Genomic DNA, 461,373 nt, shown 5'->3' on the forward strand with positions numbered 1-461,373 from the left:
ATCGATGGCACGAAGGCCCTGGCTACTGTTCCAGGGCCTGATTGAAAGGAACGTGGAATTCCTGGCACAGGGCGTCCACGGCGCTGCGGGCGTTGTGGGTGACGAAACCAAGCTCCAGCACCAGCACCTGATAGACGCCGCGCTTGAAGGCTTCTTCACCCAGATGCGCGGAATGTTCACGCGTAGTGCTGAGAAAGCGCACCCACGAGGTCAGAACGATCCAGGCATTGATGGTCAGTGACTCGATCTGCGCAGCTTCCATGGCCAGGATCCCGGCATCGACGAAGCCGCGGTAGATGGCCTGGCCCTGGCGCAGGCAGCGCTCGGAGAAGCGCCGATAGCGTGCCGCCAGTTCAGGGTCGCTTTCCAGCAGGTGTTCAAGGTCACGGTGCAGGAAACGGTAGTTCCACATCGCCGCAAGCAGCGCCTTGAGGTAGAAGCGCTTGTCCTCGACCGTGGCCATGCGGCCCTGCGGCGGGCGCAGGAAGCTGTCCACCAGCGCTTCGTACTGGCTGAACAGCACGGCGATGATCGCCTGCTTGTTGGGGAAGTGGTAGTACAGGTTGCCGGGCGATATTTCCATGTGCGCGGCAATGTGGTTGGTACTGACGCTGCGTTCGCCCTGCTGGTTGAACAGCTCCAGGCTGTTCTGCACGATGCGCTCTTGGGTCTTCATGCGCGGGGCCATGCTCAGCTCCCAGTCTGCGGGCTTTCGATAAGGGAGCCATCTTACGGTGAATCACCCCACGGGTGCACCGTTGCTCCCGGTGAAAAAAGTCGCACCATGGTACGAGTTAGAGTATAGGCTCTAGGAACTTCGAGCCCAGACGAGAGACCGCCGTGACCTCGCCCATCGCCTTGCCTCCTGTGCATTCCGACACCGACCTTGAAGCGACGTTCGCCGCTCAGCGCCAGGCCTTTGCCGGCAACCCCATGCCACCAGCGGCGCAGCGGCGGCAGTGGCTGAAAAGCCTGCGCGAAGCGTTGCTGGCGGACCAGCAAGCGCTGATCGAAGCAATCGATGCCGACTTCAGCGGCCGCAGTGCCGACGAAACGCTGTTGGCCGAGCTGCTGCCGTCGGTGCAAGGCATTCGCCATGCCGAGCGCCACCTGCAGCGCTGGATGCGCCCGGCCCGGCGTGCCGTGGGCCTGGCCTTCCAGCCGGCCAGCGCCCGAGTGCTGTACCAGCCGCTGGGCGTGGTGGGCATCATCGTGCCATGGAACTACCCGCTGTTTCTCGCCATTGGCCCGCTGACCGGAGCCCTGGCTGCTGGCAACCGGGTCATGCTCAAGCTCAGCGAGTCCACCCCGGCCAGCGCGCTGGCGCTTAAAGCCTTGCTGGAACGGGTGTTTCCCGAGGACCTGGTCAGCGTGGTGCTGGGCGAAGTCGAGGTTGGCCAGGCGTTCGCCAAGCTGCCCTTCGACCACTTGCTGTTCACCGGCGCCACCAGCATCGGCCGCCAGGTCATGCTGGCAGCCGCGCAGAATCTGACCCCGGTGACGCTTGAGCTGGGCGGCAAATCACCTGCCATCGTCTCGGCCAACGTACCGTTGGACACCGCCGCCGAGCGCATCGCTTTCGGCAAGACGCTCAACGCCGGGCAGACCTGCGTCGCCCCCGACTACGTGCTGGTGCCGCGTGACCGCCTGAACGACTTCGCCGACGCCTACCGCAACGCTGTGAAGCGCATGTACCCACGTATCGCCGAAAACCCCGACTACAGCGCCATTATCAACCCACGGCAGTTGCAACGCCTGCAGCACCTGCTGGACGACGCCCGCGGCAAGGGTGCCCAGGTGCTCGACCTGTACCCCGACGAGACGCGCCAGGGCCGGCGCCTGCCACCGCACCTGCTGACCGGGGTCAACGACGGCATGCAGGTCATGCAGGACGAAATCTTCGGCCCGCTGCTGCCGCTGGTGCCTTACGACCACCTCGACGATGCCCTGGCGTACATAAATCAACGCCCTCGCCCATTGGCGCTGTATTACTTCGGCTACGACCGTGGCGAGCAGCAGCACGTGCTGCAGCACAGCCATTCCGGCGGCGTGTGCCTGAACGATACCCTCTTGCATGTGGCCCAGGACGACTTGCCGTTCGGCGGGGTCGGCCCTTCCGGCATGGGCCATTACCATGGCCACGAGGGCTTCCAGACCTTCAGCAAGGCCAAGGCAGTGCTGGCCAAGCAGCGCCTGAATGCCGCACGGCTGATCTACCCGCCCTATGGCAAAGCCTTGCAGCGTCTGGTCTACAAGCTGTTCATCCGCTGATGCAGCGCCGCGACCTGCTGCGCTTCAGCCTGGGCGCCAGCCTTTTCCTGAGCACCGCCAGCCTGGTCGGCTGCAGCAAGCAAACGCCCGCAGCCAGTTTTCAGGTGCTGCGTGACGATGACTTGCCGGCCCTGCTTGCGCTGATTCCGGTGGTGCTCGCCGGCACTGCGGCGAGCGACCAGCTGGTGCTACACAGCCTTGATCACAAGCTGGCAGCACTGTCCCCGGAAATGCTCAAGCTCACTCGGCAATTGTTCGATGTGCTCAACCTGCCGCTGACCCGCGGCCCGCTGACTGGAGTCTGGGGCGGCTGGAAGCAAGCCAGCGGCGAGCAAGTAACGGCGTTTCTGCAGCGTTGGCAGGACAGCTCGCTCAACCTGCTGCGCATGGGCCATGCCTCGCTGCTGCAACTGCTGCAAATGGCCTGGTACGAGTGCCCACAAGCCTGGGCGGCCTGCGGCTACCCCGGCCCACCCAAGATCTGACAACAAGAGCATCTTCAATGCCTGTAACCGACCCGTTTCGCCAAGGCCTCGAACGTGGCTGGATCACCCATGACGGCTCACGCCTGGAGCAAGACCTGACGCTGGAGACCGATATCGCCGTGATCGGCAGTGGTGCCGGTGGCGCCACCAGCGCGCAGATGCTCAGCGCAGCAGGCTTCAAGGTATTGCTGATCGAGGAAGGCCCGCTGAAGACCAGCAGCGACTTCCATCTGCTGGAGAACGAGGCCTACGCCAGCCTGTACCAGGAAGGCCTGGGGCGGATGAGCAAGGACGGCGCCATCACCATTCTGCAGGGCCGTGCAGTCGGCGGGACCACGCTGATCAACTGGACCTCGAGCTTTCGCACGCCCACGCAAACACTGGCGCACTGGGCCACAGCGCATGGAGTAACGGGCCTGGGTGAGAAAGCAATGCAGCCCTGGTTCGAGCGCATCGAGCACGACCTGGGCATCACGCCCTGGGCACTGCCAGCAAATGCCAACAACGATGTACTGCGGCGAGGCTGTGAACAACTCGGCTATCGCTGGGCGGTGATCCCGCGCAATGTGCGTGGCTGCTGGAACCTCGGCTACTGCGGCATGGGCTGCCCGGTCAACGCCAAGCAATCGATGCTGGTCACACGCATTCCGGCGACCCTGGAAAATGGCGGAGAGCTGCTCTACCTCGCACGTGCCGAACGCTTTGAACACAATGGCGAACGTATCGCCCGGTTGCAGTGCCAGGCGCTGGATGCTCAGGGCGTACACCCCACTGGCCGGCAGATCAGCGTGCGCGCCCGCCACTACATCTTGGCCGGTGGCGGTATCAACAGCCCGGCCCTGCTGCTGCGCTCCAAAGCACCCGACCCGCACGGCCGCCTGGGTAAACGGACCTTCCTGCACCTGGTCAACTTCAGCGCAGCACGTTTCGACACGCGCATCGACCCGTACTACGGCGCCCCACAATCGATCTACAGCGACCACTTCCAGTGGCAAGACGGCGTCGACGGGCCAGTGGGCTACAAGCTGGAAGTGCCACCCTTGCATCCGGCCCTGGCCAGCACCCTGCTCGGCGGCTACGGCAGCGAAAATGCCAGGCGCATGGCCGAACTCCCCCACACCCACGTGATGCTGGCATTGCTGCGAGACGGTTTTCACCCCGAAAGCACGGGTGGCGCGGTGGAGCTGCGCGGGGACGGCTCGCCGGTGCTGGATTACCCGGTAACCGACTACCTGCGCGAAGGCCTGCGCCGCGCCTTCCACAGCATGGCGCAAATCCAGTTCGCTGCAGGCGCCGCGCAGGTTACCCCGGTGCACAGTGATGCCAGCGCCGCAGCCAGCCTTGATGAGGCCCGACGCATGATCGACGCCTTGCGCCTGGAGCCGTTTCGCACCCGCCTGGGCAGCGCCCATGTCATGGGGGGTTGTGCAATGGGGGAGGACCCGCGCCAGGCGGTATGCGACAGCCTGGGCCGCCACCATCAGCTGGAAAACCTGTCGATTCATGACGGTTCGCTGTTCCCCACCAGCATCGGCGCCAACCCGCAGTTGTCGGTCTATGCCATCAGCGCCATGCTCAGCGACGCCTTGGCCACCCGCCTGGCACAGAGTGCATGACAACAAATACACGCCCTGTCTATAGTGCCATCAGCCGGCCGCATGACTTGGCCGGGCGCAATCGCTGCGCTACCATCCGACTCCCCAACGCACTCCAGCCAGGATGACGCGATGAACCGAGTGTTGTACCCGGGTACTTTCGACCCCATTACCAAAGGCCATGGCGACCTGGTCGAGCGCGCTTCGCGCCTGTTCGACCACGTGATCATCGCGGTGGCGGCCAGCCCGAAGAAAAACCCCCTGTTCCCATTGGAGCAACGGGTCGAGCTAGCCCGTGAGGTCACCAAGCACCTGCCCAATGTCGAAGTCATCGGCTTCTCCTCGCTGCTGGCGCACTTCGCCAAGGAACAGGGTGCGAACGTGTTCCTGCGCGGCCTGCGCGCGGTGTCGGACTTCGAGTACGAGTTCCAGCTGGCGAACATGAACCGGCAGCTGGCGCCCGACGTCGAGAGCCTGTTCCTCACGCCTTCGGAACGTTATTCGTTCATTTCCTCGACGCTGGTGCGGGAAATAGCCGCATTGGGCGGAGATATCACCAAATTCGTCCACCCCGTGGTGGCCGAGGCGCTGACCGAACGCTTCAAGAAGTAACCTTGCGCACCTGATCATCGCGCCCGCGTGCACTGCGGGCGCGAATGCGGCACAATTGTGCCCAAAGCGTTGAACATGCCCGGGCGATGCGCCCCGGCCGGAGTCCCCATGTCCCTGATCATCACCGACGATTGCATCAACTGCGACGTCTGCGAACCCGAGTGCCCGAACGAGGCCATCTCCCAAGGCGAAGAGATCTACGTGATCGACCCTAACCTGTGCACCCAGTGCGTGGGTCACTACGACGAGCCGCAGTGCCAGCAGGTCTGCCCGGTCGACTGCATCCCGCTGGATGAAGCCCACCCGGAAACCGAAGACGAACTGATGGCCAAGTACCGCCGGATCACTGGCAAGGCCTGATCACTGCCTGGCAAGGGCTTCGCCTTTGTTCGCGGGTAAACCCGCTCCCACAGGTACGGCGCAGGCCTTGAGGGCAGCGCAATCCTGTGGGAGCGGGTTTACCCGCGAACAGGGCCGCACAGAGGCCCCCGGCGCTAACGCTGGCAGCGCGGGCAGAACACGCTCGCCCGCTGCCCTAGCTTCACCTCGCGCAGGGCCGTGCCACACAGCTTGCACGGCTGACCGCCTCGCCCGTAGACGAACAATTCCTGCTGGAAGTACCCCGGCTGCCCGTCGCCGCCGATGAAATCACGCAAGGTCGTCCCGCCCTGCTCGATGGCCGCCGCCAGTATCCGTTTGATCTCGATCGCCAGTTTCAGATAACGCGCCCGGGAAATCCCGCCCGCCTCGCGGCGTGGGTCGATTCCTGCAGCGAACAGCGCCTCGGTCGCGTAGATGTTGCCCACCCCCACCACCACCGCGTTGTCCATGATGAAGGGCTTGACCGCCATCGAGCGCCCGCGCGACAGCTGGAACAACCGTTCACCGTCGAACAGGTCGGTCAGCGGCTCCGGCCCCAGGCGCAACAGCAGTTCGTGGTTGAACGGGTCGAGGCTCCAGAGCATGGCGCCGAACCGCCGTGGGTCGGTGTAACGCAGCATCAGCCCCGATTCCAGCTCGATGTCGACATGTTCGTGCTTGGCCGCTGGCAAGCCCAACTCCACCAGGCGCAGGTTGCCCGACATGCCCAGATGACTGATCAAGGTACCGACCTCGGCGTTGATCAACAGGTACTTGGCCCGCCGCTCGACGCTAACGATGCGCTGCCCGGACAGGCGCACATCGAGGTCCTCGGGGATCGGCCAGCGCAGGCGCCGGTCACGCACCACCACGCGGCTGACGCGCTGGCCTTCCAGGTGCGGCGCTATTCCGCGTCGTGTGGTTTCGACTTCAGGTAATTCCGGCATTGATCAGTGCCCGCCCAGCTCGCGAATGTTCTGTTTCAGGTTCTCGAAGTCGTAATCCGACAAGCCGATATAGTCCAGCACCAGGGGGCCGACCACACGCCACTCGTGGTCGACGCTCTGGTTGCCCAGCACACGGTACGAGGCGCAGATGTGCTCTGCCATCTTCAGCACGGCCAGCAGGTTCTTCAACTGGCTCTGGGTATTGCGCGACGAGTCCTCGCGGAAGATCGCCAGGGCATTGTGGTGGTTGGCGATGGCCGCGCTGATGTGCTCCGGCAGGCGCCAGGACTTGGCCGTGAAGTAGCCAACCACAGAATGGTTGGTGTTGAAGGCGCGGTTCTCGGTATCGACCACGCGGGTTTCCTCACCGGTCTTGGCGTAAGCATCTTCCAGTACCTGCATGTACTCGGGGAAGCGCTTGAGCATCAGCGGCACGCCGCAGTCGTGGAACAGGCCGAGGGTGTAGGCTTCGTCAGCAGCCTGGATACCCGTGCGCTTGGCCAGGGTCAGGCAAGTCATGGCCACGTCCTGAGCGGTGTCCCAGAAGCGGTTGAGGGTGACGATGGTCTCGTCGGTCATCTCGCCCTTGATCGACTGCGCATTGATCAGATTGATGATCGAACGGCTGCCCAGCAGGTTCACCGCGCGCTGGATCGAGCCGATCTTGTTCGCCAGGCCGAAATGCGGCGAGTTGACCAGCTTGAGCAAGGCACCGGCCAGACCCGGGTCCTGGGAAATCAGCTTGGCGATGGTGTCCAGGTCCGGGTCGGGCATGTACTGCTCGAACTGCAGGTCGACCATGATCTGCGGTTGCGGCGGAATGGTGATGCCTTGCAAGGCTTGCTGGATCTGTTCGGCGCTGAGTTCTTGGGACATGCGTGCACACTCGTGAAGGACCGGGGGATTCTACCCCCCTTACGCGCCAGGCGACCAACCACTGAATCACTGTGGGAGCGGCCTTGCGTCGCGAAAGGGGCGCGTAGCGGCCCCAGGTGCTTCGCAGCAGAAACTGCCGGGGCCGCTATGCGGCCCTTTCGCGACGCAAGGCCGCTCCTGCAAGGGACGCGCAGGCAGCCAACAGGCTATAATCCCGCTCTTTTTTCCCGGAGCGACGTCATGTCCCTGCCCAGCCTTCGCCTCAAAGCCAATGCCGACCGCCGCCTGCGCGCCGGCCACCTGTGGGTCTACAGCAACGAAGTCGACGTCTCTGCGACCCCGCTGCAAGGCTTCCAGGCCGGCCAGCAGGCAGTGCTCGAAGCTGCCAACGGCAAGCCGCTGGGTATCGTCGCACTGAGCCCGAACAACCTGATCTGCGCCCGCCTGCTGTCGCGTGACATCAAGCTGCCGCTGGACAAGTCGTTGCTGGTGCACCGCCTGAACGTGGCCTTGTCCCTACGCGAGCGCCTGTTCGACAAGCCGTGCTACCGCCTGGTGTACGGCGATTCCGACCTGCTGCCGGGCCTGGTGGTAGACCGCTTCTTCGACATCCTCGTAGTGCAACTGGCCTCGGCCACCATGGAAGCGCACAAGGATGACGTGATTGCCGCCCTGATTCAGGTGCTCAAGCCCAGCGGCATTCTGTTCAAGAACGACTCCGCCGCCCGCGACGCCGAAGGCCTGCAGCGCTACGTCGAAACCGTCTACGGCGAAGTGCCGGACTGGGTCCCGCTGGAAGAAAACGGCGTCAAGTTCGAAGCCCCGGTACGCGAAGGCCAGAAGACCGGCTGGTTCTACGACCACCGCATGAACCGCGCGCGCCTGGCTCCCTACGTCAAAGGCAAGCGCGTGCTCGACCTGTTCAGCTACATCGGTGGCTGGGGCGTGCAGGCCGGCGCATTCGGCGCCAGCGAAGTGTTCTGCGTCGATGCGTCGGGCTTTGCCCTGGATGGTGTCGAGCGTAACGCTGCGCTGAACGGCATCAGCGAGAAGCTGACCTGCATTGAAGGCGACGTGTTCGAGGCCCTGCGCGAGCTCAAGGCCGCCGAAGAACGCTTCGACGTGATCATTGCCGACCCACCCGCCTTCATCAAGCGCAAGAAGGACCTGAAAAATGGCGAAGCGGCTTATCGCCGTCTCAACGAACAGGCCATGCGCATGCTAAACAAGGACGGCATCCTGGTCAGCGCCTCGTGCTCGATGCACCTGCCCGAGGACGACTTGAACAACATCCTGCTGACCAGCGCCCGCCACCTGGACCGCAACCTGCAGTTGCTCGAACGCGGCGGCCAGGGCCCGGACCACCCAGTGCACCCGGCAATCGCCGAAACCCGCTACATCAAGAGCATCACCTGCCGCTTGCTGCCAAACAGCTGATTCACTGCCTTGGGGTCGCTGCGCGACCCCAGGCGCACATCAGATATCCAGCACGTACGACGCGATCCCGAAATACACCAGCACCCCCGCCGCATCGGCGATCGAGGTCACCAGCGGCCCACTGGCCGTCGCCGGGTCGATCTTTAGCTTGGTGAACATGAACGGCAGGCTCATGCCGATCAGGCTGCCCAGCAAAACGATCACCAACATGCTGCTGGCAACGATCAGCGCAATATCCGCCCCACCCCGTAACGCACCCAGCGATGCCACCGCCAGCGCCATGGTGCCGCCCAGCGCCAGTGCCACACCACACTCACGTGCCAGCATGCGCATCCATTCGCCCATGACCACCTCGCCCGTTGCCAGGCCCCGTACCATCAGGGTTGCGGACTGCGCCCCGGCATTCCCCCCGCTGTCCACCAGCAACGGCAGGAAGAACACCAGCACGATATGCGCGGCGATGGTTTCTTCAAAGGCGGCGATGCCAGCGCCGGAAAACAGATTGCCGAACACCAGCAGCACCAGCCACAGAACCCGCTTGCGGTACAGCAGGCCGACAGTGGCATTGCGCAGGTTACCGACGTGATTGGTGATCGATGCACCTTTGTGGAAGTCTTCGGTCGCCTCCTGGCGCAGTTTATCCAGCGCTTCGCTGGTCTGGCCGTGCGAGAGCGGTTGTTTGCAGCGGATGCAGTTTGTGCAGACAGAGTACATACGAGTCTCCAGGCGCCGACGCAGGCACCCGCAAGCCTCGAACTCCGAGGTTCAAGCCTTCGCAAGCCCTGGCGGCGACGCGCTCAGTGCCAATTTACAAGTTCGCGGTGAACTGAAACTGGGAAGGTCCATTGAAGTGATTTCTCGTGAAGCCGCACATGCGGCGCGGCGGATGATAGCCAGCATGGCTGGCAAGGTCGGCCCCGAAGCCAGCATTTCGGAAGCGTCCTACAAGCAGCCGGGAATACCTCCCAAACCACCGTCCAGACACATCTTCATTCCCTCGCAGCGCCAGCGGTGTAGAATCGGCCTATTCATCGCCAGTCATCCCCGGCGGGTTTATGAGCTCTGGCCAAGCACGCGGCGATCCCGCGCGGTCTTCGGCCCCATCCGTGCCAGTGGCAACCGGCCTGCGGCGCAAAGGACAAGAGAAGCTCACTCCCCTATTTGTGACCTGATTAAGCCGCCAGGAGTGTTTCATGCCTGATTATCGTTCCAAGACTTCCACCCAAGGCCGCAACATGGCCGGCGCCCGTGCCCTGTGGCGCGCCACCGGGATGAAGGACGAAGACTTCAAGAAACCGATCATCGCCATCGCCAACTCGTTCACCCAGTTCGTCCCGGGCCACGTGCACCTGAAGGACCTGGGCCAGCTGGTCGCCCGCGAAATCGAACGCGCCGGTGGCGTGGCCAAGGAATTCAACACCATCGCAGTCGATGACGGCATCGCCATGGGCCACGACGGCATGCTGTACTCGCTGCCCAGCCGCGAAATCATCGCCGACGCCGTCGAGTACATGGTCAACGCCCACTGCGCCGACGCCATCGTCTGCATCTCCAACTGCGACAAGATCACCCCCGGCATGCTGATGGCCGCCCTGCGCCTGAACATCCCGGTGATCTTCGTTTCCGGCGGCCCGATGGAAGCCGGCAAGACCAAGCTGGCCAGCCACGGCCTGGACCTGGTCGACGCCATGGTCATCGCCGCCGACTCCACGGCCTCCGACGAGAAGGTCGCCGAGTACGAGCGCAGCGCTTGCCCGACTTGCGGTTCGTGCTCCGGCATGTTCACCGCCAACTCGATGAACTGCCTGACCGAAGCCTTGGGCCTCGCCCTGCCGGGTAACGGTTCGACCCTGGCCACCCACTCCGACCGCGAGCAGCTGTTCCTCACCGCCGGCCGCACCATCGTCGAGCTGTGCAAGCGCTACTACCAGGAGAACGACGAGTCGGTGCTGCCGCGCAGCATCGCCAACTTCAAGGCGTTCGAGAACGCCATGATGCTCGACATCGCCATGGGCGGCTCGACCAATACCATCCTGCACCTGCTGGCGGCAGCCCAGGAAGGTGAAGTCGAGTTCGACCTGCGCGACATCGACCGCCTGTCGCGCAAAGTGCCGCAGCTGTGCAAGGTGGCGCCGAACATCCAGAAGTACCACATGGAAGACGTGCACCGCGCCGGCGGCATCTTCAGCATCCTCGGTTCGCTGGCCCGCGGCGGCCTGCTGCATACCGACCTGCCGACCGTGCACAGCCGCAGCATGGAAGAAGCCATCGCCAAGTGGGACATCACCCAGACCGATGACGAAGCTGTGCACACCTTCTTCAAGGCAGGCCCGGCCGGCATCCCGACCCAGACCGCATTCAGCCAGTCTACCCGTTGGGAAACCCTCGACGACGACCGTGAAAACGGCTGTATCCGCAGCTTCGAGCACGCCTACTCGCAAGAAGGCGGCCTGGCTGTGCTGTACGGCAACATCGCCCTGGACGGCTGCGTGGTGAAAACCGCTGGCGTCGACGAGTCGATCCACGTGTTCGAGGGCACCGCGAAGATCTTCGAGAGCCAGGACAGCGCCGTGCGCGGCATCCTCGCCGACGAAGTGAAGGCCGGCGACATCGTGATCATCCGTTACGAAGGCCCGAAAGGCGGCCCGGGCATGCAAGAGATGCTCTACCCGACCTCGTACCTGAAGTCCAAGGGCCTAGGCAAGGCTTGTGCCCTGCTCACCGACGGCCGCTTCTCGGGCGGCACTTCGGGCCTGTCGATCGGCCACGCCTCGCCTGAAGCGGCCGCTGGCGGCGCCATCGGCCTGGTGCGCGACGGCGACAAAGTGCTGATCGACATCCCGAACCGTTCGATCAACCTGCTGGTCAGCGACGAAGAGCTGGCTCACCGCCGCATCGAGCAGGACAAGAAAGGCTGGAAGCCGGTTGAAGTACGTCCACGCAAGGTGACCACCGCGCTGAAGGCCTACGCCCTGCTGGCGACCAGTGCCGACAAGGGTGCTGTGCGTAACAAGGCAATGCTCGAAGGGCTGTGAGGCTCTGACAGTGTGAAAGAAAAACCGGCGCCCTGGCGCCGGTTTTTTTATGCCTGTACCGGCCCTTTCGCGGGCAAGCCCGCTCCCACAGTGAAACTTGGAAGCTGCAGAATCCCTATTGGGAGCGGGTTTACCCGCGAAGAGGCCCGCTCAAGTAACACAAGACTTACTGAATCTGCTCCGGCGTCACGATCACCCAGTTCTTGTCTGCGGTCACCGGCAACCCTTCCTTGGCCTGCGCCGCCGCATGCTTCGCGATCATCCCGTTCAACTGGTCCATGTACTTGGCCTTGCGGTTTATCCACAGGTGGATGCCGCCCTTGCTCACATCCACCCCATGAAACTGCATGTAGCCATCACTGGTCGGTGTATCACCGCCCACCAGCACCGGTTTCTTCCATTCATCGATGTAGGTGAGGATCGCCGCCTGCTTGCCGGCCATCCAAGTCGCCGGGGTCCACAGGTAAGGCGTCAGCTCCAGTCCGTCGTTGGCCTTGGCGTCATAGTGCCCGGCAGCGATCTGCTTGCGCGCCGTGGTCAGCTGGCCATTGGCGCGATCCTTGAGCAACAGGCTGACGCCAATCACGTTCTGAGGTTTGACGTTGTAGCCGTACTTGGGATCGGAAGCGACCATGCGCACCAACTCTTCCGAGGCCGCCGAGATCACGTAGACCTCGATACCGTTTTCCATCAGCTTGTTGTACAGCTCGGCCTGGCCAGTGAAGACCTTCGGTGGCTGCACCTCGATGGACTTGAGCTGGTCACCTTCGAAATAGGTGCTGGGGATTGGCTTGGCGGAGGCCATCAGCTCATCGACCTGAGCCTTCAGCTCCTTGAGCGTAAAACCGGCAAACACCTGTGCCACCCACGGGTAGCAGACCATGTCGTCGATCTCGCACAGCCGGTAGTAGTAACTGAACAGGCTTTCCTTGTGCCCAGCAGTGTCCTTGAACGGGATCAGCTTGAGCGACGGGTCGAGCTTGTCGCGGGTCAGCAGGCCCTTGTTTTCCATGAACGGTAGCAGCGCTTCTTCAAGGTCATAGCGATAGCTGGTGTTGTCCATGTCGAACACCGCGTAGTTACCTTTGTGGGCATTGGCGGCAATCATGGCGTCGAGCTGCCTGGCCGCATCGGCGGGCCAGTGCTTGAGCTCGACAGCGAAGCTTTCGACACTGAACAACAGCGACAAGCCAAGGGCGAGGGCTTTCGGAGTGAACTTCATGTGCGGATCTCCTGAAATGACCTGGAAACGCTAGTGCAACATTCCCAGTTTGCAGGCCCTCACAGCGACCCGTATGCAACTCTAAACGCCTTGTTCATTGCTATCCGCGACAACTTCTTATTCCATTAACGACTAAGCAAATTACTTTTGGGTATAAATTCGTTTGTTTTCAGGCTGTTAGCATTTCCGTTCGCAATCGCTCAACAGAGGCGATGCCTCTTCTGCTTTTTCCTGGAGCTTCAATGAACCTGCCGTTGTCTCTCAACCTGCTGGCGTTCCTGGCCTTGCTGCTGGGCCTGGCGCAAACCCGCCGCACCAACTGGAGCCTGGCCAAGAAAGTACTGCTGGGCCTGGCGCTCGGCGTGGCGTTCGGCCTGGTCCTGCATACCGTTTACGGTGCTGGCCACCCGGTACTCAAGGCCACCATCAGCTGGCTCGACCTGGTCGGCAACGGCTACGTCGGGCTGCTGCAGATGATCGTCATGCCGCTGATCTTCGCCTCGATCCTCAGCGCCGTGGCCCGCCTGCACAACGCCTCGTCACTGGGCCGCATCAGCGTGCTGAGCATTGGCACGCTGCTGCTGACCACCGCCATCGCCGCGCTGATCGGCATTGTCCTGACCAACCTCTTCGGCCTGAGCGCCGAAGGCCTGGTGGCCGGCGCCCAGGAAAGCGCGCGCATGCAGGTTATCCACAGTGACTACGCCGGCAAGGTCGCCGACCTGAATATTCCGCAGTTGCTGCTGTCGTTCATCCCGAGCAACCCGGTCGGTGACCTGGCCCGGGCCAAGCCGACCTCGATCATCAGCGTGGTGATCTTCGCCGTGTTCGTTGGCCTGGCTGCGCTGCAACTGATCAAGGACGATGCGCAGAAGGGCGAGCGCGCCCTGTCGGCCATCGATACCCTGCAGGCCTGGGTGATGCGCCTGGTGCGCGTGGTCATGAAGCTCACCCCTTATGGCGTACTGGCGCTGATGACCAAAGTGGTGGCCAGCTCGAACATGGAAGACATCCTCAAGCTCGGCAGTTTCGTGGTGGTGTCTTACCTGGGCCTGGCGCTGATGTTCGTGGTCCACGGCATCATCCTCGCCGCTACCGGCGTGAGCCCGCTGCGCTTCTTCCGCAAGGTCTGGCCGGTGCTGACCTTTGCCTTCACCAGCCGCTCGAGCGCCGCCAGCATCCCGCTGAACATCGAAGCGCAAACCCGCCGCCTGGGCGTGCCGCAGTCGATTGCCAGCTTCAGTGCATCGTTCGGCACCACGATTGGCCAGAACGGCTGCGCCGGGCTCTATCCCGCCATGCTGGCCGTGATGGTGGCGCCTGCGGTGGGCATCGATACCTTCGACCCGCTGTGGATAGCGACCCTGGTGGCGATCGTGACGCTGAGTTCGGCGGGGGTTGCCGGCGTGGGTGGCGGTGCGACCTTTGCCGCGCTGATCGTGCTGCCAGCCATGGGCCTGCCGGTCGAGCTGGTGGCGCTGCTGATTTCGGTTGAGCCGCTGATCGACATGGGCCGCACGGCGTTGAACGTGAATGGCTCGATGACTGCTGGCGTTGTGACCAGCCAGTTGCTGAAAGAGACCGACAAGGAAGTGCTGGGCGGCGATGAGCATGCCGAGCTGAGCCATAGCTGACAAATCGCCGGGGGCGCCTTTCGCGACACAAGGCCGCTCCTACAAGGAAAACGCGTATCCCTGTAGGAGCGGCCTTGCGTCGCGAAAGGGCTGCAAAGCAGCCCCAGCATTCTCAAACTTTGTCCCAAACCTCGAAGTAGTAAGCCGGCTTGCCTTCTTCAGCCCGCGCCTCGCTCGACACCAACTTCCACTGGCCCTCATCGAACTCCGGGAACCAGGCATCACCCTCCGGCGACAGCTCGACCCGCGTCAGGTACATCCGGCTCACCAGCCCCTTCTCCAGCGCCTGCCCATACAGCTGCGCCCCGCCAATCAGCATCAACTCATCCACACCCTGCTCCCGCGCCCATTGCTCGGCCCGCGTCACCGCTGCTTCAAGCGAGCTGAACACTTCAGCGCCAACCAGTTGCAACCCCGGCTGCCGGCTGACCACGATGTTCAACCGCCCCGGCAACGGCCGGCCCAGTGAGTCCCAGGTCTTGCGCCCCATGATGATCGGCTTGCCAAGGGTGGTGGCCTTGAAGTACTTGAAGTCCCCTGGCAGGTGCCAGGGCATGGAGTTGTCGATGCCGATCACGCGGTTCTCGGCGTGAGCCGCGATCAGGCTGAGGGGGAGTGATGTATTCATGCCAGCGAGGATAGCACCGGGCGTGTGGGTTATGCTTCTGCCCTGAACCACGCAATGGAAGACCCTGTGACTGCACCGACTCCACTGGACAAGCGCTGGCTCACCGAAGCGGTACGCCTGCGCGAAGAACATGCCGGCCTGCTGGACGACCAGGAGGCCAACCGCCACGCCCGCCAGCAGGCCGGCGACCTGGCGGCGCGCATCGAAACCCGTGCGCTGTGGCTGGCCGAACGCGATGGCATGACCACGGCCTTGCGCCACTGGAAGCAGGGCGCACGCCTGGCGCTGCTGGCCTTGATGCTGCTGGCCATTTTCAGCGGCGCAGGCCTGGCCTTCGCCGCGCTGGGCGACGGGCAACGCCCGGTCAACGTGTTCTGGGCCCTGGGCAGCCTGCTCGGGCTGAACTTGCTGATGCTGCTGGGCTGGGCCGTGGGTTTTGCCTTGAGCGGCGAGCACGGCGCCAGCCTCGGTCGCCTGTGGTTGTGGTTGAGTGAACGCTTCGCCCGCGATGCCAAGGCCGCGCACCTGGCGCCGGCGCTGCTGGTACTGCTGCAACGCCAGCGCCTGAACCGCTGGCTGCTGGGCGCCCTAGTACACGGTCTGTGGCTACTGGCGATGCTCGCCGCCCTGGTCATGCTCCTGACCTTGCTGGCTACCCGCCGGTACGGCTTCGTCTGGGAAACCACGCTGCTTGCCGCCGACCCGTTCATTCACCTGACCCAAGCCCTCGGCGCACTGCCCTCACTGCTTGGTTTCGCCGTACCGGACGAGGCCATGATCCGCGCCAGCGGCGACACCCTCCCCGCCCTGGATATCGCCCGCCAGGCTTGGGCCAGCTGGCTGCTCGGCGTGGTGTTGGTGTACGGCCTGCTGCCGCGCCTGCTGCTGGCCGGGCTGTGCCTGTGGCGCTGGCGCCAGGGCCGTGAGCGGCTGACGCTTGACCTCAGCCTGCCCGGCTACGCGCAGCTGCGCGACGCCCTGATGCCCCGCAGCGAGCGCATCGGCGTGCAGGATGCTGCCCCCGATGCGCTGCCACAGTTTCAGGCCGGCCAGCTGGAAAGCGGCAGCAGCGGCGCCCTGCTGGTGGGGCTGGAACTGGACGACCAGCACCCCTGGCCGCCCGCCCTGCCCAAGGCAGTGACCGACGCTGGCGTGCTCGACAACCGCGAATCACGCAACAAGCTGCTCGAACAGCTCAGCCGTTTCCCGCCAGCGCGCCTGGCCATCGCCTGCGACCCACGCCGCTCGCCCGACCGCGGCAGCCTGGCGCTGCTCGCAGAGCTGGCACGCCATGCTGGCGCCACACGCGTCTGGCTGCTTCAGTCAGCTCCCGGCCAAGCCCTGGACGCCCAGCGCCTGGGTGACTGGCACGACGCCCTTGATCGCCTCGGCCTGCCCCATGCCGACACCTCGCCCCTGACCTGGCTGGAGCATGGCCATGACTGAGCCGCTGAAACTGGCCGTGGTTGGCCACACCAACGTCGGCAAGACTTCGCTGCTGCGCACGCTCACCCGTGACGTCAGCTTCGGCGAGGTCTCACACCGCCCCAGCACCACCCGCCACGTCGAAGGCGCACGGCTGTCGGTGGATGGCGAACCTCTGCTCGAGCTCTACGACACGCCCGGCCTGGAAGATGCCATCGCCTTGCTCGACTACCTCGAGCGCCTGGAACGCCCCGGTGAACGCCTGGACGGCCCTGCCCGCCTTGAGCGCTTCTTGCAGGGCAGCGAGGCGCGCCAGCGCTACGAGCAGGAAGCCAAGGTGCTGCGCCAGTTGCTAGCGAGCAATGCTGGCCTGTATGTGATTGACGCCCGCGAGCCGGTGCTGGCCAAGTACCGCGACGAACTGGAAGTGCTGGCCAGCTGCGGCAAGCCGCTGTTGCCGGTGCTCAACTTCGTCGCCAGCAGCCAGCACCGTGAGCCGCAATGGCGTGAAGCCCTTGCCCGGCTTGGGCTTCACGCATTGGTGCGGTTCGATAGCGTCGCCCCGCCAGAAGATGGCGAACGCCGGCTGTACGAGAGCCTGGCACTGCTGCTGGAAGACGCCCGGCCAGCCCTGCAGCGGCTGATCGACGACCAGCAGGCCCAGCGCCTGGCGCGCCAGCAAAGCGGCAAGCGGCTGATCGCCGAACTGCTGCTCGACTGCGCGGCCTGCCGGCGCAGTGTCGAGGCTGAGCCGGCAGCCGAGGCGCGCGCCATCGAGGCACTGCGCCAGGATGTGCGCCAGCGTGAACAGCGTTGCGTGGAAGCGTTGCTCAAGCTGTATGCCTTCCGCCGGGAGGATGCCAATGCCGGTGATCTGCCGTTGCTGGATGGCCGTTGGGGGGATGATCTTTTCAACCCCGAGACTCTGAAACTGCTGGGTGTGCGCCTGGGCAGCGGCGTGGCGGCCGGGGCTGCTGCCGGTGCAGGGGTTGATCTGCTGGTTGGCGGCCTGACCCTCGGCGCGGCAGCGCTGGCAGGTGCAATTGCCGGTGGTGCACTGCAGACGGCGCGCAACTATGGGTCAAGGCTGATGGGCAAGCTGAAGGGGCAGCGTGAACTGACGGTGGATGACACGGTGCTGCGGCTGCTGGCGTTGCGTCAGCAGCAATTGATGGTAGCGCTGGATAGCCGTGGGCATGCGGCGCAAGACCGCATTCGGCTGGGTGAACTGGATGAAAAGGCCTGGCGTGAGGGCAAGCTGCCAGAGGCGTTGATCAAGGCGCGGGCGCATCCGCAGTGGTCGACCCTCAACCCTGGGGCGAAGCTCAATCAGGCTGAGCGGCAGGAACAGCTGGAGGCGCTCGTTTCACAGATCTGATTCAGCAGGTCTGGCCCTTTCGCGGGCAAGCCCGCTCCCACAAAGGGACTGCACAACTTTCGAAAAGTGTGCGGTACCTTTGTGGGAGCGGGTTTACCCGCGAAGAGGCCGGAGCAGGCAACTTCAAAGCAAAGCCAGAGCCTTCTGCTTGAGCAGCGCCAGATCCATCACCGGCACCCCGACCTCCTTGGCCATCTCGTCCCACTCCCGCATCCGCAAGCTCACCTCGAACAGCGGATCCTGCTCGAATGTATCCGCCTCGGCTGCGCTCATCACGCCCCCCTGATACTCCAGAGTCCGCCGGCTCGCCTCGCTCAGCCGCTGGTAATACCCAGGCTCACGCAAGGTCAGGTAACGCTTGGCCTCCACGTGGTATTGCACCAGCCGCGCCATGCGCTCGCCAAAACCACAACGGCGAAGAAATTGCGCACCGATGCGCTCATGGCTGACCACGCCATAGCCGCCCATGCTGGCGTCACCGCCGCACAGGTGGCCGATATCATGGAAGAACGCCGCCAGCACCACCTCATCGTCGAAGCCTTCAGCCATGGCCAGCTGCGCAGCCTGGGACATATGTTCGAGCTGGTTGATGGCTTCGCCGATGTAGTCGTCGCTGCCATGCTGCTCATACAGATTGAACAGCTTGTCGATGATCTGGGTTGGCGTGGGCATGGGCTTCACTCCTGGGCTTATTGTTGCGCCACTTTCTCCGACTTGCCGTCATAGCGCTTGCGCCATTCGCTGAGGATCTCGTCGCGGTTCTTCGAGGCCCAGGCAAAGTCGTTCTTGATCAGGCGCTGTTCATAGTCGGCCGGCAGCTCGGTCTGCGGCTTGGCGATACCTGGCGCGGCCAGTACGGCAAAGTTGTCCTTGTACAGCTCCATGGCCGCCGGGCTTGCCGAGAAATCAGCCAGGCGTTTGGCCGCGTCAGCCTTGGGCGAGCCTTTGATCACGGCAGTTGCTTCGATCTCCCAGCCCAGACCTTCCTTCGGCAGCACGATATCCAGCGGCGCGCCTTGGCGCTTGAGCTGCACGGCCGGGTACTCGAACGAAATACCGATCGGGAACTCGCCCGCCGCAGCCAGCTTGCACGGCTTGGAGCCGGAGTGAACATATTGGCCGATGTTCTGGTGCAAAGCATCCATGTAGGCCCAGCCCTGAGGCTCGCCGAAAGTCTGCAGCCAGGCGCTGACGTCAAGGAAGCCGGTGCCGGACGAGGCCGGGTTGGGCATGACGATCTTGCCTTTGTACTCAGGCTTGGTCAGGTCCTGCCAGCTCACTGGCTTGGTCAGGCCCTGCTTCTCGGCTTCGACAGTGTTGAAGCAGATGGTCGCGGCCCACACGTCCATGCCGACCCAGGCTGGCGGGTTGGCCGCATCGCGGTAGTTCGCCGAAATCTTGCCCAGGTCTTTCGGCGCGTAAGCTTCGAGCATGCCGTTCTGGTCGAGAATGGCCAGGCTGGAAGCAGCCAGGCCCCAGACCGCGTCGGCCTGTGGGCGGTCCTTCTCGGCCAGCAGCTTGGCGGTGATGATGCCAGTGGAATCACGCACCCACTTGATCTCGATATCCGGGTTGGCCTTTTCGAAGGCCTGCTTGTAACTCTTGAGCTGCTCGGCTTCCAGGGCGGTGTACACAGTCAGCTGGGTGGCCGCGGCCGAAGCCTGCAGGCTGAAGACGGCGGATACGGCAGCGGCAAGTGCAAAGGGCTTGAACATGATGCGTTTCCTATCAGTGTGGGCAGGCGGTCAATGGCCAGGCGCGCGCTGGCGCCAGGCCTGGGAGCGGCGCAGCAGGCCGCGCGAAGCAGTGGCCAGCAGCAGCGATGCAGCGGCGCTGGTCAGCAGGATCAGGGTCGACATGGCGGCAGCACCGCCGACGTTGCCAGCATCGTCCATGTTCAGAACGGCGACGGCGGCGAGGATGGTGTCGGGGCTGTAGAGGAAGATCGCCGCCGACACGGTGGTCATCGCCGAGACGAACAGGTAGCGGATGATGTCGAGCAGCGCCGGCAGGCAGATCGGCACGGTGACCCGCACGAAGTGCTTGTACAGCGGCGCCTTGAGCGACAACGCGGCGGCCTCGAACTCGCCGTCGAGCTGGCGCAGCGCGGTGGCGGCGGTCATCTGCGCGGTGGTCAGGTAGTGGGCAATGGTGCACAGCACCAGCAGCGCCATGCCGCCATAGAACACGTGCAGCGGGTTGCCGCTGAGGTTGAAGAAGAACACGTAGCCCAGGCCCAGCACCAAACCCGGTACCGCCATGGGGATGAAGCTGAGCAGACGCAAGGCCTGGTTGAGCAGGCGCTGCCCCTGGGTTTTCTCCATCAGGTAGGCGCCGGTGAAGATCACGATGCTGCCGATCAGTGCGGTGCACAGGGCCATGGTCACACTGTTGCGGTAGGCCAGCCAGCCGCCACCGGCGGTGTCCTCGAACTGGTAATGCTTGAACGACAGGGTCAGGTTGTACGGCCAGAACGTGACCAGCGATGAGTACACCGCCATGCCGATCACCACCAGCAAGGCTGCGCAGACCATCAGCACGATGGCCAGGAAGCAGGCATCACGGCAGCGCGACGGCTTGGGTTCGAACACCTGGGCTCGGCCACTCATCGCCTCGCCCTGGCGCCGACGCAGCCAGGCATCGACGCCAAAGCTGAACAGCGCCGGCAGCAGCAGTACCATGCCGATCAACGCGCCACGGCCGAATTGCTGCTGGCCGACCACCGCCTTGTAGGCCTCCAGCGCCAGCACCTGATAATCGCCGCCCACCACGACCGGCACACCGAAGTCGGTGATGGTCAAGGTGAATACCAGGCAGAACGCCGCGAACACCGCCTGACGCGTGGCTGGCCAAGTGATGCTGCGAAATGCACGCCACGGCCCGGCGCCCATGCTCGACGCCGCGTCGAACAGCCGCGCGTCGGCCAGCGACAAGGCCGAGAGCAGGATCATCAGCGCATGGGGGAAGGTGTAGATGGCCTCGCCCAGGACAATGCCCCAGAAGCCATAGATGTTGTCGCTGAGCAGGCTGCGCAGCAGGCCTTGGTTGCCGAACAGATAGACCAGGGCAATCGCTGGCAGCATCGACGGCGCCAGCAACGGCAGCAGCGAGATGCCGCGCCACAGGCCCTTGGCCGGGATCAGCGTGCGCTGCAGGGCGTAGGCGAACAGGTAGGCCAACGGCACCACGATCGCCGCCACGGTGAACGCCACCGACAGGCTGTTGCTGAGCAGCCAGTGAAAGTTCTCGCTGGCGAACAGTTCGCGGGCGGCCAGCAAGCCACCGCCCTGGCCGGCTTCACCGCTGAAGCCTTTCCAGAAAATGGCCAGCAGCGGCATCACCACGGCCAGTAGCAGAAGAATCAGCAGCAGGCTCTTGCCACCAACGACGAACAGGCGGTCTCCCAGGGCGACGTCGCTGCGTCGCGCATCCTTGGTCGGGGTCAGCGGTAAAGACATTGGCGCGGCCATCTCAGGCAAACACCTGCAGGCTCTGCGGTGGCAGCGCCACCCAGATATCCTGCGAGCCCAGATGCGGCATGGCTTCGGGCGCAAGTTCGGCGAGCAGGGCATGGCCCGGCAGCGCCTTGAGCTCGAAGCTCATGCGGCAGCGGTTGCCCAGGAAGGTGATTTCGCGGACCTTGGCCGGGAACAGGTTCTCCTCATGCACCACCGGGTTCACGGTGATTGCCTCTGGGCGGCAGAACAGCCGACCACTGCGGGCGCTACCCGCGTTGGTTGCCAGGCGCATGCTCATGGCGCCGACCTGGGCGTGGCTCTCGCTACTGCGCTGGAACGGCAGCCAGTTGCCTTGGCCGACGAACTCGGCGACGAACGGCGTGGCCGGCTGGTCGTAGATTTCCTGCGGGGTCGCGTATTGCTCGACCTGGCCGTTGTTCATCACCGCGATGCGGTCGGCCATGAGCATGGCTTCGTCCTGGTTGTGGGTGACCATCAACGTGGTGATACCCAGCTGGCGCTGCAGCTGGCGCAGCTCGGTACACAAGTGCTCACGCACGCGGGCATCCAGCGCCGACATCGGTTCGTCGAGCAGCAGCAGCGACGGCGACGGCGCCAGCGCACGGGCCAGGGCCACACGTTGCTGTTGGCCGCCGGAGAGCTGGCCGGGGTATTTCTTCTCGCTACCGGACAGGCCGACCAGCTCAAGCATTTGCGCCACGCGTTGGCGGCTCTCGTCACGGCTGCTGCCGGTCAGGCCGTAAGCAATGTTGGCTTCAACGGTAAGGTTGGGGAACAGCGCGTAGGACTGGAACAGGATGCCGTAGTCCCGGGCCTGGGGTGGCAGTTCGGAGATGTCGCGCTCACCGATGTACAGCGCGCCACGGTCCTGGCGCTCAAGGCCTGCGATGCAGCGCAGCAGGGTAGTCTTGCCGCAACCGGACGGGCCGAGCAGGCACACCAGCTCACCGGCGGCGATGTCCAGGGACACATTGTTCAGCGCCGTGAAGGCACCGAATCGTTTGTGGATACCGCGCACTTTCATCTGTGCGCCCGGGGTGGCGTGGTTCATGGCAAGGCCTCATCGAACAGGTGAGGGCCATGCTAGGAAGGCTGTGCGAAGGTTCTGTGGCTTTTGGGCAAAAGCCGCTGATAGTGGTATAGGCAGATTTGGTAGTGGCCGTGAGGGCCTATTCGCGGGTAAACCCGCGAAGAAACCAACACCGATTCAGAACTGCGAACCCACCACTTCCTGCGCCACGCCCAGGAATGCTGCCGGCAAGCGGGCCTGGCGCCGCTCCTTCAGGCAATACAGATACTCATGCATCACTGGCGCATTCTCCAACGCCAGCACCCGCAGCTCCGGGTTGTGCGGCACCTCGTGGCGGGCGATCACGCTGATGCCGATATTGCGCAGCACCGCCTCGCGGATCGACTCACGGCTGCCGATCTCCAGCAACGCCCCGGCCTTGACCCCGGCATCCAGCATCATCTGCTCGGTCAGCTTGCGCGTGGTCGAGCCCTTCTCGCGCATCAACAAGCAATGCCCCGCCACCACTTCGATAGACACCGCCTGCCGATGCGCCAGCGGATGATTGCGGTGCACCGCCACCACCAGCGGGTCGGAGCCAAGCACCCGGCGCACCAGGCGCGCATCCTCCACCAGCTGCGACGACGCGGCGATATCCACCCGGTAGTCTTCGAGCATCTCCAACACCTGCTGGGAGTTGCCGATCTCCACCATCACCTCGACCTGGGGCAGGCGCTCGCGGAAGATCTTCACCAGGTCGAGGATGTAATACGGCGCAGTAGCGGCAATGCGCAAGCTGCCCTGGGCCTGGCCGCAGTTGCGCAACTCGAACTCGATGTCAGCCTCCTGCTGCAGCAGCGCCTTGACCATCGGCAGCAGGCGCACGCCCTCCTCGCTCAGCACCAGGCGCCGGCCACCGCGGTAGAACAGCTCCACCGCATAGTGGCTTTCCAGGTTGCGGATCTGCGTGGTCACCGTGGGCTGGCTGAGCCCGAGCTTCTTCGCCGCCAGGGTGATGCTGCCCAGGCGGGCCACCATGTAGAAGGCTTTGAGCTCGGCACTCAGCATTGCAGGACCTCATTTGCGCAGCAGGCGCAGACCGTTGAACACCACCAGCAGGCTCACGCCCATGTCGGCGAAAACCGCCATCCACATGGTGGCCATGCCGGCAAAGGTGATTGCCAGGAATATCGCCTTGATACCCAGCGCCAGAACGATGTTCTGCGTCAGGATCGCCGCACTTTGGCGCGACAGCCTGACGAACGCCGGGATTTTGCGCAAGTCATCATCCATCAGCGCCACATCGGCGGTCTCGATCGCCGTGTCGGTACCGGCCGCCGCCATGGCGAAGCCGATTTCGGCACGGGCCAGGGCTGGCGCGTCGTTGATGCCATCGCCAACCATGCCGACCCGGTGCCCTTCGACGTACAGCTGCTCGATGCTGCGCAGCTTGTCAGCCGGCAGCAAGTTGCCCTCGGCGCGGTCGATACCCACCTGCGCGGCGATGGCCTGGGCGGTGTGCGGATTGTCGCCGGTCAACATGACGGTCTTGATGCCCAGCGCGTGCAGCTCGGCGATTGCCTGGCGGCTGCTGTCCTTGACCGTGTCGGCCACGGCGAACAGTGCCAACGGCCCGGAACGGTCGAGCAGCAGGACCACGGTCTTGCCCTGGCGCTCCAGTGCATCCAGCTGTGCTTCCAGCTCTGGTGAGCACAGGCCCAATTCTTCGACCAGCCGGTGATTGCCCAGATGGTAGGTTTCGCCGTCGATTTCACCACGCACGCCACGGCCGGCAAGGGCCGCGAATTCACTGACCTCGCTCAGCGGCACGTTCTGCGCCTTGGCGAACTGGGCAATGGCGCCAGACACTGGGTGATCTGAACGGTCAGCCAGGCTCGCCGCCAACGCCTGGGCGCGGCCCTCGAACAGGGGGTCGAGCACTTTGGTGTCGGTTTGCACCGGTTTGCCGTGGGTGATGGTGCCGGTCTTGTCCAGGGCCAGGAAGTCCAGCTTGCGCCCACCTTCCAGGTATACCCCGCCCTTGATCAGGATGCCCTTGCGTGCCGCAGCAGCCAAACCGCTGACGATGGTCACCGGGGTAGAAATGACCAGCGCACACGGGCAGGCCACCACCAGCAGCACCAGCGCGCGGTACACCCAGTCGAACCAGGCCCCGGCCATGAACAACGGCGGAATCACTGCCACCGCCAGGGCCACGGCGAACACCACAGGGGTGTAGATGCGAGAGAACTGGTCGACGAAGCGCTGGGTAGGCGCACGCGCCCCCTGTGCTTCTTCGACGGCCTTGATGATGCGCGCCAGGGTCGACTGCCCGGCGGCGGCCGTCACCCGGTACTCCAAGGCACCGGCCTGGTTGATGGTGCCGGCGAACAGCTTGTCGCCCGCTGCCTTTTCTACGGGCAAGCTTTCGCCGGTGATCGGTGCCTGATCGACGCTGGACTGCCCGCTGACCACTTCGCCATCCAGGCCGATGCGTTCACCCGGGCGCACCCGTACCAAGGCACCGATAGCCACCGCGCGCACTTCCACCTCACGCCACTGGCCATCGGCCTGCTGCACCGTAGCCATGTCCGGGGCCAGTTGCATCAGCCCGCCAATGGCATTGCGCGCACGGTCCAGCGAGCGCGCCTCGATCAGTTCGGCGACGGTGAACAGCACCATGACCATGGCCGCTTCCGGCCACTGGCCAATCAGCACGGCGCCGGTCACGGCAATGCTCATCAGCGCATTGATGTTGAGGTTGCGGTTCTTCAGGGCGATCCAGCCCTTCTTGTAGGTGCCCAGGCCGCAAACGAGGATTGCCACCAGTGCGAGCGCGGCAACCAGCCACTCCGGCCCAAGCTTGGCGAAGTGCACGATTTCGGCGGTGATCGCGGCAATACCCGACAATGCCAGAGGCAACCAGCGTGACTTGTGCGGCTTCGCTGCGGTGGCGCTGCCATCGTCTTCAACGGCCAGCGGCTCGGCTTTCATGCCCAGGCTGTCGATGGCGCGCTCGATCTCGCCCGTGCCGCTCAAGGTATGGCGCACGCCCAGCACGCGGGTGATCAGGTTGAATTCCAGCTGCTCGATGCCCGCCAGCTTGCCCAGCTTGTCCTGGATCAGGGTCTGCTCGGTGGGGCAATCCATGGCGTCGATGCGAAAACGGCTGAGCCGGGCGTGGCTGCTGGCTTTCTCGCTCAGTTGCACCAACGCGGGCGCGGCACTGGAACCACAGCAGCTGTGACCATGGGCGGCATGCCCATGGGCTTCATCGCCACGGGCATGGTCGTGTGGATGCTTGTGTTCGTGGCTGACAGGCTGGTTCATGAGGTCATCCTTAAATTGAGCCTGTTGCCAAGTGAACACCCTGTAGCCACTATAGGGTCAAGCCAATTGCTGGAGATTTCGTCATGAAGATCGGAGAGCTGGCCAAAGCCACCGATTGCGCCGTGGAAACCATCCGTTATTACGAGCGTGAACAACTGCTGCCGGAGCCTGCGCGCTCCGAGGGCAATTACCGGCAGTACACCCAGGCCCACGTCGAACGGCTGACCTTCATCCGCAACTGCCGGACGCTGGACATGACCCTGGACGAAATCCGCAGCCTGCTGCGCCTGCGCGACAGCCCCGACGACTCGTGCGGTAGCGTCAATGCGCTAATCGATGAGCATATCGAGCATGTGCAGGCGCGTATCGATGGCTTGGTAGCGTTGCAGGAGCAGCTGGTTGAGCTGCGTCGGCGCTGCAATGCGCAAGGGGCGGAGTGCGCGATCTTGCAGCAACTTGAGACGAATGGGGCGGTATCGGTGCCGGATACCGAACATTCGCATGTAGGCCGAAGCCACGGACATTGAGCCTACAGCTTCGCGGGTAAACCCGCTCCCACAGGTACTGCACAGGCCTGCCGCTTGTGCGATCCCTGTGGGAGCGGGTTTACCCGCGAATAGGCCTCTTCAGGCGATAGAGACCTGTCAGACCGCCATCGGCGCCGTCATCGGCGCATGGTGCTCGTACCCTTCCAGGCTGAAGTCGCTCGGCTCGATCTTTTCCAGCCACTCCGGCTCGTACTTGCCGGTCTTGGCAAACTCCGGCACACGATCACTGATCACCAGCTTCGGCGCTTCCAGTGGCTCGCGCTTGAGCTGCTCGTTGAGCATGTCCAGGTGGTTTTCATACACATGGGCATCGCCGATGAAGTAGGTGAACCAGCGCGGGGTGTAACCGGTCAGGCGGCCGAACAGCGATAGCAGCGCCGCGCCCTCGGTGAGGTTGAACGGTGTGCCCAGGCCCAGGTCGTTGGAACGGATATAGAGAGTCAGGGAAATTTCCTTGGTCTCGACATTCGGGTGGAACTGGTACAACAGGTGGCACGGCGGCAAGGCCATTTCGTCGAGCTGGGCGCAGTTCCAGCCGTGGAACAGGATGCGCCGGCTACCCGGGTCGTTGGCGATGGTGTCCAGGCACTGGCGCACCTGGTCGATGGCCTTGTACAGGATGACGAACGCTACGCCGTCCTCTTCGTCCTGGGCGATGCGGCGGAATCCCGCCTTCTCGGCCATTTCGATGGCCGCCGGGTTGCTCAGCGGGATGCGCTTGTAGCCCGGCCACTGGCGCCATTGCACGCCGTAGATCTCGCCAAGGTCGTCATGGCCCTGACGGAACGGGTTGGCCAGCCACTGGGCGTTCTCGTTGGCGTTCTGGTCCCAGACCTTGCAGCCCAGCTCGCGGAATTCACCGGCATTCTTCACGCCACGCAGGAAACCGACCATCTCGCCGATCGCCGACTTGAACGCCAGCTTGCGCGTGGTGATGGCCGGGAAGCCCTTCTGCAGGTCGAAACGCAGCATCGCGCCCGGCAGGCTGATGGTGCGGATGCCGGTGCGGTTGCCCTGCAGCGTGCCGTTCTCGATGACGTCGCGGACCAGGTCCAGATACTGTTTCATGGCTTACCTGTAACAAAAACGGCAGGGGGATCACCCCTGCCGTGGGAATAATCAGGCGGGTTTCGCCGTGGGTTTGCGATTATAAGCCCACCAGATCAGGCCAAGGCCAGCCAGGATCATCGGCACGCAGAGAATCTGACCCATGGTCAACCAGCCCCAGGCGATGTAACCGAGCTGCGCGTCCGGCACGCGGACGAATTCCACGATGAAGCGGAAGATGCCGTAGAACAGCGCAAACATGCCGGAAACCGCCATGGTTGGCCGCGGCTTGCGCGAGAACAGCCAGAGGATGACGAACAGCGCCACGCCTTCCAGGGCGAACTGGTACAGCTGCGACGGGTGGCGCGGCAGCTGCGCCGGGTCGCTGAACGGTGGGAAGATCATCGCCCATGGCACATCGGTAGGCTTGCCCCACAGCTCGGCATTGATGAAGTTGCCGATACGCCCGGCGCCCAGACCAATCGGCACCAGCGGCGCAACGAAGTCCATCAGCTCGAAGAACGACTTGTTGTTGCGCTTGCCGAACCACAGCGCGGCCAGCATCACACCGATGAAGCCACCGTGGAACGACATGCCGCCCTTCCACACCTCGAAGATCAGCGTCGGGTTGGCCAGGTAGGCGTGCAGGTCGTAGAACAGCACGTAACCCAGGCGCCCACCGACAATCACACCCATCGACAGCCAGAACACCAGGTCGGAGAGTTTCTCGCGGGTCCAGGTTGGGTCGAAGCGGTTGAGCCGGCGCGAGGCCAGCAGCCAGGCGCCGCCGATGCCAACCAGGTACATCAGCCCGTACCAGTGGATTTTCAGTGGCCCGAGGGCTACGGCCACGGGGTCTATCTGCGGGTAAGGCAGCATGGAACTTCCTCTCGATTCAAATCAGAAAGCTGAGGCCGACGCAGAACAGCAAGGCTGCGAACAGGCGTTTCAACAGGCGTGGCGACAGCTTGTGCGCCAGGCGCGCGCCGAAGCGCGCGAAAAACATGCTGGTCACGGCAATGCCGACCAGCGCCGGCAAGTAGACGAAACCCAGGCTGTGAGGCGGCAGGTGTTCCTCGTGCCAGCCCAGCAGCATGAAGCTCAGGGCACTGGCCAGGGCGATCGGCAAGCCGCAGGCCGATGAGGTGGCCACTGCCTTTTGCATCGGCAGGCCGCGCCAGGTCAGGAATGGCACGGTCAGCGAACCGCCGCCGATGCCGAAGATTGCCGACGCCCAGCCGATCACCCCGCCGGCACCGACCAATACCGGTTTGCCGGGGAGGCCATGGCTGGCCTTGGGCTTGAGGTCCAGGGCCATCTGCGCGGCGATGATCAGGGCAAACACGCCGATGATCTTCTGCAATTGCGGGCCCTGGATCAGTGAAGCAGTCTTGGCGCCGATACCTGCGCCCAGGAGGATGCCGAGGGTCATCCAGGCGAATATCGGCCACTGCACCGCGCCCTTGCGATGGTGCTCGAGCACGGCGTTGATCGAGGTGAAGACGATGGTCGCCAGCGAGGTACCGACTGCCAGGTGAGTCAGCACCGACGCGTCGAAGCCTTGCAGGGTGAAGCTGAACACCAGCACCGGCACGATGATGATGCCGCCGCCCACGCCGAACAGCCCGGCCAGCACACCGGCACAGGCGCCCAACAGCAGATAAAGCACGAATTCCATTCGTCTTCCCCGAGAAAACAATCCGGCATGGTAACGGAAGCCGGGCTCGTGGCTCTAGTGAACTCTGTGACAGGATGGATCGACACCCGTGCAGTGGGTACAGTGGGCAAAAACACAGAGGCCCAACCTATGTGCCTGATCGTATTCGCCTGGCGGCCAGGGCATGCCCTGCCGCTGATCGTCGCGGCCAACCGTGACGAGTTCTATGCCCGGCCGACCCAGGCCCTGGCAGCCTGGGAGGATGCGCCCGGGGTGCATGCCGGGCGCGACCTTGAGGCCGGCGGCACCTGGCTGGGCATCGGCCCGCAGGGGCGCTTTGCGGCGCTGACCAACATTCGCGATCCCGGGCAGGTGCTGGGGCCGCGCTCGCGGGGCGAGTTGGTGGCGGCGTATCTGCAGGGTGAGCTGGGGGTGGAGGCCTACCTCAATCAGGTAGCCAGCCGCAGCGGGCAGTATTCGGGGTTCAACTTGCTGGCAGGTGATAGCCATCAGCTGGGCTACCTGCATGCCCGGGACGTGGCGCCACGCTTGCTGGAGGCGGGTGTGTACGGGCTTTCCAATGCCGGGCTGGATACGCCATGGCCGAAGCTGGTGAAAGCACGCACAGGGTTGAAGGGGCTACTGGAAACGGCGGACCCACAACAATTGCTGGCGTTACTGGCGGATAACGAGCCGGCAGCAGACGGTGAGTTACCGGAGACCGGCGTAGGGGTGGCGACCGAGAAGTTGCTGTCGAGCGTGTTCATAGCCAGCCAGAACTATGGCACTCGGGCAAGTACCGTGCTGATCGTGGATGATCAGGGCAGAAGACGGTTGGTTGAGCGCAGTTTCGGGCCCTTTGGTGGACATCTGGGGGAGGTCGAGGTGTTGGTTTGAGGGCCATGGGGCTGCTTCGCAACCCTTTCGCGACACAAGGCCGCTCCTACAGAGATACACGATCCCCTGTAGGAGCGGCCTTGTGTCGCGAAAGGGCCGCAAAGCGGCCCCAAAATCTCAAAGCGTTTTGTTCGCCCCAGGCCCGATCATCCGCGCCAGGCCAAGGTTCTTCAGGGCCAGTTGCAGCGAGCTGTGGATAACCTGCGGGTTGTCGTGGCTCAGCGCCTCGACCAGCAGCTCCTTGGCCTTGCTCATGTTCACCTGGCGCAGCATCCACTTCACCTTCGGCAGGTTGGTGGCGTTCATCGACAGGCTGTCGAAGCCCATGGCCATCAACAGGATTGCCGCCGCCGGGTCACCGGCCATCTCGCCACAGATACTCACCGGCTTGCCTTCGCCATGGGCATCACGCACCACGGTATTGAGCGCCTGCAGTACTGCCGGATGCAGATAATCGTAAAGGTCGGCCACCCGCGGGTTGTTGCGGTCCACCGCCAGCAGATACTGGGTCAGGTCGTTGGAGCCGACCGAGAGGAAGTCCACTTGCCGCGCCAGCTCCTTGGTCTGGTACACCGCCGCAGGGATTTCCACCATCACGCCCACCGGCGGCATCGGCACGTCGGTGCCTTCGTCGCGCACCTCGCCCCAGGCACGGTGGATCAGGTGCAGTGCTTCTTCCAGCTCGTGGATGCCGGAAATCATCGGCAGCAGAATGCGCAGGTTGTTCAGGCCCTCACTGGCCTTGAGCATCGCACGGGTCTGCACCAGGAAGATCTCCGGGTGGTCGAGGGTGACGCGGATGCCGCGCCAGCCGAGGAACGGGTTTTCTTCCTTGATCGGGAAGTACGACAGCGCCTTGTCACCCCCGATGTCGAGGGTGCGCATGGTCACCGGCAGCGGGTGGAAGGCCGCCAGCTGCTCGCGGTAGATCGCCAGCTGCTCTTTCTCGCTGGGGAAGCGCTGATTGATCATGAACGGCACTTCAGTGCGGTACAGGCCAACGCCTTCGGCGCCACGCTGCTGGGCACGGGCCACATCGGCGAGCAGGCCGGTGTTGACCCACAGCGGCATGCGGTGGCCGTCGGGGGTGACGCACGGCAGTTCGCGCAGGGCGTCGAGGCCCTGGGCCAGCTGGCGTTCTTCCTCGACCACTTCGCTGTACTGCTTGCGCAGCACGTCACTGGGGTTGGTGAACACCTCGCCCTTGTAGCCGTCGACGATCATCTCGATGCCGTCGACCTTGGAATACGGCAGGTCGACCAGGCCCATCACCGTCGGAATGCCCATGGCACGGGCTAGGATGGCAACGTGGGAGTTGCCCGAACCCAGCACCGAGACCAGGCCGACCAGCTTGCCCTCCGGCACTTCACCGAGCATTGCCGGGGTCAGCTCTTCACTGACCAGGATGGTGTTGTCGGCATACACCAGCGACTGCGAGCGGGCTTCCTGCAGGTAGGCCAGCAGGCGCCGGCCAAGGTCCTTCACATCCGAGGCGCGCTCGCGCAGGTAGTCGTCGTCCATCAGCTCGAAGCGGTTGACGTGCTCGCCTACCACCTGGCGCAAGGCGCCCTGGGCCCATTGGCCGGTCTTGATGACTTCGAACACTTCACCACCGAGGGCGGCATCTTCGAGCATCATCAGGTACACGTCGAACAGCGCGCGTTCTTCCGGGCGCAGCTGGGTCGCCAGCTTGGCCGACAGCTTGCGCATGTCTTCACGCACGCCTTCGAGGGCGTTCTGGAACAGTTTGAGCTCGGCGTCGATGTCATCGACGGTCTTGTCCGGCACCACTTCAAGGTCGGCCGGCGGCAGCATGACCACGGCACGCCCGACAGCGGCGCCCGGCGAGCCCGGCACGCCGACAAAGCGCGCCTCCTGAATACCTTTGCCCTGGCGGCCCAGGCCGCGGATAGAGCCGGTGGCTTCGGCGTGGGCGATAACGCCGGCAAGCTGGGCGCTCATGGTGACGAGGAAGGCTTCTTCGCCCTCATCGAACTGGCGGCGCTCCTTCTGCTGGATGACCAGTACACCGACCACGCGTCGGTGGTGGATGATCGGCGCACCTAGGAAAGAGGCGAATTTCTCTTCGCCGGTTTCAGCGAAGTAGCGATAACGCGGGTGATCAGCGGCGTTTTCCAGGTTCAGCGGCTCTTCCCGGGTACCGACCAGGCCAACCAGGCCCTCATTGGGGGCCATGCTGACCTTGCCGATCGAGCGCTTGTTCAGACCCTCGGTGGCCATCAGCACGAAGCGGTTGGTTTCCGGGTCGAGCAGGTAAACTGAGCAGACCTGGCTGCCCATGGCCTCCTTGACGCGCAAGACAATGATCCCCAACGCCGTCTTGAGATCTTTGGCGGAGTTCACTTCCTGGACGATCTTGCGCAGCGTATTGAGCATGGCTCGGGGTCGAACTCCGTCGTCAGTCGCGCGTCAGCAGACGCGGTGCAAGCTCTTTCAGGGCGCGGCGGTAGACTTCACGCTTGAATGTCACCACCTGGCCCAGCGGGTACCAATAGCTGACCCAGCGCCAGCCGTCGAATTCCGGCTTGCCGGTCAGGTCCATCCGCACCCGTTGTTCATTGCTCACCAGGCGCAGTAAAAACCACTTTTGCTTCTGGCCGATGCACAGCGGTTGGCTGTGGGTGCGGACCAGCCGCTGGGGTAAACGATAACGCAACCAGCCGCGGGTGCAGGCAAGAATTTCCACATCGTCGCGTTCAAGGCCAACTTCTTCGTTCAGCTCGCGGTACAGGGCATCTTCCGGCGTCTCGTCAGGGTTGATGCCACCCTGCGGGAATTGCCAGGCATCCTGGTTGATCCGTCGAGCCCATAGCACCTGCCCGGCATCATTCGTGAGAATGATCCCAACATTGGGGCGAAAACCATCCGGGTCGATCACGGCAGCAACCTCGCAAACGCATGTCACCGCATTGTTCCACAAAGCTTGCGAGCGCAGCAACGCGCCCGCCAAGCTTATGTGCAGTGCGGTGAAAACTCCGTATTCTGCGGGCTACCCGATGGCTGACACGAGTAACCGCGATGCGCCTGGCTTTATTCGACCTGGACAATACCCTCCTCGGTGGCGACAGCGACCACGCCTGGGGTGACTACCTGTGCGAGCGGGGCATTCTCGACCCTATCGCATATAAGGAACGCAACGACGCTTTCTACCAGGACTACCTGAACGGCACCCTGGACCTGCAGGCCTACCTGGCCTTTTCCATGGAGATCCTGGCTGCCACCGAACCAGCCCAGCTCGACGAATGGCACCGCGACTTCATGCGCGACTGCATCGAGCCGATCATCCTGCCCAAGGCCCTGGCATTGCTGCAGCAGCACCGCGAGGCCGGCGACCAGTTGGTGATCATCACGGCCACCAACCGCTTCGTCACCGCGCCCATCGCCCGGCGCCTGGGTGTGCGCGTGTTGCTGGCAACCGAATGCGAGACGCACAACGGCCGCTATACCGGGCGTAGTACCGATATAGCGTGTTTCCGTGAAGGCAAGGTGACGCGGCTGGAGCGCTGGATGCTGGAGAACGGGTTCGACCTGGAAGACAGCTATTTCTATAGCGACTCGATGAATGACCTGCCGTTGCTGGAGCGAGTGACGCATGCGGTGGCGGTGGACCCGGACCCGAACTTGCGGGCCGAGGCCGAGAAGCGTGGCTGGCCGCTGATCTCTCTAAGGGATTGAGAATGTCGGGGCTGCTTTGCAGCCCTTTCGCGACACAAGGCCGCTCCTACAGGGGAATGCGATTCCTGTAGGAGCGGCCTTGTGTCGCGATGGAGGGCGGAGCCCTCCCCTGGCCTCAGACCGGCTTGGCGCCCATCAGCCCAGCAATGGACAGAAAGCACACCCCGCTGAACACCGCCAGCGCCAAGGTAAACCGCAGCCCCACCACTTCAGCCTTGCGCAGCCGGTTCAGCCGCACCAGCAGCCACCAGCCGGCAAACGCACCCAGCGTATAGATGACGCTGGACGCCAGCACCCAGGTCTGCCCCAGCGGCCATCCCACAAGGTGCACCAGCCACCAGCCGGTGAACGGCATGCTCACCAGGCACACCCCCATCACCAGCCAGACGAACACCAACGGCCGGCGCAGCAGCTTGGCATAGGCCTCGGCATCGCCCTGGTGTCGGGCGCGCACGGCCCAGATCGCCAGGCCCAGGGCGCCCAGCAGCAACAGCACGGTGGCGATGATGTGAAGGGTCTTGAGGGCGGTCAGGTGTTCCATTTCCCAGTTGTCCTTGCGCAGGCCATTTTTCCGTTAGCCTTTACGCGGGCAAGCCCGCGAAAAGGCCATCAGCCCTAGCTTAGCCGCTCAGCCCAGGAACAGCTTGTACGCGGGGTTGTCGGTCTCGTCCCAGTACGGGTAACCGATCTTGGCCAGCGCCGCCGGCACCAGGTGACGCTCGTCTTCCGGCACCTGCAGGCCGGCGACCACGCGCCCGTCAGCAGCGCCGTGGTTGCGGTAGTGGAACATCGAGATATTCCAGCGCCCGCCCAGCTTGGTGAGGAAGTTGAACAACGCCCCCGGCCGCTCGGGGAACTCGAAGCGCAGCACGATCTCGTCGCTGGCACCCGCCGAGTGGCCACCGACCATGTGGCGGATGTGCAGCTTGGCCAGTTCGTTGTCGGTCAGGTCGGTCACCGGGAAGCCCTGATCGATCAGGTTCTGCACCAGTGCCGCCCGTGGGTCGTTTTCCGGGTGGGTCTGCACGCCGACGAAAATATGCGCCTCATCGGAGGTGTGCTTGCGGTAGTTGAATTCGGTGATCTGGCGCTTGCCGATGGCCTCGCAGAAGGCCTTGAAGCTGCCGGGGCGCTCGGGGATGGTCACAGCGATGATGGCTTCACGCTTCTCGCCCAGCTCGGCACGCTCGGCGACATGGCGCAAACGGTCGAAGTTGACGTTGGCGCCCGAATCGATGGCGACCAGGGTCTGCCCGGTCACGCCCTTGAGTTCGACATACTTCTTGATGCCCGCAACGCCCAGCGCGCCAGCAGGTTCGGTGATCGAGCGGGTATCGTCGTAGATATCCTTGATTGCCGCGCAGATTTCGTCAGTGCTTACAGTCACCACCTCATCCACATGGAGGCGGCAGATGTCGAACGTGTGCTGGCCGATCTGCGCCACTGCCACACCATCGGCGAACAGCCCGACCTGCGGCAGCACCACGCGCTCGCCAGCCGCCATTGCGGCCTGCAGGCAGTTGGAGTCGTCCGGCTCGACACCGATCACCTTGATTTCCGGGCGCAGGTATTTCACGTAGGCCGCAATACCCGCAATCAGGCCACCGCCGCCCACCGGGACGAATATCGCATCCAGCTGCCCCGGATGCTGACGGAGGATTTCCATCGCCACGGTGCCTTGGCCAGCAATGGTGTGCGGGTCGTCATAGGGGTGGATGTAGACGAAGCCTTTTTCCTCGACCAGTTTCAGCGAGTAGGCCAGCGCTTCGGGGAACGAGTCGCCATGCAACACTACCTTGCCGCCGCGCGAACGCACGCCTTCGACCTTGATCTCGGGGGTAGTCTTGGGCATCACGATGGTGGCCTTGATGCCCAGCTCGCGGGCCGCCAGGGCGACGCCCTGGGCATGGTTGCCGGCTGAGGCGGTGACCACGCCGCGGGCCAGCTCTTCCTGGGTCAGCTGCGCCAACTTGTTGTACGCCCCACGGATCTTGAACGAGAACACCGGCTGCAGGTCTTCGCGCTTGAGCAGGATCTGGTTGCCCAGGCGCTTGCTCAGCTGCCCGGCGCTGTGCAGTGGGGTTTCGACAGCGACGTCGTAGACGCGCGAGGTGAGGATCTTCTTGACGTACTGTTCGAGCATCGGAAAGCATCACTGGCCGCGGGACAAGGGCTGCGAGTCTACCCCAGCGCTACGTCGGGCGACCACAGCAAAGCCGCCCGAGCCGTTATACTAGGCTCCTTTCATTACCGCCCTGCCCCATTCCGGAGCCCGCATGACCCAGGACCAACTCAAACAGGCCGTCGCCCAGGCCGCTGTCGACTTCATTCTGCCCAAGCTGGATGAAAAGAGCGTCGTCGGCGTCGGCACAGGTTCGACTGCCAACTTCTTCATTGACGCCCTGGCCCAGCACAAGACTGCCTTCGATGGCGCGGTCGCCAGCTCCGAGGCCACTGCCCAGCGTCTGAAGGGCCATGGCATCCCGGTCTACGAGCTGAACAGCGTCAGCGAGCTGGAGTTCTATGTCGACGGCGCCGACGAGAGCGACGCGCACCTGAACCTGATCAAGGGTGGTGGCGCGGCCCTGACCCGCGAGAAGATCGTCGCGGCCGTGGCCAAGACGTTCATCTGCATCGCCGACGGCAGCAAGCTGGTGCCGGTACTGGGCGCCTTCCCGCTGCCGGTCGAGGTGATTCCGATGGCCCGCAGCCACGTGGCGCGTCAGCTGGTCAAGCTGGGCGGCGACCCGGTGTACCGTGAAGGCGTGGTGACCGACAACGGTAACGTGATCCTCGATGTGCACAACCTGCAGATCACCAACCCGGTTGAGCTGGAAGCACAGATCAACGCCATCGTTGGCGTGGTGACCAACGGCCTGTTCGCCGCACGCCCGGCAGACCTGCTGCTGCTGGGTACCGCTGAAGGCGTCAAGGCCCTCAAGGCCGAGTAACAACGGCCGAACCCGCTCCTACAACTTTGCAGGAGCGGGCTTGAACACGTAGAACAGGTTCGGCTCGCTGACCGGGTACAGGGTCCCCGCCTCGTCCATCGCAATCCCTTCAGCCTGCGGCACTGTCGCCCTCAAGCCCTGAAACCCCTTGCGCAACGACAGGGTGCTCAGTGGCTGCCCCTGCACATCCAGCTCCAGCACCAGCCGCGACTCATCCGAGAGCGCCAGCAGGTGCCCGCTGCGCTCATCGAACTGCAAGCTCGACAGGTCACGCACGAACAACCTCGCATCGCGCTTGCGGTCCTGCACCACGTGCACCGCGTAAGGCCGGTCCGGGTTTTGATGCGGGAACCCATGCACTTCATAGATCAACATCGGGTCACGCTCCTTGGCCACGAACAGGCGCTGGCCCGCCGAATCGTAGGCCAAGCCCTCAAACCCTTTGTTGCCGTTGAGGCCGATGCCAAGGCTAACTTGCTCGGCGTCTGCGGCGTCGAGAAACAGCGTGTCATCGTCCAGGTGCACTCGGATCAGCCGCTGCTGCCGCTCATCGGTAATCACATAGCTGTTGGGCCCGACATATTCCACGGCCTCCGGGTCGCCGAAGCCGGTCAGTGGCACCCGGCGCAGGATGCGACCGTCCAGCGAAAGCTCGATCAGTTCCGAGCGGGCATTGGTAACCGTGAACAGGGTTTTGCGGTCGGGGTCGTAGGTCAGTGCCGAAAGGTCGTCGTCCAGCCCTTCAACCGGCTGTGCCTCCACCACTACCTGGTAGCGATCGAGGCCCATGCCTTGCTCAGCCGGCTGCCACCAGGTCTTGAGGTTGAACCAGCCGCGCTCGAACAGGCGAAACTCCTGGGCAGCCAAACCCAGGAACAACAGCCCTGCGAACAGAAGGATCAATAACAGCTGAAACAGGCGACGCATAACGACAGACTCGACATGAAGGAGGCGAATCTAACCATGGCCGACTGAAGTGAAACTTAATGTCCGAACGAGCTGATAGTGCTACTGGCTTTTCTTGAAGCGATAGAACAGGTTCGGCTCGCTGACCATGTACAGGTTACCCTGATCGTCCATGGCAACGCCTTCGGCACGCGGGATGGTGTGCTTCAGCCCGTTGAAGCCGCCCAGCAGGGTCATGAAGCTGACCTGCTGGCCTTGCTCGTCAAGCTCCAGCAGCATGTTGGAGTCAGCCGACAGCACCAGCAGATGCCCCGTGCGCGGGTCGACCCCCAGGGCCGACAGGTTGCGCAGGTCGAGCTCATCGCTGGCCAGCGCCTGCTTTTCACCCTTCAGCGGGCTGCGCCCGTCGCTGCTCCAGGTGTACAGCTTCGGCGGCCGCTCCTCGCCGATCACCAGACGCTGGCGCATCGGGTCCCAGGCCACACCTTCGAAGCCCTTGTTGCGCTTCACCGACTCGCCCAGGTCGTGGCTCTGGAAATCAGCGTGGTTCAGCGAGGTGGTTTGTGCGTCCACCTTGACCACGGTCAGGTCGTGCAGGCGTTCATCGGTGATCGCCACGTTGCCATCTTCCATCACCGCGACACCTTCCGGGTTGCTCCAGCCTACCAGCGGAATCTTGCGCAACACGTCGCCGTCGAGGTTGAGCTCGACCAGGAACGGGTTCTTGCCCATTACCGCGAACAGCGTGCGGGTACGCGGGCTGAAGGCGACGTCGGAGGCTTCGTCATCTTCCATGCCTGGCAAAACCTTGGCGTCGATGTCGACCTGGTAGTCCGGCAGCCACACGCTTTCGCTGCGCTCGGCGCTGGTCTCGAAGCCTTCCTTGACCCACAGCATACCGCGGTCATCCCAGTGCATGGCCACAGCCACGCCATAACCGATCACCGCTGCAACGGCCAGGCCGAAGGGCCAGCGCAGGTAGAAGCGGCGCTTGGGGGATGCGGGGGCGCTGGTGGATGCTGGCATGCAAGAGTCCTGGGGAGATGGGCAAAGATCCGCGCATTATCCGGATGGGGTGTGAAAAATCGGTAAACCGGGAATAAGCAGGCCTTTTGTGGGAGCGGCCTTGCGTCGCGAAAGGGCCGCAAAGCGGCCCCGGCAATATTCCCTGTGTCGCTTAAACCCTGGGGCCGCTACGCAGCCCTTTCGCGACGCAAGGCCGCTCCCACATTGGCCGCGACAGACTTTGTAATCAGAGCACCCGGCTCTCGAAGCGGCAGACGCCCGGCAGTTCCAGCACCAATTCGTCACCAACATTGAACGGCCCGACACCGGCCGGCGTGCCGGTCAGGATCACGTCACCCGCCTGCAGCGAGAAATGCGCCGCCATGTACTGGATGATCGGCACGATCGGGTTGAGCATCATCGCGCTGTTGCCATCCTGACGCACTTCACCATTGATGGTCAGGCGCACCGGAATATCGGTCACATCTTCAAAGGACGCTGCGGAAACGAATGGTGGCAGCACGCAAGCGCCGTCAAAGCTCTTGCACAGCTCCCACGGCAGGCCCTTTTCCTTGAGCTTGGCCTGCACATCACGCAGCGTCAGGTCCAGCGCCGGGGCATAGCCGGAGATGGCGTCCAGCACTTCTTCCTCGGACGCACTGGAAGAAAGCGACTTGCCCAGCAACACGGCAATTTCGGCCTCGTAGTGTACCGAGCCACGGTCGGTCGGGATCTTGAACCCACCTTCCAGCGGCACCACGCAACTACCCGGCTTGATGAACAGCAGCGGCTCGGAAGGAATGGGGTTGTCCAGTTCCTTTGCATGTTCGGCGTAGTTGCGGCCGATGCACACCACCTTGCCCAGCGGGAAATGAATGCGCGTGCCGTCTACGTACTGGTGCTGGTAACTCATGGCCGACTCCTTTGATTACTGCTTTTGTTCAGGAGCAAAGATCTTACCCGGATTCATGATGCCGTTAGGGTCGAAGACGGCCTTTATTGCCTTCATGCAGGCGATTTCTTCAGGTGAGCGGCTGTAGCCCAGGTAGTCGCGTTTGGTCATGCCTACGCCGTGCTCGGCCGAGATCGAGCCGTTGTAGCGTTCGACGATCTCGAATACCCACTTGTTGACCTTGGCGCATGAGGCAAAGAAATCATCCTTGCTCATGTGCTCGGGCTTGAGGATGTTCAGGTGCAGGTTGCCGTCGCCGATGTGGCCGTACCAGACCACTTCATAGTCCGGGTAATGCTCGCTGACGATGGCATCGATATCGCGCAAAAACGCCGGGACCTTGGAAACAGTGACGGAAATGTCGTTCTTGTAGGGTGTCCAGTGCGAAATGGTCTCGGACAGGTACTCGCGCAGCTTCCACAGGTTCTTCAGCTGGGTTTCGCTCTGGCTCATCACCCCATCCAGCACCCAGCCCCGCTCGACGCAATGCTCGAAGGTAGCCAGCGCGTCGTTGGCCACATCCTCGGTGCTGGCTTCGAACTCCAGCAAGGCATAGAACGGGCAATCAGTGGCGAACGGGGCCGGCACATCACCACGGGCCATGATCTTGGCCAGGCCCTTGTCGGAGAAGAACTCGAAGGCAGTCAGGTCGAGCTTGCCCTGGAAGGCATGCAGTACCGGCATGATCGAGTCGAAATCCGGCGTGCCCAGCACCATGGCCGTGAGGTTGCGCGGGGCGCGGTCCAGGCGCATGGTCGCTTCGACCACAAAGCCCAGGGTGCCTTCGCCACCAATGAACAGCTGGCGCAGGTCGTAGCCGGTGGCGTTCTTCATCAGGCCCTTGTTCAGCTCCAGCAGTTCGCCCTTGCCGGTGACCACTTTCAGGCCGGCCACCCAGTTGCGAGTCATGCCGTAACGGATGACCTTGATACCGCCGGCATTGGTGCCGATGTTGCCTCCAATCTGGCTGGAGCCGCTGGAGGCGAAGTCCACTGGGTAATAAAGGCCCTGCTCTTCGGCAAAGGCCTGCAGCTGACGGGTGATCACGCCCGGTTGGCACACCACAGTGCGGTCGAAGGCATTGAAATCAAGAATCTGGTTCATGTTGTCGAAGGCGACGACGACTTCCCCATTGGCCGCCACGGCCCCGGCGGAAAGCCCGGTACGCCCGCCGGACGGCACCAGCCCAACCTGATGCTGGTTGGCCCAGCGGACAATGGCCTGCACCTGCTGAACCGACTTGGGGAACACGATGGCCGTGGGCGCTGGCGGGTAATGCTTGGTCCAGTCCTTGCCGTAAGCTTCCAGGGAAGCGGGGTCGGTCAGGACCTTGCCAGGGTCGACAAGGGTCATCAGTTCATCAATTACAGCGGGGTGGGTCATCGCTGGAACTCTCGACTTATTCATAGTCACCCTGAGCACTCTTCACCTGTCGGGATAAGCTCAGATTGTGTCGCGTATGCTAGCATAGCCCTCCCGCTGTTCATGCTAAGGCTGCCCTCGCGCCTGGCATCAGTCCTCGCCATTTTTTCTCCGGGATACAGGTTTACGCAGATGAGCAAGACTTCTCTCGACAAGAGCAAGATCCGGTTCCTTCTTCTTGAAGGTGTGCACCAGAACGCGGTCGATACCCTCAAGGCCGCCGGCTACACCAACATCGAATACCTCACAGGTTCCTTGCCGGATGCCGAGCTGAAGGAAAAGATCGCCGACGCCCACTTCATCGGCATCCGCTCGCGCACCCAACTGACCGAAGAAATCTTCGACTGCGCCAAGAAACTGGTCGCCGTCGGCTGCTTCTGCATCGGCACCAACCAGGTCGACCTGGCTGCGGCCCGCGAGCGTGGTATCGCCGTCTTCAACGCTCCTTACTCCAACACCCGTTCGGTGGCCGAGCTGGTGCTGGCCGAAGCCATCCTGCTGCTGCGCGGCATCCCTGAGAAGAACGCTTCCTGCCACCGTGGCGGCTGGATCAAGAGCGCGGCCAACTCGTTCGAGATCCGCGGCAAGAAGCTGGGCATCGTCGGCTACGGCTCGATCGGCACCCAGCTGTCGGTCCTGGCGGAAAACCTGGGCATGCAGGTGTACTTCTACGACCCGCTGACCAAGCTGCCACTGGGCAACGCCGTGCAGGTCACCAGCCTCAACGAACTGCTAGGCCTGGCCGACATCGTTTCGCTGCACGTGCCTGAGCTGCCGTCCACCCAGTGGATGATCGGCGAGAAGGAAATCCGTGCGATGAAGAAGGGCTCGATCCTGATCAACGCCGCCCGTGGCACAGTGGTCGAGCTGGACCACCTGGCTGCCGCGATCAAGGACAAGCACCTGATCGGCGCCGCCATCGACGTGTTCCCGGTCGAGCCACGCTCCAACGACGAAGAGTTCGAAAGCCCGCTGCGTGGCCTGGACAACGTGATCCTGACCCCTCACATCGGTGGTTCCACTGCAGAAGCCCAGGCCAACATCGGCCTGGAAGTGGCCGAGAAACTGGTCAAGTACAGCGACAACGGTACTTCCGTTTCGTCGGTCAACTTCCCGGAAGTTGCCCTGCCGGCGCACCCAGGCAAACACCGTCTGCTGCACATCCACGAAAACATCCCGGGCGTGCTCAGCGAGATCAACAAGGTCTTCGCCGAGAACGGCATCAACATCTCCGGCCAGTTCCTGCAGACCAACGAGAAAGTGGGTTACGTAGTAATCGACGTCGACGCCGAGTACTCCGACCTGGCGCAAGAGAAGTTGCAACAGGTCAAAGGCACCATCCGTTCGCGCGTCCTGTTCTAAGTTCGCTGACGGCATGAAAAAGGGAGGCCCTGGTGGCCTCCCTTTTTTTGTCTGTGGGTGCGGGGTTGCCCGCGAAGGGCCCTGCGCCTATTTCACAGTGACCGTAATCTTCTTCGATTCAACGCTCGGCTTGAACGGCACGTGATACTGGTCACCCAGCACCAGCTGCAGGGTGTGCTTGCCTGGGGTCAGGGTGATGCTGGTTTCGGTCTGCGCCTTGCCGAAGTGCAGCACCTGCGGCCCGGCTGGCAACGCGGTACCGGCTGCCGGCATCAGGCTGGTCGGCAGTGGCATGTCGGCCACTGGCTCTTTATCCACATCCACCAGCAAGTGGTGATGGCCAGTATGTGGTGTCTGGTCACCCGCAGGCTTGAGTTCCATGCCCTCGATGCCGAACTTGACGGTGAAGGTCTTGTCCACCGTGGCGCCATCGGCCGGGGAAACGATGACGACCTTGGCATCCTTGGGCGGCTCCTGGCTCTTCAGGGCATCCGCGGCGCCGGCAAAAACCGAGGCCCCCATCAGCAGACCGGCAACGGCAGCACGCGAAAATAAGCTGTTCATTCACTCCTCCTGTGATTCACTTGAAAATGCAGCCATAAAACGAATGGCGACGATGATTCACCATAGTTGAAATATGCATTCGGGGTAATTGTGGCCCCCAGACGTAAATATTTCAGTTAGGGTTAAACCTCGCCAAGGCTTCAAGGTCATAGGCTGCGCTCGACCGCGACGAGGAAGAAAGCCGCGGCGAAAGTTATTCATCTGCTGAAGAAAAAGGGGCACTACATGCGTTCGACCATAGGCGTACTGCTGGCAGTACTGATCACTCCGTTGGCTCAGGCCGAGCTGATAGACGAAATCGCCGACCGGGGCGAATTGCGCATTGCCGTACAGCCTGATAACGCGCCGTATTCGTTCAAGAAGGACGAGCGCCTTACCGGCTTTGAAATCGAATTTGGCCAGGACCTGGCCCGCGAACTCGACCTACGTGCCGAGTTCGTCGAAACGACTGCGGCAGAAGTTCTGCCAGGCGTTGAAAGTGGCAAGTACGACATTGCCCTGACGCCGTCGAGCGAGTCGCCCAAGGCGGACGGCCCATTCGATGTAAGCCAGGCATTTGGTGAAAAGAAACTGGTGATTCCGTTCCAGAAAGACAACCCGGCGTTCGAAAGCGCGGTGAACAATGCGCTTCAGCGTCTCAAGGACAGCGGCCGCACCGCGGAACTTGAACAGAAATGGTTCAAGGCAATGCAGGCAGGTGAGCCAACGCCTGCCGCGCTTGCTCCAGCTCCAGCTCACTGAAGACCTGCACGCCCTCGCGCCGTAGCAAGGCTGCGGTCACGCCTTCGCCCGGCACCTTCACCCCACTGAAGGTGCCATCGTAGGTCAACCGGTTGCCACACGAAGGGCTGCCCGCCTTCAGCACCGCCACCCGAATGCCATGCTGGCGCACCAGCGCCAGCGCCTGCTGCGCCCCTGCCAGAAACTTGGCACTGACATCCTCACCGGTCACCGTCAGCACCTGCACCCCGCCATCGAGCACCTGCGCGCCCTGGCCACCGGGGATCTCCGCCGGCGGGCGCGGCGTTGGCAAGCCGCCAGCCACCTCGGGGCACAACGGCACCACACGGCCTTCGGCCTGCCATTGCTGCAACAGATCGGGATGCCCGCTGGCCCGGCCGTCATAGCGTACCGGCTGCCCCAGCAGGCAGGCGCTCACCAGTACCTTGGGCAGATCAGAACAGGTCATTGCCACGGCGCCGGAACCAACCGGTCAACGACAGGCGTTCGCGCCTGGCCGGCAGCACCTCGTGCGGCACCTCACCGGAAAGGAATATCGCCAGGCAACCTGCTACGGGCTGCACATCGTGCTCGACATCATCCGCCAGGAACATGCGCAGTTGCCCGCCATCCTCCGGCTGCCAGTCTTCGTTGAGATAAAGCACCGCCGAAATCATGCGTCGGTCATCGTCGCGGAAGCGGTCCAGGTGCCGGCGATAGAATGCCCCCGGTGGGTACAGGGCGAAATGGCATTCGAAGTCCTCCAGGCCCAGAAACAGGCCTTGGTTGATGGCCCGACGCAACTGGTCCATAGCCGCCAGGTACTGGTCGCAGGCTTCGGCCTGGCCGGGGTCGATCCACTGGATCTGGTCACCGCGAATGCTCTCGCGCACCTCCTGGGCATCACCACGCCCAACCCCCGCCGGGTTGAGTTCGCCTTCGGCATCACGGCGCCGGCACTCGGCCGCCAGCGCGCGCACCAGGTCGGCAGGCAGAAAGAGCGCCTGCTGCGACCAGCCATGGGTGGCCAGATCGTCGACGACGGCCGCAAACTTCGGGTTTTCAGGGGAGATGTGCATGGCGCGCATCATATCCATTCACCCTGTCGGCGCACAGCGCCACTTGGCTGAGAAGCGTTCGGATTGCTCGACAAAATGGCGCAAGGCCAAGGACAATAGCCACCTGCCGACAGGAGTCCTGAATGCGCCGTCTGTTTTCCCTGCTTCTGCTGATGAGCTGCACCTTGCCTGTCTGGGCAGACAGCCTCGATCAACTGTACAAGGCCGCCGGCTGGCCCGACCAGCGCGCCCATTTTTCCGATGCCGTGAGCGCCGCCCAGCAGCGCTACCGCAACAGCCTGCCGCCTGCGGTTTACCAGGCGCTGGTCAACAACAGCAACCAGCGCTTCCAGGCCCAGGCAATGGACAACCGTGCCTTGGCCAAACTGCGCAGCACGCTGGCCAACCCGGCGCCGGCACTGGCCTTCTTCCAGTCGCCGCTGGGGCGCAAGATCGTCGCCGCCGAGCTGCTGGCCACGCGCAAGGACCAGTTGGCCAAAAATGCCAAGGGCCTGCCGAAGATCCAGGCCAGCGATAACCGCATGCTGGTCATCGGCCACCTGGCCCAGGCACTGCCAGCCCGCGAAGCCGGCGCCGAAGTCAGCCTGGCGATTGCCGGGGTGGCTGCCGACAGCCTGAGTTCGATGATTCCCGGCCTGTTCGGCGCCAGCCAGGCCCAGGGCCTGCTCGACGGCCAGCGCCAGCGGCTGATGGGGCAGATCGGCGAAGACCTGAACAACACCTTGTTGTACGTCTACCGCGATCTGTCCGATGACGAACTGGAAGAGTTCGCCACCTTCGCCGAGTCGCCAGACGGCAAGGCCTATTACCAGGCCGCCGTGGCCGCCGTGCGTGCCGGGCTGGCAGTGGGCCAGAACAGCGCCGACCTCAAGTGATCAGCCCAGGCGCTGCTTGATGAAATCGAAATAGCGCCGGCGAATGTCCGGCCGCTCGTTGGCCAGGTGATGGCGGGCTTCGGGCAACATCAGGATCTGCGGCTCGCTGAACTTGGCCTTGAGCACTTCAAGGTTATGCGGCCAATCCACCGTACCATCCGCCTCCCCCTGCACGATCAGCGGCCGCCGCGCACAGTGCGGCGCCGCCTCGATACGCTTGACCCAGGCGATCAAGGCGCCGACCCAGGCCGTGGGCAGCCGCCGCGGTTGCAGCGGGTCGGCTTCGAGGAAAGGCAGGAACGTCGGGTCGTTGGTGTTCTCGCTGAAACGCCGCTCGATGCCATTGACGAAGTGGCGCAAGACCCGATAACTGAACTTCGACCAGCGCCAGGAGCGTGGCCTTACCAGCGGCGCCAGCAAGATCACCTCGCCATCGATCGGGCTGCGCTCGCCCTGGTGCAGCAGATGGTCCACGGCGATGGCGCCACCGGTGCTCTGCCCGCAGAGATGCCAAGGGCGGGGTAATTCAAGGCCTCGCGCCTGTTCGAACAAGGCGTCAAGCACCTGCTGGTACACCGCGAAATCACTGATGCTGGCGCGCTCGCCACTGGACAGGCCGTGGCCTGGCAGGTCGCAGCTGATCACCGCATAGCCGAGCTTCAGCGCCCATTCGATCACGTGCCGATAGAGGCCCATGTGGTCGTAATAGCCGTGCAGCAGGAACAGCGTCGCTACCGGCTTTTCAGGCAGCCAGACTTGCCCGACCAGCTCGAAGCCCGCCGCCTGGAAGCCACCCAGCCAGCTCTGCGCCGGCAGCTTCAAGCCATAGAAGCGTTGATAGTCCTGCGCCTGCTTGGACAACGGCTGACGCTTGGCCAACGGCGCAAGGCTGGCACGCAGGGTATCGGGGTGAAAGGCAGCAGGCATCAGGTACATCCACGGCGCAGCGAGTAATGATCTGCGATATTCAGCTCTGGCTGGCGTCGTGGCAAGCTTGCTCACCTCAAACAAGCAGCACAGATCAGATGTGGGAGCGGCCTTGTGTCGCGAAAGGGCCGCAAAGCGGCCCCAGCAATGTCTGCAGCGCTGTGAAATCTCGGGGCTGCTTTGCAGCCCTTTCGCGACACAAGGCCGCTCCCACAAGAAGGCCGCGGGAAATTCATGAAGACTCTAAACATCAAACAGATTTTGGTTGCCCTCGCACTCATGCTCTGCGCCTTTGTGCTCTGGCAGGCCTACGCCACCTTCCAGTCCCGCTACCTGCGCCCGTTCGACAACCAGACCACGCTGTTCGACGGCAGCCAGCTGAAACTGCCCGCCGAACTCGCCGGCCCCGGCCCGATCCGCGTGGTGCACTTCTGGGACCCGGCCTGCCCGTGCAACGTCGGCAACCAGCAGCACCTTGGCGACCTGATTTCCCAGTTCGCCGACCAGGGTGTGTCGTTCCACATCGTGCAAAAGCCCGGCAGCCACGGCCAGTTGCCCGCCAACCTCGCCAGCCTGCAAACCATTGCCAACTTGCCCGGCAGCGAACACCTGCCCGCCTCCCCTGCAGTAGCAATCTGGGACCGCCAGGGCAACCTTGCCTACTTCGGCCCCTACAGCGAAGGCGCGGTGTGCAATGCCAGCAACAGCTTCATCGAGCCGATCCTCAAAGCACTGTTGGCCGGGCGCAAGGTCACCGCATCGAATACGCTGGCCGTGGGCTGCTACTGCCCCTGGTCCGGCTGACGCACCCGCGCCGGGTTACCCACGACGGTCGCCCCCGCTGGCACATCACGGGTCACCACACTGCCGGCGCCCACGATGGCGTTGTCACCAATGGTCACCCCCGGCAGGACGATCGCCGCACCGCCGATCCACACATTGTTGCCGATGGTCACCGGGCGCCCGCTTTCCAGCCCGCTGCGGCGGACCTCGGGGTCAAGCGGATGGTCAGCCGCGTAGATCTGCACGTTGGGGCCGATCTGGCAGTCATCGCCGATGCGCACCGGCACCACATCGAGGATCACGCAGTTGAAGTTCATGAACGTATTGCGCCCGATGCTGATGTTGTAGCCGTAGTCGCAGTAGAACGGCGGACGGATCACCGCGCCCTCGCCAACATGGCCGAAGTGCTCGGCCAACAGGCCGTTGCGCGCTTCGTTGAGCAACTCGACGCTGTTGTTGTAACGGTGCATCCAGTGCTTGCTGGCGATCTGTTCGGCTTGCAGCTCGGGGCAGCCGGCGTGATAGAGCTGACCGGCCAGCATTTTCTGTTTTTCGCTGAGGGACATGGAAACTCCTTTCAGGGGGCTATGCTCTGTTCGCGAATCCGTCGATGATCGGACCACAGTTTCCGCTCGAGTGCACAAGGAGTCCCGATGAAGCGCAGCCTGACCTTGTTGGCCGTGGCCGTTGCCGTGGCCGCTGGCGCCGGTTACTGGTACGTGCACGGCAAGCTGCCACAGCGCGCGGGCGAGGTGGCCATTGCCGGGCTGCAGGCGCCGGTCAGCGTGCGCTACGACGCCCGTGGCGTGCCCCATCTGCAAGCCCAGAACGAAGCGGACCTGTACCGCGCCCTGGGCTACGTGCATGCCCAGGACCGATTGTTCCAGATGGAGATCATGCGCCGCCTTGCCCGTGGCGAACTGGCCGAAATACTGGGCGAAAAGCTGCTGCCCACCGATACCCTGTTCCGCAGCCTGCGCATCCGTGAACAGGCCGCGCTGATGGCCCAGCGCCAGGACCACCAATCGCCCGCCTGGCAAGCCTTGCAGGCCTACCTTGAGGGCGTCAATGCCTGGCAGGCCAGCCACCCCAAACCGATGGAGTTCGACCTGATCGGCATCACGCCACGGCCGTTCACTGCCGAAGACACTCTGAGCATCGCTGGCTACCTGGCTTACAGTTTCGCTGCGGCCTTTCGCACCGAACCTGCGCTGACCTACATCCGCGACCAGCTGGGCCCGCAATACCTGAAAATCTTCGACCTCGACTGGCAACCGCAGGGTGCCCTCGGCACGCCGCTGGCCGCTGCCGACTGGCAAAGCCTCGAAACCGTGGCCCGTGCCAGCCACGAAGCCCTGATCGACGCCGGCATCCCGCAGTTCGAAGGCAGCAATGCCTGGGCCGTTTCCGGCAGCCGCACTCGCAGCGGCAAACCCTTGCTGGCCGGTGACCCGCACATCAGTTTTGCCGTGCCTGCCGTCTGGTACGAGGCCGAGCTGTCGGCACCCGGCTTCAACCTGTATGGCTACTTCCAGGCGCTGAACCCGTTCGCGATGCTGGGGCACAACCGTGATTTCGGCTGGAGCCTGACCATGTTCCAGAACGATGACGTCGACCTGATCGCAGAACAGACCAACCCTGCCAACGCCGACCAGGTGATGATCGACGGCCAGTGGCAGACACTGGAAAAAACCGTGCAGCAGATTGCGGTCAAAGGCGAGCAACCGGTCACTATCAACCTGCGCCGCTCAACCCACGGGCCAATCGTCAACGAAGTTCTCGGCACCACAGCCGGGCCCCGGCCGATTGCCATGTGGTGGGCGTTTCTCGAAACCGAGAACCCGATCCTCGAAGGGTTCTATCAGCTCAACCGCGCCGACACCCTGGGCAAGATGCGCGAAGCCGCTGCCAAGGTGCAGGCGCCTGGGCTGAATTTCGTCTGGGCCAACGCACGTGGCGATATTGGCTGGTGGGCGGCGGCGAAACTGCCGATTCGCCCCGACGGGGTAAACCCGGCGTTCATCCTCGACGGCGCCAGCCGCCAGGCCGACAAACCCGGTTTCTACCCCTTCAGCGTGAACCCGCAGCAGGAGAACCCGGCCAGCGGCTACATCGTCTCGGCCAACTACCAGCCACCGGCCGTGGTGCCGATACCCGGCTACTACAACCTCGCCGACCGCGGCCGCCAGCTTGATCGCCAGCTGGCCAACCCGGAAGTGAAATGGGACATGCAGAACAGCCAGGCGCTGCAGCTCGATACAGCCAGCGATTACGGCCCGCGTACCTTGGCGCCATTGTTGGCCACTCTGCGCCAGGCCGCGCAGGGTGACGAGGAGAAGGAACTGGTCGAGCAGCTTGCAGCCTGGCGCGGCGACTACCCACTGGACTCCACCAGCGCCACGCTGTTCAACCAGTTCCTCTACGAGCTGGCGTTCGCGGCCCTGCATGACGAGTTGGGCGATACCTGGTTCCCGATACTGATCAGCACCCGCGCCATCGACGCCGCCCTGCCACGCCTGGCAGCGGATGCCGATTCGCCCTGGTGGAATACCCGCGGTGGCAACCAGCGTACCGACCGTACCGCCGTCGTGCGCACGGCTTGGCAGAAGAGCCTGAAACACCTGCGCGACACCATGGGCAGCGACCCGGCCAGCTGGCAGTGGGGCAAGGCTCATACCCTGACCCACAACCACCCGCTTGGGGTTAAAAAGCCGCTGAACCTGGTGTTCAACGTTGGGCCATTCGCCGCGCCCGGGACCCATGAAGTACCGAACAACCTCTCGGCAAAGATCGGCCCGGCGCCATGGCCGGTGACCTATGGGCCATCAACCCGGCGCCTGATCGACTTTGCCGATGCCGGGCAGGCACTGACCAGCAACCCGGTCGGGCAGAGCGGCGTGCCGTTCGACCAGCATTTTTCGGATCAGGCCGAGGGGTATGTCGACGGTAAGTACCAGCGGGCACAGATGGGAGTGATTCCGGCGCAGAGCACTTTGAGATTGGTGCCTGGCGGATGAGCACTGGGGCTGCTTTGCAGCCCATTCGCGACACGAAGCCGCTCCTACGGAGATGCGCGCTACCTTGTGTCGCGATGGGCCGCACAGCGTCCCCAACGATTATAAATACCCTACAAACTCCGAGACCCTTTCAATGCAAAAGCACTTCATCGAAATCGACGGCGCACGGATGAGCTATGTCGACCAGGGCCAGGGCTTCCCGGTGCTGCTCGGCCACAGCTACCTCTGGTCGGCCGAGATGTGGCGGCCACAGATCGAAGCCCTGTCACAGCACTTCCGTGTCATCGTCCCCGAACTCTGGGGCCATGGCGATTCCGATGCCCCGCCCGCCACCACCACCGACATGGGTGCCCTGGCCCGTCAGCATCTGGCGCTGCTGGACGCTCTGGATATCGCCAAATGCCATCTGGTCGGCCTGTCGGTCGGCGGCATGTGGGGTGCGCAGCTGGCCATCGAACACCCTGAGCGGGTAGACCGCCTGGTACTGATGGACACCTACCTCGGCGCCGAACCAGAGGCGACCCGGCTGAAATACTTCGGTTTGCTGGATGCGGCGAGTGCTGCGGGGCTGTTCCCGGAGCCACTGCTGGATGTCGTCGTGCCGATCTTCTTCCATGCCGGTGGACAGACGGTACCCGAGGTGCGCGACGGCTTCCGGGCGGCGTTGAAGGCAAGCAGTGCCGAGGTGATTCGCGACAGCCTCGACCCGATGGGGCGGGTGATCTTCGGGCGGCCCGACCTGTTGGGACGGCTGGGTGAGCTGGAGGGCGACAAGACCATTGTGGTATGTGGTGATCAGGACATTCCGCGGCCGCCTGAAGAGTCCAACGAAATGGCGCGGATCATTGGCTGCCTGGCCGCGCAGATTCCGTTTGCGGGGCATATCTCCAGCCTGGAGAACCCCAAGGTGGTCAATGAGTTCTTGTTGAACTGGCTACCTGGCAAGGCTTGAGTTTGCTGGGGCTGCTTTGCAGCCCTTTCGCGACACGAGGCCGCTCCTACAGGGATTCACGCTACCTGTACGTCGCAATGGCCCGCACAGGGAAGCGCGCTAACTGCATGTCGCGATGGGCAGACAGTGATGCGCGCTACCTGTAGGAGCGGCCTTGTGTCGCGATGGGCCGCGCAGCGGCCCCACTTACGCAGTCAACCCTGCCACTTGCCGCCTTCGACGATCACGCTCTCCGGTTTGGTGTCATCGCTCAGCTCCTTGCGCACATACTGGTCATACAGCTTCAGCAGAAACTTCTCCTCCCCCAGTTTGGCCAGCTCGGCATTCACCCAGTCCCGCAGTTCGGTATTGCCCTTCTTCACCGCCGGTGCGATCGGCGCTTCCTCACCCAGCAACTGCGGCAACACGCGGTACCCAGGGTTCTGCTTGGCCCAGCTGAACAGGATCAGGTTGTCCTGGGCATAGGCGTCGCCACGGCCATTGGCCAGCGCTTGCAACGACTCGCTGTTCTTCTCGAACTTGAGCAGTTTCCAGTCCGGGTGGTGCTTGGTCAGCCAGATGTCGGCCGTGGTACCGGTGGTAACGATGGTGGTCTTGTCTGCAAGGTCATCAAGCTTCTGCACCGGGCTGCCGTCGGCAACGATGGCCTGCACGGCCACGCGCAAATTGGGGTTGGTGAAGTCCACCGCTTCTTTGCGCTCCGGGGTCACGGTCATGTTAGCGAGGATCAGGTCGACCTTGTCGCTTTGCAGGAACGGAATACGGCTGGCCGGCTCGACGGCGACGAACTCCACCTTGTTCTCGTCGCCCAGCAGGTCCTTGGCCAAGCGCCGACCAATATCGGTGTCGAAGCCGACGTAGCGGCCGCTGGCGTCGACGAAACCGAACGGCGGCTTGTCGGTGAACACGCCAACGATGAGCTTGTCGCGAGCCTTGATGGTTTCCAGGTAGCTGGTGGCTGGCGAGGCAGCGGCCGGTTTGGGCGGTTCCTCGGCCTTGTTGCAGCCGGCAAGCAGGGCCAGGCCGAACAAGGGCGCCAGCAGTTTGGTAAGCGGGGCAGTTTTCATGACAGTTCCTTTTGTGTTGTCTTCGGCAGGCTTTCGACAAAGGAGAATTTGTCCAGGAACTGCTGCGCGCGTGCGGTCCGCGGTTGGCTGAAGAAGCTCTCGGGGTCGCTCTGTTCAAGGATCCTGCCGGCCTCCATGAACACGATACGGTCGGCCACCGCGCGGGCGAAGGCCATTTCGTGGGTAACGATGAGCAAGGTCATGCCGTCGCGGGCCAGGCCCTGGATCACTTGCAGCACCTCCTTGACCATTTCCGGGTCGAGTGCTGCGGTGACTTCGTCGAACAGCATCACCTGCGGGTTCATGCACAGCGAGCGGACGATGGCGATGCGCTGCTGCTGGCCACCGGACAACTGCCGCGGGTAGGCGTCGCGCTTGTCCAGCAGGCCGACCCGAGCCAGCAGCGCTTCGGCCTGTGCCTGGGCTTCGGCCCGTTCGCGCTTTTGCACCTTGAGCGGCCCGAGCAGCAGGTTGTCCATTACGCTCATGTGGCCAAACAGGTGATAGCTCTGGAACACCATGCCCACCCGCTGGCGCACCCGGCGCCAGTCGGTATCGGCCCTCAGCAGCTCTTCGCCCGCCAGGCGCAGGTGCCCGCTGTGCGCCTCTTCCAGGCCATTGAGGCAGCGCAGCAAGGTGCTCTTGCCGCAGCCACTTGGGCCAAGGATCACCACCACCTCGCCGGAGCGGACCTTGAGGTCGACGTTATCCAGCACCTGGTGTGCGCCGAAGTACTTGTTGAAACCTTGGAATTCGATCAGTGCGGTCATGTGTGAGCCCAGCGGCGCTCCAGCACGCGCGAGGCGGCGGACAGCGGATAGCAGACGATGAAGAAGAACAGGAACAGCACGGCGTAGATCAGCAGCGACTCGTAGGTGCGCTCGATGATCTGCTGGCCGGCCTTGATCACTTCGACCACGCCGATCAGCACCGCCAGTGAACTGGTCTTGATGATCCGCGTGTAGATGTTGATGGTCGGTGGCGTCATGCGCTTGAGCGCCTGGGGCAACAACACGTAGCCGTACAGCTGGCCGGCGGACAGGCCGATCGACAGCCCCGCCTCACGTTGCCCGCGTGGCAACGATTGCAATGCTCCACGCACCACTTCGCCCACTTCGCTGGCACCCCACAGGCCCAGCACCAGCACCGCGCACCAGAAGCTGGGAATGCTCAGGGCAAAGAAGATCGGCAAGCCGAAAAACACCAGGTACAGCCAGACCAGCACGGGGATCGCGCGAAACAACTCCAGGTACACCTGCAGGGCGATGTTCAGCAACCGGTTGCCAAGCGTCGCGAGCGTGCCATACAGCACGCCACCGAGCGTTGCGAAGACAATCCCCAGTGCCGAGATGGCCAGTGTCTGCACCGCGCCCTTGGCCAGCAGCGGCAATGACGTCAGCAGCAGTTCAGTGACCGAACTGGCCATGTTGCAGCCTCCTTTCCAAGTAACGCAGCAGCAGCGACAGCGGCAGGAACAGCAGCACACACAGCAACGTCAGCACCGCGAGCATCTCGTAGGTCTTGTAGTACAGGGCGATGTAGTTCTTGGTGGTGTAGAGGATTTCAGGCACCGCCACGGCCGAGACCACGGTGGTTTCCTTGAGCAGGAAGACGAAGTTGGCGAACAGTGCCGGCAGGCTGAGGATGCCGGCCTGGGGCAGGATCACATGGCGCAGCAGCTGGCCCTCCGACAGCCCGATGGAGCGCCCCGACTCCAGCTGCGCACGCGGTACGGCATCGACACCGGCGCGCAGCACCTCGGTGAGGTAGGCACCGCCCATGAAGGTCATGGTGATGATTGCCGCAGCAAAACCGGAAATCTTCAGGCCCACGCTGGGCAAGGCGAAATAGACGAAGAACAGCTGGATCAGCAGGGGGGTGTTGCGCGCCAGCTCCACATAACCTTTGACCAGGTGCCGCAGGTAAGGCGTGCGCAGCACCAGAATGGTGGCATTGAGCAGCGCCACCAACAGCGAGGTGGCGATGGCGATCAGGCCAACCTGCAAGGTCACGCCGACAGCCTTGAAGAATGCTGGCAATGTGCTGAGAATGAACGGGATGTCGAAGGTCATGGATGTTGCCTCGACACCCGATTTACAGAGTGCGACATGGGAAAGTCTGAACGATGCGCCAAGCGCGGTGAGTAGACTCTAATGGTATAAAAAACTTTTTATAAATACCTTTATTGCATATTGATATCACTGACCGGGCTATCGAAACTTTCCTCCCACAAACCTCTCAAACAGCTTCAGACCGTGACTTGCAAGGCCATCACCCACAAGGACGATAACGATGAATAGCCCCTGCTCACCTGATTCGAACGAACAACTGCTGTGGCTGCTGGCGCTGCGCCGGGCCTTGGGTGGGGCTGGGTCCGCGTGAGCCTGTACCGGCCCTTCCCCGCTAGCCACAAACAAGAACGCCGACGCAAAAGCGTCGGCGTTTTCACATCTCAACGAACGAATCAGAACGCAGGCAGTACCGCACCCTGGTACTTTTTGGCGATGAATTCCTTCACCTCAGGGCTGGTCAGCGCCTTGGCCAGTTTCTGGATGGCCTCGCTGTTCTTGTTGTCCGGGCGGGCTACCAGGAAGTTCACGTACGGCGAATCGCTGCCCTCGATCACCAGCGCATCCTTGGCCGGGTTGAGGCCGGCTTCCAGGGCGTAGTTGGTGTTGATCATGTCGAGGTCGACCTGGTCCAGCACGCGCGGCAGCATGGCCGACTCAAGCTCGCGGAACTTCAGCTTTTTCGGGTTCTCGGCGATGTCTTTCGGGGTCGCCAGGGCGTTCTTCGGATCTTTCAGTGTGATCAGGCCAGCCTTCTGCAGCAGCAGCAGGGCGCGACCGCTGTTGCTGCCTTCGTTGGGAATGGCAACGCTGGCGCCTTCTTTCAGCTCGCTCAGGCTCTTGACCTTCTTCGAGTAGCCACCGAACGGCTCGACATGAACGCCGACCACGGTTTCCAGGTGGGTACCCTTGCCTTCGTTGAAGTTCTGCAGGTACGGCAGGGTCTGGAAGTAGTTGGCGTCGAGGCGCTTCTGGTCAACCTGCACGTTCGGCTGCACGTAGTCGGTGAACACCTTGATCTGCAGGTCCACACCTTCCTTGGCCAAGGTCGGCTTGATCAGTTCAAGGATCTCGGCGTGCGGCACCGGGGTCGCGGCAACGACCAGTTTCTCGGCGGCGGATGCCAGGCCAGCGAACGACAGGGCGGCGGCCAGGGCAGTGGTCAGCAAGGTCTTCTTCATGGTGTTCCTTATTGTGGATCTGGGCCATCGCGGATGGCGAAGTCGGGTGCCCAACCGTTTCACCGGCGGGCGTGAGGCGGAAGATACCGAGATTTTTTATTCCGTAACAATATCTTTTAATTAGCTGCTTATTCCAAAAACAAACTGCCATCATCCAGTTTGCTTATTAGCTCGTCTAGCCCGCGGGGTTCGGCAGGTCGAGGTCTTCTGGCAGCAGCTCGTCTGCGTCGTTCACCAACAAGGCGAAGTGGATCACGTTCTCCAGTTCACGGGTGTTGCCCGGCCAGGCGTGCGCTTCCAGCACTTGCTGCGCGGCCTCGCTGATCAACGCCAGCGGGCGCTGCAGGCGCACGCTGTAGATGCCCACGAAATACTCGGCCAAAGGCAGAATATCGCCTGGCCGCTCGCGCAATGGCGGCAGTTCCAGCGCGCCCTCGCGCAGGTACTGGTACAGGCGTTCATTGAAGCGCCCGGCCTTCACCACCCGCGCCAGGTCTATGCTGGTCGCGGCCACCAGGCGTACATCCACCGGTTGCGGTTGCTGCGCACCGACACGGGTGACCTCGCGGTTTTCCAGAGCCGCCAGCAATTTGCCCTGGATCGCCAACGGCAAGTCGGCGATCTCGTCCAGGTACAAGGTGCCGCCATTGGCCGAACCGAACCAGCCCGCGCGGCTGCTGGCAGTGCCGCCCTGGCTGCCGGCGCTGTAACCGAACAGTTCGGCGTCGGCATAGGTCGGGCTGATGGCGGCACAGTTGACCGAGACGAACAGGCCAGGGCGGTCGCTGGCCCGGTGGATCTGCCGTGCCAGCAATTCCTTGCCGGTACCGGTCTCGCCGCGGATCAGCACCGGTACCGGTTGCGGCGCCAACTGCTCCAGGGCCTGGCGCAACTGCTGCGAGCGCGGGTCGATGAACACCAGCGCCTTGGCACGGATGCTCAGGGGGCTCTTGTCCAGTTCAGGGAAGGTCAGCAGCGGCTGGCCGAACGGGTTTTGAAAAGTCATGACAAACTCCCGCCCCAGGCCATGGGTGGCCGGGCGTCAGGCAAACGGTGAACGGTCGGGGTCGATCAGGCGCGGCGCAATGCGCGCTGCTCAACCCGGCTTTGCAGGCGATACAGGTAGGCGAAGCCTTGTTCCCAACGCTCATGGCCGGACTTGACGTTGATGTGCCCGGCATTGCTCAAAAGGCCCGCCTCGGCGCCCCAGGCCTGGGCCAGGTACAAGGCACGCGGCACGCTCACTGCCGGGTCGTTGTCGGAGCTGACCACCTGGCTGGGGAACGGCAGCGCCTGCAGCGGGATCGGCGCGAAGTTGCGCAGGGCCGGCGCGCAGGTGGGCCGCTCGACATCCGCCGGGGCCACCAGCAATGCGCCGCGCACCCGGCGCAGCAGGGCCGGGCTGGCCTGTGCGGCCCAGTGAGCAACGGTGACGCAGCCCAGGCTGTGAGCAATCAGAATCACCGGCGAGCGTTCGGCAGCAATCGCCTGCTCCAACGCCTGCACCCAGTCGCCGCGCTTTGGGGTAAGCCAGTCATGCTGCTCGACCCGGGCGCTGTTGGGCAGCGTGCGCTGCCAATGACTCTGCCAATGGTTGTCTGGCGATCCTTGCCAGCCCGGCACAATCAGGTAACGAATCGACTCATTGCGCATGGGGACGCCTCCAGTAAGTTTGCGTGCTTGGAGATCAGTATAAAGAGGGAGTTATATTCGTAAAGGAATAAGAAGCTATTTATTAATAACCAGAATAACAATTCAAAACTATTTGCTGCCTGTGAAATCGAGCGCCGCCCGCGCGGCGCATCGCGGATAAATCCGCTCCTACATTTGTTTTGGGCCAGTGAGTTCTGCGCCAGCGCACGCGCATCTATGGTGTACGGCTCGATATCGAAGGGGACACACTAGGAGCGCGTACCATGGCACTGGCGTGATTGGCATGAAACAGATGTAGGAGCGGATTTATCCGCGATGCGCCGCGCGGGCGGCGCTCGATCTAATAGGCGCTGAAGCCGTTACGGCGAAAAAAAGGGCCAACCCCTGCCAAGAGATATGGCCCCAACGCACTTGCGAGAGTCACTTGCCTGAAGAAGGTTGAAGATTACCGTGCAGTTATTACCGCAAGTTTGCTGATGCCCGCACGCTCGATCGCCGCCATGGCCCGTGCCACTTCGCCATAATTCACGCCATCGTCGGCCTGCAGTTGCACACGCACGTCGGCATCCTTGTCCTTGGCTGCCTTGAGGTTGGTTTCCAGCAGCTCCGGCTGGATTTCGTCCTTGTTGATGAACAGCTTGCCGCCACCGTCGATGCTCACCACCAGCGGGTCTTTCTGTTCCACCGGGGCCACGGCTTCGGTCTTGGGCAGGTTGATCGGGATGGCGTTGGTCAGCAGCGGCGCGGTGACGATGAACACCACCAGCAGCACCAGCATGACGTCCACCAGCGGTGTGACGTTGATTTCACTGAGGACTTCGTCGCTGTCCTGGGTCGAAAAAGCCATATCAGGACGCCTCCTTCACCGGCTGGGTGAAACCGGCCTGGGCCTTGTGCACGGCAGGGTGCACCAGCACGCGGAAGGCACTCTTCTGCGCCAGGCTGTAGAAGTCGTGGGCGAAGTCATCCAAGTCGGCCGCGGTCAGCTTGAGGCGGCGCAGGAAGTAGTTGTAGACCAGCACCGCAGGCACCGCGACGGCGATACCCACGCCGGTGGCGACCAGCGCTGCGCCAATCGGGCCGGCAACGGTTTCCAGGCTGGCGGAGCCGGCCGCACTGATGCCCTTGAGCGCCTCCATGATGCCCCACACGGTACCGAACAGGCCGATGAAGGGCGAAGTGCTGCCGATACTGGCGACCACCGCCAGCCCGGTTTCCAGCGAACGGCGTTCACGCACGATTTGCTGGCGCAGGGCACGTTCGAGGCGGTCCTGGTGGTTGATGGCGTGGCTCAGGTCGCTGGCCTGGGTATCCCCGACAGCGATGGCGGCGTAGCCAGACTGGGCAACGCGGGCAGCCGGGCCAGGCAGCTCGTGGCTGAGCTCGGCGGCCGAGTCCAGGCTTGAAGCCGCCCAGAACTGCTGATGGAAGCGCTTGTCCTGATTCTTCAGCCGCACGAACTGCGCAAACTTGACCAGGGCCAGGCCCCAAGTAACAACGGAAAAACCGACCAGCAGCCAGATGACTGCGCTTTCAACGGATTCGAGGGGGGATGCCAGCAGGCTCATGATGGTGTCTTCCTGTGTTCTGCGAAAAAGTTAGCGAAGCTTGAAATCGATCGGCACGCTGACCCAGCCGGCCTGGGCCACATCGCCCTGCTTGGCGGGGACGAAGCTCCAACGCTTGACGGCGGCCAGCGCAGCGGCGTCGAGGGCGTCGCGGCCGCTGCTCTTCTGGATCTGGATCTGCCCCGGCTTGCCGCTGGGCAGCACCTCGACGCGCAGCAGCACGGTGCCTTCCCAGCCACGGCGCTGAGCCATCTGCGGGTACTCCGGCGCCGGGTTCTTCAGGTACGCGGCGTTGGCCGATGGCGGCGTGACCGGCGCCGGCGCGGGTGGCGCGGGCGGTGCAGGGGCAGCGACCGGAGCAGGTGGTGGCGCTTCGACCGGCTTGGGCTGCGGCTTGGGCGGTTGCTTGGCGACCGGTTTGGGCACGGGCTTCGGCTTGGGCTTGGCGGCCAACTCGTCGATCACCGGGGGCGGGGGCTCGACCACCGGCGGGGCCGGGGCTGGCGGTGGCGGTTGCACCACCGGCGGCGCGGGCGCGGCAAACTCGATGGTCATGGGCGGAATCTGTGGCGGCACCACGGGCAGCTCAGGCGTGGGGGCCTGGCTTACCCAGTAGGCGGCGGCACCGTGCAGGGCCAGTACCAGCAGGCCCAGCGCCAGCTTGTCACGGCGCTTGAGGCCACTGACCGGAGTGCGTTGCAGGCGCAGCTGGCCCAGTGGCAGGCGAAGTGTCCGTCCAAGCTCGACCAGGTCACCCGGGGCCGGGCGCCATGGCTGGTCGTAGGCCCTGACGGCCGACTGGACATTACCCATTGATCAAACTCCTGGGGTTCTTGATTCAGGTGTGTGGCTGAATCATCGGGGGCAGGGGCTTAGCTCTGAAAGTAATGTTTAAAATTAAAGTTAGATCTTCTGGGAATATATATTTCGATTCGGTGGCTCTAACCCGCGGGTTTCGTGGGGTGTAGAAGATCAATGATCAGTCGATGCCTTGTGGGCATATGAAATATTCGCGCAAGGCATCAGATTGCCGCGAGGGCTGCGCCCTCGTTTCGCGACACAAGGCCGCTCCCACAGGTGGATTGCATACCCCTGTGGGAGCGGCCTTGCGTCGCGAAAGGGCTGCAAAGCAGCCCCGGCAATCTTGCAGGTAATAAAAAACCCGGGACGATGCCCGGGTTTTTTGCTTGAAGCGGCTCAGATATCCGCCACCTTCTGCCAGACCTTCGGCCGGAAGAACAGCGTCTCCCCACGCGCCAGCCCGGTCAGGCTGTCGTGGTCCTTGACCACCTCTGCCTCGATCAGCTCGCTCTGCCCTTCCACCTTCAAGGTCACCCGCGTGGTCGCGCCCAGTGGGCGGATATCGCGCACCTCGGCCGCATGGTGCCCCTCGGTCTCATGCCGCGACAGCGACACCTCGTGCGGACGGAACAGCACATGGTGCCCCTCGCTCAAGGCCAGGCGGTTGGAATCACCGAGGAAGTGGTAGACGAAGTCGTTGGCCGGCTGCTCGTACACCTCGCCCGGCGAGCCGATCTGCTCGATCACACCCTTGTTCATCACCACGATGCGGTCGGCCACTTCCATGGCTTCTTCCTGGTCGTGAGTAACGAACACCGAGGTCAGGTTGATGTCTTCGTGCAGCCGCGCCAGCCAGCGGCGCAGCTCCTTGCGCACTTTGGCGTCGAGCGCACCGAACGGTTCATCGAGCAGCAGCACCTTGGGCTCAACCGCCAGGGCACGGGCCAGGGCGATACGCTGACGCTGGCCACCGGACAGTTGCTCGGGGTAGCGGTCGGACAGCCAGTCCAGCTGCACCATGTTCAGCAGTTCGTGGACCTTTTCGGCGATCTTGCTCTCGCTCGGGCGCTCACCCTTGGGCTTCATGCGCAGGCCGAAGGCGACGTTGTCGAACACGCTCATGTGGCGGAACAACGCATAGTGCTGGAACACGAAGCCGACGTTGCGATCGCGCACGTCGTGGCCGGACACGTCCTCGCCATGGAACACGATGTTGCCCTGGTCCGGGGTTTCCAGGCCGGCAATGATACGCAGCAGGGTGGTCTTGCCGCAGCCGGACGGGCCAAGCAGGGCCACCAGCTCGCCGCTGTTGATGTCCAGGTTGATAGCGTTCAGGGCCTGGAAGCTGTTGAAGCGCTTGCTGACATTACGAACTTCGATCGACATGAATCATTCCTCCGCGGCGCTGTGGCGCAGGCGGTTAATACGGTTCTCGCTCCACTGCTTGAGCAGCAGGATGAAGAGCGCCAGGATCAGCAACAGGCTGGCCACGCTGAAGGCCGCGACGTGGTTGTACTCGTTGTAGAGGATCTCCACGTGCAGCGGCAAGGTGTTGGTCACGCCACGGATATGGCCCGACACCACCGACACTGCGCCAAACTCGCCCATGGCCCGCGCGGTGCACAGCACCACGCCATAGATCAGGCCCCACTTGATGTTCGGCAAGGTCACGTGCCAGAACATCTGCCAGCCATTGGCGCCGAGCAGGCGCGCGGCCTCTTCTTCCTGCGTGCCCTGCTCCTGCATCAGCGGGATCAGCTCACGGGCGACAAACGGCACGGTGACGAAGATCGTCGCCAGGACGATGCCCGGCAAGGCGAATACGATCTGGATGTCGTGGTCCTGCAGCCATGGACCGAACAGACCTTGCGCGCCGAACATCAGCACGTAAACCAGGCCGGCGATGACCGGCGACACCGAGAACGGCAAGTCGATCAGGGTCACCAGGATGCTCTTGCCGCGGAAGCTGTACTTGCTCACGCACCAGGCGGCGCTGACGCCGAACACCAGGTTCAGCGGCACCGAGATGACCACGGCGAGCAAGGTCAGCTTGAGCGCCGACAAGGCATCAGGCTCGAAGATCGCCTCGAAGAAGGTGCCAAAGCCGTTCTTCAGCGCCTGCGATACCACGATCACCAGCGGCAGCAGCAGGAACAGCGCGAACACCAGCCAGCCAAGGCCGATCAGGATGCGCCGCGAAGTGGCGCTGCCACGCCGGGCGGCGTTGGCAGCGGCGCTTGCACTCAGGGTTGAACTGGACATGCGGCCTCCTTCAAGGGGTTTCGATGCGGCGCTGCAGCAGGTTGATCAGCAGCAGCAGGATGAAGGAAACCACCAGCATCAACACGCCGATGGCGGTCGCGCCGGTGTAGTCGTACTGGTCGAGCTTGACCATGATCAGCAACGGCAGGATCTCGGTCTTCATAGGCATGTTGCCGGCGATGAAGATCACCGAACCGTACTCGCCAACGCCACGGGCGAAGGCCAGGGCGAAGCCGGTGAGCCAGGCGGGCAGCAGCGCTGGCGCGAGGATGTAGCGGAACACCTGCAAAGGCTTCGCACCCAGGCAGGCGGCCGCTTCTTCGACTTCACGCGGGATGTCCGCCAGCACCGGCTGAACCGTGCGCACCACGAACGGCAGGGTGACGAAGGTCAGCGCCAGGGTGATGCCCAGCGGTGTGTAGGCGATCTTGAAGCCCAGGTCGGTGGCGAACTGGCCAACCCAGCCCGCGGGCGCGTAAAGGGCGGTCAGGGCAATACCGGCAACGGCGGTGGGCAGAGCGAACGGCAGGTCGATCATCGCGTCGATGATCTTGCGCCCGGGGAAGGTGTAACGCACCAGCACCCAGGCCAGCAAGGTACCGATCACGCCATTGATGATGGCGGCGAACAGGGCAGTGCCGAAGCTCAACTTGAGCGCGGCGATCACCCGCGGCGCACTGATGACGTTCCAGAACTGCTCGAAGGTCAGCTGCGAGGCATGGATGAACATGGCCGCCAGCGGTATCAGCACGATCAGGCTGAGGTACACCAAGGTGTAACCCAGCGTCAGCCCGAAGCCGGGTATGACGGGGGAAATGCGACGTGACATAAATATCCCTGGTTTAACGCACGAAGCCCCGGTTATGCCGGGGCGGTGCAGGACTCTCAATCTTGGGGCTGCCTTGCAGCCCTTTCCGACCGGTCCGGCGCCCCGGCAAGGCCGCTCCTACAGAAGATCGCGTGTGCCTTGTAGGAGCGGCCTTGCCGGGGCGCCGGACCGGTCGGAAAGGGCCGCAGAGCGGCCCCGCTTTTCCTTGGCGTTTACTGTGCCTGATAGATCTGGTCGAACACACCGCCATCATTGAAGAATTTCGGTTGTGCAGTTTTCCAGCCACCGAAGTCCTTGTCGATGGTCACCAGGTCCAGTTTCGGGAATTGCTTGCCGAATTCGGCAGCGACCTTCTCGTCACGCGGGCGGTAGAAGTTCTCGGCGGCGATCTTCTGGCCAGCCGGGCTGTACAGGTGCTTGAGGTATTCCTCGGCAATGGCTTCGTTGCCCTTCTTCTCGGCGTTCTTGTCGACCACCGCCACTGGTGGCTCGGCAAGGATCGACAGCGATGGCACAACGATCTCGAACTTGTCGGCGCCACCGTCTTCCTTCAGTGCCAGGAAGGCTTCGTTCTCCCAGGCCAGCAGCACGTCGCCCTGGCCGTTGTTGACGAAGGTGATGGTCGAGCCACGGGCACCGGTATCCAGCACTGGCACGTGCTTGAACAGCTCCTGCACGTAGGCCTTGGCCTTGTCTTCGCTACCGCCGGTTTTCAGGCCGTAGGCCCAGGCTGCCAGGAAGTTCCAGCGGGCGCCGCCGGAGGTTTTCGGGTTGGGGGTGATGACCGACACGTCCTTCTTGATCAGGTCGCCCCAGTCCTTGATGCCTTTGGGGTTGCCCTTGCGCACCAGGAACACGATGGTCGAGGTATAAGGCGTGCTGGCATCCGGCAGACGGGTCTGCCAGTTGTCCGGCAGGGTCTTGCCGAGCTTGGCGATTTCGTCGATGTCACCGGCCAGGGCCAGGGTCACCACGTCGGCGCGCAGGCCATCGATCACTGCACGGCCCTGCTTGCCCGAGCCACCATGGGATTGCTGGATCTTCACCTTGTCGCCCGGGTGGGCCTGCTGCCAGTGCTTGATGAATTCAGCGTTGTACTGCTGATACAACTCACGGGTCGGGTCGTAGGACACGTTCAGCAGTTCGTAGTCCTTGGCGATGGCGGAACCGGCAAAAACAGCACTGGCCAGAGCGGCGAGCGCATAACGGCGGATGGACATGGTGAAGCTCCCGATTGGCATTTTTCTAGTTTTGAAGGGTGTGGCGCGAATCAGCCGGCCTTGTTACCAGGCTGTTGCAGGCGGAACTTCTCCTTGCGTTCGATCTGCACGACCTGCGCGTTGTGCACGGTGATTTCCACCGCACCGAAACGCAGGTCGCGCAGGGCGCTCTGGATCTCACGCAGAATGGTGGCTTCGTCCTGACCGTCGATGCTACGCAGCGATGCACTCATGCTCGTTCTCCTTGGAGTGAGGGTGCCGGGCTGAGGTATGAAGGGGTTTGCGCCTGGCTTGAGGGCAATAGTAGTGAGGCGGAGTTATTCTTAAAAATACTGTTTAAGAATGTTTATATAACCAAATTCAAATCGCGATTTTACAGGCGCTCAAATGCCTCTGTGGGAGCGGGCGTGCCCGCGAATACGACAGTGAATCCACCATCGCATTCGCGGGCACGCCCGCTCCCACAGGGTTCAGTGTTGGGTTTTAGTGCTGTTTTCAGGCTCGCGGATCTTGTACCAGGCCACATACAGCGCCGGCAGGAACAGCAGCGTCAGCAGGGTTGCGACGATGATCCCGCCGATCATGGCGTAGGCCATCGGCCCCCAGAACACCTCACGGGCAATCGGGATCATGCCCAGGCTGGCTGCCGCCGCGGTCAGCAGGATCGGCCGGCGCCGGTGGTTGGTGGCCTCCACCACCGCATCCCACGGCGACAGGCCCTGGGCCGTGAACTCGTCGATCTGGGTCACCAGGATCACCGAGTTACGAATGATGATGCCCGCCAGCGCAAGGATGCCGAGAATAGCCACAAAGCCCATCGGCGTACCCGTCGGCACCAGCGCCAGCACCACACCGATCAGCCCCAACGGCGCCACGCTGACCACCAGGAACAGCTTCTGCACGCTGTGCAGCTGGATCATCAGGAAGGTCGCCATCAGGAACAACATCAGCGGAATCACCTTGCGGATCGGCCCTTGGGCCTTGGCGCTCTCCTCCACGGTACCGCCAGTGGCCACTTCGAAGCCCACGGGCAGCTTGCTGGCGAACTCGTCGATCTTCGGCTTCAGCTGGGCCACCAGGTCGGTAGGCTGGATATCACCGTTGACCGAGGCCTTGATGGTGATGGTCGGCTTGCGGTCGCGGCGCCATACCAGTGGCTGTTCCAGCTCGTAACGCACAGTGGCGAACGACAGCAGCGGGATCGAGGTGCCGTTGGGCGTGAGAATCTGCAGGTTCTGCAGGGTATCGGGCGAACCGCGCTCGCTGTCCTCGGCGCGGGCGACCACGTCGACCAGGTAGATATTGTCGTTGACCTGGGTGATTTCCACGCCGCTGACAATGCTGTTCATCACGTTGGCCACGTCTTCCGACGACAACCCCAGCTGGCGTGCCTTGTCCTGGGCGATTTCCACGCGCAGCACCTTACCGGGCTCGTTCCAGTCGTAGATCATCTCGCCGATATGCTCGTTCTGGTCAAGCAAGGTGGCCAGGTCGATGGCGTGCTTGCGCACCTCGTCGATGTTGGCGCCGCTGACCCGGTACTGGATCGGCCGGCCCACCGGCGGGCCCATCTCCAGCGATTGCACGTTGGTGCCGATGCCGACGAACTCTTCGTGCAGGATCTTTTGCAGGCGCTGCATCATGCCCTTGCGCTCTTCGAAGCCCTTGCTGACGATCACCAGCTGCGCGTAGTACGGGTTCTGCAACTGCTGGTCGAGGGGCAGGTAGAAGCGAATGGCGCCCTGGCCAATGTAAGTGCTCCAGTGCACCAGGTCCGGGTCATCCTTGATCCGAGCCTCGAAGCGGTCGACCACCTTGCGGGTTTCCTCGATCGAGGCGTTCTGCGGCAGGTTAAGGTCGACGAGAATCTCCGGGCGGTCCGATGAAGGGAAGAACTGGTTCTGCACAAAGCGCTCGCAAAAAATTGCCAGGGCGAACAGCAGCACGGTGCCGATGATGGTCAGCCAGCGGTTGCGCATGCACCACAGCAAGCCATGCTCGAAGGCCCGGCCGACGCGCCCCGGCTCGGCCTCATGGGCCTTGAGCTTGGAGCTGCTGAGAATATGCACGCCCAGCACCGGGGCGAAGAACACCGCCACCACCCACGACACCATCAGCGCCACCGCAATCACTGCGAACAGCGTGTAGGTGTATTCACCAGCAGAGCTGGCGTTGAGGCCGATGGGCACAAAGCCGGCAACCGTGACCAATGTACCGGTGAGCATGGGGAACGCCGTCGAGGTATAGGCGAACGTGGCCGCCTGCTCCTTGCTCTCGCCCATCTCCAAGCGCGTGACCATCACCTCGACCGTGATCATCGCGTCATCCACCAGCAGGCCGAGGGCGATGATCAGCGCCCCCAGCGAAATCCGCTGCATGGTGATGCCGCTGTATTCCATGAACACGAATACCATCGCCAGCACCAGTGGTATCGAGCAGGCCACCACCAGGCCGGCGCGCACGCCAAGGCTGACGAAACTCACCGCCAGCACGATCACCACCGCTTCGAACAGCGCGCTGGTGAAGCCCCCGACCGCCTGCTTGACCACTACGGCCTGGTCCGAGACGGTGTGCACGCCGACGCCGATCGGCAGGTCTTCGATCACCCGGTCCATGCGCTTTTTCAGCGCCGCGCCAAAGACCTGCATGTTGCCACCGGCCTTCATGCCGATGGCCAGGCCAATGGCGGTCTGGCCGTTGTAGCGGAACATCGGTGACGGCGGGTCGACGTAGCCGCGCTGGATATCGGCGATGTCGGCCAGGCGGAAGAAGCGGTCGTTGATCTTCAGGTTGACGGTCTTCAGGTCCTTTTCCGAAGCGAACTGCCCGGTGGTGCGCACCGAAATGCGTTCAGGGCCGGCCTCGATCACCCCGGCCGGGGTCACCGCGTTCTGCGATTGCAGGGCCTGCATGACCTGGCGCTGGTCGATGCCCAGAGCGGCCAGTTTGCGGGTCGAGAAGTTCAGGTACAGCACCTCGTCCTGGGTGCCGATCAGTTCGATCTTGCCGATGTTGGGCACATCGCGCACTTCGGCCCGCGCCTGTTCCACGTAGTCACGCAACTGGCGCAGGGTGAGGCCGTCGGCGGTGAAGGCGTAGACCGAGCCGAACACGTCGCCGAATTCATCGTTGAAACCAGGGCCCTGGATGCCAGCGGGGAATTCGCCGCGGATGTCCTGGATCTTCTTGCGCACCTGGTACCAGATTTCCGGGATGTCCTTGGCCTTGGTGGTGTCGCGCAGGTACACATACACCGTGGACTCACCCGGGCGGGTGTAGCTCTTGGTGTAGTCGAGGGAATCGAGTTCCTCGAGCTTCTTCTCGATGCGGTCGGTGACCTGGTAAAGCGTTTCGTCCTGGGTCGCGCCAGGCCAGCGGGTCTGGATCACCATGGTCTTGATGGTGAACGAAGGGTCCTCCTCACGGCCAAGGTTGAAGTACGAAAAAATGCCCATCAGCAGGCCGACGAACATCAGGTACCAGACGAACGATTGATGCTTGAGCGCCCATTCGGACAGGTTGAAGCTTCCTTTCATTGCGCATCCTCGTCGAAGGTGACCTTCTGGCCAGGCTTGAGGCTGTTCACGCCCGCAGTCACCACGCGCTCGCCAGGCTGCACGCCCGAGGCCAGGACGATGCTGTCGGCAGTACGGTCGATCAGGGTGACGTCACGGGTGCCCACAGTCTTCTGCTGGGTGTCGATCACCCAGACCTGCGTCTTGCCGTCACGCTCGAACAGGGCACTCAAAGGCAGCTCGCTGCGCGGGGACACCTCCGAGCTCAGGGTCACACTGATCGCGGTGCCCAGGTGGAACGCCGCCGGTGTGCTTGCCAGGGTCAGGCGGGCGCGGCGGGTGCGGGTGGCAGAGTCGGCCTGGGGCTCCAGTTCGCGCAGGCTGGCGGTGGTGTTGATGGTTGGGTCGAGTTGCAAGGCGACGGTGAAGGTCAGGTCTTTGTTCAACTGCTCGGCCAGGCCGATGGGCAGGTCGATCACCGCTTCCTTCACGTCTGGCCTGGCCAGGGTGACCACGGCTTGGCCTGCAGTAACGGTTTGCCCGGCTTCGGCCTGCCAGGCTGTGATAACCGCAGCGTGGTCAGTGCGCAAGGTGCTGTAGTCGAGCTGGTCGCGGGCCTGGCTGAGCGCGGAGCGCGCCTGCTCCAGCGCAGCACTGGTCGTTTTCAGATTGGTCTGGGCGATATCCAGCTGGGCCTGGGCACCCACACCACGGTCATACAGCTGTTGCTGGCGACGGGCATCGGCCTGGGCGTTGATCCACTGTGCCTGCACCTTGGCCAGGTCGCCTTCGGCGGCGCGCAACTGGTTCTGCTGGTCGGTGGGGTCGAGCGTGGCCAGGGTATCGCCCGGCTTGACCTGGGCGCCCACATCCAGCCAACGCCGAGCTATGCGCCCGCCAACCCGGAAGCCCAAGGTACTTTCGAAGCGCGCCTCGATAAGCCCGGCAAAGCGCCCCAGCTGCGACTGCACCTGTGGCTCGACCTTGACCGACAACACTGGCCGGATCGGCTCGGGGGCTTCTTCCTCGCTACCGCAGGCGGCCAGCAGCATGCCGGCCGACAGCATCAGCAGCAGGCGCTTCATAGCTCACCCCCTTGGGCCTTGGCATCGATCTTCTGTACCTGCATGCCGGGGTGCAGCAGCTGCCCACCATTGACCACCACGGTCTCGCCAGCCTTCAGGCCGCTGGCGACCACGATCTTGCCGGTCAGGTAGCGGCTGACTTCGACCTTGCGCAATTCGACCTTGTCGCCCTCGCCCACCACCCACACAGCAGGTTCATGCAACGCCTTGGTCAATGCCGACCACGGCAACTCGATGCTCGGCCGCCCCACCGCATTGGTGCTTGCAGTGACCGGCGCGCCCAGCTGCATGCCTGGCGGCACGTCCTTCAGCGCTACCTTGACCTGCACCGTGCCGCTTTGCGCCGACACGGTGGGGGTAATTTCGCGGACAAAGCCGTGAGCCTGGACCTTGGGGTCGTCCAGCAGGCTGACGATGACGCCGACATCGCTCGGCGGCGCCACCAACAGCGATTCGTAGACGTTGAACACGGCATCGCGGTCGCCGTCACGGGCAAGGCTGAAGATCGGCATGGTCGCCTGAACCACTTGGCCGACTTCGGCCTGACGCTGGGTGATCACACCGTCGGCTTCGGACACCAGCGCGGTGTAGCTCAGTTGTTCGTTGGCATTGGCCAGTTGCGCCTGGGCGGCCTTGAGCGCGCTCTGGTTGCTGCGCAGGGCGGCTTCGGCGGAATCGTATTCGCTCTGGCTGGTGTAGCCCTTGGGCAGCAGCTTCTGCTGGCGCACGAAGGCGGCGCTGGTCTGGGTGACCCGCGCCTGTGCGGCGAACACCTCGGCCTTGGCCGAGTCGACGTTGTTTTGCAGGTCTTTCGGGTCAAGCCGTGCCAATACCTGGTTGGCTTTTACATGGTCGCCGACATCGACGCTGCGCGAAATGATCTTGCCGCCCACCCGGAACGACAGATCCGTCTGCACCCGCGCCTGCACATCGCCGGTCAGGGTGACCCTGGCAGCGAAATCGGTGGGTGATACCTGTTGCACACCTACGCGTGGCAGTGTTTCGGTGGTTTCTTCCTTACTACAGCCCGACAGCAGGGACACAACCCCCAGGCAGACGACCAACAGCGGACGTATCAACGTCATGCAGGCTCCTTGCTTGCGCGCAAATGATTCGTGGGATGCGACTGTCAGCGTAGTTCAGGGTTGGACAAACGGCACTGCCCACATGCGCAAGGGAAACATTCGAGGCCGGTACCACAGGGCAGGCTCGGCACAACTTATTCGTTGAAAACCTGGCATTTCTGTCAGTAGCCAATAGTCGCCAGGGCATTACATAGTCTACCCAACCGGTCGCCCCGCCAGTGGCATCACAAAAGAGGCCAGTCCCTGTTAACCCTTGACCCTTCGGAGGCCCCATGGGCGCTGCAAAAACTACACGCCGCTTCTACCAAAACAACCATGTTTGCACCGAACTAGGCGGCTCTGTGACACGCTCCATTTTCCGGCATCAGAACAGCCTCCTGGCGCTATGCACATCAGGTGCTGAGGAATCGCGTTCAATCATGGCAGTGGACAACTCCAACACCGTCATGAGCGAATTGAGAGACTCCGGTAAGGCGCAGTTCGCTTATACCCCCTATGGCCGACGCACAGTACAAGGAGAATCGAACAACCCCTTGGCATTCAACGGCGAGATACTGGATACGCCAACAGATTGTTACCTGCTGGGCAGTTATCGTCTGGCCAGTCCTGCAATCTACATATTCTATAGCGAGGATGACCAAAGCCCGTTCGGGAAGGGTGGACTGAACTCTAAGGCGTACTGTGCCGGGGACCCAGTGAACAACGTTGACCCCACTGGTCATTTTCCTGTATCCCGATTGCTCTATCCTGCGCTTGCAATTGGTGCGGCCGCATCAATAGCAACCCACATTGCAAAAGCTTTGGTAAACGACCCCAAAGCCCAAAAAATCCTAGGTATATCAAATATGGTTATTGATTTTGCCGCTGGGGCTCTACTGGGAGGCGTGCTCGCTCGCCGTCTGGTGAAAGCACCTCAGCTGCAAAACAACTTTCAACCCTCACAACGCACCATTAATAGCCAACAAACTCCTGCAGTCTCTAATAGCGTTCTCAATGCACCTGCCTTTTCAAGACAGCGTCAAATCCCGTCAAGTGTTAATGAAAATGTCTATTTTATGTCCCGTACAAATAAAGTTGTACTGCAATATTCCCCTCAGCCTGCCCTGCAAAACCCAGAACCTCCTGCATACAGCCAAGTGGCAGGGGTTACGTCTCTCAACAGTGCTCAACGGTGGCACTCCAGTCCCGCAAGCTCAGATACCTTTACCATGAGGGAAATCCGACAGAATACCTAAAACCTGTGGTCGATAAAAAACGTACGTAGAGATCCTCTTCGAGTTAATGCCCGCTCGCTCTCACAGGGTGGCACAGGTCTTGAAACCTATGCTGTACCTGTGTGCGGGTTTACCCGCGAAAGGGCCGGTACAGGTCAGAGCTGAACTGAAGCCTTGTTCAGTCCCAGCTCGATGTCATCGATCAGTGCTTTGGCAAAGCCACTGAGAATTCTCGCGGCACTACCAGCCAGCCGGTCATTTTCCATCTCGGCTTCGGTCGTCAAGTGATTGATGCACCCGAGCATTACGGAGAGTTCGGAGAAGGCATGGTTGAAGGGGATATTGGCCTGGACGCGGAAGAGGTCCATGCAGGTTTCGCGGCCGACGCTGCTGCTGTGTGATGGATGGGGAGCGTCTGGAGCAGAGTTGGTCATGGTGGATCTCCTATATCTGGACAAGGAATTGCCACCTTCATCTTTCTCACGGATCAGGGCGGCAACCGTACGCGAGGTGAGAAACCGCGGATATAGGAACGCAGCCAGACGTAAGTCTGCCCGCGCACGGTTGCCATGACGAAAGCACTATATCGTTGGGTTCTCACACCCAGTCCCAAGGACGTTATCCCTGGAGCATTTCCCCAGCAACAGAGCAGCTTCCACACGGCTCGTAGGATAATTCCCAAGCTGATCCGACTGAAGCCTTTGGTTTGAGTTGATGAAAAGTCGTACGCCTTCAGGGCCTCTTCGCGGGCATGCCCGCTCCCACAGGAATGTCGCCAGCCCCAAGCCAGTGCTGTACCTGTGGGAGCGGGCGCGCCCGCGAAGAGGCCGGCACAGCAATGCATGAGCTTCTGCCATATTCAGAAACCATCAGCCACCCGGTAACCCCCGCTTCAGCCACTACCTTTCAAAAGGAGGTTCAATTTCAAGGAAGATCAAAATGCCGCTAGCCGAATCTCACCGATTACGTCGTGGGCGCTACTCCGAGCCAGGCAGGCTCTACCTGCTGACCACCATCACGCACCAACGAAAACCACTGTTCCATGACTTCGACAATGCGCGCCTGGTGGTCAAACACCTGCGGGTTTCAAATGACATTCAGGATTGCCATTCCCTGGCCTGGGTAGTGATGCCGGACCACCTGCATTGGCTGGTCGAGCTGAAGGAGGTGGCATTGGGAACGTTGATGCGCAAGTTCAAATCACGCACAGCCATTGCGTTACGCAAGGCAGGTGTCAGGCACAAACCGATCTGGCAACCCGGTTACCATGACCATGCGCTGCGGCGAGAAGAGTGTGTGGTGCATGTAGCCCGGTACATTGTTGCCAATCCCTTGAGGGCAGGATTGGTCAGGAGTGTCAGGAACTATCCACACTGGGATGCGGTATGGTTTTGAATCACTGTTGAGGCATTCGCGGGCTTGCCCGCTCCCACAGGGATCACCAAAAGCCTGAAGGCTGTGATGTCCTTGTGGGAGCGGGCAAGCCCACGAAAGGGACGGGTCAGGCGGACGCAGCCACCTGCGCCGGGCGCTTGACCTGCGGCTGCGAGGCGTTGGCCGCCGCACCCTCTTCGATAGCCTGCTGAATCGCCTTGCGACGACGCTCTTCAGCGCGGCGGCTGAAGAACCAGACGAAGAAGGTTACCAGCGACACCGACAGCAGGATCAGGCTGGCCACGGCGTTGATCTCAGGCTTCACGCCCAGACGCACCGCCGAGAACACTTCCATCGGCAAGGCGGTCGAACCAGTGTCGGACACGAAGCTGGCGAGTACCAGGTCATCCAACGACAGAGCGAACGACATCATGCTGCCCGTCGCCCGCGGCGCGATCATTGGGAGGGTGATCAGGTGTAAAGGGAGGCATTCCAATACCTGCGGCACAGGCTAGCCCTGGTACAACAGAATCATTGAGAAACTAGTATTTCTGCTAGTGGCCAAGGGGCCCCGACCCTTACATGATTTAAACAATCTGATTACGTCGACAACATCAACAGTGTGTGGATGTTTTCTCAACCTGGCATTGAAACTAAGGAAAAACTCATGGCCACTGCGACGGGACTGCGCTTCTTCTACCAAAACGACCGTGTTGCGACCGAACTCAGCGGGTCTGCAACACGCTCTATTTTCCGGCATAAGGGTGGCCATCTGGCGCAACACACATCAGGCGCTGAGGCATCCCATTCAATCATGGCGGTGAATAGCACCAATACGGTAATCACCGAATTAGGGCTTGCCGGCAAGGTACAGTTCCCTTACACCTCTTACGGCCGACGCCCAGCCCAGCACGAATCGAATAACCCTCTGGCATTCAACGGTGAGCAACTGGATACGGTAACTGGCTGCTATTTGCTAGGTAATGGTTATCGTCTGTACAACCCCACGCTCATGAGGTTTTGCAGCCCAGATAACCTAAGTCCGTTTGAGCAAGGCGGGCCGAACGCTTACGCATACTGTTCAGGAAATCCGGTCAATAGAGTTGATCCCTCGGGACATTTTTCCAAGGCCCTCTTGGCCGGGGCGTTATTTTCAGCATTAGGAGCGGGCTCTGTTATAGGAGCAGTCAAAGTGAAATCCCGGGGAGCAAAAATAGCTCTAGGAATCATAGCTGCCATTTCCTATGCGATCAGCGGATTTCTACATTTAAAAGGTTTGACCAGTTTAGCATCCCGAGCGGCATCGCCCGAGGTTCCCTCGATCCAAACTAGTGCTCGAAATAGTTTGAGCAGTTTGAATGAGGCTGCTGGCTTAACACCAATGTTTAATGATTGGTTTGAACGCCGCACTCAGGCATTCATAGATAGAGATCCCCCCCCTGCTTACGATCCCCCCCCTTCTTATGAAAGCACGTTTGCTCAGGGCATTCAGAACCCGGGTATAGCCAGCCGCTCGAACTCTCTCCGTGCGAGCGTGGGCTCCATCCGCGCAAATTGATCAGGTTAGTAGTGAAAGGTGCCAAAGATCGCTGTGGCAAACTCCAGGCACCCCACCGGGCCCAAGACCTGTGGGGCGCCTGTCAGGTCAGGCCGACGCAGCAGCTGGCGCCGGGCGCTTGACCTGCGGCTGCGAGGCATTGGCCGCCGCACCCTCTTCGATCGCCTGCTGAATCGCCTTGCGGCGACGCTCTTCGGCACGGCGGCTGAAGAACCAGACGAAGAAGGTTACCAGCGACACCGACAGCAGGATCAGGCTGGCCACGGCGTTGATCTCAGGCTTCACGCCCAGACGCACCGCCGAGAACACTTCCATCGGCAAGGTGGTCGAGCCCGGGCCCGACACGAAGCTCGCCAGTACCAGGTCGTCCAGCGACAGTGCGAACGACATCATGCCACCCGCTGCCAGCGATGGCGCGATCATCGGAATGGTGATCAGGAAGAACACCTTCCACGGCTTGGCACCCAGGTCCATCGCCGCTTCCTCGATCGACAGGTCCAGCTCGCGCAGGCGGGCCGACACCACTACCGCCACATACGCCGCACAGAACGTGGTGTGAGCAATCCAGATGGTGACGATGCCACGCTCCTGCGGCCAGCCGATCATTTGCGCCATGGCCACGAACAGCAGCAACAGCGACAGACCGGTGATCACCTCAGGCATTACCAACGGCGCGGTGACCAGGCCACCGAACAGCGTGCGGCCCTTGAAGCGGGTGACCCGGGTCAGCACGAAGGCCGCCAGGGTACCCAGCGCCACTGCCGCTACCGCCGTGTAGCAGGCGATCTCCAGCGAGCGCATCACCGAACCCATCAGCTGGGTGTTGTCGAGCAGGCCGACGTACCACTTCACCGACCAGCCACCCCACACCGTCACCAGTTTGGAGGCGTTGAACGAGTAGATCACCAGGATCAGCATCGGCAGGTAGATGAACAGCAAGCCGAGCACCAGCATCAGCTTGGAGAAACTGAAGCGCTTCATGCCCTGCCCTCCATTTCTTTGGCCTGGCTGCGGTTGAACAGCAAGATCGGCACGATCAGGATCGCCAGCATTACTACCGCCAGGGCAGAGGCTACCGGCCAGTCACGGTTGTTGAAGAATTCCTGCCACAGCACTTTACCGATCATCAGGGTTTCCGGGCCGCCAAGCAGCTCAGGAATGACGAACTCGCCCACCACCGGAATGAACACCAGCATGCAGCCGGCGATGATGCCGTTCTTCGACAGCGGGACAGTGATCTTCCAGAAGCTGTTGAAGGTGCTCGACCCCAGGTCCGAAGCGGCTTCGAGCAGGCTCGGGTCATGCTTCACCAGGTTGGCGAACAGCGGCAGGATCATGAACGGCAGGTACGAATAGACCACGCCGATATACACCGCCAGGTTGGTGTTGAGGATCTGCAGCGGCTGGTCGATCAACCCGGTCCATAGCAGGAAGCCGTTGAGCAGCCCGTTGTTGCTGAGGATGCCCATCCAGGCATAGACGCGGATCAGGATCGCGGTCCAGGTCGGCATCATGATCAGCAACAGCAAGACCGTCTGGGTCTCCTTCTTGGCGTTGGCGATGGCGTAGGCCATCGGGTAGCCGATCAGCAGGCACAGCAGGGTGCTGAAGAAGGCCATCTTCAACGAGCCCAGGTAGGCCGAGATGTACAGCTCATCCTCGGTCAACAGGCCGTAGTTGGCCAGGTTGAGCACCAACTGGATCTTGTCTTCGACGTAGCTGTAGATCTCGGTATACGGCGGGATCGCCACGTCGGCTTCGGCGAAGCTGATCTTCAACACGATGAAGAACGGCAGCATGAAGAACAGGAACAGCCAGATGAACGGAACCCCGATCACCACGTGCCGCCCCTCCGGGATTAAGCGCTGGAAGGCTCGCTTGAGCTTGCGTGGTTTCATGACCGCAGTACCACGCCGCTGTCGTCTTCCCACCACACGTACACTTCATCGCCCCAGGTCGGGCGTGCGCCTTGGCGCTCGGTGTTGGCGACAAACGACTGAACGACCTTGCCGCTCGGCAGCTCGACGTAGAACACCGAGTGGCCACCCAGGTAGGCGATGTCGTGGACCTTGCCGCGCGACCAGTTGTGCTCGAAGTCCGGCTGGCTGGTGGTGACCAGCAGCTTTTCAGGGCGCAGGGCGTAGGTGATGTGCTTGTCTTCCACCGAAGTGGTGATGCCGTGGCCGACGTAGATCTTGCGCTCCAGTTCCGGGCTGGCAATGATCGCATGGCCTTCGGCGTCGTCGACCACTTCACCGTCGAACAGGTTGACGTTGCCGATGAATTCGCACACCAGGCGGCTGGTCGGGGTCTCGTAGATGTCCACTGGCGAGCCGATCTGGGCGATCCAACCCAGGTGCATGATGGCGATGCGTTGGGCCATGGTCATGGCCTCTTCCTGGTCGTGGGTCACCATCACGCAGGTCACGCCCACGCGCTCGATGATTTCCACCAGTTCCAGCTGCATCTGCGAACGCAGCTTCTTGTCCAGCGCGCCCATCGGCTCGTCGAGCAGCAGCAGCTTGGGGCGCTTGGCCAGGGAACGCGCCAGGGCCACCCGCTGGCGTTGGCCACCGGAGAGCTGGTGCGGCTTGCGCTTGGCGTACTGGCTCATGTGCACCAGCTTGAGCATCTCGGCCACGCGGGCGTCGATCTCGGCCTTGGGCATCTTGTCCTGCTGCAGGCCGAAGGCGATGTTCTGCGCCACGGTCATGTGCGGGAACAGTGCGTAGGACTGGAACATCATGTTGATCGGCCGCTCATATGGCGGCATGTCGGTGATGTCGACGCCATCGAGGAAGATCCGCCCTTCAGTCGGGCGCTCGAAGCCAGCCAGCATACGCAGCAAGGTCGACTTGCCGGAACCGGAGCCACCCAGCAGGGCGAAGATCTCGCCTTTGCGGATTTCCAGGGACACATCGTCCACGGCGACCGTTTCGTCGAATTTTTTTGTAACCCGGTCGATCTTGACCAGCACCTGCTTGGGTTGCTGGCCACCCTCGAGGGCTTTTTTATAGGCACCGGAGGCAACTGCCATGAGTGAAACTCCCAACAAGATTTTTGTGCCCGTGCGGCCTGTGTATCAGGTACCGCAACGGGTCTGGATGATTACTTGCCCGACTTGACCTTGGTCCAGCTACGGGTCATCAGGCGCTGCACCTTGGGCGGCAACTCTGAGTTCACGAACATCTTGTCCAGCACTTCCTGCGGTGGGTAAACCGCAGCGTCAGTCCTCACGGCCTGGTCCATCAGGTCGCCAGCCTTGGGGTTCGGGTTGGCGTAACCGACGTAATCACTGACCTGGGCGATAACCTCAGGTTTCAGCAAATAGTTGATGAAGGCGTGGGCCTCTTTCACGTTCTTGGCGTCCTTGGGGATCGCCAGCACGTCGAACCAGAGGTTGCCGCCTTCCTTGGGAATGGCGTAAGCCAGGTTCACGCCCTTCTTCGCTTCTTCAGCGCGGGCCTTGGCCTGGAACACATCACCCGAGAAGCCTGCCGCGACGCAGATGTCGCCGTTGGCCAGGTCGGTGATGTACTTGGACGAGTGGAAGTAGGTCACGTAGGGGCGCACTGCCAGCAGTTTCTGCTCGGCCTTGGCGTAATCCTTGGGGTCGGTGCTGTTGGGGCTGAGCCCCATGTAGTTGAGCACCGCCGGGAGCATTTCGTCCGCTGAGTCGAGGAAGGCCACACCGCACTTGGAGAGCTTCTTCATGTTCTCGGGTTCGAACAGCACAGCCCAGGAGTCGATGGTGTCCACGCCCAGCGCAGCCTTGACCTTGTCGACGTTGTAACCGATGCCGTTGGTGCCCCACAGGTAAGGCACGGCGTACTGGTTGCCCGGATCGTTCTTTTCCAGGCGCTTCATCAGCGCCGGGTCGAGATTGGAATAATTGGGCAGCAGATTCTTGTCGAGCTTCTGGAACGCGCCCGCCTTGATCTGCTTGCCAAGGAAATGGTTGGACGGCACCACCACGTCATAGCCGGTGTTGCCGGCCAGCAGTTTGCCTTCCAGGGTTTCGTTGGAATCGAAAACGTCCTGCACGGGTTTGATGCCCGTTTCCTTTTCGAAATCCGCGAGTGTGTTCGGGCCGATATAGTCCGACCAGTTGTAGAAGTGCACCGTAGGCGCCGCTTGGACGCTGCATGCCAGCGTCAGGCCCGCTCCAGCCATCAAGGCCTTGCGTAATACAGAAATAGACAAGTGGGTGGTCCTCACAATCAGTGCCTTGGTGGCGGCGTACTTATTGGGTACAAGCGCTGCCGCGCACACAAAACCGGCGCGCAACTTACCTGCGCAGCTTCGATGCCGCAATCATCAATTGCCATTCACTGGCTCTGGGCCGGAAAACCCCGGCCCAGAGGTCACGCATCGGGGTTATTTGCCCGATTTGATCTTGGTCCAGCTGCGAGTGATGTCACGCTGGACCTTGGCCTCAGGTGCAGCGATCGCGTACAGCTGTTTCTTGACTTCAGCCGGTGGATAGATGCTTGGGTCGCTGGTGATTGCCTTGTCCACGAACTGGGTGGCAGCGGCGTTGCCGTTCGGGAAGCGCACAGCGTTGGTGATTTCGGCCATGACTTCCGGCTGCAGCAGGAAGTTCATGAACTGGTAGGCGGCGTCTTTGTGTTCGGCATCTTTCGGGATGGCGACCATGTCGTAGAAGGTGCCGGCACCTTCTTTCGGAATCACGTAGTCCACTTTGACCTTGTCGCCGGCTTCGTGGGCGCGGGCCTTGGACTGCTCCAGGTCACCCGAATAGCCGACGGCCACGCAGATGTTGCCGTTGGCCATGTCGCCGATGTACTTGGACGAGTGGAAGTAGGTGATCGAAGGACGGATCTTGAGGAATAGATCTTCGGCGGCCTTCAGGTCTTCCTTGCTGGTGCTGTTGGTCGGCTTGCCCAGGTAGTGCAGCGCCGCCGGGATCATCTCGGTCGGGGCATCCAGGAAGCTCACGCCGCAGCTCTTGAGCTTGGCGATGTTCTCAGGCTTGAACACCACGTCCCACGAGTCGATCTTGTCCACGCCCAGCGCGGCCTTGACCTTCTCCGGGTTGTAGCCGATGCCGATCGAGCCCCACATGTATGGGAAGGCGTGCTTGTTGTCCTTGTCGCTGGCGTCGCCAACGGCCTTGAGCAGGTCTTCGTCCAGGTTTTTCCAGTTTGGCAGTTTGGAGCGGTCCAGTTCTTCGTATACGCCAGCCTTGATCTGCTTGGCCAGGAAGTTGTTGGACGGCACGACGATGTCGTAGCCCGACTTGCCCGCCAGCAGCTTGGCTTCGAGGGTTTCGTTGCTGTCGAAGACGTCGTACTTGACCTTGATGCCGGTCTGCTTCTCGAACTTGGCGATGGTGTCCGGAGCGATGTAGTCCGACCAGTTGTAGACGTTCAGTACCTTGTCTTCAGCCTGTGCAGCAGTGGCCATGGCACCCATCAGGGCGGCGGCCAGCAACGTCTTGCCCATTTTCTTCATGCGTCATGCTCCAGATTTTTTTGATTAGCCATCCGTTCAGCAGCCAGGCCCCGCGCTACACGCGTCGCAGCGACTGAAACAACCGCTAGTCTGGCAAGTTACAAGGCTCTGTTTCAAGGAAAGCAGGGCCTTGTAACGACTTAATGTCACATCGCTAGCCTAGCAAACGCTTATCGAATCGCCTCAAGGGTCAAATCGAGGCATTTGCGAGCCTTTTCCACCAGCTCATCCACCTCGGCGTGGGTGATCACCAGCGGCGGGGCGATGATCATGGTGTCGCCCACCGCACGCATGATCAGGCCGTTTTCGAAGCAGAAGTTACGGCATACCATGCCCACACCCTTGCCTTCGTAACGGCTGCGGGTGGCCTTGTCCTTGACCAGCTCGATTGCACCGAGCAGGCCCAGGCCGCGTACTTCGCCCACCAGCGGGTGGTCCTGCAGCTCACGCAGACGTTTCTGCAAGTAGGGTGCCACTTCCGTGCGCGCCTTCTCGACGATCTTCTCATCGCGCAGGATGCGCAGGTTTTCCAGGCCCACCGCGGCCGCCACGGGGTGGCCTGAATAGGTGAAGCCGTGGTTGAAGTCGCCACCTTCGCTGATCACCTTGGCCACCTTGTCACGCACGATCACACCGCCCATGGGGATGTAACCGGAGGTAAGGCCCTTGGCAATGGTCATCAGGTCGGGCTTGAGGTCGTAGTAGTCGGAGCCGAACCACTCGCCGGTGCGGCCGAAGCCACAGATCACTTCGTCAGCAACGAACAGGATGTCGTACTTCGCCAGGATCTCCTTGATCTTCGGCCAGTAGGTCTCTGGCGGAATGATCACGCCGCCGGCGCCCTGGATCGGCTCGGCAATGAAGGCGGCGACGTTGTCTTCGCCGACTTCCAGAATTTTCTTCTCAAGCTGCTCGGCTGCCCACACACCGAACTCGTCGGGGCTCATGTCGCCGCCCTCACCGAACCAGTACGGCTGCGGGATGTGCACGATGCCCGGGATCGGCAGGCCGCCCTGCTCGTGCATGCCGCTCATGCCGCCCAGGCATGCACCCGCGAAAGTGGAGCCGTGGTAGCCGTTGATGCGGCCGATGATGGTCTGCTTGTGCGGCTTGCCCTTCAACGCCCAGTAATGGCGAACCATGCGCAGCACGGTGTCATTGCCTTCGGAACCGGAGCCGGTGAAGAACACATGAGTCATGCCCTCGGGCGCCACGTCGGTGATGGCCTTGGCCAGCTCCAGTGCAGGCGGGTGGGCAGTCTGGAAGAACAGGTTGTAGTACGGCAGCTCGCGCATCTGCTTTTCGGCAGCCTGCACCAGCTCTTCACGGCCATAACCGACCGCCACGCACCACAGGCCGGCCATGCCGTCGAGGATCTTGTTCCCCTCGCTGTCCCACAAATGCACGCCCTGCGCCTTGGTAATGATGCGCGGCCCCTTCTCCTTCAGCTGCTTGTAGTCACTGAAAGGTGCAAGGTGGTGCTCGCCGCTCAGGGTTTGCCATTCACGGGTTTGCGGGTTTTTGACGCTCATGTGCTTCTCCATGTTCCGCAGGCCGCCGGCGGGCGGCCTCAGGGGGTTGATCACACAGCAAACAGCAGGAACTCACGCTCCCAGGAGCTGATGACACGCTTGAAGTTCTCGTGCTCGGCGCGTTTGGTGGCGACGTAGCCGGTGATGAATTTCTTGCCCAGGTACTGCACCAGCGCACGGCTGATTTCCATGCGTTCGAGGGCGTCCTCGATGGTCAGCGGCAGACGCAGGTTGCGGCGCTCGTAGCCACGGCCCTGAACCGGTGCGCTGGCTTCGATGCCCTCGACCATGCCGATATAGCCGCACAGCAGGCTGGCGGCGATGGCCAGGTAAGGGTTGGCATCGGCGCCCGGCAGGCGGTTCTCGACACGGCGGTTCTGCGGGCCGGCATCCGGTACGCGCAGGCCTACGGTGCGGTTCTCCTCACCCCACTCGACGTTCACCGGCGCCGAGGTGTCGGGCAGGAAGCGGCGGAACGAGTTGACGTTGGGGGCGAACAGCGGCAGCGCTTCGGGGATGAACTTCTGCAAGCCACCGATGTGGTGCAGGAACAGTTCGCTCATGCTGCCGTCTTCATTGCTGAAAATGTTCTTGCCAGTGGCCACGTCGACCACGCTCTGGTGCAGGTGCATGGCACTGCCCGGCTCGCCGGTCATCGGCTTGGCCATGAAGGTGGCAGCGACGTTGTGCTTGAGCGCAGCCTCGCGCATGGTGCGCTTGAACACCAGGATCTGGTCGGCCAGGTGGAGGGCGTCGCCGTGACGGAAGTTGATTTCCATCTGCGCCGTGCCGTCTTCGTGGATCAGCGTATCGAGGTCCAGGCGCTGCAATTCGCACCAGTCGTAGACGTCTTCGAACAGCGGGTCGAATTCGTTGGCGGCCTCGATCGAGAACGACTGGCGGCCGGTTTCCGGGCGGCCAGAGCGGCCAACCGGTGGCTGCAGCGGGAAGTCCGGGTCTTCGCTGCGCTTGGTCAGGTAGAACTCCATCTCCGGCGCGACGATCGGCTGCCAGCCCTTGTCGGCATACAGCTTGAGGACTTTCTTCAGCACGTTGCGCGGCGACAGTTCGACCGGGTTGCCCTTCTTGTCGTAGGTGTCGTGGATTACCTGGGCGGTCGGCTCGATGGCCCACGGCACCAGGAACACAGCATCCTGGTCGGGTCGGCAGATCATGTCGATGTCGGCCGGGTCGAGCAGGTCGTAATAGATGTCATCGTCGACATAGTCGCCGGTCACGGTCTGCAACAGCACGCTCTCGGGCAGGCGCATGCCTTTTTCGGCGATGAACTTGTTGGTCGGCGAGATCTTGCCGCGGGTGATGCCGGTCAGGTCGCTGATCAGGCATTCCACTTCGGTGATCTTGTGCTCTTTCAACCAATCAGTGAGCTGGTCGAGGTTGTTACTCATAAATACCTCAGGAGGTAAGGTGGTCCGCGCTCTGATTCTGGATGGAGTAGATTGCTAAAGCAAAAACCCACGCGCAGGCGCACTGTGGATACACTGAAACCAAGCGTGTCCGTAGTGGGATCAAAGGGCAGGAATACGAGAAGAGCAACGAAAAAGCGTTACGAGGTGTGGTCCAGGTGCGCAAAGCGTCAATTATTGCGGCCATGCAGGCCACAGCTCGACTGATGCGTGCGGGAACGGCAGGGATACCCGACTGCACTGCGCAGGCAGCGCGTTCAGGTCGCGACAAGCGGACCATGTGACCCTCGTATTATTGTGTTCTGGGTTGAGTCCGAGCTTAGCCTTGTTAATTTTTTTACACAACACCTCCGTAAAAAATAAAACACGGCATGTCGGAGATAGCCCTTTGCGAGGGAAATAGCGGATAATGGCACGCCCCGATATGCAGCAAATCTGCCGTCGATGTGCCATTTCAGGGCATCATGGGGTTGGCTTGACATCAGTTTGTCTTTTCGATTGACTGGTCCTGCAAGCCCCCCTTGATTGATATTTTTAACAACAAAGGTGTTGCATCATGTCGGTACCCCCGCGTGCCGTTCAGCTTAACGAAGCGAACGCGTTCCTTAAGGAACATCCTGAGGTTCTCTACGTTGACCTTTTGATTGCAGATATGAATGGTGTGGTGCGCGGCAAGCGCATTGAGCGCACCAGCCTCCACAAGGTTTACGAGAAAGGCATCAACCTGCCTGCCTCCCTCTTCGCCCTGGACATCAACGGTTCCACCGTCGAAAGCACCGGGCTGGGCCTGGACATCGGCGATGCTGACCGCATCTGCTATCCAATCCCCGACACGCTCTGCAATGAGCCGTGGCAAAAGCGTCCTACCGCCCAGCTGCTGATGACCATGCACGAACTGGAAGGCGAGCCGTTCTTCGCTGACCCGCGCGAAGTGCTGCGTCAGGTGGTGAGCAAGTTCACCGACATGGGCCTGACCATCTGCGCCGCGTTCGAGTTGGAGTTCTACCTCATCGACCAGGAGAACGTGAACGGCCGCCCGCAGCCGCCACGCTCGCCAATCTCGGGCAAGCGCCCGCAGTCGACCCAGGTGTACCTGATCGACGACCTCGACGAATATGCCGACTGCCTGCAGGACATCCTGGAAGGCGCGAAAGAGCAAGGCATCCCGGCCGACGCCATCGTCAAGGAAAGCGCCCCGGCGCAGTTCGAAGTCAACCTGCACCACGTTGCCGACCCGCTCAAGGCCTGCGACTACGCGGTACTGCTCAAGCGGTTGATCAAGAACATCGCCTACGACCATGAAATGGACACCACCTTCATGGCCAAGCCCTACCCGGGCCAGGCTGGCAACGGCCTGCATGTACACATCTCCGTGCTGGACAAAGATGGCAACAACATCTTCACCAGCGAGGATCCCGAGCAGAACGCCGCGCTACGTCACGCTGTCGGCGGTGTGCTCGAGACCCTGCCTGCGTCCATGGCGTTCCTCTGCCCGAACGTCAACTCCTACCGCCGCTTCGGCGCGCAGTTCTACGTGCCGAACGCGCCGAGCTGGGGCCTGGACAACCGTACCGTGGCCCTGCGTGTGCCGACTGGCTCTGCAGATGCCGTGCGTATCGAGCACCGCGTAGCTGGCGCCGACGCCAACCCGTACCTGATGATGGCTGCCGTGCTGGCAGGCGTGCACCACGGCCTGACCAACAAGATCGAGCCAGGCACGCCAATTGAAGGCAACTCGTACGAGCAGCTGGAGCAGAGCCTGCCGAACAACCTGCGCGATGCCCTGCGCGAGCTGGACGACAGCGAGATCCTGAACAAGTACATCGATCCGAAGTACATCGACATCTTCGTCGCGTGCAAGGAAAGCGAGCTGGAGGAGTTCGAGCACTCGATCTCCGACCTCGAGTACAACTGGTATCTGCACACCGTGTAAACAAAAACGCCGCCCCTGATGTGGGAGCGGCCTTGTGTCGCGAAAGGGGTGCGAAGCGCCCCCCAAAATTTGTGCATCCGCCTGATATTGCCGGGGCCGCTCTGCGGCCCTTTCGCGACACAAGGCCGCTCCCACATAAGGGCGCGCTATGGTTTAGAGGGATTTCTCGAAAATCTTCGAATTGCGCTGGTAGTTGTACAGCGAAGCACGCGCAGCCGGCAGCCGCTCAACACCGCTGGGCGCAAACCCGCGTTCACGGAACCAGTGCGCCGTGCGGGTGGTAAGCACGAACAAGGTGTTCAACCCCATCTGCCTCGCCCGCCCTTCGATCCGCTCAAGCAGCTCATCCCCACGCCCACCATGGCGGTATTCCGGGTTCACCGCCAGGCACGCCAGTTCACCCGCCTGCGAATCGGCAATCGGGTACAGCGCCGCGCAGGCAATGATCATCCCTTCACGCTCGACCACGCTGAACTGTTCGATCTCGCGTTCCAGCACCTCGCGTGAACGACGCACCAGGATGCCCTGCTCTTCCAGCGGGCTGATCAGCTCCAGCAGGCCACCGACATCATCGATGGTCGCCTCACGTACTACCTCGAACTGCTCCTGCGACACCAACGTACCGCCACCCTCACGGGTGAACAGCTCGGTCAGCAGCGCACCGTCCTCGGCATAACTGACGATATGGCTACGCGCCACACCGCCTTTGCAGGCCTCGGCGGCGGCATCCAGCAGCTCGCCCTGGTAATCGCTGCCCAGGCGCGCCAGGTGCGGGGCGATCTGTTGCGGGCGTAATTCACGTACCAGCTTGCCGTTTTCGTCCAGCAGGCCAGGTTCGGCGCCGAACAGCAGCAGCTTGTCTGCACCCAGCTCGATGGCAGCGCGCGTAGCGACATCTTCGCAAGCCAGGTTGAAGATTTCACCGGTGGGCGAGTAGCCCAGCGGCGACAGCAGCACGATGGAGCGTTCGTCGAGCAGGCGGCTGATGCCCTTGCGATCGACCCGGCGCACCTCGCCGGTGTGGTGGTAGTCCACCCCTTCGAGCACGCCGATCGGCCGTGCAGTGACCAGGTTGCCGGAGGCCACGCGCAAGCGCGAGCCCTGCATCGGCGAGGCGGCGATATCCATCGACAGGCGCGCCTCGATGGCCAGGCGCAGGGCACCGACGGCATCGATCACGCAGTCCAGGGTGGCGGTATCAGTAATGCGCATGCCCCGGTGGTAGTGCGGGGTCAGGCCGCGATCAGACAGACGGCTTTCGATCTGCGGGCGCGACCCATGTACCAGCACCAGGCGCACACCCAGGCTGTGCAGCAGCACCAGGTCGTGGACGATATTGCCGAAATTCGGGTGTTCAACCCCATCGCCGGGGAGCATGACCACGAAGGTGCAGTCGCGATGGGCATTGATGTACGGGGAGGCATGACGTAGCCAGTTGACGTATTCGGGCATGACAGGGCCTGTGGATAAAGTGGACGGAGAACGGTGAATCACACGGCGTTCAGGATCATCGTCGGAACAGGCTTGCGGTCACGCGCGGTCTCCTCTAGGCAAGAACGAATCAACAGGGTGGACGTTTAATTCAGGCAGTAGTGCCGGATCAAGTCACGCAATAGACGCACGGTAGGCTCGATTCGTGACATTTCAAGGTATTCGCCGGGCTGGTGAGCACAGGCGATATCGCCGGGGCCCAGCACGATGGTCTGGCAACCCAGCTGCTGAAGATAAGGCGCTTCGGTACCGAACGCCACCGCTTCGGCGCGATGGCCAGTGAGGCGTTCGGCCACTTGCACCAGTTCGGCGTCGGCGGCCTGCTCGAAGGGCGGCACCTCCGGGAACAGCGGCGCATAGTCGATACGCACCTCATGGCGCTCGGCCACCGGCTTCAGCTTGCCGCGAATGGCAGCGCGCAGCTGTTCGACATCCATGCCAGGCAGCGGGCGCAGGTCGAACTCCAGGGCGCACTGGCCACAGATGCGGTTGGGGTTGTCCCCCCCATGGATGCAGCCGAAGTTCATGGTTGGCGTAGGCACGGTAAATTGCGGATTGCGGAAGGTTTCCTGCCACTGCCGGCGCAGGCCCATCAGTTCACCCATCACCTCATGCATGGCCTCCATCGCGCTGTGGCCCAGGCTCGGGTCGGACGAATGGCCGCTGCGCCCGAGGATGTCGATGCGGTCCATGAGTATGCCCTTGTGCATACGGATCGGCCGCAGGCCCGTGGGCTCGCCGATCACCGCAGCGCGGCCGAGTGGCTGGCCGGCGGCTGCCAGGGCCCGGGCGCCGGACATCGAGCTTTCTTCATCGCAGGTGGCGAGGATCAGCAGTGGTTGCTTGAAATCGTGCTCAAGCAGCGGAATCACCGCTTCGATGACCAAGGCGAAAAAGCCTTTCATGTCACAGCTGCCCAGGCCGACCCAGCGGCCGTCGACCTCGGTCAGCTTGAGCGGGTCGCTGGACCACAGCTGTTCGTCATAGGGCACGGTGTCGCTATGGCCTGCCAACACCAGGCCGCCGGGGCCGGTGCCACGGCTGGCCAGCAAGTTGAACTTGCCCGGGCTGACCTGGCGGATGTCACAACTGAACCCCAGATCGCCCAACCAGCCGGCCAGCAGGTCGATGACCTGGCGGTTGGACTGGTCCAGCGCAGGCTGGGTGCAACTGACCGAGGGCGCGGCGATCAAGGCGGCAAACTGGTCTTTCAGCGTTGGCAACGGCATGCGCGTACTCCTCGGAAGCGTTGCCCATCATAGGGCCATCCGGCGCAAGGAATAAACCGTTGCCGGCCCAGTCCTGTAGACTGCACGGCAATCACGCCCTCCTTCGAGCCTGCGATGCACAAAGAAACCGAACTCAAGCTCCGCGCCAGTCGCGAGACCCTGGCTGCCCTGCGCGAGCACCCCCTGCTGAAAAAGCGCAACAAGTCCGGCTGGCAGACCCGCGAGCTGCTCAACCAGTACTTCGACACCCCTGCGCGCGACCTCTCCGCCGCCCGTGTCGCCCTGCGCCTGCGCCGCGACGGCGAGGAGATCATCCAGACCCTGAAGTGCCGTGGCCAGAGCGTCGCCGGGCTGTCCGAGCGCAACGAATACGAATGGCACCTGGACAAGGTCAAGCTCGACCTGAAAAAGCTCGACGCCACCTGCTGGCCAGAGCAACTGGCCGAGCTGGACAAGAAAACCATCAAGCCGCTGTTCACCACCGATTTCACCCGCGAGTTCGCCGAAATCGCCTGGGGCCGTGGCAAGAGCAAGGTAGTGATCGAGGCCGCGCTGGACCAGGGCTTCGTGATCGCCGGCAAGCAGAAGGAAGAGATCTGCGAGCTCGAACTGGAGCTGCGCGAAGGCGCCCCTGAAGCGCTGCTGGAGCTGGCTGCCGAGCTGGCCGCCAGCCTGCCGCTGATGCCGTGCGACATCAGCAAGGCCGAGCGCGGCTACCGCCTGCTGGAGCCGGACAGCTACGAGCTGGGCCTGCCAACCACCGAGCTGGACGCCGAAATGGCCGTGGACGACGCCTTCACCGCCCTCGCCTGGCAATTGCTGGGCAGCAGCCAGCGCCTGGCCGAGCAGTATCGCCACAATGGCCACTGGCGCCTGCTGCAGGACTGGGTGCAGTGCCTGGCCGAACTGCGCGCACTGGTTGCCAGCCTGGGCCAAGCCGCGCCACGCGCGACTACCCGCGAGCTGCGCGCCAGCCTCGACGCGCTGCTGGAAGACTGGCGCCCGCTGGTGCAGGCCGGCAATGACGACGAAGACATCCGCCGCGCCGCGCCCGAGCAGTTCATCGAAGAGCTCGAAGACGTACGCTGGGGCCAGTTCTCCCTGGAAACCTCACGCTGGCTGCTGGCCCGTGCCTGGGCCGTGGAGCGCAAGGGCCGTGGCGAGCGCCAGGGCAAGGCGCAGCTGGCCAGCTGGCTGGCGCACCTGCTGGGCGAGGAAGGCCGCTCGCTGAAGCTGCCGCTGTACACCCAGCGCCCGGAAGACCTGGCCGAACAGCTACCGCGTATCGAACAGCTGCTGGCCTGGCTGCACCATGCTCGCCAGGTGCTCGAAGCACCGCAGATGGACCGCCTGTACGGCGACCTGAAAAAGCTGCATGAACTGGCTGAGCTGCCGTTGGGCGAAGAGCCTGGCGAACTGCTGGAAGCGCGTATCGAGCAGGCTCGGGCGGTCGATCAGAGCCGTGGCTGGAAGCACTTGCTCAAGGCTTGAGACCGCCTCTGAAGGCTAACAAGGCTTTGTAGGAGCGGCCTTGTGTCGCGAAAGGGGTGCGAAGCGCCCCCAGGATCTGTGCAGTAGGCTGAATTTGCCGGGTCCGCTTTGCGGCCCTCTTGCGACACTAGGCCGCTCCTACAGGGGCCGCATCAGCGGATCTGAAGCGGCCTCACCTCGACAGTGGCAGGCTGGTGGTGGACTTGATCTCCGACAGCGCCACAATTGAGTTCACTTCCTGAATACCCGGCACGTTCGAGAGCTTTTCGAAGAAGAAGCGTTCATAAGCCTCGATATCCGAGGTAACGATGCGCAACAGAAAGTCCACTGCCCCCATCAGCACATAGCACTCCAGCACTTCCGGAAACCCGCGGATCGCCTCGGTGAATTCGGTGAAGTTGGAACGGCCGTGGGCGTTGAGTTTCACCTCGGCGAAAATCTGCGTATTCAGGCCGACTTTCTTGCGGTCCAGCAGGGTCACCTGCCCACGGATCACCCCTTCCTCTTTCAGCCGCTGAATCCTGCGCCAGCAGGGTGATTGCGACAGCCCGACACGCTCGGCGATCTGCGCACTGGACAGCGACGCGTCCTCTTGCAGGAGCTCGAGAATGCGCCGGTCATAGGCATCCAGTTCGCCTTGCATTAATAATTCTCCAAAAAGCACTTATTCGAATTGAACAATCTGCAGCACTAGCCATTCGATGGAATCATAGCGAAAAAATACCGCACTCGACGTGCAAGAATTTCTCCCACATTCGCGGAGACCCAGCATGAACGCACTCGAACGCCCTCTGCCCCGCAGCGATGCCTGGGCCGCCAACACCAGCCACAGCAGCGTACGATATCGCCTGCAGGCCGAAGCCGAGCCGGATACCCTTTGCCGGGTGCTCAACCTGTTTGCCCTGCAGTTCCTGACACCGCACAGCGTGCAGGTCAACCAGCAGGAAGACTGGCTCGACATCGAAGTTGGCATCGGCGGGCTGAGCTGGCATCGGGCGCAAGTGATTGCGCAAAAACTGCGCAACCTGGTGTGTGTCGGGGAAGTGAGCCTGGAAAACCTGGCGCGCCTGGAGCTGGCGGTGATCTGAAGCCCGGCGGCGCAAAATCCCGAAATCCTTTCCCAAGCCTCGTTCCGCCAGGCACGGCTAGCCTTGACCAAGGTCTCCCCCAAGGCACGGACGCCGCCGATGTTCACACCCAACGAGCAAGCCCTCGACCTCAAAAGCCTGCTGGACGCCTTGCAAGCCGACCAGCACCTGACTGCCAACGATTCATGCCAGGTTCGCGAACAAGCGTCCCGCTACAGTGCTCACCACCCGCTTGAAACCATCGCTGCCGTGGGCCTGGAAGATCGCAGCCAGCCCGGCCAACGGCTGAATCTGGACACCCTCTGCCAATGGCTGGCGCAAAAAGTCGGTCAGCCCTACCTGCGTATCGACCCCATGCAACTCGACCTGGCCCGGGTCAATGGCCTGATCTCCCCTGCCTTCGCGCAACGCCACGGCATCTTGATCGTGGCCAACGAAGCCGATGCCATCACTGTGGCCAGTGCCGAACCTTATCAACAGCTGTGGCAGGCCGACCTCGCGCGCAGCCTGGGCAAGCCGATCCGTCGGGTGCTGGCCAGCCCGCTGCAGATCCGCCAACTGGGCCAGTCGCTGTTCCGCCTGGCCCACTCGGTACAAGGTGCGCAGCACCAGCAAGCGACCAGCCTGGGTGAGCTCGAACACTTGCTTGAGCTCGGCAAGCGCCAGGTGGAGGCCACCGCCGATGATGCGCACATCGTGCATATCGTCGACTGGTTGCTGCAGTACGCCATCGAGCAACGCGCCAGTGACATCCATCTGGAGCCACGCCGCGACCAGGGCCACCTGCGCTACCGCATCGACGGGCTGCTACACACGGTCTACGCCTTCCCGGCCAGCGTCACGCTGGCCGTGGTCAGCCGCCTGAAACACCTGGGGCGCATGGACGTAGCGGAAAAGCGCCGCCCACAGGACGGCAGGGTGAAGAGCAGCCTGCCAGGCGGCAGCGAAGTGGAGCTGCGCCTCTCGACGCTGCCGACGCCCTTTGGTGAAAAACTGGTACTGCGCTTGTTCGACCCGCGCCAGTTGCAGGAAGATTTCGACCAGCTGGGCCTGGAGGGCGAGCAGTTGAGCCAGTGGCAAACGCTATTGCAGCGTCGCCAGGGCATCTTGCTGGTCACCGGGCCAACCGGCTCCGGCAAGACCAGCACGCTTTACGCCAGCCTCAAGTTGCTGGCCACACCGCAGGTCAACCTGTGCACCATCGAAGACCCGATCGAGCGCCTGGAACCGGCGTTCAACCAGTTACAGGTGCAGCCTGCCCTGGGCCTGGGTTTTGCCGATGGCGTGCGCGCCCTGCTGCGCCAGGACCCGGACATCATCATGATCGGCGAGATCCGCGATCGCGAAACCGCAATGGTGGCCGTTCAGGCTGCCCTCACCGGGCACCTGGTGCTCTCCACCCTGCACACCAATGACACCTGCAGCGCCATTACCCGCCTGCTGGAGCTGGGAGTTGCCGATTACCTGATCCGGGCGACCCTGGGTGGGGTCATGGCCCAACGTTTGGTGCGCGTGCTTTGCCACACATGCCACGGCCGCCCATCGAGCGATCCGTGCCAAGTCTGCCGGGGCACTGGCTATCGTGGCCGGACGGGTTTGTTCGAACTGCTGATCCCGAGTGAAAGCCTGCGTGCACGGATAAGTGCCAGCACCGATCTGGCCGAACTGCAACGGCAAGCTCTAGCTGAAGGGTTACAGGATCTGCGCAGCTGCGGGCAGGCGAAAGTGACCCGCGGGCTGACCCGTCTGGAGGAGGTGCTGCGGGTCTGTTCCTGAGCAAAAAACCCTTGTATTCAAGGAACTTGCGGCCATTTCGCTGGATCAAACCGGCCATCTCCAACCCTCACCCTTCGAGGTGTTTCATCATGCGTCTCAAAACCGCCATCGCAGCTGCTGCCCTGCTTTCGCTGCCTGTTGGCTCCGCCATGGCCGATACCTTCTGGCGTAACGTAATGACCTCTGGCGCCACCACGGCGTCGAGCTACATCACCTCGCACGACCACAAGCTGGTACTCGCGGCGCAGGATGACGCCGGCAGCTTCGTCGCCAGTGAGGGTGCGATCCGCGGGCCGTTCCTGGAGCAGGCGCTGCAACAGGTGCGTGCCGAGAACCCAGGGATGCAAGCCTCGGACATGGAACTGGCCAACGCCATCCTGGCCAAGAACGCGGTAGCCAACTAAGGCTTTGGGGGCGCTATGCGCCCCTTTCGCGACACAAGGCCGCTCCTACAGCAGATCACGAACCCTTGCAGGAGCGGCCTTGTGTCGCGATGGGCCGCAATGCGGCCCCAGATTTCAGCGGTAAGCCTCCACAGGCACGCAAGCACAGAACAGATTCCTGTCCCCATACACATTGTCGACCCGGTTCACCGCTGGCCAGTACTTGTGCAGCCGCACGTGGGCACTGGGCGCAACCGCCTGCTCCAGGCTATAAGGCCGGGCCCACGGCGCCAGCACATCGGCCAGGGTATGCGGCGCATGCTTGAGCGGGTTGTCCTCCGCCGGCCAGTTACCTTCCTGCACCTGGGCAATTTCCGCCCTAATTGCCAGCATCGCTTCGACGAAGCGGTCCAGCTCGGCCTTCGACTCGCTTTCAGTGGGCTCGATCATCAGCGTTCCCGGTACCGGGAACGACATGGTCGGGGCATGGAAGCCATAGTCCATCAGGCGCTTGGCGACGTCCTCCTCGGTGATGCCGGTCTGCGCCTTGAGCGGCCGCAGGTCGAGGATGCACTCATGCGCCACCCGCTGGTTGCGCCCGCGGTACAACACCGGGAACGCGCCGCCGAGCTGGCTGGCCAGGTAGTTGGCCGAAAGGATCGCCACTTCGCTCGCATCAGCAAGCTGAGGGCCCATCATGGCGATGTACATCCAGCTGATCGGCAGGATGCTCGCACTGCCCCAGGGCGCGGCGCTGACCGCGCTGTTGTTAGGGTCCAGGCCCGGCACGGGCACTACCGGGTGGCTGGCGACGAACGGCTTCAGATGAGCACGGATGCCGATCGGCCCCATGCCCGGGCCGCCACCGCCGTGAGGGATACAAAAGGTCTTGTGCAGGTTCATGTGTGAAACGTCGGCGCCAATGTCCGCTGGCCGCGCCAGGCCGACCTGGGCGTTGAGGTTGGCACCGTCCATGTACACCTGGCCACCGTGCTGGTGGACCACCTCGCAGATCTCGCGGATACCTTCTTCGTACACGCCATGGGTCGAGGGGTAGGTGACCATCAGGCACGACAGCTTGTCGCCGGCGGCATGGGCCTTGGCTTTGAGGTCTTCGAGGTCGACGTTGCCAGCATCGTCACAATCGACGATCACCACCTCCATGCCAGCCATCTGTGCCGAGGCCGGGTTGGTGCCGTGGGCCGACGACGGGATCAGGCACAGCGTGCGCTGGGGTTGATGACGGCTGCGGTGATAGCGGGTGATGGCCATGAGCCCGGCATATTCACCCTGGGCGCCGGAGTTGGGCTGCATGCAGATGGCGTCGAAGCCGGTAATAGCGCACAACCAGCTTTCCAGCTCGTCGATCATCGCCTTGTAGCCGGTGACCTGTGCTGCCGGTGCAAAGGGATGAAGCTGGGCGAAAGCAGGCCAGGTGATGGGGATCATCTCGCTGGTGGCATTGAGCTTCATGGTGCAGGAGCCCAGCGGGATCATCGACTGGTTCAGCGCCAGGTCCTTGTTCTCCAGCTGCTTGAGGTAGCGCAGCATCTCGGTTTCGCTGTGGTGCAGGTTGAATACCGGGTGGCTGAGGAACGGCGTGCGTCGCACCAGCGCAGCGGGGATGCCTTCCGGTAACGCGTGCTGGTCGAGGGTAGCGATATCCAGGCCGTGATCGACGCCCAGGAAAATATCCAGCAGCCGCAGCACGGTGGCTTCGCTGCAGGTCTCGTCCAGGCTCACGCCCAGATGGCCGCGGCCCAGGATACGCAGGTTGATGCGGGCGGCTTCGGCACTTTCGATGATCGCTGCCTGGGCGCCGCCGACATCCAGGGTCAAGGTGTCGAAAAAGTGCTGGTTGAGGCGCTTGATGCCTTTGGCCTCAAGGCCTGCTGCCAGCACAAAGGTCAGCCGGTGCACGCGCTGGGCAATGCGCTGCAGGCCCTCGGGGCCGTGATACACCGCATAGAACCCGGCGATGTTGGCCAGCAGTACCTGGGCTGTGCAGATGTTGGAGTTGGCTTTTTCGCGGCGGATATGTTGCTCGCGCGTCTGCAGGGCCATGCGTAGCGCAGTATTGCCACGGGCATCGCGGGACACGCCGATGATGCGCCCGGGCATCGCCCGCTTGTAATCGTCACGGCACGCAAAATAGGCCGCGTGTGGACCACCGTAGCCCATAGGTACGCCGAAGCGCTGAGTCGAACCCAGCACCACATCGGCACCCAGCTCGCCGGGCGGAGTCAGCACCACCAGGCTGAGCAGGTCGGCAGCTACACAGGCCAGGGCCTGCTGGCTGTGTAACTGGTCGATGAACGGGCGCAGGTCGCGCACCTCGCCGTGGGTATCCGGGTATTGCAGCAAGGCACCGAAGACCTGGTGCTGAGCGAGGTTATCCACAGCGTCGACGATCAACTGGAAACCGAACCCTTCCGCGCGGGTTTTCAGCACCGACAAGGTCTGTGGATGGCAATGCTCGTCGGCAAAGAACGCGTTGCTCTTGTTGCGCGCCACACGCTTGGCCAGGGCCATGGCTTCGGCAGCCGCCGTGGCTTCGTCGAGCAATGACGCGTTGGCCAGCGCCAGGCCGGTGAGGTCGATGACCATCTGCTGGAAGTTCAGCAGCGCCTCCAGTCGACCTTGGGCGATTTCGGGCTGATAGGGCGTGTAGGCGGTGTACCAGCCGGGGTTTTCCAGCACGTTGCGCAAGATGACGGTGGGCGTGACGGTGCCGTGGTAGCCCATGCCGATGAGGCTGGTCCACACCTGGTTCTGCTCGGCGAAGCCTGCGAGTTTGGCCAACGCAGCCTGTTCATCCAGAGCCGGCGGCAGGTCGAGGGCACGGTTGAAGCGGATGCCTGGCGGCACGGTCTGCTCGATCAGCTCACTGCGGCTGTTGAGGCCGAGGGTGCTGAGCATTGCCTGCTGCTCCGAGGCATCGGGCCCCAGGTGGCGGCGCAGGAAAGGGTTGAGCTCTTGCAGTTGATGCAGGGATGGCGACTGGGACATGTCGACGCTCTCTTCCTAGACCAGGTCTCATGGAGACTTATAAGTCTAGGAAGGGATCGCCGATACTGCGGGAAAACTTGTTTCTGCAGGTTCGGCCTCTTCGCGGCTAAGGTGAACTGGCCTAATGATTTTGGACACCTTCATCGGGCGCTATGATGGCGCCCAATTGGAGGCAAAATCAGTGCGCAAGTCTTATTCGAAAGAACACAAAATCCAAGCTGCCGAAATGGTCCTGGACGGTGGCCAGTCAGTTCCTGAGGTATGCGAAATCCTCGGGATTGGCCGTACAGCCCTTCGCCGTTGGGTTGAGCAGGTACGCCAGGAGAGAGAGGGTAAGGTTCCGACTGGAGCCAAAGCCATCACTCCGGAGCAGCAACGTATCGAAGAGCTGGAAGCATTGGTTCGTCAAAAGGATCGGGATATCGAAATCCTAAAAAAGGCCAGTGCTCTCCTGCTTCGGGACTCCAAAGATCGTTCTCGCTGATCAACGAGCTGAGTGAGCAATACGGTGTTGTCGACTGCTGTCGTGTGCTTGGGGTCAAACGCAGTAGTTTCTATGCATGGCGCAAACGCCAAGGGCGTGAGAATCCCGGCAGGGATGCTCTACGCTCGCGTGTAATCAATCACTTCATGGCGTCACGAAGCTCCGCGGGTTCACGCACGTTGATGCAAGAACTGCGGCGTGAAGGCCATGTGGTTGGGCGTTACAAAGTGCGTGCGCTTATGCGTGAAGCTGGCCTGAAATGCCGGCAGCGTAGGCCACACCGGTATCGGTCATCAGGCACGGAAGCACTGATTGCGGAAAACCAACTGAAGCGAAACTTCAAGGTTTCAACGATCAACGAGGTCTGGTGTGGCGATGTGACTTACATTCAGGTTGGCAGACGTTGGCTGTACTTGGCCGCAGTAATCGACTTGTACGCACGCCGAGTTGTGGGCTGGGCGTTTTCAATGACTGCTGATGCCAAGTTGGCCTGTGACGCGCTGCGCATGGCGTCTGAGTCCAGAGGCAAGCCTACGGGCGTGATGTTTCATTCAGATCAAGGTTGTCAGTACACCAGCCATAAATTCAGGGCTGTACTTGAAGAGTGCAGCTTGAAACAGAGCATGAGCCACCGTGGCCAATGCTGGGACAATGCGGCCATGGAGCGATTCTTCGGGGCATTGAAATCAGAATGGGTGCCAGCAGGAGGCTATGAATCCGAAGCTGAAGCTAAAGCCGACATCATGGCTTATTTGGTGCGCTACAACCTAAAGCGTCTCCACAGCTACAACGGCTACGAGACCCCGGTAGCTATGGAGGAAAAGCTCAGGGCAGCGGCATGAACCTTAACCGGTGTCCAAAATTACTTGACCAGATCAAAGCCGCTCCTACAAGGCATTGCACAGGCCTCGAGCGCGGCGCTGTGCCTGTAGGAGCGGCTTTAGCCGCGAAGCAGGCGACGCGGCGTTACTCGCCGATAGCGGCTGCGTAACCTGCAGCATCCAGCAGCTTGTCCAGCTCGGCCGGGTTGCTTGGCTTGAGCTTGAAGATCCACGACGCGTAGGGCTCTTCGTTAAGCAGCTCCGGGCTATCGGCCAGCTCTTCGTTGACCGCGATCACTTCACCGGAAACAGGAGCGTAGATGTCGGAAGCAGCCTTGACCGACTCGACCACGCCCGCAGCGTCGCCAGCGCCGAACACCTTGCCGACTTCGGCCAGTTCGACGAACACCACGTCACCCAGCGCTTGCTGGGCGTGGTCGCTGATGCCTACGGTGACGCTGCCATCAGCTTCCAGGCGTGCCCACTCGTGGCTTTCGGCGAAACGCAGATCGGCGGGGATATTGCTCATGTGTTGAATTCCTCGTTTGGGTCAGCGGTTCGGCCCGCCGTTAATTGTTCAGATCAGAATCTTGCCGTGGCGCACGAAGGTCGGTCTGACCACCCGCACCGGGTACCATTTGCCGCGGATCTCGACCTCGGCGCGGTCACCGGTAGCCATGGGCACGCGTGCCAGGGCAATGGATTTGCTCAGCGTAGGTGAGAAACTACCACTGGTGATCTCCCCTTCGCCAATCCCCGCTACACGAACCACTTGGTGGGCACGCAGCACACCGCGCTCTTCCAGCACCAAGCCAACCAGTTTTTCCTGCACACCGCGGTCGATTTCCGCCAACAGGCCAGCACGGCCGACGAAGTCGCGTTCAGCTGGCTCCCAGGCGACACACCAACCCAGGTTGGAGGTCAGCGGGGTGTGGCTTTCATCGATGTCCTGGCCGTACAGGTTCATGCCGGCTTCCAGGCGCAGGGTATCGCGCGCACCCAGGCCGCTCGGCGCAATGCCGGCGCCGACCAGGTCGTTGAAGAACGCTACCGCCTGATCACCCGGCAGGATGATTTCCAGGCCGTCCTCACCGGTGTAGCCGGTGCGCGCGATGAACCAGTCACCTTCGGCAACACCTTCGAACGGGCGCAGTTCGCGGATAAGCGCGGCGCGCGCAGGGCTCAGCAGCGCGGCGACTTTCTCCCGGGCATGGGGCCCCTGGATGGCGAGGATGGCGAGGTCGGGGCGAACGTCGAACGATACGTTGAAACCGGCGCTCTGGCGCTGCAGCCAATCGATAACCTTGGCCCGCGTGGCCGCGTTGGTGACCAGGCGGTAACCGCTTTGGGTGCGGTAGACGATCAGGTCGTCGATGACCCCGCCGTCTTCGCTGAGCAACGGGCTGTACAGCGCCTTGCCGGCGCCATCGAGACGGGCCACGTCGTTGGCCAGCAGACGTTGCAGCCAGGGCGTGGCGTCGTCGCCGGCGATGTCGATGACCGTCATGTGGGAAACATCGAAGACACCGCAGTCGCTGCGCACCTGGTGGTGCTCCTCGACCTGCGAGCCATAGTGCAGCGGCATGTCCCAGCCGCCGAAATCGACCGTCTTGGCGCCAAGCGCCAGGTGCAAGTCGTACAAAAGCGTGCGCTGTCCCATGGGTTTCTCCTTCCGGGCGTGGCGAAGCGGCGGCGGTCGATGACGTTTAATCGTCAGCTCTTCTTGTAGGACCCGCCGCGCGAATGCCGCGCATTGTAGCCGCAAGGGCGCAAGCTGGCATCCTCAGTGACTGTGACCCGGACGACGAGCCGAACGGCGGATCAGCCCGATGACCGGCAACAGCCCCACCAGCACGAGGGTCAGCGCCGGCAGCGAGGCGCGCGCCCATTCGCCTTCGCTGGTCATCTCGAACACCCTGACCGCCAGGGTGTCCCAGCCGAACGGGCGCATCAGCAAGGTGGCGGGCATTTCCTTGAGCACATCGACGAACACCAGCAACGCGGCACTCAGGGCTCCGGGAACCAGCAACGGCAGATACACCTTGAAAAACAAACCCACGCCACCGACGCCAAGGCTGCGCGAAGCCTCCGGCAATGAGGGGCGGATGCGCTCCAGGCTGCTCTCCAATGGGCCATAGGCGACAGCGATGAAGCGCACAAGGTAGGCCAGCAGCAAGGCGGCGAGGCTGCCCAGCAGCAGCGGCTTACCTGCGCCACCCAACCAGGCCGACAGCGGAATGACCAGCTGATTATCCAGATAGCTGAAAGCCAGCATGATCGATACCGCCAGCACCGAGCCGGGCAAGGCGTAGCCCAGGTTGGCCAGGCCGACGCCCGCTCGGATACCGGCCGTCGGCGCCTGACGGCGGGCGAAGGCCAGCATCAGGGCCACGCAAACAGTGATCAACGCGGCCATGCCGCCCAGGTACAACGTATGCAGCACCAGGCCGACATACCGCTCGTCAAGGTCATGCCGACCGCGCTGCCAGAACCACGCCAGCAACTGCAGCACTGGAATGACGAATGCGCAGGCGAACACCAGCAGGCACCAGCCGCTGGCCAGCAGCGCCTTGAACCCACGCAAGTGGTAAAGCGCCTGGCCGCGCGGGCGCTCATTGCCACTGCGGGTCGCACCACGGGCGCGGCGCTCGCCGTACAGCACCAGCATCACCGCCAGCAGCAGCAGGCTGGCTAGCTGGGCCGCGCTGGCTAGGCTGAAAAAGCCGTACCAGGTCTTGTAGATGGCCGTGGTGAAGGTATCGAAGTTGAACACGGCCACTGCGCCAAAATCGGCCAGGGTCTCCATCAGCGCCAGGGCAATACCCGCACCAATCGCTGGCCGCGCCATCGGCAAGGCTACCCGCCAGAAGGCTTGCAGGGGTGTCAGGCCAAGTACCCGGGCAGCCTCCATCAAGCCCTTGCCCTGGGCCAGGAACGCCGTGCGCGCCAGCAGGTAGACATAGGGGTAGAACACCAGCACCAGAACGATGATCACCCCACCGGTGGAGCGTACCCGTGGCAGGCGCATGGGCCCGAACACCTCGCGCAGGGCGCTTTGCACGGGGCCGGCAAAGTCGAGCAGGCCGACGAAGACGAAGGCCAGCACGTAGGCAGGGATGGCAAACGGCAGCATCAGTGCCCAGTCGAGCCAGCGCCGGCCGGGGAACTCACACAGACTGGTGAGCCAGGCCAGGCTGACGCCGAGCACGGTGACGCCGATACCGACGCCGACCACCAGGGTCGCGGTATTGCCCAGCAGGCGGCCCATCTGGGTGTCGAGCAGGTGCGACCAGATCTGCAGGTCGACCGACTGCCAGGACAGCAGCAGCACACTCAAGGGCAGGAGGACCAGGGTGGCGGTCAAAGTGACCGGGAGGTACCAGCGGCTTTGTGGGGTGTGCGGCAAGGTTGAATTCTCGGTTGCAATAGCGACCGCTGCGCGGTCGTTCGCGGGTAAACCCGCTCCTACAGGGTTTAGCGCCATCCTGAAGTGCGATGGTGTTCCTGTGGGAGCGGGATTACCCGCGAAAGGGCCCTGAAATACCCCGGAAGAGTAAAGCCTGGTGCTTAATTCCAGCCAGCCCGATCCATCAGGCGAATGGCCTCGGCCTGGCGCTTGCCAGCCACTTCCACCGGAAGGCTGTCGGCCTTGAAGCTGCCCCAGGCAGCCACTTCATCCGACGGCTTGACCTTCGGGTTGGCCGGGAACTCCTGGTTGATGTCGGCGAACAGCTTCTGCGCCTCCTCGCCGGTCATCCATTCGACCAGCTTTTTGGCGGCTTCCGGGTGCGGTGCATGCTTGGTCAGGCCGATGCCCGAAAGGTTGACGTGCACGCCACGGTCACCTTGATTGGGCCAGAAGATCTTCACCGGCAGTTTCGGGTTCTGAGCGTGCAGGCGGCCGTAGTAGTAGGTGTTGACCACGCCCACATCGCACTGGCCGGCTTCGATGGCCTTGATCACGGCGTTGTCGTCAGAGAACACGTCAGTGGACAGGTTGCTGACCCAGCCTTTGACGATCTGTTCAGTCTTGGCTTCGCCGTGGTTCTCGATCAGCGTGGCCGTCAGCGATTGGTTGTACACCTTCTTCGCCGTGCGCAGGCACAGGCGGCCTTCCCAGTGCTTGTCGGCAAGGGCTTCATAAGTGGTCAGCTCGGCGGGTTTGACCCGCTCGGTGGAGTAGACGATGGTCCGCGCGCGCAAGCTCAGGCCGGTCCAGTCATGGGACGAAGCGCGATACTGCGGCGGGATGTTCTGGTCGATGATGTCCGACTTGATCGGCTGCAGAATGCCCATCTGCTCGGCCTGCCAGAGGTTGCCGGCATCGACGGTGAGCAGCAGGTCGGCCACACCGTTCTCGCCCTCGGCCTTGATGCGCTGCATCAGCGGCGCTTCCTTGTCGGTGATGAACTTGACCTTGACCCCGGTCTTGGCGGTGTAGGCGTCGAACACCGGCTTGATCAGCTCGTCGATGCGCGAGGAGTACACCACCACTTCGTCCGCCGCTTGGGCGGTGCCGCCGAACAGGGTCAGGGCCAGGGCGGCCAATAGGGGCTTGCGTGGCAACATGGAAAGCACTCCTCGGATCGTATGAGAGGCGCAAATGGTAGTGAATCCCATTTTCCAGCTCATCTACCGAGCAGTTACCGGATGTTGCAAGGCCCGCTTTGCGACCCTCTCGCGACACAAGGCCGCTCCTACAGGAGACCGCAGCCCCGGCCTTGCCGGGGCGCCGGACCGGTCAGAAAGGGCTGCAAAGCAGCCCCAGCCATCTCAAGCCTTGGCCAGTTCCGGCAGATCCCCGGTCAACCCCAAAGCCTGGCGTACGAACATCGCCTTGGCTTCCGGCATCTGTTCCACCAGCTTCAAGCCGCTGTTTCGCAGCCAGCGCAATGGCAACGGATTGGCCTGGAACAATCGCTCGAAGCCTTCCATCGCCGCCATCAATGCCAGGTTGTGCGGCATGCGCCTGCGCTCATAACGGCTAAGCACTTTCACATCCGCCAACCGCTCACCGCGCTCGCAGGCCTTCTCCAGCACCTCGGCCAGCACCGCAGCATCAAGGAAGCCCAGGTTGACACCCTGCCCGGCCAACGGGTGAATGGTGTGCGCAGCATCGCCGATCAACACCAACCCTTCGTCCACGTAGCGCTTGGCATGGCGCTGGCGCAACGGCACGCAAACGCGCGGGTCGGCTTCCAGCACATCGCCCAAACGCCCCTCGAAAGCGCGCTCCAGGGCCTTGAGGAAGGCCTGTTCATCCAGTCCCATGATCTGCTCGGCCTGCTCCGGAGTCGTCGACCAGACGATCGAGCACCAGTCCTGCTTGCCGTCACGGGACAGCGGCAGAAACGCGAGCGGCCCCTCATCGGTGAAACGCTGCCAGGCGGTGGCCTGGTGCGCGGCACTGCAGCGCACGCTGGTGACGATCGCGTGGTGCAGGTAATCCCATTCGCGGGTCTCGCAGCCGGCCAGGCGGCGCACCGCCGAATTGGCGCCGTCTGCGGCCACTACCAGTGGCGTACGCAGTTGGCGACCATCGGCCAGGGTCAGCAGCCATTCGTCACCGGAACGGCGCAGCTGTTCCAGACGGGCATTGGGCAACAGGCCGATGTCGCTGTCGTGCAGGCGCTCCAGCAGACCATCCTGGACCACCCGGTTCTCGACGATATGGCCGAGCACCTGGGCATGCACGCTGGCTGCCGAGAAATGAATCTGACCGGTACCGCTGCCATCCCATACATGCATGTCGGAATACGGCGACACACGCCGGCTGGCGATGCCGTCCCAGGCACCGAGGCGTTCAAGGATACGCTGGCTGGCCGCCGACAACGCACTGACCCGCGGCTCGAACGGGGCGGCGCCATCGAACGGTTTGACCGACAGCGGGCCGCCATCGAGCAGGAGAATTTCCAGGCCGCTGTGGCGAAGCGCCAGGGCCAGGGCGCTGCCGACCATACCGGCACCGACAATCAACAGATCTGCGCGCATTTCCATGCCTTACGCCTGCCTCGCTTGCGGCTTGAGCCGCACGTATAGGGTTTTATCGACCCGTGCCACCAGCTCGCCGGCTTCGTCACGGATATCGACCTGCACACGCGGCAGGTACTTCTTGCCGCTGGCGGTCTGCCGGCGGATTTCGTCCAGCAGCGCGTCATCGACGTGGAATTCGGCGTACACCGTGCTCTTGCCCGGGGCGATGAAATCGATGCTGGCGGCTTTGTCCCAGACGATGTATTCGCGGCCCAGCTGCTCGATCAGCAACAGCATGTAGAACGGATCGACCATCGAGTACAGGCTGCCGCCAAACTGGGTGCCGACGTAGTTGCGGTTCCAACGGGTCAGCTTCATGCGTACCTTGACGCTGCGCATGTCCGGGCTGATGTGCTGGATACGGATGCCGGCACCGATGTATGGCGGGTAGAAGTTCAGCAGCCAGCGCAACATGCGCGCCCGGCGCGCCAGCCTGCGCGGGTTGCTCATGCCTGGCCCCGCGGATCGGGGCGGGTACCGAGGCCCATGGCCTGGCGGGCAAACCAGCTTTTTGCCGGGGGCAGCAGGTCGAGCCCGAGCAGGCCGATATTGCGCCCGGCCGCCAGCAGCGGCTGGTTGCTGCCGAACAGGCGGGTGACCTGGTCGGAGAAGCCGATGGTCAGGGCCTGGTCGAGACGCTGGCGCTGGCGATAGGCCTGCAGACTGGCCAGGTCACCTGGCTGCTGCGGGCCTGCCAGCAGCGCATCGGCCAGCGATTGCACATCACGCAGCGAGAGGTTGAAGCCTTGACCGGCGATCGGGTGCAGGCTGTGCGCCGCGTTGCCCAGTACCACCAGGTGTGGCCGCACCTGCTCTTCGGCCTCGATCAGCGCGAGCGGGTAAAGATGCCGGGCACCGACCTGACGCAGGGCGCCGAGGCGGTAGCCAAAGGCATCCTGCAACTCGCTCAGGAAGCTGCGTTCGTCGATTTCGGCCAGGCGCCGAGCGTCCATCCCCTGCCGCGTCCAGACCAGCGCGCAGCGGTTTTCCGGCAACGGCAGCAAGGCCATCGGGCCTTGTTCTGTGAAGCGCTCGAAGGCTTGGCCACAGTGGGCCTCGCCCGGGGTGATGTTGGCGATCAACGCGCTCTGTTCGTACGGAGTACGGCGCACATGAATGCCCAACTGCTCGCGCAGACCCGAGCGGCCACCGTCGGCCAGCACTGCAAGGTCGCACTCCAGGCTGGTGTCGTCGTCCAGCAGCAGGCGGTAGCCACCCTCGATGGCCTGCATCGCCTTCACTTCGGCCGGGCAACGCCAGCTCACCACCTCACGGTCCAGCCCCTGCCACAGGCATTGGCCGAGCCAGGCATTCTCCACCACGTAACCCAGGGCCGGCACGCCCTCTTCCATGGCATCCAGGCGGGTAGCGCCGAAACGGCCGCGGTCAGAGACCTGAATCTGCCGAATCGGCTCGGCGCGCGGGCTGATGGTTTGCCACAGGCCAAGGTGCTGGTAGATCTGCCGGGTGCCGAACGACAAAGCCGAGGAGCGTGCATCGTAGCTCGGCTGGAAGCTGTCGCCGGGAGCGAACGGCTCGATCAACAGGATTTTCCAGCCACGTGCCTTGGCACTGGCCTGCAGGGCCAGGGCCAGGCTCGCGCCAACCAGACCGCCGCCGATGATCGCCAGGTTGACCCGACTCATGCCGCGTCCTTGCGCGCAGCCTGCATCAGCGCCTCGATCTCGGCGACTGTGCGGGGCACACCTGAAGTCAGAATTTCACAACCTTGCTTGGTCACTACCACGTCATCCTCGATCCTGATGCCGATGCCGCGCCATTTCTTCGCGACCTCCTGATTGTCGGCGGCAATGTAGATGCCCGGCTCGACCGTCAGCGCCATGCCGGGTTCCAGCACCCGCCACTCGCCGCCGACCTTGTATTCGCCGACATCGTGCACATCCATGCCCAGCCAGTGCCCGGCGCGGTGCATGTAGAAGGCCCGGTAGGCCTCGCTGTCGATCAATGCCTGCACCTCACCCTTGAGCAAGCCAAGCTCCACCAGGCCTTCAGTGATGACCTGCACGGTCGCCTCGTGGGCGTGGTTCCAGTGCTTGCCCGGGGCGATCTCGGCAAAGGCGGCAGCCTGGGCCTTGAGCACCAGCTCGTAAATGGCCTTCTGCTCGGGCGAAAAACGCCCGCTGACCGGGAAGGTACGGGTAATGTCGCTGGCGTAGCAGTCGATCTCGCAACCGGCATCGATCAGCACCAGGTCGCCGTCCTTGAGTGAGGCGTCGTTCTGCTGATAGTGCAGGATGCAGCCATTGCGCCCGGCGGCGACGATCGAACCATAGGCCGGCATCTTTGCCCCGCCCTTGCGAAACTCGTAGTCCAGCTCGGCTTCCAGGCTGTATTCATGCAACCCGGCCCGGCAGGCCTGCATGGCCCGCACATGGGCGCGCGCGGAGATATCTGCGGCAGCACGCATCACCTTCACTTCCGCCGCCGATTTATACAGGCGCATGTCGTGCAGCAGATGATCCAGCGCAACGAACTCGTTCGGCGGCTGCGCGCCGAGGCGCGCCTTGGAGCGGATCACATTGATCCAGTCCATCAGCCGGCGGTCGAACTCGGGGTTGCTGCCCATGGCGCTGTAGACCCGCTCGCGGCCTTCGATCAGGCCGGGCAGGATCTCGTCGATATCGGTGATCGGGAAGGCATCGTCCGCGCCGAAGTCACGCACAGCACCTTCCTGGCCGGCACGCAGCCCGTCCCACTGCTCGCGCTCAGGGTTGCGCTCGCGACAGAACAACACGTACTCGCCATGCTCGCGCCCGGGGATCAGCGCGATCACCGCCTCAGGCTCCGGGAAGCCGCTGAGGTACTGGAAATCGCTGTCCTGGCGGTACACGTGCTCGACGTCGCGGTTGCGGATGGCAACCGCGGCAGCCGGCAGGATGGCAATGCTGTTGGGGACCATCTGCGCCATCAGCGCCTTGCGCCGACGGGCATACTCGGCCTTGGGTATGTGGCTCATGGGCAGAACTACCCCCGGTTGATCAGTGCAGCGAAGGTTTTGGCGCGGGTGCGGCAGGCGCGGCCAGCTCCGTGTACAGCAACAGCGGTGCGACGCGCAGGTACTCCATGACCTCCATGTAGTCGCTCTCGCCGTCTTCGGATTCTTCGAGGGCTTCCTGGACCTGGGAAATGGCCACCAGGTCCTGCAGCACTTCCTTGGCTTCGGTAGACAGGTCCTTGCCACCTGCGTTCAGGCCAAAGCCGGTGATGAAGCCCTGGCACCACTGGCCCAGCGCCTCGGCGCGATCGGCAAGTGCGGCATCGTCGCTTGGCAGCAGCAGGACGATGGCCATGTCTTCGCCGTTCAGTTCGCCCTTGACCATCTCTTGCAGGCCGATCAGGGCATTGCGCACGGTGTCACCAGGTTCGGTTTCCAGCAGTTGGGCGGCATCGGCCAGCCAGGCCTCGGCATCGAAGCCTGCACCGGCACAGCTGCGCCCGATCAGCAGGCCGTGCAGCTCGGCAGGGGTTACAGGATGGCCATTGCTCGAAAGGAGCATGGCGAAGGCAACATAAGGCGATTGAGTATTAGGCATGGTCGGCTAGGCGCCAGACGGCGCATTTGACTAGAATGAAGACCTTGTATCCTAGCACCGGCAGGCGCGCCAAGACCATCGGCACTGGCCGCCGCTGCGCAGGGAGAGGCATCATCGCAGGGTGATTCAACGACGGAGCGAATCGAGTGCAACCCACGCAAGAGAACGACCTGCAAGCGCTGATGAGCCGGTTCGAGTTGCTGATTGAACGCGTCGAGCAACTAAAACGGCAAAATGCACTCCTAGTAGCTCAGGAAAAATCCTGGCGCGAGGAGCGCGCCCACCTCATCGAAAAGAACGAGATCGCCAAGCGCAAGGTCGAGTCGATGATTTTACGCCTGAAGGCCCTGGAGCAAGACTCATGAGTTCAAGCAATAGCGTCACCGTGCAGATCCTCGACAAGGAATATTCGATCATCTGCCCGCCGGAAGAGCGCAACAACCTGGTCAGCGCGGCGCGCTACCTGGATGGCAAGATGCGCGAGATCCGCAGCAGCGGCAAGGTGATCGGTGCCGACCGCATTGCGGTCATGGCAGCGTTGAACATCACGCACGAAATGCTCCACCGCCAGGAAGATCGCAGCGACGCGCCGGTGAGTGGCACCAGCCGTGAACAGGTGCGTGACCTGCTGGAACGGGTCGATCAGGCTTTGTCCGACGATGCGGGTACCAAAAACGGCTGAGATTGGTATACTGGCGCCACTCCCTGGGGGATGCGCCAGTCGGTTATGTCCCTGAGCCGATACGCACAACCACGGGGGTTGCACGCTGGGGCAGGTGTGCATGTCCGCCCGACGGAAAGCCTTAACGCCCCCTGCAATCTCCACCTTGAACTTTCGGGTTCAAGGGCTACACCGATAGCGGTCTTATCGGGGAGCCTGATTCTTCCTGCCCAGCGCTCAGCTGGGCAATCCGACACCTGGGATAGCCAGTGCCATGACTGAAACTGCGCCGCTCACCCGCCCCCAGCTTCGTCGCCTGCTTCGCAATGCCCGCCGCGCCCTTACACCCGCCCAGCAACTCCAGGCCTCACGCGGCCTGTACCGCCAACTGGCACAGCACCCATTGTTCCGCCGCGCCCGGCATATCGCTTTGTACCTGCCCAATGACGGTGAAATCGACCCGCGTTTTCTGCTGCGCGAGGCTCAGCGCCGAGGCAAGCGCACCTACCTGCCGGTGCTGCATGCCTGGCCGCGCACGCGCATGGTGTTCCAGCGTTTCGAACAGGGCGAAAAACTCAAGCGCAACCGCTTCCGTATTCCCGAGCCGTTGACCGATCGCCGGCGTCAGCGCCCAGTCTGGTCGCTGGACCTGATCCTGTTGCCGCTGGTCGGCTTTGATGAAGTTGGCGGGCGCCTGGGCATGGGCGGGGGTTTCTACGACCGCAGCCTGGCCTACCAGGCACGTCGCAAGACCTGGAAGAAACCACTGCTGCTAGGGCTGGCACATGAATGCCAGAAGGTCGAGCGACTGGCGCAGGCCAGTTGGGATGTACCACTGCAGGGCACGGTCAGCGACCGCGGCTGGTACCTGGCGCCGAACTGAACAGCGTGCGCGGGGGAAGTCAGCGTTGCTGTGGGTTGGCGTCGACCGGAGCCTGATAGGCGGTATCGAGCTTGCGCTCCCAGATACCCTGGGCATAACCGGTGGTGACCACACCAAGGCCAAAGATGAAGACCAGGATCCACAGTAGATCCGGTTTACGTTGATTCATCGAAGAATGCCCCCCTAGGCATACGTTCAGGCTCGGCGACCTTCTAGGTGCCGCCGGAGCGTCTAGCTTTAAAATCGGCGCATTTTCCGACAACCTGAGTCCACACGCAAACGTTGACGCCAACCGGCTGTCGGTTTCGTGCAACAGGTTATTTCAAACCTTTTCAGGAGCAGTATCCATGGCCTATTGGCTGATGAAATCCGAGCCCGACGAGCTCTCGATCGAAGGCCTGGGCCGCCTGGGCGAGGCGCGCTGGGATGGCGTACGCAACTACCAGGCGCGCAACTTCATGCGGGCCATGAGCGTAGGCGACGAGTTCTTCTTTTACCACTCCAGCTGCCCACAGCCTGGCATTGCCGGCATCGCCCGTATCACCGCAGCGGCCTACCCGGACCCGACGGCACTGGACCCGGAAAGCCACTACTTCGACGCCAAGGCCAATGCCGAGAAGAACCCGTGGAGCGCAGTGGACGTGGCCCACGTGAAGACATTCCGGCAAGTGCTGGGGCTGGGTTTGCTGAAGCAGCAAAGTGCGCTGGCAGAGTTACCGCTGGTTCAGAAAGGCACGCGGTTGTCGGTGATGCCGGTCACTGAAGAGCAGTGGGCGGCGATCATTGCGCTGGCGCGCTGAATTGCTTGCCGACTGTGGGAGCGGCCTTGTGTCGCGATAGGGCCGCGACGCGGCCCCCAGGGTCTGTGACTCACCGGTAATTGCCGGGGCTGCTACGCAGCCCTTTCGCGACACAAGGCCGCTCCTACAGGACTCAACCTGGGTATGTTGAGCTACTGCACAATCAGGTTGTTGAACAGCAGATCCTCGACAATCGGCTTGCCCTCTTCCGATTCCATCACCTGCTGCACCTGTTTCAACGCTTCCTGACGCAGTTTTTCCTTGGCGTCGACATTGCTCATGCTATCTACAGTCTGCTGGGTGAACAGTGCCACCAGCTGGTTGCGGATCAGCGGCTCCTGGTGCTTGACCGCAGCAGCCGCGGCGTCGCCGGTCACACGCAGGGCCACATCGGCCTTGTACACGCGCAGCTTGGGGCTGCCATCGAGGGCATAGTTGCCAACGAAGGGCGGGCTCAGGGTGATGTAGGAAACCTTCGGCTCCCCTTCCTTGGCTTCCTCGGCCATGGCCGCCGCTGGCAGCATCAGCGCCAGTACCATCAAGATCCACGCTTTCACGAATTCGCTCCTAGAAACAGTTGGCGCCAGCTTACCCAGCATGTCGCTCAAACCCAAGCCCGGGCTTGTGCCGGCACTTATGCCCGCACATCAAGGTGGGCCATGCTCGTTGACCCGGCAATCGACACTCCTACACTTATCGGCCACTACACGCAAAGGAATAGCCCCGATGAAAGCTGTGTTGTGCAAAACCCTGGGCCCGGCTCGCGACCTGGTGCTGGAGGACGTGGCCAGCCCTGTGCCGAAGAAGAACGAGATCCTGCTTGATGTGCAGGCCGCCGGGGTCAATTTCCCCGACACGCTGATCATTGAAGGCAAGTACCAGTTCCAGCCACCCCTGCCGTTCTCGCCGGGCGGCGAGGCCGCAGGCGTGGTCGCGGCCGTGGGCGAACGGGCCGGCACCTTCAAGGTAGGCGACCGGGTAATGGCCCTGACTGGCTGGGGGGCGTTCGCCGAGCAGGTGGCGGTGCCGTTCTACAACGTGATGCCGATCCCCGAGCACATGGACTTTGCCACTGCCGCCGCGTTCGGCATGACCTATGGCACCTCGATGCATGCACTCAAGCAACGCGGCCAGCTGCAGGCCGGCGAAACCCTGCTGGTACTCGGTGCATCCGGTGGTGTTGGCCTGGCGTCGGTGGAAATCGGCAAAGCCATGGGAGCAAGAGTGATCGCTGCAGCCAGCAGCGCCGAGAAGCTCGCCGTTGCCAAGGCTGCAGGTGCTGACGAATTGATCAACTACAGCCAGGCCAGCCTCAAGGAAGAGATCAAGCGCCTGACCGGTGGCCAAGGCGTCGATGTGATCTACGACCCGGTGGGTGGCGACCTGTTCGACCAAGCCGTGCGCGGCCTGGCTTGGCAGGGCCGGCTGTTGGTGGTGGGGTTTGCCAGCGGAGCGATCCCGCAGATGGCAGCGAACCTGGTGCTACTCAAGGGAGCTGCAGTGCTTGGGGTGTTCTGGGGCGCGTTTGCCCAGCGCCAACCAGATGACAATGCAGCGAACTTCCGGCAGTTGTTTGCCTGGCACGCCGAGGGGAAGCTGAAACCGTTGGTGTCGAAGACTTATCCACTGGCTGAAGCCGGAGCTGCAATTGAAGAGCTTGGGCAGCGCCGGGCTGTGGGTAAGTTGGTAGTCCTGGCCAGGTAAGACTTCAGCCCCTTATCAACAAGACCAGCCTCTTAGCGGGTTCACCCGCGAAGAGGCCCGTGCAGGCTATGGCAACGCCTGAACCTGGCTTCGAGGTTGCGATCCGGCATCTGATGGCTGCGCAGCGCATTCAGGGTCTGCTCGACATAATCCCGCGTCGTGCCATAACGGCCCTTGGCACTGGCCAGAATCTGGCTGAGCAAGGTATCCGGCAGGTTGCCCGCATAGCACGGCAGGTGCCGCTCCAGCACGAACCCCAGCGCCTGCACCTTGCTGCCATCACCCAGCCGGCAGCTGAGCCAGTGCGGCCGATAGGCCGGATAAGGCATTTCCCGCTGCCACAGGGCCATCAGCGAATCGTCGAGGTTGCTTTCATCCAGACGATAGGCAAAACCGCTGCAGGAGCCGCCACGATCCAGGCCGAACACCAGGCCTGGTGTTTCAGGCGTCCCCCTGTGCTCGTGCGACCACAGGTACAAGCCGCGGTGATAACCATGCACTCGCGCCCGCTGGCGTTCCACAGAATTACATTCCGGGCGCCAGATCAACGAACCATAGGCAAATAACCAGACCGGGCCACCTTCATGGCGAGACATGGTCGTTTGCATGGAATTGAGCAATTGCTCACGGGTCAGTTGCTGACCGAAGTCGAGCGTCGGAGGATAAGCAACTTCCCAGGACAAACTTTCAAGTGCCGACATAACTGCCGCCATTAATCCCCGTGTACTACCAATGTAGCGAGAGTCGTGTGCCATGCGGCCTGCGCCGCCGCGCCATGGGCGCTTGCATTAACCATAGGATAGAAACCGGGCAATGCTCAAGCCCTGGCGCATAAGTTTCACGCACAGTTCCGACGACTGGGAATTATTGTTCCGAAGGCGGTGAAAGTTAGTGGCTCAGGCGGTAACAATTACCGCCTTATACCCGCTAGTTGAAACTTCGGTTATTAACCGCGTGGTGCGTAGGCAAACACATCGGCGCGCATGCGGTGCGCATCCATGCCGGCCTCGACCAGGGCGTCGAGCGTGGCATAGACCATGTTCGGCGAGCCGCTGGCATACACATGCACGGTGTTGAGGTCTTTCACGTCCTCGCACACGGCCTCGTGCAGCATGCCGCAGCGCCCCTCCCAGCCACACAGGTCACTGACCACCTTGTGCAGGAACAGGTTGGGCAACCGCTCCCATTCGGCCCAGTGCTCGATGGTGTAGAAATCCTCCGGGCGGCGGACACCCCAGTACAGGTGCACCGGGTGCTTGAAGCCCTGGGCGCGGCAATGTTCGACCAGGCTGTGCATCTGGCCCATGCCGGTACCGGCGGCAATCAATACCAGCGGCCCATCCGGCAACTCGGCCAGGTGGGTATCGCCGAACGGCATCTCGATACGCGCCACGCGGTCACGCTGCAGCTGCGCCAGCAACTGCAGCGCGCTGGCTTCGCGGGCCAGCACATGCAGCTCTAGATCCCGCCCGGAATGCGGCGCAGAGGCCAGCGAGAACGCCGCCGGCTTGCCGCCTTCGCGTTCGATCATCAGGTACTGCCCGGCATGGTAGCGCGCCGGTTTGCCGGCAGGCGCACGCAGGCGCACGCGCCAGACGTCACCACCGACCTCGACGCATTCGCTCACGCTGCACGCCAGCTTGCGCACTGGCAGCTCACCCAGGGCGAGCACACCATCCCAGAGCAACACACAGTCCTCCAGCGGTTCGGCAATGCAGGTGAACAACTCGCCATGGTCACGGACCTCGCCGTCCTGACGCACGCTTCCTTCGACCAACAATGCGGCGCAGACATGGCAATTGCCATTGCGGCAGCTGTTAGGGCAGTCATAGCCCAGCCGCCGCGCTCCATCCAGGATCCGTTCCCCGGGTTCGAGCGCCAGCACCGCCCCGGACGGCTGCAACGTTACCTGCATCAATCTATTCCCAACTGATCCCACAGCTCATCGATACGGCGGGTGACGGCCTCGTCCTTGACGATGACCCGGCCCCATTCGCGTGTAGTCTCGCCCGGCCACTTGTGCGTGGCGTCCAGGCCCATCTTCGACCCCAGCCCCGACACCGGCGACGCGAAGTCCAGGTAGTCGATCGGCGTGTTGTCGATCATCACCGTATCACGCTTGGGGTCCATGCGCGTGGTGATGGCCCAGATCACATCGTTCCAGTCGCGGGCGTTGATGTCGTCGTCAGTGACAATAACGAACTTGGTGTACATGAACTGTCGCAGGAACGACCACACACCCAGCATCACGCGCTTGGCGTGGCCCGGGTACTGCTTTTTCATGGTCACCACCGCCATGCGGTACGAGCAGCCTTCCGGCGGCAGGTAGAAGTCCACGATCTCCGGGAACTGCTTTTGCAGGATCGGCACGAACACTTCGTTCAGCGCTACACCGAGAATAGCCGGCTCATCCGGCGGCCGACCGGTGTAAGTGCTGTGGTAGATCGGTTTCTGCCGGTGAGTGATGCGCTCGACGGTGAATACCGGGAAGCTGTCCACTTCGTTGTAATAGCCGGTGTGGTCGCCATATGGACCTTCTGGGGCCATTTCACCCGGGTGGATCACACCTTCGAGGATGATCTCGGCGGTGGCCGGCACCTGCAGGTTGCTGCCACGGCACTTGACCAGTTCGGTGCGGTTACCGCGCAGCAGGCCGGCGAAGGCGTATTCGGATAGGGTGTCCGGCACTGGCGTCACGGCGCCAAGGATGGTGGCCGGGTCAGCGCCCAGGGCCACGGCAACCGGGAACGGCTGGCCCGGGTTCTTCTCGCACCACTCGCGATAATCCAGCGCGCCGCCACGGTGGCTCAGCCAGCGCATGATCACCTTGTTCCGGCCGATCACCTGCTGGCGGTAGATGCCCAGGTTCTGGCGGTCCTTGTTCGGGCCACGGGTCACGGTCAGGCCCCAGGTGATCAGCGGCGCCACGTCGCCCGGCCAGCAGTGCTGGATCGGCAGCTGGCCGAGGTCGACGTCATCGCCCTCGATGACCACTTCCTGGCACACCGCGTCCTTGACAACCTTCGGCGCCATCGACACGACCTTCTTGAAGATCGGCAGCTTGGACCAGGCATCTTTCAGGCCTTTCGGCGGCTCAGGCTCCTTGAGGAAGGCCAGCAGCTTGCCGATCTCGCGCAGTTCGTCGACCGACTCGGCACCCATGCCCATGGCCACGCGCTCTGGCGTGCCGAACAGGTTGCCCAGTACCGGGATGTCGAAGCCGGTGGGCTTTTCGAACAACAAGGCCGGACCCTTGGCGCGCAGGGTGCGGTCGCAGACCTCGGTCATTTCCAGGACTGGGGAAATCGGAACCTGGATGCGCTTGAGTTCACCGCGCTGCTCCAGGCCACGGATGAAGTCGCGCAAATCGCGATACTGCATGCATGAGCCTCGTGTTGGCCGTATCGGTCGGGGTTGCAGAGTGTAGCGCCGTTCAGGCTTTGATTGGGGGCAAAAATGCATTGGGGCCGCTTCGCGCCCCTTCGCGGGCAAGCCCGCTCCCACAAGGATCGCACTGAACCTGTGGGAGCGGGCTTGCCCGCGAAGGGGCGCGAAGCGGCCCCAATCAATTCCAGCTTGAAGTGCTTACTTGCGCTTCATCGACAGGAAGAACTCGTCGTTGGTCTTGGTCTGCTTGAGCTTGTCGACCAGGAACTCGATGGCGGCGATCTCGTCCATCGGGTGCAGCAGCTTGCGCAGGATCCACATGCGCTGCAGTTCGTCGTCGGCAGTCAGCAGCTCTTCGCGGCGGGTACCGGAACGGTTGATGTTGATGGCCGGGAATACGCGCTTCTCGGCGATACGACGGTCCAGGGGCAGCTCCATGTTGCCGGTACCCTTGAACTCTTCGTAGATCACTTCGTCCATCTTCGAGCCGGTTTCGACCAGCGCGGTGGCGATGATGGTCAGCGAACCGCCTTCCTCGATGTTACGTGCAGCGCCGAAGAAGCGCTTCGGCTTCTCCAGGGCGTGGGCGTCGACACCACCGGTCAGTACCTTGCCGGAGCTCGGGATCACGGTGTTGTAGGCACGCGCCAGACGGGTGATGGAGTCCAGCAGGATGACCACATCCTTCTTGTGCTCGACCAGGCGCTTGGCCTTCTCGATGACCATCTCGGCAACCTGCACGTGGCGGGTTGGCGGCTCGTCGAAGGTCGAGGCGACCACTTCGCCGCGCACGGTGCGCTGCATTTCGGTCACTTCTTCCGGGCGCTCGTCGATCAGCAGGACGATCAGGTGGCACTCAGGATTGTTACGGGTGATGTTCGCCGCGATGTTCTGCAGCATGATCGTCTTACCGGCTTTCGGCGGAGCGACGATCAGGCCACGCTGGCCTTTGCCAATCGGGGCGCACAGGTCGATGACACGACCGGTGAGGTCTTCGGTGGAGCCGTTACCGGCTTCCATCTTCAGGCGCTTGTTCGGGAACAGCGGCGTCAGGTTTTCGAAGAGGATCTTGTTCTTCGCGTTTTCCGGGCGGTCGAAGTTGATGGTGTCGACCTTCAGCAGGGCGAAGTAACGCTCCCCTTCCTTCGGCGGGCGGATCTTGCCGACAATGGTGTCGCCGGTACGCAGGTTGAAACGGCGGATCTGGCTTGGCGAGACGTAGATGTCGTCGGGGCCGGCCAGGTAGGACGCATCAGCCGAACGCAGGAAACCGAAACCATCCTGGAGAATCTCCAGCACGCCGTCACCCGAGATCTCTTCGCCGCTTTTCGCGTGCTTCTTCAGCAGGGCGAAAATCACGTCCTGTTTGCGCGAACGGGCCATGTTTTCGATGCCCATCTGTTCGGCCATTTCCAAAAGATCGGTAATCGGCTTTTGCTTGAGTTCAGTCAGGTTCATAAGGGGAGTGACGTAATCATGTAAGAAGGGAGAATTAAGCTTTGGCTTAATGAGGCCGCGCCGCTAGATGGCGACAGGATCGCGTACTGATTCGAATTAGGGATGCTTCGGCGACGGCGTGCAGAGGGCACTGGAGAAGCAGTGCGAGGCCGAATGTAACACTTGCTTTTTTCTGCGTCTAGTGCTCTGAAAAAGAAAAAACCCCGCATTTGCGGGGTTTTTTGCTTCACATCACAGGTGGGCGTCGAGGAACGCGGCCAGCTGGGATTTGGACAGGGCGCCGACCTTGGTAGCTTCGACGTTGCCGTTCTTGAACAGCATCAGGGTCGGGATGCCACGCACGCCGTGCTTGGCCGGGGTTTCCTGGTTGTCGTCGATGTTCAGCTTGGCGACGGTCAGTTTGCCGGCGTAGGTGGAAGCGATGTCGTCCAGAACCGGAGCGATCATCTTGCATGGACCGCACCATTCAGCCCAGTAGTCGACCAGTACCGCGCCTTCGGCCTTCAGGACTTCGGCTTCGAAGGTAGCGTCGGTGACGTGTTTGATCAGATCGCTGCTCATGGATATCTCCAGGGTCGTAAGCAAAAAAACGTGGCCCATGATAGCCGCACCCAGGCCCTACAGGAAGTCATGGACGATTGAGTGTAACTATAGTTATGCAAGACGCCGCGAATCGAAACTGTCACATAAGTGTCATAGCATGGAATGGCACATTGCCTTGCATCAAGGCCCGGTGTGGTGCGCGTTGGCGTCAGCCAAGGATCGTGGCACGATTGCCGGGTTACCGACCGAGAACACACAGAATGCCGCATACCTCCGCGAAGAACCTGTCCCTGATCGCCGCCATCGACCTGGGCTCCAACAGCTTCCACATGGTCGTGGCCAAGGCGCACCACACCGAGATCCGCATTCTCGAACGGCTCGGCGAAAAGGTTCAGCTGGCCGCCGGCATCGACGAAGAGCGCAAGCTCAGCGAAGAAGCCATGGAGCGAGGCCTGGAATGCCTCAAGCGTTTTGCCCAACTGATCAACGGCATGCCGGCAGGCTCCGTGCGCATCGTTGGCACCAACGCCCTGCGCGAAGCGCGCAACCGCAACGAATTCATCCAGCGTGCAGAAGCTATCCTCGGCCACCCGGTGGAGGTCATCTCCGGCCGTGAAGAGGCGCGCCTGATCTACCTCGGCGTGTCGCACACCCTGGCCGATACCCCCGGCAAGCGCCTGGTCGCCGACATCGGCGGCGGCAGTACCGAGTTCATCATCGGCCAGCGTTTCGAGCCGCTGCTGCGCGAGAGCCTGCAGATGGGCTGCGTGAGCTTCACCCAGCGCTACTTCCGCGACGGCAAGATCACCCCGGCGCGCTACGCCCAGGCCTACACCGCCGCGCGCCTGGAACTGATGAGCATCGAAAATGCCCTGCATCGCCTGACCTGGGACGAGGCCATCGGTTCGTCCGGCACCATCCGCGCCATCGGCGCCGCGATCAAGGCCGGCGGCCTGGGTAATGGTGAGGTCAATGCCGAAGGCCTGGCCTGGGTCAAGCGCAAGCTGTTCAAGCTGGGCGAGGTCGACAAGATCGACTTCGAAGGGATCAAACCTGACCGGCGCACCATCTTCCCGGCCGGCCTGGCGATTCTCGAGGCGATCTTCGACGCGTTGGAGCTGCAGCGCATGGATCACTGCGACGGGGCCCTGCGCGAAGGCGTGCTGTTCGACCTGCTCGGCCGTCATCACCACGAGGATGTGCGCGAGCGCACCCTCAACTCGCTGATGGAGCGCTATCACGTCGACCAGGGGCAGGCAGCGCGTGTTGAGCGCAAAGCCCTGAACGCCTTCGACCAAGTAGCCAAGGCGTGGAAGCTGGATGAAGGAAACTGGCGCGATTTGCTGGGTTGGGCGGCGAAAATCCATGAAATCGGCCTGGATATCGCCCACTACCACTACCACAAGCATGGCGCCTACCTGATCGAGCACTCCGACCTGGCCGGCTTCTCGCGCGACGAGCAGCAGATGATGGCGCTGTTGGTGCGCGGCCATCGCCGCAACATCCCCAAGGACAAGTTCACGGAATTCGGCGACGACGCCGTGCAACTGATTCGCCTGTGCGTGCTGCTGCGCTTCGCCATCCTGTTCCACCACATCCGTGGCAACCAGCAGATGCCCAAGGTAGAACTGCAGGCCGGCGAAGACAGCCTTGAAGTGGTGTTCCCGGACGGCTGGCTGGAGCAGAACCAGCTGACCCAGGCCGACTTCGCCAACGAGGCGGAGTGGCTGGCCCGGGTCGGCTTCGTCCTCAGCGTACGTTGAGCAGCGGGTTGCTCAGGCGCTCCAGCAAGGTCGCCTGAGCACTGCGCGGGTTCTGGTTGCCGGTCGGGGTGCTACGCACGTAGCGCCCGTCTGGCTGCAGGGTCCAGGCGTGGGTGTTGTCGGTCAGGTAGCCTTCCAGCTCCTTCTTCACCCGCAGCAACAGCTTCTTGCCCTCTACCGGGAAGCAAGTCTCGACACGCTTGTCGAGGTTGCGCTCCATCCAGTCGGCGCTGGACAGGTAGATCTGCTCTTCGCCGCCATTGAGGAAGTAGAACACCCGCGTGTGCTCCAGGAAGCGGCCGATGATCGAACGCACCTGGATGTTGTGCGAAACCCCCGGAATGCCTGGGCGCAGGCAGCACATGCCACGCACCACCAGGTCGATCTTCACGCCCGACTGGCTGGCCTTGTACAGCGCCTTGATGACCTTGGCGTCGGTCAGCGAGTTGAACTTGGCGATGATGTGCGCGGGCTTGCCTTCCAGGGCAAACTGGGTTTCCCGGGCGATCATGTCGAGCATGCCCTTCTTCAGGGTGAACGGCGCGTGCAGCAGCTTCTTCATGCGCAGGGTCTTGCCCATGCCGATGAGCTGGCTGAACAGCTTGCCCACGTCCTCGGTGAGGGCGTCGTCAGAGGTCAACAGGCTGTAGTCGGTGTACAGGCGGGCGTTACCGGCATGGTAGTTGCCGGTACCCAGGTGCGCGTAACGCACGATCTCGCCCTGTTCGCGGCGCAGGATCAGCATCATCTTAGCGTGGGTCTTGAAGCCGACCACGCCGTAGATCACCACCGCACCGGCTGCCTGCAGGCGGCTGGCCATCTGCAGGTTGGACTCTTCGTCGAAGCGTGCTCGCAGCTCGATCACCGCAGTGACCTCTTTGCCGTTACGCGCCGCATCCACCAGGGCGTCGACGATCTCCGAGTTAGCCCCGGAACGGTACAGGGTCTGGCGTACGGCGAGCACGTGCGGGTCCTTGGCGGCCTGGCGCAGCAGGTCGATCACCGGGGTAAAGGACTCGAACGGGTGCATCAGCAGGATGTCCTGCTTGCCGATCACACTGAAGATGTTGTCGGCGTTCTGCAGCAGCTTGGGGATGGCCGGGGTGAACGGCGTGTACTGCAGCTCCGGATGGCTGTCGAGGCCGGTGATGCTGAACAGGCGGGTCAGGTTGACCGGGCCGTTGACCTGGTAAAGCTCGCTCTCGCTCAGGCTGAACTGCTTGAGCAGGTAATCCGACAGGTGTTTCGGGCAGGTGTCGGCCACTTCCAGGCGCACGGCATCGCCGTAGCGGCGCGAGAACAGCTCACCGCGCAGGGCGCGAGCGAGGTCGTCGACTTCTTCGGAATCCAGCGCCAGGTCGGCGTTGCGGGTCAGACGGAACTGGTAGCAACCCTTGACCTTCATGCCCTGGAACAGGTCATCGGCGTGGGCGTGGATCATCGACGACAGGAAGACATAGTTGTCGCCTGGGCCACCGACGTCTTCCGGCACACGAATGACGCGTGGCAGCAGGCGTGGTGCCGGGATGATCGCCAGACCGGAGTCGCGGCCAAAGGCGTCGACACCTTCCAGCTCGACGATGAAGTTCAGGCTCTTGTTCACCAGCAGCGGGAACGGGTGGGTCGGGTCGAGGCCGATCGGGGTGATGATCGGCGCGATCTCGTCGCGGAAGAAGCGACGCACCCAGGTCTTGAGCTTGGGCGTCCAGTAGCGGCGACGGATGAAGCGGATGGCGTGCTTTTCCAGCTCTGGCAGCAGCACGTCGTTGAGGATCGCATATTGGCGCTCCACTTCGATGTGCACCAGCTCACTGATGCGCGCCAATGCCTGGTGTGGCTGCAGGCCGTCGGCGCCGGCAAGCTCGCGGGCGAAGTTGATCTGCTTCTTCAGGCCGGCGACGCGGATTTCGAAGAACTCGTCCAGGTTGCTGGAGAAAATCAGCAGGAATTTGAGGCGTTCGAGCAGCGGGTACGATTCGTCCAGCGCCTGCTCCAGCACGCGGATGTTGAATTGCAGCTGCGAGAGTTCGCGATGAATGTACAGGCTGCTGTCGTCCAGGCTCGGGACGGTAATGGCCGGCGTCGGCGCAGGGGCCGGGGCGGCGGCTTCGACCACCGGCTCGGCAACCTCGGGCAGGTCCGGCGGGGTCTGTACCATCTCTTCGGGGACTGCCTGGGCATCCTTGATCGCGACAGGGGTTAGCACTTCATTATTCATCTGACGTTCCTGAGGACGTTAACGCCCTATGATCAATTGAGCGGCAAGATAAGCGTCCATTATGACGACTGTGTTACAGCTTCGCGCAAGGCGCGACTTGAGGCTGCCGGTATTGTCCGTGTAGGAATTGTTCACGTCGAGACACATTTGGACACTTTCACGAATGCGCGCGAAGGGGTAGGCTGCGCGTTCATTTCGCCAGCACCTCAGAAAATGCTCCAACAATTCCTGCAGGATTTCGGCTACTTTGCCCTTTTTCTAGGCACCTTCTTCGAAGGCGAGACCATTCTGGTACTTGCGGGATTCCTTGCGTTCCGCGAATACATGGACATCAAGCTGGTGGTCCTGGTGGCCTTCTGCGGCAGCTACGCCGGTGACCAGCTGTGGTACTTCATGGGCCGGCGGCACGGGCGCAAGATCCTCGCGCGCAAGCCGCGGTGGCAGGCCATGGGTGACAGGGCGCTGGAGCATATCCGCCGTCACCCGGATATCTGGGTGCTGAGCTTCCGCTTCGTCTACGGCCTGCGCACGGTGATGCCGGTGGCCATCGGCCTGTCCGGTTACCCGCCGCGCCGCTATCTGCTGCTCAACGGCATTGGTGCCGCAGTTTGGGCCCTGGCGCTGGGCCTGGCGGCCTACCACTTCGGCGCCATCCTCGAAGGCATGCTGGGCAGCATCAAGAAGTACGAGCTATGGGTGCTCGGCGGCCTGCTGCTGCTGGGTGCCGTGCTTTGGCTGCGCCGGCGCTTCCGCACCATCCGCGCCGAGCGCCGCGCGGCGACAGAAGAGCAAGCCGCCAATGCTGAGCAGCAGGTAAAAACCGAGAAGCAGCCAGAACACGGGCACGACCACCGCTAAGCCCAGCGTGCCGGCCAGATACAGCGCCGGCACCAGCGTAAGCAGGCGCGCGAGCTCCAGGCGCACCGCCCACGGCCGGTTTTCCAAGGCCGCTCCCAGCACGAACAAGCCAAACGCCATCAGCGACCAGCCCAGCACCAGGGCGGCGCTCGGCACACGTTCGGCGACGTCCATCAGATAACTGCCCAACGCGATGTAGACGACGAACTGCGCCGCCACATACGCCTGCCAGGCCCGGCCCAGGGCAATCTCGAACTTGCAGAACAACGCCAGGTTCTGCTTCGCCTGTGGATAAGCCGCTGCGACGTTGGCCGGGCGCCAGCCGGTGGGCATGAACCAGATGCGCAGCTTGTCCTTCCAGCTGCGGGTGCGGCGGGCATCGCTGCACAGCTGGGCGTAGAACTGCAGGTTGGCCCACAGCGGGTTCCAGCTGGCCAAGGGCGTGGTCACGCCGAACACCACCGGCTCGACCGGGTCCTCTTCCTTGAACGTGCCGAACAGACGGTCCCAGATAATGAACACACCGCCGTAGTTGCGATCCAAGTAAGCAGGATTTTGCGCATGGTGGACGCGATGGTTGGATGGCGTGATCAGTACCCACTCGAGCCAGCCCAGCTTGGGAATGTGCCGGGTATGCACCCAGAACTGGTACAGCAGGTTCAACGACGCCACGGTGATGAATACCACGGGCGGCACACCGATCAGCGCCAGCGGCAAGTAGAAGATCCACGAGAAGATGAAGCCGCTGCTGGTCTGACGCAGCGCGGTGGTGAGGTTGTACTCTTCGCTCTGGTGGTGCACCGAATGCGCCGCCCACAGCACGTTGCGCTCGTGCCCCAGGCGGTGCAGCCAGTAGTAGCAGAGGTCGTACAGCACGAAGGCCAGCAACCAGACCCACACGGCGCCCTGTGGCAGGTGCAACAGCGCCAGGTGCTCCCAGGCCAGCGCGTAGGTCAGCAGCCCAACCCCTTTGGTCAGCAGGCCGGTGCTGGTGGACAGCGCGCCGGTGCTGAGGCTGTTGATCGAATCGGCCAGGGTGAAGTTACGCTGGCCACGCACGCGGTCGGCGACCAGTTCCACCGCAATCAGCACGAAGAAGAACGGCACGGCCAGCAGAATCAAGTCCATGGGCAACGCTCTCGAAGGTTATCCACAGAGATTAGGATGCGCCCGCAGTAATCCCTATGGCCACATCTGCCAAACTAGAGGACATTTAGCGCCTCGAAAATGGAGTAATGAGCATGACCAAGAAAGTAGCGGTGATTCTTTCCGGCTGTGGCGTGTACGACGGTGCCGAAATCCACGAAAGCGTGATCACCCTGCTGCGCCTCGACCAGCGCGGTGCACAGGTGCAGTGCTTTGCGCCGAACATCGCGCAGATGCACGTGATCGATCACCTGACCGGCCAGGAAATGCCCGAGTCGCGCAATGTACTGACCGAGTCGGCACGTATCGCCCGCGGCGAGGTGAAGGATATCCGCGAAGCCAAGGCCGAGGATTTCGACGCGCTGATCGTGCCAGGTGGCTTCGGCGCGGCGAAGAACCTGTCCAACTTTGCCGTGGAAGGCACCGAGTGCACGGTAAACCCGGATGTGCTGGCACTGGCCGAAGCCTTTGCCGAGGCCTGCAAGCCGGTCGGCCTGATCTGCATCTCGCCAGCGCTGGCGGCGAAGATCTATGGCCCCGGCGTGGTCTGCACCATCGGCAATGACGCCGGCACCGCGGCGGCAGTGGTGAAGATGGGCGGCAAGCATGAGGAATGCGATGTGCATGACATCGTCGAGGATACCCAGCGCAAGCTGGTGACGACCCCGGCCTACATGGTCGCCAAGTCGATCAGTGAAGCGGCCAGCGGTATCTACAAGCTGGTGGACCGGGTACTGGAACTGACCCACGAAGGCGAACAATAAGGGCCTGCTGCGCAGGCCATCACTTGGTCAAGCGGGTGAGGATACGGTCAAGAGCATTGGCGAACGCCTGCTTCTCGCGTTCGCCATAGGGCGCTTGCCCTCCCCCGACCTGGCCCTGTTCGCGCAGCTCGGTGAACAGGTTGCGCACCGCCAGGCGCTCGCCCATGTTGCGCTCGTCGAATTCGCGGCCACGTGGGTCCAGGGCCGCCACGCCCTTCTTGATCAGGCGGTCGGCCAGCGGCACATCGCTGCAGATCACCAGTTCGCCGGGCACGGCGTGCTCAACCAGGTAATCGTCGGCCGCATCCATGCCGCTCGGCACCACGATCAGGCGGACGATCGCAAAGGCCGGCTTGGCTACGGCCTGGCCGGCCACCATCACTACCTCGAGCTGGCGCTTGAGGGCGAATTTGACGATCAGGTCCTTGGCTGCCTTGGGGCAGGCGTCGGCGTCAATCCAGATGCGCATTGCGTTTTTCCTCAAAAAAGCTGGGAGGGCTTTGCCCTCCTTTCGCGACACAAGGCCGCTCCTACAGGGAACGCGATCATGTGTAGGAGCGGCCTTGCGTCGCGATGGGCCGCGCAGCGGCCCCCAATCAGTTAGCTGTTGCCCGACGCTTATCGGCCAGGCGACTACGGCCATACAACACCAGAATGGCCAGCAGCGCCACCGCCTGGGCACTCAGCGAGTACACATCAGGGTGAATCCCCAGCCAGTCGAACTCGAAGAACGCCACCGGCCGCGTACCCAGCACACCCGCCTCTTGCAGCGCCTTCACGCCATGCCCGGCGAACACCACCGAAAGAGCACACAGCAGCCCTGCGTTGATGCTGAAGAACAACGACAGCGGCAACTTCGCCGACCCGCGCAGGATCACCCAGGCCAGGCCAACCAGCAGCACCAGCGCCGTAGCGCCGCCAGCCAGCACGGCCTGATGGCCGGCTGGTCCAGCTTGCAGCCACAGGGTTTCGTAGAACAGGATCACTTCGAACAGCTCACGGTAAACCGAGAAGAACGCCAGCACGGCAAAGCCGAAGCGCCCGCCGCCGCTGACCAGGCTGCTCTTGATGTAGTCCTGCCAGGCGGCGGCGTGACGGCGGTCGTGCATCCACACACCCAGCCACAGCACCATGACACTGGCGAACAAGGCAGTGCTGCCCTCCAGAAGCTCACGCTGGGCACCGCCAACGTCGATCACATAAGCCGCCACGGCCCAGGTGGCAAAGCCCGCGACCAGCGCCAGGCCCCAGCCGATGTTGACGCTGCGAATGGCCGACTGCTGGCCGGTGTTGCGCAGGAAGGCAAGCACCGCAGCCAGTACCAGGATCGCTTCCAGGCCTTCGCGCAGCAGGATCAGCAGGCCGGAAATGAAGCTCAGCGACCAGCTCAGGCCATCGCTCCCCAGCAGCTTGGCAGCCTGGTCGAGCTTGGTTTTTGCTTCGCCAAGACGCTGTTCGGCCTGGGCGACCGGCAAGCCATCCTGCAGTGACTGACGGTAGGCCATCAGGGCCTTTTCGGTGCTCTTGCGCGCTACGGTATCGATGTTGTCCAGCGAGCTTTCCACCAGTTCGAAGCCTTCCAGGTAGGCTGCCACTGACAGGTCGTAGGCCTGATCGTGGTCGCCTGCGCGGTAGGCTGCGAGGCTCTTGTCCAGGGTGCTGGCGGTGTACTCGAGCAACTGTGAAGGACCGCGTTTGACCTGCGGCGGCTGGGCACGCTGGGCGCGGAACGCCTCGAGCGACGCGGCGCCTTCATTGGCGGCGACTTCCGCCGGGGTCTGGCGGGCCAGGTCGGCGATGTTCCAGGTTTTTTCACTCTTGGCGGCTTCAGGCTTGGCGGTGAAGCTGGCGATGTAGGCGGCCACGTCCCAACGCTGGCGCTCATCCAGCTGGTCGGCGAAGGACGGCATCTCGGTGCCATCGATACCCAGGGCCAAGGTGTTGTAGAGGTCGAACAGGCTCAGCTGATCAAGCCGTGCGGTGTTGCGCAGGTTGGCCGGTGCTGGCTCCAGACCCACACCCGCCGGGCCGTCACCGGCACCGGTATCGCCGTGGCAGATCGAGCAATTCTGCGCGTACAGCGAGGCGCCACGGGCCGGGTCCGGGGTGATCACCGGGGCCTGGCTGACTTCGTACGCCACGGCCAGACGTGCACCCAGCTGACGCGCCTGCTTGGCTACCGCTGCGCCGTCCTGGCGCTGGTCGATGGCCTGACGCAGCGCTTGCACACCTTGCTGCAGGCCGGCTTGCTCGGCATTGGCCGGCAGGCCTTTGACCAGGTCGGCGAGCACGGTGCTGAACTCCTGCTGCTCACGGTATTCGCCGTCGTCGATCACCTTGCCGTTTTCAACGGTCGGCGGGTAGTCGGCACCAATGTAGTCCAGCAAATGCAAGGCTTTGGCGGCCTCGGCGGGCGCTTCGGCCTGCGCCAGGGTGCTGCACAGCGCCAGCACCGGGCCGAGCAGTGCAACCGGCAACCAGGCGAGCAGACGGGAACGGGTTTTCATGGCCAGTCTCGGAGGGAATGCGAAAGAGAACATTGTTCACTTCCACTTTGCTTCCCTCAAGGGTTGTCGCTGGATTTCATGAAAAATCTTGAGACAAATCAGATGAAATGGATTGCCGTAGAGATGGGGCTGCATTGCAGCCCCATGTTCCTGAAGTTTATTGACGAGCCTTGTTCAGCCCCAGCTCCATATCGTCGATCAGCGCCTTGGCCCGGGAGCCTCACGCCCGATCGCCTTGCGAGGCGACCCAGGGACAGTAGTCCAGGAGCACTTCCCAGCCAAGACAGCACCTTCCGACAGGTGCCGTAGGATAATTCGACATGGCGTCGGAATTGAAGCATTCGGTTTCAGGTTCGGAAATGCCTCACAGCGGGGGGTTGCCGCGAGATGGGGTGACGGCTGACAGGCGCCTGCCAACAGATTTGCAGCGCCTGTGAGATCGAGCGCCGCCCGCGCGGCGCATCGCGGATAAATCCGCTCCTACATCTGTTTCGGGCCAGTTAATCCTGCGCCGTTGGCGCATGGCAGGAGATAAGCGAAGCGGCAGCAGCGACACCAATCGATTCGAATGGAACAAACAAGGCGGACAGCGGTGACCCCACAGGAGGGACTGGCCCGAAACAGATGTAGGAGCGGATTTATCCGCGATGCGCCGCGCGGGCGGCGCTCGATCTCACAGGCGCTGAAGATATCGCGTCCTACACCCCGCAACCTCAGTGCTTCCCAACCTCCTTCCATCCCCCACCCAACGCGAGGAACACACCAATCTGCCCCAACGTCACCTGGCTGTTAGCTGCCGCCAGCTGCGAACGCATGTCGGTATAAGTCCGCGTCGCCTGCAAATCCGCCAGGAACGACTCACGCCCCGCCTGGTAATACTGGTGTGTCTGATCCGCCGCTTCCTTCGCCGATTTCTCCGCCTCAGCCAGCGCATCTCGCCGGTCGAGCAAGGCGCTGTATTGGGCCAGACGGGTCTGGGTCTCGCGAATGGCGTTCAGCACCACCCCGTCAAAATGCGCCAAGGCCGCTTGGGTCGAGGCTTCGGCCATGCGAATGCGTGCACGGGTACCGTTGGTCGGGATGCTCCAGCTGATCTGCGGGCCAAAGCCCCAGCGGTTGGTCGACGGGTCACCGAGGTCTTTGAGGATACCGATGGTACCGACCTGGGCACCGATGCTGATGTCCGGATAAAGCGCACCGGTAGCCACACCGATCTCGGCGGTGGCTGCTGCCAGCTGGCGTTCGGCCTGGCGCACGTCGGGGCGGCGCTTGAGCAGGGCCGCGCCGTCACCTACCGGGACCAGCTGGTTCAGCTGGGGCAACTCGGCACAGTCAGCGGTGCCGGCGGGCAACTTATCCACAGGCTTGGCCAGCAGTGCCGCCAAGGTGTACATGCCCGTTTCGCGTTCAGCCTTGAAACGCGGCAGTTCGGCGCGCAACGACTTGAACTGGGTCTGCGAGCGGGTGACCTGGGTTTCGTCGCCGCGGCCCGCATCGCGCAGGCGCTGGTTGAGCTTCACGCTCTGCTCCTGCAGGTCAAGCGACTCGCGGGCGATGTGGTATTCCTCGTTGGCCGAGCACACCTGGGTGTAGGCCTTGACCACGTCGGCCACCAAGGTGATGCGCGCGGTGTCGGCTGCGGCCTGCACCGCGTCGGCGTTGGCCTTGGCGGCCTCGGTGCCACGCTTGAAGGTGCCCCACAGGTCGAACTGGTACGAGGCGCTGATGATCGCCTCGCCGATGTTGGCCACCGGCACCTTCTCGGGCAGCAGGAAGGCTTGGCCGGACTCCTGCAGGCGCTGGGCGCCGGCCTTGATGCCGCCGTTGAAGCCGCCCTGGGACTCGGCCACTTCGACCTGGGCACGGGCCTTGGCGATATTGGCCGCAGCCACGCGTAACTCGGTGTTGGCACTCAACGCCTGGCGCACCAGTTCGTTGAGGCGTTGATCCTGATACAGCTGCCACCAGTCATCTGGCACCGGTGCCGACACCACACTGTCGGCATCCTGGCGCAACGGGCCGCTGAGGTCGCTGCGCTGTACCGCCGCGTCCTTCGGCACTTCATAGTCGGGGCCGACCATCATGCAGGCCCCCAGGGACAGGCAGAACCCCGCCAGGATCAGCTGTTTCATGGGCGCTGGCCCTCAAGGATCGACACGGTGGCGGTACGCCCGGCGATCATGCGGAAGTCTTCCGGCACTTCGTCGAAGGCGATGCGCACCGGAATGCGCTGGGCCAGGCGCACCCAGCTGAACGCCGGGTTGACGTTGGGCAGCAGGTTGGCACCGCTGACGCGGTCACGGTCTTCGATGCCGGCGGCAAAGCTCTGCACATGGCCGCGCAGGCGGGTGTTATCGCCCATCACGCGGATGTCCACGGCGTCGCCGATGTGGATGCCGCCGAGCTTGGTCTCTTCGAAATAGCCATCGACGTGGTACGAGGCACTGTCGACCACCGACAGCACCGGGCGGCCGGCGCTGACGAATTCATGGTCGCGCGGCGCGCGGTCGTTGAGGTAGCCATCTACCGGGCTGCGCACCACCGAGCGATCGAGGTTGAGCTGGGCGGCGTCGACCGCCACCTGGGCCTCGATGACCGCCGAACGGGCGCGGGCTTCGCGGGACTGGCTCTCTTCCAGCTGCTCGGCCGCCACCAGGTTGCCCAGCTTGCGGTTACGCTGCGCTTCGCGGGACGCCTGGGCCAGGGTTTCCTGGCGCTCGCCAAGGGTCGCCTTGGCCTGGCGCAAGGCCAGGGTGAAGCGGTCCTGGTCGATGGTGAACAACACGTCGCCGCGCTTGACGGTCTGGTTGTCGCGCACTTCGACCTTCTGGATCAGGCCGGACACGTCCGGGGCGATCTGGATCACGTCGGCGCGGATATGGCCGTCGCGGGTCCAGGGGGCGAACATGTAGTACACCACCATCTGCCACACGAGCACGGCGGCGAAGGTCACTACCAGCAAGGTCAGGACCACACGGCCCAAGGTCAGCAAAGGTTTTTTCATGGCAGCATCAGGCTTCGGCAAAAATGGTCGACCGCGCCCAGCAGCACGGCATACAGGGCAACATTGAACAGCGCCCGGTGCCAGACCAGGCGGTAGAAATGCAGGCGCACCAGCACCGCGTGCACCCCAAGGAACAGCAGGTAGGTGCCAAACATCATCACCAGCAGCGTGGGCAGGAACACCCCGCTGATATCCAGTTCACCGATCACAGGGGCGCTCCGTCGAGGCCGGGGGGCATTTGCGGTTGTTCGGCAGGCTCGAGCATCACTTCGACACCCGGCAGCAGTGCCAGGCGCAGGCCGCTCAGGGCATGCAGCAGGTGGGTGCGAGCATCGCCGCGTTCGTACAGTTCATCCAGGTTCAGCGCCAGGCGCGCACGCTCCATGTTGCGCAGCAGCGCAGCCGGCGCGTGCAGGCGCTCACCGGCGCGCAGGCAGGCGGCGTAGTGCGCGCCAACTTCCTCGATCACCGTACCCAGGCGTTCGCGGGCCTGCTGACCGGCACGTGGCAGGTAGGCCAGCAGGTCGAGCAGGTTCAGCCCCACACGCAGGTCGCGCAGCGCCACGCCGCTGTCCTGCCCGGTTTGCGACAGACGCGGCAGGTGCTGCATCAGGCGGTCGAGCATCTGCACACCGACCTGGCGGTGCTCGGCCAGGGTTGCCGGCTCGGTCATTTCGACGATGTCGCGCCAGGCGAAGCGGGTCATGCGCTTGGCCGCAAGCTCGACGCCGAACGGGCGCATCACCAAGGTCCAGACGAAGGCGAACAGCAGGCCCACAGGGCCGGCCAGGTTGGAGTTGAGGAAGGTGAAGAAGTCGGCGTCGTAGGCACCCTGGATGCTGATGAAGGTCGAGGTGTTGACGATGGTCAGCAAAGTGCCGAGGTAGAAGCGCGGCTGTACGGTCAGGGTGCCGACACAGATGAACGGGATGGCGAAGGCCAGCACCAGCATCGGGAAGTCGTGCAGGTTGGGCAGCACCAGGAACAGGTACAGGCTGGAGAAGATCACCGACATCAAGGTCCAGAAGAAGAACCGGTAGATCTGCGGTGCAGGGTCATCCATGGCGGCGAAGAAACTGCACGACACGGCGGCAAGAATCACCGCACTGGCGCCGTCGTTCCAGCCCAGGCCGATCCACAGGCCGCAGGCGACGACGATCGCCAACACTGTGGAGACCACCGAGTAAAGCATCAGCCCGCGGTCGAAGAACGCGGTCAGGCGGCCCAGGCGCCAGTGCCGGTAGACCGCGCGCCAAGGCTTGGGGTCGTCGGTGCGCAAGGCGTGCTGCAGCGAGCAGCAGTCTTGCCACAGGTCGGCCCATTCGGTCAGCCGGTAGAGGGCGTTGGACAGCAGCAGCTCGGCGCGCTGGTCGAGGGCGGCGGCGCCAGGCTGCAGGCGGTCGATCTGCTCGTGCAGGGCGGTCCAGCGCGCGACGGAGGCGCTGTCGGCGGTGCCTTTGAGCCAGTCGCGCGCGGCCTCCAGCACTGGCTGAAGCTGGGCGAAATGGGCCGGGGCGCGGCCTTCGAGGGCGATCAGGGCGTCATCGAGGGCATCGATCACCGGCAACAGGTGGATCATCCGCCCGCGCAGCTCGCGGGCGTTCTTAAGCGTGTGCGGGCCGGCGCCCTCATGGCCGAGCTGGCCGATCATCAGCTCCAGCGAGTTGAACGTGGCGACCATCGCCCCGCGCATGCCGCCGACCTTGTCGGCGCTGGCATCGCGGGCCAGGTAGGTATCGCTGTAACGGATCGCTTCGGTGAACCAGCTACCGGTGGCACCCACCACCACCGGCGCCAGCCGCCGTGGCCAGAAGATCGCGCCCACCACCGCCGCGCAGACGATACCGAGGCAGATTTCCTGGGCCCGGGACGACGCCACGTCGAAAACCGCCAGCGGGTTGTCGACCACTGCCAGGGCAATCATCGGCAGGGTGTAGCCGGCCAGCATCAGCACGTAGTTGTTGGCCGTGCGCAGGTTCAGCGAGAGGAACAGCAAGGTGCCGGTCCACAGGGCGATGGCAATGCTCAGCAGCAACGGCGACTGCACCAGCGGTGGCACGAAGAAGATCGCCCCGGCAGCACCGAGCAGCGTACCCACGGCGCGATACAGCGCCTTGGAGCTGGTTGGGCCGACGAACGGGCTGGAGACGATGTACACGGTGGCCATCGCCCAGTACGGTCGCGGCAACTGCAGCAGCAGGGCGATGTACAGGGCAATCATCGACGCGGCGAAGGTGCGCACGCCGTAGAACCAGTCGCGGGCTGGCGGTACCGAGCTGAAAAAGCCGTTCATGCCACCCCGCCTGCAGTGCCCAAACCAGCGGCTTCAAAAGCACGCAATACGCGCAGCGCAGCCTGCAGGTCGGCCTCGTCGATGCCCTGCAGCACGTCATGACGCACACGCACCAGTTCGGCTTCGATGGCTTCGGCCAGGCGCCGGCCTTCAGCGGTCAGGCTCAAGGCTTTGGCGCGGCGATCCAGCGGGTCCTCGCTACGGCAGACCAGGCCAGCCTTGCACAGCTGGTCGAGCAGGCGTACCAGCGACGGGCTTTCCAGGCCGGCAGCCTGGGCCACGGCCACCTGGTGCACGCCATCGCCCAGGCGCACGATCATCAGCAACGGTGCTGCACAGGCCTCGGAGATACCGTAGCCGATCAGGGCGTTGTGGCAGATGCGCCGCCAGTGGCGAGCGGCAACCACCATGCCGCTGCTGACTTGCAGGCGCAGGGAGTCAATGGACATGTGGGGAACCAAGGATATTCATAGTTTGCTAACTATCAATATACGCCTGTGCCTCCCCCTGTCGTCAACCATGGGCGACGGGGGGCCAAGATGAAATTTTTGTTCACCTGCACGGCCTCTTCGCGGGCAGGCCCGCTTCTACAGGGGACCATACAAGTCTTGAATGCCGTGATATTGCTGTGGAAGCGGGCTTGCCCGAGAAGAAAGCAGCACAACACTCAGGGCTGAATCTGGTCTTCCAGCTTCATGGTCAGGGCCAAGGTGCTGCCCATCTGCACAGCCCGGTCACGCCAGCCCTGGTAACGCGCTTCATCCCGGCTGCTGAAATGCACCGCCAACTCCTCGGCCGCCTGCATCACCCCGGTTGCCGCCGCCAGCTCCAACCAATACAGCGCAGCCTTGGTATCAGCATCCACGTACAGGCCATGCAACAAACGGTAGCCCACTTCGAACCGGCAACGCGCCTCACCCCGCTCGGCACCGCGCAAAAACCATTGGTAAGCCAGGCCGGGGTCCACCTGCCACGCCGGCGCGGTATCGCAGACTTCTTCTTCGTACAGGTCACCCAGCGCCGCGGCGGCATGCAGCAGGCCCCGTTCGAAGGCCTGTTGATAACACTCCGCGGCCTGCGCATAGGAGGTTTCGATACCCTTGCCAAAGTAGTGCTGCTGCCCCAGGTTGAACCACGCCGCCGCATTGCCCTGCAGCGCCGCCATGCGCAGCAGGTGCCTGGCCAGCGCGGTGTCGGCCCGCCAGTACTTGCCATTGAGCCAAATCCAGCCCAGGTCGTTGAGTGCTGCCACATTGCCGGCCAGCGCCTGCTGGCGCAGGTCGGCGTACACCGCCTGCAGGTCGTGCGCTTCGTCCAGGCGGTTGACCAGCAGCGCGCGCTGGCTGGGCAGCCCTACCCCGGCGAACAGCCGCTGTCGCCTGCCGGCGTGTGTCGGTGGGCAAGTGACCTGCTCAGGCAGAAGGCGGGCGAGCAGCGAATGGATATTGCTGACAGCAGACATGTTCATCCTCATTGAACGACCCACAGGCCCGACCGCGGCTGTGATGAGGCGTGATTCTGCGCGACGTCACGTCAAAACCTGTCGCGAACGATTCGAGGCAAGGCAACCAATTACGCATTCCTTGATCTGAACGGGTTATGGCTAATTGCCATGACCTGTTCCAGCCGCCATGCTGTTGCGGCAAGCCTAGACAAGGACGTTACCTTTTGCCGTTCGCTACCACCCGCGCCACCCTCAGCCGTCAATGGGCGCTGTTGCGCCAGTTACCCAGCCGTTCCCCAGGCATTACCAGCGCCGAATTGGTATGGCGCCTGCGCGATGTAGGCTTCAATGTCAGCAAACGCACGGTGGAGCGGGACCTCAACGAGCTGTCGCTGATCTTTCCGCTGGATCGCAATGACAAGAGCATTCCGTTTGGTTGGCACTGGTCGGCGAACATTGCAGGCGAGTTGCGAGGGAATTTCGATCTGCAGGGATATTTGCGCGGTGATTCGCTTCAGCCGGCGCAGGGTGAAGGCTTCGAGATACAGGCCTGGGTCAGCGACCCATTGGCCAAGCAGTTGCGTGAAGCGCCGTTGAGCGTGGACATGCAATTGACGGCACTGGACCAGGGGCATCGATTGCGGGCCACCGTGGAAGATGGCGGGCCGTTGCGCTGGTGGGTGCTGAGCCAAGGGGAAGGCCTGGTGGTCGAAGAACCGCAGGCACTGCGCGAAGAGATCGCCAGGACCTTGAGTAATGCGGCAGCGCAGTACATGAATTAGTCGCCAGCACCGGCCTCTTCGCGGGTAAACCCGCTTGAGTCTTGGAGAGGGAATAGAATCTGAAGTGAGAGCGGGCTTGCCCGCGAAGTGGCCGGTTCAGGAAAAATACCGCTCCATTCAACTGGAAAAATTTAAAAGTCTCAGAATATTGTGAGAAACAAAAAATAAGATCGTAGAAGTCATTAGCCCTCCCCAAGAGATTAGTATCTTAATTCTAAAACCCCTTGGAAATCGCGATATTTCGGAAGCATCCGCAATTCCTCTGCGAACAAAGACCCCAGGCATCAAAAGCATGTTTGCGGCCAGACTGATACGCATCACTCTCCCTAGCAATCCCGCAGACGAGAAATTCAGCCGATTATCTCGCACATAACTGCACCCCGACAACTTCGATTCAACCACTTCAAGATACCGGCACGCCAGAAAAATCATAAAGCTCATACTGACCATCATCCAGAACAACAACATGGACATTCCTATTACTACGGCTGTCGACTTCATTCACCCCTCTTTTCACACACTGTCCTCCCAAGCGGGACAAATCAGCAACTCTGTTGCTCTCATCCTCCCGGCAAAGCTTCCTAGGACAGGGCACAATTGAACATCGCGCATAGTAATGCAGTCTACGCGCCCCTAAATGCATTCTTAAAAAGACCCGAGCGCGAGGAAAGCGGCTGAAGAAATACACATTGTGCACCAGAGTACTACCAGCAGCCTTTTCATAGATACCGGAAAGTTTCGCAATTGAGCCTCGTCAACCAACCCCTTTCGAACAAATAAATATGGAGTTGTCAGCAGTGTTGATATGGTGCAGATACGCATAATTTTACCTAAGAGACCTACGTGCAAATAAAGCCTCCTATTTCCCAATACAAAATCGCTCTTCGACAGCAGCCCTTCAATCTCATCAAGATGCCTTATGGCGACATATATTTGCACTAAAAATGCAACTATAGCCAAGAAGAAAAAACAAACCGCAACCACATTCATCTCAAATGTGTTCACGGCTGAATGTTCTCATAGAGAATTTCCCCAAGCCATTGACCACCCTCTTTACCTTTTTCGCCCCCCACCTTTCCACCTACTACTCCACCTGCCACCGCGCACGCTAATGCACCAGGCCCTCCAGTAGGTATTCCGAATGCTACAGCGCATGCAAGGGTGCCTGCGGCACCTCCGACAGCCCCCATTATGGTGCTTCCACTCAAGCCTCCAACTAAACCACTTCCCTCTACATACTTGGCCTTTCTACATTCCTCTTCTCGGCCAATGGTGCATGCCTTATGAATAGACAGCCCTGTCGCTGCCACATCTAATGCGACTCCAATGTAGGCCCCTTTCTTGATCAGACTCGCAGCCCTCGCCACTCCCGTTACCTTCTCGGCATACCCGGTAATTTCCCCGGTACTCAGATAGCGTTTAGTGGAAAGCTGCAGCATCCGCTTGATCGATCCCTGATTTCGTAGACCAGAGCCGTAAGCGGCAGTCTTCCCAATCTGCTCATCCAATACCCTGAACAGCGCCGCCCGCTTGGCATAGAACTCTTCCCTCGCCCTGAACGCACCACCACTCATATGCTCGCGGTGCAATTGCTCAATCTGCTCCAGCGTCTTCTTGATGGAAGCCAAATGCCTGGCCCAGCCATCGCTTGCGGCCCCGGCCCCCGTCGCAGCGTGTGCCAGCAGACTCTGCAGCATCTCAAAGTTATCCAGCATGAACCCATCGACACCCCCGCCGTTGAATACGATATCGCGGTGAATACCTGCCGCCTTGCCCATGAGAAAGGCTTCATGGCTGGTACAGGAGGGCGTGGAGGGATCACCGACGATCACCAGTTCGCCAGCAAAGACGACCGTGTTGACGATATGCGCATTGAGCACATCGAACTTGGCCTGCTGATTGGCGTTCATCGGCGTGCCGTTCTTCAGGGTCGCGTAGTTCTGCGCCTTGGGATTTATAAAGCTGCGTGCCTCGGACATGGTCGTTCCTCACGCAAACTTCTTGTTGGCAATCCGGTCCCAACCACCGGTGACACTGCCGCCAGCACCACCATCAGCGCGCTGCTGCCGGGTGTACGTGGTCTTGATGCGACCGTAGTTGAGCTGGATGATTTCAGTCGGCACGCCGGCATGCACGCTATGTAGATAGTCGGCAATGATCACTTCTTCGAGCACCACTTCGTAGTACTTCAGCTTGTCACCACCGGCGCGGCAAACGACCAGCCTGACTTCTTTCAGGTGCTGCCCGGCGCAACTGGCTTCAAGCAGTTTGCAGCTGGCATTGTCCAGGTATTTGGTGAAGGTCAGGTTGCTCAGGGTGGTGCGCCCGGAGGTGGCGCCCCCTGCGGAACTTGCGGTAGCAGAGGTGCTTTGGCTGGTGCCGAACGTGTAGCCGAGGATCTCGATCCAGTGCTTGTATTGCTCGTCTTGCGATTCGCCAGCGATTTCCGCGATTTGTATGAAAGCGTCGAAAGCCATGATTACTGTTCCTTGTAAACGAATGAGTGGAACAGGCTAGGTGCGAGGAAAGATAACCGCAACGGTTCTCTGGAGATCGATACTTAATTCAGAATTTTCCTACAACTTTTACGACAAGTTAGCTTGCGGATGTATGAGAGTTTTTCAAAGCAAGGGCCATGGCCCACAGCATATGTATTGGTCGCCTGTGCCGACCTCTTCGCGGGTAAACCCGCTCCCACAGAGATCGCGCAGGCCCTGAATGCTGCGCAGCACCTGTGGGAGCGGGTTTACCCGCGAAGAGGCCGGCACAGGAAAATCAACGTTGCATGCCCCACCGCCGAACGGTCAACCGCTCCAGGGTATTGAACACCAACCCCTCGACCAGCAGACCAATCAGGATCACCACCGCCAGCCCGGCAAACACCTTGTCGGTGTACAGCTCATTGCGGTTCTGGAAGATGTACCAGCCCAGCCCGCCCTTGCCGCTGCTGGCGCCGAACACCAACTCGGCGGCAATCAGCGTGCGCCAAGCGAACGCCCAGCCGATCTTCAGCCCCGAGAGGATCGACGGCAACGCCGCCGGCACCAGGATGTGCAGGACCAGGCGCAGCCCTTTCAGGCCGTAATTGCGCCCGGCCATGCGCAAGGTCTCCGAAACCCCAAGAAAGCCTGCATAGGTATTCAGCGCCAGCGCCCACAATACCGAATGCACCAGCACGAAGATCAGGCTGTTGTCGCCCAGCCCAAACCACAGCAACGCCAGCGGCAGCAGGGCGATTGCCGGCAGCGGGTTGAACATCGAGGTCAGGGTGCCCAGCAGATCACGACCGAGCTGGGTCGACACCGCCAGGCTGGTAAGGCCAAAGGCCAGAACGATCCCCAGCAGGTAGCCTTTGAGCAGAATAACCAGCGACACGCCGACCTTGGCCGGCAGTTCGCCGCTGAGCAGGCCGTCCCACAGCGCGGCGGCAGTCTGCAGGAAGGTCGGCAGCAGCAGGTCGTTGCCCTGGTAGCGGGCGATCGCTTCCCACAAGGCTGCGATCACCACCAGGATCACGGCCTTGCGCAGCCAGCCGTGCTGCCACAAGCGCTGGGCCAACGGTAAGTTGCGTTCCACGGGCACACTGAGCAAAGGCTGCAGCTGCACCTCGTATTCCTGGCGTACAGGTGTAGGGGTCATGGCTGAAGCTCCTGTCAGTAGGCGATGCGGATGTCGTTGAAGCCCAGGTCATCGGCCTGTGCAGGCACTTCGGCCTCGTCGAACAGCAAGCGATGGATGCGCCGTGCACTAGCCTGAAAGTCTGCAGCGCCGAGGCTACCGAGGTCGTACTGGTGGCTGTGCACCTCTGCGCGCACCCGGCCCGGGTGGGGCGACAGCAGCAGGATGCGGTTGCCGACCACCAGCGCCTCCTCGATGGAGTGGGTGACGAACAGCAAGGTGAAGCGCACTTCTTCCCACAGCAGCAGCAGTTCTTCCTGCATCTTGCGCCGGGTCAGCGCATCGAGTGCGGCGAACGGCTCGTCCATCAGCAGGATCTTCGGCTGGGTCGCCAGCGCCCGGGCAATCGCCACGCGCGCCTTCATCCCGCCCGACAGCATGTGCGGGTAGACATCGGCAAAGACGGCCAGGCCGACCTTGTCCAGATAATGCAGGGCCCGCTCCTCGGCCTCGGCGCGCTTTAGCTGGCCAGACACCAACAGCGGGAACATGACGTTCTCTTTCACCGTTTTCCAGGGCGGCAGCTGGTCGAACTCCTGGAACACTACGATGCGGTCAGGGCCGGGGCCTTTGACCGGCTGGCCCTGCAGCAGAATCTGCCCTTCCCGGGGGTTGATGAAACCGGCCACGGCCTTGAGCAAGGTGGATTTGCCGCAGCCCGATGGGCCAAGCAGGACGAAACGGTCGGCACGGTCGACTTCGAAGCTGACCTGATGGGTGGCCCGCACCACGCGCTGCGCGGTGCGGTATTCGAGGCTCAGGTTGTCCACCTGGAGCAACGGCGGTGTAGCGACACGGCTCAGGTTGCTGGCCGTGCGGCCTGGCAATGGGGCGGTCATGGTCGGTCAGCTCCCTTGCAACGGGCGTTCATCCTGGAAGAAGTAGTCCTTCCACGACTCCGGCTTGTGCTTGATGGCGCCTACCCGATACATGAACTCGGCCAGTTTGTAGGTGTTCTTTGGCGTGACGGTGAACTCGTACTGCGGGTTGTCGATCAGTTTGATCAGCGCTTCGCGGTCGATCTTGGCCTTGGTCACGCGGATGTAGGTATCTGCCGCAGCGGCCTTGTCCTTCTGGGCGAAATCCGCCGCTTCGGCCAGGGCGTCGACGAAGGCCTTGTAGGTCTTGGGGTTGTCCTTGCGGAATTTCTCGGTGGCGAACAGCAGGGTCGGCGAGTTGGGGCCGAGCAGGTCATAGCTGTTGAGCACCACGTGCACGTCCTTGTTGGCCAGTGCCTGGTCCTGGAACGGCGGGTTGGAGAAATGCCCGTTCAGTTCAGTACCGCCGGCCAGCAGCGCGGCAGTGGCATCCGGGTGCGGCACGGCCAAGGTGTACTTGTCGAGGCGGTTGTATTCCTTGTCGCCCCACTGCTGGGCGGCGGCGTACTGCAGGAAGCGCGACTGCACCGAAACACCCACCGCAGGCACGGCAATGCGGTCCTTTTCGGAAATATCGGCGATGGTCTTCACGTTAGGGTTGCTGCTGACCAGGTAGTACGGAAAGTTGCCCAACGAGGCCACGGCCTTGACGTTCTGCCGGTCCTTGGTGCGGTCCCAAACGGTCAGCAGCGGGCCGACACCCGCGCCGGCGATATCCACCGAGCCGGACAGCAGCGCGTCGTTGATCGCCGAGCCGCCGGACAGCTGGGCCCAGTCGACTTCGATGTCGATGCCCTGCTCCTTGCCATGCTTCTCGATCAAGTGCTGGTCACGCACCACGTTGAGCAGCAGGTAGACGATGCCGAACTGTTCGGCGATGCGGATCTTGCCTTCGGCTTGCGCCACGGCAGGGGCCGTCAGGCTTCCGACAACCAGGCTAGCGCCCAGGCCGATACTTGCCGCCAGGCGGCTGATGGATTTACGCATGATGAATTCCTCAGTCGTCAGAACGGGGCATCGCCCTGGATGGTGGTGCGGAACAGCTTGCGCCGCAGGTGCGCGGGGCAACCGGTGGCCAGGTGGATCAGCGAACGGTTGTCCCAGAACACCAGGTCGTGGGGCTGCCACTGATGGCGATAGATGTTTTGCTCAAGCACGCTCAGCGCGTATAGCTGCTGCAGCACGTCGCGGCTTTCATCGTCCGGCAGGCCAACGATGCGGGTGGTGAAGCCTTCACTGACGAACAGTGCCTTACGGCCGTTTTCCGGGTGGGTACGCACTACTGGGTGGATGACTTCCTTGACCTGCGCCAGTTGCTCGGCCGTCAGGGTCGGGCGCCAGTTGCCTTCGAACTTGGTTTCAGCGTAACGGGCGGTGTAGGAGTGAGCGGCACTGCGGCCCTCGACCACCTTGCGCAGGGCTTCGGGCACGGCGTCCCAGGCTTTGTGCATGTCGGCGAACAGGGTGTCGCCCCCTTCGCTTGGCAACTCCTGGGCGTGCAGCATGGAGCCGAGGCTTGGCAGTTCCTTGTACGACAGGTCCGAATGCCAGAACTTGCCGGCATCGCCCAGGCCGATGTTCTGGCCATGTTCGATGATGTTGGAGACGATCAGGATTTCCGGGTGGCCGGCGAGCAGGAACTGCTTGAGCACATGGATCTGCAACTCGCCAAAGCGGCGGCTGAAGGTGATCTGCTGTTCCGGGCTGATGCGCTGGTCACGGAACACCAGCACATGGTGGTCGAGGTGGGCGCGATGAATACGGGTGAAATCCTCGGTGGTGACCGGCTTGGCCAGGTCCAGGCCAATGATCTCGGCGCCGACGGCACCGGAGAACGGGCGGATTTCGAAGGTTTGCGGCTGGGCGCTGTCGATGGACGACAAGGCGTTCGAGGCGGCTGGCATGTTTCACTCCCACGCAGTGCGCGACTTCAATGGCGCGCAACGATCAGAAACGCACGGGGATTACCCGTGTGGGTTCAAGTCGTGCGGCGCATCGATTGATCGACGGGTACGCAGTGGCAGTGACTATAAATGCATAAGAAAAATAATTTAAATATCTTTAACGCATAACCATATGAGCGACAGCCGCTCAGATAAGGCCGTGATCCGTCTCGTCCTGAATAAGGTTGCTCAAGCCCCCCAGCGCCTTGCGCGCGCTCGAGCGATTGAGCAGCTTGGCCTGGGCGCCGGCCGGCAGGTCAGTGATGCTGAGAACGCCCTTGGTGGTAAGCACATCGATCAGGTCTTCCAGCACGCGAATCATGTCCAGGTCGCTCTGCTTGAGCTGGCGCAGGCTGTTTTCCACCACATCGTCAGCGAACCAGTGCTGGACCTCGGCATGGTCGGCGGTGAGGACTTCCGTGTGCCCGGGGAAGGGGCTGGGCTCGACACGCTGCAGGCGGCCTTCGGGGTCACGTTGTACGTAGATCAGGGCGTTGTCCAGCGTCACGAGGGTACCTTCCGGGTGATTGCGCGATGAAATGGCAGGCGAGTATGCGCCTGCCCACCAGTCGCAGGGAAGCGCCACCCCGTGGATCGAAGGGCTTCGACAGCGGCAGTCACCTGCCGCTGTCGGGGCCAGCATCAGTTGTTGTGGTTGTCGATCTTGATCAGCGGATCAGCACCACCGACCAGCGAGTTGATCGTGGCACTCGACCAGTTGACCCCCTGCAGGGTGATAGTGGTGTCGACATGGTTGGCACCATCGGTCGCGTTCAGCTCACCTTTGCTGCTCACCTGCAGAACAGTATCGCCATTGACGGTGGAGACCTTCAGGTAATCGGTGATGTTGCTGCCCTTCTCGCCCTGCAGCAGGTCGCTGAGGTCGAGGCGATCGCCTTCGGACGCCTTGAAGTCGGTGACGATATCGTTTCCGGTATGCCCTGCCTTCCAGACGAACAGGTCAGCGCCGCTGCCACCGGTAAGGGTGTCGTTGCCCTTGCCGCCGGTCAGGGTGTCGTCGCCGGCGCCGCCGAAGATGATGTCGTTGCCATCCGTGCCCAGCAGGTTGTCTTTGCCGCTGGTCCAGGCTGGGGTGGTCGACGCGCTGGCACCTGGGCCGGACGCGGTGAGCGTCACGTACAGGTGCGCAGTGTCGGTGTCACCGTCCGGCTGAGTCAGCTTGTACTCGAACGAGTCGACGTGGCCGGCGTTGTCCTTGCTGGCGATCGGCTGGTAGCTGTACGAACCATCCTTGTTGATGGTCAGGTCGCCATACAGGCCGGTGACCTTCATGCCCGCAGTGACATCCACCCAGCTGCCATTGACCTTGATCGACAGGGTCGAGGTTTCGCCGTTGGCGCCCCAAGTGTCGTTGGTGGCGACCGAACCGGTGACGGCACTGGCAGTCCACACGATCGAGGTCGTTTCAGGCACGTTGGCCTGGAAGTTGTCGACGGTGATCGAGGCGTTGCTGCCGTTCCAGTAGGTGTCATCGTGCACAGTCAGCAAAATGCGGTACATCGCCCCAGCCGTCAGCGACTGCGTTTCCGCAGAAGTCGTGCTGCTGGTGATGTCCCCGCTCTGCGCCAGCGTCCAGGTGACGCCATTGTCCAAGCTCTTGTAGAGGCTCCAGCCAGCGGAGTCCTGGCCCAGGTAGCTGCTCAATGTATTACTGGTAACCGTGAACGACAGAGTCTCGCCACCGACAGCAGTGTAGGTTGGCGTCACTGCCTGGGCATCACCGGTGCTGGAGCCATTGTTGTCAGTCAGCTTCAGGGCAACGTTGTTGCTGCCGCTGAGGCTGACACGCCCTGCGTCTAGTGTGGTCCCATTAAGCGAACTGGACGACCAGCTGCTCAGGTTCGAGCCCAGCTTCTCCGCCAGCCTCGAATCCTGGTCGTAGGCATTGTTGGTGAACTTCCAGGCATTGCTCTCGTTGTTGGTGAAGGTTGCCAAGGTGGTGGTGTAAGCCGCCGTGGTCACCTTCGACGAGGTCAGGTTGGCCGTGATGTCGTCGTTGGCCGCAATCGCATCACTGCGGTCCTTGACGGTCAGGGTCAAGGTCGACGAGGCGGTCGAGCCGTTGGCATCACGGATGGTGAACTTCAGCTCAGCCGACAGATCGTTGGCAACGTCCTGGTTGTCTTTACCGGAGAACGTGTAGCTGCCGTCACCTTTGATGATCACCTTGCCCACGGTGCCCAGGTCAATGGTCTTGCTGTCGGTGGCACTGGTGAATGTGTAAGTCACGCCACCGTATTGCACCGAAGACAGTTTCCAGCCGTTGGCCGCCCAGCCGGCGGTGCCACCAGTAGCATTGGCGGTAACATCGCCAGACACGGCACTGCCGCCGACGCTGCCGACCAGCGCCTGAGTCAACGCACTCAGCGAGGTATCCACGACCAGCACGTGATCGTCGGCCGCGCCGCTGGTGATCGAGCCAGGGGTTTCGCCCGGCTTCCAGCCGATAGGCTCCAGGTAGTTCTTGTCCTGGTTGCTCAGCCCGCCGAAGCCTACAGCGTAGGAATCGTCGAAGCCTTTGTTGTTCAGGAAGTTGATCCAGGTGGTTTCGTTGGCCGTGGCGTCGTTAGGCGCACCGTCGGACATGAAGATGCTGACCAGCTTGCTGCCACCTGCCGGCGGATTGGTGTAGTTGCTGGTAACCGCGTTCAGCGCCGACGCGTAGTTGGTAGTACCGCCAGCATTGAGGTTGTCGATGGCTTTAAGCGCATCGTCCAGGTTGGTGTACCAGCCACCGTCCTTGCCGGAACTGTGGAAGGTGGCGCTGCTGGCGAACGACACGATGAACACCGAGTGCACGGTGCCCGACTGGAACAGGTTCTTGACCGCGTCCTTGAGCATTTCCAGGCGGGTGTTGTACGGGCCTGCACCATCCGGGTCACCACCACCGGTGCTGCGTGGCCCCATGCTGCCCGAACGGTCGAGCACCAGGACCACGTCGGCGCCGCCAGCGGTACCACTTTCGACGATGGAAGCCGTGGAGTTGGCGATTACCTGCGGCCCTTTGTCGTTGTCGAAGATCGTCCCGGTGGCCGAGTTCTGGCTGCCCACAGCCAGGTTCTCGTAGAAGTTGTTGTTGTCGACCACCTGCTTGATGGTGGCCGTCAGGGTTTCATCGCTTTCGATCTTGGTGTCGTCGTAGGTCTTTACGTCGAACGAGTAGCTGCTGTTGCCACCGGTAATGGTCACGCTCTTCGGCAGCGTGCCAACAACGTCGGAGGCATCCGCGGTACCGCTCCACTCCAGGTTCACCGTCACCGATTTGCCAGTTGGAACGGTGATGGCCTTGCCCGAAGCATCTACCAGATCGACCTTGTAGGTGAAGGTGCCACCTTCGGTGACCGAACCGTTGACGATACTGATCTTGGCGTAAACGGTGTCGATCGTGTCGGCGATGTTCGCGGTTGCGGTAGCACCGGTGTAATCGACATTCTCGTAGTTTCCGCCAGTGACGTTGGTCACGGTCGCGGTGAGGGTGCTCGGGTCCTTGAACACGTCTTCAGAGTTCGGGTTGACGACAGACAGCGCGCCTTTGCCCGCAGCATCCACGGTGACCTGGTACAGCGTACCGGCAACGTTCACGGTGAGGATGGTCGCACCACTACCTTGCGGCGGATTGCTCAGCTGGAAGTGGAAGGTGACTGTGCTGTCGGCCTCGGTGGCAGGGTCTGCGGTCACTTTGATGGTGGTGTCGTCAATGGTATCGACGACGATGGCCGAGGCTTTCGCACCGGCTACGTCACCTTTCTCGAAGTTGCCGCCGTTGATGGACGTGACGGTGGCCGTCACGGTACTGACGTCCTTGTAGGCATCTTCGGTGTTGGTGTTCACCACGTTCAGCGAGCCGTAACCGCTGGCGTTCAGGTTGACCGTGTAAGCCTTGCCATCGACATCGACGGTCAGGCTGGCCGGGTAACCACTCTGCGGCTGGTGGCTGAGCTGGAACTCAAAGTTGACGTATGCGTCACCTTCTTTGGCGTTATGCGCAGTGACCGCGACTGTCACCGGCGTTTCGGTATCCGCGATGTTTGCCGTGCCGGTAGCACCGGTGGCGATCTTCTCGAAGTTGCCGCCAGTGCCGCCCGTGACGGTGGCCGTCAGTGAGCTGGCGTCTTTGTACACGTCTTCGCCATTAGGGTTTGGCACGGCCAGGGTGCCTTTGCCGTTGGCGTCGATGCTGACGGTGTACGAGGTGCTGCCAACTTGCACGGTCAGGCTGGTCGGGTAGCCAGTCTGTGGCTTCTCGCTCAGCTGGAAGTCGAAGTTGACGTTGGTGTCACCTTCTTTGGCGTCGTGCGCGGTGACGGTCACGGTTACCGGGGTTTCGGTATCCGCGATGTTTGCCGTGCCGGTAGCACCGGTGGCGATCTTCTCGAAGTTGCCGCCAGTGCCGCCCGTGACGGTGGCCGTCAGTGAGCTGGCGTCTTTGTACACGTCTTCGCCATTAGGGTTTGGCACGGCCAGGGTGCCCTTGCCGTTGGCGTCGATGCTGACGGTGTAGGAGGTGCTGCCAACTTGCACGGTCAGGCTGGTCGGGTAGCCAGTCTGTGGCTTCTCGCTCAGCTGGAAGTCGAAGTTGACGTTGGTGTCACCTTCTTTGGCGTCGTGCGCGGTGACGGTCACGGTTACCGGGGTTTCGGTATCCGCGATGTTTGCCGTGCCGGTAGCACCGGTGGCGATCTTCTCGAAGTTGCCGCCAGTGCCGCCCGTGACGGTGGCCGTCAGTGAGCTGGCGTCTTTGTACACGTCTTCGCCATTAGGGTTTGGCACGGCCAGGGTGCCTTTGCCGTTGGCGTCGATGCTGACGGTGTAGGAGGTGCTGCCAACTTGCACGGTCAGGCTGGTCGGGTAGCCAGTCTGTGGCTTCTCGCTCAGCTGGAAGTCGAAGTTGACGTTGGTGTCACCTTCTTTGGCGTCGTGCGCAGTGACGGTCACGGTTACCGGGGTTTCGGTATCCGCGATGTTTGCCGTGCCGGTAGCACCGGTGGCGATCTTCTCGAAGTTGCCGCCAGTGCCGCCCGTGACGGTGGCCGTCAGTGAGCTGGCGTCTTTGTACACGTCTTCGCCATTAGGGTTTGGCACGGCCAGGGTGCCTTTGCCGTTGGCGTCGATGCTGACGGTGTACGAGGTGCTGCCAACTTGCACGGTCAGGCTGGTCGGGTAGCCAGTCTGTGGCTTCTCGCTCAGCTGGAAGTCGAAGTTGACGTTGGTGTCACCTTCTTTGGCGTCGTGCGCGGTGACGGTCACGGTTACCGGGGTTTCGGTGTCCGCGATGTTTGCCGTGCCGGTAGCGCCGGTGGCGATCTTCTCGAAGTTGCCGCCAGTGCCGCCCGTGACGGTCGCAGTCAGCGAGCTGGCGTCTTTGTAAACGTCTTCGCCGTTAGGGTTTGGTACGGCCAGGGTGCCTTTGCCGTTGGCGTCGATGCTGACGGTGTACGAGGTACTGCCAACCTGCACGGTCAGGCTGGTCGGGTAGCCGGACTGCGGCTTCTCGCTCAGCTGGAAGTCGAAGTTGACGTTGGTGTCGCCTTCTTTGGCGTCGTGCGCGGTGACGGTCACGGTTACCGGGGTTTCGGTGTCCGCGATGTTTGCCGTGCCGGTAGCGCCGGTGGCGATCTTCTCGAAGTTGCCGCCAGTGCCGCCCGTGACGGTCGCAGTCAGCGAGCTGGCGTCTTTGTAAACGTCTTCGCCGTTAGGGTTTGGTACGGCCAGGGTGCCTTTGCCGTTGGCGTCGATGCTGACGGTGTACGAGGTACTGCCAACCTGCACGGTCAGGCTGGTCGGGTAGCCGGACTGCGGCTTCTCGCTCAGCTGGAAGTCGAAGTTGACGTTGGTGTCGCCTTCTTTGGCGTCGTGCGCGGTGACGGTCACGGTTACCGGGGTTTCGGTATCCGCGATGTTTGCCGTGCCGGTAGCACCGGTGGCGATCTTCTCGAAGTTGCCGCCAGTGCCGCCCGTGACGGTGGCCGTCAGTGAGCTGGCGTCTTTGTACACGTCTTCGCCATTAGGGTTTGGCACGGCCAGGGTGCCCTTGCCGTTGGCGTCGATGCTGACGGTGTACGAGGTGCTGCCAACTTGCACGGTCAGGCTGGTCGGGTAGCCAGTCTGTGGCTTCTCGCTCAGCTGGAAGTCGAAGTTGACGTTGGTGTCACCTTCTTTGGCGTCGTGCGCGGTGACGGTCACGGTTACCGGGGTTTCGGTGTCCGCGATGTTCGCCGTGCCGGTAGCACCGGTGGCGATCTTCTCGAAGTTGCCGCCAGTGCCGCCCGTGACGGTGGCCGTCAGTGAGCTGGCGTCTTTGTACACGTCTTCGCCATTAGGGTTTGGCACGGCCAGGGTGCCTTTGCCGTTGGCGTCGATGCTGACGGTGTAGGAGGTGCTGCCAACTTGCACGGTCAGGCTGGTCGGGTAGCCAGTCTGTGGCTTCTCGCTCAGCTGGAAGTCGAAGTTGACGTTGGTGTCACCTTCTTTGGCGTCGTGCGCGGTGACGGTCACGGTTACCGGGGTTTCGGTGTCCGCGATGTTCGCCGTGCCGGTAGCGCCGGTGGCGATCTTCTCGAAGTTGCCGCCAGTGCCGCCCGTGACGGTGGCCGTCAGTGAGCTGGCGTCTTTGTACACGTCTTCGCCATTAGGGTTTGGCACGGCCAGGGTGCCTTTGCCGTTGGCGTCGATGCTGACGGTGTAGGAGGTGCTGCCAACTTGCACGGTCAGGCTGGTCGGGTAGCCAGTCTGTGGCTTCTCGCTCAGCTGGAAGTCGAAGTTGACGTTGGTGTCACCTTCTTTGGCGTCGTGCGCGGTGACGGTCACGGTTACCGGGGTTTCGGTATCCGCGATGTTTGCCGTGCCGGTAGCACCGGTGGCGATCTTCTCGAAGTTGCCGCCAGTGCCGCCCGTGACGGTGGCCGTCAGTGAGCTGGCGTCTTTGTACACGTCTTCGCCATTAGGGTTTGGCACGGCCAGGGTGCCCTTGCCGTTGGCGTCGATGCTGACGGTGTAGGAGGTGCTGCCAACTTGCACGGTCAGGCTGGTCGGGTAGCCAGTCTGTGGCTTCTCGCTCAGCTGGAAGTCGAAGTTGACGTTGGTGTCACCTTCTTTGGCGTCGTGCGCGGTGACGGTCACGGTTACCGGGGTTTCGGTATCCGCGATGTTTGCCGTGCCGGTAGCACCGGTGGCGATCTTCTCGAAGTTGCCGCCAGTGCCGCCCGTGACGGTGGCCGTCAGTGAGCTGGCGTCTTTGTACACGTCTTCGCCATTAGGGTTTGGCACGGCCAGGGTGCCCTTGCCGTTGGCGTCGATGCTGACGGTGTACGAGGTGCTGCCAACTTGCACGGTCAGGCTGGTCGGGTAGCCAGTCTGTGGCTTCTCGCTCAGCTGGAAGTCGAAGTTGACGTTGGTGTCACCTTCTTTGGCGTCGTGCGCGGTGACGGTCACGGTTACCGGGGTTTCGGTGTCCGCGATGTTCGCCGTGCCGGTAGCACCGGTGGCGATCTTCTCGAAGTTGCCGCCAGTGCCGCCCGTGACGGTCGCAGTCAGCGAGCTGGCGTCTTTGTAAACGTCTTCGCCGTTAGGGTTTGGTACGGCCAGGGTGCCTTTGCCGTTGGCGTCGATGCTGACGGTGTACGAGGTACTGCCAACCTGCACGGTCAGGCTGGTCGGGTAGCCGGACTGCGGCTTCTCGCTCAGCTGGAAGTCGAAGTTGACGTTGGTGTCGCCTTCTTTGGCGTCGTGCGCGGTGACGGTCACGGTTACCGGGGTTTCGGTGTCCGCGATGTTCGCCGTGCCGGTAGCGCCGGTGGCGATCTTCTCGAAGTTGCCGCCAGTGCCGCCCGTGACGGTCGCAGTCAGCGAGCTGGCGTCTTTGTAAACGTCTTCGCCGTTAGGGTTTGGTACGGCCAGGGTGCCCTTGCCGTTGGCGTCGATGCTGACGGTGTAGGAGGTGCTGCCAACTTGCACGGTCAGACTGGTCGGGTAGCCAGTCTGTGGCTTCTCGCTCAGCTGGAAATCGAAGTTGACGTTGGTGTCGCCTTCTTTTGCGTCGTGCGCGGTGACGGTCACGGTCACTGGTGTTTCGGTGTCCGCAACAGACGCAGTAGTGGTCGCGCCAGCCAGGTCGACACCTTCGTAGTTGCCACCGTTTACGGCTGTGACGGTTGCGGTGACGCTCGATGCGTCTTTGTAGACGTCTTCACCGTTGGTATTCGGAACCTGGAGGGTACCTTTACCGGCCGCATCCACTTCCACGGTGTAGACCGTGCCGCCGACGTTCACCGTCAGAGTGGTCGCGGTTTGCGGTGGGTTGCTCAACAGGAAGTTGAAGGTGATGTTCGCATCGCCTTCTTTAGCCGGCTCGGCCGAAACAGCCACGGTAGTGTTATTGAGGGTGTCTTCGACGGTCGCGGTTGTAGTCGCGCCAGTCAGGTCGACACCTTCGTAGTTGCCGCCATTCACCGAGGTAACGGTGGCCGTCACGCTCGACGCGTCTTTGTAGACGTCTTCACCGTTGGTGTTCGGGACCTGCAGAGTACCTTTACCGGCTGCATCCACTTCCACGGTATAAACCGTGCCACCGACGTTCACAGTCAAGGTGGTCGCGGTTTGTGGCGGATTGCTCAGCTGGAAGTTGAAGGTGATGTTCGCATCGCCCTCTTTCGCCGGCTCGGCAGATACAGCCACAGTGGTGTTATTGAGGGTGTCTTCGACGGTCGCAGTCGTAGTCGCGCCAGCCAAGTCCACGCCTTCGTAGTTGCCACCGTTTACGGCGGTGACGGTTGCGGTGACGCTCGATGCGTCTTTGTAGACGTCTTCGCCGTTAGTGTTCGGGACCTGGAGAGTGCCTTTACCGGCTGCGTCCACTTCCACGGTGTAAACCGTGCCGCCGACATTGACGGTCAGAGTGGTCGCGGTTTGTGGCGGGTTGCTCAGCTGGAAGTTGAAGGTGATGTTGGCATCACCTTCTTTTGCCGGCTCGGCAGAAACAGCCACAGTGGTGTTGTTGAGGGTGTCTTCGACAGTGGCGGTTGTAGTCGCGCCAGTCAGATCAACACCTTCGTAGTTGCCGCCATTCACCGAGGTAACGGTGGCCGTCACGCTCGATGCGTCTTTGTAGACGTCTTCGCCGTTGGTGTTCGGAACCTGCAGAGTGCCTTTACCGGCCGCATCCACTTCCACGGTGTAAACCGTGCCGCCGACATTGACGGTCAGGGTGGTGGCGGTTTGCGGCGGGTTGCTCAGTTGGAAGTTGAAGGTGATGTTTTCGTCACCCTCTTTAGCCGGCAGCGAGCTCACCGCAACAGTAGTGTTATTGAGGGTGTCTTCGACGGTCGCGGTGGTAGTCGCACCGGTCAGATCGACACCTTCGTAGTTACCACCGTTTACAGCCGTGACGGTCGCGGTGACGCTCGATGCGTCTTTGTACACGTCTTCGCCGTTGGTGTTCGGGACCTGGAGGGTACCTTTACCGGCCGCATCCACTTCCACGGTGTAGACCGTGCCGCCGACATTGACGGTCAGGGTGGTGGCGGTTTGTGGCGGGTTGCTCAACTGGAAGTTGAAGGTGATGTTCGCATCGCCTTCTTTCGCCGGCTCGGCAGAAACAGCCACAGTGGTGTTATTGAGGGTGTCTTCGACAGTCGCGGTCGTAGTCGCGCCAGTCAGGTCGACACCTTCGTAGTTGCCGCCATTCACCGAGGTAACAGTGGCCGTCACGCTCGACGCATCTTTGTAGACGTCTTCACCGTTGGTGTTCGGGACCTGGAGGGTACCTTTACCGGCCGCATCCACTTCCACGGTGTAAACCGTGCCGCCGACGTTCACAGTCAAGGTGGTCGCGGTTTGTGGCGGATTGCTCAGCTGGAAGTTGAAGGTGATGTTTTCGTCACCCTCTTTAGCCGGCAGCGAGCTCACCGCAACAGTAGTGTTATTGAGGGTGTCTTCGACGGTCGCGGTGGTAGTCGCGCCAGTCAGATCGACACCTTCGTAGTTGCCACCGTTTACGGCTGTGACGGTTGCGGTGACGCTCGATGCGTCTTTGTAGACGTCTTCGCCGTTAGTGTTCGGGACCTGCAGAGTGCCTTTACCGGCTGCGTCCACTTCCACGGTGTAGACCGTGCCGCCGACGTTCACAGTCAGAGTGGTCGCGGTTTGCGGTGGGTTGCTCAACTGGAAGTTGAAGGTGATGTTCGCATCGCCTTCTTTCGCCGGCTCGGCAGAAACAGCCACAGTGGTGTTATTGAGGGTGTCTTCGACAGTCGCGGTCGTAGTCGCGCCAGTCAGGTCGACACCTTCGTAGTTACCGCCATTCACCGAAGTAACAGTGGCCGTCACGCTCGACGCATCTTTGTAGACGTCTTCACCGTTGGTGTTCGGGACCTGGAGAGTGCCTTTACCGGCTGCATCCACTTCCACGGTGTAGACCGTGCCGCCGACATTGACGGTCAGGGTGGTGGCGGTTTGTGGCGGGTTGCTCAGCTGGAAGTTGAAGGTGATGTTCGCATCGCCCTCTTTTGCCGGCTCGGCAGAAACAGCCACAGTGGTGTTGTTGAGGGTGTCTTCGACAGTGGCGGTTGTAGTCGCGCCAGTCAGATCAACACCTTCGTAGTTGCCGCCATTCACCGAGGTAACGGTGGCCGTCACGCTCGATGCGTCTTTGTAGACGTCTTCGCCGTTGGTGTTCGGAACCTGCAGAGTGCCTTTACCGGCCGCATCCACTTCCACGGTGTAAACCGTGCCGCCGACATTGACGGTCAGAGTGGTGGCGGTTTGCGGCGGGTTGCTCAGTTGGAAGTTGAAGGTGATGTTCGCATCGCCTTCTTTCGCCGGCTCGGCAGATACAGCCACGGTGGTGTTATTGAGGGTGTCTTCGACAGTCGCGGTGGTAGTCGCGCCAGTCAGATCGACACCTTCGTAGTTTCCGCCGTTTACGGCGGTGACGGTTGCGGTAACGCTCGATGCGTCTTTGTAGACGTCTTCGCCGTTGGTATTCGGGACCTGGAGAGTACCTTTACCGGCCGCATCCACTTCCACGGTGTAAACCGTGCCACCGACGTTCACAGTCAGAGTGGTCGCGGTTTGTGGCGGGTTGCTCAGCTGGAAGTTGAAGGTGATGTTTTCGTCACCCTCTTTAGCCGGCAGCGAGCTCACCGCAACAGTAGTGTTATTGAGGGTGTCTTCGACGGTCGCGGTCGTGGTCGCGCCAGTCAGATCAACACCTTCGTAGTTGCCGCCATTCACCGAAGTAACAGTGGCCGTCACGCTCGACGCGTCTTTGTAGACGTCTTCGCCGTTGGTGTTCGGGACCTGGAGGGTGCCTTTACCGGCCGCATCCACTTCCACGGTGTAAACCGTGCCGCCGACATTGACGGTCAGGGTGGTCGCGGTTTGTGGCGGATTGCTCAGCTGGAAGTTGAAGGTGATGTTCGCATCGCCCTCTTTTGCCGGCTCGGCAGAAACAGCCACAGTGGTGTTGTTGAGGGTGTCTTCGACGGTCGCGGTTGTAGTCGCGCCAGTCAGATCAACGCCTTCGTAGTTGCCACCGTTTACGGCTGTGACGGTCGCGGTGACGCTCGACGCGTCTTTGTACACGTCTTCGCCGTTGGTGTTCGGGACCTGGAGGGTGCCTTTACCGGCTGCATCCACTTCCACGGTGTAAACCGTGCCGCCGACATTGACGGTCAGGGTGGTCGCGGTTTGTGGCGGGTTGCTCAGCTGGAAGTTGAAGGTGATGTTTTCGTCACCCTCTTTAGCCGGCAGCGAGCTCACCGCAACAGTAGTGTTATTGAGGGTGTCTTCGACGGTCGCGGTGGTAGTCGCACCGGTCAGATCGACACCTTCGTAGTTACCACCGTTTACGGCGGTGACGGTTGCGGTGACGCTCGATGCGTCTTTGTAGACGTCTTCGCCGTTAGTGTTCGGGACCTGGAGAGTGCCTTTACCGGCTGCATCCACTTCCACGGTATAAACCGTGCCACCGACGTTCACAGTCAGAGTGGTCGCGGTTTGCGGTGGGTTGCTCAGTTGGAAGTTGAAGGTGATGTTGGCATCGCCTTCTTTCGCCGGCTCGGCAGAAACAGTCACGGTAGTGTTGTTGAGGGTGTCTTCGACGGTCGCGGTCGTGGTCGCACCGGTCAGATCGACACCTTCGTAGTTGCCACCGTTTACGGCTGTGACGGTCGCGGTGACGCTCGATGCGTCTTTGTACACGTCTTCGCCGTTGGTGTTCGGGACCTGCAGAGTACCTTTACCGGCTGCATCCACTTCCACGGTATAAACCGTGCCACCGACGTTCACAGTCAAGGTGGTCGCGGTTTGTGGCGGATTGCTCAGCTGGAAGTTGAAGGTGATGTTCGCATCGCCCTCTTTCGCCGGCTCGGCAGAAACAGCCACAGTGGTGTTGTTGAGGGTGTCTTCGACGGTCGCGGTGGTAGTCGCGCCAGTCAGATCGACGCCTTCGTAGTTGCCGCCATTCACCGAGGTGACGGTGGCCGTCACGCTCGATGCGTCTTTGTAGACGTCTTCGCCGTTGGTGTTCGGAACCTGGAGGGTGCCTTTACCGGCTGCATCCACTTCCACGGTGTAAACGGTGCCACCGACGTTCACAGTCAGAGTCGTCGCAGTTTGCGGCGGGTTGCTCAGCTGGAAGTTGAAGGTGATGTTTTCGTCACCCTCTTTAGCCGGCAGCGAGCTCACCGCAACAGTGGTGTTATTGAGGGTGTCTTCGACGGTCGCAGTCGTTGTCGCGCCAGCCAAGTCCACGCCTTCGTAGTTGCCACCGTTTACGGCTGTGACGGTTGCGGTGACGCTCGATGCGTCTTTGTAGACGTCTTCGCCGTTGGTGTTCGGGACCTGGAGGGTGCCTTTACCGGCTGCATCCACTTCCACGGTGTAAACCGTGCCACCGACGTTCACAGTCAGGGTGGTGGCGGTTTGCGGCGGGTTGCTCAGCTGGAAGTTGAAGGTAATGTTCGCATCGCCTTCTTTTGCCGGCTCGGCAGAAACAGCCACAGTGGTGTTGTTGAGGGTGTCTTCGACGGTCGCGGTTGTAGTCGCGCCAGTCAGATCAACACCTTCGTAGTTGCCGCCGTTTACAGCGGTGACGGTCGCGGTGACGCTCGATGCGTCTTTGTAGACGTCTTCGCCGTTGGTGTTCGGAACCTGGAGGGTACCTTTACCGGCCGCATCCACTTCCACGGTGTAAACCGTGCCACCGACGTTCACAGTCAGAGTCGTCGCAGTTTGCGGCGGGTTGCTCAGTTGGAAGTTGAAGGTGATATTCGCATCGCCTTCTTTCGCCGGCTCGGCAGAAACAGCCACAGTGGTGTTGTTGAGGGTGTCTTCGACGGTCGCGGTGGTAGTCGCGCCAGTCAGGTCGACACCTTCGTAGTTGCCACCATTCACCGAGGTAACGGTGGCCGTCACGCTCGATGCGTCTTTGTAGGCGTCTTCGCCGTTGGTGTTCGGGACCTGGAGGGTACCTTTACCGGCCGCATCCACTTCCACGGTGTAGACCGTGCCACCGACGTTCACAGTCAGAGTCGTCGCAGTTTGTGGCGGATTGCTCAGCTGGAAGTTGAAGGTGATGTTCGCATCGCCCTCTTTCGCCGGCTCGGCAGAAACAGCCACAGTGGTGTTGTTGAGGGTGTCTTCGACAGTGGCGGTTGTAGTCGCGCCAGTCAGATCAACGCCTTCGTAGTTGCCACCGTTTACGGCCGTGACGGTTGCGGTGACGCTCGATGCGTCTTTGTAAACGTCTTCGCCGTTGGTATTCGGGACCTGCAGGGTGCCTTTACCAGCCGCATCCACTTCCACGGTGTAAACCGTGCCGCCGACATTGACGGTCAGGGTGGTGGCGGTTTGTGGCGGGTTGCTCAGCTGGAAGTTGAAGGTGATGTTCGCATCGCCCTCTTTCGCCGGCTCGGCAGAAACAGCCACAGTGGTGTTGTTGAGGGTGTCTTCGACGGTCGCGGTGGTAGTCGCGCCAGTCAGATCGACGCCTTCGTAGTTGCCGCCATTCACCGAGGTGACGGTGGCCGTCACGCTCGATGCGTCTTTGTAGACGTCTTCGCCGTTGGTGTTCGGAACCTGGAGGGTGCCTTTACCGGCTGCATCCACTTCCACGGTGTAAACGGTGCCACCGACGTTCACAGTCAGAGTCGTCGCAGTTTGCGGCGGGTTGCTCAGTTGGAAGTTGAAGGTGATGTTGGCATCGCCTTCTTTCGCCGGCTCGGCAGAAACAGCCACAGTGGTGTTGTTGAGGGTGTCTTCGACAGTGGCGGTTGTAGTCGCGCCAGTCAGGTCCACGCCTTCATAGTTGCCACCGTTTACGGCTGTAACGGTTGCCGTCACGCTCGACGCGTCTTTGTAGACGTCTTCACCGTTAGTGTTCGGGACCTGGAGGGTACCTTTACCGGCTGCATCCACTTCCACGGTGTAAACGGTGCCACCGACGTTCACAGTCAGAGTCGTCGCGGTTTGTGGCGGGTTGCTCAGCTGGAAGTTGAAGGTAATGTTCGCATCGCCTTCTTTTGCCGGCTCGGCAGAAACAGCCACAGTGGTGTTATTGAGGGTGTCTTCGACAGTGGCGGTTGTAGTCGCGCCAGTCAGGTCCACACCTTCATAGTTGCCACCGTTTACGGCTGTAACGGTTGCCGTCACGCTCGACGCGTCTTTGTAGACGTCTTCACCGTTGGTGTTCGGAACCTGGAGGGTGCCTTTACCGGCTGCATCCACTTCCACGGTGTAAACGGTGCCACCGACGTTCACAGTCAGAGTCGTCGCGGTTTGTGGCGGGTTGCTCAGCTGGAAGTTGAAGGTAATGTTCGCATCGCCTTCTTTTGCCGGCTCGGCAGAAACAGCCACAGTGGTGTTGTTGAGGGTGTCTTCGACAGTGGCGGTTGTAGTCGCGCCAGTCAGGTCCACGCCTTCATAGTTGCCACCGTTTACGGCTGTAACGGTTGCCGTCACGCTCGATGCGTCTTTGTAGACGTCTTCGCCGTTGGTGTTCGGGACCTGGAGGGTACCTTTACCGGCTGCATCCACTTCCACGGTGTAAACCGTGCCGCCGACATTGACGGTCAGAGTGGTGGCGGTTTGCGGCGGGTTGCTCAGCTGGAAGTTGAAGGTGATGTTCGCATCGCCTTCTTTCGCCGGCTCGGCAGATACAGCCACAGTGGTGTTATTGAGGGTGTCGTCGACAGTGGCGGTCGTAGTCGCGCCAGTCAGGTCGACACCTTCGTAGTTGCCGCCATTCACCGAGGTAACGGTGGCCGTCACGCTCGACGCATCTTTGTAGACGTCTTCGCCGTTGGTGTTCGGAACCTGGAGGGTGCCTTTACCGGCTGCATCCACTTCCACGGTGTAAACGGTGCCACCGACGTTCACAGTCAGAGTCGTCGCAGTTTGCGGCGGGTTGCTCAGTTGGAAGTTGAAGGTGATATTCGCATCGCCTTCTTTCGCCGGCTCGGCAGAAACAGCCACAGTGGTGTTGTTGAGGGTGTCTTCGACGGTCGCGGTTGTAGTCGCGCCAGTCAGGTCGACACCTTCGTAGTTGCCGCCATTCACCGAGGTAACAGTGGCCGTCACGCTCGATGCGTCTTTGTAGACGTCTTCACCGTTGGTGTTCGGGACCTGCAGGGTGCCTTTACCAGTGGAATCCACGTTAACGGTGTAGTCGGTGCCACCCACGTTAACCGTCAGGGTCACGGTGGTACCGGCCTGAGGCGGATTGCTCAGCTGGAAGTTGAAGGTGACGTTGAGGTCGCCCTCCTTTGCCGGCTGGGCAGAAACAGCCACAGTGGTGGTGTCGATAGTGTCTTCAACAGTGGCGGTCGTCGTCGCACCAGTCAGGTCCACGGCTTCGAAGTTGCCACCATTTACCGCGGTCACGGTCGCGGTCAGCTGCGACGGATCAGTATAGACATCGTCACCATTGGTGTTCGGGACTACCAGGCTCCCCTTGCCGGAAGCGTCGACAGTGACGTTGTAGCTGGTACCGCCAACATTGACGGTCAGTGTGGTAGTGCTGCCGGCTTGCGGCGGGTTACTCAGCTGGAATTCGAAAGTGATGTTTGGATCACCTTCCTTGGCCGGCTGCGCCGTAACGGCAACGGTGGTGGTATCGATGGTATCGACGATCTGGGTGACTGCCGGGGCAGGGTTCGGAGTGACCGTGATGCCGCCGCCAGTGGTGCCGGTGATGGTCGTGGAGATCTCGCTGCCATCGATGTACGGCGTATCGTTCGGCGGGATGGTGACGCTGACTGTGCCCGTGGTCTGGCCGGCACTGATGACGATCACCTGGCCGTTGGAAAGGGTGATGGTCAGGTCGGTCAGCGGCGCCTGGCCCAAGGTTGCGGTGTAGACGATCACACCGCCCGCTTCGGTAATGCTCGGCGTGGCGCTGAGCGTAAGGCCAGTGGTGATCGGCGCCGCTACTGTGGCGTTGCCATTGGTGTCGAGCCCGCCAACTTCCTGCTCGGTGCGCTGGGTCTCGAAACCGATCGGGCCGGTCGGGAAGCCAATGGTCGGGTCAACCACTCCTGCAGTTTCGGCAAGCATCACGAACGAGTGGCCGCCCCCTACCGAGCCACCCCCTGCAGCAGCCGGACCCGCAGCAGTCGCTTCCAGGTCGGTGGTCGGGTCAGCACCCGCGGCGATGGCCTGCTGCAGCTCTTCGACCGACGGCGCGGCCTGGGCAGTTGCCTGGCTCAAGTCGGTTGTGCTGTCCGGCGCGTCCGCGCTCCATTGGGTATCGCGCCCCAGGTCCAGGGTGCGCCCGTCGGACAGTTCCAATGTTACCGCCCCGCCAGCCCCGGTGAGTACCTGCTCCCCTGCCATGAGCCGATCGCCCTCGATCAGAACGCGGCGAATGCCTTCTGGGGATACTGCGATGACTTGGCCAACAATGCTTTTGACGATGGCAACAACACTGCTCATGGGGGGGACTCTCCGGAATAGCCGCTCAAGTGGGCTTCTTGCCTAGCCGGCCATCAAACGCCGCTATGCGCTGTGAAAAATTGAAAATCAGGGGTACATAAGCGTATTTATTGACGCCAAATTTACGTCAATTATTTGTCTATAACGGAAGGGAATTAACTTTATGCCAAAGTATTGACCTTCATCCCGCCATCCTAAACAATTGGTCGGGTAATGTCACATTGATATGTTTCACCTTTGTAACCCTTCCTCGTACTTTTCGCGGTACCTCTTCGGAACGGTCCACTTACGGTCATTCAAGGTTGCCATTTTGCAGGCGGGATCGGCTTCGGCCGTGATTTGCGACAAGCATTCCTCGGGAACAATTCAAAACATGCGTGCATCTGTATTCGCTGCTCTTCCGTTCGCCCTTTCCATCAGCTTCGTCCAAGCCCAGACCCTGCCTGAAGCCATGCAGAAAGCGCTCGAAGTCCATCCCGAGATCCAGGCTGGCGTGAATGCCCGCACGGCCGCGGATTATCAGCTGCGCGCAGCCAAAGGTGGATACCTGCCGAAGGTTGATCTGACCGCCGGTTATGGCCGTGAAGGCACCGACAGCCCAAGCACCGGCAACCGCTGGGATACTCTCAATCGCGGTGAGTCGGCCATCAAGCTGCGGCAGATGGTCTTCGATGGCTTCGCCACCTCCAATGAAGTCGGCCGCCAACAAGCCACCGTCAATTCCCGCGCTTATTCGCTGCTCGGCACCTCCGAGCGCACCGCGCTGGAAGTGGCACAGGTCTACCTGGACGTGCTGACCCGCCGCGAGATGGTGCGCCTGGCCCAGGACAACCTGAGCAACCACGAACGCGTGCTCGACCAGATCAAGTTGCGCACCAGCCGCGGTGTGGGCCGCTACGCCGACCTCGATCAGGCTGAAGCGCGCCTGGCCCAGGCCCGTAACAACCTGATCACCGAGCAGACCAACCTGGCAGACGCCAATACCAACTACCTCAGCGTGGTGGGCCAGATGCCGGATGAACTGAGCGCACCCGCGCCATTTATCGACCTGCTACCTGCCAACCTCGATGAAGCTCGCCACCAACTGGTTGAGAGCAGCCCCATCCTGCGCTCGGCCGAGGCCGACATCGCTGCGGCGGAAAAGCAGTATGAAACCGCCAAGTCGACCTTCTACCCACGCTTCGATGCAGAGCTGGGTCGCACCGCCGATAACAACCTCGACGGCATGCAAGGCCACAACAATGAGTGGCAGGCGATGCTGCGGATGAACTTCAACCTGTACAATGGCGGCAGCAACAAGGCCGACCTCGAGTCGAAGTCGTACCTGGCCAACCAGGCCCTGGATATCCGCAACAACGCCCTGCGCCAACTCAATGAAGAACTGGGCCTGGCCTGGAACGCCCTGGAAAACGCCAACGCCCAGGTGCCGATCGCCCAGCAGTACGTCGATCACAGCATCCGTGTGCGCAGCGCCTACCAGCAGCAGTTCACGCTGGGTGAGCGTACCCTGCTCGACCTGCTGGACAGTGAGAACGAGACCTTCACCGCCCAGCGCCGACTGGTGGAAGTGAAGAACATTCAGGTGTATACGCAATACCGCATCAAGGCGACCATGGGCCAGTTGCTCAAGAGCCAGGGCGTGGTCGCCCCGATGGCAACCGTCGTGCAGAACGACATGAAACCCAACGTGAGCCTCCCAGGCATGAACTGAGTCGCTCGCCCCCTGATCACCCGCAAGGTTTGAAGAGAGCACCGCGTGGAATCCGAAGTCAGCCGAGTCCAGCTCAACCACGATCCACGCAGTCAGCATGACGATCCGTTACTGGATAGCCTGCTGACCCTGTGTGTCCTGCACCAGAAGCCCGCCAGCCGGGCCATGCTCACCACCGGGCTGCCGCTGGAGGCCCAGCGCCTGACCATGGAGCTGTTGCCCCGCGCGGCGGCCCGTGCGGGCCTGCAGGGCCGCCTGCTGCAGCGCAAGCTGGAGCAGATACCGAACATCGCCTTGCCGGCCATGCTATTGCTCAAGGAGGGCCGCGCTGCCGTCCTGCTGGGCTGGGAGAACGACAACACCGCCCGCCTGTTGCTCAGCGAGAGCGACGGTGGCGAGGTGCTGGTCAGCCGGGAGGCACTGGAGGGCGACTTCAGCGGCAAGGTGTTCTTCGCCCAGCCGCAGCACAAGTACGACGTCAACCACGGCAATCTCATTCCGCGGACTCGCTCCTGGTTCCGTGACACATTGCTGCGCAGCAAGTGGCTGTATATCGACGCCATCGCGGCCAGCCTGGTAATCAACCTGATTGCCCTGGCCGCACCGCTGTTCGTGATGAACGTTTACGACCGCGTGGTTCCGAACCAGGCGACCTCGACCCTGTGGGTGCTCGCGCTGGGCATCACTGGCGCGTACGTGTTCGACCTGATTCTCAAGGGCCTGCGCAGCCTGTGCCTGGACCTGGCGGGCAAGAAGACCGACCTGATCGTGTCGGCCACGCTGTTCGAACGCATCGTCGGCATGTCGATGAAGTTCCGCCCGGCGCGGGTTGGTAGCTATGCGCAAAACATCCACGAGTTCCAGGGCCTGCGCGACTTCCTCGCCTCACTGACCCTGACCAGCCTGATCGACCTGCCCTTTACGCTGCTGGTTCTGCTGGTGATCGCCGTCATTGGTGGGCACCTGGTATGGATCCCGATCCTGGCCTTCCCTTTGGCGCTGGGTATCGGCTATGCCTTGCAGAAACCTCTGATGGCGACCATGGAGCGGACCATGGCACTGGCCTCGGAGCGCCAGTCGAGCCTGATCGAGACCCTGGCAGGCCTGGACGCGGTGAAGGTCAACAACGCCGAAAGCGAACGCCAGTACATGTGGGAGCAGACCCTCGGCACCCTTAGCCGCCTGGAACTGCGGGTCAAGATGCTCTCGAGCCTGGCCATGAACATCACCATGCTGATCCAGCAGCTGGCTGGCGTGGCGATGATCTGCGTGGGCGTGTACCTGATCATCGACGGCAGCCTGACCATGGGCGGCCTGGTGGCCTGCTATATGCTCAGCGGCCGTGCCCTCGGCCCGCTGGGCCAGCTCAATGGCCTGCTGGCCCGCTACCAGCACGCCAAGGTGACCATGGCCTCCACCGACCAGATGATGGAGCTGCCACAGGAGCGCAACTTCGAGGAGCGCCCATTGAGCCGCCAGGTGCTGCAGGGTGCCATCGAATTCCGCGGGGTCGAGTTCACTTATCCCAACCAGCAGAACCAGGCCCTGAAAGGCATCAACCTGGCGGTCAAGCCGGGCGAGAAGATCGGCATCATTGGCCGCAGCGGCTCCGGTAAGAGCTCGCTGGCCAAGCTGATCGTGGGCCTCTACGAGGCAGACAAGGGTTCGTTGCTGGTCGACGGCGTGGACATTCGCCAGATCGACGTCAGCGAACTGCGCCACAACATCGGCTACGTACCGCAAGACATCCAGCTGCTGGCCGGCACCTTGCGTGACAACCTGGTCAGCGGTGCCCGCTACATCGAGGATGAGCTGATCCTGCAAGCCGCCGAGCTGTCTGGCGTGCACGAGTTCGCCCGGCTGCATCCGGATGGCTATGAGCTGCAGGTTGGCGAGCGCGGGCAGAACTTGTCTGGCGGCCAGCGGCAGAACGTGGCCCTGGGCCGTGCGCTGCTGCTGAACCCGCAGATCCTGCTGCTGGACGAACCCACCAGCGCCATGGACAACACTGGGGAAGAACGCCTCAAGCAACGCCTGCAGCCGGTAATGGAGGGCAAGACTGTATTGCTGGTCACCCACCGCGCCTCACTGCTGTCGCTGGTAGACCGCCTGATCGTTATCGATCGCGGACAGATCGTAGCGGATGGCCCGAAGGCCGCCGTCATGGATGCGTTGAAGAAGGGGCAGATCAGTGTCGCATAAGCTGGATTTCGCACAGGTCAAAGACAACCTGCGTCGGTACTTCAAAGGCTCCGAATCGCTTGCCGGCCAGCCCTTGCCCGAGGTTGGCAAGTCGCTGATCGAGGATGCCCCGCGGGTGGTGCGGCTGACCATCTGGGGTGTGATCGCGTTCTTCATGTTCCTGATCATCTGGGCCAGCTTCGCCAAGGTCGATGAGGTCACCCGCGGCGAGGGCAAGGCCATTCCGTCCTCCAAGCTGCAGAAGATTCAGAACCTCGAGGGCGGCATCATCGCCGAAATCTATGCCAAGGAGGGGGAGATCGTCGAGGTCGGCCAGCCGCTGCTGCGCCTGGACGAAACACGCTTCGCCTCCAACGTCGGCGAAACCGAGGCAGACCGCCAGGCCATGGCGCTGCGGGTCGAGCGCCTGAGCGCCGAGGTGGAAGACCGCCCGCTGAGCATCGACCCTGAGCTGCGCAAGGCTGCGCCGAACCAGACGGCCAGTGAGGAATCGCTCTACCAGAGCCGCAAACAACAATTACACGACGAAATCGCCGGCCTTGAACAGCAGCTGGTACAGCGTCAGCAGGAACTGCGCGAATTCAATTCCAAGCGCGCCCAGTACGCCAACAGCCTGCAGCTGCTACGCCAGGAAATTGCCATGTCCGAGCCGCTGGTAGCGCAAGGAGCGGTCTCCCAGGTAGAAATCCTGCGCCTGCGCCGCTCCGAGGTGGAGAACCGCGGCCAGATGGACGCCACAGCGCTGGCTATTCCTCGCGCCGAAGCGGCGATCCGTGAAGTGCAGAGCAAGATCGAAGAGACCCGTGGCAAGTTCCGCAGCGACGCCCTGACCCAGCTCAACGAAGCCCGCACCGAACTGAACAAGGCCACCGCCACCGGCAAAGCGCTGGATGACCGGGTCAGCCGTACCCTGGTGACGTCGCCAGTGCGCGGTATCATCAAGCAGCTGTTGGTCAATACCATCGGCGGCGTGATCCAGCCTGGTAGCGATATCGTAGAGATCGTGCCGCTGGACGACACACTGGTGATCGAGGCGAAGATCCTGCCCAAGGACATCGCCTTCCTGCATCCCGGCCAGGAAGCCACGGTCAAGTTCAGTGCTTACGACTACACCATCTATGGCGGGTTGAAGGCCAAACTGGAGCAGATCGGCGCTGACACCATCACCGATGAGGACAAGAAGACCACCTACTACCTCATCCGCCTGCGCACCGACCGCAGCCACCTGGGGAGCGATGAAAAGCCATTGCTGATCATCCCCGGGATGGTGGCCACGGTGGATATCATGACCGGCGAAAAAACCATCATGAGCTACCTGCTCAAGCCGATCATGAAAGCCCGCAGCGAAGCGCTGCGCGAGCGGTAATATTGAAGCGGGCGAAATCCCTGTGGGAGCGGGCTTGCCCGCGAACACCGGCACAGCCTGTGCCCTCCACTGCGGCGCCCGCTCCCACAGAACCTGAATATGCCCTGTGAAGTCAGCGTTCGCGAAGGGCTTCGGTGCGCGCCTTGATGATGGGTTTGAGCAGATAACTCATGATCGTCTTTTCACCGGTCATGATGTCTACCGTGGCCACCATCCCGGGAATTATCTGCAGGGGCTTGGCATCCGAACCCAGGTGGCTGCTCTCGGTCCTCAGCCGAATCGGGTAATACGTGGTTTTCTTGTCTTCATCGGTGATGGTATCCGCACCGATCTGTTCCAGCTTGGCTTTGAGCCCGCCATAGATGGTGTAGTCGTACGCCGTGAACTTCACCGTGGCCTCCTGGCCCGGATGCAAGAAGGCGATGTCCTTGGGCAGGATTTTCGCCTCGATCACCAGCGTGTCATCCAGCGGCACGATCTCGATGATGTCGCTACCGGGCTGGATCACGCCACCCACCGTATTGACCAGCAATTGCTTGACGATACCGCGCACCGGCGACGTAACGAGGGTGCGGTGCACGCGGTCATCCAGGGCCTTGCTGGTGGCGTTGGCCTTGTTCAGATCAGCGCGGGCTTCATTTAGCTGAGTCAAGGCGTCGCTGCGGAACTTGCCGCGGGTCTCTTCGATCTTGCTCTGCACTTCCCTTACTGCCGCCTCGGCCCGGGGGATCGCCAGCGAAGTGGCGTCGACCTCTCCTCGGGTTTCTACTTCCGAGCGGCGCAGGCGCAGGATCTCTACCTGAGAGATCGCGCCTTTAGCCACCAATGGCTCGGACATGCCGATCTCCTGGCGCAGCAACTGCAAGCTGTTGGTGTACTGGGCGCGTTTGGAGTTGAACTCGCGCAACTCCTGTTGGCGCTGCACCAGCTGCTCTTCGAGCCCGGCAACTTCATCATGCAACTGCTGTTTGCGGCTCTCGTACAAGGAGGCCTCGCTGACCGCCTGGCTCGGTGCGGCCTTGCGCAGCTCAGGGTCGATATTCAGCGGGCGGTCCTCCACTTCGGCGCTCAGGCGCTCGACCCGCAAGGCCATGGCCTGGCGGTCTGCCTCGGTTTCGCCCTTGTTGGAGGCAAAGCGCGTTTCGTCCAGGCGCAACAGCGGCTGACCGACCTCGACTACCTCCCCTTCCTTGGCATAGATCTGCGCGACAATGCCGCCCTCCAGGTTCTGCACTTTCTGCACTTTGGAAGACGGAATGGCCTTGCCCTCGCCCCGCGTGACTTCGTCGACCTCGGCGAGGCTGGCCCAGAGGATCAGGAACATGAAGAACGCGATCACACCCCAGATGGTCAGCCGCACCACCCGTGGGGCATCCTCGATCAGCGACTTGCCGACCTCGGGCAAGGGCTGGCCGGCAAGCGATTCGGAGCCTTTGAAGTACCGACGCAGGTTGTCTTTGACCTGTGCGAAATCCAGCTTACGCAACACTGATCTGCCCCTTTTTCAGCGCATCCATGACAGCGGCTTTCGGGCCGTCCGCAACCACTTGGCCACGATCGATGACGATCAGGCGGTCTACCAACGACAACAGCGAGGCACGGTGGGTGACCAGCAATACGGTCTTGCCCTCGATCACTGCCTGCAGGCGCTGCTTGAGGCGCTCTTCGCCAGTGTTGTCCATGGCGCTGGTGGGTTCGTCCAGCAGCAGGATCTGCGGGTTCAGCAGCAACGCGCGGGCAAGGGCTACGTTCTGCCGCTGGCCACCGGACAGGTTCTGCCCGCGCTCGCCAACCTGCAGTTCGTAGCCATCCGGGTGCAGCCGGGCGAACTCGTGCACGCCAGACAGCTCGGCTGCCTGGAGGATCAGTTCGTCTTCGATGTAACGTGCACCGCTGACCAGGTTGTCACGCAAGGTGCCGGCCAGCAGCTGGATGTCTTGCGGCACGTAGCCGATGTTGTGACGCAGTTCGCTGACGTCGATCTGGCGGATATCCACGCCGTCGACCAGCAACGAACCCTTGTCTGCCTCGTACAAGCCGACCAGCAGTTTGGCCAGCGAGCTCTTACCGGAGCCGCTGCGGCCGATGATGCCGATCTTCTCGCCCGGCTTGACCACCAGGTTGATGCCTTTGAGGGCCTGGTTCTGCTGGTTGGGGTAAGTGAAGTCGACACCACGGAATTCGATTGCGCCCTGCAGCACCTGGCGGCTCAATGGGCGCTCCTCGAAGTTGCGCTCCTGTGGCAGCTCCATCATCTGGTCGGTGGAGGCCATGGTCACCTTGGCCTGTTGATACCGCGCCAGCAAACCATTGAGCTGGCTCAGCGGGCCAAGGGCACGACCGCTGAGCATGTAACAGGCGACCAGGCCGCCCATGGTCAAGCTGCCGTCAATGATCAGGTACACACCCACGCAGATCATCGCCACGCCAGCCAGTTGCTGGATCAGCAGGGTGATATTCATGGCGAGCCCGGAAAGAATCTTGACCCGTAGCTCCAGGCGGCTGAGGGTGCCGAGGGTCTGCTCCCACATGTACTGGCGTTCGCTTTCAGCGTTGTTGACCTTCACTGCATCCAGGCCAGCCAAGGTCTCGATCAGGCTCGACTGGCGCTCTGCAGCCAGTGCCATGGTCCGTTCCATGGTTGCCATCAGTGGCTTCTGCAGGGCGTAACCGATACCCAGCGCCAGCGGGAAGGCTAGGACCGGTATCCACACCAGGTGCCCGCCAATAATGGCAATCACCATGAGAATGATGAGGGTGAATGGCAGGTCGATCAGGCTGGTCAAAGTCAGCGAAGCGAGAAAATCGCGCAACCCCTGAAATTCATGGATGTTCTGCGCGTAGCTGCCGACCCTCGCCGGCCGGTACTTCATCGACATGCCAACGATGCGCTCGAACAATGTGGCAGAGATGATCAGGTCGGTCTTCTTGCCCGCCAGGTCCAGGCACAGGCTGCGCAGGCCCTTGAGAATCAGGTCAAAGAAATAGGCGCCAGCGATCCCCACCGCCAGCACCCAAAGGGTCGAGGTGGCCTGATTGGGAACCACGCGATCATAGACGTTCATCACGAACAACGGTGCGGCCAGGGCAATCAGGTTTGTCACCAGGCTGGCCGCGATGGCGTCGATGTACAGCCACTTGCTGCGCAGCAGGGTGTCTCGGAACCAGGAGCGCGAGCGCGGGATGAGATTGCCGTGATTGACGTCGTACTTGTGCTGCGGCTGAGCAAAGAATACCCGGCCGCTGTAATCGCTGATCAAGGCTTCACGGCTGACCAGCACCTCGCCACCGTCACTTTCGCTGAGCAGCAGGCGTGCGGTTTCAGGGTTTTCCCAACCCAGCAGGACAGCGGCGCGGCCCTCCTTGAGCAGCAGCATGGCCGGCATGGCAATGCTTGGGATCTGCTCCAGCTTGCGCTGCAACAGGCGCCCCTGCAGCCCGGCACGGGCAGCGGCACGGGGTAGCAGCTCGGGACTCAGGCGCTGGGCCGGTAATGGCAGCCCGGTGGTCAGCATCACTCGGCTGGCGGGTTTCTGATGCAACACACACAGGGTCAGCAGACAGTCCAGCAGGGGGTCGTCGTGCTGACTGCGCGGATCGTGACTGAGTTGGACTCGACTGACTTCGGATTCCACGTGGCACTCTCTTCCTTGCGGTAGTTGGGGGCAACGCCCGTCAACAATGGCCCGTTGTTCTTTTAAGCAGACGACAGCAACGCGTGAAGGTTTCATACCTGCTGCCGGTAACGACCTTCGAAACTTGGACAGACCTCAACCTATAACAAAAGACTAACTACAGATACCGCAGGTGCAAGTCGAAGTTTCGTTGCAACTGCACCGCCTCTCACCACGGACCAGTGCAAGCCTAAGTACTGCAAGGCCTTCTGGGAAAGACCCCACGGCATATTGCGTACAACCACATTGCAACTAATACGAAAGTAAGTATTGGCAAGCTGCAATTTCACGTTATGACTTTAGATTGCCCGATATTTGCAACTCAGCGACGCGAGTCAATATATCGCCACTCTGAAACTGCAAATAAATGAACTGTACGAAAGTTTGACACACCTACGATAGCGGCACTTCAAATCATTCCACCGCCCCGCTTGCGGGGCATGGAAGGCACTGGTCGAGTTATCTGGAGAGTCCCATGAGCACTGTTGTAGCCATCGTCAAAAGCATTGTTGGCCAAGTCATCGCGGTATCCCCAGAAGGCATCCGCCGCGTGCTCATCGAAGGAGACCGCCTGTACGCCGGCGAACAGGTACTCACCGGTGTGGGCGGAGCCATCACCCTGCAGCTGACCGATGGCCGCTATGTGGACCTGGGCCGCGACAGCCAGTGGAGCGCCGGCACGCCTGACAGCAGCACCGACATGTGCCTGGCCACCACCCAGACGGCGCCGTCGGTGGAGCAGCTGCAACAGGCGATCCAGGCGGGCGTCGACCCGACTACGGCGCTGGAAGCCACAGCGGCGGGCCCGACATCTTCGGGCAGCAGCAGTGGCGCGCTCGGTGGCGGTCACGGTTTTGTCATGCTCGAGGAAACCGCAGAGCGGGTCGACCCGACCGTCGGCTACCAGACCGGTCCACTGAATTTCAGCGAGGGGCTGCGCTTTGAACAGTTCGCCGGCCGGGACGCTGCCGTTGCCGCAGATACGGGTACGGCCGTGACACTGAGCGCGACGCCGTCGATCAGCGAGAGCGGCGGCACCATCATCTATGTAGCTACGGTTGGCCAGGCTCCGCTGAGCGAACTGAGCGTGACCTTGTCCAATGGCGCAGTGATCGTGATCGCCGCCGGGCAGACCAATGGCTCGGTGAGTGTCGCAGTACCCGCCAACGACACGGCGTACATCGATGACCGGGTGCTGTCGGTGAACATCACCGGCACCAACGGGGGCGGACTCCCCGTCAGCATCGACGGCACCCCGGCCAGCACCCGTGTGGTCGATAGCGTCGACACCACCACCGCCCTGCTCAGCGCCACACCCTCGGTTGTCGAAGGCGGGGCAATCACCTACACCGTCACCCTGAGCAACCCGGCGCAGACCGCCGTCACGGTCAGCCTGTCCAATGGCCAGGTCATAAGCATTGCAGCGGGCCAGAGCAGCGGCAGTGTGTCGCTGCAAACGGCCAACGATGTGTACAAGGGCACCAGCTCACTCAGCGCCAGCATCACCTCCGTGACCGGGGGTAACTTTGAGCACCTGGAGGCCAACCCTGCCCCCGTTCTGACTGTGATCACCGACTCGGTTGATACCAGCACGGTCACTCTGACGGCCACCCCTTCAGTGAGCGAAAACGGCACCATCGTGTACACCGCAAGCCTCTCGGCGCCGGTCACCGGTACGCCGGTGGTGGTGAGTCTGGCCAACGGCCAGACCATCACCGTGGCGGTGGGCCAGAGCTCTGGCACGGTCAGCGTACCGGTGGGCAATGATGTGTATCAGGGGCCTGGGCAAGTCAGTAACAGCATCAGCGCCGTCAGCGGTGGCAACTTCGAAAACCTGGTCGCCAATCCGACGCCGGTCAGCACCTCGATCAGCGATGTACAGAACACCACCACGGTGACCCTGAGCGCGACCCCGAGCGTGGCCGAGGGCGGCCAGATCGTCTACACCGCGAGGCTCAGCAATCCCGGCCAGACCGCCGTCACCGTGACCCTGAGCAACGGCCAGAGCATTACCATCGCGGCCAACCAGACTTCCGGCAGCATCAGCGTGGCCGCACCCGGCGACGATCGCTATGTGGATGGCGGGCTGGTCAGCGCGCGCATCACCACTGCCAGCGGCGGCAACTTCGAGAGCCTGGCGATCAACAACACGCCAGCCTTGACCACGGTCACCGATACCCTCGATACCTCGACCGTGACGCTCAGCGCTACGCCTTCGGTAGCCGAGGGCGGCAGCATCGTCTATACCGTGACCGTGAATGCACCGGTAACTGGCGCCCCGCTGGTCGTCAGCCTTGCCAATGGCCAGACGGTCACCATCCCGGTAGGACAAAGTACGGGAGCAGTCACTGCAGCTGTGGATAACGATGCCTATCAGGGGCATGCGCCGATCAACAACAGCATCACCGGGTTCACCGGGGGTAACTACGAAAACCTGCTTGCCGATCAGACACCGGTCAGTACCACTGTCACCGATGTGCAAGACATCACTACCGTCACGCTCTCAGCCACGCCGTCCGTAGCCGAGGGCGGCACTATTGTCTACACCGCCAGCGTCGGGGCACCGGTCACCGGCAGCCCGGTCGTCGTCGGCCTGGCTAACGGGCAGACCATCACCATTGCGGTGGGCCAAAGCTCCGGCACCGCAACGGGTGCCGTGTCCAACGACGCTTACCAAGGCCATGCCGCAGTCAGCAACAGCATCACCAGCGTCTCCGGCGGCAATTACGAGAACCTGATCGCCAACCAGGCACCTGTCAGCACCACCGTCACCGACGTGCAAGACACCACTACGGTCACGCTCTCAGCCACGCCGTCCGTGGCCGAAGGCGGGACCATCACCTATACAGCCAGCGTGGGCGCTCCGGTCACTGGGAGTGCGGTCGTGGTCAGCCTGGCCAATGGCCAGATCATCACCATCCCGGTCGGCCAAAGTTCTGGCACCGCCACGGCCGCCGTCAGCAACGATGTCTATCAGGGCCATTCGGCCGTCACCAACAGCATCAGCGACGTCTCCGGCGGCAATTACGAAAACTTGGTAGCCAACCAGGCACCGGTCAGCACCAGCGTCACGGACGTGCAGGACACCACCACGGTCTCGCTATCGGCAACTCCGAGCGTCGCCGAGGGGGGACAGATCGTCTACACCGCGACCCTGACCGATGCCCCGCAGTCTCCGGTGACGGTCACCCTGAGCAACGGCCAGACCATCACCATCGGCGCCAACCAGATCTCTGGCAGCGTCAGTGTCGCCACGCACGGCGATAATCCTTACCTGGATGCCGGCCAGGTCAGCGCGAGCATCACCAATGCCTCTGGTGGCAACTTCGAGAACCTGGCGATCAACAGCTCTCCAGCGGTGACCAAGGTCACCGATACCGTCGACACATCGGTCGTGAGCCTGACCGCCACGCCATCGGTGGTTGAAGGCGGCACCATCGTCTACACCGCCGCGGTCACCGCACCGGTCACAGGTTCAGCCGTCGTGGTCACCTTGGCCAACGGCCAGACCATCACTATCCCGGTCGGGCAGAGTTCCGCCACCGCCACCGCTGCAGTCTCCAATGACGTCTACCAAGGCCACGCACCGGTCACCAACAGCATCAGCAACGTGTCCGGTGGCAACTACGAAAACCTGGTCGCCGATAAGACCCAAGTCAGCACCACCGTCAGCGATGTGACCGACACCACCACCGTCACCCTGTCCGCCACATCGTCCGTAGTCGAAGGCGGGACCATCCTCTATACGGCCAACGTGGGCGCACCGGTCACCGGCAGCCCGGTCGTGGTGACCCTGGCCAATGGGCAGACCATCACCATCCCGGTTGGCCAAAGCTCGGGGACCGCCACCGGTGCCGTCAGCAACGATGTTTACCAGGGCCATGCTGCCGTCACCAACAGCATCAGCAACGTATCCGGTGGGAATTACGAAAACCTGGTCGCGGACAAATCTCAGGTCAGCACCAACGTCTCCGACGTGCAGGACACCACGACCGTATCACTATCGGCGACGCCCAGCGTGGCTGAGGGCGGCCAGATCGTGTACACCGCCACCCTGACCAACGCTGCGCAGTCGCCGGTGACCGTCACCTTGAGCAACGGCCAGACCATCACCATCGCCGCCAACCAGACCTCCGGGAGCGTCAGTGTCGCCACCCATGGCGATAACCCCTACCTTGACGCTGGCCAAGTCAGCACGAACATCACCAGTGCCTCTGGCGGCAACTTCGAGAACCTGGCAGTCAACAGCACCCCAGCGGTGACCAACGTCACCGATACCGTCGATACCTCGACCGTCAGCCTGACCGCCACGCCATCGGTGGCTGAAGGCGGCACCATCCTCTACACCGCTACCGTCACAGCACCCGTCACAGGATCCGCCGTTGTGGTGACCCTGGCCAACGGCCAGACCATCACCATTCCGGTCGGGCAAAGTTCCGGCACCGCTACAGCTGCCGTGACCAACGACGTCTATCAGGGCCATCCGGCTGTCAGCAACAGCATCAGCAATGTGTCCGGCGGCAATAACGAGAACCTTGTCGCTGACAAGACGGACGTCAGCACTACCGTCACCGATGTTCAGGACACCACCACGGTTACCCTAACCGCCACGCCGTCCGTGACCGAAGGTGGGACCATTGTCTACACCGCTACCGTCGGTGCGCCGGTCACCGGCAGCCCGGTACTAGTAAGCCTGGCCAATGGGCAAACCATCACCATTGCGGTTGGGCAGAGTTCCGGCACCGCCACTGGCGCCGTGAGCAACGACGTCTACCAGGGCCATGCCCCAATCACCAACAACATCACGGCCGTCAGTGGTGGTAATTACGAGAACCTGGTCGCTGACAATTCAGCGGTCAGCACAAGCGTCACCGACACCGTCGATACCTCGACCGTAAGCCTGACCGCCACGCCATCGGTGGCCGAGGGCGGCACCATCGTCTACACCGCTACCGTCACCGCACCCGTCACCGGGTCCACCGTAGTGGTCACCTTGGCCAACGGCCAGACCATCACCATTCCGGTCGGGCAAAGTTCCGGGACCGCTACGGCTGCCGTGACCAACGATGTCTACCAGGGCCATCCGGCGGTCAGCAACAGCATCACGGCCGTCAGTGGCGGCAAATATGAAAACCTGGTTGCGGACAAAACCCAAGTCAGCACTAGCGTCACGGATGTGCAAGACACCACTACTGTTACCCTGACCGCCACACCGTCCGTGGCCGAGGGTGGCACGATCCTCTATACCGCCGCCGTAGGCGCGCCGGTCACCGGTAACCCGGTTGTGGTGACTCTGACCAATGGCCAGACCATCACCATTCCGGTCGGCCAGAGTTCCGGCACCGCCGCGGCTGCCGTATCCAACGACGTCTACCAGGGCCATGCCGCCGTCAGCAATAGCATCAGCAGTGTCTCGGGCGGCAACTACGAGAGCTTGGTCGCGGACAAGACGCAGGTCAGCACCAACGTCACCGACGTGCAAGACACCACCACCGTCTCGCTGTCGGCGACACCGAGCGTGGCCGAAGGCGGACAGATCGTTTACACCGCGACCCTGACCGATGCCCCGCAGTCTCCGGTGACCGTCACACTTAGCAACGGCCAGACCATCACCATCGGCGCCAACCAGACCTCCGGCAGCATCGCTGTCGCCGCGCCAGCCGATGATCTGTACCTCGATGCCGGCCAAGTCAGCACACACATCACCAATGCATCCGGCGGCAACTTCGAGAATCTGGCGGTCAATTCCACGCCGGCAGTGACCGATGTCACTGATACCGTCGACACTTCGACCGTAACCCTGACAGCCACACCATCGGTATCCGAAGGCGGCACGATCATCTACACGGCCACGGTGACGGTGCCAGTCACCGGCTCTGCCGTTGTGGTGAACCTGGCCAATGGGCAGACCATCACCATTCCGGTCGGTCAGAGCTCTGGCACCGCCACGGGCGCCGTGAACAATGATGTCTACCAAGGCCACGCCGCAGTCACCAACAAAATCACCAGTGTCAGCGGTGGCAATTATGAAAACCTGGTCGCGGACAAGTCTCAGGTCAGCACCAACGTCACTGACGTACAGGACACCACCACCGTCTCCTTGTCGGCTACGCCAAACGTGGCCGAAGGTGGACAGATCGTATACACGGCAACATTGACCAACGCCGCGCAGTCAGCGGTCACCGTCACGCTCAGCAATGGCCAGAGCATAACCATTGCCGCCAACCAGACCTCCGGCAGCATCACGGTTGCCGCGCCAGCCGATGATCCGTACCTCGACGCCGGGCAGGTCAGTGCACGCATTACCAATGCATCGGGTGGCAACTTCGAAAACCTGGCGATCAACGCCACGCCTGCAGTGACCAATGTCACCGACACCGTCGATACCTCGACCGTGAGCCTGACCGCTACGCCATCGGTCGCCGAAGGCGGCACCATCGTCTACACCGCAACCGTCACAGCCCCGGTCACAGGTTCTGCCGTAGTGGTGAACCTGGCCAACGGGCAGACCATCAGCATTCCAGTCGGGCAGAGTTCCGGTACCGCCACTGCTACCGTGAGCAACGACGTCTACCAGGGCCACCCAGCGATCAGCAACAGCATCACCGCCGTCAGCGGAGGAAATTACGAGAACCTCGTCGCTAATAGCGCCACGGTGAGCACGACCGTTACCGATGTCCAGGACATCACCACGGTCACCCTGACCGCCACGCCATCAGTAGCCGAAGGCGGCACCATCACTTACACCGCTTCCGTAGGTGCACCAGTCACTGGCAGCCCGGTCGTGGTGACCCTGACCAACGGCCAGACCATCACCATTCCAGTCGGTCAGAGCTCAGGCACCGCCACCGGTACCGTGAGCAATGATGTCTACCAAGACCATGCACCGGTCACCAACAGCATCAGCAACGTCAGTGGTGGCAGCTACGAAAATCTGGTGGCCGACAAGACGCAGGTCAGCACCAATGTCACCGACGTACAGGACACCACCACCCTGTCGCTCTCTGCCACGCCCAGCGTGGCAGAGGGCGGCCAGATCGTTTACACCGCCACCCTGAGCAATGCCGCACAGTCGGAAGTGACCGTCACCCTGAGCAATGGCCAGACCATCACCATCGCCGCCAATCAGACTTCAGGCAGCATCTCCGTGGCGGCGCCAGCCGATGATCCGTACCTCGATGCTGGCCAGGTCGGCGCCCGCATTACCAGCGCTTCGGGCGGCAATTTCGAGAACCTGGCGATCAATGCCACACCAGCGGTGACCAGTGTCATCGACACCGTCGATTCCTCAACCGTAAGCCTGACCGCAACGCCATCGGTCGCCGAAGGCGGCACCATCGTCTACACCGCAACTGTTTCCGCCCCCGTCACAGGCTCTGCCGTGGTGGTGAACCTGGCCAACGGGCAGACCATCACCATTCCAGTCGGGCTAAGCTCGGGGACCGCTACTGCTGCCGTATCCAATGACGTCTATCAAGGCCATCCGGCTGTCAGCAACAGCATCAGTAATGTAACAGGCGGCAACTTTGAAGATCTTGTTGCCGACAAGACGCCAGTCAGTACGACAGTCACGGACGTACAGGACACCACTACAGTGACGCTGACGGCCACGCCGTCCGTGAACGAAGGTGGGACCATCCTCTACACCGCCACCGTCGGGGCGCCGGTTACCGGTAGCCCTGTGGTGGTCAGCCTGGCCAACGGCCAGACCATCACCATTGCTGTCGGCCAAAGCTCGGGCACGGCCAGCGGCGCTGTGAGCAATGATGTCTACCAAGGCCACGCACCGGTCACCAACAGCATCAGCAACGTCAGTGGTGGCAGCTACGAAAATCTGGTGGCCGACAAGACGCAGGTCAGCACCAATGTCACCGACGTACAGGACACCACCACCGTCTCGCTGTCGGCGACGCCAAGCGTGGCAGAGGGCGGACAGATCGTTTACACCGCCACCCTGACCAACGCCGCACAGTCGGAAGTGACCGTCACCCTGAGCAATGGCCAGAGCATCACTATCGCTGCCAACCAGTCTTCCGGCAGCATCACAGTTGCTGCGCCAGCCGATGACCCGTACCTCGATGCCGGCCAAGTCAGCGCACGCATCACCAACGCATCTGGCGGAAATTTCGAGAACCTGGCGGTCAATGCCACACCAGCGGTGACCCATGTCACTGACACCGTAGATACCTCAACCGTGAGCCTGACGGCCACACCATCGGTGGCCGAAGGCGGCACCATTGTCTATACAGCCACGGTTACAGCGCCGGTCGCCGGTTCCGCAGTCGTAGTAAATCTGGCCAATGGGCAGACCATTACCATCCCGGTCGGTCAGAGTTCTGGTACCGCTACGGCTATGGTGTCCAACGACGTCTACCAGGGTCATGCGGCTGTCAGCAACAGCATCTCTAATGTTAGCGGCGGCAACTACGAGAACCTGGTCGCAGATAAAACCCAAGTCAGCACCAGCGTCACCGATGTTACGGATATCACCACGGTCACATTGACCGCCACGCCATCGGTCGCCGAAGGCGGCACCATCATTTATACCGCTACGGTGGGGGCACCGGTCACCGGCAGTCCGGTTGTGGTCAACCTGGCCAACGGGCAGACCATCACAATCGCCGTCGGGCAAAGCTCCGGCACTACCACGGGAGCCGTGACAAATGACGTCTACCAAGGACACGCGCCGGTAACTAACAGCATTACCTCCGTCAGTGGTGGTAACTACGAAAATCTGGTGGCCAACCAAGCGCCTGTCAGCACCACCGTCACCGATGTTCAGGACACCACCACGGTCACCTTGACCGCCACGTCATCGGTCGCCGAAGGCGGCACCATCGTCTACACCGCAACCGTCACAGCCCCGGTCACAGGTTCTGCCGTAGTGGTGAACCTGGCCAACGGGCAGACCATCAGCATTCCAGTCGGGCAGAGTTCCGGTACCGCCACTGCTACCGTGAGCAACGACGTCTACCAGGGCCACCCAGCGATCAGCAACAGCATCACCGCCGTCAGCGGAGGAAATTACGAGAACCTCGTCGCTAATAGCGCCACGGTGAGCACGACCGTTACCGATGTCCAGGACACCACCACGGTCACCCTGACCGCCACGCCATCAGTAGCCGAAGGCGGCACCATCACTTACACCGCTTCCGTAGGTGCACCAGTCACTGGCAGCCCGGTCGTGGTGACCCTGACCAACGGCCAGACCATCACCATTCCAGTCGGTCAGAGCTCAGGCACCGCCACCGGTACCGTGAGCAATGATGTCTACCAAGACCATGCACCGGTCACCAACAGCATCAGCAACGTCAGTGGTGGCAGCTACGAAAATCTGGTGGCCGACAAGTCGCAGGTCAGCACCAGCGTTACCGATGTGACGGACACCACTACCGTCACCCTGACCGCGACACCGTCCGTGGCCGAAGGTGGCAACATCCTCTACACCGCCACCGTCGGTGCGCCAGTCACCGGCAGTGCGGTGGTAGTCACCCTGACCAATGGCCAGACCATCACCATCCCGGTCGGCCAGAGCTCCGCAACGGCCACCGGCGCCATCAGCAACGACGTCTACCAGGGCCATGCGGCTGTCACCAACAGCATCAGCAACGTCACAGGTGGGAATTACGAAAACCTGGTCGCCGACAAGACGGCGGTCAGCACCAGCGTCACCGATGTACAGGACACCACCACAGTCTCCCTGTCGGCGACGCCGAGCGTGGCCGAGGGTGGCCAGATCATCTACACCGCCACACTAACCAACGCCGCGCAGTCGACAGTGACTGTGAACCTGAGCAATGGTCAGACCATCACCATCGCCGCCAACCAGACCTCCGGCAGCATCACCGTAGCGGCGCCAGCCGACAATCCGTACCTCGATGCCGGCCAGCTCAGTGCACGCATTACCAATGCATCCGGTGGCAACTTCGAGAATCTGGCGGTCAATTCCACGCCAGCCGTGACCAATGTCACCGACACCGTCGACACCTCCACCGTGACCTTGACAGCCACGCCGTCCGTGGCCGAAGGCGGGACCATCACCTACACGGCGAGTGTGGAGGCTCCAGTTACGGGCAGCCCGGTGGTGGTGAACCTGGCCAACGGCCAGACCATCACCATTCCAGTCGGGCAAAGCTCCGGCACCGCGACGGCCGCCGTATCCAATGACGTCTACCAAGGCCACCCGGCTGTCAGCAACAGTATTACCTTCGTCAGTGGCGGTAACTACGAAAATCTGGTGGCCAATCAAGCGCCTGTCAGCACCACCGTCACCGATGTCCAGGACACCACCACGGTCACCCTGACCGCCACGCCGTCCGCGACCGAAGGCGGCACCATCATTTACACCGCTTCCGTCGGAGCACCAGTCACTGGCAGCCCGGTAGTGGTGGCTTTGACCAATGGCCAGTCCATCACCATTCCGGTTGGCCAGAGTTCGGGCACCGCCACTGGCGTCGTCAGCAATGACGTTTTCCAAGGCCATGCCGCTGTCATCAACAGCATCAACGCCGTTTCAGGTGGCAACTACGAAAACCTGGTCGCGGACAAGTCTCAGGTCAGCACCAACATCACTGACGTGCAGGACACCACTACCGTGTCCCTGTCAGCGACGCCAAACGTGGCAGAAGGTGGGCAAATCGTTTACACCGCCACGCTGACCAACGCCGCGCAAACCGCCGTGACTGTCACGCTGAACAATGGCCAGAGCATCACCATCGCCGCCAATCAGACCTCCGGCAGCATCAGCGTTGCGGCGCCAGCCGATGATCCGTACCTCGATGCCGGCCAAGTCAGCGCACGCATCACCAACGCATCTGGCGGCAACTTCGAGAATCTGGCGGTCAATTCCACGCCTGCAGTGACCAATGTCTCTGATACCGTCGACACTTCAACCGTCACTCTGACCGCCACGCCTTCGGTGGCCGAAGGTGGCACGATCATCTACACCGCATCCGTCACCGCCCCCGTCACAGGCGCTGCCGTGGTCGTAAATCTGGCCAACGGCCAGACCATAACCATTCCAGTCGGGCAAAGTTCCGGCACCACTACGGCTGCCGTGTCCAACGACGTCTACCAAGGCCACCCAGCTGTCACCAACAGCATCAGCAACGTCACCGGCGGAAATTACGAGAACCTGATCGCAGACAAGACCCAGGTCAGCACCAGCGTCACTGATGTGCAGGACACCACTACCGTCTCCCTGTCAGCGACGCCAAGCGTGGCCGAAGGTGGGCAGATCGTTTACACCGCCACCCTGACCAACGCCGCACAGTCGGAAGTAACCGTCACGCTCAGCAATGGCCAGAGCATCACCATCGCCGCCAACCAGACGTCAGGCAGCATCAGCGTGGCAGCGCCTGGTGATGATCCGTACCTCGATGCCGGCCAGGTCAGTGCGCGGATCACCAATGTTTCTGGCGGAAACTTCGAGAGCCTGGTAGTCAACAGCACGCCGGCGGTGACTAATGTCACCGACACCATCAACACCTCGACCTTAAGCCTGACTGCCACGCCATCGGTGGCTGAAGGCGGGACCATCGTCTACACCGCAACTGTTTCCGCCCCCGTCACAGGCTCTGCCGTGGTGGTGAACCTGACCAACGGCCAGACCATCACCATCCCCGTTGGGCAGAGTTCCGGCACCGCAACGACAGCCGTCAGCAACGACGTCTACCAGGGCCACCCCGCCGTCAGCAACAGCATCAGCAATGTGTCAGGCGGCAATTATGAAAACCTGGTGGCGAACAAGGCGGTGGTCAGCACTACGGTGACAGACGTGCAGGACACCACCACGGTGACCTTGACCGCCACGCCTTCCGTGGCCGAGGGCGGGACCATTGTTTACACCGCCACCGTCGGTGCTCCGGTCACTGGCAGCCCAGTCGTGGTCAACCTGGCCAATGGGCAGACCATCACCATCCCGGTTGGCCAGAGCTCCGGCACCGGCAGCGCTTCCGCCAGCAATGATGTCTATCAGGACCATGCGCCGGTCACCAATAGCATCAGCAACGTCAGCGGCGGTAATTACGAGAATCTGGTGGCAAATACCGCCACGGTCAGCACTACGGTTACCGATGTGCAGGACACCACCACTGTTACGCTGACAGCCACGCCGTCCGTGTCCGAAGGTGGGACCATCCTCTACACCGCCACCGTCGGGGCGCCGGTTACCGGTAGCCCTGTGGTAGTCAGCCTGGCCAACGGCCAAACCATCACCATTGCTGTCGGCCAAAGCTCGGGCACCACTACAGGCGCCGTGAGCAACGATGTCTACCAAGGCCATGCCGTGGTTACCAACAGCATCAGCAACGTCAGCGGCGGCAATTATGAAAACCTGGTCACAAACCCAGCGCCTGTCAGCACCGCCGTCAGCGATGTGACAGACACCACCACCGTGTCGTTGTCGGCGACGCCAAGCGTGGCCGAAGGCGGACAGATCGTGTACACCGCCACCCTGACCAATGCTGCGCAAACTGCAGTAACTGTCACCCTGAGCAATGGCCAGACCATCATCATTGCCGCCAACCAGACTACCGGCAGCATATCGGTTGCTGCGCCAGCGGATGATCCCTACCTCGATGCCGGCCAGGTCAGTGCCCGCATTACCAATGCATCGGGTGGCAACTTCGAAAACCTGGCGATCAACGTCACACCTGCAGTGACCAATGTCACCGACACCGTCGACACCTCGACCGTAAGCCTCACTGCCACACCATCGGTCGCCGAAGGCGGGACCATCGTCTACACCGCAACCGTTACCGCCCCCGTCACAGGCGCTGCCCTGGTGGTGAACCTGGCCAACGGACAAACCATCACCATTCCCGTTGGGCAGAGTTCCGGCACCGCAACAGCGGCCGTCAGCAACGACGTCTACCAGGGCCACCCCGCCGTCAGCAACAGCATCAGCAATGTGTCAGGCGGCAATTATGAAAACCTGGTGGCGAACAAGGCGGTGGTCAGCACCACGGTGACGGACGTGCAGGACACCACTACGGTGACGTTGACCGCCACGCCTTCCGTGGCCGAAGGCGGCAGCATCCTCTACACCGCCACCGTAGACGCACCGGTCACCGGTAACCCGGTGGTGGTGGCCTTGACCAATGGCCAGACCATTACCATCCCGGTTGGCCAAAGCTCCGGCACCGTTACCGGTGCTGTCAGCAACGATGTCTACCAGGGCCATGCGCCGGTCACCAATAGCATCAGCAATGTTTCCGGCGGCGCTTACGAAAACCTGGTCGCGAACACCGCCACCGTCAGCACCATCGTCACCGATGTCCAGGACACCACAACAGTGACACTGACCGCCACGCCGTCAGTGGCCGAGGGCGGCACCATCCTTTACACCGCTACCGTAGGCGCACCTGTCACTAGCAGCCCGGTCGTAGTCAGCCTGGCCAACGGCCAGACCATCACTATCCCTGTCGGCCAGAGCACCGGCACGGCCACCGGCGCCGTCAGCAACGACGTCTATCAGGGCCATGCCGCCGTTACCAACAGCATCAGCAATGTATCCGGTGGCAACTACGAGAACCTGGTGGCCGACAAGACCCAGGTCAGCACCAATGTCACCGACGTGCAGGACACCACCACCGTGTCGCTGTCAGCGACGCCAAGCGTGGCCGAAGGCGGACAGATCGTGTACACGGCGACGTTGACCAACGCCGCGCAATCAGCGGTCACCGTCACGCTCAGCAATGGCCAGACCATCTCCATCGCCGCCAACCAGACCACCGGCAGTATCACTGTTGCCGCGCCAGCCGATGATCCGTACCTCGACGCCGGCCAGGTCAGCGCACGTATCACCAACGCATCTGGCGGCAACTTCGAGAACCTGGCGGTCAACAGCACGCCAGCAGTGACCAATGTCACCGACACCGTCGACACCTCGACCGTAAACCTGACCGCCACGCCATCGGTCGCCGAAGGCGGCACCATCGTCTACACCGCAACTGTTTCCGCCCCCGTCACAGGCTCTGCCGTGGTGGTGAACCTGGCCAACGGGCAGACCATCACCATTCCGGTCGGGCAAAGTTCCGGTACCACTACGGCTACCGTTTCCAACGACGTTTACCAGGGTCACCCTGCCGTATCCAACAGCATCTCCAACGTCAGCGGCGGCAACTATGAAAACCTGGTGGCGAACAAGACGGCAGTCAGCACCACGGTGACCGATGTTCAAGACACCACCACCGTCACCCTGACGGCCACGCCGTCCGTGACCGAAGGTGGGACCATCCTCTACACCGCCACCGTCGGGGCGCCGGTTACCGGTAGCCTTGTGGTGGTCAGCCTGGCAAACGGCCAGACCATCACCATCCCGGTCGGCCAAAGCTCGGGCACCACCACCGGCGCCGTGAGCAACGATGTCTACCAAGGCCACGCCGCAGTCACCAACAACATCACCAGTGTCAGCGGCGGCAATTATGAAAACCTGGTCGCAAACCAAGCGCCTGTCAGCACCGCCGTCAGCGATGTGACAGACACCACCACCGTGTCGCTTTCAGCGACGCCAAGCGTGGCCGAAGGTGGGCAGATCGTTTACACGGCGACGTTGACCAACGCCGCGCAGTCGCCCGTGACTGTGAGCCTGAGCAACGGCCAGACCATTACCATTGCCGCCAACCAGTCCTCCGGCAGCATCACCGTTGCCGCACCAGCTGATGATCCGTACCTCGACGCCGGGCAGGCCAGTGCGCGTATTACCAATGCATCCGGTGGCAACTTCGAGAGTCTGGTGGTCAATTCCACGCCGGCAGTAACCAATGTCACTGATACCGTCGACACCTCGACCGTAAGCCTGACTGCCACGCCATCGGTGGCTGAAGGCGGGACCATCGTCTATACCGCCACCGTGACCGCGCCGGTCACCGGCTCTGCCGTGGTCGTGACCCTGGCCAACGGGCAGACCATCACCATTCCCGTTGGGCAGAGTTCCGGCACCGCAACAGCGGCCGTCAGCAACGACGTCTACCAGGGCCATCCCGCCGTCAGCAACAGCATCAGCAATGTGTCAGGCGGCAACTATGAAAATCTGGTGGCGAACAAGGCGGTGGTCAGCACCACGGTGACGGACGTGCAGGACACCACCACCGTCACCCTGACGGCCACGCCATCCGTGGCCGAAGGCGGGACCATTGTTTACACCGCCACCGTCGATGCCCCCGTCACTGGTAGCCCAGTCCTGGTCGACCTGGCCAACGGCCAGACCATCACCATCCCCGTTGGGCAGAGTTCCGGCACCGCAACGGCGGCAGTCAGCAATGACGTCTACCAGGGCCACGCGCCGGTCACCAACAGCATCAACAATGTGTCTGGCGGCAACTACGAGAATCTGGTCGCCGACAAGACCCAGGTCAGCACCAGCGTCACGGATGTGACTGACACCACTACCATTACCCTGACGGCCACGCCGTCGGTGGCCGAGGGCGGCACCATCCTTTACACCGCCACCGTGGGTGCGCCGGTCACTGGTAGCCCGGTCGTAGTGACCCTGACCAACGGACAGACCATCACCATCCCGGTCGGTCAGAGCTCTGGCACCGCTGCGGGCGCCGTGAGCAATGACGTCTACCAAGGCCACGCGGCAGTCACCAACAGCATCAGCAACGTCAGTGGTGGCAGCTATGAAAATCTGGTTGCGGACAAGACGCAGGTCAGCACCAACGTCACTGATGTGCAGGACACCACCACCGTCTCCTTGTCGGCTACGCCAAGCGTGGCCGAAGGCGGCCAGATCGTATACACCGCCACACTGACCAACGCCGCCCAGACCGCAGTGACCGTCACCCTGAGCAATGGCCAGAGCATCACCATCGCTGCCAACCAGTCTTCCGGCAGCATCACCGTAGCGGCGCCAGCCGATGATCCATACCTCGATGCCGGCCAAGTCAGCGCACGCATCACCAATGCATCTGGCGGCAACTTCGAGAATCTGGCGATCAATGCCACACCGGCAGTGACCAGCGTCACCGATACCGTCGACACTTCGACCGTGACGCTCACAGCCACACCATCGGTGGCCGAAGGCGGCACCATCATCTACACCGCAACCGTCACCGCCCCCGTCACTGGCTCAGCCGTAGTCGTGACGCTGGCCAACGGGCAGACCATCACCATTCCAGTCGGGCTAAGCTCGGGGACCGCTACTGCTGCCGTATCCAATGACGTCTATCAAGGCCATCCGGCTGTCAGCAACAGCATCAGCAATGTGTCCGGTGGCAACTATGAAAATCTGGTGGCGAACAAGGCGTTGGTCAGCACTACGGTGACGGATGTCCAGGACACCACCACTGTTACCCTGTCCGCTACGCCGTCCGTAGTTGAAGGAGGGAACATTCTCTACACCGCGACGGTAGGCGCTCCGGTTACTGGGTCTGCCGTGGTGGTGACCCTGACCAACGGGCAAACCATCACCATTCCGGTCGGGCAAAGTTCGGGGACCGCCACGGCGACGGTCTCCAACGACGTATATCAGGGCCATCCCGCCGTCAGCAACAGCATCAGCAACGTCAGCGGCGGCAATTACGAAAACCTTGTCGCCGACAAGACCCAGGTCAGCACCAACGTCACCGATGTACAGGACACCACCACGGTCTCGCTGTCGGCGACGCCAAGCGTGGCCGAAGGTGGCCAGATCGTTTACACCGCCACCCTGACCAACGCCGCGCAGTCGGCGGTGACTGTGAGTCTGAGCAATGGCCAGACCATCACCATCGCCGCTAACCAGTCTTCCGGCAGCATCACAGTTGCTGCGCCAGCCGATGATCCGTACCTCGATGCCGGCCAGGTCAGTGCGCGGATCACCAGTGCTTCTGGCGGAAACTTCGAGAACCTGGCGGTCAACAGCACGCCGGCGGTGACCAATGTCACCGACGCTGTCGATACCTCGACTGTCGCTCTGACCGCCACACCATCGGTCGCCGAAGGCGGGACCATCGTCTACACCGCCACCGTGACCGCGCCGGTGACAGGCTCTGCCGTGGTCGTGACCCTGGCCAACGGCCAGACCATCACCATCCCCGTTGGGCAGACTTCCGGCACCGCAACGGCAGCCGTCAGCAACGACGTCTACCAGGGCCACCCCGCCGTCAGCAACAACATCAGCAATGTGTCAGGCGGCAATTATGAGAACCTGGTAGCGAACAAGGCGGTGGTCAGCACTACGGTGACGGACATGCAGGACACCACCACGGTGACCTTGACCGCCACGCCGTCCGTGGCCGAAGGCGGGACCATTGTTTACACCGCCACCGTCGGTGCTCCGGTCACTGGCAGCCCAGTCGTGGTCAGCCTGGCCAATGGCCAGACCATCATTATCCCTGTCGGCCAGAGTGCCGGCACGGCCACCGGTGCCGTCAGCAATGACGTCTACCAGGGCCATGCCGCCGTTACAAACAGCATCAGCAATGTATCCGGTGGCAACTACGAGAACCTGGTGGCTGACAAATCCCAGGTCAGCACCAGCGTCACCGACACCATCGATACGTCGACCGTGACCTTGATGGCCACGCCGTCGGTCGCCGAGGGCGGCACCATCGTCTACACCGCGACCGTCAGCGCACCGGTCACCGGCAACCCGATGGTGGTCACCCTGATTAACGGCCAGACCATCACCATCGCGGTCGGACAGAGCTCAGGCACGGCCACGGGTATCGTGAGCAACGACGTCTACCAAGGTCATGCGCCGGTCACCAACGCCATCAACAACGTATCTGGGGGCAACTACGAAAACCTGGTCGCCGACAAGACCCAGGTCAGCACCAGCGTTACGGATGTGACCGATACCACCACGGTAACCTTGACTGCTACGCCGTCCGTGGCAGAGGGCGGCACCATCATCTACACCGCCAGCGTGGGCGCGCCGGTCACCGGTAGCGCGGTGCTCGTCACCCTGACCAATGGCCAGACCATTACCATCCCGGTCGGCCAGAGCTCTGGCACGGCCACCGGTGCCGTCAGCAACGACGTCTACCAGGGCCACGCGCCGGTCACCAATAGCATCAACAATGTGTCTGGCGGTAACTACGAGAATCTGGTGGCCGACAAGACTCAGGTCAGCACCAGCGTCACGGATTTAACCGACACCACCACAGTCACGCTGACCGCAACGCCGTCAGTGGCCGAGGGTGGGACCATCATCTACACCGCCACGGTCGGTGCGCCGGTCACTGGCAGCGCGGTCGTGGTGACCCTGACCAACGGCCAGACCATCACCATACCGGTCGGCCAGAGCAGCGGCACGGCCACCGGTGCCGTCAGCAACGACGTCTACCAGGGCCACGCGCCGGTCACCAATAGCATCAACAATGTGTCTGGCGGCAACTACGAGAACCTGGTGGCCGACAAGACTCAGGTCAGCACCAGCGTCACGGATGTGACTGACACCACTAGCGTTACCCTGACGGCCACGCCGTCCGTGGCCGAGGGCGGGACCATTGTTTACACGGCCAGCGTGGGTGCGCCGGTCACCGGTAGCCCGGTGGTGGTCAGCCTGGCCAACGGCCAGACCATCACCATTGCGGTTGGCCAAAGTTCCGGCACGGCCACCGGCGCCGTCAGCAACGACGTCTATCAAGGCCATGCGCCAGTTACCAATAACATCACTGGCGTCAGTGGCGGCAACTATGAAAACCTGGTCGCCAATAGCGCCACCGTCAGCACCACGGTGACCGACGTCCAGGACACCACCACCGTCACCCTGACCGCCACGCCTTCCGTGGCCGAAGGCGGGTCCATCCTCTACACCGCCACCGTCGGCGCCCCGGTCACAGGCAGCCCGGTGGTAGTCACCCTGGCCAACGGCCAGACCATCACCATCCCGGTCGGCCAGAGCAGCGGCACGGCCACCGGCGCCGTCAGCAACGACGTGTATCAGGGCCACGCCGCCGTCACCAACAGCATCAGCAACGTGTCCGGCGGCGGCTACGAGAACCTGGTGGCCGACAAGACCCAGGTCAGTACCAGTGTCACCGACGTGCAGGACACCACCACGGTGTCGCTGTCGGCAACGCCGAGCGTGGCCGAAGGTGGCCAAATCGTCTACACCGCCACCCTGACCAACGCCGCGCAAACCCCCGTGACCGTGACCCTGAGCAATGGCCAGACCATCACCATCGGTGCTAATCAGAACTCAGGCAGCGTGACCATTGCAGCGCCTGGCGACGATCCCTACATCGATGCCGCCCAGGTCAGCGCCCGCATCACCAACGCCACTGGAGGCAACTTCGAGAACCTGGCGATCAACAGCACGGCTGCGGTAACCAATGTCACCGATACCATCGACACCTCGACCGTAAACCTGACCGCCACGCCTTCGGTGGCCGAGGGCGGCACCATTGTCTACACCGCCACCGTCACTGCGGCGGTCACCGGCAGCCCCGTGTTGGTGACGCTGGCCAACGGGCAGACCATCACCATTGCGGTCGGCCAGACCTCCGGCACTACCACGGCCGCCGTGTCCAACGATGTCTACGTGCGCCATGCCGCGGTCACCAACAGCATCAGCAATGTGTCCGGTGGCAATTACGAAAATCTGGTGGCCAACAAGACGGCGGTCAGCACCACCGTCACCGATGTGCAGGACACTACCACCGTCACCCTGACGGCCACGCCATCCGTGGCCGAGGGCGGCACCATCACTTACACCGCAACCGTTGGCGCGCCAGTCACTGGCAGTGCCGTGACGGTGACCCTGGCCAACGGCCAGACCATCACCATACCGGTCGGCCAAAGCTCCGGCACGGCGACAGGCAGCGTGACCAACGACGTCTATCTGGGCCACGCGCCAGTCACCAACAGCATCACCAACGTTTCCGGCGGCAGCTACGAGAACCTGGTCGCCAATACCGCCAGCGTCAGCACCTCGGTCACCGATGTGCAGGACACCACCACCGTGACCCTCAGCGCCACGCCATCCGTGGCCGAGGGCGGCACCATCATCTACACCGCCACCGTCAGTGCTGCAGTCACCGTGACTCCGGTGATCGTGAACCTAACCAATGGCCAGACCATCACCATTGCAGTCGGCCAAACTTCCGGTACCGCCACGGCCGCGGTGACCAATGATGTGTATCAGGGCCATGCCGCCGTAACCAACAGCATCAGCAGCGTTTCTGGTGGCAGCTACGAGAACCTGGTGGCCAACAAGGCCGTGCTCAGCACCAGCGTCACTGATGTGCAGGACACCACCACAGTCAGCCTGACCGCCACACCCACCGTGGCCGAGGGCGGCCAGATCGTCTACACCGCGACCCTGACCAACCCGGCACAGACAGCAGTGACCGTGACATTGAGCAACGGCCAGACCATCAGCATCGGTGCCAACCAGTCATCCGGAAGCGTCACCGTGGCCGCGCCAGCCGATGACGTCTACATTGACGCGACCACGGTCAGCACCACTATCACCAACGCCACCGGCGGCAACTTCGAAAGCCTGGTGGTGAACCCGGCGCCAGCGGTCACCGCCGTTACCGACACGTTGAACACCACCACACTCGGCATCACCGGCTCCGCCACCGTGGCCGAGGGCAACAATGCCACCTACACCCTGACCCTGAGCAATCCGCCGCAAACCGACGTGGTGGTCAAGTTGAGCTACAGCGGCACCGCCACCAACGGCGTCGACTATACCGGCGTGGCCACGGTAACCATCAAAGCCAACAGCAACCAGGCCACCTTCTCCATCCCGACCATCAAGGACAACATCACCGAAGGCACCGAGCAGTTCACCATCAAGATCGACTCGGCCACCGGTGGCAACTTCGAAGGGCTTGCGGTCAGCAGCACTGCGGGCAGCATCACCACCCAGCTCTACGAGCCGGCCCCGGTGCTGGACCTCGACGCCAACGACTCCAGCGGCAAGACGGGGGCGGACTTCCAGACCACCTTCACCGAAAACGGCAGCGGCAACTCGATCAGTGACCTGGATATTTCCATCACCGACTTCGATAGCACGCAGATGGCCGGTGCCACCGTCACCTTGACCAACGCCCAGGCAGGCGATGCGCTGAACCTGGGCAGCAGCGTCAACGGCATCACCATCACCTCCAGCGTGACCGCCGGCAAGGTGGTGCTGACCCTGACAGGTAACGCGTCGCTGGCCGACTACATGCAGGCAATCAAGAACATCACCTTCATAAACACCAGCGAGGACCCGAGCACTACGCCGCGGATCATTACGGTCACGGTCACCGACGGGGTCAATGTGTCCAATACCGCAACCACCACGGTCAACGTGGTGGCGGTCAACGATGCACCGGTGTCCATCGGAGGCTCCGTCACCGGTGTCGAGGACACTGCGCTGGTGCTGAACTGGAGCAACTTCAACGTTACCGACGTCGACAGCCCCACTTCGAGCCTGGGCATCACCATCACCCAGTTGCCGACCCTTGGCACCCTGCAGTACAACAACGGCACCGCCTGGGTGAACGTGACAGTCAACCAGACCGTGAGCCAGGCCGACATCGCCGCCGGCAAGCTCAAGTTCGTGCCGCTGGCCAACCAGTCCGGTGCCGATGGCTACGGCGGCACTGGTGTTGGCAACAACCAGGCTGACTACGCGCAGATCAAGTTCAAGCCCACTGACGGCATTACCCCGGGCACTGAAACCACGCTGAAGGTCGACATCACGCCGGTCGCCGACGCCCCGACCTTGAGCATCGGCAGCAACAACGTCAATTCGCTGGGCCTGACCAAGGAAACCTGGACTACCCTCACTGGCCTGGGCACCAACGGCAACGGCATTACCGGCGATGCGCTGAAGACGGTGTTCACCAACTCGGGCACTGCCACTACGTCAGCCACCACCACTAATGTGCAGTCCGACGCCACCGTAGCGGCCCAGAGCGGTTCGAAGACATCCGGCCTGGTGTACCTGGAAGCCGGCAAGACCTACACCTTCAGCGGCACCGCTGACGACAGCCTGCTGGTGAACATCGGCGGCAAGAGCGTGGTCACCGCCACCTGGGGTGCTGGCGGCACCGTCGCGGGCACCTATACGCCCACCACCAGCGGCTACTACACCCTGGAGATCTACCACGCCAACCAGTCGGGCCCAGGCAGCTACGACGTCAATATCAAGGTTGGCAGCGGTACAGTGGGCGACTTCAACAGCACCACCATCGCCATGTACCCAAGCGTCACCGCCCTGGCCAACGCCGGCGTCACGCTATCCGACCTGCACGGTAGCGGCGGCCAGGGTTACTACGATGGCTACAAGCTCAACGAAGGGCCAGAGAACGGCAGCGTCAAGCTGGTGGGCATCAGCAGCAGCCTGACCGACATCGACGGTTCCGAGGCGCTGAGCGTCAAGCTGGGCGGCATCCCGGCCGGCTCGGTGATCAGCGATAGCGCCGGGCATAGCGCTACTGTGGGTAGCACGGCGGTCGACGTCAGCGGCTGGACCCTGAACAGCCTGACGATCAAGACGCCGTCCTACTACAGCGGTCAGTTCGATGTGAAGGTCACCTCGACGTCCACCGAGTCGGTCGGCGGCAGCTTTGCCACCACCGAGGGCACGCTCAAGGTCACGGTGTACCCGGACACCTACACCACTTCCCAGCTGACCACCGCCAACGACAGCACGACCGGCACCTATGGTGACGACATCATCATCGCTGACACCGCCGGCCTGCATATGGCCGCCGGTACCAACTACAACCTCGCCTTCATCGTCGACACCTCGGGCAGCATGAGCACCACCGGCATCGAAGCGACCAAGGCGTCGCTGGCCACCACGTTCCAGGCGTTGCTGGCGGATGCCAAAGCCACCGGGGTCGGTACGGTTAACGTGCTGCTGGTGGACTTCGCCACCCAGGTCAAGAGCACCGTCGCAGTCACCCTCAACGATGCCGGCCTCAAGACCCTGCTCAATGCGCTGAGTGGCATGAGCGCGGACGGCGGCACCAACTACGAGGACGCGTTCAAGACCACGGCCAACTGGTTCCAGAACCTGAAGAATGCCGGCGTCACCGGCACCAACCAGACCTACTTCCTCACCGACGGCCAGCCAACCTATTACCAGACCGGCGAACAGACCAACCCGGCCCTGGCCAACAGCACGGTCAAACTCGACACGCTGCTTGGCAACATCAGCTACAAGATGGGCGACACCCTGACCAACTACCAGCTCGACACCAGCAACCGGGTGTCGATCGACGCCACCGGCAAGCTCACCGCCGAAACCCGCAGCTTCGACCTGCTGAGCCTGAGCTACAAGTGGAGTGCCGTCACCACCGGCCTGATCCACGCCGAAGGCAACGGCGGCTATGAGCTGTCGAAACTGGCCGGCACCGGCAGCACCACGACCAGCGACACCCTGAGTAACGCCACCTCCAGCTTCGCGCTGCTGTCGGCGCTTTCGTCGGTCGAGGCCGTCGGCGTCGGAACTGGCATCAGCAGCACCGACCTGAAGCCGTTCGACAGCGACGGCGTACCGCAGGTCAACATCGACCCCGCCAAGATCACCGATGCGATCCTCGGCCACACCGACCAGACCATCGCTGGCGCCGATACGATCAACGGCGGCGATGGCCACGACATCATCTTCGGCGACCTGGTGAGCTTCGACTCGATACCCGGCAGCGGTATCGAGGCCGTCCAGGCCTTCGTCGCGACCAAGCTGGGCGTGGACGCGAGCCTGGTGGATGCCAAGGTGATGCACCAGTACATCACCGAGCATTACACCGACTTCGATCTGTCGCGCGCCAACGACGGTGCCGACACCCTGATGGGAGGCGGCGGCAACGACATCATCTTTGGCCAGGGGGGCAACGATTACATCGATGGCGGCAAGGGCAATGACATCCTGCTCGGCGGGACTGGCAACGACACTTTGCTGGGTGGCGAAGGCAACGACCTGCTGTTTGGCGGGGCCGGCAATGACACGCTGATCGGCGGCAAGGGCAACGACATCCTCAGCGGTGGCGCCGGTGCAGATACTTTCGTCTGGAAAGCCGGCGACACCGGCCAGGACGTGATCAAGGACTTCAAGTTCAGCGAAGGCGATCGCCTCGACCTGACCGACCTGCTGCAAGGTGAGCGCGGCTCGACCATCGACAACTATCTGAAGATCACCACCGTGGGCGGCGATTCGACCCTGCAGATCAGCACCGAGGGCAAGCTCAACGCTGCCGGCGGCCTGGCCAACGCCGATGTCACCATCAAGCTGGAGGGGGTGGACTGGTCGCACACCACGATCAACTCGTTGATCAGCGGCGCCGACCCGACCATCAAGATCGACAACAGCAACAGCTGACGGGCAGGCGCAGTTGGGCAAAGTTGCCTATGCTGCGCCAGAACCGACCCTGAGGGTTCAACGTGACGAGGATGGACGCCATGTTCTATGTGCAACGCGACGGCGAGGGGCAGTTGGCGCGGGTGGAAGCCGCGCCCTATGCCGAGTACACGGAAATCCTGCCCGCCGACCATGCGGAAATCCAGGAGTGGTTCGCCGACGATGTCGTCGAAAACAGCCTCAAGCAACTCAAGCAAAGCGACCTGGACATGATCCGCGTGCTCGAAGACCTGATCGAGGTGCTGACAGCCAAGGGCGTGTTCAGCATCACTGACCTGCCGCCGGGGGCACAGGCCAAGCTGCTCAGCCGCTCCAGCGCGCGCAAGGCGCTGGGCAGCCTGAACAACCTGATCGAGGAAGAGGAGGAAGGCGGCCTGATCTGAGCTCAGCGCCAGGGCGCGGGCTCTCCAGACAGCCGGCCCTGGATCCCTTCGATACCCATTCCCTGCAGTACCTGCCGTTCGCCTTCGGTCTCGACCCGCTCGGCGATCAATGGCAGATCGATACTGTGCGCTGCACGCTGGATGGCTTCGATAAACAGCCGCTTGTGTTGCTCCTGGTCGATGTTGCGGATGTAACTGCCATCGATCTTCAGATACGCCAGGCCCAGATGCGCCAGGTTGCCAATCATGCTGAACCGGCCCCCAAAGCGCTGCAGCGCCAGAGCAAAACCGAGACCATGCAGACGCCGGGTCAATTGTTCCAGTGCAGCCTGCTCCGGCAGTTGTTCTTCGCCGATTTCGATGATCAACCGTTCGCCCAGCGCCGAGTTCTGGCCCAGCAGTTCATAGACCCGCTGCAGTGCCCTGGGGTCGGCCAGGGTCGCGGCGGAAAGGTTGACGGCCAGTACCTGGCCGTGGCTGCGCAGGTGCGCAAGCACTTTTTCCAGTACCAGCAAGTCCAGCCGCGACATCCAGCCAAAGCGCTCCAGCCAGGGCAGGAAGCGGCCAGCGGGCAAGGCCTCGCCCTGCTCGTCGAGCAGCCGCGAGATCACTTTGTAGTGGAGCACCCGTTGAGTGGCCTGAGCCTGCACCACCGGTTGGAAGAACAACTCAAAACGGCCTTGGACGAACGCCTCGTCCAGGCGCGTATGCCACTCGTGCTGGCTGTCGCCAGCAACGGCAGCCGCGCCCTGCTCGAGGCAGACCCAACCCGGTGTTGGCTGATTCTCTGCACGTGCCAGAGCCTCGTCGGCCAGTTTGAGCAGCGCCTGTGGTGCATCCCCCGGGCTGAAAGGTGCCAGGCCAATGCAGGCGACCGGAGAGATATCGCTGGCACCGGTTTCGTGCAGGCTCTGCAGTGCCGCCTCAAGGGCCTGGGCAAGCCGTACAGCGTCCTCGTGGACCATACCGGGTGCCAAGACGGCAAACTCACCGCCACGGCTACGCGAGATCAGGTCGTTGGTCTCTGGGAAGGTGGCGCAGGTACGCCGCAGCTGCTCACCCACTGCCTGCAGCAGTTGGTCGGTGCGCTGGCCGCCGAGACGCGCATTGAGCCCTGCCAGCCCCTGCACACGCAGCAGCAGCAGGTAACCGGCGCGGGCCTCTTCCAGGTTGCTGACTCGGGCTGTCAGCTGCATCTCAAAGTATCGCCGGTTGGATAACCCGGTGAGGCTGTCCTGATATGACTCCGCGCGCAACCGCTCACTGCGTTCGGCCTGCTCGGTGAACAAGGCCTTGAGCTTTTCGACCATCTGGTTCATCGCCTGCACCACGCGGCGCAGTTCCGGCGTACGCGGCAGCTCTGGCAGGCTGAGGAACTCACGACGGGCAATGGCGTGGGACTGTTCGACCATATAATCCAGCGGGCGCAGCTGGCGACGCAGCAGCAAGGCGCCGAGCACTGCACTTGCCGCGCCACACAGCAACAGCCAGCCAAGGCTGCCCAATGCGCTCTGCCAGAGCTTGGCGATAGCGAACATCGGGTGGCTGATCACTTCGACCCGCGCAGCCTGTTGCCAGCCACGGCTGACGATGGCATCGCCGCCGGCAGCTTCCAGGCCAATCAGGTGGATGAACCAGGCAGGCACGCTGCCTGGGTCTGGCTCGGCATGTCGCTCCACCAGCACGGCATTGGAACCAAGGTCCACGACCTTGATGCTGGCGTAATAGCCACTGTCGAAGATCGAACTGACCATCAGCTCGACCATCGCCGGGTCATCGATGTTCGGCGTCAGCGACAATGCCAGCGCAGTGGCCGCGTCCTGGGCGTGCGAGCGTAATTGGTTGACGTACTGGCTGCGCGAGCTTTCCAGGCTGACCATGAAGCTGCCGCTGAACGCGACCACCAGGAACAGGCAAATGGCCAACAGCAATTGTTTGAACAGTGACATCTGTGCTCCTTCAGTAAATCGGTTCGGCCGGGAACCCTTCGGCCTGCATTTTCTTCAGCAAGTCCTGCCAGCGGGACAGACGCTTGGTATCGCCAACCTTCTTGTTGCCTGCAGCACCGGTAAGCCACAGGCCTTCACCGTTGAAGGCATAAACTGGCAGCAGGTCGGGCCGCTGGCTGGCCGGCTTGATTGCATCCATCAGGCTGTCGAGCACCAGTGGCTGGGCCTGTGGGGTTGAATAATAGGTCAGGACCATATGCGCGCGGTTCTGGCGCAAGGCCTTGACGTAGGTGATGCGCAGCTTCTCGCTGGGGATCCCCATGCGGCGCAGGCTGAAGTATTTGGCGATGGCGTAATCCTCGCAGTCGCCCGCACCCTTTATCAGCGCCTGGATCGGTGTGGCCCAGTAGTCGACCTCGTGCCAAAGGTCGATGTCCTCGACATAGCGCAATTGCTTGTTGAAGAACTGGTTGACCACCTGCAGGCGCTGCAGCTCGCTACCCTGGCTCTGGGTGGCCATCAGGTTCTGCCAGGCATCGATACGGCCCTTACCTGCTCCGAGCGGCCCGTAGAGGGCCTGGGACTTGCGACTGATTTCGGCAAAGTCCCAATCCGCGTGCAACACGCCCAGCAGCAAGCTTCCCAGCAGCAGGGCAAGGCCAACACGTCGCACGGCGGTTTTGAGCAGCCGGGTAATCGCCACTGCGAAGCCCTGTTCAGATCGTCCGAAAGCAGCGATGGTGCGGCTTGGCCACTCAAAAGACAATGGCACCGCGCAATCATCTAGCCGATGGTCGGCTGGCTATAACTTTATTGTTAGCGCTTAGTGTGTGTCGCTTCCTTTGCCGGTAAAACTCATCCACCATATTTGTGAGCTTGGGCCACCCGCTTTGTCGCGGGCGCAGGTTTGACAAGCCCCCTCGCCTCTTACTAGTGTCATTGGATCCAACTTTTGTCGTCGAGGCACACTTCGTTTGGCCGAGAAAATCAAACTCAGTAACGTGCTGGCCAGCGAGCAGCTGCCGGCACACCTAGCCCGTGGCGTCATCGAAGAACGCCTGCGCAGCGCCATTCTCGATGGCCGTCTGCCACCCGGCACTGCCGTGCGCCAACAGGAGATCGCCGATTTGTACGGCGTCAGCCGCATGCCAGTGCGCGAAGCACTGCGTCAGCTGGAGGCGCAGTCGCTTTTAAAGGTAGAAATGCACAAAGGCGCAGTGGTCGCTCCGTTGATTGGCGAGGACGCGGTCGACACCTATGCGTTGCGTGTGCTCCTCGAGAGTGAAGCGCTGCGCCAGTCGATTCCGTTGCTTGATGCCAGCGACATTGCCAGCGCCCGTGGCTATATCCAGCAGTTGGAGAACGAAACCAGTCATGCGGAAATCGGCCGTCTCAATCGACTGTTCCATATGGCGCTCTATAGCAAGGCATCCAATCAGAAACTGCTGCGCCTGATCGAGAATGAGCTGAACGAGGAAGAGCGCTTCCTGCGTTTCCACTTGTCGTCCATGGGGCTGGGCAAGTTGACCCAGGACGACCATAACGCCCTGGTGGATGCTGCCGCTGACAAATTGGTCAACGAGGCAGTCAGAGTACTAGAGCAGCACCTGAACAATGGCGCGCGGGTAATCCGGAACTACCTGGACAAACAACTCGCCCGCTAACGGCCATCGAAGGCTACGGCAGTGCGTTGTAGCCGGAAAAGAAAAAGCCCCTGTCTGCAATGCAGACAGGGGCTTTTTGTTTGAATCTTGACGATGACCTACTCTCACATGGGGAAACCCCACACTACCATCGGCGATGCATCGTTTCACTGCTGAGTTCGGGATGGGATCAGGTGGTTCCAATGCTCTATGGTCGTCAAGAAATTCTGTGTGCCGGTCCGTCCCTAGGACGTACCCGCGAATCTCTATAGTTCCTACTTAAAGACAAAACCCCTACCTGCAAGCGCAGATAGGGGTTTTGCGAAATGAATCTTGACGATGACCTACTCTCACATGGGGAAACCCCACACTACCATCGGCGATGCATCGTTTCACTGCTGAGTTCGGGATGGGATCAGGTGGTTCCAATGCTCTATGGTCGTCAAGAAATTCTGTAGCCAGAATGTCCAGATGGACAGCCCAGCGAATTCGGATATGTGATGTTGTGGTGCTTTTGTGAACAGTGCGAACTTTCGGTTCGTATCATCTTCACCACCACAATTTGGCGCTTACGCTCAAATTGCTTGGGTGTTATATGGTCAAGCCTCACGGGCAATTAGTATTGGTTAGCTCAACGCCTCACAGCGCTTACACACCCAACCTATCAACGTCGTAGTCTTCGACGGCCCTTTAGGGAACTCAAGGTTCCAGTGAGATCTCATCTTGAGGCAAGTTTCCCGCTTAGATGCTTTCAGCGGTTATCTCTTCCGAACATAGCTACCCGGCAATGCCACTGGCGTGACAACCGGAACACCAGAGGTTCGTCCACTCCGGTCCTCTCGTACTAGGAGCAGCCCCTCTCAAATCTCAAACGTCCACGGCAGATAGGGACCGAACTGTCTCACGACGTTCTAAACCCAGCTCGCGTACCACTTTAAATGGCGAACAGCCATACCCTTGGGACCGGCTTCAGCCCCAGGATGTGATGAGCCGACATCGAGGTGCCAAACACCGCCGTCGATATGAACTCTTGGGCGGTATCAGCCTGTTATCCCCGGAGTACCTTTTATCCGTTGAGCGATGGCCCTTCCATACAGAACCACCGGATCACTAAGACCTACTTTCGTACCTGCTCGACGTGTTTGTCTCGCAGTCAAGCGCGCTTTTGCCTTTATACTCTACGACCGATTTCCGACCGGTCTGAGCGCACCTTCGTACTCCTCCGTTACTCTTTGGGAGGAGACCGCCCCAGTCAAACTACCCACCATACACTGTCCTCGATCCGGATAACGGACCTGAGTTAGAACCTCAAAGTTGCCAGGGTGGTATTTCAAGGATGGCTCCATGAGAACTGGCGTCCCCACTTCAAAGCCTCCCACCTATCCTACACAAGCAAATTCAAAGTCCAGTGCAAAGCTATAGTAAAGGTTCACGGGGTCTTTCCGTCTAGCCGCGGATACACTGCATCTTCACAGCGATTTCAATTTCACTGAGTCTCGGGTGGAGACAGCGCCGCCATCGTTACGCCATTCGTGCAGGTCGGAACTTACCCGACAAGGAATTTCGCTACCTTAGGACCGTTATAGTTACGGCCGCCGTTTACCGGGGCTTCGATCAAGAGCTTCGCTTGCGCTAACCCCATCAATTAACCTTCCGGCACCGGGCAGGCGTCACACCCTATACGTCCACTTTCGTGTTTGCAGAGTGCTGTGTTTTTAATAAACAGTCGCAGCGGCCTGGTATCTTCGACCGGCATGGGCTTACGGAGCAAGTCCTTAACCCTCGCCGGCGCACCTTCTCCCGAAGTTACGGTGCCATTTTGCCTAGTTCCTTCACCCGAGTTCTCTCAAGCGCCTTGGTATTCTCTACCTAACCACCTGTGTCGGTTTGGGGTACGGTTCCCAGTTATCTGAAGCTTAGGAGCTTTTCTTGGAAGCATGGCATCAACCACTTCGCGCTCTAATGAGCACTCGTCATCAGCTCTCGGCCTTAAGATCCCGGATTTGCCTAAGATCTCAGCCTACCACCTTAAACTTGGACAACCAACGCCAAGCTGGCCTAGCCTTCTCCGTCCCTCCATCGCAATAACTGGAAGTACAGGAATATTAACCTGTTTTCCATCGACTACGCTTTTCAGCCTCGCCTTAGGGACCGACTAACCCTGCGTCGATTAACGTTGCGCAGGAAACCTTGGTCTTTCGGCGTGCGAGTTTTTCACTCGCATTGTCGTTACTCATGTCAGCATTCGCACTTCTGATACCTCCAGCAAGCTTCTCAACTCACCTTCACAGGCTTACAGAACGCTCCTCTACCGCATCACCTAAAGGTGATACCCGTAGCTTCGGTGCATGGTTTGAGCCCCGTTACATCTTCCGCGCAGGCCGACTCGACTAGTGAGCTATTACGCTTTCTTTAAAGGGTGGCTGCTTCTAAGCCAACCTCCTAGCTGTCTAAGCCTTCCCACATCGTTTCCCACTTAACCATGACTTTGGGACCTTAGCTGACGGTCTGGGTTGTTTCCCTTTTCACGACGGACGTTAGCACCCGCCGTGTGTCTCCCATGCTCGGCACTTGTAGGTATTCGGAGTTTGCATCGGTTTGGTAAGTCGGGATGACCCCCTAGCCGAAACAGTGCTCTACCCCCTACAGTGATACATGAGGCGCTACCTAAATAGCTTTCGAGGAGAACCAGCTATCTCCGAGCTTGATTAGCCTTTCACTCCGATCCACAGGTCATCCGCTAACTTTTCAACGGTAGTCGGTTCGGTCCTCCAGTCAGTGTTACCTAACCTTCAACCTGCCCATGGATAGATCGCCCGGTTTCGGGTCTATACCCAGCGACTAAACGCCCTATTAAGACTCGCTTTCGCTACGCCTCCCCTATTCGGTTAAGCTCGCCACTGAATATAAGTCGCTGACCCATTATACAAAAGGTACGCAGTCACCTAACAAAGTAGGCTCCCACTGCTTGTACGCATACGGTTTCAGGTTCTATTTCACTCCCCTCTCCGGGGTTCTTTTCGCCTTTCCCTCACGGTACTGGTTCACTATCGGTCAGTCAGTAGTATTTAGCCTTGGAGGATGGTCCCCCCATGTTCAGACAAAGTTTCTCGTGCTCCGTCCTACTCGATTTCATTGATAAGAGATTTTCGTGTACGGGGCTATCACCCACTATGGCCGCACTTTCCAGAGCGTTCCACTAATCTCAAACCAACTTAAGGGCTGGTCCCCGTTCGCTCGCCACTACTAAGGGAATCTCGGTTGATTTCTTTTCCTCAGGGTACTTAGATGTTTCAGTTCCCCTGGTTCGCCTCTTGCACCTATGTATTCAGTACAAGATACTCAGCTTATGCTGAGTGGGTTCCCCCATTCAGAGATCTCTGGATCACAGTCTGTTTGCCGACTCCCCAAAGCTTATCGCAGGCTACCACGTCTTTCATCGCCTCTGACTGCCAAGGCATCCACCGTATGCGCTTCTTCACTTGACCATATAACCCCAAGCAATCTGGTTATACTGTGAAGACGACATTCGCCGAAAATTCGCACGTCGCTCTTTCGAGCAGAACTCACAAATTTTACCTTAGCCTGATCCACCAGCAGTGAAACTGGTGTTCAGTCTATATCTATCACATATCCGAATTTTTAAAGAACGATCTGACAAAAGTCAGAAATCAACATTCGAACTGAATGTTCATTTCTAAGTTCTGACAAGTGACTGCGTACGGCGGAAGTGGTGGAGCCAAGCGGGATCGAACCGCTGACCTCCTGCGTGCAAGGCAGGCGCTCTCCCAGCTGAGCTATGGCCCCGTATATCTGCTACTACAGCGCGGCTGAACCATGTAATGGTAGGTCTGGGCAGATTTGAACTGCCGACCTCACCCTTATCAGGGGTGCGCTCTAACCAACTGAGCTACAGACCTATAACAGGGTCGCTTTACAGCATCGTCTTTTACAATGAATCAAGCAATTCGTGTGGGAGCTCATCAGCAGGCTGATGTCGTCGATTAAGGAGGTGATCCAGCCGCAGGTTCCCCTACGGCTACCTTGTTACGACTTCACCCCAGTCATGAATCACACCGTGGTAACCGTCCTCCCGAAGGTTAGACTAGCTACTTCTGGTGCAACCCACTCCCATGGTGTGACGGGCGGTGTGTACAAGGCCCGGGAACGTATTCACCGCGACATTCTGATTCGCGATTACTAGCGATTCCGACTTCACGCAGTCGAGTTGCAGACTGCGATCCGGACTACGATCGGTTTTGTGAGATTAGCTCCACCTCGCGGCTTGGCAACCCTCTGTACCGACCATTGTAGCACGTGTGTAGCCCAGGCCGTAAGGGCCATGATGACTTGACGTCATCCCCACCTTCCTCCGGTTTGTCACCGGCAGTCTCCTTAGAGTGCCCACCATTACGTGCTGGTAACTAAGGACAAGGGTTGCGCTCGTTACGGGACTTAACCCAACATCTCACGACACGAGCTGACGACAGCCATGCAGCACCTGTGTCAGAGCTCCCGAAGGCACCAATCCATCTCTGGAAAGTTCTCTGCATGTCAAGGCCTGGTAAGGTTCTTCGCGTTGCTTCGAATTAAACCACATGCTCCACCGCTTGTGCGGGCCCCCGTCAATTCATTTGAGTTTTAACCTTGCGGCCGTACTCCCCAGGCGGTCAACTTAATGCGTTAGCTGCGCCACTAAAATCTCAAGGATTCCAACGGCTAGTTGACATCGTTTACGGCGTGGACTACCAGGGTATCTAATCCTGTTTGCTCCCCACGCTTTCGCACCTCAGTGTCAGTATCAGTCCAGGTGGTCGCCTTCGCCACTGGTGTTCCTTCCTATATCTACGCATTTCACCGCTACACAGGAAATTCCACCACCCTCTACCGTACTCTAGCTTGCCAGTTTTGGATGCAGTTCCCAGGTTGAGCCCGGGGCTTTCACATCCAACTTAACAAACCACCTACGCGCGCTTTACGCCCAGTAATTCCGATTAACGCTTGCACCCTCTGTATTACCGCGGCTGCTGGCACAGAGTTAGCCGGTGCTTATTCTGTCGGTAACGTCAAAACAGCAAGGTATTAACTTACTGCCCTTCCTCCCAACTTAAAGTGCTTTACAATCCGAAGACCTTCTTCACACACGCGGCATGGCTGGATCAGGCTTTCGCCCATTGTCCAATATTCCCCACTGCTGCCTCCCGTAGGAGTCTGGACCGTGTCTCAGTTCCAGTGTGACTGATCATCCTCTCAGACCAGTTACGGATCGTCGCCTTGGTGAGCCATTACCTCACCAACTAGCTAATCCGACCTAGGCTCATCTGATAGCGCAAGGCCCGAAGGTCCCCTGCTTTCTCCCGTAGGACGTATGCGGTATTAGCGTTCCTTTCGAAACGTTGTCCCCCACTACCAGGCAGATTCCTAGGCATTACTCACCCGTCCGCCGCTGAATCAAGGAGCAAGCTCCCGTCATCCGCTCGACTTGCATGTGTTAGGCCTGCCGCCAGCGTTCAATCTGAGCCATGATCAAACTCTTCAGTTCAATACTGCTTGGGTTTTTAAGAAACCCTAAACTTGGCTCAGCAATCTCAAATGACTATGTGATTTCTCGCATGGTCACTTGTGATGCTGATAATCTTTGTGACTATCAGTCCGTACTCACAAGCACCCACACGAATTGCTTGATTCGATTTGTTAAAGAGCGTTTGGTTAAGAGCTTTTCGTCTCAACCGAGGCGCGCATTCTACGCTTTCCTCAGAGCCTGTCAAGCGTTTATTTTGAAGTTTTTTTGCGAGAAACTCGTTTAACTTCAGACACTTAACTCGCTTCGATCTCTCGTCGCGGGAGGTGAATAATACAGCATTCAAAAACGCTGTCAACCACCTTTTTACCACCACCGGTTGGCTTTCAGCCTACCAGGAGAAGCGACAGCTTCTACTTAAAGACAAAACCCCTACCTGCCTGCGCAGATAGGGGTTTTGCGAAATGAATCTTGACGATGACCTACTCTCACATGGGGAAACCCCACACTACCATCGGCGATGCATCGTTTCACTGCTGAGTTCGGGATGGGATCAGGTGGTTCCAATGCTCTATGGTCGTCAAGAAATTCTGTAGCCAGAATGTCCAGATGGACAGCCCAGCGAATCCGGATATGTGATGTTGTGGTTCGTTGCGAACTTTCGGTTCGTATCATCTTCACCACCACAATTTGGCGCTTACGCTCAAATTGCTTGGGTGTTATATGGTCAAGCCTCACGGGCAATTAGTATTGGTTAGCTCAACGCCTCACAGCGCTTACACACCCAACCTATCAACGTCGTAGTCTTCGACGGCCCTTCAGGGAACTCAAGGTTCCAGTGAGATCTCATCTTGAGGCAAGTTTCCCGCTTAGATGCTTTCAGCGGTTATCTCTTCCGAACATAGCTACCCGGCAATGCCACTGGCGTGACAACCGGAACACCAGAGGTTCGTCCACTCCGGTCCTCTCGTACTAGGAGCAGCCCCTCTCAAATCTCAAACGTCCACGGCAGATAGGGACCGAACTGTCTCACGACGTTCTAAACCCAGCTCGCGTACCACTTTAAATGGCGAACAGCCATACCCTTGGGACCGGCTTCAGCCCCAGGATGTGATGAGCCGACATCGAGGTGCCAAACACCGCCGTCGATATGAACTCTTGGGCGGTATCAGCCTGTTATCCCCGGAGTACCTTTTATCCGTTGAGCGATGGCCCTTCCATACAGAACCACCGGATCACTAAGACCTACTTTCGTACCTGCTCGACGTGTTTGTCTCGCAGTCAAGCGCGCTTTTGCCTTTATACTCTACGACCGATTTCCGACCGGTCTGAGCGCACCTTCGTACTCCTCCGTTACTCTTTGGGAGGAGACCGCCCCAGTCAAACTACCCACCATACACTGTCCTCGATCCGGATAACGGACCTGAGTTAGAACCTCAAAGTTGCCAGGGTGGTATTTCAAGGATGGCTCCATGAGAACTGGCGTCCCCACTTCAAAGCCTCCCACCTATCCTACACAAGCAAATTCAAAGTCCAGTGCAAAGCTATAGTAAAGGTTCACGGGGTCTTTCCGTCTAGCCGCGGATACACTGCATCTTCACAGCGATTTCAATTTCACTGAGTCTCGGGTGGAGACAGCGCCGCCATCGTTACGCCATTCGTGCAGGTCGGAACTTACCCGACAAGGAATTTCGCTACCTTAGGACCGTTATAGTTACGGCCGCCGTTTACCGGGGCTTCGATCAAGAGCTTCGCTTGCGCTAACCCCATCAATTAACCTTCCGGCACCGGGCAGGCGTCACACCCTATACGTCCACTTTCGTGTTTGCAGAGTGCTGTGTTTTTAATAAACAGTCGCAGCGGCCTGGTATCTTCGACCGGCATGGGCTTACGGAGCAAGTCCTTAACCCTCGCCGGCGCACCTTCTCCCGAAGTTACGGTGCCATTTTGCCTAGTTCCTTCACCCGAGTTCTCTCAAGCGCCTTGGTATTCTCTACCTAACCACCTGTGTCGGTTTGGGGTACGGTTCCCAGTTATCTGAAGCTTAGGAGCTTTTCTTGGAAGCATGGCATCAACCACTTCGCGCTCTAATGAGCACTCGTCATCAGCTCTCGGCCTTGAGATCCCGGATTTGCCTAAGATCTCAGCCTACCACCTTAAACTTGGACAACCAACGCCAAGCTGGCCTAGCCTTCTCCGTCCCTCCATCGCAATAACTGGAAGTACAGGAATATTAACCTGTTTTCCATCGACTACGCTTTTCAGCCTCGCCTTAGGGACCGACTAACCCTGCGTCGATTAACGTTGCGCAGGAAACCTTGGTCTTTCGGCGTGCGAGTTTTTCACTCGCATTGTCGTTACTCATGTCAGCATTCGCACTTCTGATACCTCCAGCAAGCTTCTCAACTCACCTTCACAGGCTTACAGAACGCTCCTCTACCGCATCACCTAAAGGTGATACCCGTAGCTTCGGTGCATGGTTTGAGCCCCGTTACATCTTCCGCGCAGGCCGACTCGACTAGTGAGCTATTACGCTTTCTTTAAAGGGTGGCTGCTTCTAAGCCAACCTCCTAGCTGTCTAAGCCTTCCCACATCGTTTCCCACTTAACCATGACTTTGGGACCTTAGCTGACGGTCTGGGTTGTTTCCCTTTTCACGACGGACGTTAGCACCCGCCGTGTGTCTCCCATGCTCGGCACTTGTAGGTATTCGGAGTTTGCATCGGTTTGGTAAGTCGGGATGACCCCCTAGCCGAAACAGTGCTCTACCCCCTACAGTGATACATGAGGCGCTACCTAAATAGCTTTCGAGGAGAACCAGCTATCTCCGAGCTTGATTAGCCTTTCACTCCGATCCACAGGTCATCCGCTAACTTTTCAACGGTAGTCGGTTCGGTCCTCCAGTCAGTGTTACCTAACCTTCAACCTGCCCATGGATAGATCGCCCGGTTTCGGGTCTATACCCAGCGACTAAACGCCCTATTAAGACTCGCTTTCGCTACGCCTCCCCTATTCGGTTAAGCTCGCCACTGAATATAAGTCGCTGACCCATTATACAAAAGGTACGCAGTCACCTAACAAAGTAGGCTCCCACTGCTTGTACGCATACGGTTTCAGGTTCTATTTCACTCCCCTCTCCGGGGTTCTTTTCGCCTTTCCCTCACGGTACTGGTTCACTATCGGTCAGTCAGTAGTATTTAGCCTTGGAGGATGGTCCCCCCATGTTCAGACAAAGTTTCTCGTGCTCCGTCCTACTCGATTTCATTGATAAGAGATTTTCGTGTACGGGGCTATCACCCACTATGGCCGCACTTTCCAGAGCGTTCCACTAATCTCAAACCAACTTAAGGGCTGGTCCCCGTTCGCTCGCCACTACTAAGGGAATCTCGGTTGATTTCTTTTCCTCAGGGTACTTAGATGTTTCAGTTCCCCTGGTTCGCCTCTTGCACCTATGTATTCAGTACAAGATACTCAGCTTATGCTGAGTGGGTTCCCCCATTCAGAGATCTCTGGATCACAGTCTGTTTGCCGACTCCCCAAAGCTTATCGCAGGCTACCACGTCTTTCATCGCCTCTGACTGCCAAGGCATCCACCGTATGCGCTTCTTCACTTGACCATATAACCCCAAGCAATCTGGTTATACTGTGAAGACGACATTCGCCGAAAATTCGCACGTCGCTCTTTCGAGCAGAACTCACAAATTTTACCTTAGCCTGATCCACCAGCAGTGAAACTGGTGTTCAGTCTATATCTATCACATATCCGAATTTTTAAAGAACGGTCTGACAAAAGTCAGAAATCAACATTCGACCTGAATGCTCATTTCTGAGTTCTGATCAAGTGCTTCTTCAACCATGAATCAAGCAATTCGTGTGGGAGCTCATCAGCAGGCTGATGTCGTCGATTAAGGAGGTGATCCAGCCGCAGGTTCCCCTACGGCTACCTTGTTACGACTTCACCCCAGTCATGAATCACACCGTGGTAACCGTCCTCCCGAAGGTTAGACTAGCTACTTCTGGTGCAACCCACTCCCATGGTGTGACGGGCGGTGTGTACAAGGCCCGGGAACGTATTCACCGCGACATTCTGATTCGCGATTACTAGCGATTCCGACTTCACGCAGTCGAGTTGCAGACTGCGATCCGGACTACGATCGGTTTTGTGAGATTAGCTCCACCTCGCGGCTTGGCAACCCTCTGTACCGACCATTGTAGCACGTGTGTAGCCCAGGCCGTAAGGGCCATGATGACTTGACGTCATCCCCACCTTCCTCCGGTTTGTCACCGGCAGTCTCCTTAGAGTGCCCACCATTACGTGCTGGTAACTAAGGACAAGGGTTGCGCTCGTTACGGGACTTAACCCAACATCTCACGACACGAGCTGACGACAGCCATGCAGCACCTGTGTCAGAGTTCCCGAAGGCACCAATCCATCTCTGGAAAGTTCTCTGCATGTCAAGGCCTGGTAAGGTTCTTCGCGTTGCTTCGAATTAAACCACATGCTCCACCGCTTGTGCGGGCCCCCGTCAATTCATTTGAGTTTTAACCTTGCGGCCGTACTCCCCAGGCGGTCAACTTAATGCGTTAGCTGCGCCACTAAAATCTCAAGGATTCCAACGGCTAGTTGACATCGTTTACGGCGTGGACTACCAGGGTATCTAATCCTGTTTGCTCCCCACGCTTTCGCACCTCAGTGTCAGTATCAGTCCAGGTGGTCGCCTTCGCCACTGGTGTTCCTTCCTATATCTACGCATTTCACCGCTACACAGGAAATTCCACCACCCTCTACCGTACTCTAGCTTGCCAGTTTTGGATGCAGTTCCCAGGTTGAGCCCGGGGCTTTCACATCCAACTTAACAAACCACCTACGCGCGCTTTACGCCCAGTAATTCCGATTAACGCTTGCACCCTCTGTATTACCGCGGCTGCTGGCACAGAGTTAGCCGGTGCTTATTCTGTCGGTAACGTCAAAACAGCAAGGTATTAACTTACTGCCCTTCCTCCCAACTTAAAGTGCTTTACAATCCGAAGACCTTCTTCACACACGCGGCATGGCTGGATCAGGCTTTCGCCCATTGTCCAATATTCCCCACTGCTGCCTCCCGTAGGAGTCTGGACCGTGTCTCAGTTCCAGTGTGACTGATCATCCTCTCAGACCAGTTACGGATCGTCGCCTTGGTGAGCCATTACCTCACCAACTAGCTAATCCGACCTAGGCTCATCTGATAGCGCAAGGCCCGAAGGTCCCCTGCTTTCTCCCGTAGGACGTATGCGGTATTAGCGTTCCTTTCGAAACGTTGTCCCCCACTACCAGGCAGATTCCTAGGCATTACTCACCCGTCCGCCGCTGAATCAAGGAGCAAGCTCCCGTCATCCGCTCGACTTGCATGTGTTAGGCCTGCCGCCAGCGTTCAATCTGAGCCATGATCAAACTCTTCAGTTCAATACTGCTTGGGTTTTTAAGAAACCCTAAACTTGGCTCAGCAATCTCAAATGACTATGTGATTTCTCGCATGGCCACTTGTGATGCTGATAATCTTTGTGACTATCAGTCCGTACTCACAAGCACCCACACGAATTGCTTGATTCGATTTGTTAAAGAGCGTTTGGTTAAGAGCTTTTCGTCTCAACCGAGGCGCGCATTCTACGCTTTCCTCAGAGTCTGTCAAGCGTTTATTTTGAAGTTTTTTGCGAGAAACTCGTTTAGCTTCAAACACTTGACTCGCTGCGATCTCTCGTAGCGGGAGGCGAATAATACAGCGTTTAAAACCGCTGTCAACCTTCGTCTCAACCGTTATCGATCATTCGATCGAAGCGCCTCCAACCTCACCTTAACTACCTAACTCGTTGAATTTCAAGGAGTTTGTCGTTCCGATGTCGCTGGAAGTGGGGCGCATTATAAGGGGATTCGAAAGCGCGTCAACCGTTAATTTCAAGAAACTTCAATATCGCTGAAAAGCAAAGCGGGGAGGCCTGACGGCCTCCCCGCTCTTCACCGTCTCTATATAGAGTCAAAGCACGCCAGCGATACGTAACTGCTCTACAGCATCAGCATCCATTCCCAGCACATCACCCAACACCGCTTCCGTATGCTCGCCCAACAACGGCGGAGCACGCCGGTACTCCACAGGCGTTTCGGACAGCCGGATCGGGCTGGCCACCTGCGGCACACTCCCAGCCAACCCATGGGGCATGGTTACCGCCAGCCCCCGAGCCAACACCTGCGGATCCTGGAACATCTGCGCCAGGTCGTTGATCGGCCCGCACGGCACCCCGGCAGCCTCCAGCTGACTCACCCATTCGGCAGTCGTCTTGAATACCGTCGCCTGACGAATCAGCGGAATCAGCTCGGCCCGGTTCGCCACTCGCTGCTTATTAGTAGCGAAACGCGGGTCATCTGCCCACTGCGGTTGCCCGGCCACCTCGGCAAACTTGCGGAACTGGCCATCGTTACCCACGGTAAGGATGAAATCACCATCCGCTGTCGGGAAGTCCTGGTAAGGCACGATATTAGGGTGGGCGTTGCCCAGCCGCCGTGGCGAGTTGCCGGTGGTCAGGTAGTTCATCGCCTGGTTGGCCAGGCAAGCCACCTGCACGTCGAGCAGTGCCATATCGATGTGCTGACCTACGCCATGCTGATCGCGGTAGGCGAGGGCGGCCAGAATTGCCACTGTCGAATACAGCCCGGTCAGAATATCGGTCAGCGCAACACCCACCTTCACCGGCCCGGCACCTTCTTCTCCATCCGGGCGACCGGTCAGGCTCATCAGCCCACCCAGGCCCTGGATCATGAAGTCATACCCCGCGCGCTTGGCATACGGCCCGGTCTGGCCGAAACCAGTAATCGAGCAATAGATAAGCTTGGGGTTGATCGCCTTCAGGCTCGGGTAATCCAGCCCATAAGCTGCCAGCCCACCGACCTTGAAGTTTTCAATGACAATATCCGACTTGGCCGCCAGCTCGCGCACCAGGCGCTGGCCTTCCGGCTGAGTGAAGTCGATGGTCACCGAGCGCTTGTTTCGGTTTGCCGACAGGTAATAGGCAGCCTCGCTGGTATTCTCGCCCTCGGCATCCCTGAGGAAGGGCGGCCCCCAGGAACGGGTATCGTCGCCACTACCAGGGCGCTCGACCTTGATCACGTCGGCACCGAGGTCCGCCAGGATCTGGCCAGACCAAGGCCCCGCCAGCACACGGGAGAGGTCGAGCACCCGCAGATGAGATAGCGCGCCCATGGACTGGCTCCTTATCAGTAGAAGGCCTGGATGCCGGTTTGCGCGCGCCCGAGGATCAGCGCATGCACATCATGGGTACCCTCATAGGTGTTGACCACCTCAAGGTTGACCAGATGGCGCGCCACACCGAACTCGTCTGAGATGCCGTTGCCACCGAGCATGTCGCGGGCCATGCGGGCAATATCCAGGGCCTTGCCGCAGGAGTTGCGCTTCATGATCGAAGTGATTTCCACCGCTGCGGTGCCCTCGTCCTTCATGCGCCCCAGGCGCAGGCAACCTTGCAGGGCCAGGGTAATTTCGGTCTGCATGTCGGCCAGCTTCTTCTGGATGAGCTGGTTGGCAGCCAGTGGGCGACCAAACTGCTGACGGTCCAAGGTGTACTGGCGAGCGGTGTGCCAGCAGGCCTCGGCAGCACCCAGCGCTCCCCAGGAAATGCCATAACGCGCCGAGTTCAGGCAGGTGAACGGACCTTTAAGGCCACGCACATCCGGGAAGATGTTCTCTTCAGGAACAAACACGTTGTCCATGACGATTTCACCGGTGATGGACGCACGCAGGCCGACCTTGCCGTGGATCGCCGGAGCGCTGAGGCCTTCCCAGCCTTTTTCCAGGACGAAGCCGCGGATATCGCCAGCATCATCCTTGGCCCAGACCACGAAAACATCGGCGATCGGGCTGTTGGTAATCCACATCTTGCTGCCACTCAGGCGATAGCCGCCATCGACCTTCCTGGCACGAGTGATCATCGAGCCTGGGTCGGAGCCGTGGTTAGGCTCGGTCAGGCCAAAGCAGCCAATCCACTCGCCAGAGGCCAGCTTGGGCAGGTATTTCTGTTTTTGCGCCTCGGTACCGAATTCGTTGATCGGCACCATCACCAGCGAAGACTGCACGCTCATCATCGAACGGTAGCCGGAGTCGATACGCTCCACTTCGCGGGCAATCAGGCCGTAGCACACGTAGTTCAGGCCGCTGCCACCGTATTGCTCGGGAATGGTCGCACCGAGCAGGCCGACTTCACCCATCTCGCGGAAGATCGCCGGGTCGGTCTGTTCGTGACGGAAGGCTTCCAGCACGCGCGGGGCCAGCTTGTCCTGGGCGAACTGATAAGCGCTGTCACGCACCATGCGCTCTTCTTCAGTGAGCTGCTGATCCAGCAGCAGCGGGTCGATCCAGTTGAAGCTTGCTTTACCGGCCATGAGCGAAATCCTCGAAATAGGGGAGCGGTTTCTTGTGCCTTTGATCCTAGGCCTGATCTGGGATCACGACAAACGAGGATTGCGCACGTATCAGTGATATTTTGTCACTCCGAGATACTCGAAAACGCCATATTCATGGCCATATGAGTGAGGTTGACGTACATGCGCCGCAAGATCCCCAGCACTACCGCCCTGGTCTGCTTCGAAGCGGCCGCACGCCACGAAAGCTTTACCAAAGCTGCCCAGGAACTGGCCCTGACCCAGGGTGCCGTCTGTCGTCAGATCGGCGGACTGGAAGCGTTCCTCAACGTCGAATTGTTCAGGCGCTCACGCCGTGGCGTGAAACTGACCGAAGCCGGGCTCTCCTACAGCCGGCAGGTTGCCGCGCAACTGGATGCAGTGGAGCGCGACACGCTGTCGGTGATGCGCCAGCAGGGCGCCAACGTGATCGAACTGGCCGTGGTGCCCACCTTCGGAACCCAATGGCTCTTGCCACGACTCAAGGACTTCCAGCAACGCCACCCCGAAGTCACCGTCAACCTGACCAACCGCACCCGCCCGTTCCTGTTCGCCGACACCCCGTTCGATGCCGCCATCTATTTTGGCGATGCCGACTGGTCCGGCACCCAGTCCCATCGCCTGATGGGCGAGAACCCCATGCCAGTATGCAGCCCGGCCTTGCTGGACGGGCAGGGCATGCTCGACGCCCAGCGTATCGCCAGCCTGCCACTGCTGCAGCAGACCACCCGGCCCTACGCCTGGCGCCAGTGGTTCAATGGCCTGGGCCTGAATATCGCAGGCGACATGACAGGCCCGCGCTATGAACTATTCTCCATGCTGGCCCAGGCGGCCATGCACGAGATGGGCATCGCGCTGATCCCGCCGTTCCTGATCCAGCGCGAACTGGAGGAGGGCAGGCTGGTGGTCGCTAACAGGTACGCGCTGTCCAGCAACAAGGCCTACTATCTGATGATTCCCGAGCGCAAGGTCGAGTCCGCGTCGCTCCGTGCCTTCCGTGACTGGCTAGTGAGCCAGGCACGGCTCTATACCGCCTCGCACAAAGGCGAAAGCGCTGACCTACCTTTGTAGTCAATTATTTTAAACACCTACAGATATACGTTTTTGTCGCATTAAAGACAACTGTTCAGGTGAATCGAAAAACCTCTTTGAGGCCGCTAAACACGCGGCTTTCAGAGGGTTTTACGACACTCGCGAGCCAATCCGCGAAATCATCCCAAAAAATTTCAAATTTTCCCCTAATCTGCCAATGGCCCATGGTTGACGGGCTACAGCCTATCGCTTGCGACATACGGTCACAGGGTGACTTGTAGTTTTAACTTAGTTTCGCTCCAGAACCGGTTGAAGGCCCCTGGGTTCGTCTGCAAAATGCTTCGCCCGCCCTGGATTCGGCGGGTTCGGCGCTCAACAGCCGACCCAGCGCACCATCCGCAGTGTGCTGGCTTTTACAAAGACAAAAGGTCACCGCAGGAGAAATAGTCGTGCACATTGGTGTTCCTCTCGAGACGCAGACCGGTGAGACGAGGGTCGCTGCGACCCCGGAAACCATCAAGAAACTGATTGGCCAGGGCCATCAGGTCACCGTCCAACGGGGGGCAGGGCTCAACGCCAGCATTCCGGACAGTGCCTATGAGGCCGTGGGCGCTTCCCTGGGGAACGCAGCCGATGCCTACGGCGCCCAATTGGTACTCAAGGTGGTCGCTCCCAACGACCAGGAGCTGGCCCTGATCAACAGTGGCAGCCTCCTGGTGGGCATGCTCAACCCTTTCAACAGCGAACTGATCGGCAAGATGGCCGAACGCGGAATTACCGCTTTCGCCCTGGAAGCCGCGCCCCGCACCTCACGGGCACAAAGCCTGGACGTGCTGTCGTCGCAGGCCAACATCGCCGGTTACAAGGCTGTGTTGCTGGCCGCCCACCACTACCCACGCTTCATGCCCATGCTGATGACCGCTGCCGGTACCGTTAAGGCCGCGCGCGTGCTGATTCTCGGGGCGGGCGTTGCCGGCCTGCAGGCTATTGCCACGGCCAAGCGCCTGGGTGCGGTGATCGAGGCGTCCGACGTGCGCCCCGCGGTGAAGGAGCAGATCGAATCGCTCGGCGCCAAGTTCATCGACGTGCCCTACGAGACCGATGAGGAGCGCGAATGCGCCGAAGGCGTCGGCGGCTATGCGCGGCCAATGCCGGCAAGCTGGATGCAACGCCAGGCTCAGGCGGTACACGAGCGCGCCAAGCTGGCGGATATCGTCATCACCACCGCGTTGATCCCAGGCCGCAAGGCACCGACCCTGCTCAGCGCCGAGACCGTGGCGCAGATGAAGCCCGGTTCGGTGGTCATCGACCTGGCGGCAGCCCAGGGCGGCAACTGCCCGCTGACCGTTGCCGACCAGGTGGTGCAGGAGAACGGCGTGATCATCGTCGGCCCGACCAACCTGCCAGCTCAGGTGGGCGCTGATGCCTCGGCGCTTTATGCACGCAACCTGCTGGACTTCATGAAGCTGCTGTTCGACAAAGACGGCGCGCTGGTCATCAACCTCGAAGACGACATCGTCGCGGCCTGCCTGATGTGCCGCGACGGCCAGGTCGTCCGCAAGAACGGCTAAGGAGCACGACAATGGAAGACATGCTGATTTCCCACGGCATCTACAACCTGATCATCTTCGTGCTGGCCATCTATGTGGGCTACCACGTGGTGTGGAACGTCACCCCGGCGCTGCACACCCCGCTGATGGCGGTTACCAACGCCATTTCGGCGATCGTCATCGTCGGAGCCATGCTGGCGGCGGCCTTGACCGTGACCCCGGCCGGCAAGCTGATGGGCACCCTGGCGGTGGCCCTGGCTGCGGTCAACGTGTTCGGTGGCTTCCTGGTCACCCGCCGCATGCTTGAGATGTTCAAGAAGAAAACCAAGAACGAGGCGCAGAAGTAAGCATGAGCATGAATCTGGTAACGCTCCTCTACCTCGTCGCCTCGGTGTGCTTCATCCAGGCGCTCAAGGGTCTGTCGCACCCGACCACCTCGCGGCGTGGCAACCTGTTCGGCATGATCGGCATGGGGCTCGCGATCCTCACCACGGTTGGCCTCATTTATAAGCTCGGCGCGCTCTCCGTTGGTAACGGCGGTGCCACCGCCGGTATCGGCTATGTCATTGTCGGCCTGCTGATCGGCGGCACCGCCGGTTCGATCATGGCCAAGCGTGTCGAGATGACCAAGATGCCGGAACTGGTCGCCTTCATGCACAGCATGATCGGCCTGGCTGCGGTCTTCATCGCCATCGCTGCTGTGCTGGAGCCGCAGTCGATGGGCATCGTCGCCGCCATCAGCGACCCGATCCCCACCGGCAACCGCCTGGAACTGTTCCTTGGCGCAGCCATTGGTGCCATCACCTTCTCCGGTTCGGTGATCGCCTTCGGCAAGCTGTCGGGCAAGTACAAGTTCCGCCTGTTCCAAGGCGCACCGGTACAGTTCGCAGGTCAGCACAAGCTGAACCTGATCCTGGGCCTGACCACCATCGCCCTGGGCCTGCTATTCACCTTCACCGGCCATTACAGTGCCTTCACCCTGATGCTGGTCCTGGCCTTCATCATGGGCGTGCTGATCATTATTCCGATCGGTGGTGCCGACATGCCGGTGGTGGTGTCGATGCTCAACAGCTACTCGGGTTGGGCGGCGGCCGGTATCGGCTTCTCCCTGAACAATTCGATGCTGATCATCGCCGGCTCCCTGGTCGGTTCGTCTGGTGCGATCCTCTCGTACATCATGTGCAAGGCGATGAACCGTTCGTTCTTCAACGTCATCCTTGGCGGCTTTGGCGGCGATGTCGATGCCGGCGCGGCGCAAGGCTCGAAAGAACAGCGCCCGGTGAAGTCCGGCTCGGCCGACGACGCCACCTTCCTGCTGAGCAACGCTGACAGCGTGATCATCGTCCCGGGCTACGGCCTGGCGGTGGCCCGTGCCCAGCACGCACTGAAGGAACTGACCGAGAAACTGACCCACAACGGTGTGACCGTGAAATACGCGATCCACCCAGTGGCAGGGCGCATGCCTGGTCACATGAACGTACTGCTGGCCGAAGCCGAAGTGCCGTACGACCAGGTGTTCGAGATGGAAGACATCAACGCCGAGTTCGGCCAGGCCGACGTGGTGCTGGTGCTGGGCGCCAACGACGTGGTCAACCCAGCGGCGAAAAACGATCCGAAGTCGCCGATCGCCGGCATGCCGATCCTCGAAGCGTTCAAGGCCAAGACCATCATCGTCAACAAGCGCTCCATGGCCAGCGGCTATGCCGGCCTGGACAACGAACTGTTCTACCTGGACAAGACCATGATGGTATTCGGTGACGCGAAGAAGGTCATCGAAGACATGGTGAAAGCGGTGGAGTGACAGCGGCCGCTGCAAACCAGCTGATATAAAGGAAGCCCCGGTCAGAATCTGCCGGGGCTTTTCTTTTGTTGATCCGGATCAACGGCTCTAATTCAAGGCTTCTCATACGACCATGGTCGTGGGACGGCAATGGGCGAAATCTCTAGACTGCGCTTCAGTAGTTTCAGTAGCCCGAGATAACAATCCATGTACCGTGATCGTATCCGCTTGTCCTCCCTGCACAGCAAGGTAATGAGTGCGGCTGATGCCGCTGGCCTGATCGAGGACGGCATGACCGTCGGCATGAGCGGTTTCACCCGCGCCGGCGAAGCCAAGGCTGTGCCGCATGCCCTGGCCGAACGCGCCAAGCAGTCGCCACTGAAAATCAGCCTGATGACCGGCGCCAGCCTGGGCAACGACCTCGACAAGCAGCTGACCGAAGCCGGTGTGCTGGCCCGCCGCATGCCGTTCCAGGTTGACAGCACCCTGCGCAAGGCCATCAACGACGGCCAGGTGATGTTCATCGATCAACACTTGTCGGAAACCGTCGAGCAGCTGCGCAACCAGCAGCTCAAGCTGCCGGATATCGCGGTCATCGAAGCCGTGGCCATCACCGAACAGGGCCACATCGTGCCGACCACCTCGGTGGGCAACTCGGCCAGCTTCGCGATCTTCGCCAAGCAAGTGATCGTCGAGATCAACCTGTCGCACAACGCCAACCTCGAAGGCTTGCACGACATCTATATCCCGACCTATCGCCCGACCCGCACGCCAATCCCGCTGGTCAAGGTCGACGACCGCATTGGTAGCACCGCGATCCCGATCGACCCGGCCAAGATCGTCGGCATCGTCATCAGTGACCAACCGGATTCGCCATCCACCGTCCTGCCACCGGATGACGAAACCCAGGGCATCGCCGACCACCTGATCAACTTCCTGAAGAATGAAGTGGAAGCAGGCCGCATGACCAACAAGCTCGGCCCGCTGCAGGCTGGTATCGGCAGCATCGCCAACGCGGTGATGTGTGGCCTGATCGAGTCGCCGTTCGAAGACCTGACCATGTACTCCGAAGTACTGCAGGACTCGACCTTCGACCTGATCGACGCAGGCAAGCTGAGCTTCGCCTCGGGCAGTTCGATCACCCTGTCGACCCGTCGCAATGCCGATGTGTTCGGCAACCTGGAGCGCTACAAGGACAAGCTGGTCCTGCGCCCGCAGGAGATCTCCAACCACCCCGAAGTGGTCCGCCGCCTGGGCATCATCGGCATCAACACGGCGCTGGAGTTCGACATCTACGGTAACGTCAACTCGACCCACGTCTGTGGCACCAAGATGATGAACGGCATCGGCGGTTCGGGTGACTTCGCCCGCAACGCCCACCTGGCGGTGTTCGTCACCAAGTCGATCGCCAAGGGCGGTGCCATTTCCAGCGTGGTGCCGATGGTCAGCCACGTTGACCATACCGAACACGACGTCGACATTCTGGTCACCGAGCAAGGCCTGGCCGACCTGCGTGGCCTGGCACCGCGTGAGCGTGCCCGGGCAATCATCGACAACTGTGTGCATCCGGACTACCGCGCTGCGCTGAACGATTACTTCGATCGCGCCTGCCAGCGTGGCGGCCACACCCCGCACATCCTGCGTGAGGCACTGAGCTGGCACGAGAACCTGGAAGAAACGGGGCGCATGCTCGCCAGCTGATCCAGCTGCACCAACTGTTCGGGCCTTGTCGTCGCCACGCCGGCGACAAGGCCAGTACAGTCAATCCCACCTACCTGAACACTTCCACCTATTACCTGATAAAAACTGTACTACTGTACTGGTGATTTCAGGCCTTCGCGTCTTTCAAAACCTCTGATTGAAGCAAAAACGCACCACGCCAGTGCGGACCGGTACAGTTGCGCCTATTTCGAGTGCAACAGTAGGGTTAAACAGTTAACTGGCCCATCGCAATACTAATGAACTGTATCTACTGTTATGGACAGCAGAGGAGGATCATTGGCATCAGTTAAATCACTACCTAATCCCGCCATAAGCGGAAGGATGAAGCATCATGGAACGTACCCTCAGTTCCGGTCTGGTTTTTGAAAGCAACGCCCAGCAGTCCAAGGCCTCGATGCCACTGCGCGCTATCTCCACCCTGCTGCTGTGGCAGCGTCGCATGGCCAGCCGCCGTCAACTGGCTCGCCTTGACTCCCGCCTGCTGGCCGACGCCGGTATCAGCGAGTCGCAGCGTTATGAAGAGCTGAGCAAGCCGTTCTGGCGCTAAGCTCCGGTTCGCCGGCTGAGGCCGGCACCGCGAATTTCCGAACCCGTTGCAGGCGACTGCAACGGGTTTTTTATTGCCCATGAAGTGCGGGCCAGAGCGGTTTCAAGCAAAACAGGTACAGTTTTGCAAGAATTAGATAATGACCGTAACAGTTGTCCACTGTGGCGCTCATTAACATCCAGAAACAGCACCGCGTGATACGCTTCGCTCAGCAGTCTGGTAGAAGCAGTTGTCAAAAACGTACCTCGACTCGCTGTGCAAGCGTCCGATAAAGCAGAACCCTATCCAGGAGTCCAAGAACATGTCCCGTAAATACCTGATTAGCGCCGCCCTGCTGCTCGGCCTGGCCAGCACCGCCAATGCCAGCAGTTTCGTTGTCACCACAGATGCCGTGGTCCGCGCTTTCGCCGCCTCCACCGACGCCACCTCCGACCTGACTTCATCGTTCCGCGATGACAAGATCGTGCAGGCCGCACGTGATGACGCCGCCAGCTTCGTCGGCACCGAAGGTGCCATTCGTGGTGCGCGGCTGGAAAGTGCCTTCCTGCACATCCGCTCGACCATGCCGCAGCTGCAAGCCAGTGATGCGCAGCTGGCCCAGGCCATCCTCGCGATCTGATCAAGGCTATGCAAACAGGTGCGTTGGCCAGGGCCCTCGCACCTGGAGTAGCCTTCGCCGTTAATTTCCCCAGCCCTCAAGAATGCTTATGCGTTATCTGTTGCCGTTGCTGTTCACCGCCACTGGCATGGCCAGCGCCCACGCCATGGACACCACAACCCAAGGCCTGGTCATCACCGGCTACGTCACCAGCCAGGTCACCGTAGCTCCCTTCGACCGTAAACTGGTAAGGCAGGCCCGTGACGATGCTGCGGCATTCATTGCCAGCGATGGCCTGATCCGCGGTGCACGCCTGGAAGCCGCACTCGACTCCCTGCGCCACAACTGCGCTCGGCACTCCGTCGGCGACCTTGAACTGGCAGAAGCAATTCTCGTCCAATAACTACCCCTGACTCCCTGTATTTTTCGGAGATGCTCCATGCGTAAACCGCTGATTGCCGCTACCCTCGGCATGTTGCTGCTGGCCGACCTGGCCCATGCACAGACCCTGGTGGCCACCAGCAACATCATCGTGCGTGCCTTTGGCCGCTCGATCGATTTCACCTCTGACACCACCACTTCGATCCGCGATTCCAAAGTCGTGCGTGAAGCCCATGACGATGCCGCCAGCTTCGTCGCCAGCAATGGCGATATCCGTGGCGCGCAGCTCGAAGCCGCTTTCAACACCCTGCGCGAGCGCGTACCTGAAGCGCGCGACGCCAGCGACCAAGTACTGGCCGAAGCCATTCTCGCGCTGTGAACCACGTGCGTGCCTGGCTGCTCGGCTGCGTCCTGACGCTGCTGGGCACACCCGCCCTGGCCGATCTGCAGCTCGAACTGCAGGCGGCTGGCCTCGACCCGCAACAGGTCCAAGCCAGCCAGGCCCTGCTTGACGAGGCCATGGGCAAGCTGCCCCCACGATTCAAGCAACAGCTGGACCGGCGCGTTCAGGTCAGCTGGAGCGACAACATGCCAGCCGATGCCTATGGCCAGGCTTCTCTGGTTTCCACCCTGGCGCTCAACCGCCGCCTGCTGCCAGGCCTGGCTGATGGGAGTGCCGCCACCGAGCGCACCAACCGCCCCCATGGCACCGTGCGCGAAGAGTTGCTTGCCACCGTTCTGCATGAGCTCACCCATATCTATGATCGCGCCCGCCTGTGGCCCAGCGCCGAGCGGTCGCTGATCGCCCGCTGCGCGCGCCAGCAAGGCACGTTGGGCAAGATCGGCCAGCCGGAAGAGTGCCGCGGGCAAGCCGAACGCCGCTTTACCCTCAGTGACGACCCGCGCCTGCTCGACCTGGCCGGCTGGCCGCAATACGTCGGTCGCCGGGGTGAGCGTGAGCAGCACAACGCCCAGTTCATGCGCAGCCCCGACAGTTACGAGCTGAGCAGCCCCAAGGAATACATCGCGGTCAACATGGAGTATTTCCTCCTCGACCCGAGTTATGGCTGCCGTCGGCCAGCGCTGAACCAGTACCTGCGTGACCACTTCGGCTGGGCGCCACAGCAGAACACCTGCGCCAAGGGCTTGCCGTTCATCAATGCCGGCAGTGACTTCGCCCGCCAGCCGCTGGGCGAGATCGACCCTGAGCGGGTCTACCAGGTTGACTTCCTTTTGGCTGAAGCCAATCAGAACCTGGTCAGCCGCTGGGGCCACAGCATGCTGCGCCTGGTGATCTGCAAACCCGGTCGCCCACGTGGGCCGGACTGCCGTCTGGACCTCGACCAGAGCCTGGTGCTGTCCTACCGTGCATTCGTCAACGATGTGCAGCTGTCCAGTTGGGACGGCCTGGTCGGTGTCTACCCTTCACGACTGTTCGTGCTGCCGCTGGGCCAGGTGATCGACGAATACACCAAGACCGAGCTGCGCAGCCTGGCTTCGGTGCCGCTCAAGCTGAACCGCGACGAGATCGAAAACCTGGTACGCCAGGCCGCCGAGATGCACTGGAGCTACGACGGCAACTATTGGTTCCTGTCCAACAACTGCGCCGTGGAGTCGTTGAAGCTGCTGCGCAGCGGCACTGCCAACCCACGCCTCAATGACCTCGACAGCATCATGCCCAATGGTTTGCTGGCGGTGCTCAAGGGCAGGGGGCTAGCCGATACCAGCGTGCTCGATGACCCACGCGAAGCGCTGCGCCTGGGTTACCGCTTCGACTCCTATCGCGACCGCTACCAGGCCATGTTCGATGTGCTTAGGAAGCAGCTGCCGATCCAGCAAACCCAGGTCGAGGACTGGCTGGCCCTGGATGCAGAGCAAAGACGCCCATGGTTCGACAAGGCTAACCTGCGCACCAGCGCAGCCTTGCTGCTGCTGGAGCAGGCCAGCCTGCGCCGGCAGTTGCTGCTGGCTCAGGACGAAGTGAAACAGCGTTACCTGAACGCTGCTGCGCTGAAGGACGGCAGCATCAACAAGGCCGACGCAACCCTGAAGCAGATGCTCGCCAACAGCGGCTTCCTCAGCCGCCCGGCCGAGTTGCTGGATGCCAAGGGCTATGGGTTGCCGCAGCCAGATGAGCGTACGCACCTGGAACAGGTCAGTACCGAACGGCAGGCCAAGCTGCTGCGCCTGAGTACTGATCTGGACAAGGAGGTGAGGGCACTGCTGGAACCCTCGCGGGCGAAGGAAATTGCTGCGGTCGAGGCTAATGTGAAGCAGATTGGCGAGCATCTGCGGGCACTGCACAAGGCAGCTGGCGGCCTGCAGCTACCCTAGCGCCTGCCTGCTGATCATCTGTGGGAGCGGCCATGCCGGGGCGCCGGACCGGTCGGAAAGGGCCGCAAAGCGGCCCCGGCAATATTTGCAGTTAAGCTGAAATCCAGGGGCTGCTTTGCAGCCCCTTCCGACCAGTCCGGCGCCCCGGCAAGGCCGCTCCTACAATTTCTCCTCAGCCTCACCTGGCAACTGTTCATCCAGATGCAGCCAGGGTAACCGGCTGCCAATCCAGATGTGCCGCCTGGCCGGCACCTTCTCCGGGTGATCCAGCGTCGCCACAGTCACATCGATGCTTCCCGGGCTATGCTCGGTCACCAGTGCCAGATGCGCCCCGCATTCCCCACAGAAATACCGCTTGCAACTGGCCGGTGCCACATAGCACTGAGGCCGCCCCGCCAACCAGCGGAAACCCGAGCGGGGAAGGGTGACCCACGTCACCACCAGCCCGCCGCTCACCCGCCGGCAAATAGAACAATGGCAATGGGCGACGTCCGTCAGCTCACCCTGCAGCCGATAGCGCAAGGCGCCGCAATGGCAGCCACCCTCGGTTACATCCTGCATCACCTACCTCCCGTCGCCGTTTTCTCGGCGAAAGCTGGCTGAAAGCTTGCCCCCCTAGGATAGCCCCCACTACCGGCACAAGACCGGTCAGCCAGGGTGCTTGGAAATTTCCGCGCCCGGCCCATCAACAACAACAATGGTGATTCTGATGTATTCCTGCGCCCGCCTTTCTGTAATCCCTCTCCGCATGCTCCCCGCGCAGCGCCAAACGCGCTGACCCGCCCGAATCGACAATCCTTTCGCCGCGCCACGCCTGGAGTATTGCCATGCTGACCTTCCTCGGCTTTGCCATGGTCATCACCTTCATGTACCTGATCATGACCAAGCGCCTGTCGGCCTTGATCGCGCTGATCCTGGTACCGATCCTGTTCGCCCTGTTCGGCGGTTTTTCCGCCAAGATCGGCCCAATGATGCTCGAAGGCATCAGCAAGCTCGCGCCCACCGGTGTGATGCTGATGTTCGCCATCCTCTATTTTGCCCTGATGATCGACTCCGGCCTGTTCGACCCGGCCGTGCGCAAGATCCTCAAGCTGGTAAAGGGTGACCCGCTGAAAGTCTCGGTCGGCACTGCGGTGCTGGCCCTTGTCGTCTCGCTCGACGGTGACGGCGCCACCACCTACATGATCTGCTGCGCCGCCATGCTGCCGCTGTACAGCCGCCTGGGCATGAGCCCACGGATCATGGCCGGGCTGATCATCCTCGCCGGCGGGGTGATGAACATGACCCCGTGGGGTGGCCCCACCGCCCGCGCCGCCAGCGCCCTGCATGTAGACCCGTCGGACATCTTCGTGCCGATGATCCCGGCCATGCTTTTCGGTGTACTGGCGATCCTCGCCATCGCCTATATGTACGGCAAGCGAGAACGTGCCCGCCTGGGTGAACTGCACCTGCCGACCGATGACATCGACCACAGCGAAATCAGCGTGTCGCAGTTCCCTGAAGCGCGCCGCCCCAAGCTGATCTACTTCAACGGTGCCCTGACCGCAGCGCTGATGGTCGCGTTGATCGCCGGCGTGCTGCCGCTGCCGGTGCTGTTCATGATCGCCTTCAGTATTGCCATGATCGTCAACTACCCTTGCCTGCAGCAGCAAAAGGACCGTATCGCCGCCCATGCCGGCAGCGTGCTGGCCGTGACCGGTTTGATCTTCGCCGCCGGCATCTTCACCGGCATCCTGTCCGGTACCGGCATGGTCGAGGCCATGTCCAAGAGCCTGCTGGCGGTCATCCCAGAGGCATTGGGCCCGTACCTGGCAGTGATCACCGCGATCGTGAGCATGCCGTTCACCTTCTTCATGTCCAACGACGCTTTCTACTACGGTGTGCTGCCGGTGCTGTCGGAAGCGGCCAGCCATTACGGCATCAGCCCGGTGGAAATGGCACGTGCCTCGATCGTCGGGCAGCCGGTACACCTGCTCAGCCCGTTGGTGCCCTCGACCTACCTGCTGGTGGCCCTGGCCGGTATCGAGTTCGGCGATCACCAGCGCTTCACGCTCAAGTGGGCAGTGCTGGTATGCCTATGCATAATGTTCGCCGCGCTGCTGATGGGCATTTTCCCGCTGTTCAGTAGTCTTTAATTAACACGCATCAACCAATGCGATGCGCCCGTGAAAGGGTGCATCGCCTTTATCGTTTGAAGGAATACACATGGAATGGCTGACCAGCCCGGAAATCTGGGTTGCCTTTTTTACCCTGACGGCACTTGAGATCGTCCTCGGGATCGACAACATCATCATGATCTCGATCCTGGTCAGCCGCATGCCCAAGCACATGCAGCCGCGCACCCGGATCTTCGGCCTGGCCCTGGCCATGGTTACCCGCATCATGCTGCTGCTGTCGATCACCTGGGTCATGCGCCTCACCGCCGACCTGTTCGTGGTATTCGGCCAGGGCATTTCCGGGCGTGACCTGATCCTGTTCTGCGGCGGCCTGTTCCTGCTGTGGAAAAGCTCGCAAGAGATCTACCACGGCCTGGAAGGCGAGGAAGAGAGCGCCGACGAGCCCAAGGGTGCGGGTGGCAAGTTCCTCTACACCATCATCCAGATCGCAATCATCGATATCGTGTTCTCGCTGGACTCGGTGATCACCGCCGTCGGCATGGTCTCGCACGTGCCGGTGATGATTGCCGCAATCGTCGTCGCGGTGCTGGTGATGATGGCCTGCGCCGGGGCCATCAGCGATTTCATCGACAAACACCCTTCGCTGAAGATGCTTGCACTTTCGTTCCTGATCGTCGTCGGTACCGTGCTGATCGCCGAATCTTTCGACGTTCATGTTCCGAAGGGCTATGTCTACTTCGCCATGGCCTTCTCGCTGGCCGTTGAGGCAATCAACATCCGCATGCGCACTGCCCTGGCGCGCAAGCAAGGCAAGGAACACGACCCAGTGAAACTGCGCAAGGACATCCCGGGTCAGTAAGATCGGGACGCGCTGACAGAAGGGCCCTGCGGGGCCCTTTTTCATGTACAGGCTTTCATGACAGAAACATTTCAAATACTTGCAGAGCGTGCCAAGCTGGCGCGAGGTCCGCAAAACAACTAAAGCTTGAGTAAGCACTGGATCAAAACACCCACCCCCGGGCCAGGCTTACAGCTTCATCCATTTTGGCTCCGCCACTGGAGCCCGATAACAAAGGGGGGCTCGACCATGCTGACCCTGCTCAACCTGCTCTCCGCCGTGGCCTTGCTGGTGTGGGGCACGCATATCGTCCGTACCGGCATCCTCAGGGTGTTCGGCTCCAACCTGCGCCGCGTGCTCAGCCAGAACATGAACCGCCGGCCGCTGGCGTTCATTGCCGGCATCGTTGTCACTGCCGTGGTGCAGAGCAGCAACGCCACCGCCATGCTGGTCACGTCCTTTGTCGGCCAGGGCCTGATGGCCATGACCCCGGCGCTGGCGATCATGCTCGGTGCCGATGTCGGTACTGCGCTGATGGCCCGGGTACTGACCTTCGACCTGTCGTGGCTGTCGCCACTGCTGGTGTTCCTCGGGGTGATCTTCTTCCTCTCGCGCAAACAGACCCGTGCGGGCCAGCTGGGCCGCGTGGGTATCGGCCTGGGCCTGATCATTCTGGCCCTGCAGCTGATCGTGCAGGCCGCGGCGCCGATCACCCATGCACAAGGGGTGAAGGTGCTGTTCGCTTCGCTGACCGGCGATATCCTGCTCGACGCCCTGGTCGGCGCACTGTTCGCCATGGTCTCGTATTCCAGCCTGGCTGCCGTGCTGCTCACCGCCACCCTGGCCGGCGCTGAAGTGATCAGCCTGCCGGTGGCCATCGGCCTGGTCGTCGGCGCCAACATTGGCAGCGGCCTGCTGGCTTTCATCAGCACCAGCATGCAAAACGCCGCAGGTCGCCGCGTGGCCCTGGGTAGCCTGCTGTACAAGCTGATCGGCCTGGTGCTGATCATCCCTGTGCTGCACCCACTGGTGGAGTGGATGGACAGCCTGAGCTTCAGCCCGCAGGAGCTGGTGATCGGTTTCCACCTGCTCTACAACACCTTGCGCTGCCTGATCATGCTGCCAACGGTCAAACCGATGGGCCGCCTGTGCAACGCGCTGTTGCCCGAACGCGAGACCGCCAATGGCCAGATACGCCCACGCCATCTGGATGCCTCGGCGCTGACCACTCCCAGCCTGGCCCTGGCCAATGCCGCCCGGGAAACCCTGCGCCTGGGCGACATCGTCGACAGCCTGCTGGAAGCCATGCTCGGCGCCCTACGCGGCACCCACACCGCCATGCCCCAGCAGGTAAGGGCCTTGGGCGAAGATGCCGAAGCGCTCTACAGCGCGATCAAACTGTACCTGGCGCAAATGCCACGGGAAGACCTCAGCGATCAGGACAACCGGCGCTGGGCAGAAGTCATCGAGCTGGCGATCAACCTGAAGCTGGCCTGCGACCTGATCGAGCGCATGCTGCGCAAGGTGCAGCAACAGAAAACCAGCCAGCGCCGGGAGTTTTCCCAGGTCGGCCTTGAAGAGCTCACTGGGCTGCAGGAACAGCTGCAGGCCAACCTGCGCCTGGGCCTGTCGGTATTCCTCAGTGCCGACCCGGAAAGCGCGCGCCTGCTACTGCGCGAAAAGCGCCGTTTCCGCGCCCAGGAACGCCGCCTGGCACATGCCCATGTCAGCCGCTTGCAGCGTAAGGTGGTGCAAAGTATCGAGACGAGTTCGCTACACTTGGAGCTGATCGCCGACATGAAGCGGTTGAACTCTTTGTTCTGCAGCAGTGCCTATGTGGTACTGGGTGGCTCGGACACTGGCGGGTTGTTGCTCGACAGCGTACCGGAAGATGCCCACCTGTCCTGACCTTGCACACCTGGAGACCGTCGCTCGCCCATGCGTTGCCTGATGTTCGTTTGCCTACTGATCTGCAGCCTGCCCTCATTTGCCCTCGATCGCTCGCGGGTCGAGGGTTACCTGTTGCCCAATGGCCTGCAGGTGATCCTGAAATCCGGTTACGAGCGCGACCATGTGGCGATACGCCTAGTTGTGGGGGTTGGCCTTGATGACTTCGGCTGCGAGCAGAAGGAGTTGCCGCACCTTCTCGAGCACCTGCTGTTCACCGGCATCGACGAGACCGGTGAGGGCGGCCTGGAGGAGCGCCTGCAGAGCCTGGGCGGCGAGTGGAACGCCTATACCAGCAGCGCCGACACCACCTTCGTCATCGAAGCACCGGCACGCAACCAGCGCAAGGTGCTCGACCTGTTGCTGGCAATCATCCGCGACACCCGCATCGACGCCAAGGCGCTGGCCACGGCCAAGCACATCATCGAGCGCGAGGATGGCGGCCACTATGGCCACCTACAGCGCTGGCTCGACCGCCAGGACATCGGCCACCCGGCCAGCGACCAGCTGGCCACCGAGCTGGGCCTGAAATGCGCCGAGCGCTCCAATGTCGACGACATGACCCTGGAGCAGGTGCAGGCCCTGCGCGAGCGCTGGTACGCCGCCAACAACATGACCCTGATCGTGGTCGGTGGCCTGGACCGCCTGCTGCCTGCATACCTGGAGCGGACCTTTGGCGAACTGCCTGCCACCGAGCCGGAAGAACGGCGCAACCTCGAAAGCATCACCCAGCAAGCCGAACATCGCCGTGACCTGACCCGCGGCGTGCTGGGCGACAGCGTCAAGCTGCACTGGCTGTTCATCGAGCCGGTGCTGGACAGTGACCATCAACAGACCCTGGACCTGCTGTCGCGCTACCTCGACTGGGCCATCTATGACCAGTTGCGCCTGCGCAACGGCCTGTCCTACGGGCCGTCGGTGCAACGCGAGAGCTTTGGCGACAGCGGCATGCTCAGCCTCAATGCCGACCTTGAGCGCGACGATGTCGACCAGGCCGTGAAGCTGATGCAGCAGTTGTTCGACCATCTGCGCAAGGAAGGCCTCGACCCAGATACCTTCGCCCGCATCAAGGACGCCGCCGTGGCCAAGGAAAGCTGGAGCACCCAGGGCAACAGTGCGCTGGCCGATTACTACTGGGGGGCGCTGAACGATTACAACAATGGCCGCTTTGCCGACCCGGCGCGCCAGTTGCGCCAGGTGACGCTGGAACAGGCCAACGCAGCCCTGAAGGAGCTGCTCAAGGACCAGGGTTACCTGCGGATCGAGAAGCCGTTCCTGGGGTATGACGAGCTTTACGGGCTGGTGGCCTTGCTGCTGGGACTGATATTGGCACTTGGGCTGTTGCGTTGGCGCCGGCACAAGCCAGAACGGCCGAGTGGTGCTACACGCCAGCAGTGAATCGGCGGTATCCTTTTGCCAGTACCGGCCCTTTCGCGGGCAAGCCCGCTCCCACAGGTAGAGCACTGGCATTGATTCCTGTGCGGTTCTTGTGGGAGCGGGCTTGCCCGCGAAGAGGCCGGCGCAGCCACCTCATATTTCTGTTGCAGACCCATGCCCCCAATACCCCACTTCGTCCAGCGCGTCATCGAGCTGCTCAAACGCTACCCCGGCGTCATCGCACTCGGTGGTTTTCTCTCCGGGATTGGCAGTTTCATCCTGGTCGACCGCCAAGCCAGCCTGGCCAGCTGGATCGCCATACTCATGCTGGTCAGCTGGGTCTGGCTGATGCTGGAAAACACCCTGACCGGCTTGTTCGCGCGCACCTTCAAACGCGAAATCCCGCAGCCACTGCTGCGCTACGCGACGCAGATGATCCACCAGGAAAGCCTGTTCTTCGTCCTGCCGTTCTTCTTCATCACCACCACCTGGAACAGCGGTCAGCTGGTGTTCACCGGCCTGCTTGGCGCTGCCGGGCTCATCTCGATCATCGATCCGCTGTACTACAAGTGGCTGGCACCACGGCGCTGGCTGTTTCTCGCACTGCACACCCTGACGCTGTTTGCCGCGCTTCTCACCGCACTGCCGATCATCCTGCACCTGACCACCGCACAAAGCTTCAAGCTGGCGTTGATTGCCGCCATGGCGCTGTCGTTCCCAAGCCTGCTGAGCAGCTTCCCGGTCAATACCTGGCGCCGTGGCGTGGCATTGGTACTGGTTACTCTGGCTGTAGGCGGCAGTGGTTGGTTGCTGCGTTCCTGGGTGCCACCGGCAACGCTGTGGATGACGGACGTGGCGGTCAGCACCGAAGTGCTCAATCGCCAGCCCGGCGAATCGCTCGAAGAAGTGGCTGCCAGCCGCATCCGCAGTGGTGGCCTGTACGCCTACACCGCGATCAACGCGCCGCGAGGTCTGGACGAGCGCATCTACCATGTGTGGCAAAAGGACGGCCAGGAAGTCGACCGCATTGCCCTGGATATCCATGGTGGGCGCAAGGAAGGCTACCGCGCCTGGACCCACAAGCAGAACTTCCCGCCCAACCCGGTAGGCAAGTGGCAGGTGCGGGTGCTGACCGAAGATGGCCAGGTGATCGGCGTGCTGCGCTTCAAGGTGGTGGACGACGCGCCTGCGCCGTGACACGGGCGCAGGACAGCACATATTCAACAAACCGCTGCAGGCCCGCTGCGCTATGATCAGCCTCTAGCCCAGTCGGATGCATGGAGCCTATGACCACACCCAGCGCCACCCTGGACACCAGCTGCCAGCCGGCCTGCCTGCGGATCGCCGGTGACTGGACCCTGGCCCATTACGCCAGCCTCAAGCGCGACAGCGAGCGCCTGCGCACGCAGTATGGCACCGATGCCATAGCCGACCTCAGCCAGCTGGGCCGCCTGGACACCGCAGGTGCCTCGCTGCTGGCCGAGCTGCTCGGGTCCGAGCGCCTCTCGCACTGCACCAACGACCTGCCCGAAGCCAGCCGCGCCCTGCTCAAGAATGTCTACTGCTCGGTGCAGGACTACTGCATCCCGATCAAGGAGCCCGAGCGCAACGTACTGTTGGTGCTGTTGGAGCGTATCGGTTGTGCGGTCGGCACATTGTGGCAGGACACCATGCAGCTGCTCGGTTTCCTCGGCCTGATCATCGAAACCCTGCTGCGTCGCGTGCTTCAGCCTCACCGCTGGCGCGTCACCCCGGTGATCGCGCACATCGAGCAGACCGGGCTGGATGCTGCCCCCATCGTCGCCTTGCTGACTTTTCTGGTGGGCGCGGTGGTGGCCTTCCTCGGGGCCACGGTGCTGGCCGACTTTGGTGCAACCGTCTTCACCGTCGACCTGGTGGCCTTCTCGTTCCTGCGCGAGTTCGCTGTGCTGCTGACCGCCATCCTCATGGCCGGGCGCACCGCCAGCGCTTTCACTGCGCAGATCGGCTCGATGAAGGCCAATGAAGAGATCGACGCCATCCGCACCCTGGGCCTCAACCCGATCGAACTGCTGGTGGTGCCGCGGGTGTTGGCGCTGCTGATTTCACTGCCGTTGCTGACCTTCGTCGCGATGCTCTGCGGCATCATCGGTGGTGCGGTGGTCTGCGCGCTGGCACTGGGCATCTCGCCAGCCATGTTCCTGTCGCTGCTGCAAACCGACATCGGCGTGCAGCACTTCCTGGTCGGCCTGGCCAAGGCACCGATCTTTGCCTTCCTGATCGCCGCCATTGGTTGCCTCGAAGGCTTCAAGGTCAGCGGCAGCGCCGAATCGGTCGGCGCCCACACCACCTCCAGCGTGGTGCAATCGATTTTCGTGGTCATCGTGCTGGATGCGGTGGCGGCACTGTTCTGCATGGAGATGGGCTGGTGAACGGCCGGGAAGCGGTGATCGAAGCGCGGGGTATCTGTAACCGTTTTGGCAGCCAGGTAGTGCACCAGGACCTCGACCTGGACCTGTACCGCGGCGAAATCCTCGCGGTAGTCGGCGGATCGGGGAGCGGCAAGTCGGTGCTGTTGCGCAGCATCATCGGCCTGCGGCGCCCCAACGAGGGGCAGGTCAAGGTATTCGGCGAAGACCTGGCCGGTTTACGCGAAGAACAGCGTTCGCTGGTCGAACGCCGCTTCGGTGTGCTGTTTCAGAAAGGCGCGCTGTTTTCGTCACTGACCGTCACCGAGAACGTGGCCCTGCCATTGATCGAACATGCTGGCCTGTCACGCGCCGACGCCGAGCACCTGGCCGGGGTCAAGCTGGCCCTTGCCGGCCTGCCGATATCCGCCGCCGACAAATACCCCTCGTCGCTCTCCGGCGGCATGATCAAGCGCGCAGCCCTGGCACGCGCCCTGGCACTGGACCCTGACATCCTGTTCCTCGACGAACCCACCGCAGGCCTGGACCCAATCGGTGCCGCAGCCTTCGACCAGTTGATCCTGACCCTGCGCGATGCCCTGGGCCTGAGCGTGTTCCTGATCACCCACGATCTCGACACCCTCTACACCATCACCGATCGCATCGCCGTGTTGTCACAGAAGAAAGTCCTGGTCGCAGGCCCCCTGGCCGAAGTCGAGCAGACCAACGACCCCTGGATCCACGAATACTTTCACGGCCCACGCGGGCGCGCAGCCGAACACGCCGCCGCCAGCGCCGGGCAGGAGCGCTGAACAATGGAAACCCGAGCTCATCACGTCCTGATTGGCCTGGTCACCGTCCTGGTGGTGGCTGGCGCCATGCTGTTCGGCCTGTGGCTGACCAAATCCAGCGTCGACGACGCCTTCAAGGACTACGAAGTCATCTTCAACGAAGCCGTTTCGGGCCTGTCCCGTGGCAGCCCCGTGCAGTACAACGGCATCAAGGTCGGCGATGTCACCAGCCTGCGCCTGGACCCGAAAGACCCGCGCCGGGTGCTGGCCCGCGTGCGCCTGAGCGGCGACACCCCGGTCAAGGAAGACACCCAGGCCAAGCTGACCCTGGCCGGGGTCACCGGCAACTCGTTCATCCAGCTCAGCGGTGGCACGCCGCAAAGCCCGGAACTCAGGGGCAAGGACGGCAAGCTGCCGGTGATCGTCGCCTCACCTTCGCCCATCTCGCGCCTGCTCAACGACAGCAGCGACCTGGTAACCAACATCAACCTGCTGCTGCACAACGCCAACCAGATGTTCTCGGAAAGCAACATCGACCGCCTGAGCAACACCTTGGCCAACCTGGAGCAGACCACCGGCGCCTTCGCCAACAAGAAGGGCGGTATCAGCGACGCCATCGAGCAACTGGCCCAGGTCGGCAAGCAGGCCAACGCCACCTTGGCCGAGACCCAGGCGCTGATGCGCAACGCCAACGGCCTGCTTGGCACCCAGGGCAAGCAGGCCATCGGCAGCGCCGAGCAGGCCATGCAGTCGCTGGCCGAAAGCGCCGCGACCATCAACAGCCTGCTGCAGGACAACCGCCAGTCTATCGATGACGGCGCCCAAGGGCTCAACCAGCTGACCCCGGCCATCCGCGAACTGCGCGAAACCCTCAATTCGCTCAAGGGTATTTCCCGGCGCCTGGAGGCCGACCCGAGCGGCTACCTGCTTGGCCGCGACAACAACAAGGAGTTCCAGCCATGACCCCATCGCTGCGCCTGCTGGCACTGGCGACTACCCTTGGGCTGGCCAGCGCCTGCTCGATCCTGCCGCAGAGCGAGCCGGTTGATCTTTACCGCCTGCCGGTCAACCAGGCCAGCCACAGCACTAACCCGGTGGATTGGTCCCTGCGCCTGAACAAGCCACTGGCCAGCGAAGCGCTGGCCGGGCCACGCATCGCCGTGATACCTCAAGGTGATGTGATCAGCAGCTACAAAAGCGCCCGCTGGAGCGACCCGGTGCCATTGCTGGTGCGCAACCGCCTGCTCGATGGCTTCCAACGCGATGGCCGGGTGCAACGGCTGAGCGCTGACGACAGCAACCTGCAGGCCGATTACGAACTGAGCGGCGAGCTGCAGGCGTTCCAGAGCGAGTATCAGCCGGGGGGCAAGGTCGAAGTGGTGATCCGCTATGACGCACGCCTGGTGCAAGGCCGCAGCCAGCGCATTCTCAGCAGCAAGCGCTTCGAGGTGCGCCAGCCACTGGCAGATACCCAGGTTTCAGCCGTGGTCGCCGGCTTTGGCGCGGCCAGCGATCAGCTGGCCGGGCAGGTGGTGAACTGGACCGTGACGCAGAGCACCCAGGCTCAGGCGAAGAACCAGTAGCAAACGCAGATGGCCGCGATCACACCGGACAGCTCGGCCAGCAAGGCGCAGCCGACAGCGTGGCGCACGCGCTGGATACCGACTGCGCCGAAGTACACCGCCACCACGTAGAAGGTGGTTTCGGTGCTGCCCTGGATGGTTGCGGCCACCAGGGCCGGGAAGCTGTCGACTCCGTGAGTCTGCATGGTCTCGATCAGCATGGCCCGCGCCGCACTACCGGAGAACGGCTTGACCAGTGCAGTGGGAAGTCCCTCGACGAAGCGAGTATCCAGGCCCATCCAGTTGACCGCATGGCGAATGCCGTCCAGAGCCAGCTCCAGTGCGCCCGACGCCCGCAAAACGCCCACCGCGACCAGCATCGCCACCAGGTATGGCAGCAGACTCTTGGCCACATCGAAACCTTCCTTGGCGCCTTCGACGAAGGTTTCGTACACCTGCACCCGCTTTAATGCGCCGATCACCAGGAACAGGATGATCACCCCGAACAACGTCAGGTTGCCGAGGATCGACGACAAGCTGGCCAGTGCGGCAGCCGACAAGGTACCGAGGAAGGCCATGAAGCCACCCAGCAGCAGCGCGCCGGGGATCAGGTAGGCGAGCACTACTGGGTCCCACAGGCGCAGGCGCTGCATTACCGCCACCGACAGCAGGCCGACCAGGGTCGAGGCACTGGTCGCCAGCAGGATTGGCAGGAACACCAGCGTGGGGTCAGTGGCGCCCTGCTGGGCGCGGTACATGAAGATGGTCACCGGCAGCAGGGTCAGCGACGAGGCGTTGAGCACCAGGAACAGGATCTGCGCGTTGCTGGCCGTGGTGCTGCTGGGGTTGAGCTCCTGCAGTGCACGCATGGCCTTCAGGCCGATTGGCGTGGCGGCATTGTCCAGGCCCAGGCCATTGGCGGCGAAGTTCATGGTGATCAGGCCCAGTGCCGGGTGGCCTGGCGGCACTTCCGGCATCAGGCGGGCGAACAGAGGCCCCAGCACCTTGGCCAGCCATTCGACGATACCGGCCTTCTCGGCGATCTTGAGAAAGCCCAGCCACAGGGTCAGGGTGCCGAACAGCAGGATCATGACCTCCACTGACAGCTTGGCCATGGCGAAGATGCTCTCGACCATCGCCGCGAAGATGCCGGCATTGCCACCGACCAGCCATTGGGCCAGGGCGGAGACGGCCGCCACCAGGAAAAAGCCGAGCCAAAGGCCGTTGAGCATCCGTGTGTTCCCCCTGAAAAATGCCCGAATGATAGCGTATCGCGGCGCGTGACTGGCGACCGCGACCCCTGTAGGAGCGGCCTTGTGTCGCGAAAGGGCCGCAGAGCGGCCCCATGGTTTCGGCGTTAAAGCACAAATGAGGGGCCGCTGCGCAGCCCTTTCGCGACACAAGGCCGCTCCTACAGGCGATGAGGCCCCCACAGACAGCAAAAAGCCCCGACAAGTCGGGGCTTTCTGGTTCAGCAGGTTTGGCTTATCGCTTGGCTGGCTCGCCAACCACCGCAGCCTGCTGCTTGTCCGCCATCAGCGAGGCGTAGTACTGCTCGCCCTTGGCGGCGTCGTACATGCCTTCCCAACGCGCAATCACCAGGGCTGCCAGCGCGTTGCCGATCACGTTCAGGGCAGTACGGGCCATGTCCATGATGCGGTCGACACCGGCGATGAAGGCCAGGCCTTCCAGCGGGATGCCCACACTGCCCAGGGTCGCCAGCAGCACCACGAAGGATACGCCCGGTACGCCGGCGATGCCTTTGGAGGTGACCATCAGGGTCAGCACCAGCAGCAGCTGCTGGCTCCAGGACAGGTCGATGCCGTACAGCTGGGCGATGAAGATGGCCGCGATGCTCTGGTACAGGGTCGAACCGTCGAGGTTGAACGAGTAGCCGGTCGGTACCACGAACGAGCAGATCGACTTCGGCGCACCGTACTTCTCCATCTTCTCGATCACACGCGGCAGCACGGTTTCGGAGCTGGAAGTGGAGTAGGCGAGGATCAGCTCATCTTTCATGATGCGCATGATCTTGATGACCGAGAAGCCGAACAGGCGCGCTACCAGGCCCAGCACCATGAAGGCGAAGAAGGCGATGGCGAAGTACACCAGCAGTACCAGCTTGGCCAGCGGCAGCAGCGAGCTGAAACCGAAGTTGGCGACGGTCACGGCGATCAGGGCGAACACACCGATCGGGGCGTAGTTCATGATCATGTGGGTGACCTTGAACATGGTCTCCGACACGGCCTGGAAGGTACGCACCAGCGGCTCGCGCAGGTCGGCCTGCAGGCTCGACAGGCCGAGGCCGAACATTACCGAGAAGAAGATGATCGGCAGCATTTCGCCACGCATCAGCGCTGCAAAGATGTTCGACGGGATCAGGTTGAGCAGGGTCTCGATGAACGCGTGTTCATGCTGCACCTCGGCCGCAGTGGCCTGGTACTTGGAGATGTCGACGGTACCCAGGGTGCTCATGTCGATGCCGGCACCCGGGTGGAACAGGTTGGCCAATACCAGGCCGACCACGATGGCGATGGTGGTCACGACCTCGAAGTAGAGGATGGTCTTCAGGCCGATGCTGCCCAGTTTCTTCGCATCGCCAACCCCGGCGATACCCACGATCAGCGACGAAATCACGATCGGGACGACGATCATCTTGATCAGGCGAATGAAGATGTCACCGGCGGGCTGGAGGACGTTGCTGATCCACCAGGCCTTTTCCGCGCTGAAGTGGTTCAGCAGCGCGCCGACTGCAACGCCCAGGACCAGACCGATGACGATCTGCCAGGCGAGGCTCAGTTTTGCCTTCTTCATGTCTTTACCCTTTGTTCTAGTGGTCACGGGCACCGACCGGAAAAGCGCGTAACAGAGCCGTTGGCAACGTCACGGGGAGCTTTTGGCTTCCGTCCGGGGACCTCGTGTAAGGACACCGCGAGCGAGCGACAGGGCGCTCGGGCCAGCGAAAAAGGCGGCAACTATTGCGATGGGGAAGGCTGAAATCTAATGCCGGAAACGCATACCCCATACCGATACGGCATAGGCATTCAGATCAAAATACGCCGCACGTAAGTCATTGATTTATAACGTTCGGAAATCCGAACAAGACCAAACCGCCATATTTAGGCAGTTTTGGCGGTGTATAGGCGGGGATAAAAACGGCTTGTTCGACAATCCGAATGGCCGAAATGACACTTGTGCGGCCCCCGTATCGAGCGAAAAAAAATTGATGTACGGTCAAGACAAAATGTGTCTTGAAGGTCAGAACCTGAAAGGAATCAGCAAAAACCGAAAAGGAACTGCTAAATGAGGATGTGGCGCCTCGGAAGCCAGGCCTGGGTCCGGTGTTTGTCAGACACCCCCGACCTGATGCTTCCGATTCTGCCTTTTCCTGACCCGGCCCAATCCTGGAGGTACTCCCTGTACCCCTAGGCCACTCCGATCCTGCAACAATCAGAACAGCCCGGCCCCCTGGTCATGCGCTGCCCCTCCTCGGGGCGGCGCATCATAGAAGCGAGAAAGATAGAAAGGTTCCGCTTCTATTGCGTGACAGTGTGCGACCGCTGGTCAGTACCACTTCGGATCGCGCTTGAGTTGCTCCTGCAACATCACCTTCATGCCGTCGTCCGGTTTGCCCAGCCAGCGGTACTGCGCATGGCGGGTTGGCGACTTGTCACTCGGCAAGCCTTCGGGCACTTCCACGAGCATCCCGTAGGCGTCGTCCTTGTCCCAGCTGAACGCCACGATCAGGCGCTTGTAGGTGCAGTTCTGCGGCGATTCGCACAGCGGGCCGACCAGATACTTGTCGCCGTCTTCAGTAACCGCAGACATCTGCTCCTGGCCGCTGCCACTCAGGTTGATTACCCAATCGGGCAAGCGTTCCTCGCCCTTGATCGTGTCTTGCCAGGTTTCCCGGTATTCGGGGTCCGAGCCGAGCAACTGCTCGACCCGGACCTGGCCATCATTGGCCGCCAGCGCCGCTGCACTGCCGCCCAACATCAAGGCGGCGGCAGCTACGGCTGTACAAAGCTTCCTGCTCATCTTCAACCTCGACCACGTCCAAAGAAGAAGGAGGCTACGAACAGGACCAGGAAGACAATAAACAGGATCTTCGCAATACCTGTAGCGGCGCCAGCGATACCACCGAAGCCAAGCACTGCGGCGACAATGGCGATGATGAGGAAAGTGATAGCCCAGCTAAGCATGATGCTTCTCCTTTCTTTTTTTGAAATCGGTCCGGCGTCTCAGAACACCCAGCGCTGCTGGGGCACGACGTTATCCACAGTTGCCGGCGAGGTATTGGCGGCAGGCCGCTGCCCGGCAGGTTCGGCGGTATTTACCAAAGTGTTGGCGCGGGTCGCCTGAATCTGCGTCAGCAGCGCGGTTTGCGCTGCGACCTGATCGGCAAGGCGCGCGGTCTGCCAGCTGTAGTAAAAGAGGCCAGCGGCCAAGGTCAGCAGCAACGCCATCCCGAGCAACAGAAACTGGTGCACGGGCAGTGCGGCATTCAGCGAGCGGTTGACGGATGGGCGGTTCATGCCGGCTTCTCCTGCTGTAATTTTTCTATTCAAACCTGAACAGGTAATTGCAGCCTGCATGCCAGCCTTTAAATTTAAATAAAATCCTTATAAATCAATAAGTTAAATTAACAATGGTTGGCGATTGAGCGCGTATCCTGCACGATGCCCTCGCTGGCGTCGTGCGAATTGCACGATTCAGCCCTCAACCTTGGTCGCCACTTTCAGCAGATCGGCGTCTACACCCCGCACTCCAATGATCTCCCGGGCGATATCCACGGCGATGGTCTTCTGTTCGCTGCTGACAACCTCACCAGTAAGCCGAACCATGCCTTGTTCGCTCGCCACCTTGATATTCAGGCCGTCCAGATTGCGGCTGAAGCGGTAGCTGGTCTGAATCTTGTCGACCACCCAGCTGTCGCTCGGCTGCGGTCCACTGGTGACGCCTGACGGGTTTTCCCTCGCTTTGGCCATGGCGGCAGAATCCAGGCTGACCAGATTGTTGACCAGGTGCACGCCGTCGCTGGTGCGCGCCACCACGCCGGCCAATTCCTTGGCCTCGGCACTGTCGACCTTGCCGCGCAACGTCACCACGCCTTCACTGCTTTGCACCTCTATCGGCGCTTTTTCCGTGGTCTTGCTCCACAGCAACCGGGCGCGGATCACGGCAGCCAAGGTCGCATCTTCCAGCCGCTGGGCATAAGCACGCAGCTCCAGCGGGCGATCGACCAGCTCGGCGTTGACCCGCAACTGGTTATCGACCTGCTCGATACCTCGTGTGGCCAGTGCTACATGCTCGGCCAGCTTGCGTTCGACGTCGTTCTCGACTTCACCGGAAAGGCGAGCCTGCGGGCCATCGACCTCAACCTTGATGCGAAACGGGTTGAGCATCCGGTTGAGGGCCAGCGCCGTTTGCAGCGAGCCCTCCAGGCGAGCGTCCTGAACAGGGTCGGCAGACGCAGGTGTGCAAATGGACAGCAGGGCGGCCGCCAACACGGCCATACGGATGGTAGGGGACACGGGTGTACCTCCTTTTAGTTGGCAAAAGCTGAAAATCCTCGCAACCAATGTGCCAGCGTGTTGCTCTAAGCAAAGCAGCGAGATATCCAGCGTCACAGCACGAATTGGCCATTGGCTAGCATGCAAAGGACCGAATCCTTCACAATTGACCGTGCAACTTGCCCGATTTTCCCCACACTAATTAAAGAACTATCCGAAGGAGCGCAGGAAATGGAATCAGCCCAGGACAACCAAGGCCGCATTCTGCTGGTGGATGACGAGTCCGCGATCCTGCGCACCTTCCGCTACTGCCTGGAAGACGAAGGCTATAGCGTGGCCACGGCCAACAGCGCCGCGCAGGCTGACGCCTTGCTGCAGCGCCAGGTGTTCGACCTGTGCTTCCTCGACCTGCGCCTGGGCGAGGACAACGGCCTCGACGTACTGGCGCAAATGCGCATTCAGGCACCGTGGATGCGGGTGGTGATCGTCACCGCGCATTCGGCGATCGACACCGCAGTCGATGCCATCCAGGCCGGCGCCGCCGATTATCTGGTCAAACCCTGCAGCCCTGACCAGTTGCGCCTGGCTACTGCCAAGCAACTTGAGGTGCGCCAGCTCTCGGCGCGCCTTGAAGCCCTCGAAGGCGAAGTGCGCAAGCCCAAGGACGGCCTCGACTCGCACAGCCCGGCGATGATGGCCGTGCTGGAAACTGCCCGCCAGGTGGCCACTACCGATGCCAACATCCTCATCCTCGGCGAGTCGGGTACCGGCAAGGGCGAACTGGCCCGCGCCATCCATGGCTGGAGCAAACGGGCGCGCAAGGCCTGTGTGACCATCAACTGCCCGTCGCTGAATGCCGAGCTGATGGAGAGTGAACTGTTCGGCCATACCCGCGGGGCTTTTACCGGTGCCAGTGAAAGCACGCTGGGGCGCGTCAACCAGGCGGACGGCGGCACACTGTTTCTCGATGAAATCGGCGATTTTCCCCTGACGTTGCAGCCCAAGCTGCTGCGTTTCATTCAAGACAAGGAATACGAGCGGGTCGGCGACCCGGTCACCCGCCGCGCCGACGTGCGCATTCTCGCGGCGACCAACCTCAACCTGGACGACATGGTGCGCGAGAACCGCTTCCGCGAAGACCTGTTGTACCGCCTCAATGTCATTACCCTGCATCTGCCGCCGCTGCGCGAGCGCAGCGAGGACATCCTGACGTTGGCCGACCGCTTCCTGGCCCGCTTCGTCAAGGAATACTCCCGCCCGGCCCGTGGTTTCAGCGACGAGGCGCGCAGCGCGCTGCTCAACTATCGCTGGCCGGGCAACATCCGCGAATTGCGTAACGTGATCGAGCGCGCCAGCATCATCTGCCCGCAGGAACGCGTCGAGATCACCCACCTGGGCATGGGCGAGCAACCCACCAGCAATGCACCCCGGGTTGGCGCGGCCATGAGCCTGGATGAACTGGAACGCGCGCACATCGGCGCGGTGCTTGCCGCCAGCGATACTCTCGACCAGGCCGCCAAGACCCTCGGTATCGACGCGTCCACGCTCTACCGCAAGCGCAAGCAGTACAACCTGTGAGGCTGCCGATGAAGCTGCGCACGCGGCTCTTCCTCAGCATCTCGGCCTTGGTGACCGTGGCCCTGCTGGGCCTGTTACTGGGGTTGGTAAGCGTGCTGCAGATGGCCACGGTGCAGCAGCAGTCGGTGCGCGAAACCACCCATGCGCTGGAAGTGGGCTTGAAGCTGCGGCAAAACCTTGGCGAGCAACTGACACTGCTGCTGGACGCAGACACTGCCCCGGATAACCTGCGCGCGCTGCAGGACAACTTCCAGGCGCTGCTCAATCAGGGCCTGGCACAAGGCGGCGAGCGCACAGGTTTCAGCAAGGCCAGCAGCAACTACCAGGCTTTCCTGCAGGCTTACCGCGACAGCCCGGCGCCGGCCCGCAGCATGGGTGTGGAACAACCACTGGGCGCGGCTTTCAACCAGGTGCGCACCGACCTGATCGACTCGCACAAGCAGGCCCTCGATCAAATTACCCGCAGCGAAGAGCACACCCGTGACCGTGCCTTGCTGGTCAGCGGCGTGCTGGGCCTGATGGGGCTGGTGGTGCTGGTGCTCGGTTTCGTTACCGCCCACAATATCGCCCGCCGCTTCGGCCAGCCGATCGAAGCCCTGGCCAAGGCAGCCGACCAACTCGGCCAAGGGGACTTTGAAATCACCTTGCCGGTCACCCAGGCCATCGAACTCAACCAGCTGACCCGCCGCTTCGGGTTGATGGCTGATGCCCTGCGCAAGCACCAGGCAACCAATGTCGATGAACTCTTGGCCGGTCAGCAGCGCCTGCAGGCCGTACTCGACAGCATCGACGATGGCTTGCTGATCATCGATCGCCAAGGGCACCTCGAGCACCTCAATCCGGTCGCCCAACGGCAGCTCGGCTGGAACAACAGCCGCGTCGGCAGTGGCCTGGCCGAAGCCCTGCAGCGCCCGGAACTGGAGCAGCAACTGCGCCAGGTACTGCGTGGCGGCAGCCTGGATCGGCCACCGGATGACCTGAGCATCGAGGTCGATGAGGAATCCCGCCTGCTGACTTATAGCCTGACCCCGGTCAGCCATCCGCAAGGGCCGATTCTGGGCGCGGTGATGGTGCTGCACGATGTCACCGAGCAACGCGCCTTCGAGCGCGTTCGCAGCGAGTTCGTGCTTCGTGCCTCGCATGAGTTGCGCACCCCGGTGACCGGTATGCACATGGCATTCGGCCTGTTGCGCGAGCGGCTGAAATTCCCGCCCGAGGCTCGCGAAAGCGATCTGCTGGAAACCATCGGCGAGGAAATGCAGCGCCTGACCCAGCTGATCAACGACCTACTCAATTTCTCGCGCTACCAGAGCGGCTTGCAGAAGCTCGAACTTGCCCCGTGCGCCATCGACGAATTGCTGGACAGGGCTCAGCTGCGCTTTGGCGAACAGGCCGCAAACAAGCAGATCGAACTGATCAAGGCACTGGAACCGCCGCTGCCACGCATCCAGGCCGACATAGCTCAACTCGACCGGGTACTGGACAACCTGCTGCACAACGCCATTCGCCATACCGCCAATGGCGGTCGCATCCGTCTGCATGCACGGCGGCACGCGGAGCGGGTGATCATCAGTGTCGAGGACAATGGTGAGGGCATCGCCTATGGCCAGCAGGGGCGGATCTTCGAACCGTTCGTGCAGGTTGGGCGCAAGAAAGGCGGCGCTGGGTTGGGGCTGGCTCTGTGCAAGGAGATCGTGCAGTTGCATGGCGGGCGCATGGGCGTGTTTTCTCGCCCGGGGCAGGGCACACAGTTCTATATGGCCTTGCCGGTCTGACGCCGTCTGCGCTCAGGGCTCATCATCGATCCGCGCCCGCCGTGGCTGCCGGCCGCGGGTCACCAGTTCGGCGAACTGCCGGGCATTGAGCGGATGGGCGAATAACCAGCCCTGCCCATAGTTCACCCCCTCGCTGTTGAGCAGCACTGCCTGCGCCTCGCACTCGATGCCTTCGGCAATCACCCGCAGATGCAGGTCATGGGCCATGCGAATGATGTGCGGTGCCACACCGCTGCTGGCAGCGTCGTGCCCCAGGGCATCGATGAACGCCTTGTCGATCTTCAGGCAGTCCACTGGCAAGGTCTGCAGGTAGGCCAGGCTGCAATAGCCCGTACCAAAATCGTCGATCAGCACCTGGTGCCCGACCGCACGCAGGGCTTGCAGGTTATCCCGCGCCACCACCACATCGATCAAACCGCGTTCGGTGACTTCGAAGGCAATCTGGCTGGCCGCGACGCGGTGCAGCGCCAGTAGCCGCGCCGCCACCCGGCCAATGCGCGGAACCATCACATCACAAGCGGCCAGGTTCACCGATATATAAAGGTTGCGATGCGAGCGCAGCAGCTGGCCCAACTGCTCCAGCACGCGTTGCAGGACAAAATCGGTGATCTGCCGGATCTGACCGGTGTTTTCTGCCAAGGGGATGAACAAGTCCGGGCTGGTCAGCGAACCATCCGGGCGCCGCCAACGCACCAGGGCCTCGGCACCGACACAGCGGCGGCTGTCGAGCTCGATGATCGGCTGGTACAGCACCTGCAGCTCGCCCCGGCGCAACGCATTCTGCAGCTCGGAACTCATCGAACGCCGCTGCAGAATCAGCTGCAACACCAGCCAGCCGATGCAGCAAGCCGCCAGCACACTGCCCGGGAACAGCAACCAGAGCATGCCGTTCATGCGCAACGGCAGGCTCGCCCGCGGGGCGATCAGCACCAGTTGGTAGTCCGGCGACTTGGTCGGCATGCGATAGACCAGCCTGTCGCGCAGCTCGAACAATGACTTCTGGCTGGGAGGCGGCCAGCCGCTGGTCGGCGGCCAGGCCTGGGGCGGGCCAAGCACCGGAATAGCGCGGGTGCCGTTATCCAGCACCACCAGCAAGCTGCCGCCCGGTGGGAGGTCGACCACATCGGTCAGGTGCCCGCGTGAGGTGGAAACCAGGAAATTACCCCGGGCGAGCATCAAGGCGGCGAGGTTTTCGTTGGGTTCAGTGGTGGTATTGAGCCAGTAGCTGTAGGTCGGGCCCTGGATATCCGGCGCTCGGGTTGGCACGAAGGCCCTTGCTCCACCCCGGTTTGAGCAGGCGACATTGGCATCTACATAAGCCGCTTCATAGATGAAGCGCGACCCCAGGCCAACCTGCTGCAACACTGAAATCATCGCCGGGCTGCAGCCGCGCAGCGATTGCGCCTGCAGTTCGTCCACGCCCTCGCGCAGCTGGCCGAACACCTGCTCCAGGCGGTCGAGAAAGCGCTCGCCCTGGGCGTTCATCTGCGCGCTCTCGCTTTCCTTCATCTGCTGCAGCGCGATACCGATGCTGGCGGTCAGCAATACTGCGGCGCTGGCCAATGCTGCCAAGGAGGCCAGCATCCAGGGGCGGTAAAAAAATTGGCGCAACGCAGAAATCAGGGCAGACATGGGCAGCATCCAGTTGATTAACAAGGTATAGCAACTGGAATGAGAATCGGCTTTGCCGTTTGGCGCCCGAATGCAATTCGCCCTAGCGCATGCGGTTGAGCACCGACAGCATCGCCGCAGTCTGCGCGTCCGGTATGCCGTCAAAACGCTGCGGACGGAAGTGCATCTGGAAGGCTGCGATGACGTGCCGCGTGGCTACATCGAGCTGCCCGGTCTGCTGGATGGCATAGCCAAAGCGCGCGAGCTCCTGCTGATACCAGCCGATGGTCGGTGGATTGACGTTGAAGTAAGCCTGCTGGCGGGCGACGGCAGTGGGCTCGGGCCAGACACCCAGGCCTGCATCCGCCAGACGTTTCCAGGGGAACAGCGGGCCTGGGTCGAGCTTGCGCGAGGGGGCAATGTCGCTGTGACCGATGATGTGCCGCGGCTCGATGTTGTTGCGCTTGACGATGTCCTTGAGCAACGCGATCAACGACTGGATCTGTGCCTCACTATAGGGGTACCAGACACGGCCATTGGCGGTTTCGTCGAACCCCGGGTTGACGATTTCGATGCCGATGGAGCTGGAATTAAGCCAGGTGCGCCCCTGCCACTGACTGTCACCGGCATGCCAGGCGCGACGGTTCTCATCGACCAGCTGGTAGACCGTGCCCGGGCCGTCACCGATCAGGTAATGGGCGCTGACCTCGCCATGGGTCAGCAATGCCAGCGAACGCTCCAGCGAGGCGTTGGTGTAATGCAGGACGACGAACTGGATACGGTTGTCCTGGTTGGCGGAAGGGTGGCTGCGGTCGATGCGCAGGCCGGTAGAGCAACCGGCCAGCAGCATCAGCAGCAATGCAGAAAATAGCGCTTTCATGTAGGAAGCCAAGGTAATCAGGCAGTAACGCAATAGCATAACGTATGCGCGCGCAAGCCACTCGCTCAGCTTTGTTCCACACGGTTACGGCCTTGCTCCTTGGCCCGGTACAAGGCGGCATCGGCGCGCTTTAGCACCTGATCGCCACGCTCGCCGGAACGGAAGGTACTCAAACCGATGGATGTGGTGATGACCACACGTTCGCCCTTGAAATGGAAGGGGCAGGCCTCGATCGCCGCGCGCAGCACTTCGGCAACTTGAGCAGCGGCTGCCGGCGACGTCTGCGGCAGCAGCAGCACGAACTCTTCACCGCCAAACCGGGCAATGAAATCACGTGCGCGCAGGCGTTTGCGCAGCTGGTCGGCAACGATTTTCAGTACCTTGTCGCCGGCCAGGTGGCCGTAACTGTCGTTGATGCGCTTGAAGTGATCCAGGTCGAGAATTGCCATGGCCAGATGGCCACCGTGCTCCTGCCAGTCGATCATTTCCTGCTCGACCCGCTCGGTCCAGGCCGCACGGTTGGGCAACCCGGTCAATGGATCGATCAGCGCCTTCTGCCGCTGTTCTTCCAGGTGCTCGCGATAGCCCAGCGCTTCCTGTTCCATGCTGGCCACCCGCTCGGCCAGGCCCTGCAGGCGGCCGGCAAGCTCCTGCTCGCGGCGATCACGCTCGTGCTGGTGCTCGTCCATGGTGCCAAGCAGCCCTTCCAGGCGGTTCTCCAGAATGTGCTTGAGGCTGTCCACATCGGCTGCACCCTGCACACTGCTTTGCAGGCCATCCACCTGTTCGCGCAGCTGGCTGTCCAGCTCGCGCGCAGCGGAGCTGTTGTCGGCATGGCCGGCGCTGGCTTCGTGCAGGTGGCTCTGGAAGCTTTCGAGGCGTTCGTTGAGCTGCTGCAAGTAAGTCTCGAATTCGTGCTGCCCGCTGTCGGTGATCGCCAGCATGAGCACGGCCAGGTCATCGAGGACCGGGATCAGTTCATACCAGTTCAGCCCGCGTGCCACCCGCTCGCGCATCTCCAGGGCCTGAGCCTTGTGGCGTTCAGGCAGGCTGAGGTCGTCCAGCAGGCCGATCAGGGTCTGCTCGATGTGTGCAGCGACCTGGCTGTAGGGCGGTTCTACCGCATCGGGAAGGGAATAGGGGCCGTCCTCACCGAACACTTCTTCAAGTGTCGCCGGGGCCTCGGCCGCCGGCTGCTCAGGCGGCTCCTGCACTTCGGCAGGCTCGTCTGGCTCGGACTCAGGCTCAGGCTCAGGCTGTAGCACGGCATTCGGTTTATCTTCTTGTTCAACCGTATGGTGCTCTGCCAGCACCTCTGGCTCGGCTGCATCAGCGGCCACTTCTGGCACCGGGGCAGCCACCGCCGCCGGTAGAGGTTGCAGCTCGTCCGCATCACGCGGCGGCAAGTCCACCAGCACAGGCCCATCTGGCTGCGGTTGGGCTGCGGCAGGGGCGATTTCCGGCTGAGCTTGTGCAGCTACAGCGTCTTCTACCTGCGGTTGGTTATCGCGGTTACCGAACAGGCGCTGCAGCAACCCCGGCCGGGCCTCGTCCTCCGCCTTGCTGAGGGAAGAAAGGGCGCGGCCTTGCAGGCCACTGAGTTCACCCAGCAAGGGTGGCAGTTCACGTGACTGAGCAACACCACCATCGAGCTTCTTCGCCAGTTTTTTCAGAGGCCGGGCAACGTCACCAGGCAACGGCAACGCTTGCAGCTGGGTAACCAGCGCATTCAGGGCATCACTGACCTGATTCATGCGGGTTTCCCGGCGCTGCTCGGAGTCCAGCACCGCCTTTTCCAGGCGCGGAATCAGGCCGGCAAGGCCGGCGTCCATGTTGTCGCTGCGGATGACCTCGCGCATTTCCTTCATGCACTGGTCGACGACCTTGTCGCTGCCTTCAGCCGCCAGGGTGCTGCGCACCAGGCCACGGCGCAGCAAGTCGAGCCGAGCGTCCCAGCGACGCTCGAGCTTTTCCTGCTGTTCGATGCTTTTAAGGTATTTTTCTTTCCAGCGCTCGGCTTCTTCGGTCATGCCTGGATCCGCGACGGGTAATGCATCTGTGGGCTGTGTAATTACACGCTGTCGGCGCGCCCCGCGAACACTTGAGGGCTTGCCGCGCTTTAGCTGATCTAGCTCAAGACCGGCAGCGTATCCACAGTCAGTGCATCAGGCAATCGGATCTCTACCGCAACGGGAAGATGGTCGGAAATCGGCTGTGCCAGCACCTCGACCCGTTCCAGGGTCAGGCTCGGGCTGAGCAGGATGTGATCCAGGCAACGCTGCGGGCGCCAGCTGGGGAAGGTGGCTTCAACCTGGGGGGCGATCAGGCCCAGGTCGCGCAGGGGCGAGTGTTCAAGCAGGTCGGTGGCGTGGGTATTCATGTCCCCCATGAGCACCTGATGGCGGTAGCCGCCAATCAGCTCACGGATGTAGCCCAGTTGCAGGGCACGCGTCTTGGCCCCCAGGGCCAGGTGCATCATGACCACGATCAGCGCATCCTCACCCTCACCGAAACGCACCAGGATCGCGCCACGGCCGGCTGGGCCAGGCAGCGGGTGGTCTTCGAGGAGTTGTGGCTTCAGGCGGCTGAGCACGCCATTGCTGTGCTGGGCGAAACGCCCGAGGTTGCGATTGAGCTGCTGGTACCAGTAGGGGAAAGAGCCCAGCTGGGCGAGGTGCTCTACCTGATTGACGTAGCCTGAGCGCAAGCTGCCGCCATCGGCCTCCTGCAGGGCCACCAGGTCGAAATCATTGAGCAGCTGGCCGATTTTCTGCAGGTTGCCGGCCCGCCCGGTGTGCGGCAACAGGTGCTGCCAGCTACGGGTCAGGTAATGCCGGTAGCGCTCGGTACTGATGCCCACCTGGATGTTGAAGCTGAGCAGCCGCAGACGACCATCCTCAGGCAGGCCAGGGGCCTGCAGGTGATGCTCGTTGACCTGCGGCTGGTGCAGGCCAATGCCGCGCGTGCTTCTGAAGCGGGGCATGGGATACGCCGCTTACTTAGCGGCGCGCTCCTTGGCGATCAGTTGGTCGGCGACGTCGAGCACGCCATCCGGGCCGCCGGCGGTGCCCAGGTCGAAGCGGTACTTGCCGTTGACCACCATGCTCGGTACGCCGGTAATTTCGTACTTCTTCGCCAGTTCCTTGGCCTGGTTGACCTGGCCCTTGATGGCGAACGAGTTGAAGGTGGCGAGGAACTTGTCCTTGTCGACGCCTTGGGTGGCGAGGAATTCGGCCATTTCTTCAGGCTTGGTCAGGCGCTTGTGCTGGTTCTGGATGGCATCGAAGACCGCGGCATGAACCTTGTGCTCGACGCCCATGGCTTCGAGGGTCAGGAACATCTGGCCGTGAGCGTCCCATGGGCCGCCGAACATGGCCGGTACGCGCTTGAAGTTGACGTCCTTGGGCAGCTTGTCGACCCACGGGTTGATGGTCGGCTCGAAGTGGTAGCAGTGGGGGCAGCCGTACCAGAACAGCTCGACCACTTCGATCTTGCCTGGCTGGGACACCGGAACAGGGTTGCTCAGCTCGATGTATTCCTTGCCGGCGGTGGCAGGCTCCGCAGCCTGGACGGCAGTCATACCGAAGACGCTGGCAGCGACCAGCGCGGCGCTGAGAATCAGTTTACGCATGCTTTACTCCTGAGCATTCATTGGTCGCCTCGACGCGACCTGTGCTGAGACCGGTGGCGAAGGGCCCGAGTTCTGTAGTGTAACGGCTGCGGACAGAAAAAAGGGCGGTCCGCGCCGCCCTTTCATCTTTAGCGTTACAGCATTAACCGAATGTTAATGCAGGCCCTGGATGTAGCTGGCCAGGGCTTCGATCTCGTGGTTGCTCAGCTTGCCGGCGATGGTGCGCATGGTCATCGCATCGCCGTCGTTGGTGCGGTTGCCCTCACGGAAGTCGGTGAGTTGTTTGGTCACGTACTGCGAATGCTGGCCGCCCAGGTGCGGGAAGCCGGCGAGGGCGATACCTGCACCGTTGGGCGAGTGGCAGCCGGTACAGGCGGGCATGCCTTTTTCCAGGTTGCCGCCATTGAACAGCGCACGGCCGCGCTCGACCAGCTTGGGATCGGCGGCTCCGACGCTGCCCTTCTGGCTGGAGAACCAGGCAGCGATGTCGGCCAGGTCCTGGTCGCTGAAGTTGGCCAGCATGCCGGTCATTTCCAGCACGGTACGCTTGCCCGACTTGATGTCGTGCAGTTGTTTTTCCAGATAGCGCTGGCCCTGGCCGGCCAGTTTCGGGAAGTTCGGCGCCAGGCTGTTGCCGTCCGGGTTGTGGCAGGCACCACAGACGGCTGTCTTGGCCTGGCCAGCGGCGGCATCGCCTTTGATGGGTTCTGCAGCAGTGGCCGCACCTGCGACACCCAGGGTCAACAGCAGACTCACGACTAGTTTGTTCATCAGCTAATCCAACACGGCTAAGGGTGAAATGTTATGTATCGGGACTGCCGCTCATCCAAAGGATGACCAAACGGTAGTCCTCGGCACTGCAGTCCATGCACAATCCACGCGGCGGCATAGCCTTGAAACCCTGGGTAACATGCACCACCAGTTGCTCCATGCCTTGCGCCAGCCTTGGCTCCCAAGCTGCCGGGTCACCCTTCTTGGGTGCCTGTGGCAACTGCCCGGCGTGACAGGCCGCACACGTGCGGTTGTACAACGCCTCGGGATCCTGTGTAGCCTGTGCGCTGAAAAACGGCAGGAACATACCGACAGCTAGCAGCCATTTCGCCATGCGAAACGACCTGACAGGGTTGGGGGACGCGCTGCGTTCTGATGCGCGAGCTATTGTTCGACACCCCATGCACATTCCCCTTCGCTGGGAGAATGAGCACACAAAAACTGGGGCATTATATACTTCCGCCATCCAAACGGAAACGACACCGCTTGCCGGCCTAGGCTTTGGCAACACCCACATCGGATATCCCATGCAAGTCAAGAACCCCATCCTCGGCCTCTGCCAGAAAGCCAAATTCGCCCTCAGCGCTGCCAAGGTCGAACAATGCCCGGACGACCAGGGTTACGAGGTGGCTTTCGCCGGCCGTTCCAACGCCGGCAAATCCAGCGCCCTCAATACCCTGACTCATGCCAGCCTGGCGCGTACCTCGAAAACTCCAGGGCGCACCCAGCTGTTGAATTTCTTCAGTCTGGACGATGAACGGCGTTTGGTCGACCTGCCGGGCTACGGATATGCAAAAGTCCCGATTCCGCTCAAGCAGCATTGGCAGAAGCACCTGGAGGCGTACCTCGGCAGCCGCGAGTGCCTGCGCGGGGTGATCCTGATGATGGATACCCGCCACCCGATGACCGATTTCGACAAGATGATGCTCGACTGGGCCAAGGCCAGCGGCATGCCGATGCACATCCTGCTGACCAAGGCTGACAAGCTGACCCACGGCGCCGGCAAGAACACCCTGCTCAAGGTGCAGTCGGAAATCCGCAAGGGCTGGGGCGATGGCGTGACCATCCAGCTGTTCTCGGCGCCCAAACGCCTGGGCCTGGAAGAAGCCTACCGGGTGCTGGCGGACTGGATGGAGCTGGAAGACAAGCCAGCTGTCTGATGGCCTCAACAGCGCCGTTCTTGTGGGAGCGGCCTTATGTCGCGAAAGGGCTGCGCAGCAGCCCCGGCAATTCTTGCTATGAAGCTGGCACTCTGGGGCCGCTGCGCCCCTTTCGCGACACAAGGCCGCTCCTACAGAAGGGGCCATAGAGCCTGCAAGGCAAATTCCGGGCAAAAAAAACCCCGGACTTCGTATGGGGAGGGGGAAGTTCGGGGTTCAAGTCTGGACCGCTAGGGCGGGGTCCAGGTATCTGCCAACACTTAACACAACATAGGAGCATCGAAAGGCTTCACCAGCCATTCAGTTACTCTGAGTTCCGCTTCACCGGTTTAGTTCCGGAGCCCTCAAAACTATTTGCGATAGTTTCATGAAACTCCCGACCTAATGGCATCGAGCCATGCCAGGATCCGCGTCACTACGCCGCAGATCCTACACACCTTTCCCGGCTCAATCAGTGAGCTTCGTCCCAATTCGAACCAACACCTGCTTCGACCACCAGCGGAACATCCAGCTGCGCGGCGTTGCTCATGTGCGTGCGAATTTCATCTTTCACCTGGTCCACCAGGTCCTCACGCACTTCCAGCACCAGTTCGTCGTGTACTTGCAGGATCACGCGCGCGTCCAGGCCGCTTTCGTTCAGCCAGTTGTCGACGTTGACCATGGCGCGCTTGATGATATCTGCGGCAGTGCCTTGCATCGGCGCATTGATCGCGGTGCGCTCGGCGCCCTTACGCAGGGCCGGGTTCTTGGCGTTGATGTCCGGCAGGTACAGCCGGCGGCCGAACAAGGTTTCGACGAAGCCTTGCTCCGCGGCCTGGGCGCGGGTGCGCTCCATGTAGGCCAGTACGCCCGGGTAGCGGGCGAAGTAGCGGTCGATGTAGTCCTGCGACTGTTTGCGGTCGACGCCAATCTGCTTGGCCAGGCCGAACGCACTCATGCCGTAGATCAGGCCGAAGTTGATCGCCTTGGCGCTGCGACGCTGGTCGGTGGTGACCTCTTCCAGCGCCACGCCGAACACTTCCGCAGCAGTGGCTCGGTGCACGTCCAGATCATTGCGGAAGGCGTGCAGCAGCCCTTCGTCCTTGGCCAGGTGGGCCATGATGCGCAGTTCGATCTGCGAATAGTCCGCCGCCAGCAGCTTGTAGCCGGGGCTGGCAACGAAGGCCTGGCGAATGCGCCGGCCCTCGGCGGTGCGGATCGGAATGTTCTGCAGGTTCGGGTCGCTCGACGACAGGCGACCGGTGGCAGCCACGGCTTGTTGGTAGGAAGTGTGGATACGCCCGGTACGCGGGTTGATCTGCCCGGGCAGCTTGTCGGTGTAGGTACTCTTGAGCTTGCTGAGGCTGCGGTACTGCATCAGCACCTCGGGCAGCGGGTAACCTTGCTCGGCGAGTTCGTCGAGCACTGCCTCGGCGGTGGATGGCTGGCCCTTGGCAGTCTTGCTCAGTACCGGCATGCCCAGTTTGTCATACAGAATCGCCCCCAACTGCTTGGGTGAGCCGAGGTTGAACTCCTCGCCGGCCAGCGCGTAGGCGCGCTGCTCCAGCTCGGCCATCTTCACGCCCAGCTCGCCGCTTTGCACTTGCAGCAACGCTGCATCGACCAACGCGCCCTGGCGCTCGATCTTGGCCAGCACCGGCACCAGCGGCATTTCGATGTCCATCAGCACCGTCTGCACACTCGGCGTCTGCGCCAGGCGCGCCTGCAGTGCGTGGTGCAGGCGCAGGGTGATGTCGGCGTCCTCGGCGGCGTAAGGGCCGGCCTTGTCCAGGTTGATCTGGTTGAACGTCAGCTGCTTGGCGCCCTTGCCAGCGATGTCCTCGAAGGCGATGGTGGCGTGGTCGAGGTATTTCAGCGCCAGGCTGTCCATGTCGTGACGGGTGGCGGTGGAATTGAGCACGTACGACTCGAGCATGGTGTCGTAAGCGACGCCACGCATCTCGATGGCCGGCGAGTTGTTGGCGAGGATGTTGATGTCGTACTTGGCGTTCTGCCCAACCTTGGCCTTGGCCGGGTCTTCCAGCAGTGGTTTCAGCGCCAGCAGCACAGCCTCACGGTCCAGCTGGGTGGGGGCGCCTTCGTAGTCGTGGGCCAGCGGCACATAGGCAGCTTCATTGGGCTCGACTGCGAATGACAGGCCAACCAGCTGCGCCTGCTGGGCGTCCAGGCTGGTGGTCTCGGTGTCGAAAGCAAACAGTGGCGCCTGGCGCAGCTTCTGCAGCCAGGCGTCGAAGCGCGCCTGGTCGAGGATGGTCTCGTACTTGGGCTCGACCTTGGCGGCCGGTTCTTCGACCGCCGTAACGGCATCGCCGGCCTTGGCCGCATCGCGCTGCACATCGGCAATCCAGCTCTTGAACTCCATCTCGGTGTACAGCGCCAGCAGCGCCTCGCGGTCAGGCTCGCCGCAGACCAACGCTTCTACTTCCACATCCAGCGGCACATCGCACTTGATGGTGGCCAGCTCATAGGACAGGAACGCAGCGTCGCGGTGCTCTTCGAGCTTGGCGGGCAGGGTCTTGGCGCCACGGATGGCCAGGCCCGGTACCTTGTCGAGGTTGGCGTACAGGTCGCTCAGGCCACCGCCGATGCCGGTCAGCAGGCCGACAGCGGTCTTTTCACCCACGCCAGGCACGCCCGGGATGTTGTCGACCTTGTCGCCCATCAGGGCGAGGAAGTCGATGATGTGCTCAGGGCCGACGCCGAATTTCTCATGCACGCCAGCGATGTCCAGCACACTGCCGGTCATGGTGTTGACCAGGGTCACGTGGCCGTCCACCAACTGCGCCATGTCCTTGTCGCCGGTCGAGATGATCACCGCGCGCCCCTGCGCCGCGCTGCTGCGCGCCAGGGTACCGATCACGTCATCGGCCTCGACGCCTTCGACACACAGCAGCGGGTAACCCAGCGCCCGCACGCTGGCGTGCAATGGCTCGACCTGCACCCGCAAGTCATCGGGCATGCTCGGGCGGTTGGCCTTGTACTCGGCGAACATGGCATCCCGGAAGGTCCCGCCCTTGGCGTCGAAGACCACGGCGAACAGGCTGTCGGGGTATTGCTTGCGCAGGCTCTTGAGCATGTTCAGCACACCCTTGACCGCGCCGGTCGGCATGCCCTTGGAAGTGGTCAGCGGCGGCAGCGCATGGAAGGCGCGGTAGAGGTAGGAGGAACCGTCCACCAGGACGAGGGGCGCTTGGCTCATGAGCAGAATCAACCTTTTCGGCGGGTCCGGAGCTAGAATAGCCGGATCAATGACGACAAAGGGACTAGGTTATCATGCGTACACTCAATCGCCTGTTACTGCTCGGCCTGTTGGCAACCATGCCGGTCGTCACCCTGGCGGCGGAAGACGCCCCCTCGGCCGATCCCGAGGTGACCATTCGCACGGAAGGCGACAAAACCATCCAGGAATACCGGCAGAACGGCTTCCTGTATGCGATCAAGATCACGCCGAAAAACGGCAAGCCGTATTTCCTGGTCCGCGCCGATGGCACTGATGCCAATTTCATTCGTTCCGACCAACCGGACATGCTGATCCCGTCCTGGAAGATCTTCGAGTGGTAATCTGAGGCGCGCACCGTTCACATCAACCCGGCACTTCCCGGCGGAAGTGCCCGTATGGGCTTTTTTTCATCATGTCAGTCTTCACCCCCGTGACCCGGCCTGAGCTGGAAACCTTTCTGGCGCCGTACGAGCTGGGCCGTCTGCTCGACTTCCAGGGCATTGCCGCCGGTACCGAAAACAGCAACTTCTTCGTCAGCCTCGAACGGGGGGAGTTCGTCCTGACGCTGGTCGAGCGCGGCCCGGTCGAGGACATGCCGTTCTTCATCGAACTGCTCGACGTGCTGCACGGTGCCGACATGCCGGTGCCCTATGCACTGCGCGACCGTGACGGCAACGCCCTGCGCGAGCTGTGCGGCAAGCCGGCACTGCTGCAGCCACGGTTGTCGGGCAAGCACATCAAGGCGCCGAACGCTCAGCACTGCGCCCAGGTTGGCGAGCTGCTGGCGCACATTCACCTGGCCACCCGCGAGCGCATCATCGAGCGCCGCACCGACCGTGGCCTGGACTGGATGCTGGCATCGGGTGCCGAACTGCTGCCACGCCTGAGCACCGAGCAGGCGGCACTGCTGCAGCCTGCGCTGGACGAGATCACCGCGCACAAGGCGCAGATCCTGGCCTTGCCACGGGCCAACCTGCATGCCGACCTGTTCCGCGACAACGTGATGTTCGAAGGTACCCACCTGACCGGTGTCATCGACTTCTACAACGCCTGTTCCGGGCCGATGCTGTATGACATCGCCATCACCGTGAACGACTGGTGCCTGGATGAACACGGTGCGATCGATGTGCCACGGGCCCAGGCGCTGCTGGCGGCTTACGCGGCGCTGCGGCCGTTTACCGCTGCCGAAGCCGAGCGGTGGCCGGAGATGTTGCGCGTAGGCTGCGTGCGCTTCTGGCTTTCGCGCCTGATTGCCGCAGAATCGTTTGCCGGGATGGACGTGATGATCCATGACCCGAGCGAGTTCGAGGTGCGCCTGGCGCAGCGCCAGCAAGTAGCCCTGCACCTGCCGTTCGCCCTCTGAATCCAGCTTCGGCCGCTACTGTGGGAGCGGCCTTGTGTCGCGAAAGGGTCGCGCAGCGGCCCCAGGGTTTCAGCGCCTAAGCCGAAATTGCTGGGGCTGCTTTGCAGCCCTTTCGCGACACAAGGCCGCTCCCACAAGGGCCGTATCCCGCCTTAGAGCTGTTCCAGGCAACCTGCAAGGTCACCACCGAGCTTCTCGAGCAGTCGCTCGTAGCCCTTGGCATCCACCGGGTCGGTGCCACCCAGGGCATCCAGTTCGGCCAGACGCACCGGCAGCCCGGCCGTCAACGTCTCGGCCAGGCGCGGCCGCAGCGGCGGCTCGCTGAACACACAGGTCTTGCCCACTTCCTGCAGGCGCTTGCGCATCGCGGCCACATGCTGCGCGCCCGGCTGCACCTCGGAGGCCACACTGAACACGCCCGTGTGCTGCAGGCCATAGGCCGACTCGAAGTAATCGAACGCTTCATGGAATACGAAGTAGGGCTTGCCAGCGATACCGGCCACCCGCGCCTTGAGCCGCGCATCCAGAGCATCCAGGCGCTCGGTAAAGGCCTTCAGGTTGCTCTGGTAGCGCGCAGCATTGGCCGGGTCGGCCGCCGCCAGGTCAGCCGCCATCTTCGCCGCGATCACACGGGCGTTGACCGACGACAGCCACAGGTGCGCATCCAGGCTGCCCGGGCGGTGATCATGGTCGTGGTCGTCCTGGTCCGCCTCCTCATGGGAATGGCTGTCTTCGCCAAAGTGACGCAGCTTCATGCCCGCCAGCGACTGCACGGCCACCGTCGGTTTGCTGCGGCTGCCCAGCACCCGAGGCAGGAAGTTCTCCATGTCCGGGCCGATCCAGTACAGCAGGTCGGCATCGCCCACCTTGCGTACATCGGAGGGGCGCAGGGCGTAGTGATGCGGCGAAGCACCCGGCGGCAACAGCACGTCCGGGTTGCCCACCCCATCCTGCACGGCGGCTGCTATCTGCTGCAGGGGTTTGATACTGGTCAGCACACGCACGTCGGCCTGTGCCGAGCAGGCGATGAAAGCGACAAAAAGCACAAGGAATCGGGACACGATGAATACTCGACTCGTCAGAAACAGGTAACATAATAACGTCTCCATCCAGAACCGTCGCTGCCCATGTCCATCACGCCGCTGGCTCACCGTCCCCACGATCATTCCCATTGCGTGCACAGCGCCTTGTCCGAAGCCGATGCCCTGTGCACGCGCCAGGGCCTGCGCCTGACCGCACTGCGCCGGCGTGTGCTGGAGCTGGTGTGGCAGAGCCACAAGCCGCTGGGCGCCTACGACATCCTTGCCGTGCTCAGCGAGCAAGATGGCCGCCGCGCCGCGCCGCCGACCGTGTACCGCGCCCTGGACTTCCTCCTGGAAAACGGCCTGGTACACCGCATCGCCTCGCTCAACGCCTTCATCGGCTGCAGCCACCCGGAGCACGCGCACCAAGGCCAGTTCCTGATCTGCCGCGTCTGCCATGTGGCCATCGAGCTGGAGCAGGACAGCATCAGCGACGCCATCATCAACAGCGCCAATGGCGTGGGCTTCAGCGTCGAAACCCAGACGGTGGAAATCGTCGGCCTCTGCGCCAACTGCCGGAGCGCGGCATGAGCGACGCCCTGATCCGCCTCGAGCAGGTCGGCGTCAGCTTTGGCGGCGAGGCCGTGCTCGACAACATCGACCTGTCGGTAGCACCCGGCCAGATCGTTACCCTGATCGGCCCCAACGGCGCCGGCAAGACCACCCTGGTGCGCGCCGTGCTCGGGCTGCTCAAGCCGCACCGCGGCAAGGTCTGGCGCAAGCCGAAGCTGCGTATCGGCTACATGCCGCAAAAGATCCAGGTGGACGCCACGCTGCCACTTTCGGTATTGCGCTTCTTGCGTCTGGTACCCGGGGTAGACCGTGCGGCAGCCTTGTCGGCACTGCAGGAAGTTGGTGCTGAACAGGTCATCGACAGCCCGATCCAGACCATTTCCGGCGGCGAGATGCAGCGCGTGCTGCTGGCCCGGGCGCTGCTGCGCGAGCCACAGCTGCTGGTACTCGACGAGCCGGTGCAGGGCGTCGACGTAGTCGGCCAGACCGAGCTGTACAACCTGATCACACGCCTGCGCGACCGCCACGGCTGCGGCGTGCTGATGGTCTCCCACGACCTGCACCTGGTGATGAGCGCCACCGACCAGGTGGTCTGCCTGAACCGCCACGTGTGCTGCTCGGGTCACCCCGAGCAAGTCAGTAACGACCCCGCCTTTGTCGAACTGTTCGGCCAGAACGCCCCAAGCCTGGCCGTCTATCACCACCATCACGACCACAGCCACGACCTGCACGGCTCGGTCGTCGCCCCTGGCGCCCATGTTCACGGAGAGCACTGCAAGCATGGCTGATTTTCTTCTTTACGCCTTGCTTGCGGGTTTGTCCCTGGCAGTGGTCGCGGGCCCGCTCGGCTCGTTCGTGGTGTGGCGGCGCATGGCCTACTTCGGCGATACCCTGTCCCATGCCGCGCTGCTGGGCGTGGCCATGGGCTTCGTGCTGGATGTGAGCCCGGCCCTGGCGGTGACCGTGGGCTGTCTGCTGCTGGCAATCCTGCTGGTGACCTTGCAGCAACGCCAGCCATTGGCCTCCGACACCCTGCTCGGCATCCTCGCCCCCAGCACCCTGTCGCTGGGCCTGGTGGTGCTGAGCTTCATGCATGACGTGCGTATCGACCTGATGGCCTACCTGTTCGGCGACCTGCTGGCCATTAGCACTACCGACCTGGCCTGGATCCTCGGCGGTAGCGCGCTGGTCCTGCTGCTGCTCGCCGCGCTGTGGCGGCCGTTGCTGGCCATCACCGTGCACGAAGAACTGGCCATGGTCGAGGGGCTGCCCGTGGCCGGCCTGCGCATGGCGCTGATGTTGCTGATCGCCGTGGTGATCGCCGTGGCCATGAAGATCGTCGGTGTATTGCTGATCACCTCGCTGCTGATCATTCCCGCCGCCGCCGCGCAGCGTCACGCCCGCTCGCCAGAGCAGATGGCGCTGGCCGCAACGCTGATCGGCATTACCTCGGTGTGCGGTGGCCTGGCCATGTCCTGGTTCAAGGACACCCCGGCCGGGCCATCGATCGTGGTCTGCGCGGCGGTGCTATTCTTGCTGAGCCTGGCCCTGCCAAAACGTTGAAAATCAGGGTGCACACAGGTGCACCCTGCAACCTTTTCACGGGTAAAGGGTCTGTAAGACTTATTTTCGAGCGTGCGCACCTGGGTGTAGACTTGCTCGCTTTTTGCGCAAATAGAGAGTCGCAGGAATGAAGCCGTTCGCATCTCGTTATCTGCTTGTTGCCGCGTTTTCCCTGTTCCTGGCCGCGTGTTCCAGCGCGCCAGTCGAGCAGGCCGATGCACCTGCCCAAGCCGATGCCTGGCAGCAGCTGCAACAGAGTATCGCCAGCAACGAGCTGGCCACCGCCGAAGACCAGCTGGCGGCGCTGCAGGCGCAGTCGCCTGATGATGCTCGCCTGGAGCAAAACCAGCGCCAGCTGGCCGAGGCCTATCTGAAACGTAGCCAGATCGTGCTGCAGAAGGGCGACGTCAATGCTGCCGCCACCGCTCTGGCACGGGCCCGGGCGTTGATGCCACAGGCACCGGCAGTGACCGGCGGCGATGCCGTGACCCAGGCGCGCAAGGCCGAGCTGGAGAAGGCAGAAGCGGCCTTGAAGGCTGCCGAGGCCAAGCCACAGGCGCGCGTGATCGACCCGACGGCGCCGAGCACCGTGATTGCACTGAAGACCACCGACATTCGGGCGATGCGCCGCCAGCTCGACGAAATTGCCAAGGACGTGGTCAATTACCAGTGTGAGGTGGTGTTCCAGGTGCCGCGCACTCAGGATGCGCCTTGGCTCAAGAACCTGCTGGAGAAGCGCGTGCACAAGCTCGACAGCGGCTTCGAGCTGAAACAGAAGCATGAGATCCAGCGGTCGATGCCGGCGCAGGTGGTGCTGGTCCCGCATCAGCGTTGAGAATCTGGGGGCGCTACGCGCCCCTTTCCGACCGGTCCGGCGCCCCGGCAAAGCCGCTCCTACAAGGGCTTGCGATTTCCTGTAGGAGCGGCCTTGCGTCGCGAGAGGGCTGCAAAGCAGCCCCCTAGGCCGGCACAGCCTCAGCAGCAGCTTCCCGCTCCCACACCCGATGCCCTTCAACTGCTTTGACAAAGGCATCCACCACCTTCTGCTCATCCCCAAGCAGCAACCCCTTGTCCTCCTTGAGCCCAAGCTCCTTCGCCAGCTCCTTGGTCAACACCATTGCCTTCAGATGCTTGTAGCCCTCCAGCAGAAAGTGCTTCGCCAGCCCACTGGAACCCAAGGCCTTGTCCACCCCCTTGGGCACGACAATCCCGTCGAACATGATCGACGGCATCCCCTCCATCGACGCATCTACCGGCAACGCCTTGCCATCCGCCGTCTTCACCGGCGCCGAAGTCGGCCCCAGAAGCATTGGCCGTGCGCTTTCGGCTTCCAGCGCCTTGACCAGCTTGTCGACACTTGCGCCATCCACACCATCGGCGACCAACACTGCAATCTTGCGCCCCTTGATACCCACATCACCGGGGTGGTTCATCTGGCTCAACGCCTTTGACTGCGCGGGTTTGCTACCTTTCACCTGCACCGTTCCCTGCTTCGGCGCCGGCAGCCCGAGGTTAGCCGCCACCGCCGCCGCCAGTTTCAGGTCGATATTGGCGAGGATCTCGTTCACCTCACGCTGGCGGATGCTCTCACGCTCCACCTTGCCCAATTCGAAACTGTAAGCCTTGATGATGTGCTGCTGCTCGGTCGCGCTCATGCTCTGGAAGAAAAGCCGTGCCTGGGAGAAGTGGTCGCCGAACGAGTCGCTGCGCTGGCGGATCTTGTGCGCATCAATGCGCTCCTGATAACTCTCGAAGCCACCGTCCTGCGCGGCAGGCGGCGTCTCTTTGGGCCAGCCGCCATCGATGGAATTGGGCTCATACGAAGCGCGGCCCTTGTCGATGGTCATGCGGTGCATCGCATCGCGCTGGCTGCTGTGGTTCGGCGCCACTGGGCGGTTGATCGGGATCTCATGGAAGTTTGGGCCACCGAGGCGGCTGATCTGGGTATCGGTGTAGGAGAACAGCCGGCCCTGCAGCAACGGGTCGTTGCTGAAATCGATGCCAGGCACGATATGCCCCGGGCAGAACGCCACTTGCTCGGTCTCGGCAAAAAAGTTGTCGGGGTTGCGGTTGAGCACCATCTTGCCCAACAGGGTGACGGGTACCAGCTCCTCCGGGATAAGCTTGGTCGGGTCGAGCAGGTCGAAGTCGAACTTGTGTTCATCGGCCTCAGGCACGATCTGCACGCCCAGCTCCCACTCGGGGTAATCACCGGTCTCGATCGCATCCCAGAGGTCGCGGCGGTGATAGTCAGTGTCCTTGCCTGCAAGCTTTTGCGCCTCGTCCCACAGCACCGAGTGCACGCCCTGGCGCGGCTTCCAGTGGAACTTGACGAAGCTGGCCACGCCTTCGGCATTGATCATGCGGAAGGTGTGCACGCCAAAGCCCTCCATCATCCGCAGGCTGCGTGGAATGGCGCGGTCGGACATGGCCCAGATCACCATGTGCGCGGACTCCGGCACCAGCGATACGAAGTCCCAGAAGGTGTCGTGAGCGGAGCCGCCGGTAGGCATCTCGTTGTGCGGTTCGGGTTTGACCGCATGCACGAAGTCGGGGAACTTGATCGCATCCTGGATGAAAAATACCGGCATGTTGTTGCCAACCAGGTCGAAATTACCTTCATCGGTATAGAACTTGACGGCAAAGCCACGCACGTCGCGCACTGTGTCCCCTGAGCCACGCGGGCCCTGCACCGTTGAAAAGCGCACGAAGACTGGGGTGATCTTCTCCGGGTCCTGCAGGAAACCGGCTTTGGTCAGCTCGGCATGGCAGCCATAGCTCTGGAAGTAGCCATGGGCGCCGGTGCCGCGGGCGTGGACGATGCGTTCTGGAATGCGCTCGTGATCGAAGTGGGTGATCTTCTCGCGCATGATGAAGTCTTCGAGCAGCGATGGCCCGCGTGCGCCGGCCTTGAGGCTGTTCTGGTTGTCGGCGATCTTCACACCCTGGTTGGTGCGCAATGCCTGCCCGGTTGCGTCGCTGCGAAATGCCTCCAGGCGCTGCAGCTTGGCGTTGGTGTTGGCCCGGTCAGGGGTCTGGGTGCCGGCGGCCTCGCTGTGCTTGGGCGCGTCCGTCTTCTTGCTGGGCATGGTCGGCTCTCCTCATCAGTCTTCAGGCGTGCCCGTGTCGGGCTTGTTTAAGTAGTGACTGGAGGGCTTTGTCGAGCGTTCAATCAGAATTACCGGTTGTCGCGATATGCCCGAAGGATTGGTGCATTACGAAATAAATGCTAAGAACAGCTATGGGAAAAGGCTAAAATGCGCGACCCCAGCTAACCGCTGACCCAAATTTCATGCGCCCCACAAGGTTCGCTACGTGATCGAGTTCCAACAGGTACATAAGACCTACCGCGTTGCCGGTAGGGAAATCCCCGCACTGAATCCGACCAGCCTGACCATCGAAAATGGCCAGGTGTTCGGCCTGATCGGCCATTCCGGCGCCGGCAAGAGCACCATGCTGCGCCTGATCAACCGCCTCGAAGAACCTTCCGGCGGCACGATCATCGTCGACGGCGAAGATGTCACCGCGTTCAACGCCAGCCAGTTGCGCGGCTTCCGTCAGCAGGTCGGGATGATCTTCCAGCACTTCAACCTGCTGGCTTCCAAGACGGTCGCCGACAACGTCGCCCTGCCGTTGACCCTGGCAGGCGAGCTGTCGCGCAGCGAGATCGACAAGCGCGTCACCGAGCTGCTGGCCCGCGTCGGCCTGCAGGACCACGCGAAGAAATACCCGGCCCAGCTTTCCGGCGGGCAGAAGCAGCGCGTCGGCATCGCCCGGGCGCTGTCCACCAACCCGAAGATCCTGCTGTGCGACGAAGCCACCAGTGCCCTCGACCCGCAGACCACCGCTTCGGTGCTGCAGCTGCTGGCCGAGATCAACCGTGAGCTGAAGCTGACCATCGTGCTGATCACCCACGAAATGGACGTGATCCGCCGGGTCTGCGACCGCGTGGCGGTGATGGATGCCGGCCAGATCGTCGAGCAAGGCTCGGTGGCCGACGTGTTCCTGCACCCGCAGCATCCGACCACCAAGCGCTTCGTCCAGGAAGACGAGCAGGTCGACGAAGGCGAGCAGCGCGACGACTTTGCCCACGTGCCAGGCCGTATCGTGCGCCTGACCTTCCAGGGTGACGCCACCTACGCCCCATTGCTGGGCACCGTGGCCCGCGAAACCGGAGTGGACTACAGCATCCTCGCCGGGCGGATCGACCGCATCAAGGATGTCCCCTATGGCCAGCTCACCCTCGCCCTGATCGGCGGTGACATGGAAGCGGCGTTCGCCCGCTTCAAGGCAGCTGACGTACATATGGAGGTACTGCGTTGATGGACGCCCTGAATTTCTTCGCCAACGTCGACTGGACCGAAATCTGGCTGGCCACCGTCGATACCATGATCATGCTGTTCGGCTCGCTGTTCTTCACCGTGCTGCTCGGCCTGCCGCTGGGCGTGTTGCTGTTCCTCTGCGGGCCGAAGCAGATGTTCGAGCAAAAGGGCGTGTATGCGCTGCTGTCGCTGGTGGTCAACATCCTGCGCTCGCTGCCGTTCATCATCCTGCTGATCGTGATGATCCCGTTCACCGTGCTGATCACCGGCACTTCGCTGGGTGTCGCCGGCGCCATCCCGCCGCTGGTGGTGGGGGCCACGCCGTTCTTCGCGCGTCTGGTGGAAACCGCCCTGCGTGAGGTGGACCGCGGCATCATCGAAGCCACCCAGTCAATGGGCGCCACCACCCGCCAGATCATCACCAGTGCGCTGCTGCCTGAGGCCCGCCCGGGCATCTTCGCGGCGATTACCGTCACCGCCATCACCTTGGTGTCGTACACCGCCATGGCCGGTGTGGTCGGCGCTGGCGGCCTGGGCGACCTGGCCATCCGCTTCGGTTACCAGCGCTTCCAGACCGACGTGATGGTGGTCACCGTGGTGCTGCTGCTGGTTCTGGTTCAAGTCCTGCAGAGCGTGGGCGACAAACTGGTCGTGCATTTTTCCCGTAAGTAACCCCAATGGGGTCGGCCCGGCCGACCCGTTCGGGGGCCGTCGCGGCCCTCACAAGGAGTGATTCATGAAGAAGCTGCTTGCTGTCGCTGCCGCCGTTGCGGCCTTCTCGGCCCACGCCGGTGATCTTTCCGTCGCGGCCACCCCGGTGCCGCACGCCGAGATCCTCAACTTCGTTAAACCGCAACTGGCGAAAGAGGGCGTCAACCTCAAGGTGAAGGAGTTCACCGACTACATCCAGCCGAACGTGCAAGTCGCCGAAAAGCGCCTGGACGCCAACTTCTTCCAGCACCAGCCGTACCTGGATGAGTTCAACAAGGCCAAGGGCACCAACCTGGTCAGCGTTGCCGGCGTGCACATCGAGCCGCTGGGCGTGTATTCGACCAAGATCAAGAAGCTCGACGAGCTGTCCTCCGGCGCCACCGTGGTCATCCCCAACGACGCCACCAACGGCGGCCGCGCTCTGCTGCTGCTGGACAAGGCCGGCGTGATCAAGCTCAAGGACAACACCAACATCCTGTCGACCGTGAAGGACGTTGCCGAGAACCCGAAAAGCGTGAAATTCCGTGAACTGGAAGCGGCCACCATCCCGCGCGTGCTGACCCAGGTCGATATCGCCCTGATCAACACCAACTACGCGCTGGAAGCCAAGCTGAACCCTGAGAAGGACGCGCTGGCCATCGAAGGGAAAGACTCGCCGTACGTGAACATCCTGGTTGCCCGCCCGGACAACAAGGACTCGGATGACATGAAGAAGCTGGCAGCAGCGCTGCACTCGCCTGAGGTGAAGCAGTTCATCAATGAGAAGTACAAAGGCGCTGTGGTTCCGGCATTCTGATCCGAAATCCCCGGGGCCGCTGTGCGGCCCTATCGCGACGCAAGGCCGCTCCCACAATGTATGGCGCACGCCGATCCATGTGGGAGCGGCCTTGTGTCGCGAAAGGCCTGCGCAGCAGGCCCAGCAATCTCAATCCCGCTTGACCAGCCCGGGCAACTGCGCCACCAGTTTCTGGTTGTTGAACGGCGCACGAATGAACCCGCGCTGGCGCCCATCCGGCCCGACGACCGCCAGGTTGCCGCTGTGGTCAACGGTATACCCCGGTTTGCTGGTATCCGCCGGGATGAACGGAATGCTCAAGGCATTGGCCAATTTCTGAGTATCCTCGATCGACCCCGCCACCCCGACAAAATCCTTGTCGAAATAGCCCAGGTACTGCTTCAGCTGGTTCGGCGTATCGCGGTTCGGGTCCACACTCACCAGCACCACCTGCAGCCGGTCCACGGCCTCCTTGGGCAGCTCGCTCTTCACCTGGCGCAACTGGGCCAGGGTGGTCGGGCAGATGTCCGGGCAGTAGGTGTAGCCAAAGAACAGCAGCGACCACTTACCCTTGAGGTCGTCCAGCTGCACCGGCTGGCCATCCTGGTTAGTCATGGTCACGTCGGCCACCGCGCGGCTCTGCGGCAAGAGAATGATGCCGGCATCGATCAGCTCGGTCGGGTTGAGCTGGCCACGGCCATTGAGCACCTTGTTGACGGTAAGGCCCAGGATCAGCGCGACCAGGGCGACGAGGATGAAGACGGTTTTCTGGGTTCGAGTCATAGATTCAGCAACAGGTAGTGGTCAACGAGCAACGCGATGAACAGCGCGAACAGGTAACCGATGGAGTACTTGAAGGTTCCGATCGCCGCGTGCGGCCGGCTGCCACGGTACAACACCCAGGCCCATTGCAGGAAGCGCAGGCCCAGCGCCAGGGCACAGGCCAGGTACAACGGGCCGCTCATGTGGATGGCAAATGGCAGCAGGCTCACCGCCAGCAATATCAGGGTGTACAGCAGGATATGCAGCTTGGTGTAACGCTCGCCGTGGGTCACCGGCAGCATCGGGATATCGGCCTTGGCGTATTCCTCCTTGCGGTGGATGGCCAAGGCCCAGAAGTGCGGAGGCGTCCAGGCGAAGATGATCAGCACCAGCAGCAGGGGTTCGGCGCTGATATGGCCGCTTACTGCAACCCAGCCCAGCAACGGCGGTGCGGCGCCGGCCAGGCCGCCAATGACGATGTTCTGTGGCGTGGCGCGCTTGAGAAAGCCGGTATAAAGCACCGCGTAACCGAGCAAGGAAGCCAGGGTCAGCCAAGCGGTGAGCGCGTTGGTGAACACCAGCAACAGCGCCATGCCAAGCAGCGCCAGGGCCAGGGCGAACAGCAATGCTGGCAACGGCTCGACTCGGCCCTGGGCCAACGGGCGTTTGTGGGTGCGCGCCATCAGCGCGTCAATGCGCCGGTCCACCACATGGTTGACCACTGCTGCGCCGCCTGCGCACAGGGCAATCCCCAGGTTGCCGAACAGCAGCACGCTCCAGCTGACCCCGGCGCGGGTCGCCAGGAACATGCCCGCCAGCGAGGTGATCAGCATCAGCACCACCACTTTGGGCTTGGTCAGCTCCAGGTAATCGCGCCAACCAGCACGCTGTGCGCTCAGAAGCGTCGCCACGAATCGTTCCTCATGTGGTGGGTGATGCTTACCCCGGCCACGGGCCGCAGGCGCCAGCCATGGCCAACCCCGACGCGCACCTTGTCGACCACGCGAATGCGGTAGTTCACCAGCACCATGCTCAGCAACAGCAGGGCGCCGCCAGCGTTATGCGCCACAGCCACGGCCAGCGGCAGGTGGAACAGCACATTGCTGACTCCCAGGCCGATTTGCACTGCCAGCGCCAGCAACACCAGCCGCGACAGGCCGGTGAGGCCACAGCGGTGCAGCTTCCAGCTGAGCATCAGCAGTACACAGGTCACCAGTAGCGCGCCCAGGCGATGGCTGATGTGGATGGCCGTGCGCGCATCGCTGTCCAGCTGCCCACCCAGGTAATTGGGGCCGACATGCTGCGTGAGGTGGAAGCCGTTGCTGAAGTTTGCCGCTGGCCACCACTGGCCATGGCAGGTGGGCAGGTCGATACAGGCGACCGCCGCGTAGTTGGAGCTGACCCAGCCGCCCAGAGCAATCTGGCCAATCACCACCAGCAGGGCCAACGCGGCTATCCGTCGAAGACTGAGTGGCAGTTTCGGCAAGGGCGCAAAGGCCCGGGATAGACGCAGGGACAGCAGGAACAGCAAGCTCAGTGTGGTGAAGCCGCCCAGCAGGTGCGCGGTGACCACTTGCGGCCACAACTTGAGGGTGACGGTCCACATGCCAAACGCCGCCTGCGCCAGCACCACGCCCAGCAGCAGCAGGGGCAGGCGATAGGGCTGGCCATCGCGGGCATGCCGGCGAACCGCCTGCAAGGCGAGCAGGGCGATCACCACGGCGAGGGTGCCGGCGAAGTAGCGGTGGACCATCTCGGCCCAGCCCTTGGCTTCTTCCACCGGGTGGTCAGGGAAGTGCAGTCCGGCATGGGCCAGCTGCGCTTCGCTCTTGGGCACGCTGATGAAGCCGTAGCAGCCAGGCCAGTCGGGGCAGCCTAGCCCGGCGTGGGTCAGCCGGGTGTAGGCACCGAGCAGGACAACCAGCAGCGCCAGCAGGGTAGCGAACACAGCTATACGGAATCCGGGTCTGGCCATGGCAGGCTCCTAGCCGATGTTGGACAGCTTGAGCAGGTGGCGCAGGTCGTCGAGCACGTGCTTGCCGTTGACCTTGGCGTCGTAGCGCAGCACCAGGTTGCCGTGCGGGTCGACAATCCACAGCTGTGGGCCGGGCTCGCCAACCTTCTGCAAGTAGCGCTGGGCATCCAGAGGGTAGCGTTGCAACTGCGGATACTCGCGCTCCAGCAGCGCCTGGTAATCGCTGGCCAACGGTTGGGCAGCAGCCAACGCATGGCTGGCACGGCTGGCGTCACGGCCCAGACCGACCTGGATCTGCCGCACCAGGTACACCAGGCGCTGACAGTCCTCGGCGCAAACTGCGGGAGCGCTGACCAGCAGTTGCCAACGTTGGTCCTCACCTGCAATGCCGATGTCGGCGCGGGTCTCGCCATTGCCGATCATCGCACCGTGGTAGCTGCGGCCATCCGGCACCCAGAACTGGAGCTTGTACATGCAGGTGGCCAGGATCATCGGGCCGAGCACCACCAGCAGAATCAGAATCAGCTGCAAACGCCCGCGGGCTCTGGGCTTGCTACGTTCAGGCAGGCCCAGTGGAGTGGCGGTGGCCATGCTGTTTCTCCTTGTTTTTGTGCCAGCCGAAATAGAGGTAGAGCAGCACCAGCGCGATGGCCAGCGCAAACCATTGCACGGCGTAACCGAGGTGTTTTTCCGGGCCCATGCCGACTATCGGCCAGTCCAGCCGATAAGCAGCCGGGCCAGGCTCCAGGCGTACTTCATGGGCGAAGCCTTCGCGATCAAGCTGCTGCCACAGCTGCGCAGCGTCGACTGCGGTGAGCAGGTGCGGCCATTGCCCACCGACCGGGTCGGGGTGCAGCTGGAAGGTGTTGCCCGGCGCCACATACACCGACGCGTTCAGTGCCAGGGCTTGGTCGGGCGTGTCGAAATGCACCGGTACGCGGCGGTCCGGCCACGCCAGCCAGCCGCGGTTGACCAGCAGCCACAGGCCGCTGGGCTGATCATGGAAGGGTTGCAACACCTCGACACCTGCCTGGCCGTCACGCATGCGGTTATCCAGCAGCAGGCTGTGCTCGGCGTCAAAGCGGCCGTAGAGGTGCACCCGGCGGTAGGCAGAGTCCTTCGTCTGCAGCAGCTGGGTGGTGGCCAGCGGGGCATCGACCTCGCGCTCGGCATAGGTGGCCAGCAGTAAGCGCTTCTGCTCGGCCCGGCCGAGCTGCCAGCAGCCGAGCGCGATCAGCCCCGGCAGTAGCGCGAGCACCACCAAGGTCGGTATCCAGCCCGGGCGAAACGGCCTCACGGGCGCCTCGCTATACTTATCCACATCACCGCATCCCCCCGGAGAAGCGCCATGCTCAAGGCCGCGATAGTCCTGATGCTGTTGGCCACGGTTGCCAGCCTGTTCAGTGGCCTGGTGTTCCTGGTCAAGGACGATGAAAACTCGACCCGCTTGCTCAAAGCCCTTACCGTGCGGGTGACCCTGGCGGCCCTGACCATCGGCCTGGTCGCCTGGGGCTTCATCAGTGGCCAGCTGGTCTCCCACGCCCCGTTCTAGCTACTTCACCGTCCCTTTGTAGGAGCGGCCTTGTGTCGCGAAAGGGCTGCGGAGCAGCCCCGGCATTCTGTGCAGTCAAGCTGAAATCCTGGAGCTACTACGCGCCCCTTTCCGACCGGTCCGGCGCCGCGGCAAGGCCGCTCCTACAAAGGGCCCTCAATGGCCTGTCAGAGCACATACACAAAGATGAACAGCCCCACCCACACCACATCGACGAAGTGCCAGTACCAGCTCGCCGCCTCGAAACCGAAGTGCTTGTCGGGGTTGAAGTGCCCGCGCAGGATGCGCACGAACATCACGATCAGGATGATCGTGCCCAGGGTCACGTGGGCGCCGTGAAAGCCGGTAAGCATGAAGAACGTCGCGCCATAGATGCCCGAGCCCAAGGTCAACCCGAGCTTGGTGTAGGCCTCGTGGTATTCGTAGGCCTGCAGCGAGATGAAGCTGAGACCCAGCAGGATGGTCAGCGCCATCCAGAATTTCAGCGGGCCGCGGTGGTCACGGCGCAGGGCATGGTGCGCGATGGTAATGGTCACGCTGGAGCTGACCAGCAAGATGGTGTTGATCAGCGGCAGGTGCCACGGGTCGATCACTTCCTTGGGCGGCGGGAACAGTTTCGGGTCCGGCGTGTGCAGCAGCGGCCAGGTGAACTCGAAGGTCGGCCACAGCATGTGCGCCACCCCTTTGGCCCCTTCACCGCCCAGCCAGGGCCCGGCCAGCACGCGCACATAGAACAGCGCGCCGAAGAAGGCCATGAAGAACATTACTTCCGAGAAGATGAACCAGCTCATGCCCCAACGGAACGAGCGGTCCAGCTGCGGGCTGTACAGCCCGGCGCGGCTCTCGCGAACCACCGAGCCGAACCAGCCGAACAACATGTAGGCCAGGAACAGCGCGCCGACGAAGAAGATCAACGGCCCGTGTGACGACGGGTGGCCGGCCTTGATGTCGTTGAACCAGGTGCCCAGGCCGAACACCGTGATGAACATGCCGATGGTGGCGATGATCGGCCACTTGCTCTGCGCCGGAACGTAGTAATGCTCATGACTTGCCATTGCTGTTCTCCTTCCCTCAACGGGCGCCCTGGACGTCCTGTACCGCGGCATGGGCGACCGGCGGATGACGCGCAGTGATGTCGAACAAGGTGTAGGCCAGTGTCAGGTGCTTCACGCTGGCCGGCAGGTCGCGGTCGACGATGAAGCGCACCGGCATCTCGATGCGTTCGCCGGGCTGCAGCACCTGCTGGGTAAAGCAGAAGCACTCGGTCTTGTGGAAATACGCCGCGGCCTCGGCCGGGGTGATGCTGGGTATCGCTTGCGCACTCATCGGCCGGTTGGTCGGGTTGTGCGCAACGAAGATCATCTGGTTCACCGCCCCCGGGTTGACCTCAAGCTCGTCGCCTTTGGAGTAGAAGTCCCAGACCATGTCGCTGGCGTTGGTCGACATGAACTGCACCCGTACCGAACGCGTCGGGTCGCTGACCTGGCTGCCCTCGTATTGCCCGCCGGTCTTGCCGTTGATGCCGAATGCCTTGCACATCACGTCATACATGGGCACCAGGGCGAAACCGAAGCCGAACATCACCACCGTCAGCAGCAGCAGGCGGGTGACCAGGCGCTTGAGCGATGAGCCCTTCATGGTGGCGCTCCTACTTCACTTCCGGTGGGGTCTGGAAGGTGTGGTAAGGCGCAGGCGAGGGGATCGACCATTCCAGGCCCTCGGCGCCATCCCAGGGCTTGGCCGGGGCAGGTGCGCCGCCACGGATGCACTTGATGACGATGAACAGGAAGAACAGCTGCGTAGTGCCGAACAGGAAGGCCCCGATCGACGACACCATGTTGAAGTCGGCGAACTGCAGGTTGTAGTCGGGAATACGCCGTGGCATCCCGGCCAACCCCACGAAATGCATGGGGAAGAAGGCCATGTTCATGCCAACGAACGACAGCCAGAAATGCAGCTTGCCGAGGGTCTCGTCATACATGTGGCCGGTCCATTTCGGTAGCCAGTAGTAGGCCGAGGCAAAGATGCCGAAAATCGCCCCGGGCACCAGCACATAGTGGAAGTGCGCCACCACGAAGTAAGTGTCGTGGTACTGGAAGTCCGCCGGGGCGATGGCCAGCATCAGCCCGGAGAAACCTCCGATGGTGAACAGGATGACGAAGGCGATGGCGAACAGCATCGGCGTCTCGAAGCTCAGCGAGCCTTCCCACATGGTGCTGACCCAGTTGAACACCTTCACCCCGGTGGGCACGGCGATCAGCATGGTGGCGTACATGAAGAACAGCTCGCCGACCACCGGGATGCCGACCACGAACATGTGGTGGGCCCAGACGATGAACGACAGGAAGGCAATGGCGCCGGTGGCGTACACCATGGAGGTGTAGCCAAACAGCGGCTTGCGCGAGAACGCCGGGATGATCGAACTGACCGCGCCGAAAGCCGGCAGGATCATGATGTACACCTCGGGGTGGCCGAAGAACCAGAACACATGCTGGAACAGCACCGGGTCACCGCCACCGGCGGCGCTGAAGAAGCTGGTGCCGAAGTGGATATCCATCAGCATCATGGTCACCACGCCAGCCAGCACCGGCATCACCGCGATCAGCAGGAACGCGGTAATCAGCCAGGTCCAGACGAACAGCGGCATCTTCATCAGGGTCATGCCTGGGGCGCGCAGGTTGAGGATGGTGGCGATCACGTTGATCGCGCCCATGATCGAGCTGATGCCCATCAGGTGGATGGCGAAGATGAAGAAGGTGACGCTGGCCGGGGCGTAGGTAGTCGACAGCGGGGCGTAGAAGGTCCAGCCGAAGTTCGGCCCGCCGCCCGGGCTGAACAGGGTCGAAACCAGCAGCAGGAAGGCCGCCGGCAGCAGCCAGAAGCTGAAGTTGTTCATCCGCGGCAGGGCCATGTCGGGCGCGCCGATCATCAGCGGGATCATCCAGTTGGCCAGGCCGACAAAGGCCGGCATCACTGCGCCGAACACCATTATCAGGCCATGCATGGTGGTCATCTGGTTGAAGAACGCAGGCTCCACGATCTGCAGCCCTGGCTGGAACAGCTCGGCGCGAATGACCATGGCGAACGAGCCGCCGAGCAGAAACATCATGAAGGCGAACCACAGGTACATCGTGCCGATGTCCTTGTGGTTGGTGGTCAGCACCCAGCGCATCAGGCCCTTGGCCGGGCCGTGGGCGTGGTCATGGCCGTGGGCGTGGTCGTCGATCACTGCACTCATGTCCTGTCTCCTGCAATCCGCTGATTGCCGCGCAAAACCCGGTTCACTTGGCTTCTGCCTGCTTGAGCGCCAGCACGTCCTTCGGCGTGACCATGTCGCCCTTGTTGTTGCCCCAGGCGTTGCGCTCGTATGTGACCACGGCGGCGATGTCGACTTCCGAAAGCTGCTTGCCGAACGCGGCCATCGCCGTGCCCGGGCGGCCGTGGTACACCGTGCTCAAGTGTTCTTCCTTCGGCCCGGTGGCCACTTTCGAGCCTTTGAGCGCCGGGAACATGGGTGGCAGGCCCTGGCCCTCGGCCTGGTGACAGGCCACACAGGTGGTGTGGTAGACCTTGTCGCCACGCTCGACCAGCTCTTCGAGTGTCCAGTCCTTGCTGGTCAGCTCCTTGAGCTTGGCGGCCTCGGCCTTGCGCTCGCCGAGCCAGGTGTCGTAATCAGCCTTGGACTTGACCTCGACCACCACCGGCATGAAGCCGTGGTCCTTGCCGCACAGCTCGGTGCACTGGCCGCGGTAGATGCCGGGCTTCTCGATACGGGCCCAGGCTTCGTTGACAAAGCCTGGGATGGCGTCGCGCTTGACCGCGAAAGCCGGCACCCACCAGGAGTGGATGACGTCGGCGGCGGTCACCAGGAAGCGCACCTTGGCACCCACCGGCAACACCAGCGGCTGGTCCACTTCGAGCAGGTAATGCTCGTCCTTGGGCGCCTTGTTATGAATCTGCTCGGCGGGGGTGGCCAGGTTGCTGAAGAATTCCACATCCTGGCCCAGGTATTTGTAGTGCCACTTCCACTGGTAGCCGGTGACCTGGATGTCGATGTCCGATTCGCTGGCGTCGTAGATGTCGATCAGGGTCTTGGTGGCCGGAATGGCCATGGCCACCAGTATCAGGAAGGGGACAATGGTCCAGAGGATTTCCACCCAGGTATGCTCGTGGAAATGCGCAGGCTGCTGGCCAGTGGAACGGCGGTGGATGACCATGGACCAGAACATCGCACCAAACACAACGATGCCGATGATCACGCAGATCCAGAAGATCGTCATGTGCAGGTCGAACACGGCGTTGGAGACTTCCGTCGCCCCCGGGTGCATGTTCACGGTCCAGGCGGCGTTGGCCTGACCAAAAACCGACCACAACAGGAGGCCCATCCAGACATGTGGATGTCGCATCATTGCGGGTTCCCCTTCTCGTTCTTGTAGTCCCGGAGGCGTGGCCTGCGGCAAGAGGGAACGGCGGTCAAGACTACCTGGCTTCGACGACCGAGCCCCTGCAAAAGCAGTCGGGCCTCATCAACGAATCACGTTCAACCGGAGTATAGACAGCGACCAACGGCACGCAACGGCACCGGTGAAATGAACTTCACGAATTAGGGAAAAGCCTGCAAAGGCCCGGGCTTGATGGGTTATGGCAAAATAATGGCATTGCGATATGCCGAACTGCGCACACGTTTGCGCGATTTATAACAAATGCGTCTTAGGTATTCTGTATACCGAGCTAATTTAGTGTCTTCCGTCTGAAACGTCTTGTCCCTGGAGTTGTCATGAACATCGCTGCTGTACGCGAGCAGATTAGCCAAGCCCACGATCACGAAGGCCGCACCGGCCAACTGAAAGAGCGTCTCGAGCTGCAACTGCCACACCTGCACCCCTCGATCCAACTGCCTGAGCAGGACGCCCAGGGTACTTTGGCGCGCTTCGTCAGCGCTTACATCGATCAAGTTCCGGAGCTGCTGGAAGCTGCCCACAACGTGTCCCGTGAAGCGGGGATCGAATCCCAGATCAAACCTGTGCTGAAAATTGCCGAAGCCTATTTCCTGCAGCCGCCGAGCGTGATGCAGGGGCATGTGGGCCTCGATTGCCTGCTGGATGAGGCGTACCTTGCGCACCGCCTGGTGGAGGAGGTCAACGACCTGTACATCCGCCACTTCCAGCAGCCGCTGATTCCGGTCGACACCACCGTGGCCAACCTTATCGCCCACCAGTTGATCGGCGAAACCTTCGCCAACCAGCTGGATGAGGTAGTGCACCATTCGGTGGATGAAATGCTGGACGACGAAAGCTTCGCCGCAGAGTCGGTGGAAGCGTATCGCGAAACCCTCCGCAGCCCGCAGACGGGCGAAGCCTGGAAGCGCTGGCCGTGCCTGTCGCGCCAGTTGAACGTAGAGTTTGGCCAGGCCAACGCCTGACCTGCCGAGCCGGTGGGGGAAAGCGCTCCCGCTGCTGCCCCCCACCTTCGATCATTAATGTCATCCGGCCGCCCTAGGGCGGCCTTTTCCATTTCAAGGTGATGACAATGACGATCAGAAGAAACCGGATCTACACGGACCTGCTGCGCAGTACCTATCGCACGATATGGGGCAACTGGGGCCTCAACCCCTCCATCAAGCCGGGCGCGGTCGGCATCATCGACGCCGACTCCGGCGACTTCAAACTTGTCGCCGACTGCCTGCCCGGCGTCGAGATCAGCAAGAACCAGCAAAGCCGCAAGTGGGATTTCAAGTCCACGGGCGTGACGTGCAGGAGCATCAACGCCAATGTCGGGGGGGTGATCTTTGACCCGAACACCGGTGCCGAGGTCAAACCTGATGCCGCGCTGGAATGGACCTTCGACAAAGAGAATTCCATTACCTCGGAGTTTGCGATCGCCGGGGAGCATGCGATCAGCAACCTTACCGTCCTCGATGACCAGTACGATTGGCTGCTTGCCCAGGCGCGCAAGTTGAACATGGCCACCAGCAGCGGCATCTCTGAAGGGTTTGGCGTGGTGACCTCAGTCATCTACGCCAGCAGCGGCCTGAATGCAGCGGCGAAGAAGAGCAAGGCCAGCTTCACCGTCTCGGGCAGCGCAAGCGGTCTGAACCGCCTGCTCGGTGAAGACGGCATCAACGGCAAAGGCAAGTCGAGCTACGTGTTCACCAGCAACTCCAGCGAAGTCGAAACACATACCCTGCCGGCCAGAAGCGGTGAAGTGGCAACCGAACCTCTGCCCGTCGCCTATACCTTTGCCTCGTTCGCAGGCAGCCGGGTGCTGATCCCGAGCTGGGTCGGCAAGATCGGCGTACTGAACCTGCTGGTGGACAGCAAGGCATCGTCCTTCACCACTTACACCACAAAGATCACACTGTCCTACCAGACCCCGGCCGGCCCGGTCGAAGACTCCAGGACCGTGATCGGTGGAAGCTCGGCCAGCTTCGGCGAAATCCCCCTGACCGCCACCGAGATGGTGCTGACTGTGGAGTTCATCAACATCGGCTCGAATACCCGCAAGTCGATGAGGTGGAACACGCCTGCCAGTGAGTGGCTGGGCGGCACCCGTACCGTGAACCTGACAGGTACCTGGCCGGGTGCACCGGAGATGACCGAGATCAAGAGCTGACCTCAAGTACCAGCAACGCTGCGTAAGCGCCCTTCCACCCTGCGCTTGAGCCCCCGCTGCTCGATGCGCAGGGTGGAGCCACTGGTCTTGCTCCAGTCCTCCAGCAGTTCCAGGCATGAATGGTCGATGTAGGTAAGGTTGGCCAGCGGAACATGCAAGGTGCTGCCGGCAGGCACGCTATCGAGCACCTGGGTCAGTGCCGGTACCTTGAGGAAGGTTGCCGCCCCGCTCAGGCGCAGCTCCATATGGCCACGGGGCTCCAGCTGGACAAGGCAGATCTTCAGGCGCGCGGCCTTGAATGCCAGCTTCAGCAGTGTCAGCGCAAAGCCCAGCAACACACCGGTCAACAGGTCGGTGAGGATGATCGCCATGGCCGTCGCCACGTAGGTGAACATCGGCATCCGCCCATAGCGGCGTAACCCCCGCAGCGCCTTGAAATCGACAAGCTTGATGCCGGTGTAGACAAGCACGCCTGCCAGGCTCGCCACCGGAATCTGCTGCAGCACGCTGCTCAGTACCACCACGAACGCCAGCAACCACAAGCCATGCAGGATGGCCGAGGCACGAGTTTGCGCGCCGGCCTGGACGTTGGCCGAACTGCGCACGATCACACCGGTCATTGGCAAGGCTCCGAGGAGCCCGCAGAGCATGTTGCCGATGCCTTGTGCCGAAAGCTCGCGATCGAAGTCCGAACGCTGGCCGTTGTGCATTCGATCCACCGCTGCTGCCGACAGCAAGGTTTCAGCACTGGCGATGAACGCCAGCGCGAAGGCCGCCACCAACAGGGTCGGGTCGGCGAGCTGCATAAGGTCATCCGGGCGAATCCAGTCGATCGCTTCGGACAGGTCAGCCGGCACTTGCACGCGGTTCACCGGCAGCGCCAGCCACATGGCGACGGCGGTCATTGCCGCCACGCCCAGCAACGCACCGGGTACGAAACGCAGCTTCTGTGGCCGCAGGCGCTCCCAGGCCCACATGATGGCAATGGTACCTAGCCCGAGCGCACCGGCCATCCAGCCTGAACCTGCATTTTCCAGCGGCAGGGCAGCGCTCACGGTCGCGGGAAACTCAAGCAGGTTCTGCATGCCCGACGGCTGCGGCGCCGTGTCGAACATGACATGCACCTGCGACAGGACGATCAGCACACCAATGCCAGCGAGCATGCCGTACACCACAGCCGGCGCCGTGACGCGGAACCAGCACCCCAGGCGCAGGCGCCCGGCCAGCAATTGCAGAATCCCCGCCAGCAGCAGGATAGGCCCGAGCATCGCCATGCCATGTTGGCGTACCAGCTCGAACACCAACACCGCCAGGCCAGCCGCCGGCCCACTGACCTGCAACGGCGAACCCGCCAGGAAGCCGACCACGATACCGCCGATGATGCCGGTGATCAGGCCCTTGGCCGGTGGCATGCCCGAGGCGATCGCGATGCCCATGCACAACGGCAGGGCAACCAGGAACACCACTACCGACGCCAGCAACTCACGCGGCAGGGCCGCTTTCAACTGTGTCATGTTCACCATCTTTCTCCTTTCTCTGTCGCACGGCCATTCCGCTGGCCGTGGGCACGTTTGACCCCTGACGAGCGCGCAGGCGCGGGCCGCCAGCGAGATCGCCGGCAGGGCAGTCAGGGCATTTTCAAGGCAGCCGAAGGCCGCGCCACACCCGCGATAGGTGCAGCCGGCTATTCAAGGTTCAGCTGTGGACGGGTCGCTTAGTAGCGGCCTCTCGGAGTGGCGCTTGGCACCGGCTGGCCAGCGGCCAGGGGTAGGAAACTGTCGCTGACAGCGTCGTAGGCTTCGATCTTGCTGGTCTCGATGTCGTACACCCAGCCATGGATGTACAGCTCACCTGCGGCGAGGCGCGACGCAACCGACGGGTGCGTACGCAGGTGATGCAACTGGGCGATCACGTTTTCCTTGGTCAGCACTTGCATGGTTTCGTGCTCGCTGCCGCAGGAACAGTTGTTCTCGACCACGGTGCGGGCCACTTCCGCATGACGCAGCCAGGCGGAAACCGTTGGCATCTTGGCCAATGACTGCGGGTTGAGCACCGCACGCATGGCGCCACAGTCCGAGTGACCGCAGATGATGATGTGATGCACCTTCAATGCCGATACGGCGTACTCGATGGCGCTGGACACGCCGCCGTTCATCTGGCCGTAAGGGGGTACCACGTTACCGACGTTACGGGTCACGAAAAGGTCGCCCGGCGAGCTCTGGGTGATCAGCTCGGGGACGATGCGCGAGTCGGCACAGGTGATGAACATGGCGCGCGGGGTTTGCGCGGTGGCGAGCTTCTTGAACAGCTCTTGCTGCTCGGGGAAGACGTCATGGTGAAAGCGCAGGAAGCCGTCGACGATGTGCTTCAGGGCGGCATCGGCGCTCTCCGCGGGGGCTTGCGGAACGACCTTGGATGGGTCCTTGACGGGCATGATTCATCCTCTTGACGGTGTGTAGGTAAATCCATTTTACCGGTGAAAGATTCTGGCTATGCGCAGATTTAGATGACGCGCGGGAGCGATAGATCACAGTCTTCGTTGACAGGATTGCTACGCTAGCGGGGAAAACTTAACTGAAACTTAATTCGGAGGCTCTAGAACGGGTGTTCCAGATCGAAAAGGCGGGAGCTGAATAATAGCAAAAAAGCATCAACTGCCAAGAGCCATTAGCACAATTATCACCTCGAATTAGCTGAGCTGGGGATGGCCACTGCCATCAGAACAACGCCATCTGCCCACCCGGCGGGCAGAACGCCGAGCAGTCCAGGGGCTGCGCCTCACGGCCGGCAAAGTCCAGCCGCTTCATGGCCTTGGCAAAACGCTGCGCCAACAACTCGGCAAAGATCCCTTCGCCACGCATCCGCGCACCAAAGCGGCTGTCATACAACTCGCCGCCCCGGCTCTGGCGAATCAGGCTGAGCACATGGGCCGCGCGCTGCGGGTAATGGTCCTGCAGCCACTGCTCGAACAACGGCGCCACTTCCAACGGCAAACGCAGCATCATGTAGGCAGCACTCTGTGCGCCCGCTTCCTTGGCAGCCTCCAGCAAGTGCTCCAGCTCGCTGTCGTTGATCATCGGAATCATCGGCGAGCACAAGACGCCTACCGGCACACCGGCCTCGCGCAGTACACGAATGGCCCGCAACCTGGCCTTGGGTGATGCCGCGCGGGGTTCGAGCACCCGCTTGAGGTCGTCGTCCAGGGTCGTGAGGCTGATCATCACCCGTGCCAGACGTTGGCTGGCCATTTCGGCCAGCAGGTCGAGGTCGCGCAACACCAGCGCGCCCTTGGTGACGATGGTCACGGGGTGGCGAAAACGCAAAAGTACCTCCAGCAACCGTCGGGTCAGCTGTTGTTCACGCTCGATAGGCTGATAGGGGTCGGTGTTCGAGCCCAGGTTGATCGGTGCACAGACATAGCCCGGCTTGCTCAACTGCTGCGCAAGCACTTCGGCGGCATTGGTCTTGGCGATCAGCTTGGTCTCGAAATCCAGGCCAGGGGAAAGATCCCAATAGGCATGGGAAGGGCGGGCATAGCAGTAGATGCAGCCATGCTCGCAACCCCGGTAGGGATTGATCGAGCGGTCGAAGGGCAGGTCGGGGGAGGTATTGCGGCTGATGACCGATTTCGCCGTTTCGATCCGTACCTCGGTACCCTGAGTCTGCGGTACCTCTTGGTACCAACCGTCATCCTCCGCCACCGAATAGCTTGGCGCGAAGCGGTTGTGCGGATTTTGTGCCGTGCCACGGCCCTTTTGCGGTGCTGGAAAAATCATGGCTCGCCCCTATACTGTATTCATATACAGTACATTGTGCTTGATGTTCTTTACAGCACCTCCGGTCAGCGCTTCAGGTCAGCCCATGCCAGCGCAGATAAGCCTGTGAACGCGCTGGCCGCCCCAGAAACGCTTCAATTCCCTCGCTCAGCGGGCGCGTGGCCCCCGGTGCGAACAACGTCTGTTCAAACGCTTTGCCTGTTGCCCGATCCAGCAGGCCACTGGCCTCGAACCGGGTGAACAGATCCAATGCACGCACATCTGACCACAAATAGGCGTAATAGCCAGCATCGTAGCCAGTCACCAGGTGCTCGAACGCGTGGGCTGGGTGCTCGAACTCGGCCAGCGGCCAGTATCCGCATCGCTCCCGGGCATCGCTCAAACGCTGCTCCAGGCTCCTGCCATCATTCGGTGTGGCATGCAGGTCGATGTCGAACAGGGCCAGGCTCAGGTGGCGGGCAATTTCCTCCACCCCCTGCTGGCGCAACCTGCGCAGGCAATCATCGGCCTGAGGCCGGGTGAGTCGGCGACCATCCTGCTGGTGCGCCGAGATCGACACCAGGTAATCCGCATCCCATACCCAGCGCTCGAAAAGCTTGCCGAACAGTTCGACGCCATCGGTGCCAAGCTCGGTGACATTGGACATGACATGATTGTTGGTGCGCACCAGCAGATGGTGCAGGGCATGGCCAAACTCATGGAACAGTTTGCGTAGCGACAGGTGGTCAAGCAGCGGCTGGCTACCATCCAGCGGCTGCGGTATATCGCAAAACACCACCACCGAGGCGGCCTGGTAGATACCTTCGGCATCGATACGGCGGTTACGGATATAGGTGGTGAACACCGCATCAGCCTGCTTGGCGGCGTGTTGCACGGCATCGAGGTACAGAAAACCGATGAGGGCATTATCCTGCCAGACTTCGAACGTCTGCACGCTTTCAGCCCATGTAGCGAACTGCCTGGGCTGCAGCACCACATTGAACAATTGCAGCAGCAACTGCTGCAGCGCGGCGACCACCGTGTCCAGCGGGAAGTAAGCTCGCAGGGCCTCGGTGGAAAGCTCGGTTTGCGCCGACGCCTGCAGGAAAGCAACGTCCCAGGGCTGCACATTCGCCAATCCCTGAATTGCGCCTTGGCGTTCCATAGCCGACCGCCATTGCCGCATTGCAGGCCGGACATGATCGGCCAGGTCATGCAACAAGTCGCGCACCTGGGCAACCGAACCCGCACTCTTGGCCTGCAGGCTTTGCTCCAGATGGCTGGCAAAACCGAGCAGATGGGCCTTTTCCTCTCGCAAGCGTGCCAGTTGCTGCAATAGCAGGCGGTTGTCCCGCAGCGGGTCGGTGCTGACACCGCGGCCGTGGTAAGCCCGATACACTCGCTCACGTAGCCCCCGGTTACCTGCGTGTATGAGCACAGCGTCGGTTGCCACGCTTTCGCAAGGGATCAACCAGCCCGCCTCACCCGTTTCACGTGCCCGTGCGGCCAGCTCATCGCGGATCCGCTGTGGAATGCCGCTCATCTCAGACTCATCGGCAACCAGCAACCCTGGCCGATCGATGTTGCTGAGGAACGCTGCGCTTGCAGAGGCCGTCTGTCTCTGAATTTCCGCCAGACGCGCCTTACCGGCGCTGTCGAGTAGCACCCCGCTGGAGGCGAACTTGTTCAGGTGCCAGCGCAAGGTAGCGCGCTTCTGGGCATCCAGCTGCTTGCCGATCTCGCTATTGGCCAGGCTCTCATACAGGGCCTGCAGCCTTATATTGACGAATTTCTGATCGAACCGCGCCGAAGCCCTGGCATGGAAATCGATAATGGCTTCGGCCCAGCCCTGATCCGTGCCAACCAACGGCAGGACGCCATACAGCACCGCCAGAAGCTGGGCATCCAGCCCATCCACGGCCAGCACCAGGTCATCCCAGGTTGGCAATGCCTGCTGATCGGCGATGATGCGCTCGATACCTTGCTCGTGCTCAAGCAACACATGATCGAAGGCCTCGCCCATGTTCTGCAGCGTGATCGAGGTGTAATCGACGGGAATTGCGCTTTTTTGCAACAGAGGGTTGTCCATGAAGCATCGCCTTGCTCGAATTGAAGAGCAGGCGAGCTTGCATGGCCAACAGCAGAGGGGTGGCCTGACTATCTACCACCCGGGCATGCCCGCCCGAGCACGAGGCCCGGGCGGCACGACGGCTTCACTCAGCCGGTTTCTTCAGCTTGGGGTTAGGGAAGAACTGCACGGTCTGGACCTTGGCCGGCGCCGCCTTCGGCGCCAGCTGGTTGACCCGCGTGCCGAGCTCCTTGGGCACAGACAGGCCCTGCTCGTTGAGAGTGTCGGTGAAACCGCAAGCCACACACTCACGGTGCGGCACGTCGTCTTCGCTCCACATCATCAGCTTGTCGGGCTCACTGCACGCCGGGCACACCGCCCCGGCGATGAAGCGCTTCTTGGTCTTGTTCACGGCTACCTCGCTCATGCCGCAGCGCTCTCGGTGAGGCCACTGTGGCGCAGCAATGCATCGATGGAAGGCTCACGCCCACGGAAGTCCACGAACAGCTCCATCGGCTCGCGCGAACCGCCGCGGGCCAGGATCGCTTCACGGAACGCGCGGCCGGTCTCGGCATTCAGCACGCCTTCTTCTTCGAAGCGCGAGAAGGCGTCGGCCGAAAGCACTTCAGCCCACTTGTAGCTGTAGTAGCCTGCCGCATAACCGCCAGCGAAGATGTGCGCGAAGCTGTTGGGGAAGCGGTTGTACGCCGGCGGACGCATCACCGAAACTTCGTCACGCACGCCTTCGAGCACCTGCAGCACGCTGCGGCCGTCGCCGTGGCTGGCGTGCAGCTCGAAGTCAAACAGCGAGAACTCCAGCTGACGCACCATCATCATGCCGGACTGGAAGTTCTTCGCCGCCAGCATCTTGTCCAGCAGGTCCTGGGGCAGGGCGGTACCGGTTTCGTAATGGCCGGAGATCAGCGCCAGGCCTTCCGGCTCCCAGCACCAGTTTTCCATGAACTGGCTCGGCAGTTCGACCGCGTCCCAGGCCACACCGTTGATACCGGAAACACCGGCATGCTCGATACGGGTCAGCATGTGGTGCAGACCGTGGCCGAATTCGTGGAACAGGGTGGTGACTTCATCGTGGGTCAACAGCGCAGGCTTGCCAGGCGCAGCCGGGGTGAAGTTGCACACCAGGTTGGCGACCGGGCTCTGCAGCTCGCCGCCAGCCGTACGGCGGCGGTCACGGGCGCCGTCCATCCAGGCTCCGCCACGCTTGTTGGCGCGGGCGTAGAGGTCGAAGAAGAAGCGGCCGACGTGCTGGCCGTTTTCCTTGATCTCGAACAGGCGCACGTCCGGGTGCCAGCTGTCGAAGCCTTTGAGTTCGGCGATCTCGATGCCGTACAGGCGCTGCACGATGCTGAACAGGCCGCCGAGCACCTTGTCGATCGGGAAGTAGGCGCGCAGGGTTTCCTGCGACACGCTGTAGCGCTGCTCGCGCAGCTTCTCGCCGAAGTAGCCGGCGTCCCAGCTGGCCAGCTCGGGGGTACCCTGCTCGGCGGCGTAAGCCTTGAGCTGCTCCAGGTCCTGGGCGGCGAATGGCTTGGAACGCTTGGCCAGGTCACGCAGGAAGCTCAGCACCTGGTCGCTGGACTCGGCCATCTTGGTGGCCAGGCTCAGTTCGGCGTAGTTCGGATAACCCAGCAATTGCGCCAGCTCCTGGCGCAGGTCGAGGATCTGCTGCATGACCGGGCCGTTGTCGAACTGGCCGGCATTCGGGCCCTGGTCCGAGGCACGGGTGCAGTAGGCGGCGTACAGCTCTTCGCGCAGGGCGCGGTCGCTGGCGTAAGTCATCACCGCATAGTAGCTGGGGAACTCCAGGGTGATCAGCCAACCATCGAGGCCCTTGGCCTGCGCGGCGGCGGCCATCTGCGCCTTGGCCGAATCGGTCAGGCCAGCCAGCGCGGCCTCGTCAGTGACGTGCTTGGTCCACGCCTGGGTGGCGTCGAGCAGCTGATTGGAGAAGCGGCTGCCCAGCTCGCTGAGCTTGCTCTGCACTTCGGCATAACGCTGCTGCTGGTCGGCCGGCAGGTCGATGCCCGACAGGCGGAAGTCCCGCAGGGCGTGGTCGAGAATAGTCTTCTGCGCCACATCGAAACCCGCGGCTTCCGGGCTGCTTACCAGTGCCTGATAGGCTTCGAACAGCGCACGGTTCTGGCCCAGTTCGGTAGAGTAGGCACTCAGCGCTGGCAGGCAAGACTCATAAGCCTCGCGCAGCTCCTGGCTGTTGCACACTGCATTGAGGTGGCTGACCGGGCTCCAGGCGGCACCCAGGCGGTCGTTCAGTTCGTCCATGGCCAGCACCAGGCCGGCCCAGGTAGGGTTGCTGCCCTGCTGTTCGAGGATCTCGGCAATGGCTTTACGGTTGTCGGCCAGGATCGCTTCGATCGCCGGCAACACGTGTTCGGCACGGATTTGCGAGAAGGGCGGCAGATCGTAGGACTGCAGAAGCGGGTTGTTCGCACTCACGGTTCGGATACCTTGGCAGGAGAAACACTGCCCCATCTTAATTACAATCGACGCCGACCGCAGCAGGCAGCCTGCCTATCGGCACAGATGAGAGACGCTATCATGGCCATCCGCAGCTTCCAGCAACACACTCCGAAAGTGGGACTCAGGGCTTTTGTCGACCGTTCGGCGGTGGTCCTGGGTGATGTGGAAATCGGTGAAGACAGCTCTATCTGGCCGCTGACGGTGGTCCGCGGCGACATGCACCGCATCCGCATTGGCGCACGCACCAGTGTGCAGGACGGCAGCGTGCTGCACATCACCCACGCAGGCCCCTTCAACCCCGACGGTTTTCCGCTGATCATCGGTGACGAGGTGACCATCGGCCACAAGGTCATGCTGCATGGCTGCACCCTGGGCAACCGCATCCTGGTCGGCATGGGCAGCACCATCATGGATGGCGCCATTGTCGAAGACGAAGTCATCATCGGCGCCGGCAGCCTGGTGCCGCCCGGCAAACGCCTGGTCAGTGGCTACCTGTACATGGGCAGCCCGGTTAAACAAGTCCGGCTGCTCAACGACCAGGAGCACGCCTTCTTCCCTTACAGCGCCGGCAACTACGTCAAGCTCAAGGACCAGCACCTGGCCGAAGGCTACGACCAACCGGAATGAACCCGACTACCGAGACGCACATGCACCAGCAGAATATTCTCTTCGACCTCGACGGCACCTTGACCGACCCACGTCTGGGCATCACCCGTTCGATCCAGTACGCCCTGGCCAAGCTGGGCATCGATGAGCCCGACCTGACCCGCCTCGAACACTTCATCGGCCCGCCTCTGCTGCAGGCTTTCATGCAGTTCTACAGCTTCGATGAAGCCAAGGCGTGGGAAGCGGTGAACTTCTACCGGGAACGTTTCCGAGTCACCGGGCTTTATGAAAACCTGGTGTTCGAGGGTGTGCCCGAGCTGCTCGAAGCACTGAATGGCCAAGGCCGGACGCTGTACATCGCCACCTCCAAACCCTGGGAATTCGCCCGTGAAATTGCCCGGCACTTTGCTTTCGACCACCACTTCAAGGTGATCTACGGTAGCGAACTGGACGGCACACGGACCAACAAGGTCGAGCTGATCCGCCACTTACTGGACGAAGAAGGGCTTGATCCGGCGCAGACGCTGATGATCGGCGACCGCAAGCATGACCTGATCGGCGCCCGCAGCAATGGCTTGCAGGCGGTGGCGGTGGGGTACGGGTTTGGCAGCCAGGAAGAGCTGATGGCCGAGGCGCCGGCCTTCCACTTCGCGACCGTGGCCGATATGCATCAGGCTTTCATCCAGGGCTGAAGGCCATGGAGCTGCTGCGCAGCCCTTTCGCGACAAAAGGCCGCTCCTACAAGGGATTGCGTGCTTCTGTAGGAGCGGCCTTGCCGGGGCGCCGGACCGGTCGGAAAGGGCCGCAGAGCGGCCCCAAAATCTCAAAGACTCACATCAACCGCCGCAACGCGGCTTTCCTTTCCTCGATCGGCAACCGCCCCAAAGCCTCGACCCGCTCGTAAAACACCCCCCAATCTCCGTTTACCTCCCGGAACAAGGCCGCAAACGCCGGTACCCACTGGTCATAAAGCCCGAACGGCAACAGCTTGGCATTGCTCAACGGCGCATAGATCCAGGCGTCATAGCGCTTGTCACCGTTCCACTGGCTGTCCCGCACCTGCTTGTACTCCGCCCGCAAACGCTCGAACTCCGCCTGCTTGGCCACCCGCTTGTGGGCATCGTCCTGCGGCCCGGCATAGATCGCCTGCAACCGCTCGCGGCTGGCCAGCACCAAGCGGGTGAACTGGTCGCTCTGCTGCAACTGATTTGCACTGATCGGCGCAAGCCCACGCGCTGCACGCCATTGCCGGGTGCCCTCCTGCTCGACGAAGGTGGCAAACGACTCGTTGAACTCGGTGTCGTCCTGCACATAAAAGCGCTGATGAGCCAGCTCATGGAAGATCAGCGTGGCCAGCCGCTCATCCCCCCAGCCGACCATCGACGACAGGATCGGGTCATCGAACCAGCCCAGCGTCGAGTAGGCCTCGACACCGCTCACGTACACGTCCAGGCCTTGCTGGCGCATCAACGCCGCCGCCCCCCGCGCAGCGCCCTGGCGGTAATAGCCCCGGTAGGCGACGCAGCCTGCGACAGGGAAGCAGTGAGTTACCGGCTGCAGCGACAACTCAGGTGTGGCGAACACGTTCCACACCACATAGGGGCGTTGCAGGTCGGCGTAGAGCCGGTAGCTGCGATTATCAGGCAGCTTCAGCTGTTCGCTGGCAAACACCCGTGCTTTTTCTGCATGCACGAGGCGATCACGCAAGCGCGGGCTGCTGGCCGGGTCGGCGATCACCCGGTCCACAGGCTGGCGCGCCCGCAGCAACTGCCATTGCCCCTCGGCCAACTGGCCGTAATACCCGATGGTGCTGCAACCGTTCAGCAGAAAGGCACCCAGCAGCGGAACCAAACGCCTGAAAAGGCGGTCGAGTGGCCCAGGGCCTGAGCGCTTGAAAAGAACAAAGAGATCCATCTGGGGCTATCCAACTCGCTCAAGGCCTATGCGCTCCAAGACTATCTCGCCAAGGGGGAGTTTCGCCATGCGTGCACTGTTGGTCACCAGCTCACTGCTGCTGATGTCTGCCTGTTCGACCCTGCCTGACCCGGACCCGAACCTGGCCTGGGTAGACCTCACCCCTTACGGCGATACTTCGCTGGACGCCACCCAGGTGGACGAGCGCGAATGGGCCGACAGCCGCTACTTCGAAGTGCAACCCGGCAGCCACGAGCTGACCGTGCGCTACCAGTTCCCGGTCACACCGAGCAATATCGGCCCGGTCGACGAGCCACTGTGGCGTGATTGCCAGGTCAAGCTGACCTTCAAGGACTTCAGCGCCGGCCAACGCTACCAGCTGCATGCCGGCAGCATCGGCTTCCGCCCCTGGATCAAACTCTACGACCACCAGCAGAAACTGGTCGGTCAGGGCCTGCCAGCAGGTTGCCAACGCACCTGAACGACACAAACGGCGCTATGCTTGTAACTCGTGTATCGCGAGTGGGAGTTTTGCCATGCGCCAGCCCATGATGCTGATCGCCCTCAGTGCACTGGGGGCTTGCGCCAGCCCCTTGCCCCCCGTTGACCCCAGCAAGGCCTGGGTCGATCTCTACACCGTCACCCCTGGTCGCCTGCTGATGGCCGACCGCCTGGATGGCCAACGCCTGGACGATGGCCGCTACTTCCAGATAACCCCCGGCAAACATGAACTGGTGGTGCGGTTCGATTACGAGATCTATGCCGGCGGCATGCTGACCAGCCCGAAGGATCGTACCTGTTACCTGACTGTGCGCTTCGATGACTTCAAGGCAGGCGAACGCTATCGGCTAGAGGCGCGGGCGCCGGTGATGGACCCGCAGGTGCTGCTGTACGACGCCAGCCGCAAGGTGGTGGTGAACGAGCCAAGCGACGTGTTCTGCATCCCGTAACAAACACTGGGGCCGCAATGCGGCCCCAGTCATTCAACGATCATTCTTCTGGTAAATGATCTTCTTCGTCCCGCCATCGCAGGTACCGACGATCATGTTCTGATCCTTGACCTCACTGTTGGGCACGATTTCCAAGGTGTAGGACGTGACACCCTGGGCCTGGATCTTGGCTTCGATCTCAGCCTTGAGTTCTTCGCACGGTTTCACCGCCGCCAATGCAGAAGTGGCCACAAGCGAAGCCAGCACGGCGATTGCTACGCGAATCATGGAACGGCTCCTGGCAAGGCAGCTGCGCTGCCGACGCTGTTTAGACTACAGCAAACCGCCGCCGTTGCGCGGTCTAGCCCACCAATGTGGCATCCAGGCTGATCTTTGCGTTCAGCACCTTCGACACCGGGCAACCGGCCTTGGCCTTGTTGGCGATTTCGAGGAACTGCGCCTCGCTGGCCCCTGGCACCTTGGCCTTGAGAATCAGGTGCACGGCAGTGATGGCAAAGCCGTCAGGTTGTTTGTCCAGCGTGACTTCAGCAATGGTATCGATGCGATCCGCGGTGAGCCCGGCCTCCCCGAGCATCATCGACAGCGCCATCGAGAAGCAGCCAGCATGGGCCGCGCCAATCAGCTCTTCCGGGTTGGTCCCGGGCGAGCCCTCGAAACGGGTGTTGAAACCGTATGGGTTCTGCTTGAGTGCACCACTTTCAGTAGAAAGCAGGCCTTTGCCATCCTTCAGGCCACCTTGCCAGATCGCCGATGCTGTCTTTTTCATGATGCCTCCTGGTCGTAGGGTTACTTACCTACACTTTCGAGGTCAGCGTCCTACAGCAAGTTCAGAGCAATCGCCCAGTGAGCATTGAATCCTCCGAATCTGCCCATACAGAGTCAAAAGGGCCTGCGGGCCAACCACTCTTGCGGAGGCTCCGATGACGCAGTTGCGTGACCTGAAGATTTCTACCCTCGACCTGGTGCCAGTGCGCGCCGACAAAGGCCCGGCGCAATCACTGCACAACTCGCTGGACCTGGCCCGGCATGTCGAACGGTTTGGCTACAACCGTTTCTGGGTGGCCGAGCACCACAACATGGACGGCATCGCCAGTTCGGCCACATCGGTGCTGATCGGCTACCTGGCGGGCGGCACTTCGACCATCCGCGTCGGTTCCGGCGGCATCATGCTGCCCAACCATGCTCCGCTGGTGATTGCCGAGCAGTTCGGCACATTGGCCAGCCTGTATCCAGGGCGTATCGACCTGGGCCTGGGCCGCGCACCTGGCTCCGACCAGATGACGGCTTACGCCCTGCGCCGCGACCGCGCTGGCAGCGCCGACGATTTCCCGGATGACGTCGAGGAGCTGTCGCGCTACCTCGGCCCGCGCACCGATGATCAAAAAGTGATCGCCGTACCCGGCCACGACACCGACGTGCCCCTGTGGCTGCTCGGTTCCAGCCTGTTCAGCGCCCAACTGGCTGGCATGCGCGGCATGCCGTACGCCTTTGCCTCGCACTTCGCCCCGCGCTACATGCATGAGGCGATCCGCATCTATCGCGACCACTTCAAGCCATCGACCACGCTGGACAAGCCCTATGTGATGCTGGGCATTCCGATGGTCGTGGCAGACACCGACGAGCAGGCCGAGTACCTGGCCACCTCGGTGTACCAGCGCATCCTGGCGTTGATTCGCGGGCAAAGCCTGATGCAAAAACCACCTGTGCCGAGCATGGATGGGCTATGGCTGCCCCATGAACGCGATGCAGTGGGGAGTTTCCTGGGCCTGGCGATGATCGGCAGCCCGCAGAAAGTCCGGGCCAAGGTGGAGGTGCTGCTGGAGCAGACCGGGGCGGATGAACTGATCTTTACCTGTGACTTGTATGAGCATGCGGACCGGATCCGGTCCTATGAGCTGATGGCGCAGGCCTTGAAGAGCGAGTGACCTTCTTCGCGGGTAACCCCGCGAAGAATGCAACGCATCAGCCACGGCGGTAGACAATCTCCTTGCTACCGCCCTCACAGCTGCCAATCACCTTGCCAGCCGGCTCGCCCTTCTTGACGACCTCCAGCTTGTAGCCCTTCACACCCTTGGCATCCAGCTTCGCTGCGATCTCCGCCTTGAGCTCTTCGCACGGTTTCCCGGCCGCCATCGCACCGCCCGCCAAGACCATCAAACCCACAGCCAGCATCAGTTTCTTCATCGATCGCATTCCTTGTACAGATGAGAAAAGACAAAAGGGCGCCGCCAAGGCGCCCTCCGGAGTTATAACGCCATCACGCCAGGCTATTCCAGCCCGGCAATGTTTCAGCTATTGGCAATGCGGAAACCAACCTTCAGCGTGACCTGAAAATGCGCCGCCTTGTTGTCGCGGATATGGCCACGGGTATCGACCACTTCAAACCACTCCAGGTGCTTGATGCTCTTGCCGGCTTCGGCCAAGGCATTGTTGATCGCCTCTTCGATACTGGTGGGGGACGAACCCACCAGCTCGATCTTCTTGTAGGTGTGATGATCGGTCATGAGCGCTCTCCTTGGGTGACGGTGAAATTGAGCCTAGCAGCGTAGGCCTGGTTTACCTGCGAGCCGCGGCCTTTCGCTAAAGTTCGATCGCACTTTCCGGAAGCCCGGGGGTCGCAATCCTTACAGTCCATACTGCAAAGGAGAGTCAACATGCACCGCAACTCGCTGCGTAAAACGTCCCTGGAAAGCATGGAAGCGGAGATCGAAAGCCTCCTGAAAAGCCTGGAGAACCTGAAGCACGATGCGTCCGAGGAAACCCAGAAGTCAGTGAAGGCCATGCGCAGCAACGCCGAAAGCGCGCTGCGCCACTCGCGCAGCCTAATCAGCGATGCCTATGAGGAAGTCAAAGAGCGCACCCGCCAGACCGGCATCGCCACCCGCGACTACGCCCAGGAGCACCCGTACACCACAGCGGGCGTTGCCATAGGCGCGCTGGGCCTGCTGGCGGCGTACCTGCTGTGCAAGCGCAACTAAGCGCTCTGCCTGGCCAGCTCGGCGCGTAGCCACTGCGCCAGCTGCTCGGCGCGCCCGTCTGCGGCGCGCCGGGGCACCCACAGCGCCAGCGCGGCAGGGGTCGGCGAAAAGCCCCAAGGCGCGCTCAAGCGGCCCGCTCGCAGGTCATCGGCCACCAGCGGTTGTGGCGCAATCGCTACCCCCAGGCCGGCAACCGCCGCCTCCAGCAAGTAATACAAATGCTCGAACGCCTGGCCGTACTTCAACGAGCCAGCCTCCAGCCCTTGTTCTGCCACCCAGGTTGGCCAAGCCTGCGGCCGTGAGGTGGTATGCAGCAGGGCTTCGTCCAGCAGGGCCTTGGCGGGTGCGGCCTGCAAGCGGTCGAAGCCGGCGAAGTGTGGGCTCAGCACAGGGCCGATGCGCTCCTGCGCCAGCACATGGACCTGCATGTCCGACGGCCACGGCGGTTCGGCATACACCAGCAACGCATCCAGCCCGGGCCGGCGAGGATCGAGATCGCCTTCGCCTGCCGAAAGGTGCAGGCGCAGTTCGGGCAGGTCAGCCTTCAACCGCCCCAATCGGGGGATGAACCAACGCGCCAGCAAGCTGCCGGAACAACCCAGCACGAACGGCGCCTCGCTCACATCCCGGCTCAACTCGGCGCACACACTGCGCAGGCGGTCGAACGCCTCACCGCTGGCGTCACGCAGGCGCACCCCGGCATCTGTGAGTTTGATGCCGCGCCCGTCCTTGACGAACAGGGCCACGCCTAGGTGTTCTTCAAGTACCTTGATCTGCCTGCTGACGGCGCCATGAGTGACGTGCAGCGCCTCGGCCGCCTGGCTGACGCTATTTAGCCGGGCAGTGGCTTCGAAGGCCCGCAGGGCATTGAGGGGTGGTAGGTCGTGAGCCATGTTACCTGTGAGTTTTTCTGACAAGTTTGCGCAATCTTATCGGTTTTCAGCCGGGCTTGCCGTGGTTAGAGTAAAGCCCATCACTCATTCATTACGCCCTGGAGCGCCCCATGACCCAGTCCCAATACCGTCCCGGCCCCGACGCCAACGGCCTGTTCGGCTCATTCGGCGGCCGCTACGTGGCCGAAACCCTGATGCCGCTGGTGCTGGACCTGGCCCGCGAATACGAAGCGGCCAAGGCCGACCCGAAGTTCCTCGAAGAGCTCGCCTACTTCCAACGCGACTACATCGGCCGCCCGAACCCGCTGTACTTCGCCGAGCGCCTGACCGAGCACTGCGGCGGCGCAAAGATTTTCTTCAAGCGTGAAGAGCTCAACCACACCGGCGCACACAAGGTGAACAACTGCATCGGCCAGGTGCTGCTGGCCAAGCGCATGGGCAAGAAGCGCCTGATCGCCGAAACCGGCGCCGGCATGCACGGCGTGGCCACTGCCACCGTCGCTGCACGCTTTGGCCTGCCTTGCGTGATCTACATGGGCGCCACCGACATCGAGCGCCAGCAGGCCAACGTGTTCCGCATGAAGCTGCTGGGCGCCGAGATCGTCCCGGTCACCGCTGGTACCGGCACCCTGAAAGACGCCATGAACGAGGCCCTGCGCGACTGGGTCACCAACGTCGACGATACCTTCTACCTGATCGGCACTGTGGCCGGCCCACATCCATACCCGGCGATGGTCCGCGATTTCCAGTCGATTATCGGCAAAGAAACCCGCGCCCAGCTGCAAGAGAAGGAAGGCCGCCTGCCGGACAGCCTGATCGCCTGCGTTGGCGGTGGCTCCAATGCCATGGGCCTGTTCCATGAGTTCCTCGAAGAACCGAGCGTGCAGATCATCGGCGTCGAAGCCGGTGGCCACGGCGTTCACACCGACAAGCACGCCGCCAGCCTGAACGGCGGCGTACCGGGCGTGCTGCACGGCAACCGCACCTACCTGCTGCAGGACGACGACGGCCAGATCACCGACGCCCACTCGATTTCCGCCGGCCTCGACTACCCGGGCATCGGCCCGGAGCACGCCTACCTGCACGAAGTGAAGCGCGTCGAGTACGTCAGCATCACCGACGACGAAGCGCTGGATGCGTTCCACGCCACCTGCCGCCTGGAAGGCATCATTCCGGCCCTGGAAAGCTCCCATGCCCTGGCCGAAGCGATCAAGCGCGCACCGAACCTGCCCAAGGATCACCTGATGGTGATCTGCCTGTCCGGCCGCGGCGACAAAGACATGCAAACCGTGATGAACCACATGGCAGCCCAGGAGAAACAGGCATGAGCCGTCTTGAACAACGCTTCGCCGAGCTGAAGGCCGAAGGCCGCTCCGCGCTGGTCACCTTCGTCACTGCTGGCGACCCGGGCTACGACGCTTCGCTGCAGATCCTCAAGGGCCTGCCGGCTGCTGGCGCCGATGTGATCGAACTGGGCATGCCATTCACCGACCCGATGGCCGACGGCGTAGCCATCCAGCTCGCCACCCTGCGCGCCCTGGAAGCCGGCCAGACCCTGGCCAAGACCCTGCAGATGGTTCGCGAATTCCGCGTGGATAACCACACCACGCCGATCGTGCTGATGGGCTACTACAACCCGATCCACCGCTTCGGTGTGGATAAGTTCGTCGCCGAAGCCAAGGCAGCTGGCGTCGATGGCCTGATCATCGTCGACCTGCCGCCCGAGCACGACGCCGAACTGGCCACCCCGGCCCAGGCCGCGGGCATCGACTTCATCCGCCTGACTACCCCGACCACAGACGATGCGCGCCTGCCGCGTGTGCTGGAGCGCAGCTCCGGGTTCGTCTATTACGTATCGGTGGCTGGTGTGACCGGTGCCGGTTCCGCAACTACCGAGCACGTGACCGAGGCAATTGCCCGCCTGCGTCGGCATACCGATCTGCCGATCAGCGTTGGTTTCGGTATTCGTACGCCGGAGCAGGCTGCCGCAATCGCACGCTTGGCCGATGGTGTGGTAGTGGGTTCGGCGCTGGTCGACAAGATTGCCCAGGCCAAGGAGCCCGGTCAGGCCGTCAATGACGTGCTGAGCCTGTGCTCGGCACTGGCCGAAGGCGTGCGCGGCGCCCGCCGCTAAACCGCTTCGCCTGCTTCGCGGGCAAGCACGCTCCACAGGGACCGCGCCGCTCTAACGGCTTGCGCTGTACCTGTGGGAGCGGGCTTGCCCGCGAAGGGCCAGCACGGACTACCCCCCAAAGATCGCCAGATTCAAAGGCCGCACAGCCCCCATCCAGATCGCATGATCGCGGTGATCCGCCAACTCATCGCCAGTGAGCGGATGCAGAAACACCACAAGCCCCTTCCGATACAGCGCCAACCAAGGCAACACCACCCCCACGAATTCCGGCTCGAAGGCCAGCTGGCAGCTCCAGTCCGGGTGTGGCCCGACCGGTTTCTGGTGCATGCGCCCCATGGTCACGGGAAACAGCCGCGCCGCCTCCTCGCACAGCTCGCGAGCCTGCTCGAGTGTGGATGCGTCGTAGTACACGTGGGCGTGGTAACCCTTGATCCTCTGCACGATAACTCCTGATTGCGGTCCAACCATCACCCCACTTGCAAAGAGAGTGATGCGGTGAAAAATGCCGAAACCCCAGTGTTCAAACTGGTGTTGTTCGGGGCTGAAAGCAGCCTGAGCAACGCCCTTACGACCGAGCTGCTGGCACGCCAGCACGAGGTCATTGCGGTGGTTGGCGACCTCAACCGCCATACGCCCCGCCCTGGCCTGCATTTGAAGATAGGCGCGCTGGACGATGCCGACCAGGCGGAACAGGGCGCGGCAGGGGGCTCGGCGGTGATTGCCCTGCTGGCGCCAGGCGATCTGGCGGCGCAGGCGCAGATGAGCGAAGCGCTGGTGGCCGGGCTGGCCCGCACGACTATACGCCGGCTGTTGCTGGTGGGCGATTTCGAAGTGCTGGATGTGCCGGGTAAATACAGCGAAGAGGAGCGCGAAGCGGTTGATGAAGTAGTTGATAAGCTGCAGCGCAGTTCGTTGCGCTGGACGTTGATCAACATGCCACCTGCACTGTCGGAAGCTGGCTCGGCCCGCGTGGCAGCGGGGATGGTCGATATGCTGGAGCTGGACTTGCACCGGGGCGAGCATCTGAACTTCGTGGTCTAGATTGCCGGGGCTGCTGCGCAGCCCTATCCGACCGGTCCGGCGCCCCGGCAAGGCCGCTCCTACAGTAGAGCGCATCCCCTTGTAGGAGCGGCCTTGTGTCGCGATAGGGCCGCAAAGCGGCCCCAAAATCTCAATGGCTGCGCTCTTGCTCCAGCCAATCCACAAACCGCTCGATCAGCGCCCCACGCCGCTTGCGCGGCGGCAGCACCGCGTAATAGCCCCGAGCCGAGCGCAAACTCCCCTCCAAAGGCCGGCACAGCAGCCCTTGCTCTACCAGCCTATCCACCAGGTGCCCCCAGCCAATGGCTACCCCCTGGCCAGCAATCGCCGCCTGAATCAGCAGTGTGTAGTTATCGAACCGCAACTGCCCAGGCGGCGGCGGGCTGGCGACGCCGAACCCGCGAAACACCCCCGCCCAATCAAACCAGCGGCTGGCCTGCTCACCACGTAAATGGAGCAACGGCAACCGCTGCAAAGCCACGGCTGACAAGGGTTTGCCATGAGTCAGTCGCGGGCTGCAGACCGGGAAAACCTCCTCGTCGAACAACCATCGGCTCTCGCCCTGGTGAAAGCGCCCATCGCCAAACAGCACCGCCACATCGATATCCGGGCGCAGCATCCCCTGGCTGCGCTCACCGGTCACCAGGCTCACGTCTACCTGTGGATAAGCCTCGTGAAAGCGCTGCAGCCTAGGCATCAGCCAGAATGCCGCGAAAGCAAAGTCCGTGGCTACTTGAAGCACTTCACGCTGGCCCCGCCCACTGGCCAGGGCAATGCCGTCATCCATGGCCTGCAAACCTTGATGAACCTGCTCGAACAGCAGCTGGCCCGCCTCGGTCAGTTCAATGCCGCGGTAGATCCGATCGAACAGACGGGTGCCCAGCTGCGCCTCCAGGCGCTTCACCTGCTGGCTCACCGCCGGCTGGGTGGTTCCCAGCTCCAACGCGGCCGCTGTGAAACCACGCAGCCGGGCAGCAGCCTCGAATACACGCAGGCTATCCAGCGACAACTCGGCAAGGTGATCAAACATAAGCTCAGCTAATCCCAGACATTGCCCGCCATGGGCTTTACCCATGTTATCGCCAGTTGCATCTTGGTAGGCAAGCGGTTCGCATAATCCTCAACGATGGAAGCCACCATGACGCGCCCGAATATCCTATTCATCATGGCCGACCAGATGGCCGCACCCCTGCTGCCGATCTATGGCCCTTCGCCGATCCAGATGCCACACCTCAGCCGCCTGGCCGAACAGGCAGTAGTGTTCGACTCGGCCTACTGCAACAGCCCACTGTGCGCTCCGTCGCGCTTCACCCTGGTCAGCGGGCAGCTGCCGAGCCGTATCGGCGCCTACGACAACGCGGCCGACTTCCCCGCAGACGTACCCACTTATGCACACTACCTGCGCCGCCTGGGTTACCGCACCGCGCTCTCGGGCAAGATGCACTTCTGTGGCCCGGACCAGTTGCACGGCTACGAGGAGCGCCTGACCAGCGACATCTACCCGGCCGACTACGGCTGGGCAGTGAACTGGGATGAACCCGACGTGCGCCCGAGCTGGTATCACAACATGTCCTCGGTGCTGCAGGCCGGGCCCTGCGTGCGTACCAACCAGCTGGATTTCGACGAGGAAGTGGTGTTCAAGGCGCGCCAGTACCTTTACGACCACGTGCGCGAAAACGATGGCCGACCGTTCTGCCTTACTGTGTCCATGACTCACCCGCACGACCCGTACACCATCCCCAAACGCTACTGGGATCGCTACGAGTCTGTGGATATCCCCATGCCCCGCGCCGAGTTCAGCCAGGCAGAGCTGGACCCGCACTCGCAGCGCCTGCTCAAGGTCTACGACCTGTGGAACAAGCCGCTGCCTGTGGACAAGATTCGCGATGCCCGCCGTGCCTACTTCGGCGCCTGCAGCTACATCGACGACAACATCGGGCAGCTGCTGCAGACCCTGGAAGAATGCAACCTGGCCGACGACACCATGATCGTGTTCTCCGGCGACCACGGCGACATGCTCGGCGAGCGCGGGCTCTGGTACAAGATGCACTGGTTCGAGATGTCGGCGCGGGTGCCGCTGCTGATCCACGCACCCAAACGCTTCGCCGCAAGCCGCATCAGCGCCTCGGTATCGACCTGCGACTTGCTGCCGACCCTGGTCGAACTGGCCGGCGGGGCTGTGGATAACCATCTGCACCTGGACGGCCGCTCGCTACTCGGCCACCTGCAAGGGCAGGGCGGCCACGACGAGGTGATCGGCGAATACATGGCCGAAGGCACCGTCGGCCCGCTGATGATGATCCGCCGTGGGCCATACAAATTCGTGTACAGCAAAGACGACCCTTGCTTACTCTACGACCTGAGCCGCGACCCGCACGAGCGGGAGAACCTCACCGGCAGCCCGGACCACCAGGTGCTGCTGCAGGCATTTGTCGATGAGGCACACCAGCGCTGGGACATCCCCAGCCTGCGCCAGCAAGTTCTGGCCAGCCAACGCCGCCGCCGCCTGGTGGCCGAGGCGCTGGCCATCGGCAAGCTGACAAGCTGGGACCACCAACCGTGGGTGGACGCCAGCCAACAGTACATGCGCAACCATATCGATCTCGACGACCTCGAGCGCAAGGCACGTTATCCACAGCCCGCACCCATGGATTGAGAAGAGAGGCCGCCATGCAGAAGTTCTCCACCGTCGTATTCGCCCTGGCTCTAGCCACTGCCACGGCCCACGCCGCAGACAGCGACGCACAATGCAGCACCGTGAAAATGGCCGACCCCGGCTGGAGCGATATCGCCTCGACCAACGCCGTGGCCAGGCTGTTGCTGGAAAGCCTGGGCTACCAGGTGAAGATCGACAGCCTGGCGGTGCCGATCATCTACGGCGGCCTCAAGGACGGCCGGGTCGATGCCTTCCTTGGCAACTGGATGCCGGCGCAGCAGGGCTTCCATGACAAGTTCATCGCCAATGGTGATGTGCAGCAGTTGTCGCGCAACCTGGAAGGCACCGAGTTCACCCTGGCGGTACCGGATTACGTGTGGAATGCCGGGGTTAAAGACTTCGCCGACCTGCACAAGCACGCCGACCAGTTCGACAACAAGCTGTACGGCATCGGCTCCGGCGCGCCAGCGAACCTGTCGCTGAAGGAAATCATCGACAAGAACGAATTCAACCTGGGCCAGTGGAAACTGGTGGAGTCCAGCGAGCAAGCGATGCTGGCGCAGGTGGATAGGGCGGTGAAGAAACAGCAGTTCATCACCTTCCTCGGCTGGACGCCGCACCCGATGAACGTGAAGTTGAAGATGCACTACCTGACTGGCGGCGAAAAGTGGTTCGGCAGCAAGGGCGAGGTGTTCACCCTGACCCGCAAGGGTTATCCAAAAGCCTGCCCGAATGCGGCGAAGCTGCTGGGCAACCTGAGTTTCACCCTGGACATGGAAAACACCATCATGGCCGAGGTTGTGGATAAGAAGATCAGCTTCGATGAAGCGGCCAAGGCTTGGCTGAAGCAGCACCCCGAGCGGCTGGAAGAATGGTTGGCTGGGGTGACCACCAAAGCCGATGGCAATGCCCTGGAGGCCGTCAAAGCCAGGCTTTGACCCCCGCCCCTTGTGGGAGCGGGTTTACCCGCGAAGAATCCAGCGCGGTACATGGCACCGGCTTCGCCGGTGTTCGCGGATTAACCCGCTCCCACAGGGAGTGGGCAATCCCGCAAGAGATCAGCCCCGAGCCAGTTGCCGGCGCAGTTCAGCCAACACTGGTGCCGTATCCGGGCGTACTCCGCGCCAGATGAAGAAAGCCTCAGCCGCTTGCTCGGCCAGCATTCCCAAGCCATCCAGCACCTTGGCTGCCCCCAGCTTCTCAGCCCACTGGCAGAACGGCGTGGGCTCTTTGCCATACATCATGTCGTAGCACACTGTGCGCCCCGCCTCGACCAGGCTGTCGGCAATCGGCGGCAACTCACCGGCCAGGCTCGCCGACGTGGCATTGATGATCACGTCCACCGGCTCCTGCAGCCAGGCAAAACCGCTGGCCACCACCGGCCCCAGTTCATCGAACTCCCGTGCCAGTTGCTCGGCCTTCTCCACGGTACGATTGGCAATCACCAGCGACTGCGGCTGGTGCGCCAGGATCGGCTCCAGCACGCCGCGCACGGCACCGCCAGCGCCCAGGATGAGAATGCGCTTGCCGGCCAGGTCGACCCCCGCGTTCACCGTCAGGTCGCGTACCAGGCCAGCGCCATCGGTGTTGTCGCCCTGCAGCGTGCCGTCGGCCAGCTTGCTCAGCGTGTTCACCGCACCCGCACGTTGGGCACGCGGGGTGAGGCTGTCGCACAGGCGGTAGGCCTCTTCCTTGAACGGTACCGTGACGTTGCCGCCGCTGCCTTGCTTGAAGAAGCCGCGCGCGCAATCGCTGAACTCGTCCAGCGGTGCCAGCAGCGTGGCGTATTCCAGGTCCTGGCCGGTCTGTTCAGCGAACAGGCGGTGGATCAGCGGCGATTTGCTGTGGCCGATGGGGTTGCCGAAAACAACATACTGGTCCATGACGACTCCTTGTTTATCCACAGGCTTACTGGCCAAGCCAGTCGCGGTCCTGCAGGAAGTATTCGGTCAGGCGTGCTTCCTCGCTGCCGGGTGCGGCCTTCCAGTCGTAGCCCCAGCGCACTTGCGGCGGCAGCGACATGAGGATCGACTCGGTACGGCCACCGGACTGCAGGCCGAACAGGGTGCCACGGTCGTAGACCAGGTTGAACTCCACGTAACGGCCGCGGCGGTACTCCTGGAACTCGCGTTGCTGTGGCGTGAAGGGGGTGTTCTTGCGGCGCTGGACGATCGGCAAGTAGGCCTCGACGTAGGCATCACCGATGGCACGCAGGAAGGCGAAGCAAGTGTCGAAATCCCACTCGTTCAGGTCGTCGAAGAACAGGCCACCGATGCCACGCGGCTCGCCGCGGTGCTTGAGGTGGAAGTAGCGGTCGCACCAGGCCTTGTAGCGCGGGTACACGTCAGCGCCAAATGGCGCGCAGGCCCGCTCGGCCACGCGGTGCCAATGGATGCAGTCTTCCTCAACGCCGTAGTAGGGGGTCAGGTCGAAGCCACCACCGAACCACCACACCGCCTCTTCACCTTCCTTCTCGGCAATGAAGAAACGCACATTGGCATGGGACGTCGGCACATGCGGGTTGTGCGGGTGGATCACCAGCGACACACCCAGGGCCTCGAAGCCACGGCCCGCCAGCTCCGGGCGATGGGCGCTGGCCGACGGCGGCAGGCCGGCGCCGAATACGTGGGAGAAGTTGACCCCGCCTTTCTCGATCAGCTTGCCGTCACCGATCACCCGCGTGCGGCCCCCGCCACCGGCTTCGCGCACCCAGGCGTCCTCGACGAAGCGGGCGCCACCGTCTTCGGCTTCGAGGGCAGAGCAGATGCGGTCTTGCAGGTCGAGCAGGTAGGCTTTCACGGCCTCGGTGCGGCTAGTCATCGGGTCACCAGGAACGGGCAGGGAAGAATTCGCCGCGTAGCATACCACCGCCGGCGCGCGCGCCGCAGTTGACGGCGATCAAGCAAAGGCGTCCGATAGAAGGCCTTTTCCCGATCCCGACAACAGGAGTGCGAGATGGCCAAGCGTATCCAGTTCAGCCAGCATGGCGGCCCGGAAGTGCTGCAGCTTGTGGAATTCGACCCCGCCCCACCCGGGCCGCAGCAGGTGCGCGTGCGCAACCATGCGATCGGCCTGAACTTCATCGACACTTACTTCCGCAGCGGGCTGTACGCACCGCCGTCCCTGCCTTCTGGCCTGGGCACCGAGGCTGCCGGGGTAGTCGAGGCCGTGGGCGAAGGCGTAACCCGGCTGAAGGTCGGTGACCGCGTGGCCCATGCCGGCGGCCCTCTGGGCGCCTACAGCGAGGTGCATACGCTGCCGGAGGCCAACCTGGTCAAACTGCCCGACAACATCAGTTTCGAGCAGGCGGCGGCGGTGATGCTCAAGGGGCTGACCGTACAGTACCTGCTCAAGCAGACCTATGAAGTCAAACCGGGTGACGTGATCCTGTTCCACGCCGCAGCTGGTGGCGTGGGTTCGCTGGCGTGCCAGTGGGCCAAGGCCCTGGGCGCCAAGCTGATCGGTACCGTGAGCTCCGCCGAAAAGGCCGAGCGGGCCAAGGCGCTGGGGGCGTGGGCGACCATCGACTACAGCCGCGAGGACGTGGCCAAGCGGGTACTGGAGCTGACCGACGGCAAGAAGTGCCCGGTGGTGTATGACGGCGTCGGTGCCGACACCTGGCTGACCTCGCTGGATTGCCTGCAGCCGCGCGGGTTGATGGTGAGTTTCGGCAATGCCTCGGGGGCAGTGAGCGGGGTGAACCTGGGGATCCTGTCGCAGAAGGGTTCGTTGTATGTCACGCGGCCGACGCTGGCGAGCTATGCCAACAATGCCGAGAACACCCAGGCCATGGCCGATGACCTGTTTGCGATGATTGCGAGCGGGAAGCTGGTTGTGGATATCCAGCAGCGATATCCGTTGAGCGAGGCGGCGAAGGCGCAGGCAGAGTTGTCGGCGCGCAGGACTGTGGGCTCTACCGTACTAATCCCCTGAGCCAGTGCTCGCCCGCTGTAGGAGCGGCCTTGCGTCGCGAAAGGGCTGCGCAGCAGCCCCAGCAGTTTCTGCATCACCGCTGAAATCCTGGGGCCGCTTCGCAGCCCTTTCGCGACGCAAGGCCGCTCCTACAAAAACCTGTGCTCAGCCAGGGCGAACGACTTCGCCAGTGGCAAGATTCCTGATCACACTCGGATTCTTCCGCCCGCCCAGCGCCCCACCGAGCACTAGGTCCAGCTGGCCATGGAAGTACTGCTCCACCCGCAACCGGCTCTTCGCCGCTGGGCGCCCGCCCGGGTTGCACGAAGTGGAAATCAGCGGCCCGACCAGCGCGCACAGCTCACGCACCTGCGGGTGATCGCTGACGCGCAGTGCCACAGTGTCATGCTGCCCGGTCACCCACTCGGGCAACAGGTCCTGGTGCGGCACCAGCCAGGTGTTGGGACCAGGCCAGGTGCTACCCATGCGGTCGATCCAGTCCTCGGGAAAATCCTCGAACAGAAAGTCGAACTGGCGGATGTTGTCGGCGATAAGAATCAGCCCTTTATCCACAGGCCGCGATTTCAGCGCCAGCAGGCGATACACCGCGTCCTCGTTCCAGGGGTCGCAGCCCAGGCCCCAGACCGCTTCCGTCGGGTAGGCGATCACTGCGCCTGCCCGGATCTCACGTGCGGCTTGTTGCACACGAAAACTGCTCACCATTTGTGTCTCTCCGCCTATAAACCTTGCTTGAGCGCAGTGTACTTAGCCAGCGCGGGCAAACCAACGCCCGGCAACATTGCTGACCTGGCCTTCGAGCTCCAGTTCGGTCAGCTGCGCCAGCACTTCGGCCAGCGGCCGGTCGCTGAAATGGGCCAGGTTCTCGCTAGTCTGTGGCGCGGCATGCAGCAGGGCAAGCAGCGGATGCAGCGGTTTTTCCGCAACCGCAGGCGGCAGGTTCTGCCAACCGCGCAGGCTTTCCAGGATCTGCTCCACACTTTCCACCAGCAGTGCGCCATCGCGGATCAGCTGATGGCAGCCCTTGGCCGCCGGGTGATGGATCGAACCTGGAATCGCGTACACCTCGCGGCCTTGTTCAGCTGCCAGGCGGGCGGTGATCAACGAGCCGCTGGCAAGGCTGGCCTCCACCACCAGCACACCTAGTGACAAACCACTGATGATGCGATTGCGCCGCGGAAAGTTGCCCGGCAAGGGCCCGGCATCGAGCGGATACTCGGACACCAATGCGCCGCCCCGGTCGATCATCATCCGCGCAAGGTCGCGGTGGCGCTGTGGATAAAGTTTTTGCAAGCCTGTTCCGAGCACACCAATGGTGCCCCCTCCGACCTCCAGAGCCGCCCGATGAGCGGCACCATCGATGCCCAGCGCGAGCCCGCTGGTAATGGTGAAACCCGCCTGGGCCAGGTAGCGGGAAAATGCCCTGGCCGTGTCGAGTGCCGGGGGTGTGGCACGCCTGCTGCCCACAATGGCCAACTGAGGTCGGTCGAGCAGCGCCGGATCACCAGCAACGAAAAGTAGCGGTGGGGCATCGTCGATTTCCCTCAGCAGTGCCGGGTAGTCAGGGCCGTCCCACATCAGTAAATGCTGGCCGGGGCGCTCTAGCCAGGCCATGGCGGCCTGCGCGCCGTCGCGCACTTCGGCGCTGCGCCGGGCATCAATACTGGCCTGGCCGATGCCTAACGCACGCCAGGCCGAACCCGGCGCACTGAGCGCGGAAGAAGCACTGCCAAAGGCCTCCAGCAAGGTACGAAAGCGTCGCAGCCCCGTCTCGGGCAGGCGGTGCAGGCGTAATCGCGCCTCCAGTTCGGCAGGCGGGCAAGGCGACGAATGGTAAGTCGGCATGGGGATCATCCTTGATCGAAACAGGGCCACCTACGTGGCACAATCTGTGGATAACTCTGTGAGTAACACTTTGAAAAGCTGTCCATTGGCTGGGGGCTATCAAGCCTATAGACACCCTAGACGAGCTTGCCAGGTGCCGAAATCGCCGTTTCCCTTTATTATGTGTGCTCAGTTTTCAACCGACCGCACAGTGACTGCCTGACCTTATGGCCATCTTGAACATTCTCGAATTCCCGGACCCGCGCCTGCGCACCATTGCCAAACCGGTAACGGTGTTCGACGACGCCCTGCGTCAGCTGATCGACGACATGTTTGAAACCATGTACGAAGCCCCTGGCATCGGCTTGGCCGCCACCCAGGTCAACGTGCATCAGCAGGTCGTGGTCATGGACCTCAGCGAAGACCGCAGCGAGCCGCGCGTCTTCATCAACCCGACGGTCGAAGAACTGACCCACGACATGGGCCAGTACCAGGAAGGCTGCCTGTCGGTACCGGGCTTCTACGAGAACGTCGACCGTCCGCTGCGTGTACGAGTCAAGGCCCAGGATCGCGACGGCAAGCCGTATGAGCTGGAATGCGAAGGCCTGCTGGCGGTGTGCGTGCAGCACGAGTTCGACCACCTCAACGGCAAGCTGTTCGTCGACTACCTGTCGCAGCTCAAGCGCGACCGGATCAAGAAGAAGCTGGAAAAGCAGCACCGCCAGCAAGCCTGATCCCCACCTCCCAGAAGGCTTGCTCCGGCAAGCCTTTTTCTTTTTGGAAGCGAGAACTCCATGCGCATCGTCTTTGCAGGCACTCCAGAGTTTGCCGCCGAACACCTCAAGGCCCTGCTCGACAGCCCGTACGAGATCGTGGCTGTCTACACCCAGCCCGACCGCCCTGCCGGCCGTGGCCAGAAGCTCATGCCGAGTGCGGTCAAGGCGCTGGCCGTGGCCCATGACATCCCGGTGTTCCAGCCACAGACCCTGCGCAATGCCGATGCCCAGGCAGAACTCGCCGCGCTCAAGCCAGACCTGATGGTAGTAGTCGCCTACGGCCTGATCCTGCCGCAAGCCGTGCTCGACATCCCGCGTCTGGGTTGCATCAACAGCCACGCCTCCTTGCTGCCACGCTGGCGCGGTGCTGCGCCGATCCAGCGCGCCGTGGAAGCGGGCGACGCCGAGAGCGGCGTGACCGTGATGCGCATGGAGGCTGGCCTGGATACCGGGCCGATGCTGCTCAAAGTGGTCACCTCGATCAGCGCCGATGATACCGGTGGCAGCCTGCACGACCGCCTAGCCGAAATGGGGCCGCCAGCTGTAGTCCAGGCCATCGCCGGCCTGGCAGACGGTTCGCTGAAAGGTGAAGTCCAGGACGATACCCTGGCCACGTATGCACACAAGCTGAACAAGGACGAAGCACGCATCGACTGGAGCCGCCCGGCCGTCGAGCTGGAACGCCTGATCCGCGCCTTCAACCCTTGGCCGGTGTGCCACAGCACCCTCGATGGCGAAAGCGTGAAAGTGCTGGCTGCCAACTTGTCCACAGGCAAGGGCGCCCCGGGCGAGATCCTTTCCGCCAGCAAGGACGGCCTGGTCGTCGCGTGCGGTGACCAGGCCCTGAGCCTGACCCGCCTGCAATTGCCTGGCGGCAAGGCGCTGAACTTCAGCGACCTGTTCAATAGCCGACGCGAGAAGTTCGCCGCCGGCAAGGTGCTGGGCCAATGAACCCGCGCCTCGCCGCCGCCCGTGCCCTTGCCGCTGTGCTCAGCGGCAAGGCCTCGCTGAACAGCTCGCTGCCGGCGCAGCTGGACAAGGTCGAAGAACGCGACCGTGGCCTGACCCAGGACCTGGCGTTCGGCACCGCCCGCTGGCAGCCACGCCTGGACCTGCTGGCCGCGCAGCTGCTGCAGAAGCCATTCAAAGCCACCGATGCCGATGTGCAGGCATTGCTGCTAGTCGGCCTGTATCAGCTGTTCTACACCCGCATTCCGGCCCACGCAGCCATCGGCGAAACCGTTGGCTGTGCCGACAAGCTGAAAAAGCCTTGGGCCAAGGGCCTGCTCAATGCCGTATTGCGCCGCGCCCAGCGCGAAGGCGAAGCACTGCTCGCCGGCATGGAGCGCGACCCGGTAGTGCGCACAGCTCACCCACGCTGGTTGCAGAAGTCGCTCAAAGCCTTCTGGCCAGAGCAATGGGAAGCCATCTGCGCCGCCAACAACGCCCACCCGCCGATGATCTTGCGGGTCAATCGCCGCCACCATGGCCGCGACGCCTACCTGGCGCTGCTGGCCGAGGCAGGCGTTGGCGCCAGTGCCTGCCAGTACAGCCGTGACGGCATCGTGCTGGCCGAAGCCTGCGACGTGCGTGGCCTGCCTGGCTTCGCCGACGGCTGGGTCAGCGTCCAGGACGAAGCTGCGCAGCTGTCCGCCGACCTGCTCGAACTGGCCCCCGGCCAGCGCGTGCTCGACGCTTGCTGCGCGCCGGGCGGCAAGACCTGCCACCTGCTCGAAGCCGAGGCTGGCCTGGGCCATGTGGTGGCCATCGACCTCGAAGCCAAGCGCCTGACCCGCGTGCGCGAAAACCTCGAGCGCCTGCAGCTGGATGCCGAACTGATCGCCTGTGATGCCCGCGACACCGCCAGCTGGTGGGACGGCAAGCCGTTCCAGCGCATCCTGCTCGATGCACCGTGCTCGGCCACCGGCGTGATCCGCCGCCACCCGGACATCAAGCTGACCCGCCAGGCCGACGACATTCCGGCCCTGGCCGCACTGCAAGGTGAGCTGCTCGATGCGCTGTGGCCGACCCTGGAAGTGGGCGGCATGCTGCTGTACGCCACCTGCTCCAGCCTGCCGACCGAGAACACCGAAGTGATCGACGCCTTCCTCGCCCGCACCCCGGGCGCCCGTGAGCTGGACCTGGCTACCGAAGCCGGCTTGCGCCAGCCCCACGGCCGCCAGCTGCTGGCCCAGGAGGGCGGCCATGACGGGTTCTACTATGCCAAGCTGATCAAGATCGCCGCCTCGCGCGGGTAAGCACAACGGGTAGGGAGTAGCGGATGAAGATCATCATCCTCGGCGCAGGCCAGGTAGGCGGTACGCTGGCAGAACACCTGGCCAGCGAAGCCAACGACATCACCGTGGTCGATACCGATGGCGACCGCCTGCGCGACCTCGGCGACCGTCTGGACATCCGTACCGTGCAGGGCCGAGGCTCGCTGCCGACGGTGCTGCGCCAGGCCGGTGCCGACGACGCTGACATGCTGGTGGCGGTGACCAACAGCGACGAAACCAACATGGTCGCCTGCCAGGTGGCCTACACGCTGTTCCACACCCCGACCAAGATCGCCCGGGTGCGCGAGTCGGCCTACCTGACCCGTGAAGAGCTGTTCGACAACGATCACATCCCGGTCGACGTGCTGATCAGCCCTGAGCAGGTGGTGACCAACTACATCAAGCGTCTGATCGAACACCCAGGTTCGCTGCAGGTGATCGACTTCGCCGAGGGCAAGGCCCAGCTGGTGGCAGTGAAGGCCTATTACGGCGGCCCGCTGGTGGGCCAGCAGCTACGCCAGATCCGTGCGCACATGCCCAACGTCGACACCCGCGTGGCGGCAATCTTCCGCCGCGACCGGCCGATCACCCCGCGTGGCGACACGGTGATTGAAGCCGACGACGAAGTGTTCTTCATCGCCGCGAAGAAGGACATCCGCGCCGTGATGGGCGAGTTGCGCCGCATCGACGAGACCAACAAGCGGGTGGTCATTGCTGGCGGCGGGCAGATTGGCGAGCGCCTGGCCGAGGCCATCGAAAGCCGTTACCAGGTGAAGATCATCGAGATGAGCCCGGCCCGCTGCCGGCACCTTTCCGATACCCTGGAAAGCACCGTGGTGCTGCAGGGCAGCGCTTCGGACAAGGACCTGATGCTCGAAGAGAACATTGCCGATGCCGACATCTTCCTGGCCCTGACCAACGACGACGAGGCCAACATCATGTCGTCGCTGCTGGCCAAGCGCCTGGGCGCACGCAAGGTGATGACCATCATCAATAACCCGGCTTATGTCGACCTGGTGCAGGGCGGCGAGATCGACATCGCCATCAGCCCCCAGCTGGCCACCATCGGCACCTTGCTGGCGCATGTGCGGCGCGGCGATATCGTCAGCGTGCACTCGTTGCGCCGCGGCGCGGCCGAGGCCATCGAGGCGGTGGCGCACGGTGATTCGAAGTCGAGCAAGGTGGTCGGCAAGGCTGTGGAAAACATTGCGCTGCCACCAGGCACCACCATCGGCGCGATCATCCGTGACGAGGAAGTGTTGATCGCCCACGACGACACGGTGATCGAATCGGGCGACCATGTGATCCTGTTCGTTGTGGATAAAAAGCACATACGGGATGTGGAGAAGCTGTTCCACGTCGGCTTGAGTTTCTTCTAGGGGAAGAGGGCATGCGCGAATCGCTGGAGAAGATGCTGGCCAAGGGTGTGGATAACTCGCTGCTGAGGTTTGGCCTGGGCAAGGCCTGGCTCGACGAGGGCAATGGCGCGGAGGCGGCGGTGCACCTGGCGCGATGTGTGGAGCAGGACCCGAAGTACTCGGCGGCGTGGAAACTGCTGGGGAAGGCGTATCAGTTGGTCGGTGATGTGGCGGCGGCGCGCAAGGCTTGGGAGGACGGGATTGTTGCGGCCCAGGCCCATGGGGACAAGCAGGCCGAGAAAGAGATGACCGTTTTTCTGAAGAAGTTGAACAAGGTCTGAGATTGCCGGGGCTGCTTTGCAGCCCTTTCGCGACACAAGGCCGCTCCTACAGGCGACCGCGATCCCTTGTAGGAGCGGCCTTGTGTCGCGACAGGGGCGCAAAGCGCCCCCAGGTTCTCAATACCAACGCGGCTCGCCGGCCGGGCGCTTCTTGAAGCGCTTCATGCTCCACATGTACTGGCTCGGGTACTCGCGCACATAACGCTCGACCACCTTGCTCATGGCCGCCGCCGAGACGTTGACATCGGTGCTGTACATCTCTTCCGGCGCAGCTTCCAGAAACACCTTGAAGCCCGACCCATCCGGCAGCCGCAGCGCGTGCAGGAACACCCCCACTGCCTTGCCACCGGCCAGCATGTTCGGCACGAACTTGCTGGTCAGCGCCTGTGTGCCCAGAAACGGCACGAACACACCCGCCGATTCCGCCGGCTCCGGGTCGGCAGGAATACCCACCTGCCCGCCGCGACGCACTTCCTTGATCACACTCAGGATGCCTTCCTTGGTCGAAGGCGCCACACGGTTGCCCATCTGCACCCGTTGCTCGCGCAGCAGGTCATCCACCGCCTTGAGCTTCGGCGGGCGGTAGAAGATGATCGGTTTGCACTGGTTGCAGTAAAAGTGGTTGAGCACTTCCCAGTTACCCAGGTGGCTGGTGATGCCGACCACGCCCTTGCCCGAGGCCAGGGCCTGCTCCAGCACTTCCAGGCCGTGCACTTCCTTCACCAGGTCGAGCGAACGCTGCGGCGGCCAGATCCAGGCACAGGCACTTTCGACGAAGGATTTACCGATATCCTTCAATGCACGGCCGACCAACTGCTCACGTTCCACCGGGTCCATCTCCGGGAAGCACTTGGCCAGGTTGATGCGCACGACATTGCGCGAGCCGTTGGGCACCTTCCACATCAGCCAGCCGATACCGGCGCCGACGCGCTGCACAGCGCCCCAGGGCAGCTTGGCAAACAGACGCAGCACCCCGACCATCAGGGCGCCCTTGAACTTTTCCACAGGCAATTCCTTATTTCAGCAAGGCGCGCATTGTAACCCCTCAGCGCAACAAGGCGGCGTAGCGATCGCAATCGGTGGTGTGGTCCATGACCATGCCGGTGGCCTGCATGAAGGCGTAGCAGATGGTCGGACCAACGAAGGTGAAGCCGGCCTTCTGCAGGGCTTTGCTCATGGCCTTGGCTTCGTCGGTGACGGCCGGCACATCACTGCGGGCCTGGAAGTGGTTGATCTTCGGCTCACCGCCGACGAATGACCAGAGCCACTCGGCAGGGTTGTCCACAGCCAGCCAGGCCTGCGCGTTGCGCCGTGCAGCCTTGAGTTTGAGGCGGTTGCGAATGATACCGGCGTCCTGCATCAACTCTTCGATGCGTTCGTCGCTCATGGCGGCCAGTTTCACCGGATCGAATCCATACATCACCTCGCGATAACGCTCGCGTTTGCGCAAGACGGTGATCCACGAAAGCCCCGCCTGGAACCCTTCGAGCAAAAGCATCTCGAACAGCAACGCCGGGTCACGCTGTGGCGTTCCCCATTCCTGGTCGTGGTAGGCCTGGTACAACGGATCGTCGGTACACCAAAAGCAGCGTGGCATAAGGCTCCAATGAGTAGAGGGCGAGGCGAATCAGGTTATACTCCCGCTCTTTACATCCGCATCCCCAGATACAGGTGAATTTCGTGAGCCAGCCTACGCCAGCCGTGCGTACCTTCCAAGACCTGATCCTCGCCCTGCAAAACTACTGGGCAGCTCAAGGTTGTGTGGTGCTTCAGCCCTACGATATGGAAGTAGGCGCCGGCACTTTCCACACCGCTACATTCCTGCGCGCCGTGGGTCCAGAAACCTGGAACGCCGCCTATGTGCAGCCTAGCCGTCGCCCTGCCGACGGGCGGTATGGCGAAAACCCCAACCGCCTGCAGCACTACTACCAGTTCCAGGTAGTCCTGAAGCCGAACCCGGCCAACTTCCAGGAGCTGTACCTCGGCTCGCTGAAAGCCATCGGCCTGGACCCGCTGGTCCACGACATCCGTTTCGTCGAAGACAACTGGGAGTCGCCGACCCTGGGCGCCTGGGGCCTGGGCTGGGAAATCTGGCTGAACGGCATGGAAGTCACCCAGTTCACCTACTTCCAGCAGGTAGGTGGCATCGAGTGCTACCCGGTCACCGGTGAAATCACCTACGGCCTCGAGCGCCTGGCCATGTACATCCAGGGCGTCGACTCGGTCTACGACCTGGTGTGGGCCGACGGCCCGTTCGGCAAGGTCACCTACGGCGACGTGTTCCACCAGAACGAGGTGGAGCAGTCGACCTACAACTTCGAACACGCCAACGTCGAGAAGCTGTTCGAACTGTTCGACTTCTATGAAAGCGAAGCAAACCGCCTGATCAAGCTGGAGCTGCCGCTGCCGACCTATGAAATGGTCCTGAAGGCCTCGCACACCTTCAACCTGCTGGATGCCCGCCGTGCCATCTCGGTAACCGAGCGCCAGCGTTACATCCTGCGCGTACGTACCCTGGCCCGGGATGTGGCGCAAAGCTATCTGCAAGCCCGTGCACGCCTGGGCTTCCCGATGGCCACCCCTGAACTGCGTGACGAAGTGTTGGCGAAGCTGGAGGCTGCACAATGAGTGCTCAAGATTTCCTGGTAGAACTGGGCACCGAAGAGCTGCCACCCAAAGCCCTGGCAAGCCTCGGCGACGCCTTCCTGGCCGGTATCGAGAAAGGCCTGCAGGCCGCCGGCCTGAACTACACCGCCAAGCAGGTATACGCCGCGCCGCGTCGCCTGGCCGTGCTGATCCGCCAGCTCGATGTTCAGCAGCCTGACCGCAGCATCAACATCGACGGCCCGCCCATGCAGGCGGCGTTCAAAAACGGCGAGCCGACCCAGGCTGCCTTGGGTTTTGCCAAGAAGTGCGGCGTAGAGCTGTCCGAAATCGACCAGAGCGGCGCCAAGCTGCGCTTCTCCCAGCACATCCCGGGCAAGGCCACCGCCAGCCTGCTGCCGACCATCGTCGAAGACTCGCTCAACGACCTGCCGATCCCCAAGCGCATGCGCTGGGCTGCAAGCCGTGAAGAGTTCGTACGCCCGACCCAGTGGCTGGTAATGCTGCTCGGCGAGCAGGTGGTCGACTGCACCATCCTGTCGCAGAAGGCCGGCCGTGAATCCCGTGGCCACCGCTTCCACCACCCGGAAAACGTGGTCATCACCACCCCGGCCAACTACGTCGAAGACCTGCGCAAGGCCTACGTGCTGGCCGACTTCGCCGAGCGTCGCGAGCTGATCAGCAAGCGCACCGCAGAGCTGGCCATGCAGCAGGAAGGCAGCGCAATCGTGCCGCCGGCACTGCTGGACGAAGTGACTGCCCTGGTCGAGTGGCCGGTGCCGCTGGTGTGCTCGTTCGAGGAGCGTTTCCTCGAGGTGCCGCAAGAAGCCCTGATCACTACCATGCAGGACAACCAGAAGTACTTCTGCCTGTTGGACAGCGAAGGCAAGCTGCTGCCGCGCTTCATCACCGTGGCCAACGTCGAGAGCCGTGACCCCAAGCAGATCGTGCAGGGTAACGAGAAGGTCGTGCGCCCGCGCCTGACCGACGCCGAGTTCTTCTTCAAGCAGGACAAGAAGCAGCCGCTGGAAACCTTCAACGAACGCCTGAAGAACGTGGTGTTCCAGGCTCAGCTGGGCACTGTCTACGACAAGGCCGAGCGCGTTTCCCGCCTGGCTGCGTTCATCGCCCCGCTGATCGGCGGCGACGCCCAGCGCGCCGGCCGTGCCGGCCTGCTGTCGAAGTGCGACCTGGCCACCGAAATGGTTGGCGAATTCCCTGAAATGCAGGGTGTTGCCGGCTACTACTACGCGCTCAACGACGGTGAGCCAGAAGACGTCGCCCTGGCCCTGAACGAGCAGTACATGCCGCGCGGTGCTGGCGCCGAACTGCCGCAGACCCTCACCGGTGCTGCCGTGGCCATCGCTGACAAGCTCGATACCCTGGTCGGCATCTTCGGCATCGGCATGCTGCCCACCGGCAGCAAGGACCCGTACGCCCTGCGCCGTGCTGCCCTGGGCGTGCTGCGCATCCTGATCGAGAAGCAACTGGACCTGGATTTGAGCGCTGCCGTCGAGTTCGCGGTCAAGCAGTTCGGTGCCAAGGTCAAGGCCGCTGGCCTGGCCGAGCAGGTGCTGGAGTTTATCTTCGACCGCCTGCGCGCACGCTACGAAGACGAAGGCATCGACGTTGCCACCTACCTGTCGGTACGTGCCCTGAAGCCAGCTTCCGCCCTGGACTTCGACCAGCGCGTACAGGCCGTGCAGGCCTTCCGCAAGCTGCCGGAAGCCGAAGCCCTGGCCGCGGTGAACAAGCGCGTGTCGAACCTGCTGAGCAAGGCCGAAGGCGCCATCGCCGACCAGGTCGAGCCGAAGTACTTCGACAACGCCAACGAGTTCTCCCTGTACTCGGCCATCCAGCAGGCCGACCAGGCCGTGCAACCGATGGCAGCCGCGCGTCAGTACAGCGAATCGCTGGCCCGCCTGGCGGCCCTGCGTGACCCAGTCGACGCCTTCTTCGAGGCGGTGATGGTCAACGCCGAAGACGCCAAGGTACGTGCCAACCGTTATGCCCTGCTCAGCCGCCTGCGCGGCCTGTTCCTGGGCGTGGCCGACATTTCGCTGCTGGGGTAAGCCTTGAAACTGCTGATTCTCGATCGTGACGGGGTGATCAACCAAGACTCCGACGCCTACATCAAGACGCTGGAAGAATGGATCCCGATCCCTGGCTCGGTCGAGGCCATCGCGCAGTTGAGCAAGGCGGGCTGGACGGTGGCCGTGGCCACCAACCAGTCCGGCATCGCCCGTGGCTACTACTCGCTGGCAACCCTCGAGGCCATGCACGCGCGCTTGCGCGAGCTGGTCGCCGAACAGGGCGGCGAGGTGGGCCATATCGTGTATTGCCCGCATGGGCCAGATGAAGGCTGCGATTGCCGCAAGCCCAAGCCTGGCATGCTGCGGGCGATCGCCGAGCATTACCAGGTGGGCCTTGAAGGCGTCTGGTTCGTTGGCGACAGCAAAGGTGACCTGGAGGCCGCCCTGGCCGTCGGTGCACAACCCGTGTTGGTGAAAACCGGCAAGGGCGAGCGGACTCTGGAAAAAGGCGTCCCGGAAACTACACTGATTTTCGACGATCTGGCAGCTATCGCCAGAGAACTTATTTAAACAACAATGCGCCCTCGGGCGCATTTTTCCCAGGCGGGCACGCCCCGCAACGGTACTTGCCACTATGTCGATCCTGCAGGCGATCAGAATCTTTCTTTTTTACCTGCTGCTGGGCACCAGTTCGCTGCTGTGGTGCTCGCTGAGCTTCTTCGTCGCGCCGTTCTTGTCGTTCCCCAAGCGCTACAAGTTCATCAATGTGTACTGGTGCCGTTGCGCGCTGTTTTTGGTGCGCACCATCCTCGGTATCAACTACAAGGTCACCGGTGCCGAGAACGTGCCGGCTGAGCCCTGCGTGATCCTGTCCAACCACCAGAGCACCTGGGAAACCTTCTTTCTTTCCCAGTACTTCTCGCCGCTGAGCCAGGTGCTCAAGCGCGAGCTGCTGTATGTACCGTTCTTTGGTTGGGCCATGGCCATGCTGCGGCCGATCGCGATCAATCGCGACAACCCCAAGGAAGCCTTGCGCCAGGTTGCCAGCAAGGGTGACGAGTTGCTCAAGCAGAAAACCTGGGTACTGATCTTCCCGGAAGGTACCCGGGTGCCATTCGGTACTGTGGGCAAATTCTCCCGGGGCGGTACCGCGCTGGCCGTGAATGCCGGCCTGCCAGTACTGCCGATTGCCCACAACGCCGGCAAGTTCTGGCCCAAGACGGGTTGGGGCAAGCGCTCGGGCACAATCGAAGTGGTAATCGGCAAGCCGATGTACGCCGAAGGTACCGGGCCACGGGCCATTGCCGAGCTCAACGACCGTGCTGCAGCCTGGAACGAGGCGACCCAGCGGGCCATGGGTTCGCTGCCGCCAGTCGATGAAAAACCGCAGGAGCAGATGGCCTGACCATCTGTGGATAACTTGTGAACAGTTTTTTGATGAAGTGCCACGAGATGTAGCTAAGTGTATGAATTAGCTGTTTATTTCCTTGTGTGACATTTTTCTGAAAAACGTGCATAAGTTTTTTTGGGGCATAAGAAAACCGGCTTTTACAGCCGGTTTTTTTATGCGTTCAATTCAGAGCCTACACGCTCTGTAGGAGCGGCCTTGCGTCGCGAAAGGGCCGCTATGCGGCCCCAGCAATTGAAGCACTACAGCTGAAATCCTGGGGCCGCTGTGCGGCCCATACGCGACGCAAGGCCGCTCCCACAAAAAGGTCATGACGCCAAATTGCAGAGCACTGCATCAGACCTTGTCGATATCCACTTCCTTGGTCTCTTTCAGGCAGAAGATACCCACCACCAGGCTGATGCCGGTCACCATCACCGGGTACCACAATCCGTAGAAGATATCCCCGGTATACACCACCAGCGCAAACGACACGGTTGGTAGGAAGCCGCCGAACCAGCCGTTACCGATGTGGTAAGGCAGCGACATCGAGGTATAACGGATGCGAGTCGGGAACAGCTCGACCATCACTGCCGCCAGCGGCCCGTAGGTCATGGTCGCGATCAGGATCATCGCCACGATCAGCACCACCACCATCACCTGATTGACCTGACCCGGGTCGGCCTTGGCCGGGTAGCCCGCCTGCTCGATTGCAGTGCGCATGGCCGTTTCGTCGAACCCGTTGATGGTCTTGTCACCGATGTTGACCACCACGTCGCTGCCGGCCACGCTCACCGAGCTATACGGCAGGCCCTGCTTGACCAGGAAGGTCTTGACCTTGTCGCACGGGCTATCGAAACGTGCCTTGCCGACCGGGTCGAACTGGAAGGTGCAGCCCTGCGGGTCAGCGGTGACCACGATAGGCGCCTGCCGGCTGGCTGCGTCGATCTGCGGGTTGGCGTAATGGCTCAGGGCCTTGAACAGAGGGAAGTACAGTACGGTAGCCAGCAGCAGGCCGAGCATCAGGATCGGCTTGCGCCCGATACGGTCTGACAGCCAACCGAAGAACACGAAGAACGGCGCGCCGATGACCACACTGATGATAAGCAAGGTATTGGCCTGGGCTGGGTCCATCTTGAGCATCTGGGTCATGAAGAACAGCACATAGAACTGTGCTGTGTAGAAGGTCACGGCTTGCCCGGCATTGATGCTGAACAGCGCGGTGAGCACGACTTTCAGGTTGGGCCAGGAGGTGAACGACTCACGGATCGGTGATTTGCTGACCTTGCCCTGGGCCTTCATTTTCACGAAGGCCGGCGACTCGTGCATGCTCATGCGGATCCAGGTGGAGATCGCCAGCAGGAAGATCGACAACAGGAACGGCAGGCGCCAGCCCCAGGTTTCGAACTGATCACCACTGATGTAGCGGCTGCCCAGTACCACCAGCAATGACAGCAGCAGGCCCAGGGTGGCGGTGGACTGGATGAAGCCGGTGTGGAAACCACGCTTGCCGGGTGGCGCGTGTTCGGCCACATAGGTGGCGGCACCGCCGTATTCACCGCCCAGGGCCAGCCCCTGGAGCATGCGCAAGATCACCAGGATGATCGGAGCAGCAATGCCGATGCTGGCGTACGTGGGCAACAGGCCGACGGCGAAGGTCGACAGGCCCATCAGCACGATGGTCACCAGGAAGGTGTACTTGCGCCCGATCATGTCGCCCAGGCGGCCGAACACCAGTGCGCCGAATGGCCGCACCAGGAAGCCGGCGGCAAAGGCCATGAGGGCGAAGATGAAGGCGGTGGTATCGTTCACCCCAGCAAAGAACTGCTTGCTGATGACGGCGGCCAGCGCCCCATAGAGAAAAAAGTCATACCACTCGAACACCGTCCCGAGGGATGACGCGAAAATGATCTTGCGTTCTTCACGACGGCTGGAGGCGCTCGCCGTTGCACCCTGCTCTTGGATGTAATCCGACATCGTTGCTGTCCTCGGCCCGCAGGCCACAGTGATTATTCTTGTTGTTCCACTGTCGGCAGCTTGTGACCGCGAGCTGCCGGTGTTGCACGCACCCGGGTCAGGGGGTCGGTACTGCGTCTTCGTTCAGGTAGGTCTGGGTTGCCGCTCCTTTGAGGATCAATTGCGCCGCCTTCTCGGCGATCATGAGGGTGGGGGAACAGGTATTGCCGGAGGTGATCTGCGGCATGATCGAGGCGTCGGCCACGCGCAGGCCAGGGATGCCGTGCACACGCAACTGGTTATCCACAACGTCCATGTCACCGCTGCCCATGCGGCAGGTACCGACCGGATGGAAGATGGTGGTGCCGATCTTGCCGGCCGCGTCGAACAGCTCTTCCTCGGTTTGCAGGGACGGCCCTGGCAAATATTCCTTGGGATCGAAAGCGGCGAGGGCAGGGGCCTGGACAATGCGCCGGGTGAGGCGGATGGCGTCGGCGGCAACGCGCAAGTCCTGGGGGGCGCTCAAGTAGTTGGGGTCGATCTGCGGCGTGCTGTTCATGTCCGCGCTGCGGATATCGATGCGCCCACGGCTGGCCGGGCGCAGGTTGCACACCGAGGCAGTAAAGGCCGGGAACCGATGCAGCGGCTCGCCGAAGCGCTCCAGTGACAGCGGCTGCACGTGATACTGCAGGTTGGGCGTGGCCTGCTCCGGGCTCGAGCGCACAAAGGCACCTAGCTGGCTCGGCGCCATGGCCAGCGGGCCACTGCGGTCGTAGAGATACCGCAGGCCCATGCCCAGCTTGCCCCACAGGCTGTTGGCCATCTGATTGAGGGTGCGGGTGTTGCGGATCTGGTAGATCAGCCGCAGTTGCAGGTGATCCTGCAGGTTGCCGCCGACGCCGGGCATGTCGTGGCGTACACCGATGCCCAGGCTTTCGAGCAGTTTGCGCGGCCCGATGCCGGAACGCTGGAGAATGCCGGGCGAACCGACTGCCCCCGCACAGAGGATGATCTCGCGGCGCGCAGCAAATTCATGCCAGGCGCCTTGCCACAGCGCTTTAACCGCTCGGGCTCGGGTGTTGTTCAACAGCACCTGGTCAACTTGCACGCCGGTCAGCACGGTGAGATTGGAGCGGCCCTTGATCGGCCGCAGAAAGGCCTTTGAGGCGTTCCAGCGCACGCCGCTGCGCTGATTGACCTGAAAGTATCCACAACCCTGGTTGTCGCCGGTGTTGAAGTCGTCGACCTTGCCGATGCCACTCTGCTCGGCTGCGTCGCGGAAGGCATCGAGAATCGGCCAACTGTAGCGCTGGCGCTCGACTCGCCATTCACCGTCACTGCCGTGGTGTTCGCTGGCACCGGCAAAGTGGTGCTCGCTGGCCTTGAACAACGGCAGCACGTCTTTCCAGGCCCAGCCTTCGTTGCCTTGCGCGGCCCAATGGTCGTAATCGGCGGCCTGGCCGCGCATGTAGATCATGCCATTGATCGAGGAACATCCGCCGAGCACCTTGCCCCGTGGATACCCCAGCGCGCGGCCGCCCAGTCCAGGCTGCGCTTCGGTCTTGAAGCACCAGTCGGTACGGGGGTTGCCGATGCAGTAAAGGTAACCGACCGGGATGTGAATCCAGGGATAGTTGTCGCGGCCACCGGCTTCGAGCAGCAGGACGCGGCAGGAAGGGTCGGCGGACAAACGATTGGCCAGCAGGCAGCCGGCGGGACCGGCGCCTACGACCACGTAGTCGAAGACAGAATCGGCTGATGGCATGTGCAACCTCGCGCCTGATTATTATTCTTGTCCCGATCCATCTTAGTGAGTAATTTCGTCAAGGAAACACGAGATTTCGCGCAGCCGTTGTGCGTTTTAGCACAGCGGTAAGTCTGTACTGGCCTCTTCGCGGCGGTTCGACGCCTCGATAAACCCGCTCCTACAGGTTCGACGCTGCTCCTGAAGCCTGCGCGATCCCTGTGGGAGCGGGTTTACCCGCGAAAAGGCCAGAACGAACAGCCACAAGGATCAGCATGTTCGACTGGAACGATCTGCGGTTTTTCCTCGAGTTGCAGCGCAGTGGCCGCCTGCTGAGCGCGGCCAAACGCCTCAATACCACCCACAGCACGGTCGCCCGGCATATCGAAAGCATCGAGAAGAGCCTGGGCACGCCACTGTTCGTGCAGCACGCCCAAGGCTATGAGCTGACCCCGTCGGGCCAGGCTCTGCTCAAGCATGCCGAAGCCATGGAGAACGTTGCCCTGCTGGCGCAGGAAGAAATCACCCAGGCCATCACCCCGCTGGGCAAGATTCGCCTGGGGGTGACCGAAGGCATCGGCATCATGTTCTTCACCCCGCGCATGAGCGAGCTGTTTGCCCGTTATCCGGGGCTGGAGGTGGAACTGGTGGCCGTACCGCGCTTCGTCAGCATCCTCAACCGTGAGGCTGAGATCAGCATTCACCTGGAGCGGCCCAACGCCGACCTGCTGATCACCCGCAAACTCACCGACTACCGCCTTGCACTGTACGCCAGCCAGGGCTATCTGGACCGGGCGCCGCCCCTGCGCAACCGCGAGGACCTGGCCCGGCACAGCTGGATCGGCTACGTCGATGACCTGCTGTTCAGCCAGGAACTGCTGTTTCTCAACAGCTTTTGCCGCGCACCGAACGTGGCCTTCCGCAGCACCAGTGTGATCGCCCAGCAAACCGCTGCCCGCGCAGGGCTGGGCATTGCCGTGCTGCCCAACTACATGGCCCGTCATGATCCGACACTGGTGCGTGTACTGCCCAGCGAGACCATCCAGCGCAGCTACTGGATCTGTACCCGCCGCGAATTGCACAAATCGGTGCGCCTGCGGGTGGTGTGGGACTACCTGCTGGCGCTGTGCGCGGCGGAACAGGATGAGCTGCTAGCCGAATAGCGCCTTGCCCGCCAGCAGCAGGGCCGCCAGCCAACCGGCCACGGCAAACAGCTGCTGCAGGCGAGGGCCGGCAATCCGGGTGGCCAATGGCCTGGCCAGCAACAGGCCGATCACTGCACCAATGGCGAACGGTGCACCAATACGCCAATGCATCACACCGGCCAGGCTGGCGCTGACCACGCTCCCCGTGGAAACCAGCGCGATCACTGCAAGGGATGTCGAGACGATGCTCTTCATGCGCAGGTTGGTGTAGCGGTTCAACGCAGGGATGATCACAAAGCCGCCGCCCACTCCCAGCAAGCCAGAGAGCAAGCCGGACATCGCCCCGGTGAATGCCAAGGCGCGTGCGCAGGGTAACGTCCAGCGCAAACGCCCCTGCAACGGGTTCAGGACGCAGGGCTCGATGTAACGATGGGCATCGTTGCCTTCGCCGCGCAGCTCTTTGCTCGCCTTGCGCCAGATGCGCAAGCAGGCATAGATCAGCACGGCAGCGAACACCAGCGCCAAGGGTGTATTGGGCAAGCGATGAGCCAGCATCAGGCCCAATGGTGCCGCGGCAATGCCGATCAGGGCGATGAACAGTGCCGCACGATACCGCACCAGCCCTTCACGTAACCCGAGTACCGCACCTACCGCCGCAGCAAGCCCCACGGCGAGCAGGCCGATGGGCGCCGCTTCGACCATCGACAGGCCAAGCCCGAACACCAGCAACGGCACAGCCAGAATGCCACCACCGGCACCGGTCAGCGCCAGCACTGCACCGATGATCGCGCCAAGGCCTGCGCCCAGCAGCTGATGTTCGATCACTGTGCGGCCTCGGCATCCAGCGGTTGCGGGCGCGCCATCCACTCACGGCCTTTGAGCATGCCCTGCCAATACAGCGGCGGCAGCACCCGTGCCTTGAGTAGCCAGGCCAGGCGAGTCGGCTGGCGCCCATCGAGCAACCAGCGCGGGAAACTCGGCGCGACCTTGCCGCCATAGGTGAACTCGGCCAGGACGATCTTGCCGCGTTCAACAGTCAACGGGCAGGAGCCATAACCGTCGTACTGGGCCAGGGTGGGAAGGCGGCCAAGCGCCACCAGCACGTTGTTGGCTACCACCGGCGCCTGCTTGCGTGCTGCGGCGGCAGTCTTGGCATTGCTGGTATTGGCCACGTCACCCAGTGCATGGACATTGCCGAACTGGCGATGGCGCAGGGTATGCGGATCGACATCGACCCAACCGGCGGCATCGGCCAAGGGGCTTTGGCGGATGAAGTCCGGGGCAACTTGCGGTGGTACCACATGCAACATGTCGAAGGCTTCGATACGGGTTTCACTGCTGCCGTCGGGTAGCGTGCGAACGAAGGTAGCACGCTGGTTGGGCCCATCCACGGCCACCAGGCGATGGCTGTAGTTAAGGTCCACGCCGTACTTGTCGATGTAGGCCATCAACGCTGGCACATAGTCGGGGACGCCGAACAGCACGGCACCGGCATTGAAGAAACTGGCTTTCACATCGCCCAGCCGCCCGCTGCGCAGCCAGTGGTCACAGGACAGGTACAGCGCCTTTTGCGGCGCGCCTGCGCACTTGATCGGCATCGGTGGCTGGGTGAACAGAGCGCGCCCTTGCTTGAGCTTTTGCACCAGCTCCCAGGTGTAGGGCGCCAGGTCGTAGCGGTAGTTGGAGGTAACACCGTTGCGACCGAGGGTTTCGCTGAGCCCGCCAATGGCGTCCCAGTCAAGCTTGAGGCCAGGGCAGACCACCAGCTGTTCATAACTGATGGCGCGGCCACCTTCGAGGGTGACCAGCTGGCCCAAGGGGTCGAATCCCTGCACCCGCGCCTTTATCCAGTGCACGCCCCGCGGCATGGCCGAGGCCATGGTGCGGGCAGTACTCGGTGCCTTGAACACGCCCGCGCCGACCATGGTCCAGCCTGGCTGGTAGTAGTGCACATCGGCAGGGTCGATCAGGGCGATATCCAGTGACGGGTCACGGGCGATCAGGCTTGAGGCAGTGGCGATACCGGCGGCACCGGCACCGACGATGACCACCTTGTGGTGGTCGGCATTGGCAGGCATGGCAGTCAATCCTGGAATTTCTGGTAATGGAGCAGGGCAGTCAAAGTTTGTTCAGCGGGATCTTCAGGTAGCTCACGCCGTTCTCTTCAGGCTCCGGGAACTGGCCGCTGCGCATGTTCACCTGCACCGATGGCAGGATCAGCACGGGCATGTCGAGGGTCTTGTCGCGGGCTTCGCGCATGGCCACGAAGCTGTCCTCGGCGATGCCTTGATGGATGTGGATATTGCTGGCGCGCTGCTCGCCCACCGTGGTGACGTACTGCATCTCGCGCCCGCCTGGCAGGTAGTCGTGACACATGAACAACCGGGTCTGGTCGGGGAAGGCCAGCAATCGGCGGATCGAGCGGTACAGCGTGCGTGCATCGGCACCGGGGAAATCGCAGCGGGCGGTGCCGTAGTCAGGCATGAACAGCGTATCGCCAACGAACACCGCCGTCTCGCCAGCGTCCACAACCATATAGCTGATACACGCTGGCGTGTGTCCGGGAGTATGCAGCGCGCGGGCGTGCAGGTTGCCGATGCTGAAGCCTTCCTCATCTTCGAAAAGCACATCGAACTGGCTGCCATCGCGGGCGAAGCCGGGCTCGGCATTGAACAATGTGCCGAAGACTTTCTGCACCTGGGTGATGTGAGCGCCGATGGCCGTGTGGCCGCCGAGCTTGGCCTTCAGGTAGGCAGCTGCCGAAAGGTGGTCGGCATGCACGTGGGTTTCCAACACCCACTGTACCGTGGCCTTGAGTTCGGCCACGCGTTCGATCAGGCGATCCGCCGATGCGCTGCTGGTGCGTCCGGATTTGGGATCGTAGTCCAGCACGCTGTCGATCAGCGCGCACTTGAGCGTTTCACGGTCCATGACCAGGTAGCTGATGGTCGAGGTCGCCTCGTCGTAGAAAGCGTCCACGTGAAGGTTGTTGCCGATGATCATCACGTTCTCCAATTGATCCACCTCGCCTTGTAAGGCGTAGGCAGTGACAGGAGGTTTATCAAGATGCATGCCAGGCATTTTTGGTGGCCACGACCAATGAAACCGGAAGGTCACCGACAGCTGTCAGGCTTTCTGGCAGCACGTTTGGCAGTCGACTGTCAGCCAATGGCAGTGTTTGGCAGTCCTTGTTACCCTGCGTCGGGTCATCCCATGGTGCTGTCATGTCTGAATCCCATCCCCTCATCCTAGCTCTGGTTTCCTACCTTGAGCACGATCCCCTGCCCACTATCGTGCTGGACACCGACTACAACATCCTCGCGGCCAACGCGGCTTACCGCCGACAGTTCGGTCGAGACGAACAGGCGCCGCTGGGGGAGAAGTGCCACCGGGTTTCCCATCACTATGCTGTGCCTTGCGACCAGGCGGGTGAGCACTGCCCGATGCGCAAGGCGTGGAACAGCAAGGTGCCTGAGCGCGTGCTGCATATTCATCACACGCCGCGTGGGCCCGAGCATGTGGATGTCGAGTTGCGGCCGATCCTCGACGAGCAGGGCAGGGTGGTGGCCTTCGTCGAGCGGCTGACCCGTATCACCTTGGCCTCGGCACAACCTCAGCAACAGGGCCTGGTCGGGCGAGCGCCAGCGTTCAAGTCGGCATTGGCGAGCCTGCAACGCGCCGCACCCGCCCAGATCCCAGTGCTGCTCCAGGGCGAGTCGGGTACCGGCAAGGAGCTGTTTGCCCGAGCCATCCATATGGGCAGCCCACGAGCGAATGGCCCGCTGGTAGTGGTGGACTGCACCGGCCTGACTGAGTCGCTGTTCGAGAGCGAACTGTTCGGTTACGAGAAAGGTGCGTTCACTGGCGCCAACCAGCGCAAGATCGGCCTGGCCGAAGCAGCCCATGGCGGTACGCTTTTCCTTGATGAGATTGGCGAGGTGCCGCTGGCGATGCAGGTCAAACTGCTGCGCCTGATCGAGTCCGGCAGCTTCCGCCCGGTGGGCAGCCTGCGAACCGTGCATTCGGATTTCCGCCTGGTGTCGGCGACCCATAAGCCGCTGAAGCAAATGGTGGCTGACGGGACTTTCCGAGAAGATCTGTATTACCGCATCAGTGGCTTCCCGATCCGCTTGCCGGCATTGCGTGAGCGGGTGGAAGATCTGCCTTTGCTGGCCGAGAGCCTTTTGCAACGCATGACCGGTACACCAACAACGAGGCTGACCGAGGAGGCGCTGACGCAACTGGGGCTGCATCCATTCCCAGGCAACATTCGCGAGTTGCGCAACATTCTGGAGAGGGCGCGGCTGTTTGCCGATGAAGGGTTGATCAAGGCGGAACATCTACCGGAAGACGTCGGGCCACAATTCGCAGTTGCCGCAAGCAAGGGGCGAGGGCGAAACGATCTAGGTAACCTGGCTCAGGCGCTGGAGCAGTTCCAGGGATCACGCAGCGAGCTGGCACGTCATCTCGGCCTGAGTGAGCGCACCCTGTATCGCCGCCTGAAAGCCCTTGGTCTCAATTAGTACCGTGGCTGTCTTTACCTGACCTTTACCTCTGCCCTTACAAGATTCGGCAAAACCTGTGGTCTGATCAGTTAACCGCACCAGGCACTCAGCGACACCCGCCGGGCGTTAAACAAGCAGAGGATCACCCCATGAAGAAAACCCTGACCGTACTCTGCGCCGCGCTTGTGCTCAGCACACCCTTGGCCAGCTTCGCTCAACCAGGCCCTGACCGTTACGACGATGGCCACGGTCCATCCCATCAGGGCTATGAACCCCATGGCCAGCCCGAACGTCATGACCGCCATGACAACGGTCACTACCCGGCGTACCACAACCCGAACTTCCGCCCCGAAGCGGGTATGCCGATGCCGCATCAGCAATGGCACCGTGGGTATGTGGTCGAACCGCGCTACCGTGCCGACCGCTACTGGGTGACCGACTGGCGCGCACGGCATCTGTACGCACCGCCACGTGATCATCGCTGGTTGTACGTGAACGGTGACTATGTGCTGGTAGCGATTGCCAGTGGTGTGGTCGTCAGCGTGCTTTCCGGCTACTGATATTCGCAGATAAAAAAACGCCCGCATCAGCGGGCGTTTTTTATCCTGCGATCTACACCTGATCAGAAGTCCAGGTTCGATACCGACAGCGCATTGCTTTCGATGAAGTCACGGCGTGGCTCTACCGCGTCACCCATCAGGGTGTTGAAGATCTGGTCGGCGGCAATCGCGTCTTCGATGGTGACCTTGAGCATGCGGCGGACGGTTGGGTCCATGGTGGTTTCCCACAGCTGCTCCGGGTTCATCTCGCCCAGACCTTTGTATCGCTGGATGGTGTGGCGCTTGGTGCTTTCGTTCATCAGCCAGTCCAGGCCTTCCTTGAACTCGACAATCGCCTTACGACGCTCACCACGCTGAACATAGGCGCCTTCACCCAGCAGGGTAGAAAGCTTGGCACCGACGTTGACCACCGTACGGTAATCGTTGCTGCCGAAGAAGTCGCGGTTGAAGGTGACGTAGCTGGCCAGGCCGTGGGAGGTGATTTCCACTTCCGGCAGCCAGACATTGCGCTCCTTGTCTTCGCGCAGGCTGGCCTGATAGGCCAGGCCCGACTTCTGGCTGTTGCTCAGACGCTCCTGGAACTTCACCAGCCAGGCTTGCATCACCGCGTGGTCGCCCAGTTGCTCCAGGGTGACTTCCGGCAGGTAGATGAAGTGCTCGGTGATGTCTTCCGGGTACAGGCGCGACAAGCGCTTGAGGGTCTTCATCACGGCGCGGAATTCGTTCACCAGGGTCTCCAGCTGTACGCCGGAAACGGCTGGTGCCGATTCGTCCAGGTGCAGGCTGGCATCTTCGAGGGCCGATTGGGTCATGTATTCTTCCATGGCCTCGTCGTCCTTGATGTACTGCTCCTGCTTGCCTTTCTTGACCTTGTACAGTGGTGGCTGGGCGATGTAGATGTAACCGCGCTCGACCAACTCCGGCAGCTGACGGAAGAAGAAGGTCAGCAGCAGGGTACGGATGTGCGAACCGTCGACGTCAGCATCGGTCATGATGATGATGTTGTGATAACGCAGCTTGTCGATGTTGTACTCTTCGCGGCCAATGCCACAGCCCAACGCGGTAATCAGCGTGCCCACTTCCTGGGACGAGATCATCTTGTCGAAGCGAGCTTTCTCGACGTTGAGGATCTTGCCCTTCAGCGGCAAGATCGCCTGAGTGCGACGGTTACGGCCTTGCTTGGCCGAGCCACCCGCGGAGTCACCCTCCACCAGGTACAGTTCGGAGAGGGCAGGGTCCTTCTCCTGGCAGTCCGCCAGTTTGCCCGGCAGGCCGGCGATATCCAGCGCACCTTTGCGGCGGGTCATTTCACGGGCTTTACGTGCCGCTTCACGGGCACGGGCAGCGTCGATCATCTTGCCTACCACGGCCTTGGCTTCGTTCGGGTTTTCCAGCAGGAAGTCGGCGAAGTACTTGTTCATCTCTTGTTCCACGGCGGTTTTCACCTCCGAGGAGACCAGCTTGTCTTTGGTCTGCGAGCTGAACTTCGGATCCGGCACCTTCACCGAAATGATCGCAGTCAGGCCTTCACGGGCATCGTCACCGGTGGTAGCGACCTTGTTCTTCTTGGCCAGGCCTTCCTGCTCGATGTAGCTGTTCAGGCTACGGGTCAGCGAGGAGCGGAAACCGACCAAGTGAGTACCGCCGTCACGCTGCGGAATGTTGTTGGTGAAGCACAGCAGGTTCTCGTTGAAGCTGTCGTTCCACTGCAGGGCAATCTCGACACCCACGCCATCGTCACGCTGGACGTTGAAGTGGAAGACCTGCGAGTTGATCGGGGTCTTGTTGGTGTTGAGGTATTCAACGAATGCGCTCAAGCCACCTTCGTATTTGAAGAACTCTTCCTTGCCCGAACGCTCGTCCTTCAGCAGGATGCCGACACCCGAGTTGAGGAAAGACAGTTCGCGAATCCGCTTGGCCAGGATGTCCCAGCTGAAGTGGATGTTCTTGAAGGTTTCAGCCGAAGGCTTGAAGTGAATGTGGGTACCGGTGGTTTCGCTGTCACCGACTACGGCCATCGGCGCCTGTGGAACACCGTGAACGTAGGTCTGCTCCCAGATCTTGCCGCTGCGGCGAACAGTCAACACCAGCTTCTCGGACAGCGCGTTTACTACCGAAACGCCCACACCGTGCAGACCGCCGGATACCTTATAGGAGTTGTCGTCGAACTTACCGCCGGCGTGCAGCACGGTCATGATGACTTCGGCTGCGGATACGCCTTCTTCTTTATGCACGTCGACCGGAATGCCACGGCCGTTGTCGCGCACACTGATGGATTCGTCCGTGTGGATGATGACGGTGATGTCATCGCAGTGACCGGCGAGGGCTTCGTCGATCGAGTTGTCGACCACCTCGAAGACCATGTGGTGCAGGCCGCTACCATCATCGGTGTCGCCAATGTACATGCCGGGACGCTTGCGTACGGCATCCAAACCTTTCAGCACCTTGATGCTGGAGGAGTCGTACGTTTGATTTTCGCTCATGCCTTCACTCCCGATGGTCGTGGGTCTGGGTGATACGGCCTTGTTCCACGTGGAACAAGGCAACTGGCGTTTCCGTCTGCCAGCCTTCCCTCAGTAATTCGTGATCTACACAGGTGATGAACACCTGGCAGCGTAATTCTTCAAGCAAGCGGCACAGCGCGCGGCGATGCTGGTCATCCAGCTCGGACGGCAGGTCGTCAACGAGATAAATACAGTGGCCGCGGCGAGCCTGACTGACGAGGTGGCCCTGGGCAATGCGCAATGCGCACACCACCAACTTTTGCTGACCTCGCGACAGAATGTCGGCTGCGTTGTTGGCAGCCAGACGAAGACGCAGATCAGCACGTTGCGGGCCGGCTTGGGTATGACCCATCTGCTGATCGCGAAGGAGAGAGGAGGCGAGTACTTCTTGCAGTTCCCGGTCCTTGTCCCAGCCTCGATAGTAGCTAAGGGTCAACCCGTCCAGCTCGACCAGCTCGCTCAGGGTTTGCTCGAAGACGGGCTTCAAGGCCTTGATGTAGTTGCGACGGTATTCATCTATTTCCGCGCTGGCCAGGCATAACTCCCGGTCCCAGGCGGCTTGCGAAGCTGGGTCAAGTGTACCATGCCGCAACCACGAGTTCCGCTGCCGCAGCGCCTTCTGCAGACGTTGCCAAGCTGGCAGGAATCGAGGTTCCACGTGGAACACACCCCAATCTAGAAACTGACGGCGGATTTTCGGTGCGCCTTCCAGCAATCGAAAACTGTCCGGGTTGATCAGTTGCAGCGGCAGCATTTCAGCCAGTTGAGCAGCGCTCTTCGCATTCTGGCCGTCGATGCGGATCGTGAATTCGCCCGCCCGCTCCCTTGATACGCCCAGGTTGCTGGTGCCACCCTCAGCCAACTGCACTTCGCCAAACACGGTACAAGCGGGCTGCTCATACTGGATAACCGGGTTCAGCCGAGTGCTGCGAAATGACCGGGCAAGGCCTAGCAGGTGCACGGCTTCGAGCACACTGGTCTTGCCGCTGCCGTTGGCGCCGTAAAGGATATTGATGCGGGGGGAAGGTGAGAGAGTCACCGGGTGCAAATTGCGCACCGCGGTGACCATGATACGTCGAAGGGACATTTCGCCTGCTACGAATTACAGACGCATCGGCATGACAACGTAGGAAGAATCGTCATTGCCAGCTTCCTGCAGCAGGGCACTGCTGTTGGAATCGGACAAAATCAGACGAACTTGCTCGGTAGTCATAACGCCCAACACGTCCAGCAGATAGCTGACGTTGAAGCCGATTTCCAGCGAGCTACCTTCGTAGTCCACGCCGATCTCTTCTTCCGCTTCTTCCTGCTCAGGGTTGTTGGCCTGGATTTTCAGTTGCCCGGCTGCCAGCTGCAGGCGAATGCCACGGTACTTCTCGTTGGAGAGAATTGCGGTACGGCTGAACGCTTCACGCAACGCCTGACGGTCACCAACAACCAGCTTGTCACCGCCCTTCGGCAGCACTCGCTCATAGTCCGGGAACTTGCCATCGACCAGCTTGGACGTGAAGGTGAACTCACCGGTGGTCGCACGGATGTGGTGCTGGCCAAGTACGATGCTGACCATGCCTTCCGGATCGGTCAGCAGGCGCGCCAGCTCGAGAATACCTTTACGTGGAACGATGACCTGATGACGATCGTCCTGCTCGATCGGCGCGCTCATCGAGCACAGCGCCAGCCGGTGGCCGTCGGTGGAAACCGCACGCAGAGTATTGCGCGACACTTCCAGCAGCATACCGTTGAGGTAGTATCGCACGTCCTGCTGGGCCATGGCGAAGCTGGTGCGCTCGATCAGGCGGCGCAGCTTGCTCTGTTCCAGGTTGCAGGTCAGCGAACCCGGGCCTTCTTCAACGGTCGGGAAATCGTTGGCAGGCAGGGTCGACAAGGTAAAGCGACTGCGGCCGGCTTTGACCAGCAGCTTCTGCTCGTCCACCTTGATGTCGATCAGAACATCGTTCGGCAGGCTCTTGCAGATGTCCATCAGCTTGCGCGCCGGGACAGTGATCTCGCCTGGCTCGGCCGGCTCTTCCAGTTGTACGCGGCCAACCAGTTCGACTTCCAGGTCGGTACCGGTCAACGACAGCTGCTGGCCTTGCACGACCAGCAGGACGTTGGACAGAACCGGCAAGGTCTGGCGGCGCTCGACGACACCGGCGACCAGTTGCAGGGGTTTCAACAGGGCTTCGCGTTGAATGGTGAAATGCATGGTCTAGTCCCTTGCCTTCAATTAGCTGCGCTGGCGAACGTCAAGTCGTCAGCGTCCGCAGCAGGTTCTTGTAGTCCTCGCGGATGTCCGCGTCGGATTCCTTCAATTCGTTGATCTTGCGGCAGGCGTGCAGCACGGTGGTGTGGTCGCGACCGCCAAACATGTCGCCGATCTCTGGCAGACTGTGGTTGGTCAGTTCCTTCGACAAGGCCATGGCTACCTGACGCGGGCGCGCAACGGAGCGCGAACGGCGTTTGGACAACAGATCGGCGATCTTGATCTTGTAGTACTCAGCCACGGTACGCTGGATGTTATCCACACTCACCAGCTTGTCTTGAAGCGCCAGCAGGTCCTTCAACGACTCACGAATCAGCTCGATGGTGATGTCACGGCCCATGAAGTGCGAGTGAGCGATCACCCGCTTCAAGGCGCCTTCGAGTTCACGTACGTTGGAGCGGATACGCTGGGCGATGAAGAACGCAGCATCGTGCGGCAGCTCTACCTTGGCCTGATCGGCCTTTTTCATCAGGATCGCGACGCGGGTTTCCAATTCCGGCGGCTCTACGGCCACCGTCAGGCCCCAGCCGAAGCGCGACTTCAGGCGCTCTTCCAGGCCTTCGATTTCCTTCGGGTAGCGGTCGCTGGTGAGAATCACCTGCTGACCACCCTCGAGCAGGGCGTTGAAGGTATGGAAGAACTCTTCCTGTGAACGCTCTTTACGGGCGAAGAACTGGATATCGTCGATCAGCAGCGCATCGACCGACCGGTAGAAGCGCTTGAATTCATTGATCGCGTTGAGCTGCAGCGCCTTGACCATATCCGCGACGAAGCGCTCGGAATGCAGGTACACAACCTTGGCATTCGGGTTCTTCTTCAGCAGATGGTTACCCACAGCATGCATCAGGTGGGTTTTACCCAGGCCCACGCCACCATAAAGGAAGAGCGGGTTGTAGCCGTGCTTGGGGTTGTCAGCGACCTGCCAGGCCGCAGCGCGGGCCAGCTGGTTCGACTTACCTTCGACAAAGGTCTCGAAGGTAAACGTGCGGTTCAGGTAGCTGGTGTGCTTGAGCGCGCCTTCCACCTGGACCGTGCGCTGTTCGGTACGGTTACCAGCAGCAGGTGCTGAGGTGTTGTCGCCCATGCCGTCGAAGCTGTCACGCGAAGCCGCCTCACCAACCTCATTCACCTGCACCGGTTCAGCCAACGGCGCCTGAACCGGTTCGGCCACGGCGGCCACAGTGGGCGCTGCTGCCTGCTGAGTCTGGTTTTGTGCAAGCGACGCAGCGACTGCAGCACTCACAGGCGCATTAGGTGCAGCACGTGGAGCGGAGCTGCGACGGCTGCCTATTAACAAGGAAAGGGCTGGCGCCATGCCGCTGCCGTTTTCACCCAACAGTTCGAGCAGACGGCCCAGGTACTTTTCATTCACCCAGTCGAGCACAAAACGGTTAGGCGCATAGACGCGCAACTCGTTGCCTTCGGCTTCGACCTGTAGCGGACGGATCCAGGTGTTGAATTGCTGGGCAGGCAGTTCATCGCGCAGAAGCTCCACGCACTGCTGCCAAAGTTCCACTGACACGGATATCCCCTGAGTTGAAAGCCGGATGAGGCAAAAACAAACCGCCATTGTACCGGTCGAGCGATCAGTTATCCACATGTGGAAACATTCTGAGCCATGACAAAACAGTCATTTAGCGGCCAAAACGCCTTCCAACCACTGTGAATAAGGTCTGTGGATAACCAACCTTGAGGGCTATGCACAACCCTGAGGTCATCCCTGTTGATAACTCTGCTGTGGATAATTACGCATTCTATCCACAGGCTGTTCGCACGTCCAACACAAGCGCAGCACTTGTTACCGACAAGGTTTCAAAACTCTGTACAGCCCGTGGATTCTGGGCTTGGCGCAGTTATCCACAGAAGGTTGTCCACCTAAGATTTATAAGTTCTTCAGAAAAGCTTTTTATATGTCTCTTCTTTTTTCTAATTCTGTCTTCCATTTGCCTGCCTGATCAACCCATGCCGGTACCAATCGGCTAAAGCGCCTTCTATAAGGAAAGACTGGTTGGAAATTGACCTATGGGCTTGCTTTCTCTAGAATCGCCGATCTCTTAAAAAGGGGGCCATTCCGGCCCGTAGTCGACAAACCCAGGTAACAACGCCATGAAACGTACTTTCCAACCAAGCACCATCAAGCGCGCTCGCACCCACGGCTTCCGTGCCCGTATGGCTACCAAGAACGGCCGCGCTGTTCTGTCGCGTCGTCGTGCCAAAGGCCGTAAGCGTCTGGCCATTTGATTTTTCGGCACAGGTGGTGAGTCAGGACTTCAGTCGGGAAAAGCGACTGCTTACACCCCGGCACTTCAAAGCGGTCTTCGACTCCCCAACCGGCAAGGTTCCAGGGAAAAACCTGCTGATCCTTGCTCGCGAGAACGGCCTTGATCACCCGCGCCTCGGCCTGGTGATCGGCAAGAAGAGCGTCAAGCTCGCCGTTCAGCGCAACCGCCTCAAGCGCTTGATGCGTGATTCCTTCCGGCTCAACCAGCAAATGCTGGGTGGCCTGGATATAGTGATCGTCGCGCGCAAGGGATTGGGTGAGATAGAAAACCCGGAATTGCACCAACACTTTGGCAAGCTCTGGAAACGCCTGGCGCGCAGCCGGCCAACTCCAGCGGCAAACGCCGATTCCGCAGGGGTAGACAGTCAAAATGCGTAAACTGGCCCTCGTTCCGATCCAGTTTTACCGTTACGCCATCAGTCCCCTGATGGCCAATCACTGTCGTTTCTACCCCAGTTGCTCCTGTTACGCTCTTGAAGCCATTGAAAACCATGGCCTCTTGCGTGGCGGGTGGCTAGCCGTTCGTCGCCTGGGGCGTTGTCATCCGTGGAACGACGGCGGTTTCGATCCCGTTCCCCCCGCTCCTTCCTCCCGAACTTCTTCGATAGCCGAGTAATCATGGATATTAAACGCACGATCCTGATCGTCGCCCTGGCAATCGTGTCCTACGTCATGGTCCTCAAGTGGAACGAGGACTACGGCCAGGCTGCCCTGCCGACTCAGAATACTGCTGCCAGCACCACTGCCCCGGCCTTGCCGGATGGCGTGCCGGCCGGTAACGCCAGCGCCGATGTGCCGAGCGCCAATGCCGAATCCAGCCCTGCCGAACTGGCGCCGGTTGCAGTCAGCAAGGACCTGATCCGGGTCAAGACCGATGTCCTGGACCTGGCTATCGATCCGGTCGGTGGTGACATCGTCCAACTGAACCTGCCGCAATACCCACGTCGCCAGGACCACCCGGACATTCCGTTCCAGCTGTTCGACAACGGCGGCGAGCGTGTCTACCTGGCCCAAAGCGGCCTGACCGGCGCCAACGGCCCGGATGCCCGTTCGTCCGGTCGCCCGCTGTACGCTGCCGAGCAGAAGAGCTACCAGCTGGCCGATGGCCAGGAACAACTGGTGGTCGACCTTAAGTTCAGCGACAACGGCGTCAACTACATCAAGCGCTTCAGCTTCAAGCGCGGTGAGTACGACCTGACCGTCAGCTACCTGATCGACAACCAAAGCGGCCAGGCCTGGAGCGGCAACATGTTTGCCCAGCTCAAGCGTGACGCCAGTTCCGACCCGTCGTCGAGCACCGCTACCGGTACCGCGACCTACCTTGGCGCTGCCATGTGGACTGCTTCCGAGCCTTACAAAAAGGTCTCGATGAAGGACATCGACAAAGGTAGTTTGAAAGAAAATGTGTCCGGTGGCTGGGTTGCCTGGCTGCAGCACTACTTCGTGACCGCCTGGATTCCGGCCAAATCGGACAACAACGTTGTCCAGACCCGCAAGGACAGCCAGGGCAATTACATCATCGGCTACACCGGCCCGGCCCTCAGCGTTCCAGCTGGCGGCAAGGTCGAAACCAGCGCCATGCTGTATGCCGGTCCGAAGATCCAGTCCAAGCTGAAGGAGTTGTCCCCAGGCCTGGAACTGACCGTCGACTACGGCTTCCTGTGGTTCATCGCCCAGCCTATCTTCTGGCTGCTGCAACATATCCACAGCCTGCTGGGTAACTGGGGCTGGTCGATCATCGTTCTGACCATGCTCATCAAGGGCCTGTTCTTCCCGCTGTCGGCTGCCAGCTACCGCTCGATGGCGCGCATGCGCGCCGTGGCGCCGAAGCTCGCTGCACTGAAGGAACGCTTCGGTGACGATCGCCAGAAGATGTCCCAGGCAATGATGGAGCTGTACAAGAAAGAGAAGATCAATCCGCTGGGCGGCTGCTTGCCGATCCTGGTGCAGATGCCGGTCTTCCTGTCCCTGTACTGGGTACTGCTGGAAAGCGTCGAGATGCGCCAGGCGCCATGGATGCTGTGGATCACCGACCTGTCGATCAAGGATCCGTTCTTCATCCTGCCGATCATCATGGGCGCCACCATGTTCATTCAGCAGCGTCTGAACCCGACTCCGCCGGATCCGATGCAGGCCAAGGTGATGAAAATGATGCCGATCATCTTCACCTTCTTCTTCCTGTGGTTCCCGGCTGGTCTGGTGCTGTACTGGGTTGTGAACAACTGCCTGTCGATCACTCAGCAGTGGTACATCACCCGCCGCATCGAAGCAGCCAGCAAAAAAGCTGCTGCTTGACGGGCTGCTGCGCTAGCCTGTGAATAAAAACGCCCCCTCGGGGGCGTTTTTGCTATCTGTCGTTTTTGTCGTAGAGGCTTTCGAGCATGAACACTGTGCGTGAAACCATCGCCGCCATCGCTACCGCCCAAGGCCGCGGAGGCGTCGGTATCGTCAGGCTGTCAGGGCCATTGGCAAGCAAGGCTGGCCAGTTGATCACCGGCCGAACGCTGACGCCACGGCATGCCCACTACGGGCCATTCCGCGATGAAGATGGCCTGGTGCTGGATGAAGGCATTGCGCTGTTCTTCCCTGGGCCCAACTCTTTCACTGGCGAGGACGTACTCGAGCTGCAGGGCCATGGCGGCCCGGTGGTGCTGGATATGCTGCTGCAGCGCTGTGTACAAGTCGGCTGCCGTCTGGCGCGCCCAGGCGAGTTCAGCGAGCGTGCGTTCCTCAACGACAAGCTCGACCTGGCCCAGGCCGAAGCCATCGCCGACCTGATTGAAGCGAGCTCCAGCCAGGCCGCGCGCAACGCCTTGCGCTCGTTGCAGGGTGAATTCTCCAAGCGCGTGCACAGTCTGACAGAGGCGCTGATTGCCCTGCGCATCTACGTCGAGGCGGCAATCGACTTCCCTGAAGAGGAAATCGACTTCCTTGCCGATGGCCATGTGTTGTCGATGCTCGATACAGTACGTGCCGAGTTATCCACCGTGCAGCGCGAGGCCGGGCAAGGCGCCTTGCTGCGAGACGGGATGACGGTGGTCATCGCTGGTCGCCCGAATGCCGGCAAGTCGAGCTTGCTGAACCAACTGGCAGGGCGCGAGGCTGCGATCGTGACCGACATTGCCGGCACCACCCGGGACATTCTTCGGGAACATATCCACATCGACGGCATGCCGCTGCATGTGGTCGACACCGCCGGCCTTCGGGATACCGATGACCATGTGGAAAAAATCGGTGTGGAACGTGCGCTGAAGGCCATTGGCGAAGCCGATCGGGTGCTGCTGGTGGTCGACTCCACCGCACCTGAGGCCAGTGACCCGTTTGCCTTGTGGCCCGAGTTCCTCGATCAGCGACCAGACCCGGCCAAGGTCACGCTGATTCGCAACAAGGCCGACCTCAGTGGAGAGCGGGTAGGGTTGGAACAGTGCGACGACGGCCATGTGACCATTACCTTGAGTGCCAAGGGCGATGACCAGGGGCTGCAATTGCTGCGTGATCATCTCAAGGCCTGCATGGGTTATGAACAGACTGCCGAGAGCGGTTTCAGCGCCCGCCGGCGCCATCTGGATGCCTTGCGCCAGGCCAGTTCACATCTGGAACATGGCCGCGCACAGCTGACACTGGCTGGCGCGGGTGAATTGCTGGCGGAGGACTTGCGTCAGGCGCAGCATGCGCTGGGTGAGATCACCGGTGCATTCAGTTCCGATGACCTGCTGGGGCGGATCTTCTCCAGTTTCTGCATCGGCAAGTAGTCCACAGGTCGTTAAAAACCAAGGCCGCTCCTTCGGGAGCGGCTTTTTTTTGCCTGCGATTTATCCACTCGTCGGATTTTGACCCGCTGCCCGTAGCTTAAACCTTCCTCGGTGGATGGTGAAAAGGTCGCCGAAATTCATCCACAGACTCAAATCCATGTGCAGGAGCCCTGTGGAAAACCCGCCTTCAGCTCCGTTGATAAGCAGGCTTTTTTTCTGAGGACAAATCCGCCTGTGGGTAAACTACCATTTAATCCACAGGCTAAAAGACGTTATCCATACCCCTCATGGTAGGTAAGCCACAGGGTTCAATTTTGCTGTACATCAGGCAGCCAAAGGGATACAGAAGCTTATCCACAGATAAGGCTGTGCATAAGAATAAACATAAAAACAAAGCTTTTATAAATTTCTTCTCTTTGATTTCTGTTGTCTGCCACTCATCCACAGACTGGTCAAAATTTGCTCAGACGGTTCCTTTAGAGGGGGTGAAGTCCCTATACTTGTCCGCTTACCTTCTCTATTCGCAAAAACAGGCACGAGGTGCGTGGTGGATTTCCCTTCCCGTTTTGAAGTGATCGTCATCGGCGGCGGCCATGCCGGTACCGAGGCTGCGCTTGCGTCAGCACGCATGGGTGTGAAAACCCTGCTGTTGACCCATAACGTGGAAACCCTCGGTCACATGAGCTGCAACCCGGCGATTGGTGGCATCGGCAAAAGTCATCTGGTCAAAGAGATCGATGCGCTCGGCGGCGCGATGGCGCTGGCCACCGACAAGAGCGGCATCCAGTTCCGCATCCTGAACAACCGCAAAGGCCCAGCCGTACGCGCCACCCGAGCGCAAGCCGACCGCGCCATCTACAAGGCTGTGGTACGCGAGATCCTGGAAAACCAGCCGAACCTGTGGATATTCCAGCAGTCCTGCGATGACCTGATCGTCGAACAGGACCAGGTCAAAGGCGTGGTGACCCAGATGGGGCTGCGTTTCTTCGCGGAATCCGTGGTACTGACCACCGGCACCTTCCTCGGCGGCCTTATCCACATCGGCCTGCAGAACCATTCCGGTGGTCGCGCCGGTGATCCGCCATCGATTGCCCTGGCTCACCGCATGCGTCAACTGCCGCTGCGAGTCGGCCGCCTGAAAACCGGTACCCCTCCGCGTATCGACGGGCGCTCCGTGGATTTCTCGGTGATGACCGAACAGCCAGGCGACACGCCGATCCCGGTGATGTCGTTCATGGGCAATGCACAAATGCATCCGCGCCAGGTGAGCTGCTGGATCACCCACACCAATGCCCGCACCCACGAGATCATTGCCTCGAACCTTGACCGTTCGCCGATGTACTCCGGGGTGATCGAAGGTGTCGGCCCGCGCTATTGCCCATCGATCGAAGACAAGATCCATCGCTTTGCCGACAAGGAAAGCCACCAGGTGTTCATCGAGCCGGAAGGCCTGACCACCCATGAGCTGTACCCCAACGGTATTTCCACTTCGTTGCCATTCGATGTGCAGCTGGAGCTGGTGCGCTCGATCCGCGGTATGGAAAACGCCCACATCGTTCGCCCGGGTTACGCCATCGAGTACGACTATTTCGACCCGCGTGACCTCAAGTACAGCCTCGAGACCAAAGTCATCGGTGGCCTGTTCTTCGCTGGCCAGATCAACGGCACCACTGGCTACGAAGAAGCTGGCGCCCAGGGCCTGCTGGCCGGGACCAACGCCGCACTGCGTGCCCAAGGCCGTGAAAGCTGGTGCCCGCGCCGCGACGAGGCGTACATCGGCGTATTGGTCGACGATCTGATTACCCTGGGTACCCAGGAGCCGTACCGCATGTTCACTTCGCGTGCCGAGTACCGGCTGATCCTGCGTGAAGACAACGCTGACTTGCGCCTGACCGAGAAAGGTCGCGAACTCGGCTTGATCGACGACGAACGCTGGGCTGCTTTCTGCGCCAAGCGCGACGGTATCGAGCGTGAAGAGCAGCGCCTGAAGTCGACCTGGGTGCGCCCGAACACCGAGCAAGGCCAAGCCATTGTGGATAAGTTCGGCACTCCGCTGGCCCACGAATACAGCCTGCTCAACCTGCTGGCTCGGCCAGAGATCGACTATGCCGGGCTGATCGAAGCGACCGGCGGTGAAGAGATCGATCCACAGGTCGCAGAGCAGGTCGAGATCAAGACCAAATACGCAGGTTACATCGACCGCCAACAGGACGAGATCGCTCGCCTGCGCGCCAGTGAAGATACCCGCCTGCCTGTGGATATCGACTACACCACCATTTCCGGGCTGTCGAAGGAAATCCAGGGCAAGCTCGGCCAGACTCGCCCAGAAACCCTGGGCCAGGCTTCGCGTATCCCCGGTGTGACTCCTGCGGCGATTTCCCTGTTGCTGATTCATCTGAAAAAACGCGGCGCTGGCCGCGAATTGGAGCAAAGCGCTTGAGTTCCCTGGTCACCCCGCAACACGCCGAAGAGTTGTCCACAGGTGCGCGCCAGCTCGGTGTCGAGTTGAGCGCCGAGCAGCACGAAAAGCTGCTGGGCTACCTGGCCCTGCTGATCAAATGGAACAAAGCCTACAACCTCACTGCCGTGCGCGATCCGGACGAGATGGTTTCCCGCCACCTGCTCGACAGCCTCAGCGTCATGTCGTTTATCCACAACGACCGTGACAACTGGCTGGATGTCGGCAGCGGCGGTGGCATGCCCGGCATCCCTTTGGCTATCCTGCATCCGCACAAGCAGGTGACGGTGCTGGACGCCAATGGCAAGAAGACCCGCTTCCTGACTCAGGTGAAAATGGAACTGAAACTGGACAACCTTACGGTTATCCACAGCAGGGTCGAAGCTTTCCAGCCATCACTACCGTTCAGCGGAATCATCTCCCGCGCCTTCAGCAGCATGGAGAACTTCACCAACTGGACCCGCCATCTGGGCGACACCGGGACGCAATGGCTTGCAATGAAGGGGCTGCATCCTGCCGATGAACTGGTAGCATTGCCCGCAGACTTCACAGTGGAAAGCGAGCAGGCCCTGACCGTTCCAGGTTGCCAGGGCCAGCGCCATCTGCTGATACTGCGCCGCAAGGCTTGATTGGGAACACACGCAACAATGGCTAAGGTATTCGCAATCGCGAACCAGAAAGGTGGGGTCGGCAAGACCACCACCTGTATCAACCTCGCAGCATCGCTGGCCGCGACCAAGCGTCGTGTGCTGCTGATCGACCTCGATCCGCAGGGCAACGCGACCATGGGCAGCGGTGTGGACAAACACGAACTCGAGCATTCGGTCTATGACCTGCTGATCGGGGAATGCGACCTTGCCCAGGCCATGCACTACTCCGAGCACGGTGGCTTCCAGTTGCTGCCGGCCAACCGCGACCTGACCGCCGCGGAAGTGGTGCTGCTGGAAATGCAGGTCAAGGAAAGCCGCCTGCGCAACGCGCTGGCGCCGATCCGCGAAAATTATGATTTCATCCTCATCGACTGCCCGCCGTCGCTGTCGATGCTGACGCTCAATGCGCTGGTCGCTTCCGATGGCGTGATCATCCCGATGCAGTGCGAGTACTACGCGCTGGAAGGTCTCAGCGACCTTGTGGATAACATCAAGCGCATCGCTGCCCGGTTGAACCCGGAGCTGAAGATCGAAGGCCTGCTGCGGACCATGTACGACCCGCGCCTGAGCCTGAACAACGATGTTTCGGCGCAGCTCAAGGAACACTTCGGCGAGCAGCTGTACGACACCGTCATCCCGCGCAACATCCGCCTGGCCGAGGCCCCGAGCTTCGGCATGCCGGCGCTGGCCTACGACAAGCAATCGCGTGGCGCACTGGCCTATCTGGCCCTGGCCGGGGAACTGGTACGCCGTCAACGCCGTCAATCACGCACTGCACAAACAACTTAAGGAATCCGCATGGCCGTTAAGAAACGGGGTCTCGGACGTGGGTTGGATGCACTGCTCAGTGGTCCTTCCGTCAGCGCGCTCGAAGAGCAGGCTGTGAAGATCGACCAGAAAGAACTGCAACACCTGCCAGTCGAACTGATCCAGCGCGGCAAGTACCAGCCGCGCCGCGACATGGACCCCGAGGCACTGGAAGAGCTCGCGCACTCGATTCGCAGCCATGGGGTGATGCAGCCCATCGTGGTTCGCCCGATCGACGGTAGCCGCTATGAGATCATTGCCGGTGAGCGCCGTTGGCGCGCCACTCAGCAGGCCGGTCTCGACACCATCCCGGCGATGGTGCGCGAAGTGCCGGACGAAGCCGCCATTGCCATGGCGCTGATCGAGAACATCCAGCGCGAGGACCTCAATCCGCTGGAAGAAGCCCTGGCCCTGCAGCGCCTGCAGCAGGAGTTCGAGCTGACCCAGCAACAAGTGGCCGATGCCGTGGGCAAGTCGCGGGTGACCGTGGCCAACCTGCTGCGCCTGATCTCGCTGCCCGAGGCGATCAAGACCATGCTCGCCCACGGCGACCTGGAGATGGGCCACGCCCGTGCCTTGCTCGGTCTCGAAGAAGATCGCCAGGAAGAGGGGGCGCGTCATGTTGTCGCACGTGGTCTCACTGTGCGCCAAACCGAGGCACTGGTCCGTCAATGGCTCAATGGCAAACCTGAGCCGGTCGAACCGAGCAAACCTGATCCGGACATCGCGCGCCTTGAACAGCGGCTCGCAGAGCGCCTGGGCTCTGCCGTGCAGATACGTCACGGCAACAAGGGCAAAGGCCAATTGGTTATTCGCTATAACTCGCTTGACGAGTTGCAAGGCGTGCTTGCTCACATCCGCTGAAACAATTCCCGTTGTAGCGCGCAGTCGGAAATCACTACCGAATAGTTGAATAGGGGTTAATCCACCCCTATACTCTGCGCGCATTTTGTCGGCACAAATTATGCCAAGTCATAACTGACTTGTTGGTCGACTTCCGAGGAGCAGTTGTGATGGAAATCCGCACGCCAAACCGCCTGCCTTTCCATCGCTGGGCGGTTTTTCCGGTACTGCTGGCTCAATTCGTCGTACTACTGCTGGCAACCTTGGTGTTGTGGCAGTGGAAAGGGGCGGTCAGTGGATATTCAGGCCTTTGCGGAGGTTTGATTGCCTGGCTGCCCAATGTGTATTTCGCCTGGAAGGCTTTTCGCTTCAGCGGAGCTCGGGCGGCACAAGCTATCGTCAAGTCGTTTTACGCTGGCGAGGCAGGCAAGATGATTTTGACGGCAGTGCTTTTTGCACTGACCTTCGCAGGAGTGAAGCCACTGGCGCCGTTAGCAGTATTCGGCGTCTTCGTGTTGACCCTTTTGGTCAGCTGGTTCGCGCCCCTGCTGATGAATAAAAGACTTTCGAGACCTTAGGGCGTTTGAGGCAACCATGGCAGCAGAAACCGCTTCGGGCTATATCCAGCACCACTTGCAGAACCTGACCTACGGTCAACTACCAGACGGCAGCTGGGGCTTTGCCCATTCGGCTGCAGAAGCCAAGGCAATGGGCTTCTGGGCGTTCCACCTGGACACCCTGGGTTGGTCCGTCGCGCTGGGTCTGATCTTCCTGTTCATCTTCCGCATGGCGGCCAAGAAGGCGACTTCCGGTCAACCAAGCGGCCTGCAGAACTTCGTAGAAGTGCTGGTGGACTTCGTCAACGGCAGCGTGAAGGACTCCTTCCACGGCCGTAGCCCGGTGATCGCTCCGCTGGCGCTGACCATCTTCGTCTGGGTGTTCCTGATGAACGCCATCGACCTGGTACCGGTCGACTGGATTCCTCAGCTGGCCATCCTGATCTCCGGTGACCCGCACATTCCGTTCCGCGCCGTGTCGACCACCGACCCGAACGCGACCCTGGCCATGGCCTTCAGCGTGTTCGCCCTGATCATCTTCTACAGCATCAAGGTCAAGGGCCTGGGCGGCTTCATCGGTGAGCTCACCCTGCACCCGTTCGGCAGCAAGAACATCTTCGTGCAGATCCTGCTGATCCCGGTGAACTTCCTGCTGGAGTTCGTCACCCTGATCGCCAAGCCGATCTCGCTGGCACTGCGTCTGTTCGGCAACATGTACGCCGGCGAGCTGGTGTTCATCCTGATCGCCGTGATGTTCGGCGCCGGCATCCTCTGGCTGAGCGGCCTGGGTATCGTGCTGCAGTGGGCGTGGGCTGTGTTCCACATCCTGATCATCACGCTGCAAGCTTTCATCTTCATGATGCTGACCATCGTCTACCTGTCGATGGCTCATGAAGATAACCATTAAGACCGCCTGGCGTGTCTTGTAGCCTTCCCCGCTCGTTTGGGGGGAAGGCTTTAAAAGTCCGCAAGGGCAGCTGTACCAAACGATTTGTTTTACCGCTTCAACTTAAAAACCTAACCAATACGACGTAAAAGTCGGGAGGAAAGATGGAAACTGTAGTTGGTCTGACCGCTATCGCTGTTGCTCTGCTGATCGGCCTGGGTGCTCTGGGTACCGCCATTGGTTTCGGCCTGCTGGGCGGCAAGTTCCTGGAAGGCGCTGCTCGTCAGCCTGAGATGGTTCCAATGCTGCAGGTCAAAATGTTCATCGTTGCCGGTCTGCTCGACGCCGTAACCATGATCGGTGTTGGTATCGCTCTGTTCTTCACCTTCGCGAATCCGTTCGTTGGTCAGATCGCCGGCTAATCACTCGTTTCCACGAGTTGATGGCTGTGATGAATTAAGACCGAGCGAGGTGTTGGCGTGAACATTAATGCAACCCTGATTGGCCAATCCGTTGCCTTCCTGATTTTTGTACTCTTCTGCATGAAGTACGTATGGCCTCCGGTCATCACTGCTCTGCAAGAGCGTCAAAAGAAGATTGCCGACGGCTTGGACGCTGCCAACCGCGCAGCTCGCGACCTGGAGCTGGCCCAAGAGAAAGTGGGTCAGCAACTGCGTGAAGCTAAAGCACAGGCAGCCGAAATCATTGAGCAAAGCAAGAAACGCGCTGCTCAGCTTGTCGAGGAAGCCCGTGATCAGGCCCGCGTCGAAGCTGACCGTGTGAAGGCTCAGGCTCTGGCCGAGATCGAACAGGAACTGAACAGCGCTAAAGACGCCCTGCGTGCCCAAGTGGGTGCTCTGGCCGTTGGCGGTGCTGAAAAGATCCTTGGCGCCACAATCGATCAAAACGCGCATGCGGAGCTGGTTAACAAACTGGCCGCTGAAATTTAAGCGAGGGCGATCATGGCAGAACTGACCACGTTGGCCCGACCTTACGCTAAGGCTGCCTTTGAGCATGCCCAGGCCCATCAGCAACTGGCCAATTGGTCAGCCATGCTCGGCCTGGCTGCTGCGGTGTCGCAAGACGACACCATGCAGCGCCTGCTCAAGGCCCCGCGACTGACGAGCGCAGAAAAGGCCGCCACGTTCATTGACGTGTGCGGTGACAAGTTCAATGCACAGGCACAGAATTTCATTCATGTTGCCGCGGAAAACGACCGTCTCCTGCTTCTGCCGGAGATTGCCGCCCTGTTCGACCTGTACAAGGCCGAGCAAGAGAAATCCGTGGACGTGGAAGTCACCAGTGCTTTTGCGTTGAACCAAGAACAGCAAGACAAACTCGCCAAGGTTCTCAGTGCACGGTTAGGCCAGGAAGTGCGCCTGCACGCGTCGGAGGATGCCAGCCTGATTGGCGGCGTCGTCATCCGCGCAGGTGACCTGGTAATCGATGGCTCTGTTCGCGGCAAAATCGCGAAACTGGCCGAAGCATTGAAATCTTGAGTTTGAAGGGGCAGCAGAGCAATGCAGCAACTCAATCCTTCCGAAATTAGTGAAATCATCAAGGGCCGCATCGACAACCTCGATGTGAGCTCCCAAGCCCGTAACGAAGGTACCGTTGTTTCGGTATCCGACGGTATCGTGCGGATCCACGGTCTGGCCGACGTCATGTACGGCGAAATGATCGAGTTCCCTGGCGGCGTCTACGGTATGGCACTGAACCTGGAGCAAGACTCCGTAGGTGCAGTGATCCTGGGTGCCTATGACACCCTCGCCGAAGGCATGAGCGCCAAGTGCACCGGCCGCATCCTGGAAGTTCCGGTTGGTAAGGAACTGCTGGGTCGCGTCGTTGACGCACTGGGCAACCCGATCGACGGCAAAGGTCCTCTGGGCAACACTCAGACCGACGCGGTCGAGAAAGTAGCTCCAGGCGTGATCTGGCGTAAGTCGGTAGACCAGCCTGTACAGACTGGCTACAAGTCCGTCGACGCCATGATCCCTGTCGGCCGTGGCCAGCGTGAGCTGATCATCGGTGACCGTCAGATCGGCAAGACCGCCATGGCCATCGACGCCATCATCAACCAGAAAGACTCCGGTATTTTCTGTGTTTATGTTGCTGTCGGCCAGAAGCGTTCCACCGTTGCCAACATCGTTCGCAAGCTGGAAGAAAACGGCGCCCTGGCCAACACCATCGTGGTTGTTGCCAGTGCTTCGGAATCCGCCGCACTGCAGTTCCTGGCTCCTTACGCCGGCTGCACCATGGGCGAGTTCTTCCGTGACCGCGGTGAAGACGCCCTGATCGTTTACGATGACCTGTCCAAGCAGGCCGTTGCCTACCGTCAGATCTCCCTGCTGCTGCGCCGTCCACCAGGACGTGAAGCGTACCCAGGTGACGTGTTCTATCTCCACTCCCGTCTGCTGGAGCGTGCATCGCGCGTTTCGGAAGAGTACGTCGAGAAGTTCACCAACGGCGCAGTCACTGGCAAGACCGGTTCCCTGACCGCCCTGCCGATCATCGAAACCCAGGCTGGCGACGTTTCCGCGTTCGTTCCGACCAACGTGATTTCCATCACCGACGGTCAGATCTTCCTGGAATCGGCCATGTTCAACTCGGGCATCCGCCCTGCAGTGAACGCCGGTGTTTCGGTATCCCGCGTAGGTGGTGCCGCTCAGACCAAGATCATCAAGAAGCTGTCCGGTGGTATTCGTACCGCTCTGGCTCAGTACCGTGAACTGGCTGCATTCGCCCAGTTCGCTTCCGATCTGGATGAAGCGACCCGCAAGCAGCTGGAGCATGGTCAGCGCGTTACCGAGCTGATGAAGCAGAAGCAGTACGCGCCAATGTCCATCGCGGACATGGCCCTGTCGCTGTACGCCGCTGAGCGTGGTTTCCTGACTGACGTAGAAGTCTCCAAGATCGGCAGCTTCGAGCAAGCACTGATCGCCTTCTTCAACCGTGATCACGCTGAACTGATGGCGAAGATCAACGTGAAGGGTGACTTCAACGACGAAATCGACGCAGGCCTGAAAGCCGGTATCGAGAAGTTCAAGGCCACCCAGACCTGGTAAGCCGCAGCGGGGGCTCAGGCCCCCGCTTGCTAACCTGATAGGTGATACATGGCAGGCGCAAAAGAGATTCGCAGTAAGATTGCGAGCATCAAAAGCACGCAAAAAATTACCAGCGCCATGGAGAAAGTGGCGGTCAGCAAGATGCGCAGGGCACAACTGCGCATGGCTGCTAGCCGTCCTTACGCGGAGCGTATCCGCCAGGTGATCGGTCATCTGGCCAACGCCAACCCGGAATACCGCCACCCGTTCATGATCGAGCGCCCTGTAAAGCGCGCCGGTTATATCGTGGTGAGCAGTGACCGTGGTCTGTGCGGTGGCTTGAACACCAACCTGTTCAAGGCCCTGGTCAAGGACATGAACGAAAACCGCGAACAGGGCGTGGAAATCGACCTGTGCGTGATCGGCAGCAAGGGTGCGACTTTCTTCCGCATCTTTGGCGGCAACGTCGTAGCCGCGATCAGCCACCTGGGCGAAGAGCCATCGATCAACGATCTGATCGGCTCCGTCAAAGTGATGCTGGACGCCTACCTGGACGGCCGTATCGATCGCCTTTCGGTGGTTTCGAACAAGTTCATCAACACCATGACCCAAAAACCGACGGTCGAGCAATTGGTACCGTTGGTGGCAACCCCGGATCAGGATCTCAAGCATCACTGGGATTACCTGTACGAACCCGACGCAAAAGAGCTGCTGGACGGCTTGATGGTGCGTTACGTGGAGTCGCAGGTATACCAGGCGGTGGTCGAGAACAACGCTGCTGAACAAGCGGCCCGGATGATCGCCATGAAGAACGCCACAGACAACGCCGGTGATTTGATCAAAGAGCTTCAGTTGATCTACAACAAGGCGCGTCAGGCTGCGATCACCCAGGAGATCTCGGAAATCGTCGGCGGCGCTGCCGCGGTTTAACGGTTCAAAAATTCAGAGGATCCAGCTATGAGTAGCGGACGTATCGTTCAAATCATCGGCGCCGTCATCGACGTGGAATTCCCACGTGACGTCGTGCCGAGTGTATACAACGCGCTGAAAGTACAAGGCGCGGAAACCACCCTCGAAGTTCAGCAGCAGCTGGGCGACGGCGTGGTTCGTACCATTGCGATGGGCTCCACCGAAGGCCTGAAGCGCGGTCTGGATGTCGTCGACACCGGTGCTGCCATTTCCGTACCAGTTGGTAAGGCCACTCTGGGCCGTATCATGGACGTTCTGGGCAACCCAATCGACGAAGCCGGCCCGATCGGTGAAGAAGAGCGTCGCGGTATCCACCAGCCAGCGCCTTCGTTCGCTGACCAGGCAGGCGGCAACGACCTGCTGGAAACCGGCATCAAGGTTATCGACCTGGTTTGCCCGTTCGCCAAGGGTGGTAAGGTTGGTCTGTTCGGTGGTGCCGGTGTCGGCAAGACCGTTAACATGATGGAACTGATCCGTAACATCGCCATGGAACACAGCGGTTATTCCGTGTTCGCTGGTGTGGGTGAGCGTACTCGTGAGGGTAACGACTTCTACCACGAGATGAAGGACTCCAACGTTCTCGACAAGGTAGCGCTGGTCTACGGTCAGATGAACGAGCCACCAGGAAACCGTCTGCGCGTAGCGCTGACCGGCCTGACCATGGCTGAGAAGTTCCGTGACGAAGGTAACGACGTTCTGCTGTTCGTCGACAACATCTATCGTTACACCCTGGCCGGTACCGAAGTATCCGCACTGCTGGGCCGTATGCCTTCGGCAGTAGGTTACCAGCCGACCCTGGCTGAAGAGATGGGCGTTCTGCAAGAGCGCATCACCTCCACCAAGGAAGGTTCGATCACCTCCGTTCAGGCCGTATACGTACCTGCGGACGACTTGACCGACCCGTCGCCAGCGACCACCTTCGCCCACTTGGACGCCACCGTCGTTCTGTCCCGTGACATCGCCTCCCTGGGTATCTACCCAGCGGTCGACCCACTGGACTCGACTTCGCGCCAGCTGGACCCGAACGTGATCGGCAACGAGCACTACGACACCGCTCGTGGCGTTCAGTATGTTCTGCAGCGCTACAAAGAGCTGAAGGACATCATCGCGATCCTGGGTATGGACGAACTGTCCGAAGACGACAAGCAACTGGTAGCCCGCGCTCGTAAGATCCAGCGCTTCCTGTCGCAGCCGTTCTTCGTGGCCGAAGTCTTCACCGGTTCGCCAGGCAAGTACGTTTCCCTGAAAGACACCATCGCTGGCTTCAGCGGCATCCTCAAAGGTGACTACGACCACCTGCCAGAACAAGCGTTCTACATGGTCGGCAGCATCGACGAAGCGATCGAGAAAGCCAAGAAACTGTAATCCCGGCGCCCCGCAAGGGGCGCTAATCAGGTTGAGGCAAGCAGATGGCTATGACAGTCCATTGCGATATCGTCAGCGCGGAAGGGGAAATCTTCTCCGGCCTGGTCGAGATGGTAGTAGCGCACGGCAACCTGGGCGATCTTGGTATCGCTCCAGGCCACGCCCCGCTGATCACCAATCTCAAGCCTGGTCCGATCACGCTGACCAAGCAAGGTGGCGATCGTGAGGTGTTCTACATCTCCGGTGGCTTCCTCGAAGTGCAGCCGAACATGGTCAAGGTTCTTGCCGACACCGTGCAGCGCGCTGCCGACCTGGACGAAGCTCAGGCTCAGGAAGCCCTCAAGGCTGCTGAGAACGCCCTGAACGCGAAAAGCTCGGACTTCGACTACGGTGCTGCTGCCGCACGTCTGGCCGAGGCTGCAGCTCAGCTGCGTACCGTCCAGCAATTGCGCAAAGGCAAGTAATCCGGTTCAGGCCGCATGCTTCCGTTGCGATTGAGTTAAAGGGTAGCCTCGGCTACCCTTTTTCTTTTTCCGAATTCTTCTCAGGTCACGTCTCTGACCGCCCAGGATTGGTAGCCAGTCAATGTCCCTCGATATCGTTATTCTCGCCGCCGGCCAAGGCACCCGCATGCGTTCGGCGCTGCCCAAGGTGCTGCACCCGGTAGCCGGCAATTCCATGCTCGGCCACGTTATCCACAGTGCGCGCCAGCTTCAGCCACAAGGCATTCATGTGGTCATCGGCCACGGTGCCGAGCAGGTACGTGAGCGCTTGGCGGCCGACGACCTTAATTTCGTCATGCAGGACAAGCAGCTGGGCACGGGCCATGCCGTTGCGCAAGCATTGCCGGCGATCACTGCCGACACGGTGCTGGTGCTTTATGGCGATGTGCCGCTGATCGAAGTGGAAACCCTGCAGCGCCTGCTGGCCAAGGTCAGCGACAAGCAACTGGGCCTGCTTACCGTGACCCTGCAGGACCCGACCGGGTATGGCCGCATCGTGCGCAATGGCGAAGGCCAGGTGACGGCTATCGTCGAGCACAAGGACGCCAGCGAAGCGCAGAAGGCAATCAACGAAGGCAACACCGGCATCCTGGCCCTGCCAGCCACGCGCCTGGCCGACTGGATGGGCCGCCTGTCGAACAACAATGCCCAGGGTGAGTACTACCTCACTGACGTCATCGCCATGGCCGTGGCCGATGGGCTGGTGGTCGCCACTGAACAGCCGCATGACGCGATGGAAGTGCAGGGCGCCAACGACCGTCGCCAGCTGTCGGAACTCGAGCGCCACTACCAGCTTCGCGCAGGCCGCCGGCTGATGGCCCAGGGCGTTACCCTGCGCGACCCGGCGCGCTTCGATGTACGTGGCGAAGTGACCGTTGGTCGCGACGTGCTGATCGATATCAACGTGATTCTCGAAGGCAAGGTGGTCATCGAGGACGACGTGCAAATCGGCCCGAACTGTGTAATCAAGGACAGCACCCTGCGCAAGGGCGCAATCATCAAGGCCAATACCCACCTCGACGGCGCGGTAATGGGTGAGGGCAGCGATGCTGGCCCGTTCGCCCGCTTGCGCCCAGGCAGCGTGCTTGAAGCCAAGGCCCATGTGGGTAACTTCGTCGAACTGAAAAACGCCCACCTGGGTGAAGGCGCCAAGGCCGGCCATCTGACCTACCTGGGCGACGCCGAGATCGGTGCACGTACCAACATCGGCGCCGGTACCATCACCTGCAACTACGATGGCGCCAACAAGTTCAAGACCGTGATGGGTGAGGACGTATTCATTGGCTCCAACAATTCCCTGGTAGCGCCTGTGGAAATCAAGGCCGGCGCGACTACGGCGGCCGGTTCGACCATCAATCAGACCGTCGAAGCAGGTAATCTGGCCGTGGCGCGTGCGCGCCAGCGCAATATTTCGGGCTGGAAGCGGCCGGAGAAGATCAAGAAGAGCTGAGTTATACACAGCTGCTTCGATCGAAAGCCGACTTATGTGAATAAGTCGGCTTTTTTATTGGCCACATGCAGGAAGCGCGTGGTCAGGAAAATTTATCCACATCTTGACGTGACGCTCTTGATAGGTTTTGATTGCAACCATTATCTTTCGAATCGAAACTTATCTGCCCATGTCGAAACGAAACACCCCCCAGCGCCGTCACAACATCCTGGCCATGCTCAGCGAGCAGGGCGAGGTGAGTGTGGACGCCTTGGCCAAGCGTTTCGAAACCTCGGAAGTGACCATCCGCAAGGATCTTGCTGCGCTTGAGGCCAACGGCCTGCTGCTGCGCCGCTACGGTGGTGCGGTGCCGGTACCGCAGGAGATGCTGGGTGAAGCCGCGCAACCGATCTCTGCCTACAAGAAGGCTATCGCCCGGGCAGCGGTTGGGCGTATTCGCGAGCATGCGCGGATCATTATCGACAGCGGCAGCACTACCGCCGCCATGATCCCGGAACTGGGCCGCCAGCCCGGTCTGGTAGTGATGACCAATTCGTTGAATGTGGCCCGCGCCATCAGTGAAGTCGAGCACGAACCGGTGCTGCTGATGACTGGTGGCACCTGGGACCCTCATTCGGAATCATTCCAGGGCCAGGTCGCCGAGCAGGTACTGCGCTCTTATGATTTCGACCAGCTGTTCATCGGTGCCGACGGCATCGACCTGCAGCGCGGCACCACGACTTTCAATGAACTGCTTGGCCTGAGCCGAGTGATGGCCGAAGTGGCCCGAGAAGTGATCGTGATGGTCGAGTCCGACAAGGTCGGGCGCAAGATCCCCAATCTCGAGCTGCCCTGGGGCAGCGTGCACACCCTTATTACAGATGAACGCTTGCCCGCAGCGGCACGCGAACAGATTCAAGCCCGCGGCATCAACCTGATCTGCGCCGCGATCAGCCAGGAGCAATAACCATGTGTGGAATCGTTGGTGCCGTAGCCGAGCGCAACATCACTGCCATTCTCATCGAAGGCCTCAAGCGTCTTGAGTACCGCGGGTACGACAGTGCCGGCCTGGCCGTCTATACCCAGCAGGGCGAGCTGCAGCGCCGCCGCCGCATCGGCAAGGTCGCCGAGCTGGAAGCCGCTGTGGCCGCTGACCCGCTGAGCGGCCAGCTGGGCATCGCCCACACCCGTTGGGCTACCCACGGTGCGCCGACCGAAGGCAATGCCCACCCGCATTTTTCCAGCAACGAAGTGGCAGTGGTGCACAATGGCATCATTGAAAACCACGACGAACTGCGTGAAGAGTTGAAAGGTCTGGGGTACGTGTTTACCTCGCAGACTGACACCGAAGTCATCGTGCACCTGATCCATCACACGCTGAAAACCATCCCGGACCTCTCTGATGCGCTGAAGTCCGCAGTCAAGCGCCTGCACGGTGCCTATGGCCTGGCGCTGATCAGCGTGAAGCAGCCTGACCGCCTGGTAGCTGCGCGCAGCGGCAGCCCGCTGGTGATCGGCCTGGGCCATGGGGAAAACTTCCTCGCCTCGGACCAACTGGCACTGCGCCAGGTCACCGACCGCTTCATGTACCTGGAGGAGGGTGATATCGCCGAGATCCGCCGCGACCAGGTGAAGATCTGGGATCAGGCCGGCCAGCCGGTACAGCGTGAAACCGTGCAGTACCACGAAGGTGCGGAAGCCGCCGACAAGGGTGCATATCGCCACTTCATGCTCAAGGAGATCCATGAGCAGCCGACCGTGGTCCAGCGCACGCTGGAAGGCCGACTGGGCAAGGACCACGTGATGGTTCAGGCTTTCGGCCCGCAGGCTGCCGAGCTGTTCGCCAAAGTACGCAACGTGCAGATCGTCGCCTGCGGCACCAGCTACCACGCCGGCATGGTTGCCCGTTACTGGCTGGAAAGCCTGGCCGGCATTCCTTGCCAGGTTGAAGTGGCCAGCGAGTTCCGTTATCGCAAGGTTGTGGTGCAACCAGACACCCTGTTCGTCTCGATCTCCCAGTCCGGCGAAACCGCCGACACCCTGGCTGCCCTGCGCAACGCCAAGGAACTGGGCTTCCTCGGTAGCCTGGCCATCTGCAACGTCGGCATCAGCTCGCTGGTACGCGAGTCCGACCTGACCCTGCTGACCCTGGCCGGCCCGGAAATCGGCGTGGCATCGACCAAAGCCTTCACCACTCAGCTGGTCTCGCTGATGCTGTTGACCCTGGCTCTGGGCCAAGTGCGCGGCACCCTCGAAGCTGGCGTCGAAGCCGGGTTGGTGGAAGAACTGCGCCGCCTGCCTGCACGCCTGGGTGAGGCCCTGGCCATGGACAGCACCGTGGAGAAAACCGCCGAGCTGTTCGCCGACAAGCACCACACCCTGTTCCTTGGCCGTGGTGCACAGTACCCGGTGGCCATGGAAGGTGCGCTGAAGCTCAAGGAAATCTCTTACATCCACGCCGAAGCCTACCCGGCCGGTGAGCTCAAGCACGGCCCGTTGGCGCTGGTGGATAACGACATGCCCGTGGTCACCGTAGCGCCGAACAACGAACTGCTGGAGAAGCTCAAGTCCAACCTGCAGGAAGTGCGCGCCCGCGGCGGCGAGCTGGTGGTGTTCGCCGACGAGAATGCCGGTATGAGCAACGGCGAAGGCACCCACGTGATCAAGGTGCCGCACATCGTGGACGAACTGGCGCCGATCCTCTACACCATTCCGCTGCAGCTGCTGTCGTACTACGTGGCAGTGCTCAAGGGCACTGACGTCGACCAGCCACGTAACCTGGCGAAGTCGGTGACTGTAGAGTAAGTTTTTCCATCCGGTAAAACACAAGCCCTGGCCCAAAGCCGGGGCTTTTTCATTTGTGCGACCGGAACAAGCGCCCAATTGATCGCATCGGCGCATCAATTAATGAAAAATGAACGATTATCTCCAGCGCCGCTTTCGACGATCATTCCAGAAATAAGCACTTACAATTATTAAGAAACGCTGGAGATCCACCATGAGTCTGCCGTCACGCTCGGTGCCCGAGGGCAAGTCCAAGGCCGGTATGGTCTTCCGGGTAACGTCCGGAAACTTCCTCGAACAGTTCGACTTCTTCCTGTTCGGTTTCTACGCCACGCACATCGCGGCGGCCTTCTTCCCCGCGTCCAATGAATTCGCCTCGTTGATGATGACTTTCGCCGTGTTCGGCGCAGGCTTCCTCATGCGCCCGCTGGGTGCGGTGATTTTGGGTGCGTACATTGATGACGTGGGCCGGCGCAAAGGCTTGATCGTCACCCTGGCGATCATGGCCAGCGGTACCCTGCTGATCGTGCTGGTGCCCGGATACGCCAGCATCGGCTTGCTGGCCCCGGCCCTGGTGCTCATCGGGCGCCTGTTGCAAGGGTTCTCGGCGGGCGCCGAACTGGGCGGTGTGTCGGTATACCTGGCCGAAATGGCAACGCCTGGGCACAAGGGCTTCTACGCCAGCTGGCAGTCCGCCAGCCAGCAGGTGGCCATCGTCGTTGCCGCGGCGCTGGGTTTTGCGCTCAACGAATGGCTGTCTGCCGCCGAGATCGCCCAGTGGGGCTGGCGCGTGCCGTTCGCTGTGGGCTGCATGATCATCCCGGTGATTTTTCTGCTGCGTCGTAACTTGCAGGAAACCGAGGAGTTCGCCGCCCGCGAGCATCGCCCTACCATGAAGCAGGTGTTGGCTACGTTGGCCGCCAATTCCGGCGTGGTGCTGTTCGGCATGCTGATGGTGGCCATGACCACCACCGCCTTCTACATGATCACGGTGTATGCGCCGACCTTTGGCAAGACCGTGCTGCAACTGAGTACCGGTGATGCACTGCTGGTGACCTTGCTGACGGCGGTGTCGAACTTCATCTGGCTGCCCATTGGCGGCACCCTCAGCGACCGTTTCGGGCGCAAGCCGCTGCTGCTGGCCATGTCGCTGATGACTGTGATCACTGCTTACCCGGCACTGACCTACCTGGCTCACTCGCCAACCTTTGGCCACATGCTTGAAGTGCTGCTGTGGTTCTCGTTCCTGTATGGCATGTACAACGGCGCGATGATTCCGGCGCTTACCGAAATCATGCCAGTGGAAGTCCGTGTGGCAGGTTTCTCGCTGGCCTACAGCCTGGCGACTGCTTTGTTCGGCGGTTTCACCCCGGCGATCTCGACCTGGATGATCCACGTTACCAACGACAAGGCCGCACCGGCTTACTGGATGATGTTCGCCGCGCTCTGTGCATTCGTCGCCACCTGGATGCTCTACCGTCGCCTGGCCCACCGCGCAGCGGTGGCCGCATGAGGGCTTCGTTGAAAGGATTGTTGGCCGCTTCTTTGCTTGCTGGTTGCAGCCTTGCCCAGGCTGCGCAACTGACGGTAATGACTTCCGGCGGCTTCACTGCCGCCTACAAACAGCTGGGGCCGCAGTATGCGGCGCAGAGCGGCGATACGCTGGTCACCGTGCTGGGGCCATCCATGGGCAAGGCCCCTGAGGCGATCCCCAATCGCCTCGCACGCGGAGAGCATGCCGATGTGGTGATCATGGTCGGCTATGCGTTGGACGAGCTGATTCGTCAGGGCAAAGTCGACCCGGGATCGCGGGTCGAACTGGCAGACTCGCGTATCGGGCTGGTGGTCAAGGAAGGGCAGGCCAAGCCCGCAATCGGCACTGCTGACGAATTGAAGCAGACGTTGCTGGCGGCCCGGTCGGTGGCCTACTCGGACAGCGCCAGCGGTGTATACATTGAGAAGGAGCTTTACAAGAAGCTGGGTATCCAGGACCAGCTCGTCGGCAAGAGCACCATGGTTGAGCGCATTCCGGTGGCCTCACAGGTAGCCAAGGGCACTTATCAGCTTGGCTTCCAGCAGGTGGCCGAGCTGCTGCCAGTGCCGGGTGTCACATACGTTGGCAAGATCCCGGAGAGCCTGCAGTCGGTGACCCGTTTTGCCGCCGGCATCCCGAAAACCGCCGAGCACCCGGCCGAGGCGAATCAGTTGCTGAAGTACCTCGCTTCGCCCGACGTGCAACCTGCCGTGCGTGCCACCGGGCTGGATTCAGTCGCCCGGTAATACGCCGGGCAGTTCGCGAATCAACCTGACCATCTCAAGCGCCGCAGGCGTCAGCGTACGGCCGCGGCGCTTGAGCAGGCCCATCTTGCGGCTGACTTCAGGTTCCACCAGTGCAACACTGGCGAGGATCGGATGCGGCGTCATCGGCAGCGCGATCGATGGCACCGCTGCAATACCCAGGCCCGCTTCGATCAGGCCAAGCAGGGTTGTCACATGCCTGGCTTCGCAAACGCTCTCCTTGCTGACCGGCATCCCGGCCAACGCCCGATCCAATACCAGACGGTTGCCTGACGATTTGCCCAGAGTGATGTAGTCATGTTCGTAGGCTTGTGCCCAGGTCACCTGGCTCTGCTTGGCCAATGGGTGATCCTGGCGGCAGGCGATGACATAGCGCTCTTCGAGCAAGACGCTGAACTCGATTTCAGGGGCGAGGTTGCCAGTGAAGCTCAGACCGAAGTCCGCTTCGCCGGATGCCACGGCGGCGCTGACCTCGTTGGCGGAGGCGTCGTACAGGCTGATCCGAACTTTCGGGTACTGCGCATGGAAGGCGCGGATCGCATGTGGCATGAAGTAGTAGGCCGCCGACGGCACGCAGGCGATGGTCAGGGTGCCGGTACGCAGCGAGCCGCCGTCACCAACGCTGAGCAAGGCCAGGTCGAGGTCGTCGAGCAGCCGCTCTACCTGTGGCAGGAAGGCACGCCCGACATTGGTCAGCGACACCTTGCGCGTGGTGCGTTCGAGCAGCTTCACGCCCAGTGCCGATTCGAGTTTTTCGATACGCCGGCTCAGCGCCGACTGGGTGATGCGAATGGTGTCGGCGGCGCGGCGGAAACTGCCTTGCTCGACGACTGCGCGGAAGGCTTGCAGGTCATTCAGATCGAAGTTGATGCTCAACCGGTGGCTCCGCTGGTTTGATCGAAAGCGTGCATCAATGGTATTTCGAAAAAACCGGCGGAGCCAGATGGATCAGATCTGCATGGCCATGCCGTGCACGTTCATCGCTGCCTGGCGCAAGGCTTCGGAACGGGTTGGGTGCGGGTGGCAGATCAAGGCGATGTCTTCAGCCGAGGCGGCAAATTCCATGGCCACGCAGAACTCGCCGATCATTTCGCTGACACTCGGGCCAACCAGGTGCACGCCGAGCACCTCATCGGTATTGGCATCGGCGATGACTTTGGCGAAGCCTTCGGTTTCGTGGTTGATCTTGGCGCGGCTGTTGGCGGTGAAGGGGAACTTGCCGACCTTGTAGGCGCGGCCTTCGGCCTTCAGTTGCTCTTCGGTCTTGCCGACGGTAGCCAGTTCCGGGCGGGTGTAGATCACGCCGGGGATCAGGTTGTAGTTCACTTCATGCGGCTTGCCGGCGATGCGCTCGATGCAGGCAACCGCTTCGTCTTCAGCCTTGTGCGCCAGCATCGGGCCGGAGGTGACGTCGCCGATCACCCACACACCGGGGACAGAAGTGCGGTGGTGTTCATTGCTCAGCATGCCGCGCTTGTCGGTTTCCAGTCCTACGCTTTCCAGGTTCAGGCCCTTGGTATATGGGCGGCGACCGATGGCGACCAGCACGTAGTCTGCCTGCAGGGTTTCTGCGGCGCCGCCGGCGGCCGGCTCGAGCGTCAGGCTGACACCGTCGGCTTCAGTCTTAGCCTGGGTCACCTTGCTGCCGAGCTTGAATGCCATGCCTTGCTTGGCCAGGGCCTTTTGCAGGGTCTTGGCGGTTTCTTCATCGGTGCCTGGGCAGATGCGGTCGAGGTACTCGATGACGGTGACCTGTGCACCCAGCCGACGCCATACCGAACCCAGCTCCAGGCCGATGACACCCGCACCGATCACCACCAGGTGCTTGGGCACCTGTGGTAGTGCCAGGGCGCCGGTGGAGTCGATGATGCGCTGGTTGTCGATGGTCACGCCGGGCAGGGGAGTGGGCTCGGAACCGGTGGCGATGACGATGTCCTTGGCCTGCAGCGCGGTCTCGCTGCCATCTTCGGCCTTGACGATGACCTTGCCGACGCCATCCAGGCGGCCCCAACCTTTCACCCAGTCGACCTTGTTCTTGCGGAACAGGTACTCGATGCCTTTGGTCAGGCCAGTCACGCTCTCGTCCTTCTGTTTCATCATCTGGGCGAGGTTGAGCGTCGGCTTCACTTCGATGCCGAGGTGGGCGAACTCCTCGCCGCTGGCGGCTTCATAAAGCTCGGAGGCGTGAAGCAACGCTTTGGACGGCATGCAACCAACGTTCAGGCAGGTGCCACCGAGGGTCGAGCGGCCTTCCACGCAGGCCACGCTCAGGCCCAGTTGGCCGGCGCGGATTGCTGCGTTGTAGCCGCCAGGGCCGCCGCCGATGATCACCACGTCATAGGATTTCATGGGTTTTGTACTCCAGATGAGGAAGCGCGAGAGGGGCATAAGGTTAAGCTGAGAAGGGCGGATTGTATACAATCTGATGCTTTCATCAGATCGGTTGGTTCTAGACCTTGGTCTCGTTTAGAGGAAACATCCCACCAATGAACTACTCTGTTCCGGCGACGTTCGAAATATCAGGCGTCGTGGCCTTTTAGGGATAGGAGGAGTGTTCATGCTTGCTCAACTTCCACCGGCACTGCAAAGCCTGCATCTGCCGCTGCGGCTTAAACTGTGGGACGGTAACCAGTTCGATCTGGGCCCAAGCCCGCAGGTCACCATCCTGGTCAAGGAGCCACAGCTGATCAGCCAGCTGACTCACCCAAGCATGGACCAGCTTGGTACTGCATTCGTGGAGGGCAAGCTGGAACTGGAAGGTGATATCGGTGAAGCCATCCGTGTATGCGACGAGCTCAGCGAAGCGTTGCTGACCGACGAGGATGATGCCCCGCCTCAGCGTCTGTCCCATGACAAGAGCACAGACGCCAAAGCCATTTCCTACCACTACGATGTCTCCAATGAGTTCTATCAACTCTGGCTCGACCAGGACATGGCCTATTCCTGTGCCTATTTCCGTGAGCCGGACAACACCCTGGACCAAGCTCAACAGGACAAGTTTGATCACCTGTGCCGCAAGCTGCGCCTGGATGCCGGTGATTACCTGCTCGATGTGGGGTGTGGCTGGGGTGGGTTGTCGCGGTTCGCTGCGCGCGAATATGGCGCCAAGGTCTTCGGCATCACCCTGAGCAAGGAGCAGCTCAAGCTCGGGCGCGCGCGGGTCAAGGCAGAGGGCCTGGCTGACAAGGTCGACCTGCAGATCCTCGACTACCGCGACCTGCCTCAGGATGGCCGCTTCGACAAGGTCGTCAGCGTCGGCATGTTCGAACACGTCGGGCACGCCAACCTTGCGCTGTATTGCCAGAAGCTGTTTGGTGCAGTGCGCGAAGGTGGCGTGGTCATGAACCATGGGATTACCGCCAAGCATGTCGATGGCCGACCGGTCGGGCGTGGGGCAGGTGAGTTCATCGACCGTTATGTGTTCCCGCATGGTGAATTGCCGCACCTGTCGATGATCAGCGCGAGCATCTGTGAGGCGGGGCTGGAGGTGGTAGACGTCGAGAGTCTGCGCCTGCACTACGCCAAGACGCTGCATCACTGGAGCGAGAACCTGGAGAACCAGTTGCACAAGGCGGCGGCGCTGGTGCCGGAGAAAACGCTGCGAATCTGGCGCTTGTACCTGGCCGGTTGTGCCTATGCGTTCCAGAAGGGCTGGATCAACCTGCATCAGATCCTGGCGGTGAAGCCATATGCCGATGGGCACCATGATCTGCCCTGGACGCGGGAAGACCTTTATCGTTGAGCGTTCTGCGAATGAAGAAGGGGCCGCAAAAGTGGCCCCTTTTTTCATTCACAGAATGGGTGAAATCAGCCGTGCTATGCGCATCCCCAGTTGCTGAACACGGTGGGTATCGCGGCTATCTTCGGCGGTGATCTCGCGGGCCTGCTCGAAGTCGTCCAGCAACATAGCCTCCACCTGGTCGGCGAACAGGCGATCCACCGTAAGCAAGGTGATTTCGAAATTGAGCCGGAACGAGCGGTTGTCCAGGTTGGCGCTGCCGATCGCACTGACCTCGTCATCCACCAGCACCACCTTCTGGTGCAGGAAGCCGGGCTGGTAGCGGAACATGCGCACCCCCGCCCGAACCGCCTCGAAAGCGAACAGGCTTGAGGCTGCATAGACAATTCTGTGATCGGGACGAGATGGGATCAGCACACGTACATCCACCCCGCGCAGCACAGCCAGGCGCAAGGCGGCGAACACCGCTTCATCCGGAATGAAGTAAGGGCTGGTAATCCATACCCGCTTGGTCGCCGACTGGATGGCTTCGATGAAGAACAGCGAACAGGTTTCCTGCGGGTCTGCCGGGCCACTGGCAAGGGCTTGGCAAAGTACGCCATTGTCGGGGTAGGTATCCGGCAGGATCAACGGTGGCAGCTGGCGCGTGGCCCAGTACCAGTCTTCGGCGAATGACTCTTGCAGGCAGGCCAGTACCGGCCCGCCGATTTGCACGTGGGTATCGCGCCAGGGGGACAGGATTGGGTTCTTGCCTAGGTACTCGTCACCCACGTTGTGCCCGCCGATGAAGCCGAGCAGGCCATCGACCACGACGATCTTGCGGTGGTTGCGGAAGTTGACCTGGAAGCGATTGAACCACCCGCGGCGGGTGGCAAAGGCGTGGATCTGCACTCCACCATCACGCAGCACCTGGCTGTAGCTGGCGGGCAAGGCGTGGCTGCCAACCCGGTCATACAGCACGAATACTTTCACCCCCTCGGCGGCCTTGCGCAGCAGCAGTTGCTGCAGGGCCTTGCCAAGGTGGTCGTCATGGATGATGAAGAACTGCACCAATACCGTCTCGCGTGCCTGCTCGATAGCGGCGAAGATCGCGTCGAAGGTGGCTTTGCCATTGATCAGCAGCTTCACTTGGTTATTGGCCAGGCAAGGCATTCGCCCGAGTTTCGGCATGGCACGCAAGGCGGCGTAGCTTTCCGACTCTTTGGCGGTAAGGGCTTCCTCTACCCAGGGCCGCCAGTTGAGGTTGGCCATGGCCACGTGCATTTCCTGGTTGGCCTGGCGTCGGGCCTGGATGTAGGCGTAGAAGGATCGCGCACCAAAAACCAGGTAAGGAATCAGCGTGAAGTAAGGGATGAAGAACAGCGACATGGCCCAGGCGATTGCGCCTTGGGCGGTACGCACGGTGAACACTGCATGCAACGCGGCGATCATGCCAAGCAAGTGAATCAGGCCGAGCACGTAGCCGAAGAAGTAGGGGCTGTGGTAATCCATACGCATCCTGCTTGCCGAATACACAGCGGATAACAGAACACGTTCCAGGTCCGCCTTGCAACCTGAAAGCGGATTTGGCGTCTAAGGCTGAGCCCGGCCAGTTGGTCGGTTTTTCGAGGAGCGTTCGTTCATGAAGATTCGTCTGCCACTGTTGGCTCTGGCCTTGGGCCTGAGCAGCCCACTGGTGCACGCGCAGATGTTGCAACCTGGCCTGTGGGAGCTGACTACCAGCAACATGCAGGTCGATGGCAAGCCGTTACCCGACATGCAGTTCATGCTCGGGCAGTTGAAGAACCTGCCGCCGGAACAGCGAGCCATGATGGAAGGCGTGTTGGCCAAGCAGGGCGTTACCATCGGCGGCAACGGCGTGCGGTCGTGCCTGACGCCTGAACAGGTGCAGACCAATGATATTCCGTTGCAGGACCCTAAGTCCGGCTGCACACAGAAGATCACCGACCGCTCTGGCAATGTCTGGAAGTTTCAATTCAGCTGCCCGAAAGCCCAGGGTACTGGCCAGGCGACTTTCCTCAGCGACAAGGAATTCACCACTCAGGTCAACGGCACCTTCAATGCTTCGGGTGTTCAGCAACAAGGCAGCATGAACACCCGGGCCGTATGGCTTGGTAACGACTGTGGAACAGTCAAACCCCGGACCTGAGCTTCACCACTGCCACTGGCTGCTGGCTACCGCATCGTGGGCGTGCAGGCTTTCTGCATGTTCCACGCGCAGCTTGAAGGCAGTTGCCCACTCCAATTGCCGTAGCGACTGATGCAGTCGCCGAGCGGCGTCTTCACAGAACATCAGGTTCTGCCCGTTGGCCAAGGCGAATGCCTGTTCGTCTGCACGTTTTACGGCGGTCTGCACTGCGGTACCCAGGCTGACTTCAATCCGGTCGATCAGCTCGGTTATCGGTAACGATGCAAGGTTGTTTTGAAGGCGCACGTTAATCAGCGCCTGGCTGCGCTGACTATGGGGTGTTGCGACGATGCCATGGCCGCTGCCCAACCATTCCAGTACCGAACTGCGCTCCAGCTGCTTTTCTGCAAAATCAGCTTCGAACTGCTGCTGAATCAGTTGCCTGGCCAGCGCTGCCGAACAGGGGCAAGTTGAGGAATAGGGCACACTAACTGATAGTTCCACGTGGAACATTTCATTTTCTATCTTCGCTTCGAGGGTTATCGGATAGCGCTTCCAACCGGCGAGTGGACTGACCAGTGCGGGGCGCTTTAGCAGGTAGTCGAAAGCCAAGTTGATATAAGCCGCATTGGAAAGCCCGTCGTGGCTTGCGAGGAAGTCCGCCAAAAGACGGCGGATGGCCAAGGGCGTCAATGGCTGCTGTTCGAGCGCTTCCAGCGCGAGGTAGAGGCGAGACATGTGAATACCCCGCGCAGTGCCATCCACCAAGCTGACACCGGCATCAGCCATGGCCGATACGTGACGGCCGTCGAAATAGATGGGCAAGGCGATACCGCACATGCCGACCCAATCAAGTGGGGCGGCGTGCTCTTGGGGCTGTGCGGCAATGTCTGGAAGCGTCAGGCTAGTCATGCGGGATACCAGGCGAAGGGTCAGCGACATCCGCCGACCAGGCTGCAATGCAAATTGAAACGTTGGCCGCTGGAGCTGGAAACTCGATTCAAGGTGGTCCAGCCAACACGCCGGCTGTAGCCGAACCAGGCTTCCCCATCGCTGGCCAACCCGGTGAAAAACGTTAGCGTGCCATAGCGGCTGTTGGTCTGCGCCCAAAGCCGTCGCGTTGCTGTGTCAAATCCGCGCAAGTAGAAATGGCTACCTTCCGTGCGCACGCTGTAGTAACTGCCGTTGCCGTCCTGGCAGGCCAGCAACGTTGCGCTTCGGGTACATAGCGCCAGCGAACTGCTCTGTGCCAGTGCCATGGCAGGCACTGGCGTGAGAAGCAGCAGCAACAGGGCAGCAGGTGACAGGCTCATTTCCATCTCCGAAGTGCGCTTGCGACGAATGCGACTTGGCGAAATTGTAGTGTTACTTTATAACATTATGCAATGCATCGTTTCGAGTGCGTCCGCCTGAAGAGGTTTCACCATGTCCCATCGCCTTCCTGTCACCGTGCTTTCCGGCTTCCTGGGCGCCGGCAAAAGTACCTTGCTCAACCATGTGCTGCGTAATCGCGACAACCTACGGGTCGCGGTGATCGTCAACGACATGAGTGAAATCAACATCGATGCCAGCGAAGTGCAGCGCAATGTCAGTCTCAATCGCGCTGAAGAAAAACTGGTCGAGATGAGCAACGGCTGCATCTGTTGCACCCTGCGTGAAGACCTGCTGGAGGAAGTCGCGCGGCTCGCCGAGGAGGGCCGCTTCGACTATTTGTTGATCGAGTCCACCGGCATCTCGGAGCCGCTGCCGGTCGCCGAGACCTTCACCTTCCGCGATGAGCAAGGCCGTAGCCTGTCCGACATGGCGCGCCTGGACACCATGGTCACCGTGGTCGATGGCTTGAACTTCCTGCGCGATTATCAGGAAGCCGACAGCCTGGCTAGCCGCGCAGAGACGCTGGGCGAAGAAGATGAGCGATCCATCAGCGACCTGTTGATCGAACAGGTCGAGTTCGCCGATGTACTGTTGTTGAGCAAGATCGACTTGATCAGCCAGCACGAGCGTGAAGAACTTACCGCCATTCTGCGCAGCCTCAACGCCCGCGCGCAGATTGTGCCGATGGTCATGGGCCAGGTGCCGCTGGCGCGGATTCTCGACACCGGGCTGTTCGACTTCGACCAGGCTGCGCAGGCGCCGGGTTGGCTGCAGGAGTTGCGCGGCGCGCACATCCCGGAAACCGAGGAGTACGGCATTGCGGCGACCACCTGGGAAGCCCGCCGGCCCCTGCACCCACAACGCTTCTTCGACTTTATCCACAACACCTGGAGCAATGGTCGGTTGCTACGCTCCAAGGGCTTTTTCTGGCTTGCCAGCAAATTTCAGGAAGCCGGGAGTTGGTCGCAGGCCGGCGGCATGATGCGCCATGGCCTGGCCGGGCGCTGGTGGCGTTTTGTGCCACGAGAGCATTGGCCGCAAGATGAGCAGAGCACCGCGGACATCCTCAAGCATTGGCATGCCGAAACGGGTGACTGCCGCCAGGAGCTGGTGTTCATCGGGCAGAACATCGACTTCGCGCAGTTATCCACAGACCTGGATGCCTGCCTGCTGAATGATGAGGAAATGGCGCTCGGCCCGATGGCCTGGCTTCGCTTGCCGGATCCGTTCGGCCCCTGGCATACCGAGGAAGCAGCATGAACCCGGCGCTGCGGCCTGGGGATATCCGCCAGGCCTTTGGTGAGGCACCAAAGGTGCTCACCGAGATCTTCCAGGATGGCGTGAACCTCGCCGTCTGGCAGCGCCGTTTGCCAGCACAGGTTGAAGACTTTGCTACCTTGGTGGTCAGCCTCGGCCAGTCTCTGGCTGACCAGCGTGTACTCGATGTGAGCGAGCACGAGCCACCGCAATTGCCTGGCTTGCTGCAGGAGGCTGCCGACCTGCATGGTTACGAGGGCTTTGTCGCCGATGTGAAGTGGCTGGTCTCGGCTTACACCTGTTTGCTCGGCGCACGGCGGGTGGGGTTGCGGCTAAGGGTGCTGCAAGGCGCCATGTGCCCGCGCTTTCATGTGGATAACGTGCCCTTGCGTTTGCTGACCACCTACGTCGGACCTGGTAGCGAATGGCTGGAAGAAGGCGTAGTTGAGCGGGCCGGTCTGCATCTGGCGGCGACTCCTGTGGATAACATTCGCAGCCTGAAACCAGGTGAGGTGGCTGTTCTGAAAGGGGAAAAATGGTTGGGCAATGAAGGGGCGGGACTTATCCACCGCTCACCTGCCAGTGAACAGCGGCGTCTGTTGCTCAGCCTTGACTGGCTGGCATGACGGGGCATAGTGGGGGGAACTCCGCATAGAAATCCTGGCATGCTGCAGAATATCCCTACCCACGTCATCGCCGGCCCTTTGGGGGCCGGCAAGACCAGCCTGATCCGCCAACTGATGGCCCAGCGCCCGGTTAGCGAACGCTGGGCTGTGCTGGTCAACGAGTTTGGCCAGGTCGGCCTCGATGCGGCACTAATGAGCCGAGACGAGGACGGTATTGCCATCGGCGAGGTAGCCGGAGGCTGCCTGTGCTGCGTGAATGGCACACCGTTCCAGGTTGGTCTTGGCCGCCTGCTGCGCAAGGCCCGGCCAGACCGGCTGTTCATCGAGCCTTCCGGGCTGGGTCATCCTTTGCAGTTGTTGAACCAGCTGGGGCAGGCACCCTGGGTCGGGGTACTGGCGGTGCAGCCGTTGGTGATGGTGCTGGATGCTCAGGCGCTGGCGCGAGGTGAGCCTCTGCCAGAGGCTCAACAGCAGGCCTTGCAGGTGGCGGCGCTGGTTCTGCTGAACAAAGCCGACGCTGTGGATGAAGATATCAAGTTGTTGATAAATAAAGAGTTTTTAAATATCCACAAGGTTTGGACCTTGCAGGGGTTGGTCGATCTCGAAATGCTGCCTGTTTCATCCACAAGTCAAAATGATGACAGTTCTGTGAATAATTTGCCTGGGGCAAGTCTATCCACAGCGCCTTCAGCCCTGTGGATAGATCCGTCTCTGCCAATTTGTTCGGCACAGGAGGGCGAGGGTGGTTGGAGCATCGGCTGGCGCTGGCATCCCAGTCAGCGATTCGACCCACAACGCTTGCAGGCTTTTCTCGCGGCCTGGCCATGGCGGCGCGCCAAGGGAGTTATCCACATCACTGATGGATGGCAGTCATTCAATGGACTGGAAGGTGTCTTGCCGCCGTGGCAGCCGAGTGACTGGCGCAAGGACTCGCGCATCGAGCTGATCTTCGAGCAGGCGCAGCCAGAGCCGCTGTTGCAGACGGCTCTGGCGAAATGCCTGATCGTGTAGGAGCGGCCTTGTGTCGCGAAAGGGCTGCACAGCAGCCCCAGCAATTTATGCGTTTGTGCTGAACTTTGGGGGCTGCTGCGCAGCCCTTTCGCGACACAAGGCCGCTCCTACAAGCGATCAGCCAGGGTTCAGTTGCGCCAGCGATTGTGTTCCTGGCGCCACTGCTGCATCTCGATCACATTGTCAGCCCGTGGCGGCGTCTTGATCTCGAACGGGTAGGGCGCCAGTTCGATCTGTACGCTGTGGGCACCGAACTGGGTCACGGTGCCGGGGTGGCGCTGTTCGCCGGTCACGGTGAACTCGAAGGCATAGACTCGGGCCAGCCGCTTCCTGCCGTTGGCATCGCGGATGAATGCGATGCGTTTGAGCGCAACGGCGTCATCCAGCAGCTCCAGATCGAGTTTGGCGCAGTGCTGTTTGACCCGCTCCAGGGCCTTCTCGCGCAGCCCATGGTTGTGCCATAACCAAGCGCCTGCCGTGGCCAGCAACATCAGGACGAAGAGATTCTCCAGGGTCAACATTTACGTATGCTCCAAACAAGTCGAACCAGCTTAACTGCGTCCCTGGCCTGTCGTACAGGTGGCAATCGAGTTCATACTGCGCGCTGCACAATCCTTGAAACTGCTTTGGAAACCGCCCGCATGAAACGTACTCCGCACCTGCTCGCCATTCAGTCCCACGTGGTGTTTGGCCACGCCGGCAACAGCGCTGCGGTGTTCCCCATGCAGCGTATCGGGGTCAATGTCTGGCCCCTTAATACAGTACAGTTTTCCAATCACACTCAGTATGGCCAGTGGGCGGGTGAAGTGCTCGCTCCAGCGCAAATTCCTGCGTTGGTGGAAGGCATTTCCAACATCGGCGAGTTGGGTCACTGTGATGCGGTGCTTTCCGGCTACCTGGGCAGTGCCGAACAGGGCCGGGCGATCCTCGTTGGCGTCGAGCGGATCAAGGCGGTAAACCCGAAGGCACTGTACCTGTGCGACCCGGTCATGGGCCATGCGGAGAAGGGCTGTATCGTTCCGCAGGAGGTCAGTGAATTTCTGCTCGATGAAGCAGTGGCCAAGGCGGATATCCTCTGCCCCAACCAGCTGGAACTCGACAGCTTCTGCGGCCGTCGTGCGCAATCCCTCGAAGACTGCGTGAACATGGCGCGCAGCTTGCTCGAGCGCGGCCCGCACGTGGTGCTGGTCAAGCACCTGGCATATCCGGGGCGTGCTGAAGACATGTTTGAAATGTTGCTGGTGACCCGCGAAGAAAGCTGGCACCTGCGTCGCCCCTTGCTGGCCTTCCCGCGGCAGCCGGTTGGCGTGGGCGACCTGACTTCGGGGTTGTTCCTGGCCCGGGTGCTGCTGGGAGACAACTGGCAGCAGGCCTTTGAGTTCACTGCGGCGGCCGTGCATGAGGTGCTGCTGGAAACTCAGGCCTGCACCAGCTACGAACTGCAGCTGGTGCGGGCCCAGGATCGCATCGCCCACCCGCGCGTGCGCTTCGAGGCGCAGCGTCTGGCGTTCTAGATCGCGTCGGTTTTCAGGTCCTGATAGCGCTTTTCCAGTTCCTGGCGGATCTGGCGACGCTGCTGGCCCTGCAGGAAGCGACGTTTCTCTTCGCTGGAGTGCGGCTGAAGTGGCGGCACCGGCACCGGGCGGCGGTTGTCATCGACCGCGACCATGGTGAAGAAGCAGCTGTTGGAGTGGCGTACCGAGCGCTCGCGGATGTTCTCGGTGACCACCTTGATACCCACTTCCATCGAAGTGTTGCCGGTGTAGTTGACCGAGGCGAGGAAGGTCACCAGCTCGCCGACGTGCACCGGCTCGCGGAAGATCACCTGGTCGACCGACAGGGTCACCACATAGCTGCCGGCGTAGCGGCTGGCGCAGGCATAGGCCACTTCGTCGAGGTACTTGAGCAAGGTGCCGCCGTGTACGTTGCCAGAAAAGTTGGCCATGTCCGGGGTCATCAGGACGGTCATGCTCAGCTGGGCGTTTCCAGGTTCCATAGTGTGCTCACGGTGAGGTTGCGCTGAATCGGGGCGGGTATCTTCTGACACTTCTGGTTCCCCTCTTGAAGGTTTGCCTTCCTGTTACGGGACGTTGCCGGACGCTCCGTCGTCACGCCTATCGCGTCATCAGAGGCGGCTGATCGGCCGATCTGTTTCTACATATTGCACCGGCTTTTTGCGGCGGGGTGCGATGTTACCCTGAGTACGCCCATGCAACATGGGCTTTCCTGCATTCAATACAGTATGTACTTGCTGCTCGCTCGGCTCGGCTTTGGCAGAGGAGCGGTCTGCCCGGGCATCCAGCAAAGTCGAAAAGGAGTATCGCGCCATGCATGCCATCAGCTTCATCCAGGACCTGGCAGTGATCATGCTGGTCGCTGGTGTGGTGACGATTCTCTTTCATCGCCTGAAGCAGCCTGTGGTGCTGGGCTACATCGTTGCGGGTTTCATCATCGGCCCGCATACCCCGCCGTTCGGCCTGATCCACGATGAAGACACGATCAAGACCCTGGCCGAGCTGGGGGTGATTTTCCTGATGTTCTGCCTGGGCCTGGAGTTCAGCCTGCGCAAGCTGTTCAAGGTGGGTGCCACGGCATTCATCGCGGCGTTCCTGGAAATCGTCCTGATGATCTGGATCGGGTTCGAGATTGGCCGATGGTTCGGCTGGAATACCATGGACTCGCTGTTCCTTGGCGCGATCCTGGCTATTTCGTCGACCACCATCATCGTCAAGGCACTGAACGACCTGAAGATGAAGAACGAGCGCTTCGCGCAGCTCATCTTCGGCGTGCTGATCGTCGAGGACATCCTCGGCATCGGCATCATCGCCTTGCTATCCGGCATCGCCGTCAGTGGCTCGGTCAGCTCCGGCGAAGTGTTTTCGACAGTCGGCAAGCTGTCGTTGTTCATGATCGTCGCGCTGGTCATCGGCATTCTGCTGGTGCCACGACTACTGGCCTACGTCGCGAAATTCGAAAGTAACGAGATGTTGCTGATTACCGTACTGGGCCTGTGCTTCGGCTTCTGCCTGTTGGTAGTCAAGCTGGAATACAGCATGGTGCTGGGGGCCTTCCTGATCGGTGCAATCATGGCCGAGTCGCGCCAGCTGCTGAAGATCGAACGCCTGATCGAGCCCGTGCGCGACCTGTTCAGCGCGATTTTCTTCGTCGCCATCGGCCTGATGATTGATCCGCAGGTGCTGGTCGACTATGCCTGGCCGATCGTGGTCATCACCTTGGCGGTGGTGCTGGGCAAAATGCTGTCGTGCGGCATGGGCGCATTCATTGCCGGTAACGATGGCCGTACCTCGCTGCGGGTGGGTATGGGCCTTTCGCAGATAGGCGAATTCTCCTTCATCATCGCGGCCCTGGGGATGACCTTACAGGTCACCAGCGACTTCCTTTACCCGGTGGCTGTGGCTGTTTCGGCCATCACCACGCTGCTGACACCTTACCTTATTCGCGCCGCCGATCCGCTTTCGCAGAAGCTTGGCAACGTCGTGCCACGGCGCCTGGCGCGGGTGCTGTCACTTTATGGGGAATGGTTGCGCAACATTCAGCCACAAGGTGAAAGCGCCATGCTGGCAGCGATGATCAGGCGCATCCTGCTGCAGGTCGGCGTCAATCTGGCGCTGGTGATCGCGATCTTCTTCAGTGGCGGTTATTTCGCCGGGCGCATCGGCGATTGGCTAAACGAGTGGGTGACTGATGTCAGCCAGCAGAAGGCGCTGATCTGGGGCGCGGCGTTGCTGCTGTCGCTGCCGTTCCTGATTGCCGCCTATCGCAAGCTGAAGGCACTGTCGATGCTGTTGGCAGAGATGGGAGTGAAGCCAGAAATGGCCGGGCGGCACACCCAGCGCGTGCGTCGCGTGGTTGCCGAGGTGATTCCGTTGCTGTCGCTGCTGGTGATCTTTCTGCTGCTGTCGGCATTGTCGGCAAGCATTCTGCCGACCAGCGAACTGTTGCTGGTGATCGCAGTGGTCGCGGCGGTGGTGGTGTCGTTGCTGTGGCGCTGGTTTATCCGCGTGCATTCACGGATGCAGATCGCCTTGCTGGAGACGCTGGAGAACAGTCGCGATCATTCGCACTGAGGGCATGCCCTCTGCGCAAGATTTCGCCGTCGTACGAGGGGATGGAGCGGTAACGATGTCGCCAGGCGCAGAAAGCCTGGCGATTTTAACTGCATTGATGGCACTAAGCCATGTTTTTGCCTGTGTTTCAGCTCTCCAGCCACACGTCCCGAGCCCAGTGCCACACTGACTCCCAGCTTTCCTCGGCAACGGCTTCTTCGTCGCCTTCCCACAGCACCACGGTGCCGTCTTCTTCGACGCAGTAGTAGTTGTTGCCGTCTTCGCACAGTGGAATCAGGTCACGTGGAACACCGGCATCCCAGGCGTTGGCAGCGACGTCGGGCAGGTAGGTATGGGATTGCGGGTCGGTGCAGGTCACCGGTTCCAGCGAGCCGTACACTACATCGCTGACGGTCAGCAGAAACTCTTTGAACACGAACGGAATGTTGATGAACAGCTGTTCTTCGATCTCGACCAGTTGGTCTTCGTCCGGAAGCTCCAGCGGCACCGGCACGGGTTCATTGGCTTCACGGAGTTGTTCAATCACTTCTTCCACGGTTTACATCCTCTGACCTTGATGACAACGCTGCGCGTTATACCCTAGTAGCCCGCTCTGGCAAAAGCAAAAACCCCGGGACAGGCCCGGGGTTTTTTGTGCAACGCGCGGCGGTTAACCGTTTTGACGGATACCGGCGACCAGCCAAGGCTGGTTCTCGCCCTGGGCGCGAACCATGTGCCAGCTTTCGCTGAAGGCTTCGCCCTGGTCGAAGCGCGAGGTCTTCGACACGCCACGGAAGGTCAGGGTGGCGTCGGTACGGTCGGCGCGATCGTCGACACCGTCCAGTTGCACATCAAGGTCATCGATGTAGGTGGACTGGAAGCCATCACCCAGGTCAGCGCGCTCGCGTTTGAGGAACTCGAGCATCTGCGGGGTAACGAACTCGGCGATCTTGTCCATCTCGTTGGCATCCCAGTGCTGCTGCAGCGACTGGAAGTGGCTGCGGGCCGCGGCAAGGAAGCTCTGCTCGTTGAACCAGGCCGGTGCGTTGATCACCGGAGCGGGTGCGGCGGCAGGGGTGGCCGAACCACCGAAGATCGACGGCTGGGCAGGCTGGCCATGCGCTTCACGCTGGAACGGCGCGTGGCCTGGAGCTGCCACTTGTGGCTGCTGCTGACGACGGCGTGCGGCAATGAAGCGGAACACCAGGAAGGCGATCAGGCCCATGATCAGGAAGTCCATGATCTGCATGCCCTGGAAGCCGTCACCCATGAACATGGATGCCAGCAGGCCACCGGCGGCGAGGCCTGCCAGTGGGCCCAGCCAGCGCGAAGCACCGCTGGCGGCGGCCGGGGCGCGGCCAGGAGCGGTCGGCGCGGCAGCAGGCGTGGTTGGCGTTGCCTGGCGGGTCTGGTGGATAGGCGCGGCGCCCGAGCTCTTGCCGCCGCCGAAGCGCTTGGCGTTGGCGTCCAGGCTCAGCGTCAGGCCGACGCAGAGCGCCAGTGCGATGCTAAGAAAACGTTGCATAAATGGGATTTCCCCTGTTGTGGATTGCACGCGCGCCATGGTGCACAGGTTCCTGTGCACATGACCAGCGACAAGATGTTTCCAGCTTTTGCCTGAGTGTTACAGGCCTGCCATCTGTTCGATGGGTTGATGCTGCCCGTGTAGGAGCGGCCTCAAATGGCCTCGAGCTTGGCGTACCCCAGCATGAGCCATTTGCTGCCTTCGGCAAAGTTTACCTGCACCCGTGCCTGGGCGCCGGAGCCCTCGAAGTTGAGGATCACCCCTTCGCCAAACACCGCGTGCTGCACGCGTTGGCCAAGGTTGAAGGCGGTCTGCGGAATATTGGCATTGGCGAACAGGTTGCTGGCGGTGCTTGTCGAACCGCCGAACGGTCGGCTGACACTGTTGGAAAGGCGTACTTCCTGAACCAGCCCACTCGGGATCTCGCGTACGAAACGAGACACTTTGTTGTAGGTCTCGCTGCCGTAAAGGCGGCGGGTCTCGGCATAGGTCATGATTAGCTGGCGCATGGCGCGGGTGATGCCCACGTAAGCCAGGCGGCGTTCCTCTTCCAGGCGGCCGGGCTCTTCCAGGCTCATCTTGTGCGGGAACAGGCCCTCTTCCATGCCCACCAGGAACACATAGGGGAATTCCAGGCCTTTTGCGCTGTGGAGGGTCATCAGCTGAATGCTGTCTTCGTGCTCGTCCGCCTGGGCATCGCCAGCCTCCAGCGAGGCATGGCCAAGGAAGGCCGACAACGGCGACAGGTCGGCATCGTCTTCGCTGGTTTCGAAGTTGCGCGCGGCACTGACCAGTTCCTCAAGGTTTTCTACCCGTGCCTGGCCCTTTTCACCCTTTTCTTCCTGGTGATAGATGATCAGGCCGGACTGCTCGATGGCCGTCTGGGTCATGGTGTGCAGCGGCATGTCGGCGACCTTGCTGGCCAGGCCTTCGATCAATTCGATGAAGGCACCCAGGGCGGAGGCGGCGCGACCTTTCAGCGCCTTGGCGGCCAGCAGCTGGCACATGGCTTCCCACATCGACAGCTGGCTGTGGCGGGCGTGCTCGCGAATGGCTTCGACGGTTTTTTCGCCGATACCGCGTGGCGGCACATTGATTACCCGCTCCAGCGCCGCATCGTTGCCGCGGCCTTCGATCAGACGCAGGTAGGCCATGGCGTTCTTGATTTCGGCGCGTTCGAAGAAGCGCTGGCCGCCGTAGATGCGGTAGGGGATGCGCTCGCGCAACAGCGCCTCTTCCAGCACCCGTGACTGGGCGTTGGAGCGGTACAGGATGGCGATGTCGTTGCGGGCGCTACCTTGCTTGATCAGGCTCTCGATGGTCTCGACCACATAGCGCGCTTCATCGTGTTCGTTGTAAGCGGCATACAGCGTCAGTGGCTCGCCTTCGCCCATGTCGGTCCACAGTTCCTTGCCCAGGCGCCCGCTGTTGTTGGCGATCAGCGCGTTGGCGGCCTTGAGGATGCCGCCGGTGGAGCGGTAGTTCTGCTCCAGGCGGATCATTTCGGCGTCTGGGAAGTCGGCAGTGTACTGGTGAATGTTCTCGATCTTGGCGCCGCGCCAGCCATAGATGGACTGGTCATCGTCACCCACGGCCATGAGGCTGCCACCGTTCTTGCCCGCCAGCAGGCGCAGCCAGGCGTATTGCACGGCGTTGGTATCCTGGAACTCGTCCACCAGCAGGTGGCGGAAGCGCCGCTGGTAGTGTTCCAGCAGGCCAGGGTGGTCGCGCCACAGGTCGAGGGCGCGCAGCAGCAATTCCGAGAAGTCGATGACCCCGGCGCGTTCACAAGCCTGTTCATAGGCGCTATAGACATCGCGCATGGTCTGCAGGAACAGGTCGCCGCTGGCCTGGATATGTTGCGGGCGCAGGCCCTCGTCCTTTTGCCCGTTGATGAACCACTGAGCCTGGCGCGCCGGCCATTTCTGCTCGTCCAGGCCGAGTTCGCGCATGACGCGCTTGATCAGCCGTTGCTGATCATCGCTGTCGAGGATCTGGAAGTTCTGCACCAGGCGTGCTTCCTGCCAATGCGCTCGCAGCAGGCGGTGCGCCAGGCCGTGGAAGGTGCCTACCCACATGCCCGCTGGGTTGATGCCCAGCAACTGCTCGATACGCTGGCGCATTTCGGCGGCAGCCTTGTTGGTGAAGGTCACCGACAGGATCGAGTGCGGCGAGGCCTGCTCGACCTGGATCAGCCAGGCGATGCGGTGCACCAGCACGCGGGTTTTACCGGAACCGGCGCCAGCAAGCACCAGCTGACGCCCAAGCGTGGCCGCGACGGCCTGGCGTTGGGCATCGTTAAGGGAATTCAGCAGGAGGGAGAGGTCATCTGTGTGCATCCGGCCATTCTAGGGGGAGGCCGGACAAGGGGCAAACATCTACTGTATGAATATTCACCTTGAGCGCTGTCGCTCATCGGCTTCTGCCGCCAGCAGTTGCCTGATCGCCCGCATTGCGGCAATCAGGCTGACTCGCACCGGGTTTACTCGTTTGCCTGGCGATAGCCAATTTGAACCCTTTGGGAGCCCGCAGGCTCAATGACCTCCAGAGACTTCCACGAAGTACCACCTTCGCGCCGGAAGTACACATTCTTCTGGGTAACGACCTGCGTGAAAAAACCTTCCTTCTCCATAAGTTGCAGTTCAAGTACTTCCCAGCCTCCGCGGTGGCGTACCTTGGGTTCTACCAAAACCGGCTCGATGCCTGGGTGGGCAACCGTCACGGTACCTTGAACTTCGAAGTAAGTCGGCTCGCCTGGTACATCGTTGTTGTAGGCAATCAGGTTGTTGATCGTATTCATGATGAGTTCCTTGGAAAATGAGCGTAGCGCCAACGGACGCAGCACTACCTTCGCTTTCCATGGCCGCCGATGGGATCTGGCAGCGTTTCAGCTATACCAGTGACTGCACCTGTGTGTATGAAAGATGACCCTGAGCAGTTTGGCCAAGCTTGCTGTTTGTGTAAGATCGCAGCTCGTTCAGTGCCAACCATAACAAGAACTCTACAAGAACCAGCGCTATGACCCAGGACTGCACGGCGATCGGAGTATCGCTGGAGATGACAAGGAACGTGCGCAGGCAGTTCGCCACTCAGCTTTCCGTCGAGCGAACCCGTCTGCTGTATCAAGGCTCTCTGCTACCCACATTGTTCATGCTGCTCAACGGCCTGCTGTGCGCTTGGCTGCTGTGGAGCCCTGGGCGATATCTGCTGGTGGGCGTGTGGCTGGTATGGCTGCTGGCGCTGGTGGCCCTTCGAGTGATCCAGGTTGCGGCGTTCGAAGCCGCCTCGGCACAACGCCAGGCTAACCCCGGCTGGCGTCGCATGTTCCTGTTCGGCTCGGCATTCAGTGGCTTGACCTTGGCTTGTGCCGCAATCGCCCTGGTGCCGGAAGACAACTTCGTGCAGCAGGCCTGGGTGTTCGGCCTGCTGGGAATGGCCAGCCTGAGTGCGAGCATTGCCTATGCAGTCAGCCTGCCGGCCTTTCTCAGCTTTGCCTTGCCCTGCCTGTTGCCGCCCACCCTGTTCCTGTTCTACTTCGAGGCGGGGCTGCAACGTGGCTGGGGCTGGCTAGGCCTGATATTGCTGGCGGCGCTGGTGGTAGTGGCCTGGCAGGTCAACCGGCTGCTCGACCGCAGCCTGCTGCGGCGTTTCCAGAACCAAGCGTTGAACCAGGACCTGCAACGGATTTCTGCGCAGAAGGTGCTCGAAGAACAGCAGCGCCTCGCTGCAACGGTGTTCGAAGCCTGCAATGACGGTGTGGTGATTCTCAGTGCCGATCTCGTGCTGCTTGCAGTGAACCAGGCCTATTGCCAGATGACCGGCTACAACCGCTCCGAGCTGCTGGCGCGCGAGCTGTTCGAATTACCGTGCCACTGCGATGTGCGCCGGCACAGCCAGGCGATCGAGCTGGCGCTGGCGCAGCAAGGTGGCTGGCAGGGTGAGCTGGTAGAGGCACGCAAGCTTGGCGAACTGCATCCACAGCGGCTGCAATTGACTGCTGTACGCGATACCCAAGGCAACCTGAGCCAGGTAGTCGGCTTCTTCACCGACCTCTCGGCGCGTCGGGCGTCTGAGGAGCGCCTGCGGTACCTGGCGCACTACGACGAATTGAGCGGGTTGGCCAATCGGTCACTGTTCCGGCTGCGCCTGCAAGAAGCCGCGCAACGCGTGCGCAGCAATGGCCGCAGCCTTGCTCTGCTGCATGTCGATCTGGACCGCTTCAAGCTGCTCAATGAAAGCCTGGGCCATGAGCTGGCCGATCAGCTGATTCACAAGATAGCGCGGCGCATTGTCAGTACCGTTCCCGAGGCGGATACCGTGGCGCGGCTTTCCGGCGATGAGTTTGCTGTCCTGTTCGATGGCTACAGCAACCTGTCGAGCCTGGTGCGGGTCACCACCCGGTTGTTGAACAAGTTGCGCAAGCCGCAGCGGCTCGATGGGCACGAGGTCGTGGTCAGTGCTTCGGTAGGCATCAGTGTGCTGTCCGATGTCACCCTCGATGCCGATGCCCTGATCAGCCAGGCAGACATGGCCAAGCAGCATGCCAAGCATTTGGGCGGCGACAACTTCCAGTTCTATACCGAGAGCCTGCGCGCCAGCACCCTCGAGCGCCTGCAACTGGAGAACCAGCTACGCAAGGCCATCGAAGAAGAGCAACTGATGGTCTATTACCAGCCCAAGCTGTGCCTGCTCAGCGGGCACCTGCATGCCGCCGAGGCATTGGTGCGTTGGCAGCATCCAGAGTGGGGCATGGTGCCGCCAGGGGAGTTCATCGGCCTGGCGGAAGAAACCGGGCTGATTGCCCCCATCGGTGAATTCGTGCTCCGCCATGCCTGCAGGCAAGCGCGCGAATGGCAATGCCAAGGGCTGGAGGTGCGGGTTTCGGTCAACCTGTCGGTTTACCAACTGCGTCAGGGCAAGCTGGTCAGCCTGGTGCGCCAGGTGCTTGAGGAAACCGGGTTGGCACCGCACCTGCTGGAGCTGGAACTTACCGAAAGCCAGCTGCTGGACAGCGTCGAGCACATCATCTCGACCTTCCAGCAATTGCATGCGTTGGGAGTGAAACTGGCCATCGACGATTTTGGCACCGGCTATTCGTCATTGAGCTACCTCAAGCGCCTGCCGGTGGACTATGTGAAGATCGATCAGGCATTCATCCGGGGTTTGCACGAAGGCAGCCAGGATGCGGCCATTACCCGGGCGATCATCACCATGTCCAGAGGCCTGGGCCTGAAGGTGGTGGCGGAGGGAGTGGAAACGGAAGAACAACTGGCGTTCCTGCGTGAGCAGGCCTGTGATGAGGCACAAGGGTACCTGATCAGCAGGCCCATTCCGGAGCCTGAGTTCAGGCAGATGCTTGCCCGTCCGTGGGCGCCTTGAGCGCACCCACACTCAGCTATGCCAGTGCCTGCCATGCCTGGCCAGCAGGCTGTTGGCCTGTTCCGGGCCGTTGCTGCCGGCGGCGTAGTGGCGGGGCGCCTGGAAGTGCTCTTCCCAACCCTTGATGATCGGGTCGATCCAGGCCCAGGCGGCTTCTACTTCGTCGCGGCGCATGAACAGCGTCGAATCGCCCTCCAGAATGTCCAGCAGCAAACGTTCGTAGGCGTCCCAGCGGCGTGTCTGGCCGAATACCTGGGCAAGGTTCAGGTCCAGGTCGACAGGTTCCAGGCGCATGCCCTTGCCGGGACTCTTGGTCATCATGCGCAGGCTGATGCGTTCCTCAGGTTGCAGCTGGATCAGCAGCTGGTTGACCTGGCCGCCGTTGAACAGCTCGTGGGGCACCGGCTTGAACTGGATGACGATCTGCGACGAGCGCCGAGCCATGCGCTTGCCGGTGCGCAGGTAGAATGGCACGCCGGCCCAGCGCCAGTTGTCGATGTGGGCGTGCACGGCGACGAAGGTTTCGGTGTCGGTGTCGTTGTCGACGTCTTTCTCGAAGTAGTAGGCCGGTACTTCCTGGCCGCCAATGTGCCCGGCACCGTACTGGCCGCGCACGGTCTTGTCTTGCACGTCCTGGCCAGTGATGGGTTTTAGGGCCCGCAGGATCTTCACTTTCTCGTCGCGCACGGCTTCGGCCTCGAACTGCGCCGGTGGCTCCATGGCCACCAGACACAGCAGCTGCAGCAGGTGATTCTGCAGCATGTCGCGGGTCGCCCCGGCGCGGTCGTAGTAACCACCACGGTTTTCCACGCCGAGGGTTTCGCAGACGCTGATCTGCACATGGTCGACCTGATTGTTGCGCCACACGGGCTCCAGCAGAGCATTTGCAAAGCGCAGGGCCATCAGGTTCTGCACGGTTTCCTTGCCCAGGTAGTGGTCGATGCGAAACACCTGCGATTCATCGAACACTGCGCCGATCGCCTCGTTGATCGCGGTGGCGGATGCCAGTGAGTGGCCGATCGGCTTTTCCAGCACGATGCGCGCTTCGTGGTCGGCCAGCCCGGCAATACGCAGATGGTTGGCGATTGGTACGAAGAGGTTGGGTGCAGTGGCCAGGTAGTAGATGCGGGTCAGCCCTCCAGGCTCGCCGAGGTAGCGGGCCAGGCGACCGAAGTCGGCGCTTTGCGCAGCGTCCATGGGGAAGTAGTCCAGGCGTGCGGAAAAGCGCTGCCACACTTCTTCCTCGAAATCGTTACGGGCGATCTGTGCCCGGCAATGGCGCTCGGCAAGCTTGAGGTATTCGTTACGGCTTATGTGGCGGCGGGCGAGGGCAATGATGCGTACCGCGTTGTTAAGGCGTGCCTCGCGATACAGGTGATAGAGCGCTGGCAGCAGTTTGTGCAGGGCCAGGTCACCGGTGCCACCGAACACCAGAATGTCGCAAGGAATAGTCAAACCACCACTCTCCACGTTCGTTTAACTGGGCGGGTTGGCGTCCATGTAGTATAACTACAAGAAAGCTACATCCCGGCCAGCCGATCATAACCGAGTCCAGCCCGTGAATCTGTTGCAACATATCGCCCAATCGCGCCACCTGCTGCGCAAATCGGAACTCAAAGTGGCCGACCACGTGCTGCTCGACCCGGCTGCCGTGATGCACAGCTCCATGGCCGACCTGGCGCACAGTGTGGGCATCAGCGAGCCGACCATCGTGCGTTTCTGCCGGGCGATCGGTTGTTCGGGCTTCCAGGATCTCAAGCTCAAGCTGGCGCAAAGCCTGGCGGCCGGTGCCAGCTTTGGCCAGTTCGCCATTCATGAAGATGACTCGGTTGCCGACTACAGCCTGAAGATTTTCGACACCACCCTGCACACGCTGATGGAAGTGCGTGAGCACCTCGACCCACAGGCCCTGCAACAGGCCGTGAGTGCCATGGCTCAGGCGCAACGCGTGGAATTCTATGGCTTTGGCGCATCCGGTGCGGTTGCCGCCGACGCCCAGCACAAGTTCTTCCGCCTGCTGCTCAGCGCCGCGGCCTACTCTGACCCGCACATGCAGGCAATGTCAGCAGTGACGTTGAAGCCAGGCGACGTGGCAGTGTGCATTTCCCAGTCGGGGCGCTCCAAGGACCTGCTGATCACCGCCAACCTGGTGCGTGAAAGTGGTGCCAACCTGATCACCCTGTGCCCGAGCGCGACACCATTGGCCGAGCTGTCGACGGTCAACCTGGCGATCGACGTGCATGAAGACACCGAGATCTACACCCCGCTGACCTCGCGCATCGCTCACCTGGTGGTGATCGACGTGCTGGCCATGGGTGTGGCCATGGCCCGTGGGCCGAGCCTGGTCAATCACCTGAAAAGCGTCAAGCGCAGCTTGCGCAGCCTGCGGTTGTCGCCCAAGTCGATCAAGGCTACCGACGACTGAGTTCCGCCTGATCCGGCCCTATGGGGCAAGCCCGCTGCTACAGGTACTGAAGGCGGTGCTATTCCTGCGGGAGCGGGCTTGCCCGCGAGAGGCCCGCAAAGGCAAAGCAAATTTCACGGTTCTGTCACCATTCCACAGCCAAACCGTAAACCCTCAAGGCCAGTCTGAAACTCCCGCATCCTAACTGGGAGACAGGCAATGGCTCGTGACTTCGAAGGTACGTACCACCCCAGCGCCAAGGCTCGCAAGCAGCAGGAAAAGGATCAGCGCCGCATGGAATACCGCCGCGCGATCGAAAGCTATTGCGACCAACGTCAACTGCTTCGTGAACTTGTGGATTATCCCGAGTTGCGAGAGCTCACGGTTTGGCAAGCGTCGGCGGCAGCTTCCCCGAGAAGCGCTCAACAAGCGCGCTGATCAGAGCACGTTCGCTGCGGATGAACGCAAGAAAGGCCAGGGCCACCGGCGATTGCCGCTTGGCCTTGGCTTGCACCACGCACCAGCTGCGGTACAACGGCAACTCCTCAACAGGCAGCTCCCTGAGCACCCCCGTGGCCAGCTCCATGTTCACCGCGTGGCGGGTCAGCAGGGCGATACCCAGGCCGGCGATCACGCATTCACGCTGGGCGTCGGCCGAAGCCACTTCGAGTGTCTGGGTGAAGTGCACGCGCTTGTCCTTGAAGTACTCCTCGCAAGCCTTGCGCGTTCCCGAACCTTGCTCACGGACGAGCAAGGTATGAGGCTCCAGGTCTTGCAGGCGAAGCTGCTCCAGCTTGCACAGCGGGTGCTCCGGTGGGGCGACGGCGACGATCGGGTTGTTGAGGAACGGCAGAAACTCCAGCCCCATGTCCTGTGGCACCATCGACATGATGATCAGGTCGTCGCGGTTGTCGGAAAGCCGGCGGATCGCCTGGGCGCGGTTGACCACGGTGAGGGTCAGGTTGACCTCCGGGTGTCGCTGCTTGAAGGCGGCGAACAGGTGTGGCACGAAGTACTTGGCACTGGACTCGATCGCCAGTTTCAGCTGCCCCTGCAGTGAGCCCTGCATGTCCGACAGCTGCATGTCGAGGCTTTCCAGGCGCCCGAAGATGTCGCGGCTGGCCCGTTGCAGTGCTTCGGCGGCTTCGGTCAGGTACAGCTTCTTGCCGACGTACTCGAACAACGGCTGGCCGATCAGCTCTTCAAGCTGGCGGATCTGTAGACTAACGGCGGGTTGCGTCAGTGCCATCTCCTCCGCCGCACGGCTGTACGAGCGCAAATCGCACACCTCGTTGAAGATCTGCAATTGACGCAATGTCATACGCATCAAGGACTTACGCATTATTATCGGCTCTTCGGCAATACCTTGTTACCGAACTATAAGCTTTTGCTAATACAGCCCCTAACAAATATTGATTTTTGTTTATCGACCTTCAGCGCTAGGGTGAATGTGCGACTGGCCAGCAACCTCTGGTCACGCGCCGACCGGTAAAACCGGATCGTCTGTTCCTACGGCTTTGGGAAGACTCCAGTGATAAAAAAAATCCTGATCGCCAACCGGGGTGAAATCGCAGTTCGGATCGTGCGTGCCTGCGCCGAGATGGGCATTCGCTCTGTCGCGATCTATTCCGACGCCGACCGTCACGCCTTGCACGTCAAACGCGCCGACGAGGCCTACAGCATTGGTGCCGAGCCGCTGGCTGGCTACCTGAACCCGCGCAAGCTGGTCAACCTTGCTGTGGAAACCGGCTGTGACGCCCTGCACCCGGGTTACGGTTTCCTGTCGGAAAACGCCGAACTTGCGGAAATCTGCGCCGAGCGCGGGATCAAGTTCATCGGCCCGGCCGCCGACGTCATCCGCCGCATGGGCGACAAGACCGAAGCGCGCCGCACCATGATCCAGGCCGGTGTACCGGTGACCCCAGGTACCGAAGGCAACGTTGCCGACATTCACGAAGCCCTGAGCGAAGGTGACCGCATCGGTTACCCGGTGATGCTCAAGGCTACTTCCGGTGGTGGCGGCCGCGGTATTCGCCGTTGCAACAGCCGTGAAGAGCTGGAACAGAACTTCCCGCGGGTGATTTCCGAAGCTACCAAGGCCTTCGGTTCGGCAGAAGTGTTCCTGGAAAAGTGCATCGTCAACCCCAAGCACATCGAAGCGCAGATCCTCGGTGACAGCTTCGGCAACGTCGTGCACCTGTTCGAGCGTGACTGCTCGATCCAGCGCCGTAACCAGAAGCTGATCGAAATCGCCCCAAGCCCACAACTCACCCCCGAGCAGCGCGCCTACATCGGCGACCTGGCAGTGCGTGCGGCCAAGGCGGTGAACTACGAGAACGCCGGTACCGTGGAGTTCCTGCTCGCCGATGGTGAGGTGTACTTCATGGAGATGAATACCCGGGTACAGGTGGAACACACCATCACCGAGGAAATCACCGGTATCGACATCGTTCGCGAGCAGATTCGCATCGCCTCGGGCTTGCCGCTCTCGGTCAAGCAGGAAGACATCCAGCACCGCGGTTACGCGCTGCAGTTCCGCATCAACGCCGAAGACCCGAAGAACAACTTCCTGCCCAGCTTCGGCAAGATCACCCGTTACTACGCCCCCGGCGGCCCGGGCGTGCGTACCGACACGGCGATCTACACCGGTTACACCATTCCGCCGTTCTACGACTCCATGTGCCTGAAACTGGTGGTCTGGGCGTTGACCTGGGAAGAAGCCATGGACCGCGGCCTGCGGGCCCTGGACGACATGCGCGTGCAGGGGGTCAAGACCACCGCTGCGTACTACCAGGAAATCCTGCGCAATCCAGAATTCCGTAGCGGTCAGTTCAACACCAGCTTCGTCGAAAGCCACCCGGAACTGACCAACTACTCGATCAAGCGCAAACCCGAAGAGCTGGCCCTGGCCATCGCCGCCGCCATCGCCGCCCACGCAGGCCTGTGAGGAACCCCATAATGTCCAAGAAAATTCACGTAACCGACACGATCCTGCGCGACGCCCACCAGTCTCTGCTGGCCACCCGCATGCGTACCGAAGACATGCTGCCGATCTGCGACAAGCTCGACAAGGTCGGCTACTGGTCGCTGGAAGTCTGGGGCGGCGCCACCTTTGACGCCTGCGTGCGCTTCCTGAAAGAAGACCCGTGGGAGCGTCTGCGCAAACTGCGCGCAGCCCTGCCCAACACCCGCCTGCAGATGCTGCTGCGCGGCCAGAACCTGCTGGGCTACCGCCACTACAGCGACGACGTAGTGAAGGCCTTCGTCGCCAAGGCTGCAGTCAACGGCATCGACGTGTTCCGCATCTTCGACGCAATGAACGACGTACGTAACCTGCGTGTCGCCATTGAAGCAGTGAAGGCTGCCGGCAAGCACGCCCAGGGCACCATCGCCTATACCGTCAGCCCTGTGCATACCATCGACGCGTTCGTCGCCCAGGCCAAGCAGATGGAAGCCATGGGTTGCGACTCGGTGGCGATCAAGGACATGGCCGGCCTGCTGACCCCGTTCGCCACCGGCGAACTGGTCAGGGCGCTGAAGGCCGAGCAATCGCTGCCAGTGTTCATCCACTCCCACGACACCGCCGGCTTGGCCGCCATGTGCCAGCTCAAGGCCGTGGAAAACGGTGCCGACCACATCGACACCGCGATCTCCAGCTTCGCCTGGGGCACCAGCCACCCGGGTACCGAGTCGATGGTCGCCGCGCTCAAGGGTAGCGAGTTCGATACTGGCCTGGACCTGGAGTTGCTGCAGGAAATCGGCCTGTACTTCTACGCCGTGCGCAAGAAATACCACCAGTTCGAGAGCGAGTTCACCGCCGTGGACACCCGCGTGCAGGTCAATCAGGTGCCTGGCGGGATGATTTCCAACCTGGCCAACCAGCTCAAGGAGCAGGGCGCGCTCAGCCGCATGAACGAAGTGCTGGCAGAGATTCCGCGCGTGCGTGAAGACCTCGGCTACCCGCCGCTGGTGACCCCGACCTCGCAGATCGTCGGTACCCAGGCGTTCTTCAACGTGCTGGCCGGTGAGCGCTACAAGACCATCACCAACGAGGTGAAGCTGTACCTGCAAGGTGGTTACGGCAAGGCCCCTGGCGTGGTCAACGAGCAGCTGCGCCGCCAGGCGATCGGCAGCGAAGAAGTGATCGATGTGCGTCCGGCCGACCTGCTCAAGCCAGAGATGGCCAAGCTGCGTGGTGACATCGGCGCGCTGGCCCGCTGCGAGGAAGACGTGCTGACCTTTGCCATGTTCCCGGACATTGGCCGCAAGTTCCTTGAAGAGCGTGAGGCCGGCACCCTGACCCCGGAAGCCCTGCTGCCGATTCCTGAAGCGGGCGCAGTGGCCTCCCACAGTGGTGAAGGCGTACCGACCGAGTTCGTCATCGACGTACACGGTGAAACCTACCGCGTCGACATCACCGGTGTGGGCGTCAAGGCCGAAGGCAAGCGCCACTTTTACCTGTCGATCGACGGCATGCCGGAAGAAGTGGTGTTCGAGCCGCTCAACGAGTTTGTCGGTGGCGGTGGCAGCAAGCGCAAGCAGGCCAGCGCACCGGGCCACGTCAGCACTACCATGCCAGGCAACATCGTCGATGTGCTGGTCAAGGAAGGCGATGTGGTCAAGGCCGGCCAGGCCGTGCTGATCACCGAGGCGATGAAGATGGAGACCGAAGTGCAGGCGGCTATTGCCGGCAAGGTCGTGGCCATCCATGTGGCCAAGGGCGATCGCGTGACGCCCGGTGAAATCCTGATCGAGATCGAGGGCTGAGATAAGCCTTCATCTACAAGCAGTTAACCTCTGGGGAGCGGATGCTCCCCTTTTTTTGTGTTGAATTTGCCGGCCTCTTCGCGGGTAAACCCGCTTGTGTCTTGGCGAGGGAATAGAATCTGAAGTGAGAGCGGTGAATGGCAAGCTGATAGCCCGAGGTGCCTTGAGCACGTGTGGGAGCAAAAGCTGCCATTCACCGTTCCACTTTGGCGAGAGCCCGAACAGTTGGATGAGGGCCGTAATCTCGAATCACAAGCGTGGGCCAAGCCAAAGCGCTCTCACTCCTTGAGTTTAAGAGGGTTTGGCCATGTCTTCCTCTGTCGGCATCGATGTTTCCAGTGCCACACTTGCCGTTCACATCCGCCCTGAGGGTGTGAACTTCAGTGTTTCCAATGACTTGAAAGGATTTCAACTGCTCGTCGAAAAGCTTGGCGGGTATGCAGTTTCAATGGTTTTGCTCGAAGCTACCGGTGGTTACGAGTGCAATGTCCTCAAAGCGCTGCAGGATGCCGACTTTCCGGTTTGCCGGATCAATCCCAGTCGTGCCCGGGACTTTGCCAAGTCGATGGGTAAACGCGCCAAGACCGATCCCATTGACGCCGCTGTTTTGGCTCACCTGGCTGAAGTGATGCCCCCACGGCCTTGCCAGGTGATGACACCTGAGCGAGCTTTGCTGCGCGAACTGCTTATGCAGCGGGATCGCTTCGTCCAACAGCGCGACGATGACAAGCGGCGTCTGAAGCAGGCGCGGGCTATCAGTGTTTGTTTGCGGTTGGAACAACACATTGCCTATCTGAAGGGTGAAATTCGAGCGCTGGAACAGGAGATCGCACAGCAGGCAGCAGCTTTGCCTGATGATCGTGTCAAACAGCTCACGCAAGTCAAAGGAATTGGTCTGATTACTGCCGGAAAGCTGATGGCCTTGCTGCCAGAGCTGGGCCAGGTGGATAAGAAGGAAATTGCCGCCTTGGTCGGTGTTGCGCCATTCAATCAGGACAGCGGCAAGCAGTCGGGCAAGCGTTCAATCTGGGGTGGGCGCTCACAAGTCAGGCGGGCGCTCTATATGGCCTGTTGGGTGGTGATCCGGCATAACAAAGACTTCAGCGAGCGTTACAACGCGCTGCGAGCGCAGGGGAAATGCGCGAAGGTAGCAGTGGTGGCGTGCATGCGGGTATTGATAGTGCGGCTGAACGCGATGCTCAAGACTGGAACGCCCTGGCAGGAACAGGTAGTTCACTCATAGGATCCAGCCTTGCTGGCGATGCCTGACAGAGTCGGGCTCGGGGCGCTACGCGCCCCATCGCTGGCAAGGCCAGCTTCCACAAGAAGACAGTTGCTCCCACAGATACAGTGCCGCATCGGAGGCGGTGCAGTACCTGTGAGAGCGGGCTTGCCCGCGTGAAGGCTACTGCAGGCCAACGAGCTTGGCCACATCGATCCCCTTTTGGCCGTTTGCGTCGTTCTCCGCCACCTGGCGGCCCGTGAAAATGGGCCCACGCCAGTACCACCGGAGAACAACAAATGCTGACGATCTATTCCGATGATCACCGCCTGCACCATGGCCGCTGCGAGCTGATCGATGGCAAGCTGATGCCTTGCTTTGAAATGCCCTCACGCGCCGACCACGTCCTCGAGCAAGTGAAAAAGCGCAACCTCGGCGATGTCCAGGGCCCGACCGACTTCGGCCGCGCACCGCTGCAACGCATCCACAGCGCCGACTACCTCGACTTCTTCCAGGGTGCCTGGGCTCGCTGGGCCGCGCTTGGCCACGACGGCGACCTGCTGCCCTTCACCTGGCCGGCGCGCACCCTGCGCCAGGTCAAGCCAACCGGCCTGCATGGCGAACTGGGCTACTACAGCTTCGACGCCGGCGCGCCGATCACTGCGGGTACCTGGCAGGCTGCCTACAGCGCCGCGCAGGTAGCCCTGACCGCCCAGGCTGCCATCCAGCAAGGCGCTCACTCGGCCTTCGCCCTGTGCCGGCCACCAGGGCACCACGCCGCCGCTGAAGTCATGGGCGGCTATTGCTACCTGAACAATGCCGCGATTGCAGCCCAGGCCTTCCTCGATCAGGGCCGCGCCAAGGTGGCCATCCTCGATGTCGACTACCACCACGGCAACGGCACTCAGGACATCTTCTACCAGCGTGGCGATGTGTTCTTCGCGTCGATCCACGGCGATCCACAAGATGAATTCCCGTTCTTCCTCGGCTATGCCGACGAAACCGGTGAAGGCGCAGGCGCTGGCTGCAACATCAACTACCCACTGCCTGCCGGCAGTGACTGGGCAGCCTGGAGCGCTGCGCTGGAAGACGCCTGCCAGCGTATTGCCGCCTATGACGCCGACGTGCTGGTGATCTCCCTGGGCGTGGACACCTTCAAGGACGACCCGATCTCCCAGTTCAAGCTGGACAGCCCGGACTACCTGGAAATGGGCCAGCGCATCGCCCAGCTCGGCAAGCCCACCCTGTTCGTGATGGAAGGCGGCTACGCTGTGGAAGAAATCGGTATCAACGCGGTCAATGTGCTGGAAGGCTTCCAGCGCGCCCAGCCAGGAGCCCGGTAATGGTCCGACTCAAGCGTCTGCTCGCCCCGTTCATCGCTGCCACCCTGTTCACCGGTGCCCTGCACGCTCAAGCCGAGCAGCGCACCCTGCGAGTGTATAACTGGTTCGATTACATCACGCCGCAGACCTTGAGCGACTTCCAGAAGGACAGTGGCGTCAAGCTGATCTACGACATCTTCGACACCAACGAAGCACTCGAAGCCAAGCTGCTCACCGGCAACTCCGGCTACGACGTGGTAGTGCCGTCCAACGTGTTCCTCGCCAAGCAGATCGAAGCCGGTGTGTTCCAGCCACTGGACCGCAGCAAGCTACCAAACTGGCAACACCTGGACCCGGCGCTGATGAAGCTGATCGAAGCCAACGACCCGGGCAACAAGTTCGCCGTGCCGTACATGTACGGCACCATCCTGATCGGTTTCAACCCAGACAAGGTCAAGGCCGTGCTCGGCGACCAGGCCCCGGTCGACAGCTGGGACCTGATCTTCAAGGAAGAGAACATCGCCAAGCTCAAGCAGTGCGGCGTCGCGCTGCTCGACTCGCCGTCGGAGATCCTGCCACTGGCCCTGCAGTACCTGGGCTTGCCACCCAACAGCGACAACCCGGAGGACTACAAGAAGGCCGAGGCGCTGTTGCTGAAAATCCGCCCGTACATCACCTACTTCCACTCTTCCAAATACATGGCTGATATCGCCAATGGCGACATCTGCGTGGCCGTGGGCTACAGCGGCAGCTTCTCGCAGGCCGCCAACCGGGCGAAGGATGCGAAGAACGGCGTGGTGGTGGACATGCGCCTGCCCAAAGAAGGTGCACCGATCTGGTTCGACATGCTGGCGATCCCGAAGAACGCAGCGAACCCGGGGGATGCCCATGCGTTCATCAACTACCTGCTGCAGCCTCAGGTGATTGCACCGATCAGCGACTTCGTGGGCTATCCAAACCCGAACAAGGACGCCACCGACAAAGTCAGCCCGGCGATTCGCAACAACCCGAACCTGTACCCGACGGCGGATGCGATGGCCAAGCTGTATACCCTCAAACCCTTGACGCGTGAAGCCGAACGGGCGCGGACTCGGGCCTGGACCCGGATCAAGTCCGGTACCTGAGTCGCCTTCTCGCGGGTAAACCCGCTCCTACAGGGTCCGCGCCGTACCTGTGAGAGCGGGTTTACCCGCGAAGAGGCCTCCAAGCCATACGCAATTTCAGCAGAGCCTCGGCGATTTGCCCTTCCGCCACCGCCGCAAACCCCAACACCAGCCCTGCCCGCTTATCCACAGGCACCTCGCTATCCTCCAGCCAGTAACTGCTCAGCGGATTCACCTCAACGCCCACCGCTTCCGCCCTGGCCACCAGCTCCTGCTCCCGCGCAAAGTTATCCACATCCACCTTCACATGCAGCCCAGCGGCCACCTCCGGCATCGCGCCAAGCCCTGGAACATCCACAGGCCATCCCGCCTTGAGCACATTGCGACGGCTCAACGCTGCCTTGCGCATGCGCCGGATATGCCGCTGGAAATGCCCTTGAGCCATGAATTCAGCCATTACGCACTGAGTGCCCACCTCCGAATGCCGCACCGCCAGCGCGCGGCCCTGGCTAAAGGCCCGCACCAGGCCTGGCGGCAACACCAGGTAACCGAGGCGCAATGCCGGGAAGGCAATCTTGCCGAAGGTACCCACGTACAACACCCGCCCCTGGCGGTCGAGCGCTGCCAACGGGGCCAAGGGGGCACCGCTGTAGCGGTACTCGCCATCGTAGTCATCCTCGATGATCCAGCCATCGTTGCGCTCGGCCCAGGCCAGCAACGCCAAGCGCCGCGGCAAGCTCATGGTCACGCCGGTCGGGTACTGGTGCGCCGGGGTGACATAGGCCAGCCGACAGTCCGGCAACTGCTCCAGTCGCTGGCAATCCATGCCCTCCTCGTCCACAGGCACACCGGTCACCCTGCCACCGGCTACAGCGAAGGTATGCCCGGCGGCTCGGTAGCCCGGATTTTCCACAGCCACGCCATCGCCCGGCTGCAATAGCAACTGTGCACAAAGGCTGATGGCCTGCTGCGCGCCACTGGTGATCACAATTTGTTCAGCCGTGCAGGAAAGGCCGCGTGATCGGCGCAAGTAGGCGGCAATCAGCTCCCGTAGCACTGGCTCACCCGCCGGGTCGCCATAACCCAGCTGCGACGGGGAAGGATTGCGCCAGAAACCCGCCTGCAGCTTGGCCCAGACGTCGAACGGGAATAGATCGAACGCCGGAATGCCGACACGGAATGCCCTCGGCGCACCGCTTTTCGGTGGCGGCAGATGGTTACTTTTCAGACGCTGCAACGGCTCGCTGGAACGCCCGTTGCTGGATAAATCCTCAGTATTTTCGACAGAAAATGTGGATAAGTCTGTTGATAACCCCCGGGATAACCCTGTGGACAGTTGTGTGGATAGTTTTTCCAGTCGGCTCACATAGGTGCCGTCACCAACCCGGCTTTCGATGAAGCCCTCGGCATACAACTGGTCATAGGCACGCACCACGCTGTTGCGCGACAGCGCCAGCACATTCGCCAGGTCACGCGTGGCCGGCAACCGGGTGCCGCTGCTCAGGCGGCCATCCAATACCCGCGCACGCAAGGCCTGGTACAGCTGTTGACTAAGCCCGCGACGCCGGTCGAGCACGATACCGGCAGGGTCGAAAGGCAATACGAGGGGGCGCTCGCTCATGGCATTGGACCTATCAAAACAGTCAGTAATGGCTCTTACACAGAGCCAATAGCCTGCCTAGGATGGAGCCATTCGACAAGGACCCAGCGCATGTACAACAGCAAACCCCATCAGGAACATGACCTTGAGCGCTTGCATCAGCACATGCGCGACACCCGTCTGGCTGTGCTGATCAGCCACGGGCAACAGGGCTTGCTGGCCACCCACCTGCCGGTATTGCTCGACACCAGCGAGGGCGAGTTCGGTACCGTCTACGCTCACCTGGCACGGGCTAACCGCCAATGGCAGGAGCTGGAGCAAGGCGCCGAAGCACTGCTGGTGTTCCCGGGTGCCGACGCCTATGTCAGCCCCAGCTATTACCCGAGCAAAGCCGAAAACCCCAAGGTGGTGCCGACCTGGAACTACCTTGCCGTGCACGCTTACGGCACAGCCGAAGTGATCCATGATGCTGCGCCGTTGCTGCAGATCGTCAGCCGCCTGACCGACCGCCACGAACAGGGCCGCAGCAAGCCCTGGAGCGTAGCCGACGCCCCCGCCGACTACCTCGACGGCATGCTCCGCGCCATCGTCGGCATCCGCCTGCCCATCGCTCGCTTGCAAGGCGCGCGCAAGCTCAGCCAGAACCGCTCGGCGCAGGATATTGCCGGTGTGCGCGATGGCCTGGGCGCCAGCCCGGACTACCTGGACAACCAACTTGCAGCGCACATGCGCCAACTCTGAAGGAAAAGCCCCATGCCCAGCGTCACCCTGCGCCCTGTCAGCGCCCAAGACCACGCCGCCTGGCTCGCCCTGTGGCAAGCCTACCTGCGCTTCTACCAGACCGAACTGGCCGACGAGGTAAGCCTCAGCACCTGGCAACGCCTACTTGACCCCAACGAGCCGACCCATTCGACCCTGGCCTGGGTCGATGGCAAGGCGGTGGGCATGGTCAACTTCATCTACCATCGTTCCAACTGGAGCATCGAGAACTCCTGCTACCTGCAGGACCTCTATGTCGACAGCAACCAGCGCGGCCTGGGCATTGGCCGCCAGCTGATCGAACACGTGTATGCCACAGCCAAGGCCGCCGGCTGCATCAAGGTGCACTGGCTGACCCACGAAACCAACGCCACCGCCATCAGCCTGTACGAGCAGGTTGCCGAGCGCCCGGGCTTCATCCAATTCCGCAAAGGGTTGTAGGCCGCACATGACTGACGCATTGAACTGGAAACCCGCCGCTACGCCCAAAGCCGAGCCCATCGACGGCCGCTTCATCCGCCTGGAAAAACTCGACCTGGCGCGCCACGGCGACGACCTCTGGGAAGTGTTGCAAGGTCCGGCAGCCGATCCGGTGCTGTGGGACTACCTGCCCTACGGCCCGTTCACCGAGCGCGCTGCCTTCGACCGCTGGCTGCAAGCCAACGCCGCCGGCCACGATCCGCTGTACTACACGGTCATCGACCGCGCCAGCGGTCAGGCCCAGGGTGTGCTCACGCTGATGTCGATCGTGCCCGACCACGGCCGCATCGAGATCGGCCACATCGCCTTCGGCGCCCCCATGCAGCGCACGCCCAAGAGCACCGAGGCTGTCTACTTGCTGGGCAAGCTCGGTTTCGAACTGGGCAACCGTCGGCTGGAATGGAAGTGCAACAATGCCAACGCCCGCTCCAAACGCGCGGCGGAGCGGTTCGGCTTCACCTTCGAAGGGGTGTTCCGCAAGCACCTGGTGGTGAAGGACCATAACCGCGATACGGCGTGGTACTCGATTACCGATGATGAGTGGCCGCAGGTCGCGGCGGGATTCGAGCGGTGGTTGAGTGAGGCGAACCAACAACCGGGCGGCCAGGTAGAGACCCTCGAGGTTTGCCGCAAAGGCTGAACGCTGTATCAGGGCTGCTGGCCTCTTCGCGGGTAAACCCGCTCCCACAGGTAGAGCGCAGTACCTGTGGGAGCAACTGTCTTCTTGTGGAAGCTGGCCTTGCCAGCGATGGGGCGCGTAGCGCCCCGAGCCCGACTCTGTCAGGCATCGCCAGCAAGGCTGGATCCTATGAGTGAACTACCTGTTCCTGCCAGGGCGTTCCAGTCTTGAGCATCGCGTTCAGCCGCACTATCAATACCCGCATGCACGCCACCACTGCTACCTTCGCGCATTTCCCCTGCGCTCGCAGCGCGTTGTAACGCTCGCTGAAGTCTTTGTTATGCCGGATCACCACCCAACAGGCCATATAGAGCGCCCGCCTGACTTGTGAGCGCCCACCCCAGATTGAACGCTTGCCCGACTGCTTGCCGCTGTCCTGATTGAATGGCGCAACACCGACCAAGGCGGCAATTTCCTTCTTATCCACCTGGCCCAGCTCTGGCAGCAAGGCCATCAGCTTTCCGGCAGTAATCAGACCAATTCCTTTGACTTGCGTGAGCTGTTTGACACGATCATCAGGCAAAGCTGCTGCCTGCTGTGCGATCTCCTGTTCCAGCGCTCGAATTTCACCCTTCAGATAGGCAATGTGTTGTTCCAACCGCAAACAAACACTGATAGCCCGCGCCTGCTTCAGACGCCGCTTGTCATCGTCGCGCTGTTGGACGAAGCGATCCCGCTGCATAAGCAGTTCGCGCAGCAAAGCTCGCTCAGGTGTCATCACCTGGCAAGGCCGTGGGGGCATCACTTCAGCCAGGTGAGCCAAAACAGCGGCGTCAATGGGATCGGTCTTGGCGCGTTTACCCATCGACTTGGCAAAGTCCCGGGCACGACTGGGATTGATCCGGCAAACCGGAAAGTCGGCATCCTGCAGCGCTTTGAGGACATTGCACTCGTAACCACCGGTAGCTTCGAGCAAAACCATTGAAACTGCATACCCGCCAAGCTTTTCGACGAGCAGTTGAAATCCTTTCAAGTCATTGGAAACACTGAAGTTCACACCCTCAGGGCGGATGTGAACGGCAAGTGTGGCACTGGAAACATCGATGCCGACAGAGGAAGACATGGCCAAACCCTCTTAAACTCAAGGAGTGAGAGCGCTTTGGCTTGGCCCACGCTTGTGATTCGAGATTACGGCCCTCATCCAACTGTTCGGGCTCTCGCCAAAGTGGAACGGTGAATGGCAGCTTTTGCTCCCACACGTGCTCAAGGCACCTCGGGCTATCAGCTTGCCATTCACCGCTCTCACTTCAGATTCTATTCCCTCGCCAAGACACAAGCGGGCTTGCCCGCGAGGGCTCCGGTACAGGTCAACCGCGGAAATGGCTGGGTGCCACTCCGCTCCAGCGCTGGAACGCGTGGCGGAAACTCGCGGTCTCGCTGAACCCCAGGGTCTCGGCAATCAGGTAGATCGGCATCTGCTCATCGGCCAGCAACTGCTTGGCCCGATCAAAGCGCAGTTCATCAAGCAGTTGTTGATAACTGCAGCCCAGCGCCTGCAGGTGCCGACGCAAGGTCCGCGACGAGCAGTTCATCTGCCGCGCTAGCCCCTCCAGCCCTGGCGCTGCATCCAGTTGTTGCAGCAGGAGCTCGCGTATACGCCCCAGCCAGGCCTGGCGCCCGGTGAACTCCAGGTTCAGGCGCCGGCAGCGCTCGCTCATGGCCTTGTGGGTAATCGGGTCGGCCAGCGGCAATGGCATATCCAGCCAGCGCCGTTCGAAGGCAAAGGCGTTGTCCTCGGCGTCAAAGGCCAGCGGACACTGGAATGCCCCGGTGTACAGGCCGTGGTAGCCGGGCCGCGTGTGCTCGAAGCGGGCGCCGAGCAGCGGCAGCGTGCGACCGAGCAGGTCATCGCAAATCACTTTCAGTGACACCAGGCAGAATTCGGCATTGAAGGCAGCGAGGGCAGGGCTGTCGTGGTATTCGCTGGCGCTGAACCAGACGCGTTGGCCGTCGTCGACCAGGCGCAGCTTGAAGACTGTTCCCAGCAGTGCCGGATATTGCAGCGCCAGGCGCAGGGCGTCACCCAAAGTGGCACTGGAGAGCAGGGCGTAACCGAGCATGCCGTAGCACGACACATGCATGCGCCTGCCCAGTTCCAGGCCAATCTCCTCGCGCCGGGCCACGGCATTGGCGCACACCTGAAGCTCTTGCTGGGTGGTGATACGTGCGTCGCTATGGCCAAGGTCGGCCGGGCCTATGCCGCTGCCGGCGAGCAGCGTCGTTGCCTCGCAGCCCTCTTCCCGGAACAGATTGAGGATCAGCGAAACCGCGTTGAGGGTGGTCAGGTGGCTGTGCAGCATGCTCGGTCATCCCGTGGGCCTGGGAAGCATTATGGAGCAAGTTGTGTGCCGATACCGGTACGGCATGACCGGCGCAGGATCCATCAGGCAAAAAAAAGGCCCGGAGCGTGCGCTCGGGCCTTTGAAAGGTTGAGAGGTGTCTAGTCCCTCGACCTGGTGAGACTGTTTGCAGCGGCCTGAGTTACGCCTTCAGCGGAACCAGACGTGGGGCGATCATGTTTTCCGGACGCAGGATGTCGTCGAGCATCTCGTCGTCCAGCAGCTTCTCTTCACGCACCAGTTCCAGTACGCCGCGGCCGGTTTCCAGGGCAACGCGGGCGATACGGGTGGCGTTTTCGTAGCCGATGTACGGGTTCAGGGCGGTGACCAGGCCGATCGAGTGCTCGACCAGTTCACGGCAGCGCTGTTCGTTGGCAGTGATGCCGACGATGCAGTGCTCGCGCAGCATGTCCATGGCGCGCTGGAGCAGGCGGATCGAGTCGAAGATCTTGTAGGCGATCAGCGGTTCCATCACGTTCAGCTGCAGCTGGCCACCTTCGGCGGCGACGGTCAGGGCCAGGTCGTTGCCCATGATGGCGAATGCCACCTGGTTGACGGCCTCAGGAATTACCGGGTTGACCTTGCCTGGCATGATCGAGCTGCCTGGCTGGCGCGCTGGCAGGTTGATCTCGTTGATGCCGGTGCGCGGGCCGCTGGACAGCAGGCGCAGGTCGTTGCAGATCTTCGACAGCTTGACCGCGGTACGCTTGAGCATGCCGGAGAACAGCACGAAGGCGCCCATGTCGGAGGTGGCTTCGATCAGGTCGGCAGCCGGTACCAGCGGCTGGCCGCTGATGGTGGCCAGGCGTTGTACGGCCAGGGCCTGGTAGCCCGGGTCGGCGTTGATGCCGGTACCGATGGCGGTACCACCCAGGTTGATTTCGGTCAGCAGTTCCGGAGCCAGCGAGCGCAGGCGCTGCAGGTCTTCGGTCATGGTGGTGGCGAAGGCGCGGAATTCCTGGCCCAGGGTCATCGGCACGGCATCCTGCAGCTGGGTGCGGCCCATCTTCAGTACGTGGTCGAATTCCTTGCCTTTGGCAGCGAAGGCCTGAATCAGGCTGTCGAGGCTGGCCAGCAGCGCGTCATGGCCCAGCAGCAGGCCCAGGCGGATGGCGGTCGGGTAGGCGTCGTTGGTCGACTGCGCCATGTTCACGTCGTTGTTCGGGTGCAGGTACTGGTACTCACCCTTCTGGTGGCCCATGGCCTCCAGCGCGACGTTGGCGATGACTTCGTTCGCGTTCATGTTGGTGGAAGTACCGGCACCACCCTGGATCATGTCCACCACGAACTGGTCGTGGTAATCGCCTTTGATCAGGCGGGCGCAGGCTGCACTGATGGCAGCGTGCTTGGCATCGCTCAGGTGACCCAGCTCACGGTTGGCGTCGGCAGCAGCCTGCTTGACCATGGCCAGGGCCACGACCAGCTTCGGGTAGTGCGACAGCGGAACACCGGAGAGATGGAAGTTGTTGGCAGCGCGCAGGGTCTGGATGCCGTAGTAGGCATCGGCAGGGACTTCAAGGGTACCAAGCAGATCTTTTTCGACGCGGAACGATGCAGCGGAGGACATGATGGATATCATCTCGATTTTGACCCGGCACATGCCGGAATGGCGCCAATCCTAGGCCTGAAGGGGATTTTGCGGCCAATGCTGTTGCACGCTAACCTATGCACAAACGGCATAGTGTTTCATGTGACGCCAATTGACATTCGAGCGTGTTCCATTTTGGTGCACGCCGGGAGATCTGCTTCATGAACCTCGAAAGCAAGTGGCTGGAGGACTTCAGTGCCTTGGCCTCCACCCGCAGTTTTTCCCAGGCGGCAGAGCGGCGTTTCGTAACGCAACCCGCCTTCAGCCGGCGCATACGCAGCCTTGAAGCAGCGCTGGGCCTGACTTTGGTGAATCGTTCCCGCACGCCTATAGAGCTGACCGAGGCAGGACAGCTGTTTCTCGTCACCGCGCGTACCGTTGTCGACCAGTTGAGCGAAGTTCTTCGTCACTTGCACCACCTTGAAGGTGGCCAGGGCGAGGTGATCCAGGTGGCTGCCGCGCACTCCCTGGCATCGGGCTTTTTCCCACGCTGGGTGGCCCAGTTACGCAACGATGGTTTGAACATTGCCACCCGCCTGGTTGCGACTAACGTAGGGGATGCGGTGCACGCCCTGCGTGAAGGTGGCTGCGACCTGATGCTGGCTTTCTACGACCCCGATGCGGCGCTGCAGATGGACGCCGAAATCTTCCCGTCGCTGCACATGGGCACCACCGAGATGCTGCCGGTGTGTACGGTGGGTGCCGACGGCAAGCCCATGTTCGACCTGGAAGGCGATGCCAGCGTGCCTCTGCTGGCCTACAGTGCTGGGGCGTTTCTTGGGCGTTCGGTGAACCTGCTGCTACGCCAGCGCAACCTGCGCTACACCACTGTTTATGAAACGGCGATGGCTGACAGCCTCAAGAGCATGGCGCTGGAGGGTATGGGGATAGCCTGGGTGCCGCGCCTGTCGATGCGGGGTGAACTGGAGCGCGGTGAACTGGTGGTCTGCGGGGGCAGCCAATGGCATGTGCCGCTGGAAATCCGCCTTTACCGCTGCGCGCTGGTACGCAAGGCCAATGTGCGTCTGCTGTGGCGCAAGCTGGAGTCGGCAGGCGGCCCGGGCGAGGCGTCAGTTTGAGTTGTTCCTGAGGTAGTCGGCAATGGCCGCTCGGTTCTGCTCGCTGTAGCGGTAGCAGTTTGAGCGCAGCACGATGCGCGCGGGAACCATGTAGGTTTCGCAGAACCAGCCGTTGAAGTCGGTCCTGGCATTTTCGTGGGTGGCGGAAAGCATATGGCCGAGTTGGTGGCCGGGTATCGCATAGGTGGTCATCGAAGCGATTGCGGTATTGCCATTGACGTGAGCGAGCCCTGCGACGCAGTTCAGCCCACTTCGGTCATAGCTGTCCTTGGTCAGCAGCAAATCCTTGTTCATGAAGGAGAAAGGCCTGGCCGAACGTTGGACACTTATTTCATCGGTGAAGGCATCGAGTATCTGGTTCGATGACATCGCGCGATAGTCGATGTCGGTGAGGCCCGCAATGGCGCGTTGAAAGATCACTTCGATCGGGTGCTGCGTGAATGAGCGCATTTCGTCCAGCCAATGTTGGAAGAGGTCATCATGCAGCTGCTGATCGCTGATGCCTGCCAGCTCATCATGAGGATAGACCGTGATCACCAGCGTTCTGGCAGCCCAGGCTGACGGTAGGAACAGGCTGTAAACGAGGCTGATAGCGAGCGCGATGTAGCGGGTATTGAGCATCTTTGGGTCCTTCGATGACGACCGGGGTCGAAAGGGCGAATTTTCCGGAGCAAGCACACCGTCGGTCAGAAGGAAAAGTTGTCCCGCGAGACAGCTTGCCCTTTGATCCGACATGTGCTTGTGGGGGTGGGCGGCCCGCCCAGAAATACGCTACAATCCCGCGCCTTCGGCCGACCCGGTCGATTCAGAATCCGTATGACGAGCCACGCCGGTCCACCTGCGTGGCTTGTTGCTTTTAGCGCGCCAGAAGGCGCTTGCAGGAGAGGCTCGACGATGAGTGCACTGGTTGGCGTGATCATGGGCTCCAAGTCCGATTGGTCCACCCTTAGCCACACCGCCGATATGCTGGAAAAACTCGGCATTCCCTACGAAGTGAAGGTGGTTTCCGCCCACCGCACCCCGGACTTGCTGTTCCAGTACGCCGAAGAGGCTGAAGGGCGTGGTATCGAGGTGATCATTGCGGGTGCCGGTGGCGCTGCCCACCTGCCAGGCATGTGTGCCGCCAAGACCCACCTGCCGGTGCTGGGCGTACCGGTCCAGTCGTCGATGCTGTCGGGCGTCGATTCGCTGCTGTCGATCGTGCAGATGCCTGCCGGCGTGCCGGTTGCCACCCTGGCTATCGGCCGTGCTGGCGCCGTCAACGCCGCACTGCTGTCGGCGAGCATCCTGGGCGCCAAGTACCCGCAGTACCACGCGGCACTCAAGCAGTTCCGCACCGAGCAGACCGACACCGTGCTGGACAATCCAGACCCGCGCCAGGCTTGAGGCTGAACCCATGAAGATCGGTGTAATCGGTGGCGGCCAACTGGGCCGCATGCTGGCCCTGGCGGGCACCCCGCTGGGCATGAACTTCGCCTTCCTCGACCCGGCGCCGGACGCCTGTGCCGCCCCGCTGGGCGAGCACCTGCGTGCCGACTACGGCGACCAGGACCACTTGCGCCAGCTGGCCGACGAAGTCGACCTGGTGACCTTCGAATTCGAAAGCGTCCCGGCCGAGACCGTGGCTTTCCTGTCGCAATTCGTCCCGGTCTACCCGAGCGCCGAAGCCCTGCGCATTGCCCGCGACCGCCTGTTCGAGAAGAGCATGTTCCGCGACCTGGGTATCCCGACCCCAGCGTTCGCCGACATCCTTTCGCAGGCAGACCTGGATGCGGCGGTCGCCAGCATCGGCCTGCCGGCTGTGCTCAAGACCCGCACCCTGGGCTACGACGGCAAGGGCCAGAAGGTTCTGCGTACGCCTGAAGATGTGGTCGGCACCTTCGCCGAACTGGGCAGCGTACCCTGCCTGCTGGAAGGCTTCGTACCATTCACCGGCGAAGTATCGCTGGTGGCTGTGCGTGCCCGCGATGGCGAAACCCGCTTCTACCCGCTGGTGCACAACACCCACGAGAGCGGCATCCTGCGTCTGTCGGTGGCCAGCGAGGCGCACCCGCTGCAGGGCCTGGCCGAAGACTATGTCGGCCGTGTGCTCAAGCAGTTGGACTATGTCGGCGTGATGGCTTTCGAGTTCTTCGAAGTCGACGGTGGCCTGAAGGCCAACGAAATCGCCCCGCGTGTGCACAACTCCGGGCACTGGACCATCGAAGGCGCCGAGTGCAGCCAGTTCGAGAACCACCTGCGTGCCATTGCCGGCCTGCCGCTGGGTTCGACCGCCAAGGTCGGTGAAAGCGCCATGCTCAACTTTATTGGCGAAGTACCGGCGGTGGACAAGGTTGTGGCCATCGACGATTGCCATCTGCACCATTACGGCAAGGCCTTCAAGGTCGGGCGCAAGGTCGGCCACGCCACCCTGCGCTGCCAGGACATGGGCACCCTCAAGGCCAGGATCGCTGAAGTAGAGGCGTTGATCAGCAACTGATCGAAGCGCTCGATCGAACTTCTGCCAGCGGCTTGCCCTCTGAAATGGCAACAAGCCAAAGCGCTGTCTAGGCTTTGGCTTGTTCCATCTTCATTTCAGAGGGACTGCCATGGGCATCATTGGAACCATCTTCATCGGCCTCATCGTCGGCTTGCTGGCCCGCTTCCTCAAGCCGGGCGACGACAGCATGGGCTGGATCATGACCATTCTGCTGGGTATAGCCGGTTCCCTGCTCGCCACCTATGGCGGCCAGGCGCTGGGGATCTACCAGGCGGGTCAGGCTGCAGGATTCGTCGGTGCGCTGGTGGGTGCGATCATCCTTCTGGTGATCTACGGATTCATCAAGAAACGCTGAATACTGGTTAGAATGCCCGGCAATTCATCGCGAGTTGCCGAGCGTTTCCATGCGTGCCTTTTTCCTCATTCCCTTGTTCCTGGCCAGTACCCTGGCCCATGCCGAACTGCCTGAAACCGACTGGCTGGAGCTTATGCCCAAGTCGGACCAGAAGGCGCTCGAAGAAATGCCCGAAATCGACCACAACTCGCCGGAGGCCAATGGCACCTTCACGGCCAAAGGTGGCCTCAAGCAGAGCAAGGGCCTGCCCGCGGTGATGTATTCGACCAAGACCGTGGCAGCCATGAACGGCAAGGACATCCGCCTCGGCGGCTACCCGGTGCCGCTGGAGAGCGATGCCAAGGGCAACAGCACCTTGTTCTTCCTTGTGCCTTACCCTGGCGCCTGCATCCACGTGCCGCCGCCACCGCCCAACCAGCTGGTGTTGGTGCGTTATCCGAAGGGGTTGAAGATCGATGACATCTACACACCGCTATGGGTCAGCGGCAAGCTGAAGGTAGAGAAGGTCAGCAATGACCTGGCCGATGCGGCCTATGCGCTGGATGCGGGGAAGGTGAGGGTGGTGGAAGACGCCGATCTCTGATCTCCCGTGCTGGCCTCTTCGCGGGTAAACCCGCTCCCACAAGGTTCTCCACAGTTTCGAAACCTGTGGATACACCTGTGGGAGCGGGTTTACCCGCGAAAGGGCCAGACTTGCTAAAGCAGGATTCAGATCACTACGCTACCGATCCTCACCTGCAGAGATCGGCTGCCCCCGGGCTTGAGCTCCACCACATCATCCCAGACATTCGCCGTCTCGATGCACAGCATCCGCTGCCAGCCGTCATCGGCCATGTCCGCCAGCTCCTTGGCCCGCTCGGTCCATGGGTTCCAGATCACCGCCGAGCGCGACCCGCTGCAGGTCAAGGTAATCCGCCGGTCCCAGTGTGAATCGACGATGCTCAGCTGCTGCGGCGTATCCAGGTAGATCCGGTCGGTTTCCCCGGTAAACGCCAACGCGCCTTGCTGCTGGCGCTGTTCCCAGTCGGCCAGGGTCTCGATGTACTGCAGCCCCTCGACCCCTTCGACGCGCGCCTGGCGCACGTCACTGACGGCGAAATAGCTGTGCAGGGCCTGGCTGATGGTCACGGGGCTGTTGCCCAGGTTGCGGCTGGTCAGGCTCAGTTCGAGCTCATCGCCCAGCACCACCAACAACTTGAGTTCAACCTCATGCGGCCAATCCGGCAGGTCACCCTGGGCCTCGGGCAGGCCGAATTCGATGCGCAGCGTATTGCCCGTTTCTTCGATGCCCAGCAACTGCCAGTCACGCGTGCGCGCCAGGCCATGGGCGGGCGCCTGCTCGCCATGGAACATCGCTTGTACCGATGCGGGATTGCGCTGCAGGTTGCCAAACCACGGCCAGCACACCGGCACACCGGCACGCACCGATTTGCCCTGGCGGAAGATGGCCTGGTCGCTCAGCCACAGCAGCGGTGGCTCGCCAACACGCTGGTAGCTGAGGATCTGCGCGCCCTGCTGGGCGATCAGTAGTTCGGCGCGGTCGCTGCTGATGCGCCAGCAGTTGAGTTCGCCGTGTTGCTCGGATTCGACCTTGAAGGTAGCCATTGCGCTCGTCTCATTGATTGCCTGTGGGCCCTTGGACCCGATGACGTGCAATGAGTTTACCGCTCGCCAGGCTCAGCGACGAGGCACAGAGCGGGTTCGGCCACTGCCGTCGATGGCAACGAACACGAATGTCGCTTCGGTGACCTTGCGCCATTCGCTGGACAGCGGGTCATCGCTCCACACCTCGACCATCATGCGGATCGAGCTGCGGCCGATTTCCAGGGTCTGGGTATAGAACGACAGTTGCGCGCCCACGGCCACCGGCACGAGGAACGCCATGCGGTCGATGGACACCGTGGCCACCCGGCCACCGGCGACGCGGCTGGCCATGGCGGTGCCGGCAAGGTCCATCTGTGCGACCAGCCAGCCGCCAAAGATGTCGCCAAAGCCGTTGGTTTCGCGCGGCAGCGCGGTGATTTGCAAGGCCAGATCGCCTTGCGGGATAGGATCTTCTTGTTCGAGCTCAATCATGCGATGGGGCCTCTGACCCGTGACGCTTTCGTTGGTGTGGCGCAAGGCCGGGAAAACGATTCAGCCGACAACATACTACGCCGATTCCGTTTCGCTGGGCGGCCATAGGGAAACTCTGCGAAACCGTCTGACATCAAGACCGGCGTTTTCGCACAACTTCCCACGGTTAAAGCAACCTTTTCCTACGAGCGGCCAGTATATATAGCCAATTGCCCAGCGACGACTGCGTATTAATGAATATCTGTATGGATTTTGTATCGCTTTCAGCGTAGCTCGGCAATTTGCTATCTTCGCTCCTCGCCCTAATCCAGAAGCCGCGTGCCAAGCGGCCTGCATGCCCTACAAGAGAACGACGAGCGATGACCTCCGTGCCGAGCAGTATCGAGCAGCCCTCGCGGCCGCTGACCCGCAGTGACTACAAGACCCTTTCACTGTCCGCCCTGGGCGGAGCCCTGGAGTTCTACGACTTCATCATTTTCGTGTTCTTCGCCACGGTGGTCGGCAAGCTGTTCTTCCCTGCCGACATGCCCGAATGGCTTCGCCTGATGCAAACCTTTGGCATCTTCGCCGCCGGTTACCTGGCGCGGCCGCTGGGTGGCATCGTCATGGCCCACTTCGGCGATCTGCTGGGGCGCAAGAAGATGTTCACCCTGAGCATCTTCATGATGGCCCTGCCGACCCTGATCATGGGCCTGCTGCCGACTTATGCACAGGTCGGCCTGTGGGCGCCGATCCTGTTGTTGCTGATGCGGGTGATTCAGGGCGCAGCCATCGGTGGTGAAGTGCCGGGCGCCTGGGTGTTCGTCTCCGAGCACGTGCCGGCGCGCAACACTGGTTACGCCTGCGGCACCCTGACCGCGGGCCTTACGGCGGGCATCCTGCTCGGCTCGCTGGTGGCGACGCTGATCAACACCCTGTACAGCGCCGAAGAAGTGGCTGATTACGCCTGGCGTATTCCGTTCCTGCTCGGCGGTGTGTTCGGCCTGTTCTCGGTGTACTTGCGCCGCTGGCTGCACGAAACCCCGGTGTTCGCCGAGATGCAGCAGCGCAAGGCCCTGGCCGAAGAGTTGCCGCTGCGCGCGGTGCTGCGTGACCACCGCGGCCCGATCATCCTGTCGATGCTGCTGACCTGGATGTTGTCTGCCGGCATCGTGGTGGTGATCCTGATGACCCCGGCACTGCTGCAAAGCCTCTACCACGTCAGCCCCACCGACTCGCTCAAGGCCAACAGCCTGGCGATCGTGCTGCTCAGCATCGGCTGCATCGGCGCCGGCAGCCTGGCCGACCGCTTCGGCGCGGGCCGGGTGTTCGTGATCGGCAGCCTGCTGCTGCTGGTCAGCTCCTGGACCTTCTATCACAGCCTTCCGACCCACCCTGAGCTGTTGTTCCCGCTGTATGCGGTGACCGGGTTGTGCGTGGGTGTAATCGGTGCGGTTCCCTACGTGATGGTCAAGGCATTCCCGCCAGTGGTGCGTTTCAGCGGGTTGTCGTTCTCTTATAACGTGGCTTACGCCATCTTCGGCGGCCTGACGCCGATGGTGGTGACGGCGTTGCTCAAGGTCAGCCCGATGGCACCTGCCTACTATGTGGCAGGGCTGTGTGCCGTCGGTCTGTGCGTTGGCCTGTACCTGCTCGCCAACAAACGCTGATCTGCAACAAGGCTACCCGGCCTCTTTGCGGCTAAAGCCGCTCCTACAGGTACTGCGAAAGCCTTGAGGCTGTGCCAGATCTGTGGGAGCGGCTTTAGCCGCGAAGAGGCCGGACCTGTTTTTGGTGATGGCCTTTCATCCATTTGTCACAATTGAGTCATATCGTATTCATGCGGCCTGCAGATACTTGGCCCCGTTCCATCCAACACCACAATATTCCTGCTAGGAGCAAGGCATGAAACTGAAGCGTTTGATGGCGGCCCTCACGTTTGCCGCCGCTGGCGTTGCGACCGCCAACGCGGTAGCCGCTGTCGACCCTGCGATCCCGACCTACACCAAGACCACCGGTGTTTCGGGCAACCTCTCCAGCGTCGGTTCCGACACCCTCGCGAACCTGATGACTCTGTGGGCCGAGGCCTACAAGAAGGAATATCCGAACGTAAACATCCAGATCCAGGCTGCTGGCTCCTCGACCGCGCCACCCGCGCTGACCGAAGGCACCGCCAACCTCGGCCCGATGAGCCGCAAGATGAAGGACGTCGAGCTGCAGGCCTTCGAGCAGAAGTACGGCTACAAGCCGACCGCCATCCCGGTTGCCGTCGATGCCCTGGCCGTGTTCGTGCACAAGGACAACCCGATCAAAGGCCTGACCATGGCTCAGGTTGACGCCATCTTCTCGTCCACCCGCCTGTGCGGCGCCAAGGCCGACGTCAAGACCTGGGGCGACCTGGGCGTGACCGGCGACCTGGCCAACAAGCCGGTGCAGCTGTTCGGCCGCAACTCGGTATCGGGCACTTATGGCTACTTCAAGGAAGAAGCCCTGTGCAAAGGCGACTTCAAGCCTAGCGTCAACGAACAGCCTGGCTCGGCTTCGGTCGTGCAGTCGATCAGCTCCTCGCTGAACGGCATCGGCTACTCGGGCATCGGCTACAAGACTGCCAGCGTCAAGACCGTGGCCCTGGCCAAGAAAGAAGGCGGCGAATTCGTTGAAGACAACGAAACCAACGCCCTGAACGGTACCTACCCGCTGTCGCGCTTCCTGTACGTCTACGTCAACAAGGCGCCGAACAAGCCTCTGGCCCCGCTGGAAGCCGAGTTCGTCAAGCTGGTGCTGTCGCAAGCTGGCCAGCAGGTCGTGGTGAAGGATGGCTACATCCCGCTGCCGGCCAAGGTGGTCGACAAGACCCTGGCTGACCTGGGTCTGTCCCACGCTGGTAACGTTGCAAAGAAGTAACTAACTGAGGATGAGGCCGGCGCTGATGCCCGGCCTCTTCCACGCCTTTCAAGTCCGGTGCCAGGGTTCCTGAGCGGCGGGCTTTTTTGCGTCAACTCACTGTCATGTTTTTGTCATACGGGACCGCTAGGGTGTGCGCATGAATGATCTGGCCAATTCCACAATGACCCCGAATTCCCCTCCCGTGCGGATTGACTTCAATACGCCCGAGTTGCAACGCAAGCGCCGGATGCGCGCCCTCAAGGATCGCCTGACCCGCTGGTATGTACTGGTGGGCGGGCTTGCTGTATTGGCAGCTATCACGCTGATCTTCTTCTACCTGGCTTATGTGGTGCTGCCACTGTTCCAGGGCGCCGAGCTGACCAGCAAGAAGGCGCTGGAGCCGACCTGGCTGCAACAGGATGCCGGCAAGCCACTGATGATCGCCCTTGAAGAGCAGAATCTGGTTGGCATGCGCGTTTCGGACAAGGGCCAGGCGCTGTTCTTCGACACCAAGAGCGGTAACGAACTCAAGCGGATCGACCTGCCAGTGCCTGCTGGCACCCAGGTCAGCTCGATCAGTACCGACCAGCCGGGCAGCCCGTTGGTCGTACTCGGTTTGTCCAATGGTCAGGCGCTGGTGTTCCACCACACCTACAAGATCACCTACCCGGACAACAAGAAAACCATCACCCCCGGCATCGACTACCCCTACGGTGAACAGCCGTTCGTGCTCGATGACCAGGGCCGCGCGCTGGAGCACGTGAGCGTCAACGTCAATGGCGATAGCTTGATGCTCGCTGGCTCCACCGGTGCGCACTTGCAGGTGCTCGAGCTGACCCGCACTGAAAACATGATGACCGAAGAGGTCACCACCGAGCAGAACCGCATCGAACTGCCGCAGATGACCGAGGTGGTGAAGGACATCTTCATCGACCCGCGGCAGCAATGGCTGTACGTGATCAACGGCCGTGCCACTGCCGACGTGTTCAGCCTGCGTGACAAGAGCCTCAATGGCCGCTACAAGCTTTCCGAAAGTGCCGATACTGAAATCACGGCCGCAACCCAGCTGGTTGGCGGCATCTCGCTGATCATCGGTGACTCCAAGGGCGGCCTGGCCCAGTGGTTCATGGCCCGCGACCCGGATGGCGAGCAGCGTTTCAAACAGATCCGTACCTTCCAGATGGGCAAGGCCGCAATCGCCCAGATCGATGCAGAAGAGCGCCGCAAGGGCTTCATCGCCCTGGATACTGAAGGCAAGCTTGGCGTGTTCCACAGCACCGCGCACCGCACCCTGCTGGTCGAGCCGGCGGCCGAAGGCGCGGGCATCCTGGCCCTGTCGCCACGAGCCAACCGCATCATTATCGAAGAAGGCGGCAAGCTGTTGCCGTTGAGCCTGCGCAACCCGCACCCGGAAGTCTCCTTCAGCGCGTTGTGGGGCAAAGTCTGGTACGAAAACTACGACGAGCCCAAGTACGTCTGGCAGTCGACCGCATCGAACACCGACTTCGAACCCAAGCTGAGCCTCTCGCCGCTGACCTTCGGTACCCTCAAGGCCGCGTTCTACGCGATGATCCTGGCGGCCCCGCTAGCCATTGCCGCGGCTATCTACACCGCCTACTTCATGGCCCCGGGCATGCGCCGCAAGGTCAAGCCGGTGATCGAACTGATGGAGGCGATGCCGACGGTGATCCTCGGCTTCTTCGCCGGCCTGTTCCTCGCGCCGTACCTGGAAGGCCACCTGCCTGGCGTGTTCAGCCTGTTCCTGATCATGCCGCTCGGCATCCTGCTGGCGGGCTTCACCTGGAGCCGCCTGCCTGAATCGATCCGCCTGCGTATTCCGGATGGCTGGGAAGCGGCAATCCTGATTCCGGTGATTCTCGCCATCGGCTGGTTCGCCCTGGCTGTCAGCCCGTTCCTCGAGAGCTGGTTCTTCGGCGGCGACATGCGTTTGTGGATCACGGACACCCTGGGTATCCGCTACGACCAGCGCAACGCCATGGTGGTCGGTATTGCCATGGGCTTCGCGGTCATCCCGAACATCTACTCGATCGCCGAAGACGCCGTGTTCAGCGTGCCGCGCAGCCTGACGCTGGGCTCCCTGGCCCTGGGTGCGACGCCGTGGCAGACCCTGACCCGCGTGGTCATCCTCACCGCCAGCCCGGGCATCTTCTCGGCGCTGATGATCGGCATGGGTCGTGCGGTGGGCGAGACCATGATCGTGCTGATGGCCACCGGCAACACTCCGGTGATGGAGCTGAACCTGTTCGAAGGCATGCGCACCCTGGCCGCCAACGTGGCGGTGGAAATGCCTGAATCGGAAGTTGGTGGCAGTCATTATCGTGTGCTGTTCCTCGCCGCCCTCGTGCTGCTGATGTTCACCTTCGTCATGAACACCTTGGCCGAGCTGATTCGCCAGCGTCTGCGCAAGAAATACTCGTCGCTTTGATAGAAAGGTAGAGATCCGTGAAAAAGGATTCCCTCAAAGGCTGGTTCAAGAGCGGCGCTCCAGGCGTCTGGATCAGCGGTGGCGCGGTGGCCATGGCGGTGATCATGACCGTTGGCCTGCTGGCGGTGATCGCCGTGCGCGGCCTGGGCCACTTCTGGCCGGCCGACCTGATCCAGGCCACCTACAAGGTGCCGGGCCAAGCCGACCACGTCGTCATCGGCGAAGTGGTGCAGAAGGAAGAAGTACCGCGTGCCCGCCTCAAGGGCGCCGGCCTGCCGGTGCCAGACGACGGCCCGGAGTTCATGACTCGCGAGCTGGTCAAGGTGGGTAACCGCGACCTCAACGGCAGCGACTTCACCTGGGTGGTTGGCGACTGGCTGGTCGACGAGCAACGCCCGGCCGACCTGATTGCCCTGGAGCGCCGCGAGTGGGGCAACTTCTATGGCTATCTGGTCAGCGTCAAGGAAGAAGGCCGCGTGGTTGCCCAAGGCCAGGCGGCCTGGAACGAACTGCAAGCCCGCCTGAAGCGTGCCAACCAGCTCAACAGCGAACTGCAAACCCTCGAAAAGAAGGACATCGGTGCCATCAACCATGGCCTTGAGCGCCTGCGCCTGCACGGTCGCAAGCTGGAACTGGACGGCAAGCTGGACGCCGCTGCCCAGGCCGACATGGACGCCGAACGCGCCGAGCTGAACAGCCGCTACAAGGCCATCGAGGAGCGCCTGTTGGGCCTGCACCAGGCCTTCGCCCGCGACAGCCTGGTAGCGCGTGACGGCAATGGCCGTGAAGTGGAAATCAACCTGAGCAAGGTGGTGCACGCCATTCAGCCGAACGGCATGTCCGGCCTGAGCAAGATGGGCACCTACTTCGCCAAGGTCTGGGAGTTCCTCAGCGACGACCCGCGTGAAGCCAACACCGAGGGCGGGATCTTCCCGGCCATCTTCGGTACCGTGATGATGACCCTGATCATGGCCGTGATCGTCACGCCGTTCGGCGTGCTGGCTGCGGTCTACCTGCGCGAGTACGCCCGGCAAGGCCCGGTAACCCGCCTGATCCGTATTGCGGTGAACAACCTGGCTGGCGTACCGGCGATCGTTTATGGCGTATTCGGCCTGGGCTTCTTCGTCTACGTGCTGGGTGGCTCGATCGACCGCCTGTTCTTCCCCGAAGCGCTGCCGGCACCGACCCTGGGTACCCCGGGCTTGCTGTGGGCTTCGCTGACCTTGGCGCTACTGGCCGTGCCGGTGGTGATCGTGGCCACCGAGGAAGGCCTGGCGCGGATTCCGCGCACCGTGCGTGAAGGTTCCCTGGCCCTGGGTGCGACCAAGGCAGAAACCCTGTGGAAGATCGTCCTGCCGATGGCCAGCCCGGCCATGATGACCGGCATGATCCTCGCCGTGGCCCGCGCCGCCGGTGAAGTGGCGCCGCTGATGCTGGTAGGTGTGGTGAAACTGGCCCCCTCGTTGCCGCTGGACGGCAACTACCCGTATCTGCACCTGGACCAGAAGATCATGCACCTGGGCTTCCACATCTATGACGTCGGCTTCCAGAGCCCGAACGTCGAAGCCGCGCGACCGCTGGTGTACGCCACCGCGCTGCTGCTGGTGCTGGTGATCGCCACCCTCAACCTGTCGGCGGTGTGGATCCGTAACCACCTGCGCGAGAAGTACAAGGCGCTCGACAGCTGAGCCTGATCTGCAAGCGTGCCGCCTGCCTGCCGGGCGGCCCTTTGAAACGAATTGATAGCGTATGGAGTTGACCATGCAGCATGAATCCCATACCCACGGCATCGACATGTCTGCCCTGGGTCGCGACAAGCAGAGCCTGCGCCTGGCCGAAGAAACCGTGGCCATCGAAGTGCCGGGGCTGAGCCTGTTCTACGGCGACAAGCAAGCCCTGTTCGACGTGCAGATGAACATCCCCAAGCAGCGCGTGACCGCCTTCATCGGCCCGTCCGGCTGCGGCAAGTCGACCTTGCTGCGCACTTTCAACCGCATGAATGACCTGGTCGACGGCTGCCGTGTGGAAGGCGCCATCAACCTGTATGGCAACAACATCTACCGCAAGGGCGAAGACGTGGCCGAGCTGCGTCGCCGGGTGGGCATGGTGTTCCAGAAGCCCAACCCGTTCCCCAAGACCATCTACGAGAACGTGGTCTACGGCCTGCGCATCCAGGGCATCAACAAGAAGCGCGTGCTCGATGAAGCCGTGGAGTGGGCGCTGAAGGGCGCCGCCCTTTGGGACGAGGTCAAGGACCGCCTGCATGAGTCTGCCCTGGGCCTGTCCGGTGGCCAGCAGCAGCGTCTGGTGATTGCCCGTACCATCGCGGTCGAGCCCGAAGTGCTGCTGCTCGACGAACCCTGCTCGGCACTGGACCCGATCTCGACGCTGAAGGTCGAAGAGCTGATCTACGAACTGAAATCCAAGTACACCATCGTCATCGTGACCCACAACATGCAACAGGCGGCCCGTGTTTCGGACTACACCGCGTTCATGTACATGGGCAAACTGGTCGAATTCGGGGATACCGACACCCTGTTCACCAACCCGGCGAAGAAGCAGACCGAAGACTACATCACCGGTCGTTACGGCTAAGCGCTGCTCGTGATGAGCACCTGGCACTGTGGGAGCGGGTTTACCCGCGAAGCAGACGCCTCGGTGCCTGGCACCGGCTTTGCCGGTGATCGCGGGTAAACCCGCTCCTATACGGACGCGCTACCAAAGGACAAAACGATGATCAACAAAGAAAGCCTGACGCACCATATTTCCCAGCAGTTCAACGCCGAGCTGGAAGAGGTGCGCAGCCACCTGCTGGCCATGGGCGGCCTGGTTGAAAAGCAGGTGAACGATGCCGTCACCGCGCTGATCGAGGCCGACTCGGGCCTGGCCCAGCAGGTGCGTGAAGTCGATGAACAGATCAACCAGATGGAGCGCAACATCGACGAGGAATGCCTGCGCATCCTCGCCCGCCGCCAGCCGGCGGCCTCCGACCTGCGCCTGATCATTAGCATCTCCAAGTCGGTGATCGACCTCGAGCGCATTGGCGACGAATCGACCAAGATCGCCCGCCGCGCCATCCAGTTGTGCGAGGAGGGCGAGTCGCCGCGTGGCTACGTCGAAGTGCGGCACATCGGTGATCAGGTGCGCAACATGGTGCGCGATGCCCTTGATGCCTTCGCACGCTTCGACGCCGACCTGGCGCTGGCGGTGGCTCAGTACGACAAGACCATCGACCGCGAGTACAAGACGGCGCTGCGCGAACTGGTCACTTACATGATGGAAGACCCGCGTTCGATCTCGCGTGTGCTCAGCGTGATCTGGGTGCTGCGTTCGCTGGAGCGGATCGGCGACCACGCGCGCAACATCTCGGAGCTGGTGATCTACCTGGTGCGCGGTACCGACGTCCGTCACATGGGGCTCAAGCGCATGAAGGCAGAAGTCGAAGGCACCGCGGGTGACGCGGCCGAAAGCGCTAATGTTCCGGCGAAACCTGACGATAAATAAGATTGCTCGCGAGCATCGACGCCCGGCCTGTGCCGGGCGTTTTCGTTGGTGGCAGAGCAATCAGCAGGCACCCGCGAACGATGCGAAGAAGTCCCGGCGTGACCCTAGAGTTGGCAAGTGGCCACCATTGCGCGGTAGGCTAGTCGGGTTCAAGAGGAGTTTCGATGAGTAAAGTCAATGTGCTGGTCGTGGATGACGCGCCGTTCATTCGTGACCTGGTAAGGAAGTGCCTGCGCAATGCCTTCCCGGGCATGGTCATCGAAGACGCGGTCAACGGTCGCAAGGCCATGGCCATGCTGGGCAAGGAGCAGTTCGACCTGGTGCTGTGCGACTGGGAGATGCCGGAGATGTCCGGCCTGGAATTGCTGACCTGGTGCCGTCAGCAGCCCGAGATGAAGGACATGCAGTTCATCATGGTGACCAGCCGTGGTGACAAGGAGAACGTGATCCAGGCCATCCAGGCTGGCGTCTCCGACTTCGTCGGCAAGCCCTTCACCAACGAGCAACTGCTGACCAAGGTCAAGAAAGCCCTGACCAAGATCGGCAAGCTGGAAAGCCTGGTAGCCGGAGCGCCGGCACGGGTGAATTCGGCATTCGCCAACGACTCGCTGAGTGCGCTGACCGGCGGTAAACCTGAAGCGGCCAAGGTCGCGGCGCCTGCTGTTGCACCGTCCAAGCCATTGCTCAATGCACCCAAGCCGCAGACTGCGGCGGTTGCGGCCCAGGCCGGGCGTGGGCAGGGCCAGTTGCGCCTGTCCAGTGGTACCCAGCCCTGCGTGATCAAGGCGCTGAGCCTCAAGGAGGCCTTGTTGGTGGTGCGTCGCAGTGCAGCGCTGCCACAGGTGCTTGAGGGCGCTGTGCTCGACCTGGAGCAGGGTGAGAACGCCGAAGTGGCACGCCTGAACGGCTACCTGCACGCCATCGCCGCGCTGGAGCCCAAGCCTGAAAGTGACTGGCTGCAGTTGACCTTCAAGTTCGTCGACCAGGATGCGCAGAAGCTCGACTACCTGTCGCGCCTGATTGCTCGTGGTACCCAGCAAAAGCACTTCACCCCCGGCGCCTGATCGCCATCTGTGGGAGCGGCCTTGCGTCGCGAAAGGGCTGCGTAGCGGCCCCAGCAATCTTTGTATGATGCCGAGATCCTGGGGCCGCTACGCAGCCCTTTCGCGACGCAAGGCCGCTCCCACAGGGATCGAATCAGCCTTCCGACCAACTGCAATACTGCCCGCCAATCCCGCTGCTAGTCTTCGACAGACCATAACTGTCAAATAGCCACCATCATGCCCGCCGCCGCCCGCTTGCTGCTTTTGTGTGCCTTGCTTTCGGCCTCGGCGTCGAGCATGGGCATGACTATCTACAAGACCGTCGACAACACCGGCGTGGTCTCGTACTCCGATCGCTACAGCCCGGGGGCGAAAACCTTCGAGATGAGCGAGCCGATCCTCGATCACATCGATGGCAAGGTGCGCCTGCAGGCCGAAACCTTCCCAGGCGGTGTGCGCTTCATGGTACGCAACGAGTTGTACGTGCCGATGCAGGTTGAACTGCGCATCGACAAGCTGAGCAATGCCTTCGGTGGCAATCAGCCGCGCAACATCCGTACCGTGGTAGGGCCGCGCTCGAGCAAGGTGCTGAGTTCCGTGTTGGCTGCGCCCGGCGGCAAGCTGCTATACGCCACCAGCTTCCAGTACGCCATGGGTGACCCTGGCCAGCACTCATTGGCCTATCGCTATCCGTTTCCCTGGAAGGGCGGGCCATTTCGCCTGACCCAGGGGCCCAACGGCCGCTTCAGCCACTTCGGCCCCAGGAGCCGTTATGCGATGGACATTGCCATGCCGGAGGGCACGCCGATCATTGCTGCGCGGGGCGGGATGGTGGTGAAGGTCGAGAATGGCCAGAGTGGTCGGGGCAACAACCCTGGGGGCAATTTCGTGCGGATCCTGCACCCTGACGGCACCATGGGTGTGTACCTGCACCTGATGCATGGTTCGGTGGTGGTGCGCGAAGGGCAGCAGGTGGTGGTCGGACAGGCCTTGGCCAAGTCGGGGAACACCGGTAACAGCACCGGGCCCCACTTGCATTTCGTGGTGCAGCGCAATGTGGGGCTGGCGCTGGAATCGATACCGTTCCAGTTCGACCGGCCGCTTGGCGGGTTGCCGGACTTCACCGCCGGCAACCCATAGGGTCAGTCGAGCTTGAGCACCTTGGCCAGGACGATCTTCGGCCCTTTCATCTTCTTGATGATGATGCGCAGGCCCTCGACTTCCAGCACTTCCTCTTCCTCAGGTACGCGCTTGAGGGTCTCGTAGACCAGGCCGGCGAGGGTTTCTGCCTCGATGTGGTCGAGGTCGACACCAAGCAGGCGCTCGACCTTGAACAGTGGCGTATCGCCCCGCACCAGCAGTTTGCCTGGCTGGTAGGCGAGGATGCCGCGTTCGGTCTTGCGGTGTTCGTCCTGGATGTCACCCACCAGCACTTCCAGCACGTCTTCCATGGTCAGGTAGCCGATCACCTTGCCGTCGGCTTCCTCGACCAGCACGAAGTGCGCGCCTCCCTTGCGGAACTGCTCCAGCAGCTGCGACAGCGGCATGTGCCGCGAGACGCGCTCCAGCGGGCGGGCAAGGTCGTCCAGGTCGATGGTCTCGGGCAGGTGTTCGAGCTCGGCCAGCTCCAGCAGCAAGTCCTTGATGTGCAGCAGGCCGGTGAACTCCTCGCGCTCGGCGTCATACACCGGGTAGCGGCTGAACTTGTGCCGGCGTACCAGCGCCAGGATCTCCTTGAGCGGCGCATGGGCGTCGATGCTGACCATGTCCTCCCGCGAGTTGGCCCAGTCCACCACCTCCAGTTCGCCCATTTCCACGGCCGAGGCGAGCACGCGCATGCCCTGGTCGCTCGGGTCCTGGCCACGGCTGGAGTGCAGGATCAGCTTGAGCTCTTCGCGGCTGTAGTGGTGCTCATGGTGCGGGCCGGGCTCGCCCTGGCCGGCAATGCGCAAGATGGTGTTGGCGCTGGCGTTGAGCAGGTAGATGGCCGGGTACATGGTCCAGTAGAACAGGTACAGCGGCACTGCGGTCCACAGCGACAGCAGCTCGGGCTTGCGGATTGCCCACGACTTGGGCGCCAGTTCGCCGACCACGATGTGCAGGTACGAAATGACGAAGAAGGCGACAAAGAACGACACCGCCTTGACCAGTTCGGCGCTTTCCACGCCCAGGTAGGCCAGCAGCGGTTCGAGCAGGTGGGCGAAGGCCGGTTCACCGACCCAGCCCAGCCCCAGCGATGCGAGGGTGATACCCAGCTGACAGGCCGACAGGTAGGCGTCGAGCTGGTTGTGCACTTTACGCAGGATGCTGCCACGCCAGCCATGCAGTTCGGCGATGGACTCTACGCGGGTGGCACGCAGCTTGACCATGGCGAACTCGGCGGCAACGAAGAAGCCGTTGAGCAGCACCAGCAGGAAGGCAAAGATGATCATGCCGAAATCGGCGAATAACGAGGTGAGGCTGATACCAGGGGAAGGGTCCATGATGGAGTTTTTACGGGGTCCGTCTTTGAGAGAGAGAAAAAAAGTGCCAGCTCTTGCTGGCACAGGGGATCCAATGTAGCGGCTGGGGCCACAAAAGCAAAGGGTGCTGCTGCTTTGGGGCCGCTTTGCGGCCCTTTCGCGACACAAGGCCGCTCATACAGGAACACGCGATCCCTTGTAGGAGCGGCCTTGTGTCGCGAAAGGGCAGCAAAGCAGCCCCCGGTGCCTCAGGCCTTGCCGTTGGCCAATTGTGCCGGGGCAAAGTGACAGGTGAAGGTGCTGCCATGCCCTGGCACGCTGCTGATTTCCAGCTTGCCGCGGTGGCGCATGAGCACGTGTTTGACGATCGCCAGGCCCAGCCCGGTGCCGCCGGTATTCGAAGCACGGCTGGAGTCGACCCGGTAGAAGCGTTCGGTCAGCCGCGGCAGGTGCTTGGCGTCGATACCGACCCCGGAGTCCTGTACCGACAGATGCGCGCCGTGTTCGTCACCCCACCAGCGGATGCGGATGTTGCCTTCGTCCTGGGTGTACTTGACCGCGTTGAACACCAGGTTTGAGAAGGCGCTGCGCAGTTCCGACTCGCTGCCCTTCAGACGCAGGCCCGGCGCGGCTTCCAGGGTGATTTTCTGGTTGCGCGGCCCGGACAGTGCCTGGGCGTCGTTCTTGATTGCGGTGAGCAGGGCATCGACCGCTACCGGCTGGTTGTCCGACGGGTAGTCTGTGGCTTCCAGCTTGGCCAGCAGTAGCAGGTCGTTGAGCAGGGTCTGCATGCGCGAGCCTTGCTGGGTCATCTGCTGCAATGCCCGGGCCCAGCGCGGATTCACGTCCTCGACGTTATCCAGCAGGGTTTCCAGGTAGCCGGTAATGACCGTCAGCGGCGTACGCAGCTCGTGGGAGACGTTGGCGACGAAGTCCTTGCGCATCTGCTCGAGTTGGTGGATGCGGGTGACATCGCGCACCAGCATCAGGTGCTCGTTGTTGCCGTAGCGGGTGATGTGCAGCTGTACTCGCAGGCGGTCGTTGATCGGCGAGGGGATTTCCAGCGGTTCGACGTAGTTTTCCGCCTCGAAATACTCCTTGAAGCGCGGGTGGCGCACCAGGTTGGTCACCGGCTGACCGCCGTCCTGTGGGGTCTTGAAGCCTAGCAGCGTCTCTGCGGCGCGGTTCCACCACTCCAGGTTGCCGTCGCTGTCGAGCATGATCACCGCGTCGCGCAGCGCCGCAGTGGACTCCTGCACCCGGTCGATCACTGCCTGCAGGCGCCCGCGCACGCGCTGGTCGCGGCGTTGCAGGTGGTAGATGCTGTCGAACACCTCGCCCCACAGGCCGTAACCGTCGGGTGGTGCTTCATCGGGTTGGTGGTTGCGCAGCCAGTCATGCAGGCGCAACAGCTGCTTGAGGGTCCAACCCAGGTAGAGCGCCAGACCGATGGCCAGGCTCCAGCCGTAATAGCCGCTGACCAGGCCGCCGATCAGGCAGACGGTGATCAGCAGCAACAGGTGGCGAATCAGGGTCGCGTGCCAGTTCTGGTTCAATTGACGGTCCTTGTACAACGACGTGCAGCTTGGCGCTTGGCTCGATCAGCTCTTGGTCGAGAAGCGGTAGCCAGTGCCCCGGACGGTTTGTACCAGATTTTCGTAGGCTTCACCCAGTGCCTTGCGCAGGCGACGGATGTGCACATCGACGGTGCGCTCCTCGACATACACGTTGCCGCCCCATACCTGGTCAAGCAGCTGGCCGCGGGTGTAGGCGCGCTCCTGGTGAGTCATGAAGAATTGCAGCAGGCGGTATTCGGTGGGGCCCATCTCGGCCGGCTTGCCGTCGATGGTCACGCGGTGGCTGATCGGGTCGAGCAGCAGGCCGCCGACTTCGATCGGTGCTTCGCTGTCGCTTGGGCCGGTGCGACGCAGCACGGCCTTCAGGCGGGCTACCAGCTCGCGTGGCGAGAACGGCTTGGTGATGTAGTCGTCGGCGCCGACTTCCAGGCCCTGGATCTTGTTGTCCTCTTCACCTTTGGCGGTGAGCATGATGATCGGAATGTCGCCGGTCAGCTCGTCGCGCTTGAGGCGGCGTGCCAACTCGATGCCAGAGGTGCCGGGCAGCATCCAGTCGAGCAGGATCAGGTCCGGTTTGCGGTCGACGATGATCGCGTGGGCCTGTTGGGAGTTCTCCGCTTCCAGGCAGTCATAGCCGGCCATTTCCAATGCAACGGCGATCATCTCGCGAATAGGCGCTTCGTCGTCGACGATCAGAATGTTTCTGCCAACCATGCTTAAAACCTCTCCCAGGAATCGTGTCTTGGCCCGCATTAGATAACGGAATTATTGCAGCTGTGTGACAGGGCGTTGGCCGTTCTGGCGACATTCCATGACTGGGCTAGGCTTCACAGGGCCGCTGCGGCGGTAAACAGAATGCAATCCACCCCCCGAATTCATGGTGATTCCAATGACACGACATACGCTGAGCTGGATGGCCCTTTTCGCTGCACTGGCGCTGCCGGGGGTGGCGTCCGCCCACCATGCCATGGAGAAAGACGGCATGTTCGTCGATCACAAAGGCATGACCTTGTACACCTTCGACAAGGATGCCGGTGGCAAGTCGATGTGCAATGGTGATTGTGCGATGAACTGGCCGCCACTGATGGTCGAGAAGGGTGAGAAGGCCGAAGGCAAGTGGACGCAGATCAAGCGTGACGACGGCAAGATGCAGTGGGCCTATGACGGCAAACCGCTGTATACCTTCGTCAAGGACAAAAAGGCAGGGGACATGACCGGTGACGGCATGAAAGACGTCTGGCACGTCGCCAAGCCTTGAGATTGCCGGGGCCGCTGCGCGGCCCAATCGCGACACAAGGCCGCTCCCACAGAAGTGTGCAACCCCTGTAGGAGCGGCCTCGTGTCGCGAAAGGGCTGCAAAGCAGCCCCCAGATGTTCAGCGCAACGCGTAATCCAGCACCACCCCGATGAACACCAGCAACCCCGCCCAGTGATTGTGCAGAAAAGCCTTGAAGCACGACTCGCGGTCCAGCTTGCGCGTCGACCAGTACTCCCAGGCAAAGCATGCCGCAGCCCCCAGCAACCCCAGGTGGAACCAGCCGCCCAGCTCGAAGCGGCTGCCCGCCAGCAACAGGCAGCCCAACGACAACAGTTGCAAGGTCAGGATGATCGTCCGGTCCGCCTCGCCAAACAGGATCGCCGTCGACTTCACCCCAATCTGCAGGTCGTCATCGCGGTCAACCATCGCGTAGTAGGTGTCGTAACCCACCGTCCACAGCAGGTTGGCGATGTACAGCAGCCAGGCACTGGCCGGCAACTCGCCGCCGGCAGCGGTAAAGGCCATGGGAATGCCCCAGGAATACGCTGCACCCAGTACCACCTGCGGGTAATAGGTGTAGCGCTTCATGAACGGGTAGCAGGACGCCAGTGCCACCGCGCCGAACGATAGCCACACGGTCTGGCTATTGGTGCACAGCACCAGCAGGAAGCTCACCCCGACCAGGATGGCGAACAACGCCAGCGCCTCGCGCGACTTGACCCGGCCACTGGCAAGCGGGCGGTCGGCGGTGCGTTTGACGTGGCCATCGACCTTGCGGTCGGCAAAGTCGTTGATGCAGCAACCGGCGGCGCGCATCAGCACCACGCCCAGGCCGAAGATCAGCACGTTGGCCAGGGTTGGCGAGCCTTGCCCGGCGATCCACACCGCTGTCAGGGTCGGCCACAGCAGCAGATAGATGCCGATCGGCCGGTCCATGCGGCTGAGCTGGACGAAGTCCCAGGCCCGCGGGTGCAGGCGGTTGAGTGACTTGAGCAGTTGCAGGTACATCAGCGGTTCTCCTCCTTGGCCGCTTGCCACAGTGTAGGCAGGAACACTTCGGCCACCAGCAGGTCGAGGCCGTCACGCGCGAAGCGCGAGCGGCGCCCCCACAGGCCTTCGCGTGCGGCATCGGCCGGCAGCCAGGCTTGCGGATAACGGCACACCTCGATCGGGTGGCGGATGAATGCCTGGTCGCAGAACAGCAGCTCGCCCAGCGAACGGCTACCGAGAGTTTCCAGGTCCAGGCCACCCCGTTCCAGGGCGCTGCGGCTGGCCACGCTACGGGCGAACACCCAAGGCTCGCCATGCCCGCGCAGGTACACCTCGCGCACCCAGCCCTCGGCGCCCGGGGCGATGTTCAGGGCCAGGCATTCGTCTTCGCGCAGCGGTTGCCAGCCTTCGAACAGGGGAGTGACACTGAAGTGGTCATGGGACAGCTGGGTAAGGCGGCGAGTCAGGGAGCCTTCGTCGAACAGCCAGTCCAGGGTTGGCTGGTCGGTTTCAGAGGCCAGCTGTGAATACGGCAGCCACGCGACAGCGGCTGCTTGCGGGGATTCGTACGACACGTCGGTATGCTTGATTACAGCCAGAGAGGCGGCGAGCTTAGCATGATTGCCCTGACTGCTTGCATAATGCCGGGCTACAACAAAGCCTGAGCTCCACCGAGGAAGAAGACCTGATGAAAAAGTGGCAGTGTATTGTCTGTGGCCTGATCTATGACGAAGCCGAAGGTTGGCCGGACGACGGCATCCCGCCCGGTACCCGCTGGGAAGACGTGCCGGCAGACTGGTTGTGCCCTGACTGCGGTGTGGGCAAGAGCGACTTCGAAATGATCTCCATCGGCTGAGCGAGGCAAGCACGACATGACGTCCCCCGTGGTAATCATCGGTACCGGCCTGGCCGGCTACAACCTGGCACGTGAATTTCGCAAGCTCGATGGCGACACGCCGCTGCTGCTGATTACTGCCGACGATGGTCGTTCCTATTCCAAACCGATGCTTTCCACCGGCTTTGCCAAGCACAAGGACGCCGACGGCCTGTGCATGGCCGAGCCTGGCACCATGGCCGAGCAGCTCAAGGCCGAGGTCCGCACCCATACTCGTGTCAGTGGCATCGACCCAGGCCACAAGCGCCTGTGGATCGGCGAAGAGGCGATCGAGTATCGCGACCTGGTGCTGGCCTGGGGCGCGCAGACCGTGCAGGTGCCGATCGAAGGTGACGGTGCCGGTCGGGTCTTCCCGATCAACGACCTGGAAGACTATGCGCGGTTCCGTGCTGCTGCCGCAGGCAAGCAACGTGTGCTGATTCTCGGTGCCGGCCTGATAGGCTGCGAGTTTGCCAACGACATGAGCCTGGGTGGCTTCCAGGTCGACGTGGTGGCGCCTTGCGAGCAGGTCATGCCGACGCTGTTGCATCCGGCTGCCGCCAATGCCGTGCAGGCCGGCCTGCAAGGCCTTGGGGTGCGTTTCCACCTGGGCCCGGTGCTGAACCGCCTGGAGCAGGCGGGCGAAGGCCTGGAAGCGCACCTTTCCGATGGCCAGGTGATCGGCTGCGACCTGGTGGTGTCAGCCATCGGCCTGCGCCCGCGGACCGACCTGGCGGCCGCCGCAGGGCTGCAGACCAACCGCGGTGTAGTGGTGGATCGCCAGCTGCGCACTTCGCACAGCAACATCTTCGCGCTTGGCGACTGCGCCGAAGTCGACGGCATCAACCTGCTCTATGTGATGCCGTTGATGGGCTGTGCCCGTGCCTTGGCGCAGACCCTGGCCGGCAATCCGACCCAGGTCAGCTACGGGCCGATGCCGATTACCGTGAAGACCCCGGCATGCCCGCTGGTGGTGTCACCGCCGCCAGCAGGCCGCGAAGGTAGTTGGCAGGTTGAAGGGCAAGGTAGCGACCTGAAAGTGCTCTGCTACGCCGCCGACGGCCAATTGCTCGGCTATGCCCTGACCGGGAGTGCGGTCATGGAGAAACTGGCGTTGAATCGGCAGTTACCCGCCCTGATGGCGTGAATAGCGGGCGTTCTGTCGGATTTATCCTGTTGTTGCCAACACAATGGCCGCCCAGATACTGGCGCGGCCTCGGTGGGCGTGCCATTCTCACTTCCGTCTGCCGCAGATTAGAGCCTGCGGTGCCTTGAACGCTGCTTCAATGGCAGCACGGCATAACAACAAGAAATCCCGTCAAAGAGGCTTAACTATGCGTAAACCAGAACTCGCCGCTGTCATCGCCGAAAAGGCCGATCTGACCAAGGAAAAAGCCAACCAGGTGCTGAACGCCATTCTCGACAGCATCACCGGTGCCCTGGACAAGGACACGGTCACCCTGGTCGGTTTCGGCACCTTTGAAAAACGTCATCGTGGTGCCCGCACTGGCAAGAATCCGCAAACCGGCCAACCGGTTAAGATCAAGGCCAGCAACACCGTTGCCTTCAAGCCAGGCAAGAACCTGCGCGACAGCGTCAACGTGCCCGCCAAGCCAGCCAAGAAAAAGTGATCGACTGCTGACCTCCAGTGTCATCCCAGCGGGCGCCCCAGGGCGCCCGTTATGCATTCTGGAGGGGAAGTGTTGCGAACTTGCGTAATTAGTTCAGGAAAAGGATAAACTGCGCGCTTCAGTCATTTTTTATTCGAGGCGCGTTGATGAAGTTTCGCTTTCTTCTCTGGGCCATGGGGCTGTTGATGGCCAGGGCCAGCCGCAACAACCCGGCGTTCCAGCAGCAACTCAAGGACAAGGACCTGGTATTCCAGATGCAGACGCTGGACGGCAAGGTAGCGCGGCACTTCATCGTCAGCGGCGAGCGCATCAGCAGTAAAGGCGGCAGCCATCCGCAGCCGGCCTTCGCCATCGCTTTCAAGGACGCGGCTTACGGCTTTGCCACGATGCAGGCCGGTAACAAGCAGCTCGCGTTCATGCAGGGCATTCAGGACAAGAACATCCAGATCAAGGGCAATCCGGCGCTGGTGATGTGGTTCCAGGGGCTGATGAAATACCTGAAGCCGAAGAAGAAAGGCTGATGCATTCCCTGGGTTGATCCGGGACCTTGTGGGAGCGGGCTTGCCCGCGAACACCGGCGCAGCCGGTGCCATGCACCGCTATATCCGCTTCGCGGGCAAGCCCGCTCCCACACGTTAGCCGACCGCCTTAATGGGGGGCGTTGAGCTGCGAAGCCAGATCCCGCAGCAAGGCCTCGGCCTCGAGCACCTTGTTCACCACATCTTCGGCCTTGTCCCGGGTGATGCCCAGGCGTTCCAGCAGCTCATCGGGAATCTGCTCCTGTGGCCCCGAGCCGATGCCGCGCGAGCGCAGCAGGCGGGTCGCCAGGCATACCAGGTTGGGGTAGGCCGAAAATTCGCCGTCATACGCCGGATCATGCTGGAAGCGCAGCGCGGTCGAAAGTTCTTCAGGCATATCCCACAGCTTCATCAGCCAGGCGCCGATCTGCTCGCGGCTGATGCCCAGCAGGTGTTGCTCCACGTAGGTGTGGCACAGGTGCGGGTTGACCTCCAGATGACGGCAGATCAGCGAGAAGTGCGGCGGAAACACGTGCGCCAACAGCAGGTAGCCGAAGTTGTGCAGCAGCCCAGCCAGGTAGGTCAGGCCGGCCTCCGGGCGTTCGGCACGAGGCATCGCGCGGGTCAGGCCTTCGATGATGGCGGCGGTGTATATCGACTGTTGCCAGTACGGCGTGGCCTGCTGCGGATGGTCCTTGGGCAGGCTCAAGGTCTTGCCCAGCGCCAGGCCCAGGGCCAGGTTGATCACCAGATCGAAGCCCAGTACCCGGACGATTGCGTCTTCCACCGAACGGATCTTGCCGGGTGAGGCGTAGTAGGGCGATGCGGCCCAGCTGACCACCTGGGCGGCCAGGGCCGGGTCGGTCTCGACCACCCCAGTGATGTCGTCGATGCTGGCGTTGGGGTCGACCCGCAGCTTGATGATCTTCTGCGCGGTGTCGGCCAGTGGCGGAATCTCGATGGTTTCTTCCAGGCGTTTCTGGATGCGCCGGGCCGTGAAGGCCTGAACCGCCTGGGTGATTTCCTTGGGGTCGTCATCAGGGCGATCGAGGTTGGGGCGGATGTCGCGCACGGGCTGGCCGAAACTGCCGGCGCTGGCCTTGGCGAGCATGCGCTTGAAGTCATCACGGTGCACCTTCAACAACAGGCCGGCTTCGCCGGACTGGATGAGCAGGTGTTCGGCTTCGAGCAGCTTGCCTTCGTAAAGGCAGGGTGAGCTGGTCAGGGCCGGGATGGCCGGCAAAGCCTTGAGCTGGTGCTTGTCGAGCATCTGCTTGAGGCGTGGCAACGGCACCGCCTTGAGCTTGCGGCCGGTCAGCTCCTCGAGGCGGTTGAGGTCCAGTAGTTTGCTCTGCGGGAACAGCACCAGCAGGGCGCCGATTTCGTCATCGAGCAGGATCGCCTGCACCCGAGACGCGGCTGGTAGCTCTGGATGTTCCGCAACCTCTTCAAAGGCCACGTGCAGTTTTTCGAGCAACAGCCGGATGACAGACGGTGCGTGTGGGGTTGCGGTGTCCAGGGCAACTTCAGTCATGGTCTGTATCCACAGGTTCTTTTAAACGCGAAGTATAACCAGCCTGTTGGCAAAGCTGGATCCATTCTGGGACAGGTGTCACACCTGGCCATATTGCTGGCCGTGACGCAGCCAACGGTCGAGCAGCGGGCTGACATGGTCGGGCCAGCGTGCCAGTAATGCCTGGGCAGCATCACGCACGGCCGGTAGCAGATCGGCATCGCGCATCAGGTCGGCGACCTTGAACTGCAGCAGGCCAGTCTGGCGTGTGCCGAGCATTTCGCCGGGCCCGCGCAGTTCGAGGTCTTTTTCGGCAATGATGAAGCCATCGTTGGTTTCCCGCATGATCCCCAGGCGTTCCCGGCCAATCTGCGACAGCGGCGGGTGATACAGCAACACGCAATGGCTTGCCGCGCTGCCCCGGCCAACCCGGCCGCGCAGCTGGTGCAGTTGGGCCAGACCCAAACGCTCGGGGTTCTCGATGATCATCAGGCTGGCGTTGGGCACGTCTACACCGACCTCGATCACCGTGGTAGCGACCAGCAGTTGCAGGTTGCCTTGCTTGAACTCGGCCATGACCTCGGCCTTTTCTGCAGGCTTCATGCGGCCGTGAATCAGGCCCACGCGCAATTCGCCGAGTGCGCTACCAAGCTCCTCGAAGGTACTCTCGGCCGCCTGGCAGGTCAGCTCTTCGGATTCTTCGATCAGCGTGCACACCCAGTAGGCCTGGCGCCCTTCGGCGCAGGCTGCGCGGACCCGCTCGACCACTTCGAAACGGCGGCTGTCGGCTACCAGCACGGTGTTCACCGGCGTGCGCCCAGGCGGCAGCTCGTCGAGCACCGAGGTGTCGAGGTCGGCGTAGGCGCTCATGGCCAGGGTGCGCGGGATCGGTGTGGCGGTCATGATCAGCTGGTGTGGGCACAGTTCGCCAGCCACGCCTTTCTTACGCAGGGCCAGTCGCTGCTGCACACCGAAGCGATGCTGTTCGTCGATGATCGCCAGGGCCAGGTGCTTGAAGCGGACTTCTTCCTGGAACAGTGCGTGCGTACCGACCACCATCGGCGCGCCGCCGGAGATCTGCTCCAGGGCGCTGGCGCGGGCCTTGCCCTTGAGCTTGCCGGCCAGCCAGGCGACTTCGATGCCCAGCGGCTCCAGCCAGCGCTTGAACGTGATGTAGTGCTGTTCGGCAAGGATCTCGGTGGGCGCCATCAGCGCCACCTGGTAGCCCGCCTCCAGGGCCTGCAGTGCAGCGAGGGCGGCGACCACGGTCTTGCCGGCGCCGACATCGCCCTGCACCAGGCGCATCATGGGCTCGTGCTGGCTGAGGTCATAGGCGATTTCGTTGGCCACGCGCTGCTGCGCCCCGGTCGGCTGGAAGCCCAGGTTTGCCAGGTATTGCGCCTGCAGGCGCTTGGCTTTCGGCAGTACCGGCGCACGCAAGCTGCGCAGGCTCTCGCGCAGGCGTTGCTGCGACAGCTGGTGGGTCAGAAGCTCTTCGAAGGCCAGGCGGTGCTGGGCCCAGTGTTGGCCTTCGGCGAGTTCGTCGAGGTCGGCGTCGGCCGGCGGGTTGTGCAGGTAGCGGATGGCATCGTCCAGCGGTGCCAGCTGGTAGTCGCGGGCCAGCTCGTCGGGCAGCCAGTCCGGCAGGCTGCGCGGGCCGAGCATGCCCAGGCTCTGCTGGCAGAGCAGGCGCAGGCGCTGTTGGGTGAGGCCTTCGGTGGACGGGTAGATCGGCGTCAGGGTCTTCTCGACCGGCGGCGCAGGCTCGTCGCCATTGAGCGCGCGGTACTCTGGGTGGTAGATCTCCAGGCCTGAGGCACCGGGGCGGGCTTCGCCGTAGCAGCGCAGGTGGGTGCCACGCTTGAGGCCTTCCTTTTGCGCATTGCTGAAGTGGTAGAAGCGCAGGCTCAGCACGCCTGTGCCGTCACCCAGGCGTACCACCAGGCTGCGGCGCTTGCCCATGGTCACGTCGGCGCCGCTGACCACGCCTTCGATCACTGCGTCCTGGCCTGGGCGCAGTTGGCCGATCGGCACCACGCGAGTGCGGTCCTGGTAGCGCAGGGGCAGGTGGAACAGCACGTCCTGCAGGTTTTCCAGGCCGACCTTGGCGAGCTTTTCCGCCATGGCATCGCCTACGCCCTTGAGCGCTGTGACCGAGACCTTCGACAGCTCAGTCATGGATCAGGCCGGTTGTTCCACGGGCGGCTTGGCCACCGAGCAGAGACGGATCGAGTCGGCAAGGATCTCGATCGCCTTCGGCCGTGGGAAGCTGGCGCGCCAGGCGATGGCCACGGTACGGAACGGTGCTGGCGGGGTGAGTGGACGCACTTCGATGACCCCAGGCGCATAGTGATGGCTGTGCACGGCCGAGAGTGGCAGGATCGACACCCCCAGGCCCGAGGCGACCATGTGGCGGATGGTTTCCAGCGAGCTGGACTCGACCGTGGTGTGCTTGGCGCCATCGCCACCTTTGTTCAGCGTCGGGCAGGCTTCCAGCACCTGGTCGCGGAAGCAGTGACCCTCGCCGAGCAGCAGCAGGCTCTTGTCGTTGAGCATGGCAGTGTCGATGGTCTTTTTCGCCGTCCACGGGTGGTCAGCCGGCATCAACGCACAGAAGGGCTCGTCGTACAGCGGCAGGGTCAGCACATCGGCTTCATTGAACGGCAGGGCGATGATCACCGCATCCAGTTCGCCGTTACGCAGCTTCTCGCGCAGCACGTGGGTGAAGTTTTCTTCGATGTACAGCGGCATCTGCGGTGCAACCCGATGCAGCTGTGGAATGAGGTGTGGGAACAGGTATGGGCCGACAGTGTAGATGGCGCCGACCTTGAGCGGGGCGGTCAGCTGGTTCTTGCCGGCCTGGGCCAGTTCGCGAATGCCTTGGGCCTGCTCCAGCACCTTCTGCGCCTGGGCAACGATGCTTTCGCCGACTGGGGTCAGGCGCACCGCGCTCTTGCTGCGCTCGAAGATCAGCACGCCAAGCTCGTCCTCAAGCTTCTTCACGCCGACCGACAGGGTCGGCTGGCTGACGTGGCAGCGCTCGGCAGCATGGCCGAAGTGCTGCTCCTGGGCGAGCGTGACGATGTAGCGTAATTCTGTGAGGGTCATAACGTGCGTCCATGAAGTTGCGGCCCCAGCATAGCGGCTGCAATCGATAGACGCACGTTATCAGACTTGCCGATTTGTGACAGAAACAAAAGTATCAGCGACGGTCCAGGGAGTAGACGAACGGTGCCACTACTTCGATCGTGCCATTGGTCAGCAACTCGGCTGGCGGCTTGGGTACGGTGCCTGCGCGGCGGATCATTTCCATGGTCGCCCGGTCCAGGGCCGCGCTGCCGGAGCCGCCTGCCATGGAGTAGGAAACCACCTTGCCTTCGGCGTCGACCACGAAGCGCAAGCGGTTGATGCCTTGCAGGCCACGACGGCGCGCGTCCTCCGGGTAGCGCTTGTACTTCGCCAGGTGGCGCAGCAGGTCGCTCTGCCAGGTTGGCAGTGCCTGGCTGTTGGAGGCGATGCTTGGCGCCGGTGCCGCCGACTTCTGCGGTGGTGTGTTGCTTGGCGGCGTGTCGGCTACCTGTTCCTTGGCCGGTGGCTCATCTTTCGGCGGCTCAGGCTTCTTCTCAGGCTTCGGTGGCTGAGGCTTGGGCTTCGGCTTGGGCGGCTTGGCGATGGCGATCTTCGGTTTCGGTGCCTCGACCAGCTTCGGCAACGGCGGCTCTTCGACCGGTGCCGGTGGCTGTGGGGCGGCTTTCGGTGGCGGCGGCGGCGCGGGCTCGGGCAGCGGTGCCAACTCGACCATCATGGCTGCCGGGGGCAGCTCGATGGCCTGGGGCACCGACCAGTTGAGCGTCAGCAGCACGGCGACCACGTGCACGCCCAGCACGATCGCCAGGCTGCCACCGTAGCGCGCCACGTTTGAGCGCGGTTTCGTCATTTCTTGGCTGCCGTCTCGAGACCTACCAGACCGACCTTGAGGTAGCCGGCCGCGCGCATAGTGTTCATCACTTCCATCAGGTCACCGTAATCCACGCCCTTGTCAGCCTGGAAGAAGATGGTGGTTTCCTTGTCACCCTTGGTCTTGGCGTCGAGCATCGGGCCAAGCTGTGCGGGGGCAGGTACCTGATCGTCGCCGACATACAGCTTCTGGTCGGCCTTGACGCTGACGAACACCGGTTTCTCGGGCCTCGGCGCCGGTTTAGCGGTCGAGGCTGGCAGGTCGACCTTGATGTCGACCGTGGCCAAGGGGGCTGCGACCATGAAGATGATCAGCAGCACCAGCATCACGTCGATGAACGGCGTAACGTTGATTTCGTGGTTTTCGGCGAGGTCATCGCCACCTTCGTTGAGATGCAGGCCCATGGCTTACCCCACTTTCACCATGTGCGGGGCGGCGCGCTCGCTGCCCTGGTGGTCCAGATCACGGCTGACCAGCAGCAGTACCTGGGCGGAGGCGTCGGACACCTGTGCCTTGTAGCCGGCGATGGAGCGGGCAAAGACGTTGTAGATGACCACGGCCGGGATCGCTGCGACCAGGCCCAGGGCAGTGGCCAGCAGGGCTTCGGCGATACCAGGGGCTACTACGGCCAGGTTGGTGGTCTGGGTCTTGGCGATGCCGATGAAGCTGTTCATGATGCCCCACACGGTACCGAACAGGCCTACGAAAGGCGCGGTGGAGCCAATGGTGGCGAGCACGCCGGTGCCGTTGCTCATGGTGCGACCGCTGGCGGCTACCAGGCGCTCCAGGCGGAAGCTGACGCGTTCCTTGATGCCTTCCTTCTCGCGGGCGTTGGCCGACAGGCGCATTTCTTCGAGGGCGTCGTGGACCAGGGTGTGGGCCAGGGTGCCTTCTTTATTGGAAACCTCGCTGGCTTCTTTCAGGCTTACCGACTTCTTCAGTGCGGCAATCTCGCCACGCAGGCGACGCTTGGCGCCCATCAGCTCGAAGCCCTTGGCGATCCAGATGGTCCAGGTGATGATCGAGGCGATGGCCAGGCCGATCATCACGATTTTGACGACGATGTCGGCGTTCTTGTACATGCCCCACGGGGACAGGTCATGGGCCATGCCCAGCGAGGTGTCTTCAACCAGTTCCTGAACGGCCGGGTCGGCGGCGGCAGGTGCATCGACCGGAGTCACGGCCTGGCCTTCGACAGCAGCCGGTGCCGGGGTGGCCGGAGCGGCAGCTGCAACCGGGGTGGCGGCGTTGGCGTCAGGCTCATCGGCCATGGCCAGCGGGGCCAGCACCAGGCTGAACATCAGCGCGGCGATGGCGCGCCAGGCGCGCGACGGGGTTGGCGAAGCGGAAGGTTGAGTACGTGTCATGCTGGCCGGACCTGATGAAGAAGAAAGTGTGCGTTCTCCAAGGCCTCGAGATCGGCCGAGAACAGATAGGGGTGCCATTATTGCAAGTAATTCTTGTTAACAAAAGTAATCTCGTTGCTTTTTTCGCCTTTGGTCTAGCCGCCTATCGTGTAATACGGCTAGCCTGATCCTTTGGTCTAGGGAGTTTTGTGATGTCAGACCTTTCCGCAATTATCGTGGGATGTGGTGATGTAGGCGGCCGTTTGGCCCTCCAGTTGCTGGCTAAAGGCTGGCAAGTTAGCGGCCTGCGCCGCTCGGTCGGGCAGCTGCCAGACGGTGTCGCGCCTATCGCCGCCGATCTTTCCGATCCCGCCATCCCCCAGTCGTGGCCGCAGCGCTCGCCGGACTATCTGGTGTATTGCGTGGCCGCCAGCCAGCACGACGAGGCGGGTTATCAGGCAGCCTATGTCGACGGTTTGCGCCATGTGCTGGCCTGGCTGGCCGAGCGCGGCCAGCGCCCGCGGCGTTTGCTGTTTGTCTCCAGCAGCAGCGTGTTTGCGCAAAAGGACGGCGAATGGATCGACGAAACCGCCGCCACCGAGCCTGAAGGTTATTCCGGGAAGGTGATGCTGGAGGCCGAGGGTTTGGCGCTGGCGAGTGGCATTCCCGCCAGCGTGATTCGCCTGACCGGCATCTACGGCCCGGGACGCGAGTGGTTGTTGAGCCAGGTGCGACAAGGCTACCGCGTGGCAGAAGAGCCGCCGCTTTATGGCAACCGGATTCATGCAGAAGATGCTGCGAGCCTGATGGCATACCTGCTGCAGGCTGACGCCGATGGCGTGGCGCTGGAGGATTGCTACATCGGCGTCGACGACGACCCGGCGCCGCTGGCCGATGTGGTGGCCTGGTTGCGCGCATATATGGGCGTCACCGAGTGGTCCGATGAGCAGCGGGTGCGGCGTACCGGCAGCAAGCGCTGCAGCAATGCCCGGGTGCGGGCGTTGGGCTGGGCGCCGCAGTATGCGAGCTATAAGGAAGGCTATGCGGCCATCCTGAAGGACAAGGGCTGAAACCTACAGGCTTGGTGCGGTCTTTGTAGAAGCGGCCTTGTGTCGCGAAAGGGCCGCAAGGCGGCCCCAGGATTTCGCATGCCAAATGGATCGCTGGGGCTGCTGTGCAGCCCTTTCGCGACACAAGGCCGCTCCCACAAGGATGGCGCCCGGTAGGGAGAGAGGCTTCAGTCCCGCTGCAGCACCCACTGCTGAGTACCGGCCGCCAATTGTGGAATTTCTTCTGCCTGTGCAGTGTTGACTGCCTGGAAGATCGCCAGCTTGTCGCCATCACGCTTGAAGATGAACGGTGCGCCGCGCTGGTTGCGCTCCAGCCACAGGCTGTCGTTGTTACCACCCATGTTGGCGCAGTCGCCGGCCAGGCACAGGGCGAAACGGTCCGGGCCAGGCAGGCCGGTAACGCTGCCGGTATCGCTGAAGTGCACGGTGGCGCCTTTACCTTGGCCTTCGATGATCTTCCAGTCGCCACCGAGGTAAGCCTGGTACAGCGCCTTCTCGAAGCTGCCGCCTAATGGCGCATTGCCGGGCTGCTTGGCGCGGACGAAGGTCTGCTCGGCACCGTTCTGGGCGGTGGCTTTCAATTCATCGCCATCCAGTTCGAGCTGTTCGGTCTGGCCACCTTCGAAGCTGGCCTGCCAATGTTTCTGGTTGGCACTCAGCTGGCCGTCGGCAGCTTCGAAGCCATTGCTGAAGCTGGCCTGTTGGTTGGTGACATCGAGTTTCCACTCGAACACCGGGCCGTGCTCGTTCAGGGCCTGGCGCAGGCTGCCGCCTTTGCTGGCGGCCTTGATGGCGGCCTGGTTGATCCAGGTGCCGTTGAAATCTTCGGGTTTGTGGCTGGCGCAGCCGCCCAGAAGCAGGGCTGCCAGCGCGAGGGGCAGTGCTTGACGCATGACGGGATAACCTTGCAGAGGAGGGTGACGGGCAGGGCGCCCGTCACCAGGGGCATCATTCGATGACCAGGATGGCGTCCATTTCGACCTGGGCGCCTTTCGGCAGCGCAGCCACGCCGATGGCGGCGCGGGCTGGGTATGGCTGTTCGAAGTAGCGGCCCATCACTTCGTTGACCTTGGCGAAGTGGCTCAGGTCGGTGAGGAAGATGTTCAGCTTGACGATGTCCTTGAACGAACCGCCAGCCGCTTCAGCCACGGCCTTGAGGTTCTCGAACACCTGTACGGTCTGGGCTTCGAAGCCTTCGACCAGCTCCATGGTCTTTGGGTCCAGTGGGATCTGGCCCGACATGTAGACGGTGTTGCCGGCCTTGATCGCCTGGGAGTAGGTGCCGATAGCGGCAGGGGCCTTGTCGCTGTTGATTACGGTCTTGCTCATGATGACTCCTTGCGGTTGGCGGACTACGTACGCATGCGGGTGATGCGGACCACGCCGGTCAAGGTACGCAGCTTCTTGATCACACGCGCCAGGTGCACACGATCGTGCACGCTGACCACCAGTTGGACCACGCTGATACGGCCGTCGCGTTCGTCCATGCTGATCTTCTCGATGTTGCCGTCGGCAGCGTTGACGCTGCTGGCCAGCAAGGCGATCAGGCCGCGCTGGTGTTCAAGCTCGACACGCAGCTCGACGTTGAATTCGCCAGCGATGTCCTTGGCCCAGGAGAGTTGTACGCACTTTTCCGGGTTGTGGCGGATTTCGCTGATGTTGCGGCAGGTTTCCAGGTGCACGACCATGCCCTTGCCCGCCGACAGGTGGCCGACGATCGGGTCGCCCGGGATCGGTGTGCAACACTTGGCGTAGCTCAGCACCAGGCCTTCGGTACCGCGGATCGCCAACGGGCCTTCCGGCGCCGGCAGCTGTTCGCCTTCGGCCGACAGCAGGCGACGGGCGACCACGTAGGCCATGCGGTTGCCCAGGCCGATGTCTTCGAGCAGGTCTTCGATGAGCTCCAGGCGGTACTCGGCAAGAATCGCCTGAATGCGCTCCTGAGGGATTTTCTCCAGGCTGCTGTCGAAGCCGGTCAGTACCTTGTTCAGCAGGCGCTCGCCGAGGCTGATCGACTCGGAGCGACGCTGCTGCTTGAGGGCGTGGCGAATGTGCGTACGCGCCTTGCCGGTGACCACGAAATTGAGCCAGGCCGGGTTTGGCCGTGCGCCCGGGGCGCTGACGATTTCCACTGTCGAACCGCTTTGCAGCGGTTCGGACAGCGGCGCCAGGCGGCGGTTGATGCGGCAGGCGATGCAGCTGTTGCCAACGTCGGTATGCACCGCGTAAGCGAAGTCGACGGCGGTGGAGCCTTTGGGCAGCTCCATGATCCGGCCTTTGGGCGTGAACACATAGACCTCGTCCGGGAACAGGTCGATCTTCACGCTTTCGATGAATTCCAGCGAGTTGCCAGCGCGTTGCTGCAGCTCGAGGATGCCCTTTACCCACTGACGCGCCCGGGCATGGCTGCCCTTGGGCTGCTCGTCTTCGTTGGACTTGTACAGCCAGTGCGCGGCGATGCCGTTGTTGGCCATCTCTTCCATCTCGCGGGTGCGGATCTGGATTTCGATGGGCACGCCGTGCATGCCGAACAGCGTGGTGTGCAACGACTGGTAGCCGTTGGCCTTGGGAATCGCGATGTAATCCTTGAAGCGACCAGGCAGCGGCTTGTACAGGTTATGCACGGCGCCGAGTACGCGGTAGCAGGTGTCGACCTTGTCGACGATGATGCGGAAGGCATACACGTCCATGATCTCGTTGAAGGCGCGACGTTTGCCACGCATCTTCTTGTAGATGCCATAGAGGTGTTTCTGCCGCCCGCTGACTTCGCCCTGGATGCCGTCCGCGGCCAGGCAGTTGGCCAGCGAGTGCTCGATCTTGGCGACGATCTCTTTACGGTTGCCGCGTGCGCTCTTCACTGCCCGGTGGATCAGCGACGACCGCATCGGGTGCATGGCCTTGAAGCCAAGGTCTTCGAACTCTACGCGCACCGTGTGCATGCCCAGGCGGTTGGCGATGGGGGCGTAGATCTCGAGGGTTTCCTTGGCGATGCGCCGGCGTTTTTCGCCAGACAGCACTTCCAGGGTGCGCATGTTGTGCAGGCGGTCGGCCAGCTTGACCAGGATCACGCGGATATCGCGGGCCATGGCCATGGCCATCTTCTGGAAGTTTTCGGCCTGCGCTTCGGCCTTGGTCTCGAAGTTCATCTGGGTCAGCTTGCTGACCCCATCGACCAGTTCGGCCACGGTCTCGCCAAACTGCTGGCAGAGGGCTTCCTTGGCGATGCCGGTGTCTTCGATCACGTCGTGCAGCATGGCTGCCATCAGGCTCTGATGGTCCATGTGCATGTCGGCGAGGATGCTGGCCACGGCCAGCGGATGTGTCACGTAGGGCTCGCCGCTGCGGCGGCGCTGCCCATCGTGTGCCTGTTCGGCGTAGAAATAGGCGCGGCGAACCAGGTTGACCTGTTCGGGGCCCAGGTAGGTCGACAGCCGTTCGGCTAAGGCTTCTATGCCCGGCATGGTTTCACCTCTTGCCGAGGAAGAGGGCCTTGTGCCGCGCGACGTCGACAGGGCATCGATCAGACAGCCTCGTTGGACTCGTCCTCGAACGCGGCGAAGACCGGATCCTCGGTGACGATCTCTTCGGCGGCGATGAACTCAGGGGTAACGATGCCTTCGGCGATTTCGCGCAGGGCGACCACGGTCGGCTTGTCGTTTTCCCATGCTACGCGTGGCTCTTTGCCGCCGGTAGCCAGCTGACGGGCGCGCTTGGTCGAGAGCATGACCAGCTCAAAACGGTTATCCACGTGTTCCAGGCAGTCTTCAACAGTTACGCGGGCCATGGTCTTCCTCAGTAGCAAATGCGGTGGGCGTGCAGCCCAATATGGGCAGGCGGACTCGATAGTTTAAAAAATCACCAGCCAATAGGGAAGCGCTGTTTTGCCGGGCGGTCGCCTTCGAGCCCTGTGTCGGCTTCTTCGCGTCCAACCCCACTCCCACAGGAATGATGCATCTCTCACCAGCACCGCTCACGCTGTGGGAGCGGGCTTGCCCGCGAAAGGGCCGGAACAGACACCCTCGATACTTGATTCCGACGATAACCTCAGAGCATTGCATCCCGCAACCGCGGCGTCAGTTCTTCGAACAGCGTCTGCACCGAGCGCAACGCCCGGCAGTCCGGCCGGGTCAGCAGCCATAACTGGGTGTCGCATCCCGGCAGCGGCCCGCTCAACGCATCCACCCCCGGCAGGGCATCGACCATATAGTCAGGCAGCGCCGCCACGCCCAGCCCGGTGCTCACCAGTTGGGCGATGGTCGACATGCCGCTGCACTGGTAGCGCGGGCTCAGCCCCGGATACTGCTGGTTGCGCCAGACCACGGTCGGATGGTCCTGCATCGAGTCGTCGGGGGCGATCCACGGCACGCTGCTGGCCGAAGCGTTCAAGCGCTCGCGCCATTGTGGCTGACCGCAGATCACATAGGAGGTGGAGCCTAGGCAACGCCCTACCAGATGCTCTGGCGGCGTATTGGTCAGGCGCAAGGCGATGTCGGCATCGCGCCGGCTGAGGTTGGCAAAGGTGTTGGAGGTGCCCATTTCCAGCGACAACGCCGGGTAGTTGGGCATGAACGCGGCCAATGCCGGCAGCAGCAGGCTGTGCATCACCGCCTCGGTGCAGGTCAGGCGCACGGTGCCGCTGACCACCTGCTCACCGCTGGTCATGGCGATGCGTGCGGCATCCAGCGCCTGCTCGGCGCGCTCGGCCTGCTCGGCCAGGGCCTGGGCCGTGTCGGTCGGCAGGTAACCCTTGCGGCTTTTCACGAACAGCGCGGTGCCTAGCGCCGACTCCAGCCGGCGAATCGAGCGGAACACGGTCGAAACGTCGACCTTGAGCAGTTCGGCGGCCTTGGCCAGTGAGCGCCCGCGTTCCAGTGCCAGGACCAGAGAGAGGTCGGCGTGGGTAATTTGATATTGCATTGGTGCACGCTCTGCTTGCCGAATTGCCAATGTCTGTTGCGTGAGGGCCATTTTATAGTGAAACGGCCCCCGGGAATCAATGCGCCCGGTCGGGTAACCAATCCCCACGATGGGAAAGTGAAAAGAACAACAGCTGCAACCATCGTCGCCCGTGAGGCGCCAGCCGTATCCCCACATCGCCGCAGCAAATCATAGGATGTAAGCCATGACGTCGGTCACCCCGTGCGCCAGTACTTCCAGCGAGATGAATGACTTCCTTCAGGCCCATCCGGATACGCAGTACGTCGACCTGCTGATTTCCGACATGAACGGCGTGGTACGCGGCAAGCGCATCGAGCGCGCCAGCCTGCACAAAGTGTACGAAAAGGGTATCAACCTGCCAGCCTCGTTGTTCGCCCTCGACATCAATGGCTCCACCGTGGAAAGCACCGGCCTGGGCCTGGACATCGGCGACGCTGACCGTATCTGTTTCCCGATTGCCGGCACGCTTTCGGACGAGCCGTGGCAGAAGCGCCCGACCGCACAGCTGCTGATGACCATGCACGAACTCGACGGTGAGCCATTCTTTGCCGACCCGCGCGAAGTGCTGCGTCAAGTGGTGAGCAAGTTCGACGCCATGGGCCTGGATATCTGCGCCGCGTTCGAGCTGGAGTTCTACCTGATCGACCAGGACAACCTCAACGGCCGCCCGCAGCCGCCTCGTTCGCCAATCTCGGGCAAGCGCCCGCAGTCGACCCAGGTGTACCTGATCGACGACCTCGACGAATACGCCGACTGCCTCCAGGACATGCTCGAAGCGGCCAAGGAGCAAGGCCTGCCAGCCGATGCGATCGTCAAGGAAAGCGCCCCGGCGCAGTTCGAGGTCAACCTGCACCACGTTGCCGACCCGATGAAGGCCTGCGACTACGCGATCCTGCTCAAGCGCCTGATCAAGAACGTCGCCTACGACCATGAAATGGACACCACCTTCATGGCCAAGCCCTACCCGGGCCAGGCGGGCAACGGCCTGCACGTGCACATCTCGCTGCTGGACAAGAAAACCGGCAAGAACATCTTCGCCCATGAAGACCCGCTGCAAAGCGACGCCCTGCGCCACGCCATCGGTGGCGTGCTGGAGACCATGCCGGCGTCGATGGCCTTCCTGTGCCCGAACATCAACTCCTACCGCCGCTTCGGTGCACAGTTCTACGTGCCTAATGCGCCGAGCTGGGGCCTGGACAACCGCACCGTAGCTGTTCGCGTACCGACCGATAGCAGCGAAAACGTACGCATCGAGCACCGCGTGGCTGGCGCCGATGCCAACCCGTACCTGATGCTGGCGGCGATCCTGGCCGGTATCCACCACGGCCTGACCAGCAAGATCGAGCCGGGTGCGCCGATCGAAGGCAACTCCTACGAACAGCTGGAGCAGAGCCTGCCGAACAATCTGCGCGACGCCCTGCGTGCGCTGGATGACAGCGAAGTCCTCAACCAATACATCAGCCCGGACTACATCGACATCTTCGTGGCCTGCAAGGAAAGTGAGCTGGCCGAGTTCGAAGTTTCGATTTCCGACCTCGAGTACAACTGGTACCTGCACACGGTGTAAGCCCATGAGCGCAATTGCGGTCCCCTTGATTGGTATCAGCGCCTGCCGCCAGCAGGTGGGGAAGAACTCGTCGCACACAGTGGGCGACAAGTATGTCGAGGCAGCGGGCTTTGCCGGGCTGCCGCTGATTCTGCCGGCCCGCGACGGCGGCAGCGACACTCAGGCGTTGCTGGCCCGGCTCGATGGCATTGTTTTCACCGGCTCACCTTCAAATATCGAGCCGCATCATTACAATGGCGCCGCCAGCGCCGAAGGGACCCGACACGACCTTGCCCGAGACCGGCTGACCCTGCCGTTGCTGCAGGCGGCGATTGCCGCCGGTGTGCCTGTGTTCTGCATCTGTCGTGGCTTCCAGGAGTTGAATGTGGCCTTGGGCGGCAGCCTGCACCAGCGCGTGCAGGAGCTGCCCGGCTACCTGGATCACCGTGAACCGGAGGACGCACCGCTGGAGGTGCAATACGGCCCTCGTCATCCTGTCAGCGTTGCGCCTGGCGGGTTGTTCGAGCGCCTGGGCCTGGCTGCGCAGTTCGAGGTCAACTCGTTGCACAGCCAGGGCATCGACCACCTGGCACCGGGCCTGCGGGTCGAGGCACGGGCCCCGGATGGTCTGATCGAAGCGGTGTCGATGCCTGACGCACCGGGCTTTGTGCTTGGTGTGCAGTGGCACCCGGAATGGCGTTTCGCCGACAACCCGGTCTCAAGGCGCCTTTTCCAGGCGTTCCGCGAGGCCTGCATTGCCCATGCTGCACGGGAGGTCTGACAGCAAGTCAGCCAAAAGTCCGGGATGACTCACCCCCGTCAGTGCGCTTTCAATGAGTGGAAGCAGGCCTTGGGATCAGGGCCTGTGAAAACAATTCCAATAGTTACGGCAAAAACTCATGAGCAATTACACAGAAGCCGGCCGCCCACCCGATGTGGCCGACTCGGGCAGCACTCAACGCAGCAAAGGCCTGGCCAAGGGCCGTCTTGGCCTGCTGGCCAGCGTGGTGCTGGGCATTTCCACCATTGCCCCGGTCTACACCCTGACCGGCGCCCTTGGCCCGACCGTACGTGAGGTCGGTGCTCATCTTCCTGCCGTGTTCATCGTCGGCTTCCTGCCGATGCTGCTGGTTGCCCTGGGCTATCGCGAACTGAATTCGGCCGAGCCGGACAGCGGCACTTCGTTTACCTGGTCGGCCCGCGCCTTTGGCCCGATGATCGGCTGGATCGGCGGTTGGGGGCTGGTCGTTGCCACCACCATCGTGCTGTCCAACCTGGCAGGCGTTGCCGTCGACTTCTTCTATCTGTTCCTCAGCCAGATCACCGGCCACCACGAGCTGGCAGCCCTGGCCGACAACCTGTTGATCAATATCGCCACCTGTTGCGTGTTCATTGCCCTGGCGGTGTGGATCTGCTGTCGTGGCATGGCCACCACCATGACCGTGCAGTACGGCCTGGTGGCGCTACAGCTGATGGTATTGCTCGGCTTTGCCTTCGCGGCCTTCGGCGGTACCACCGCGCCGCCGCCGCTGGAGTTCGATTTCGCCTGGTTCAACCCGTTCGGTGTCGAGTCGTTCTCGGCCTTTGCTGCGGGGCTGTCACTGTCGATCTTCATTTTCTGGGGCTGGGACGTGTGCCTGACTGTCAGCGAAGAGTCGATCGGCAGCGACGAAGTGCCGGGCAAGGCGGCGACCTGGACGGTGCTGCTGATCCTTGGCCTGTATCTGGTCACCGCCATCGCCACCCTGCAGTTCGCAGGCATCAGCGAGCATGGCCTGGGCCTGAACAACCCGCGCATCCAGGAAAACGTGTTTGCTCACCTGGCCGGGCCGGTGATGGGGCCGTTGGCGATCCTGATGTCGATTGCGGTACTGGCGAGCACCGCGGCGTCGCTGCAGTCGACCTTCGTGTCGCCGGCGCGCACGCTGTTGGCCATGGGTTACTACGGCGCGGTGCCGCAGAAATTCGCCAGCGTCTGCCCGCGCTCGCAAACCCCGCGTTACGCGACCATCTGCGCTGGTGTGGCGGCGGGCCTGTTCTACGTGACCATGCGTACCCTGAGCGAGAACGTGCTGGCTGACACCATCACGGCGCTGGGCATGATGATCTGCTTCTATTACTCGCTGACCGCATTCGCTTGTGTCTGGTACTTCCGCGACAGCCTGTTCGGCAGCCTGCGCCACTTCTTCATGCGTGGCCTGTGCCCGCTGGTGGGAGGGGTGATCCTGTCGGTGATCTTCGTGCGTACGGCCATCGACAGCGCCTCGCCGGATTTCGGCAGTGGCTCGCATGTGGCGGGGTTGGGGTTGGTGTTCGTGATTGCGGCGATCATTTCGGCACTGGGGATCGTGCTGATGATGATTTCGCGGATGCGCGCGCCGGCCTACTTCCTGGGGGCTACCCTGCGCCAGCAGGCCACCTTGCCATTGCAGGAATAATTTTGGGGGCGCTTTGCGCCCCTTTCGCGACACAAGGCCGCTCCTACAGGGGGTCGCATCAGCCGATGCTGACACGGTCCCTTGTAGGAGCGGCCTTGATCTGGTCAAGTAATTTTGGACACCGGTTAAGGTTCATGCCGCTGCCCTGAGCTTTTCCTCCATAGCTACCGGGGTCTCGTAGCCGTTGTAGCTGTGGAGACGCTTTAGGTTGTAGCGCACCAAATAAGCCATGATGTCGGCTTTAGCTTCAGCTTCGGATTCATAGCCTCCTGCTGGCACCCATTCTGATTTCAATGCCCCGAAGAATCGCTCCATGGCCGCATTGTCCCAGCATTGGCCACGGTGGCTCATGCTCTGTTTCAAGCTGCACTCTTCAAGTACAGCCCTGAATTTATGGCTGGTGTACTGACAACCTTGATCTGAATGAAACATCACGCCCGTAGGCTTGCCTCTGGACTCAGACGCCATGCGCAGCGCGTCACAGGCCAACTTGGCATCAGCAGTCATTGAAAACGCCCAGCCCACAACTCGGCGTGCGTACAAGTCGATTACTGCGGCCAAGTACAGCCAACGTCTGCCAACCTGAATGTAAGTCACATCGCCACACCAGACCTCGTTGATCGTTGAAACCTTGAAGTTTCGCTTCAGTTGGTTTTCCGCAATCAGTGCTTCCGTGCCTGATGACCGATACCGGTGTGGCCTACGCTGCCGGCATTTCAGGCCAGCTTCACGCATAAGCGCACGCACTTTGTAACGCCCAACCACATGGCCTTCACGCCGCAGTTCTTGCATCAACGTGCGTGAACCCGCGGAGCTTCGTGACGCCATGAAGTGATTGATTACACGCGAGCGTAGAGCATCCCTGCCGGGATTCTCACGCCCTTGGCGTTTGCGCCATGCATAGAAACTACTGCGTTTGACCCCAAGCACACGACAGCAGTCGACAACACCGTATTGCTCACTCAGCTCGTTGATCAGCGAGAACGATCTTTGGAGTCCCGAAGCAGGAGAGCACTGGCCTTTTTTAGGATTTCGATATCCCGATCCTTTTGACGAACCAATGCTTCCAGCTCTTCGATACGTTGCTGCTCCGGAGTGATGGCTTTGGCTCCAGTCGGAACCTTACCCTCTCTCTCCTGGCGTACCTGCTCAACCCAACGGCGAAGGGCTGTACGGCCAATCCCGAGGATTTCGCATACCTCAGGAACTGACTGGCCACCGTCCAGGACCATTTCGGCAGCTTGGATTTTGTGTTCTTTCGAATAAGACTTGCGCACTGATTTTGCCTCCAATTGGGCGCCATCATAGCGCCCGATGAAGGTGTCCAAAATCATTAGGCCAGTTCACCTTGTGTCGCGAAAGGGCTGCAAAGCAGCCCCCATCAATCTTCAGGCGAGCAATTCTTCCAGCAGGCCACCGTGGCGCTGCTGCTGCTTCTTCAGCAGCAGGCGATTGGCCACGAACACTGCCTTCAATTCCTCCAGCGCCACGTCGAAGTCGTCATTGATGATGACGTACTCATACTCGTCGTAGTGCTCCATCTCGCTGACAGCTTCCTTCATGCGGCCAGCGATGATCTCTTCGCTGTCCTGGCCACGGCCGTCCAGACGCTCGCGCAGGGCTTGCTGGCTTGGCGGCAGGATGAACACCGAACGCGCCTCGGGCATCAGCTTGCGAACCTGCTGGGCGCCTTGCCAGTCGATTTCCAGGATCAGGTCGTTGCCCTGGTCCAGCACCTCTTGCAGCGCGCTGCGCGAAGTCCCGTAGAAATTGCCAAACACTTCGGCGTGCTCGAGGAAGTCACCCTGGGTGATCAGCCCCTTGAAATCGTCATGGCTGACGAAGTGGTAGTTCACGCCGTGCTGCTCGCCCGGGCGCATGGCGCGGGTGGTGTGCGAGACCGAGACGCTGACGCGGGGGTCGGCCTTGATCAGGGCGGTGACCAGGCTGGTCTTGCCGGCGCCGGACGGTGCCGAAACGATATAGAGGGTGCCGCTGCTTTGATTCATGGTCGGGGTGGCCTTACTCGATGTTCTGTACTTGTTCACGCATCTGTTCGATCAACACCTTCAGGTTGACCGCCGCTTGCGTGCTGCGTGGGTCGAAGGCCTTGGAGCCCAAGGTGTTGGCTTCGCGGTTGAGTTCCTGCATCAGGAAGTCCAGGCGCCGACCGGCAGCGCCCCCGGACTTGAGCACCCGGCGCACTTCGTTGACGTGGGTGCTGAGGCGGTCGAGCTCTTCGGCAACGTCGCTCTTCTGTGCCAGCAGCACCATCTCCTGTTCCAGGCGCTGCGGGTCGAGCTCGGCCTTGAGGTCACCGAAGCGGTCGATGATCTTCTGCCGCTGGGCAGCGAGCATCTGTGGCACCAGGGCGCGCAAGGTGGTGACCTCGGTGGTCATGCTGTCCAGGCGTTCGTTGATCAGCCGGGCCAGTTCCTGGCCTTCGCGCAGGCGCCCGGCCTTGAGTTCGGCCAAGGCCTCGTCGAACAACGCTACGGCTTCGGCATTCAGGGCCTGCGGGTCAGTGGCGTCGGCTACCAGCACGCCGGGCCAGGAAAGCACTTCCAGCGGGTTGAGCGCAGCTGGCTGCTTGATCAGGCCGGCGACCTCTTCGGCAGCGGCGACCAGCTGCGCGGCGCGCTCGCGGTCGACCTTGAGCGGCTTGCCGTTGCTGTCTTCGTGCAGGCGCAAGGTGCATTCGACCTTGCCACGCGACAGGCCCTGGCGCAGGCCTTCACGTACCGCGCCTTCGAGGTCGCGCAGGGCGTCCGGCAGGCGCAGGTGAGGCTCAAGGTAACGGTGGTTGACCGAGCGCAATTCCCAGACCAGCGTGCCTTGGCTGCCTGCGCGCTCGACACGAGCAAAAGCGGTCATGCTGTGCACCATGGGAAGTACCTCGCGTAAATGAATTGAAGGCGCGGGATTGTAGCGCAGTGCGCACGTGGCGCCCAATCCGCCCATGTTACAGAGCGCGTGCCAGCGAGTGGGAAAAGTCGACAGGCTGCCGGGAGCGCGACAATAGGCATGTCCTCTGTGGGCGACGGGCTCTATAATGGCGGGCAGATTCAAAGTCCCAGTACAGGTATCCCAGATGAAACGTCCAAGTGGTCGCGCCGCCGATCAGCTCCGCTCGATCCGCATCACCCGCAACTACACCAAGCACGCCGAAGGGTCGGTACTGGTCGAGTTCGGTGACACCAAAGTCATCTGCACGGTCAGCGTCGAAAACGGCGTACCGCGCTTCCTCAAAGGCCAGGGCCAAGGCTGGCTGACCGCCGAGTACGGCATGCTGCCGCGTTCCACCGGTGAGCGTAACCAGCGCGAAGCCAGCCGTGGCAAGCAAGGCGGCCGTACCCTGGAAATCCAGCGCCTGATCGGCCGTTCGCTGCGTGCCGCGCTGGACATGAGCAAGCTCGGTGACATCACTCTGTACATCGACTGCGACGTGATCCAGGCCGATGGCGGTACCCGCACCGCTTCGATCACCGGCGCCATGGTCGCCCTGTGCGACGCCCTGGCCGTGATCAAGAAGCGCGGTGGCCTGAAGGCCGGCAACCCGCTCAAGCACATGATCGCTGCCGTATCGGTGGGCATGTACCAGGGCGAAGCGGTACTCGACCTGGATTACCTGGAAGACTCGGCTGCCGAAACCGACCTGAACGTGGTCATGACCAGCGCCGGTGGTTTCATCGAAGTACAGGGCACCGCCGAAGGTGCGCCGTTCCAGCCTGAAGATTTCAACGCCATGCTGGCCCTGGCGCAAAAGGGCATGAACGAAATCTTCGAATTGCAGAACGCCGCGCTGGCCGACTGAGTTTGTCGATGATCCTTCGACCGATCAAATAAAGCTGGGGCTGCTTTGCAGCCCTTTCGCGACACAAGGCCGCTCCTACAGGAATACGTGTTCCCCTGTAGGAGCGGCCTTGTGTCGCGAAAGGGGCGCGAAGCGGCCCCAATGCTTTTTAGATGGTCAACGTCCAGTCATAGTCGACGATCAGCGGCGCATGCTGCGAGAAGCGCGGCTGACGCGGCAGGCGGGCGTTACGCACGAAGCGGCGCAGGCCCGGGGTGAGGATCTGGTAGTCGAACCGGTAGCCCAGGTTGAGCATCTCGGCCTGTTCGTTGTCCGGCCACCAGCTGTACTGGTCGCCTTCACGGCTGACTTCGCGCAGGGCATCGACATAGCCCATGTCGCCGGTGATCGCATCCATCCACGCCCGCTCTGGCGGCAGGAAGCCTGGCGACTGCTGGCTGTCACGCCAGTTCTTGATGTCGAGCTTCTGCTGCGCCACGTAGAACGAGCCGCAATAGATGTATTCGCGACGCTTGCGACGCTGTTTATCCAGGTACTTGGCGAAGTCGTCCATCAACTTGAATTTCTGGTTCAAGTCTTCGTCGCCGTTCATACCCGAAGGCAGCAGCAGGCTGGCAATACTGACTTTGTCGAAATCTGCTTGCAGATAACGCCCGTAGCGGTCGGCTGTCTCGAAACCCAGGCCGGTGATGACTGCCTTGGGCTGCATGCGCGAGTAAAGTGCCACGCCACCTTGGGCGGGTACCTCCGCGTCGCAGGCATAAAGGAAATAGCCATCGAGCTGGAAAGCTGGGTCGTCGAGTTCAAAGGCCGAGGCGCGGGTATCCTGAAGGCAGATGACGTCGGCATTCTGGGCTTGCAACCAGCTGAGCAATCCACGCTCGGCTGCAGCCTGAATGCCATTCACGTTCACACTGATGATCCGCATAAATGGCCCCAAAAATCTCGTGCGTGTATGATACCCGAGCTCAACCCATTTAGCTAAATCCGTGGTGTCCGGGACCTTACATGCAGCCGTATCAGCGCGACTTCATCCGTTTTGCCATCGATCGCGGCGTGCTGCGCTTCGGTGAATTCACCCTGAAATCGGGGCGTACCAGCCCGTATTTCTTCAATGCCGGCCTGTTCAACACCGGTTCCGCCCTTGCGCAACTGGGCCGTTGCTACGCGGCAGCCATTGTCGACAGCAAGATCCCGTTCGACGTGCTGTTCGGCCCAGCCTACAAGGGTATTCCCCTGGCGGCGGCCACTGCTGTGGCCCTGGCCGAGCAGCATCAGCTCGACGTGCCTTGGTGCTTCAACCGCAAGGAAGCCAAGGATCACGGCGAAGGCGGCAGCCTGGTGGGCGCGCCGTTGGCCGGTGATGTGCTGATCATCGACGATGTGATCACTGCCGGTACCGCCATTCGCGAGGTCATGCAGATCATCAACGCCCAGCAGGCCAAGGCGGCAGGCGTGTTGATCGCGCTGAACCGCGAAGAGCGCGGCAATGGCGAGCTGTCGGCGATCCAGGAAGTGGAGCGTGACTTCGGTATTCCAGTGGTCAGCATTGTTTCGCTGACTCAGGTGCTGGAGTTCCTCGCCGATGACCCGCAGCTCAAGCAGCATCTGCCGGCTGTGGAAGCTTATCGGGCGCAGTACGGGATCTGATCCTGGTCCGGTAATGAAAAAGGCGACCTTCGTGAGAAGGTCGCCTTTTTTGTGCCGCCTGTTCCGGCCCTTTCGCGGGTAAATCCGCTTCCACAAGTACATCGCTGCCTTTGAGGGCTGTGATATCCCTGTGGGAGCGGGTTTACCCGCGAAGAGGCCGGGGCAGGTTAGCCGTGACGCTTGCGGTTGGTGATCAGGGTGCCGACGCCGCTGTCGGTGAAGATCTCCAGCAGCACCGCATTCGGCACGCGGCCATCGACGATGTGCGAGCTGTTGACGCCGCCTTGGACTGCTTCCAGTGCGCACTTGATCTTCGGCAGCATGCCGCCGTAGATGGTGCCGTCGGCGATCAGTTCATTGACCTGCTCGGTGGTCAGGCCGGTCAGGACCTGGCCCTGCTTGTCCATCAGGCCGGCGATGTTGGTCAGCAGCATCAGCTTCTCGGCCTTCAGCGCTTCGGCAACCTTGCCTGCCACCAGGTCGGCGTTGATGTTGTACGACTCACCGTTGGCGCCCACGCCGATTGGCGCGATCACCGGGATGAAGTCGCCTTTCACCAGCATGTTCAGCAGGTCGGTGTTGACGCTTACCACTTCGCCGACGTGACCGATGTCGATGATTTCCGGCTGGGTCATTTCCGGGGTCTGGCGGCTGACGGTGAGCTTCTTCGCACGAATCAGCTCGGCGTCTTTGCCGGTCAGGCCGATGGCGCTGCCGCCGTGGCGGTTGATCAGGTTGACGATGTCCTTGTTGACCTGGCCGCCGAGGACCATTTCCACCACGTCCATGGTCGCGGCGTCAGTGACGCGCATGCCATCGATGAAGTGGCTCTCGATCGACAGGCGCTTGAGCAGGTCGCCGATCTGCGGGCCGCCACCGTGCACGACCACCGGGTTGATGCCCACGGCCTTCATCAGCACGATGTCACGGGCAAAGCCGGTCTTGAGCTCTTCGCTCTCCATCGCGTTGCCGCCGTACTTGATCACCAGGGTCTTGCCGACAAAGCGGCGGATGTAAGGCAGTGCTTCGGACAAAACCTCGGCTACATGGGAAGCGGCATCGCGATCGAGGGTCATGCAGGGCTCCTGTAAGGAACAGATAGTCGGTCAGAACGGCAGTTGCAGCTCAGGGGCAACCCGCAGCAACTGGGCGCGGAAAACATCCTTGATACGTTGCAACTCGGCGGCGCTTTCGGCCTCGAAACGCAGCACCAGCACCGGTGTGGTGTTGGAGGCGCGGACCAGGCCCCAGCCTTTCGGGTAGTCGACCCGCACACCGTCGATGGTGGTCAGGTTGGCTTCGCCCCATTCGGCGTCGCGTTGCAGTGCATCAATGATGCTGAATTTACCCTCGTCGGTCACATCAATGTTGATTTCCGGCGTGGAAATATCGTTCGGGAAGGCGGCAAACAGGTCTTCAGCGTTCTGCGAGGCCTTGCTGAGGATCTCCAGCAGGCGCGCGGCACTGTAGATACCGTCGTCGAAACCGTACCAGCGCTCCTTGATGAAGATGTGCCCGCTCATTTCGCCGGCCAGCAGCGAGCCGGTCTGCTTCATCTTCTTCTTGATCAGCGAGTGGCCGGTCTTCCACATCAGGGCGCGGCCACCGTGCTGTTCGATCAGCGGGGTCAGGCGGCGGGTGCATTTGACATCGAAGATGATCTCGGCGCCCGGGTTGCGTTCCAGCACGTCCAGGGCGAACAGCATCAGCAGACGGTCAGGGTAGACAATGCTGCCGGTGTTGGTCACCACGCCAACGCGGTCACCGTCGCCGTCGAACGCCAGGCCGATGTCGGCACCGGTTTCCTTGACCTTGGCGATCAGGTCTTCGAGGTTTTCCGGCTTGCCCGGGTCCGGGTGATGGTTGGGGAAGTTGCCGTCAACCTCGCAGAAAAGCGGGATGACCTCGCAGCCCAGCGCTTCGATCAATTGCGGCGCAACCACGCCAGCAGCGCCGTTGCCGCAATCCACCACTACCTTAAGCTTCTTCGCCAGCTTCACGTCTCCGACGATTTGCTGGAAGTAACGATCGAGGATCTCGACCTTTTGCACGCTGCCTTCGCCGCGTGGCACGTCGTTGGTCTGCAGGCGGGTCAGCAGGGCCTGGATCTGCTCGTTGGCCAGGGTGTCGCCCGCGATGACGATCTTGAAGCCGTTGTAGTCCGACGGGTTGTGGCTGCCGGTGAGCATCACACCGGACTTGCCGGCCAGCACGTTGGCGGCGAAGTACAGCGCCGGGGTCGGCACCAGGCCGACGTCGCTGACCTGGCAACCGGCATCGACCAGGCCTTTGATCAATTGCTCGACCAGCATCGGGCCTGACAGGCGGCCATCACGGCCAACGGAAATCTGCGGTTCGCCCTGGGCGATGGTCTGCGCGCCGATGGCGCGGCCGATCCAGTAGGCGGTTTCGCCGTGCAGGGTCTTGCCGACCACGCCGCGGATGTCATAGGCGCGGAAGATGCTAGCCGGCAGTGCCGGGACCAGGTGGGCCATGTCGTTCATCTCGGGAAACTCCATTAGTCAAAGGCTTTCTGGGCAGGCGCAAACTGAACGCTTGGACGGTGGAATCGCCAGAGAGTTCGCCATCCTTGGCCTGAACGGTCGTTGGTTGGCTCAGTGGCTACCGGAATGGCCGAAGCCGCCAGTGCCACGCTGGCTTTCGTCGAAGTTTTCGACGATGTCGAAATGCGCTTGTACCACAGGCACCAGGACAAGTTGTGCGATGCGTTCGCCGACGGCGATGGTGAACGGCGTGTTGCCACGGTTCCAGCACGACACCATCAGCTCGCCCTGGTAATCCGAATCGATCAGGCCGACCAGGTTGCCGAGCACGATGCCGTGCTTGTGGCCCAGGCCCGAGCGCGGCAGGATCATGGCCGCCAGGCCCGGGTCACCGATGTAGATCGACAGCCCGGTGGGGATCAGCAGGGTCTGGCCCGGCTCAAGGACGGTGTCCTCTTGCAGCAGGGCGCGCAGGTCGAGACCGGCGGAGCCTGGGGTGGCGTATTGCGGCAGCGGGAATTCGCTGCCCAGGCGTGGGTCGAGGATCTTGGCTTGAAGAGCGTGCATGTAACTTATTGAACCTGATTGAGCCGTTCGGCGATGAAGGCGACCAGTTGCCGGGCGATCTTGCCCTTGCTGGTCTGCGCGAAGAGGGTCTGGTGCTGCTGGCGATCGATCACGGTCAGGGCGTTTTCCTCGCTGTTGAAGCCGATGCTGGGGTTGGCCACATCATTGGCGACGATCAGGTCGAGGTTCTTGTCCTTGAGCTTGCGCGTGGCGTAATCGAGCAAGTGTTCGGTCTCGGCGGCAAAGCCGACACTGAACGGGCGGTCGGCACGGCCAGCGATGGTGGCAAGGATATCGGGATTGCGCACCATCTGCAGCAGCATGCCGTCGCCGGTCGTAGGATCCTTCTTGAGCTTTTGCGGGGCAACCACCTCTGGGCGGTAGTCCGCGACCGCGGCGGAGGCGATGAACAGGTCGCATGGCATGGCGGCTTCACAGGCCGCGAGCATGTCCCGCGCGCTGACCACGTCGATGCGTTGCACCCGGTCGGGGGTCGGCAGGTGCACAGGGCCAGTCACCAGGGTCACCCGAGCACCGGCTTCGGCGGCCGCTTCGGCCAAGGCGAAGCCCATCTTCCCGGAGCTATGATTGGTGATGTAGCGCACCGGGTCGATGTTTTCCTGGGTCGGGCCAGCGGTGATTAGCACGTGCTTGCCGGTCAGCGCCTGGCGCTTGAAGCTTTCTGCGGCGCACCAGGCCAGGTCGGTGGCTTCGAGCATGCGGCCCAGGCCCACGTCGCCACAGGCCTGGCTGCCCGAGGCCGGGCCGAACACCTGGATGCCGCGGCTCTTGAGCAGTTCGAGGTTGGCCTGGGTGGCCGGGTCGCGCCACATCGCCTGGTTCATCGCCGGGGCCACGGCCACGGTGGCGTCGGTGGCCAGCACCAGGGTGGTCAGCAGGTCGTCGGCCATGCCTTGGGCCAGGCGCGCCATGAGGTCGGCGGTAGCCGGGGCGATCAGCACCAGGTCGGCCCACTTGGCCAGTTCGATGTGGCCCATGGCCGCTTCGGCGGCAGGGTCGAGCAGATCCATGTGCACCGGGTGGCCGGACAGCGCCTGCAGGGTCAGCGGGGTGATGAATTCGGCACCACCACGGGTCATGACGACGCGCACCTGCGCGCCGTGCTCCAGGAGTCGGCGAATCAGCTCGGCGCTTTTGTAGGCGGCAATGCCACCTCCGACGCCGAGAACGATGCGCTTGCGATACAGCCGCTGCATAGGCTTGCCTTTTTCCAGTGAGAGCGGGCGGCGACGTTTGAAAATGCCTGCGGCGGAACGTCGCATGTACGAGGCGAAATAGATTAACACAGGGCCGAAACGGGCCGCAGCAAGGGCAGGGAACAGGGATGAATATCAGGGAGTGGCCGGCTGAAGAGCGGCCAAGGGAGAAGTTGATGCAGCGCGGGGCTGCAAGCCTGACCGATGCGGAGCTACTGGCCGTATTTCTGGGCTCTGGCGTGCGTGGGCGCAATGTCGTGGAGCTGGCCCGAGGCCTGCTGGTGAGGTTCGGCGGCTTGCGCCAGTTGCTGGAGGCCGACCGTGAAGCCTTCGTCGGTGAGCTTGGGCTGGGCCCGGTAAGGTACGGTCAGTTGCAGGCATTGCTGGAGATCGGGCGCAGGCACCTGGCTACCGCTATCGAGCGCGAGTCGGCCATGGACAGCCCGGCAGCCGTGCGGCGCTATCTGAAATCCATGCTGCGCCATGAGGTGAGCGAGGTGTTCGGCTGCCTGTTTCTGGATACCAAGCACCGGCCACTGGCGTTCGAGATCCTGTTCAGGGGCACGATAGACCGGGCGAGTGTCTACCCGCGCGAAGTGGTGCGTCGGGCGTTGCAGCACAACGCGGCGGCGCTGATCTTGTGCCACAACCACCCCTCGGGGCACAGCGAGCCCAGCCAGGACGATGTGCACCTTACCCTGTCGCTGAAACGGGGGTTGGCGCTGATCGATGTGCGGGTGCTGGACCACATCATCATTGGCGACGGGGAGCCGCTGTCGATGGTCGAGCAGGGGTGGGTGGCGGCTTAGGCGGGGTAATGCGGTCAGGGCTGCAAGGCGCCTGCCTTGAGGGATGTGGCGCCTGTGGGACCGAGCGCCGCCCGCGCGGCGCATCGCGGATAAATCCGCTCCTACATCTGTTGCAACGTGCCGAACCTATCAGGCCATGGCCACGTTGCAGCAAATGTAGGAGCGGATTTATCCGCGATGCGCCGCGCGGGCGGTGCTCGGTCTCGTAGGCGCCAAGAACCTCAAGGCAGGCACCCCAGAAGACTCACCGATCCACCGACACCTTGCTGAAGTCCAGCCGCCCGAACGGACTCACCTGATAGCCCTCGACACCTTGGCGCAACAGCGTCGCTGCCGTCGGATGCGCCAGCGGCACCCACAGCGCCTGCTGCTGGATCAAGGTCTGCGCCTGTTGGTACAGCCGGCTGCGTACACTCTGGTCGTTGGTGGTGCGCCCGGCACTGATCAACTGGTCCAGGCGGGTGTCGCAAAAGCGTGCGAAGTTGGTGCCCGATTGCACCGCAGCGCAGGAAAACTGCGGGCTGAGGAAGTTGTCCGGGTCGCCGTTGTCACCGGCCCAGCCCATGAACAGCAGGTCATGCTCACCCGCCTTGGCCCGGCGGATCAGCTCGCCCCACTCGATCACGCGGATCTCTGCCTTGATGCCGATCTTCGCCAGGTCGGCCTGGAGCATCTGTGCCCCCAGGCTCGGGTTGGGGTTGAGCAGGCTACCCGACGGGCGGGTCCAGATGGTGGTGCTGAAGCCGTCAGCCACGCCAGCCTTGGCCAGTAGCGCCTTGGCCTTGGTCAGGTCCAGCGGGTAGCCGGGCAGGTCCTTGGCGTAGCTCCAGGTGTTGGGCGGGTAGGGGCCATTGGCGGCGGTGGCGGTGTCTTCGAACACGGCCTTGAGGTAGGCCTGCTTGTCGAAGGCCAAGTTGATTGCCTGGCGTACTTCAGGCTTGTCCAGCGGCGGGTGTTCGCTATTGATGGCGACGAAGGCGGTCATGAACGCCGGGGTGGTGGCGACCTTCAGGTTCCCGTCCTTGCCGGCTTCGGCGATGTCCACCGGTTTGGGTGACAGGGCCACCTGGCATTCGTTGCGCTTGAGCTTCTGCAGGCGAACGTTGGCATCGGTGGTGATGGCGAAGATCAGCGGGTCGACCGCCGGCTTGCCGTCGAAGTAATCCGGGTTGGCGCGGTAGCGCACCACGGCATCCTTCTGGAAGCGCTGGAACACGAACGGGCCGGTGCCGATCGGCTGGCTGTTGAGTTTTTCCGGGCTGCCTTCCTTGAGCAGCTTGTCGGCGTATTCGGCCGAGTAGATCGAGGCGAAGCCCATACTCAGGGTGGCCAGGAAGGTGGCGTCGGCGTGGGTCAGGGTGAAGCGCACGGTGTTTGGCTCTGGGGCCTCGATGGCCTTGATCAGGCTACCCAGTTGCAGCGACTGGGCGTGCGGGTAGCCGCCCGGAGCGGTCTTGTGCCAGGCGTGGGCGGGGTAGAGCATGCGCTGGAAGCTGAACAGCACGTCGTCGGCATTCAGCTCACGGGTTGGCTTGAAGTACGGCGTTGTGTGGAACTTGACGCCCTCGCGCAGCTTGAAGTCATAGACCAGGCCGTCGGCCGAAACGCTCCAGCTCTGCGCCAGGCTCGGCACGACCTTGCCTTGGGCGGCATCGAATTCAACCAGGCGGTTCATCAGCACGTCGGCCGAGGCGTTGGTGGTGGTCAGCGAGTTATACTGGACCACATCGAAGCCTTCGGGGCTGGCCTCGCTGCATACGCTCAGCGGTGCGGCCTGGGCGGCGCCTGCGGCAAGCAAAGAAGTGAACAATAAGGAAAGGGCGGCAGCACGCATCGTGGCTCCTTGGCTGGTCAGTGGCCCATCTGCCGGTGCAGTCTGGAAACGTCCTACCCTAGTGCGCGTTTTCGCAAATGACCACCTTCTTTTTCAGACGCTTGGCGACGAGCGGTCGACAGCGCGCCGGGCGAGTCGTTATGCTGCTCGCGCGCGATTTGCAGCACATGGAAGCTCATCTTCTGTTGTTGCGGCGTAGTCTTTCTGGTATAAAGCAGCGCTCTTTTCTAGGGGCTCGGCCTGTCGCATCAGCGGATCCGGTCGATAAGACCTCCAGAATCACGGCGCCTGGCGCCAAAGACTGAGAGATTAAGCGGCCAACCCATGCCGGGTTGGGCATGTGGTTTTAGAGGGCTGAGTCATGTCGAGAGTCTGTCAAGTTACTGGTAAGGGTCCAGTAACCGGGAACAACATTTCCCACGCAAACAACAAAACCCGTCGTCGTTTCCTGCCGAACCTGCAGCACCACCGTTTCTGGGTTGAATCCGAGAAGCGTTTCGTGCGTCTGCGCGTATCCGCCAAAGGCATGCGTATCATCGACAAGCGCGGCATCGACGCCGTTCTGGTTGACATCCGTAAAGCTGGCGCCAAGGTTTAAGGGAGAACATCATGCGTGAATTGATCCGTCTGGTTTCGAGTGCCGGTACCGGCCACTTCTACACCACCGACAAGAACAAGCGCACCACCCCGGACAAAATCGAGATCAAGAAATACGATCCGGTTGTTCGCAAGCACGTGGTGTACAAGGAAGCCAAGATCAAGTAATTGATCGGCGACCTAAAAAAACCCGCATCCGAAAGGACGCGGGTTTTTTTATGGCTGGCGTTCTGAATTAGCCGAATCTGCACCCTTCAATCATCCCTTTCGCGTTGGTGTGCAGGTTGATGCGATTGGGGTTGAATTCGCGGGTGGAGAAGTCGCCTGGTCCAATGACGGGGCGATGAGTGATTGTCTTGATCTTTTCCTTGACCGCAGGAGAGTAGGTGGTGCCGATGAAGTCTTTCACAGCCTGTAAGGTCTGCGCGTCTGTCATCGGCGTTGGCTTCTTCTGGGGTGGCCGGATCGTTGCGGCAGCACCCGCGGCAGCAATGATGCTAGCGGAGATCTTGGTGCTTGCTTCGGGCAGCGATTTATCTTTTGGCATGTCGAGTTCCTTTGATCAGGGTTGGCTCAATGTGAGCCCGGTGATGCTGAGCCATCACAATGCGTGCATGCGGTAGATAGTCACTGCCTCACCGCTCTGATCATTTCTGCTCGAACATCACATAAATCTTACGGCAAGGCTCCAGTACCTCCCAGGTGCCCTTGAACCCGGCCGGGATAACAAACCGATCACCGGTACGCAGGGTCTTGGCACCGCCGTCCTGGTCGCGCAGCACCGAAACGCCATGGACGATCTCGCAGTACTCGTGCTCGGTGTAGTTCACCGTCCACTGCCCCACCTCACCTTCCCACACGCCTGCAGCAAACTGTCCGCAAGGGCTGGAGTAGTGGTTATAGACCGCTTGGTCTGGCTCGCCCTTGAGGATTTTTTCCGCCGCCGGGCGGTAGCGTTCGGCCTCGGTGATGACCTGCGCGAAGTCGATGATGCTGTCGATTCTCATGGTGCGGCTCCTGTTGTTGTTTAATAAAATGAACATCAGTAGGCTTTTGAGCCTTTCGTGTCAAATATATTGATAGTTTACACCGGCTGGTTTAGGGTATCGCTTGCCAGTGTGCGCTCGTCGCCCGGCCAGAATTCTGACAACGCCTGTGAGTCCTCAGTGCGGCGTTGCACCTAAACAAGAGGAGGAGTTTCGTATGACTACCCTGACCCGTGCGGACTGGGAACAACGTGCCCAGCAACTGAAGATCGAAGGCCGCGCCTTCATCAACGGCGAATACACCGATGCCGCATCCGGTGAAACCTTCGAGTGCCTGAGCCCGGTCGACGGACGCTTCCTGGCCAAGGTTGCCAGCTGCGACCTCGCCGATGCCAACCGCGCTGTGGAAAACGCCCGCGCCACCTTCGATTCCGGCGTCTGGTCGCAACTGGCTCCGGCCAAGCGCAAGGCCAAGCTGATCCGCTTTGCCGACCTGTTGCGCAAGAACGTCGAAGAGCTGGCGCTGCTGGAAACCCTGGACATGGGCAAGCCGATCGGCGACTCCTCCAGCATCGACGTGCCGGGCGCGGCGCAAGCCATTCACTGGACCGCCGAAGCCATCGACAAAGTCTACGACGAAGTCGCCCCGACTCCACATGACCAGCTCGGCCTGGTTACCCGTGAGCCGGTGGGTGTGGTCGGTGCCATCGTGCCGTGGAACTTCCCGCTGCTGATGGCCTGCTGGAAAATCGCCCCGGCCTTGGCTACCGGTAACTCGCTGGTGCTCAAACCGTCCGAAAAATCCCCGCTGACCGCCATCCGCATCGCCCAGCTGGCGATCGAAGCCGGCATCCCGGCTGGCGTGCTGAACGTGCTGCCAGGCTACGGCCACACCGTGGGCAAGGCCTTGGCCCTGCACATGGACGTCGACACCCTGGTGTTCACCGGCTCCACCAAGATCGCCAAGCAACTGATGGTTTATGCGGGCGAGTCGAACATGAAGCGCATCTGGCTGGAAGCCGGTGGCAAGAGCCCGAACATCGTCTTCGCCGACGCCCCGGACCTGCAAGCCGCCGCTGAAGCTGCCGCCAGCGCCATCGCCTTCAACCAGGGTGAAGTCTGCACCGCCGGCTCCCGCCTGCTGGTCGAGCGTTCGATCAAGGACAAGTTCCTGCCTATGGTGGTCGAGGCCCTCAAAGGCTGGAAGCCAGGCAACCCGCTGGACCCGCAGACCACCGTCGGTGCCCTGGTCGACACCCAGCAGATGAACACCGTGCTGTCGTACATCGATGCTGGCCACAAGGACGGCGCCAAGCTGCTGGCCGGCGGCAAGCGCACCCTGGAAGAAACCGGTGGCACCTACGTCGAGCCGACCATCTTCGACGGCGTGACCAACGCCATGAAGATTGCCCAGGAAGAAATCTTCGGCCCAGTGCTGTCGGTGATCGCCTTCGACACCGCCGAAGAAGCCATTGCCATCGCCAACGACACCCCGTATGGCCTGGCAGCCGGTATCTGGACCTCGGACATCTCCAAGGCCCATAAGACCGCCCGTGCCGTGCGCGCTGGCAGCGTCTGGGTCAACCAGTACGACGGCGGCGACATGACCGCACCGTTCGGTGGTTTCAAGCAGTCGGGCAACGGCCGTGACAAGTCGCTGCACGCGCTGGAGAAGTACACCGAGCTGAAGGCGACCTGGATCAAGTTGTAATCCGGTAGTCTTCTTCGCGGGCGAGCCCGCTCCCACAAGTACTCCGCTGCGCTCAAGGCCGGCGGCGGGCTTGTGGGAGCGGGCTCGCCCGCGAATGGGCCTGAACAATTCTGCCTGGGAGGCTGCAATGCGTTGGGGAACCTACTTTGCCGTACTGGCGTCGGTGCTCAGTGTCGGGCTTGCGCTCGGTGTGAGCATGCCGCTGGTGTCCCTGCGCCTTGAGGCCTGGGGCTACGGAGGGTTCGCCATCGGTGTGATGGCGGCGATGCCGGCACTGGGCGTGCTGCTCGGAGCCAGCCTGGCCAGCCGCCTGGCGGGCTGGGTCGGCGTACCCTCGGCGATGCGCCTGTGCCTGTGGGGCGGGGCGCTGTCGATCGGCCTGCTCGCCTTGCTGCCAAGCTACCCGCTGTGGCTGGCCCTGCGCCTGCTGATCGGCATGTCGCTGACAGTAGTGTTCATTCTTGGCGAAAGCTGGATCAACCAGCTGGTGGTCGAGCAATGGCGCGGCCGCCTGGTGGCGCTGTATGGCAGCAGCTATGCCCTGAGCCAGCTAGCCGGGCCGCTGGTGCTGGGTTTCCTGGGTTCTGACGATGACTTCGGCTTCTGGGCTGCGACCGCGCTGTTGCTGTTGGCACCCTTGCTGCTGCTCGGGCGTGGCGGCGCACCCAGTACCGAAGCCTGCAGCGTGACCTTCGGCGACCTGTTCGCCTTCTGTCGCCGCTTGCCGGTGATTGCCTGGGCTGTCGCCCTGTTTGCCGCCTTCGAGGCGATGATTCTTACCTTGTTGCCGGTGTATTGCCTGCAGCAAGGCTTCAGCACTGAAATCGCCCTGTTCATGGTCAGCACTGTGGTGGTGGGCGATGCCGTGCTGCAGTTACCGATTGGCGCACTGGCCGACTATTTGTCACGACAGGCGCTGTTCACCGGTTGTGCGCTGACCTTGATGGTGTCCAGCCTGGCGATTCCGCTGCTGTTGGACACGCAGCTGATCTGGCCCCTGTGGGTACTGTTCGGGGCCAGCGCCGGTGGCCTGTTCACCTTGTCGCTGATCTTGATCGGCGAGCGCTACCGCGATGATGCACTGGTACGGGCCAACGCCCATGTGGCCCAGCTATGGGGCATCGGTTGCCTGCTTGGGCCGTTGCTGGCCGGGGCGGGGAGCCAGTGGGTCAGTGGCCATGCACTGCTGTGGCTGATGGCGGCGGGGGCTGCCGGCCTTGTACTGCTGACCCGCAGACGCGGAGCCTTCGAGCCAGCCTCGGCCTGAACCTACAACATTTTCTCCAGGCCTACGGCCTTGCTGATCCAGGCGTTGAAACGCCGCCAGATGCCACCCGGCTCTGAGGTCAGCATGTGCCGTTGGCCATTGTCCTCGGTCGCCCAGACCAGTTTGTCACCTACCAGCTTCACTTGGTAACTCAACGCCGGTGCCATACCTTGCTGGGCCAGCTCGCGGGTGTATTCGGCCAGCTCCGGGCTGTCGACCAGCACACCGACCTCGGTGTTCCACAGCACCGAACGAGGGTCGAAGTTGAACGAACCGATGAAGGTCTTGCGCCGGTCGAACACGATGGCCTTGGTGTGCAGGCTCGAGTCCGAGCTGCTGCCATGGAAGCTCAGGCGCGCTGGAGACGGGGCTCCGGGCTGACGACGCAGTTCGAACAGCTGCACGCCGTGCTCGAGCAGCGCTCGGCGATAGGGTGCATAGCCGCCATGCACCGCCGGCACATCGGTGGCTTCCAGCGAGTTGGTCAGCAACTTCACCGAAGCCCCGGCATCTGCCCGGCCGGTCAGGTACAGCAAGCCTGGTTCGCCCGGTACGAAATAGGCCGACATCAGGATCAGTTCGCGGTGCACGTTGGCCAGGTCCGGTGCCAGTTGTTGGCTCAGCAGCAGTTGCGGATCTGGTTCATCATCGGCCAGCACCTTGCTCGGTGCATCCCAGAGTGCCTGGGCGTGGGCCCAGATCAGCTCGTTGCGCCATACATCCAGGCGTGGCTGCGACTGATACGACATGAGCCGGTCGTACAGCGCCTTGCGCTGCACCCGCGCCTGGGCCAGGGACACTTCCAGGCGCTGGCGGCTGGCGCGCAGGTCATCGGCATCCGGGGCACGCCAAAGGAAGTCGGTGATCGGCCGGCTGAGGGCGCTGTTCCAGTACTGGTCGAAGCTGTGCCCCAGCTGCTCGGCTACCGGGCCGATGCCGAGCAGGTCGATGTCGGTAAAGTTCAGATTGGGTTCGGCATCGAAATATTCGTCTCCCAGGTTGCGCCCGCCGACGATGGCCATGCTGTTGTCCACCAGGAACAACTTGTTGTGCATGCGCCGGTGCTGGCGCGACAGGTTGAACAGGCGGCCGACGGCGCGCGTGACGCCTGTGCTACGCCCCAGGTGCAGCGGGTTGAATACTCGGATCTGGATGTTCGGGTGGGCATCGAGAGTGCCCATGATGGTATCCAGGCCATCGCTGGTGGTGTCGTCAAGCAAGATGCGCACGCGCACGCCGCGGTCGGCTGCACGCAGCAGTTCGTGCACCAGGGCACGGGTGCTCAGTCCATCGTGGACGATGTAGTACTGCAGGTCGATGCTCGCCTGGGCGTTGCGAATCAGCTCGGCGCGGGCGCGGAAGGCCTCGTTGCTGTTGGGCAGCAGGCGAAAGCCAGAGCGCCCTTCATAGGGCGCGGCCTGGCGCAGCACCGAGCGGCCGAAGGCCGACTCGCTGGCCGGCAGCGCCTGGCTGGTTTCGCGGGGCGTGCCGACGCTGGCACAGCCGGCAAGGCCGAGCAGCAGCATCAGCAGCAGAGGCAGAGCTCGCTGGAGTCTCAAGGGTGAATCGTCCTGTACAGCAAAGGCCTGAGAAGTTGGACCGTGGAGGGCGGCGCAAAGTTACCCGTCAGTGTCTTCTTCAACCAGTAGACGAAGGGCGGTTTCCCCCACTTTGCGTACCGCATCCTCGATTTGCGCGGTTGGCCGCGCGGCGAAGTTCATGCGCAGGCAGTGGCGAAATTTGCCCGATGCCGAAAAAATGCTGCCTACGGCCACTTGCACGCCCTGCTCCAGTAAAGCGCGGTTCAGGCGCAGCGTATCGAAATGTTCGGGCAATTCCACCCACAGCATGAAGCCGCCCTGGGGCCGGCTGACACGGGTGCCGGCTGGGAAGTAGCGGCTTACCCAGTCGCTCATCAGGTCGCGGCCGCGTTGGTACTGGCTGCGCATGCGGCGCACGTGCGGCTGGTAATGCCCGGCGGCGATGAAGTCGGCGATGGCCAGCTGTGGCTGAGTGGCGGTACTTCCAGTGCTGATGTACTTCATGTGCAGCACCCGCTCCAGGTAGCGGCCGGGGGCGACCCAGCCGATGCGCAGGCCGGGGGCGAGGGTCTTGGAGAAAGAACTGCAGAGCAGCACGCGGCCGTCGTCGTCGAACGACTTGAGGGTGCGCGGGCGCGGGTAGGTGTAGGCCAGGTCGCCATACACGTCGTCTTCAAGGATCGCCACATCGTAGCGCTGGGCCAGGCTCAGCAGGGCCTTCTTGCGCGCCTCGGGCATGATGTAGCCGAGCGGGTTGTTGCAGCTGGGGGTGATCTGGATGAGCTTGATCGGCCATTGCTCCAGCGCAAGTTCCAGGGCTTCGAGGCTGATGCCGGTGAGCGGGTCGGTGGGAATTTCCAAGGCCCTCATGCCCAGGCCCTTGAGGGTCTGCATGGCGCCGTGAAAGCTTGGCGAATCGACCGCGACGATATCGCCCGGCTCACAGACCGCGCGGATGCTGCACGACAACGCCTCGTGGCAGCCGGTGGTCACCACCAGGTCGGCCGGGCCCAGGCGGCAGCCGGAGTCGAGCATCAGCCGGGCGATCTGCTCGCGCAGTGCCAGGTTGCCGTGGATGTTGTCGTAGTACAGGCCCGGCATGTCCTGGCGCCGGCTCAGCTGGGCGAGGCTGCGCAGCAGCGGCTTGAGGGTTGGGCTGTCGATGTCGGGCATGCCGCGGCCGAGCTGGATCACGCCCTGACGCGGGGTACTGCGCACCAGCTCCAGCACCTGTTCCCATTGCGAGATATCTACCGGGCGCTGGGCTGGGCGGCTGATCGCAGGCAGGGCGGGGAGGTGGCGATGGTCGCTGACGAAGTAGCCGGACTTGGGCCGTGGCGAGACCATGCCGCTGTCTTCGAGCATGCGGTAGGCCTGCTGCACGGTACTCAGGCTGACGCCGTGCTCCACGCTCAGGGCGCGCACCGATGGCAGGCGCTGGCCGGGGCGGTAGAGGCCCTGTTCGATGCGCGCGCCGAGCAGTTCGGCGAGGTTCAGGTAAAGGGTCACGGCATACTCCTGCGCTTCCTGTAGGAAGCAACCAGTACAGTTACGCTGAAAATACATCATTCAGCCGTCAGTCGACACATTCTGTATGAGAATAATAAGCCTGTATTGGATCTGTATTGCCTGGGCTGCTGAAGCGCATCCTTTCGCCACGGTTACAAACTGAAGGGGAGAAAGCAGCGATGGGTGGCATGAGCGATGTGCGCTTGCAACTGTTGGCCAAGGAACTGGACGCCGGGCAGCAGACCAGGGTTTTCAACGCACCGGCAGGGTTCGGGCGCTGGGGGTTGATGTTGCACCGCTGGCACACCCGCCGGGCCCTGTTGCAGCTGGATGATGACCAGCTGCGGGATATTGGCTTGAGCTGGGAGCAGGCACGTACCGAGGGGGGCAAACCGTTCTGGAAGGACTGACCCGGTCAGTGTGGGAGCGGCCTTGTGTCGCGAAAGGGCTGCGGAGCAGCCCCAAGATTTCAGCTTCGCAGCCAATATCGCCGGGGCCGCTATGCGGCCCTTTCGCGACACAAGGCCGCTCCCAAATGGGCGGAGTCGTCTGTCAGACCAGCTCTTTGAGCCGGTGCCAGAGCATCCCCAAGGCCAGTATCGGCGAGCGCAGGTGCTTGCCGCCGGGGAAGGTGACATGTGGCACCTTGGCAAACAGGTCGAAACGCCCGCTCTCCTGGCCGCTGATCGCTTCACCCAGCAGGCGCGCGGCCAGATGCGTGGCGTTCAGGCCGTGGCCAGCATAGGCCTGGGCGTAATAGACGTTGGGTTGGCTGGCCAGGCGGCCGACTTGTGGCAGGCGGTTGGCGCCGATGCCGATCATGCCGCCCCACTGATAATCGATGCGCACATCGGCCAGTTGCGGGAATACCTTGAGCATCTTCGGCCGCATGTAGGCGGCGATGTCCTTCGGGTCGCGCCCGGAATAGTGGCAGGCACCGCCGAACAGCAGGCGGCGGTCGGCCGACAGGCGATAGTAGTCCAGCGCCACGCGCTGGTCGCACACGGCCATGTTCTGCGGCAGCAGCTGATGGGCGCGTTCTTCGCTGAGTGGTTCGGTGGCAATGATGTAGCTGCCGGCTGGCAGCACCTTGCCGCCCAGCTCGCGATTGAGATCGTTGTGGTAGGCGTTGCAGCACAGCACCAAAGTCTTGGCCCGCACCCGGCCCAGCGCGGTGTGTACCTGCACTTCAGGGCCGTAGTCGATGCGCGTGACCTCGGATTGCTCAAACAGCTTCACGCCCAGGCGGCTGGCCACAGCGGCTTCACCCAGGGCCAGGTTGAGCGGGTGCAGGTGGCCCGAGCCCATGTCTACCAAGCCGCCGACATAGCTGTCCGAGCCCACCACGCTGTGCATGTCGCCCTTGCCGACCAGGCGCAGTTCGTGGCGGTAGCCCAGGCTGCGCAGTGCTTCGGCATCCTCGGCGAAACCCTTCAGTTCGTCGGGTTTGTTGGCCAGGTCGCAGTAACCCCAGGTCAGGTCGCAGGCGATGGCGTGGCGCTCAATTCGCTCACGGACGATATCCACGGCTTCCAGGCCCATCAGCCTCATGCTGCGTACGCCTTCCTCGCCGATCACTGGAAGAAACTGCTCCAGGCCATGGCCGACGCCGCGAATCAGCTGGCCGCCATTGCGCCCACTGGCGCCCCAGCCGAGCTTGCGTGCTTCCAGAAGGATCACAGAGAAGCCACGTTCGGCCAGTTCGATGGCCGTGTTCAGGCCAGAATAGCCACCGCCGACGATGCACACATCGGCGTTGTGTTCGCCTTGCAGAAAGGAATGATCCGGGTGGGGCGCGCTGCTGGCGGCGTAGTACGAGGCGGTATGCTGCGCGCTGTGGATCATGGGGCAGGTCCTGGGGGCTGTGGGGTGGTGGTGGAGGATAAGCCGGGGTACTTCGGTGGGCAACAAGGCGAGAGCATCGCCCTCGTTCGCGGGCATGTCGGGGCGCTGAACCGCCGCTAATGGGCCTATAATTCTGCCAATTCCTCAGCTTTGTACCCCGCCATGTCCTGCAACCGCCACAAGATCCACTTCCTGCGCGAGCTCATTCCTTCATTCGAGTGCGAGCCCGGCTGCCACGACTGCTGCGGCCCGGTCACCACCTCGGCTGAAGAGATGGCCCGCCTGCCGCGCAAGACGCAGGCCGAACAGGATGCCGCCCTGGAGCACCTGAACTGCGTGCACCTGGGCCCAGACGGCTGCACGGTCTATGAAGAAAGGCCGATGATCTGCCGCCTGTTCGGTACCACCCCGCGCATGGCCTGCCCGCGTGGCCGCGGCCCAGAGCCGATGATCGACCCCGGCGCAGAGCAGCTGGTCCACCAGTTCATTGCCACTACCCGCCAGGTGCTGGTCTAGCCTCAGTCCGGGATCGGCAGGCAGAGGCTTTCTTTTACCTCTTCCATCACGATGTAGCTCTTCGACTCACGCACGTGCGGCAGCTTCAGCAGGATGTCGCCCAGCAGCTTGCGATAGGAAGCCATTTCCGAAATGCGCGCTTTCACCAGGTAGTCGAAATCGCCGGAAACCAGGTGGCACTCCAGCACATGGGGCAGCTTGAGTACCGCGCGGCGGAACTCTTCGAAGGTGTCGCCGGACTTGTAGTCCAGGCTGATTTCCACGAACACCAGCAGGCTGCCCTTGAGATGCTGCGGATTCAGCCGGGCGTTGTAGCCCATGATGATGCCCTCGCGCTCCAGGCGGCGTACGCGCTCGGTGCAGGGGGTGGTGGAAAGCCCAACTTTCTCGCCCAGTTCGGTGAAGGAAATACGCCCGTCATTCTGCAGGATACGCAGGATATTGCGGTCGATCTTGTCCAGTTCACGCTTGCTCTGGTGCTGGGTTCTCATAGGGGATGCCCCTCCGTGAAAGGCGATTTTGCCGAGAATTCTCGCCAATAATAGGCTTTTATATAGTGAATTGCACTGGGCTGAGATTCTTATACTGCGCGCATCCATGCCATATCAACAAAATAGCGGTGCGCCGCGTGCGAGGGATGAACGATGCGAGTATTGGTACTTGGTAGCGGTGTGATCGGTACCGCCAGTGCCTATTATCTGGCCCGGCAAGGCTTCGAGGTGACTGTGGTCGACCGCCAGCCGGCAGTGGCTCTGGAAACCAGCTTTGCCAACGCAGGCCAGATCTCGCCCGGTTATGCTTCGCCCTGGGCTGCCCCAGGCGTGCCGCTGAAAGCCATCAAGTGGCTGCTGGAGCGCCACGCGCCCCTGGCCATCAAGCTGACCGGTGATGTCGACCAGTACCTGTGGATGGCACAGATGCTGCGCAACTGCACCGCCAGCCGTTACGCGGTGAACAAGGAGCGCATGGTGCGCCTGTCCGAGTACAGCCGCGACTGCCTCGACGAACTGCGTGCCGAAACCGGCATTGCCTACGAAAACCGTAGCCTGGGTACTACCCAGCTGTTCCGCACCCAGGCCCAGGTCGATGCCGCAGCCAAGGACATCGCCGTGCTTGAACAGTCCGGCGTGCCTTACGAGCTGCTCGATCGCGATGGCATTGCCCGTGTCGAACCAGCCCTGGCTGGGGTGAAAGACATCCTCGCCGGTGCCCTGCGCCTGCCCAATGACCAGACCGGTGACTGCCAGCTGTTCACCACCAAGCTCGCCGAAATGGCCGTGAACCTGGGTGTGGAATTCCGTTTCGGCCAGGACATCCAGCGTCTGGACTTCGCCGGCGACCGCATCAATGGCGTGTGGATCGATGGCAAGCTGGAAACGGCAGACCGTTATGTGCTGGCCTTGGGCAGCTACTCGCCGCAGATGCTCAAGCCGCTGGGCATCAAGGCCCCGGTGTATCCGCTCAAGGGTTACTCGCTGACCGTGCCGATCACCAATGCCGACATGGCGCCGACCTCGACCATTCTCGACGAAACCTACAAGGTCGCGATTACCCGTTTCGACAACCGCATCCGCGTTGGCGGCATGGCTGAAATCGCCGGTTTTGACCTGTCGCTGAACCCGCGTCGACGCGAAACGCTGGAGATGATCGTCAACGACCTTTATCCTCGCGGCGGCGATCTGAGCCAGGCCAGTTTCTGGACCGGCCTGCGCCCGGCGACCCCGGACGGTACGCCGATCGTGGGTGCCACCGCGTTCCGCAACCTGTTCCTCAACACTGGCCACGGTACGCTGGGCTGGACCATGGCGTGCGGTTCCGGCCGCCTGCTGGCCGACCTGATTGCGCGCAAGAAGCCGCAGATCAGTGCCGAAGGCCTGGACATCTCCCGGTATGGCAACAGCCCGGAAGTCGCCAAGCACGGCCAGACCGCGCCTGCCCACCAGCAGTAAGGTCGCCTGTACCGGCCTCTTCGCGGGTAAACCCGCTCCCACAGGTTTGTGCGATCCCTGTAGGAGCGGCTTCAGCCGCGAAGAATCCAACACCGATTTCAACCCGAACACCATAAGGCAGCCGCCATGCGTCCCGCCCGCGCCCTGATCGACCTGCAAGCCCTCCGCCACAACTACCGCCTGGCCCGTGAACTGACCGGTGCCAAGGCCCTTGCCGTGGTCAAGGCCGACGCCTACGGCCACGGTGCCGTGCGTTGCGCCCTGGCCCTGGAGCCCGAAGCCGACGGCTTTGCCGTGGCCTGCATCGAAGAAGCGCTGGAGCTGCGCGCCGCCGGTATCAAGGCCCCGGTGCTGCTGCTCGAAGGCTTTTTCGAAGCCAGCGAGCTGGCGCTGATCGCCGAACACGACCTGTGGTGCGTGGTGCACTCGCTGTGGCAGCTCGAAGCCATCGAGCAGACCCAGGTGCACAAGCCGCTGACCATCTGGCTCAAACTCGACAGTGGCATGCACCGCGTTGGCCTGCACCCCAAGGACTACCACGAGGCTTACCAGCGCCTGCTGGCCAGCGGCAAGGTTTCGCGCATCGTGCTGATGAGCCACTTTGCCCGCGCCGACGAGCCGGAGGCCGATGCCACCGAGCAGCAGATCGCTGTGTTCAACGCCGCCCGTGAAGGGTTGGTTGCCGAATGCAGCCTGCGCAACTCACCCGGTGTGCTGGCCTGGCCGCAGGCCCCGAGCGACTGGGTGCGCCCGGGCATCATGCTGTATGGCGCCAGCCCCTTCGAGGCCGACCAGCCCCAGGCTGCGCGCCTGCAACCGGTGATGACCCTGCAATCGCGGGTCATCAGCGTGCGCGAGCTGCCAGCCGGTGAGCCGGTGGGCTACGGTGCCAAGTTCGTCAGCCCGCGGCCGACCCGTGTTGGCGTGGTCGCCATGGGTTACGCCGACGGCTACCCGCGCCATGCGCCCACCGGCACGCCGGTGGTGGTCGCTGGCAAGCGCAGCCAGCTGATTGGCCGCGTGTCGATGGACATGCTCTGCATCGACCTCACCGACGTGCCCGAAGCCACTGTCGGCAGCCCGGTCGAGCTGTGGGGCAAGCAGGTACTGGCCAGTGATGTAGCGATGCAAGCCGGGACCATTCCCTACCAGATCTTCTGCAACCTGAGACGCGTGCCGCTGGACTATTACGGCGAATAAGGCGCTGAAGCGGACAGCTTGAGGGGCGGTGTGTTGTAAATACTGAACGGCATTGCCATGATATCGTTCACATTCACCCCGCCATCTCACCGTTTCAGGAGGCTCCAGCTTTGGACGTCGGCGAACGACTGCAAGCCATCCGCAAGCTCAAGGGCCTGTCCCAGCGGGAACTCGCCAAGCGCGCGGGAGTGACCAACAGCACCATCTCGATGATCGAGAAGAACAGCGTGAGCCCCTCGATCAGCTCGCTGCGCAAGGTCCTCAGCGGCATTCCCATGTCTATGGTCGAGTTCTTTTCGGTCGAGCTGGAGACCGAAAGCCCCGCGCAGATCGTCTACAAGGCCCACGAGCTGATCGACATCTCCGACGGCGCGGTGACCATGAAGCTGGTGGGCAAGTCGCACCCCAACCGTGCCATCGCCTTCCTCACCGAGGTCTACCCGCCGGGGGCCGACACCGGTGCCGAGATGCTCACCCACGATGGTGAAGAAACCGGCATCCTGCTCGAAGGCAAGCTCGAGCTGGTGGTGGGCAACGAGATCTTCATTCTCGAAGCAGGCGACAGCTACTACTTCGAAAGCACCCGCCCGCACCGTTTCCGCAACCCGTTCGACGCACCTGCACGGTTGATCAGTGCAGCCACACCGTCGAACTTTTGATCCAGCGCAGTGCATTGCTTCGGTAATACCCCTTTCCTGAGTAGGGTCGTTTCACGGTTTCCGGGTTCCCGCTATACTTTTCAACGCTCGCATTACCGTGGCCGCGGGCGTGATTAGCCACCATGAGGGTGTTCGCGTGAACCAAATCAAGAAGATGCTGGCCGTACCAGCAGCCGTATTCGCCCTTTGGGCAATGAGCGCAACCGCAGCGACCAACGATGAACTTGCCAAACGCCTTGAGCCGGTCGGCCAGGTCTGTGTGCAGGGCCAGGAATGCAAGGGCATGGAAGTGGCAGCCGCAGCAGGCGGTGGCGGGGCCAAGACGCCGGATGATGTGATTGCCAAGCATTGCAATGCCTGCCACGGCACCGGGTTGCTGGGGGCGCCGAAGATTGGCGACGGCGCTGCGTGGAAGAAGCGCGCTGATGAGCAGGGTGGGGTGGACGGGCTTTTGGCCAAGGCCATTACCGGCCTGAACGCCATGCCGCCGAAAGGTACCTGCGCGGACTGCTCGGATGATGACCTGAAAGGGGCCATCAAGAAGATGTCCGGGCTTTGAGCCGCAGATGAATTGCACAAGGCCCGCCATTTTTTGGCGGGCTTTGTATTTGTGTTGCCTGTGCCGGCCCTTTCGCGGCTAAAGCCGCTCCTACAGGATTTTCACTGCCCTTGAGTATTGTGAGGTCCCTGTGGGAGCGGCTTTAGCCGCGAAAGGGCCGGCACAGGCAACCAACCTCTTGAGCCCATGTCCAACCCCTGACCCCATGGATGATTCAGGAGGCCCCGATGCACCTCTGCTCCATCGACCAGGCCGTCGAGCAGGTTCTCGCCCGGCTGCCAGCACATATCCATATGGGCTTGCCGCTGGGCCTGGGCAAGCCCAACGCCTTCGTCAATGCGCTTTACGCCCGGGTCCGCGAGCTGCCAGAGCGAAGGTTGACGATCTACACCGCGCTGACGCTTGGCCGCCCACCCCTGGGCGACGGCCTGCAACGGCGTTTCCTCGAGCCCTTCGTCGAGCGCGTGTTCGCCGACTACGAAGAGCTCAGCTACCTTGCCGACCTGCGCAACGACAACCTGCCGCCGAACATCCGCGTCGAACAGTTCTTCATGCAACCCGGCAGCCTGCTGCACAGCGAAACCGCGCAGCAGGACTACATCAGCAGCAACTACAGCCACGCCGCACGTGACATCAATGCCAAGGGCCTGAACCTGGTCGCCCAGCTGGTCGCTGCCACGCCGGAAAAGCCCGTCCACCTAAGCCTGGCCTGCAACCCCGACATCACCCTCGACCTGCAACCGATGATCGCCAAGCGGCGTGCAGCAGGTGAAACCATCCTCATGCTCGGCCAGGTTCATACCGAACTGCCCTACATGCCGGGCGATGCGGAGCTGCCGATCGATGCGTTCGACATTTTGATCGACGAAGCGGAGCAGCGCCGGCTGTTTTCTACCCCGAACATGCCGGTCACCACCCAGGATCACTGCATCGGTTTGCACGCAAGCTCGCTGGTACGTGATGGCGGCACCTTGCAGATCGGCATTGGCGCCATGGGGGATGCGCTGGCGGCAGCGTTGTTGGCGCGCCAGGGTGACAATGAGGGTTACCGTACGTTGCTCGACGAGCTGGACGTTGGCCCTTGGCAGGCGCTGATCGAGCGGGAGGGGGGCCTTGAGCCTTTCGCCCAAGGCCTTTATGGCTGCAGCGAGATGTTCGTCAACGGCCTGCTGGCGCTATCCGAGGCCGGCGTGGTGCGGCGCCCGGCGGACGAGCAGGGCGTGCTGGTGCATGGCGGGTTCTTCCTGGGCCCGCGGGCGTTCTACCAACGCTTGCGCGAGATGCCGCTGGAGCAACGCGCACGTTTCGCCATGACCCGCATCAGCTTCATCAACGAGCTGTACGGGCAGGAAGAACTCAAGCGCCGGCAGCGCCGCGATGCGCGCTTCGTCAACACGGTGTTCGGCATGACCCTGCTGGGTGCCGGTGTAGCCGACCAGCTGGAAGACGGTCGGGTGCTCAGCGGGGTGGGCGGGCAGTACAACTTCGTGGCCCAGGGCCATGCGTTGGAGGGCGGGCGCTCGATCCTGCTGTTGCGCAGCTGGCGCGAGTCGGGTGGTGAGGTGACCTCCAACCTGTTCTGGCGCTATGGCCACTGCACCATCCCTCGGCACCTGCGCGATATCGTGGTGACCGAGTATGGCATCGCCGACCTGCGTGGGCAGACCGACAGCGAAGTGATTGCGCGGTTGCTGGCCATCAGCGATTCAAGGTTCCAGGGCGAGTTGACCGAGCAGGCGAAGGATGCAGGCAAACTGGCCCGGGACTTTCAGCTGGATGCGCGGTTCACAGGCAACACGCCGCAGCGCCTGGAGGCCATCAAGGCCCGGCATGCGCGGTTATTCCCGGAGTATCCGCTGGGCACGGACTTCACGGCTGAGGAACGGGACTTGTTGCGCGCGCTGAACTGGTTGAAGAGCAAGTTCAAGCTGAGCGAAATGCTGGAGCTGGGCAAGGCGGCACTGGAGGCGCCGGGGCCGGAGGGGTATGAGGCGCACTTGGCGCGGATGCAGCTGGATCAGCCGCAGGGGCTTAAGGAAGAGCTTTACCAGCGCTTGTTGCTGGCGGGGTTGGCGGCGTCCTGATGAATTGCCGGGGCTGCTTCGCAGCCCATCGCGACACAAGGCCGCTCCTACAAGAGTTATGCGTTTTCATGTAGGAGCGGCCTTGTGTCGCGATGGGCCGCAAAGCGGCCCCAGGGGCAATCACTCGATGAAGCTGACCACACCACCTTCCAGCGACTTCACCCGGGCCAGCGATTCAACGCGGTAGCCCTGGCTGTCCAGCTCGGCACGGCCGCCCTGGAACGACTTCTCGATGACGATGCCCAGGCCGGCAACAGTGGCACCGGCCTGCTTGATGATCGAGATCAGTGCCTGCGACGCCTTGCCGTTGGCCAGGAAGTCGTCGATCACCAGCACGCGGTCGCTGCTGTTGAGGTGACGCGGCGAGATGGCCACGGTGTTCTCGGTCTGCTTGGTGAAGGAGTACACCGAGGCAGTCAGCAGGTTCTCGGTCAGGGTCAGCGACTGGTGCTTGCGTGCGAAGATCACCGGTACGCCCAGCTTCAGGCCGGTCATCACCGCCGGGGCGATGCCCGATGCTTCGATGGTGACGATCTTGGTCACGCCGGCATCGGCGAACAGGCGGGCGAACTCGTCACCGATCAGCTGCATCAGCGCCGGGTCGATCTGGTGGTTGAGAAACGCGTCGACTTTGAGAACCTGATCGGAAAGCACGATGCCTTCTTCGCGAATCTTCTGATGCAGTGCTTCCACTGTGTATTCCTCGATGTAACAAAGGTGGCCGCTAAAAGCGGCAGAGTTAAAGAGTAATGGTTGATCAGCGTTTGAGCATTGCCCGGATATCGGCCAGGGCGTTGTTGCCGCGTGCGGCCTTCACCTCGACCGGTGCATCGTCCAGGCCTTCCCAGGCCAGGTCGTCGGGCGGTAGTTCGTCGAGGAACCGGCTTGGCGTGCAGTCGATGATCTCACCGTACTGCTTGCGCTTGGCGGCGAAGGTGAAAGCCAGGGTCTGGCGCGCGCGGGTGATGCCCACGTAGGCCAGGCGGCGTTCCTCTTCGATGGTGTCGGCCTCGATGCTGGAGCGGTGGGGGAGGATTTCCTCCTCCATGCCCATGATGAACACGTAAGGGAATTCCAGGCCCTTGGAGGCGTGCAGGGTCATCATCTGCACACCTTCGGCGTTTTCTTCCTCTTCCTGCTGGCGCTCGAGCATGTCGCGTAGCACCAGCTTGCCGATGGCGTCCTCGATGGTCATGTCACCCTCTTCGTCCTTCTCGAGGGTGTTCTTCAGCGCTTCGACCAGGAACCAGACGTTGCTGATGCGGAACTCCGCCGCCTTGTCGCTGGCGGTCTGCTGGCGGATCCAGTTCTCGTAGTCAATGTCGCGGATCATCTCGTGCAGCGCGGCAATCGGGTCTTCCAGGGCAACCTTGTGGCGCACCCCGTCGAGCCAGTGCTTGAAGCGCTGCAAGCGCTCGGTGTAGCGGGCGTCCAGGTGCTCGCCCAGGCCCAGCTCCTCGCTGGCGGCGTACATCGAGATGCCGCGCTCGGTGGAATAGTTGCCGAGCTTTTCCAGGGTGGTCGAGCCGATTTCCCGGCGCGGCACGTTGATCACCCGCAGGTAGGCGTTGTCATCATCCGGGTTCACCAGCAGGCGCAGGTAGGCCATGAGGTCCTTGACCTCCTGGCGGCCGAAGAAGCTGTTGCCGCCCGACAGGCGATACGGCACCTGGTGGTGCTGCAGCTTCAGTTCGATCAACTTGGCCTGGTAGTTGCCGCGGTAGAGGATGGCGAAGTCGCTGTACGGGCGGTTGGTGCGCAGGTGCAGGGTGAGGATTTCCATGGCCACGCGTTCGGCCTCGGCTTCCTCGTTCTTGCAGCGGATCACGCGGATCTCGTCGCCCACGCCCATCTCGCTCCACAGCTGCTTTTCGAAAGCGTGCGGGTTGTTGGCGATCAGCACGTTGGCGCAGCGCAGGATGCGGCTGGTGGAGCGGTAGTTCTGTTCGAGCATGACGATCTTCAGGGAGGGGTAGTCCTCCTTGAGCAGCATCAGGTTCTCGGGGCGCGCGCCTCGCCAGGCATAGATCGACTGGTCGTCATCGCCCACCACGGTGAACTGGTTGCGCATGCCGATCAGCATCTTCACCAGCAGGTACTGGCTGGCGTTGGTGTCCTGGTATTCGTCCACCAGCAGGTAGCGCACGCGGTTCTGCCAGCGTTCGAGCACGTCGGGGTGCTCCTGGAACAGCTTGACCGGCAGCAGGATGAGGTCGTCGAAGTCTACTGCGTTGAACGCCTTGAGCGTGCGCTGGTAGTGGGTGTAGACGATGGCGGCGGTCTGTTCGCGCGGGTTGCGCGCCTTTTCCAGGGCTTCAGCGGGCAGGATCAGGTCGTTTTTCCAGGCACCGATCATGTTCTTGATCTCGTCGATGCCGTCGTCGCCGGAGTATTCCTTCTGCATGATGTCCGACAGCAGCGCCTTGATATCGGATTCATCGAAGATCGAGAAGCCCGGCTTGTAGCCCAGGCGCTCGTGCTCCTTGCGGATGATGTTCAGGCCCAGGTTGTGGAACGTGCACACCGTCAGGCCCCGGCCTTCCCCCGGGCGCAGCAGGGTGGCGACCCGCTCCTTCATCTCGCGTGCGGCCTTATTGGTGAAGGTCATCGCCACGATGTACTGGGCACGGATGCCGCAGTTCTGGATGAGGTGGGCAATCTTGCGCGTGATCACGCTGGTCTTGCCCGAGCCAGCACCGGCGAGCACCAATAGAGGGCCGCCGACGTAGTCACGGGCTTCCTGTTGCCGGGGATTGAGTCGGGACATGCTAGAAACCGGGGGTCGCCAGAAAATAGCCGCGCATTCTAACAGGCATGGGCCACTTGTGGCGCGACCGTCTGACGTTTGAGTCAGACTTTTGTCAGGGGATAATCATTAGTGAAACTAATGCTATTCACCGGAAAAATCGTAATTGCCGGTTTGACGACTTTCCCGCAGGATGCACGTCAAAATGCGACGGGAGGCACTGCAGGCAAAGGACATGTCTAAAAGTGAAAATGATTTTCATTTATGCAGTAGCATGCCCGACATCCAACGCTATACCTTTCGAGTTTTAAGGAGCCCGCTTGTCCACGCCTGTCGAACCTTTGCGTTTGCTGCTGTTGGCTGATGAGCCGGAATGGGCCGCCTTATTACGCGAATGTCTGCTACCACTGGACGGTACCGCGGTATTGCTGACTGCACCGAACTGGGCGGCGGTCGATACCCTGTTCAGCCATGACCGCCAGGCTGTGGTGCTTGCCACGCCTGACTTGCAGCCCGCGCCAGGGCGCTGCGAACTGCCGACCATCCTGTTGCTCGACCATGAGCCAGTCACTTCGCCAACGGGCGTCAGTGACTGGCTGGTACGTGACCAGCTCAATGTCGATGCCCTGCGCCGCTCGTTGCGCCATGTGCGCGAGCGCGGTGTACTGGTGGCTACCTTGCAGCGCCTGGCCGAGCAGGACCCACTGACCGGCATCGCCAACCGCCAGGGCTTCCAGGCCCTGTTGACCACGCGCCTGGCCGAAAACGAAGGCCGCGGCGTGGCCCTCGGCCACCTGGACCTGGACAACTTCCGCCATGTCAACGATGCGCTTGGTCATCAGTGCGGCGACCGCCTGATCCTGCAGGTGGTGTCGCGCCTAAAGCAGCAGCTGGAGGCCGGTGACCAGCTGGCGCGCCTGGGCAGCGACGAGTTCGCCCTGCTGATCGACACGCGTCGCGACGCCAACCGGGCCGAATGGATCGCCGAGCGTATCGTCGAGGCGTTGGCCGAACCCTACTGGATCGACGGCGAAAGCCTGTTGCTCGGCTGCAGCCTGGGCCTGGCCCATGCCCGCGCCCAGGGCGGGGCCGATCCGCTGATGTGGCATGCGCACATTGCCATGCGCCAGGCCAAGGGTAGCCAGGGCTGCACCTTCCATGTATTCAACGAACGCATCAACCGCAATGCGCGCAGCCTGGCCGACCTGGAAAGCGAGTTGCGCCGGGCACTGCGCCGCGATGAACTGGAGCTGCACTACCAGCCGCGGCTGAATCTTGCCGATGGGCGCATCGTCGGCCTCGAGGCCCTGGTGCGCTGGCGCCATGCCGAGCGCGGCCTGCTGCCGCCCAGCGAGTTCGTGCCGCTGGCCGAACAGAGCGGTTTGATCGTGCCGCTGGGTTACTGGGTGATTTCCCGTGCCCTGCGCGACATGCAGGCGTTGCGCGAGCAGGGGCTTGCGCCGCTGCACATGGCGGTGAACCTGAGCTTCCGCCAGTTCCAGGACAGCCAGTTACTGGCCACCCTGAGCCGGCTGATCATCGAGCATGGTGTGGATGCACGCTGGCTGGAATTCGAACTGACCGAAACGGCGGTGATGCGCCGCAATGAGCTGGTGCGCCAGACCATGGATGCCTTGGGCCGCCTGGGTGTGCGCTTCTCGCTGGATGACTTTGGTACCGGCTTCTCATCTTTTGTGCACTTGAACAGCTTGCCGATCACCTTGCTCAAGGTCGACCGCAGCTTCGTTGCCGAGATGGAGATGCGCGAAGAAAACCGCAAGCTGGTGCATGCCATGATCAACCTGGCGCACAACCTCAACCTGGAAGTGGTGGCCGAGGGCGTCGAGAGCCCGGAACAGATGGCCCTGCTGCGCGGGTTTGGCTGTGACCAGGTACAAGGGTTCCTGGTCAGCAAGCCGCTGCCGGTCGGGGAGTTGATGGACTACCTGCTGCAGGCGTCTGACCGTCCGCTCGTAGCTGCCCTCTAGGGCCTCTTCGCGGCGGTTCGACGCCTCGAAAGGGCCCTTCAGTCAGGCCGATACCGCGGCCCCAACCCCGGCCTTGCCCAGCAACCGCTTCATCCGCCATTCGAAGCCGATGGTCAGCGCCACCGCCGCACAGGCCAGCCCCAGGGCCAGCCCCCACCACACCCCCACCGCCCCGCCACCCAGGGTAAAGGTAAACAGCCAGGCACTCGGAGCCCCCACCAGCCAGTAGCAGCACAGCCCGATCAGGAAGGTGGTCTTGGCGTCTTTCAGGCCACGGATCGAGCCCATGGCGATGGTCTGCATGCCATCGAACAGCTCGAACCATGCCGCCACCATCAGCAGTTGCACGGCCAGTTGATAGATCGCGGCAAAGCCGGGGTCGTCACGGTCGATGAACAGCCCCACCAGCGCATCCGGCAGCAGCAGGAACAACGCCGCAAAGGCAAACATGATCATCGCCCCGAAGCTGATCCCCACCCGGCCGGCACTGCGCGCAGCCAGCAGGTTGCCGGCGCCGTAGTACAGGCCCACGCGCATGGTCACCGCATACGACAGCCCTGTCGGCACCATGAACGCGGTGGAAACGATCTGCAGGGCGATCTGGTGCGCCGCCAGTTGCGTGCTGCCCAGCACGCCCATGCACAGTGCGGCGAAGGCGAACAGCCCGACTTCCACCATGTAAGTA

At 61.8% G+C, this 461,373-nt stretch carries 387 protein-coding genes, 2 tRNA genes, 7 rRNA genes, 1 other RNA gene and 3 pseudogenes (1 of these 400 running past the window's edge); 182 read left to right on the top strand and 218 right to left on the bottom strand.

Annotated elements, in window-relative coordinates; translation table 11 throughout:
• Positions 1-22 precede the first annotated feature (22 nt).
• On the bottom strand, positions 23-688 hold the full coding sequence (locus BUQ73_RS24845) for a TetR/AcrR family transcriptional regulator (RefSeq protein WP_079230072.1): 666 nt from the start codon (positions 686-688) through the stop codon (positions 23-25).
• A 152-nt stretch (positions 689-840) separates the two neighbouring features.
• Here BUQ73_RS24845 and BUQ73_RS24850 point away from each other — a divergent pair, with 152 nt between their 5' ends.
• From BUQ73_RS24850 to BUQ73_RS24870, 5 genes are all read left to right on the top strand, one after another.
• Complete coding sequence (locus tag BUQ73_RS24850) at positions 841-2,271, top strand: coniferyl aldehyde dehydrogenase (protein WP_079230073.1); 1,431 nt, start codon at positions 841-843, stop codon at positions 2,269-2,271.
• Positions 2,271-2,756: a twin-arginine translocation pathway signal protein gene (locus tag BUQ73_RS24855; protein ID WP_079230074.1), complete on the top strand. Its 486-nt coding sequence runs from the start codon at positions 2,271-2,273 to the stop codon at positions 2,754-2,756. The genes BUQ73_RS24850 and BUQ73_RS24855 overlap by 1 nt, the downstream gene beginning before the upstream one ends.
• 17 nt (positions 2,757-2,773) lie before the next feature.
• Positions 2,774-4,372 (top strand): GMC family oxidoreductase, encoded by a 1,599-nt coding sequence (locus BUQ73_RS24860; RefSeq protein WP_079230075.1) that lies wholly within the window; start codon positions 2,774-2,776, stop codon positions 4,370-4,372.
• A gap of 111 nt (positions 4,373-4,483) precedes the next feature.
• Positions 4,484-4,963, top strand: coding sequence for a pantetheine-phosphate adenylyltransferase (coaD, locus tag BUQ73_RS24865; protein WP_027920955.1), 480 nt, complete (start codon positions 4,484-4,486; stop codon positions 4,961-4,963).
• Positions 4,964-5,071: 108 nt separating this feature from the next.
• Positions 5,072-5,323 (top strand): YfhL family 4Fe-4S dicluster ferredoxin, encoded by a 252-nt coding sequence (locus BUQ73_RS24870; RefSeq protein ID WP_008095804.1) that lies wholly within the window; start codon positions 5,072-5,074, stop codon positions 5,321-5,323.
• A gap of 134 nt (positions 5,324-5,457) precedes the next feature.
• On the opposite strand, the gene mutM is transcribed toward BUQ73_RS24870, so the two are convergent.
• Positions 5,458-6,270 carry a bifunctional DNA-formamidopyrimidine glycosylase/DNA-(apurinic or apyrimidinic site) lyase gene (mutM, locus tag BUQ73_RS24875; protein ID WP_079230076.1) on the bottom strand — a complete coding sequence of 271 codons (813 nt, stop codon included), beginning with the start codon at positions 6,268-6,270 and terminating at the stop codon, positions 5,458-5,460.
• A 3-nt stretch (positions 6,271-6,273) separates the two neighbouring features.
• A complete protein-coding gene (locus tag BUQ73_RS24880; protein WP_192858730.1) occupies positions 6,274-7,092 on the bottom strand; it encodes an HDOD domain-containing protein in 819 nt (272 codons plus the stop codon).
• 294 nt (positions 7,093-7,386) lie between these two features.
• On the opposite strand from BUQ73_RS24880, the gene BUQ73_RS24885 reads away from it, so the two are divergent.
• Positions 7,387-8,583: a class I SAM-dependent rRNA methyltransferase gene (locus BUQ73_RS24885; RefSeq protein ID WP_027920952.1), complete on the top strand. Its 1,197-nt coding sequence runs from the start codon at positions 7,387-7,389 to the stop codon at positions 8,581-8,583.
• A 39-nt stretch (positions 8,584-8,622) separates the two neighbouring features.
• On the opposite strand, the gene BUQ73_RS24890 is transcribed toward BUQ73_RS24885, so the two are convergent.
• Entirely contained in the window at positions 8,623-9,297 is a 675-nt protein-coding gene (locus BUQ73_RS24890; protein ID WP_237772731.1) for a magnesium transporter, read from the bottom strand.
• 479 nt (positions 9,298-9,776) lie between these two features.
• On the opposite strand from BUQ73_RS24890, the gene ilvD reads away from it, so the two are divergent.
• Positions 9,777-11,618, top strand: a complete 1,842-nt coding sequence (gene ilvD / locus BUQ73_RS24895) for a dihydroxy-acid dehydratase (RefSeq protein WP_079230078.1) — start codon at positions 9,777-9,779, stop codon at positions 11,616-11,618.
• A 166-nt stretch (positions 11,619-11,784) separates the two neighbouring features.
• On the opposite strand, the gene BUQ73_RS24900 is transcribed toward ilvD, so the two are convergent.
• On the bottom strand, positions 11,785-12,840 hold the full coding sequence (locus BUQ73_RS24900) for a phosphorylcholine phosphatase (protein WP_079230079.1): 1,056 nt from the start codon (positions 12,838-12,840) through the stop codon (positions 11,785-11,787).
• 242 nt (positions 12,841-13,082) lie between these two features.
• Between BUQ73_RS24900 and BUQ73_RS24905 the strand changes: the two genes are divergently transcribed.
• Complete coding sequence (locus BUQ73_RS24905; protein WP_079230080.1) at positions 13,083-14,474, top strand: L-cystine transporter; 1,392 nt, start codon at positions 13,083-13,085, stop codon at positions 14,472-14,474.
• Positions 14,475-14,586: 112 nt separating this feature from the next.
• Here BUQ73_RS24905 and BUQ73_RS24910 read toward each other — a convergent pair whose 3' ends face one another.
• Positions 14,587-15,102, bottom strand: a complete 516-nt coding sequence (locus BUQ73_RS24910; RefSeq protein WP_079230081.1) for a dihydrofolate reductase — start codon at positions 15,100-15,102, stop codon at positions 14,587-14,589.
• Between the two features lie 54 nt (positions 15,103-15,156).
• On the opposite strand from BUQ73_RS24910, the gene BUQ73_RS24915 reads away from it, so the two are divergent.
• Both BUQ73_RS24915 and BUQ73_RS24920 read left to right on the top strand, forming a co-directional pair.
• A complete protein-coding gene (locus tag BUQ73_RS24915; RefSeq protein WP_079230082.1) occupies positions 15,157-16,548 on the top strand; it encodes a DUF2868 domain-containing protein in 1,392 nt (463 codons plus the stop codon).
• On the top strand, positions 16,541-17,905 hold the full coding sequence (locus BUQ73_RS24920; protein ID WP_079230083.1) for a GTPase/DUF3482 domain-containing protein: 1,365 nt from the start codon (positions 16,541-16,543) through the stop codon (positions 17,903-17,905). The genes BUQ73_RS24915 and BUQ73_RS24920 overlap by 8 nt, the downstream gene beginning before the upstream one ends.
• Before the next feature lie 123 nt (positions 17,906-18,028).
• On the opposite strand, the gene BUQ73_RS24925 is transcribed toward BUQ73_RS24920, so the two are convergent.
• From BUQ73_RS24925 to BUQ73_RS24950, 6 genes are all read right to left on the bottom strand, one after another.
• Positions 18,029-18,577 (bottom strand): phosphonate degradation HD-domain oxygenase, encoded by a 549-nt coding sequence (locus BUQ73_RS24925; RefSeq protein WP_079230084.1) that lies wholly within the window; start codon positions 18,575-18,577, stop codon positions 18,029-18,031.
• Positions 18,578-18,594: 17 nt separating this feature from the next.
• The gene (locus BUQ73_RS24930) at positions 18,595-19,620 is read right to left on the bottom strand and encodes a putative 2-aminoethylphosphonate ABC transporter substrate-binding protein (RefSeq protein WP_079230085.1); all 1,026 of its coding nucleotides are present in this window, start codon (positions 19,618-19,620) and stop codon (positions 18,595-18,597) included.
• A gap of 30 nt (positions 19,621-19,650) precedes the next feature.
• On the bottom strand, positions 19,651-21,375 hold the full coding sequence (locus BUQ73_RS24935; protein WP_079230086.1) for a putative 2-aminoethylphosphonate ABC transporter permease subunit: 1,725 nt from the start codon (positions 21,373-21,375) through the stop codon (positions 19,651-19,653).
• 1 nt (position 21,376) lies between these two features.
• A complete protein-coding gene (locus BUQ73_RS24940) occupies positions 21,377-22,435 on the bottom strand; it encodes a putative 2-aminoethylphosphonate ABC transporter ATP-binding protein (protein WP_079230087.1) in 1,059 nt (352 codons plus the stop codon).
• Positions 22,436-22,591: 156 nt separating this feature from the next.
• Positions 22,592-23,461, bottom strand: coding sequence for a LysR family transcriptional regulator (locus BUQ73_RS24945; protein ID WP_079230088.1), 870 nt, complete (start codon positions 23,459-23,461; stop codon positions 22,592-22,594).
• A gap of 9 nt (positions 23,462-23,470) precedes the next feature.
• Positions 23,471-25,723, bottom strand: coding sequence for a heavy metal translocating P-type ATPase (locus BUQ73_RS24950; protein ID WP_079230089.1), 2,253 nt, complete (start codon positions 25,721-25,723; stop codon positions 23,471-23,473).
• A gap of 83 nt (positions 25,724-25,806) precedes the next feature.
• On the opposite strand from BUQ73_RS24950, the gene cadR reads away from it, so the two are divergent.
• Positions 25,807-26,250, top strand: a complete 444-nt coding sequence (gene cadR / locus BUQ73_RS24955) for a cadmium resistance transcriptional regulator CadR (protein WP_079230090.1) — start codon at positions 25,807-25,809, stop codon at positions 26,248-26,250.
• A gap of 117 nt (positions 26,251-26,367) precedes the next feature.
• Here the strand turns inward: cadR and BUQ73_RS24960 are convergent, their stop codons facing one another.
• From BUQ73_RS24960 to BUQ73_RS24970, 3 genes are read right to left on the bottom strand one after another with little or no spacing between them, the layout of a single operon-like run.
• Positions 26,368-27,339, bottom strand: a complete 972-nt coding sequence (locus tag BUQ73_RS24960; RefSeq protein WP_079230091.1) for a thymidylate synthase — start codon at positions 27,337-27,339, stop codon at positions 26,368-26,370.
• A gap of 51 nt (positions 27,340-27,390) precedes the next feature.
• The gene (lgt, locus tag BUQ73_RS24965) at positions 27,391-28,197 is read right to left on the bottom strand and encodes a prolipoprotein diacylglyceryl transferase (RefSeq protein ID WP_079230092.1); all 807 of its coding nucleotides are present in this window, start codon (positions 28,195-28,197) and stop codon (positions 27,391-27,393) included.
• 16 nt (positions 28,198-28,213) lie between these two features.
• A complete protein-coding gene (locus BUQ73_RS24970; RefSeq protein ID WP_079230093.1) occupies positions 28,214-28,996 on the bottom strand; it encodes a sulfite exporter TauE/SafE family protein in 783 nt (260 codons plus the stop codon).
• A 129-nt stretch (positions 28,997-29,125) separates the two neighbouring features.
• On the opposite strand from BUQ73_RS24970, the gene BUQ73_RS24975 reads away from it, so the two are divergent.
• Positions 29,126-29,872 (top strand): NRDE family protein, encoded by a 747-nt coding sequence (locus tag BUQ73_RS24975; RefSeq protein ID WP_079230094.1) that lies wholly within the window; start codon positions 29,126-29,128, stop codon positions 29,870-29,872.
• Positions 29,873-29,989: 117 nt separating this feature from the next.
• Here the strand turns inward: BUQ73_RS24975 and ptsP are convergent, their stop codons facing one another.
• Positions 29,990-32,269, bottom strand: coding sequence for a phosphoenolpyruvate--protein phosphotransferase (gene ptsP / locus BUQ73_RS24980; RefSeq protein ID WP_079230095.1), 2,280 nt, complete (start codon positions 32,267-32,269; stop codon positions 29,990-29,992).
• Between the two features lie 22 nt (positions 32,270-32,291).
• Positions 32,292-32,771 (bottom strand): RNA pyrophosphohydrolase, encoded by a 480-nt coding sequence (locus BUQ73_RS24985; protein ID WP_003249017.1) that lies wholly within the window; start codon positions 32,769-32,771, stop codon positions 32,292-32,294.
• 140 nt (positions 32,772-32,911) lie between these two features.
• Between BUQ73_RS24985 and BUQ73_RS24990 the strand changes: the two genes are divergently transcribed.
• Positions 32,912-33,568 (top strand): HAD family hydrolase, encoded by a 657-nt coding sequence (locus BUQ73_RS24990; protein ID WP_079230096.1) that lies wholly within the window; start codon positions 32,912-32,914, stop codon positions 33,566-33,568.
• Positions 33,569-33,683: 115 nt separating this feature from the next.
• Here BUQ73_RS24990 and BUQ73_RS24995 read toward each other — a convergent pair whose 3' ends face one another.
• Both BUQ73_RS24995 and ilvA read right to left on the bottom strand, forming a co-directional pair.
• On the bottom strand, positions 33,684-34,109 hold the full coding sequence (locus tag BUQ73_RS24995) for a DUF2269 domain-containing protein (RefSeq protein WP_079230097.1): 426 nt from the start codon (positions 34,107-34,109) through the stop codon (positions 33,684-33,686).
• 87 nt (positions 34,110-34,196) lie between these two features.
• Positions 34,197-35,711 carry a threonine ammonia-lyase, biosynthetic gene (gene ilvA, locus BUQ73_RS25000; protein ID WP_027920931.1) on the bottom strand — a complete coding sequence of 505 codons (1,515 nt, stop codon included), beginning with the start codon at positions 35,709-35,711 and terminating at the stop codon, positions 34,197-34,199.
• A 133-nt stretch (positions 35,712-35,844) separates the two neighbouring features.
• Here ilvA and rpiA point away from each other — a divergent pair, with 133 nt between their 5' ends.
• Positions 35,845-36,519 (top strand): ribose-5-phosphate isomerase RpiA, encoded by a 675-nt coding sequence (gene rpiA / locus BUQ73_RS25005; protein ID WP_060498103.1) that lies wholly within the window; start codon positions 35,845-35,847, stop codon positions 36,517-36,519.
• Positions 36,520-36,537: 18 nt separating this feature from the next.
• Here rpiA and BUQ73_RS25010 read toward each other — a convergent pair whose 3' ends face one another.
• From BUQ73_RS25010 to BUQ73_RS25025, 4 genes are all read right to left on the bottom strand, one after another.
• A complete protein-coding gene (locus BUQ73_RS25010; protein ID WP_079230098.1) occupies positions 36,538-37,446 on the bottom strand; it encodes an SdiA-regulated domain-containing protein in 909 nt (302 codons plus the stop codon).
• A gap of 81 nt (positions 37,447-37,527) precedes the next feature.
• The gene (locus BUQ73_RS25015) at positions 37,528-38,451 is read right to left on the bottom strand and encodes an SdiA-regulated domain-containing protein (RefSeq protein ID WP_079230099.1); all 924 of its coding nucleotides are present in this window, start codon (positions 38,449-38,451) and stop codon (positions 37,528-37,530) included.
• 226 nt (positions 38,452-38,677) lie between these two features.
• A complete protein-coding gene (locus BUQ73_RS25020; protein ID WP_079230100.1) occupies positions 38,678-39,343 on the bottom strand; it encodes a fumarylacetoacetate hydrolase family protein in 666 nt (221 codons plus the stop codon).
• 15 nt (positions 39,344-39,358) lie between these two features.
• Positions 39,359-40,765: an FAD-binding oxidoreductase gene (locus BUQ73_RS25025; protein WP_079230101.1), complete on the bottom strand. Its 1,407-nt coding sequence runs from the start codon at positions 40,763-40,765 to the stop codon at positions 39,359-39,361.
• Positions 40,766-40,936: 171 nt separating this feature from the next.
• Here BUQ73_RS25025 and serA point away from each other — a divergent pair, with 171 nt between their 5' ends.
• Entirely contained in the window at positions 40,937-42,166 is a 1,230-nt protein-coding gene (serA, locus tag BUQ73_RS25030; protein ID WP_054885495.1) for a phosphoglycerate dehydrogenase, read from the top strand.
• Positions 42,167-42,253: 87 nt separating this feature from the next.
• Here serA and BUQ73_RS25035 read toward each other — a convergent pair whose 3' ends face one another.
• Positions 42,254-42,730 carry a DUF4399 domain-containing protein gene (locus BUQ73_RS25035; protein WP_079230102.1) on the bottom strand — a complete coding sequence of 159 codons (477 nt, stop codon included), beginning with the start codon at positions 42,728-42,730 and terminating at the stop codon, positions 42,254-42,256.
• A 225-nt stretch (positions 42,731-42,955) separates the two neighbouring features.
• On the opposite strand from BUQ73_RS25035, the gene BUQ73_RS25040 reads away from it, so the two are divergent.
• Complete coding sequence (locus tag BUQ73_RS25040) at positions 42,956-43,471, top strand: substrate-binding periplasmic protein (protein WP_050437264.1); 516 nt, start codon at positions 42,956-42,958, stop codon at positions 43,469-43,471.
• Here BUQ73_RS25040 and BUQ73_RS25045 read toward each other — a convergent pair.
• Together BUQ73_RS25045 and BUQ73_RS25050 are read right to left on the bottom strand one after the other, a co-directional pair.
• Positions 43,410-43,919 carry a DUF523 domain-containing protein gene (locus tag BUQ73_RS25045; RefSeq protein ID WP_079230103.1) on the bottom strand — a complete coding sequence of 170 codons (510 nt, stop codon included), beginning with the start codon at positions 43,917-43,919 and terminating at the stop codon, positions 43,410-43,412. The genes BUQ73_RS25040 and BUQ73_RS25045 overlap by 62 nt on opposite strands.
• On the bottom strand, positions 43,906-44,538 hold the full coding sequence (locus tag BUQ73_RS25050; protein WP_079230620.1) for a 2OG-Fe(II) oxygenase: 633 nt from the start codon (positions 44,536-44,538) through the stop codon (positions 43,906-43,908). Before BUQ73_RS25050 ends, BUQ73_RS25045 begins: the two co-directional genes overlap by 14 nt.
• 113 nt (positions 44,539-44,651) lie before the next feature.
• Here BUQ73_RS25050 and BUQ73_RS25055 point away from each other — a divergent pair, with 113 nt between their 5' ends.
• Positions 44,652-45,404, top strand: a complete 753-nt coding sequence (locus BUQ73_RS25055) for a DUF2059 domain-containing protein (protein ID WP_079230104.1) — start codon at positions 44,652-44,654, stop codon at positions 45,402-45,404.
• Here the strand turns inward: BUQ73_RS25055 and BUQ73_RS25060 are convergent, their stop codons facing one another.
• On the bottom strand, positions 45,405-46,331 hold the full coding sequence (locus BUQ73_RS25060) for an alpha/beta hydrolase (protein ID WP_079230105.1): 927 nt from the start codon (positions 46,329-46,331) through the stop codon (positions 45,405-45,407). It lies immediately after the preceding gene.
• Between the two features lie 234 nt (positions 46,332-46,565).
• On the opposite strand from BUQ73_RS25060, the gene BUQ73_RS25065 reads away from it, so the two are divergent.
• Positions 46,566-47,135, top strand: a complete 570-nt coding sequence (locus BUQ73_RS25065; RefSeq protein ID WP_079230106.1) for a DUF6436 domain-containing protein — start codon at positions 46,566-46,568, stop codon at positions 47,133-47,135.
• On the opposite strand, the gene BUQ73_RS25070 is transcribed toward BUQ73_RS25065, so the two are convergent.
• On the bottom strand, positions 47,114-47,680 hold the full coding sequence (locus tag BUQ73_RS25070) for a sugar O-acetyltransferase (protein ID WP_079230107.1): 567 nt from the start codon (positions 47,678-47,680) through the stop codon (positions 47,114-47,116). The two genes, BUQ73_RS25065 and BUQ73_RS25070, sit on opposite strands and share 22 nt — an antisense overlap.
• Before the next feature lie 87 nt (positions 47,681-47,767).
• Between BUQ73_RS25070 and BUQ73_RS25075 the strand changes: the two genes are divergently transcribed.
• Positions 47,768-50,131, top strand: a complete 2,364-nt coding sequence (locus tag BUQ73_RS25075) for a penicillin acylase family protein (protein WP_079230108.1) — start codon at positions 47,768-47,770, stop codon at positions 50,129-50,131.
• A 133-nt stretch (positions 50,132-50,264) separates the two neighbouring features.
• Positions 50,265-51,083, top strand: a complete 819-nt coding sequence (locus BUQ73_RS25080) for an alpha/beta fold hydrolase (protein ID WP_079230109.1) — start codon at positions 50,265-50,267, stop codon at positions 51,081-51,083.
• 194 nt (positions 51,084-51,277) lie between these two features.
• On the opposite strand, the gene BUQ73_RS25085 is transcribed toward BUQ73_RS25080, so the two are convergent.
• The 18 genes from BUQ73_RS25085 to BUQ73_RS25170 all read right to left on the bottom strand — a co-directional run bounded on the left by BUQ73_RS25085 (position 51,278) and on the right by BUQ73_RS25170 (position 69,418).
• A complete protein-coding gene (locus tag BUQ73_RS25085; RefSeq protein WP_079230110.1) occupies positions 51,278-52,150 on the bottom strand; it encodes a transporter substrate-binding domain-containing protein in 873 nt (290 codons plus the stop codon).
• A complete protein-coding gene (locus BUQ73_RS25090; protein WP_079230111.1) occupies positions 52,147-52,920 on the bottom strand; it encodes an amino acid ABC transporter ATP-binding protein in 774 nt (257 codons plus the stop codon). The genes BUQ73_RS25085 and BUQ73_RS25090 overlap by 4 nt, the downstream gene beginning before the upstream one ends.
• The gene (locus BUQ73_RS25095; RefSeq protein WP_079230112.1) at positions 52,917-53,576 is read right to left on the bottom strand and encodes an amino acid ABC transporter permease; all 660 of its coding nucleotides are present in this window, start codon (positions 53,574-53,576) and stop codon (positions 52,917-52,919) included. Before BUQ73_RS25095 ends, BUQ73_RS25090 begins: the two co-directional genes overlap by 4 nt.
• On the bottom strand, positions 53,557-54,222 hold the full coding sequence (locus tag BUQ73_RS25100) for an amino acid ABC transporter permease (protein WP_079230113.1): 666 nt from the start codon (positions 54,220-54,222) through the stop codon (positions 53,557-53,559). Before BUQ73_RS25100 ends, BUQ73_RS25095 begins: the two co-directional genes overlap by 20 nt.
• Positions 54,223-54,614: 392 nt before the next feature.
• Positions 54,615-55,400: a MetQ/NlpA family ABC transporter substrate-binding protein gene (locus BUQ73_RS25105; protein WP_027920911.1), complete on the bottom strand. Its 786-nt coding sequence runs from the start codon at positions 55,398-55,400 to the stop codon at positions 54,615-54,617.
• A 175-nt stretch (positions 55,401-55,575) separates the two neighbouring features.
• On the bottom strand, positions 55,576-56,406 hold the full coding sequence (locus BUQ73_RS25110; protein ID WP_079230114.1) for a sigma 54-interacting transcriptional regulator: 831 nt from the start codon (positions 56,404-56,406) through the stop codon (positions 55,576-55,578).
• 65 nt (positions 56,407-56,471) lie between these two features.
• Entirely contained in the window at positions 56,472-57,053 is a 582-nt protein-coding gene (locus BUQ73_RS25115) for an alpha/beta hydrolase (protein ID WP_079230115.1), read from the bottom strand.
• 445 nt (positions 57,054-57,498) lie between these two features.
• Positions 57,499-57,900, bottom strand: a complete 402-nt coding sequence (locus BUQ73_RS25120) for an ExbD/TolR family protein (protein ID WP_079230116.1) — start codon at positions 57,898-57,900, stop codon at positions 57,499-57,501.
• Position 57,901: 1 nt separating this feature from the next.
• Positions 57,902-58,621 carry a MotA/TolQ/ExbB proton channel family protein gene (locus BUQ73_RS25125; protein ID WP_079230117.1) on the bottom strand — a complete coding sequence of 240 codons (720 nt, stop codon included), beginning with the start codon at positions 58,619-58,621 and terminating at the stop codon, positions 57,902-57,904.
• Positions 58,622-58,651: 30 nt separating this feature from the next.
• Positions 58,652-59,434: an energy transducer TonB gene (locus BUQ73_RS25130; protein ID WP_079230118.1), complete on the bottom strand. Its 783-nt coding sequence runs from the start codon at positions 59,432-59,434 to the stop codon at positions 58,652-58,654.
• A 384-nt stretch (positions 59,435-59,818) separates the two neighbouring features.
• Positions 59,819-60,808 carry a sulfate/molybdate ABC transporter ATP-binding protein gene (locus BUQ73_RS25135; protein WP_079230119.1) on the bottom strand — a complete coding sequence of 330 codons (990 nt, stop codon included), beginning with the start codon at positions 60,806-60,808 and terminating at the stop codon, positions 59,819-59,821.
• Between the two features lie 3 nt (positions 60,809-60,811).
• Positions 60,812-61,684, bottom strand: a complete 873-nt coding sequence (cysW, locus tag BUQ73_RS25140) for a sulfate ABC transporter permease subunit CysW (protein ID WP_027920904.1) — start codon at positions 61,682-61,684, stop codon at positions 60,812-60,814.
• 10 nt (positions 61,685-61,694) lie between these two features.
• On the bottom strand, positions 61,695-62,513 hold the full coding sequence (cysT, locus tag BUQ73_RS25145; protein ID WP_027920903.1) for a sulfate ABC transporter permease subunit CysT: 819 nt from the start codon (positions 62,511-62,513) through the stop codon (positions 61,695-61,697).
• 212 nt (positions 62,514-62,725) lie between these two features.
• Positions 62,726-63,733 carry a sulfate ABC transporter substrate-binding protein gene (locus BUQ73_RS25150; protein ID WP_079230120.1) on the bottom strand — a complete coding sequence of 336 codons (1,008 nt, stop codon included), beginning with the start codon at positions 63,731-63,733 and terminating at the stop codon, positions 62,726-62,728.
• 50 nt (positions 63,734-63,783) lie between these two features.
• On the bottom strand, positions 63,784-63,966 hold the full coding sequence (oscA, locus tag BUQ73_RS25155; RefSeq protein WP_016712582.1) for a sulfur starvation response protein OscA: 183 nt from the start codon (positions 63,964-63,966) through the stop codon (positions 63,784-63,786).
• A gap of 237 nt (positions 63,967-64,203) precedes the next feature.
• The gene (locus BUQ73_RS25160) at positions 64,204-67,269 is read right to left on the bottom strand and encodes an efflux RND transporter permease subunit (protein ID WP_079230121.1); all 3,066 of its coding nucleotides are present in this window, start codon (positions 67,267-67,269) and stop codon (positions 64,204-64,206) included.
• The gene (locus BUQ73_RS25165) at positions 67,266-68,333 is read right to left on the bottom strand and encodes an efflux RND transporter periplasmic adaptor subunit (RefSeq protein WP_079230122.1); all 1,068 of its coding nucleotides are present in this window, start codon (positions 68,331-68,333) and stop codon (positions 67,266-67,268) included. Before BUQ73_RS25165 ends, BUQ73_RS25160 begins: the two co-directional genes overlap by 4 nt.
• Entirely contained in the window at positions 68,330-69,418 is a 1,089-nt protein-coding gene (locus tag BUQ73_RS25170) for an efflux RND transporter periplasmic adaptor subunit (RefSeq protein ID WP_079230123.1), read from the bottom strand. Before BUQ73_RS25170 ends, BUQ73_RS25165 begins: the two co-directional genes overlap by 4 nt.
• A 419-nt stretch (positions 69,419-69,837) precedes the next feature.
• Between BUQ73_RS25170 and BUQ73_RS25175 the strand changes: the two genes are divergently transcribed.
• Complete coding sequence (locus BUQ73_RS25175; RefSeq protein WP_161492856.1) at positions 69,838-70,653, top strand: RHS repeat-associated core domain-containing protein; 816 nt, start codon at positions 69,838-69,840, stop codon at positions 70,651-70,653.
• Positions 70,654-70,787: 134 nt separating this feature from the next.
• Here the strand turns inward: BUQ73_RS25175 and BUQ73_RS25180 are convergent, their stop codons facing one another.
• On the bottom strand, positions 70,788-71,066 hold the full coding sequence (locus BUQ73_RS25180; protein WP_152031608.1) for a DUF3077 domain-containing protein: 279 nt from the start codon (positions 71,064-71,066) through the stop codon (positions 70,788-70,790).
• Positions 71,067-71,571: 505 nt separating this feature from the next.
• On the opposite strand from BUQ73_RS25180, the gene BUQ73_RS25185 reads away from it, so the two are divergent.
• Positions 71,572-72,027: an REP-associated tyrosine transposase gene (locus BUQ73_RS25185; RefSeq protein WP_079230125.1), complete on the top strand. Its 456-nt coding sequence runs from the start codon at positions 71,572-71,574 to the stop codon at positions 72,025-72,027.
• Positions 72,028-72,133: 106 nt separating this feature from the next.
• Here the strand turns inward: BUQ73_RS25185 and BUQ73_RS25190 are convergent.
• A pseudogene (locus BUQ73_RS25190) lies at positions 72,134-72,481 on the bottom strand (putrescine ABC transporter permease PotI); the annotation flags it as partial.
• A gap of 192 nt (positions 72,482-72,673) precedes the next feature.
• Here BUQ73_RS25190 and BUQ73_RS25195 point away from each other — a divergent pair.
• Positions 72,674-73,564, top strand: coding sequence for an RHS repeat-associated core domain-containing protein (locus BUQ73_RS25195; RefSeq protein WP_161492857.1), 891 nt, complete (start codon positions 72,674-72,676; stop codon positions 73,562-73,564).
• Between the two features lie 87 nt (positions 73,565-73,651).
• On the opposite strand, the gene BUQ73_RS25200 is transcribed toward BUQ73_RS25195, so the two are convergent.
• The 7 genes from BUQ73_RS25200 to BUQ73_RS25230 form a co-directional block, all read right to left on the bottom strand.
• Positions 73,652-74,545, bottom strand: a complete 894-nt coding sequence (locus BUQ73_RS25200; protein ID WP_079230127.1) for an ABC transporter permease subunit — start codon at positions 74,543-74,545, stop codon at positions 73,652-73,654.
• Positions 74,542-75,423 (bottom strand): ABC transporter permease subunit, encoded by an 882-nt coding sequence (locus BUQ73_RS25205; protein WP_192858731.1) that lies wholly within the window; start codon positions 75,421-75,423, stop codon positions 74,542-74,544. The genes BUQ73_RS25200 and BUQ73_RS25205 overlap by 4 nt, the downstream gene beginning before the upstream one ends.
• Before the next feature lie 35 nt (positions 75,424-75,458).
• On the bottom strand, positions 75,459-76,601 hold the full coding sequence (locus BUQ73_RS25210) for an ABC transporter ATP-binding protein (RefSeq protein WP_079230129.1): 1,143 nt from the start codon (positions 76,599-76,601) through the stop codon (positions 75,459-75,461).
• 71 nt (positions 76,602-76,672) lie between these two features.
• Positions 76,673-77,767, bottom strand: coding sequence for a polyamine ABC transporter substrate-binding protein (locus tag BUQ73_RS25215; RefSeq protein ID WP_027920895.1), 1,095 nt, complete (start codon positions 77,765-77,767; stop codon positions 76,673-76,675).
• Between the two features lie 174 nt (positions 77,768-77,941).
• Entirely contained in the window at positions 77,942-79,039 is a 1,098-nt protein-coding gene (locus BUQ73_RS25220; protein ID WP_079230130.1) for a polyamine ABC transporter substrate-binding protein, read from the bottom strand.
• A gap of 170 nt (positions 79,040-79,209) precedes the next feature.
• A complete protein-coding gene (locus BUQ73_RS25225; RefSeq protein WP_079230131.1) occupies positions 79,210-80,571 on the bottom strand; it encodes an aspartate aminotransferase family protein in 1,362 nt (453 codons plus the stop codon).
• 50 nt (positions 80,572-80,621) lie between these two features.
• Positions 80,622-81,980, bottom strand: coding sequence for a glutamine synthetase family protein (locus BUQ73_RS25230; RefSeq protein WP_027920892.1), 1,359 nt, complete (start codon positions 81,978-81,980; stop codon positions 80,622-80,624).
• Positions 81,981-82,554: 574 nt separating this feature from the next.
• On the opposite strand from BUQ73_RS25230, the gene BUQ73_RS25240 reads away from it, so the two are divergent.
• Positions 82,555-83,931, top strand: coding sequence for a glutamine synthetase family protein (locus tag BUQ73_RS25240; RefSeq protein WP_027920891.1), 1,377 nt, complete (start codon positions 82,555-82,557; stop codon positions 83,929-83,931).
• 153 nt (positions 83,932-84,084) lie between these two features.
• Here the strand turns inward: BUQ73_RS25240 and argA are convergent, their stop codons facing one another.
• Positions 84,085-85,383, bottom strand: a complete 1,299-nt coding sequence (argA, locus tag BUQ73_RS25245; RefSeq protein ID WP_079230132.1) for an amino-acid N-acetyltransferase — start codon at positions 85,381-85,383, stop codon at positions 84,085-84,087.
• A 125-nt stretch (positions 85,384-85,508) separates the two neighbouring features.
• Positions 85,509-86,651: an acetylornithine deacetylase gene (gene argE / locus BUQ73_RS25250; protein ID WP_027920889.1), complete on the bottom strand. Its 1,143-nt coding sequence runs from the start codon at positions 86,649-86,651 to the stop codon at positions 85,509-85,511.
• 114 nt (positions 86,652-86,765) lie between these two features.
• On the opposite strand from argE, the gene BUQ73_RS25255 reads away from it, so the two are divergent.
• A complete protein-coding gene (locus BUQ73_RS25255) occupies positions 86,766-88,142 on the top strand; it encodes an inorganic triphosphatase (protein ID WP_079230133.1) in 1,377 nt (458 codons plus the stop codon).
• Positions 88,143-88,314: 172 nt separating this feature from the next.
• Here BUQ73_RS25255 and BUQ73_RS25260 read toward each other — a convergent pair whose 3' ends face one another.
• Entirely contained in the window at positions 88,315-88,785 is a 471-nt protein-coding gene (locus BUQ73_RS25260) for an Lrp/AsnC family transcriptional regulator (protein WP_079230134.1), read from the bottom strand.
• 127 nt (positions 88,786-88,912) lie between these two features.
• On the opposite strand from BUQ73_RS25260, the gene BUQ73_RS25265 reads away from it, so the two are divergent.
• From BUQ73_RS25265 to BUQ73_RS25275, 3 genes are all read left to right on the top strand, one after another.
• Positions 88,913-89,230, top strand: a complete 318-nt coding sequence (locus BUQ73_RS25265; RefSeq protein WP_079230135.1) for a hypothetical protein — start codon at positions 88,913-88,915, stop codon at positions 89,228-89,230.
• A gap of 99 nt (positions 89,231-89,329) precedes the next feature.
• Complete coding sequence (locus BUQ73_RS25270; RefSeq protein ID WP_079230136.1) at positions 89,330-91,006, top strand: GspE/PulE family protein; 1,677 nt, start codon at positions 89,330-89,332, stop codon at positions 91,004-91,006.
• A gap of 89 nt (positions 91,007-91,095) precedes the next feature.
• Positions 91,096-91,410 carry a DUF2388 domain-containing protein gene (locus BUQ73_RS25275; RefSeq protein ID WP_079230137.1) on the top strand — a complete coding sequence of 105 codons (315 nt, stop codon included), beginning with the start codon at positions 91,096-91,098 and terminating at the stop codon, positions 91,408-91,410.
• Positions 91,411-91,524: 114 nt separating this feature from the next.
• Here the strand turns inward: BUQ73_RS25275 and gcvP are convergent, their stop codons facing one another.
• Positions 91,525-94,398, bottom strand: coding sequence for an aminomethyl-transferring glycine dehydrogenase (gcvP, locus tag BUQ73_RS25280; RefSeq protein ID WP_079230138.1), 2,874 nt, complete (start codon positions 94,396-94,398; stop codon positions 91,525-91,527).
• Between the two features lie 124 nt (positions 94,399-94,522).
• On the opposite strand from gcvP, the gene BUQ73_RS28790 reads away from it, so the two are divergent.
• Positions 94,523-94,882, top strand: a complete 360-nt coding sequence (locus BUQ73_RS28790; protein WP_237772709.1) for a transposase — start codon at positions 94,523-94,525, stop codon at positions 94,880-94,882.
• Between the two features lie 8 nt (positions 94,883-94,890).
• A complete protein-coding gene (locus BUQ73_RS25285) occupies positions 94,891-95,724 on the top strand; it encodes an IS3 family transposase (protein ID WP_237772777.1) in 834 nt (277 codons plus the stop codon).
• 124 nt (positions 95,725-95,848) lie between these two features.
• Here BUQ73_RS25285 and gcvH read toward each other — a convergent pair whose 3' ends face one another.
• The 9 genes from gcvH to BUQ73_RS25330 all read right to left on the bottom strand — a co-directional run bounded on the left by gcvH (position 95,849) and on the right by BUQ73_RS25330 (position 105,290).
• Positions 95,849-96,232 (bottom strand): glycine cleavage system protein GcvH, encoded by a 384-nt coding sequence (gene gcvH / locus BUQ73_RS25290; protein ID WP_079230139.1) that lies wholly within the window; start codon positions 96,230-96,232, stop codon positions 95,849-95,851.
• Positions 96,233-96,280: 48 nt separating this feature from the next.
• Positions 96,281-97,363, bottom strand: coding sequence for a glycine cleavage system aminomethyltransferase GcvT (gene gcvT / locus BUQ73_RS25295; protein WP_079230140.1), 1,083 nt, complete (start codon positions 97,361-97,363; stop codon positions 96,281-96,283).
• A 123-nt stretch (positions 97,364-97,486) separates the two neighbouring features.
• Positions 97,487-99,109: an ABC transporter permease gene (locus tag BUQ73_RS25300; RefSeq protein WP_079230141.1), complete on the bottom strand. Its 1,623-nt coding sequence runs from the start codon at positions 99,107-99,109 to the stop codon at positions 97,487-97,489.
• Positions 99,110-99,270: 161 nt separating this feature from the next.
• Positions 99,271-100,272: an extracellular solute-binding protein gene (locus BUQ73_RS25305; protein ID WP_079230142.1), complete on the bottom strand. Its 1,002-nt coding sequence runs from the start codon at positions 100,270-100,272 to the stop codon at positions 99,271-99,273.
• A gap of 204 nt (positions 100,273-100,476) precedes the next feature.
• Positions 100,477-101,694 carry a 2-octaprenyl-3-methyl-6-methoxy-1,4-benzoquinol hydroxylase gene (locus tag BUQ73_RS25310; protein ID WP_192858732.1) on the bottom strand — a complete coding sequence of 406 codons (1,218 nt, stop codon included), beginning with the start codon at positions 101,692-101,694 and terminating at the stop codon, positions 100,477-100,479.
• 9 nt (positions 101,695-101,703) lie between these two features.
• On the bottom strand, positions 101,704-102,186 hold the full coding sequence (locus BUQ73_RS25315; protein WP_079230144.1) for a DUF4442 domain-containing protein: 483 nt from the start codon (positions 102,184-102,186) through the stop codon (positions 101,704-101,706).
• Positions 102,183-103,382, bottom strand: a complete 1,200-nt coding sequence (gene ubiH / locus BUQ73_RS25320; RefSeq protein ID WP_079230145.1) for a 2-octaprenyl-6-methoxyphenyl hydroxylase — start codon at positions 103,380-103,382, stop codon at positions 102,183-102,185. Before ubiH ends, BUQ73_RS25315 begins: the two co-directional genes overlap by 4 nt.
• Complete coding sequence (gene pepP / locus BUQ73_RS25325; protein WP_079230146.1) at positions 103,379-104,713, bottom strand: Xaa-Pro aminopeptidase; 1,335 nt, start codon at positions 104,711-104,713, stop codon at positions 103,379-103,381. Before pepP ends, ubiH begins: the two co-directional genes overlap by 4 nt.
• Positions 104,714-104,735: 22 nt before the next feature.
• Positions 104,736-105,290 (bottom strand): YecA family protein, encoded by a 555-nt coding sequence (locus BUQ73_RS25330; RefSeq protein WP_079230147.1) that lies wholly within the window; start codon positions 105,288-105,290, stop codon positions 104,736-104,738.
• A 182-nt stretch (positions 105,291-105,472) separates the two neighbouring features.
• On the opposite strand from BUQ73_RS25330, the gene BUQ73_RS25335 reads away from it, so the two are divergent.
• The 4 genes from BUQ73_RS25335 (at position 105,473) to BUQ73_RS25350 (ending at position 106,834) form a co-directional block, all read left to right on the top strand.
• Positions 105,473-105,655: a TIGR02449 family protein gene (locus BUQ73_RS25335; RefSeq protein WP_029886233.1), complete on the top strand. Its 183-nt coding sequence runs from the start codon at positions 105,473-105,475 to the stop codon at positions 105,653-105,655.
• Positions 105,652-105,972, top strand: coding sequence for a cell division protein ZapA (locus BUQ73_RS25340; RefSeq protein ID WP_079230148.1), 321 nt, complete (start codon positions 105,652-105,654; stop codon positions 105,970-105,972). The genes BUQ73_RS25335 and BUQ73_RS25340 overlap by 4 nt, the downstream gene beginning before the upstream one ends.
• A gap of 17 nt (positions 105,973-105,989) precedes the next feature.
• Positions 105,990-106,169: non-coding RNA, 6S RNA (gene ssrS / locus BUQ73_RS25345), on the top strand.
• A 56-nt stretch (positions 106,170-106,225) separates the two neighbouring features.
• Positions 106,226-106,834 carry a 5-formyltetrahydrofolate cyclo-ligase gene (locus tag BUQ73_RS25350; RefSeq protein WP_079230149.1) on the top strand — a complete coding sequence of 203 codons (609 nt, stop codon included), beginning with the start codon at positions 106,226-106,228 and terminating at the stop codon, positions 106,832-106,834.
• 19 nt (positions 106,835-106,853) lie between these two features.
• Here the strand turns inward: BUQ73_RS25350 and BUQ73_RS28525 are convergent, their stop codons facing one another.
• Positions 106,854-107,003: a hypothetical protein gene (locus tag BUQ73_RS28525; RefSeq protein WP_192858674.1), complete on the bottom strand. Its 150-nt coding sequence runs from the start codon at positions 107,001-107,003 to the stop codon at positions 106,854-106,856.
• Positions 107,004-107,181: 178 nt separating this feature from the next.
• Between BUQ73_RS28525 and BUQ73_RS25355 the strand changes: the two genes are divergently transcribed.
• Positions 107,182-107,634 (top strand): EVE domain-containing protein, encoded by a 453-nt coding sequence (locus BUQ73_RS25355; protein WP_060485681.1) that lies wholly within the window; start codon positions 107,182-107,184, stop codon positions 107,632-107,634.
• A gap of 152 nt (positions 107,635-107,786) precedes the next feature.
• Here BUQ73_RS25355 and BUQ73_RS25360 read toward each other — a convergent pair whose 3' ends face one another.
• Positions 107,787-108,191, bottom strand: coding sequence for a flagellar basal body-associated protein FliL (locus BUQ73_RS25360; RefSeq protein WP_027920870.1), 405 nt, complete (start codon positions 108,189-108,191; stop codon positions 107,787-107,789).
• 169 nt (positions 108,192-108,360) lie between these two features.
• Here BUQ73_RS25360 and BUQ73_RS25365 point away from each other — a divergent pair, with 169 nt between their 5' ends.
• A complete protein-coding gene (locus BUQ73_RS25365) occupies positions 108,361-109,338 on the top strand; it encodes an NADPH:quinone oxidoreductase family protein (protein WP_079230150.1) in 978 nt (325 codons plus the stop codon).
• Between the two features lie 41 nt (positions 109,339-109,379).
• Here BUQ73_RS25365 and BUQ73_RS25370 read toward each other — a convergent pair whose 3' ends face one another.
• The 5 genes from BUQ73_RS25370 to trxA form a co-directional block, all read right to left on the bottom strand.
• A complete protein-coding gene (locus BUQ73_RS25370) occupies positions 109,380-110,039 on the bottom strand; it encodes a gamma-glutamylcyclotransferase (RefSeq protein WP_079230151.1) in 660 nt (219 codons plus the stop codon).
• Positions 110,040-110,284: 245 nt separating this feature from the next.
• Positions 110,285-111,253, bottom strand: coding sequence for a CDP-6-deoxy-delta-3,4-glucoseen reductase (locus tag BUQ73_RS25375; protein WP_079230152.1), 969 nt, complete (start codon positions 111,251-111,253; stop codon positions 110,285-110,287).
• On the bottom strand, positions 111,253-112,719 hold the full coding sequence (gene ubiD / locus BUQ73_RS25380) for a 4-hydroxy-3-polyprenylbenzoate decarboxylase (protein WP_027920866.1): 1,467 nt from the start codon (positions 112,717-112,719) through the stop codon (positions 111,253-111,255). The genes BUQ73_RS25375 and ubiD overlap by 1 nt, the downstream gene beginning before the upstream one ends.
• A gap of 204 nt (positions 112,720-112,923) precedes the next feature.
• Positions 112,924-114,183, bottom strand: a complete 1,260-nt coding sequence (gene rho / locus BUQ73_RS25385) for a transcription termination factor Rho (protein WP_003253661.1) — start codon at positions 114,181-114,183, stop codon at positions 112,924-112,926.
• Between the two features lie 231 nt (positions 114,184-114,414).
• The gene (gene trxA, locus BUQ73_RS25390) at positions 114,415-114,744 is read right to left on the bottom strand and encodes a thioredoxin TrxA (RefSeq protein WP_027920865.1); all 330 of its coding nucleotides are present in this window, start codon (positions 114,742-114,744) and stop codon (positions 114,415-114,417) included.
• 242 nt (positions 114,745-114,986) lie between these two features.
• Between trxA and ppx the strand changes: the two genes are divergently transcribed.
• Positions 114,987-116,489 carry an exopolyphosphatase gene (gene ppx, locus BUQ73_RS25395; protein WP_079230153.1) on the top strand — a complete coding sequence of 501 codons (1,503 nt, stop codon included), beginning with the start codon at positions 114,987-114,989 and terminating at the stop codon, positions 116,487-116,489.
• On the opposite strand, the gene ppk1 is transcribed toward ppx, so the two are convergent.
• Positions 116,476-118,707 carry a polyphosphate kinase 1 gene (gene ppk1 / locus BUQ73_RS25400; protein ID WP_079230154.1) on the bottom strand — a complete coding sequence of 744 codons (2,232 nt, stop codon included), beginning with the start codon at positions 118,705-118,707 and terminating at the stop codon, positions 116,476-116,478. The two genes, ppx and ppk1, sit on opposite strands and share 14 nt — an antisense overlap.
• A gap of 213 nt (positions 118,708-118,920) precedes the next feature.
• On the opposite strand from ppk1, the gene BUQ73_RS25405 reads away from it, so the two are divergent.
• Positions 118,921-119,565, top strand: a complete 645-nt coding sequence (locus BUQ73_RS25405) for a DedA family protein (RefSeq protein ID WP_079230155.1) — start codon at positions 118,921-118,923, stop codon at positions 119,563-119,565.
• A gap of 549 nt (positions 119,566-120,114) precedes the next feature.
• Here the strand turns inward: BUQ73_RS25405 and BUQ73_RS28795 are convergent.
• Positions 120,115-120,693: pseudogene (locus tag BUQ73_RS28795) on the bottom strand (sterol desaturase family protein); the annotation flags it as partial.
• 113 nt (positions 120,694-120,806) lie between these two features.
• On the opposite strand from BUQ73_RS28795, the gene elbB reads away from it, so the two are divergent.
• Positions 120,807-121,475 (top strand): isoprenoid biosynthesis glyoxalase ElbB, encoded by a 669-nt coding sequence (gene elbB / locus BUQ73_RS25415; RefSeq protein WP_079230157.1) that lies wholly within the window; start codon positions 120,807-120,809, stop codon positions 121,473-121,475.
• Positions 121,476-121,494: 19 nt separating this feature from the next.
• Here the strand turns inward: elbB and BUQ73_RS25420 are convergent, their stop codons facing one another.
• The 8 genes from BUQ73_RS25420 to BUQ73_RS25455 all read right to left on the bottom strand — a co-directional run bounded on the left by BUQ73_RS25420 (position 121,495) and on the right by BUQ73_RS25455 (position 130,741).
• Positions 121,495-121,944, bottom strand: coding sequence for a YaiI/YqxD family protein (locus BUQ73_RS25420; protein ID WP_060485674.1), 450 nt, complete (start codon positions 121,942-121,944; stop codon positions 121,495-121,497).
• Positions 121,945-122,071: 127 nt separating this feature from the next.
• The gene (locus BUQ73_RS25425) at positions 122,072-124,015 is read right to left on the bottom strand and encodes an FTR1 family protein (protein WP_079230158.1); all 1,944 of its coding nucleotides are present in this window, start codon (positions 124,013-124,015) and stop codon (positions 122,072-122,074) included.
• A gap of 680 nt (positions 124,016-124,695) precedes the next feature.
• A complete protein-coding gene (locus BUQ73_RS25430; protein WP_079230159.1) occupies positions 124,696-126,114 on the bottom strand; it encodes an efflux transporter outer membrane subunit in 1,419 nt (472 codons plus the stop codon).
• Entirely contained in the window at positions 126,111-126,986 is an 876-nt protein-coding gene (locus BUQ73_RS25435) for an HlyD family secretion protein (protein WP_079230160.1), read from the bottom strand. Before BUQ73_RS25435 ends, BUQ73_RS25430 begins: the two co-directional genes overlap by 4 nt.
• On the bottom strand, positions 126,983-127,195 hold the full coding sequence (locus BUQ73_RS25440) for a DUF1656 domain-containing protein (protein ID WP_016392395.1): 213 nt from the start codon (positions 127,193-127,195) through the stop codon (positions 126,983-126,985). The genes BUQ73_RS25435 and BUQ73_RS25440 overlap by 4 nt, the downstream gene beginning before the upstream one ends.
• Positions 127,192-129,279: an FUSC family protein gene (locus BUQ73_RS25445; protein ID WP_079230161.1), complete on the bottom strand. Its 2,088-nt coding sequence runs from the start codon at positions 129,277-129,279 to the stop codon at positions 127,192-127,194. The genes BUQ73_RS25440 and BUQ73_RS25445 overlap by 4 nt, the downstream gene beginning before the upstream one ends.
• On the bottom strand, positions 129,276-129,728 hold the full coding sequence (locus BUQ73_RS25450) for a MarR family winged helix-turn-helix transcriptional regulator (protein WP_060486199.1): 453 nt from the start codon (positions 129,726-129,728) through the stop codon (positions 129,276-129,278). Before BUQ73_RS25450 ends, BUQ73_RS25445 begins: the two co-directional genes overlap by 4 nt.
• A gap of 218 nt (positions 129,729-129,946) precedes the next feature.
• A complete protein-coding gene (locus tag BUQ73_RS25455) occupies positions 129,947-130,741 on the bottom strand; it encodes a tetratricopeptide repeat protein (protein ID WP_079230162.1) in 795 nt (264 codons plus the stop codon).
• A 206-nt stretch (positions 130,742-130,947) separates the two neighbouring features.
• Between BUQ73_RS25455 and BUQ73_RS25460 the strand changes: the two genes are divergently transcribed.
• The gene (locus BUQ73_RS25460; protein WP_079230163.1) at positions 130,948-131,505 is read left to right on the top strand and encodes a WYL domain-containing protein; all 558 of its coding nucleotides are present in this window, start codon (positions 130,948-130,950) and stop codon (positions 131,503-131,505) included.
• A 1,001-nt stretch (positions 131,506-132,506) separates the two neighbouring features.
• Here the strand turns inward: BUQ73_RS25460 and BUQ73_RS25475 are convergent.
• The 8 genes from BUQ73_RS25475 to BUQ73_RS25510 all read right to left on the bottom strand — a co-directional run bounded on the left by BUQ73_RS25475 (position 132,507) and on the right by BUQ73_RS25510 (position 154,954).
• Entirely contained in the window at positions 132,507-133,484 is a 978-nt protein-coding gene (locus BUQ73_RS25475; protein WP_079230165.1) for a hypothetical protein, read from the bottom strand.
• Positions 133,485-133,493: 9 nt separating this feature from the next.
• Positions 133,494-133,982 carry an Hcp family type VI secretion system effector gene (locus BUQ73_RS25480; RefSeq protein ID WP_079230166.1) on the bottom strand — a complete coding sequence of 163 codons (489 nt, stop codon included), beginning with the start codon at positions 133,980-133,982 and terminating at the stop codon, positions 133,494-133,496.
• A gap of 298 nt (positions 133,983-134,280) precedes the next feature.
• A complete protein-coding gene (locus BUQ73_RS25485; RefSeq protein WP_079230167.1) occupies positions 134,281-135,144 on the bottom strand; it encodes an ABC transporter permease in 864 nt (287 codons plus the stop codon).
• Between the two features lie 14 nt (positions 135,145-135,158).
• Complete coding sequence (locus tag BUQ73_RS25490; protein WP_079230168.1) at positions 135,159-136,022, bottom strand: ABC transporter ATP-binding protein; 864 nt, start codon at positions 136,020-136,022, stop codon at positions 135,159-135,161.
• A gap of 6 nt (positions 136,023-136,028) precedes the next feature.
• Positions 136,029-137,048, bottom strand: coding sequence for an ABC transporter substrate-binding protein (locus BUQ73_RS25495; protein ID WP_079230169.1), 1,020 nt, complete (start codon positions 137,046-137,048; stop codon positions 136,029-136,031).
• 17 nt (positions 137,049-137,065) lie between these two features.
• Positions 137,066-137,965 carry a TauD/TfdA dioxygenase family protein gene (locus tag BUQ73_RS25500; RefSeq protein ID WP_079230170.1) on the bottom strand — a complete coding sequence of 300 codons (900 nt, stop codon included), beginning with the start codon at positions 137,963-137,965 and terminating at the stop codon, positions 137,066-137,068.
• A 187-nt stretch (positions 137,966-138,152) separates the two neighbouring features.
• Positions 138,153-138,494 (bottom strand): tryptophan synthase subunit beta, encoded by a 342-nt coding sequence (locus BUQ73_RS25505; RefSeq protein ID WP_079230622.1) that lies wholly within the window; start codon positions 138,492-138,494, stop codon positions 138,153-138,155.
• Between the two features lie 152 nt (positions 138,495-138,646).
• Positions 138,647-154,954, bottom strand: a complete 16,308-nt coding sequence (locus BUQ73_RS25510; protein WP_079230171.1) for an immunoglobulin-like domain-containing protein — start codon at positions 154,952-154,954, stop codon at positions 138,647-138,649.
• 373 nt (positions 154,955-155,327) lie between these two features.
• On the opposite strand from BUQ73_RS25510, the gene BUQ73_RS25515 reads away from it, so the two are divergent.
• From BUQ73_RS25515 to BUQ73_RS25525, 3 genes are read left to right on the top strand one after another with little or no spacing between them, the layout of a single operon-like run.
• Entirely contained in the window at positions 155,328-156,665 is a 1,338-nt protein-coding gene (locus BUQ73_RS25515; RefSeq protein WP_079230172.1) for a TolC family outer membrane protein, read from the top strand.
• 45 nt (positions 156,666-156,710) lie between these two features.
• Entirely contained in the window at positions 156,711-158,867 is a 2,157-nt protein-coding gene (locus BUQ73_RS25520) for a type I secretion system permease/ATPase (protein ID WP_079230173.1), read from the top strand.
• On the top strand, positions 158,857-160,233 hold the full coding sequence (locus tag BUQ73_RS25525) for an HlyD family type I secretion periplasmic adaptor subunit (protein ID WP_079230174.1): 1,377 nt from the start codon (positions 158,857-158,859) through the stop codon (positions 160,231-160,233). The genes BUQ73_RS25520 and BUQ73_RS25525 overlap by 11 nt, the downstream gene beginning before the upstream one ends.
• A 112-nt stretch (positions 160,234-160,345) precedes the next feature.
• On the opposite strand, the gene BUQ73_RS25530 is transcribed toward BUQ73_RS25525, so the two are convergent.
• Both BUQ73_RS25530 and BUQ73_RS25535 read right to left on the bottom strand, forming a co-directional pair.
• Complete coding sequence (locus BUQ73_RS25530; RefSeq protein WP_079230175.1) at positions 160,346-161,722, bottom strand: HlyD family type I secretion periplasmic adaptor subunit; 1,377 nt, start codon at positions 161,720-161,722, stop codon at positions 160,346-160,348.
• Positions 161,712-163,868, bottom strand: a complete 2,157-nt coding sequence (locus tag BUQ73_RS25535; RefSeq protein WP_079230176.1) for a type I secretion system permease/ATPase — start codon at positions 163,866-163,868, stop codon at positions 161,712-161,714. Before BUQ73_RS25535 ends, BUQ73_RS25530 begins: the two co-directional genes overlap by 11 nt.
• A 514-nt stretch (positions 163,869-164,382) precedes the next feature.
• Between BUQ73_RS25535 and BUQ73_RS25540 the strand changes: the two genes are divergently transcribed.
• Positions 164,383-188,163 (top strand): immunoglobulin-like domain-containing protein, encoded by a 23,781-nt coding sequence (locus BUQ73_RS25540; protein ID WP_079230177.1) that lies wholly within the window; start codon positions 164,383-164,385, stop codon positions 188,161-188,163.
• Between the two features lie 80 nt (positions 188,164-188,243).
• Complete coding sequence (locus BUQ73_RS25545) at positions 188,244-188,585, top strand: hypothetical protein (protein ID WP_027919379.1); 342 nt, start codon at positions 188,244-188,246, stop codon at positions 188,583-188,585.
• A gap of 2 nt (positions 188,586-188,587) precedes the next feature.
• Here the strand turns inward: BUQ73_RS25545 and lapD are convergent, their stop codons facing one another.
• Positions 188,588-190,534, bottom strand: coding sequence for a cyclic di-GMP receptor LapD (lapD, locus tag BUQ73_RS25550; protein ID WP_079230178.1), 1,947 nt, complete (start codon positions 190,532-190,534; stop codon positions 188,588-188,590).
• A gap of 10 nt (positions 190,535-190,544) precedes the next feature.
• Positions 190,545-191,306: a cysteine protease LapG gene (gene lapG / locus BUQ73_RS25555; protein WP_192858675.1), complete on the bottom strand. Its 762-nt coding sequence runs from the start codon at positions 191,304-191,306 to the stop codon at positions 190,545-190,547.
• 202 nt (positions 191,307-191,508) lie between these two features.
• Between lapG and BUQ73_RS25560 the strand changes: the two genes are divergently transcribed.
• Complete coding sequence (locus BUQ73_RS25560; protein WP_079230180.1) at positions 191,509-192,198, top strand: GntR family transcriptional regulator; 690 nt, start codon at positions 191,509-191,511, stop codon at positions 192,196-192,198.
• 85 nt (positions 192,199-192,283) lie between these two features.
• Here the strand turns inward: BUQ73_RS25560 and rrf (BUQ73_RS25565) are convergent.
• The 11 genes from rrf (BUQ73_RS25565) to BUQ73_RS25615 form a co-directional block, all read right to left on the bottom strand.
• A 5S ribosomal RNA gene (rrf, locus tag BUQ73_RS25565) occupies positions 192,284-192,399 on the bottom strand.
• A 109-nt stretch (positions 192,400-192,508) separates the two neighbouring features.
• Positions 192,509-192,624 (bottom strand): 5S ribosomal RNA (rrf, locus tag BUQ73_RS25570).
• A 148-nt stretch (positions 192,625-192,772) separates the two neighbouring features.
• Positions 192,773-195,665: ribosomal RNA gene (locus tag BUQ73_RS25575) — 23S ribosomal RNA — on the bottom strand.
• 243 nt (positions 195,666-195,908) lie between these two features.
• Positions 195,909-195,984, bottom strand: a tRNA-Ala gene (locus BUQ73_RS25580).
• Between the two features lie 36 nt (positions 195,985-196,020).
• Positions 196,021-196,097 (bottom strand) — tRNA-Ile (locus BUQ73_RS25585).
• An 85-nt stretch (positions 196,098-196,182) separates the two neighbouring features.
• Positions 196,183-197,719 (bottom strand): 16S ribosomal RNA (locus BUQ73_RS25590).
• Positions 197,720-198,167: 448 nt separating this feature from the next.
• A 5S ribosomal RNA gene (gene rrf / locus BUQ73_RS25595) occupies positions 198,168-198,283 on the bottom strand.
• A 138-nt stretch (positions 198,284-198,421) separates the two neighbouring features.
• Positions 198,422-201,314 (bottom strand): 23S ribosomal RNA (locus BUQ73_RS25600).
• Between the two features lie 289 nt (positions 201,315-201,603).
• A 16S ribosomal RNA gene (locus tag BUQ73_RS25605) occupies positions 201,604-203,140 on the bottom strand.
• Together the 16S, 23S and 5S rRNA genes with 2 tRNA genes alongside form the textbook arrangement of a ribosomal RNA operon.
• 568 nt (positions 203,141-203,708) lie before the next feature.
• The gene (locus tag BUQ73_RS25610; protein WP_079230181.1) at positions 203,709-204,929 is read right to left on the bottom strand and encodes a CaiB/BaiF CoA transferase family protein; all 1,221 of its coding nucleotides are present in this window, start codon (positions 204,927-204,929) and stop codon (positions 203,709-203,711) included.
• Positions 204,930-204,943: 14 nt separating this feature from the next.
• Positions 204,944-206,125 carry an acyl-CoA dehydrogenase gene (locus BUQ73_RS25615; protein WP_027917221.1) on the bottom strand — a complete coding sequence of 394 codons (1,182 nt, stop codon included), beginning with the start codon at positions 206,123-206,125 and terminating at the stop codon, positions 204,944-204,946.
• A 162-nt stretch (positions 206,126-206,287) separates the two neighbouring features.
• On the opposite strand from BUQ73_RS25615, the gene BUQ73_RS25620 reads away from it, so the two are divergent.
• The 10 genes from BUQ73_RS25620 to BUQ73_RS25665 all read left to right on the top strand — a co-directional run bounded on the left by BUQ73_RS25620 (position 206,288) and on the right by BUQ73_RS25665 (position 216,087).
• Entirely contained in the window at positions 206,288-207,214 is a 927-nt protein-coding gene (locus BUQ73_RS25620; protein WP_079230182.1) for a LysR family transcriptional regulator, read from the top strand.
• 410 nt (positions 207,215-207,624) lie between these two features.
• Entirely contained in the window at positions 207,625-208,746 is a 1,122-nt protein-coding gene (locus tag BUQ73_RS25625; RefSeq protein WP_079230183.1) for a Re/Si-specific NAD(P)(+) transhydrogenase subunit alpha, read from the top strand.
• An 11-nt stretch (positions 208,747-208,757) separates the two neighbouring features.
• Entirely contained in the window at positions 208,758-209,072 is a 315-nt protein-coding gene (locus tag BUQ73_RS25630) for an NAD(P) transhydrogenase subunit alpha (protein WP_003256966.1), read from the top strand.
• A gap of 2 nt (positions 209,073-209,074) precedes the next feature.
• Positions 209,075-210,526 (top strand): NAD(P)(+) transhydrogenase (Re/Si-specific) subunit beta, encoded by a 1,452-nt coding sequence (locus BUQ73_RS25635; RefSeq protein ID WP_079230184.1) that lies wholly within the window; start codon positions 209,075-209,077, stop codon positions 210,524-210,526.
• Positions 210,527-210,712: 186 nt separating this feature from the next.
• Positions 210,713-212,206, top strand: a complete 1,494-nt coding sequence (locus tag BUQ73_RS25640) for an acetyl-CoA hydrolase/transferase family protein (RefSeq protein WP_060483876.1) — start codon at positions 210,713-210,715, stop codon at positions 212,204-212,206.
• Positions 212,207-212,621: 415 nt separating this feature from the next.
• Positions 212,622-212,774: a DUF1127 domain-containing protein gene (locus tag BUQ73_RS25645; protein WP_416171839.1), complete on the top strand. Its 153-nt coding sequence runs from the start codon at positions 212,622-212,624 to the stop codon at positions 212,772-212,774.
• Between the two features lie 301 nt (positions 212,775-213,075).
• Positions 213,076-213,393 carry a DUF2388 domain-containing protein gene (locus BUQ73_RS25650; protein ID WP_079230186.1) on the top strand — a complete coding sequence of 106 codons (318 nt, stop codon included), beginning with the start codon at positions 213,076-213,078 and terminating at the stop codon, positions 213,391-213,393.
• A gap of 88 nt (positions 213,394-213,481) precedes the next feature.
• The gene (locus BUQ73_RS25655; protein ID WP_079230187.1) at positions 213,482-213,775 is read left to right on the top strand and encodes a DUF2388 domain-containing protein; all 294 of its coding nucleotides are present in this window, start codon (positions 213,482-213,484) and stop codon (positions 213,773-213,775) included.
• Positions 213,776-213,811: 36 nt separating this feature from the next.
• The gene (locus tag BUQ73_RS25660) at positions 213,812-214,132 is read left to right on the top strand and encodes a DUF2388 domain-containing protein (RefSeq protein ID WP_079230188.1); all 321 of its coding nucleotides are present in this window, start codon (positions 213,812-213,814) and stop codon (positions 214,130-214,132) included.
• Positions 214,129-216,087 (top strand): DUF4105 domain-containing protein, encoded by a 1,959-nt coding sequence (locus tag BUQ73_RS25665; RefSeq protein WP_152031610.1) that lies wholly within the window; start codon positions 214,129-214,131, stop codon positions 216,085-216,087. The genes BUQ73_RS25660 and BUQ73_RS25665 overlap by 4 nt, the downstream gene beginning before the upstream one ends.
• 159 nt (positions 216,088-216,246) lie before the next feature.
• Here BUQ73_RS25665 and BUQ73_RS25670 read toward each other — a convergent pair whose 3' ends face one another.
• The gene (locus BUQ73_RS25670) at positions 216,247-216,648 is read right to left on the bottom strand and encodes a GFA family protein (RefSeq protein ID WP_079230189.1); all 402 of its coding nucleotides are present in this window, start codon (positions 216,646-216,648) and stop codon (positions 216,247-216,249) included.
• A 266-nt stretch (positions 216,649-216,914) separates the two neighbouring features.
• Here BUQ73_RS25670 and BUQ73_RS25675 point away from each other — a divergent pair, with 266 nt between their 5' ends.
• The 9 genes from BUQ73_RS25675 to BUQ73_RS25715 all read left to right on the top strand — a co-directional run bounded on the left by BUQ73_RS25675 (position 216,915) and on the right by BUQ73_RS25715 (position 227,127).
• Positions 216,915-218,222: a CitMHS family transporter gene (locus BUQ73_RS25675; RefSeq protein WP_079230190.1), complete on the top strand. Its 1,308-nt coding sequence runs from the start codon at positions 216,915-216,917 to the stop codon at positions 218,220-218,222.
• A gap of 70 nt (positions 218,223-218,292) precedes the next feature.
• Positions 218,293-219,063 (top strand): TerC family protein, encoded by a 771-nt coding sequence (locus tag BUQ73_RS25680; protein ID WP_079230191.1) that lies wholly within the window; start codon positions 218,293-218,295, stop codon positions 219,061-219,063.
• Positions 219,064-219,291: 228 nt separating this feature from the next.
• Positions 219,292-220,950 (top strand): Na/Pi cotransporter family protein, encoded by a 1,659-nt coding sequence (locus BUQ73_RS25685; RefSeq protein ID WP_079230192.1) that lies wholly within the window; start codon positions 219,292-219,294, stop codon positions 220,948-220,950.
• Positions 220,951-220,980: 30 nt separating this feature from the next.
• Positions 220,981-222,387 (top strand): M16 family metallopeptidase, encoded by a 1,407-nt coding sequence (locus tag BUQ73_RS25690; RefSeq protein ID WP_079230193.1) that lies wholly within the window; start codon positions 220,981-220,983, stop codon positions 222,385-222,387.
• A 153-nt stretch (positions 222,388-222,540) separates the two neighbouring features.
• Positions 222,541-223,563, top strand: coding sequence for a DUF5924 family protein (locus BUQ73_RS25695; RefSeq protein ID WP_079230194.1), 1,023 nt, complete (start codon positions 222,541-222,543; stop codon positions 223,561-223,563).
• 80 nt (positions 223,564-223,643) lie between these two features.
• Complete coding sequence (locus tag BUQ73_RS25700) at positions 223,644-224,777, top strand: ABC transporter permease (protein WP_079230195.1); 1,134 nt, start codon at positions 223,644-223,646, stop codon at positions 224,775-224,777.
• Complete coding sequence (locus tag BUQ73_RS25705; RefSeq protein ID WP_079230196.1) at positions 224,774-225,565, top strand: ABC transporter ATP-binding protein; 792 nt, start codon at positions 224,774-224,776, stop codon at positions 225,563-225,565. Before BUQ73_RS25700 ends, BUQ73_RS25705 begins: the two co-directional genes overlap by 4 nt.
• A gap of 3 nt (positions 225,566-225,568) precedes the next feature.
• On the top strand, positions 225,569-226,507 hold the full coding sequence (locus BUQ73_RS25710) for an MlaD family protein (RefSeq protein ID WP_027917204.1): 939 nt from the start codon (positions 225,569-225,571) through the stop codon (positions 226,505-226,507).
• The gene (locus tag BUQ73_RS25715) at positions 226,504-227,127 is read left to right on the top strand and encodes an ABC-type transport auxiliary lipoprotein family protein (RefSeq protein ID WP_079230197.1); all 624 of its coding nucleotides are present in this window, start codon (positions 226,504-226,506) and stop codon (positions 227,125-227,127) included. Before BUQ73_RS25710 ends, BUQ73_RS25715 begins: the two co-directional genes overlap by 4 nt.
• On the opposite strand, the gene BUQ73_RS25720 is transcribed toward BUQ73_RS25715, so the two are convergent.
• The 6 genes from BUQ73_RS25720 to BUQ73_RS25745 all read right to left on the bottom strand — a co-directional run bounded on the left by BUQ73_RS25720 (position 227,109) and on the right by BUQ73_RS25745 (position 232,622).
• Positions 227,109-228,338: a nucleoside recognition domain-containing protein gene (locus BUQ73_RS25720; protein ID WP_079230198.1), complete on the bottom strand. Its 1,230-nt coding sequence runs from the start codon at positions 228,336-228,338 to the stop codon at positions 227,109-227,111. The two genes, BUQ73_RS25715 and BUQ73_RS25720, sit on opposite strands and share 19 nt — an antisense overlap.
• 253 nt (positions 228,339-228,591) lie before the next feature.
• Complete coding sequence (gene gltP, locus BUQ73_RS25725) at positions 228,592-229,920, bottom strand: glutamate/aspartate:proton symporter GltP (RefSeq protein ID WP_027917201.1); 1,329 nt, start codon at positions 229,918-229,920, stop codon at positions 228,592-228,594.
• A 750-nt stretch (positions 229,921-230,670) separates the two neighbouring features.
• Positions 230,671-231,144 (bottom strand): inhibitor of vertebrate lysozyme family protein, encoded by a 474-nt coding sequence (locus tag BUQ73_RS25730; RefSeq protein WP_079230199.1) that lies wholly within the window; start codon positions 231,142-231,144, stop codon positions 230,671-230,673.
• 2 nt (positions 231,145-231,146) lie between these two features.
• Positions 231,147-231,308: a DUF1328 domain-containing protein gene (locus tag BUQ73_RS25735; protein ID WP_003252966.1), complete on the bottom strand. Its 162-nt coding sequence runs from the start codon at positions 231,306-231,308 to the stop codon at positions 231,147-231,149.
• Between the two features lie 39 nt (positions 231,309-231,347).
• A complete protein-coding gene (locus tag BUQ73_RS25740; RefSeq protein ID WP_079230200.1) occupies positions 231,348-231,641 on the bottom strand; it encodes a hypothetical protein in 294 nt (97 codons plus the stop codon).
• 177 nt (positions 231,642-231,818) lie between these two features.
• The gene (locus BUQ73_RS25745; protein WP_079230201.1) at positions 231,819-232,622 is read right to left on the bottom strand and encodes a BON domain-containing protein; all 804 of its coding nucleotides are present in this window, start codon (positions 232,620-232,622) and stop codon (positions 231,819-231,821) included.
• A gap of 228 nt (positions 232,623-232,850) precedes the next feature.
• On the opposite strand from BUQ73_RS25745, the gene algB reads away from it, so the two are divergent.
• Both algB and BUQ73_RS25755 read left to right on the top strand, forming a co-directional pair.
• Entirely contained in the window at positions 232,851-234,197 is a 1,347-nt protein-coding gene (algB, locus tag BUQ73_RS25750; protein ID WP_079230202.1) for a sigma-54-dependent response regulator transcription factor AlgB, read from the top strand.
• Positions 234,198-234,205: 8 nt separating this feature from the next.
• Positions 234,206-235,972: a KinB sensor domain-containing domain gene (locus BUQ73_RS25755; protein WP_079230203.1), complete on the top strand. Its 1,767-nt coding sequence runs from the start codon at positions 234,206-234,208 to the stop codon at positions 235,970-235,972.
• A 12-nt stretch (positions 235,973-235,984) separates the two neighbouring features.
• On the opposite strand, the gene BUQ73_RS25760 is transcribed toward BUQ73_RS25755, so the two are convergent.
• The 7 genes from BUQ73_RS25760 to BUQ73_RS25790 all read right to left on the bottom strand — a co-directional run bounded on the left by BUQ73_RS25760 (position 235,985) and on the right by BUQ73_RS25790 (position 243,199).
• Positions 235,985-237,604: an EAL domain-containing protein gene (locus tag BUQ73_RS25760; RefSeq protein ID WP_027917195.1), complete on the bottom strand. Its 1,620-nt coding sequence runs from the start codon at positions 237,602-237,604 to the stop codon at positions 235,985-235,987.
• Between the two features lie 82 nt (positions 237,605-237,686).
• On the bottom strand, positions 237,687-238,463 hold the full coding sequence (locus tag BUQ73_RS25765; protein WP_152031612.1) for an N-acetylmuramoyl-L-alanine amidase: 777 nt from the start codon (positions 238,461-238,463) through the stop codon (positions 237,687-237,689).
• Between the two features lie 65 nt (positions 238,464-238,528).
• Positions 238,529-240,493 (bottom strand): GGDEF domain-containing protein, encoded by a 1,965-nt coding sequence (locus BUQ73_RS25770; RefSeq protein ID WP_079230204.1) that lies wholly within the window; start codon positions 240,491-240,493, stop codon positions 238,529-238,531.
• A 98-nt stretch (positions 240,494-240,591) separates the two neighbouring features.
• The gene (locus BUQ73_RS25775; RefSeq protein ID WP_079230205.1) at positions 240,592-241,446 is read right to left on the bottom strand and encodes an endonuclease/exonuclease/phosphatase family protein; all 855 of its coding nucleotides are present in this window, start codon (positions 241,444-241,446) and stop codon (positions 240,592-240,594) included.
• Between the two features lie 12 nt (positions 241,447-241,458).
• Positions 241,459-242,094, bottom strand: coding sequence for a thiol:disulfide interchange protein DsbA (gene dsbA / locus BUQ73_RS25780; RefSeq protein WP_079230206.1), 636 nt, complete (start codon positions 242,092-242,094; stop codon positions 241,459-241,461).
• Between the two features lie 153 nt (positions 242,095-242,247).
• Positions 242,248-242,865: a c-type cytochrome gene (locus BUQ73_RS25785; protein WP_079230207.1), complete on the bottom strand. Its 618-nt coding sequence runs from the start codon at positions 242,863-242,865 to the stop codon at positions 242,248-242,250.
• Between the two features lie 31 nt (positions 242,866-242,896).
• Positions 242,897-243,199, bottom strand: a complete 303-nt coding sequence (locus BUQ73_RS25790) for a c-type cytochrome (protein WP_027917189.1) — start codon at positions 243,197-243,199, stop codon at positions 242,897-242,899.
• 193 nt (positions 243,200-243,392) lie between these two features.
• Between BUQ73_RS25790 and yihA the strand changes: the two genes are divergently transcribed.
• Positions 243,393-244,025 carry a ribosome biogenesis GTP-binding protein YihA/YsxC gene (gene yihA, locus BUQ73_RS25795; RefSeq protein WP_027917188.1) on the top strand — a complete coding sequence of 211 codons (633 nt, stop codon included), beginning with the start codon at positions 243,393-243,395 and terminating at the stop codon, positions 244,023-244,025.
• Positions 244,026-244,476: 451 nt separating this feature from the next.
• Here yihA and polA read toward each other — a convergent pair whose 3' ends face one another.
• Positions 244,477-247,224 carry a DNA polymerase I gene (gene polA, locus BUQ73_RS25800; protein ID WP_079230208.1) on the bottom strand — a complete coding sequence of 916 codons (2,748 nt, stop codon included), beginning with the start codon at positions 247,222-247,224 and terminating at the stop codon, positions 244,477-244,479.
• 74 nt (positions 247,225-247,298) lie between these two features.
• On the opposite strand from polA, the gene BUQ73_RS25805 reads away from it, so the two are divergent.
• A complete protein-coding gene (locus tag BUQ73_RS25805; protein ID WP_027917186.1) occupies positions 247,299-247,586 on the top strand; it encodes a DUF2782 domain-containing protein in 288 nt (95 codons plus the stop codon).
• A gap of 71 nt (positions 247,587-247,657) precedes the next feature.
• The gene (locus BUQ73_RS25810; protein ID WP_079230209.1) at positions 247,658-248,608 is read left to right on the top strand and encodes a homoserine kinase; all 951 of its coding nucleotides are present in this window, start codon (positions 247,658-247,660) and stop codon (positions 248,606-248,608) included.
• Between the two features lie 152 nt (positions 248,609-248,760).
• On the opposite strand, the gene BUQ73_RS25815 is transcribed toward BUQ73_RS25810, so the two are convergent.
• Positions 248,761-249,717, bottom strand: coding sequence for a zinc ABC transporter substrate-binding protein (locus tag BUQ73_RS25815; RefSeq protein WP_079230210.1), 957 nt, complete (start codon positions 249,715-249,717; stop codon positions 248,761-248,763).
• Positions 249,718-249,735: 18 nt separating this feature from the next.
• Here BUQ73_RS25815 and zur point away from each other — a divergent pair, with 18 nt between their 5' ends.
• The 4 genes from zur (at position 249,736) to BUQ73_RS25835 (ending at position 252,601) form a co-directional block, all read left to right on the top strand.
• Complete coding sequence (gene zur, locus BUQ73_RS25820) at positions 249,736-250,221, top strand: zinc uptake transcriptional repressor Zur (protein WP_079230211.1); 486 nt, start codon at positions 249,736-249,738, stop codon at positions 250,219-250,221.
• Positions 250,218-250,991, top strand: coding sequence for a zinc ABC transporter ATP-binding protein ZnuC (gene znuC, locus BUQ73_RS25825; RefSeq protein ID WP_079230212.1), 774 nt, complete (start codon positions 250,218-250,220; stop codon positions 250,989-250,991). Before zur ends, znuC begins: the two co-directional genes overlap by 4 nt.
• Positions 250,984-251,766, top strand: a complete 783-nt coding sequence (gene znuB / locus BUQ73_RS25830) for a zinc ABC transporter permease subunit ZnuB (RefSeq protein WP_027917181.1) — start codon at positions 250,984-250,986, stop codon at positions 251,764-251,766. The genes znuC and znuB overlap by 8 nt, the downstream gene beginning before the upstream one ends.
• Before the next feature lie 127 nt (positions 251,767-251,893).
• Positions 251,894-252,601: a PA5502 family lipoprotein gene (locus BUQ73_RS25835; protein WP_027917180.1), complete on the top strand. Its 708-nt coding sequence runs from the start codon at positions 251,894-251,896 to the stop codon at positions 252,599-252,601.
• Positions 252,602-252,725: 124 nt separating this feature from the next.
• Here BUQ73_RS25835 and katE read toward each other — a convergent pair whose 3' ends face one another.
• Positions 252,726-254,855 carry a catalase HPII gene (katE, locus tag BUQ73_RS25840; RefSeq protein WP_079230213.1) on the bottom strand — a complete coding sequence of 710 codons (2,130 nt, stop codon included), beginning with the start codon at positions 254,853-254,855 and terminating at the stop codon, positions 252,726-252,728.
• A gap of 226 nt (positions 254,856-255,081) precedes the next feature.
• Between katE and BUQ73_RS25845 the strand changes: the two genes are divergently transcribed.
• The 3 genes from BUQ73_RS25845 (at position 255,082) to BUQ73_RS25855 (ending at position 257,595) form a co-directional block, all read left to right on the top strand.
• Entirely contained in the window at positions 255,082-256,089 is a 1,008-nt protein-coding gene (locus BUQ73_RS25845) for a methionine ABC transporter ATP-binding protein (protein ID WP_079230214.1), read from the top strand.
• Positions 256,089-256,760, top strand: coding sequence for a methionine ABC transporter permease (locus BUQ73_RS25850; RefSeq protein WP_079230215.1), 672 nt, complete (start codon positions 256,089-256,091; stop codon positions 256,758-256,760). Before BUQ73_RS25845 ends, BUQ73_RS25850 begins: the two co-directional genes overlap by 1 nt.
• A gap of 64 nt (positions 256,761-256,824) precedes the next feature.
• Positions 256,825-257,595, top strand: a complete 771-nt coding sequence (locus BUQ73_RS25855) for a MetQ/NlpA family ABC transporter substrate-binding protein (protein ID WP_079230216.1) — start codon at positions 256,825-256,827, stop codon at positions 257,593-257,595.
• Between the two features lie 129 nt (positions 257,596-257,724).
• Here the strand turns inward: BUQ73_RS25855 and BUQ73_RS25860 are convergent, their stop codons facing one another.
• The 5 genes from BUQ73_RS25860 to BUQ73_RS25880 are packed head-to-tail and all read right to left on the bottom strand — an operon-like array spanning position 257,725 to position 261,608.
• Positions 257,725-258,357: an SCO family protein gene (locus BUQ73_RS25860; RefSeq protein WP_027917176.1), complete on the bottom strand. Its 633-nt coding sequence runs from the start codon at positions 258,355-258,357 to the stop codon at positions 257,725-257,727.
• Positions 258,354-259,247, bottom strand: coding sequence for a heme o synthase (cyoE, locus tag BUQ73_RS25865; RefSeq protein WP_079230217.1), 894 nt, complete (start codon positions 259,245-259,247; stop codon positions 258,354-258,356). Before cyoE ends, BUQ73_RS25860 begins: the two co-directional genes overlap by 4 nt.
• Positions 259,232-260,311, bottom strand: coding sequence for a COX15/CtaA family protein (locus tag BUQ73_RS25870; protein ID WP_079230218.1), 1,080 nt, complete (start codon positions 260,309-260,311; stop codon positions 259,232-259,234). Before BUQ73_RS25870 ends, cyoE begins: the two co-directional genes overlap by 16 nt.
• Before the next feature lie 9 nt (positions 260,312-260,320).
• A complete protein-coding gene (locus tag BUQ73_RS25875) occupies positions 260,321-260,902 on the bottom strand; it encodes a hypothetical protein (RefSeq protein ID WP_079230219.1) in 582 nt (193 codons plus the stop codon).
• Positions 260,871-261,608, bottom strand: a complete 738-nt coding sequence (locus BUQ73_RS25880) for an SURF1 family protein (protein WP_079230220.1) — start codon at positions 261,606-261,608, stop codon at positions 260,871-260,873. Before BUQ73_RS25880 ends, BUQ73_RS25875 begins: the two co-directional genes overlap by 32 nt.
• Positions 261,609-261,659: 51 nt before the next feature.
• On the opposite strand from BUQ73_RS25880, the gene BUQ73_RS25885 reads away from it, so the two are divergent.
• On the top strand, positions 261,660-261,863 hold the full coding sequence (locus BUQ73_RS25885) for a twin transmembrane helix small protein (RefSeq protein WP_054902213.1): 204 nt from the start codon (positions 261,660-261,662) through the stop codon (positions 261,861-261,863).
• A gap of 167 nt (positions 261,864-262,030) precedes the next feature.
• On the opposite strand, the gene BUQ73_RS25890 is transcribed toward BUQ73_RS25885, so the two are convergent.
• Genes BUQ73_RS25890 through coxB form a run of 4 tightly spaced genes read right to left on the bottom strand, consistent with a single transcriptional unit; the run spans position 262,031 to position 266,272 of the window.
• Positions 262,031-262,918 carry a cytochrome c oxidase subunit 3 gene (locus BUQ73_RS25890; RefSeq protein ID WP_079230221.1) on the bottom strand — a complete coding sequence of 296 codons (888 nt, stop codon included), beginning with the start codon at positions 262,916-262,918 and terminating at the stop codon, positions 262,031-262,033.
• Between the two features lie 16 nt (positions 262,919-262,934).
• A complete protein-coding gene (locus tag BUQ73_RS25895) occupies positions 262,935-263,501 on the bottom strand; it encodes a cytochrome c oxidase assembly protein (protein WP_079230222.1) in 567 nt (188 codons plus the stop codon).
• 10 nt (positions 263,502-263,511) lie between these two features.
• Complete coding sequence (gene ctaD / locus BUQ73_RS25900; RefSeq protein ID WP_027917168.1) at positions 263,512-265,101, bottom strand: cytochrome c oxidase subunit I; 1,590 nt, start codon at positions 265,099-265,101, stop codon at positions 263,512-263,514.
• Positions 265,102-265,144: 43 nt separating this feature from the next.
• Positions 265,145-266,272 carry a cytochrome c oxidase subunit II gene (gene coxB, locus BUQ73_RS25905; RefSeq protein WP_079230223.1) on the bottom strand — a complete coding sequence of 376 codons (1,128 nt, stop codon included), beginning with the start codon at positions 266,270-266,272 and terminating at the stop codon, positions 265,145-265,147.
• A 368-nt stretch (positions 266,273-266,640) separates the two neighbouring features.
• On the opposite strand from coxB, the gene BUQ73_RS25910 reads away from it, so the two are divergent.
• Entirely contained in the window at positions 266,641-267,285 is a 645-nt protein-coding gene (locus BUQ73_RS25910; RefSeq protein WP_027917166.1) for a hypothetical protein, read from the top strand.
• A 107-nt stretch (positions 267,286-267,392) separates the two neighbouring features.
• On the top strand, positions 267,393-268,475 hold the full coding sequence (locus tag BUQ73_RS25915; RefSeq protein ID WP_079230224.1) for a hypothetical protein: 1,083 nt from the start codon (positions 267,393-267,395) through the stop codon (positions 268,473-268,475).
• 2 nt (positions 268,476-268,477) lie between these two features.
• Here the strand turns inward: BUQ73_RS25915 and BUQ73_RS25920 are convergent, their stop codons facing one another.
• The 6 genes from BUQ73_RS25920 to prlC all read right to left on the bottom strand — a co-directional run bounded on the left by BUQ73_RS25920 (position 268,478) and on the right by prlC (position 276,773).
• Complete coding sequence (locus BUQ73_RS25920) at positions 268,478-269,998, bottom strand: SulP family inorganic anion transporter (RefSeq protein WP_416171803.1); 1,521 nt, start codon at positions 269,996-269,998, stop codon at positions 268,478-268,480.
• Positions 269,999-270,189: 191 nt separating this feature from the next.
• Positions 270,190-270,909 carry a carbonic anhydrase gene (locus tag BUQ73_RS25925; protein WP_027917163.1) on the bottom strand — a complete coding sequence of 240 codons (720 nt, stop codon included), beginning with the start codon at positions 270,907-270,909 and terminating at the stop codon, positions 270,190-270,192.
• 283 nt (positions 270,910-271,192) lie between these two features.
• Positions 271,193-272,251 carry a PA0069 family radical SAM protein gene (locus BUQ73_RS25930; RefSeq protein ID WP_079230225.1) on the bottom strand — a complete coding sequence of 353 codons (1,059 nt, stop codon included), beginning with the start codon at positions 272,249-272,251 and terminating at the stop codon, positions 271,193-271,195.
• Between the two features lie 73 nt (positions 272,252-272,324).
• Positions 272,325-274,319, bottom strand: coding sequence for a M3 family metallopeptidase (locus BUQ73_RS25935; protein ID WP_079230226.1), 1,995 nt, complete (start codon positions 274,317-274,319; stop codon positions 272,325-272,327).
• A 124-nt stretch (positions 274,320-274,443) separates the two neighbouring features.
• Entirely contained in the window at positions 274,444-274,725 is a 282-nt protein-coding gene (locus BUQ73_RS25940; protein WP_054884391.1) for a YheV family putative zinc ribbon protein, read from the bottom strand.
• The gene (prlC, locus tag BUQ73_RS25945) at positions 274,722-276,773 is read right to left on the bottom strand and encodes an oligopeptidase A (protein WP_237772732.1); all 2,052 of its coding nucleotides are present in this window, start codon (positions 276,771-276,773) and stop codon (positions 274,722-274,724) included. The genes BUQ73_RS25940 and prlC overlap by 4 nt, the downstream gene beginning before the upstream one ends.
• Positions 276,774-276,875: 102 nt before the next feature.
• On the opposite strand from prlC, the gene BUQ73_RS25950 reads away from it, so the two are divergent.
• Together BUQ73_RS25950 and BUQ73_RS25955 are read left to right on the top strand one after the other, a co-directional pair.
• Complete coding sequence (locus BUQ73_RS25950) at positions 276,876-277,424, top strand: gamma carbonic anhydrase family protein (protein WP_027917158.1); 549 nt, start codon at positions 276,876-276,878, stop codon at positions 277,422-277,424.
• A 20-nt stretch (positions 277,425-277,444) separates the two neighbouring features.
• The gene (locus BUQ73_RS25955; RefSeq protein ID WP_079230626.1) at positions 277,445-278,095 is read left to right on the top strand and encodes an HAD family hydrolase; all 651 of its coding nucleotides are present in this window, start codon (positions 277,445-277,447) and stop codon (positions 278,093-278,095) included.
• A gap of 139 nt (positions 278,096-278,234) precedes the next feature.
• Here the strand turns inward: BUQ73_RS25955 and BUQ73_RS25960 are convergent, their stop codons facing one another.
• Entirely contained in the window at positions 278,235-279,317 is a 1,083-nt protein-coding gene (locus BUQ73_RS25960; protein ID WP_079230228.1) for an aminopeptidase, read from the bottom strand.
• Positions 279,318-279,384: 67 nt separating this feature from the next.
• Here BUQ73_RS25960 and BUQ73_RS25965 point away from each other — a divergent pair, with 67 nt between their 5' ends.
• A complete protein-coding gene (locus tag BUQ73_RS25965; RefSeq protein WP_027917155.1) occupies positions 279,385-279,798 on the top strand; it encodes a hypothetical protein in 414 nt (137 codons plus the stop codon).
• A gap of 55 nt (positions 279,799-279,853) precedes the next feature.
• Entirely contained in the window at positions 279,854-280,267 is a 414-nt protein-coding gene (locus tag BUQ73_RS25970) for a hypothetical protein (RefSeq protein ID WP_027917154.1), read from the top strand.
• Positions 280,268-280,300: 33 nt separating this feature from the next.
• Here BUQ73_RS25970 and BUQ73_RS25975 read toward each other — a convergent pair whose 3' ends face one another.
• Both BUQ73_RS25975 and BUQ73_RS25980 read right to left on the bottom strand, forming a co-directional pair.
• The gene (locus tag BUQ73_RS25975; RefSeq protein ID WP_027917153.1) at positions 280,301-280,534 is read right to left on the bottom strand and encodes a DUF1161 domain-containing protein; all 234 of its coding nucleotides are present in this window, start codon (positions 280,532-280,534) and stop codon (positions 280,301-280,303) included.
• 73 nt (positions 280,535-280,607) lie between these two features.
• On the bottom strand, positions 280,608-281,033 hold the full coding sequence (locus BUQ73_RS25980; RefSeq protein ID WP_027917152.1) for an OsmC family protein: 426 nt from the start codon (positions 281,031-281,033) through the stop codon (positions 280,608-280,610).
• A 154-nt stretch (positions 281,034-281,187) separates the two neighbouring features.
• Here BUQ73_RS25980 and BUQ73_RS25985 point away from each other — a divergent pair, with 154 nt between their 5' ends.
• A complete protein-coding gene (locus BUQ73_RS25985) occupies positions 281,188-282,192 on the top strand; it encodes an LLM class flavin-dependent oxidoreductase (protein ID WP_079230229.1) in 1,005 nt (334 codons plus the stop codon).
• Positions 282,193-282,229: 37 nt separating this feature from the next.
• On the opposite strand, the gene BUQ73_RS25990 is transcribed toward BUQ73_RS25985, so the two are convergent.
• Positions 282,230-282,451 carry a DUF1161 domain-containing protein gene (locus BUQ73_RS25990; RefSeq protein ID WP_079230230.1) on the bottom strand — a complete coding sequence of 74 codons (222 nt, stop codon included), beginning with the start codon at positions 282,449-282,451 and terminating at the stop codon, positions 282,230-282,232.
• Between the two features lie 104 nt (positions 282,452-282,555).
• Positions 282,556-282,771 carry a dodecin gene (locus BUQ73_RS25995; protein WP_003253076.1) on the bottom strand — a complete coding sequence of 72 codons (216 nt, stop codon included), beginning with the start codon at positions 282,769-282,771 and terminating at the stop codon, positions 282,556-282,558.
• Positions 282,772-282,921: 150 nt separating this feature from the next.
• Between BUQ73_RS25995 and BUQ73_RS26000 the strand changes: the two genes are divergently transcribed.
• On the top strand, positions 282,922-283,245 hold the full coding sequence (locus tag BUQ73_RS26000) for a DUF883 family protein (RefSeq protein ID WP_027917148.1): 324 nt from the start codon (positions 282,922-282,924) through the stop codon (positions 283,243-283,245).
• On the opposite strand, the gene BUQ73_RS26005 is transcribed toward BUQ73_RS26000, so the two are convergent.
• On the bottom strand, positions 283,242-284,138 hold the full coding sequence (locus BUQ73_RS26005; RefSeq protein ID WP_079230231.1) for a LysR family transcriptional regulator: 897 nt from the start codon (positions 284,136-284,138) through the stop codon (positions 283,242-283,244). The two genes, BUQ73_RS26000 and BUQ73_RS26005, sit on opposite strands and share 4 nt — an antisense overlap.
• Positions 284,139-284,248: 110 nt before the next feature.
• Between BUQ73_RS26005 and trpB the strand changes: the two genes are divergently transcribed.
• Complete coding sequence (trpB, locus tag BUQ73_RS26010) at positions 284,249-285,466, top strand: tryptophan synthase subunit beta (protein ID WP_027917146.1); 1,218 nt, start codon at positions 284,249-284,251, stop codon at positions 285,464-285,466.
• A complete protein-coding gene (trpA, locus tag BUQ73_RS26015; RefSeq protein ID WP_079230232.1) occupies positions 285,463-286,272 on the top strand; it encodes a tryptophan synthase subunit alpha in 810 nt (269 codons plus the stop codon). Before trpB ends, trpA begins: the two co-directional genes overlap by 4 nt.
• Before the next feature lie 108 nt (positions 286,273-286,380).
• On the opposite strand, the gene BUQ73_RS26020 is transcribed toward trpA, so the two are convergent.
• A complete protein-coding gene (locus BUQ73_RS26020; RefSeq protein WP_079230233.1) occupies positions 286,381-286,713 on the bottom strand; it encodes a DOPA 4,5-dioxygenase family protein in 333 nt (110 codons plus the stop codon).
• A gap of 54 nt (positions 286,714-286,767) precedes the next feature.
• Here BUQ73_RS26020 and BUQ73_RS26025 point away from each other — a divergent pair, with 54 nt between their 5' ends.
• Entirely contained in the window at positions 286,768-287,313 is a 546-nt protein-coding gene (locus tag BUQ73_RS26025) for an NAD(P)H-binding protein (RefSeq protein WP_079230234.1), read from the top strand.
• A 130-nt stretch (positions 287,314-287,443) separates the two neighbouring features.
• Here BUQ73_RS26025 and BUQ73_RS26030 read toward each other — a convergent pair whose 3' ends face one another.
• Positions 287,444-288,343 carry a choline sulfate utilization transcriptional regulator gene (locus BUQ73_RS26030; RefSeq protein ID WP_079230235.1) on the bottom strand — a complete coding sequence of 300 codons (900 nt, stop codon included), beginning with the start codon at positions 288,341-288,343 and terminating at the stop codon, positions 287,444-287,446.
• 108 nt (positions 288,344-288,451) lie between these two features.
• Here BUQ73_RS26030 and betC point away from each other — a divergent pair, with 108 nt between their 5' ends.
• Together betC and choX are read left to right on the top strand one after the other, a co-directional pair.
• Positions 288,452-289,969 (top strand): choline-sulfatase, encoded by a 1,518-nt coding sequence (gene betC, locus BUQ73_RS26035; RefSeq protein WP_079230236.1) that lies wholly within the window; start codon positions 288,452-288,454, stop codon positions 289,967-289,969.
• Between the two features lie 14 nt (positions 289,970-289,983).
• On the top strand, positions 289,984-290,907 hold the full coding sequence (gene choX, locus BUQ73_RS26040) for a choline ABC transporter substrate-binding protein (RefSeq protein ID WP_079230237.1): 924 nt from the start codon (positions 289,984-289,986) through the stop codon (positions 290,905-290,907).
• 120 nt (positions 290,908-291,027) lie between these two features.
• Here the strand turns inward: choX and aroE are convergent, their stop codons facing one another.
• Positions 291,028-291,852 (bottom strand): shikimate dehydrogenase, encoded by an 825-nt coding sequence (gene aroE / locus BUQ73_RS26050; protein ID WP_079230239.1) that lies wholly within the window; start codon positions 291,850-291,852, stop codon positions 291,028-291,030.
• 25 nt (positions 291,853-291,877) lie between these two features.
• On the bottom strand, positions 291,878-292,789 hold the full coding sequence (gene hemF / locus BUQ73_RS26055) for an oxygen-dependent coproporphyrinogen oxidase (RefSeq protein WP_079230240.1): 912 nt from the start codon (positions 292,787-292,789) through the stop codon (positions 291,878-291,880).
• A 135-nt stretch (positions 292,790-292,924) separates the two neighbouring features.
• Here hemF and BUQ73_RS26060 point away from each other — a divergent pair, with 135 nt between their 5' ends.
• Positions 292,925-293,902, top strand: coding sequence for an NADPH:quinone reductase (locus tag BUQ73_RS26060; RefSeq protein WP_079230241.1), 978 nt, complete (start codon positions 292,925-292,927; stop codon positions 293,900-293,902).
• A 144-nt stretch (positions 293,903-294,046) separates the two neighbouring features.
• Here the strand turns inward: BUQ73_RS26060 and BUQ73_RS26065 are convergent, their stop codons facing one another.
• On the bottom strand, positions 294,047-294,604 hold the full coding sequence (locus BUQ73_RS26065) for an L-threonylcarbamoyladenylate synthase (RefSeq protein ID WP_027592045.1): 558 nt from the start codon (positions 294,602-294,604) through the stop codon (positions 294,047-294,049).
• Positions 294,605-294,646: 42 nt separating this feature from the next.
• Entirely contained in the window at positions 294,647-295,744 is a 1,098-nt protein-coding gene (gene dprA, locus BUQ73_RS26070) for a DNA-processing protein DprA (protein ID WP_079230242.1), read from the bottom strand.
• A gap of 206 nt (positions 295,745-295,950) precedes the next feature.
• On the opposite strand from dprA, the gene def reads away from it, so the two are divergent.
• Genes def through BUQ73_RS26095 form a run of 5 tightly spaced genes read left to right on the top strand, consistent with a single transcriptional unit; the run spans position 295,951 to position 300,474 of the window.
• Positions 295,951-296,457 (top strand): peptide deformylase, encoded by a 507-nt coding sequence (def, locus tag BUQ73_RS26075; RefSeq protein WP_003260000.1) that lies wholly within the window; start codon positions 295,951-295,953, stop codon positions 296,455-296,457.
• 60 nt (positions 296,458-296,517) lie between these two features.
• Positions 296,518-297,450, top strand: a complete 933-nt coding sequence (fmt, locus tag BUQ73_RS26080) for a methionyl-tRNA formyltransferase (RefSeq protein ID WP_079230243.1) — start codon at positions 296,518-296,520, stop codon at positions 297,448-297,450.
• A complete protein-coding gene (gene rsmB, locus BUQ73_RS26085) occupies positions 297,447-298,757 on the top strand; it encodes a 16S rRNA (cytosine(967)-C(5))-methyltransferase RsmB (RefSeq protein ID WP_079230244.1) in 1,311 nt (436 codons plus the stop codon). The genes fmt and rsmB overlap by 4 nt, the downstream gene beginning before the upstream one ends.
• 23 nt (positions 298,758-298,780) lie before the next feature.
• Positions 298,781-300,154: a Trk system potassium transporter TrkA gene (gene trkA, locus BUQ73_RS26090; protein WP_079230245.1), complete on the top strand. Its 1,374-nt coding sequence runs from the start codon at positions 298,781-298,783 to the stop codon at positions 300,152-300,154.
• A gap of 11 nt (positions 300,155-300,165) precedes the next feature.
• Positions 300,166-300,474: a tetratricopeptide repeat protein gene (locus tag BUQ73_RS26095; protein WP_079230246.1), complete on the top strand. Its 309-nt coding sequence runs from the start codon at positions 300,166-300,168 to the stop codon at positions 300,472-300,474.
• Positions 300,475-300,591: 117 nt separating this feature from the next.
• On the opposite strand, the gene BUQ73_RS26105 is transcribed toward BUQ73_RS26095, so the two are convergent.
• Positions 300,592-301,479 (bottom strand): lysophospholipid acyltransferase, encoded by an 888-nt coding sequence (locus BUQ73_RS26105; RefSeq protein ID WP_079230248.1) that lies wholly within the window; start codon positions 301,477-301,479, stop codon positions 300,592-300,594.
• A gap of 40 nt (positions 301,480-301,519) precedes the next feature.
• Positions 301,520-302,071, bottom strand: coding sequence for a DNA-3-methyladenine glycosylase I (locus BUQ73_RS26110; RefSeq protein WP_079230249.1), 552 nt, complete (start codon positions 302,069-302,071; stop codon positions 301,520-301,522).
• An 83-nt stretch (positions 302,072-302,154) separates the two neighbouring features.
• Between BUQ73_RS26110 and glyQ the strand changes: the two genes are divergently transcribed.
• From glyQ to BUQ73_RS26130, 4 genes are all read left to right on the top strand, one after another.
• Positions 302,155-303,102 (top strand): glycine--tRNA ligase subunit alpha, encoded by a 948-nt coding sequence (gene glyQ, locus BUQ73_RS26115; RefSeq protein ID WP_027592054.1) that lies wholly within the window; start codon positions 302,155-302,157, stop codon positions 303,100-303,102.
• On the top strand, positions 303,099-305,150 hold the full coding sequence (glyS, locus tag BUQ73_RS26120; RefSeq protein ID WP_079230250.1) for a glycine--tRNA ligase subunit beta: 2,052 nt from the start codon (positions 303,099-303,101) through the stop codon (positions 305,148-305,150). The genes glyQ and glyS overlap by 4 nt, the downstream gene beginning before the upstream one ends.
• 3 nt (positions 305,151-305,153) lie before the next feature.
• A complete protein-coding gene (gene gmhB, locus BUQ73_RS26125; protein ID WP_079230251.1) occupies positions 305,154-305,681 on the top strand; it encodes a D-glycero-beta-D-manno-heptose 1,7-bisphosphate 7-phosphatase in 528 nt (175 codons plus the stop codon).
• A gap of 64 nt (positions 305,682-305,745) precedes the next feature.
• Positions 305,746-306,516 carry a lysophospholipid acyltransferase family protein gene (locus tag BUQ73_RS26130; protein ID WP_079230252.1) on the top strand — a complete coding sequence of 257 codons (771 nt, stop codon included), beginning with the start codon at positions 305,746-305,748 and terminating at the stop codon, positions 306,514-306,516.
• 339 nt (positions 306,517-306,855) lie between these two features.
• Here the strand turns inward: BUQ73_RS26130 and BUQ73_RS26135 are convergent, their stop codons facing one another.
• Both BUQ73_RS26135 and BUQ73_RS26140 read right to left on the bottom strand, forming a co-directional pair.
• Positions 306,856-308,475, bottom strand: coding sequence for an MFS transporter (locus BUQ73_RS26135; protein WP_079230253.1), 1,620 nt, complete (start codon positions 308,473-308,475; stop codon positions 306,856-306,858).
• 97 nt (positions 308,476-308,572) lie between these two features.
• Positions 308,573-310,219, bottom strand: a complete 1,647-nt coding sequence (locus BUQ73_RS26140) for a GMC family oxidoreductase (protein WP_079230254.1) — start codon at positions 310,217-310,219, stop codon at positions 308,573-308,575.
• A 254-nt stretch (positions 310,220-310,473) separates the two neighbouring features.
• Between BUQ73_RS26140 and BUQ73_RS26145 the strand changes: the two genes are divergently transcribed.
• Positions 310,474-311,361 (top strand): LysR family transcriptional regulator, encoded by an 888-nt coding sequence (locus BUQ73_RS26145; protein WP_079230255.1) that lies wholly within the window; start codon positions 310,474-310,476, stop codon positions 311,359-311,361.
• On the opposite strand, the gene BUQ73_RS26150 is transcribed toward BUQ73_RS26145, so the two are convergent.
• The 3 genes from BUQ73_RS26150 to BUQ73_RS26160 are packed head-to-tail and all read right to left on the bottom strand — an operon-like array spanning position 311,350 to position 314,346.
• Positions 311,350-312,168 carry a sulfite exporter TauE/SafE family protein gene (locus BUQ73_RS26150; RefSeq protein ID WP_079230256.1) on the bottom strand — a complete coding sequence of 273 codons (819 nt, stop codon included), beginning with the start codon at positions 312,166-312,168 and terminating at the stop codon, positions 311,350-311,352. The genes BUQ73_RS26145 and BUQ73_RS26150 overlap by 12 nt on opposite strands.
• A complete protein-coding gene (locus BUQ73_RS26155; RefSeq protein ID WP_416171804.1) occupies positions 312,165-313,421 on the bottom strand; it encodes an NAD(P)/FAD-dependent oxidoreductase in 1,257 nt (418 codons plus the stop codon). Before BUQ73_RS26155 ends, BUQ73_RS26150 begins: the two co-directional genes overlap by 4 nt.
• A gap of 40 nt (positions 313,422-313,461) precedes the next feature.
• Positions 313,462-314,346 (bottom strand): MBL fold metallo-hydrolase, encoded by an 885-nt coding sequence (locus BUQ73_RS26160; protein ID WP_079230258.1) that lies wholly within the window; start codon positions 314,344-314,346, stop codon positions 313,462-313,464.
• Positions 314,347-314,567: 221 nt separating this feature from the next.
• On the opposite strand from BUQ73_RS26160, the gene BUQ73_RS26165 reads away from it, so the two are divergent.
• Positions 314,568-315,866 (top strand): sigma-54 interaction domain-containing protein, encoded by a 1,299-nt coding sequence (locus BUQ73_RS26165; RefSeq protein WP_079230259.1) that lies wholly within the window; start codon positions 314,568-314,570, stop codon positions 315,864-315,866.
• A gap of 131 nt (positions 315,867-315,997) precedes the next feature.
• Entirely contained in the window at positions 315,998-316,408 is a 411-nt protein-coding gene (locus BUQ73_RS26170; RefSeq protein ID WP_079230260.1) for an RcnB family protein, read from the top strand.
• Between the two features lie 62 nt (positions 316,409-316,470).
• Here BUQ73_RS26170 and gyrB read toward each other — a convergent pair whose 3' ends face one another.
• From gyrB to dnaA, 4 genes are read right to left on the bottom strand one after another with little or no spacing between them, the layout of a single operon-like run.
• The gene (gene gyrB, locus BUQ73_RS26175; RefSeq protein WP_060483833.1) at positions 316,471-318,891 is read right to left on the bottom strand and encodes a DNA topoisomerase (ATP-hydrolyzing) subunit B; all 2,421 of its coding nucleotides are present in this window, start codon (positions 318,889-318,891) and stop codon (positions 316,471-316,473) included.
• A gap of 4 nt (positions 318,892-318,895) precedes the next feature.
• Positions 318,896-319,999 carry a DNA replication/repair protein RecF gene (recF, locus tag BUQ73_RS26180; RefSeq protein ID WP_060507769.1) on the bottom strand — a complete coding sequence of 368 codons (1,104 nt, stop codon included), beginning with the start codon at positions 319,997-319,999 and terminating at the stop codon, positions 318,896-318,898.
• Positions 320,000-320,014: 15 nt separating this feature from the next.
• On the bottom strand, positions 320,015-321,118 hold the full coding sequence (dnaN, locus tag BUQ73_RS26185; protein WP_054884436.1) for a DNA polymerase III subunit beta: 1,104 nt from the start codon (positions 321,116-321,118) through the stop codon (positions 320,015-320,017).
• 40 nt (positions 321,119-321,158) lie between these two features.
• Positions 321,159-322,697 (bottom strand): chromosomal replication initiator protein DnaA, encoded by a 1,539-nt coding sequence (dnaA, locus tag BUQ73_RS26190; protein ID WP_079230261.1) that lies wholly within the window; start codon positions 322,695-322,697, stop codon positions 321,159-321,161.
• 584 nt (positions 322,698-323,281) lie between these two features.
• Between dnaA and rpmH the strand changes: the two genes are divergently transcribed.
• The 23 genes from rpmH to BUQ73_RS26305 all read left to right on the top strand — a co-directional run bounded on the left by rpmH (position 323,282) and on the right by BUQ73_RS26305 (position 345,783).
• Complete coding sequence (gene rpmH, locus BUQ73_RS26195) at positions 323,282-323,416, top strand: 50S ribosomal protein L34 (protein WP_003253163.1); 135 nt, start codon at positions 323,282-323,284, stop codon at positions 323,414-323,416.
• Between the two features lie 13 nt (positions 323,417-323,429).
• Positions 323,430-323,834: a ribonuclease P protein component gene (rnpA, locus tag BUQ73_RS26200; RefSeq protein ID WP_079230262.1), complete on the top strand. Its 405-nt coding sequence runs from the start codon at positions 323,430-323,432 to the stop codon at positions 323,832-323,834.
• Positions 323,827-324,072 (top strand): membrane protein insertion efficiency factor YidD, encoded by a 246-nt coding sequence (gene yidD / locus BUQ73_RS26205; protein WP_079230263.1) that lies wholly within the window; start codon positions 323,827-323,829, stop codon positions 324,070-324,072. Before rnpA ends, yidD begins: the two co-directional genes overlap by 8 nt.
• 2 nt (positions 324,073-324,074) lie before the next feature.
• Positions 324,075-325,751: a membrane protein insertase YidC gene (gene yidC, locus BUQ73_RS26210; protein WP_079230264.1), complete on the top strand. Its 1,677-nt coding sequence runs from the start codon at positions 324,075-324,077 to the stop codon at positions 325,749-325,751.
• 86 nt (positions 325,752-325,837) lie between these two features.
• Positions 325,838-327,208 carry a tRNA uridine-5-carboxymethylaminomethyl(34) synthesis GTPase MnmE gene (mnmE, locus tag BUQ73_RS26215; RefSeq protein ID WP_079230265.1) on the top strand — a complete coding sequence of 457 codons (1,371 nt, stop codon included), beginning with the start codon at positions 325,838-325,840 and terminating at the stop codon, positions 327,206-327,208.
• A gap of 547 nt (positions 327,209-327,755) precedes the next feature.
• Entirely contained in the window at positions 327,756-329,648 is a 1,893-nt protein-coding gene (gene mnmG / locus BUQ73_RS26220) for a tRNA uridine-5-carboxymethylaminomethyl(34) synthesis enzyme MnmG (RefSeq protein WP_079230266.1), read from the top strand.
• Complete coding sequence (gene rsmG / locus BUQ73_RS26225; protein ID WP_079230267.1) at positions 329,645-330,295, top strand: 16S rRNA (guanine(527)-N(7))-methyltransferase RsmG; 651 nt, start codon at positions 329,645-329,647, stop codon at positions 330,293-330,295. The genes mnmG and rsmG overlap by 4 nt, the downstream gene beginning before the upstream one ends.
• Before the next feature lie 18 nt (positions 330,296-330,313).
• Positions 330,314-331,105, top strand: a complete 792-nt coding sequence (locus BUQ73_RS26230; RefSeq protein ID WP_012316952.1) for a ParA family protein — start codon at positions 330,314-330,316, stop codon at positions 331,103-331,105.
• 9 nt (positions 331,106-331,114) lie between these two features.
• Positions 331,115-331,987: a ParB/RepB/Spo0J family partition protein gene (locus tag BUQ73_RS26235; protein ID WP_027917108.1), complete on the top strand. Its 873-nt coding sequence runs from the start codon at positions 331,115-331,117 to the stop codon at positions 331,985-331,987.
• Between the two features lie 149 nt (positions 331,988-332,136).
• Positions 332,137-332,544 (top strand): F0F1 ATP synthase subunit I, encoded by a 408-nt coding sequence (locus BUQ73_RS26240; protein ID WP_008092225.1) that lies wholly within the window; start codon positions 332,137-332,139, stop codon positions 332,542-332,544.
• A 16-nt stretch (positions 332,545-332,560) separates the two neighbouring features.
• A complete protein-coding gene (gene atpB, locus BUQ73_RS26245) occupies positions 332,561-333,430 on the top strand; it encodes a F0F1 ATP synthase subunit A (RefSeq protein WP_027917107.1) in 870 nt (289 codons plus the stop codon).
• 143 nt (positions 333,431-333,573) lie between these two features.
• Complete coding sequence (gene atpE, locus BUQ73_RS26250) at positions 333,574-333,831, top strand: F0F1 ATP synthase subunit C (RefSeq protein WP_003097235.1); 258 nt, start codon at positions 333,574-333,576, stop codon at positions 333,829-333,831.
• Between the two features lie 57 nt (positions 333,832-333,888).
• Positions 333,889-334,359 (top strand): F0F1 ATP synthase subunit B, encoded by a 471-nt coding sequence (locus BUQ73_RS26255; RefSeq protein ID WP_027917106.1) that lies wholly within the window; start codon positions 333,889-333,891, stop codon positions 334,357-334,359.
• Between the two features lie 12 nt (positions 334,360-334,371).
• Positions 334,372-334,908, top strand: a complete 537-nt coding sequence (locus BUQ73_RS26260; protein WP_003253191.1) for a F0F1 ATP synthase subunit delta — start codon at positions 334,372-334,374, stop codon at positions 334,906-334,908.
• Between the two features lie 21 nt (positions 334,909-334,929).
• A complete protein-coding gene (gene atpA / locus BUQ73_RS26265; protein ID WP_012274911.1) occupies positions 334,930-336,474 on the top strand; it encodes a F0F1 ATP synthase subunit alpha in 1,545 nt (514 codons plus the stop codon).
• A gap of 48 nt (positions 336,475-336,522) precedes the next feature.
• A complete protein-coding gene (atpG, locus tag BUQ73_RS26270) occupies positions 336,523-337,383 on the top strand; it encodes a F0F1 ATP synthase subunit gamma (RefSeq protein WP_012274910.1) in 861 nt (286 codons plus the stop codon).
• A 27-nt stretch (positions 337,384-337,410) separates the two neighbouring features.
• On the top strand, positions 337,411-338,787 hold the full coding sequence (gene atpD, locus BUQ73_RS26275; protein ID WP_012274909.1) for a F0F1 ATP synthase subunit beta: 1,377 nt from the start codon (positions 337,411-337,413) through the stop codon (positions 338,785-338,787).
• 44 nt (positions 338,788-338,831) lie between these two features.
• Positions 338,832-339,251, top strand: coding sequence for a F0F1 ATP synthase subunit epsilon (locus BUQ73_RS26280; RefSeq protein WP_011536500.1), 420 nt, complete (start codon positions 338,832-338,834; stop codon positions 339,249-339,251).
• 121 nt (positions 339,252-339,372) lie between these two features.
• Positions 339,373-340,740 (top strand): bifunctional UDP-N-acetylglucosamine diphosphorylase/glucosamine-1-phosphate N-acetyltransferase GlmU, encoded by a 1,368-nt coding sequence (gene glmU, locus BUQ73_RS26285; RefSeq protein ID WP_079230268.1) that lies wholly within the window; start codon positions 339,373-339,375, stop codon positions 340,738-340,740.
• 169 nt (positions 340,741-340,909) lie between these two features.
• Positions 340,910-341,686 carry a DeoR/GlpR family DNA-binding transcription regulator gene (locus BUQ73_RS26290; protein WP_079230269.1) on the top strand — a complete coding sequence of 259 codons (777 nt, stop codon included), beginning with the start codon at positions 340,910-340,912 and terminating at the stop codon, positions 341,684-341,686.
• A 2-nt stretch (positions 341,687-341,688) separates the two neighbouring features.
• Entirely contained in the window at positions 341,689-343,524 is a 1,836-nt protein-coding gene (gene glmS, locus BUQ73_RS26295; RefSeq protein WP_079230270.1) for a glutamine--fructose-6-phosphate transaminase (isomerizing), read from the top strand.
• Positions 343,525-343,717: 193 nt separating this feature from the next.
• On the top strand, positions 343,718-345,016 hold the full coding sequence (locus tag BUQ73_RS26300) for an MFS transporter (protein ID WP_079230271.1): 1,299 nt from the start codon (positions 343,718-343,720) through the stop codon (positions 345,014-345,016).
• Positions 345,013-345,783 carry a substrate-binding domain-containing protein gene (locus BUQ73_RS26305; RefSeq protein ID WP_079230272.1) on the top strand — a complete coding sequence of 257 codons (771 nt, stop codon included), beginning with the start codon at positions 345,013-345,015 and terminating at the stop codon, positions 345,781-345,783. Before BUQ73_RS26300 ends, BUQ73_RS26305 begins: the two co-directional genes overlap by 4 nt.
• On the opposite strand, the gene BUQ73_RS26310 is transcribed toward BUQ73_RS26305, so the two are convergent.
• Both BUQ73_RS26310 and lpdA read right to left on the bottom strand, forming a co-directional pair.
• Complete coding sequence (locus BUQ73_RS26310; protein WP_079230273.1) at positions 345,769-346,677, bottom strand: LysR family transcriptional regulator; 909 nt, start codon at positions 346,675-346,677, stop codon at positions 345,769-345,771. The two genes, BUQ73_RS26305 and BUQ73_RS26310, sit on opposite strands and share 15 nt — an antisense overlap.
• 72 nt (positions 346,678-346,749) lie before the next feature.
• On the bottom strand, positions 346,750-348,150 hold the full coding sequence (gene lpdA, locus BUQ73_RS26315) for a dihydrolipoyl dehydrogenase (RefSeq protein WP_079230274.1): 1,401 nt from the start codon (positions 348,148-348,150) through the stop codon (positions 346,750-346,752).
• Between the two features lie 208 nt (positions 348,151-348,358).
• Between lpdA and cfaB the strand changes: the two genes are divergently transcribed.
• A complete protein-coding gene (gene cfaB, locus BUQ73_RS26320; protein WP_079230275.1) occupies positions 348,359-349,543 on the top strand; it encodes a C17 cyclopropane fatty acid synthase CfaB in 1,185 nt (394 codons plus the stop codon).
• Positions 349,544-349,591: 48 nt separating this feature from the next.
• Here the strand turns inward: cfaB and cls are convergent, their stop codons facing one another.
• Entirely contained in the window at positions 349,592-351,031 is a 1,440-nt protein-coding gene (gene cls / locus BUQ73_RS26325) for a cardiolipin synthase (RefSeq protein WP_079230276.1), read from the bottom strand.
• A gap of 130 nt (positions 351,032-351,161) precedes the next feature.
• On the opposite strand from cls, the gene BUQ73_RS26330 reads away from it, so the two are divergent.
• Complete coding sequence (locus BUQ73_RS26330; protein ID WP_079230277.1) at positions 351,162-351,689, top strand: DUF3617 domain-containing protein; 528 nt, start codon at positions 351,162-351,164, stop codon at positions 351,687-351,689.
• A gap of 3 nt (positions 351,690-351,692) precedes the next feature.
• On the opposite strand, the gene folE2 is transcribed toward BUQ73_RS26330, so the two are convergent.
• Positions 351,693-352,580: a GTP cyclohydrolase FolE2 gene (gene folE2 / locus BUQ73_RS26335; RefSeq protein WP_079230627.1), complete on the bottom strand. Its 888-nt coding sequence runs from the start codon at positions 352,578-352,580 to the stop codon at positions 351,693-351,695.
• Between the two features lie 20 nt (positions 352,581-352,600).
• Entirely contained in the window at positions 352,601-352,927 is a 327-nt protein-coding gene (locus BUQ73_RS26340; protein ID WP_416171840.1) for a glutamine synthetase, read from the bottom strand.
• Between the two features lie 166 nt (positions 352,928-353,093).
• Between BUQ73_RS26340 and zigA the strand changes: the two genes are divergently transcribed.
• Genes zigA through BUQ73_RS26355 form a run of 3 tightly spaced genes read left to right on the top strand, consistent with a single transcriptional unit; the run spans position 353,094 to position 355,936 of the window.
• Entirely contained in the window at positions 353,094-354,302 is a 1,209-nt protein-coding gene (gene zigA / locus BUQ73_RS26345; RefSeq protein WP_079230279.1) for a zinc metallochaperone GTPase ZigA, read from the top strand.
• Positions 354,299-354,925, top strand: a complete 627-nt coding sequence (locus tag BUQ73_RS26350; protein ID WP_079230280.1) for a DUF1826 domain-containing protein — start codon at positions 354,299-354,301, stop codon at positions 354,923-354,925. Before zigA ends, BUQ73_RS26350 begins: the two co-directional genes overlap by 4 nt.
• A 39-nt stretch (positions 354,926-354,964) precedes the next feature.
• Positions 354,965-355,936: a CobW family GTP-binding protein gene (locus BUQ73_RS26355; RefSeq protein ID WP_079230281.1), complete on the top strand. Its 972-nt coding sequence runs from the start codon at positions 354,965-354,967 to the stop codon at positions 355,934-355,936.
• Between the two features lie 128 nt (positions 355,937-356,064).
• On the opposite strand, the gene BUQ73_RS26360 is transcribed toward BUQ73_RS26355, so the two are convergent.
• Positions 356,065-356,457 (bottom strand): DUF3301 domain-containing protein, encoded by a 393-nt coding sequence (locus BUQ73_RS26360; RefSeq protein ID WP_027917088.1) that lies wholly within the window; start codon positions 356,455-356,457, stop codon positions 356,065-356,067.
• Between the two features lie 120 nt (positions 356,458-356,577).
• Here BUQ73_RS26360 and pdxY point away from each other — a divergent pair, with 120 nt between their 5' ends.
• Positions 356,578-357,450: a pyridoxal kinase PdxY gene (gene pdxY / locus BUQ73_RS26365; RefSeq protein WP_079230628.1), complete on the top strand. Its 873-nt coding sequence runs from the start codon at positions 356,578-356,580 to the stop codon at positions 357,448-357,450.
• Here pdxY and BUQ73_RS26370 read toward each other — a convergent pair.
• Complete coding sequence (locus tag BUQ73_RS26370; protein WP_079230282.1) at positions 357,447-357,932, bottom strand: acyl-CoA thioesterase; 486 nt, start codon at positions 357,930-357,932, stop codon at positions 357,447-357,449. The genes pdxY and BUQ73_RS26370 overlap by 4 nt on opposite strands.
• Positions 357,933-358,263: 331 nt before the next feature.
• Here BUQ73_RS26370 and BUQ73_RS26375 point away from each other — a divergent pair, with 331 nt between their 5' ends.
• Positions 358,264-360,024: a cation:proton antiporter gene (locus BUQ73_RS26375; protein ID WP_079230283.1), complete on the top strand. Its 1,761-nt coding sequence runs from the start codon at positions 358,264-358,266 to the stop codon at positions 360,022-360,024.
• A 127-nt stretch (positions 360,025-360,151) separates the two neighbouring features.
• Here the strand turns inward: BUQ73_RS26375 and BUQ73_RS26380 are convergent, their stop codons facing one another.
• The 4 genes from BUQ73_RS26380 to BUQ73_RS26395 all read right to left on the bottom strand — a co-directional run bounded on the left by BUQ73_RS26380 (position 360,152) and on the right by BUQ73_RS26395 (position 364,328).
• Entirely contained in the window at positions 360,152-360,559 is a 408-nt protein-coding gene (locus BUQ73_RS26380) for an SMI1/KNR4 family protein (protein WP_027917084.1), read from the bottom strand.
• Between the two features lie 114 nt (positions 360,560-360,673).
• Positions 360,674-361,528: a Tim44 domain-containing protein gene (locus tag BUQ73_RS26385; RefSeq protein WP_079230284.1), complete on the bottom strand. Its 855-nt coding sequence runs from the start codon at positions 361,526-361,528 to the stop codon at positions 360,674-360,676.
• Between the two features lie 152 nt (positions 361,529-361,680).
• Positions 361,681-363,867, bottom strand: coding sequence for a DNA helicase II (gene uvrD / locus BUQ73_RS26390; RefSeq protein ID WP_079230285.1), 2,187 nt, complete (start codon positions 363,865-363,867; stop codon positions 361,681-361,683).
• A gap of 143 nt (positions 363,868-364,010) precedes the next feature.
• Positions 364,011-364,328, bottom strand: a complete 318-nt coding sequence (locus BUQ73_RS26395) for a hypothetical protein (RefSeq protein ID WP_079230286.1) — start codon at positions 364,326-364,328, stop codon at positions 364,011-364,013.
• Positions 364,329-364,546: 218 nt separating this feature from the next.
• Between BUQ73_RS26395 and BUQ73_RS26400 the strand changes: the two genes are divergently transcribed.
• The gene (locus BUQ73_RS26400; protein WP_079230287.1) at positions 364,547-366,907 is read left to right on the top strand and encodes a putative bifunctional diguanylate cyclase/phosphodiesterase; all 2,361 of its coding nucleotides are present in this window, start codon (positions 364,547-364,549) and stop codon (positions 366,905-366,907) included.
• Positions 366,908-366,919: 12 nt separating this feature from the next.
• Here the strand turns inward: BUQ73_RS26400 and zwf are convergent, their stop codons facing one another.
• Positions 366,920-368,362: a glucose-6-phosphate dehydrogenase gene (zwf, locus tag BUQ73_RS26405; RefSeq protein ID WP_079230288.1), complete on the bottom strand. Its 1,443-nt coding sequence runs from the start codon at positions 368,360-368,362 to the stop codon at positions 366,920-366,922.
• Between the two features lie 103 nt (positions 368,363-368,465).
• Between zwf and hexR the strand changes: the two genes are divergently transcribed.
• Positions 368,466-369,332, top strand: coding sequence for a transcriptional regulator HexR (hexR, locus tag BUQ73_RS26410; RefSeq protein ID WP_027917078.1), 867 nt, complete (start codon positions 368,466-368,468; stop codon positions 369,330-369,332).
• 198 nt (positions 369,333-369,530) lie between these two features.
• A complete protein-coding gene (locus tag BUQ73_RS28800; RefSeq protein WP_079230289.1) occupies positions 369,531-369,749 on the top strand; it encodes a PA3496 family putative envelope integrity protein in 219 nt (72 codons plus the stop codon).
• Here BUQ73_RS28800 and BUQ73_RS26420 read toward each other — a convergent pair.
• Entirely contained in the window at positions 369,691-370,638 is a 948-nt protein-coding gene (locus BUQ73_RS26420) for a LysR family transcriptional regulator (RefSeq protein ID WP_192858733.1), read from the bottom strand. The two genes, BUQ73_RS28800 and BUQ73_RS26420, sit on opposite strands and share 59 nt — an antisense overlap.
• 204 nt (positions 370,639-370,842) lie before the next feature.
• On the opposite strand from BUQ73_RS26420, the gene BUQ73_RS26425 reads away from it, so the two are divergent.
• The 5 genes from BUQ73_RS26425 to BUQ73_RS26445 all read left to right on the top strand — a co-directional run bounded on the left by BUQ73_RS26425 (position 370,843) and on the right by BUQ73_RS26445 (position 377,746).
• Positions 370,843-372,258 carry an acetyl-CoA carboxylase biotin carboxylase subunit gene (locus BUQ73_RS26425; protein ID WP_054884776.1) on the top strand — a complete coding sequence of 472 codons (1,416 nt, stop codon included), beginning with the start codon at positions 370,843-370,845 and terminating at the stop codon, positions 372,256-372,258.
• 11 nt (positions 372,259-372,269) lie between these two features.
• Positions 372,270-374,078, top strand: a complete 1,809-nt coding sequence (oadA, locus tag BUQ73_RS26430) for a sodium-extruding oxaloacetate decarboxylase subunit alpha (RefSeq protein ID WP_060483816.1) — start codon at positions 372,270-372,272, stop codon at positions 374,076-374,078.
• A gap of 307 nt (positions 374,079-374,385) precedes the next feature.
• Positions 374,386-375,321 carry an IS110 family transposase gene (locus BUQ73_RS26435; RefSeq protein ID WP_079226748.1) on the top strand — a complete coding sequence of 312 codons (936 nt, stop codon included), beginning with the start codon at positions 374,386-374,388 and terminating at the stop codon, positions 375,319-375,321.
• A gap of 278 nt (positions 375,322-375,599) precedes the next feature.
• Positions 375,600-376,643: a histone deacetylase family protein gene (locus tag BUQ73_RS26440; RefSeq protein ID WP_079230291.1), complete on the top strand. Its 1,044-nt coding sequence runs from the start codon at positions 375,600-375,602 to the stop codon at positions 376,641-376,643.
• Positions 376,643-377,746 (top strand): polyamine ABC transporter substrate-binding protein, encoded by a 1,104-nt coding sequence (locus BUQ73_RS26445; RefSeq protein ID WP_079230292.1) that lies wholly within the window; start codon positions 376,643-376,645, stop codon positions 377,744-377,746. The genes BUQ73_RS26440 and BUQ73_RS26445 overlap by 1 nt, the downstream gene beginning before the upstream one ends.
• Before the next feature lie 61 nt (positions 377,747-377,807).
• On the opposite strand, the gene BUQ73_RS26450 is transcribed toward BUQ73_RS26445, so the two are convergent.
• Entirely contained in the window at positions 377,808-379,346 is a 1,539-nt protein-coding gene (locus BUQ73_RS26450) for a PLP-dependent aminotransferase family protein (RefSeq protein WP_079230293.1), read from the bottom strand.
• Positions 379,347-379,436: 90 nt separating this feature from the next.
• Between BUQ73_RS26450 and BUQ73_RS26455 the strand changes: the two genes are divergently transcribed.
• From BUQ73_RS26455 to BUQ73_RS26465, 3 genes are read left to right on the top strand one after another with little or no spacing between them, the layout of a single operon-like run.
• Complete coding sequence (locus BUQ73_RS26455; RefSeq protein ID WP_079230294.1) at positions 379,437-380,066, top strand: FMN-binding negative transcriptional regulator; 630 nt, start codon at positions 379,437-379,439, stop codon at positions 380,064-380,066.
• Between the two features lie 12 nt (positions 380,067-380,078).
• A complete protein-coding gene (locus BUQ73_RS26460; RefSeq protein ID WP_079230295.1) occupies positions 380,079-380,525 on the top strand; it encodes a GNAT family N-acetyltransferase in 447 nt (148 codons plus the stop codon).
• A gap of 7 nt (positions 380,526-380,532) precedes the next feature.
• On the top strand, positions 380,533-381,204 hold the full coding sequence (locus BUQ73_RS26465; RefSeq protein WP_079230296.1) for a GNAT family N-acetyltransferase: 672 nt from the start codon (positions 380,533-380,535) through the stop codon (positions 381,202-381,204).
• 166 nt (positions 381,205-381,370) lie between these two features.
• Here BUQ73_RS26465 and BUQ73_RS26470 read toward each other — a convergent pair whose 3' ends face one another.
• From BUQ73_RS26470 to aspA, 3 genes are all read right to left on the bottom strand, one after another.
• The gene (locus tag BUQ73_RS26470; RefSeq protein ID WP_079226748.1) at positions 381,371-382,306 is read right to left on the bottom strand and encodes an IS110 family transposase; all 936 of its coding nucleotides are present in this window, start codon (positions 382,304-382,306) and stop codon (positions 381,371-381,373) included.
• Between the two features lie 244 nt (positions 382,307-382,550).
• On the bottom strand, positions 382,551-383,543 hold the full coding sequence (locus BUQ73_RS26475) for an AraC family transcriptional regulator (protein WP_079230297.1): 993 nt from the start codon (positions 383,541-383,543) through the stop codon (positions 382,551-382,553).
• 181 nt (positions 383,544-383,724) lie between these two features.
• Complete coding sequence (gene aspA / locus BUQ73_RS26480; RefSeq protein ID WP_079230629.1) at positions 383,725-385,149, bottom strand: aspartate ammonia-lyase; 1,425 nt, start codon at positions 385,147-385,149, stop codon at positions 383,725-383,727.
• 182 nt (positions 385,150-385,331) lie between these two features.
• Between aspA and BUQ73_RS26485 the strand changes: the two genes are divergently transcribed.
• Positions 385,332-386,249 carry a LysR substrate-binding domain-containing protein gene (locus BUQ73_RS26485; RefSeq protein WP_079230298.1) on the top strand — a complete coding sequence of 306 codons (918 nt, stop codon included), beginning with the start codon at positions 385,332-385,334 and terminating at the stop codon, positions 386,247-386,249.
• Here the strand turns inward: BUQ73_RS26485 and BUQ73_RS26490 are convergent.
• A complete protein-coding gene (locus BUQ73_RS26490; RefSeq protein ID WP_079230299.1) occupies positions 386,241-386,870 on the bottom strand; it encodes a hypothetical protein in 630 nt (209 codons plus the stop codon). The two genes, BUQ73_RS26485 and BUQ73_RS26490, sit on opposite strands and share 9 nt — an antisense overlap.
• A 273-nt stretch (positions 386,871-387,143) precedes the next feature.
• Here BUQ73_RS26490 and purE point away from each other — a divergent pair, with 273 nt between their 5' ends.
• The 4 genes from purE to BUQ73_RS26510 all read left to right on the top strand — a co-directional run bounded on the left by purE (position 387,144) and on the right by BUQ73_RS26510 (position 389,666).
• Positions 387,144-387,635: a 5-(carboxyamino)imidazole ribonucleotide mutase gene (gene purE, locus BUQ73_RS26495; protein ID WP_003253304.1), complete on the top strand. Its 492-nt coding sequence runs from the start codon at positions 387,144-387,146 to the stop codon at positions 387,633-387,635.
• A gap of 10 nt (positions 387,636-387,645) precedes the next feature.
• On the top strand, positions 387,646-388,728 hold the full coding sequence (locus BUQ73_RS26500; protein ID WP_079230300.1) for a 5-(carboxyamino)imidazole ribonucleotide synthase: 1,083 nt from the start codon (positions 387,646-387,648) through the stop codon (positions 388,726-388,728).
• Between the two features lie 109 nt (positions 388,729-388,837).
• Positions 388,838-389,083, top strand: a complete 246-nt coding sequence (locus BUQ73_RS26505; protein ID WP_054884765.1) for a GlsB/YeaQ/YmgE family stress response membrane protein — start codon at positions 388,838-388,840, stop codon at positions 389,081-389,083.
• A 49-nt stretch (positions 389,084-389,132) separates the two neighbouring features.
• Positions 389,133-389,666 (top strand): DUF3299 domain-containing protein, encoded by a 534-nt coding sequence (locus BUQ73_RS26510; RefSeq protein WP_079230301.1) that lies wholly within the window; start codon positions 389,133-389,135, stop codon positions 389,664-389,666.
• 125 nt (positions 389,667-389,791) lie between these two features.
• Here the strand turns inward: BUQ73_RS26510 and BUQ73_RS26515 are convergent, their stop codons facing one another.
• Together BUQ73_RS26515 and BUQ73_RS26520 are read right to left on the bottom strand one after the other, a co-directional pair.
• A complete protein-coding gene (locus tag BUQ73_RS26515; RefSeq protein ID WP_079230302.1) occupies positions 389,792-390,688 on the bottom strand; it encodes a D-hexose-6-phosphate mutarotase in 897 nt (298 codons plus the stop codon).
• A 72-nt stretch (positions 390,689-390,760) separates the two neighbouring features.
• Positions 390,761-391,159 (bottom strand): acyl-CoA thioesterase, encoded by a 399-nt coding sequence (locus BUQ73_RS26520; protein ID WP_027917060.1) that lies wholly within the window; start codon positions 391,157-391,159, stop codon positions 390,761-390,763.
• Positions 391,160-391,518: 359 nt separating this feature from the next.
• Here BUQ73_RS26520 and BUQ73_RS26525 point away from each other — a divergent pair, with 359 nt between their 5' ends.
• The 8 genes from BUQ73_RS26525 to BUQ73_RS26560 all read left to right on the top strand — a co-directional run bounded on the left by BUQ73_RS26525 (position 391,519) and on the right by BUQ73_RS26560 (position 402,157).
• Complete coding sequence (locus BUQ73_RS26525) at positions 391,519-392,808, top strand: MFS transporter (protein WP_079230303.1); 1,290 nt, start codon at positions 391,519-391,521, stop codon at positions 392,806-392,808.
• A 235-nt stretch (positions 392,809-393,043) separates the two neighbouring features.
• Positions 393,044-394,042 carry a phosphate ABC transporter substrate-binding protein PstS gene (locus BUQ73_RS26530; RefSeq protein WP_027917054.1) on the top strand — a complete coding sequence of 333 codons (999 nt, stop codon included), beginning with the start codon at positions 393,044-393,046 and terminating at the stop codon, positions 394,040-394,042.
• A gap of 139 nt (positions 394,043-394,181) precedes the next feature.
• Entirely contained in the window at positions 394,182-396,470 is a 2,289-nt protein-coding gene (locus tag BUQ73_RS26535) for an ABC transporter permease subunit (RefSeq protein WP_079230304.1), read from the top strand.
• A 17-nt stretch (positions 396,471-396,487) separates the two neighbouring features.
• Positions 396,488-398,158 carry a phosphate ABC transporter permease PstA gene (pstA, locus tag BUQ73_RS26540; protein ID WP_079230305.1) on the top strand — a complete coding sequence of 557 codons (1,671 nt, stop codon included), beginning with the start codon at positions 396,488-396,490 and terminating at the stop codon, positions 398,156-398,158.
• Positions 398,159-398,231: 73 nt separating this feature from the next.
• Positions 398,232-399,065 (top strand): phosphate ABC transporter ATP-binding protein PstB, encoded by an 834-nt coding sequence (gene pstB, locus BUQ73_RS26545; protein WP_079230630.1) that lies wholly within the window; start codon positions 398,232-398,234, stop codon positions 399,063-399,065.
• Between the two features lie 138 nt (positions 399,066-399,203).
• Positions 399,204-399,974 (top strand): phosphate signaling complex protein PhoU, encoded by a 771-nt coding sequence (gene phoU / locus BUQ73_RS26550; protein ID WP_079230306.1) that lies wholly within the window; start codon positions 399,204-399,206, stop codon positions 399,972-399,974.
• 164 nt (positions 399,975-400,138) lie between these two features.
• Positions 400,139-401,038: a response regulator gene (locus BUQ73_RS26555; RefSeq protein WP_079230307.1), complete on the top strand. Its 900-nt coding sequence runs from the start codon at positions 400,139-400,141 to the stop codon at positions 401,036-401,038.
• A gap of 216 nt (positions 401,039-401,254) precedes the next feature.
• On the top strand, positions 401,255-402,157 hold the full coding sequence (locus BUQ73_RS26560; RefSeq protein ID WP_079230308.1) for a peptidoglycan DD-metalloendopeptidase family protein: 903 nt from the start codon (positions 401,255-401,257) through the stop codon (positions 402,155-402,157).
• Between the two features lie 2 nt (positions 402,158-402,159).
• Here BUQ73_RS26560 and BUQ73_RS26565 read toward each other — a convergent pair whose 3' ends face one another.
• The 3 genes from BUQ73_RS26565 to phoB form a co-directional block, all read right to left on the bottom strand.
• A complete protein-coding gene (locus tag BUQ73_RS26565) occupies positions 402,160-403,500 on the bottom strand; it encodes a hemolysin family protein (RefSeq protein WP_027917047.1) in 1,341 nt (446 codons plus the stop codon).
• Positions 403,501-403,727: 227 nt separating this feature from the next.
• Positions 403,728-405,035 (bottom strand): phosphate regulon sensor histidine kinase PhoR, encoded by a 1,308-nt coding sequence (gene phoR, locus BUQ73_RS26570; protein ID WP_079230309.1) that lies wholly within the window; start codon positions 405,033-405,035, stop codon positions 403,728-403,730.
• A gap of 45 nt (positions 405,036-405,080) precedes the next feature.
• Positions 405,081-405,770 (bottom strand): phosphate regulon transcriptional regulator PhoB, encoded by a 690-nt coding sequence (gene phoB / locus BUQ73_RS26575; protein WP_003253341.1) that lies wholly within the window; start codon positions 405,768-405,770, stop codon positions 405,081-405,083.
• Between the two features lie 175 nt (positions 405,771-405,945).
• Here phoB and BUQ73_RS26580 point away from each other — a divergent pair, with 175 nt between their 5' ends.
• On the top strand, positions 405,946-406,314 hold the full coding sequence (locus BUQ73_RS26580; RefSeq protein WP_079230310.1) for a hypothetical protein: 369 nt from the start codon (positions 405,946-405,948) through the stop codon (positions 406,312-406,314).
• A 117-nt stretch (positions 406,315-406,431) separates the two neighbouring features.
• On the opposite strand, the gene ubiA is transcribed toward BUQ73_RS26580, so the two are convergent.
• Complete coding sequence (ubiA, locus tag BUQ73_RS26585; RefSeq protein WP_079230311.1) at positions 406,432-407,322, bottom strand: 4-hydroxybenzoate octaprenyltransferase; 891 nt, start codon at positions 407,320-407,322, stop codon at positions 406,432-406,434.
• Positions 407,322-407,879 (bottom strand): chorismate--pyruvate lyase family protein, encoded by a 558-nt coding sequence (locus tag BUQ73_RS26590; protein ID WP_079230312.1) that lies wholly within the window; start codon positions 407,877-407,879, stop codon positions 407,322-407,324. Before BUQ73_RS26590 ends, ubiA begins: the two co-directional genes overlap by 1 nt.
• A 113-nt stretch (positions 407,880-407,992) precedes the next feature.
• Here BUQ73_RS26590 and BUQ73_RS26595 point away from each other — a divergent pair, with 113 nt between their 5' ends.
• From BUQ73_RS26595 to BUQ73_RS26610, 4 genes are all read left to right on the top strand, one after another.
• Entirely contained in the window at positions 407,993-408,160 is a 168-nt protein-coding gene (locus BUQ73_RS26595) for a rubredoxin (protein WP_027917042.1), read from the top strand.
• Between the two features lie 16 nt (positions 408,161-408,176).
• The gene (locus tag BUQ73_RS26600; protein WP_079230313.1) at positions 408,177-409,325 is read left to right on the top strand and encodes an NAD(P)/FAD-dependent oxidoreductase; all 1,149 of its coding nucleotides are present in this window, start codon (positions 408,177-408,179) and stop codon (positions 409,323-409,325) included.
• A 187-nt stretch (positions 409,326-409,512) separates the two neighbouring features.
• Positions 409,513-409,809 carry an HU family DNA-binding protein gene (locus BUQ73_RS26605; protein WP_027917040.1) on the top strand — a complete coding sequence of 99 codons (297 nt, stop codon included), beginning with the start codon at positions 409,513-409,515 and terminating at the stop codon, positions 409,807-409,809.
• 146 nt (positions 409,810-409,955) lie between these two features.
• Positions 409,956-410,330, top strand: a complete 375-nt coding sequence (locus BUQ73_RS26610; RefSeq protein WP_027917039.1) for a helicase — start codon at positions 409,956-409,958, stop codon at positions 410,328-410,330.
• A 127-nt stretch (positions 410,331-410,457) separates the two neighbouring features.
• Here BUQ73_RS26610 and BUQ73_RS26615 read toward each other — a convergent pair whose 3' ends face one another.
• The 6 genes from BUQ73_RS26615 to exbB all read right to left on the bottom strand — a co-directional run bounded on the left by BUQ73_RS26615 (position 410,458) and on the right by exbB (position 417,165).
• Positions 410,458-411,861, bottom strand: coding sequence for an aminoacyl-tRNA deacylase and HDOD domain-containing protein (locus BUQ73_RS26615; RefSeq protein WP_079230314.1), 1,404 nt, complete (start codon positions 411,859-411,861; stop codon positions 410,458-410,460).
• Between the two features lie 78 nt (positions 411,862-411,939).
• Positions 411,940-414,018 (bottom strand): ATP-dependent DNA helicase RecG, encoded by a 2,079-nt coding sequence (gene recG / locus BUQ73_RS26620; RefSeq protein ID WP_079230315.1) that lies wholly within the window; start codon positions 414,016-414,018, stop codon positions 411,940-411,942.
• Between the two features lie 3 nt (positions 414,019-414,021).
• Complete coding sequence (locus BUQ73_RS26625; RefSeq protein ID WP_027917036.1) at positions 414,022-414,948, bottom strand: hydrogen peroxide-inducible genes activator; 927 nt, start codon at positions 414,946-414,948, stop codon at positions 414,022-414,024.
• Between the two features lie 94 nt (positions 414,949-415,042).
• The gene (locus tag BUQ73_RS26630; protein ID WP_079230316.1) at positions 415,043-415,777 is read right to left on the bottom strand and encodes an energy transducer TonB; all 735 of its coding nucleotides are present in this window, start codon (positions 415,775-415,777) and stop codon (positions 415,043-415,045) included.
• Positions 415,774-416,202: a TonB system transport protein ExbD gene (gene exbD, locus BUQ73_RS26635; protein WP_027917034.1), complete on the bottom strand. Its 429-nt coding sequence runs from the start codon at positions 416,200-416,202 to the stop codon at positions 415,774-415,776. The genes BUQ73_RS26630 and exbD overlap by 4 nt, the downstream gene beginning before the upstream one ends.
• Before the next feature lie 3 nt (positions 416,203-416,205).
• Positions 416,206-417,165: a tonB-system energizer ExbB gene (gene exbB, locus BUQ73_RS26640; protein WP_079230317.1), complete on the bottom strand. Its 960-nt coding sequence runs from the start codon at positions 417,163-417,165 to the stop codon at positions 416,206-416,208.
• A gap of 191 nt (positions 417,166-417,356) precedes the next feature.
• Between exbB and BUQ73_RS26645 the strand changes: the two genes are divergently transcribed.
• On the top strand, positions 417,357-418,214 hold the full coding sequence (locus BUQ73_RS26645) for an SDR family oxidoreductase (RefSeq protein WP_079230318.1): 858 nt from the start codon (positions 417,357-417,359) through the stop codon (positions 418,212-418,214).
• 167 nt (positions 418,215-418,381) lie between these two features.
• On the opposite strand, the gene BUQ73_RS26650 is transcribed toward BUQ73_RS26645, so the two are convergent.
• The 5 genes from BUQ73_RS26650 to BUQ73_RS26670 all read right to left on the bottom strand — a co-directional run bounded on the left by BUQ73_RS26650 (position 418,382) and on the right by BUQ73_RS26670 (position 423,131).
• Positions 418,382-419,107, bottom strand: coding sequence for a hypothetical protein (locus BUQ73_RS26650; protein WP_079230319.1), 726 nt, complete (start codon positions 419,105-419,107; stop codon positions 418,382-418,384).
• A 55-nt stretch (positions 419,108-419,162) separates the two neighbouring features.
• Positions 419,163-419,543 (bottom strand): RidA family protein, encoded by a 381-nt coding sequence (locus BUQ73_RS26655; protein WP_009684531.1) that lies wholly within the window; start codon positions 419,541-419,543, stop codon positions 419,163-419,165.
• Positions 419,544-419,566: 23 nt separating this feature from the next.
• Positions 419,567-421,675, bottom strand: a complete 2,109-nt coding sequence (gene spoT / locus BUQ73_RS26660) for a bifunctional GTP diphosphokinase/guanosine-3',5'-bis pyrophosphate 3'-pyrophosphohydrolase (RefSeq protein WP_079230320.1) — start codon at positions 421,673-421,675, stop codon at positions 419,567-419,569.
• Positions 421,676-421,734: 59 nt separating this feature from the next.
• On the bottom strand, positions 421,735-421,998 hold the full coding sequence (gene rpoZ, locus BUQ73_RS26665; protein ID WP_016394025.1) for a DNA-directed RNA polymerase subunit omega: 264 nt from the start codon (positions 421,996-421,998) through the stop codon (positions 421,735-421,737).
• Positions 421,999-422,258: 260 nt separating this feature from the next.
• Positions 422,259-423,131 carry a LysR family transcriptional regulator gene (locus BUQ73_RS26670; RefSeq protein ID WP_079230321.1) on the bottom strand — a complete coding sequence of 291 codons (873 nt, stop codon included), beginning with the start codon at positions 423,129-423,131 and terminating at the stop codon, positions 422,259-422,261.
• A gap of 205 nt (positions 423,132-423,336) precedes the next feature.
• Between BUQ73_RS26670 and BUQ73_RS26675 the strand changes: the two genes are divergently transcribed.
• The 3 genes from BUQ73_RS26675 to BUQ73_RS26685 all read left to right on the top strand — a co-directional run bounded on the left by BUQ73_RS26675 (position 423,337) and on the right by BUQ73_RS26685 (position 427,136).
• Complete coding sequence (locus BUQ73_RS26675) at positions 423,337-424,719, top strand: glutamine synthetase family protein (protein ID WP_079230322.1); 1,383 nt, start codon at positions 423,337-423,339, stop codon at positions 424,717-424,719.
• Positions 424,720-424,723: 4 nt separating this feature from the next.
• Positions 424,724-425,479 (top strand): gamma-glutamyl-gamma-aminobutyrate hydrolase family protein, encoded by a 756-nt coding sequence (locus BUQ73_RS26680; RefSeq protein WP_079230323.1) that lies wholly within the window; start codon positions 424,724-424,726, stop codon positions 425,477-425,479.
• A gap of 118 nt (positions 425,480-425,597) precedes the next feature.
• Positions 425,598-427,136: an APC family permease gene (locus BUQ73_RS26685; protein WP_060483799.1), complete on the top strand. Its 1,539-nt coding sequence runs from the start codon at positions 425,598-425,600 to the stop codon at positions 427,134-427,136.
• 132 nt (positions 427,137-427,268) lie between these two features.
• Here BUQ73_RS26685 and BUQ73_RS26690 read toward each other — a convergent pair whose 3' ends face one another.
• The 4 genes from BUQ73_RS26690 to BUQ73_RS26700 are packed head-to-tail and all read right to left on the bottom strand — an operon-like array spanning position 427,269 to position 430,022.
• Complete coding sequence (locus BUQ73_RS26690; protein ID WP_322114594.1) at positions 427,269-428,198, bottom strand: IS3 family transposase; 930 nt, start codon at positions 428,196-428,198, stop codon at positions 427,269-427,271.
• Positions 428,111-428,470 (bottom strand): transposase, encoded by a 360-nt coding sequence (locus BUQ73_RS28805; protein ID WP_237772709.1) that lies wholly within the window; start codon positions 428,468-428,470, stop codon positions 428,111-428,113. Before BUQ73_RS28805 ends, BUQ73_RS26690 begins: the two co-directional genes overlap by 88 nt.
• A gap of 54 nt (positions 428,471-428,524) precedes the next feature.
• Positions 428,525-429,145, bottom strand: a complete 621-nt coding sequence (gene gmk / locus BUQ73_RS26695) for a guanylate kinase (protein WP_079230324.1) — start codon at positions 429,143-429,145, stop codon at positions 428,525-428,527.
• A gap of 13 nt (positions 429,146-429,158) precedes the next feature.
• Complete coding sequence (locus tag BUQ73_RS26700; RefSeq protein ID WP_079230325.1) at positions 429,159-430,022, bottom strand: YicC/YloC family endoribonuclease; 864 nt, start codon at positions 430,020-430,022, stop codon at positions 429,159-429,161.
• 205 nt (positions 430,023-430,227) lie between these two features.
• Here BUQ73_RS26700 and rph point away from each other — a divergent pair, with 205 nt between their 5' ends.
• Positions 430,228-430,950 (top strand): ribonuclease PH, encoded by a 723-nt coding sequence (gene rph / locus BUQ73_RS26705; protein WP_060507689.1) that lies wholly within the window; start codon positions 430,228-430,230, stop codon positions 430,948-430,950.
• Positions 430,951-431,098: 148 nt separating this feature from the next.
• Here the strand turns inward: rph and BUQ73_RS26710 are convergent, their stop codons facing one another.
• Positions 431,099-431,878, bottom strand: coding sequence for an exodeoxyribonuclease III (locus BUQ73_RS26710; RefSeq protein ID WP_008091582.1), 780 nt, complete (start codon positions 431,876-431,878; stop codon positions 431,099-431,101).
• Positions 431,879-431,958: 80 nt separating this feature from the next.
• Here BUQ73_RS26710 and pyrE point away from each other — a divergent pair, with 80 nt between their 5' ends.
• The gene (pyrE, locus tag BUQ73_RS26715; RefSeq protein WP_011536401.1) at positions 431,959-432,600 is read left to right on the top strand and encodes an orotate phosphoribosyltransferase; all 642 of its coding nucleotides are present in this window, start codon (positions 431,959-431,961) and stop codon (positions 432,598-432,600) included.
• 167 nt (positions 432,601-432,767) lie between these two features.
• Here pyrE and argB read toward each other — a convergent pair whose 3' ends face one another.
• From argB to coaBC, 4 genes and pseudogenes are all read right to left on the bottom strand, one after another.
• The gene (gene argB / locus BUQ73_RS26720; protein ID WP_079230326.1) at positions 432,768-433,676 is read right to left on the bottom strand and encodes an acetylglutamate kinase; all 909 of its coding nucleotides are present in this window, start codon (positions 433,674-433,676) and stop codon (positions 432,768-432,770) included.
• A 30-nt stretch (positions 433,677-433,706) separates the two neighbouring features.
• A pseudogene (locus tag BUQ73_RS26725) lies at positions 433,707-435,080 on the bottom strand (phosphomannomutase/phosphoglucomutase); the annotation flags it as partial.
• Positions 435,081-435,215: 135 nt separating this feature from the next.
• Positions 435,216-435,671 (bottom strand): dUTP diphosphatase, encoded by a 456-nt coding sequence (gene dut, locus BUQ73_RS26730; protein WP_079230328.1) that lies wholly within the window; start codon positions 435,669-435,671, stop codon positions 435,216-435,218.
• 5 nt (positions 435,672-435,676) lie between these two features.
• A complete protein-coding gene (coaBC, locus tag BUQ73_RS26735) occupies positions 435,677-436,888 on the bottom strand; it encodes a bifunctional phosphopantothenoylcysteine decarboxylase/phosphopantothenate--cysteine ligase CoaBC (RefSeq protein ID WP_079230329.1) in 1,212 nt (403 codons plus the stop codon).
• A 128-nt stretch (positions 436,889-437,016) separates the two neighbouring features.
• On the opposite strand from coaBC, the gene radC reads away from it, so the two are divergent.
• Positions 437,017-437,697: a RadC family protein gene (radC, locus tag BUQ73_RS26740; RefSeq protein WP_079230330.1), complete on the top strand. Its 681-nt coding sequence runs from the start codon at positions 437,017-437,019 to the stop codon at positions 437,695-437,697.
• Between the two features lie 244 nt (positions 437,698-437,941).
• Here radC and BUQ73_RS26745 read toward each other — a convergent pair whose 3' ends face one another.
• Entirely contained in the window at positions 437,942-439,531 is a 1,590-nt protein-coding gene (locus tag BUQ73_RS26745) for an ABC transporter substrate-binding protein (protein ID WP_079230331.1), read from the bottom strand.
• A 361-nt stretch (positions 439,532-439,892) separates the two neighbouring features.
• On the opposite strand from BUQ73_RS26745, the gene rpmB reads away from it, so the two are divergent.
• The gene (rpmB, locus tag BUQ73_RS26750; protein WP_003253504.1) at positions 439,893-440,129 is read left to right on the top strand and encodes a 50S ribosomal protein L28; all 237 of its coding nucleotides are present in this window, start codon (positions 439,893-439,895) and stop codon (positions 440,127-440,129) included.
• A gap of 11 nt (positions 440,130-440,140) precedes the next feature.
• Positions 440,141-440,296 carry a 50S ribosomal protein L33 gene (gene rpmG, locus BUQ73_RS26755; RefSeq protein WP_003253507.1) on the top strand — a complete coding sequence of 52 codons (156 nt, stop codon included), beginning with the start codon at positions 440,141-440,143 and terminating at the stop codon, positions 440,294-440,296.
• A gap of 67 nt (positions 440,297-440,363) precedes the next feature.
• Here rpmG and BUQ73_RS26760 read toward each other — a convergent pair whose 3' ends face one another.
• Complete coding sequence (locus tag BUQ73_RS26760; RefSeq protein ID WP_079230332.1) at positions 440,364-440,675, bottom strand: I78 family peptidase inhibitor; 312 nt, start codon at positions 440,673-440,675, stop codon at positions 440,364-440,366.
• Between the two features lie 100 nt (positions 440,676-440,775).
• A complete protein-coding gene (locus tag BUQ73_RS26765) occupies positions 440,776-441,135 on the bottom strand; it encodes a cupin domain-containing protein (protein ID WP_016502222.1) in 360 nt (119 codons plus the stop codon).
• A gap of 196 nt (positions 441,136-441,331) precedes the next feature.
• On the opposite strand from BUQ73_RS26765, the gene BUQ73_RS26770 reads away from it, so the two are divergent.
• Together BUQ73_RS26770 and BUQ73_RS26775 are read left to right on the top strand one after the other, a co-directional pair.
• Positions 441,332-442,825 (top strand): aldehyde dehydrogenase, encoded by a 1,494-nt coding sequence (locus BUQ73_RS26770; protein WP_079230333.1) that lies wholly within the window; start codon positions 441,332-441,334, stop codon positions 442,823-442,825.
• A gap of 127 nt (positions 442,826-442,952) precedes the next feature.
• On the top strand, positions 442,953-444,092 hold the full coding sequence (locus BUQ73_RS26775; protein WP_079230631.1) for an MFS transporter: 1,140 nt from the start codon (positions 442,953-442,955) through the stop codon (positions 444,090-444,092).
• A gap of 2 nt (positions 444,093-444,094) precedes the next feature.
• Here the strand turns inward: BUQ73_RS26775 and BUQ73_RS26780 are convergent, their stop codons facing one another.
• Positions 444,095-445,651, bottom strand: a complete 1,557-nt coding sequence (locus tag BUQ73_RS26780) for a phospholipase D family protein (protein ID WP_079230334.1) — start codon at positions 445,649-445,651, stop codon at positions 444,095-444,097.
• A 60-nt stretch (positions 445,652-445,711) separates the two neighbouring features.
• The gene (locus BUQ73_RS26785; protein WP_192858676.1) at positions 445,712-447,142 is read right to left on the bottom strand and encodes a PLP-dependent aminotransferase family protein; all 1,431 of its coding nucleotides are present in this window, start codon (positions 447,140-447,142) and stop codon (positions 445,712-445,714) included.
• Positions 447,143-447,321: 179 nt separating this feature from the next.
• On the opposite strand from BUQ73_RS26785, the gene BUQ73_RS26790 reads away from it, so the two are divergent.
• Positions 447,322-447,552 (top strand): DUF1127 domain-containing protein, encoded by a 231-nt coding sequence (locus BUQ73_RS26790; RefSeq protein ID WP_079230336.1) that lies wholly within the window; start codon positions 447,322-447,324, stop codon positions 447,550-447,552.
• A 142-nt stretch (positions 447,553-447,694) separates the two neighbouring features.
• On the opposite strand, the gene BUQ73_RS26795 is transcribed toward BUQ73_RS26790, so the two are convergent.
• Entirely contained in the window at positions 447,695-448,987 is a 1,293-nt protein-coding gene (locus BUQ73_RS26795) for an NAD(P)/FAD-dependent oxidoreductase (protein WP_079230337.1), read from the bottom strand.
• A gap of 162 nt (positions 448,988-449,149) precedes the next feature.
• Between BUQ73_RS26795 and BUQ73_RS26800 the strand changes: the two genes are divergently transcribed.
• Complete coding sequence (locus BUQ73_RS26800; RefSeq protein ID WP_079230338.1) at positions 449,150-449,503, top strand: YkgJ family cysteine cluster protein; 354 nt, start codon at positions 449,150-449,152, stop codon at positions 449,501-449,503.
• Between the two features lie 2 nt (positions 449,504-449,505).
• Here BUQ73_RS26800 and dadR read toward each other — a convergent pair whose 3' ends face one another.
• Positions 449,506-449,994 (bottom strand): transcriptional regulator DadR, encoded by a 489-nt coding sequence (gene dadR, locus BUQ73_RS26805; RefSeq protein ID WP_003258963.1) that lies wholly within the window; start codon positions 449,992-449,994, stop codon positions 449,506-449,508.
• A gap of 153 nt (positions 449,995-450,147) precedes the next feature.
• Here dadR and dadA point away from each other — a divergent pair, with 153 nt between their 5' ends.
• The 5 genes from dadA to BUQ73_RS26830 all read left to right on the top strand — a co-directional run bounded on the left by dadA (position 450,148) and on the right by BUQ73_RS26830 (position 455,954).
• Positions 450,148-451,452, top strand: coding sequence for a D-amino acid dehydrogenase (gene dadA, locus BUQ73_RS26810; protein WP_079230339.1), 1,305 nt, complete (start codon positions 450,148-450,150; stop codon positions 451,450-451,452).
• 126 nt (positions 451,453-451,578) lie between these two features.
• Complete coding sequence (alr, locus tag BUQ73_RS26815; RefSeq protein ID WP_079230340.1) at positions 451,579-452,652, top strand: alanine racemase; 1,074 nt, start codon at positions 451,579-451,581, stop codon at positions 452,650-452,652.
• A 110-nt stretch (positions 452,653-452,762) separates the two neighbouring features.
• Entirely contained in the window at positions 452,763-453,311 is a 549-nt protein-coding gene (locus BUQ73_RS26820) for a cupin domain-containing protein (protein ID WP_079230341.1), read from the top strand.
• A gap of 136 nt (positions 453,312-453,447) precedes the next feature.
• Positions 453,448-453,870: a c-type cytochrome gene (locus BUQ73_RS26825; RefSeq protein WP_027917003.1), complete on the top strand. Its 423-nt coding sequence runs from the start codon at positions 453,448-453,450 to the stop codon at positions 453,868-453,870.
• Positions 453,871-454,097: 227 nt separating this feature from the next.
• Positions 454,098-455,954 carry an acetyl-CoA hydrolase/transferase C-terminal domain-containing protein gene (locus BUQ73_RS26830; RefSeq protein WP_079230342.1) on the top strand — a complete coding sequence of 619 codons (1,857 nt, stop codon included), beginning with the start codon at positions 454,098-454,100 and terminating at the stop codon, positions 455,952-455,954.
• Positions 455,955-456,074: 120 nt separating this feature from the next.
• On the opposite strand, the gene BUQ73_RS26835 is transcribed toward BUQ73_RS26830, so the two are convergent.
• Together BUQ73_RS26835 and rep are read right to left on the bottom strand one after the other, a co-directional pair.
• The gene (locus tag BUQ73_RS26835; RefSeq protein WP_003253535.1) at positions 456,075-456,647 is read right to left on the bottom strand and encodes a xanthine phosphoribosyltransferase; all 573 of its coding nucleotides are present in this window, start codon (positions 456,645-456,647) and stop codon (positions 456,075-456,077) included.
• 64 nt (positions 456,648-456,711) lie between these two features.
• A complete protein-coding gene (gene rep, locus BUQ73_RS26840; RefSeq protein ID WP_027917001.1) occupies positions 456,712-458,721 on the bottom strand; it encodes a DNA helicase Rep in 2,010 nt (669 codons plus the stop codon).
• Between the two features lie 299 nt (positions 458,722-459,020).
• Between rep and BUQ73_RS26845 the strand changes: the two genes are divergently transcribed.
• Entirely contained in the window at positions 459,021-460,688 is a 1,668-nt protein-coding gene (locus tag BUQ73_RS26845; RefSeq protein ID WP_079230343.1) for a putative bifunctional diguanylate cyclase/phosphodiesterase, read from the top strand.
• A 42-nt stretch (positions 460,689-460,730) separates the two neighbouring features.
• Here the strand turns inward: BUQ73_RS26845 and BUQ73_RS26850 are convergent, their stop codons facing one another.
• Positions 460,731-461,373, bottom strand: partial view of a NorM family multidrug efflux MATE transporter gene (locus BUQ73_RS26850; RefSeq protein ID WP_079230344.1) — the 3' end only. The gene runs 740 nt beyond the window's last position; only the last 643 of its 1,383 coding nucleotides appear in the window; its start codon lies beyond the right edge, outside the window — the gene reads right to left on this strand; its stop codon occupies positions 460,731-460,733.

It is taken from the genome of Pseudomonas putida (assembly GCF_002025705.1).
Lineage (GTDB): Bacteria > Pseudomonadota > Gammaproteobacteria > Pseudomonadales > Pseudomonadaceae > Aquipseudomonas > Aquipseudomonas putida_J.

Coding starts and splice junctions, on each gene's coding strand:
- BUQ73_RS25910 (WP_027917166.1), top strand. CDS start 266,641: ATGAACATCGCTGCTGTACGCGAGCAGATTAGCCAAGCCCACGATCAC.
- BUQ73_RS24960 (WP_079230091.1), bottom strand. CDS start 27,339: ATGAAACAGTATCTGGACCTGGTCCGCGACGTCATCGAGAACGGCACG.
- cfaB (WP_079230275.1), top strand. CDS start 348,359: ATGCTTGCTCAACTTCCACCGGCACTGCAAAGCCTGCATCTGCCGCTG.
- BUQ73_RS25620 (WP_079230182.1), top strand. CDS start 206,288: ATGCGCCGCAAGATCCCCAGCACTACCGCCCTGGTCTGCTTCGAAGCG.
- recF (WP_060507769.1), bottom strand. CDS start 319,999: ATGTCCCTTCGACGTATCATGGTCACCGCGGTGCGCAATTTGCACCCG.
- BUQ73_RS26095 (WP_079230246.1), top strand. CDS start 300,166: ATGCGCGAATCGCTGGAGAAGATGCTGGCCAAGGGTGTGGATAACTCG.
- gcvT (WP_079230140.1), bottom strand. CDS start 97,363: ATGGGACAGCGCACGCTTTTGTACGACTTGCACCTGGCGCTTGGCGCC.
- BUQ73_RS26600 (WP_079230313.1), top strand. CDS start 408,177: ATGACGTCCCCCGTGGTAATCATCGGTACCGGCCTGGCCGGCTACAAC.
- BUQ73_RS25915 (WP_079230224.1), top strand. CDS start 267,393: ATGACGATCAGAAGAAACCGGATCTACACGGACCTGCTGCGCAGTACC.
- BUQ73_RS25500 (WP_079230170.1), bottom strand. CDS start 137,965: ATGCCAGCCGCCTCGAACGCCTTGTCGTCCATCGACAGCGCCCAGCCG.
- radC (WP_079230330.1), top strand. CDS start 437,017: ATGAATATCAGGGAGTGGCCGGCTGAAGAGCGGCCAAGGGAGAAGTTG.
- phoU (WP_079230306.1), top strand. CDS start 399,204: ATGATCAACAAAGAAAGCCTGACGCACCATATTTCCCAGCAGTTCAAC.
- BUQ73_RS26300 (WP_079230271.1), top strand. CDS start 343,718: ATGAGTCTGCCGTCACGCTCGGTGCCCGAGGGCAAGTCCAAGGCCGGT.
- BUQ73_RS25175 (WP_161492856.1), top strand. CDS start 69,838: ATGGCAGTGGACAACTCCAACACCGTCATGAGCGAATTGAGAGACTCC.
- BUQ73_RS26510 (WP_079230301.1), top strand. CDS start 389,133: ATGCGTGCCTTTTTCCTCATTCCCTTGTTCCTGGCCAGTACCCTGGCC.
- BUQ73_RS26355 (WP_079230281.1), top strand. CDS start 354,965: ATGCTGCAGAATATCCCTACCCACGTCATCGCCGGCCCTTTGGGGGCC.
- BUQ73_RS26500 (WP_079230300.1), top strand. CDS start 387,646: ATGAAGATCGGTGTAATCGGTGGCGGCCAACTGGGCCGCATGCTGGCC.
- BUQ73_RS28525 (WP_192858674.1), bottom strand. CDS start 107,003: ATGAATCAACGTAAACCGGATCTACTGTGGATCCTGGTCTTCATCTTT.
- BUQ73_RS25670 (WP_079230189.1), bottom strand. CDS start 216,648: ATGCAGGATGTAACCGAGGGTGGCTGCCATTGCGGCGCCTTGCGCTAT.
- BUQ73_RS25835 (WP_027917180.1), top strand. CDS start 251,894: ATGAAGCCGTTCGCATCTCGTTATCTGCTTGTTGCCGCGTTTTCCCTG.
- BUQ73_RS24885 (WP_027920952.1), top strand. CDS start 7,387: ATGTCCCTGCCCAGCCTTCGCCTCAAAGCCAATGCCGACCGCCGCCTG.
- BUQ73_RS25120 (WP_079230116.1), bottom strand. CDS start 57,900: ATGGCTTTTTCGACCCAGGACAGCGACGAAGTCCTCAGTGAAATCAAC.
- BUQ73_RS26435 (WP_079226748.1), top strand. CDS start 374,386: ATGTCTTCCTCTGTCGGCATCGATGTTTCCAGTGCCACACTTGCCGTT.
- zur (WP_079230211.1), top strand. CDS start 249,736: ATGTCCATCACGCCGCTGGCTCACCGTCCCCACGATCATTCCCATTGC.
- BUQ73_RS26140 (WP_079230254.1), bottom strand. CDS start 310,219: ATGCCATCAGCCGATTCTGTCTTCGACTACGTGGTCGTAGGCGCCGGT.
- BUQ73_RS26565 (WP_027917047.1), bottom strand. CDS start 403,500: ATGGACCCTTCCCCTGGTATCAGCCTCACCTCGTTATTCGCCGATTTC.
- pepP (WP_079230146.1), bottom strand. CDS start 104,713: ATGAGCCACATACCCAAGGCCGAGTATGCCCGTCGGCGCAAGGCGCTG.
- BUQ73_RS25925 (WP_027917163.1), bottom strand. CDS start 270,909: ATGCCCGTCAAGGACCCATCCAAGGTCGTTCCGCAAGCCCCCGCGGAG.
- BUQ73_RS25630 (WP_003256966.1), top strand. CDS start 208,758: ATGGAAGACATGCTGATTTCCCACGGCATCTACAACCTGATCATCTTC.
- BUQ73_RS24930 (WP_079230085.1), bottom strand. CDS start 19,620: ATGTTCAAGCCCTTTGCACTTGCCGCTGCCGTATCCGCCGTCTTCAGC.
- BUQ73_RS25105 (WP_027920911.1), bottom strand. CDS start 55,400: ATGAAGAAGACCTTGCTGACCACTGCCCTGGCCGCCGCCCTGTCGTTC.
- BUQ73_RS26400 (WP_079230287.1), top strand. CDS start 364,547: ATGACCCAGGACTGCACGGCGATCGGAGTATCGCTGGAGATGACAAGG.
- BUQ73_RS25710 (WP_027917204.1), top strand. CDS start 225,569: ATGGAAACCCGAGCTCATCACGTCCTGATTGGCCTGGTCACCGTCCTG.
- ubiA (WP_079230311.1), bottom strand. CDS start 407,322: ATGTACCTGCAACTGCTCAAGTCACTCAACCGCCTGCACCCGCGGGCC.
- BUQ73_RS26460 (WP_079230295.1), top strand. CDS start 380,079: ATGCCCAGCGTCACCCTGCGCCCTGTCAGCGCCCAAGACCACGCCGCC.
- lapD (WP_079230178.1), bottom strand. CDS start 190,534: ATGTCACTGTTCAAACAATTGCTGTTGGCCATTTGCCTGTTCCTGGTG.
- BUQ73_RS28800 (WP_079230289.1), top strand. CDS start 369,531: ATGGCTCGTGACTTCGAAGGTACGTACCACCCCAGCGCCAAGGCTCGC.
- BUQ73_RS26615 (WP_079230314.1), bottom strand. CDS start 411,861: ATGACTGAAGTTGCCCTGGACACCGCAACCCCACACGCACCGTCTGTC.
- BUQ73_RS26145 (WP_079230255.1), top strand. CDS start 310,474: ATGTTCGACTGGAACGATCTGCGGTTTTTCCTCGAGTTGCAGCGCAGT.
- BUQ73_RS25675 (WP_079230190.1), top strand. CDS start 216,915: ATGCTGACCTTCCTCGGCTTTGCCATGGTCATCACCTTCATGTACCTG.
- rph (WP_060507689.1), top strand. CDS start 430,228: ATGAAACGTCCAAGTGGTCGCGCCGCCGATCAGCTCCGCTCGATCCGC.
- BUQ73_RS24950 (WP_079230089.1), bottom strand. CDS start 25,723: ATGAACCAGCCTGTCAGCCACGAACACAAGCATCCACACGACCATGCC.
- BUQ73_RS26450 (WP_079230293.1), bottom strand. CDS start 379,346: ATGAGCGAGCGCCCCCTCGTATTGCCTTTCGACCCTGCCGGTATCGTG.
- BUQ73_RS25065 (WP_079230106.1), top strand. CDS start 46,566: ATGAAGACTCTAAACATCAAACAGATTTTGGTTGCCCTCGCACTCATG.
- BUQ73_RS25660 (WP_079230188.1), top strand. CDS start 213,812: ATGCGTAAACCGCTGATTGCCGCTACCCTCGGCATGTTGCTGCTGGCC.
- BUQ73_RS26560 (WP_079230308.1), top strand. CDS start 401,255: ATGCCCGCCGCCGCCCGCTTGCTGCTTTTGTGTGCCTTGCTTTCGGCC.
- BUQ73_RS25640 (WP_060483876.1), top strand. CDS start 210,713: ATGTACCGTGATCGTATCCGCTTGTCCTCCCTGCACAGCAAGGTAATG.
- BUQ73_RS25685 (WP_079230192.1), top strand. CDS start 219,292: ATGCTGACCCTGCTCAACCTGCTCTCCGCCGTGGCCTTGCTGGTGTGG.
- lpdA (WP_079230274.1), bottom strand. CDS start 348,150: ATGAAATCCTATGACGTGGTGATCATCGGCGGCGGCCCTGGCGGCTAC.
- BUQ73_RS25370 (WP_079230151.1), bottom strand. CDS start 110,039: ATGTCGGCACTTGAAAGTTTGTCCTGGGAAGTTGCTTATCCTCCGACG.
- BUQ73_RS24975 (WP_079230094.1), top strand. CDS start 29,126: ATGTGCCTGATCGTATTCGCCTGGCGGCCAGGGCATGCCCTGCCGCTG.
- dut (WP_079230328.1), bottom strand. CDS start 435,671: ATGCACGCTCTTCAAGCCAAGATCCTCGACCCACGCCTGGGCAGCGAA.
- BUQ73_RS25080 (WP_079230109.1), top strand. CDS start 50,265: ATGCAAAAGCACTTCATCGAAATCGACGGCGCACGGATGAGCTATGTC.
- BUQ73_RS26485 (WP_079230298.1), top strand. CDS start 385,332: ATGAACCTCGAAAGCAAGTGGCTGGAGGACTTCAGTGCCTTGGCCTCC.
- exbD (WP_027917034.1), bottom strand. CDS start 416,202: ATGGGCCTGCATCTCAACGAAGGTGGCGATGACCTCGCCGAAAACCAC.
- def (WP_003260000.1), top strand. CDS start 295,951: ATGGCCATCTTGAACATTCTCGAATTCCCGGACCCGCGCCTGCGCACC.
- BUQ73_RS25025 (WP_079230101.1), bottom strand. CDS start 40,765: ATGACCCACCCCGCTGTAATTGATGAACTGATGACCCTTGTCGACCCT.
- gcvH (WP_079230139.1), bottom strand. CDS start 96,232: ATGAGCAATATCCCCGCCGATCTGCGTTTCGCCGAAAGCCACGAGTGG.
- rpmB (WP_003253504.1), top strand. CDS start 439,893: ATGTCGAGAGTCTGTCAAGTTACTGGTAAGGGTCCAGTAACCGGGAAC.
- BUQ73_RS26645 (WP_079230318.1), top strand. CDS start 417,357: ATGTCAGACCTTTCCGCAATTATCGTGGGATGTGGTGATGTAGGCGGC.
- BUQ73_RS25355 (WP_060485681.1), top strand. CDS start 107,182: ATGGCCTATTGGCTGATGAAATCCGAGCCCGACGAGCTCTCGATCGAA.
- BUQ73_RS25070 (WP_079230107.1), bottom strand. CDS start 47,680: ATGTCCCTCAGCGAAAAACAGAAAATGCTGGCCGGTCAGCTCTATCAC.
- yidD (WP_079230263.1), top strand. CDS start 323,827: ATGCGTAAACTGGCCCTCGTTCCGATCCAGTTTTACCGTTACGCCATC.
- rpiA (WP_060498103.1), top strand. CDS start 35,845: ATGACCCAGGACCAACTCAAACAGGCCGTCGCCCAGGCCGCTGTCGAC.
- BUQ73_RS25045 (WP_079230103.1), bottom strand. CDS start 43,919: ATGACCTGTTCTGATCTGCCCAAGGTACTGGTGAGCGCCTGCCTGCTG.
- gyrB (WP_060483833.1), bottom strand. CDS start 318,891: ATGAGCGAAAATCAAACGTACGACTCCTCCAGCATCAAGGTGCTGAAA.
- fmt (WP_079230243.1), top strand. CDS start 296,518: ATGCGCATCGTCTTTGCAGGCACTCCAGAGTTTGCCGCCGAACACCTC.
- BUQ73_RS26000 (WP_027917148.1), top strand. CDS start 282,922: ATGCACCGCAACTCGCTGCGTAAAACGTCCCTGGAAAGCATGGAAGCG.
- BUQ73_RS28790 (WP_237772709.1), top strand. CDS start 94,523: ATGATTTTGGACACCTTCATCGGGCGCTATGATGGCGCCCAATTGGAG.
- BUQ73_RS26490 (WP_079230299.1), bottom strand. CDS start 386,870: ATGCTCAATACCCGCTACATCGCGCTCGCTATCAGCCTCGTTTACAGC.
- BUQ73_RS26135 (WP_079230253.1), bottom strand. CDS start 308,475: ATGTCGGATTACATCCAAGAGCAGGGTGCAACGGCGAGCGCCTCCAGC.
- BUQ73_RS25420 (WP_060485674.1), bottom strand. CDS start 121,944: ATGCGCATCTGGATTGACGCCGACGCCTGCCCCAAGGCAGCCAAGGAC.
- BUQ73_RS25225 (WP_079230131.1), bottom strand. CDS start 80,571: ATGAGCGTCAAAAACCCGCAAACCCGTGAATGGCAAACCCTGAGCGGC.
- BUQ73_RS25310 (WP_192858732.1), bottom strand. CDS start 101,694: ATGCGCGCAGATCTGTTGATTGTCGGTGCCGGTATGGTCGGCAGCGCC.
- BUQ73_RS25375 (WP_079230152.1), bottom strand. CDS start 111,253: ATGCAGGTAACGTTGCAGCCGTCCGGGGCGGTGCTGGCGCTCGAACCC.
- BUQ73_RS25340 (WP_079230148.1), top strand. CDS start 105,652: ATGAGTTCAAGCAATAGCGTCACCGTGCAGATCCTCGACAAGGAATAT.
- BUQ73_RS25220 (WP_079230130.1), bottom strand. CDS start 79,039: ATGAAGAAAATGGGCAAGACGTTGCTGGCCGCCGCCCTGATGGGTGCC.
- BUQ73_RS24970 (WP_079230093.1), bottom strand. CDS start 28,996: ATGGAATTCGTGCTTTATCTGCTGTTGGGCGCCTGTGCCGGTGTGCTG.
- argA (WP_079230132.1), bottom strand. CDS start 85,383: ATGCCCGAATACGTCAACTGGCTACGTCATGCCTCCCCGTACATCAAT.
- serA (WP_054885495.1), top strand. CDS start 40,937: ATGAGCAAGACTTCTCTCGACAAGAGCAAGATCCGGTTCCTTCTTCTT.
- BUQ73_RS25860 (WP_027917176.1), bottom strand. CDS start 258,357: ATGACTCGAACCCAGAAAACCGTCTTCATCCTCGTCGCCCTGGTCGCG.
- BUQ73_RS25995 (WP_003253076.1), bottom strand. CDS start 282,771: ATGACCGATCATCACACCTACAAGAAGATCGAGCTGGTGGGTTCGTCC.
- trpB (WP_027917146.1), top strand. CDS start 284,249: ATGACCCAGTCCCAATACCGTCCCGGCCCCGACGCCAACGGCCTGTTC.
- BUQ73_RS25950 (WP_027917158.1), top strand. CDS start 276,876: ATGGCCATCCGCAGCTTCCAGCAACACACTCCGAAAGTGGGACTCAGG.
- betC (WP_079230236.1), top strand. CDS start 288,452: ATGACGCGCCCGAATATCCTATTCATCATGGCCGACCAGATGGCCGCA.
- BUQ73_RS26520 (WP_027917060.1), bottom strand. CDS start 391,159: ATGATTGAGCTCGAACAAGAAGATCCTATCCCGCAAGGCGATCTGGCC.
- choX (WP_079230237.1), top strand. CDS start 289,984: ATGCAGAAGTTCTCCACCGTCGTATTCGCCCTGGCTCTAGCCACTGCC.
- BUQ73_RS25230 (WP_027920892.1), bottom strand. CDS start 81,980: ATGAGTAACAACCTCGACCAGCTCACTGATTGGTTGAAAGAGCACAAG.
- BUQ73_RS25810 (WP_079230209.1), top strand. CDS start 247,658: ATGTCAGTCTTCACCCCCGTGACCCGGCCTGAGCTGGAAACCTTTCTG.
- mutM (WP_079230076.1), bottom strand. CDS start 6,270: ATGCCGGAATTACCTGAAGTCGAAACCACACGACGCGGAATAGCGCCG.
- BUQ73_RS25150 (WP_079230120.1), bottom strand. CDS start 63,733: ATGTCCATCCGCCGTTATGCGCTCGCCGCTCTGGCCAGTGCTGTTTTT.
- BUQ73_RS25095 (WP_079230112.1), bottom strand. CDS start 53,576: ATGGCCAGTTCGGTCACTGAACTGCTGCTGACGTCATTGCCGCTGCTG.
- BUQ73_RS25160 (WP_079230121.1), bottom strand. CDS start 67,269: ATGAAAGGAAGCTTCAACCTGTCCGAATGGGCGCTCAAGCATCAATCG.
- BUQ73_RS25890 (WP_079230221.1), bottom strand. CDS start 262,918: ATGGCAAGTCATGAGCATTACTACGTTCCGGCGCAGAGCAAGTGGCCG.
- BUQ73_RS24910 (WP_079230081.1), bottom strand. CDS start 15,102: ATGAATACATCACTCCCCCTCAGCCTGATCGCGGCTCACGCCGAGAAC.
- BUQ73_RS25185 (WP_079230125.1), top strand. CDS start 71,572: ATGCCGCTAGCCGAATCTCACCGATTACGTCGTGGGCGCTACTCCGAG.
- BUQ73_RS25655 (WP_079230187.1), top strand. CDS start 213,482: ATGCGTTATCTGTTGCCGTTGCTGTTCACCGCCACTGGCATGGCCAGC.
- BUQ73_RS25720 (WP_079230198.1), bottom strand. CDS start 228,338: ATGCTCAACGGCCTTTGGCTCGGCTTTTTCCTGGTGGCGGCCGTCTCC.
- argE (WP_027920889.1), bottom strand. CDS start 86,651: ATGCCGTTGCCAACGCTGAAAGACCAGTTTGCCGCCTTGATCGCCGCG.
- uvrD (WP_079230285.1), bottom strand. CDS start 363,867: ATGCACACAGATGACCTCTCCCTCCTGCTGAATTCCCTTAACGATGCC.
- BUQ73_RS25255 (WP_079230133.1), top strand. CDS start 86,766: ATGCACAAAGAAACCGAACTCAAGCTCCGCGCCAGTCGCGAGACCCTG.
- BUQ73_RS24860 (WP_079230075.1), top strand. CDS start 2,774: ATGCCTGTAACCGACCCGTTTCGCCAAGGCCTCGAACGTGGCTGGATC.
- ctaD (WP_027917168.1), bottom strand. CDS start 265,101: ATGAGTGCAGTGATCGACGACCACGCCCACGGCCATGACCACGCCCAC.
- argB (WP_079230326.1), bottom strand. CDS start 433,676: ATGACCCTCGATCGCGATGCCGCTTCCCATGTAGCCGAGGTTTTGTCC.
- BUQ73_RS25485 (WP_079230167.1), bottom strand. CDS start 135,144: ATGACCCCTACACCTGTACGCCAGGAATACGAGGTGCAGCTGCAGCCT.
- BUQ73_RS25735 (WP_003252966.1), bottom strand. CDS start 231,308: ATGCTTAGCTGGGCTATCACTTTCCTCATCATCGCCATTGTCGCCGCA.
- BUQ73_RS26650 (WP_079230319.1), bottom strand. CDS start 419,107: ATGCGTCAAGCACTGCCCCTCGCGCTGGCAGCCCTGCTTCTGGGCGGC.
- dadR (WP_003258963.1), bottom strand. CDS start 449,994: ATGAGAACCCAGCACCAGAGCAAGCGTGAACTGGACAAGATCGACCGC.
- lgt (WP_079230092.1), bottom strand. CDS start 28,197: ATGCTGCCTTACCCGCAGATAGACCCCGTGGCCGTAGCCCTCGGGCCA.
- BUQ73_RS24870 (WP_008095804.1), top strand. CDS start 5,072: ATGTCCCTGATCATCACCGACGATTGCATCAACTGCGACGTCTGCGAA.
- BUQ73_RS25490 (WP_079230168.1), bottom strand. CDS start 136,022: ATGACCGCCCCATTGCCAGGCCGCACGGCCAGCAACCTGAGCCGTGTC.
- BUQ73_RS26465 (WP_079230296.1), top strand. CDS start 380,533: ATGACTGACGCATTGAACTGGAAACCCGCCGCTACGCCCAAAGCCGAG.
- BUQ73_RS26760 (WP_079230332.1), bottom strand. CDS start 440,675: ATGCCAAAAGATAAATCGCTGCCCGAAGCAAGCACCAAGATCTCCGCT.
- BUQ73_RS25805 (WP_027917186.1), top strand. CDS start 247,299: ATGCGTACACTCAATCGCCTGTTACTGCTCGGCCTGTTGGCAACCATG.
- BUQ73_RS25170 (WP_079230123.1), bottom strand. CDS start 69,418: ATGACGTTGATACGTCCGCTGTTGGTCGTCTGCCTGGGGGTTGTGTCC.
- atpA (WP_012274911.1), top strand. CDS start 334,930: ATGCAGCAACTCAATCCTTCCGAAATTAGTGAAATCATCAAGGGCCGC.
- zigA (WP_079230279.1), top strand. CDS start 353,094: ATGTCCCATCGCCTTCCTGTCACCGTGCTTTCCGGCTTCCTGGGCGCC.
- BUQ73_RS25965 (WP_027917155.1), top strand. CDS start 279,385: ATGCGTGCACTGTTGGTCACCAGCTCACTGCTGCTGATGTCTGCCTGT.
- dnaN (WP_054884436.1), bottom strand. CDS start 321,118: ATGCATTTCACCATTCAACGCGAAGCCCTGTTGAAACCCCTGCAACTG.
- exbB (WP_079230317.1), bottom strand. CDS start 417,165: ATGACACGTACTCAACCTTCCGCTTCGCCAACCCCGTCGCGCGCCTGG.
- BUQ73_RS25920 (WP_416171803.1), bottom strand. CDS start 269,998: ATGGTGAACATGACACAGTTGAAAGCGGCCCTGCCGCGTGAGTTGCTG.
- BUQ73_RS26330 (WP_079230277.1), top strand. CDS start 351,162: ATGAAGATTCGTCTGCCACTGTTGGCTCTGGCCTTGGGCCTGAGCAGC.
- BUQ73_RS24925 (WP_079230084.1), bottom strand. CDS start 18,577: ATGCCCACGCCAACCCAGATCATCGACAAGCTGTTCAATCTGTATGAG.
- BUQ73_RS25700 (WP_079230195.1), top strand. CDS start 223,644: ATGGAGCCTATGACCACACCCAGCGCCACCCTGGACACCAGCTGCCAG.
- BUQ73_RS25195 (WP_161492857.1), top strand. CDS start 72,674: ATGGCCACTGCGACGGGACTGCGCTTCTTCTACCAAAACGACCGTGTT.
- BUQ73_RS25775 (WP_079230205.1), bottom strand. CDS start 241,446: ATGCCCCGCTTCAGAAGCACGCGCGGCATTGGCCTGCACCAGCCGCAG.
- BUQ73_RS25435 (WP_079230160.1), bottom strand. CDS start 126,986: ATGAAAAAACCTTTGCTGACCTTGGGCCGTGTGGTCCTGACCTTGCTG.
- ilvD (WP_079230078.1), top strand. CDS start 9,777: ATGCCTGATTATCGTTCCAAGACTTCCACCCAAGGCCGCAACATGGCC.
- BUQ73_RS26470 (WP_079226748.1), bottom strand. CDS start 382,306: ATGTCTTCCTCTGTCGGCATCGATGTTTCCAGTGCCACACTTGCCGTT.
- BUQ73_RS25540 (WP_079230177.1), top strand. CDS start 164,383: ATGAGCACTGTTGTAGCCATCGTCAAAAGCATTGTTGGCCAAGTCATC.
- BUQ73_RS26240 (WP_008092225.1), top strand. CDS start 332,137: ATGGAAATCCGCACGCCAAACCGCCTGCCTTTCCATCGCTGGGCGGTT.
- ubiH (WP_079230145.1), bottom strand. CDS start 103,382: ATGAGTCGGGTCAACCTGGCGATCATCGGCGGCGGTCTGGTTGGCGCG.
- BUQ73_RS25960 (WP_079230228.1), bottom strand. CDS start 279,317: ATGGATCTCTTTGTTCTTTTCAAGCGCTCAGGCCCTGGGCCACTCGAC.
- BUQ73_RS26280 (WP_011536500.1), top strand. CDS start 338,832: ATGGCTATGACAGTCCATTGCGATATCGTCAGCGCGGAAGGGGAAATC.
- BUQ73_RS25730 (WP_079230199.1), bottom strand. CDS start 231,144: ATGAGCAGGAAGCTTTGTACAGCCGTAGCTGCCGCCGCCTTGATGTTG.
- spoT (WP_079230320.1), bottom strand. CDS start 421,675: ATGCCGGGCATAGAAGCCTTAGCCGAACGGCTGTCGACCTACCTGGGC.
- cadR (WP_079230090.1), top strand. CDS start 25,807: ATGAAGATCGGAGAGCTGGCCAAAGCCACCGATTGCGCCGTGGAAACC.
- algB (WP_079230202.1), top strand. CDS start 232,851: ATGGAATCAGCCCAGGACAACCAAGGCCGCATTCTGCTGGTGGATGAC.
- pstB (WP_079230630.1), top strand. CDS start 398,232: ATGCAGCATGAATCCCATACCCACGGCATCGACATGTCTGCCCTGGGT.
- dprA (WP_079230242.1), bottom strand. CDS start 295,744: ATGCCGACTTACCATTCGTCGCCTTGCCCGCCTGCCGAACTGGAGGCG.
- BUQ73_RS25850 (WP_079230215.1), top strand. CDS start 256,089: ATGGACGCCCTGAATTTCTTCGCCAACGTCGACTGGACCGAAATCTGG.
- BUQ73_RS25060 (WP_079230105.1), bottom strand. CDS start 46,331: ATGCCTGCTGCCTTTCACCCCGATACCCTGCGTGCCAGCCTTGCGCCG.
- BUQ73_RS25110 (WP_079230114.1), bottom strand. CDS start 56,406: ATGACTTTTCAAAACCCGTTCGGCCAGCCGCTGCTGACCTTCCCTGAA.
- BUQ73_RS26830 (WP_079230342.1), top strand. CDS start 454,098: ATGCACCTCTGCTCCATCGACCAGGCCGTCGAGCAGGTTCTCGCCCGG.
- BUQ73_RS25425 (WP_079230158.1), bottom strand. CDS start 124,015: ATGTTCTCTTTCGCATTCCCTCCGAGACTGGCCATGAAAACCCGTTCC.
- BUQ73_RS25740 (WP_079230200.1), bottom strand. CDS start 231,641: ATGAACCGCCCATCCGTCAACCGCTCGCTGAATGCCGCACTGCCCGTG.
- phoB (WP_003253341.1), bottom strand. CDS start 405,770: ATGGTTGGCAGAAACATTCTGATCGTCGACGACGAAGCGCCTATTCGC.
- BUQ73_RS25430 (WP_079230159.1), bottom strand. CDS start 126,114: ATGAAACAGCTGATCCTGGCGGGGTTCTGCCTGTCCCTGGGGGCCTGC.
- folE2 (WP_079230627.1), bottom strand. CDS start 352,580: ATGACTAGCCTGACGCTTCCAGACATTGCCGCACAGCCCCAAGAGCAC.
- BUQ73_RS25165 (WP_079230122.1), bottom strand. CDS start 68,333: ATGAAGCGCCTGCTGCTGATGCTGTCGGCCGGCATGCTGCTGGCCGCC.
- BUQ73_RS26440 (WP_079230291.1), top strand. CDS start 375,600: ATGCTGACGATCTATTCCGATGATCACCGCCTGCACCATGGCCGCTGC.
- BUQ73_RS26580 (WP_079230310.1), top strand. CDS start 405,946: ATGACACGACATACGCTGAGCTGGATGGCCCTTTTCGCTGCACTGGCG.
- BUQ73_RS24915 (WP_079230082.1), top strand. CDS start 15,157: ATGGAAGACCCTGTGACTGCACCGACTCCACTGGACAAGCGCTGGCTC.
- BUQ73_RS26360 (WP_027917088.1), bottom strand. CDS start 356,457: ATGTTGACCCTGGAGAATCTCTTCGTCCTGATGTTGCTGGCCACGGCA.
- BUQ73_RS26770 (WP_079230333.1), top strand. CDS start 441,332: ATGACTACCCTGACCCGTGCGGACTGGGAACAACGTGCCCAGCAACTG.
- mnmE (WP_079230265.1), top strand. CDS start 325,838: ATGAACACTGTGCGTGAAACCATCGCCGCCATCGCTACCGCCCAAGGC.
- BUQ73_RS25100 (WP_079230113.1), bottom strand. CDS start 54,222: ATGACCTTCGACATCCCGTTCATTCTCAGCACATTGCCAGCATTCTTC.
- rpmG (WP_003253507.1), top strand. CDS start 440,141: ATGCGTGAATTGATCCGTCTGGTTTCGAGTGCCGGTACCGGCCACTTC.
- BUQ73_RS25455 (WP_079230162.1), bottom strand. CDS start 130,741: ATGTCTGCTGTCAGCAATATCCATTCGCTGCTCGCCCGCCTTCTGCCT.
- BUQ73_RS26290 (WP_079230269.1), top strand. CDS start 340,910: ATGTCGAAACGAAACACCCCCCAGCGCCGTCACAACATCCTGGCCATG.
- BUQ73_RS26790 (WP_079230336.1), top strand. CDS start 447,322: ATGGGTGGCATGAGCGATGTGCGCTTGCAACTGTTGGCCAAGGAACTG.
- BUQ73_RS25020 (WP_079230100.1), bottom strand. CDS start 39,343: ATGAGTTACCAGCACCAGTACGTAGACGGCACGCGCATTCATTTCCCG.
- coaBC (WP_079230329.1), bottom strand. CDS start 436,888: ATGCAGCGGCTGTATCGCAAGCGCATCGTTCTCGGCGTCGGAGGTGGC.
- BUQ73_RS26385 (WP_079230284.1), bottom strand. CDS start 361,528: ATGCAACGTTTTCTTAGCATCGCACTGGCGCTCTGCGTCGGCCTGACG.
- BUQ73_RS26530 (WP_027917054.1), top strand. CDS start 393,044: ATGAAACTGAAGCGTTTGATGGCGGCCCTCACGTTTGCCGCCGCTGGC.
- BUQ73_RS24945 (WP_079230088.1), bottom strand. CDS start 23,461: ATGCTGAGTGCCGAGCTCAAAGCCTTCTACATGGTGGCCCGCCTGGGC.
- BUQ73_RS25955 (WP_079230626.1), top strand. CDS start 277,445: ATGCACCAGCAGAATATTCTCTTCGACCTCGACGGCACCTTGACCGAC.
- recG (WP_079230315.1), bottom strand. CDS start 414,018: ATGACTGAGCTGTCGAAGGTCTCGGTCACAGCGCTCAAGGGCGTAGGC.
- BUQ73_RS25315 (WP_079230144.1), bottom strand. CDS start 102,186: ATGAGCAACCCGCGCAGGCTGGCGCGCCGGGCGCGCATGTTGCGCTGG.
- BUQ73_RS26455 (WP_079230294.1), top strand. CDS start 379,437: ATGTACAACAGCAAACCCCATCAGGAACATGACCTTGAGCGCTTGCAT.
- ubiD (WP_027920866.1), bottom strand. CDS start 112,719: ATGCAGTATCGCGATTTGCGCGACTTCATCCGTGGCCTGGAGCAGCGC.
- BUQ73_RS26420 (WP_192858733.1), bottom strand. CDS start 370,638: ATGCGTATGACATTGCGTCAATTGCAGATCTTCAACGAGGTGTGCGAT.
- rpmH (WP_003253163.1), top strand. CDS start 323,282: ATGAAACGTACTTTCCAACCAAGCACCATCAAGCGCGCTCGCACCCAC.
- BUQ73_RS25615 (WP_027917221.1), bottom strand. CDS start 206,125: ATGGCCGGTAAAGCAAGCTTCAACTGGATCGACCCGCTGCTGCTGGAT.
- BUQ73_RS24940 (WP_079230087.1), bottom strand. CDS start 22,435: ATGAACCACGCCACCCCGGGCGCACAGATGAAAGTGCGCGGTATCCAC.
- BUQ73_RS25510 (WP_079230171.1), bottom strand. CDS start 154,954: ATGAGCAGTGTTGTTGCCATCGTCAAAAGCATTGTTGGCCAAGTCATC.
- pdxY (WP_079230628.1), top strand. CDS start 356,578: ATGAAACGTACTCCGCACCTGCTCGCCATTCAGTCCCACGTGGTGTTT.
- BUQ73_RS25715 (WP_079230197.1), top strand. CDS start 226,504: ATGACCCCATCGCTGCGCCTGCTGGCACTGGCGACTACCCTTGGGCTG.
- BUQ73_RS26005 (WP_079230231.1), bottom strand. CDS start 284,138: ATGGCTCACGACCTACCACCCCTCAATGCCCTGCGGGCCTTCGAAGCC.
- BUQ73_RS25135 (WP_079230119.1), bottom strand. CDS start 60,808: ATGTCGATCGAAGTTCGTAATGTCAGCAAGCGCTTCAACAGCTTCCAG.
- BUQ73_RS26130 (WP_079230252.1), top strand. CDS start 305,746: ATGTCGATCCTGCAGGCGATCAGAATCTTTCTTTTTTACCTGCTGCTG.
- BUQ73_RS24855 (WP_079230074.1), top strand. CDS start 2,271: ATGCAGCGCCGCGACCTGCTGCGCTTCAGCCTGGGCGCCAGCCTTTTC.
- BUQ73_RS24890 (WP_237772731.1), bottom strand. CDS start 9,297: ATGTACTCTGTCTGCACAAACTGCATCCGCTGCAAACAACCGCTCTCG.
- BUQ73_RS25240 (WP_027920891.1), top strand. CDS start 82,555: ATGTCGGTACCCCCGCGTGCCGTTCAGCTTAACGAAGCGAACGCGTTC.
- BUQ73_RS26230 (WP_012316952.1), top strand. CDS start 330,314: ATGGCTAAGGTATTCGCAATCGCGAACCAGAAAGGTGGGGTCGGCAAG.
- BUQ73_RS26670 (WP_079230321.1), bottom strand. CDS start 423,131: ATGCAATATCAAATTACCCACGCCGACCTCTCTCTGGTCCTGGCACTG.
- atpB (WP_027917107.1), top strand. CDS start 332,561: ATGGCAGCAGAAACCGCTTCGGGCTATATCCAGCACCACTTGCAGAAC.
- atpG (WP_012274910.1), top strand. CDS start 336,523: ATGGCAGGCGCAAAAGAGATTCGCAGTAAGATTGCGAGCATCAAAAGC.
- rho (WP_003253661.1), bottom strand. CDS start 114,183: ATGAACCTGACTGAACTCAAGCAAAAGCCGATTACCGATCTTTTGGAA.
- trxA (WP_027920865.1), bottom strand. CDS start 114,744: ATGAGCAGCGATCTGATCAAACACGTCACCGACGCTACCTTCGAAGCC.
- trpA (WP_079230232.1), top strand. CDS start 285,463: ATGAGCCGTCTTGAACAACGCTTCGCCGAGCTGAAGGCCGAAGGCCGC.
- BUQ73_RS25365 (WP_079230150.1), top strand. CDS start 108,361: ATGAAAGCTGTGTTGTGCAAAACCCTGGGCCCGGCTCGCGACCTGGTG.
- atpD (WP_012274909.1), top strand. CDS start 337,411: ATGAGTAGCGGACGTATCGTTCAAATCATCGGCGCCGTCATCGACGTG.
- BUQ73_RS25815 (WP_079230210.1), bottom strand. CDS start 249,717: ATGGAGACGTTATTATGTTACCTGTTTCTGACGAGTCGAGTATTCATC.
- BUQ73_RS25770 (WP_079230204.1), bottom strand. CDS start 240,493: ATGACCGAAGAAGCCGAGCGCTGGAAAGAAAAATACCTTAAAAGCATC.
- yidC (WP_079230264.1), top strand. CDS start 324,075: ATGGATATTAAACGCACGATCCTGATCGTCGCCCTGGCAATCGTGTCC.
- BUQ73_RS24990 (WP_079230096.1), top strand. CDS start 32,912: ATGCGCCTGGCTTTATTCGACCTGGACAATACCCTCCTCGGTGGCGAC.
- BUQ73_RS25745 (WP_079230201.1), bottom strand. CDS start 232,622: ATGGCCGTGTTGGCGGCCGCCCTGCTGTCCATTTGCACACCTGCGTCT.
- BUQ73_RS25050 (WP_079230620.1), bottom strand. CDS start 44,538: ATGCGCGCCATGCACATCTCCCCTGAAAACCCGAAGTTTGCGGCCGTC.
- BUQ73_RS25450 (WP_060486199.1), bottom strand. CDS start 129,728: ATGTCCATTGACTCCCTGCGCCTGCAAGTCAGCAGCGGCATGGTGGTT.
- BUQ73_RS25515 (WP_079230172.1), top strand. CDS start 155,328: ATGCGTGCATCTGTATTCGCTGCTCTTCCGTTCGCCCTTTCCATCAGC.
- BUQ73_RS25645 (WP_416171839.1), top strand. CDS start 212,622: ATGCCACTGCGCGCTATCTCCACCCTGCTGCTGTGGCAGCGTCGCATG.
- gcvP (WP_079230138.1), bottom strand. CDS start 94,398: ATGTCCCAGTCGCCATCCCTGCATCAACTGCAAGAGCTCAACCCTTTC.
- BUQ73_RS25930 (WP_079230225.1), bottom strand. CDS start 272,251: ATGATTTTTCCAGCACCGCAAAAGGGCCGTGGCACGGCACAAAATCCG.
- BUQ73_RS26775 (WP_079230631.1), top strand. CDS start 442,953: ATGCGTTGGGGAACCTACTTTGCCGTACTGGCGTCGGTGCTCAGTGTC.
- BUQ73_RS25130 (WP_079230118.1), bottom strand. CDS start 59,434: ATGGGTAATGTCCAGTCGGCCGTCAGGGCCTACGACCAGCCATGGCGC.
- BUQ73_RS25990 (WP_079230230.1), bottom strand. CDS start 282,451: ATGAAGAAACTGATGCTGGCTGTGGGTTTGATGGTCTTGGCGGGCGGT.
- glmU (WP_079230268.1), top strand. CDS start 339,373: ATGTCCCTCGATATCGTTATTCTCGCCGCCGGCCAAGGCACCCGCATG.
- BUQ73_RS26700 (WP_079230325.1), bottom strand. CDS start 430,022: ATGGTGCACAGCATGACCGCTTTTGCTCGTGTCGAGCGCGCAGGCAGC.
- BUQ73_RS24995 (WP_079230097.1), bottom strand. CDS start 34,109: ATGGAACACCTGACCGCCCTCAAGACCCTTCACATCATCGCCACCGTG.
- BUQ73_RS25010 (WP_079230098.1), bottom strand. CDS start 37,446: ATGCGTCGCCTGTTTCAGCTGTTATTGATCCTTCTGTTCGCAGGGCTG.
- BUQ73_RS26625 (WP_027917036.1), bottom strand. CDS start 414,948: ATGACCCTCACAGAATTACGCTACATCGTCACGCTCGCCCAGGAGCAG.
- dsbA (WP_079230206.1), bottom strand. CDS start 242,094: ATGCGTAAACTGATTCTCAGCGCCGCGCTGGTCGCTGCCAGCGTCTTC.
- BUQ73_RS25695 (WP_079230194.1), top strand. CDS start 222,541: ATGCCCCCAATACCCCACTTCGTCCAGCGCGTCATCGAGCTGCTCAAA.
- atpE (WP_003097235.1), top strand. CDS start 333,574: ATGGAAACTGTAGTTGGTCTGACCGCTATCGCTGTTGCTCTGCTGATC.
- BUQ73_RS25350 (WP_079230149.1), top strand. CDS start 106,226: ATGACTGAAACTGCGCCGCTCACCCGCCCCCAGCTTCGTCGCCTGCTT.
- BUQ73_RS24900 (WP_079230079.1), bottom strand. CDS start 12,840: ATGAAGTTCACTCCGAAAGCCCTCGCCCTTGGCTTGTCGCTGTTGTTC.
- BUQ73_RS26515 (WP_079230302.1), bottom strand. CDS start 390,688: ATGGCTACCTTCAAGGTCGAATCCGAGCAACACGGCGAACTCAACTGC.
- ppx (WP_079230153.1), top strand. CDS start 114,987: ATGCCGCATACCTCCGCGAAGAACCTGTCCCTGATCGCCGCCATCGAC.
- BUQ73_RS26340 (WP_416171840.1), bottom strand. CDS start 352,927: ATGGCACTGGCACAGAGCAGTTCGCTGGCGCTATGTACCCGAAGCGCA.
- katE (WP_079230213.1), bottom strand. CDS start 254,855: ATGCCCAGCAAGAAGACGGACGCGCCCAAGCACAGCGAGGCCGCCGGC.
- purE (WP_003253304.1), top strand. CDS start 387,144: ATGAGTGCACTGGTTGGCGTGATCATGGGCTCCAAGTCCGATTGGTCC.
- BUQ73_RS28805 (WP_237772709.1), bottom strand. CDS start 428,470: ATGATTTTGGACACCTTCATCGGGCGCTATGATGGCGCCCAATTGGAG.
- BUQ73_RS25690 (WP_079230193.1), top strand. CDS start 220,981: ATGCGTTGCCTGATGTTCGTTTGCCTACTGATCTGCAGCCTGCCCTCA.
- BUQ73_RS25270 (WP_079230136.1), top strand. CDS start 89,330: ATGTTCACACCCAACGAGCAAGCCCTCGACCTCAAAAGCCTGCTGGAC.
- BUQ73_RS26065 (WP_027592045.1), bottom strand. CDS start 294,604: ATGGTGAGCAGTTTTCGTGTGCAACAAGCCGCACGTGAGATCCGGGCA.
- BUQ73_RS26235 (WP_027917108.1), top strand. CDS start 331,115: ATGGCCGTTAAGAAACGGGGTCTCGGACGTGGGTTGGATGCACTGCTC.
- BUQ73_RS25015 (WP_079230099.1), bottom strand. CDS start 38,451: ATGCCAGCATCCACCAGCGCCCCCGCATCCCCCAAGCGCCGCTTCTAC.
- cysT (WP_027920903.1), bottom strand. CDS start 62,513: ATGTCACGTCGCATTTCCCCCGTCATACCCGGCTTCGGGCTGACGCTG.
- BUQ73_RS26370 (WP_079230282.1), bottom strand. CDS start 357,932: ATGGAACCTGGAAACGCCCAGCTGAGCATGACCGTCCTGATGACCCCG.
- BUQ73_RS25125 (WP_079230117.1), bottom strand. CDS start 58,621: ATGAGCCTGCTGGCATCCCCCCTCGAATCCGTTGAAAGCGCAGTCATC.
- BUQ73_RS25090 (WP_079230111.1), bottom strand. CDS start 52,920: ATGACCGCACTGATCGAATTCCAAGGTTTCAACAAGTACTTCGGCGCA.
- BUQ73_RS26675 (WP_079230322.1), top strand. CDS start 423,337: ATGACGTCGGTCACCCCGTGCGCCAGTACTTCCAGCGAGATGAATGAC.
- BUQ73_RS26060 (WP_079230241.1), top strand. CDS start 292,925: ATGGCCAAGCGTATCCAGTTCAGCCAGCATGGCGGCCCGGAAGTGCTG.
- BUQ73_RS26605 (WP_027917040.1), top strand. CDS start 409,513: ATGCGTAAACCAGAACTCGCCGCTGTCATCGCCGAAAAGGCCGATCTG.
- aspA (WP_079230629.1), bottom strand. CDS start 385,149: ATGTCCTCCGCTGCATCGTTCCGCGTCGAAAAAGATCTGCTTGGTACC.
- glyS (WP_079230250.1), top strand. CDS start 303,099: ATGAGTGCTCAAGATTTCCTGGTAGAACTGGGCACCGAAGAGCTGCCA.
- BUQ73_RS26260 (WP_003253191.1), top strand. CDS start 334,372: ATGGCAGAACTGACCACGTTGGCCCGACCTTACGCTAAGGCTGCCTTT.
- BUQ73_RS25495 (WP_079230169.1), bottom strand. CDS start 137,048: ATGCGTAAATCCATCAGCCGCCTGGCGGCAAGTATCGGCCTGGGCGCT.
- BUQ73_RS25085 (WP_079230110.1), bottom strand. CDS start 52,150: ATGAAAACTGCCCCGCTTACCAAACTGCTGGCGCCCTTGTTCGGCCTG.
- ppk1 (WP_079230154.1), bottom strand. CDS start 118,707: ATGAATAATGAAGTGCTAACCCCTGTCGCGATCAAGGATGCCCAGGCA.
- BUQ73_RS25055 (WP_079230104.1), top strand. CDS start 44,652: ATGCGCCGTCTGTTTTCCCTGCTTCTGCTGATGAGCTGCACCTTGCCT.
- BUQ73_RS25980 (WP_027917152.1), bottom strand. CDS start 281,033: ATGAAAAAGACAGCATCGGCGATCTGGCAAGGTGGCCTGAAGGATGGC.
- glmS (WP_079230270.1), top strand. CDS start 341,689: ATGTGTGGAATCGTTGGTGCCGTAGCCGAGCGCAACATCACTGCCATT.
- BUQ73_RS26375 (WP_079230283.1), top strand. CDS start 358,264: ATGCATGCCATCAGCTTCATCCAGGACCTGGCAGTGATCATGCTGGTC.
- BUQ73_RS25895 (WP_079230222.1), bottom strand. CDS start 263,501: ATGAAGGGCTCATCGCTCAAGCGCCTGGTCACCCGCCTGCTGCTGCTG.
- oscA (WP_016712582.1), bottom strand. CDS start 63,966: ATGAGTGCATCGCTGCGTAGCATCGACGGTCAGGACGAAGCCACCATT.
- BUQ73_RS24845 (WP_079230072.1), bottom strand. CDS start 688: ATGGCCCCGCGCATGAAGACCCAAGAGCGCATCGTGCAGAACAGCCTG.
- cysW (WP_027920904.1), bottom strand. CDS start 61,684: ATGTCCAGTTCAACCCTGAGTGCAAGCGCCGCTGCCAACGCCGCCCGG.
- BUQ73_RS25635 (WP_079230184.1), top strand. CDS start 209,075: ATGAGCATGAATCTGGTAACGCTCCTCTACCTCGTCGCCTCGGTGTGC.
- rpoZ (WP_016394025.1), bottom strand. CDS start 421,998: ATGGCCCGCGTAACTGTTGAAGACTGCCTGGAACACGTGGATAACCGT.
- BUQ73_RS25875 (WP_079230219.1), bottom strand. CDS start 260,902: ATGGCCACCGCCACTCCACTGGGCCTGCCTGAACGTAGCAAGCCCAGA.
- BUQ73_RS25480 (WP_079230166.1), bottom strand. CDS start 133,982: ATGGCTTTCGACGCTTTCATACAAATCGCGGAAATCGCTGGCGAATCG.
- BUQ73_RS25200 (WP_079230127.1), bottom strand. CDS start 74,545: ATGAAGCGCTTCAGTTTCTCCAAGCTGATGCTGGTGCTCGGCTTGCTG.
- ilvA (WP_027920931.1), bottom strand. CDS start 35,711: ATGCTCGAACAGTACGTCAAGAAGATCCTCACCTCGCGCGTCTACGAC.
- coaD (WP_027920955.1), top strand. CDS start 4,484: ATGAACCGAGTGTTGTACCCGGGTACTTTCGACCCCATTACCAAAGGC.
- BUQ73_RS26765 (WP_016502222.1), bottom strand. CDS start 441,135: ATGAGAATCGACAGCATCATCGACTTCGCGCAGGTCATCACCGAGGCC.
- BUQ73_RS26475 (WP_079230297.1), bottom strand. CDS start 383,543: ATGCTGCACAGCCACCTGACCACCCTCAACGCGGTTTCGCTGATCCTC.
- BUQ73_RS25265 (WP_079230135.1), top strand. CDS start 88,913: ATGAACGCACTCGAACGCCCTCTGCCCCGCAGCGATGCCTGGGCCGCC.
- BUQ73_RS26595 (WP_027917042.1), top strand. CDS start 407,993: ATGAAAAAGTGGCAGTGTATTGTCTGTGGCCTGATCTATGACGAAGCC.
- elbB (WP_079230157.1), top strand. CDS start 120,807: ATGACCAAGAAAGTAGCGGTGATTCTTTCCGGCTGTGGCGTGTACGAC.
- BUQ73_RS25210 (WP_079230129.1), bottom strand. CDS start 76,601: ATGGCAGTTGCCTCCGGTGCCTATAAAAAAGCCCTCGAGGGTGGCCAG.
- BUQ73_RS25975 (WP_027917153.1), bottom strand. CDS start 280,534: ATGATTCGCGTAGCAATCGCCGTGCTGGCTTCGCTTGTGGCCACTTCT.
- BUQ73_RS25035 (WP_079230102.1), bottom strand. CDS start 42,730: ATGAACAGCTTATTTTCGCGTGCTGCCGTTGCCGGTCTGCTGATGGGG.
- BUQ73_RS24935 (WP_079230086.1), bottom strand. CDS start 21,375: ATGGCCGCGCCAATGTCTTTACCGCTGACCCCGACCAAGGATGCGCGA.
- BUQ73_RS25545 (WP_027919379.1), top strand. CDS start 188,244: ATGTTCTATGTGCAACGCGACGGCGAGGGGCAGTTGGCGCGGGTGGAA.
- BUQ73_RS25335 (WP_029886233.1), top strand. CDS start 105,473: ATGAGCCGGTTCGAGTTGCTGATTGAACGCGTCGAGCAACTAAAACGG.
- ptsP (WP_079230095.1), bottom strand. CDS start 32,269: ATGCTCAATACGCTGCGCAAGATCGTCCAGGAAGTGAACTCCGCCAAA.
- rsmB (WP_079230244.1), top strand. CDS start 297,447: ATGAACCCGCGCCTCGCCGCCGCCCGTGCCCTTGCCGCTGTGCTCAGC.
- dadA (WP_079230339.1), top strand. CDS start 450,148: ATGCGAGTATTGGTACTTGGTAGCGGTGTGATCGGTACCGCCAGTGCC.
- BUQ73_RS25075 (WP_079230108.1), top strand. CDS start 47,768: ATGAAGCGCAGCCTGACCTTGTTGGCCGTGGCCGTTGCCGTGGCCGCT.
- BUQ73_RS25855 (WP_079230216.1), top strand. CDS start 256,825: ATGAAGAAGCTGCTTGCTGTCGCTGCCGCCGTTGCGGCCTTCTCGGCC.
- BUQ73_RS26165 (WP_079230259.1), top strand. CDS start 314,568: ATGTCTGAATCCCATCCCCTCATCCTAGCTCTGGTTTCCTACCTTGAG.
- BUQ73_RS25760 (WP_027917195.1), bottom strand. CDS start 237,604: ATGTCTGCCCTGATTTCTGCGTTGCGCCAATTTTTTTACCGCCCCTGG.
- BUQ73_RS26395 (WP_079230286.1), bottom strand. CDS start 364,328: ATGAATACGATCAACAACCTGATTGCCTACAACAACGATGTACCAGGC.
- BUQ73_RS25985 (WP_079230229.1), top strand. CDS start 281,188: ATGACGCAGTTGCGTGACCTGAAGATTTCTACCCTCGACCTGGTGCCA.
- BUQ73_RS26630 (WP_079230316.1), bottom strand. CDS start 415,777: ATGACGAAACCGCGCTCAAACGTGGCGCGCTACGGTGGCAGCCTGGCG.
- rep (WP_027917001.1), bottom strand. CDS start 458,721: ATGTCCCGACTCAATCCCCGGCAACAGGAAGCCCGTGACTACGTCGGC.
- BUQ73_RS25610 (WP_079230181.1), bottom strand. CDS start 204,929: ATGGGCGCGCTATCTCATCTGCGGGTGCTCGACCTCTCCCGTGTGCTG.
- BUQ73_RS24920 (WP_079230083.1), top strand. CDS start 16,541: ATGACTGAGCCGCTGAAACTGGCCGTGGTTGGCCACACCAACGTCGGC.
- BUQ73_RS26445 (WP_079230292.1), top strand. CDS start 376,643: ATGGTCCGACTCAAGCGTCTGCTCGCCCCGTTCATCGCTGCCACCCTG.
- BUQ73_RS25935 (WP_079230226.1), bottom strand. CDS start 274,319: ATGGACAACCCTCTGTTGCAAAAAAGCGCAATTCCCGTCGATTACACC.
- BUQ73_RS26170 (WP_079230260.1), top strand. CDS start 315,998: ATGAAGAAAACCCTGACCGTACTCTGCGCCGCGCTTGTGCTCAGCACA.
- gltP (WP_027917201.1), bottom strand. CDS start 229,920: ATGAAGAAGGCAAAACTGAGCCTCGCCTGGCAGATCGTCATCGGTCTG.
- hemF (WP_079230240.1), bottom strand. CDS start 292,789: ATGACTAGCCGCACCGAGGCCGTGAAAGCCTACCTGCTCGACCTGCAA.
- BUQ73_RS24905 (WP_079230080.1), top strand. CDS start 13,083: ATGAACCTGCCGTTGTCTCTCAACCTGCTGGCGTTCCTGGCCTTGCTG.
- BUQ73_RS25330 (WP_079230147.1), bottom strand. CDS start 105,290: ATGCCTAATACTCAATCGCCTTATGTTGCCTTCGCCATGCTCCTTTCG.
- BUQ73_RS26535 (WP_079230304.1), top strand. CDS start 394,182: ATGAATGATCTGGCCAATTCCACAATGACCCCGAATTCCCCTCCCGTG.
- BUQ73_RS26680 (WP_079230323.1), top strand. CDS start 424,724: ATGAGCGCAATTGCGGTCCCCTTGATTGGTATCAGCGCCTGCCGCCAG.
- BUQ73_RS25940 (WP_054884391.1), bottom strand. CDS start 274,725: ATGAGCGAGGTAGCCGTGAACAAGACCAAGAAGCGCTTCATCGCCGGG.
- BUQ73_RS26710 (WP_008091582.1), bottom strand. CDS start 431,878: ATGCGGATCATCAGTGTGAACGTGAATGGCATTCAGGCTGCAGCCGAG.
- BUQ73_RS26155 (WP_416171804.1), bottom strand. CDS start 313,421: ATGCCTGCCAATGCCGACCACCACAAGGTGGTCATCGTCGGTGCCGGT.
- BUQ73_RS25650 (WP_079230186.1), top strand. CDS start 213,076: ATGTCCCGTAAATACCTGATTAGCGCCGCCCTGCTGCTCGGCCTGGCC.
- BUQ73_RS26505 (WP_054884765.1), top strand. CDS start 388,838: ATGGGCATCATTGGAACCATCTTCATCGGCCTCATCGTCGGCTTGCTG.
- znuB (WP_027917181.1), top strand. CDS start 250,984: ATGGCTGATTTTCTTCTTTACGCCTTGCTTGCGGGTTTGTCCCTGGCA.
- gmk (WP_079230324.1), bottom strand. CDS start 429,145: ATGAATCAAAGCAGCGGCACCCTCTATATCGTTTCGGCACCGTCCGGC.
- BUQ73_RS25445 (WP_079230161.1), bottom strand. CDS start 129,279: ATGAACGGCTTTTTCAGCTCGGTACCGCCAGCCCGCGACTGGTTCTAC.
- aroE (WP_079230239.1), bottom strand. CDS start 291,852: ATGGACCAGTATGTTGTTTTCGGCAACCCCATCGGCCACAGCAAATCG.
- trkA (WP_079230245.1), top strand. CDS start 298,781: ATGAAGATCATCATCCTCGGCGCAGGCCAGGTAGGCGGTACGCTGGCA.
- coxB (WP_079230223.1), bottom strand. CDS start 266,272: ATGATGCGACATCCACATGTCTGGATGGGCCTCCTGTTGTGGTCGGTT.
- BUQ73_RS25405 (WP_079230155.1), top strand. CDS start 118,921: ATGCTCCAACAATTCCTGCAGGATTTCGGCTACTTTGCCCTTTTTCTA.
- BUQ73_RS25040 (WP_050437264.1), top strand. CDS start 42,956: ATGCGTTCGACCATAGGCGTACTGCTGGCAGTACTGATCACTCCGTTG.
- BUQ73_RS26685 (WP_060483799.1), top strand. CDS start 425,598: ATGAGCAATTACACAGAAGCCGGCCGCCCACCCGATGTGGCCGACTCG.
- alr (WP_079230340.1), top strand. CDS start 451,579: ATGCGTCCCGCCCGCGCCCTGATCGACCTGCAAGCCCTCCGCCACAAC.
- BUQ73_RS26525 (WP_079230303.1), top strand. CDS start 391,519: ATGACCTCCGTGCCGAGCAGTATCGAGCAGCCCTCGCGGCCGCTGACC.
- polA (WP_079230208.1), bottom strand. CDS start 247,224: ATGAGCCAAGCGCCCCTCGTCCTGGTGGACGGTTCCTCCTACCTCTAC.
- BUQ73_RS26555 (WP_079230307.1), top strand. CDS start 400,139: ATGAGTAAAGTCAATGTGCTGGTCGTGGATGACGCGCCGTTCATTCGT.
- BUQ73_RS25870 (WP_079230218.1), bottom strand. CDS start 260,311: ATGGCCAGACCCGGATTCCGTATAGCTGTGTTCGCTACCCTGCTGGCG.
- BUQ73_RS26350 (WP_079230280.1), top strand. CDS start 354,299: ATGAACCCGGCGCTGCGGCCTGGGGATATCCGCCAGGCCTTTGGTGAG.
- BUQ73_RS25275 (WP_079230137.1), top strand. CDS start 91,096: ATGCGTCTCAAAACCGCCATCGCAGCTGCTGCCCTGCTTTCGCTGCCT.
- BUQ73_RS26030 (WP_079230235.1), bottom strand. CDS start 288,343: ATGTTTGATCACCTTGCCGAGTTGTCGCTGGATAGCCTGCGTGTATTC.
- yihA (WP_027917188.1), top strand. CDS start 243,393: ATGCAAGTCAAGAACCCCATCCTCGGCCTCTGCCAGAAAGCCAAATTC.
- BUQ73_RS25475 (WP_079230165.1), bottom strand. CDS start 133,484: ATGTCCGAGGCACGCAGCTTTATAAATCCCAAGGCGCAGAACTACGCG.
- BUQ73_RS26110 (WP_079230249.1), bottom strand. CDS start 302,071: ATGCCACGCTGCTTTTGGTGTACCGACGATCCGTTGTACCAGGCCTAC.
- oadA (WP_060483816.1), top strand. CDS start 372,270: ATGTCCAAGAAAATTCACGTAACCGACACGATCCTGCGCGACGCCCAC.
- znuC (WP_079230212.1), top strand. CDS start 250,218: ATGAGCGACGCCCTGATCCGCCTCGAGCAGGTCGGCGTCAGCTTTGGC.
- BUQ73_RS26610 (WP_027917039.1), top strand. CDS start 409,956: ATGAAGTTTCGCTTTCTTCTCTGGGCCATGGGGCTGTTGATGGCCAGG.
- pyrE (WP_011536401.1), top strand. CDS start 431,959: ATGCAGCCGTATCAGCGCGACTTCATCCGTTTTGCCATCGATCGCGGC.
- BUQ73_RS25260 (WP_079230134.1), bottom strand. CDS start 88,785: ATGCAAGGCGAACTGGATGCCTATGACCGGCGCATTCTCGAGCTCCTG.
- BUQ73_RS25765 (WP_152031612.1), bottom strand. CDS start 238,463: ATGAAAGCGCTATTTTCTGCATTGCTGCTGATGCTGCTGGCCGGTTGC.
- BUQ73_RS25115 (WP_079230115.1), bottom strand. CDS start 57,053: ATGCGCAATGAGTCGATTCGTTACCTGATTGTGCCGGGCTGGCAAGGA.
- BUQ73_RS26795 (WP_079230337.1), bottom strand. CDS start 448,987: ATGATCCACAGCGCGCAGCATACCGCCTCGTACTACGCCGCCAGCAGC.
- BUQ73_RS26655 (WP_009684531.1), bottom strand. CDS start 419,543: ATGAGCAAGACCGTAATCAACAGCGACAAGGCCCCTGCCGCTATCGGC.
- BUQ73_RS25755 (WP_079230203.1), top strand. CDS start 234,206: ATGAAGCTGCGCACGCGGCTCTTCCTCAGCATCTCGGCCTTGGTGACC.
- BUQ73_RS25885 (WP_054902213.1), top strand. CDS start 261,660: ATGCTCAAGGCCGCGATAGTCCTGATGCTGTTGGCCACGGTTGCCAGC.
- BUQ73_RS26745 (WP_079230331.1), bottom strand. CDS start 439,531: ATGCGTGCTGCCGCCCTTTCCTTATTGTTCACTTCTTTGCTTGCCGCA.
- BUQ73_RS25305 (WP_079230142.1), bottom strand. CDS start 100,272: ATGTTGCCACGCAAGCCCCTATTGGCCGCCCTGGCCCTGACCCTGTTC.
- BUQ73_RS25790 (WP_027917189.1), bottom strand. CDS start 243,199: ATGGCGAAATGGCTGCTAGCTGTCGGTATGTTCCTGCCGTTTTTCAGC.
- BUQ73_RS26160 (WP_079230258.1), bottom strand. CDS start 314,346: ATGATCATCGGCAACAACCTTCACGTGGACGCTTTCTACGACGAGGCG.
- BUQ73_RS25180 (WP_152031608.1), bottom strand. CDS start 71,066: ATGACCAACTCTGCTCCAGACGCTCCCCATCCATCACACAGCAGCAGC.
- cls (WP_079230276.1), bottom strand. CDS start 351,031: ATGGATTACCACAGCCCCTACTTCTTCGGCTACGTGCTCGGCCTGATT.
- BUQ73_RS26800 (WP_079230338.1), top strand. CDS start 449,150: ATGTCCTGCAACCGCCACAAGATCCACTTCCTGCGCGAGCTCATTCCT.
- BUQ73_RS25680 (WP_079230191.1), top strand. CDS start 218,293: ATGGAATGGCTGACCAGCCCGGAAATCTGGGTTGCCTTTTTTACCCTG.
- BUQ73_RS26305 (WP_079230272.1), top strand. CDS start 345,013: ATGAGGGCTTCGTTGAAAGGATTGTTGGCCGCTTCTTTGCTTGCTGGT.
- BUQ73_RS25785 (WP_079230207.1), bottom strand. CDS start 242,865: ATGAACAAACTAGTCGTGAGTCTGCTGTTGACCCTGGGTGTCGCAGGT.
- BUQ73_RS25970 (WP_027917154.1), top strand. CDS start 279,854: ATGCGCCAGCCCATGATGCTGATCGCCCTCAGTGCACTGGGGGCTTGC.